At 59.7% G+C, this 382,166-nt stretch carries 383 protein-coding genes, 10 tRNA genes, 1 other RNA gene and 7 pseudogenes; 132 read left to right on the top strand and 269 right to left on the bottom strand.

Annotated elements, in window-relative coordinates:
* Position 1: 1 nt before the first annotated feature.
* The 4 genes from Q0931_RS08320 to Q0931_RS08335 form a co-directional block, all read right to left on the bottom strand.
* A tRNA-Val gene (locus Q0931_RS08320) sits at positions 2–75 on the bottom strand.
* A gap of 46 nt (positions 76–121) precedes the next feature.
* A tRNA-Val gene (locus tag Q0931_RS08325) sits at positions 122–198 on the bottom strand.
* A gap of 245 nt (positions 199–443) precedes the next feature.
* Complete coding sequence (gene glpK, locus Q0931_RS08330; RefSeq protein ID WP_366941594.1) at positions 444–1,952, bottom strand: glycerol kinase GlpK; 1,509 nt, start codon at positions 1,950–1,952, stop codon at positions 444–446.
* 52 nt (positions 1,953–2,004) lie between these two features.
* Positions 2,005–2,733, bottom strand: coding sequence for an MIP/aquaporin family protein (locus Q0931_RS08335; RefSeq protein ID WP_299259202.1), 729 nt, complete (start codon positions 2,731–2,733; stop codon positions 2,005–2,007).
* Between the two features lie 351 nt (positions 2,734–3,084).
* Between Q0931_RS08335 and Q0931_RS08340 the strand changes: the two genes are divergently transcribed.
* Both Q0931_RS08340 and glpD read left to right on the top strand, forming a co-directional pair.
* Positions 3,085–3,849 (top strand): DeoR/GlpR family transcriptional regulator, encoded by a 765-nt coding sequence (locus Q0931_RS08340; RefSeq protein ID WP_299259204.1) that lies wholly within the window; start codon positions 3,085–3,087, stop codon positions 3,847–3,849.
* Between the two features lie 231 nt (positions 3,850–4,080).
* Positions 4,081–5,649, top strand: a complete 1,569-nt coding sequence (gene glpD / locus Q0931_RS08345) for a glycerol-3-phosphate dehydrogenase (RefSeq protein WP_299259206.1) — start codon at positions 4,081–4,083, stop codon at positions 5,647–5,649.
* Positions 5,650–5,732: 83 nt separating this feature from the next.
* Here glpD and Q0931_RS08350 read toward each other — a convergent pair whose 3' ends face one another.
* The 3 genes from Q0931_RS08350 to Q0931_RS08360 form a co-directional block, all read right to left on the bottom strand.
* Positions 5,733–7,112 (bottom strand): aspartate ammonia-lyase, encoded by a 1,380-nt coding sequence (locus Q0931_RS08350; protein WP_299259208.1) that lies wholly within the window; start codon positions 7,110–7,112, stop codon positions 5,733–5,735.
* 117 nt (positions 7,113–7,229) lie between these two features.
* Complete coding sequence (locus Q0931_RS08355) at positions 7,230–8,354, bottom strand: zinc-dependent alcohol dehydrogenase family protein (protein WP_299259210.1); 1,125 nt, start codon at positions 8,352–8,354, stop codon at positions 7,230–7,232.
* A gap of 72 nt (positions 8,355–8,426) precedes the next feature.
* Positions 8,427–9,788, bottom strand: coding sequence for a hypothetical protein (locus Q0931_RS08360; protein ID WP_299259212.1), 1,362 nt, complete (start codon positions 9,786–9,788; stop codon positions 8,427–8,429).
* A 164-nt stretch (positions 9,789–9,952) separates the two neighbouring features.
* Between Q0931_RS08360 and Q0931_RS08365 the strand changes: the two genes are divergently transcribed.
* On the top strand, positions 9,953–10,372 hold the full coding sequence (locus tag Q0931_RS08365) for a secondary thiamine-phosphate synthase enzyme YjbQ (RefSeq protein WP_299259214.1): 420 nt from the start codon (positions 9,953–9,955) through the stop codon (positions 10,370–10,372).
* A 47-nt stretch (positions 10,373–10,419) separates the two neighbouring features.
* Here the strand turns inward: Q0931_RS08365 and Q0931_RS08370 are convergent, their stop codons facing one another.
* The 9 genes and pseudogenes from Q0931_RS08370 to Q0931_RS08410 form a co-directional block, all read right to left on the bottom strand.
* The gene (locus Q0931_RS08370; RefSeq protein WP_299259216.1) at positions 10,420–11,439 is read right to left on the bottom strand and encodes a DctP family TRAP transporter solute-binding subunit; all 1,020 of its coding nucleotides are present in this window, start codon (positions 11,437–11,439) and stop codon (positions 10,420–10,422) included.
* Positions 11,440–11,459: 20 nt separating this feature from the next.
* Positions 11,460–12,472 (bottom strand): annotated as a pseudogene (locus tag Q0931_RS08375) (TRAP transporter large permease subunit).
* On the bottom strand, positions 12,469–12,720 hold the full coding sequence (locus tag Q0931_RS08380; RefSeq protein WP_299259218.1) for a TRAP transporter large permease subunit: 252 nt from the start codon (positions 12,718–12,720) through the stop codon (positions 12,469–12,471). The pseudogene Q0931_RS08375 and the gene Q0931_RS08380 overlap by 4 nt, the downstream one beginning before the upstream one ends.
* Complete coding sequence (locus tag Q0931_RS08385; RefSeq protein ID WP_299259220.1) at positions 12,717–13,259, bottom strand: TRAP transporter small permease; 543 nt, start codon at positions 13,257–13,259, stop codon at positions 12,717–12,719. The genes Q0931_RS08380 and Q0931_RS08385 overlap by 4 nt, the downstream gene beginning before the upstream one ends.
* Positions 13,260–13,372: 113 nt before the next feature.
* The gene (locus tag Q0931_RS08390) at positions 13,373–14,308 is read right to left on the bottom strand and encodes an NAD(P)-dependent oxidoreductase (RefSeq protein ID WP_299259223.1); all 936 of its coding nucleotides are present in this window, start codon (positions 14,306–14,308) and stop codon (positions 13,373–13,375) included.
* A 39-nt stretch (positions 14,309–14,347) separates the two neighbouring features.
* The gene (locus Q0931_RS08395) at positions 14,348–15,127 is read right to left on the bottom strand and encodes an IclR family transcriptional regulator (RefSeq protein WP_299259225.1); all 780 of its coding nucleotides are present in this window, start codon (positions 15,125–15,127) and stop codon (positions 14,348–14,350) included.
* Complete coding sequence (locus Q0931_RS08400) at positions 15,127–16,107, bottom strand: D-2-hydroxyacid dehydrogenase (RefSeq protein WP_299259227.1); 981 nt, start codon at positions 16,105–16,107, stop codon at positions 15,127–15,129. The genes Q0931_RS08395 and Q0931_RS08400 overlap by 1 nt, the downstream gene beginning before the upstream one ends.
* Positions 16,108–16,340: 233 nt before the next feature.
* Positions 16,341–17,063 carry a ketopantoate reductase family protein gene (locus tag Q0931_RS08405; RefSeq protein WP_299259229.1) on the bottom strand — a complete coding sequence of 241 codons (723 nt, stop codon included), beginning with the start codon at positions 17,061–17,063 and terminating at the stop codon, positions 16,341–16,343.
* Positions 16,978–17,259, bottom strand: a complete 282-nt coding sequence (locus Q0931_RS08410) for a ketopantoate reductase family protein (RefSeq protein WP_299259231.1) — start codon at positions 17,257–17,259, stop codon at positions 16,978–16,980. The genes Q0931_RS08405 and Q0931_RS08410 overlap by 86 nt, the downstream gene beginning before the upstream one ends.
* 166 nt (positions 17,260–17,425) lie before the next feature.
* Between Q0931_RS08410 and Q0931_RS08415 the strand changes: the two genes are divergently transcribed.
* Positions 17,426–17,923, top strand: a complete 498-nt coding sequence (locus tag Q0931_RS08415; RefSeq protein WP_299259233.1) for a TspO/MBR family protein — start codon at positions 17,426–17,428, stop codon at positions 17,921–17,923.
* A gap of 108 nt (positions 17,924–18,031) precedes the next feature.
* Here Q0931_RS08415 and Q0931_RS08420 read toward each other — a convergent pair whose 3' ends face one another.
* Positions 18,032–19,090, bottom strand: coding sequence for an SDR family oxidoreductase (locus tag Q0931_RS08420; RefSeq protein ID WP_299259235.1), 1,059 nt, complete (start codon positions 19,088–19,090; stop codon positions 18,032–18,034).
* A 101-nt stretch (positions 19,091–19,191) separates the two neighbouring features.
* On the opposite strand from Q0931_RS08420, the gene Q0931_RS08425 reads away from it, so the two are divergent.
* Positions 19,192–20,142, top strand: a complete 951-nt coding sequence (locus Q0931_RS08425) for a LysR family transcriptional regulator (RefSeq protein ID WP_366941595.1) — start codon at positions 19,192–19,194, stop codon at positions 20,140–20,142.
* Positions 20,143–20,147: 5 nt separating this feature from the next.
* Here Q0931_RS08425 and Q0931_RS08430 read toward each other — a convergent pair whose 3' ends face one another.
* From Q0931_RS08430 to Q0931_RS08460, 7 genes are all read right to left on the bottom strand, one after another.
* The gene (locus tag Q0931_RS08430; RefSeq protein WP_299259237.1) at positions 20,148–21,089 is read right to left on the bottom strand and encodes an EamA family transporter; all 942 of its coding nucleotides are present in this window, start codon (positions 21,087–21,089) and stop codon (positions 20,148–20,150) included.
* The gene (locus Q0931_RS08435) at positions 21,086–21,673 is read right to left on the bottom strand and encodes a TetR/AcrR family transcriptional regulator (RefSeq protein ID WP_299259239.1); all 588 of its coding nucleotides are present in this window, start codon (positions 21,671–21,673) and stop codon (positions 21,086–21,088) included. Before Q0931_RS08435 ends, Q0931_RS08430 begins: the two co-directional genes overlap by 4 nt.
* Positions 21,674–22,027: 354 nt before the next feature.
* Positions 22,028–22,717, bottom strand: coding sequence for a type 1 glutamine amidotransferase domain-containing protein (locus tag Q0931_RS08440; protein ID WP_299259241.1), 690 nt, complete (start codon positions 22,715–22,717; stop codon positions 22,028–22,030).
* Positions 22,718–22,939: 222 nt separating this feature from the next.
* On the bottom strand, positions 22,940–23,098 hold the full coding sequence (locus Q0931_RS08445; RefSeq protein WP_299259243.1) for a metallothionein: 159 nt from the start codon (positions 23,096–23,098) through the stop codon (positions 22,940–22,942).
* Positions 23,099–23,286: 188 nt separating this feature from the next.
* Entirely contained in the window at positions 23,287–23,490 is a 204-nt protein-coding gene (locus Q0931_RS08450) for a hypothetical protein (protein ID WP_299259245.1), read from the bottom strand.
* A gap of 105 nt (positions 23,491–23,595) precedes the next feature.
* On the bottom strand, positions 23,596–24,426 hold the full coding sequence (locus tag Q0931_RS08455; RefSeq protein WP_299259247.1) for an undecaprenyl-diphosphate phosphatase: 831 nt from the start codon (positions 24,424–24,426) through the stop codon (positions 23,596–23,598).
* Positions 24,427–24,692: 266 nt separating this feature from the next.
* Positions 24,693–24,818, bottom strand: a complete 126-nt coding sequence (locus Q0931_RS08460) for a hypothetical protein (protein ID WP_299259249.1) — start codon at positions 24,816–24,818, stop codon at positions 24,693–24,695.
* Between the two features lie 75 nt (positions 24,819–24,893).
* On the opposite strand from Q0931_RS08460, the gene bla reads away from it, so the two are divergent.
* Entirely contained in the window at positions 24,894–25,787 is an 894-nt protein-coding gene (gene bla / locus Q0931_RS08465; protein ID WP_299259250.1) for a class A beta-lactamase, read from the top strand.
* 190 nt (positions 25,788–25,977) lie between these two features.
* Here bla and Q0931_RS08470 read toward each other — a convergent pair whose 3' ends face one another.
* Positions 25,978–27,441 carry an aspartate ammonia-lyase gene (locus Q0931_RS08470; protein WP_299259252.1) on the bottom strand — a complete coding sequence of 488 codons (1,464 nt, stop codon included), beginning with the start codon at positions 27,439–27,441 and terminating at the stop codon, positions 25,978–25,980.
* Positions 27,442–28,021: 580 nt separating this feature from the next.
* On the bottom strand, positions 28,022–29,845 hold the full coding sequence (locus tag Q0931_RS08475) for an ATP-binding protein (protein ID WP_299259254.1): 1,824 nt from the start codon (positions 29,843–29,845) through the stop codon (positions 28,022–28,024).
* 805 nt (positions 29,846–30,650) lie between these two features.
* Here Q0931_RS08475 and Q0931_RS08480 point away from each other — a divergent pair.
* Positions 30,651–31,184 (top strand): HPP family protein, encoded by a 534-nt coding sequence (locus Q0931_RS08480; protein WP_299259256.1) that lies wholly within the window; start codon positions 30,651–30,653, stop codon positions 31,182–31,184.
* Between the two features lie 77 nt (positions 31,185–31,261).
* Here the strand turns inward: Q0931_RS08480 and Q0931_RS08485 are convergent, their stop codons facing one another.
* On the bottom strand, positions 31,262–31,459 hold the full coding sequence (locus Q0931_RS08485) for a hypothetical protein (protein ID WP_299259258.1): 198 nt from the start codon (positions 31,457–31,459) through the stop codon (positions 31,262–31,264).
* 79 nt (positions 31,460–31,538) lie between these two features.
* Between Q0931_RS08485 and lpcA the strand changes: the two genes are divergently transcribed.
* Positions 31,539–32,360: a D-sedoheptulose 7-phosphate isomerase gene (gene lpcA / locus Q0931_RS08490; RefSeq protein ID WP_299259260.1), complete on the top strand. Its 822-nt coding sequence runs from the start codon at positions 31,539–31,541 to the stop codon at positions 32,358–32,360.
* A 101-nt stretch (positions 32,361–32,461) separates the two neighbouring features.
* Here lpcA and Q0931_RS08495 read toward each other — a convergent pair.
* The 3 genes from Q0931_RS08495 to Q0931_RS08505 all read right to left on the bottom strand — a co-directional run bounded on the left by Q0931_RS08495 (position 32,462) and on the right by Q0931_RS08505 (position 35,248).
* Positions 32,462–32,538: transfer RNA gene (locus Q0931_RS08495), tRNA-Arg, on the bottom strand.
* Positions 32,539–32,616: 78 nt separating this feature from the next.
* The gene (locus Q0931_RS08500; RefSeq protein WP_299259262.1) at positions 32,617–33,324 is read right to left on the bottom strand and encodes a response regulator transcription factor; all 708 of its coding nucleotides are present in this window, start codon (positions 33,322–33,324) and stop codon (positions 32,617–32,619) included.
* On the bottom strand, positions 33,314–35,248 hold the full coding sequence (locus Q0931_RS08505; RefSeq protein WP_299259264.1) for an ATP-binding protein: 1,935 nt from the start codon (positions 35,246–35,248) through the stop codon (positions 33,314–33,316). The genes Q0931_RS08500 and Q0931_RS08505 overlap by 11 nt, the downstream gene beginning before the upstream one ends.
* Before the next feature lie 288 nt (positions 35,249–35,536).
* Here Q0931_RS08505 and Q0931_RS08510 point away from each other — a divergent pair, with 288 nt between their 5' ends.
* Both Q0931_RS08510 and Q0931_RS08515 read left to right on the top strand, forming a co-directional pair.
* Positions 35,537–37,450: a potassium transporter Kup gene (locus tag Q0931_RS08510; RefSeq protein WP_299259266.1), complete on the top strand. Its 1,914-nt coding sequence runs from the start codon at positions 35,537–35,539 to the stop codon at positions 37,448–37,450.
* Positions 37,451–37,494: 44 nt separating this feature from the next.
* On the top strand, positions 37,495–38,460 hold the full coding sequence (locus tag Q0931_RS08515) for a restriction endonuclease (protein WP_299259268.1): 966 nt from the start codon (positions 37,495–37,497) through the stop codon (positions 38,458–38,460).
* 121 nt (positions 38,461–38,581) lie between these two features.
* Here the strand turns inward: Q0931_RS08515 and madM are convergent, their stop codons facing one another.
* From madM to Q0931_RS08535, 4 genes are all read right to left on the bottom strand, one after another.
* Positions 38,582–39,343, bottom strand: coding sequence for a malonate transporter subunit MadM (madM, locus tag Q0931_RS08520; RefSeq protein ID WP_299259270.1), 762 nt, complete (start codon positions 39,341–39,343; stop codon positions 38,582–38,584).
* A 67-nt stretch (positions 39,344–39,410) separates the two neighbouring features.
* On the bottom strand, positions 39,411–39,821 hold the full coding sequence (madL, locus tag Q0931_RS08525; protein ID WP_299259272.1) for a malonate transporter subunit MadL: 411 nt from the start codon (positions 39,819–39,821) through the stop codon (positions 39,411–39,413).
* A gap of 164 nt (positions 39,822–39,985) precedes the next feature.
* A complete protein-coding gene (locus tag Q0931_RS08530; RefSeq protein WP_299259274.1) occupies positions 39,986–41,524 on the bottom strand; it encodes a malonyl-CoA synthase in 1,539 nt (512 codons plus the stop codon).
* Between the two features lie 88 nt (positions 41,525–41,612).
* Positions 41,613–42,962, bottom strand: a complete 1,350-nt coding sequence (locus tag Q0931_RS08535) for a malonyl-CoA decarboxylase (RefSeq protein WP_299259276.1) — start codon at positions 42,960–42,962, stop codon at positions 41,613–41,615.
* A gap of 207 nt (positions 42,963–43,169) precedes the next feature.
* Here Q0931_RS08535 and Q0931_RS08540 point away from each other — a divergent pair, with 207 nt between their 5' ends.
* Complete coding sequence (locus Q0931_RS08540) at positions 43,170–43,829, top strand: GntR family transcriptional regulator (protein ID WP_366941596.1); 660 nt, start codon at positions 43,170–43,172, stop codon at positions 43,827–43,829.
* Positions 43,830–43,853: 24 nt separating this feature from the next.
* Here Q0931_RS08540 and Q0931_RS08545 read toward each other — a convergent pair whose 3' ends face one another.
* From Q0931_RS08545 to Q0931_RS08585, 9 genes are all read right to left on the bottom strand, one after another.
* On the bottom strand, positions 43,854–44,591 hold the full coding sequence (locus Q0931_RS08545; protein ID WP_299259280.1) for a FadR/GntR family transcriptional regulator: 738 nt from the start codon (positions 44,589–44,591) through the stop codon (positions 43,854–43,856).
* 344 nt (positions 44,592–44,935) lie between these two features.
* Positions 44,936–46,513 carry an aldehyde dehydrogenase (NADP(+)) gene (locus tag Q0931_RS08550; protein WP_299259282.1) on the bottom strand — a complete coding sequence of 526 codons (1,578 nt, stop codon included), beginning with the start codon at positions 46,511–46,513 and terminating at the stop codon, positions 44,936–44,938.
* A gap of 37 nt (positions 46,514–46,550) precedes the next feature.
* Positions 46,551–47,879 carry an enolase C-terminal domain-like protein gene (locus Q0931_RS08555; RefSeq protein ID WP_299259284.1) on the bottom strand — a complete coding sequence of 443 codons (1,329 nt, stop codon included), beginning with the start codon at positions 47,877–47,879 and terminating at the stop codon, positions 46,551–46,553.
* A 12-nt stretch (positions 47,880–47,891) separates the two neighbouring features.
* Positions 47,892–49,382: a tripartite tricarboxylate transporter permease gene (locus Q0931_RS08560; protein ID WP_299259286.1), complete on the bottom strand. Its 1,491-nt coding sequence runs from the start codon at positions 49,380–49,382 to the stop codon at positions 47,892–47,894.
* Position 49,383: 1 nt separating this feature from the next.
* The gene (locus tag Q0931_RS08565; protein ID WP_299259288.1) at positions 49,384–49,902 is read right to left on the bottom strand and encodes a tripartite tricarboxylate transporter TctB family protein; all 519 of its coding nucleotides are present in this window, start codon (positions 49,900–49,902) and stop codon (positions 49,384–49,386) included.
* Between the two features lie 20 nt (positions 49,903–49,922).
* On the bottom strand, positions 49,923–50,867 hold the full coding sequence (locus Q0931_RS08570; RefSeq protein ID WP_299259290.1) for a tripartite tricarboxylate transporter substrate binding protein: 945 nt from the start codon (positions 50,865–50,867) through the stop codon (positions 49,923–49,925).
* 63 nt (positions 50,868–50,930) lie between these two features.
* Positions 50,931–51,842, bottom strand: coding sequence for a 5-dehydro-4-deoxyglucarate dehydratase (gene kdgD / locus Q0931_RS08575; protein WP_299259292.1), 912 nt, complete (start codon positions 51,840–51,842; stop codon positions 50,931–50,933).
* 118 nt (positions 51,843–51,960) lie between these two features.
* Positions 51,961–53,091: a mandelate racemase/muconate lactonizing enzyme family protein gene (locus tag Q0931_RS08580; protein ID WP_299259294.1), complete on the bottom strand. Its 1,131-nt coding sequence runs from the start codon at positions 53,089–53,091 to the stop codon at positions 51,961–51,963.
* 161 nt (positions 53,092–53,252) lie between these two features.
* Positions 53,253–54,347 (bottom strand): LacI family DNA-binding transcriptional regulator, encoded by a 1,095-nt coding sequence (locus tag Q0931_RS08585; RefSeq protein ID WP_299259296.1) that lies wholly within the window; start codon positions 54,345–54,347, stop codon positions 53,253–53,255.
* A gap of 262 nt (positions 54,348–54,609) precedes the next feature.
* On the opposite strand from Q0931_RS08585, the gene Q0931_RS08590 reads away from it, so the two are divergent.
* The gene (locus tag Q0931_RS08590) at positions 54,610–55,563 is read left to right on the top strand and encodes a tripartite tricarboxylate transporter substrate binding protein (RefSeq protein WP_299259298.1); all 954 of its coding nucleotides are present in this window, start codon (positions 54,610–54,612) and stop codon (positions 55,561–55,563) included.
* Between the two features lie 41 nt (positions 55,564–55,604).
* Here the strand turns inward: Q0931_RS08590 and Q0931_RS08595 are convergent, their stop codons facing one another.
* The 14 genes from Q0931_RS08595 to Q0931_RS08660 form a co-directional block, all read right to left on the bottom strand.
* Positions 55,605–55,829, bottom strand: coding sequence for a hypothetical protein (locus Q0931_RS08595; protein ID WP_299259300.1), 225 nt, complete (start codon positions 55,827–55,829; stop codon positions 55,605–55,607).
* Between the two features lie 49 nt (positions 55,830–55,878).
* Positions 55,879–57,399 carry a tripartite tricarboxylate transporter permease gene (locus Q0931_RS08600; protein WP_299259302.1) on the bottom strand — a complete coding sequence of 507 codons (1,521 nt, stop codon included), beginning with the start codon at positions 57,397–57,399 and terminating at the stop codon, positions 55,879–55,881.
* Positions 57,400–57,433: 34 nt separating this feature from the next.
* Positions 57,434–57,931, bottom strand: coding sequence for a tripartite tricarboxylate transporter TctB family protein (locus tag Q0931_RS08605; protein ID WP_299259304.1), 498 nt, complete (start codon positions 57,929–57,931; stop codon positions 57,434–57,436).
* A gap of 91 nt (positions 57,932–58,022) precedes the next feature.
* A complete protein-coding gene (locus Q0931_RS08610) occupies positions 58,023–58,967 on the bottom strand; it encodes a tripartite tricarboxylate transporter substrate binding protein (RefSeq protein WP_299259306.1) in 945 nt (314 codons plus the stop codon).
* A gap of 31 nt (positions 58,968–58,998) precedes the next feature.
* Positions 58,999–60,342 carry an enolase C-terminal domain-like protein gene (locus tag Q0931_RS08615; protein WP_299259308.1) on the bottom strand — a complete coding sequence of 448 codons (1,344 nt, stop codon included), beginning with the start codon at positions 60,340–60,342 and terminating at the stop codon, positions 58,999–59,001.
* A 417-nt stretch (positions 60,343–60,759) separates the two neighbouring features.
* Complete coding sequence (locus Q0931_RS08620; protein ID WP_299259310.1) at positions 60,760–61,557, bottom strand: NAD(P)-dependent oxidoreductase; 798 nt, start codon at positions 61,555–61,557, stop codon at positions 60,760–60,762.
* Between the two features lie 37 nt (positions 61,558–61,594).
* Positions 61,595–62,875, bottom strand: coding sequence for a TRAP transporter large permease (locus tag Q0931_RS08625; protein WP_299259312.1), 1,281 nt, complete (start codon positions 62,873–62,875; stop codon positions 61,595–61,597).
* Between the two features lie 5 nt (positions 62,876–62,880).
* The gene (locus Q0931_RS08630) at positions 62,881–63,414 is read right to left on the bottom strand and encodes a TRAP transporter small permease (protein WP_299259314.1); all 534 of its coding nucleotides are present in this window, start codon (positions 63,412–63,414) and stop codon (positions 62,881–62,883) included.
* Between the two features lie 64 nt (positions 63,415–63,478).
* On the bottom strand, positions 63,479–64,405 hold the full coding sequence (locus Q0931_RS08635; RefSeq protein WP_299259912.1) for a TRAP transporter substrate-binding protein: 927 nt from the start codon (positions 64,403–64,405) through the stop codon (positions 63,479–63,481).
* A gap of 439 nt (positions 64,406–64,844) precedes the next feature.
* Complete coding sequence (locus Q0931_RS08640) at positions 64,845–65,003, bottom strand: YqaE/Pmp3 family membrane protein (protein ID WP_108843789.1); 159 nt, start codon at positions 65,001–65,003, stop codon at positions 64,845–64,847.
* A 235-nt stretch (positions 65,004–65,238) separates the two neighbouring features.
* Positions 65,239–66,000 (bottom strand): SDR family oxidoreductase, encoded by a 762-nt coding sequence (locus Q0931_RS08645; protein WP_299259318.1) that lies wholly within the window; start codon positions 65,998–66,000, stop codon positions 65,239–65,241.
* Between the two features lie 158 nt (positions 66,001–66,158).
* Positions 66,159–67,097, bottom strand: coding sequence for a serine O-acetyltransferase EpsC (gene epsC / locus Q0931_RS08650; RefSeq protein ID WP_299259321.1), 939 nt, complete (start codon positions 67,095–67,097; stop codon positions 66,159–66,161).
* Between the two features lie 209 nt (positions 67,098–67,306).
* The gene (locus Q0931_RS08655) at positions 67,307–69,664 is read right to left on the bottom strand and encodes a helicase C-terminal domain-containing protein (protein ID WP_299259323.1); all 2,358 of its coding nucleotides are present in this window, start codon (positions 69,662–69,664) and stop codon (positions 67,307–67,309) included.
* Positions 69,661–71,397, bottom strand: coding sequence for a VRR-NUC domain-containing protein (locus Q0931_RS08660; protein WP_299259325.1), 1,737 nt, complete (start codon positions 71,395–71,397; stop codon positions 69,661–69,663). The genes Q0931_RS08655 and Q0931_RS08660 overlap by 4 nt, the downstream gene beginning before the upstream one ends.
* A 132-nt stretch (positions 71,398–71,529) precedes the next feature.
* Here Q0931_RS08660 and Q0931_RS08665 point away from each other — a divergent pair, with 132 nt between their 5' ends.
* From Q0931_RS08665 to Q0931_RS08675, 3 genes are all read left to right on the top strand, one after another.
* Positions 71,530–72,330: a transporter substrate-binding domain-containing protein gene (locus tag Q0931_RS08665; RefSeq protein WP_299259327.1), complete on the top strand. Its 801-nt coding sequence runs from the start codon at positions 71,530–71,532 to the stop codon at positions 72,328–72,330.
* Between the two features lie 71 nt (positions 72,331–72,401).
* Positions 72,402–73,520: a succinylglutamate desuccinylase/aspartoacylase family protein gene (locus Q0931_RS08670; protein ID WP_299259329.1), complete on the top strand. Its 1,119-nt coding sequence runs from the start codon at positions 72,402–72,404 to the stop codon at positions 73,518–73,520.
* Positions 73,521–73,685: 165 nt separating this feature from the next.
* The gene (locus Q0931_RS08675; protein ID WP_108843796.1) at positions 73,686–73,937 is read left to right on the top strand and encodes a CsbD family protein; all 252 of its coding nucleotides are present in this window, start codon (positions 73,686–73,688) and stop codon (positions 73,935–73,937) included.
* A 271-nt stretch (positions 73,938–74,208) separates the two neighbouring features.
* Here Q0931_RS08675 and hda read toward each other — a convergent pair whose 3' ends face one another.
* Positions 74,209–74,910, bottom strand: coding sequence for a DnaA regulatory inactivator Hda (hda, locus tag Q0931_RS08680; protein ID WP_299259333.1), 702 nt, complete (start codon positions 74,908–74,910; stop codon positions 74,209–74,211).
* A gap of 204 nt (positions 74,911–75,114) precedes the next feature.
* Between hda and purM the strand changes: the two genes are divergently transcribed.
* From purM to Q0931_RS08695, 3 genes are all read left to right on the top strand, one after another.
* Positions 75,115–76,182, top strand: a complete 1,068-nt coding sequence (purM, locus tag Q0931_RS08685; RefSeq protein ID WP_299259335.1) for a phosphoribosylformylglycinamidine cyclo-ligase — start codon at positions 75,115–75,117, stop codon at positions 76,180–76,182.
* Positions 76,183–76,198: 16 nt separating this feature from the next.
* Positions 76,199–76,915, top strand: a complete 717-nt coding sequence (purN, locus tag Q0931_RS08690) for a phosphoribosylglycinamide formyltransferase (protein WP_299259337.1) — start codon at positions 76,199–76,201, stop codon at positions 76,913–76,915.
* Positions 76,916–77,215: 300 nt separating this feature from the next.
* Positions 77,216–78,295 carry an aldo/keto reductase gene (locus tag Q0931_RS08695; protein ID WP_299259339.1) on the top strand — a complete coding sequence of 360 codons (1,080 nt, stop codon included), beginning with the start codon at positions 77,216–77,218 and terminating at the stop codon, positions 78,293–78,295.
* Positions 78,296–78,490: 195 nt separating this feature from the next.
* Here the strand turns inward: Q0931_RS08695 and ykgO are convergent, their stop codons facing one another.
* From ykgO to gyrA, 7 genes are all read right to left on the bottom strand, one after another.
* Entirely contained in the window at positions 78,491–78,634 is a 144-nt protein-coding gene (gene ykgO, locus Q0931_RS08700) for a type B 50S ribosomal protein L36 (protein ID WP_086623079.1), read from the bottom strand.
* Positions 78,635–78,783: 149 nt separating this feature from the next.
* A complete protein-coding gene (gene rpsA / locus Q0931_RS08705; RefSeq protein WP_108843993.1) occupies positions 78,784–80,460 on the bottom strand; it encodes a 30S ribosomal protein S1 in 1,677 nt (558 codons plus the stop codon).
* A gap of 182 nt (positions 80,461–80,642) precedes the next feature.
* On the bottom strand, positions 80,643–81,338 hold the full coding sequence (cmk, locus tag Q0931_RS08710; RefSeq protein ID WP_299259342.1) for a (d)CMP kinase: 696 nt from the start codon (positions 81,336–81,338) through the stop codon (positions 80,643–80,645).
* Complete coding sequence (locus Q0931_RS08715) at positions 81,335–83,584, bottom strand: bifunctional prephenate dehydrogenase/3-phosphoshikimate 1-carboxyvinyltransferase (RefSeq protein WP_299259344.1); 2,250 nt, start codon at positions 83,582–83,584, stop codon at positions 81,335–81,337. The genes cmk and Q0931_RS08715 overlap by 4 nt, the downstream gene beginning before the upstream one ends.
* Entirely contained in the window at positions 83,581–84,699 is a 1,119-nt protein-coding gene (gene pheA / locus Q0931_RS08720) for a prephenate dehydratase (protein ID WP_299259346.1), read from the bottom strand. Before pheA ends, Q0931_RS08715 begins: the two co-directional genes overlap by 4 nt.
* A 5-nt stretch (positions 84,700–84,704) precedes the next feature.
* Complete coding sequence (serC, locus tag Q0931_RS08725) at positions 84,705–85,784, bottom strand: 3-phosphoserine/phosphohydroxythreonine transaminase (RefSeq protein WP_299259348.1); 1,080 nt, start codon at positions 85,782–85,784, stop codon at positions 84,705–84,707.
* 60 nt (positions 85,785–85,844) lie between these two features.
* On the bottom strand, positions 85,845–88,568 hold the full coding sequence (gyrA, locus tag Q0931_RS08730; protein WP_299259350.1) for a DNA gyrase subunit A: 2,724 nt from the start codon (positions 88,566–88,568) through the stop codon (positions 85,845–85,847).
* Between the two features lie 348 nt (positions 88,569–88,916).
* Between gyrA and Q0931_RS08735 the strand changes: the two genes are divergently transcribed.
* Together Q0931_RS08735 and Q0931_RS08740 are read left to right on the top strand one after the other, a co-directional pair.
* Positions 88,917–89,843, top strand: a complete 927-nt coding sequence (locus Q0931_RS08735) for a recombination-associated protein RdgC (protein ID WP_299259352.1) — start codon at positions 88,917–88,919, stop codon at positions 89,841–89,843.
* Positions 89,844–89,872: 29 nt separating this feature from the next.
* Positions 89,873–91,045 (top strand): 1-acyl-sn-glycerol-3-phosphate acyltransferase, encoded by a 1,173-nt coding sequence (locus Q0931_RS08740; RefSeq protein ID WP_299259914.1) that lies wholly within the window; start codon positions 89,873–89,875, stop codon positions 91,043–91,045.
* Positions 91,046–91,113: 68 nt separating this feature from the next.
* Here the strand turns inward: Q0931_RS08740 and Q0931_RS08745 are convergent, their stop codons facing one another.
* Both Q0931_RS08745 and Q0931_RS08750 read right to left on the bottom strand, forming a co-directional pair.
* A complete protein-coding gene (locus Q0931_RS08745; RefSeq protein WP_299259354.1) occupies positions 91,114–92,589 on the bottom strand; it encodes a TrkH family potassium uptake protein in 1,476 nt (491 codons plus the stop codon).
* A 127-nt stretch (positions 92,590–92,716) separates the two neighbouring features.
* Positions 92,717–93,181 carry a pilin gene (locus Q0931_RS08750; protein WP_299259356.1) on the bottom strand — a complete coding sequence of 155 codons (465 nt, stop codon included), beginning with the start codon at positions 93,179–93,181 and terminating at the stop codon, positions 92,717–92,719.
* A gap of 188 nt (positions 93,182–93,369) precedes the next feature.
* On the opposite strand from Q0931_RS08750, the gene pilB reads away from it, so the two are divergent.
* Genes pilB through yacG form a run of 5 tightly spaced genes read left to right on the top strand, consistent with a single transcriptional unit; the run spans position 93,370 to position 98,106 of the window.
* Positions 93,370–95,106 carry a type IV-A pilus assembly ATPase PilB gene (pilB, locus tag Q0931_RS08755; RefSeq protein WP_299259358.1) on the top strand — a complete coding sequence of 579 codons (1,737 nt, stop codon included), beginning with the start codon at positions 93,370–93,372 and terminating at the stop codon, positions 95,104–95,106.
* Positions 95,107–95,114: 8 nt separating this feature from the next.
* Positions 95,115–96,356, top strand: coding sequence for a type II secretion system F family protein (locus Q0931_RS08760; protein WP_299259360.1), 1,242 nt, complete (start codon positions 95,115–95,117; stop codon positions 96,354–96,356).
* Positions 96,357–96,366: 10 nt separating this feature from the next.
* Positions 96,367–97,224 (top strand): A24 family peptidase, encoded by an 858-nt coding sequence (locus Q0931_RS08765; protein WP_299259362.1) that lies wholly within the window; start codon positions 96,367–96,369, stop codon positions 97,222–97,224.
* Between the two features lie 55 nt (positions 97,225–97,279).
* On the top strand, positions 97,280–97,888 hold the full coding sequence (gene coaE / locus Q0931_RS08770; protein WP_299259364.1) for a dephospho-CoA kinase: 609 nt from the start codon (positions 97,280–97,282) through the stop codon (positions 97,886–97,888).
* Positions 97,885–98,106, top strand: coding sequence for a DNA gyrase inhibitor YacG (gene yacG / locus Q0931_RS08775; RefSeq protein WP_299259366.1), 222 nt, complete (start codon positions 97,885–97,887; stop codon positions 98,104–98,106). The genes coaE and yacG overlap by 4 nt, the downstream gene beginning before the upstream one ends.
* 95 nt (positions 98,107–98,201) lie before the next feature.
* On the opposite strand, the gene Q0931_RS08780 is transcribed toward yacG, so the two are convergent.
* The 4 genes from Q0931_RS08780 to Q0931_RS08795 form a co-directional block, all read right to left on the bottom strand.
* Positions 98,202–99,146, bottom strand: a complete 945-nt coding sequence (locus Q0931_RS08780) for a Nudix family hydrolase (RefSeq protein ID WP_299259368.1) — start codon at positions 99,144–99,146, stop codon at positions 98,202–98,204.
* Positions 99,147–99,246: 100 nt separating this feature from the next.
* Entirely contained in the window at positions 99,247–100,455 is a 1,209-nt protein-coding gene (argJ, locus tag Q0931_RS08785) for a bifunctional glutamate N-acetyltransferase/amino-acid acetyltransferase ArgJ (protein WP_299259370.1), read from the bottom strand.
* A gap of 75 nt (positions 100,456–100,530) precedes the next feature.
* The gene (gene secA / locus Q0931_RS08790; protein WP_299259372.1) at positions 100,531–103,278 is read right to left on the bottom strand and encodes a preprotein translocase subunit SecA; all 2,748 of its coding nucleotides are present in this window, start codon (positions 103,276–103,278) and stop codon (positions 100,531–100,533) included.
* 30 nt (positions 103,279–103,308) lie between these two features.
* Positions 103,309–103,662 carry a hypothetical protein gene (locus Q0931_RS08795; RefSeq protein ID WP_299259374.1) on the bottom strand — a complete coding sequence of 118 codons (354 nt, stop codon included), beginning with the start codon at positions 103,660–103,662 and terminating at the stop codon, positions 103,309–103,311.
* Positions 103,663–103,726: 64 nt separating this feature from the next.
* Here Q0931_RS08795 and Q0931_RS08800 point away from each other — a divergent pair, with 64 nt between their 5' ends.
* Positions 103,727–104,191 carry a DciA family protein gene (locus Q0931_RS08800; RefSeq protein WP_299259376.1) on the top strand — a complete coding sequence of 155 codons (465 nt, stop codon included), beginning with the start codon at positions 103,727–103,729 and terminating at the stop codon, positions 104,189–104,191.
* Positions 104,192–104,291: 100 nt separating this feature from the next.
* On the opposite strand, the gene lpxC is transcribed toward Q0931_RS08800, so the two are convergent.
* The 16 genes from lpxC to rsmI form a co-directional block, all read right to left on the bottom strand.
* A complete protein-coding gene (gene lpxC, locus Q0931_RS08805) occupies positions 104,292–105,203 on the bottom strand; it encodes a UDP-3-O-acyl-N-acetylglucosamine deacetylase (protein WP_299259378.1) in 912 nt (303 codons plus the stop codon).
* A gap of 153 nt (positions 105,204–105,356) precedes the next feature.
* Positions 105,357–106,547 carry a cell division protein FtsZ gene (gene ftsZ / locus Q0931_RS08810; RefSeq protein WP_299259380.1) on the bottom strand — a complete coding sequence of 397 codons (1,191 nt, stop codon included), beginning with the start codon at positions 106,545–106,547 and terminating at the stop codon, positions 105,357–105,359.
* A 33-nt stretch (positions 106,548–106,580) separates the two neighbouring features.
* Positions 106,581–107,864 carry a cell division protein FtsA gene (gene ftsA, locus Q0931_RS08815; RefSeq protein WP_086901407.1) on the bottom strand — a complete coding sequence of 428 codons (1,284 nt, stop codon included), beginning with the start codon at positions 107,862–107,864 and terminating at the stop codon, positions 106,581–106,583.
* 197 nt (positions 107,865–108,061) lie between these two features.
* Positions 108,062–108,787: a cell division protein FtsQ/DivIB gene (locus Q0931_RS08820; RefSeq protein WP_299259384.1), complete on the bottom strand. Its 726-nt coding sequence runs from the start codon at positions 108,785–108,787 to the stop codon at positions 108,062–108,064.
* A 43-nt stretch (positions 108,788–108,830) separates the two neighbouring features.
* On the bottom strand, positions 108,831–110,270 hold the full coding sequence (murC, locus tag Q0931_RS08825; RefSeq protein ID WP_299259916.1) for a UDP-N-acetylmuramate--L-alanine ligase: 1,440 nt from the start codon (positions 110,268–110,270) through the stop codon (positions 108,831–108,833).
* A 4-nt stretch (positions 110,271–110,274) separates the two neighbouring features.
* Entirely contained in the window at positions 110,275–111,363 is a 1,089-nt protein-coding gene (murG, locus tag Q0931_RS08830) for an undecaprenyldiphospho-muramoylpentapeptide beta-N-acetylglucosaminyltransferase (protein WP_299259398.1), read from the bottom strand.
* Positions 111,360–112,538 (bottom strand): putative lipid II flippase FtsW, encoded by a 1,179-nt coding sequence (gene ftsW / locus Q0931_RS08835; RefSeq protein ID WP_299259400.1) that lies wholly within the window; start codon positions 112,536–112,538, stop codon positions 111,360–111,362. Before ftsW ends, murG begins: the two co-directional genes overlap by 4 nt.
* A complete protein-coding gene (gene murD, locus Q0931_RS08840; RefSeq protein WP_299259402.1) occupies positions 112,535–113,902 on the bottom strand; it encodes a UDP-N-acetylmuramoyl-L-alanine--D-glutamate ligase in 1,368 nt (455 codons plus the stop codon). The genes ftsW and murD overlap by 4 nt, the downstream gene beginning before the upstream one ends.
* A gap of 15 nt (positions 113,903–113,917) precedes the next feature.
* Positions 113,918–115,000, bottom strand: a complete 1,083-nt coding sequence (gene mraY, locus Q0931_RS08845; RefSeq protein WP_299259404.1) for a phospho-N-acetylmuramoyl-pentapeptide-transferase — start codon at positions 114,998–115,000, stop codon at positions 113,918–113,920.
* Positions 115,000–116,385: a UDP-N-acetylmuramoyl-tripeptide--D-alanyl-D-alanine ligase gene (gene murF / locus Q0931_RS08850; protein WP_299259406.1), complete on the bottom strand. Its 1,386-nt coding sequence runs from the start codon at positions 116,383–116,385 to the stop codon at positions 115,000–115,002. The genes mraY and murF overlap by 1 nt, the downstream gene beginning before the upstream one ends.
* Entirely contained in the window at positions 116,378–117,850 is a 1,473-nt protein-coding gene (locus tag Q0931_RS08855; RefSeq protein WP_366941597.1) for a UDP-N-acetylmuramoyl-L-alanyl-D-glutamate--2,6-diaminopimelate ligase, read from the bottom strand. The genes murF and Q0931_RS08855 overlap by 8 nt, the downstream gene beginning before the upstream one ends.
* Entirely contained in the window at positions 117,843–119,588 is a 1,746-nt protein-coding gene (locus Q0931_RS08860) for a penicillin-binding protein 2 (protein ID WP_299259408.1), read from the bottom strand. The genes Q0931_RS08855 and Q0931_RS08860 overlap by 8 nt, the downstream gene beginning before the upstream one ends.
* Complete coding sequence (gene ftsL, locus Q0931_RS08865; RefSeq protein WP_086901397.1) at positions 119,585–119,917, bottom strand: cell division protein FtsL; 333 nt, start codon at positions 119,915–119,917, stop codon at positions 119,585–119,587. Before ftsL ends, Q0931_RS08860 begins: the two co-directional genes overlap by 4 nt.
* 5 nt (positions 119,918–119,922) lie before the next feature.
* Positions 119,923–120,882 carry a 16S rRNA (cytosine(1402)-N(4))-methyltransferase RsmH gene (gene rsmH, locus Q0931_RS08870; RefSeq protein WP_299259411.1) on the bottom strand — a complete coding sequence of 320 codons (960 nt, stop codon included), beginning with the start codon at positions 120,880–120,882 and terminating at the stop codon, positions 119,923–119,925.
* 32 nt (positions 120,883–120,914) lie between these two features.
* Positions 120,915–121,280, bottom strand: an RNA gene (gene rnpB / locus Q0931_RS08875) — RNase P RNA component class A.
* A gap of 94 nt (positions 121,281–121,374) precedes the next feature.
* On the bottom strand, positions 121,375–122,241 hold the full coding sequence (gene rsmI / locus Q0931_RS08880; RefSeq protein ID WP_299259413.1) for a 16S rRNA (cytidine(1402)-2'-O)-methyltransferase: 867 nt from the start codon (positions 122,239–122,241) through the stop codon (positions 121,375–121,377).
* Positions 122,242–122,407: 166 nt separating this feature from the next.
* Between rsmI and Q0931_RS08885 the strand changes: the two genes are divergently transcribed.
* The 4 genes from Q0931_RS08885 to Q0931_RS08900 are packed head-to-tail and all read left to right on the top strand — an operon-like array spanning position 122,408 to position 125,725.
* Positions 122,408–124,138, top strand: a complete 1,731-nt coding sequence (locus Q0931_RS08885; protein WP_299259415.1) for a penicillin-binding protein activator — start codon at positions 122,408–122,410, stop codon at positions 124,136–124,138.
* Positions 124,139–124,144: 6 nt separating this feature from the next.
* Positions 124,145–124,519 carry a YraN family protein gene (locus Q0931_RS08890; protein ID WP_299259417.1) on the top strand — a complete coding sequence of 125 codons (375 nt, stop codon included), beginning with the start codon at positions 124,145–124,147 and terminating at the stop codon, positions 124,517–124,519.
* Between the two features lie 53 nt (positions 124,520–124,572).
* Complete coding sequence (locus tag Q0931_RS08895) at positions 124,573–125,166, top strand: phosphoheptose isomerase (protein ID WP_299259920.1); 594 nt, start codon at positions 124,573–124,575, stop codon at positions 125,164–125,166.
* Positions 125,159–125,725, top strand: coding sequence for a BON domain-containing protein (locus tag Q0931_RS08900; protein WP_299259419.1), 567 nt, complete (start codon positions 125,159–125,161; stop codon positions 125,723–125,725). The genes Q0931_RS08895 and Q0931_RS08900 overlap by 8 nt, the downstream gene beginning before the upstream one ends.
* A 103-nt stretch (positions 125,726–125,828) precedes the next feature.
* Here the strand turns inward: Q0931_RS08900 and Q0931_RS08905 are convergent, their stop codons facing one another.
* From Q0931_RS08905 to zapE, 5 genes are all read right to left on the bottom strand, one after another.
* Positions 125,829–126,323 (bottom strand): ClpXP protease specificity-enhancing factor, encoded by a 495-nt coding sequence (locus Q0931_RS08905; RefSeq protein WP_299259421.1) that lies wholly within the window; start codon positions 126,321–126,323, stop codon positions 125,829–125,831.
* Positions 126,324–126,419: 96 nt separating this feature from the next.
* Complete coding sequence (sspA, locus tag Q0931_RS08910) at positions 126,420–127,049, bottom strand: stringent starvation protein SspA (RefSeq protein WP_299259423.1); 630 nt, start codon at positions 127,047–127,049, stop codon at positions 126,420–126,422.
* 165 nt (positions 127,050–127,214) lie between these two features.
* Positions 127,215–127,607, bottom strand: a complete 393-nt coding sequence (gene rpsI / locus Q0931_RS08915; RefSeq protein ID WP_108843839.1) for a 30S ribosomal protein S9 — start codon at positions 127,605–127,607, stop codon at positions 127,215–127,217.
* A gap of 12 nt (positions 127,608–127,619) precedes the next feature.
* A complete protein-coding gene (gene rplM, locus Q0931_RS08920) occupies positions 127,620–128,048 on the bottom strand; it encodes a 50S ribosomal protein L13 (protein ID WP_115853430.1) in 429 nt (142 codons plus the stop codon).
* A gap of 151 nt (positions 128,049–128,199) precedes the next feature.
* On the bottom strand, positions 128,200–129,351 hold the full coding sequence (gene zapE / locus Q0931_RS08925) for a cell division protein ZapE (RefSeq protein WP_299259431.1): 1,152 nt from the start codon (positions 129,349–129,351) through the stop codon (positions 128,200–128,202).
* A 209-nt stretch (positions 129,352–129,560) separates the two neighbouring features.
* Here zapE and Q0931_RS08930 point away from each other — a divergent pair, with 209 nt between their 5' ends.
* Positions 129,561–130,013: a DUF1043 family protein gene (locus tag Q0931_RS08930; RefSeq protein ID WP_299259433.1), complete on the top strand. Its 453-nt coding sequence runs from the start codon at positions 129,561–129,563 to the stop codon at positions 130,011–130,013.
* A 32-nt stretch (positions 130,014–130,045) separates the two neighbouring features.
* Here the strand turns inward: Q0931_RS08930 and Q0931_RS08935 are convergent, their stop codons facing one another.
* A complete protein-coding gene (locus tag Q0931_RS08935) occupies positions 130,046–130,801 on the bottom strand; it encodes a Nif3-like dinuclear metal center hexameric protein (RefSeq protein ID WP_299259435.1) in 756 nt (251 codons plus the stop codon).
* 197 nt (positions 130,802–130,998) lie between these two features.
* On the opposite strand from Q0931_RS08935, the gene Q0931_RS08940 reads away from it, so the two are divergent.
* Complete coding sequence (locus Q0931_RS08940; protein WP_299259437.1) at positions 130,999–132,237, top strand: trypsin-like peptidase domain-containing protein; 1,239 nt, start codon at positions 130,999–131,001, stop codon at positions 132,235–132,237.
* Positions 132,238–132,266: 29 nt separating this feature from the next.
* Here Q0931_RS08940 and hisD read toward each other — a convergent pair whose 3' ends face one another.
* From hisD to Q0931_RS08985, 9 genes are all read right to left on the bottom strand, one after another.
* The gene (hisD, locus tag Q0931_RS08945) at positions 132,267–133,601 is read right to left on the bottom strand and encodes a histidinol dehydrogenase (protein ID WP_299259439.1); all 1,335 of its coding nucleotides are present in this window, start codon (positions 133,599–133,601) and stop codon (positions 132,267–132,269) included.
* A gap of 112 nt (positions 133,602–133,713) precedes the next feature.
* Entirely contained in the window at positions 133,714–134,370 is a 657-nt protein-coding gene (hisG, locus tag Q0931_RS08950; protein WP_299259441.1) for an ATP phosphoribosyltransferase, read from the bottom strand.
* A 55-nt stretch (positions 134,371–134,425) separates the two neighbouring features.
* Positions 134,426–135,685 (bottom strand): UDP-N-acetylglucosamine 1-carboxyvinyltransferase, encoded by a 1,260-nt coding sequence (gene murA / locus Q0931_RS08955; protein WP_299259443.1) that lies wholly within the window; start codon positions 135,683–135,685, stop codon positions 134,426–134,428.
* Positions 135,686–135,705: 20 nt separating this feature from the next.
* Entirely contained in the window at positions 135,706–135,963 is a 258-nt protein-coding gene (locus tag Q0931_RS08960) for a BolA/IbaG family iron-sulfur metabolism protein (protein ID WP_299259445.1), read from the bottom strand.
* 128 nt (positions 135,964–136,091) lie between these two features.
* A complete protein-coding gene (locus Q0931_RS08965; protein WP_299259447.1) occupies positions 136,092–136,445 on the bottom strand; it encodes an anti-sigma factor antagonist in 354 nt (117 codons plus the stop codon).
* Positions 136,445–137,101: a phospholipid-binding protein MlaC gene (locus Q0931_RS08970; protein ID WP_299259449.1), complete on the bottom strand. Its 657-nt coding sequence runs from the start codon at positions 137,099–137,101 to the stop codon at positions 136,445–136,447. Before Q0931_RS08970 ends, Q0931_RS08965 begins: the two co-directional genes overlap by 1 nt.
* A gap of 72 nt (positions 137,102–137,173) precedes the next feature.
* Complete coding sequence (gene mlaD / locus Q0931_RS08975) at positions 137,174–137,635, bottom strand: outer membrane lipid asymmetry maintenance protein MlaD (protein ID WP_086901382.1); 462 nt, start codon at positions 137,633–137,635, stop codon at positions 137,174–137,176.
* A complete protein-coding gene (gene mlaE / locus Q0931_RS08980; protein WP_299259451.1) occupies positions 137,635–138,411 on the bottom strand; it encodes a lipid asymmetry maintenance ABC transporter permease subunit MlaE in 777 nt (258 codons plus the stop codon). The genes mlaD and mlaE overlap by 1 nt, the downstream gene beginning before the upstream one ends.
* Positions 138,411–139,223, bottom strand: a complete 813-nt coding sequence (locus Q0931_RS08985; protein WP_299259453.1) for an ATP-binding cassette domain-containing protein — start codon at positions 139,221–139,223, stop codon at positions 138,411–138,413. Before Q0931_RS08985 ends, mlaE begins: the two co-directional genes overlap by 1 nt.
* A gap of 217 nt (positions 139,224–139,440) precedes the next feature.
* Between Q0931_RS08985 and Q0931_RS08990 the strand changes: the two genes are divergently transcribed.
* From Q0931_RS08990 to mgtE, 11 genes are all read left to right on the top strand, one after another.
* Entirely contained in the window at positions 139,441–140,424 is a 984-nt protein-coding gene (locus Q0931_RS08990; RefSeq protein ID WP_299259455.1) for a KpsF/GutQ family sugar-phosphate isomerase, read from the top strand.
* Positions 140,425–140,525: 101 nt separating this feature from the next.
* Positions 140,526–141,095: an HAD hydrolase family protein gene (locus tag Q0931_RS08995; RefSeq protein ID WP_299259457.1), complete on the top strand. Its 570-nt coding sequence runs from the start codon at positions 140,526–140,528 to the stop codon at positions 141,093–141,095.
* 31 nt (positions 141,096–141,126) lie between these two features.
* Positions 141,127–141,717 carry an LPS export ABC transporter periplasmic protein LptC gene (gene lptC, locus Q0931_RS09000; protein WP_299259459.1) on the top strand — a complete coding sequence of 197 codons (591 nt, stop codon included), beginning with the start codon at positions 141,127–141,129 and terminating at the stop codon, positions 141,715–141,717.
* A 57-nt stretch (positions 141,718–141,774) separates the two neighbouring features.
* Entirely contained in the window at positions 141,775–142,332 is a 558-nt protein-coding gene (gene lptA / locus Q0931_RS09005) for a lipopolysaccharide transport periplasmic protein LptA (RefSeq protein WP_299259461.1), read from the top strand.
* Positions 142,329–143,054 (top strand): LPS export ABC transporter ATP-binding protein, encoded by a 726-nt coding sequence (lptB, locus tag Q0931_RS09010; RefSeq protein WP_299259463.1) that lies wholly within the window; start codon positions 142,329–142,331, stop codon positions 143,052–143,054. Before lptA ends, lptB begins: the two co-directional genes overlap by 4 nt.
* Before the next feature lie 119 nt (positions 143,055–143,173).
* Positions 143,174–144,586: an RNA polymerase factor sigma-54 gene (locus Q0931_RS09015; protein ID WP_366941598.1), complete on the top strand. Its 1,413-nt coding sequence runs from the start codon at positions 143,174–143,176 to the stop codon at positions 144,584–144,586.
* 167 nt (positions 144,587–144,753) lie between these two features.
* A complete protein-coding gene (raiA, locus tag Q0931_RS09020; RefSeq protein ID WP_090135316.1) occupies positions 144,754–145,065 on the top strand; it encodes a ribosome-associated translation inhibitor RaiA in 312 nt (103 codons plus the stop codon).
* Positions 145,066–145,068: 3 nt separating this feature from the next.
* The gene (ptsN, locus tag Q0931_RS09025) at positions 145,069–145,542 is read left to right on the top strand and encodes a PTS IIA-like nitrogen regulatory protein PtsN (RefSeq protein WP_299259467.1); all 474 of its coding nucleotides are present in this window, start codon (positions 145,069–145,071) and stop codon (positions 145,540–145,542) included.
* 11 nt (positions 145,543–145,553) lie between these two features.
* Entirely contained in the window at positions 145,554–146,450 is an 897-nt protein-coding gene (gene rapZ, locus Q0931_RS09030; protein WP_299259469.1) for an RNase adapter RapZ, read from the top strand.
* Positions 146,437–146,706, top strand: a complete 270-nt coding sequence (locus Q0931_RS09035) for an HPr family phosphocarrier protein (RefSeq protein ID WP_299259471.1) — start codon at positions 146,437–146,439, stop codon at positions 146,704–146,706. The genes rapZ and Q0931_RS09035 overlap by 14 nt, the downstream gene beginning before the upstream one ends.
* An 82-nt stretch (positions 146,707–146,788) precedes the next feature.
* On the top strand, positions 146,789–148,141 hold the full coding sequence (mgtE, locus tag Q0931_RS09040) for a magnesium transporter (protein ID WP_299259473.1): 1,353 nt from the start codon (positions 146,789–146,791) through the stop codon (positions 148,139–148,141).
* A 53-nt stretch (positions 148,142–148,194) separates the two neighbouring features.
* Here the strand turns inward: mgtE and pmbA are convergent, their stop codons facing one another.
* Entirely contained in the window at positions 148,195–149,532 is a 1,338-nt protein-coding gene (pmbA, locus tag Q0931_RS09045; protein WP_299259475.1) for a metalloprotease PmbA, read from the bottom strand.
* 88 nt (positions 149,533–149,620) lie between these two features.
* On the opposite strand from pmbA, the gene yjgA reads away from it, so the two are divergent.
* Entirely contained in the window at positions 149,621–150,187 is a 567-nt protein-coding gene (yjgA, locus tag Q0931_RS09050) for a ribosome biogenesis factor YjgA (protein ID WP_299259476.1), read from the top strand.
* A gap of 21 nt (positions 150,188–150,208) precedes the next feature.
* On the opposite strand, the gene tldD is transcribed toward yjgA, so the two are convergent.
* The 7 genes from tldD to Q0931_RS09085 all read right to left on the bottom strand — a co-directional run bounded on the left by tldD (position 150,209) and on the right by Q0931_RS09085 (position 160,190).
* Positions 150,209–151,672: a metalloprotease TldD gene (tldD, locus tag Q0931_RS09055; protein ID WP_299259478.1), complete on the bottom strand. Its 1,464-nt coding sequence runs from the start codon at positions 151,670–151,672 to the stop codon at positions 150,209–150,211.
* Complete coding sequence (locus tag Q0931_RS09060) at positions 151,672–155,550, bottom strand: AsmA-like C-terminal region-containing protein (protein ID WP_299259480.1); 3,879 nt, start codon at positions 155,548–155,550, stop codon at positions 151,672–151,674. The genes tldD and Q0931_RS09060 overlap by 1 nt, the downstream gene beginning before the upstream one ends.
* Before the next feature lie 2 nt (positions 155,551–155,552).
* Positions 155,553–157,013, bottom strand: coding sequence for a ribonuclease G (gene rng / locus Q0931_RS09065; RefSeq protein WP_299259482.1), 1,461 nt, complete (start codon positions 157,011–157,013; stop codon positions 155,553–155,555).
* Positions 157,010–157,624, bottom strand: a complete 615-nt coding sequence (locus Q0931_RS09070) for a nucleoside triphosphate pyrophosphatase (protein WP_299259484.1) — start codon at positions 157,622–157,624, stop codon at positions 157,010–157,012. The genes rng and Q0931_RS09070 overlap by 4 nt, the downstream gene beginning before the upstream one ends.
* Before the next feature lie 84 nt (positions 157,625–157,708).
* Positions 157,709–158,185: a rod shape-determining protein MreD gene (gene mreD / locus Q0931_RS09075; protein ID WP_108843865.1), complete on the bottom strand. Its 477-nt coding sequence runs from the start codon at positions 158,183–158,185 to the stop codon at positions 157,709–157,711.
* Positions 158,182–159,153, bottom strand: coding sequence for a rod shape-determining protein MreC (gene mreC / locus Q0931_RS09080; protein ID WP_299259489.1), 972 nt, complete (start codon positions 159,151–159,153; stop codon positions 158,182–158,184). The genes mreD and mreC overlap by 4 nt, the downstream gene beginning before the upstream one ends.
* Positions 159,153–160,190 carry a rod shape-determining protein gene (locus tag Q0931_RS09085; RefSeq protein ID WP_299259491.1) on the bottom strand — a complete coding sequence of 346 codons (1,038 nt, stop codon included), beginning with the start codon at positions 160,188–160,190 and terminating at the stop codon, positions 159,153–159,155. The genes mreC and Q0931_RS09085 overlap by 1 nt, the downstream gene beginning before the upstream one ends.
* Before the next feature lie 223 nt (positions 160,191–160,413).
* Between Q0931_RS09085 and gatC the strand changes: the two genes are divergently transcribed.
* The 3 genes from gatC to gatB all read left to right on the top strand — a co-directional run bounded on the left by gatC (position 160,414) and on the right by gatB (position 163,699).
* A complete protein-coding gene (gene gatC, locus Q0931_RS09090; protein WP_299259493.1) occupies positions 160,414–160,701 on the top strand; it encodes an Asp-tRNA(Asn)/Glu-tRNA(Gln) amidotransferase subunit GatC in 288 nt (95 codons plus the stop codon).
* Positions 160,702–160,788: 87 nt separating this feature from the next.
* On the top strand, positions 160,789–162,240 hold the full coding sequence (gatA, locus tag Q0931_RS09095; protein WP_299259495.1) for an Asp-tRNA(Asn)/Glu-tRNA(Gln) amidotransferase subunit GatA: 1,452 nt from the start codon (positions 160,789–160,791) through the stop codon (positions 162,238–162,240).
* Positions 162,241–162,244: 4 nt separating this feature from the next.
* Positions 162,245–163,699, top strand: a complete 1,455-nt coding sequence (gene gatB, locus Q0931_RS09100; protein WP_299259497.1) for an Asp-tRNA(Asn)/Glu-tRNA(Gln) amidotransferase subunit GatB — start codon at positions 162,245–162,247, stop codon at positions 163,697–163,699.
* Between the two features lie 156 nt (positions 163,700–163,855).
* On the opposite strand, the gene Q0931_RS09105 is transcribed toward gatB, so the two are convergent.
* Complete coding sequence (locus tag Q0931_RS09105) at positions 163,856–164,554, bottom strand: SDR family oxidoreductase (protein ID WP_299259499.1); 699 nt, start codon at positions 164,552–164,554, stop codon at positions 163,856–163,858.
* A 296-nt stretch (positions 164,555–164,850) separates the two neighbouring features.
* Here Q0931_RS09105 and Q0931_RS09110 point away from each other — a divergent pair, with 296 nt between their 5' ends.
* From Q0931_RS09110 to Q0931_RS09130, 5 genes are all read left to right on the top strand, one after another.
* On the top strand, positions 164,851–165,771 hold the full coding sequence (locus tag Q0931_RS09110; RefSeq protein WP_299259502.1) for a polyprenyl synthetase family protein: 921 nt from the start codon (positions 164,851–164,853) through the stop codon (positions 165,769–165,771).
* Complete coding sequence (gene crtI / locus Q0931_RS09115) at positions 165,768–167,237, top strand: phytoene desaturase family protein (RefSeq protein ID WP_299259504.1); 1,470 nt, start codon at positions 165,768–165,770, stop codon at positions 167,235–167,237. The genes Q0931_RS09110 and crtI overlap by 4 nt, the downstream gene beginning before the upstream one ends.
* Positions 167,234–168,172 carry a phytoene/squalene synthase family protein gene (locus Q0931_RS09120; RefSeq protein ID WP_299259506.1) on the top strand — a complete coding sequence of 313 codons (939 nt, stop codon included), beginning with the start codon at positions 167,234–167,236 and terminating at the stop codon, positions 168,170–168,172. Before crtI ends, Q0931_RS09120 begins: the two co-directional genes overlap by 4 nt.
* On the top strand, positions 168,169–169,308 hold the full coding sequence (locus Q0931_RS09125; RefSeq protein ID WP_299259507.1) for a lycopene cyclase family protein: 1,140 nt from the start codon (positions 168,169–168,171) through the stop codon (positions 169,306–169,308). The genes Q0931_RS09120 and Q0931_RS09125 overlap by 4 nt, the downstream gene beginning before the upstream one ends.
* Before the next feature lie 93 nt (positions 169,309–169,401).
* Entirely contained in the window at positions 169,402–170,787 is a 1,386-nt protein-coding gene (locus Q0931_RS09130) for a glutamine synthetase family protein (RefSeq protein WP_299259509.1), read from the top strand.
* A gap of 4 nt (positions 170,788–170,791) precedes the next feature.
* Here the strand turns inward: Q0931_RS09130 and Q0931_RS09135 are convergent, their stop codons facing one another.
* The 13 genes from Q0931_RS09135 to hemA form a co-directional block, all read right to left on the bottom strand.
* Positions 170,792–171,634, bottom strand: a complete 843-nt coding sequence (locus Q0931_RS09135) for an EamA family transporter (RefSeq protein WP_299259511.1) — start codon at positions 171,632–171,634, stop codon at positions 170,792–170,794.
* 31 nt (positions 171,635–171,665) lie between these two features.
* Positions 171,666–172,973, bottom strand: a complete 1,308-nt coding sequence (locus Q0931_RS09140) for an FAD-binding oxidoreductase (protein ID WP_299259513.1) — start codon at positions 172,971–172,973, stop codon at positions 171,666–171,668.
* Positions 172,974–173,016: 43 nt separating this feature from the next.
* Positions 173,017–174,093 carry a spermidine/putrescine ABC transporter substrate-binding protein gene (locus tag Q0931_RS09145; protein ID WP_299259515.1) on the bottom strand — a complete coding sequence of 359 codons (1,077 nt, stop codon included), beginning with the start codon at positions 174,091–174,093 and terminating at the stop codon, positions 173,017–173,019.
* Between the two features lie 62 nt (positions 174,094–174,155).
* Complete coding sequence (locus tag Q0931_RS09150) at positions 174,156–175,523, bottom strand: glutamine synthetase family protein (protein WP_299259517.1); 1,368 nt, start codon at positions 175,521–175,523, stop codon at positions 174,156–174,158.
* A gap of 76 nt (positions 175,524–175,599) precedes the next feature.
* Complete coding sequence (locus tag Q0931_RS09155) at positions 175,600–176,670, bottom strand: spermidine/putrescine ABC transporter substrate-binding protein (protein WP_299259519.1); 1,071 nt, start codon at positions 176,668–176,670, stop codon at positions 175,600–175,602.
* Positions 176,671–176,735: 65 nt separating this feature from the next.
* Positions 176,736–177,530 (bottom strand): ABC transporter permease, encoded by a 795-nt coding sequence (locus Q0931_RS09160; protein WP_299259521.1) that lies wholly within the window; start codon positions 177,528–177,530, stop codon positions 176,736–176,738.
* Between the two features lie 9 nt (positions 177,531–177,539).
* Positions 177,540–178,454, bottom strand: a complete 915-nt coding sequence (locus Q0931_RS09165; RefSeq protein ID WP_299259523.1) for an ABC transporter permease — start codon at positions 178,452–178,454, stop codon at positions 177,540–177,542.
* The gene (locus Q0931_RS09170) at positions 178,451–179,626 is read right to left on the bottom strand and encodes an ABC transporter ATP-binding protein (RefSeq protein ID WP_299259525.1); all 1,176 of its coding nucleotides are present in this window, start codon (positions 179,624–179,626) and stop codon (positions 178,451–178,453) included. The genes Q0931_RS09165 and Q0931_RS09170 overlap by 4 nt, the downstream gene beginning before the upstream one ends.
* A gap of 79 nt (positions 179,627–179,705) precedes the next feature.
* Positions 179,706–180,977 carry an FAD-binding oxidoreductase gene (locus Q0931_RS09175; RefSeq protein ID WP_299259527.1) on the bottom strand — a complete coding sequence of 424 codons (1,272 nt, stop codon included), beginning with the start codon at positions 180,975–180,977 and terminating at the stop codon, positions 179,706–179,708.
* A 212-nt stretch (positions 180,978–181,189) separates the two neighbouring features.
* Positions 181,190–181,939: a molybdopterin-synthase adenylyltransferase MoeB gene (gene moeB, locus Q0931_RS09180; protein WP_299259529.1), complete on the bottom strand. Its 750-nt coding sequence runs from the start codon at positions 181,937–181,939 to the stop codon at positions 181,190–181,192.
* The gene (prmC, locus tag Q0931_RS09185) at positions 181,936–182,820 is read right to left on the bottom strand and encodes a peptide chain release factor N(5)-glutamine methyltransferase (RefSeq protein WP_299259531.1); all 885 of its coding nucleotides are present in this window, start codon (positions 182,818–182,820) and stop codon (positions 181,936–181,938) included. The genes moeB and prmC overlap by 4 nt, the downstream gene beginning before the upstream one ends.
* Before the next feature lie 11 nt (positions 182,821–182,831).
* The gene (gene prfA / locus Q0931_RS09190) at positions 182,832–183,923 is read right to left on the bottom strand and encodes a peptide chain release factor 1 (RefSeq protein ID WP_299259533.1); all 1,092 of its coding nucleotides are present in this window, start codon (positions 183,921–183,923) and stop codon (positions 182,832–182,834) included.
* Positions 183,920–185,191, bottom strand: a complete 1,272-nt coding sequence (hemA, locus tag Q0931_RS09195) for a glutamyl-tRNA reductase (protein ID WP_299259535.1) — start codon at positions 185,189–185,191, stop codon at positions 183,920–183,922. Before hemA ends, prfA begins: the two co-directional genes overlap by 4 nt.
* A 262-nt stretch (positions 185,192–185,453) precedes the next feature.
* Between hemA and Q0931_RS09200 the strand changes: the two genes are divergently transcribed.
* The 10 genes from Q0931_RS09200 to Q0931_RS09245 all read left to right on the top strand — a co-directional run bounded on the left by Q0931_RS09200 (position 185,454) and on the right by Q0931_RS09245 (position 193,661).
* On the top strand, positions 185,454–187,277 hold the full coding sequence (locus Q0931_RS09200) for a tetratricopeptide repeat protein (RefSeq protein WP_299259537.1): 1,824 nt from the start codon (positions 185,454–185,456) through the stop codon (positions 187,275–187,277).
* Positions 187,274–187,906 carry a lipoprotein insertase outer membrane protein LolB gene (gene lolB / locus Q0931_RS09205; protein ID WP_299259539.1) on the top strand — a complete coding sequence of 211 codons (633 nt, stop codon included), beginning with the start codon at positions 187,274–187,276 and terminating at the stop codon, positions 187,904–187,906. Before Q0931_RS09200 ends, lolB begins: the two co-directional genes overlap by 4 nt.
* Positions 187,903–188,808 carry a 4-(cytidine 5'-diphospho)-2-C-methyl-D-erythritol kinase gene (gene ispE / locus Q0931_RS09210; protein ID WP_299259541.1) on the top strand — a complete coding sequence of 302 codons (906 nt, stop codon included), beginning with the start codon at positions 187,903–187,905 and terminating at the stop codon, positions 188,806–188,808. The genes lolB and ispE overlap by 4 nt, the downstream gene beginning before the upstream one ends.
* Before the next feature lie 34 nt (positions 188,809–188,842).
* A tRNA-Gln gene (locus tag Q0931_RS09215) sits at positions 188,843–188,917 on the top strand.
* Positions 188,918–188,990: 73 nt separating this feature from the next.
* A complete protein-coding gene (locus Q0931_RS09220; protein ID WP_189519292.1) occupies positions 188,991–189,932 on the top strand; it encodes a ribose-phosphate pyrophosphokinase in 942 nt (313 codons plus the stop codon).
* Between the two features lie 106 nt (positions 189,933–190,038).
* Complete coding sequence (locus tag Q0931_RS09225; RefSeq protein WP_299259545.1) at positions 190,039–190,710, top strand: 50S ribosomal protein L25/general stress protein Ctc; 672 nt, start codon at positions 190,039–190,041, stop codon at positions 190,708–190,710.
* Between the two features lie 127 nt (positions 190,711–190,837).
* The gene (gene pth, locus Q0931_RS09230) at positions 190,838–191,425 is read left to right on the top strand and encodes an aminoacyl-tRNA hydrolase (RefSeq protein ID WP_299259547.1); all 588 of its coding nucleotides are present in this window, start codon (positions 190,838–190,840) and stop codon (positions 191,423–191,425) included.
* Between the two features lie 32 nt (positions 191,426–191,457).
* Complete coding sequence (locus Q0931_RS09235) at positions 191,458–192,336, top strand: DMT family transporter (RefSeq protein WP_299259549.1); 879 nt, start codon at positions 191,458–191,460, stop codon at positions 192,334–192,336.
* Positions 192,337–192,431: 95 nt separating this feature from the next.
* Positions 192,432–193,523 (top strand): redox-regulated ATPase YchF, encoded by a 1,092-nt coding sequence (gene ychF / locus Q0931_RS09240; protein WP_299259551.1) that lies wholly within the window; start codon positions 192,432–192,434, stop codon positions 193,521–193,523.
* 61 nt (positions 193,524–193,584) lie between these two features.
* Positions 193,585–193,661, top strand: a tRNA-Met gene (locus Q0931_RS09245).
* A gap of 60 nt (positions 193,662–193,721) precedes the next feature.
* Here Q0931_RS09245 and Q0931_RS09250 read toward each other — a convergent pair.
* The gene (locus tag Q0931_RS09250; RefSeq protein ID WP_299259553.1) at positions 193,722–195,029 is read right to left on the bottom strand and encodes a M18 family aminopeptidase; all 1,308 of its coding nucleotides are present in this window, start codon (positions 195,027–195,029) and stop codon (positions 193,722–193,724) included.
* A 140-nt stretch (positions 195,030–195,169) separates the two neighbouring features.
* Here Q0931_RS09250 and Q0931_RS09255 point away from each other — a divergent pair, with 140 nt between their 5' ends.
* Positions 195,170–197,374, top strand: a complete 2,205-nt coding sequence (locus Q0931_RS09255) for a carboxy terminal-processing peptidase (RefSeq protein ID WP_299259555.1) — start codon at positions 195,170–195,172, stop codon at positions 197,372–197,374.
* Between the two features lie 27 nt (positions 197,375–197,401).
* Here Q0931_RS09255 and Q0931_RS09260 read toward each other — a convergent pair whose 3' ends face one another.
* The 7 genes and pseudogenes from Q0931_RS09260 to Q0931_RS09290 form a co-directional block, all read right to left on the bottom strand.
* Positions 197,402–197,596 (bottom strand): hypothetical protein, encoded by a 195-nt coding sequence (locus Q0931_RS09260; RefSeq protein ID WP_299259557.1) that lies wholly within the window; start codon positions 197,594–197,596, stop codon positions 197,402–197,404.
* Between the two features lie 492 nt (positions 197,597–198,088).
* Positions 198,089–198,164, bottom strand: a tRNA-Asn gene (locus tag Q0931_RS09265).
* A gap of 267 nt (positions 198,165–198,431) precedes the next feature.
* Positions 198,432–199,385 (bottom strand): site-specific integrase, encoded by a 954-nt coding sequence (locus Q0931_RS09270; protein WP_149437408.1) that lies wholly within the window; start codon positions 199,383–199,385, stop codon positions 198,432–198,434.
* A complete protein-coding gene (mobH, locus tag Q0931_RS09275) occupies positions 199,378–201,162 on the bottom strand; it encodes a MobH family relaxase (protein ID WP_299259559.1) in 1,785 nt (594 codons plus the stop codon). The genes Q0931_RS09270 and mobH overlap by 8 nt, the downstream gene beginning before the upstream one ends.
* A 774-nt stretch (positions 201,163–201,936) precedes the next feature.
* Positions 201,937–202,506, bottom strand: a complete 570-nt coding sequence (locus tag Q0931_RS09280) for a glycosyltransferase family 9 protein (RefSeq protein WP_299259561.1) — start codon at positions 202,504–202,506, stop codon at positions 201,937–201,939.
* 151 nt (positions 202,507–202,657) lie between these two features.
* Positions 202,658–202,912, bottom strand: a pseudogene (locus Q0931_RS09285) (chromate transporter); the annotation flags it as partial.
* A 23-nt stretch (positions 202,913–202,935) separates the two neighbouring features.
* Positions 202,936–203,250: a PadR family transcriptional regulator gene (locus tag Q0931_RS09290; RefSeq protein WP_035476263.1), complete on the bottom strand. Its 315-nt coding sequence runs from the start codon at positions 203,248–203,250 to the stop codon at positions 202,936–202,938.
* A gap of 106 nt (positions 203,251–203,356) precedes the next feature.
* Between Q0931_RS09290 and Q0931_RS09295 the strand changes: the two genes are divergently transcribed.
* The 9 genes from Q0931_RS09295 (at position 203,357) to Q0931_RS09335 (ending at position 211,769) form a co-directional block, all read left to right on the top strand.
* A complete protein-coding gene (locus tag Q0931_RS09295) occupies positions 203,357–203,833 on the top strand; it encodes a phosphatidylglycerophosphatase A (protein WP_149437378.1) in 477 nt (158 codons plus the stop codon).
* Between the two features lie 189 nt (positions 203,834–204,022).
* Positions 204,023–204,688: a response regulator transcription factor gene (locus Q0931_RS09300; protein WP_299259568.1), complete on the top strand. Its 666-nt coding sequence runs from the start codon at positions 204,023–204,025 to the stop codon at positions 204,686–204,688.
* Positions 204,675–205,982, top strand: a complete 1,308-nt coding sequence (locus Q0931_RS09305) for a sensor histidine kinase (RefSeq protein WP_299259570.1) — start codon at positions 204,675–204,677, stop codon at positions 205,980–205,982. Before Q0931_RS09300 ends, Q0931_RS09305 begins: the two co-directional genes overlap by 14 nt.
* A gap of 96 nt (positions 205,983–206,078) precedes the next feature.
* Positions 206,079–206,534: a DUF411 domain-containing protein gene (locus Q0931_RS09310; RefSeq protein WP_299259572.1), complete on the top strand. Its 456-nt coding sequence runs from the start codon at positions 206,079–206,081 to the stop codon at positions 206,532–206,534.
* A gap of 100 nt (positions 206,535–206,634) precedes the next feature.
* A complete protein-coding gene (locus Q0931_RS09315) occupies positions 206,635–207,138 on the top strand; it encodes a plastocyanin/azurin family copper-binding protein (RefSeq protein WP_299259574.1) in 504 nt (167 codons plus the stop codon).
* Between the two features lie 63 nt (positions 207,139–207,201).
* On the top strand, positions 207,202–209,196 hold the full coding sequence (locus Q0931_RS09320; RefSeq protein ID WP_299259576.1) for a copper resistance system multicopper oxidase: 1,995 nt from the start codon (positions 207,202–207,204) through the stop codon (positions 209,194–209,196).
* A complete protein-coding gene (locus Q0931_RS09325) occupies positions 209,189–209,971 on the top strand; it encodes a copper resistance protein B (protein WP_299259578.1) in 783 nt (260 codons plus the stop codon). The genes Q0931_RS09320 and Q0931_RS09325 overlap by 8 nt, the downstream gene beginning before the upstream one ends.
* A gap of 31 nt (positions 209,972–210,002) precedes the next feature.
* Positions 210,003–210,557, top strand: coding sequence for a cytochrome b/b6 domain-containing protein (locus tag Q0931_RS09330; protein WP_299259580.1), 555 nt, complete (start codon positions 210,003–210,005; stop codon positions 210,555–210,557).
* Between the two features lie 798 nt (positions 210,558–211,355).
* Positions 211,356–211,769: a hypothetical protein gene (locus tag Q0931_RS09335; protein WP_299259582.1), complete on the top strand. Its 414-nt coding sequence runs from the start codon at positions 211,356–211,358 to the stop codon at positions 211,767–211,769.
* A gap of 139 nt (positions 211,770–211,908) precedes the next feature.
* Here the strand turns inward: Q0931_RS09335 and Q0931_RS09340 are convergent, their stop codons facing one another.
* From Q0931_RS09340 to Q0931_RS09350, 3 genes and pseudogenes are all read right to left on the bottom strand, one after another.
* On the bottom strand, positions 211,909–212,118 hold the full coding sequence (locus Q0931_RS09340; protein WP_299259584.1) for an L-histidine N(alpha)-methyltransferase: 210 nt from the start codon (positions 212,116–212,118) through the stop codon (positions 211,909–211,911).
* A pseudogene (locus Q0931_RS09345) lies at positions 212,033–212,808 on the bottom strand (L-histidine N(alpha)-methyltransferase). The gene Q0931_RS09340 and the pseudogene Q0931_RS09345 overlap by 86 nt, the downstream one beginning before the upstream one ends.
* A 64-nt stretch (positions 212,809–212,872) precedes the next feature.
* Positions 212,873–213,109 (bottom strand): annotated as a pseudogene (locus Q0931_RS09350) (SUMF1/EgtB/PvdO family nonheme iron enzyme); the annotation flags it as partial.
* 23 nt (positions 213,110–213,132) lie between these two features.
* Here Q0931_RS09350 and Q0931_RS09355 point away from each other — a divergent pair.
* Both Q0931_RS09355 and Q0931_RS09360 read left to right on the top strand, forming a co-directional pair.
* Positions 213,133–213,256: pseudogene (locus Q0931_RS09355) on the top strand (IS3 family transposase); the annotation flags it as partial.
* 62 nt (positions 213,257–213,318) lie between these two features.
* A protein-coding gene (locus tag Q0931_RS09360) for an IS3 family transposase (protein ID WP_299259586.1) occupies positions 213,319–214,448 on the top strand; the annotation gives its coding sequence in 2 pieces (ribosomal slippage) (positions 213,319–213,571 and positions 213,571–214,448; 1,131 coding nt in all).
* Here Q0931_RS09360 and Q0931_RS09365 read toward each other — a convergent pair.
* From Q0931_RS09365 to Q0931_RS09455, 19 genes and pseudogenes are all read right to left on the bottom strand, one after another.
* Positions 214,393–214,602: a cation transporter gene (locus tag Q0931_RS09365; RefSeq protein ID WP_366941600.1), complete on the bottom strand. Its 210-nt coding sequence runs from the start codon at positions 214,600–214,602 to the stop codon at positions 214,393–214,395. The genes Q0931_RS09360 and Q0931_RS09365 overlap by 56 nt on opposite strands.
* 51 nt (positions 214,603–214,653) lie before the next feature.
* Positions 214,654–215,250, bottom strand: coding sequence for an L-histidine N(alpha)-methyltransferase (locus Q0931_RS09370; RefSeq protein WP_299259588.1), 597 nt, complete (start codon positions 215,248–215,250; stop codon positions 214,654–214,656).
* A gap of 52 nt (positions 215,251–215,302) precedes the next feature.
* Positions 215,303–215,659 (bottom strand): L-histidine N(alpha)-methyltransferase, encoded by a 357-nt coding sequence (locus Q0931_RS09375; RefSeq protein WP_299259590.1) that lies wholly within the window; start codon positions 215,657–215,659, stop codon positions 215,303–215,305.
* 2 nt (positions 215,660–215,661) lie between these two features.
* The gene (gene egtB / locus Q0931_RS09380; RefSeq protein ID WP_299259592.1) at positions 215,662–216,969 is read right to left on the bottom strand and encodes an ergothioneine biosynthesis protein EgtB; all 1,308 of its coding nucleotides are present in this window, start codon (positions 216,967–216,969) and stop codon (positions 215,662–215,664) included.
* Positions 216,970–217,032: 63 nt separating this feature from the next.
* Positions 217,033–218,442, bottom strand: a complete 1,410-nt coding sequence (locus Q0931_RS09385) for an NADH-quinone oxidoreductase subunit N (RefSeq protein WP_149437368.1) — start codon at positions 218,440–218,442, stop codon at positions 217,033–217,035.
* Positions 218,442–219,929, bottom strand: coding sequence for a NuoM family protein (locus tag Q0931_RS09390; RefSeq protein ID WP_149437365.1), 1,488 nt, complete (start codon positions 219,927–219,929; stop codon positions 218,442–218,444). The genes Q0931_RS09385 and Q0931_RS09390 overlap by 1 nt, the downstream gene beginning before the upstream one ends.
* A complete protein-coding gene (locus tag Q0931_RS09395; RefSeq protein ID WP_149437363.1) occupies positions 219,926–221,818 on the bottom strand; it encodes a proton-conducting transporter membrane subunit in 1,893 nt (630 codons plus the stop codon). Before Q0931_RS09395 ends, Q0931_RS09390 begins: the two co-directional genes overlap by 4 nt.
* Entirely contained in the window at positions 221,818–222,123 is a 306-nt protein-coding gene (gene nuoK / locus Q0931_RS09400; RefSeq protein WP_299259596.1) for an NADH-quinone oxidoreductase subunit NuoK, read from the bottom strand. Before nuoK ends, Q0931_RS09395 begins: the two co-directional genes overlap by 1 nt.
* Before the next feature lie 27 nt (positions 222,124–222,150).
* Positions 222,151–222,777: an NADH-quinone oxidoreductase subunit J gene (locus Q0931_RS09405; protein WP_299259598.1), complete on the bottom strand. Its 627-nt coding sequence runs from the start codon at positions 222,775–222,777 to the stop codon at positions 222,151–222,153.
* Positions 222,778–222,785: 8 nt separating this feature from the next.
* The gene (locus Q0931_RS09410) at positions 222,786–223,709 is read right to left on the bottom strand and encodes an NADH-quinone oxidoreductase subunit H (protein WP_149437358.1); all 924 of its coding nucleotides are present in this window, start codon (positions 223,707–223,709) and stop codon (positions 222,786–222,788) included.
* On the bottom strand, positions 223,702–225,012 hold the full coding sequence (locus Q0931_RS09415; RefSeq protein WP_149437356.1) for a hypothetical protein: 1,311 nt from the start codon (positions 225,010–225,012) through the stop codon (positions 223,702–223,704). The genes Q0931_RS09410 and Q0931_RS09415 overlap by 8 nt, the downstream gene beginning before the upstream one ends.
* Positions 225,003–225,350, bottom strand: coding sequence for an NADH-quinone oxidoreductase subunit A (locus Q0931_RS09420; RefSeq protein WP_149437354.1), 348 nt, complete (start codon positions 225,348–225,350; stop codon positions 225,003–225,005). The genes Q0931_RS09415 and Q0931_RS09420 overlap by 10 nt, the downstream gene beginning before the upstream one ends.
* A 530-nt stretch (positions 225,351–225,880) precedes the next feature.
* A pseudogene (locus tag Q0931_RS09425) lies at positions 225,881–228,074 on the bottom strand (DEAD/DEAH box helicase); the annotation flags it as partial.
* Between the two features lie 202 nt (positions 228,075–228,276).
* A pseudogene (locus Q0931_RS09430) lies at positions 228,277–229,377 on the bottom strand (DUF6094 domain-containing protein); the annotation flags it as partial.
* A 15-nt stretch (positions 229,378–229,392) separates the two neighbouring features.
* The gene (locus Q0931_RS09435; protein WP_299259600.1) at positions 229,393–229,989 is read right to left on the bottom strand and encodes a hypothetical protein; all 597 of its coding nucleotides are present in this window, start codon (positions 229,987–229,989) and stop codon (positions 229,393–229,395) included.
* A gap of 75 nt (positions 229,990–230,064) precedes the next feature.
* On the bottom strand, positions 230,065–230,343 hold the full coding sequence (locus Q0931_RS09440; RefSeq protein ID WP_299259603.1) for a hypothetical protein: 279 nt from the start codon (positions 230,341–230,343) through the stop codon (positions 230,065–230,067).
* Between the two features lie 15 nt (positions 230,344–230,358).
* The gene (locus Q0931_RS09445; protein ID WP_299259605.1) at positions 230,359–231,510 is read right to left on the bottom strand and encodes a DUF3275 family protein; all 1,152 of its coding nucleotides are present in this window, start codon (positions 231,508–231,510) and stop codon (positions 230,359–230,361) included.
* A gap of 111 nt (positions 231,511–231,621) precedes the next feature.
* Positions 231,622–232,020: a hypothetical protein gene (locus Q0931_RS09450; protein ID WP_299259607.1), complete on the bottom strand. Its 399-nt coding sequence runs from the start codon at positions 232,018–232,020 to the stop codon at positions 231,622–231,624.
* 86 nt (positions 232,021–232,106) lie between these two features.
* Positions 232,107–232,643: a hypothetical protein gene (locus Q0931_RS09455; protein ID WP_299259609.1), complete on the bottom strand. Its 537-nt coding sequence runs from the start codon at positions 232,641–232,643 to the stop codon at positions 232,107–232,109.
* 557 nt (positions 232,644–233,200) lie between these two features.
* Here Q0931_RS09455 and Q0931_RS09460 point away from each other — a divergent pair.
* From Q0931_RS09460 to Q0931_RS09470, 3 genes are all read left to right on the top strand, one after another.
* A complete protein-coding gene (locus tag Q0931_RS09460; RefSeq protein WP_299259611.1) occupies positions 233,201–235,288 on the top strand; it encodes an AAA family ATPase in 2,088 nt (695 codons plus the stop codon).
* A 5-nt stretch (positions 235,289–235,293) separates the two neighbouring features.
* Positions 235,294–236,643, top strand: coding sequence for an RES family NAD+ phosphorylase (locus Q0931_RS09465; RefSeq protein ID WP_299259613.1), 1,350 nt, complete (start codon positions 235,294–235,296; stop codon positions 236,641–236,643).
* Between the two features lie 265 nt (positions 236,644–236,908).
* Complete coding sequence (locus tag Q0931_RS09470) at positions 236,909–237,967, top strand: CHAT domain-containing protein (protein WP_299259615.1); 1,059 nt, start codon at positions 236,909–236,911, stop codon at positions 237,965–237,967.
* 182 nt (positions 237,968–238,149) lie between these two features.
* Here Q0931_RS09470 and Q0931_RS09475 read toward each other — a convergent pair whose 3' ends face one another.
* From Q0931_RS09475 to Q0931_RS09485, 3 genes are all read right to left on the bottom strand, one after another.
* Complete coding sequence (locus Q0931_RS09475; RefSeq protein ID WP_299259926.1) at positions 238,150–238,557, bottom strand: NUDIX domain-containing protein; 408 nt, start codon at positions 238,555–238,557, stop codon at positions 238,150–238,152.
* Positions 238,558–238,875: 318 nt separating this feature from the next.
* Entirely contained in the window at positions 238,876–239,394 is a 519-nt protein-coding gene (locus Q0931_RS09480) for an RES family NAD+ phosphorylase (protein ID WP_366941601.1), read from the bottom strand.
* On the bottom strand, positions 239,391–239,819 hold the full coding sequence (locus Q0931_RS09485) for a DUF2384 domain-containing protein (protein WP_295035833.1): 429 nt from the start codon (positions 239,817–239,819) through the stop codon (positions 239,391–239,393). Before Q0931_RS09485 ends, Q0931_RS09480 begins: the two co-directional genes overlap by 4 nt.
* A gap of 159 nt (positions 239,820–239,978) precedes the next feature.
* Between Q0931_RS09485 and Q0931_RS09490 the strand changes: the two genes are divergently transcribed.
* Positions 239,979–240,317, top strand: a complete 339-nt coding sequence (locus Q0931_RS09490; RefSeq protein WP_299259617.1) for a hypothetical protein — start codon at positions 239,979–239,981, stop codon at positions 240,315–240,317.
* 43 nt (positions 240,318–240,360) lie between these two features.
* Here Q0931_RS09490 and Q0931_RS09495 read toward each other — a convergent pair whose 3' ends face one another.
* From Q0931_RS09495 to Q0931_RS09720, 46 genes are all read right to left on the bottom strand, one after another.
* Positions 240,361–241,863, bottom strand: coding sequence for a conjugal transfer protein TraG N-terminal domain-containing protein (locus Q0931_RS09495; RefSeq protein ID WP_299259619.1), 1,503 nt, complete (start codon positions 241,861–241,863; stop codon positions 240,361–240,363).
* Between the two features lies 1 nt (position 241,864).
* Positions 241,865–242,218 carry a hypothetical protein gene (locus Q0931_RS09500; RefSeq protein ID WP_299259621.1) on the bottom strand — a complete coding sequence of 118 codons (354 nt, stop codon included), beginning with the start codon at positions 242,216–242,218 and terminating at the stop codon, positions 241,865–241,867.
* An 11-nt stretch (positions 242,219–242,229) separates the two neighbouring features.
* Positions 242,230–243,654, bottom strand: a complete 1,425-nt coding sequence (locus Q0931_RS09505) for a hypothetical protein (protein ID WP_299259623.1) — start codon at positions 243,652–243,654, stop codon at positions 242,230–242,232.
* A gap of 3 nt (positions 243,655–243,657) precedes the next feature.
* On the bottom strand, positions 243,658–244,611 hold the full coding sequence (locus Q0931_RS09510) for a TIGR03756 family integrating conjugative element protein (protein ID WP_299259625.1): 954 nt from the start codon (positions 244,609–244,611) through the stop codon (positions 243,658–243,660).
* Entirely contained in the window at positions 244,608–245,036 is a 429-nt protein-coding gene (locus Q0931_RS09515) for a TIGR03757 family integrating conjugative element protein (RefSeq protein ID WP_299259627.1), read from the bottom strand. Before Q0931_RS09515 ends, Q0931_RS09510 begins: the two co-directional genes overlap by 4 nt.
* A gap of 110 nt (positions 245,037–245,146) precedes the next feature.
* Positions 245,147–245,326 (bottom strand): hypothetical protein, encoded by a 180-nt coding sequence (locus Q0931_RS09520; protein WP_299259629.1) that lies wholly within the window; start codon positions 245,324–245,326, stop codon positions 245,147–245,149.
* Positions 245,323–246,096: a DsbC family protein gene (locus Q0931_RS09525; protein WP_299259630.1), complete on the bottom strand. Its 774-nt coding sequence runs from the start codon at positions 246,094–246,096 to the stop codon at positions 245,323–245,325. Before Q0931_RS09525 ends, Q0931_RS09520 begins: the two co-directional genes overlap by 4 nt.
* The gene (locus Q0931_RS09530; RefSeq protein WP_299259632.1) at positions 246,093–246,755 is read right to left on the bottom strand and encodes a hypothetical protein; all 663 of its coding nucleotides are present in this window, start codon (positions 246,753–246,755) and stop codon (positions 246,093–246,095) included. Before Q0931_RS09530 ends, Q0931_RS09525 begins: the two co-directional genes overlap by 4 nt.
* Positions 246,725–247,306 carry a DUF2726 domain-containing protein gene (locus Q0931_RS09535; RefSeq protein ID WP_299259634.1) on the bottom strand — a complete coding sequence of 194 codons (582 nt, stop codon included), beginning with the start codon at positions 247,304–247,306 and terminating at the stop codon, positions 246,725–246,727. The genes Q0931_RS09530 and Q0931_RS09535 overlap by 31 nt, the downstream gene beginning before the upstream one ends.
* On the bottom strand, positions 247,303–250,257 hold the full coding sequence (locus Q0931_RS09540; protein WP_299259636.1) for a conjugative transfer ATPase: 2,955 nt from the start codon (positions 250,255–250,257) through the stop codon (positions 247,303–247,305). The genes Q0931_RS09535 and Q0931_RS09540 overlap by 4 nt, the downstream gene beginning before the upstream one ends.
* Positions 250,257–250,751 carry a TIGR03751 family conjugal transfer lipoprotein gene (locus Q0931_RS09545; RefSeq protein ID WP_299259638.1) on the bottom strand — a complete coding sequence of 165 codons (495 nt, stop codon included), beginning with the start codon at positions 250,749–250,751 and terminating at the stop codon, positions 250,257–250,259. The genes Q0931_RS09540 and Q0931_RS09545 overlap by 1 nt, the downstream gene beginning before the upstream one ends.
* Entirely contained in the window at positions 250,714–252,216 is a 1,503-nt protein-coding gene (locus tag Q0931_RS09550; protein WP_299259930.1) for a TIGR03752 family integrating conjugative element protein, read from the bottom strand. The genes Q0931_RS09545 and Q0931_RS09550 overlap by 38 nt, the downstream gene beginning before the upstream one ends.
* 2 nt (positions 252,217–252,218) lie before the next feature.
* Positions 252,219–253,121 carry a TIGR03749 family integrating conjugative element protein gene (locus Q0931_RS09555; RefSeq protein ID WP_299259640.1) on the bottom strand — a complete coding sequence of 301 codons (903 nt, stop codon included), beginning with the start codon at positions 253,119–253,121 and terminating at the stop codon, positions 252,219–252,221.
* Positions 253,118–253,813: a PFL_4703 family integrating conjugative element protein gene (locus Q0931_RS09560; RefSeq protein WP_035474330.1), complete on the bottom strand. Its 696-nt coding sequence runs from the start codon at positions 253,811–253,813 to the stop codon at positions 253,118–253,120. Before Q0931_RS09560 ends, Q0931_RS09555 begins: the two co-directional genes overlap by 4 nt.
* Positions 253,803–254,225, bottom strand: a complete 423-nt coding sequence (locus Q0931_RS09565) for a TIGR03750 family conjugal transfer protein (protein WP_299259644.1) — start codon at positions 254,223–254,225, stop codon at positions 253,803–253,805. The genes Q0931_RS09560 and Q0931_RS09565 overlap by 11 nt, the downstream gene beginning before the upstream one ends.
* 15 nt (positions 254,226–254,240) lie before the next feature.
* Positions 254,241–254,606, bottom strand: coding sequence for a DUF2976 domain-containing protein (locus Q0931_RS09570; protein WP_035474328.1), 366 nt, complete (start codon positions 254,604–254,606; stop codon positions 254,241–254,243).
* A 100-nt stretch (positions 254,607–254,706) separates the two neighbouring features.
* Positions 254,707–254,940 carry a TIGR03758 family integrating conjugative element protein gene (locus Q0931_RS09575; protein ID WP_035474326.1) on the bottom strand — a complete coding sequence of 78 codons (234 nt, stop codon included), beginning with the start codon at positions 254,938–254,940 and terminating at the stop codon, positions 254,707–254,709.
* Positions 254,940–255,311, bottom strand: coding sequence for an RAQPRD family integrative conjugative element protein (locus tag Q0931_RS09580; protein WP_299259649.1), 372 nt, complete (start codon positions 255,309–255,311; stop codon positions 254,940–254,942). Before Q0931_RS09580 ends, Q0931_RS09575 begins: the two co-directional genes overlap by 1 nt.
* 162 nt (positions 255,312–255,473) lie before the next feature.
* Positions 255,474–256,178, bottom strand: a complete 705-nt coding sequence (locus Q0931_RS09585) for a TIGR03747 family integrating conjugative element membrane protein (protein WP_299259651.1) — start codon at positions 256,176–256,178, stop codon at positions 255,474–255,476.
* Complete coding sequence (gene traD / locus Q0931_RS09590) at positions 256,165–258,342, bottom strand: type IV conjugative transfer system coupling protein TraD (RefSeq protein ID WP_299259653.1); 2,178 nt, start codon at positions 258,340–258,342, stop codon at positions 256,165–256,167. The genes Q0931_RS09585 and traD overlap by 14 nt, the downstream gene beginning before the upstream one ends.
* Complete coding sequence (locus Q0931_RS09595; RefSeq protein ID WP_299259655.1) at positions 258,339–260,384, bottom strand: PcfJ domain-containing protein; 2,046 nt, start codon at positions 260,382–260,384, stop codon at positions 258,339–258,341. The genes traD and Q0931_RS09595 overlap by 4 nt, the downstream gene beginning before the upstream one ends.
* 14 nt (positions 260,385–260,398) lie before the next feature.
* A complete protein-coding gene (locus Q0931_RS09600; RefSeq protein WP_299259657.1) occupies positions 260,399–260,971 on the bottom strand; it encodes an integrating conjugative element protein in 573 nt (190 codons plus the stop codon).
* Between the two features lie 9 nt (positions 260,972–260,980).
* Positions 260,981–261,754, bottom strand: coding sequence for a lytic transglycosylase domain-containing protein (locus Q0931_RS09605; RefSeq protein ID WP_299259659.1), 774 nt, complete (start codon positions 261,752–261,754; stop codon positions 260,981–260,983).
* Positions 261,755–261,757: 3 nt separating this feature from the next.
* The gene (locus Q0931_RS09610; protein WP_299259661.1) at positions 261,758–262,474 is read right to left on the bottom strand and encodes a TIGR03759 family integrating conjugative element protein; all 717 of its coding nucleotides are present in this window, start codon (positions 262,472–262,474) and stop codon (positions 261,758–261,760) included.
* A gap of 10 nt (positions 262,475–262,484) precedes the next feature.
* A complete protein-coding gene (locus Q0931_RS09615) occupies positions 262,485–263,399 on the bottom strand; it encodes a hypothetical protein (protein WP_299259663.1) in 915 nt (304 codons plus the stop codon).
* A complete protein-coding gene (locus Q0931_RS09620) occupies positions 263,389–263,970 on the bottom strand; it encodes a PilL N-terminal domain-containing protein (RefSeq protein ID WP_299259665.1) in 582 nt (193 codons plus the stop codon). The genes Q0931_RS09615 and Q0931_RS09620 overlap by 11 nt, the downstream gene beginning before the upstream one ends.
* Positions 263,971–264,352: 382 nt before the next feature.
* Positions 264,353–265,126: a hypothetical protein gene (locus tag Q0931_RS09625; RefSeq protein WP_299259667.1), complete on the bottom strand. Its 774-nt coding sequence runs from the start codon at positions 265,124–265,126 to the stop codon at positions 264,353–264,355.
* A gap of 84 nt (positions 265,127–265,210) precedes the next feature.
* Positions 265,211–265,453 (bottom strand): hypothetical protein, encoded by a 243-nt coding sequence (locus Q0931_RS09630; protein WP_299259669.1) that lies wholly within the window; start codon positions 265,451–265,453, stop codon positions 265,211–265,213.
* A gap of 75 nt (positions 265,454–265,528) precedes the next feature.
* Positions 265,529–266,113, bottom strand: a complete 585-nt coding sequence (locus tag Q0931_RS09635) for a hypothetical protein (RefSeq protein WP_299259671.1) — start codon at positions 266,111–266,113, stop codon at positions 265,529–265,531.
* Between the two features lie 255 nt (positions 266,114–266,368).
* Positions 266,369–266,497 carry a hypothetical protein gene (locus tag Q0931_RS09640; RefSeq protein WP_268249114.1) on the bottom strand — a complete coding sequence of 43 codons (129 nt, stop codon included), beginning with the start codon at positions 266,495–266,497 and terminating at the stop codon, positions 266,369–266,371.
* Complete coding sequence (locus Q0931_RS09645; protein ID WP_035474312.1) at positions 266,494–266,724, bottom strand: hypothetical protein; 231 nt, start codon at positions 266,722–266,724, stop codon at positions 266,494–266,496. Before Q0931_RS09645 ends, Q0931_RS09640 begins: the two co-directional genes overlap by 4 nt.
* Before the next feature lie 119 nt (positions 266,725–266,843).
* Positions 266,844–267,380 carry an STY4534 family ICE replication protein gene (locus Q0931_RS09650; RefSeq protein ID WP_189445226.1) on the bottom strand — a complete coding sequence of 179 codons (537 nt, stop codon included), beginning with the start codon at positions 267,378–267,380 and terminating at the stop codon, positions 266,844–266,846.
* Positions 267,381–268,169: 789 nt separating this feature from the next.
* Positions 268,170–269,033 carry a hypothetical protein gene (locus Q0931_RS09655; RefSeq protein WP_299259676.1) on the bottom strand — a complete coding sequence of 288 codons (864 nt, stop codon included), beginning with the start codon at positions 269,031–269,033 and terminating at the stop codon, positions 268,170–268,172.
* A complete protein-coding gene (locus Q0931_RS09660) occupies positions 269,030–270,949 on the bottom strand; it encodes a DNA topoisomerase III (RefSeq protein WP_299259678.1) in 1,920 nt (639 codons plus the stop codon). Before Q0931_RS09660 ends, Q0931_RS09655 begins: the two co-directional genes overlap by 4 nt.
* 70 nt (positions 270,950–271,019) lie before the next feature.
* Positions 271,020–271,439 (bottom strand): hypothetical protein, encoded by a 420-nt coding sequence (locus tag Q0931_RS09665; RefSeq protein ID WP_299259680.1) that lies wholly within the window; start codon positions 271,437–271,439, stop codon positions 271,020–271,022.
* Complete coding sequence (locus Q0931_RS09670; RefSeq protein ID WP_299259682.1) at positions 271,426–271,632, bottom strand: hypothetical protein; 207 nt, start codon at positions 271,630–271,632, stop codon at positions 271,426–271,428. The genes Q0931_RS09665 and Q0931_RS09670 overlap by 14 nt, the downstream gene beginning before the upstream one ends.
* 6 nt (positions 271,633–271,638) lie before the next feature.
* A complete protein-coding gene (locus Q0931_RS09675) occupies positions 271,639–272,226 on the bottom strand; it encodes a hypothetical protein (RefSeq protein ID WP_299259684.1) in 588 nt (195 codons plus the stop codon).
* Positions 272,227–272,240: 14 nt separating this feature from the next.
* On the bottom strand, positions 272,241–272,642 hold the full coding sequence (locus Q0931_RS09680; RefSeq protein WP_299259686.1) for a hypothetical protein: 402 nt from the start codon (positions 272,640–272,642) through the stop codon (positions 272,241–272,243).
* A complete protein-coding gene (locus Q0931_RS09685) occupies positions 272,639–273,130 on the bottom strand; it encodes a single-stranded DNA-binding protein (protein ID WP_299259688.1) in 492 nt (163 codons plus the stop codon). Before Q0931_RS09685 ends, Q0931_RS09680 begins: the two co-directional genes overlap by 4 nt.
* 109 nt (positions 273,131–273,239) lie before the next feature.
* Positions 273,240–273,686, bottom strand: a complete 447-nt coding sequence (locus Q0931_RS09690) for a DUF3158 family protein (protein WP_229809139.1) — start codon at positions 273,684–273,686, stop codon at positions 273,240–273,242.
* A 325-nt stretch (positions 273,687–274,011) separates the two neighbouring features.
* Positions 274,012–274,779, bottom strand: coding sequence for a PFL_4669 family integrating conjugative element protein (locus Q0931_RS09695; protein ID WP_299259690.1), 768 nt, complete (start codon positions 274,777–274,779; stop codon positions 274,012–274,014).
* A gap of 98 nt (positions 274,780–274,877) precedes the next feature.
* Positions 274,878–276,122, bottom strand: a complete 1,245-nt coding sequence (locus Q0931_RS09700) for an STY4528 family pathogenicity island replication protein (protein ID WP_299259692.1) — start codon at positions 276,120–276,122, stop codon at positions 274,878–274,880.
* Positions 276,122–276,733: a DUF2857 domain-containing protein gene (locus Q0931_RS09705; RefSeq protein ID WP_299259694.1), complete on the bottom strand. Its 612-nt coding sequence runs from the start codon at positions 276,731–276,733 to the stop codon at positions 276,122–276,124. Before Q0931_RS09705 ends, Q0931_RS09700 begins: the two co-directional genes overlap by 1 nt.
* Positions 276,733–278,772: a ParB family protein gene (locus tag Q0931_RS09710; RefSeq protein ID WP_299259696.1), complete on the bottom strand. Its 2,040-nt coding sequence runs from the start codon at positions 278,770–278,772 to the stop codon at positions 276,733–276,735. Before Q0931_RS09710 ends, Q0931_RS09705 begins: the two co-directional genes overlap by 1 nt.
* Positions 278,769–279,275 (bottom strand): hypothetical protein, encoded by a 507-nt coding sequence (locus Q0931_RS09715; RefSeq protein WP_149436401.1) that lies wholly within the window; start codon positions 279,273–279,275, stop codon positions 278,769–278,771. Before Q0931_RS09715 ends, Q0931_RS09710 begins: the two co-directional genes overlap by 4 nt.
* Positions 279,268–279,957 carry a DUF2786 domain-containing protein gene (locus Q0931_RS09720; protein WP_149436400.1) on the bottom strand — a complete coding sequence of 230 codons (690 nt, stop codon included), beginning with the start codon at positions 279,955–279,957 and terminating at the stop codon, positions 279,268–279,270. Before Q0931_RS09720 ends, Q0931_RS09715 begins: the two co-directional genes overlap by 8 nt.
* 107 nt (positions 279,958–280,064) lie before the next feature.
* Here Q0931_RS09720 and Q0931_RS09725 point away from each other — a divergent pair, with 107 nt between their 5' ends.
* The gene (locus Q0931_RS09725; RefSeq protein ID WP_149436399.1) at positions 280,065–280,364 is read left to right on the top strand and encodes a hypothetical protein; all 300 of its coding nucleotides are present in this window, start codon (positions 280,065–280,067) and stop codon (positions 280,362–280,364) included.
* A 237-nt stretch (positions 280,365–280,601) separates the two neighbouring features.
* Here the strand turns inward: Q0931_RS09725 and Q0931_RS09730 are convergent, their stop codons facing one another.
* The 8 genes from Q0931_RS09730 to Q0931_RS09765 all read right to left on the bottom strand — a co-directional run bounded on the left by Q0931_RS09730 (position 280,602) and on the right by Q0931_RS09765 (position 283,866).
* On the bottom strand, positions 280,602–280,832 hold the full coding sequence (locus Q0931_RS09730; protein WP_149436398.1) for a type II toxin-antitoxin system HicA family toxin: 231 nt from the start codon (positions 280,830–280,832) through the stop codon (positions 280,602–280,604).
* Positions 280,825–281,028 carry a hypothetical protein gene (locus Q0931_RS09735; protein WP_299259700.1) on the bottom strand — a complete coding sequence of 68 codons (204 nt, stop codon included), beginning with the start codon at positions 281,026–281,028 and terminating at the stop codon, positions 280,825–280,827. The genes Q0931_RS09730 and Q0931_RS09735 overlap by 8 nt, the downstream gene beginning before the upstream one ends.
* Positions 281,025–282,434, bottom strand: a complete 1,410-nt coding sequence (gene dnaB / locus Q0931_RS09740) for a replicative DNA helicase (RefSeq protein WP_149436397.1) — start codon at positions 282,432–282,434, stop codon at positions 281,025–281,027. Before dnaB ends, Q0931_RS09735 begins: the two co-directional genes overlap by 4 nt.
* Positions 282,424–283,314, bottom strand: coding sequence for a ParA family protein (locus tag Q0931_RS09745; protein WP_149436396.1), 891 nt, complete (start codon positions 283,312–283,314; stop codon positions 282,424–282,426). The genes dnaB and Q0931_RS09745 overlap by 11 nt, the downstream gene beginning before the upstream one ends.
* Before the next feature lie 80 nt (positions 283,315–283,394).
* Positions 283,395–283,470 (bottom strand) — tRNA-Asn (locus Q0931_RS09750).
* A gap of 34 nt (positions 283,471–283,504) precedes the next feature.
* Positions 283,505–283,580: transfer RNA gene (locus Q0931_RS09755), tRNA-Asn, on the bottom strand.
* Positions 283,581–283,601: 21 nt separating this feature from the next.
* A tRNA-Asn gene (locus tag Q0931_RS09760) sits at positions 283,602–283,677 on the bottom strand.
* A 112-nt stretch (positions 283,678–283,789) separates the two neighbouring features.
* A tRNA-Met gene (locus tag Q0931_RS09765) sits at positions 283,790–283,866 on the bottom strand.
* A 283-nt stretch (positions 283,867–284,149) separates the two neighbouring features.
* On the opposite strand from Q0931_RS09765, the gene betI reads away from it, so the two are divergent.
* The 3 genes from betI to betA all read left to right on the top strand — a co-directional run bounded on the left by betI (position 284,150) and on the right by betA (position 288,062).
* Complete coding sequence (betI, locus tag Q0931_RS09770) at positions 284,150–284,746, top strand: transcriptional regulator BetI (protein WP_299259703.1); 597 nt, start codon at positions 284,150–284,152, stop codon at positions 284,744–284,746.
* 51 nt (positions 284,747–284,797) lie between these two features.
* Positions 284,798–286,267, top strand: coding sequence for a betaine-aldehyde dehydrogenase (gene betB, locus Q0931_RS09775; RefSeq protein ID WP_299259705.1), 1,470 nt, complete (start codon positions 284,798–284,800; stop codon positions 286,265–286,267).
* A 91-nt stretch (positions 286,268–286,358) separates the two neighbouring features.
* On the top strand, positions 286,359–288,062 hold the full coding sequence (gene betA, locus Q0931_RS09780) for a choline dehydrogenase (RefSeq protein ID WP_299259707.1): 1,704 nt from the start codon (positions 286,359–286,361) through the stop codon (positions 288,060–288,062).
* Between the two features lie 67 nt (positions 288,063–288,129).
* Here betA and edd read toward each other — a convergent pair whose 3' ends face one another.
* Entirely contained in the window at positions 288,130–290,001 is a 1,872-nt protein-coding gene (gene edd, locus Q0931_RS09785) for a phosphogluconate dehydratase (RefSeq protein WP_299259709.1), read from the bottom strand.
* Positions 290,002–290,328: 327 nt separating this feature from the next.
* On the opposite strand from edd, the gene Q0931_RS09790 reads away from it, so the two are divergent.
* The 4 genes from Q0931_RS09790 to Q0931_RS09805 all read left to right on the top strand — a co-directional run bounded on the left by Q0931_RS09790 (position 290,329) and on the right by Q0931_RS09805 (position 299,437).
* Positions 290,329–291,597 (top strand): efflux RND transporter periplasmic adaptor subunit, encoded by a 1,269-nt coding sequence (locus tag Q0931_RS09790; protein WP_299259711.1) that lies wholly within the window; start codon positions 290,329–290,331, stop codon positions 291,595–291,597.
* Positions 291,594–294,731 carry a multidrug efflux RND transporter permease subunit gene (locus Q0931_RS09795; protein ID WP_299259713.1) on the top strand — a complete coding sequence of 1,046 codons (3,138 nt, stop codon included), beginning with the start codon at positions 291,594–291,596 and terminating at the stop codon, positions 294,729–294,731. The genes Q0931_RS09790 and Q0931_RS09795 overlap by 4 nt, the downstream gene beginning before the upstream one ends.
* Positions 294,728–297,790, top strand: a complete 3,063-nt coding sequence (locus tag Q0931_RS09800; RefSeq protein WP_299259715.1) for an efflux RND transporter permease subunit — start codon at positions 294,728–294,730, stop codon at positions 297,788–297,790. The genes Q0931_RS09795 and Q0931_RS09800 overlap by 4 nt, the downstream gene beginning before the upstream one ends.
* A 219-nt stretch (positions 297,791–298,009) precedes the next feature.
* A complete protein-coding gene (locus Q0931_RS09805; RefSeq protein ID WP_299259717.1) occupies positions 298,010–299,437 on the top strand; it encodes a hypothetical protein in 1,428 nt (475 codons plus the stop codon).
* Positions 299,438–299,494: 57 nt separating this feature from the next.
* Here Q0931_RS09805 and Q0931_RS09810 read toward each other — a convergent pair whose 3' ends face one another.
* Complete coding sequence (locus Q0931_RS09810) at positions 299,495–300,067, bottom strand: hypothetical protein (RefSeq protein ID WP_299259719.1); 573 nt, start codon at positions 300,065–300,067, stop codon at positions 299,495–299,497.
* Positions 300,068–300,412: 345 nt separating this feature from the next.
* Here Q0931_RS09810 and Q0931_RS09815 point away from each other — a divergent pair, with 345 nt between their 5' ends.
* Positions 300,413–301,177, top strand: a complete 765-nt coding sequence (locus tag Q0931_RS09815) for a glycerophosphodiester phosphodiesterase family protein (RefSeq protein ID WP_299259720.1) — start codon at positions 300,413–300,415, stop codon at positions 301,175–301,177.
* 107 nt (positions 301,178–301,284) lie between these two features.
* Here Q0931_RS09815 and trpC read toward each other — a convergent pair whose 3' ends face one another.
* From trpC to Q0931_RS09830, 3 genes are all read right to left on the bottom strand, one after another.
* Positions 301,285–302,085: an indole-3-glycerol phosphate synthase TrpC gene (gene trpC / locus Q0931_RS09820; protein WP_299259722.1), complete on the bottom strand. Its 801-nt coding sequence runs from the start codon at positions 302,083–302,085 to the stop codon at positions 301,285–301,287.
* Positions 302,086–302,149: 64 nt separating this feature from the next.
* Entirely contained in the window at positions 302,150–303,178 is a 1,029-nt protein-coding gene (gene trpD / locus Q0931_RS09825) for an anthranilate phosphoribosyltransferase (protein ID WP_299259724.1), read from the bottom strand.
* A 77-nt stretch (positions 303,179–303,255) separates the two neighbouring features.
* Positions 303,256–303,876 carry an aminodeoxychorismate/anthranilate synthase component II gene (locus Q0931_RS09830; protein ID WP_299259726.1) on the bottom strand — a complete coding sequence of 207 codons (621 nt, stop codon included), beginning with the start codon at positions 303,874–303,876 and terminating at the stop codon, positions 303,256–303,258.
* Between the two features lie 309 nt (positions 303,877–304,185).
* Here Q0931_RS09830 and Q0931_RS09835 point away from each other — a divergent pair, with 309 nt between their 5' ends.
* On the top strand, positions 304,186–304,458 hold the full coding sequence (locus tag Q0931_RS09835; RefSeq protein ID WP_299259728.1) for a hypothetical protein: 273 nt from the start codon (positions 304,186–304,188) through the stop codon (positions 304,456–304,458).
* 321 nt (positions 304,459–304,779) lie between these two features.
* Here the strand turns inward: Q0931_RS09835 and Q0931_RS09840 are convergent, their stop codons facing one another.
* The 7 genes from Q0931_RS09840 to Q0931_RS09870 form a co-directional block, all read right to left on the bottom strand.
* Complete coding sequence (locus tag Q0931_RS09840) at positions 304,780–306,162, bottom strand: glycosyltransferase (RefSeq protein ID WP_299259730.1); 1,383 nt, start codon at positions 306,160–306,162, stop codon at positions 304,780–304,782.
* Between the two features lie 53 nt (positions 306,163–306,215).
* Complete coding sequence (locus Q0931_RS09845) at positions 306,216–308,126, bottom strand: tail fiber domain-containing protein (RefSeq protein ID WP_299259732.1); 1,911 nt, start codon at positions 308,124–308,126, stop codon at positions 306,216–306,218.
* A complete protein-coding gene (locus Q0931_RS09850) occupies positions 308,119–308,916 on the bottom strand; it encodes a hypothetical protein (RefSeq protein WP_299259734.1) in 798 nt (265 codons plus the stop codon). The genes Q0931_RS09845 and Q0931_RS09850 overlap by 8 nt, the downstream gene beginning before the upstream one ends.
* Positions 308,917–308,977: 61 nt before the next feature.
* On the bottom strand, positions 308,978–311,698 hold the full coding sequence (locus tag Q0931_RS09855) for a host specificity factor TipJ family phage tail protein (protein WP_299259736.1): 2,721 nt from the start codon (positions 311,696–311,698) through the stop codon (positions 308,978–308,980).
* Positions 311,655–312,086: a hypothetical protein gene (locus Q0931_RS09860; RefSeq protein WP_299259738.1), complete on the bottom strand. Its 432-nt coding sequence runs from the start codon at positions 312,084–312,086 to the stop codon at positions 311,655–311,657. Before Q0931_RS09860 ends, Q0931_RS09855 begins: the two co-directional genes overlap by 44 nt.
* A gap of 9 nt (positions 312,087–312,095) precedes the next feature.
* On the bottom strand, positions 312,096–312,590 hold the full coding sequence (locus tag Q0931_RS09865; protein ID WP_299259740.1) for a DUF1833 family protein: 495 nt from the start codon (positions 312,588–312,590) through the stop codon (positions 312,096–312,098).
* Complete coding sequence (locus Q0931_RS09870) at positions 312,580–313,080, bottom strand: hypothetical protein (RefSeq protein WP_299259742.1); 501 nt, start codon at positions 313,078–313,080, stop codon at positions 312,580–312,582. The genes Q0931_RS09865 and Q0931_RS09870 overlap by 11 nt, the downstream gene beginning before the upstream one ends.
* A gap of 40 nt (positions 313,081–313,120) precedes the next feature.
* Between Q0931_RS09870 and Q0931_RS09875 the strand changes: the two genes are divergently transcribed.
* Positions 313,121–313,336, top strand: coding sequence for a hypothetical protein (locus Q0931_RS09875; RefSeq protein WP_299259744.1), 216 nt, complete (start codon positions 313,121–313,123; stop codon positions 313,334–313,336).
* Between the two features lie 30 nt (positions 313,337–313,366).
* On the opposite strand, the gene Q0931_RS09880 is transcribed toward Q0931_RS09875, so the two are convergent.
* The 32 genes from Q0931_RS09880 to Q0931_RS16745 all read right to left on the bottom strand — a co-directional run bounded on the left by Q0931_RS09880 (position 313,367) and on the right by Q0931_RS16745 (position 332,777).
* Positions 313,367–315,826, bottom strand: coding sequence for a hypothetical protein (locus Q0931_RS09880; protein WP_299259746.1), 2,460 nt, complete (start codon positions 315,824–315,826; stop codon positions 313,367–313,369).
* Positions 315,827–315,838: 12 nt separating this feature from the next.
* A complete protein-coding gene (locus tag Q0931_RS09885; RefSeq protein WP_299259748.1) occupies positions 315,839–316,102 on the bottom strand; it encodes a hypothetical protein in 264 nt (87 codons plus the stop codon).
* A 32-nt stretch (positions 316,103–316,134) separates the two neighbouring features.
* Positions 316,135–316,494 carry a phage tail assembly chaperone family protein, TAC gene (locus Q0931_RS09890; RefSeq protein WP_299259750.1) on the bottom strand — a complete coding sequence of 120 codons (360 nt, stop codon included), beginning with the start codon at positions 316,492–316,494 and terminating at the stop codon, positions 316,135–316,137.
* 9 nt (positions 316,495–316,503) lie between these two features.
* Positions 316,504–316,989 (bottom strand): phage tail tube protein, encoded by a 486-nt coding sequence (locus Q0931_RS09895; protein WP_299259753.1) that lies wholly within the window; start codon positions 316,987–316,989, stop codon positions 316,504–316,506.
* Positions 316,990–317,063: 74 nt separating this feature from the next.
* Positions 317,064–317,429, bottom strand: a complete 366-nt coding sequence (locus tag Q0931_RS09900) for a DUF3168 domain-containing protein (protein ID WP_299259755.1) — start codon at positions 317,427–317,429, stop codon at positions 317,064–317,066.
* Positions 317,429–317,917, bottom strand: coding sequence for an HK97-gp10 family putative phage morphogenesis protein (locus Q0931_RS09905; RefSeq protein WP_299259757.1), 489 nt, complete (start codon positions 317,915–317,917; stop codon positions 317,429–317,431). Before Q0931_RS09905 ends, Q0931_RS09900 begins: the two co-directional genes overlap by 1 nt.
* Entirely contained in the window at positions 317,910–318,242 is a 333-nt protein-coding gene (locus tag Q0931_RS09910) for a phage head closure protein (RefSeq protein ID WP_299259759.1), read from the bottom strand. The genes Q0931_RS09905 and Q0931_RS09910 overlap by 8 nt, the downstream gene beginning before the upstream one ends.
* Positions 318,243–318,250: 8 nt before the next feature.
* A complete protein-coding gene (locus Q0931_RS09915; protein ID WP_299259761.1) occupies positions 318,251–318,517 on the bottom strand; it encodes a hypothetical protein in 267 nt (88 codons plus the stop codon).
* A 60-nt stretch (positions 318,518–318,577) separates the two neighbouring features.
* Complete coding sequence (locus Q0931_RS09920) at positions 318,578–318,904, bottom strand: head-tail connector protein (protein ID WP_299259763.1); 327 nt, start codon at positions 318,902–318,904, stop codon at positions 318,578–318,580.
* A 63-nt stretch (positions 318,905–318,967) separates the two neighbouring features.
* On the bottom strand, positions 318,968–319,369 hold the full coding sequence (locus tag Q0931_RS09925) for a Rho termination factor N-terminal domain-containing protein (RefSeq protein ID WP_299259765.1): 402 nt from the start codon (positions 319,367–319,369) through the stop codon (positions 318,968–318,970).
* 62 nt (positions 319,370–319,431) lie between these two features.
* On the bottom strand, positions 319,432–320,688 hold the full coding sequence (locus tag Q0931_RS09930; RefSeq protein WP_299259767.1) for a phage major capsid protein: 1,257 nt from the start codon (positions 320,686–320,688) through the stop codon (positions 319,432–319,434).
* A 5-nt stretch (positions 320,689–320,693) separates the two neighbouring features.
* Positions 320,694–321,398, bottom strand: a complete 705-nt coding sequence (locus tag Q0931_RS09935; RefSeq protein ID WP_299259769.1) for an HK97 family phage prohead protease — start codon at positions 321,396–321,398, stop codon at positions 320,694–320,696.
* The gene (locus tag Q0931_RS09940) at positions 321,388–322,662 is read right to left on the bottom strand and encodes a phage portal protein (protein ID WP_299259771.1); all 1,275 of its coding nucleotides are present in this window, start codon (positions 322,660–322,662) and stop codon (positions 321,388–321,390) included. The genes Q0931_RS09935 and Q0931_RS09940 overlap by 11 nt, the downstream gene beginning before the upstream one ends.
* Entirely contained in the window at positions 322,662–324,386 is a 1,725-nt protein-coding gene (locus Q0931_RS09945; protein WP_299259773.1) for a terminase TerL endonuclease subunit, read from the bottom strand. The genes Q0931_RS09940 and Q0931_RS09945 overlap by 1 nt, the downstream gene beginning before the upstream one ends.
* 3 nt (positions 324,387–324,389) lie before the next feature.
* Complete coding sequence (locus Q0931_RS09950) at positions 324,390–324,836, bottom strand: phage terminase small subunit P27 family (protein WP_299259775.1); 447 nt, start codon at positions 324,834–324,836, stop codon at positions 324,390–324,392.
* Positions 324,837–324,983: 147 nt separating this feature from the next.
* Positions 324,984–325,394 (bottom strand): HNH endonuclease, encoded by a 411-nt coding sequence (locus tag Q0931_RS16740; RefSeq protein WP_366941603.1) that lies wholly within the window; start codon positions 325,392–325,394, stop codon positions 324,984–324,986.
* Positions 325,330–325,566, bottom strand: a complete 237-nt coding sequence (locus Q0931_RS09960) for a hypothetical protein (protein ID WP_299259777.1) — start codon at positions 325,564–325,566, stop codon at positions 325,330–325,332. The genes Q0931_RS16740 and Q0931_RS09960 overlap by 65 nt, the downstream gene beginning before the upstream one ends.
* Positions 325,567–325,577: 11 nt before the next feature.
* Positions 325,578–326,045, bottom strand: coding sequence for a 3TM-type holin (locus Q0931_RS09965; protein ID WP_299259779.1), 468 nt, complete (start codon positions 326,043–326,045; stop codon positions 325,578–325,580).
* 2 nt (positions 326,046–326,047) lie between these two features.
* On the bottom strand, positions 326,048–326,482 hold the full coding sequence (locus Q0931_RS09970; RefSeq protein ID WP_299259781.1) for a hypothetical protein: 435 nt from the start codon (positions 326,480–326,482) through the stop codon (positions 326,048–326,050).
* Positions 326,479–326,823, bottom strand: a complete 345-nt coding sequence (locus Q0931_RS09975) for a hypothetical protein (protein ID WP_299259782.1) — start codon at positions 326,821–326,823, stop codon at positions 326,479–326,481. The genes Q0931_RS09970 and Q0931_RS09975 overlap by 4 nt, the downstream gene beginning before the upstream one ends.
* Positions 326,824–326,832: 9 nt before the next feature.
* On the bottom strand, positions 326,833–327,150 hold the full coding sequence (locus tag Q0931_RS09980) for a hypothetical protein (protein ID WP_299259783.1): 318 nt from the start codon (positions 327,148–327,150) through the stop codon (positions 326,833–326,835).
* A complete protein-coding gene (locus tag Q0931_RS09985) occupies positions 327,147–327,662 on the bottom strand; it encodes a lysozyme (protein ID WP_299259785.1) in 516 nt (171 codons plus the stop codon). Before Q0931_RS09985 ends, Q0931_RS09980 begins: the two co-directional genes overlap by 4 nt.
* A 242-nt stretch (positions 327,663–327,904) precedes the next feature.
* Positions 327,905–328,507, bottom strand: coding sequence for a hypothetical protein (locus Q0931_RS09990; RefSeq protein WP_299259787.1), 603 nt, complete (start codon positions 328,505–328,507; stop codon positions 327,905–327,907).
* Positions 328,504–328,986 (bottom strand): VRR-NUC domain-containing protein, encoded by a 483-nt coding sequence (locus Q0931_RS09995; RefSeq protein WP_299259789.1) that lies wholly within the window; start codon positions 328,984–328,986, stop codon positions 328,504–328,506. The genes Q0931_RS09990 and Q0931_RS09995 overlap by 4 nt, the downstream gene beginning before the upstream one ends.
* The gene (locus Q0931_RS10000; protein ID WP_299259791.1) at positions 328,983–329,321 is read right to left on the bottom strand and encodes a dATP/dGTP diphosphohydrolase domain-containing protein; all 339 of its coding nucleotides are present in this window, start codon (positions 329,319–329,321) and stop codon (positions 328,983–328,985) included. The genes Q0931_RS09995 and Q0931_RS10000 overlap by 4 nt, the downstream gene beginning before the upstream one ends.
* Positions 329,318–329,599: a hypothetical protein gene (locus Q0931_RS10005; protein WP_299259793.1), complete on the bottom strand. Its 282-nt coding sequence runs from the start codon at positions 329,597–329,599 to the stop codon at positions 329,318–329,320. Before Q0931_RS10005 ends, Q0931_RS10000 begins: the two co-directional genes overlap by 4 nt.
* Positions 329,596–329,868 (bottom strand): hypothetical protein, encoded by a 273-nt coding sequence (locus tag Q0931_RS10010; RefSeq protein ID WP_299259795.1) that lies wholly within the window; start codon positions 329,866–329,868, stop codon positions 329,596–329,598. Before Q0931_RS10010 ends, Q0931_RS10005 begins: the two co-directional genes overlap by 4 nt.
* Positions 329,865–330,650: a BRO family protein gene (locus Q0931_RS10015; protein WP_299259797.1), complete on the bottom strand. Its 786-nt coding sequence runs from the start codon at positions 330,648–330,650 to the stop codon at positions 329,865–329,867. Before Q0931_RS10015 ends, Q0931_RS10010 begins: the two co-directional genes overlap by 4 nt.
* A gap of 1 nt (position 330,651) precedes the next feature.
* On the bottom strand, positions 330,652–331,299 hold the full coding sequence (locus tag Q0931_RS10020; RefSeq protein WP_299259799.1) for a replication protein P: 648 nt from the start codon (positions 331,297–331,299) through the stop codon (positions 330,652–330,654).
* Positions 331,271–332,182, bottom strand: coding sequence for a DnaT-like ssDNA-binding domain-containing protein (locus tag Q0931_RS10025; RefSeq protein ID WP_299259801.1), 912 nt, complete (start codon positions 332,180–332,182; stop codon positions 331,271–331,273). Before Q0931_RS10025 ends, Q0931_RS10020 begins: the two co-directional genes overlap by 29 nt.
* A complete protein-coding gene (locus Q0931_RS10030) occupies positions 332,182–332,475 on the bottom strand; it encodes a hypothetical protein (protein ID WP_299259803.1) in 294 nt (97 codons plus the stop codon). Before Q0931_RS10030 ends, Q0931_RS10025 begins: the two co-directional genes overlap by 1 nt.
* A 77-nt stretch (positions 332,476–332,552) precedes the next feature.
* The gene (locus tag Q0931_RS16745; protein ID WP_366941604.1) at positions 332,553–332,777 is read right to left on the bottom strand and encodes a Cro/CI family transcriptional regulator; all 225 of its coding nucleotides are present in this window, start codon (positions 332,775–332,777) and stop codon (positions 332,553–332,555) included.
* 121 nt (positions 332,778–332,898) lie between these two features.
* Here Q0931_RS16745 and Q0931_RS10035 point away from each other — a divergent pair, with 121 nt between their 5' ends.
* The 17 genes from Q0931_RS10035 (at position 332,899) to Q0931_RS10120 (ending at position 340,560) form a co-directional block, all read left to right on the top strand.
* Positions 332,899–333,537 carry a LexA family transcriptional regulator gene (locus tag Q0931_RS10035; protein WP_299259805.1) on the top strand — a complete coding sequence of 213 codons (639 nt, stop codon included), beginning with the start codon at positions 332,899–332,901 and terminating at the stop codon, positions 333,535–333,537.
* Between the two features lie 166 nt (positions 333,538–333,703).
* Positions 333,704–334,081 carry a LuxR C-terminal-related transcriptional regulator gene (locus Q0931_RS10040; RefSeq protein WP_299259807.1) on the top strand — a complete coding sequence of 126 codons (378 nt, stop codon included), beginning with the start codon at positions 333,704–333,706 and terminating at the stop codon, positions 334,079–334,081.
* The gene (locus tag Q0931_RS10045; protein ID WP_299259809.1) at positions 334,078–334,224 is read left to right on the top strand and encodes a hypothetical protein; all 147 of its coding nucleotides are present in this window, start codon (positions 334,078–334,080) and stop codon (positions 334,222–334,224) included. Before Q0931_RS10040 ends, Q0931_RS10045 begins: the two co-directional genes overlap by 4 nt.
* Positions 334,225–334,379: 155 nt before the next feature.
* The gene (locus Q0931_RS10050; protein ID WP_299259811.1) at positions 334,380–334,580 is read left to right on the top strand and encodes a hypothetical protein; all 201 of its coding nucleotides are present in this window, start codon (positions 334,380–334,382) and stop codon (positions 334,578–334,580) included.
* Positions 334,577–334,789 (top strand): hypothetical protein, encoded by a 213-nt coding sequence (locus Q0931_RS10055; protein WP_299259812.1) that lies wholly within the window; start codon positions 334,577–334,579, stop codon positions 334,787–334,789. The genes Q0931_RS10050 and Q0931_RS10055 overlap by 4 nt, the downstream gene beginning before the upstream one ends.
* A gap of 1 nt (position 334,790) precedes the next feature.
* Positions 334,791–334,985 (top strand): hypothetical protein, encoded by a 195-nt coding sequence (locus Q0931_RS10060; protein ID WP_299259814.1) that lies wholly within the window; start codon positions 334,791–334,793, stop codon positions 334,983–334,985.
* A 71-nt stretch (positions 334,986–335,056) separates the two neighbouring features.
* On the top strand, positions 335,057–336,106 hold the full coding sequence (locus Q0931_RS10065) for a hypothetical protein (RefSeq protein ID WP_299259816.1): 1,050 nt from the start codon (positions 335,057–335,059) through the stop codon (positions 336,104–336,106).
* A gap of 320 nt (positions 336,107–336,426) precedes the next feature.
* Positions 336,427–336,882: an HNH endonuclease signature motif containing protein gene (locus Q0931_RS10070; RefSeq protein ID WP_299259818.1), complete on the top strand. Its 456-nt coding sequence runs from the start codon at positions 336,427–336,429 to the stop codon at positions 336,880–336,882.
* On the top strand, positions 336,879–338,018 hold the full coding sequence (locus Q0931_RS10075; RefSeq protein ID WP_366941605.1) for a recombination-associated protein RdgC: 1,140 nt from the start codon (positions 336,879–336,881) through the stop codon (positions 338,016–338,018). The genes Q0931_RS10070 and Q0931_RS10075 overlap by 4 nt, the downstream gene beginning before the upstream one ends.
* The gene (locus Q0931_RS10085; RefSeq protein ID WP_299259820.1) at positions 338,015–338,734 is read left to right on the top strand and encodes a hypothetical protein; all 720 of its coding nucleotides are present in this window, start codon (positions 338,015–338,017) and stop codon (positions 338,732–338,734) included. The genes Q0931_RS10075 and Q0931_RS10085 overlap by 4 nt, the downstream gene beginning before the upstream one ends.
* Positions 338,731–338,967, top strand: coding sequence for a hypothetical protein (locus Q0931_RS10090; RefSeq protein ID WP_299259822.1), 237 nt, complete (start codon positions 338,731–338,733; stop codon positions 338,965–338,967). Before Q0931_RS10085 ends, Q0931_RS10090 begins: the two co-directional genes overlap by 4 nt.
* Positions 338,964–339,158, top strand: coding sequence for a hypothetical protein (locus Q0931_RS10095; protein ID WP_299259824.1), 195 nt, complete (start codon positions 338,964–338,966; stop codon positions 339,156–339,158). The genes Q0931_RS10090 and Q0931_RS10095 overlap by 4 nt, the downstream gene beginning before the upstream one ends.
* Entirely contained in the window at positions 339,158–339,376 is a 219-nt protein-coding gene (locus Q0931_RS10100; RefSeq protein WP_299259826.1) for a hypothetical protein, read from the top strand. The genes Q0931_RS10095 and Q0931_RS10100 overlap by 1 nt, the downstream gene beginning before the upstream one ends.
* Positions 339,373–339,624, top strand: coding sequence for a hypothetical protein (locus Q0931_RS10105; RefSeq protein ID WP_299259828.1), 252 nt, complete (start codon positions 339,373–339,375; stop codon positions 339,622–339,624). Before Q0931_RS10100 ends, Q0931_RS10105 begins: the two co-directional genes overlap by 4 nt.
* Before the next feature lie 56 nt (positions 339,625–339,680).
* Positions 339,681–340,010 carry a hypothetical protein gene (locus tag Q0931_RS10110; RefSeq protein ID WP_299259830.1) on the top strand — a complete coding sequence of 110 codons (330 nt, stop codon included), beginning with the start codon at positions 339,681–339,683 and terminating at the stop codon, positions 340,008–340,010.
* A 2-nt stretch (positions 340,011–340,012) separates the two neighbouring features.
* Entirely contained in the window at positions 340,013–340,204 is a 192-nt protein-coding gene (locus Q0931_RS10115; protein ID WP_299259832.1) for a hypothetical protein, read from the top strand.
* A gap of 77 nt (positions 340,205–340,281) precedes the next feature.
* A complete protein-coding gene (locus Q0931_RS10120) occupies positions 340,282–340,560 on the top strand; it encodes a helix-turn-helix domain-containing protein (protein WP_299259834.1) in 279 nt (92 codons plus the stop codon).
* On the opposite strand, the gene Q0931_RS10125 is transcribed toward Q0931_RS10120, so the two are convergent.
* The 3 genes from Q0931_RS10125 to Q0931_RS10135 all read right to left on the bottom strand — a co-directional run bounded on the left by Q0931_RS10125 (position 340,514) and on the right by Q0931_RS10135 (position 344,382).
* Positions 340,514–341,725 (bottom strand): tyrosine-type recombinase/integrase, encoded by a 1,212-nt coding sequence (locus Q0931_RS10125; protein ID WP_299259836.1) that lies wholly within the window; start codon positions 341,723–341,725, stop codon positions 340,514–340,516. The two genes, Q0931_RS10120 and Q0931_RS10125, sit on opposite strands and share 47 nt — an antisense overlap.
* A 300-nt stretch (positions 341,726–342,025) precedes the next feature.
* The gene (gene trpE, locus Q0931_RS10130; RefSeq protein ID WP_299259939.1) at positions 342,026–343,513 is read right to left on the bottom strand and encodes an anthranilate synthase component I; all 1,488 of its coding nucleotides are present in this window, start codon (positions 343,511–343,513) and stop codon (positions 342,026–342,028) included.
* A gap of 194 nt (positions 343,514–343,707) precedes the next feature.
* Positions 343,708–344,382, bottom strand: a complete 675-nt coding sequence (locus Q0931_RS10135) for a phosphoglycolate phosphatase (RefSeq protein ID WP_299259838.1) — start codon at positions 344,380–344,382, stop codon at positions 343,708–343,710.
* A gap of 239 nt (positions 344,383–344,621) precedes the next feature.
* Between Q0931_RS10135 and Q0931_RS10140 the strand changes: the two genes are divergently transcribed.
* The 4 genes from Q0931_RS10140 (at position 344,622) to Q0931_RS10155 (ending at position 349,136) form a co-directional block, all read left to right on the top strand.
* Positions 344,622–345,920: an NAD(P)/FAD-dependent oxidoreductase gene (locus tag Q0931_RS10140; RefSeq protein ID WP_299259840.1), complete on the top strand. Its 1,299-nt coding sequence runs from the start codon at positions 344,622–344,624 to the stop codon at positions 345,918–345,920.
* A 231-nt stretch (positions 345,921–346,151) separates the two neighbouring features.
* Positions 346,152–347,210: a LacI family DNA-binding transcriptional regulator gene (locus tag Q0931_RS10145; protein ID WP_299259842.1), complete on the top strand. Its 1,059-nt coding sequence runs from the start codon at positions 346,152–346,154 to the stop codon at positions 347,208–347,210.
* Between the two features lie 85 nt (positions 347,211–347,295).
* On the top strand, positions 347,296–348,048 hold the full coding sequence (locus tag Q0931_RS10150; protein WP_299259844.1) for a TIM barrel protein: 753 nt from the start codon (positions 347,296–347,298) through the stop codon (positions 348,046–348,048).
* 98 nt (positions 348,049–348,146) lie between these two features.
* Entirely contained in the window at positions 348,147–349,136 is a 990-nt protein-coding gene (locus tag Q0931_RS10155; RefSeq protein WP_299259846.1) for a D-glycerate dehydrogenase, read from the top strand.
* 151 nt (positions 349,137–349,287) lie between these two features.
* On the opposite strand, the gene Q0931_RS10160 is transcribed toward Q0931_RS10155, so the two are convergent.
* The 3 genes from Q0931_RS10160 to Q0931_RS10170 form a co-directional block, all read right to left on the bottom strand.
* A complete protein-coding gene (locus Q0931_RS10160) occupies positions 349,288–349,593 on the bottom strand; it encodes a GIY-YIG nuclease family protein (RefSeq protein ID WP_299259848.1) in 306 nt (101 codons plus the stop codon).
* Complete coding sequence (gene rpe / locus Q0931_RS10165; protein ID WP_299259850.1) at positions 349,577–350,272, bottom strand: ribulose-phosphate 3-epimerase; 696 nt, start codon at positions 350,270–350,272, stop codon at positions 349,577–349,579. The genes Q0931_RS10160 and rpe overlap by 17 nt, the downstream gene beginning before the upstream one ends.
* Positions 350,273–350,415: 143 nt before the next feature.
* Positions 350,416–350,592 carry a hypothetical protein gene (locus Q0931_RS10170; protein WP_090135449.1) on the bottom strand — a complete coding sequence of 59 codons (177 nt, stop codon included), beginning with the start codon at positions 350,590–350,592 and terminating at the stop codon, positions 350,416–350,418.
* A gap of 173 nt (positions 350,593–350,765) precedes the next feature.
* Between Q0931_RS10170 and ggt the strand changes: the two genes are divergently transcribed.
* The 5 genes from ggt to Q0931_RS10195 all read left to right on the top strand — a co-directional run bounded on the left by ggt (position 350,766) and on the right by Q0931_RS10195 (position 356,430).
* Positions 350,766–352,493 (top strand): gamma-glutamyltransferase, encoded by a 1,728-nt coding sequence (gene ggt / locus Q0931_RS10175; protein WP_299259854.1) that lies wholly within the window; start codon positions 350,766–350,768, stop codon positions 352,491–352,493.
* A 197-nt stretch (positions 352,494–352,690) separates the two neighbouring features.
* Positions 352,691–353,710: a thiosulfate ABC transporter substrate-binding protein CysP gene (gene cysP, locus Q0931_RS10180; RefSeq protein ID WP_299259856.1), complete on the top strand. Its 1,020-nt coding sequence runs from the start codon at positions 352,691–352,693 to the stop codon at positions 353,708–353,710.
* Positions 353,710–354,546 carry a sulfate ABC transporter permease subunit CysT gene (gene cysT, locus Q0931_RS10185; protein WP_299259858.1) on the top strand — a complete coding sequence of 279 codons (837 nt, stop codon included), beginning with the start codon at positions 353,710–353,712 and terminating at the stop codon, positions 354,544–354,546. The genes cysP and cysT overlap by 1 nt, the downstream gene beginning before the upstream one ends.
* Position 354,547: 1 nt before the next feature.
* A complete protein-coding gene (gene cysW, locus Q0931_RS10190) occupies positions 354,548–355,375 on the top strand; it encodes a sulfate ABC transporter permease subunit CysW (protein WP_299259860.1) in 828 nt (275 codons plus the stop codon).
* Positions 355,372–356,430: a TOBE-like domain-containing protein gene (locus Q0931_RS10195; protein ID WP_299259862.1), complete on the top strand. Its 1,059-nt coding sequence runs from the start codon at positions 355,372–355,374 to the stop codon at positions 356,428–356,430. Before cysW ends, Q0931_RS10195 begins: the two co-directional genes overlap by 4 nt.
* Positions 356,431–356,494: 64 nt before the next feature.
* On the opposite strand, the gene Q0931_RS10200 is transcribed toward Q0931_RS10195, so the two are convergent.
* The 3 genes from Q0931_RS10200 to Q0931_RS10210 all read right to left on the bottom strand — a co-directional run bounded on the left by Q0931_RS10200 (position 356,495) and on the right by Q0931_RS10210 (position 358,355).
* A complete protein-coding gene (locus Q0931_RS10200; RefSeq protein WP_299259864.1) occupies positions 356,495–357,172 on the bottom strand; it encodes a thiopurine S-methyltransferase in 678 nt (225 codons plus the stop codon).
* Positions 357,173–357,174: 2 nt separating this feature from the next.
* A complete protein-coding gene (locus tag Q0931_RS10205; protein WP_299259866.1) occupies positions 357,175–357,786 on the bottom strand; it encodes a TIGR04211 family SH3 domain-containing protein in 612 nt (203 codons plus the stop codon).
* 242 nt (positions 357,787–358,028) lie between these two features.
* The gene (locus Q0931_RS10210) at positions 358,029–358,355 is read right to left on the bottom strand and encodes a DUF1820 family protein (protein WP_086620260.1); all 327 of its coding nucleotides are present in this window, start codon (positions 358,353–358,355) and stop codon (positions 358,029–358,031) included.
* Positions 358,356–358,684: 329 nt separating this feature from the next.
* Here Q0931_RS10210 and miaB point away from each other — a divergent pair, with 329 nt between their 5' ends.
* From miaB to Q0931_RS10245, 7 genes are all read left to right on the top strand, one after another.
* A complete protein-coding gene (gene miaB, locus Q0931_RS10215; RefSeq protein WP_299259871.1) occupies positions 358,685–360,034 on the top strand; it encodes a tRNA (N6-isopentenyl adenosine(37)-C2)-methylthiotransferase MiaB in 1,350 nt (449 codons plus the stop codon).
* A gap of 170 nt (positions 360,035–360,204) precedes the next feature.
* Complete coding sequence (locus Q0931_RS10220; protein WP_299259873.1) at positions 360,205–361,206, top strand: PhoH family protein; 1,002 nt, start codon at positions 360,205–360,207, stop codon at positions 361,204–361,206.
* Positions 361,203–361,730: an rRNA maturation RNase YbeY gene (gene ybeY / locus Q0931_RS10225; RefSeq protein WP_299259875.1), complete on the top strand. Its 528-nt coding sequence runs from the start codon at positions 361,203–361,205 to the stop codon at positions 361,728–361,730. Before Q0931_RS10220 ends, ybeY begins: the two co-directional genes overlap by 4 nt.
* Entirely contained in the window at positions 361,727–362,620 is an 894-nt protein-coding gene (locus Q0931_RS10230; RefSeq protein ID WP_299259877.1) for a transporter associated domain-containing protein, read from the top strand. Before ybeY ends, Q0931_RS10230 begins: the two co-directional genes overlap by 4 nt.
* A gap of 95 nt (positions 362,621–362,715) precedes the next feature.
* Complete coding sequence (lnt, locus tag Q0931_RS10235; protein WP_299259879.1) at positions 362,716–364,203, top strand: apolipoprotein N-acyltransferase; 1,488 nt, start codon at positions 362,716–362,718, stop codon at positions 364,201–364,203.
* A gap of 30 nt (positions 364,204–364,233) precedes the next feature.
* Complete coding sequence (locus Q0931_RS10240; protein WP_299259881.1) at positions 364,234–364,965, top strand: YdcF family protein; 732 nt, start codon at positions 364,234–364,236, stop codon at positions 364,963–364,965.
* A 132-nt stretch (positions 364,966–365,097) separates the two neighbouring features.
* Entirely contained in the window at positions 365,098–366,507 is a 1,410-nt protein-coding gene (locus Q0931_RS10245) for an MFS transporter (protein WP_299259883.1), read from the top strand.
* Positions 366,508–366,511: 4 nt separating this feature from the next.
* Here Q0931_RS10245 and Q0931_RS10250 read toward each other — a convergent pair whose 3' ends face one another.
* Positions 366,512–367,102 (bottom strand): hypothetical protein, encoded by a 591-nt coding sequence (locus tag Q0931_RS10250; protein WP_299259885.1) that lies wholly within the window; start codon positions 367,100–367,102, stop codon positions 366,512–366,514.
* 262 nt (positions 367,103–367,364) lie between these two features.
* On the opposite strand from Q0931_RS10250, the gene leuS reads away from it, so the two are divergent.
* The 6 genes from leuS (at position 367,365) to Q0931_RS10280 (ending at position 373,926) form a co-directional block, all read left to right on the top strand.
* A complete protein-coding gene (leuS, locus tag Q0931_RS10255; RefSeq protein WP_299259887.1) occupies positions 367,365–369,956 on the top strand; it encodes a leucine--tRNA ligase in 2,592 nt (863 codons plus the stop codon).
* Between the two features lie 91 nt (positions 369,957–370,047).
* A complete protein-coding gene (lptE, locus tag Q0931_RS10260; RefSeq protein ID WP_299259888.1) occupies positions 370,048–370,590 on the top strand; it encodes an LPS assembly lipoprotein LptE in 543 nt (180 codons plus the stop codon).
* 13 nt (positions 370,591–370,603) lie between these two features.
* Positions 370,604–371,677, top strand: coding sequence for a DNA polymerase III subunit delta (gene holA / locus Q0931_RS10265; RefSeq protein ID WP_299259889.1), 1,074 nt, complete (start codon positions 370,604–370,606; stop codon positions 371,675–371,677).
* A 5-nt stretch (positions 371,678–371,682) separates the two neighbouring features.
* Positions 371,683–372,786 (top strand): DUF5924 family protein, encoded by a 1,104-nt coding sequence (locus Q0931_RS10270; RefSeq protein WP_299259890.1) that lies wholly within the window; start codon positions 371,683–371,685, stop codon positions 372,784–372,786.
* Between the two features lie 87 nt (positions 372,787–372,873).
* Positions 372,874–373,326: a transcriptional regulator SlyA gene (gene slyA, locus Q0931_RS10275; protein WP_299259891.1), complete on the top strand. Its 453-nt coding sequence runs from the start codon at positions 372,874–372,876 to the stop codon at positions 373,324–373,326.
* 141 nt (positions 373,327–373,467) lie between these two features.
* Positions 373,468–373,926 carry a universal stress protein gene (locus tag Q0931_RS10280; protein WP_299259892.1) on the top strand — a complete coding sequence of 153 codons (459 nt, stop codon included), beginning with the start codon at positions 373,468–373,470 and terminating at the stop codon, positions 373,924–373,926.
* Between the two features lie 124 nt (positions 373,927–374,050).
* On the opposite strand, the gene Q0931_RS10285 is transcribed toward Q0931_RS10280, so the two are convergent.
* The gene (locus Q0931_RS10285) at positions 374,051–375,967 is read right to left on the bottom strand and encodes an ATP-binding cassette domain-containing protein (protein ID WP_299259894.1); all 1,917 of its coding nucleotides are present in this window, start codon (positions 375,965–375,967) and stop codon (positions 374,051–374,053) included.
* Between the two features lie 124 nt (positions 375,968–376,091).
* Between Q0931_RS10285 and Q0931_RS10290 the strand changes: the two genes are divergently transcribed.
* Positions 376,092–376,943 (top strand): TatD family hydrolase, encoded by an 852-nt coding sequence (locus Q0931_RS10290; protein ID WP_299259896.1) that lies wholly within the window; start codon positions 376,092–376,094, stop codon positions 376,941–376,943.
* A 67-nt stretch (positions 376,944–377,010) separates the two neighbouring features.
* A complete protein-coding gene (locus tag Q0931_RS10295) occupies positions 377,011–377,526 on the top strand; it encodes a hypothetical protein (protein WP_299259898.1) in 516 nt (171 codons plus the stop codon).
* A 23-nt stretch (positions 377,527–377,549) separates the two neighbouring features.
* Here Q0931_RS10295 and Q0931_RS10300 read toward each other — a convergent pair whose 3' ends face one another.
* A complete protein-coding gene (locus tag Q0931_RS10300; protein WP_299259900.1) occupies positions 377,550–378,125 on the bottom strand; it encodes an elongation factor P hydroxylase in 576 nt (191 codons plus the stop codon).
* 165 nt (positions 378,126–378,290) lie between these two features.
* On the opposite strand from Q0931_RS10300, the gene Q0931_RS10305 reads away from it, so the two are divergent.
* Together Q0931_RS10305 and Q0931_RS10310 are read left to right on the top strand one after the other, a co-directional pair.
* Positions 378,291–379,670 (top strand): MATE family efflux transporter, encoded by a 1,380-nt coding sequence (locus tag Q0931_RS10305; RefSeq protein WP_299259941.1) that lies wholly within the window; start codon positions 378,291–378,293, stop codon positions 379,668–379,670.
* A gap of 176 nt (positions 379,671–379,846) precedes the next feature.
* A complete protein-coding gene (locus tag Q0931_RS10310; RefSeq protein ID WP_299259902.1) occupies positions 379,847–380,539 on the top strand; it encodes a hypothetical protein in 693 nt (230 codons plus the stop codon).
* A 2-nt stretch (positions 380,540–380,541) separates the two neighbouring features.
* Here the strand turns inward: Q0931_RS10310 and tusA are convergent, their stop codons facing one another.
* Both tusA and rlmM read right to left on the bottom strand, forming a co-directional pair.
* Positions 380,542–380,793, bottom strand: a complete 252-nt coding sequence (gene tusA, locus Q0931_RS10315) for a sulfurtransferase TusA (protein WP_299259904.1) — start codon at positions 380,791–380,793, stop codon at positions 380,542–380,544.
* 30 nt (positions 380,794–380,823) lie between these two features.
* Positions 380,824–381,906 (bottom strand): 23S rRNA (cytidine(2498)-2'-O)-methyltransferase RlmM, encoded by a 1,083-nt coding sequence (gene rlmM, locus Q0931_RS10320; RefSeq protein WP_299259906.1) that lies wholly within the window; start codon positions 381,904–381,906, stop codon positions 380,824–380,826.
* Between the last annotated feature and the right edge of the window lie 260 nt (positions 381,907–382,166).

A 382,166-nucleotide genomic window follows, 5' to 3' on the forward strand; every position in this document is an offset into this window, starting at 1 on the left:
GTAGGACCGAGCGGATTTGAACCGCTGACCTCCACGATGTCAACGTGGCGCTCTAACCAACTGAGCTACGGTCCTGCAAATCAATACCTGTCAAAAAAGCCTGCGTTTACACCTGAAGCGATGGTAGGACCGAGCGGATTTGAACCGCTGACCTCCACGATGTCAACGTGGCGCTCTAACCAACTGAGCTACGGTCCTGCTTCAATGGCATACAAGTGCCGTTTCAACGCTGCGCTATTGTACTTATTTTCTGTTCGAGCGCAACCGTTTGCGCCACTGTATTGTTATAAAACATGTCTTTGCATGAGTCGGCCGCCCTTTGCCCTTTACCCACGCTCTGCAAGCGTCAAGTCTTCCACCAGGGCCATTGACGGTCAGCGCCTCAAAAAAACCGGGCCTGCCATGACATCAGCAGACCCGGGCCTTGTCTCAACAGCGTTTCGTTACGATTCGACGCGGAACCCCATGGTGGCCTCAACGGCCTGTTTCCAGCCATCATAGAGTTCGTTGCGCTGCTTCTCGCTCATTGCCGGCTCGAACTTGCGCTCGAGTGCCCAGTACTCGGCGATCTCTTCACGCGACTTCCAGAAACCGACCGCCAGACCGGCGAGGTAAGCGGCACCCAGTGCCGTGGTCTCATTGACCTCACAGCGCAGCACATCAACACCCAGGATATCGGCCTGGAACTGGGCGAGGAAGTTGTTGGAGATGGCACCACCGTCGGTACGCAGCTCGGTCAGCGCAATATTGGCATCGTTTTGCATGGCATGCAGAACGTCGGCACTCTGATAGGCCAGCGACTCGACTGCGGCTCGGATGAAATGCTCCTTGGTGGTACCGCGCGTCAGACCAAACATCGCACCGCGTACGTTGGAGTTCCAGTAAGGCGCACCCAGACCCGTGAAAGCAGGCACCATATAAACACCGTCATTGCTGCCGGCACGCTCGGCGTAAGCTTCCGAGTCAGACGCTCTGCCCAGCATCCGCAGGCCGTCACGCAGCCACTGAATCACCGAGCCGGCCACGAACACGCTGCCTTCCAGCGCGTATTCCATGGTGCCCTCGACTTCCCAGGCCACGGTGGTCAGCAAGCCGTTTTCGGAAGGCGTGGCTTCGGTGCCGGTATTCATCAGCGTAAAGCAGCCGGTGCCGTAGGTGTTCTTGGCCATCCCGGGCTTGAAGCAGGCCTGACCAAACAGCGCAGCATTCTGGTCGCCCGCCATGCCGGCGATCGGCACCTCGTGGCCAAACAGGTACTTCGGCAGCACATGGCCGTACACTTCGCTGTTGGACTTCACCTCGGGCAGCATGCTTTCAGGCACACCAAACAGCTCCAGCAGCTCGGGATCCCACTTGCGTTCGCGAATATTGAACAGCATCGTGCGCGAGGCGTTACTCACGTCGGTGACATGCACTTTCCCGCCGGTCAGATTCCATACCAGCCAGCTGTCGATGGTGCCGAACAGCAGGTCGCCCTTCTCGGCCTTTTCCCTGACGCCTTCGACATTGTCGAAGATCCACTTCAGCTTGGTGGCCGAGAAATAGGCATCGATGACCAGACCCGTCTTGTCACGGATCATGTCCTCATGGCCTGCCTCGCGCAGCTCGTCACAGATTTCAGCGGAGTGGCGTGACTGCCAGACGATGGCATTGTAAACGGCGTGCCCCGTCTTCTTGTCCCAGATGACAGTGGTCTCGCGCTGATTGGTAATCCCGATCGAGGCGATTTCGCAGACATCGACCTCCGAGTTGTTGATGACCTCGGCCAGCGTGGTCAATACGCTGGTCATGATTTCGCGCGGATTGTGCTCGACCCAGCCCGGACGCGGAAATATCTGATCGAATTCACGCTGGGCAATGCCGGCCACACGACCTTCATGATCAAACAACATCGAGCGTGAACTGGTCGTTCCCTGGTCGATGGCGAGAATGTACTTTTTCTGCTTGCTCATGCGTATTGACTCCTCGATTGAATACGAGCGGAGGTATGAAACCGATGATGACTTAATAAATGTGGGCAGCCAGGGCGGCCAGCGTGCTGCCAATGACCGGGCCAATGATGGGCACCAGCGCATAGCCCCAGTTGTTGCTGCCCTTGTTCCTGATGGGCAGTACAGCATGCGCAATGCGAGGCCCCAGATCGCGCGCCGGATTAATGGCGTATCCGGTCGGCCCGCCCAGAGAGGCACCGATTGATACCACAAGCATTGCCACCGCAAGCGGTCCGAGACCGCTGGGGGTATTTCCAAACATGATGATCACAAAGATCAATACGAATGTCCCGATGATCTCGGTCACCATGTTCCATCCATGGGATTTGATGGCCGGGCCGGTGGAAAAGGTGGCCAGAATGGCGCCAGCGTCTTCCGTATCATCGTAATGTTTCTTGTAGGCCAGATAGCACCCCACCGCGCCCAGAAATCCACCCACAAATTCGGCCACAAGATAGGCCACCGTGGTCGCAAAGGTAATCGGGATACCATCGGCATACTCCTTCGCCGGCCCGATGAGTAAAGCAAGGGTCACGGCCGGATTGATATGCGCGCCAGTGTCATAGGCCACGTAAACGGCCGCGAAGACCGCCAGACCCCAGCCGAAGAAGATGACGATACCGTCACTGCCATGGCCATTGGTCTTGTTCAGCAGCACATTGGCCACCACACCGCACCCCAGCAGTGTCAGAATGGCCGTACCGGCGATTTCGTGAACCAGGATGGTTTCGATGATACCCATTTTTTTACCCCGGAATAGCGTTGATTTTTAAACATTAGGCATGACTGTGTTGCTTTCCGAGCATCCTATAGCAATCATTTGAAAAAACGATGTGCCGTTTCCGACTTTCCATGAAAGACAATTTAAATCTTTGATTATAAAGAATTTAAACCCCTTTAAACCTTAGTATTACAAGCCTTGCAAAAGGGTTGAAAAGCGCTAAAAGGCGCAATGCTCCACAAATTTTGTTGCCGGATGAACATGGCGAACATCAAGTGAAAACCACACCGAAACATCTATTGCCGAGCAGGCGGCGCAGGGATACCCTGGCGCAATGGATCAGCCTCGGAAAGCTTGCGGAAAGGACACCACATGACCCAGCAGGAACGCCACAACACCATCGCCGACATGGTCAAGCGTCAGGGCTATGCGACCATCGAGCAGCTGGCACATCACTTTGATGTCACACCACAGACCATCCGGCGCGATCTCAAGGTGCTGGCCGATGAGCAGCTGATACGACGCGTTCATGGCGGCGCCGGTCTACTGGAATCCAGCACGGTCAATACCGCCTATAGCGCTCGCAAGTTGATCAATCACGATGCCAAGGCGCGTATTGCCCGATCACTGGCCGAACAGATTCCGGACCAAAGTTCACTTTTCATCAATATCGGCACCAGTACCGAACTGATCGCCGAGGCATTGCTCAACCATCAGGGGCTGGAAATCATCACCAACAACCTCAACGTGGCCGCCACGCTTCAACATCGCGAGGACTTCAACGTCATTGTGGCAGGCGGCACCGTACGCTCGCGCGATGGCGGCATCATCGGTGAGGCCACGGTAGACTTCATCAATCAGTTCAAGGTCGACTTCGGCATCATCGGCATCAGCAGCATTGACGAGGACGGCGCCCTGCTGGATTTTGACTATCAGGAGGTCAGAGTCGCTCAGGCCATTATCAGCAACTCGCGTCAGGTCTACCTGGCCGCCGATCACTCCAAGTTTTCCCGCAACGCCGTGGTGCGTCTGGGGCATCTCAATCAGATTCATGCCCTGTTTACCGACCAGGAGCCGCCTGCCGGCATATGCAGATTGCTGAGCGAGCAGGACATCGCCCTTAACATATGCCCCTGAAATAAAGCCGTGCCCTGGAAACAGTGCTTTTGAAGCAGTGCTCTGGAAGAAGGTCGCCTGGAAGGAAGGTTATCGACCGAACAAAAAGCTGATCATGCCGATTGCATCAGACAATCACCGATCACTTGATGTTCTTTTGAACATGACATATGTTCACATTCGAACATTCGTGATGGTATGGTTACCGCGTTCCCAATTCCTTAACCCGGCGCAGACGCGCAAGGCAGGCGCATGACTTCCGACAAGACTTCCTCAGTGGCCACCCCCGTTCTGGACCTTTTCATCATCGGTGGCGGCATCAATGGCACCGGTATTGCCAATGATGCTGCCGGCCGCGGTCTTAGCATCGGGCTGTGTGAACAGGCCGACCTTGCCAGTGCCACCTCATCGGCTTCCAGCAAGCTGATTCACGGCGGGCTGCGCTATCTGGAACACAAGGAATTTCGTCTGGTTCGCGAGGCGCTTCACGAGCGTGAAGTCCTGCTGGCCAAGGCACCGCACATTATCTGGCCGCTGCGTTTTATCCTGCCGCACCGCCAGCACCTGCGGCCCGCCTGGATGCTGCGCGCCGGTCTTTTCCTGTACGACCATCTGAGTCCGCGCGCTACGCTGCCCGGCTCAAAGTCACTGAAATTTGACGGTTCAAGCGCGCTCAAGCCCGACATCAAGCGTGGCTTTGAATATTCCGACTGCTGGGTCGACGATGCCCGTCTGGTTGTGCTCAATGCCCTGCAGGCCCAGGAACAGGGTGGCGAGATTCTGGTGCGCACGCGCTGCATCAGCGCCGTGGAAAAGGAGGGCATCTGGGAAATCACGCTGGAAAATACCCGCACCGGTGAGCAGCTGGTGCGCCGTGCAAAGGCCCTGATCAACGCCGCCGGCCCGTGGGTAGAGTCCTTCATCAAGGGCAGCACTCAGCGCAAGTCGCGCTATGGCATCAACATGATCAAGGGCAGCCACATCATCACCCGCCGCATCAACGGTGATGACCGCGCCTTCATCCTGCAAAACGAGGACAAGCGGATTGTCTTTGTCCTGCCCTGGCAGAATGACTACAGCCTGATCGGGACAACCGACCAGAATTACGAGGGTGATCCGACCCATATCACCATCAGCGATGAAGAGACCGACTACATCCTCAATGTCGTCAACGCGCATTTCAAGGAGCAGCTGACCCGTGATGACGTGGTCACCAGCTACTCCGGCGTACGCCCGCTGTGTGATGATGAATCAGACGATCCTTCTGCCATGACGCGTGATTATACGCTGGCGCTGGACGATACCGGTGCGCCGATGCTGTCGGTCTTTGGCGGCAAGATCACCACCTTCCGTCGACTGTCCGAATCCGCCATGGAGAAAATCGAGCCCTGGTTCCCGAGCATGGGCAAACCCTGGACCGACAAGCGTCCGCTGCCGGGGGGCAATATCGATTCCCGCGAGGCCTATACCCGCAAGCTGCTGACTCAGTATCCGTTTCTGGGTGAACCGCGAGCCACTCGATTTGCCTCGAGCTACGGCACGCTGTGCGAGAAGTTCCTGGATGGCGTCACCGATGAGGCCGGGCTGGGAGAGGACTTCGGTGCCGGGCTGACCCGCGCCGAGGTGGACTACCTGATCGACCACGAGTGGGCCACCCAGGTCGACGATATCCTCTGGCGTCGTACCAAGATGGACATGCGTCTGGACGAGCCTCAGCGCAAACGCCTGCAGGAATACGTCACCGGTCGCATGGATACCAGCGCAAATGACATGAGCGAGCCGGTCGGCACCCCCTCGCCGGATCATGCTCTGACGCACTAAACCCGCGTGACGTTACATGAAGGCAGCATAAAAAAGGCCCCGGAAGGGGCCTTTTTTTATCGCATGCACTGACACATCAAATCCTATTCCTGGATGCCACCCCGTGTCAGCTGGGCCGGGTCGAGATAACGCTCAAGCTCCTCGCGAGAAAGCTCGGTCTCTTCCTCGGCCACTTCGATAATCGGCCGGCCCTCTTTATAAGCCTTTTTGGCCACACGCGCCGCTTCGTTATAGCCGATCACCGGATTGAGCGCCGTGACCAGTACCGGATTGCGCGCCAGCGGCGACTCGATATTGTCGCGACGGACGTTGAAGCTACTGATCGCCTTGTCGGCCATCAGCAGGGAGACGTTGTTCAACAGCGAGATCGAGCTCAACACGTTGTGCGCCATCAGCGGCAGCATGACGTTGAGCTGGAAGTTGCCCGACTGTCCACCCACGGTCACCGCCGCATCGTTGCCGATCACCTGGGCGGCGACCTGAGCCGCCGCCTCGGGAATCACCGGATTGACCTTGCCCGGCATGATGGAACTGCCCGGCTGCAGGGCTTCCAGTTCAATTTCACCAAGACCTGCCAGCGGCCCGGAATTCATCCAGCGCAGATCGTTGCTGATTTTCATCAGTGCGCAGGCATAGGCCTTGAGGTGTCCTGACATTTCTACCGTAGCGTCCTGCGAGCCCAGCGCTGCAAAGAAGCTGTCTGCCGGCGTAAAGGCAAGCCCGGTCTGCTCGGAGAGGCGTTTGGCAAAGCGCTCGGCAAACTCCGGATGGGCATTGATGCCGCTGCCCACGGCCGTGCCGCCCTGGGCCAGTCGCAACATGCGCGTCAGTCCATTTTCAAGACGCTCGATGGACTGCGCGACCTGATTGGCCCAGCCGCCCAGCTCCTGACTCATGCGCACCGGCATGGCATCCATCAGATGCGTACGCCCGGTCTTGACCACATCGTCAAGCGTCGCGGCCTTGTCTTCGATGGTCTTTTGCAGATAGCGCAGCGTCGGCAGCAGCTTTTCGTTGAGCTCCATGGCAATCGAGACATGCAGCGCTGTCGGAATGGTGTCATTGCTGCTCTGACCCATGTTCACATGATCGTTGGGCCCAATATCGAGATCGTCCCGCGAGGCCAGGTGCGCAATCACCTCGTTGACGTTCATGTTGGTCGAGGTGCCCGACCCGGTCTGATAGATATCAATCGGGAACTGATCGGCGTGCTCACCGCGAATGATCGCATCGGCCGCCTTGACGATGGACAGCGCCCGCCCTTCATCCAGCAGCCCAAGATCCATATTGACCTCGGCGGCAGCCCTTTTGACCCTCGCCACAGCAGCAATGAAGGACGCCGGCATGGGGTGTCCGCTGACCGGAAAGTTATTGATGGCCCGCTGGGTCTGAGCGCCATACAGCGCCTCCATCGGCACTTCCAGCTCGCCCATGCTGTCCTTTTCGATACGGGTCTGATCCATGATTCTCTCCTGATAATCAACGATGAAGCGCCAAAGGATGCCCTTCAGGTTAGCAGGCCCATGGGCATTGCACCCGGCTCATGTCGTGCCCTTGATCAGGCGCACAGCCCCAGAGCACTAAAGGTCAATCACCTGGCGAATGGCGCGTCCCTGGGCCAGACGCTCAAACCCTTCGTTGATGTCCTCAAGTTTCAGTCGATGGGTCAAAAGCCGGTCTACCGGCAGGCGTCCGGCCTGGTAAAGCGCGATATAGCCCGGCACATCCAGTGAAGGAACATGCCCGCCCAGATACGATCCCTTGAGCGTGCGCTGCTCGGCCACCAGGCGTGTGGGACTGATGGCCAGTCGCACATCGGGATGAGGCAGCCCGGAGGTCACCGTTGTCCCGCCGCGGCGAGTACACTCGAAGGCAAATTCCAGCGCCGATGCCACACCGGCGAACTCGGTGGCCAGATCCACCCCACCACCACTGATCTCGCGCACTTGCTCGATGGCATTGTCATCGCCGCTGTTCACGACATGCGTGGCCCCCATGGCCCTGGCCGTTTCAAGCTTGTCGGCATCGATATCCGCTGCGATCACCTGACGCGCACCACCGCCCAGCGCGCCCAGCACTGCCGCCAGCCCCACGCCACCCAGGCCGACCACCAGCACCGACTGACCTAGCTTGAGACCACCGGTATGCACGACTGCTCCCACCCCGGTCAGCACAGCGCAGCCGAACAGCGCCGCAATGTGAAACGGCAGACTCGGATCAATGCGCGTCAATGAGCGCCGGGAGGCAACGGCATGCTCGGCAAACCCGGACACCCCGATATGGTGATAAACCGTCTCCTCACCGCGATGAAGCCGCATGCCGCCGCCCAGCAAATGTCCGCCAGCATTGGCCGCCGCCCCCGGCTGACACAGTGCCGCCTCGCCGGAAAGGCAAAAGGCGCAGGTGCCACAATTGGGTGCAAAGGAAAACACCACATGATCCCCTACATGGAGATCATCAATCCCCTCGCCGATTTCAACCACTTCTCCCGCCGCCTCATGGCCGAGTACCATCGGCAGTGGTCTTGGACGATTACCGTTGATCGTTGACAGATCAGAGTGACACAGGCCCGCAGCGCGGATGCGCACCAGCACCTCACCGCGACCCGGCGGATCAAGGGTGACCTCTTCGATCGACAGCGGTTTTGACGTCCCATAAGGACGAGGCTTTTGCATTTCGCGTAGCACGGCGGCCCGTGTTTTCATGGCAGTTCTCCCTGTATCGATTTCATGCCGTCTGCAACAAGTGCGACATTCACAGCGTAGTCTCATCGCCGACTAGTGATCGTTGTTGAAGGTATGATCATCCTCACCGCTGAAAAATCGTCGCCCATAGATGAGCAGGCATAGAATAACGCCTACGGCAAAGGCCCAGGCAGCGCCTCGTGTCGCCAGCACTGCGGCCACGATACCCGCAATGCCAAGATCTCTCTGACTGCGAGCTGCCATGATGCCCACCCGCACGCTGACGTAGCCCTGAATCAGTAATGTCAGTGCCAGCGCCACGCCCAGAATGGGCTGCACCAGACTCACGATGGGCATCAGCAGCAAGCCGGTATTGGTCCCCCATCGAAATGAACCGGCACCACCAAAAATGGAACCCATCGCCTTTCGGCCTTCCTTGAAGCGTTCAACAATGACCACGTGCATGGCAGCCCAGAGCGGGCCACACATGGCAATATCCGGACCGATCACACTCATGACCGCATTGCGTCCACCAAAAATCATGTGCGCGCGGTTGGGTGCATATTCGACTTTCTCATCCGGCCGGGCGGCATCGGCCTCATCCAGCAGCGCCTTGCCCTGCAGCACATCGCCGAACACCACAATGTAGGTGGCCAGCACCACCGGCAGCGACTGTACAAACAGCATCAGCGGCGGCCAGCCAAGACCAAATAACGTGTAGTTCTGCCAAAGGCCTGCAAAATCAGGCGATGTGATCCCCCACTCGATTTGCGGCCAGGATGCTTCACCAAATAGCGGTGCAATCACCACGGCCAGCGCAATAATCGGAAAAATCCCCAGTTTGCCAAACGTCGCCCAAAAGGTATTGCGGGTTTTAAGCCGGGTAAAATGACGTGAGAACAGCAGGTAAAAAGCCGCCCCGATCGCAATTGAAATCGTCCAGGGAAAGCTGTCAAAGCGCCCGCCCACCTGGAATACCGTGATGACCGCCGCGATACCGGCACCAATGATGACACCGGCCTTGAGTGCCGACGGCACCAGCTGTACCACGCGGTGAGACAGTCCGGAGACGCCCAGCGCGATCGAGAAAAGCCCCAGCGTCATCTGAAAGGCAATCAGGGCATGGATGCGCTCGGTGCCTTCTGGAAAGGTCTGACACCAGGCCATCACCAGCGGTATTGCCGGTGTGATCCAGCCGGGCACCACCGGGTCGCCCAGCAGATGATGGGCCAGATAGAGAAAGCCGTTGAGGAGCACGACCGCCAGCGCCACCTCAAAGGGCATGCCCAGAAGCTCGGTCATCAGGGGGATGGCTGCCAGATCGACAGCGCACATCAAAAGCCCCTGACAATAATCAGGCCACTCGAAACGATAGTGGATAAAAGGCAGACGCACCTTGAAGGGCCCCATGGGCCAATAGACGGTCTCGTGATCTGCTCGACGTTCATCAGCCATGGCGCGGTCCCTCTGAAAGGTCATCCAAGACTAGGCGCAAAGTGCTGGCGGCCATACGACACTTTGGTCTTAGTATACCTTTTCCAGCCAGCCCTCTTACAAGACGCCGCCGGCACGCTCATCTACCCTTTATCATCAAATCCAACAGCAGGGAGTCACCGCTCATGTGGTACCGCCAGCAGATTACCCTCAAGCCCTACCAGCGCGGCTTTCACCTGATTACCCATGACATCACAAGCGCTCTTGACCGAATGTCGGAGATCTCCACCGGGCTTTTGCATCTACAGATGCTGCATACCTCCGCGTCACTGACGCTCAATGAAAACGCCGACCCCGACGTGCGTCACGATATGGAAGCCTTCTTTCGCGACCGCGTTCCGGGCGATCTGCCCTACTTTCGCCACACTATGGAAGGCCCGGACGACATGCCCGCCCACATCAAGGCGAGCCTCATGGGCACCGAGCTGACGCTGGCCGTCGACAACGGTCGATTGGCCACCGGCACCTGGCAGGGCATCTGGCTGGGCGAACATCGGGAAAACGGTGGCAGCCGCCGCATTCTGGCTACTCTTTTCGGCGAATGAGGCCGGGTATGCCGGGGCCCTTGCCCCGGCATACCCCATCAAGTGGCTTATGACTGGCCATCGCCGGACACGGCCTGAATGGCCTTGATCATCTCGTCACCGTTCTGGTCAACAAAGGTTTTCCAGACGGGCTGAATGGCCTGCTGGAAGGCCGCGGTATCGACATCGCGATTAACCTCCATGCCCTCCTCTTCAAGCGTTGTGATCATCGTCTCGGTCTGCTCGGTGTTCATCTGGCGCTGCATCGCGGTGGCATCCGCTGCCGCCTTTTCGACAATCTGCTGCTGCTCGGGCGTGAGGCTGTCAAAACGCTTCTGGTTCATGACCATCAACAGCGCCGAGTAGGCGTGGTTGGTGATCGAGAGATACTTCTGAACCTCGTTGAAGTTGAACGACACCACGATGCCCAGCGGATGGTCCTGGGCATCCACGACACCGGTTTCCAGCGCCGTATACAGCTCGGCCACCGGCAGCTGCTGCGGGTTGGCGCCCAGAAGCTCGAACATGTTGTTCAGCGTAATCGAGTTATTGACCCGCATGCGCAGACCTTCCAGGTCCTTCGGTTCACGAATCGGCCCGCGATTGTTGGTGATCTCGCGGAAACCGTTTTCCGGAAACGCCAGCCCCTTCAGGCCCAGCGCCGGCAGCTTGCTCATCACCTCCTCCCCCGGCGTGCCGTCAAGGGCCTGATAGGCAGCGGCGCTGTCGGCAAACATGAACGGCAGCTCAAAGGCACCGGCTTCCGGCACCATGCCGGTAAAGTTGGTCAGCCCCGAGAGCGTAATGTCGATGATGCCGGAGCGGACCCCGTCGATCATCTGCGCATCGTTGCCCAGCTGACCATTGGGGAAGATCTGTACCTTCAGATCGCCATTGCTCTGGGCCTCGACCTCCTCCTTGAATTTCTCGGCAAGCTTGTGCTGCAGATCGTTTTGCGGCGTGGGGTGGGCAAAGCGCAGCGTGGTCGCCGCCCATGCACTGCCGGACACCGACATGGCCACCAGCAGCGCCGCCGCGGTCGTCATCGCCGTGGCACCCAGCGTCGTACTACACAGGAATTTTTTCATGTTGTTGCTCCTTGCCAGGGTCAGCCGATCAGCCAGTGCATCGGCACGGTAATGATCTGGGGTATGAGCACGAACAGCGCCAGCAGTGCGATATACACCAGAACAAAGGGATAGACGCCGCGTACGGCCTCACTCATTGTCGTTTTACTGATGCCGCAGACCACGTTGAGCACCGTGCCCACCGGCGGGGTGATCAGGCCGATACAGCAGTTGATGACAAACATCAGGCCAAAGTAGATCGGATCGATCCCCGCCTCGCGTACCAGTGGCATGAACAGCGGCACCAGAATCAGGATCGCCGGGGCCAGATCCATCACCATGCCCACCAGCAGCACCACCACCATGATGGCCGCCATCAAAAGCCTCGGGTTGTCGACCAGCGGGCCCAGCAATTCGGCCAGCTGCTGCGGCAGCTGCGCGATGGTAATCACCCAGGAGGCCACCATCGCCGCGCCGACCAGAAACATCACCAGCGCCGTCGAGCGGCCGGCGCTTTTCAGCACCTGTGCCAGCCTGGCCAGACTCATCTCGCGATAGATCACGGTCGACACGAAAATGGCGTAGACCGCGGCTACTACGGCAGCTTCCGTCGGCGTAAAGACCCCAAGGCGGATACCGACAGCGCCCAGACGCTCTCCTTCAGCGCCTTGAGGCGCTCGGCCCGGCTCGCCTTCGGCTGAGGCTCAAGATCGGATTTGCGCATCATGAACCGCCAGGTGGTCATCAGCGCCAGCCCCATCAAAAGCCCGGGCACGATGCCGCCTATAAAGAGCTTGGCAATCGAGATATTGCCCGCCACGCCCAGGATGATCAGCGGCAGCGACGGGAGAATGACCGGCGCGATAATGCCGCCGGCCGCCAGCAGGCCCACCGAACGAAAGGCCGGATAACCGCTTTTGCGCATCATCGGGTAGAGGGTGCTGACCAGCGCCGCGGCATCTGCCACGGCCGAGCCTGAAAGCCCGGCCAGCAACAGCGAGGTCAGAATCGCCACATACCCCAGTCCGCCGCGCCAGTGGCCCACCAGCGTCATCGCGCCAGTTTCACGATACGATCGGACAGCCCGCCAACCGCCATCACCTCGCCGGCGATCATGAAAAAGGGAATCGCCAGCAGCGCGAAGTTGTCCACGCCGTTGATCATTGACTGCGACAGGATGTCGGCGCTGAACATACCCAGATTGAGCATCAGCGCGCCCGCCGCCAACAGCAGCGCAAAGGCCACCGGCAGGCGCAGCAGGATCGCCCCGATCAGTACGCCCAGAAACAGTGCCAGCGTCATGAGCGGTGCTCCCGGTTGGATGAAGACACTGCATCATCGACGGCCAGCGAATGGCCGTCACCGCCCTGTTCACCCGGCGCCCGCCCGGGGCCCGGTCGCAACAGCCCGATCAGTGAGGTGATGCTCATCAGCGTGCCGGCCACGACACCTGCCAGATAGAAAAGTCCGGTGGGCAGCCCGGTCAGCGGCGAGATGTTGTGCCAGTTGGCCACTGTCTGCTTCCAGCAGCCCATCACCAGCATGATCGAGACGCCCAGAATCACGATCCACAAGAGGCGGGCAATGATGGAGCGCACCATGGACGGCAGGCGATCAAAGAACTCCGCCACCGCCAGATGCTCGCCATCCTTGAGACACAATGAAGCCCCCAGCATCACGACCCACACAAACCCGAGTCGCGAAAGCTCGATCCCGGAGCGCAGCCCGGAAGAGAAGCCGTAACGCAGCACCACGTTGAAAAACACCAGCACCATCATGGCGGTCATCAAAGCCACGATCAGCCACTCGATGCTGCGCCACACCCCGCGAAATATGGTCATTGTTCCCTCCCACTGACGCCGCTCGAGCCGCCGTTCCCGTTATCTTCTGTGTAACCCCCTGTGCCTGCTTCTTTCCTGCTCTTTTCCTGCCTGTAACTGCCGGTCGTGCCTGGTTAGTCGTGCTGATCGCGGTCGGGCTCATGATCAAGCTCGGCGATATAACGCTGGGTCACGGTCAGATCCAGCTCACCCAGCCCGCGCGCGCCCAGATCTTTATAAAGGGTTAAAAGGGTCGAGAGCTGCGGGGTCACCACCTGCTGCTGCGTGGCCTCATCGCGCGCAAACCCGAGATCCTTGATCATGTAGCGGGCAATGCCGGAGGGCGTGTAATCCTTGTCGATCAGACGCTGCCTGCGCGATTCCAGAAAGCGCCCGCCGGCATAGCCGCCGCCCAGACAGTCCAGCAGCTTCTCGACATCCAGACCCGCGCGCTCAGCGATCACCGTGGCCTCGGACAGGGCCACCATGGTGGCAGCCACCACCATCTGATTGCAGGCCTTGGCCACTTCACCGGCCCCCAGCGGCCCCAGCAGAACGGGTGTCCCCATGGTCTCCAGTACCGGGCGCGCCCGCTCAAGATCGTCATGTCCGCCGCCCACCATGATGGACAGCCGGCCGTCCTCGGCACCATCCGTGCCGCCGGACAACGGTGCATCCAGCACCCGAATCTGCCCCTCACTTTGCTCATCAAGGCGACGGGCCAGCGCGCGCACCCCCTCAGGCGATGAGGTTGAGCAGATCACCAGCACCAGTGGCCCGGAAAGCCCCGCCAACAGGCCATCATCGCCGTCGATCAGCGCCTCGAGCTGGGGCAGATCCGGCAGCACCGTGATGAGCACATCGCTTTGCGCCGCAACCGCTTTTGGCGTATCACAGCGCTCAGCGCCGGCCTCGAGCGCCGGCGCCAGCTTCTCGGGTGAGCGACCAAACACGCTGACCCGGCTGGCCACTTTGGCCGCCAGCAGGTTGCGTGCCATTGGCATGCCCATGCTGCCCAGTCCGATCATGCCAACACGCATGGTCGATCCCGTATCATCACCCTTTCGCATGCCCTTTCCCCCTTTTAAAGTGGCGATCACCGCCAATCGTCAGGCACCGGCGTTGGCACTACTCTTGCCCAGATTCATTGGATTGGCGATATGGTCGGCCATAGCAGATAGCGCCTCGATGGCCTGTTGTTCGATATGGACGTTGCAGTACACCTCCAGCAGTGAGGCACCGACGGCATAGGCCTGTTCACCGCTGTACTGGGGGGCCACCGCAACCGCCAGTCCCCGAATACCTGGAAACACCTCTCCCTTGTCCAGCGCAAAACCGCGCGAACGCACAACACGAATCTTGTCGATCAGTGCCTCAAGATCGGTCGTCGAATCGTCCGTCCAGCTCGGGCGTGTGGCCGGGTTTTCAAAGCGCTGTCGCAGCTCGTCGTCCTCCAGCTGGGCCAGCAGCGCATTGCCTACCGCCGTGATCGAGGCCGGGAAGCGGCTGCCGATGCTGGCGGTCATGCGCAGCGGCAAGCGCCCGGCGTGGGCGGCGAGATAGAGCACGTCCGTGCCGTCAAGCACCGCCAGCTGACAGATTTCATCGTGGAGAAAGGCGAGATCGCTGCAGGCCTGATAGAACGCCTGAACCGGGTCCACCGTGCGCAGATACGCGCCCCCCAGCTCGACCAGCCGACGGCCCAGCCGATAGCCGCCCTCGCTGCGCTGGACCATGCCTTCGGCTTCCAGCGCCAGACAGACGTTGTGCAGCGATGAACGCGCCACGCCCAGCTGGCGCGCCATTTCGCTCACCCCCAGCGTTGCGCCGCCGGCCGCTTCAAGCACGGCCAGCACGCGCAGCGCACGGCTAACCGCCGGGGCACTCATCAGTAGAACTCGACCGTATCAACACGGTTTCTCAGCGCCTCGCCGTTGAGATAGCGCCGCGCGTTATCGGCGAAAAACTCGGCAATCAGACGATCCTCGGCGTCACTGAGGGCAGCGGTATGCGGGGTCAGCAGCACATTGGGCATGTCCCACAGTGGAGAGGCGTTATCCAGCGGCTCCGAGGCCGTCACATCCAGCACCGCCAGCCCGACATGCTCACGCTGCAGGGCCTCGATCAGCGCGGGTTCATCAATGACCGTGCCGCGGCCGACATTGACGATGGTGACGCCGGGCTTCATCTCGGCCAGCAGCTCGGCATCAATCCACCCTTCGGTGGCATCGGTGCCCGGCAGCGCAATCACGATGGCATCGGCACGCCGCACAGCGTCACGCAGCTGCGAAGGTGCAATGATTTCATCCACATGGGGCACCATGCGCTGCTGGCGGGAGACCCCGAGCACATGCATGTCCAGCAGGGACAGACGGCGCGCCACTTCACGTCCGATGCCCCCCAGCCCCAGAATCAGCACCGTTTGCTCGCTGATCTGGCCCATCATCCAGCGATCGCCCCAGTGGTGATCACGCTGGCCATGATGCGCGGCAGCTGCTTGACGCCCGCCAGCACGCCGAACACGGCGTATTCCGCCAGCGGCCCGCCATGTACGCCGGCCGAGGTGGTAAACATCACCCGCTCCAGCGCCTCGGAAGAGAGTCCTGCCGCCTTGACCTGCCCGCCGCCCGCCGCCGGCCGCCATGACATGCACCCAGCGAAGTTCTGGATTGGCCTCGACCACCTTCGCCAGCCGTTGCGGGTCGACATCCGGAATGCCGTAGAGCACCTCCGCTTCATTTAACAGCGCATCAAACTGTGCTTCCTGCTCGGGGGTGCGCCTGAAGTCCGGGTCACCGGCAAAATCGGCCGGATGGCGCATGGGCGGCAGCAGCGATTGATCCCGCAGCAGCTCGATCTCGGGCACCATGGATTCAATCCGTACTCACAGCGCCTCGCTCAGGGGGGTGGCCACCGCCACTTTCAGCTTCTTTTGCGTCATGGCGCGCTCCGATATCGATCGCCGTACAGTGGATTGAACGTTGTTCAGTGGACTGTACAGCGCGCCATGACGGCAGGAAGCGCGGCTTTGGTCGATATCGTGACCAAAGTACAATGCTCAGGGCCGTAAAACGCAGCAATTGATATCAGAAAAAGCGCATGTCAGGCAGAAGGGATATCACAAGTGTTGCGACTCTGCTCCAGCGCGCGGACCAGTACCAGCAGGGTGTGATTGACGGGGGTGTCGATGCCATGGGCCTGCCCCTGGCGAACGATAAAGCCATTGAGATGCTCGATTTCACTGGGGCGCGCGCGGGCCAGATCCTGCGCTGTTGAAGAGCGCTGCCCCGCCATGCTCTCGGCGATGGCCAGCACGGCGCCGGGGAGGTCACCAGGCAGTGTCACCTCACAAACCTGTGCCACGGCCTGACACTCTGCAACAACCGCGAGCACCATCTCCCATACACCGTCGATGGCCCTCAGCGCGCCATAGGGTTGTTGCGCAATGGCCGATACCGCATTCCAGGCGCAGTTGATCACAAGCTTCGCCCATAGCATGCCGATCACGTTGTCCGAGACCTTCGCCGGAATACCGGCGTCATGAAACAGCCGCGCCAGTGTCTCGCTCATGGGGGATGCCCCCAGCGCCAGCTCGCCGCGACCGTGATGGCGCACGTGGCCCGGCCCCGCCATGGCTACCGCGGCATAAACCACCACCGGGATCACCTCACGGCCCAAAGTCGCGGCAAGCCGTGAAGCATTATCCACCCCATTTTGCAGACTCATGACGACCGCGGCATCAGACAGCACCGGGGCCATCGCTGCACCGGCGGTTTCGGTATCCGTGGATTTGACGCAAAAAAGCACCAGCTCGGCGTCCTTCAATGCATGCACTCACGCTGGTGCTGGCCGTGACCTCAAACGTTTCGCGCCCTGACGCCGTCTCCAGCATCAGACCCTTATGGTGAATCGCCTCGACGTGCGCCGCGCGGCCGATCAGCGTGACCGCATGGCCGGCGCGTGCCAGCAGCGCCCCGTAATAGCTGCCGATCGCGCCGGCGCCCATGATCGCAATCTGCATGCTCTTTCCTCTTATCAGTGGTGGCATCATGAGACATCCTGCCTCACTGTCACACCCGGTCGCGAGCGCTATTGTGTAGGATACAGGCACGCTCCTCTGCTGCCGCGCACGGCGCCGAGACGCTCAAAACAGACGCTCAATACAGATTTTTAAAAAGGGGCATGGCATGAAGTCACTTACCCAACGTCAACAGTACATGGGACTTGCCGGCTGGCTATTGCTGGCCTTTATCGCCGCTGCCATTGGCGCCGTCGCCTCCGTCAATGCCGCTTCGTTCTACCAACAGCTTCAGCAGCCTTCGTGGGCGCCGCCGGCCGGCATCTTCGGTCCGGTATGGACCACGCTCTATACCCTGATGGGCATCGCCGCCTGGCTCGTCTGGCGGGAAAAGCCGACGCAGAATGTCCGCCCACCACTGACACTGTTTGTCGTGCAGCTGGCCCTCAATGCGCTGTGGAGCTGGCTCTACTTTGTCTGGCATCTGGGGGCAGTCGCCTTTGCCGGCACGGTCGTTCTCTGGCTGTTGATTCTCGCCACGCTGATCGCCTTCTGGCGCATCAAGCCACTGGCCGGCGCCCTGCTGGTGCCCTATCTGGCATGGGTGACGCTGGCCACGGCGCTCACCTGGAGCACCTGGCATCTCAACCCGCAGATACTGGGCTGATCACGCTTCCTGTCGATTGCCTCAAGACCCGTGCATTAAAAAAGCCCGCCACTCGACATGAGTGGCGGGCTTTGAGGTGCACAGGCTCAAGTGCACAACGGTGCCTGCTTACGGAATGACCTTCTCTGCCCGCAGGCGAGTAAAGAGGTCAAAAAAGGCAGCGCGAGTCTCGCGAAATTCGTCGAAGCCGAAGTCGCGGCATTTGACGATGTCGTTGACACATTCCTGCTCGCGGCCGAGGTCGGCATCGGTGTGCCACCAGGAGGCGAGCTTCGTGACGTCTGATTCGACCAGCTCGTGCTGCTCGGCAATCTTCTGCCATTCGCCTTCGATACTGGCCATCTGCTCATCCAGCGGCTGGGGCGTTTCCGGGCAGTCGGCCACTTCAAGGCCGAAAAACTCGCCAATTTCCTGCCACATGCGGCGCCAGCGGAAGGTGTCACCGTTGACCGTGTTGAACGCCTGATTGTGGGCGCCCGGTGTCAGTGCCGCCCAGGCCATCTGGCGCGCCAGCAGCAGTGCATCGGTCATGTCGGTCAGCGCGTTCCACTGGAACTGCGAGCCCGGGAAGACAAACGGCCGGCCGGTGGCCTTGCAGATGGAGGCGTAGACGGCAAGCGTCGTGCCCATGTTCATGGCGTTGCCACGAGCGTGGCCGATGACGGTGTGCGGGCGGTGCACATTCCAGGCAAAGCCATACCTGCCGGCGGCTTCGATCAGGATATCTTCCAGCGTGTAATAGAAGTTCTCGCCCGGCACACGCGGGGCGGATTCGCGAAACGGCGTTTCCACCTGACCGCTGCCGTAGCTTTCAAAAGAGCCCAGATACTGCTTGGTGCCGGTCACCAGCGCGCCATGCACCAGTGTCTCGGGATCCAGCGCGGCGAACAGGTTGTTCATCATGGCGCCGTTGGCTTCAACGTTTTCCTGTTCGGTATCGCGCTTCGTCCATGTGCAATAAAACACATGGCTGATGGGCAGGCCCTTGAGCGCCTGCGCGGTCGCATCAGCATCCAGCAGGTTGGCTGACACCGGAATCACGCCCTGCTGTTCGGTGGGTTGACGCGACAGACCATAAACGGTCCAGCCGCTGGCGACCAGATATGAGGCCAGATTGCCGCCGGTGATGCCGGTGGCGCCGACGACCAGTGCTACACCTGTCTGCATGAGGAAACTCCCTTTCGATTCAATGATGGCGTGAAGTATGGCGCTTGCGCCGTGTTGCCGAAATCGAACATTATGCAAATGATTATTGCATCAGGTGCAACATGATGGATCTCAATGCGTTACGCACGTTCGAGCGGGTCGCCGCCACCGGCAGTTTTACAGCGGCCGCGCGGCATTTTCATATGGCGGTCTCTTCCGTGTCGCGCCAGGTCGGGGCACTGGAGAAAAGCCTCGGCATTCGCCTGCTCTATCGCCATACCCGGGCAGTCACGCTAACCGAGGCAGGCCAGCAGTACTACGAGCAGATTCGCGGCACGCTCGAGCAGCTCGATCAGGCCACCGAGGCGCTTAAAAGCCCCCCGCGAGCCCCGTCAGGGACACTCCACATCAATAGCCCCGTCGCCTTCGGCCGCCATCAGGTGGTGCCACTTTTGCGCGGGTTTCAGACGCGCTATCCGGACGTACGTGCCGAGCTTTTGCTCACCGATGCACTGACCGATCCGGTGCGTGAAGGCAGCGACATTACCTTTCGTGTCGGGCAGCTGGCCGATTCGTCACTGATCGCCCGGCCGCTGGCGCCGATGCACTATGTCGTGGCCGCCGCACCCGCCTATCTGCTTGAGCACGGCACTCCAAAAACACCGGAGGCGCTCAAGGACCATGACTGCCTGCTCTATCAGGGCCAGATGGGCCGCCAGCGCTGGTACTTTGAACACCCGGAATCACGCGAACCCGTGGCTTATGAACTCACCGGCAGCCTCTACAGCAACGACGCCGACAGCCTGCTGCAGGCCGCCATCCTGGGCCAGGGCATCGTGCTCTTTCCGACCTGGCTGATGAATGAGTCGCTGGCATCAAAACAGCTGGTACGCCTGCTGAGCACCTGGCGCTGTGAAGTGGTCCCCGAGCGGCGCATGATTCATGTACTGACCACCGATGGCCGGCTGCGCACGCCCAAGGTGGCCGCGTTCATGAACTACCTTCAGGAAACGATTGGCGATACGCCACCGTGGGATGACAGGCAGCATTTTGAGACGCCGCCATTGTCGTAGCGGCGTCAGCCTGTGCTCGACACCGCCCTGGCACGCCGCGGGCGGGACCTGCGCACCGGCGCCGAAAGACAGACCAGACACACGATCACCAGAGCGATGCCAGCCCAGCCCAGCAGCGGCAAGCGCTCGCCGACAACCACGACGGCCAGAAGCGCCGCCACCACCGGCTCAAAGAGCGTGATGGTAGTGGCGGTACTGGCCGGCACTCTGGCAAGACCATACCCAAAGCCGAGATAGCCCAGAAACATCGGCACCAGCGCCATATAAAGCCCGACGGCGGCGTTACCCACTGATTCCAGCAGCGGCGCACCGGTGAGCAGCAGCACCGGCATCAGCATCACCCCGCCAACGCCAAAGGTCGCCCCCATGGCGGCGCGTGAAGGGATGCCCGCCTGCATCAGACGCCGCGCCGACCAGGAATAAAACGCGTAGGCCAGACCTGCCACCAGCCCCATCGCCACACCCTGCAGCACCTGTGTGGTACTGCCCACACCGGCGTGTGGCCCGGTCTCGGCCAGACACAAAAGCCCCATGCCGACCAGCCCCAGCGCCGCGCCAATTCGCCAGCGTGCGCCGAGCCTCAAGCCGTCAAAACGCGATTCGATCAACGCCGAAAGCAGCGGCGCCGAGCCGATCGACACCACCGTGCCGATGGTGACGCCGGCCAGGCGCATCGAGCCATAAAACGCCAGCGGATAGATCGCCACCGCCACGGCCCCGGAAAGCAACCAGGGCCAGCGCTCACGCAGCTGCGACCAACCCCTGCGAATGTGTGGGGCTGCCACCAATGCCTGCAACAGTCCGCCCAGCCCCATCGCCACGGCGCCAATCGCCACGGCGCTGACATCCGGCGCGAAAGTCGCCGCCGTGCCCGTGGTGCCCCACAGGACGGCGGCGACCAGCACGCCGGCCACACCGAGAAGATGTTCACGAGAGGCAGTGTTCATGAGGCTTCCACCAGAGCTCTGGCCATGTCATGGGCCTCATGAATACAGCGGCTGCTGCCTTCAAGGCCTGCACGCACCATCGCACCTTCCAGCAGAAAGGCGAGCTGCTGCGCCAGACGTGATGCTGTAGCCTCGTCTCCGGTCAGCTCTCCGAGCGGTGCCGCCAGCAGTGCTTCTACCTGCTGCTTGTGACGGCGCACTATCCTGCGCCCGTCATGCCCGACCGGCAGTTCGGCGGCAGCGTTCAATAGCCCGCAGCCGCGAAAGCCGCGTTCATAGGCCCACTTGGCGTGATCCTGATAGGCCAGAAATACTGCCAGCACCCGAGCTTCAGGGGTAAAGGCCCGGGTCAACCGCGTCTCATAAAGCGCCAGCCACTCGGCGTGACGCGCCTCCAGATAGGCTGCTACCAGTGCCGCCTTGGAATCAAAGTTGTTATACAGGCTCTTTTTCGCCACGCCCGCACGCTTGACAATGGCATCAATGCCGGTGCCCGCAATGCCGTCGCTATAAAACAGTACGGCTGCCGCACCGAGCAGTCGCTCGCGGGCACTGGCTGCCGGCGGGTTTTCAGGTGAGGTCATGGGCACGATCCAGAATTGATGATAGGTAGCCCAGTCTACCTACTCCTGAATTCATATCAAAACAGTGCCGTGGCAAGGCCACCATTGCTGAAATCCGTGTATTAGTGTTTTTTTATGGCTGCGGGCGGGGCATTATAAGCCCTGGCCTTCTGGACAGGGGCCTTTAACAACGAGAAGGAAAGAAAACATGAGTCCCCGGCTACTCTTTATTCTCATGGCGTTTCTGGGTTTTACGATCCTGATACTGATTGACCGGTAACCCTGAGCATTGCGAGGCACCCGCTTTTGGCTGTCCCCGGAACACAAAAAAGCCCCGGCGCCGAAGCGTCGGGGCTTTTTTGATCACGTCTGCCTTCAGCGCTTGAGCGCTTCCAGCAGTTTTTCGGCGACGACCTCCGAGCTTGCCGGGTTCTGGCCGGTAATCACCAGACCATCTGCCACGGCAAACGGGGCAAAAGCCTCCACTTTCTGGTAGTCCGCACCGCGGCGCTTGAGCTCATCTTCCAGCAGATGCGGCACAACGTCGGTCAGACCAACGGCGGCCTCTTCCTCGTTGGTAAAGCCTGCCACCCTTTTACCCTTGATCACGAACTCGCCCTGCTCGTCCTTGAGGTTCAAAAACGCCGTGGGCGCGTGGCAGACCGAGGCAATCGGTTTTTGCTGGCGCAGAAAATCTTCCAGCAGTGCAATGGAGTCCTTATTGTCGGTGAGATCCCACAGCGGGCCGTGGCCGCCGGGATAGAACACGGTGTCGAAGTCCTCGGCCCGCATGTCGGCCAGCCGTACAGTCCTGGCGATGCGCGCCTTCGCGTCGTCATCGGCGTAGAAACGACGCGTAGCGTCGGTCTGGGCATCCTCGCCTTCACTGTTGGGATCGATCGGCGCGGCGCCGCCCTTTGGGGTGGCCAGCGTGATCTCGCAGCCGGCATCAAGGAAGGTGTAATAAGGCGCGGCAAACTCTTCTGCCCAGAATCCGGTCTTGTGGCCGGTATCGCCCATTTCATCGTGAGAGGTCAGAACCATCAAAATACGTGCAGCGCTCATGGAATACTCCTGTCGCGTGAATTACCTCATAAGATGGTTGCGCACGGACCATATATCAAGGCGACACCATTGGGCCTTTTGTCACAGGCAGGTGCACTGGCGCCAAAGGCGGCGGGCACGGCGAAAACCACGCGCAAAAAAAATGACCCCTCGGCGCATCACCGAAGGGTCACATCAGGCCATCGTGACAGACCCTGCGCACCGGGTCTGTTCAGGCCGGGATTACTCGCCGCAGCTGCAGTTGTGGCCGCAGCCTGTTGAACCATCGGCGTGGCCGGTGGCGCAGGCCTGGCAGCAGTACAGATTGCCGTCACGTTCAACGGCATTGTCGCCGACGGTGCAGGTGCATTTCGGGCAGGCACAGCTGGTCTGGTCAGACATGGTCACGCTCCTTGATAAAGTGAACAATCCCCTTGTAAACCTTCTACCTGCTACAAGGTCAATGTTTATCAAACCCCGAATCTGCGCTTCTCGTTGCGCGCTCGGTCAAGGGCGTTTCGTGCCTTGCGAGCATGAAAAGGCCCACCGGCAGGGCACCGATGGGCCTGAGGTTTTACGCAGCGAAGGGATCAGCTGTCTTCATTCAAGCGCTGGCAGTCTTCCTCGGCTTCCTCGCGCACTTCATATTCCTCGCTGACATAGTGCTCCTGCTGATTATCCCAGATGCGAAAGCACACCAGCGGTATGTCATCCATTTCCTTTTGCTGCTCACGATTGGGAGCGCCCTTCACGTGTGCGGTCGCGTGTTCATGCACTTCATAACGGCTCGCCATGCCTGCCTCCCGATGGATCAATAACAGGGAAAAGTGTGGTCATGAACAGCGTGAAATGCCACCGAACGCATCACGGAATCACACGCCGGGTGAGAAGCGCAGGGCTCAGGCCTGAGCCGTACTCCAGTCGATAATGCCGAAATACCACGTGGCCAGAATCAAAAGGCCAAACCCGACCCGATACCAGGCAAACACCGCATAGCTGTGGCTGGCGATGAACTTCAAAAGTGCCCGCACCGTCAGCATGGCGACAATAAAGGTCGTCACGAAGCCAATGGCGAAGATCGGCAGATCCTCCATGTGCAGAATGTCGCGATACTTCCACAGCGAATAGACCGTAGCGGCGACCATGGTCGGCATGGCGAGAAAAAACGAGAAGTCGGTGGCGGCCTTGCGCGACAGCCCGAACAGCAGCCCGCCGATGATGGTCGAGCCCGAACGCGAGGTACCGGGAATCAGCGCCAGACACTGCGCCAGCCCGACCTTGAGCGCCAGCTGCCAGGTCATGTCATCGACTGTCTCCGCCTTGATCGTATGCTCGCGCTTTTCCGCCCAGAGCATGACGAACCCGCCGATGATCAGCGCGGTGGCCACGGTGATGGGATTGAAAAGCCAGTGCTCGATCAGATCGGCCAGCAACAGCCCCAGTATGACCGCAGGAATGAAGGCCACCAGCACGTTCAGTGCAAAGCGCTGCGCCTGCGGTTCGCGGGGTAGCCCCCGGACCACGCCAAGCACGCGCGCCCGAAACTCCCACATGACCGCCAGGATGGCGCCGAGCTGAATGACAATCTTGAACGCAGTGGCCGTGTCGCCGTTAAAGTTGAGCAGATCCCCTGCAATGATCAGATGCCCGGTACTGGAAACGGGCAGAAACTCGGTCAATCCTTCCAGTATACCCAGCACAAAGGCTTGAAGCGCCGCCAGAGTCAACATGTTACGTCCATCGGTAAGGTGTCATGAAGGCACGGACGCTATCGCATCCGCCCGGGCAAGCATAAAGGTGGCCGATGATGTTGGCATATGGCGGGGTTGTCCAGTGCTCAAACGCCTGTCACGTATCCATCCCCTGCCCCTTGACATCTCGAGATATCAACGCTCCATGACTGCGGCGCCGGGAAAACATTCCCGCTTATCGTGAGATCAGAGGTCGAGATGCTCACAACGCACAACCATGAAAGGCGCTACATCAATGGCCATTGCTATAAGCCCTGCCACTCCTCCGCCGTGATGGCATAACGATCATGGTCTCGCCACTGCCCGGCAATATTGAGATAGCGCGGCGAGTGGCCCTCCAGCCTGAAGTCCAACGCCATTACCTGTTTCATCAGCCCTTGCCCTGCCCTGTATTCCGCCATCGCTTCGGGCTATGTTGCCTGTTTTCATGACTCAGGAATGCTTCCATGCCGCTGATCAATCGTCGTCGCCTGCTTTCTGCCGTTTCCCTGCTGCCGCTGGCCGCACTGCCCCTGCCAGCGCTTGCCAAAACGGGCGCTGGATCAAATGGTCAGGAGATTGAGCGCAGGCTTCAGGCACTGGAACAGCAGCACAAAGGGCAGCTGGGCGTGGCACTCATGAATGTGGGCACAGGCGCCGTAGTCAGTCATCGAGGCGATGAGCGGTTCTTGTTCAACAGTACGGGCAAGGTGTTCATTGCCGCCGCGGCACTGGCGCAGGTGGATCATGACAGGGAGTCGCTGGATCAGCGTATCGAGGTCAAAAAATCTGATCTGACCGGCTGGACGCCCGTGACTGAAAAGCGGCTCGGCAGCCCGGGCATGACGATCGCGGAGCTCTGCCAGGCAGCGGTGGCCTGGAGCGATAACGCCGCCGCCAATCTTTTGATCGAGCGCCTTGGCGGCCCGGCGAAGGTGACTGCCTTTCTGCGCGACATCGGGGATACCACCACCCGGCTGGATCGCAACGAGCCGACGCTCAACGAGCATGACCACGAAGGAGACGAGCGCGACACGACCACCCCGCTGGCGATGATGCAGACCCTGCGCGCCCTGCTGCTGGGCGACGCGCTTTCCCCATCATCACGTCACCAGCTCGCCGCCTGGATGATCGAGGGCAAGACAGGTGACGCTCGCCTGCGCGCCGGTATGCCCGCCAGCTGGCTGATCGGTGAGAAAACCGGCACCAACAGCGTCGGCAACGCCGCGGATATCGGCATTGCCTGGCCTTCGGATCGCGGCGCGGTGATTGCGGTGGCCTATGTCTGTCTGCCGGAGGCCGACAAGGTGCGGCGCGATCAGGTCATCGCGGAGATCGGCCGGCTGTCGGCGAGCGTTTGAAGTCATGGCGAGCGTTTGGAGTCATACCGGCGCCGATTTCATGCCTGGTCAGCCCCACGGAAATATCCGAGGGGCTGCCTTGTTGCACTGATCCTGCAGAGAGCACTGACACGCTTCAGCGACCCCTTTTGGCAGCAAATCCTTTTGGTCAGCCGGAACCGTTACCGGAAAGCGTTACAGCATCAAAGGACTACTGATTGCCTTTAATACTCTTCGGCCCCAGGCGCGGCGCGATCATGTTTTCGGGTCGCAGGATATCCTGCAGGGTCTCTTCATCCAGCAGCTGCTCCTCGCGAACAAGTTCCAGTACCCCCCGGCCACTGACCAACGCCTGCTGGGCAATACGCGTCGAGTTCTCGTAGCCGATATAGGGGTTCAGTGCCGTCACCAGGCCGATGGAGGCTTCCACCAGCGCCTGGCAATGCGCCCTGTTTGCCGTAATACCGACAATGCACTGCTCACGCAGCATATCCATGGCCCGCGTCAGAAGGCGTATGGAGTCAAAAATCTTGTAAGCGATCAGTGGTTCCATGACATTCAGCTGCAGTTGTCCGGCTTCTGCCGCCATGGTCAGGGCAAGATCATTACCGATGACTTCAAAGGCCACCTGATTGACGGCTTCCGGGATCACCGGGTTTACCTTGCCGGGCATGATGGAGCTGCCCGGCTGGCGCGCCGGCAGATTGATTTCATTAAGCCCGGTACGCGGCCCGCTGGAGAGCAGGCGCAGGTCGTTGCAGATTTTTGAAAGCTTCACGGCCAGGCGCTTGAGCATGCCCGAGAAGAGGACAAAGGCACCCATGTCGGACGTGGCTTCAATCAGATCGGTCGCCGGCACCAGCGGCTGGCCGCTGATCCTTGCCAGCAGATTGACAGCGACATGCTGATAGCCCGGATCGGCATTGATCCCCGTGCCGATCGCGGTGCCGCCCAGATTGACCTCGCGAAGCAGCGGCGGGACCTGCTGACGCAAGTGGCCCAGATCCTCTCCCAGGGTCGTGGCGAACGCCTGAAACTCCTGGCCCAGCGTCATCGGCACCGCATCCTGCAGCTGGGTGCGCCCCATCTTCAACACATCAGCGAAGGCCTTTCCCCGCTCGGCGAAGGATTCACACAGCTGCTCCAGACTATCCAGCAGCGCATCATGACCCAACAGCAGGCCGAGGCGGATGGCCGTCGGATAGGCATCGTTGGTCGACTGCGACATGTTCACGTCGTTATTGGGGTGCAGGTGATAATAACCACCCTTGGCGCGCCCCAGAATTTCCAGACCGACGTTGGCGATCACCTCATTGGCGTTCATGTTGGTCGAGGTGCCCGCCCCGCCCTGGATCATGTCGACCACAAACTGGTCGTGATAATGGCCATCAATGATGCACTGACTGGCCTCATGAATGGCCCTGAAGCGCTGCTCATCCAGATGGCCCAGATGATGATTGGCTTCTGCCGCAGCCTGTTTGACCATGGCCAGCGCCACGACCAGACGAGGATAATGGGAGAGCGGTACGCCACTGAGGTGGAAGTTGTTCACGGCACGCAGCGTTTGAATCCCGTAATATGCATCAGCCGGCACATCGAGCATGCCCAGCAAATCCTTTTCCTGACGAACGCCCGGGGTACTGTCACTCGAGCCAAATGTTTGAGACGAAGTCATGCCGGTATTCCCACCCCACCGAAGAAGAAAAAAGATCAAGAGAAGCCAACCCGGCAACACTACTCGCACCGACACTCACCGACCAATGCCGTTACCTTCTGTATCATGCCGGGTCGGCATATCGACGTTTGAAATGATGTGATCGGTGATTGTCGAACAGGCAAAAAATGAGGATCGGTTGCCCGACCTTGGTAGTGCTTTGTGATTCCATCAAGGCACCCTTGATGCATGCAGGATCGTGCGTGAAATAGCCCGATTTGCGGTTTTTTAAACGATCAGTACAGGAGGCGTGGGAAATTGTCAGGCAGGATAAAGCGACGGCCGAGGCAGGACTAGAAACAAACCGTAAGCGCATGAAAAGTAAAGGATAAGTTAATATATAAACAAAAAATATGCCAATTGGTATACCCTTACTCTCATCGTATAGCCTAACTGCTCTCCACATGACGACAAATATTCATGAGAACAGAGGCTGCTTACAGCCATAAGAGGATGTTGAGACTTTCCTGCTCTTTAACCCTTCAAACACCGGCGCAGCAGCGCTGCGCCCGCGTGCTTTGGCTTGATATAATTCAATACGTTAGTTTAGAAAACCAGCCATTGTAGTGAACCAATCTCTCACTTCCCCGTTAGGGTCCCTTTCATTAATCATATCCGCGGTCATAAGCGGAAAAGCTTTTTCGGCGAGACGCATTTTTGCATTATTGTCTTTCATAATCCCATCATATCCCTGTGCAACAGAGTATATTTCTGCAAAAGCCCTAGGCGTTGCTTTTCCATTTTCATCAGGGTAATCGGTTACAACAACATCCACGTCAAAAGCCTCTCTTATTACATCCGCGTGCAAATAACATTCGATTTCATATTTTTGTGTAATAAAGCCAAGTGACCCATCACCACGAGCTTTAACTCGCTCAACTATATCAGCATATTGAGGCACGTCAGCGTCGTAAATGTGCAACTCAGGCCTTCCAAATCCTTTCAGATAATTATCATTAACCCAATGTTTTAAATTGCCACCACCAAGAACAACAAAAGCGATTCTATCGTCATTGGCCAAATCAGGAATTGAATTGTCTTCCAAATGCAATGCACGACTGAGCGATTTTAAGGCTTTAACATCTGTCGGCCCTTCCACACAACAGATCAATCTGACTCTACTATCTGGCGTTACCCCAAGAGCTTCTGCCACTCTTTTCAGCACATCTACGCCACCTTCAATACAAGGTTGTGCATTTTCATTTCTGGTTACAAAACGAATGCCTTCTATTGGAAGATCACTTGCAAACCCAGGACTATGGGTCGTGATTACCACCTGACAATTATCTTCACTAGCAATATCTAAAAAAGCTTGCTGGAGTATTTTTTGGTTATTTGGATGCTGAGCAGTTTCAGGCTCCTCAATAGCATAAATAATTCCTTTTTTACTCCCTTGAGTAAGCAGCCTTTCAGCTTCAGCCTTAAAAAAACTAACTAAAACCAAGCGGCGAACACCGCTACCACGCTTATTTAATGGTATCCCATCTGTACTAAGACTTACAGAAAACAAACCTGTCCATTTCGCCGGAGTTGGAGGGATAAACTCTGGCACCAATTGCGATGCAAGACTTGCATCTATAGTTTTTAGTGCTTTATGCGTGTTATTAGCAATTTCTTCTGTTCTTTCTTTTATTTTTTTCTGAATTCGCTCAATATCATCCTGAACTTCTGATATTGCAGCAGAAACAGCAGCTTTCATGGGGTCTTGAACCTCACCATCTGAGTCCTTGCTGCTTCTATCGCTTTGAAAAAGAGCAAACAACGGCAAATACTTATCGATTTGCTCCCAAATTCTTTTGCTATCTTCCTTAGGTTTTGTTACCGGTATCTCTATCTCCTGAAGCTTCAAATCATTAGAATTACCCCATATTGCTTTTCGCATTATAGGATTACCTTTAAGCGGGCAATCTATACCCTGCTCTTTGATTATTTTTTGAAGCTCTTTTTCTTTTAACTCAAGTAAATTATTTATTCCAGCGCCTGTTGGATGATTACAAATTATGAAAACGTCACAGGATGGCGTTTTCTTGCTGCAATCAAAAGTTTTTTTGATTTTTAACGTTGATTCAGTCGTCAGCAAATACTCGCTTAGCAAAGTAGTTCTGTGTCCGCTATCAAGAATTATGTTATCAGGGAGACTTGTAAATTCGCAGGTAACACAAACTACCTTATTTTCGTTAGAAATATTTGCATCATCCTGACTGATCTTCACCGTATCATTATTGAAGAAAATTTCTAAAGCTTCTAGTACCGTAGATTTTCCTATATCATTTTTACCAATAAAGGTAGTAAAGTCATCAATCTTGACTTTAACAGGATCTTTATAGCAACGTACATTCTCTATTTCTACGGATAATAGCTTCATGAACCCTCCTCTTTAGTGTAATAACAGTTGTTAAATGCACACTCACTATTTGACCTCAATCAACGCACTCTTAAATCATATTATTCATTGCATAACTAAGGCCTTAATTACTGAAGTGCGCATATATTACTTATGGCTCCGACCCGAAATAATTTTTATGGCGCATGCCAAATACCACTAATTAAAAATATTACTGCATTTTTCTGCATGTCCACTTTGGGTCGGAACTGGTCAGATCTCTGCATTTAAAGGCACGTAGTTCTATACAGTTTCCCTTCTAGTACTCACCCCCAACGCGCTGTCGACTCCCCGCCCCGCCTGCGCGCTAAATGGGTCGGTTTTATTGCACCCTTGCAGATGGCTTCAAACCGCCCCGATGCTGGGCCGCGCGGCGATTTTGTGGCTCGCAAAAATCTTGCGTTTCCTTGCATTTCACGCTCGCCCACTAGGCACGCCCGGCCGGCAAAACCACCATGCCGGTACAGGTTCGAGCGACAGCGTGAAAACAGGTGTCCTGTCCGTTCTCTGTAAAACTCTGCTAATCCTCAAACGACGATATTGAATTAGGCTGACTAAGTAAAGTTATGTAATGCCATTAACCCTAAAGTAGCGTGCTCTTTTCAGCCCCGTTCGCTCGCCAAAATGAAATGATCACGCCCTATTTCCCAACGCTTGCCGCCTCATACCCTGATGCCCAGGTCCCCTTCTTCAAAAAATATTTGACCCTATAGCCATGCACTATTTCAGTGCATGCCGCGCCAGTGGCACTATCTGCGATCTTTTTGAACGATCACGGCGGGTATTCGTGAAAAATTATCTCGACAAGATGAGAGGCACGGCGGTGTCGCGAGGCGCGCCCTGCTGGCGTGATGCGCTCTGGTCATGGGTCGGGGCATTTGTCGGCATGACCGGGGTCGGCTGGATCAGCGCGCAATCCATGCAGGCGCATACGCTGCTGATGATCGGGTCGTTCGGGGCGACGTCGGTACTGCTTTACGCGGCCCCGGAAAGCCCCTTTGCCCAGCCGCGAAATGTGCTGGGCGGTAGTGTGCTTTCGGCACTATGCGGTGTGGTCACCTGGATGCTGCTGGGTGATAGCTGGATTGCGGCCGCTGTGGCGGTCTCTACCTCCATTCTGATCATGCAGTTGACCCATACGCTGCACCCGCCCGGCGGTGCTACGGCCCTGATCGCGGTGATCGGCTCCAACGAGCTGCACGATCTGGGCTGGGTCTATGCGTTCTTCCCCATAGGGCTCGGCTGCCTGCTGATGCTGACCGTGGCGGTGCTGATCAACAATCTGGCACGGCATCGGCGCTATCCGCAGCACTGGCTGTAACGCAAGCACCTGATGGAAGTGCGACCTCACCAAAAAGCCCCGCACATGGCGGGGCTTTTTGGTATCAATGATCATGATCAGACGGCATTATCGTCGCTGTCCTCATCCTCTCGGCGGCTCAACTGCCCTTCCCTATTGCGAAGGTTCGCCTGTGGTGTGTTGGTCTGCGTGTACTCGACCTGTGTGCGGCTGTTGGTCTGGCGATGATCCACATAGTGCAGCAGGGCAAGCTGTGCGATCAGAAAGCCACAGCAGATCAGAATACCTTTCAACATGTCTTTTATCCTGGTGTCAAAAAGGGGCGACAAGGTTCGTGACGTTATCGCATTCAGCCCAATATCCGCTAGTGGGCTTATGGCCAACCACGCTTATCAGCCCACCCGTCATACGATCCCACCACTGGCGAACGGTCGGGCGCTTTGGAACACCTGCAACCTGTTACATCGCTACTCCATGCTCTACCACTGGAAAATACCGGTGGTGACGTCCAGTGTGCCCGATAGCCGTATACTGGCCCACAGCCACTCATCACGCTTGCTGCTCACCAGCGCTTCAATGACCGCCAAAACACACAGAGAGAAGATCCGGATGGATTTGAAAGAGATCGTACAGGGGCAGCTGACCGAGGCCGCCGAGGTGCTGGCCCGTTTCCGTCAGGATGAGACGCAGATCGAGGCCATCACACAGGCCGCCGAGCTTTTGGCGGCGCGCTTCAAGGCCGGCGGCAAGGTACTGGCCTGCGGCAACGGCGGCTCCCACTGCGATGCGATGCATTTTGCCGAAGAACTGACCGGGCGCTTTCGTGACCATCGCGCCGGCCTGCCGGCGATTGCCATTTCAGACCCGAGCCACCTTTCCTGTGTAGCCAACGATTATGGCTATGAGCACGTCTTTTCCCGCTATGTCGAGGCGCTCGGGCAACCGGGTGACGTCCTGTTCGGTCTGTCCACGTCCGGAAACTCCGACACCATCATCAAGGCGGTCGACGCCGCCAGAGCGCGAGGAATGCACGTCATACTGCTGACCGGCAAGGACGGCGGTCAATTGGCAGGCCGGGCCGACGTTGAGATTCGCGTGCCGCATTTCGGCTATGCCGACCGTATCCAGGAGATTCACATCAAGGTGATTCACTCCATCATCTTGATGGTGGAGCAGCTGATGGCTTCAAAGGATTAAGGCAGCGTGCGGATGAGCTTCGAGCAGATGACTTTCGAGCAGATAGCCAGCAATGTCTGATAACGGGGGAATTGATCAAAGGGGCCCTGATCAGGGGGAAATGGCGCCCGCGGCAGGACTCGAACCTGCAACCCACGGCTTCGAAGGCCGTTGCTCTATCCAATTGAGCCACGCGGGCAGTGATGCGTTGCGCATCAACGGTCCTCATTCTAGCGGGACAGGGCCGGCATGAACAGGGTGAATTTTCATTGTCTTTTCAAGGCGCTGTATCACCCTCCACTATCAGCCGGTAGCCGATGCCCGCTTCGGTCTGGATCAGCGAGGGCGTTCGGGGGTCATCGCCGAGTTTTTGCCGTAGCCGGCTGACCAGGATGCGCAGGTAATGGGTGTTGTGTTCAAACACCGGCTCCCACAGCTCGATCAATAGCTGTCGACCGGTGACGATCCGGCCCGGCGTCTGCGCCAGCCGGGCCAGAAAGGCGTACTCCCGCGGGGTCAGATGCAGCACCTCGTCACCCCGGCTGACCCGGCGCTGCACCAGGTCGATCTCGATCTCCCCGGCCTGAAGCCGAGCGGGGGCGATCTCCGCACCGCCTCGAGCGCGAAGGGCCCCCTGGATGCGCGCCAGCAGCTCGCGAATACCGAATGGCTTGGTGACGTAGTCGATAGCGCCGGCATCCAGCGCCGCGACCTTCTCCTCCTCGCCCTCTCGCACCGACACCACGATCACCGGCGCCCGGCACTGCCAGTGCAGCGACCTGAGCACTTCCTGACCGTCCATGTCGGGCAGCCCCAGATCCAGCAGGATCAGATCAAAGGACGCTTCCCGCGCCCGTTCGATCCCTTCACGCCCGCTGGCGGCTTCTTCGATGGCAAATCCCTGTGAGCCGAGGCTGATGCGCAGAAAGCGACGAATCTCGCGTTCGTCATCAATGATCAGGACACGCGGTGTGTCAGTCGTCATGATCGAACGCCTCGGGCGGGGCCATCAATGGCAAATGGATCATAAAGGTGGCACCGCGTCCGGTGGGGCCGTCGGTCACGGTCACGTCACCGCCGTGCGCCCGCACCATGCTGCGACAGATGGTCAGCCCCAGCCCGCTGCCGTGGGGGCCGGCGTCCGTTTTTTCACCGGTAAAGAAACGCTCGAAGATGCTCTCGCGCAGCGCCTCGGGCACGCCCGGCCCTTCATCCTGAATGCACAGACACACCCGGTCGCCGTCGGTGTGGCCGGCCAGAGCAATCTGTCCCTGTTCCGGCGAGAGGCGAATGGCATTTTCAAGGATATTGACCAGCGCCTGTTCGATCAGCGCGGCATGTACATACAACAGCGGCAGGTCGTCGGGCCATGCCCGTACCACGCGAACTCGGGCCAATGCCCGGCACAGCCGGGTCAGCGCACCCTCGAATAAATCGCCCGCAGCCACCCAATCGCGCCTGATCGACAGGCCGTGGCCCAGGCGTGTCATGTCCAGCAGGTTCTGGATGTAGCGGTCGAGCCGCTCGCTTTCCCCCAGTACGGCCTCGAGCAGCTCCTGACGGTCATCAAGGCTCAGGCTGTCATCGAGATCGCGCAGGGTACTGGCCGAGCCGATAATCGAGGCCAGCGGTGTACGCAGGTCATGGGAGACCGAGGAGAGCAGCGCCGCGCGCAGGCGTTCGTTGCCTTCGGCCAGGCGGGCATCACTGAGCGCCTCCACCAGCGCCACGCGGGTCAGTGCGGCGGCGAACAGGCGAAAGAGCGTGTCCAGCAGCGCCGGTTCGCGCCGCTCGCGTCCGGTGCGGCGCTCATCGATGGCCATGGCCACCACCCCCAGCACGCCGGAGGCATCCACCAGCGGCACCATCCGCCAGCGCTGGTCGCTGAACATCGCCGTGCCCGGTCCGCTGGGTTCGGCGTGGTGATAGCTCCAGGTGGCGGCCTCGATCGTGGCGGCCTCCAGTACCGGCTCGCCGGGATAGGCAGCGCTCACGCTCGGAATGACCGCTGCGCCCTCGCACTCCAGAAAGGCGCAGGGCAGTGACCAGTCATGCGCCACGGTGGTAACGATGATCTCGCGGATTCGGGCCCGATCCGGCGCGGCCGACAGCGCCCGGGCGGTGGTGAGCAGCTGGCGCACCTGGTGGCGGCTCTCCCGCAGCGCCGTCATGCGCCGTCTGAGGGCGCCGCCCAGCTGCCCCCCCACCAGCGCGACCAGCAAAAAGAGCCCGATGGTCAGGCCCTCGCCATGCTCCATGATCTCGAGGCTGAAACGCGGACGGGTGAAAAAGAAGTTGTAGGCCAGGGCCGAGAGTGCCGCGGCCAGCATCGCCGCCCGCGCCCCAGCGCCGATCGCCGTGACCAGCACGGCGCCCAGAAAGATCAGCGACAGATTGGCCAGATCCATCTGACGGGCCACCAGCCAGGCGATCACCAGGGCCAGCGCCACACTGCCCAGCGGCCAGTACCATTCGCGTTCGGTGGGTCGCTGCCAGCGCGGCCATGGCCAGCCCCTGGATGCGGGGGTACCGGCGACCACCACAATGTCCAGCGTCTCGACGGCGGCCAGCACCTCGCGCCCGCGGCGCAGGCGTGGCCAGTACCAGCGCCGCGGCGCAGCGCGACCGATGATGAGCGAGTCGGCGCGGCTGCGCCGGGCGTAGTCCGCCAGCTCATCGCTGACCCGTTCACCGGTCAGGACGCACCACTGACCGCCCAGCCGGGTCACCTGATGGGACAGGGCTTCCAGCACTTCCGGCGGGGTCGGCCGACGAGGCGTGTCCACATGCACCGCCCGCCAGCCGGCGCCGCGACGACGGGCCATCTGCGCCGCTGTTCGAATCAGCGCTGCAGCCTCGAGCCGCCCCGGCACGGCCACCAGCACCTGTACATCCTCTGGTCGATTCATCACGACAGCCTCTGTGTCGGCACTTCTCATCAGCTCAGCACTACTCATCGGGTCAGCCCTGGTCATCAGATCAGCCCTGCTCATCCGCTCAGTACCACTCCTTGAGTGTGCACGCAGTCTTGTGCGCGCCCAACGTGGCCGGCGTAAAAGTTTCGTAAAAACCGCGTTGATGCCGTTGTGGCCGCCCCCGCTCGATTTCAATATGACACTGAGCGTGCCGATCATCCTGTCGCGCACGCGCTTGTTCTTTCTGCAACCACGCGCCACGGCGCGATATGGACATGCTCCATGACCACCGCCACATCCGGCCACGCGGCCGACTCTCCCCACAGGGCGTCGATGACGACACTGACCATCGCCGCCGTCGGCGTCGTGTATGGGGACATCGGCACCAGTCCGCTGTATACCCTCAAGGAGATCTTCACCGGGGGCTATGGCCTGCGTGCCGATGACAGCGGCGTGCTGGGCGTGTTGTCCCTGATCTTCTGGTCACTGATCTGGGTGGTCACGCTCAAGTATGTGCTGGTGGTGCTGCGCGCCGACAATCAGGGCGAAGGCGGCGTGATGGCGCTGACGGCGCTCGCCCGGCGCGGGGTCACCCATCGTCATCTGCAGCTGACGCTGGTGATGCTGGGGCTGGCAGGCGCGGCGCTTTTGTACGGCGACAGCATGATCACCCCGGCCATCTCGGTGCTGTCGGCCGTCGAGGGCATCGAGGTGGCGTATGCGCCCATCGCGCACTGGGTCGTGCCGGTGGCACTGGGCATTCTGATCGCCCTGTTCGTGCTTCAGCACCGCGGCACGGCCACGGTCGGCAAACTCTTCGGCCCGCTGACGCTATTGTGGTTCGCCTCGCTGGCCACGCTCGGCGTTTACGGCATCACTCAGGCACCCCGGGTGCTGGCGGCGGTCAATCCGCTGCATGCCATTGAGGTGTTTCGCACCAATCCCGACATCGGCATCATCATCTTTTCTTCCGTCGTGCTGGCCATTACCGGCGCCGAGGCGCTCTATGCCGATCTTGGTCACTTTGGCCGCAAGCCCATCGCCCGGGCCTGGTTCTGGATCGTGCTGCCGGCGCTGGTGCTGAACTACTTCGGCCAGGGGGCGCTGCTGCTGATACGCCCCGAGGCGATCAGCAATCCGTTTTATCTGCTGGCGCCGGACTGGGCCCTCTGGCCGATGGTGATACTGGCGACCATTGCCACCATTATCGCCTCGCAGGCGGTCATCACCGGGGCCTATTCGATGACCTATCAGGCCATCCAGTTCGGCTTTATCCCGCGCATGCGCGTGTTTCACACCTCAAGCGCCGAGCGCGGTCAGATCTACATTCCCACGGTCAACTGGCTGTTGATGATCGGCGTGGTGGCACTGGTCGTGGGCTTTGAAAGCTCGACCCACCTGGCGGCGGCCTACGGTATTGCAGTCACCGGCACCATGCTGATCACTTCGCTGTTGCTTTCGATGGTCATGATCCGGCTGTGGCGCTGGCCGCTGTGGGTCGCCCTTCCGCTTTTGGCCGGGTTTGTGCTGGTCGATGCGCTCTATTTCAGCGCCAATATCGCCAAGCTCTTTCACGGCGGTGCTTTCCCGGTGCTGGCCGGTATCGTGCTCTTTACCCTGATGAGCACCTGGTGGCGCGGGCGTACCCTGCTTGAAAAACGCGTCGGCACGGACATGCCCCTGGAGGCCCTGATCAACAGCCTGCGCCGCCAGCCGCCGCACCGGGTCAAGGGCACGGCCGTGTTTCTCTCCGGGCGTCGCGAGGTGCTGCCCCGGGCGCTGTTGCATAATTTGATGCACAATCAGGTGCTGCATGAGCGCGTTATTGTCGTCACGGTCGAAAGCGATGACCGCCCCTGGCTTGAGGGTAAAGAGCGGGTGCAGATGGAAGCCTTCGAGGACGGGTTCTACCGGGCCATCGTGCGCTTTGGCTACATGGAGACCAACGATCTGCCGCATGCCCTGTGCGCCTTCAGCCAGTCCCGCACGGCGACAGAGACACCCTTCCCCTTCGAGCCGATGAAGACCACCTGGTTTCTGACCCGCGAGACCCTGGTCAGCTCGCCGCATGTCGGCATGGCGCGCTGGCGTGAGCGGCTCTTCTCCTTCATGCTGAAAAGCGCCCACAGCAACATGCAGTTCTTCCACCTGCCGCCCAACCGGGTCGTGGAGCTGGGCAGTCAGGTCGAGGTATAGGAGAATACGACCCTCGGCCGGGCAACTCGCCCGGCCGATATCTCTTGTCACTGGAGCCCTTTCACTGGAGCCGTGCTCGCCACCGTATGCCGATTCCCGATTTTCACGCCCTGATGTATCCCCTTTTGCAGCTTGCCGATCACGGCGAGCCACTGCGCCTGCGCGACAGCTACGCAACGCTGGCCGATGCCTTTGCACTGACGGCGCAGGAGCGACACCAGCTCAGCCCCAGCGGTCAGCAGTATCTCTTCAACAACCGCGTGACCTGGGCGGCCAGCTACCTGCGCAAGGCGGGACTACTGGAATCACGCGGCCGCGGGCTGGTCGCGATCACGCCTCAGGGCTACATCACCCTGCGCGAAGTGCGCCATATCGACATGGCCTACCTGATGGGCTTTGAATCGTTTCGGGAGTTTCGCCGTCGTACCAGCAGCAGCACGCCTCGCCCCCGTGGTCCGGAGGATTCGGACACCTTCGAGGAGGTCCCGGACTGTTTGACCCCGCTGGAGAGCATGGAGGTGTCGTGGCGCGCCATTCGTGCCGATCTTGAATTTGATCTCATCGAGCGGATGCAGCAGATCCATCCGGCGCGCTTTGAGCAGCTGGTCATCGATGTACTGATGACCATGGGCTACGGCTGCGGGGAATCAGCCGGGCAGAACGTCGGCCAGAGCGGGGACGGCGGCATTGATGGCATCATCAACGAGGACCCGCTGGGGCTTGAGACGATCTATCTGCAGGCCAAGCGCTGGGTGAACCCGGTGGGCCGGCCGGACATTCAGAAGTTTTCCGGCGCGCTGGCCGGACGCCGCGCTCGCAAGGGGGTGTTCATCACCACCTCACACTTCACCCGCGAGGCGCAGGAGTACGTCACCGGGCTTGAAACCCGCATTATCCTGATCGATGGCCCGCAGCTGGCGCGGCTGATGATCGATCACAACGTCGGCGTCTCTACCGTCGACCGTTTCGAGATCAAACGGCTGGACAGCGACTACTTTCTGGAGGAGTAACGCACGGGATGAGTGACGCTGCCACACGTCGAAGGCAGGAAGCAGGAAGCAAAAAGCACCTGAAACGCCATCGCCACCGTCCTCTCGATTCGGTGGCGATGATATCGACTGCCAACGCCTTTTAGAAAAACATCCGCACGCCCAGAAACAGCACCGTTGGCGCCAGCAGGATGCCAAGCCCGGTGTAGAAGGTGGCGGTCATCGCGCCATAGGGCACCAGACGTGCATCGGTAGCGGCAAGCCCTGCCGCCACGCCGCTGGTGGTGCCGATCAGGCCGCCAAAGATCATCGCCGAGCGCGGGTTGTCCAGCCCGATCATGCGGGCCACCAGCGGTGTGGCGACCATGGTCAGGATTGATTTCACCAGCCCTGCAGCAATGGAGAGCGCCACCACCTCGGAGCTGGCGCCCAGCGTGGCGCCGGTCACCGGCCCCACGATATAGGTCACCGCGCCGGCCGCAATGGTGGTGATGTCCACCGCACTGGTGTAGCCAAAGCCCACGGCCACCACGGCGCCGGCCAGAAAGGAGACCAGCACGCCGGCAAAAAGCGCAATCAGGCCGCGAACGCCGGCCTTTTTGATCTCGCTGAAGCGGACCCCATAGGCGGTGGCGATGATCGCCAGATCCCGCAGCATCCCGCCGCCCATCAGGCCCAGTCCGGTAAACAGCGACACATCCGCCAGCCCGTGGCTGCCGCCGGTGTAGATGCCGCCGAAGTAAGCCAGCGCCAGTCCGATCAGAATGGCGATCGCCGAGCCGTGCAATCGATTGGCGGTCAGGTGTCGGCTCATCCAGTGCGAGATGAACATGGTCAGGCCGATCACGGCAAAGGCCGCGATCAGGTGGTACTTGTCCAGCAGTGACATGATGGAATCGTTCATGAAACTCTCCGTGAGCCACAGCGCGAGGCCGTATCAGGGCCGTCAGCGATAATGTGGCAGGGCATGATCAGTGCGTACGGCCCTGCACCGGCGCTGCCGGTCGAGCATCCAGAGGCGTGGCGTCTTCCACGCGCTTGCCGGTCAGCAGCGGTACCATGGCAAGGCCCAGCACCACGGCCAGGGCGCCGGCCAGAATCGCGACCATGCCGCCACTGAACGCCGCCGCCACGTTCTGACTGGCGGCCATGGCGACCACGATGGGGATATACATCGCATTCCAGAAGTTGATGCCGCTTTCGGTGCTCTCCGGCAGATGGTCATGCGTTTTCAGATAGCCGGTCACGAAAATCAGCAGCAGCATGGCGATCCCCACGCCACCCAGATTGGCATCGATGCCCAGCAGCTGCCCCAGCACATCGCCAATGATCAGACCGACCAGCATGCAGCCGGCCAGCAGTGCCACGCCATAAATCACCATGGTCCCTCTCCTTTGTGCTTATGCTTGTGCTTGTGCTTGTGCTTGTTGCGGGATCAAACCGGCCATCGCCGAAAGGTGGCGATGGCAGCGGCCAAAAACGACGTCATGGATATTGTTGTTTTTAATTCCTGTCCTTTTTAATGCCTGTCGTTACTCCTGCTCTATTAAGGGTGGGCGGTCGCCGTCTGCTGATAGGTGTCGGCATAGCGTTCGCGCAGCACATTCTTTTGCACCTTGCCCATCACGTTGCGCGGCAGCGCATCGACGAAGAACACGCGCCCGGGCTGCTTGTAGCGGGCCAGCTTGTCCTTGAGCGCGGCCAGTACCTGGGCCTCCTCGAGATGCGCGCCCTCACGCAGCACCACGGCGGCCGTCACGCCCTCACCCAGATCCGGATGCTGCACGCCGATGACCGCCGACTCCGAGACCTCGGGCAGTTCATCGATCCACTGCTCGATCTCTTTCGGGTAGACGTTGTAGCCACCGGAAATCACCAGATCCTTGTCGCGTCCAACGATATTGAGATAGCCCCTGTCATCGATCAGCCCCAGATCACCGGTGATGAAAAAGCCGTCATCGCGAAACTCCTCGCGGGTCTTTTCCGGCATGCGCCAGTAGCCCTTGAACACGTTCGGCCCGCGCACCTCGACCAGCCCGGTCTCGCCATCGGGCAGCGGTTGACCGGTATCCCGGTCGGTGATGCGCACCTCGCTGCCGGGCAGCGCCATGCCGACCGTGCCGGGGCGGCGCTCGCCGTCGTAGGGATTGGAGGTGTTCATGTTGGTTTCGGTCATGCCGTAGCGCTCCAGAATGGCGTGGCCGGTGCGCTCGAAAAACTCGCGATGGGTGTCGGCCAGCAGTGGCGCCGAACCCGAAATGAAAAGGCGCATGTTGGCGGTGCGCTCGCGGTCCAGCCGGGGGCTTGCCAGCAGCCGCGTATAGAAGGTCGGCACACCCATCAGCACCGTGGCGCGCGGCATCAGATCCAGCAGCTGCTCGACATCCAGCCGCGGCAGCAGCGTCATCGACGCGCCCACCGTGAGCGTGACGTTGCAGGCCACGAAAAGCCCATGGGTATGAAAGATCGGCAGCGCATGCAGCAGGTGATCGGCATCAGAGAACTGCCAGGCCTCGACCAGCGCCTGGCTGTTGGCGGCCAGATTGCCATGGGTCAGCATGGCGCCCTTGGAGCGCCCGGTCGTGCCGGAGGTATACAGAATCGAGGCCAGATCATCCCGGCCCACCTCAGCAATCCGCGTTTCTTCACCAGCGGCGGCGGCCTTCTCCATCAGGCTGCCCTCGCCCTCAACGCCCAGACTCTCGACGTGCGCCACACCACAACGGCTGGCAAGCCCCTGTGCCTGTGCCAGATCCTCCGGCCGGCAGATATAGACCCGCGGCTCGGCATCGGTGAGGAAGTAGTCGATCTCGGCCTCGGTGTAGGCCGTATTGAGCGGCAGCCACGCCGCGCCCACCTGTAGTGCGGCCAGATACAGCATCAACGCCTGAGGGCTCTTGTCGACCTGCACCACGACGCGATCGCCCGGGGCCACCCCCAGCGACAGCAGGACACTGGCCAGGCGACGCGAGCAGGCCAGCACATCGGCGTAGCGGTATTGATCGCCCTGGGGGGTGTCGATCAGCACCTTGTCAGGATGGCGCTCAAAGTGAGGGTAAAACTGCAGATAAAGGTTATGGTTCATGACAACTCCTGCCTGTAGATCCTGTGACCCCTGCCCTGCAGGGGCCCATTGCCCTGGTCATTGTGCAGATTTCGGTGCCTTCTCGGACTCAGGCGTTGTCGCGTGAGACGAGACGCTTGCGCCCTGTTCTGGCCTGTCGACGAATATCGCTGGCACAGACCACGGTGCCCTCTCGGCTGAAGGCCTCATGGTTCTGCTCGATGCGATCGATCTCATAGAGGTAATTGACCATCAGGCCATGCGCCTGCTGACACCCTTTTTCGGAAGTATCCCCGGGCCAGTTGATACGATGCAGGCTGGCACCGTTGCCCAGATGAAAGCGGGCGACCGGGTCCAGTGGCTGTCCGCGAGCATTGCGCGCCTCCAGCAGGTAGTGCGCGGCCAGTCCTCGCAGCTCCGGGGCCAGCCGCTGGCGTTCAGCCTTGTCGTTGAGCCAGTGGCCCCGATCAAGGGCCGTACAGACATCATCGTCTTCTGCCAGCTCCCCTTCCTTGCGCTGGGTGTCCAGCCAGCCGGCAAAGCCCGGCACTGGTGAGAGCGTGACGAAGTTGACCAGCCCCGGCAGGTCGCGCTTGAGCTCCTGCACCACCTGCTTGATCAGGAAGTTGCCAAACGAGATGCCCTTGAGGCCGCTCTGACAGTTGCTGATGCTGTAAAAGGCGGCCGTATCGGCCTCGCCCGGCGCGACCTCTTCACCGCCGGCCAGAATGATCTGAATGTTGTCGGGAATGCCCTTGCACAGCGCCACTTCGACAAAGATCAGCGGCTCATCGCCGGTGGCCGGGTGGAAAAACGCGTAGCAGCGGCGGTCACCCGGATCGAGTCGGCGGCGCAGATCCGACCAGTCCCTGATCGCATGCACCGCCTCATAGCGGATGATCTTTTCCAGCACCGCCGCTGGCGTGTTCCAGCCGATACTTTCCAGCATCAGAAAACCGCGGTTGAACCAGGAGGCGAACAGGTGGGCAAAGTCGTCATCAAGCGGGGCAAGTTCGGGGTTCGTTTTCATGTAGCGCAGCAGGTCAGCGCGCATGGAGACCAGTTCGTAGGTGCCCCCCGGGCAGAGATTGAGGCGACGCAGCAGGTGCTGGCGGCGCGGCTCACAAACGGAAAAAAGCTTTTGGAGGGTGGCGTTGTCCTCGCGCTCGCTCCAGTCGCGATAGGCCTTGTGAATGTCGTCGCTGTCGGCGGCGTAGTGCTCGGCCAGCATCTCGAAAAAGGCCAGCCGGTCAGCATCATCAAGGCCGCGATAGCGCGTGAGGGCCTGCTGGGCAATCAGGATCTGGGAGGCTTCGCCGCCGCGCTGCATGAGCGTTTCACAGCTTGAGGCCAGCTGCGACAGACTGGCCTTTTTCTCAGCACTGTCACCGCCGGTACTGCGAAAACGTTCACGGGTGCGGCGCTCGATACTCGAGAGCAGCTCCTGGAGAAAATTCATGTTGACGTTCATGGCAGCCCTCATCGGTAGCCTGGACGGGTATCCCGGTACCCGAAGATGAATATTGCTTGTCATCAACAGGAAAGTTACTTTTCATATACATGTCACCGCCCTGTTGTATACAACAACTGGTATATCACCATCCGCGCGCCGGCCGAAGGTGTCAACATGGGAGAAAGTCTATTGAATGAAAGTCCAGGAGGGCGTGTGCCTCAGGCGCAGCGGCTGCGGGATCTGCTGGAAGATGCCATTGTCGAGGGCCACTATGCCCCTGGAGATCGCCTCGACCCCGAAGCACTGGCACGCCAGTATCAGTGTTCGCGCACACCCATTCGCGAGGCGCTGACTCAGCTGTCCGCTTCCGGCATGGTGAAGGTGGCACCCAAGCGCGGTACTTTCGTGGCGCGCCTGAGCGTGACCGAACTGGTGGAACGCTTTGAAGTGATGGCAGAGCTTGAGGGCATGTGCGGCCGTCTGGCCGCGCGGCGCATGAGTAACGAGACGCGGGCAGCGCTGCAACAGGCGCAGGCCGCCTGTCGTCAGTGCATGATCAGGGGAGATATCAACGGCTACTACTATGAAAACGGCGAGTTTCATCGCCTGATCTACGAAGGCAGTCACAACGCCTTTCTGGCTCAGGAAGCCAGACGCCTGCACGCCATGTTAAAGCCCTATCGACGCCTGCAGCTGCATGCGAGACACCGGCTGGAAAACTCATGGTGCGAGCATGAACGCATTGTCGAGGCACTGATCGCCGGTGATGCCGACACGGCGCAGCGTGAACTAAGAGAGCACGTGCTGCTGCAGGGCGAGCGCTTCAACGACCTGGTCGCCTCAATGCAGCGCCTGGGTCAGACGCACGACTGAGGCCGCAGCCTTGCAGCCTCGGCGTCAGTTCTTTTCAAGATAGGCCGTATAGGTCTGTCTGGCGCGGGAAAAGTGCTGCCTGACCGCCTGCTCGGCGCGCTCGGGATCACGTGATAGCACGGCGTCCAGAATGGCCTGATGCTCCCCCGCCACCATCTCCAGATAGCGCCTTGCCGCCTCGATGTTCAGCTCGTTGTCGACCAGGCGGGCACGAGGAATGGCCTCCTGGCTGAGCGGTTCATAAAAGGACATGAAGAAGGGATTGTGCGTCGCCTCGATCAGAGCGTGATGGAACTGATAGTCTTCATGGCGCGCCTGCCTGCCCTGCTTCATGGCCTCCAGAAAAGCGGCATGAGCGCTTTCAAGGCGACGCACGTCATCGTCATCATGACGCTCGGCGGCAAGCGCTGCGGCCCGTGGCTCAAGGGTCAGACGAAGCTCCAGCACATGCAGGATATCCTCCACCGTATTGGCACTGATGCGCCGGGCCGGCGACGGCACCGCCTGGCACGCCTGAATTACGCGGGTTCCGATGCCCCGTCTCGTTTCAATCAGCCCCGAGGAACGCAGATAGGCAATCGCCTCACGCACCGCGGTGCGGCTGACGCCAAACATGTCACACAGTTCGCTCTCAGTGGGCAGCTTGTCACCCACGGCGATCTGCCCGTTGGCGATCGAAGCCTCCAGCTGCCGGGCAATCTGTGCCGACAGACTGCCCTGCTGAGTAATGCGTTCAAGTTTGAGCGTCTTCATATTGGCCATCTGATACCTTGTCGTGGCGCGTATCGATTACTCCGAAATAGCGCGTGGCTGCGCTCCGAGTAATATTCAAGCGAAAACTTTCGGGCGTGTGTCGATGCCCCGGTCCGGCTCGGTGCTCATGATAGTGTATTGCGCCTCCCTACAATATCTTCGCCCCTGTCATGGGCCTGACGGCAGACGTGACGCTTTTATGCCGAGGTAATACATCGTACATGGACTATAACCCGTTTTTTTAAGTGCTGCTCTTTGCCTTTGGCATACCAGTGGAGCCCATACCTCGACATGAAAAGGGTCTGCCATTCGGCAGACCCTTTCATTCAACACGGCTGATTCAGCTCAAACCATCAGCTTTCACGCTTGCCATCTACCAGCCGATTGAGCTGGCAGGGATTGGCATCCCGCAGGGCTTCCGGGCGCAGGGCATCCGGCAGGTTCTGATAGCAGACCGGGCGCAAAAAGCGCTTGATGGCTGCCGTCCCGACCGAGGTGGTACGACCATCGGAAGTGGCCGGGAAGGGCCCGCCATGCACCATCGCATCGCTGACTTCAACGCCGGTCGGCCAGCCATTGACCAGAATACGGCCGGCCTTGCGCTCCAGAATCGGCACCAGTGCGCGGGCGCTGTCCAGATCGGCATCGTCCATCTGCAGCGTGGCCGTCAGCTGCCCTTCCAGATGCTCGGTGACGGCCAGCAGCTCATCACTGTCCACGCACTCGACAATCAGCGAGGTGGCACCGAACACCTCATCCTGCAGCTCGGTATCGGCCAGAAACGTCTGCGCCGAAGCGGTGTAGAGACCGGCCTGGCACGTATAGGCGCCCTCACCGGTCGGCCCGCGGCCCAGCTCGGTCACACCACTGTGCTGTGACAATCGCTGAACGCCTTCCTGATAGGCATCGCTGATGCCGGGTGTCAGCATGGTCTGGGCATTGGCATCCGCCAGTGCTTCCGTGGCGGCCTGCTTGAAGGTCTCGAGCGCCTCGCCCTTGATGGCAATCACCAGGCCCGGGTTGGTGCAGAACTGTCCGGCGCCCATGTTCAGTGAGCCGACGAACGCCTTGCCCATCTCGCGACCGCGCGCCTTGAGCGCCTCTGGCAGCGGGAAAACCGGGTTGATGCTGCTCATCTCGGCGTAGAAGGGAATCGGCTCGGCGCGCGACTGCGCGACTTTCCACAGCGCCATGCCGCCACTGCGTGACCCGGTAAAGCCGGCCGCCTTGATGCGCTTGTCATTGACCAGTGCCGTGCCGACATCGCGGCCCGAGCCGTACAGCAGGGAAAAGACGCCTTCCGGCAGATGACAGCGCGAGACGGCCTTTTGAATGGCACGACCGACCAGCTCGGAAGTCCCCGGGTGTGCCCCGTGCGCCTTGACGATGACCGGGCAGCCGGCCGCCAGTGCCGACGCGGTATCACCACCGGCCACCGAGAAAGCCAGCGGGAAGTTACTGGCGCCAAAGACCACCACCGGGCCCAGCCCAATGTGACGCTGGCGCAGATCGGTACGCGGCATCGGTTGACGATCCGGCATGGCCGGGTCAACGCGCACGTCCAGCCATTCGCCATCCCGCACAACGCGAGCGAACAGCCTCAGCTGACCACAGGTACGCCCGCGCTCGCCCTGCATACGCCCCTCGGGCAGGCCGGTTTCGGCGACGGCCCGTTCGATGAGTGCATCACCAATCGCCTCGATCTCTTCGGCGATGGTTTCCAGAAATACGGCGCGATCTTCCAGCGAGGTTTCGCGATACTGGTCGAAGGCCTGCCAGGCCAGCGCGCAGGCCTGTTCGACCTCGTTGCTGCTGCCACCGTTGTAGACCGGCTCCAGCGTTTCGCCCGTGGCGGGATTGATGGCCTGAACCGGATCGCGCGTGCCCTTGATGGCGTGCTGTCCGATAAGAAGTTCGCCTGTCAGTTGCATCTTTCTCTCCTGATGGTTGCGTTGCGTATTGCCGGGTTCAGCGCACCAGCGCGGGGCGCTTGGGATCAAAAGCCCAGCCATCGATCAGATACTGCATGGCCGTGGCGTCGTTACGGGCACGAACATCGAGCGAGCGATAAAGCGCATGCGCCTCATCCAGCTTGCCCTGATCCAGCGTCACGCCAAGCCCGGGCGTTGTCGGCACGGTCAGCTTGCCGTCACGGATCTCGAACGGTGCCTCGGTCAGACGCTGACCGTCCTGCCAGATCCAGTGGGTATCGATGGCCGTGATTTCACCCGGGCAGGCCGCGGCCACATGCGTCATCATGGCCAGCGAGATATCAAAGTGGTTGTTGGAGTGTGATCCCCACGTCATGCCCCACTCATCACACAGCTCACCGACCATGACCGCGCCCTGCATGGTCCAGAAATGGCAGTCCGCCAGCGGAATGTCGACCGAGTTCATTTGCGCGGCGTACTGCAGCTGCTTGAAATCGGTGGCAATCATGTTGGTGGCCGTGCGCAGGCCGGTGCGACGCTTGAACTCCGCCATGGTTTCACGACCCGACCAGCTGCCTTCCTGACCACAGGGGTCCTCGGCGTAGCTCAGAATGTCCCGGATCGGTTCCAGTACCCGAATGGCCTCTTCCAGCGACCAGGCCCCGTTGGGGTCAAGCGTCAGTCGTGCCTCGGGGAAAATCTCGTGCATGGCGCGAATACAGTCGGCTTCCTGTTCCCCCGGCAGCACGCCCCCTTTCAGTTTGAAGTCGCGAAAACCGTAACGCTCGTGCGCGGCACGGGCGAGCTCGGCGACGGCTTCCGGCGTCAGTGCTTCCTGACAGCGTAGTCGCTCCCAGTCATCGCGGGGGTTATCGGCCTTCGGGTAGGGAAGATCGGTTTTGTTCGGATCGCCCAGCAAAAAGAGATAGCCCAGCGCCTCGACTTCATCACGCTGACGACCCATGCGGCCCAGCAGATCGGCGACCGGTGTCTCGACGGCCTGACCATAAAGATCCAGCAGCGCCGACTCGATGGCAGTCAGTACATGCACCGCCACCCGCAGATCAAAGGTCTGACGGCCGCGCTCCTCGGGGCCGCCCTGTGCCAGCAGTTTTCTGGCGTTGTTGAGCGTGCCACGCCAGGCATTGAGCCTGGTGCCTTCCACCAGCGAGCGACATTTTTCAAGCCCTTTCAAAATGCCTTCGCTGGAAGGAATCTCGCCGACGCCCCTGTTGCCGGCGTTGTCTTCAAGGATCAGCACACAGCGCACAAACCAGGGGGCATGACCGCCGCTAAGGTTAAGCAGAAAGCTGTCATGACCGGCGACCGGCACAATGGTCATGCGTGTAATGGTGGGCAGTGACATACAAGGCTTCTCCTATGAATGGGACGTCGTCTGGCGACGGTTCTGCCACAGGGTAAAAAACAAAAAGGCTGCAGAGACCAGCAAAAACACCAGGCTGATCGGGCGCGTGACCAGCACGCTCCAGTCACCGCTGGAGAGCATGAGCGCACGACGGATATTGGACTCGGCGATCGGCCCCAGAATCAGCCCCAGGATGACCGGCGCAGTCCCGAAGTCATAACGATTGAGGAAATAGCCCAGCACCCCGAAGCCCAGCATCAGATAGACGTTGAAAATGTCGGCATCGACGGCATACACCCCGATGACACAGAACATCAGGATCAATGCCATCAGCAGCTTGCGCGGTACCTGCAACACCTTGACGAAGATCTGAATGCCGAACCACTGGATCAGCAACATGAAGATGTTGGCCACAAAAAAGGCAATGAAGATGCCGTAGATGATCGAGCCGTTATCGGTAAAGAGCGTCGGCCCCGGGCTGATGCCCTGGATCATCAGACCGCCCATCAGCACCGCCGTGGCCGCTTCACCCGGAATGCCCAGCGTCAGCATCGGGATCAGCGCCCCGCCGACCAGCGCATTGTTGGAAGACTCGGAAGCCACGATGCCTTCAGGATGTCCGGTACCGAATTTCTCCGGCGTCTTGGACATCTTTTTGGCCTGATCATAGGACAGAAACGAGCCGATACTGCCGCCTGCCCCCGGGATGGCGCCGACGACCGTGCCGATCACCGAGCTTGAGGCCAGCACTTTCCAGTAGCTCAGCGTTTCCAGCCAGCGTGGTGAGGCGTGGTCCATTTTGTTCTTGCTGTGCTCGGTACGTTCGGGACCGAAATAATCGACCACGTCCTTGAGCACCTGCGAGACGGCAAACAGACCAATCAGCGCCGGCAACAGATTGACACCGGTCAGCAATGACAAATTGTGGAAGGTATAGCGCTGCACCCCGGCCACCGGGTCGGTACCGACCGTGGCAATCAGCAGCCCGATCAGACCCGCCACCAGCCCCTTGATCAGTGACTTGCTGGACACCGAAGCAATGATCACCAGCCCGAAGACACTCAGCGCAAAATATTCGGCAGGACCGAAGCGCAGCGCAAAGTCGGCAATGGGCGGTGCCAGAAGACTCAGCACCACGGCACTGAAAATACCGCCGATGAACGAGGACACAATACAGATGCCCAGCGCCCGACCCGCCTCGCCTCGGCGAGCCATGGGGAAGGCATCCAGCGTGGTGGCCACCGAGGAGGGCGTACCGGGAATGTTCAAAAGCGTCGCCGAGACCGAACCACCGGCAATGGCCCCACACAGGGTCCCCAGCAGCATGCCCATTCCCATGACCGGTGGCATGCCAAATGTCAGTGGCAGCAATAGTGCAATGGCCATCGCGGCCGTAAGCCCTGGCAGCGCGCCCATGATCAGACCCAGCAGCGTACCGCCGCCAATGACCAGCAGCACATGCCATTGAAAGACCAGTCCGAGCGCTTCTACATAATCTCCCATGTCATACCCCCATCACGCCGATGGTGGGCAGCACGATTTCGAACCCCACCGAGAAGATCAAAAAGATGGCGACCGACACCACTGCAGAAAACAGTGCCAGCATGAGTACACGTCCAATGGCGATACGCTCACCGGTTTGACGTGACAACACGCTGACCATGGCCACACATAAAAAGAGAAACAGTGCCGTGGAAATGACATAGCCCAGCGGCTCCAGCAGCGTGGCATAGAGCACCAGTAACAGCGCCACGCCACACCAGCCCACAACCGGTACCCACCCCGGGGTGGTCGCCGCGTCATCGCTTGCGTCGCTCGCCAGCAGGGTGCCTGCGATCAGGCCGCGCACCATTGAAATCAACAGCAAAATGGCGATGGCTGACGATATGGCCCGAGGGAAAAACGCGGGGGAGAGACTCCCCCCCGCGGCATTGGCCGGCAGGTTCCATGCTTCCTGTAAAAACCAGCCTGCCAATGCCAGAAGCACCAGATGAAACAGTGCATCACTGCGTGTTTTGACCATCTTCAATGCCTCCTGCCGCTTTACTGGCGGATCGCTTTGGCTTCTTCGATCAGCGGTTTGGAAGTTCTTTCCACAAACTGATCCAGTTCATCGCCATACAGGGGGCTGATGTCCGAACCCATGCTGCGCGCGGCCTTCTGGAACTGCGGATCCTCAACGGCCTGCTTGACCGCCTCGACCCACTTCGCCTCGATAGCCGGATCAAGCCCTTTCGGCGCTGCAATGCCGCGCCACTGGGAGAGCTCGAAGTCATGTCCGGACTCTTCCATGGTCGGTGTATCCGGCAGTGCACTACTGCGCTCCTCGCCGGTAGTCACGATCGATGTCAGACGATCCCCATTGATGGCCGAGATCACTTCCGAGGGATTAAGCACCACGCCATCGATATGGCCACCCATTGCGGCGGAAACCGCTGCAGAGCCGCTATCAAACGGGATGACCTCGATATTGAGCCCCAGCGCCTCGCCCAGCATCAGCGAGACGATATGGGTGGAGGAACCCACACCGGAGGCACCGATACGCAGCGGCTTGTCGCTGGATTTGAGGTCACTGCTCAGGCTGTCAAGATCCTGCCAGGCATCGTTTTTGCGCACGGCCAGCACATAGGGTTCCACCAGAACCCGAGCGATGTAGTCAAAATCATCCCTGGTGAAGGCCACATTACCCAGGCCTTCCAGCGTGAAGGTCGCATTGGTCGGGATGGTCACGGTGTAGCCATCCGGTTTGGAGGCTACCGCCCGCGAAAAGCCTACCGCACCACCGCCGCCTGACAGGTTGCGCACCACAATGGTGGCGCCCAGTGCCTTTTCAAGCGACGGCTGCAGCGCACGCACCACGTTGTCGGCGCCGCCACCGGCCGACCACGGCACGATGAACTCGATGTTTTTGGAGGGATAGTCGGCCGCCATGGCCATGCTGCTGGCCAGCATCGTGGCCGCCCCGAAGACACTCAGTAACCTTTTCATATCATTGCTCTCCCTGGCTGCTTGCACAGGCCATGGCCGGCGCAAACAGGGTGTTCGGAATGATTAACGCACGCGCTCGATCAGCATCTTGAGCTTCTCGACCTCTTCAGCACTGGGCATGGTCAGCGGTGCACGCACGTTGCCCGCCGGGTAGCCCACCTGAGCGGCACCGGCCTTCACCAGGCTGACCGCATAGCCACGGCACGTATCACGCAGGGCAATGAAGGGGATAAAAAAGTCCTGAGTTAAGCGCGCCACGGTGTCATGGTCGCCGGCACGCAGGGACTTGTAGAAGTGGACTGCCATCTCGGGTACGAAGTTGAACACTGCCGAGGAGTAAGTGTTCACGCCAATGGAGAGATAGGCTTCGGCAAAGATTTCGGCCGTCGGGACCCCACCGATGTAGATCAGGCGGTCGCCCACGGTCTTGATGATGGTATTGAGCGACTGGATATCACCGCGACCGTCCTTGAGGCCGATCAGATTGGGACAGCGATCGGCCAGCGCCTTCACGGCCGGAGCTTCCAGCGCGCCGTTGGCCCGGTTGTAATAGATGATGTTGAGGCTGGTGGATTCACAGATTTCGGCGGCGTATTCAACGATACCTTCCTGTGAACACTCGGTCAGATAAGGTGGCATCAAAAGGATGCCGTCGGCACCGGCGGCTTCGGCGGCCGCGGCGTGCGCTTTTGCCATGGTGATGCTCTGACCGGCGCTGGCAATGACGGGTACGCGCCCGGCAGTTTCTTCCACCGCCACCCGTACCACTTCCCCGAACTCTTCAAGACCCAGGTTGAAGAACTCGCCCGTACCACCGGCGACAAACAGCGTGGAGATTTCGTATTCGAGCAGCCACGCAATACGCTTGCGATAGCTCTCGGCATCGAATTGACCGGCGCTGTCAAAGTCCGTGACCGGGAAGGAAAGCAGGCCATCGCCTGCGGCACGCGTAACATCAGCTCGTGAAAACGTCATGATGGGTCCTCTGGATTGGCCTGCCCCGCCGCACGGTGGAGCGTTGTCGCCACTTTGTCATACATCATACTTTTAAAGCCATTATACGAAGGGCATAGACGACCCTTCGAATCGTGTCTCAAGCACCAACACCAACGGTCTGATGAGCGATGGTCCACTTGCGCGCCTGCTCGGTCAGGGTAATGCCAAGACCCGGACGGTCCGGCACGATCATGCGGCCATTGCGGGTTTCAAGGACTTCATTGAACAGCGGCGCCAGCCAGTCGAAATGCTCGACCCAGGGCTCGGTGGGATAGGCCGCCGCCAGGTGCAGGTGAATTTCCATGGCAAAGTGCGGCGCCAGCTGCAACCCGGCCTGAGAGGCGAGCGTGGCCAGCTTCAGAAACTGGGTGATACCGCCGATGCGCGGTGCGTCGGGCTGAATGATATCGGCACTACGGTGCTCGATAAGCTTCATGTGCTCGGCAACGCTTGAAAGCATCTCGCCGGTGGCAATCGGCGTATCCAGTTGAGCGGCCAGTGCGGCGTGCCCTTCGGCGTCGTGGGCATCCAGCGGCTCTTCGATCCAGACCAGCTCGTATTTTTCCATGGCGCGGCCAAAGCGCAGGGCGCTGGCGCGATCCCACTGCTGGTTGGCGTCCACCATCAGCGGCACGTTGTCACCGATGTGGGCGCGTACCGCGGCGACACGCTCCAGATCAATGCGCATGTCGGGCTGGCCGACCTTGATCTTGATACCGGCAATACCACTTTCCAGCGAGTGTGTGGCATTTTTGAGCACCTCTTCGATCGGCGTATGCAAAAAGCCGCCGGAGGTGTTGTAGCACTGTACCGAGTCGCGATGGGCGCCAATCAGCTTGGCCAGCGGCAGGCCGGCACGTTTGGCCTTGAGATCCCACAGGCCGATATCGACCGCGGCGATTGCCTGGGTCGAGACCCCGCCCCGCCCGACCGATGCGCCGGCCCAGACCAGCTTTTGCCACAGCTTGTCAATGTCGTTGGGATCTTCCCCGATGATGGCCGGAGCAATTTCGCAGGCGTGGGCATACTGAGCGTAACCACCGGCGCGCTTGGAATAGCTGAAGCCGATGCCGGTATGGCCATCACGCGTTGTGATCTCGGCAAACAGGAAAGAGACTTCGGTCATCGGCTTTTGCCGCCCGGTCAGCACCTTGGCATCGCTGATGGGCGTGGCCAGCGGCAGCAGGACGTGGGAAAAGGTAATCGAGGTAATGGCATCAAAGGACATGGTGACTCCGAAGGCACATGGACCGACCCTGAACAAGGCTGCGGTCAGTTGATGTTAGCGCTATCATTGCGCTTTATATCACTTCACCTGTCAACCGAAACCAAGGTCTAATGTCACAAGACCTCGTTGACCCGATGGCCCGTCGTCAGATCAACGAGGGTTTACGATCGTGATGCCAGCGTGGTCTGACGTGCCATGATTTCAAAACCCACATCCAGTACGTCATATACCGGACCAGAACCCGCGCTTTCAAAGCGCTTTAAAAGATGTTCGGCGGTCAGTCGTCCGATTTCAGCCCCGTCGATGCGTACAGTACTCAGTGCAGGCCAGGTAGCCGCGGCAAAGCTCATGTCACCAAAGCCCATCACTGCCAGCGCCTGCGGAATGGCCATGGCGCAGCTCTGTGCCTCGGCAATGACCCCCATGGCCAGCGTGTCCGAACTGCACACGATTGCCTCACAATCGGGCATGTCTGCCAGCAGGGATGCTGCCGCTGTTCGCCCGCCAACGAGGCTTGCCGGTGTCTCTGCCCAGCAGGTCGTGACCGCAATGCCGGCATCGGGGCGTGCCGCCTGCTCGGCTGCAATGCGCGCATTGAAGCCTTCGGCACGCTGATGTGAGCGCGGATCATCGGCCATGGCCTGTCCGAAGCGCTGATAGCCACACCCCAGCAGATAGTCGGCCACCGCCTCCCCGACCGCACGATGGGAAAAGCCGATCAGCATGTCGAGGGGGTCATCACTCATGTCCCACATCTCGACCACCGGAATACGTGCGGCCTTGAGACGCGCTCGCGTCGCTTCCGAGTGGCGTGTACCGGCCACCACCAGCGCATCCGGTCGCCGGCTCAGCACGGTTTCCACCACCGCGGCCTCCTCCTGCGTCTGATAGCCGGTCAGCCCCAGCAGAACCTGATAGCCCTCAAGGGCCAGCGTATCGGTAATCGACTGCACCACGTCGGCAAACAGCGAATGCGCCACGGTCGGCACCAGCACCGCCACCATTTTGCTGCGACTGGATGCCAGCGCCCCGGCGACGCGATTGGGCACGTAGCCGGTCTCGATGACGGCACGCTGCACCCGCTCCCGGGTACGCTCGCTGACCAGTTCGGGCTGATTGAGGGCACGCGAGACGGTCATGGCCGCCACACCGGCCGCAGCAGCCACATCGCTCAGGCGTACAGCGCCGGTGGCGCGCGGATTATCCCGGCTACCGTCGGCAGATTTGTCAGGGCGGGAATCGAAGGAACGTCCCATGCAGTTCTCCAGCAAAACATCGGGAATACAGCGAGTCTCATGGTACAGGCAAGACATCAGACCGGATAATACCGTCTCCTCCATCGCCCGCCTTGCCCTGCACCGCTTTTCCGGTAGCGGCACTGTCCGTGCAACGATAGTCGAAATGATAGCGCTAACAAAACCTGCGTAAGATAGCCCATGTTGCTCCACGACAACCGTGGGCGAGGATGACACTGCCTTGCGGTTGTCATGTCTTTACCCCGAGAGGGAACGGTCACACATGAAAAAGACACTATCCGTACTGATCATGGCCACTGCACTGCCGGCAACAGCGTGGGCAGCCGACTACCCGGCCACAAATCTCGACATGATCGTGCCGGCCTCCCCCGGCGGCGCGGCGGATACTCTGATGCGAGCGCTTCAGCCCGGGCTTGAGTCATCGCTTGATCGTACCATCGTGGTGCGCAACATGGGCGCCGGCGGCGGCGCACTGGCGCTGACCCGCACGGTGACTGCCAAACCCGATGGCTATACCCTGACACTGGCCAACAACCAGAATTTCACGCTGGAAGGCCTTGGCAACGTCGACTTCAAGTATCAGGACTTTGACTATCTGGCGCGCGTCACCGAGGAGCCCTATCTGCTGGTCAGCAACAACAATGATCAGTGGCAGGATGCCGACGCACTGGTCGCCGATCTGAAAAAAAGCGGTAAACCGCTGCAGGTCGGCACCTCCGGCGTTGGCTCCTCTACCTACGTGGTGGCCTCCATGCTGGGCAGTCAGCTCGGCATCCCGGTCCAGGTGGTCCCCTTTGATGGCGGCTCGCCGGCCATTTCGGCGCTGATGGGCAGTCACGTGGATGCCGTCGTGGTCAATCCTTCCGAGGTGCTTTCCCAGATCCGCGGGGACCGCCTGCAGGCAGTGCTTTCGACCGGCAGCCAGCGCAGTGATCTGCTGCCGGAGGTCAAGACCATGAAGGAGCAGGGATTTGATCTGGCCGTCAGCCAGTGGCGCGGCATCGCGACACCTGCCGGCGTCAGTGACGATGTGGAAAATGCCTGGGTTGCAGCCGTCAAAAAGGCCATCGAGGCGCCGGAGTTCAAGCGCTTTGCTGAAAGTACCGGCGTTGAGGTCAAGCCGCTGTTTGGTGAAGAACTTGATGCTTATGTCACCGACATGGCCGAGGTCATGATCCCCGCCTCACGTCAGGTCGCTGAAAACAACCATCAATAATCCTGTCCGATGCGCCGCCCGGCGGACGGCGTTGGTACGTCTTAACGCGGCGGCTTCCCATGGGCTAGACGCTGTACTTCCTGCCAGATATCGGCATTGACCTCGATGTCGGCGTCATCGTGACGACGATGAAAGGTGGCGGCCCCGGGCCAGCGTACTGCCCGACCCGACTCATCCGGCATCGCCTGTGACAGATGCGCCGTCATGTCATCTACCATGGCCCGGCAGGCAGCAATCCCACCCAGCTGCTCGGGATAAAAGACCATGAACACCCGAGAACTCCCGGTGCCGCTGCCGCGCTCGACTTTATCAATTTCATGGGTTGGCCCCCTCCTTTGAGGCTTGCACCGGCACGCGGTTGGCGCGGTAGTTTTGCCATAGCGTCAGCACCAGCAGGCCTGCCGCAATGACCAGAAAAGTCAGGCTGATGGGCCGGGTAAAAAATGGCGTCCAGTCACCCTCGAAAGCCTGTAGACCGCGACGCAGATTGGATTCGGCAATCGGGCCCAGAATCAGCCCCAGAATGACCGGCGCCGTGCCAAAGCCATAGCGGTTGAGGAAATAACCCAGAATGCCGAACCCCAGCATCAGATAAAGATTGAACACATCACCATCGACGCCGTAGACCCCGATAAAACAGAGCACCAGAATCGCCGAGAGCAGTTGCTTGCGCGGTACCATCAGCACCCGGATGAACAGCTTGATGCCCAGACACATGATCAGCAGCATGAAGATATTGGCCACGAGATAGGCCAGGAAAATGCCATGGACAATGCCGCTTTGATCATCAAACAGCATCGGCCCGGGAGTCACTCCCTGAATCATCAGTCCCCCCAGCAGTACCGCCGTGGCGGCTTCGCCCGGAATGCCCAGCGCCAGTGTCGGGATCAGGGCACCACCCAGCAACGCATTGTTGGCACTTTCCACCGAAACGATGCCCGGTGCATGACCCGTGCCGAATTTTTCGGGATGCCTGGAAAAGCGTCGCGCCTGGTCGTAGGCCACCAGCGAGGCGATACTGCCCCCGGCGCCGGGAACAGGACCGACGATCGACCCGGAGAGAATGCCGACCAGCAGTGCCCGCCAGTGTTTCAGGGTTTCCAGAAACCGCGGCCGTGCCACATCAATGCGATGACCGCTGTCCTTCAGCCGCTGATGCGGGTCGTACTCAAAGGCATCCTTGAGCACCTGAGAGACGGCAAACAGCCCGATCAGTGCCGGCAACAGATTGACCCCGGTCAACAGTGACAGCTCACCGAAGGTAAAGCGGTCCACCCCGGTGATGGGATCGGTGCCGATAATCGAAACGAAAAATCCGAGCAGTCCGGCAATCAATCCCTTGAGCAGCGACTTGCCCGCCACCGAGGCGATGATCACCAGACCAAATACGCTCAGAGAGAAGTATTCGGCCGCACCAAAACGCAGGGCAAAATCAGCAATGGGGGGCGCCAGCAGACTCAGAATCACCATGCTGGCAATGCCGCCCAGAAAGGAAGCCACAATCGACAGGCCAAGCGCCCGTCCGGCCTCCCCCTTCTTGGCCATGGGGAAACCATCAAAGGTGGTCGCCACCGACGAGGGCGTTCCTGGAATATTGAGCAAAATGGCCGGGATCGAACCGCTGGCACCGGCGCCACACAGCGCGCCCAGCATCATGCCGATGCCCATGACCGGTGGCATGCCAAAGGTGACCGGCAGCAAAAGCGCCACGGCCATGGCCGATGTCAGCCCCGGCAGCGCCCCCATGATAATGCCCAGAAGCGTTCCGCCGGCAATCGCCAGCAACGTGCCGAACTGCAGCACCATGCCCAGTCCATCGAGATAACCGGAAATCATGAAACTCTCCTGAATGGCGTACCGCGAGTTCGCGTCAGGCCGGCAGCGGGATCTCGAACAGCTCGGTAAACACGTAAAAGATGACCACGGCCAGAACAATGGCAAAAATGGCAGCGCCGGCCAGGCTTCTGACGCGTCGGGCCGACGTCAGCTCATGCCATGTGCCACTGGCAAGCAGTAACCCGATCACGCAGGAGAAGGTGAAGATGGCCGTGCTGACGATATAGCCCAGCCGCTCAAAAATCAGGATATATCCCAGCGTCAGTGCCACGATCAGCAGCCACTGCACCACGCCGCGAGAAGAGATCGTGCGTTCATTGCGGGTATCAGCGGCCTGCCATTCGCGGACATCCTTGATCAGACACGGCACGGCAAACACAAAGACCAGTGCCGAGATCAGTTTGGGAAAAAACGCCGGTGACAGGTCGCCAATGATCTCGATGTTTGGCAGCGTCGTGGACACGGCAAAGGCGGCTGCCGAGGCGATCACCAGCAGCAGATCGAACATTGGCTTGCCAATATCACGTTGCATGATTTGAAGCTCCCTCACTGAAGAAACAGCCATCCGTTGATGACTGGATCAAGAGGGCACGCCGCCGTCATGCAGCGACGTGCCCAGCACCCTATTTGGCCAGATCACCGGCTGCTTCACGCATGACATCCGCTGACTGGTCGATGAAGCTGTCGAGCTCATCACCGTAGAGCGGGGCCAGCTGCGTCCCCAGGTTTTCGGCCGTTTTTTCATAGGAGCCGTCGGCCACGATCTGCTTGATGGCCTTGACCCACTGCTGCTCGACCTCCTCCGGAATACCTTTGGGCGCCGCAATACCGCGCCACACCGTCAGTGTCAGGTCGTAGCCTTCTTCCTGAAAGGTCGGCACGTCAGGCAGCGAGTCGCTGCGTTCGGCGTAGGTCATCGCCAGCGCTGTCAACCGGCCGGATTCCAGTGCCGAGCGCAGCTCGGAGCCGCCCAGCACTACCGCGTCCACATGGTTGCCCATGGCCGCGGAGATGGTCTCGGAACCGCCGGGATAGGGAATGATATTGAAATCCGCACCGGTACGATTTTGCATGGCAACGGCTGCAATGTGCGCTGAAGACCCCACGCCCGAGACACCGACCCTGAGGCGTTTGCCCTGCTTTGAGGCCTCGATCAGGCTTTTCAGATCCTTGTATTTTTTATTGTCACCCACTGCGATCACGTAGGGCTCTTCAATGACCTTGGCAATGAAGTCAAAATCATCATGGGTAAAGGCGACATTGCCCATGGCTTCAAGGGTGAGCATGGCGTTACTGGCCGCCAGCATGGTGTAGCCATCGGGCTTTGAAGCCGCCACTCGAGACGTGCCGACCGCTCCGCCCCCGCCGGCGATATTGCGAATGACCAGATCCTGACCCAGCTGTTTTTCCAGCAGCGGCTGCAGGGCGCGCACGAAGGTATCGTTACCGCCACCGGCCGAGAAAGGCACCACCATGCTGACGCTTTTTGTGGGGTAATCTGCCGCCATGGCCGGTGCGCCCAGTACCATCGTGGCCGCAATCGTCAGTGTACTCAGTAGCCTTTTCATGATCCTTTCCCTCTTTGTTTTTAAACGGTGATCAGCGCACCAGCGCCGGGCGTTTGGGATCGAAGGTCCAGCCATCGATCAGGTATTGCATGGCCATGGCGTCGTTTCGAGCCCCGGCCGGCAGGCTGCGATACAGCGCATTCGCTTTCTCGATGGCCGCCATGTCGATCTCGATGCCCAGACCCGGGGCATCGGTGACCGCGACATGACCGTCAATGATCTCGGGGGACTCACACGTCAGGCGAGCGTCACCTTCCTGCCAGATCCAGTGAGTATCCAGCGCGGTCACATTGCCCACGGCCGCAGCACCGACCTGAGCAAACATGGCCAGCGAAATATCGAAGTGATTGTTGGAGTGGGAGCCCCAGGTCATGCCGTGGTCGGCGCACAGTTGCGACACGCGCACGGCGCCGGACAGCGTCCAGAAATGCGGATCAGCCAGCGGAATGTCTACGCTCCGCAGCATCAGGGCGTGGGCCATTTCGCGCCAGTTGGTGGCGACCATATTGGTCGCGACCGGCAGGCCGGTGGCGTGACGGAACTCGGCGAGAATCTCGCGGCCGGAAAAACCTTCTTCAGCACCGCAGGGATCTTCGGCATAAGCGAGCACGCCGTGAAGATCCTGGCACAGGGTGATGGCCTCCTGCAGGGACCAGGCGCCGTTGGGGTCGATGGTGGTACGTGCCTCCGGGAAGGCCTTCGACAGCGCCGTTACCGCCTCGATCTCGCGCTCGCCGGGGAGCACTCCCCCCTTGAGCTTGAAGTCGCGAAAGCCGTAGCGGTCCTGTGCCGCCTGGGCCAGTTCCACGACGCGCCCGGGGGTCATGGTGGCCCTGTCGCGCTGGCGATACCACTCATGCGACTGACCGGGTGTCGACTGGCGATAATCCAGCGGGGTCTGCTCGCCGTCACCGACAAAAAAGAGATAGCCCAGCACTTCGACGCTATCGCGGCGTTTGCCCTCGCCCAGCAGCTCGGCCACCGGCACTCCCAGGTGCTGACCCATCAGATCCAGCAGTGCGGCTTCAAGTGCGGCGACAGCATTGACGCGCAGCTCAAAGGTCCAAGCGCCCTTGCCGAAATCATTGAAATCGGCACGCTGGCCGCTGGCGGCCAGCGCCGATACCATCGAGCGCAACTTGCCCAGCGACTGGCCTTCCACAACCTGACGTGCCCGTTCAAGCGAGCGCTGAATGGTCTCGCCGCCGGGAGCTTCCCCGACGCCAATGCGTCCGGCGCTGTCTTCAAGAATCAGGATATTGCGCGTAAAAAACGGGGAGTGTGCGCCGCCCACGTTAAGCAGCATGCTATCGCGTCCGGCAACGGGTATGACCTTCATGGCCACAATGGTGGGTGTCTCGGTATGTTGCGCCATGGCAGTCTCTTGATGGATGAGTGATCTCGCCGGGTATCAGAGCATTATTGAATGCACCGTTACAGACAGCTCATGAAGCTGCGATGTATCGCGTGCGGCGTTTTTGAAAACACGCGGGTGCAGTGTCAAGCGGCTTCAGTCAATGAAATCGGTCCACAAAAATGTCATACATCATACTTTTAGGACTACGCGACCTTGGTACATTGAACTTTGGGCAAGCAGGTAGTGCAGACCAGAAGTGGAGTGTTTGATCCCGCGCCGTATCGCACAAGGCGACCACGATTTCGGCCATCGATCATTCTGGCCATCAATCAACCATCAATAAAAAGGCCTGCCCAAAAGGGCAGGCCAGGAACAAAATGCTGCTGCCCTCATGAAACGCCAGTGTTTTTGAATGGGTATCAGTCGTGCATCGTTTCAGTCATCGGGATGGCCGGTACTGGCGAACTTGCCGCCCTGGTAGACGACAGCCGGGTCATCCGGATCAATCTCCCCGGCGGCGGCTTCGGTTTCAGCGCGCCAGGGCTCGGAGCTGTCTTTCGGTACCCAGCCCAGAAACGAGGACTTGCGATTATCCCACCAGCGCTCGCGGTTGTTCGAGACGCCGTAGATCACCGTGCAGCCCAGCTTTGGCGCCACAAATGCCCGCTCCAGCAGCGCCACAAAATCTTCCACGCTCATCCAGGTGGCCAGCATTCGGGTATCGGCCGGCTTCGGGAAACAGGAACCGATCCGCACGTTCAGGGTTTCAACGTTGAACTTGTGATAGTAAAGACTGGCGAGATCCTCACCAAAGCACTTGGAGACGCCATAAAGCGAATCGGGACGGCGTGGCGAGTCGGTATCGATATGCGTCGTGCGCGGATAATAGCCAATGGTGTGGTTGGAGCTGGCAAAGACGATTCGCGGCCGGCCGTGATGTCGGGCGGCCTCATAAAGGTTATAGGTCCCGATGATATTGGCCTGCAAAATGCTCTGCCACGGGCTTTCCACCGATATACCGCCCAGGTGAACAACGCCGTCACAATCGCGCACCAGCGCGCTGACGCCGTCGGCATCAGCCAGGTCACAGCGCACGATTTCCTCGTGATCCCCCTCCTTTTCGATCTCGACGATATCAGACAGTCGCACATGGCGGGCCAGACGTGACAGATATGGGCGAAGGGCCTGACCCAACCCGCCGGCGGCGCCGGTCACCAGAAGACGATTAAGCATGAATCACTCCTTTCGAGCGTGTATATAAAAGACAACGCTATTCAATCAGCCCGGGCAACCACATCGAGACGATGGGTACGTAGGTCACCAGCATCAATACGGCAAACAGCGCCAGATAAAACGGCCAGATGGTACGCACGGCCTGTTCCATCTTGATCTTGCCGATCACGCTACCCACGAACAGACAGGCCCCGACCGGTGGCGTACAAAGCCCCATACCGAGATTGATCATCATGACGACGCCAAACTGGATGGGATCCATGCCGAACTGGGTCGCAATTGGCAAAAAGATCGGCGTACAGATCAGAATCAGCGCCGCCATGTCCATGATCATGCCCAGCGCCAGCAGTGTGACGTTGAGCAATAAAAGAATCACGAGTGGATTATCAGAGATGCTCAGCAGCAGATCGGTCAAAAGCTCCGGCACGCTGTAGAGTGCCAGCAGATAGGAAAACGCCGAGGCACACCCCACCAGGATCATGACCAGCGACGTTGTGCGTACCGACTGATAGACCGCCTTTTTGAAGTTGTCCCAGCGCAGTTCGCGATAGACCAGCGCCGTCACCACAATGGCGTAGATGGCCCCGAAGGCGCCTGACTCGGTGACGGTCAGAATGCCCGAAAGCACTCCACCAACAATGATAATGGCCGTCATCAGCCCGGGCAGTGCCGCCACCAGGCTGATCAATAAAGCGCGCCAGCCCCGAAAGGTCTCAGCCGGGTAGCCCCGCTTGACCGCTACCACATAGGCGGCCACGGCGAGTGCCACACACATCAGAATGCCTGGCACGACACCGGCCATGAATAACTGGGTCACCGAAATACCGCCACCGGCAGCAACGGCATAAAGAATCATGTTGTGGCTGGGCGGAATGACCACACCGGCAATCGAGGACGTTACCGTGACGTTGACGGCGTAATCGGCGTCGTAACCCTTCTCCTTCATGACCGGGATCAGAATCGAGCCCAGCGCCGAGGTATCAGCCACCGCGGAGCCGGAAATGCCGCCAAAGAGCATCGAAGAGCTGACATTGACCAGCCCCAGTCCACCGCGCACGCGCCCTACTGCTGCTGATGCCAGTCGTACCAGCCGGTCGGAGATGCCACCGTGGAGCATCAGCTCGCCGGCGAAGATGAAAAACGGAATCGCCAGCAGCGAAAATACCGAGATACCCGAAAGAATGCGCTGAAAGCCGACAAAAAGCGGCAGGCCTTCGTATAGAAAGGTCGTGATGGCAGCCAGACCCACGGCAAAAGCCACCGGCGCCCCGATCACCAGACCAATGGCGAATACGCCAAACAAGATCATCAGACCCATACCGTTTACACCCTTGTTTTATGGGTAAGGCGCTCGACGATGTTGGCGCCGGCAAACAGCACCATCAACACTCCGCAGATGGCCAGAGGCGCTGCCCGCCAGCTTTCCGTCAGCCCGATCATGGGAATGGCTCTGGTGGTGTTGTCCAGCACCAGATTGGTTCCCTGCCAGGCCATGAATACGCCGAAGACAAGTACGAAAAGATCCGCAAGGTGGCACATGATCGTGCGTGGAATGGCTGGCAAAGCCTCGCGCACCATATCAATGCTCAGATGCGTGTTGTGACGCACGCCGGCAGCGGCCCCCAGGCAGGTGATATAGACCACGATGACCAGTGAGGACTGCTCGACCCAGGTCGGGGTGTTGTTGAGCACGTAGCGGCCAAAGACCAGCCAGCCAAACGAGACGATCAGAAAGACCAGCAGCGCTCCCGAAACCATGATGCACAGATGAGCCAGCCCATCGAGTGCACGTCCTGCCACGCCCGTGCGCGGATGATCCTCGGGTATGTCCCTGATCTGATCGGTAGAGCTATCCATGGTGCGTACACTCCCGAGCACGCCTTACTGTGAATAGTAAAGCGCACCCTTCGCGGTGGTTGTTTTACTGTGCGTTGCGAATATCGTTGAGCAGCGGCTCAAGATCGGGATGTTCCTTGACGAAGGCGGCGTAGATCGGCTCCATTTTTGCCTGGAAGGCCGGCTTGTCCACTTCGTTGATTTTCGCGCCGGCGGCAATGACCTCTTCACGACTCTTTTTGGAGCCTTCCGCCCATAGCTGGCGCTGGAGCGTGGCGGCATCAAGCGCTGCCTGACGCACGATGTCCTGATCCTGATCGGACAGCTTTTCCCAGCTTCGCTTGGCAATACACAGGCACTCGGGGAGGATCAGGTGCTCGGTCTCGGAGTAATATTTCGCGATCTCGTCATGGCCACTGGATTCATAGGAGGGAAAGTTGTTCTCTGCGCCATCAAGCACACCGGTCTTCAGGGACTGATATACCTCGCCATACGCCATGGGCGTAGCGTTACCGCCAAGCGCATCGATCATCTCCACGTAGAGGTCATTGTTCATGACGCGAACCTTGAGCCCCTGCATGTCCTCGGGTTCATTGATGGGACGCTTGGTGTTGTAGACACTGCGCGCCCCCGAATCGAACCAGGACAGTGCCACCAGATTTTTCTTCTCCAGCGCATCAGCAAAACGCTGACCGATTTCGCCGTCCATGACCTTATGCATGGCGTCAATGTCCTTGAACAAAAACGGCAGCGACAGCACGTCGGTTTCCGGGACGATCGGCCCCATCGGCCCCATATTGAAGTTGGCAAAATTCAGCGCGCCGCTGCGAGTCTGCTCGATGGCGTCAGGCTGGTCGCCCAGCACGCCGTTGTGAAAGACCTTGGCATTGATGCGCCCGTCCGTCTTTTCGGTCACTTCCTTGACGAAGCTGTCGAGCGCCACGCTATTGGGATAGCCCTGCGGATGAACGTTCCAGCCACGCCAGTTATCGGCATGTGCCGGCAGTGACATGCCGGCCAGTACGCCAACCACGGCTGCGGCCTGAAGACAGTGAACAGGGTTCAGGGATAATCTGATCGACATGGCATGCTCTCCTGGCGGTGAGTAATCAAAGCATTTCGCCCGACAGCGCTGTTCCCGTTACGCTGGGCAGAAAGTAGCCATGTCAAATGGGAGCTCAGCGACCTACCAAAAGCTTGCCGCCTGTCGGATGGAAAATATCTTGACTGGGAGGAACGGCATGGCTGGCATTAATTTGTCATACATCATATCTATCCCACTACTATACGATGTGTCATTGAACCTTATATGTAGAACATACAGCTTGACTTTGTGTTGCAGTCTGTCGTGTCAAAACCGTTGCTTCTCGGCCATCGTTATTAAAAAAGGGAAGGCCCTGACGGGCCTTCCCTTTTCAACGATCAGCGTCTCACCGACAGGCGGCCAGACTTTAACGGCGCGCGATAATCCAGATGGCGTGGATAATACCCGGGATATAACCCAGTAGTGTCAGCAGAATATTGACCCAGAACTGAAGCCCCAGCCCTACCTGAAGAAAAACGCCTACCGGTGGCAGCAAAATGGCAAAAATGATCCTGACGATATCCATATCCCGACCTCACTTCATGTGTGAAAAATGTCGTAACAGTGCCAGTCCTGCTGGTCATCAAGTGCCCCACCAGCCCTGCATTCTGCTACCGTGATCAGTACGAATATGAGGGCCGTCCGGGCCAAAGCCAAGTCCATGACAGAAACCGTTTTCAAACGGTTTCATCCTGCCCTTCCCTGCCCTCATATCCGCACGGAAAGGGCGCAAGTGTAGACGCTCACTGAACATTGCGCGATCAGCCCAGGCGTGGCTGACCGTTGGAGGCCATGATGCCGCCATCGACCGGCAGATTCACGCCGTTGACAAAGCGCGCGTCATGGCTTGCCAGAAAGACGATGACGTCACCAACTTCCTCGGCTTCGGCCGCACGTCCCAGCGGCATGCGATCGGCGAACTTCTTCATCAGATCGTCATTGCCGGTAATGCCACTGGTTAGATCGCTTCTGGTAATGCTGGGGCACACCGCATTGACGCGCACGCCCTCTTCCCCGTAATCGAGCGCCATGGCACGCGTCATATTGCTGACCGCCCCCTTGGAAGCGTTATACAGACTCATGTTCCAGTCCCCCCCAAGCCCTGACACGGAAGAGACATTGACGATGGTGCCCTTCGTTTTCAAAAGCTCCGGAAGCGCGGCACGGCTGGCGTAAAACACACCGTCCACGTTGATACTCATCACCTGCTTCCAGTCATCGAGCTCCGCCTCGTGGACCCGGCCCCCCGGCGCGATACCGGCGTTGTTGACCAGAACATCGAGGCGCCCGAATCGGTCAATGACATCGGCCACCAGGCGATTCATCGCATCGCCGTCAGAGACGTCTGCCACATGAACCAGCGTCTCGCCGTCGATGCTGTCGGCCACACGATCCAGCTTCTCTTTCGTACGACCGATCAGGACCACTTTCGCGCCCTCACTGGCGAAGCGCCGAGCTGCCGCCTCACCGATGCCTGACCCTGCACCGGTCACCATGACTACCCTGTCATCAAAGCGTTTCATCGTGCCTCCTGATTTATGCTGCGTGACGTTGATATCGACCGAAGCTGATGATGCCCGGCGTCTCCTTGAGACCGAACATCATTCGGGGCATCCGGCATTCCTGATACTCGGTACCGCACACCCGTGTTTCATGCCCCAAAAGGTAACGGTATAAAAATTTAACAGGGCGACTTTTGGAGACTGGCCTGAGACACGTTGCTGTGAGGTTCGACGCTTCGCGTCAGCCATACGTTGCCGCCAATGATCGAGTCGTGCCCGATCGTGACGCGACCCAGAATGGTCGCACCGGCGTAAATGACCACATCGTTTTCCACGATCGGATGGCGAGCATGGCCCTTCTCCAGCTGACCGTTTTCATCGGCCGGAAAGCGTTTGGCGCCCAGCGTGACGGCCTGATAGATCCGCACACGATCGCCAATGATGGCCGTCTCTCCGATGACCACACCGGTGCCGTGATCGATGAAAAAGCCAGAGCCGATGCTGGCACCAGGATGAATGTCGATCCCTGTGGCCGAATGGGCCGCCTCGGACACCATCCGGGCCAACAGCGGCGCCCCGGTCGAATAGAGCTGATGCGCCAGGCGGTGGTAAATAATGGCAGTGATGCCCGGATAGCACAGAAGCACCTCATCCACACTGCGCGCCGCCGGATCACCGCGATAGGCCGCCATGATATCGATATCGAGCCAGTGACGAATGGTCGGCAACATGGCGCCAAAATCGCGCACAATGTTGATGGCCTGGTCGGAATGGTCCTGCGGCGCTTCGCCACGACGCATGGCCGTATGATCCAGCTCGAGCAGCACCTGATCGAGCAGTGCATTAAGCGCGGCATCCAGCGTATAGCCGACAAAGTAGTCCTCGCTGTGATGACGCAGATTGGAGGGCCCCAGCCGCATGGGGAACACCGCGCCGATCACGGCCTCGACCACCTCGTTGATGATTTCGCGCGAGGGCAGGCTGCGCCCGCCGGACTCGTTGGTGCGTCCGTGATCGGCGCGCCACTGCTCGCGGGCATTCCGAAGTGAATGCACCACGCTATCGAGCTGCCAGTCGATGGCGTGATCCGCCTTGCTGTAATGATTTAACCGTGCCATGTGAGTATCCCGAAGTGCCGGACAACACCGCAGACCGAACGATCTGCGATGTGTCATGAACCAATATGCTGTTGAGCGTAGCGCAGTCGATCCGGCACGACCTGTAATATGGCCCTGGAGACGACACAGGAACAGGCACGTGGCGAATCAAAAAAGGCAGAATTCTCTTAAGTGGGCCTTGAGACAACCCCTTTCAACGAAGACGCATGCTATCTGCCATCATTATTGTGGCGAGCAGGCGGTGGTAGCGTCCACCAGCGGGGCAGCAGCGCCTGTATCTCGGTCCGACGGAAACGATCATCGATCAGATAAATGACGCCCTGATCCTCGGGCGAGCGAATCACGCGACCGGCGGCCTGCACCACCCGCGTCATACCGGGATACAGATAGGCGTAGCGGTAGCCATCGCCGAACAGTGTCTCCATGCGCGCCTTCATCTGCTCGTTGACTGGATTGAACTGCGAAAGCCCAAGTGTTGCCACAAAAGCACCGATCAACCGCTCGCCGGGCAGATCGATGCCTTCACCGAAGATGCCGCCCAGCACGGCAAAACCGATACCCTGCCCCTTGAGGGTAAAGCGCGCCAGAAAGGCGTCACGTTCGGGCTCGGACATGCGCCGCGCCTGCGACCACTGCGGGACCTCAGGCGCATATTCGGCCAGCGCCCCCCTGACCTGTTCGAGATAGTCAAAGCTGCTGAAAAAGGCCAGATAGTTGCCGGGGCGCTGATGAAACTGATGGGCCATCAGTTCGGCAATGGGCGCAAGGGAAGCGCGGCGATCGCGGTAGCGCGTGGAAATGTGCCCGGCCAGATGCACCTCAAGCTGCCCGGCCTCGAAAGGCGAGGCCATCTCGAGCCATGGCGTGACTGAATCAAGCCCCAGCTGATCACGGTAGTAATGCCCCGGGGAGAGCGTGGCAGAAAACAAAATGGCGGCATGGGCGGCCTCGAAGCGTGGCGCCAGCAGCGGTGCCGGCACCACATTACGCAGTGACAGCGTCGCACTGCGGCCACGGCGCTCAATATCAAACAGGTAGTGGCCGGCATCGCACTCGTCGGCCAGCTCGGCGATGCGCACGATCTGCATGGCATCAAACCACGCTTCCAGCAACGCGCTCTCGAGACCGATAGGCGTGTCGACCATCAGATCGCCGACCTGGGTGACGAACTGCGACAGCGCGTTGAAGAGCTTGCGTGGCGGCGTTTCGAGACAGGCATAATCGCCGTCGTGTTCGCGCAGCAGCGCCTTCCACTGGCGCCACAGCCGGTCCAGCGGACGCTTGAGTACAGCCGGCGCCTCGCGTCGGGCGGCGGCAAAACGGCCCTGGTCAAATTCGGCGCCATACATGGCGCGCCCACGCTCGACAAGATTGTGGGCTTCATCAATGAGAAGGCTGACCCGCCACTGATGCTGTCGCGTCAGGGCGTAGAGCATGGCGCTGGTATCGAACCAGTAATTGACATCACCGATCACGACGTCGCACCAGTGCGCCATCTCCTGCCCCAGATAATAGGGACAGACACGGTGGGCCAGTGCGACCGCCCTGAGACTGCCGTGATCCAGCCAACCCTGCTGTACGGCGGCCTGCCGCGCAGCAGGCAGTCGGTCATAAAAACCGCTGGCCAGCGGACAGCTGTCACCGTGACAGGCAAGCTCCGGGTGCTCGCAGGCCTTGTCACGTGCAATCAGCTCCAGGGTGCGAACACCGGGGTTGAGAGCAGCGTCACCGGCATCCGCTTCAGCGGCGTCTGCCATGCCCAGCGTGGTCAAGGCCTCCAGCGCCAGCCGGCGCCCGGTAGTGCGAGAGGTGAGAAAGAACAGGCGATCAAGGCGCTGGCCCGGCATCGCCTTGATCGCGGGAAACAGGGTGCCCAGCGTCTTGCCGATGCCGGTCGGCGCCTGCAGCATCAGATCGCGGCGGGTGCTGATCGCCTTGAAGACGCTTTCCGCCAGCGCGCGCTGCCCCGGGCGAAAATCGGCGTGCGGAAAGGCGAGCTGCGAAAGCGTCCGTGAACGCGCTGTCTCATGCGCCAGCTCCTGCTCGGCCCAGTCGATGAAGCGCTCGCACTGGGCGATAAAAAAGGCTTCCAGCGCATCACGCGCCATGGTCTCCACCAGCACCGTTTCGCGCTGCTGCTCGATATCGAAATAGACCAGCGCGACTTCGATGGTTTCAAGGTCACGCTGGCGGCACATCAGCGCGGCATAGACCTTCGCCTGTGCCCAGTGCAGCGCGCGTTGATTGGCCGGCATGGCCTCAATGCCGCCTCGGCGGGTCTTCACCTCCTCCAGCCGCTGGCGTACCGGGTCATAGCCATCGGCTCTGCCTCGCACGATCAGCGCGCCATATCGACCCTCAAGGGTGACCTCATGCTCGTAGTGTTTGCCCCGGCGCGAGGCGACCACCTGATGGCCGGCAATGCCCTGCTGCGCGGTGGGGGCCGGCGTAAACCGCAGATCAAGATCGCCCGTGCGCGCGGTAAACTCGCACAGTGCCCGCACCGCCACGCGGTAGCGCGGCGTGTCGTCGCCGCTTGATTCGGCGATGGCCCCCGCTGTGCTCAAGTCGTGCCCTCGTCATCGCCCCAGCGCACATGGCAGACCGTGACCGGCATATCGTGCTGCGCACAAAAGGCGATCCAGCGCTTCTGATTGTCCTGCAGCCGGTCGCCCGGTCCTTTCACCTCGATCATTTCATAGCGGAGCGCGCCTTCAGGCGCATTGGGGTAAAAGCGAATCAGATCCGGCATGCCGGCGCGATGGGCGCGAATATCGGTCAAAAGCCGTTCAAACCAGCAGCGCAGATGCGCCGGCGGCAGACAATGCAGTGCCAGTGCCAGCAGCTCCTCACTGAGCGCCCCCCAGTGTACAAAGGGCGACTGAATGCCCTGCTTCTCCCGGTAGCGCTGCACAATGGCCTCGCGCCAAGCGCCCTCTTCCAGCCGCGCCAGACAGCGCTTGAAGTGCTGCTCGCGCTGCGGGTAGAACTCCGGGCGCATCAGGTCGGCCGGGCCGCTCTGAAACGGGTGAAAAAACGCCCCGGGCAGCGGGGCAAAGATGGCCTCCCAGCACAGCAGGCCAAAGAGCGCGTTGATCAGCGTATTTTCGACATAAAACACCGGCGCCTCAGGTGACGCCAGATGCTCACGAACGGCGTGCTCCACGCAGCCGCTGCGGGGCAGGGTCAGATCACACCGTCTGGCAGAGGCTTCTGCCTCACTCAAGGGCTTTTCCATGCTCAGGGCGCGATGCAGCCGCGGCTGAATACGGGCGGCCTGTTGACGCTCGGCCTCACTGATCGGCGCCTCTGACGCCGCCGTGCACAGGGCCAGCGCCTGGCCATGTTCCCCCAGTCGCTCCAGCACCCGGATATGGCGAATACGCGCCTCGCCATGGCCGCTTTGTCCATACAGCTCACCGGCCCGCATCAGGTCACCCTGACGCTCACAGTGGCGGGCGATGGCATACATGACCCGGCCACGGCGCGCCTCCAGCCAGGGGCTGTCAGCGATGCGCACCGGCAACGCCGCCAGCACCTCATCAATGTCGTAGCCGGCCTCAAAACGTTCCCGGCAGTCATGAATCTGCCAGTAGCGCTCAATATCCTCGCGCCGTTGAAACGCCCGGGATTCGGGCGTGAAGGGCACCACTTCAAAACGATAGATCCCCTGATCTGCCAGCACGAACTCGGAAAACTGCTGGCGCAGGTTGCCGAAAAACATCAGGCGAAGACGCTCACACACGGGCATGACGGTCAGGCGAACCACCTCAGAGGTCAGGGGTTGACCTGTTATAGCGTGCCATTCCTCCAGCCTTAGTGGTTGATCAAACGCCGGCACCAGGGCCTCTTTCACCAAAGCCTCTTTCAAGAGCGCCTTGCGATCGCGGGGCCTGGCGAGATGGTCACGGAACATACCCACCAGCTCGTCACGGGTGAAGAGATCAAACAGCTGATCCAGCGTCAGATCGGGACGCGCGTCCACCAGAGCGTGCTCGACCAGCGGGGCAAGCGCGGCCCGGGTCTCTCCGATCTCGTCGTACACGAGACGATCGATACGAAAGTGCTCGCCCTTGCGCATGACCATGCGCACCAACAGCGCCCTCGAGGGCACGGGCAGCGCCTGAAAACGGGCAATGAAGTCACGCTCATCTGCATCAAGCAGATCGTCATAGCGCTCACTGACCCAGGTCAGTACGTTGTCAAAATTGACCAGATAATAGCGCGGGTCGTTGAGCGAATCCGCAATGTTCAAAAAGGGGGCATTGCCGGATGAGGTGAAAGCAGGAGTACTGTTCATGTATCCATGATATCAGCGTGCCCGGGCCGGTGGCGAGAGATGTGGCTCTGTACTCTTGCGCGCTGTCATGGCGGGTATACACTCGCTCATCATGTCGATAATGGCATCGGCTTCAAGGCAAGGATAACGACAATGAAAAGACTGTTAAGCGCCACCTGCATGGCCACGCTGCTGATTTCGGGCGGCGCCATGGCCAAAACCCCGGACAGCGTTAAACTGGCCATCGATGTCCCCTATGAACCCTTCGTGTATCGCGCACCCAACGGGCAGCTTGAAGGGTTCGAGATCGATCTGGGCAACGAACTCTGCAAGCGCGCCGAACTCGAGTGCAGCTGGGTCGAGCAGCCCTGGGATGGCATCATTCCGGGACTGATGGCACGCAAGTACGACGCCATTTTGTCTTCCATGGCCATCACGCCCGAGCGCGAGCGCCAGGTGCCCTTTTCGATCCCCTACTACAACACACCCAGTATCTGGATTACGGCCCGGGATCGCGATATCAGCATTGATGATCATGACAGCCTCAAGGGGTTGAGCGTGGGTGTACAGCGCGGCTCCATTCGTGACGTCTATGTGACCGAGATGTACGGTGACGTGCTCGACATCCGCCGCTATGGATCCTCTCAGGACGTTGAAAACGATCTTGAAACCGGCCGCCTGGATCTGGCTTTCGAGGACTATCCGCTGGCAATGGAAAGCATCGACTTTCGCGATGATGACAGTCCATTCAAGCAGATCGGCCCTGAAATCAGCACACCCAAACGCATTTTTGGCAGCGGTGCCGCCATGGCCTTTCGAACACGGGACAAGGCACTGGCCGAGACATTCAATCAGGCCATTCGCGATGTCTACGCTGATGGCACCTTCGACAAACTGATGCAGCAGTACTTTGACTATGACCTGTCCACGCCGCCGGACAGCACTCAGCCATAAATGGCATCCGTTTTATTGACCAGGCGGCGCTCGACGCCGCCTTTACGGGCACAGTGCCCTGAGGCAATTTCGTGGAACATCGCATTCATGAGCTGATGTCGTCCGTACCCGGCACGGTCACTCAACTCCACAGCTTTCATTACGGTCCGCAGGACAGCCAACACAGTGTCTACATTCAGGCATCACTGCATGCCGATGAGCTGCCAGGCATGCTGGTAGCCTGGAAGCTCAAGCAGCACATGGCAGAACTGGAAGCCGCCGGCCTTTTGCACACGCGTGTGTGTATCGTGCCGGTCGCCAATCCGATCGGACTGACCCAGCAGTTGATGGATGTGCCGCTGGGGCGCTATGAGCAGGAAACGCTGAAAAACTTTAACCGCCATTACGCGGACATGACGCCTGCCATTGCCGAGCATCTGGAAACCGTGCTGGGCAATGAGGAAGCCGGGAATACCCGCCTCATCAGGGAACGCTTTCTGGCCGCGCTGGAAGACAAATCACCTGCCAACGCCCTGGAATCCCTGCAGCTGACCCTGCAACGCCTGGCCTGTCAGGCCGATTACGTGCTGGATCTGCACTGTGATTTCAATGCCGTGGCGCATTTGTATACCACGCCTGCCGCCTGGCCGACGTTCGAGCCTCTGGCGCGCTATTTTGGCGCCCGTGCCAGCATGCTGGCCACCGATTCCGGCGGCCAGTCCTTTGATGAGTGCTTTACGCTGGTCTGGGAGCAGCTGCGCGAACGTTTTGGCAAGCGCTTTCCGATCGGCTACGGCACGCAGTCCATCACCCTGGAGCTTCGCGGCCAGGACGATGTTGATCATGATCTGGCCGATCACGACAGTCGCGCCATCGTTGACTGGATGATGCAGCTCGGACTTGTTCAGGGTGAGGCACCGCCACTGCCATCACTGCCCTTCCCGGCCACACCGCTGTCGGCCATGGAGTTTCTCACGGCGCCCGAAGGCGGGCTGCTGGTCTTTCACGCGAATCCCGGTGAGTCGGTGGTCAGCGGTCAGCTGGTGGCCGAGGTGATTGACCCGATCAGCGACGTGGTCCATGAGGTCCGTGCATCGCAGGACGGCATGATCTATGCCAGAAGTCAGCGGCGCATGGCCACCGCCGGCATGATCGTGGCGGATCTTGCCGGCCATGAAAGCCGTCGCAGCGGCTATCTACTGGCACCCTGAGCGTCGGACATCACTTCGTGACGCCTCACATACATTTGGCCCTGTCGTATTTTCTTCACGTGACAATTTTGTTATGCCGAAATGCAGATAATCCTGGCGAAACGATCAACATGAGATAACTTTAAGGAAGTACAGAATTTATCTACCCATCGGAGTCAGGACACCATGTTCAAGAATCAGATCGAAGGCGAAACCAAAAATGCAGTAGGCAAGGCGCAGGAAGCCTATGGTGACTTTACCGATGACAATGAGCACCGCACCGAAGGCCGACTGCGCAGCGCGGCCGGTCAGGTACAGTCCCAGTATGGTGAAGTCGTCGACAATGCACGCGAATTTACGGTCAAGCAGCCGGTAGGCGCGCTGGCCATCGCCGCGACCGTCGGTTTTGTACTGGGTGCGCTGATCACACGTCGCTGATCACTGCTCAAGTGCAACCATCATCAAAAAACCGGCCCCCAGGGAGCCGGTTTTTTTATATTCATGCATCAGTAACGTTGCGACGACCGCTTGCGCCTGGAAGTGTCACGGCGTGTTTCAAGCAGGCACGAATGACGTAACAAAAATGAGCCTGAGCAATAAAAAACCGCCCGGGGAAGTGGGCGGTGAACAGGAAACCAGAAGTGATGATTTCAAGTATAGATCGTCCTGCCGGGACTGCCAGGTTTCCTGCCACATCAAGCGTGATTATTTACCAGCCGAGCGCCTGCTTGACGAAAGGAATGGTCAAGCGGCGCTGCGCCGAAAGCGATGCGCTATCCAGGCGGGTCAAAAGCACCAGCATGTCTCCCAGCCGGCGCGGGCCGCGATGCAGCAGATAACGAGCGACTTCATCGGGAAGCTGCATGCCGCGCTGATGCGCTCGTAGCCGCAGCACCTCCAGTCGATCCTGATCGCTCAGCGGCTGCAGATGGAAGGTCATCCCCCACCCCAGCCTTGATGCCAGATCCGGCAGAGTAACGGGCAGCGCCCGGGGCGATGCCTGAGCGGCAATAATCAGTCGGCAGTTGGCATCCCTTAAGCGATTAAAACAGTGAAAAAGCGCCTCTTCCCAGCGCTTGCGACCAATCACACGCTCAAGATCATCAATGGCGATCAGATCCAGCGCCTCAAGATCTTCCAGCATGTGCGGCGGAAAGTGACCCAGATCATTGAGCGGCAGATACAGCGCTCTGGCGCCTCGATCGCTGGCTTCAAGGCACGCAGCCTGAAGTAGATGGGTACGTCCGCTGCCGGAAGCTCCCCATAGATAAATAAACTGCTCGCCGCTGTCGTCAAGCTGATGACGCAGATGGGTGACAAGGCCTGCATTGGCACCCGGCCAGAAACCGGCGAACGTGACGTCATCACGCGCACCAACACCTAGCGGAAGCTGTAGGGTATCCGGACTCATTACGGCGTCCATGCTCAAAACAAGGGGAACAGCAGTCACATTATCATGAACGCGATGATTCGGGGCAGCCTATGCACACGCCCCATCCCTGGCCTGCAGTTGCGATGCGATCGATCATGGCCGATGGTACAATGCCGTCCTTCTTGATTATCGCTCTGGCCCCGGCCGGAACCCCGTCTCATTTTTCAGTGACAGGACCCCAACATGACCGAGCCTTCGTCTCGTGACTCCCTCTCCTACAAGGATGCCGGTGTTGATATCGACGCCGGTAATGCGCTGGTCGAACGCATCAAGCATGTCGCCAAAAGTACAACACGACCGGAAGTGATGGGTGGGCTTGGCGGTTTTGGCGCGCTGTGTCAGCTTCCCAGCGGCTATCGCGAACCGGTGCTGGTGTCAGGGACCGACGGTGTCGGCACCAAGCTCAGGCTGGCCATGGATCTGGGACGTCACGACACCATCGGCATCGATCTGGTCGCCATGTGCGTCAACGACCTGGTGGTCGCCGGCGCCGAACCGCTGTTCTTTCTCGACTACTACGCCACCGGCAAACTGAATGTCGAGATGGCCGCTGACGTGGTCACGGGCATTGGTGAAGGGTGTCGCCAGGCAGGGTGTGCCCTAGTCGGCGGTGAAACGGCCGAGATGCCGGGGATGTATGACGGCTCCGATTACGATCTGGCCGGGTTTTGTGTTGGCATTGTTGAAAAATCGGAAATTCTCGATGGCTCGAAGGTGGGCGAAGGTGACGTGGTACTGGGCCTGGCCTCCAGCGGCCCCCACTCCAATGGCTATTCGTTGATTCGTCGGGTGCTCGAACGCAGCGGTGCAGCGCCCGATACCCGACTCGACGATGGCCTGACCCTGAGCGAGGCCCTGATGGCGCCGACCCGCATCTACGTCAAATCGCTGCTGGCCATGCTGCATGACAGCGATATCACCGTACATGCACTTTCTCATATTACCGGTGGCGGTCTGCTCGAGAATATCCCGCGCGTGCTGCCGGAGCACACCAGCGTTCATATCGATGCGCAGGCCTGGCCACGCCCGGCCGTCTTTGACTGGCTGCAGCGCGAAGGCAACATCGACGAGACCGAGATGCATCGCGTCCTCAACTGCGGCATCGGCATGGTGGTGGTCGTTCCGGCCAACCAGGCCGGGCAGGCCGAGACCTTTCTGGAAAGCACGGGAGAAACCGTGTACCGGTTGGGGCATGTCAGCCGCTCGGACGAGACACAACCAAACGTTGTGCTTGAAAACGCCCGTCAGTAATCAGACAGGAAATATAATGTCCGACAGCGAAACCTCCGAGCAGGACTTTAAGCCCGAACAGCCCGATCGCCAGCGGCTGGTTGTTCTGATCTCGGGTAGCGGCAGCAATCTACAGGCGTTGATTGACGCCGAGGCGCATGACGAGCTGGGTGGCGAAATTGCGGCCGTCATCTCCAATCGCGGCGATGCCTACGGGCTGGTACGGGCACGCGAAGCCGGGATTCCGGCCGTGGTGCTGCCTCATCACGAGTACGACTCACGCGAGGCCTTCGATGCCGCACTGGTCAAGGTCATCGATCGACACGCACCGGATCTGATCGTGCTGGCCGGTTTCATGCGCATCCTGACACCGGCGTTTGTACGTCGATACCATGGCCGCATGCTCAATATCCACCCCTCCCTGCTGCCGGACTATCGCGGCCTGAATACGCACGCACGCGCGCTGGCAGACAGGGTGTCTGAACACGGGGCCAGCGTTCATTTTGTAAGCGATGAGCTCGACGGCGGCCCTGTCGTGGTCCAGGCCGCGGTCAGCGTGACCCCCGACGATGATGAAGCCACCCTGGCAGAGCGGGTGCTCACCCGTGAACACGTGATCTATCCGATGACGGTACGCTGGTTCATGCAGGGTCGTCTCAAGCTGACACCGGACGGCCCGCGCCTGGACAACCATCCGCTGCCGGCCAGCGGGCTTCGGCTGTCACCCGACGATGTGACCGAAGAAGATCTCTGAAACCTCAGAACTTTTTGTCCAATAATCGTCATTGCCGGCTCTGGCGATGGCGATTTTCTACCCGGCCTGCCTCAATATCGTGTTACTTCCCATCAGCGCTGAAAGACCAGCGGCCATCCAAAGGCAGCGCCATTCAGACCAGCATCTGAACGATATCCACATGCTTTGTGGCTTCTCTCTTCAACTCCCGATCCTCTCCCATGTTAACCATTTTCGGCTTGTCGCTTCGATCCAATCTGCCAGGCTTATGACCTGACCACTCAACTGATGGTCTTGTTCGGAAAACAGGGAAGCTTTCACATGAAATATCGTCCGCTTGGCAACTCCGGCCTGCTGGTCTCTGAAATTGTTCTTGGGACCGTTCCCTTTGGCGGCGGCGGTGGCTTTGAAAAGGCCGCTAGTGTCGATGTTGATGGCGCACGATGCCAGTTTGATATGGCGCTGGATGCCGGCGTCAATTTAATCGACACCGCCGATCTCTACTCCATGGGGGAAGCCGAAGAGCTGGTCGGCCGCGCCCTTGGCGACAAGCGTCATGACGTCATTCTGGCCTCCAAGGCGAGAAGCCCGATGGGCGACAACCCGAATCACAGCGGGTTCTCGCGCTACCACCTGATCAATGCCTGCGAGGCAAGTCTCAAGCGGCTGGGCACGGATCACATCGATCTGTATCAGATGCACAACTGGGATGGCGTGACCCCGGTTGAAGAGATGCTGTACGCACTCGATCATCTGATACAAAGCGGCAAGATTCGCTATTACGGTACCTCCAACTTTACCGGCTGGCAGATGATGAAAACCATCGGCAAGGCCGAGCTGCACAACCTGATGCCGCCGATCAGCCAACAGATCTATTACACGCCCGAATCACGCGAGGCGGAATATGAACTGATGCCGCTGGCGATCGATCAGAATGTCGGCACGCTGGTGTGGGGGCCACTGGGCGAAGGTGTCTTCAATGGCAAGCTGCGTCGTGGTCAAAAGGCGCCGGAAGGTACGCGTCAGGGCAACGGCTGGCCCGAGCCCTATATCCATGACATGGAGCGTGCCTATGATATTATCGAGCTTCTGGCCGAAATCGGCGAAAAACACAACGCTTCAATCCCCCGTACCTGCCTTGCCTGGCTCAAGGACCGTCCGGGCGTGACGTCACTGATCATCGGTGCCCGCAATGAAGAGCATCTCAAGGATGATCTGGCAGCGGCCGAGATGACACTCGATCAGGACGACATCGATCGCATTGAAGCGGCCACGCGGCCGGCCCCCCAGTACCCGTACTGGCATCGCGTGGTGGCCGGCATGGATCGCATCGACAAGGCAGAGAAGCCCTTTATCGACAACTATCGCAAGACCATCGACCACCGCAGCGATCAGCGCTGAGGGTCCAGGCAGATCGTGCTGACCATCCCTGATATGTAAAACAGGATGGATAAAGGCAGAAAGGCCCATCTCCTGAATGGGCCTTTTTTTCATGCTTCTGAAAGCATGTGATATTGCCATAGAAAAAGGCCCCCAATGAGGCATTGGGGGCCTTTTTGCGTCGATACCCGAGGGCATTCGATCATGCCAGAGGCATTAACGCTTGGGCTTCGGACGGCCCTGAACGGCCTTGAAACGCGGGTTGGTCTTGCAGATAACGTAAACGCGACCGCGGCGCTTAACGACCTGACAATCCTTGTGGCGAGTCTTGGCTGACTTGAGTGAGCTGACGACCTGCATGCTACCTCCGTCTCCCTGAATGATCAGGGGCGATTGAATCCGTGATTTTTAACGTTGTCGCCAGCAGGGTTGATGCTGCTGACGACAATGTCATTTATATGTCTGAACAGACCTCTACAGCCATCCGGCGGATGGCCGTGAGCGTGCCATCAGTCCTGATTCATCTGCTGCTTGATCAAGTCACCGATAGTGGTCGGACCGGAAGTCTCGGTCTCCTGTTCACGCATGTTGCGCATGTTCTGACGCGTGTCGTCCTGATCCTTGGCGCGGATGGACAGGTTGATGACGCGGTTCTTGCGGTCAACGCCCACGATGCGCGCTTCGACGCTATCGCCTTCATTGATCACGGTACGTGCATCTTCAACGCGGTCGCTGCTGATCTCGGAGGCCTTGAGCACGGCGATAACGTCAGTGGCCAGTTCCACGTAGGCTTCACGGGCATCCACTTCCGTTACGCGACCGGACACGAGCGCGCCCTTGTCGTTGACCGCCAGGTACTCGGACATCGGATCGCTTTCAAGCTGCTTGATGCCCAGCGAGATGCGCTCACGCTCCGGATCGATCGACAGGATGACAGCCTCGGCTTCTTCACCCTTGCGATAGCGACGAACGGCTTCTTCGCCGGTCTCGTTCCAGGAGATGTCGGAGAGGTGCACCAGACCGTCAATGCTGCCGTCCAGACCGATGAAGATACCGAAGTCGGTGATCGACTTGATGGTACCGGAGACACGGTCGCCCTTGGCAAAGCGCGAGCTGAAGTCTTCCCACGGATTGGAGGTGCACTGCTTGATGCCCAGCGAGATACGACGACGCTCTTCGTCGATATCCAGCACCATGACTTCAACATCATCACCGACCTGAACCACCTTGGACGGATGGATGTTCTTGTTGGTCCAGTCCATTTCGGAAACGTGAACCAGACCTTCAACACCCTCTTCCAGCTCGGCAAAGCAGCCGTAGTCGGTCAGATTGGTCACGCGTGCGTTGACCTTGGTGCCTTCAGGGTAACGATTCTTGATGTTGACCCACGGATCTTCGCCCAGCTGCTTCAGACCCAGCGATACGCGGTTACGCTCACGGTCGAACTTCAGCACCTTGACATTGATCTCGTCGCCCACGGCCACGATTTCGCTCGGATGCTTGATGCGCTTCCAGGCCATGTCGGTGATGTGGAGCAGGCCGTCAACGCCGCCCAGATCCACAAAGGCGCCGTAATCGGTCAGGTTCTTGACGATACCATTGATCTGCTGGCCTTCCTGCAGTGTCGCGAGCAGCGCTTCACGCTCGGCACTGTTTTCGGCTTCAAGCACGGCACGACGGGAAACCACAACGTTGTTGCGCTTCGCATCAAGCTTGATGACCTTGAAGTCGAGTTCCTTGTTCTCCAAGTGCGCGGTGTCGCGAACCGGACGGACATCGACGAGCGAGCCCGGGAGGAAGGCACGGATGGAATTGACATCGACGGTGAAACCGCCCTTGACCTTTCCGTTGATCACGCCCTTGACGACTTCGTTTTCCTCGAAGGCTGCTTCCAGCTCTTTCCAGGCTTCGGCACGCTTGGCCTTTTCGCGAGACAGGCGCGTCTCACCGAAACCGTCTTCCACGGCTTCCAGCGCAACCTTGACTTCATCGCCGACCTTGATGGTCAGTTCACCATTATCGCTACGAAACTGTGCCGCAGGGATCTGCCCTTCGGATTTCAGCCCGGCGTTGACAGTGATCCAGTCACCTTCAATGTCCACCACGGTCGCCATGACAATGGCACCGGGTTCCATGTTGATGTCCTGAAGAGACTGTTCAAACAGTTCTGCAAAGCTTTCGCTCATGGTATTCCTATAGTGATCAACAAAAAGCAACCAGGACGGCTGCATTCTCCACGCCACCAACAAGCGCGGGCCAATGACAAACTCCCCGGGGACGTTAACGCTGGTTAGACGTGGCAGGGTTTACAGATGTTGACCGCTGCCACCCCATGACGTCTTGCCGGGGCCTCCGGAAATTCAGGCGCTCATTGCGTGCTTTTCAAACCACGCAGGGAGAGAAGTGCTTCAATGTGTGCCACGACATCCGGGATCGAAAGCTCGGTCGTGTCGATGGTGACGGCATCTTCGGCAGGCTTTAATGGCGCTACCGTTCGCTGCATGTCACGCGCGTCCCGAGCCTCTATCTCCTTTAAAAGGCTCGAAAGGCTAGCATGTTGGCCGGCCTGTCGCAACTGATCATGCCGTCTTCTTGCCCGTTCCTCGGCACTGGCCGTCAAAAATATCTTGAGCGGGGCCTCGGGAAACACCACCGTCCCCATGTCGCGACCATCGGCCACCAGACCCGGTGTTTTGGCAAATTCACGCTGACGGGCCAGCAGCGCATCACGCACGCCGGTAATCGCCGCTACCTGTGAGGCGCATCCGCCCACATGCTCATTGCGAATGTCGCTGCTGACATCCTCCCCTTCCAGCAGGATGCGGGTGTGCTCGTCTTCACTGATGAACGTCACGTCCAGCTCACGTGCCACCGATTCAAGCGCGGGGGCATCGGTCATGTCGATATCACGGCGTATGGCCGCCAGCGCCGTGAGCCGGTAAAGCGCCCCTGAATCCAGCAGATGCCAGCCAAGGTCCTGGGCCACCAGCCGGCTGATGGTCCCCTTGCCGGCCCCACCCGGCCCGTCGATGGCGATGACCGCCGCACTGGTCTGCTGACTCATGCGCCCTCCGAAACAGCCTCGATCTGCATGCCGACTTCGGCGGCCAGTGCAGGAAAGTTGGGAAACGATGTTGCCACATTGGCACAGTCACGAATGGTGATATCGCCTTCGGCACGCAGGGCAGCCACCGTGAAGGCCATGGCAATGCGATGATCGCCCAGGCTCTCGACCTCACCACCCTGGTAGCGGCCACCCACGATGTCGATGCCATCTTCCACCACGGTATTGACCACACCCAGTACGTCCAGACCGTCGGCCATGGCCTTGATCCGGTCGGACTCCTTGACCCGCAGCTCGAGCGCATCGCGAAGGCGTGTAATGCCGCTTGCATTGGCCGCAGCGATAAAGAGCACCGGAAATTCATCAATGGCCAGCGGTACCTGGTCCACCGGAATATCGATACCGTGTAATTCGGCGTGACGTACCCGTATATCGGCCACCGGTTCGCCGCTGACCCTGCGCTCATTGAGCAGTTCGATGCTGGCCCCCATCTCCCGCAGGATGTTGATGACGCCGATACGGGTGGGATTGATCCCGACATGCTCCAGGGTCAGATCCGCCCCGGGCGTAATGGACGCCGCGACCAGAAAAAAGGCTGCAGAAGAGATGTCCGCAGGCACATCAATGAATCCACCCGTGAGGCTGCCCCCGCCTGCAATATGGGCGACATCATCATGACGGCTCACCGGGTATCCAAAGGCGGTCAGCATGCGCTCGGTATGATCCCGGGTTGGTGCCGGTTCCCGCACCCGGGTATCTCCCGTGGCGTACATGCCGGCCAGCAGCAGGCAGGATTTGACCTGGGCACTGGCCATGGGTAGATCATAATCGATGCCGGCAAGACGCTGCCCTCCACGCACCGTCAGCGGCGGTCGTCCGCCTTCTCCGGTATCGATGACGGCGCCCATCAGTCGAAGCGGATCTGCCACCCGCCCCATCGGACGACGATTGAGCGAATCATCGCCGGTCAGCGTGACGTCAAACGACTGGCCGGCCATGAGCCCTGCAAACAAACGCATGCTGGTCCCGGAGTTGCCCAGATACAGCGGCCCCTTCGGCTGTTTCAAACCATGAAGACCGACGCCATGGATGACCACGCGACCGGCCTGGGGGCCTTCGATGGCCACGCCCATTTCACGAAAGGCCTGCAGCGTGGCCAGGCTGTCTTCTCCCTCGAGAAAACCCTCGACGGTCGTCACGCCTTCGGCCAGGGCGCCCAGCATGATGGAGCGATGCGACATCGACTTGTCGCCGGGGACTCGAATGGTGCCCCTGACCTGTCCGCCGGCGCTTGCACGGTACACAACGTTTCTGGTTTCCATGACCTGATAGCTCTTCTGGCTGAGTAATCTGTCGAAATAATGTCGCGCGTGGCTCGCGCGGGAAAAGATGCCGAGCATGGCATCACCGTCGCTGTCTGCCACGGCAGCGCGAAGTTCACTGACCCCGGCCTCGAATTCCGAAAGCGCTTCAAGCACCGCTTCCCGATTGGCCAGATAAATATCGCGCCACATCACCGGGTCACTGCCGGCAATACGGGTAAAGTCGCGAAAGCCCCCGGCAGCGTAGCGAAAGATATCGAGTCGATCATCCTGACGTGCCAGCGTATCGACCAGCGAAAAGGCCAGCAGATGCGGCAGGTGGCTGGTACGGGCCAGCACTTCATCATGACGCTCGACCGTCAAGCGCTCGATATGCGCACCGCAGACCTGCCACAGACGCTCGATACGGTGCAGCGCCTGGGGATCGGTATCCGCCTCGGGCGTGAGAATGACGCGATGGTGCTGATAAAGCGTCGGATTGGCGGCCTCGACGCCGCTTTTTTCTGCCCCGGCAATGGGATGACCCAGCACCAGCCAGCTCGGCACTCGCCCCAGAGCAGACCGGATCTGGTCACGAATGGCCGACTTGGTACTGCCCACATCGGTTACGACCTGCCCGTGACGACGCAACTGACTCAGCTGGGCCATGACCGGTGCAATGGCCATAACCGGCACGGCCAGCACGATCAGTGAGACATGAGGCAAAAATGCCGCCGCGTCCGGACCACCGTCATCGATCAGCCCCATGCGCCGCCCAAGGGCGACCTCGTTGGGGTTGAGGTCAACGCCAAAGCAGCGCCCCGCATAGCCGGCATCGCGCAGGGCCGCCAGCAGCGACCCGCCGATCAGCCCCAGCCCGACCACCAGAATGCCGGACTCTTCTGACAGTACGGCCGGCGTACTTGAAACAGCCTGCTCGCTCAAAGCACACCCACCGGATAGGACCCCAGTATGCGCACATCGGCAGCCCGCTGCCGGACCTCTTCCAGTGCCGCCTGCACCCGCGGCTCTTCCTGATGCCCCTTGAAATCGATAAAGAAGACGTAGTTCCAGAGACCGTGCCGTGAAGGCCGGCTCTCAAGACGCGTCATGTCGACATGATGGCGATGGAAGGGCTCGAGCAGATCATGCAGGGCGCCGGGCTGGTTGCGCATGGCGGCCACCAGTGATGTCTTGTCTTCGCCACTGGGCGGCACATCGTGATTGCCGATGATCAAAAAACGGGTCGAGTTGTCCGGCATGTCCTCGATCTTTTCTTCCAGGTGCTCAAGACCATAAAGCCTTGCCGCCATATCGCCGGCAATGGCCGCCGTATGCCATTCGCTCTTGACCCGGCGGGCAGCCTCGGCGTTGGAAGACACGGCCACGCGCTCGGCATGCGGATAGTGGGCATCGAGCCACTTGCGGCACTGGGCCAGAGACTGCGAGTGGGAATAGATGCGTGACACCTTGTCCCGGCGCGTATTGCTGCCGACCAGCAGATGATGATGAATGCGCAGCACCACCTCACCACAGATCCGCAGCGACGTATCCATGAAGGAGTCCAGCGTGTGATTGACCACGCCCTCGGTCGAGTTTTCGACCGGCACCACGCCATAGTTGGCCGCGCCCGCCTCGACCTCACGAAAGACTTCATCAATGGCCGGCAGCGGCTTGCACACGGCACTGTCACCGAAATGCTTGAGCGCGGCCTGCTGGGTAAAGGTGCCTTCCGGACCGAGATAGGCGGCGCGCACCGGTTTTTCCAGCGCCAGGCAGGCCGACATGATCTCCCGAAAAAGGCGCGCCATCTCTTCCCCCGGCAGCGGCCCCTGATTCAGGGCCATGATGCGCTTGAGCACCTGGGCTTCGCGTTCGGGACGATAGAACACCGCTTCAGGATCTTCGGCCAGCTTGACGTGCGCGACCTGCTGGGCGCAGGCGGCACGTTCGCTGATCAGATCAAGAATCTGCTGGTCCAGCGTATCAATGCGATCACGCAGGGCGCCAAGATCCACGTCCTGATTGTTTTTATCATGAGATGAAAGATGATCCGACATGTGCTCTACCCGTAACGACGCTCGAAATCCTGCATAAAAGCCACCAGTCGATCAACGCCCTCTTCCGGCATGGCGTTATAAAGGCTGGCACGCATTCCCCCCACGCTGCGGTGCCCCTTGAGGGTCAAAAGACCCGCCGCCTCGGATTCAGCCAGAAACGCCTTGTTGAGCGACTCATCACCAAGCACGAAAGGCACGTTGGTCAGCGAGCGATTGGCCGAGACAATCGGGTTGGAATAGAAACCGCTGCCATCGATGGCGTCATAAAGCTTTTGCGCCTTGCGACGATTGACCTTTTCGATCACCTCGACCCCACCCTGTTCCTTGAGCCATTCAAAGACCAGCCCGGACAGATACCAGGCATAGGTGGCCGGGGTATTGAGCATGGAGCCGTTATCGGCAAAGGCCTTCCAGTTCAGCATGGAGGGTGTTTCCAGACGGGCACGCTCCAGCAGGTCATTACGCACGATCACGATGACAATGCCGGCAGGACCGATGTTTTTCTGTGCCCCGGCATAGATGACACCAAATTTCGAGACGTCTACCCGGCGCGACAGGATCGAGGAGGACATGTCACAGACCAGTGGCACATCGGCCTGTGGCACGTAATCCATCTGCAGCCCGCCGATGGTCTCGTTATCGCAGTAATGCAGATAGGCGGCATCACTGGACAGCGATAGCGACGCCTGTCCGGGCGCGGCGGTATAGCCGCTGTCTTCGGCCGAGGCCACGACATGCGCCTCCCCCAGATGCCGGCCTTCCTTCAGGGCCTTTTGCGACCAGATGCCGGTATCCAGATAGTTGCCGCTTCCCCCCTGTCCCAGCAGGTTAAGAGGCACACATCCGAACTGCTGTGTGGCACCACCCTGCATGAACAGCACACTGTAATTGTCCGGCACCTGCATCAGTTCGCGCAGATTGGCCTCGGCGCGTTCTGCCACAGCGATGAAGGCCTCACTGCGATGACTCATCTCCATGACGGAAAGGCCACGCCCTTCAAAATCGAGCATCTCATCGCGTGCACGCTCAAGCACGGCGGTGGGCAGCGTGGCGGGGCCGGAACAGAAATTGAAATGTCGGGTCATGTCAGGTCTCGACGGGCTTGAAAAAATAACGGCGCCTTTCCATGAAAGGCGCCGATGGTTCTACTCTTCGCGTGCCGAATCGGCCTCGCCGTCATCGGTGGCATCCGGCGCCTGGTCGGCTCCCTCGCTCAATGCCGCCTCATCCCCGGCGAGCACCTCGTCGTCATTTTCCAGCTCGTCATCCTTTTCCAGCTCGTCAAGACGAACCGTGGACACCAGGCTTTCCCCCTTGACGGTACGAATCAGGGTAACGCCCTGGGTATTACGCGAGCTGATGGAGACTTCACTGACGCGCGTACGGACCAGCGTGCCGCGATCGGAGATCATCATCATCTCGTCGTTCTCGCCCACCTGGATGGCAGCCACCAGTGCACCATTACGAGCCGTGGTCTGCATGGCGATCACGCCCTGCCCGCCACGTCCACGCAGCGGGAACTCCTCGAGTCGAGTCCGCTTGCCATAGCCGTTGATGGACGCCGTCAGGATATAGCACTGACCTTCGCTGATCTGACTGGCTTCCACTTCGGTTTCATCGTCGGCGCTTTCATCGATGGTGGTCGTGCTGGGAATGATCAGGCTGATGACACGAGCGTCACCCAGCAGACGCATGCCGCGCACGCCGCGCGCCGTACGGCCCATGGCACGCACATCGTTTTCATCAAAGCGGATCGCCTTGCCGTTGGAAGACAGCAAAATGGCATGATCGCTGCCGGACGTGATGGCAGCGCCTACCAGGCGGTCACCTTCATCAAGATCGAGAGCGATCAGGCCGGCGCTACGCGGACGCGAGAACTGATCCAGCGTGGTGCGCTTGACGGTGCCATTGGCAGTCGCGAAGAAGATATAGCTGTCATCGCAATACTCCTTCACCGGCAGGATCGCCGTGATCCACTCGCCTTCATCCAGCGACAGCAGATTGACCAGCGGACGGCCGCGCGAGCCGCGCGAGGCCTGCGGCATTTCATAAACCTTGAGCCAGTAGACCTTGCCTCGATCGGAGAAGAGCAGCACGGTGTCGTGGGTCGAAGCCACCAACAGATGCTCGATGACGTCTTCATCCTTCATGCTGGTCGCCGACTTGCCACGCCCACCGCGCTTTTGCGCCTGATAGTCGGACAACGGCTGGGTCTTGGCATACCCGCTGCGAGAGATGGTGACGACCATGTCCTCGGCCGCGATCAGATCTTCCATCGTAAGATCACGACGGCTGTTCTGAATTTCGGTACGACGCCCGTCACGATACTGGTCACGAACGGCTTCCAGCTCCTCGCGAATCACTTCCATCAGACGATCGGCCGACGAGAGAATGCGGGTCAGCTCGGCGATGGTATCAAGGATGCCCTTGTATTCATCCAGCAGCTTTTCGGTTTCAAGACCGGTCAGGCGATGCAGACGCAGCTCCAGAATCGCCTGGGCCTGAGCAGCGGAAAGCTGATAGCGACCGCGGTCGTCCGAAAGCCCACAGCTCTCTTCGAGATCATCGGGCTTGCAGGAGGTCGCGCCGGCGCGGTCGAGCATGTCGATGACCTGGCCCGGCGTCCAGTCGCGTGCTATCAGCTTTTCCTTCGCCTCGGCCGCGTTGGGCGAGGCCTTGATCAGCTCGATCACCTCATCAATGTTGGAGATGGCGACCGTCAGGCCTTCAAGAATATGACCGCGCTCTTTCGCCTTTTTCAGCTCAAATAGCGTGCGACGGGTGACCACTTCGCGGCGGTGGCGAATGAAGGCTTCCAGCAGCTGTTTGAGATTGAGCGTTTTGGGCTGGCCGTTTTCCAGCGCCACCACGTTGATACCGAACACGGTCTCAAGCTGGGTCTGGGAAAAGAGATTGTTGACGACCACATCGCCGGACTCGCCGCGACGGGTTTCAATGACCACGCGCAAACCGTCCTTGTCGGACTCGTCACGTAGCTCGGCAATGCCCTCGATGCGCTTTTCCTTGACCAGCTCGGCGATCTTCTCGATCAGACGCGCCTTGTTGACCTGATAGGGCAGCTCGGTCACCACAATATGATCGCGGCCGGTGCGCTCATCGTGCTCGACGGTATGACGCGCGCGCACGTGGATGCGCCCGCGCCCGGTACGATAGGCGTCCAGAATGCCGGCACGGCCGTTGATGATCCCGGCGGTCGGGAAGTCGGGGCCGGGAATGTACTCCATCAGCTCGTCGATGCTGAGCGTATGGTCCTCGATCAGCGCCAGGCAGCCATCGATAACCTCGGCCATGTTGTGCGGCGGCACGTTGGTTGCCATGCCAACAGCAATACCGGAGGCACCATTGACCAGCAGATTGGGGACACGCGTTGGCAGCACCTCGGGAATACGCTCGGTGCCGTCATAGTTGTCGACCCAGTCGACCGTATCCTTTTCCAGATCCGAGAGCAGCTCATGCGATAGACGCGCCATGCGCACTTCAGTATAACGCATGGCGGCAGCGCTATCACCATCGATCGAGCCGAAGTTGCCCTGTCCATCCACCAGCATGTAGCGCATGGAAAAGTCCTGGGCCATGCGCACGATGGTGTCATAAACGGCGCTATCACCATGCGGGTGATACTTACCGATAACATCACCCACGACACGCGCCGATTTCAGATAGGACTTGTTCCAGTCGTTGCGCAGTTCATGCATGGCATACAGCACGCGACGATGTACCGGCTTGAGTCCATCCCTGACATCGGGCAGCGCTCGACCGATGATGACGCTCATCGCGTAATCAAGGTACGACTGCTTCAGCTCGTCCTCGATATTGACTGGCAGAATCTCTCTGGCGATCTCACCCATGGGTCGTCAAATCCTGGTCCTGTTCAAGAAGCCCTACTGCCTGAACACTCCGGCCGCAGGGGCCATGGAGCGTTCAGGCGCGAACACCCGTAATGCAATCACGACGCACACATGATTGCGCACGAATGATCCAATTGGTTGGCATCGATTGTACCACAGCCCCACCGCTCTCCGGCAGACAGTGATGCAATCCAGGGGCGATTTGAATGCCTGCCAATAATGGCGCTCCCGGCCCGACATTGATGGCTGTCATTATCGGATAGTCCAGGAGTATGGGATCAGGCTACGCAAGCGCTGGCACCCGCGCCTGCCATTCGACATAATGTGCGCCTTCAAGGAAAGGACGCTATGTGGTTCAAGCATTTACAACTTTATCGCCTGCTCGATGAGCATGACTGGTCACTGGATCAGCTCACCCAGGCCCTCGACCCCTGGCGCTTTACGCCGGTCACCGAAACTCAGGCCCGTCGCGTGGGCTGGGCAGCGCCTGCCGGACGCCATGGTGATCAACTGGTGCACGAGGTTCAGGGCCATCGCCTGATGACGCTTCTGCGCCAGGAGCGACTGCTGCCGAGTGCCGTGGTCAAGGAAACGCTCGAAGAGCGCGTCGAGGCACTGACCGCCCAGCAGGGCTACCCGCCCGGGCGCCGGGACAAGCTGGCGCTCAAGGAGCGCATCGTCGAGGAGCTGCTGCCGCGTGCCTTTACCCGCACCTCACGTACGGATCTCTGGTGGGATACCAAACGCCGGTTGATCGGCATCAATGCCTCGAGCGCCAAACGCGCCGAGGAGATACTCGATGTGCTACGTGAATCGCTCGGCTCACTCAAGGTCATTCCACTCGCCCCGCAGACGCCGGCCGGACGCACCATGACCACTTGGCTGACCGACCCGACCACCCGCCCGGAAGGCATGGTGCTGGGGGATCAGATTGAGCTTCGCGCCAAGGGCGATGACGGCATTCTTCGTGCCCGCAGCATTGACCCGGATGGCGAGGAAGTGCGTATGTCGCTGGATGTGGGCCGTCAGGCCAGCAAGCTGGCGCTGAACATCGAAGAACAGATGACCCTGGTACTGCAGGAAGACATGTCCATCAAGTCGATCCGCTTTGCCGATGCCGTGCTCAAGGAGATCGATGATACTGACAGCGATGACAATCCCGTCCTGCAGATGGAGACCGAGTTTGCGCTCATGGCCCATGTGCTGGGCGATACGGCCGAACGGCTGATGCAGTGGCTGGGTGGCGAAGCGACGCCGGCGCCTGCAGCTCCATGAATCAATCGTCTGACGACCCGGAAATCGAGATGACCGCCTCCCCGGATGCGCTACCGCCCGTAGACGACTTCGAGGCCATACGCCCCTACAACGACGACGAGGTCGTTGATACGCTGGCTCGTCTGGTCCTCAATGACGAGTTCATCGATACCATTACGCGCTACCGGCTGCCGAAACTTGCCCGTATCGCGCCTCGTGTGGCACGCGCGCTGGCGCGCCACGGGCTCAGACGCGCAGTACGCAACATTCATACGGTCAGTGATTTTCAAAATCACATTGCCCACTACATGGCGCGCATGATCCAGAACACGACCAACACCTTCAGCGTGGAAGGTCTTGAGCATCTGGATCAACAAAAGGCCTATCTCTTTATCGGCAACCACCGCGATATCGCGCTCGACCCGGCGTTTGTCAACTACGCGCTCTATCACAGCGGGCGCAGCACCGTGCGCATTGCCATCGGTGATAACCTGCTGCAAAAGCCCTATGTGACCGACCTCATGCGGCTCAACAAGAGCTTTATCGTGCCCCGCTCGGCACGAGGCAAGCGGGCCATGCTGGCGGCCTATCAGCAGCTGTCCAACTATATTCGCCACTCGATTGTCGATGACAACCATCCGATCTGGCTGGCGCAGCGCGAGGGTCGCGCCAAGAACGGCGTGGATCGCACCGACAGCGCGATCATCAAGATGCTGGGCATGGCCCGACGCATGAAGAACAAGGACGCCTCGGTCAACGACACGATTGCAGAGCTGCGCATCGTGCCTGTCTCCATCAGCTATGAATTCGATCCCTGCGATCAGCAAAAGGCGCGCGAGCTCAAGGCACGCAATGAGGGTGTGGCGTATGAAAAGATCGCCTACGAAGACATCCTCTCCATCGCCGCCGGCATTACCGGCGACAAGGGACGGGTCAGACTGGTTTTCGGCACGCCGCTTACAGGCGACCAGGACAATTACGACAGTGTCGCCCAGGAGATCGACCGTCAGGTGCTGAACAACTACACGCTCTTCCCAAGCCACTATCTGGCCCTGGAAGCCACCGGACATGCGCCCGAGCTTGTCGATACCAGTGACATCACCCCGGCCGACCGTCAGGCCTTCAACAAGCGCCTGGAGCAGGTGCCGGAAGAGCTGCGCCCCTGGTGGCTGTGTCAGTATGCCAACCCGGTGCTCAATCGTGCCGGGCGCGACCCGCTCTAACCCTCTGTCTTGAACAGCAGCCTTTTCTGACGCCGGCGCCCTGTTTGCAGGGCGCCGGGCAGGACAGCCTACTTGCGCCAGAAGGTCGGCGTCATCAGCACCAGCACGGTCAGGATCTCCAGACGTCCCATCAGCATGCCGATACTGAGCATCCACTTGGCGGCATCCGGCAGCGACGCAAAATTACCCGCAGGGCCGATCACCTCACCGATCCCCGGACCAACGTTGGCCACCGCCGTCGCAGCGCCGGACAGGGCCGTCACCAAATCCAGCCCCATCAGCGACAGCCCCAGCGCCAGCACCGCTACCGTAAAGAAAAAGAAAAAGGAGAAGGCGATAACGCCGCGAATCTGATCATCGGTCAGTACACGCCCGTTATAGCGCTGCACAAAGACCCCGTTGGCATGCACCAGGTAGCGCAGCTGATTGACCAGCATGATCAGCCCCACCTGAAACCGAAAGATCTTCATGCCGCCGCTGGTTGACCCCGAACAGCCGCCTACAAAGATCAGATAGAAAAAGGCCGCTGCCGACAGCGGGCCCCATACCGTATAGTCATCCGTGGCATAGCCGGTGGTGGTGACTACCGACACCACGTTGAAGGCCACCTGAGTCAGTGCATCGAAAAACTCCATGCCACGCACGGTGCGATACAGGGTCAATAACGAAATGACCACCACCAGCAGCGCCAGAAGCCCCCTCACCTGCTGATCCTTCCAGAGCACCCCCGACCGTTCACGCGCCATGCGAATATAAAGCACAAAGGGCAGCGCGCCGGTCAGCATCGAAAGAATGCTCAGCCATAGAATGATGGGCTTGTCGGCATATGGGCCGAAGGAGGCGTCGTAGTTGGCAAAGCCACCCGTAGCCACCGACGTCATGCCGTGCACCACGGCGTCCAGCGGCAGCATGCCCGCCAGCCAGTAGCTGACAATCGAGACGATCGTGAAGCCGACATAGACCAGACCGATCGCCTTGGCGACCGTGCCGGCCCGGGGTAGCACCTTGTCCGACCAGTCGGAGGACTCGGTCTGAAAAAGGCGCATGCCGCCCACGCGCAGAAAGGGCAACACGGCAATCGCCATCACGATGATCCCGACCCCGCCGACCCACTGCATCAGGCCGCGCCAGAGCTTGAGCCCATCGGAGAGATGTTCGATGCCGACCAGCACGGTTGCGCCGGTAGTCGTAATGGCCGAGACCGATTCAAACACCGCATCGGCCACCGACAGACGCGGCGCCCCGAACTGCATGGGCAGACTGGAAAAGGCAGACATCACCACCCAGCTGGAGGTGGTCAGGATAAACATCTGCCGGGGGCGCAGCTCGATATGCACACCCCAGGTCAGCAGTATCACCGCCACGCCCGTGCCAAAGGTCGCCGCAAAGGCCCACAGAAAGGGCCACATCTGCCCATCGCCTTCAAGCGCCAGCAAAAACAGCGGAATCAGCATGAACAGCGACAACACCAGCAGCAGCATGGCCAGAATGCGCAGAATGGGGCCTATTCCGGCCGGATTACGAAAAAGCGGCAGACGCAGCATGCATTGCATCCAGAATGATCAACAGGTGCGCGCTACTATAGCGGTTAAGGAAAAATGGCGCAGCCGGAAAGGCTTATAAAAACAAAAGCCGGCGCGGGGCCGGCTTTAAGCGTTCGATTAATACTTATTATGAGCCGGAGGTAGGCGTGGAACCCGCTGTCTCACAGGCCTTTGGCATGTATTGAGCCTCTACGGTTGCGGTACAGGACCATGTCCCATCGCCAGATCTGTTTAAGGCGATAGTATCACCGCTTAAAGAAGAGCTAGCGTCCGTGCTAAAAGCAATTTGTACAGATGCAACGCCAGTGTTGTCTTTGTTTGTTTCAGGAATAGTCAAAGTGCCCATTTTCACATCCGCATCAGTGATGCCGATAAAGCCTGCATCATTTGGCGTCATGCTGAGGGTTTGCCCTCTTAGTACTGACTCTTCGATACTGACCTGCGAGCTCTTGAGTGTCGCCAATGCAGAACCCGTTTCCGACCTCGCCACATAATCCTGATAGCGCGGCACGGCAATGGCCGCCAGTACACCGATGATGGCGACCACGATCATCAGTTCGATCAACGTAAAACCACCCTGCCTGCCTGCCATTGACATGTCCTTCCCGATTGAATGCATGTGTCCCTGCCCAGCGAGCAGGATAACGGTATATTTTGCGTTTGATTGTTGATTGACGCAGAGCCTTTAACGACAAAAGCACCGGGAACTTTAGAGAAGGAAACGCCCGCCGATAACATGGGACAAGTCGCCAATCCCGCTGGCCAAATGGATGTACGTGCATGTCGGACGCCCTTACTCAACTGTCTGCCAACCCCCTGCGCAGCCTCGCCCATCAGCTGGTCGAGGATGGCCTGCTGGAAGCCGATCAGGCGCTGGCACTTGAAGGGCAGGCCCATCGCGAAAAGCGGGCACTGCTCAGACTGATCATTGAAGAGACCGGCATATCGCAGCGCGATGCGATCCAGAGTGCCGGCTGGGCCTTTGGACTGGGCTGTGTCGATCTGGACGCCATCCCGGTCGTACGCCTGCCGCCGCTGCAGGGGTTGCCGGAGTCCATGATTCGCCGGCTGGGCGTACTCCCCCTGCTGCGTCAGGAGCGCTCTCTGATCGTGGCGGTGGATGACCCCTCTCGCCTGCCCGAACTCGATGAGCTTCAGTTCGTGATCGGCATGAGCGTGGAAGGCGTCCTGGCGCCGGCCGAGCAGCTCGCGGGCAGGCTTGAGCAGTACCTGGAAGTCCATGGCGAGGGCGCCCTGGCACTGCTGGAGGGCCAGAACGCCATCGAGACCCTGGCGCTTGAGGAAGGCGATCTGGTTCTGGATCAGACAGAAGACGCCTCCTTTCAATCCAGCGACGACGCGCCGGTGGTGCGCTTCGTCAAACAGATCCTGCTGGACGGCATTCGCCGGGGCGCTTCCGATATCCATTTCGAGCCATTTGATGAAAGCTTTCGGATTCGCTTTCGGGTGGACGGTATTCTTATGGAAGCTTCCCGCCCGCCAGCGCAGCTTCGACAGCGCATCGCCGCCCGCATCAAGGTGATGGCACGGCTGGATATCTCGGAGCGACGCCTGCCCCAGGACGGCAGCGTGCGCCTGAAACTGTCGACCAAACGTCACGTCGAGTTTCGCGTGAACACCCTGCCAACGCTGTTTGGCGAAAAGATCGTCATGCGTCTGCTGGACCCGGACAGCGCCCGCATGGGCATTGATGCACTGGGCTTTACGCCCGAGCAGCGCAACGTCTTTGAACAGGCCATCGCTCGGCCGCAGGGCATGATCCTGGCCACCGGGCCGACCGGCAGCGGCAAGACCGTCACGCTCTATACCGCGCTCAATCTGCTCAACACCGAGGCGCGCAACATTGCCACCGCCGAGGACCCGGTCGAGATCAAGCTTGAAGGCATCAACCAGGTCAACGTGCGCCCCAATATCGGCTTTGATTTTGCCGCCGCCCTGCGCGCCTTTCTGCGTCAGGACCCCGACGTGGTCATGGTGGGAGAAATTCGCGATCTGGAAACCGCTGAAGTCGCCATCAAGGCGGCGCAGACCGGACACCTGGTGCTGTCGACGCTGCACACCAATTCTGCGGCCGAAACCCTGACCCGGCTGGGCAACATGGGCGTGGCAGGGTTCAACATTGCCACTTCCATCAGTCTGATCATCGCCCAGCGGCTGGCGCGCCGACTGTGTGAGCGCTGCCGGCAACCGGTGACGCTGCCTCGCGAAGTGCTCAAGCATCAGGGCCTGGATGACGCGCAGATCGACCAGGCCACGCTGTATCAGGCCGTAGGCTGTGAGCACTGTACCCATGGGTATCGGGGGCGCGTAGGCATCTATGAAATGGTGCCGATTTCATCCGCCATGAGTCATCTGATCATGCAGGATGCCGGCGCCATGGCACTGGCAAAGCAGGCAAGACGAGAAGGCCACCATGACCTGCGTCGCAGCGGCCTTCACAAGGTGCTGACGGGACTGACCACGCTGGAAGAACTCAACCGGATCATTCAGGAGTAATCGCTGCCATGGCATTTTCTGCCCTGTCAAAACGCTCATCTGCTTCATCGGGTCAGGCCACCACCTTTCGGTGGATGGGCAAGAATGGCCGTGGCGAACGGGTCAGAGGGGAAATGCACGGTATCAGCGAACATGACATTCGTCGTCAGCTGTCGTCACAGGGCATTGTCGTCACTCGCCTGAACCGCAAGCGCACCCTGCCCGGTATGGGTCATCGCATCAGGGGGGAAGACATCACCCTGTTTGCTCGTCAGATGGCCACCATGATCCGCGCCGGCGTACCCCTTCTGCAGTCTCTGGAGGCGGTCGCCAACGGCACCAATCGCCCCGCCCTGCGCCACTTTATCGAGACACTCAAGCAGGACGTCTCAAGCGGCATGAGCTTTTCCCAGGCACTGGCGGCGCACCCGCGCCATATTGACCAGCTGTTTATTCATCTGATCGAGGCCGGGGAACAGGCCGGTGCTCTGGATCGTATGCTCGATCGTATCGCCACCAACAAGGAGCGTCTTGACAATCTCAAGGGGCGCGTTCGCAAGGCACTGTATTATCCCGCCGCCGTCGTGGCCGTGGGCATTGCCGTGACCGCACTGCTGCTGATCAAGGTCGTGCCACAGTTTGAAAGCATGTTCGCAAGCTTCGGCGCCGAATTGCCGGCCCCGACCCGAATGACCATTGCGCTCTCGGAAGCGGCACAGCGTCTCTGGTGGCAGGTACTGCTGGCCACGCTGGCCATCGGCTTTTTCACTCGTCGCCTGCTGGCACGCTCGCCGGCCCTGGCGTTTCAGGCCAGCCGTTTAATGCTCAGGCTTCCAATCATCGGCCCGGTGATTGAAAGGGCCGCCATTGCGCGATTTTCACGAACGCTTGCCACTACCTTTGCCGCCGGTGTGCCCCTGATGTCGGCACTGGAAACGGCGGGCGGCGTCTGCGGCAATCTGGTGTTTGAGCAGGCCATCGATCGCGTGCGCCAGGATGTCAGTACCGGACAACAGCTCAATTTTGCCATGCGCACTACGGGGCTTTTCACGCCCATGGCCCTGCAGATGGTGGCGATTGGCGAGGAGTCCGGCGCACTGGAAGCCATGCTCAACCGAGTGGCCGATTTTTACGATGCCGAGGTCGAAAGCCGGGTCGATACGCTGACCACCCTGATGGAACCCCTGATTATCGTGGTACTCGGCTCACTAGTGGGCGGGGTGGTGGTCTCGATGTATCTGCCCGTATTCGATCTTGGCAGTGCCATATAGGAGCTTCGATATGCCCTCGCTGACCGATCCCTTTTTGCTGTGTCTGGTGGCGCTATTGGCACTGACCCTGGGCAGCTTTCTCAACGTGGTGATTGCCAGACTGCCCGTGATGCTGTCACAACAGTGGACACGGGAAGCCCATCAGACGCTTGCGCTGACACCACCGGCGCAAAAGCGCTGCAACCTGCTTGTTCCGCGCTCTCGCTGTCCTGAATGTGACACGGCCATTGCCTGGCATGACAATATCCCCCTGGTAGGCTATCTGAAACGCCGGGGACGCTGCGCGCAGTGTCGGGGCGCCATCAGCGTGCAGTATCCGCTGGTCGAGGCGGCCAGCATGATGCTGGCGCTGTGGATCATATGGCACCACGGCATGACATTGACCGGGCTGGCCCTGACGCTGGCCTGTCTGACACTGCTGGCACTGGCCGTCATCGACTGGCGCACGATGCTGCTGCCGGATGTGCTGACCCTGCCCCTGCTGTGGGGCGGACTTTTGTATCAGTTGACCAGCCAACCCGACAGGCTGGCAGAGTCCGTCATTGGCGCGATGGCCGGTTATGGTGTTGCCTGGGGATTTTACTGGCTCTTTCGCCTTGCGACGGGCCGAGAGGGTCTGGGCCGTGGCGATTTCAAGCTGCTGGCCGCCCTGGGCGCCTGGTGTGGCTGGATGTCCCTGCCACTGATTCTGGTGCTCTCGGCCACCACGGGCGCCGTGATCGGCATCATGATTCAGCTGGTCATCCCTCGCCTTCGAGGCGCGCCGATGCCCTTTGGCCCCTTTCTGAGCGCGGCGGGCATGCTGATACTGCTGGGAGGTGACAGGGTCATTGCGCTGTATTACAACATCATTGGCCTTGCGATCTAGTTTCTGTATCCATTTTCGCCCTCGGGCATCACAACGCTTATCCTTGGGAGCTCTCATGTTGATTATCGGCCTGACCGGCGGTATTGCCGCCGGCAAGACCACCATCGCCGAAGCCTTCGCCAGGCGCGGGGCGGCCTGGGTCGATGTGGATCATCTGGCCCGCGAGGTCGTCATGCCCGGTGAGCCGGCCCTGGCCGACATCCGCGAGCGCTTTGGCGACGCCGTCATGACCGAACAGGGCGAGCTGAATCGGGCTGCCCTGCGCCAGATCATTTTCGATGACGCTCAGGCGCGCCAGAGCCTTGAGGCCATCACGCACCCGCGTATTCGCGAAAGACTGATTCAACGTCTTGAAACCCTGTCAGGACCCTATGCCCTGCTGGTCTCCCCGCTGCTGCTGGATACCGATCAGCATCAGCTGGTGAACCGGATTCTGGTGATCGATGTGCCACCACAGGAGCAGATCAGACGGACCTGTGAACGCGACGGCGTGTCCGAGGCTCAGGCGCGTGCCATCGTGGACGCCCAGATGTCGCGCAATCGACGACTTGCCAGCGCCGACGACGTTATCGACAATGTCGGTAGCTTTCACGTGGTCGAGGCCCGAATCGATCGGCTCGATCTTTTTTACCGCCAGCTTGCCAGTCAGTACAACGCCCAATGAGTGATGAGAATCAGACCCCTGTCGTGCCCTGCCCCCGGTGCGGCAAGCGACTTTACTGGACCAGCGACAATCCGTGGCGTCCGTTTTGTTCCAAACGCTGCAAGATGATTGATCTTGGTGCCTGGGCCGATGAGTCGCACCGCATTGCCGGAGAGCCGGCCATGGATGATGCCAGCCTCGATGAGCTCATGAATCGCATCGAACGCGGCGACCAGTAACCCTCGGCGCTTAATATCTGCGGCACACCTGCAGGCCATGAATGCAAAAGGGCCACCCCGATGGGGTGGCCCTTTTTTATGTCGAATGTGTTGGCCTAGCGCCAGAATTCACGAATCGAGGCAATTCCCTGCGCGCCCACGGCACGCGCCCGGTCACCGTCATCGCGGGAAGTGCCGCCCAGGGCATACACCGGCATCGTTACTTCTTCGACCATCTGTTGCAGGTCATGCCAGCCAATGGTCACCGCGCCCGGGTGGCTGGGGGTTTCACGCACCGGCGACAGCGTTGCGAAATCACAGCCCAGGCGCTGGGCCTGAGCCAGCTGTTCATCATTGTGCGTGGAGGCTGCCAGCCACTTGCCTTCTTCTATGGGGCGATGCGTCAGCGCCATCAGCTCACGGCTGGGCAGGTGCAGGCCGTCGGCATTCACGGCCCTGAACGTCTCCAGCGAACAGTTGAGAATCAGCGACGCTCCATGCTCGCGACATTTCGCCAGCGCCCGTTCGGCGCGCGCCCGGTAAGCACTTTCATCCAGATCATGGGCGCGCAGCTGTACCAGTTTGATGTCATCTTCCACCAGCGCGCGCTCGAGCTTGCGGTCGAATTCATCTTCATCACTGGCTTCCCCCGTGATCAGATAATCATGAGGCAGGGTCACGGCACGAATGATGGGACCGTTGGCCGCCGGGAAGGCGTAGCGGCCCAGATCATCCGGATTGACCCAGCGCACGGCCTGGCCTTCACGCCCCCAGGGCTCGCCCTCGAAATCGTGGGTTTCCCAGACATCGAGCAAAATATGCTTGTCGGGATACTCATGATGGACACGAATCAGCGGCTGAGCGCGCTGAATGCTGATGCCCAGCTCTTCGCGCAGCTCACGACGCAGCGCTTCAAGCCCGGTTTCATACGGAGCCAGCTTGCCACCGGGGAATTCCCACAGTCCGCCCTGATCGGCAATCGATGGCCGCCGTGCAATCAGCACTTGGCCCTGATCGTTGAAAATGGCCGCAGCGGCGACATGTACCCTTCTTTTCGGCATGCTGGCATGACCTTTCATGATGCGTGAATATCAATCGGTAGAGGGGGTGGCGCAACGCTGCCACCCCGAAGCGTAATAGCGACAGCGCATCTGGCGCTCGTCAGCTGCGATAATCGGCATTGATGGAGACGTAATCGTGGGAGAGATCCGATGTCCAGACCTGCTCTCGTGCCGTACCCCGCCCCAGATGGATCGTGATATTGATCTCTTCTTCCGCCATGACGGCTGCCCCGGCTTCCTCGCGGTATTCCTGCGCTCGGCCTCCCTGACGCGCAATGGTGACACCATTGATCTCGATCGCAACCTGGCTGACATCGAAATCCTCGATGGGCACCTTGCCAACTGCCATCAGCAGACGGCCCCAGTTGGCATCGCTGGCATAGAGCGCTGTCTTGACCAGCGGCGAGTGCGCGACGCTAAAGGCGACTGCCAGCGCTTCGTCACCGCTGGCCGCCTCCTCAATGGCAACAGTGACAAACTTGGTCGCCCCTTCGCCGTCACGCACGATCGCCTGAGCCAGCGACAGCAGCACCTCATCAAGGGCGCGGGCAAACTGCTCCAGCGCCTCATCGCCATCAATCGCCACACCACACCCCGTCGCGACCAGCGTGCAGGCATCATTGGTGGATGTATCGGAATCGATGGTGATGCGATTGAAACTTCTATTGACGCTTTCGCGCAGCAGGGACTGCAGCGTGTCATGGGCAATGGCGGCATCGGTCGCCACAAAGGCCAGCATGGTGGCCATGTTGGGGCAGATCATGCCGGCCCCCTTGGAGATGCCGTTAATGGTGACCGGCTGCCCCTCGATCATGATCGTGCGTGTGGCACCCTTGGGGCACGTATCGGTGGTCATGATGCCTTCGGCCGCGGCCTGCCACTGCTCGGCATCCAGTGATGCCAAGGCTTCATCCAGACCATTGCGAATCCGCTCAACCGGCAACGGCTCTCCGATCACCCCTGTGGAAAAGGGCAGCACCTGCTCCGGCAGCTGACCGGTACGCTCGGCGAGTGCCGCACAGCAGGCCAGCGCATCCTGCATGCCCGACTCGCCGGTGCCGGCATTGGCATTGCCGGTATTGATCAGCAGATAACGCGGTGCACCGTCTGCCAGATGGCGCCGTGCCACATGTACCGGTGCGGCGCAAAAGGCGTTGCGCGTGAAGGTAGCGGCCACATGACTGCCTTCAGCCAGTTCAAAAATGACCAGATCACGACGATCCGCCTTCTTGATGCCGGCCCGGGCCGTGCCCAGTCGCAGCCCTTCGATGCAGGGCATATCGGGAAAATGCGCTTTACCTACGGCCATGACCACTCCCCTGTGCTGTTCCTGTGGCCTACCCGGCGCCTGTACGGTCACCGGGCAGGGCGCGTACATCAATGATTATTTATCGAGACTGCCGTGGCAGTGCTTGTACTTTTTGCCGGACCCGCACGGGCAGGGATCGTTACGCCCGACCTTCGGCTCGTCGCGGCGCACGGTCGGGTTCTGAACGGCTTCGGCCGCGGCAACCGCTTCTTCGCTGATCTCGGGCGCCGGCACCTCTTCGTGCGCGACATCGGTGCGCGTCATCTCGCTGGCCTGCTGTTCACGCTGCAGGTTTTCACGACGCTCGCGCTCAAGCGTTTCCGGATCTGCCTGCTGACGAACCTGAACGTGGCTGAGGATGCGCACGACATCGGATTTGATGTTGTGCAGCAGCGTCTGGAACAGCTCGAAGGATTCGCGTTTGTATTCCTGCTTGGGGTTTTTCTGGGCGTAGCCGCGCAGATGGATACCGCGACGCAGGTGATCCATCGACTGCAGGTGTTCCTTCCAGCGGGTATCGAGCACCTGAAGCATGACCTGTTTTTCAAAGCGACGCATGGTCTCGTCACCGACGGACGCTTCCTTCGCCTCCCAGGCCTTGCGAAGCTGCTCGTGCAGTCGCTCGCGCAGCATCTCTTCGTGGAAGCCTTCATCCTCCCGCGCCCAGGCAACGACCGGCGCGTCCAGATTGAACTCCTGACGCAGATGCTCTTCGAGCCCGGCCAGATCCCATTGCTCGGCCATACTCTGAGGTGGCACATAGCTTGAGATGGCGTAATCGAGCATCTCGACACGCAGACCCTGAACGTTGTCGGAAACGTCGTCGGAGGCCAGAATTTCGTCTCGCTGGTCATAGACGACGCGACGCTGGTCGTTGGCCACGTCATCGTATTCCAGCAGCTGCTTGCGCATGTCGAAGTTGCGCCCTTCCACCTTGCGCTGGGCACGCTCGACCGCGTTACTGACCATCTTGTGCTCGATGGCCTCGCCCTTCTCAAGGCCCAGCACGCCCATCATTTTCTGTACGCGCTCGGAGCCGAACAGACGCATCAGGTTGTCTTCCAGCGACAGGAAAAAGCGGGTTGAGCCCGGGTCCCCCTGACGACCGGAACGGCCACGCAGCTGATTATCGATACGACGGGATTCGTGGCGCTCGGTGCCAATCACATGCAGACCGCCTGCCTCGATAACCGCATCGTGGCGTTTTTTCCATTCGGCCTTGATGGCCTCGATGGCCGCCTCGCTCGGGTTGTCGAGCGCAGCCACTTCGGACTCCCAGTTACCGCCCAGCATGATGTCGGTACCGCGACCGGCCATGTTGGTGGCAATGGTCACCGCCGCCGGACGGCCGGCCTGGGCGATGATCTCGGCTTCCCGATCATGCTGCTTGGCATTAAGGACGTTATGGGCCAGCTGCTGCTTGCGCATCATCTCGGAGAGCACTTCAGAGCTTTCGATCGACGCGGTACCGACCAGCACCGGCCGACCTTCGGCCTGCTTCACCTTGATGTCTTCAATGATGGCCTCGAACTTCTCCTGGGTCGTCATGAAGACCAGATCGTTGAGATCCTTTCGCGCCCTTGGCTTATTGGTCGGGATGACCAGCACGTCCAGGTCGTAGATCTCACGGAACTCGAAGGCTTCGGTATCGGCCGTACCAGTCATCCCCGAGAGCTTGTCGTAGAGACGGAAATAGTTCTGGAAGGTGGTGGACGCCAGAGTCTGGCTCTCCTTCTGGACTTCCACGTTCTCCTTGGCCTCGACCGCCTGGTGAAGGCCTTCAGACCAGCGCCGACCGTGCATGGTACGTCCGGTGTGCTCATCGACGATGATGACCTCACCCTTGGTGACCACATAGTCTACATCGCGATGGAAAAGATGCTTGGCCCTGAGTGCGGCTGAGACGTGATGCAAAAGCCCCAGGTTATGAGCGGCGTACAGCGAGTCCTCATCAGGCAGCAGGCCGGCCTGACGCAAAAGGTTTTCGATCTCGTTGTGACCACGCTCGGTCAGCTCGATCTGCTTTTGCTTCTCATCGATGATGAAATCGCCGGTTTCGGGATCTTCCGGATCTTCGCTGGGCACCAGCGGCTCTACCAGCTGATGGATGGTGCGATAGATATCGACGTTTTCATCCACGGGCCCCGAAATGATCAGCGGCGTGCGCGCCTCATCGATCAGGATCGAGTCCACTTCATCGATAATGGCGTAGTTGAGCCTGCGCTGGACCTTGTCAGCCTGGGAGAAGGCCATGTTGTCACGCAGATAGTCAAAGCCGTACTCGTTGTTGGTGCCGTAGGTAATATCGCAGGCATAGGCACTGCGCTTGTCCCGCGGCTGCTGCCCGGCGTAGATCACCCCTACGGACAGGCCCAGAAACTCATACAGCGGGCGCATCCAGTCCGCATCACGACGCGCCAGATAATCGTTGACCGTGACCACGTGAACGCCCAGCCCAGGCAGTGCATTGAGATAGACGGCAAGCGTTGCCACCAGCGTCTTGCCCTCGCCGGTTTTCATCTCGGCAATCCGACCTTCATTGAGCGCCATGCCGCCAATCATCTGAACATCGAACTGGCGCATGCCCATCACACGTTTGGTGGCCTCACGCACGGTGGCAAAGGCTTCGGGCAGCAGTTTTTCAAGCGTCTCGCCATTGGCAAGCCGCTCGCGAAACAGGGTGGTCTGCTGCTTCAGGGCACTATCATCAAGGGCACTGATGGCCTCTTCCAGTGCATTGATTTTCGTAACAGTCTTGCGCATGCGTCTGATTTCACGGTCGTTCTTGCTTCCGACCATTTTGCGTAACAGCGTATTCAGCATCTCTTTATCCTGTGTCGTCGTGTCATGTCTTTAGCAAGGGCAATGACACGTCGAAGGCGGGCCGCGGCGCGACAGCACATCATGGCCTGTCGACATGCCAAGCCAGGGCCGAACAGGCAATACCGTGCGTACCACAACACGGGAGAGCGCTACCGGCAGGCGCCAGACGCGCAGCACCAGCCGTCTGAGACGATATCGTCGGCGCGATTCGGCGCGAATATGGTCTGGCGAATGAAAACAGATCCGGATCAGCTGGGCCGCCGTGCCCCCCAGGCGAGCATCGGCCATGCCGATCGGCAAAAGACAGCCAATCAGAATACCGGCCAGCCACCATCGAGTCCTGAAGCCCCGTGGCAAGCGGAATGTACGAGCGGGATGGGTCATGCTGTCAATCTGAGGATCAGCCGTGATAAATTGGCGCCATCCTTAATGATCGCGCGGCAGGGCCATGAGTATAAAGGGTAAAGGAGTACGCGCCCAGCCCGTGGGGCAATTGTTACGCACCCGTGGCGCTCTGGCACCGCTGATTCATACGGCCGGTATCCTGCTCGAAGCGCAGGAACATCTTCTCGCGACGCTGCCCGACGAACTGAAGGATCACGTTCGTGTCGGTGGCTATCGTGATGGCCATCTGACGCTAATGACGGACCGCGCCGTCTGGCTGACCTGGCTGCGCTTTGAACGCCAGCGCCTGCTGAGCCTGCTGCGACAGCTCCCGGCACTTCAGGACCTTCAGGGATTAACCTTCAAGGTTCGCCCCATTCGACCCACCTATACCCCGCAGGCGCAAACCCGCGAACTGCCGGAAGCCGCGGCTGACCAGCTTCGTGAATGCGCCCGTGATACGACCAGCCCTCGCCTTAGAAAATCGCTTGAACGCCTGGCTTCGCATGGCGGTCAGAACAGCCAGTAGTCGTTATGTATCCCTGATAAAGGACCTGCAACAAAAAAGCACCGATCGCTGATCGGTGCCTTTTTTGACTGTTGACGTTCCTGCCGGACAACCCGAAAGGTTACATGGCCATGGCGGGCTCGGAATAGGAAATCGGCGAGGTCTCACGATCCTCAAAGGTCACGATTTCAAAGGCTTCCTGATGCTGAAGCAACGCGCGGACCAGCTGGTTATTGAGCCCGTGACCGGACTTGTAACCGCGGAACTCACCGATCAGGCTGTAGCCGAGCTGGTAGAGATCGCCGATGGCATCCAGCACCTTGTGGCGCACGAACTCGTCTTCATAACGAAGGCCATCCTCGTTCAGAATGCGGTATTCGTCGACCACGATCGCATTGTCGAGGCTGCCGCCCAGCGCCAGATTCTGGGAACGCAGGAATTCGATATCACGCATGAAGCCAAAGGTACGCGCACGGCTGACTTCCTTCACAAACGAGGTCGTTGAGAAATCAACGCTTGTGGTCTGCTTCTGGCTGGCAAACACCGGATGATCAAAGTCGATGGCAAAGCTGACCTTGAAACCATCATGCGGCAGGAAGGTCGCATACTTGTCACCATCCTTGACCGTCAGCTCCTGCTTGATACGGATAAACTTCTTGGCCGCTTCCTGCTCGGCAATGCCTGCCGATTGAATCAGGAAAACGAACGGGCCGGCGCTACCATCCATGATGGGTACTTCCGGTTCGCTGAGATCAACAAAGACATTATCGATGCCCAGCCCGGCAAAGGCTGACATCAGGTGCTCAACCGTGGAGACACGTACATCGCCAACAGCGACGGCTGTGCACATGGTCGTAAAGTGGACATTTTCCGGGTGTGCCGGGATACGAACGACCGGGTCCAGATCGGTACGTACAAACACGATCCCGGTATTGGCTGGTGCCGGACGCAGCGTCAGGTAAACCTTTTTACCCGAATGCAGGCCAACGCCTGTCGCGCGAATGGTGTTCTGTAGTGTTCTTTGACGGATCATAGTCTGAGCTACCAGGCAGGAAACATTCAAACAGTTGTTTATATGGTAACAGTTCCCTTGGGGGTTCGACAACGAACAGTGTTCGATTAGTCGATCTTTATATTTTTATAATCATCATAAAATTGGGCGGCCCCGAAAGGCCGCCCAATTAAATTAGTCTGCCTGGCGGCGCAGAAAGGCCGGAATATCCAGATAGTCATCCATTTCCTGAGACTTCTGGCGACGCTCACGAGACTCGCGAGAAGCCTTTTGCTGCTCCTTTTCCTTCTCTTTTTCACGCGACGCCGCCTGCTGGCGTGAGACGGCTGGCTGACGCGCCATGCGACGGTAGTCCGACTGATCACTGCGGGACGCCTGCGTCTGACGCGGCGTAGCCTTCTCCACACGGCCATCAAGGCCTGCTGCCACAACGGTCACGCGCAAGTCGTCAGTCATTTCCATATCGATGGCGGTACCCACCACAATGGTCGCGTCCTGAGAAGCAAACTCTTGTACCGTGGCACCCACGTCATTGAACTCACCGATGGAGAGATCCGGGCCGGCCGTAATGTTGACCAGAATGCCGCGCGCGCCGTTGAGATCGATATCTTCCAGTAGCGGACTGCGAATGGCCTTCTCGGCCGCCTCCCGAGCACGATTTTCGCCCATGGCCGTTCCGGTACCCATCATGGCCATGCCCATCTCGGACATCACCGTGCGAACGTCTGCAAAGTCGACGTTAATGATACCCGGGCTGGTAATCAGCTCCGCGATGCCCTGTACGGCCCCCAGCAATACGTCATTGGCAGCGCTGAAGGCTGTCAGCAGGCTGGCATTCTTGCCCAGAACTGTCAGCAACTTTTCATTCGGAATGGTGATCAGGGAGTCAACATGCTCGGAAAGCTCCTTCATCCCTTCTTCAGCGGCACGCTGGCGCTTGGGACCCTCGAACGGGAACGGGCGCGTGACCACGGCCACGGTCAAAATGCCCAGTTCCTTGGCCACCTGTGCCACGACAGGCGCACCGCCGGTGCCGGTACCACCGCCCATGCCGGCAGTGATAAACACCATATCAGCACCCTGCAAAAGCTCGGCAATACGCTCGCGGTCTTCCATGGCAGCCTGACGGCCGACTTCCGGATTTGCCCCGGCACCCAATCCCTTGGTAATTTCACTGCCCAGCTGCAAAACGGTTTTGGCAGCAACTCTCTTGAGCGCCTGCGCATCGGTGTTCGCGCAGATGAATTCAACGCCTTCGATATTGCTTTCGACCATGTGATTGACAGCATTGCCGCCGCCACCACCTACGCCGATTACCTTGATTACCGCGCTGCTGGATGGCGCATTGTCTACAAGCTCAAACATAACCCCGTCTCCTGGACCGCCACGGCAGTCCTGTCAGAAATTTCCTTTTAACCAGCCCTTGATCCGCGTAATGGTTGAGGAGAGCCGCTCGTTGTCCTGGCGCTCGGACTGGTAACGTCTTGGCTGCTCATCCCGGCGGGGTTGGGCCGTAGATCGCGAGTAGCGAGAATATTTCATGCCGTAGAGTAACAAACCAACGCCGGTCGAATAAATTGGATTGCGCACGACATCCGCCAACCCTCGCACGTTTTGCGGGCAGGCAATCCGCACCGGCATGTGAAATATCTCTTCTGCCAGCTCCCCCACCCCTTCCATTCTTGAGGTGCCGCCTGTCAATACAATACCGGCGGCTACCAGATCTTCATACCCACTGCGCCGAAGTTCTTCACGCACCAGGGTAAAAAGCTCTTCGTAGCGAGGCTCTACCACCTCGGCCAGATGCTGTCTGGAAAGATCACGTGCCGGCCGATCGCCGACACTGGGCACCTTAATCATTTCATCGCTGGATGCCAGCTGTGTCAGCGCGCAGGCATACTTGACCTTGATGTCTTCGGCATACTGGGTCGGCGTACGCAGCGCCATGGCAATGTCATTGGTAACCTGATCGCCGGCAATGGGAATGACCGCAGTATGACGTATGGCGCCTTCGGTAAAGACGGCAATATCGGTCGTGCCGCCGCCGATATCCACCATGCAGACACCCAGCTCACGCTCATCCTCGGTCAGTACTGCATAGCTTGAAGCCAGCTGCTCGAGAATAATGTCATCCACTTCCAGTCCGCAGCGACGTACACACTTTTCGATATTCTGAACGGCGTTGAGCGCCGCCGTGACCAGATGCACCCGCGCTTCAAGACGCACCCCCGACATGCCCAGCGGCTCACGAATACCTTCCTGGGTATCAATGGCATATTCCTGCGGCAATACATGCAGAATTCGCTGGCCTTCGGAAATGGCACGTGCCCGGGCTGAATCAATGACACGATCGATATCGGACGGCGCTACTTCACGTTCCTTGATGGCCACAACGCCATCGGAATTCATGGAACTGATATGGCTGCCGGCGATGCCAACATAGACAGAATGAATGTCACATCCCGCCATGAGTTCGGCTTCTTCAACGGCACGCTGAATAGACTGCACTGTCGATTCAATATTGATGACCACCCCTTTTTTCATGCCATGCGAGGGGTGAGAGCCGATGCCGGCAATCTCTATGCCGCCGTCATCGGTGGGTTGCCCAACAATGGCCACAACCTTGGATGTTCCGATATCCAGCCCGACTACCATATTGGAAGCGTTGGTTTCTCCTGCCATAGGTCGGGCCTACTCCCTGATCAATCTGTTAATACGCACAATTATCTCAATCGCATTCAATTAAAAAAGTAACTGGCGTAATTGCGCGTTAATAATACTGAAAAGACTTACCGAGAATACGGTGATTTTAAAGCGAAAGAAATACCCATTTCCTCTGATGACCCGTGTTTTTACGCAACTTAACGAGAACGTTCCAATTATCCATCCGAATTATCATTTTCGGGGTCATTTTCGCCATGCCACGCCACCGAGACGCCATTGGGGTAACGCAAATCGATATAACGGATATTGTCGCGACTCCCAGAAAGCCCACGCTGCCATGCCGTAATAAAACGCTCAAGTCGCATATCCAGATCCGTTCGCCCCAGCATGATCCAAAAGGCATTATCAAGCTGTACACGCCAGGCACCGCGCGGCTCAAGACGCAGTTGCGTAATGGTCATGTTCAAACGCGCAAACTGTTTTCTCAAGGCATCATAGTAGGCAAGCACCTCAGGACCGCTCCCCTGCGGGCCGGCCAGCCATGGTTTGGCACCCACATTCTTGATGGGACCAGCCGCAAAGGGTTCACCCTGAGCATTGAGCAATGAATCATCATTCCACCAAGCCACGGGGCGCTGCTCGTAGAGCTCAAACGTCAGTGCATTCGGCCACCGCCTCGAAAGGCGGACATCCTTGAGCCAGGGCACCTGTAGCGCCTCACGACGCAGCTGGCTGATATCGACAGACAACCAGCTTTCTCCAGCGATTAGCGGCGAGAGCTGATCCTGCAGATAGGCGGCATTGACATATTCCAGATCACCCCTAATGGACACATGCTCAATAGGCTTGTCCAGCCATATCCAGAGCGTACGACCACCTGCCACCAGCAGTGCCACGATGAGAATCAGTCCCAGCAGGCGATTGGAAGTTGCCGTTGTCATTGCACACCCTGTACCAAGGAACAGGTTTTGAAAACCCCAGTCATTACAGGGCAACTCCCTCGAGCCTGAGTTCACTATGGGCCAGCGAAATGCTGATACCGCCAATATCACCGGCACCCTGCGTGATCAAAATGTCGTTGTCATCGAGCACGTTGCTTAATATGTCCGCAAGCGCTTCACGACTTTCGACAAAAAGCGGCGAGGTTTGCCCGCGCTGACGAATGGAGCCTGCCAGCGCACGTGAGTCAGCACCCGTAATGGGGGCCTCCCCGGCACTGTAAACGTCCAGAAGCAGCAGCTGATCGACGCCTGACAGCACCCGCACGAAATCTTCATAAAGATCATGGGTTCTGGAGTAGCGATGCGGCTGATAGATCATGATCAGACGCCGATCCGGCCAGCCCTCACGAACCGCCTGAATGACCATTTCCACCTCGCGTGGATGATGACCATAGTCGTCCACCAGCATGACCGGCAGGCCATTGTCGGCACTGCCAGGCAATCGATAGTGTCCCTGAATCTGAAAGCGGCGCCCAACACCGGCAAATCCTCCCAGCGCCTGAATGATCGACGCATCGCTGACTCCGGCGTCCGTAGCCACTGCAATGGCCGCCATGGCATTCAGGGCATTGTGACGACCGGGCATGGCCAGTCGAACATTGATCGCGGCATGCGGCTCGGGACGACAGGCTGTAAACGAGACGGTATCGCCCTGTTGGGAAAAATCGGTAATCCGGTAATCGGCGTTGTCGTCAAACCCATAGGTGACAAACTGACGCTGAATTCTGGGCAATAGCTCGTGCACGACCGGGTCATCAAGGCAGACAATGGCCAGCCCATAAAAGGGCAAGTTGTGCAGAAATTCGATGAAGGTATCCTGCAGACGACCGAAATCACCCTCATAGGTCGCCATGTGATCGGCATCGATGTTGGTCACGATCGCCGTCATCGGCTGAAGGTGCAGAAAGGAGGCATCGGACTCATCTGCCTCGGCGACCAGGTACTCGCCCTCCCCCAGCTGCGCGTTACTGCCGGCACTGGTAAGTCGTCCGCCAATGACAAAGGTCGGATCAAGCCCACCCTCGGCCAGAAGGGTAGCCGTCAGACTGGTCGTTGTGGTCTTGCCATGCGTGCCCGCCACCGCAATTCCGTGGCGAAAGCGCATCAGCTCGGCAAGCATTTCGGCGCGGCGTACCACCGGCACTCGATGTTCCCGTGCCGTCACGACCTCGGGATTGGTCGGGTCCACAGCGCTCGACACAACCACTACATCAGCATCACGCACGTTGTCGCCGTGATGCCCGATATTCACCCGGATTCCGCACTGGCGCAGATGTGCCACGACCGCAGACTCGCGCAGATCACTGCCGCTGACACAAAAGCCCTGATTGGCCAGTACCTCGGCAATGCCACACATGCCGGAGCCGCCAATGCCTACAAAATGAATACAGCGTATGCGACGCATACCGCTGCGTGCCTGCATCTGATTACTCAAAACCTGTCTCCATACAGCCCTGGGCCATGATGTCGGTCGCCTCCAGCTGCGCCACGCTTCTGGCACGCCGTCCCATTTCCAGCAATCGATGAGCATCCAGCAATTCGCCAAGCGTGTCACTTAACGCCTGTACGCTCATCTTCGACTGAGGAATCAATTGCGCCGCACCGGCCTCGACCAGATAATTTGCATTGATGGTCTGGTGATCATCCACCGCGTGTGGAAACGGCACCAGAAGTGATGCCCTGCCCGCCGCGGCCAGTTCGGTGACCGTCAGCGCACCGCTGCGACAGACCACCAGATCAGCCCACTCATAGGCCTGTGCCATGTCGCCAATAAAATCGGAAATGTTCGCCTTGACACCTGCTGCCTCATAGGCCTCGATGGTGGCAGCCTCCTTATTGCGGCCGGCCTGATGTCGAATCTCGGGCCGGGCATCGTCTGACATCAGGGCAAGCGCTGCGGGAACACGCTCATTGAGTACCTGTGCTCCCAGTGACCCGCCCACAACCAGCAGCCTCAGCGGCCGTGTCGTCAGCGCTTCGATCCCGCGCGAGGCTTCACCAATCGCCGCGATCTCCTGGCGGACGGGATTGCCGATCACGATCGGATGACGAGCGTCGTCAAAGGCATTGGGAAAGGCGGCATACACGCGGCGGGCCAGACGGGCCAGCACCTTGTTGGTCATTCCCGGCAAGGCATTCTGCTCGTGAATGATCAGCGGCACCTTCATCAGCCAGGCAGCCAACCCACCGGGGCCGCTGGCAAATCCACCCAGCCCGACCACCAGCGATACATCCAATGATCGAATGGTGCGCCGTGCCTGATGAATGGCTTTCCAGAGTCGCCATGGCGCCTTGAGCCAGCCCAGCGCTCCGTTACCACGCAACCCGACAACCGACACATGGTGCAGAGGAATGCCCGCCTCGGGCACCAGGGTATTTTCGATGCCCCGGGGCGTGCCCAGCCAGTGTATCTCGACCCCCCTTGCCTGCAGGGCGCGCGCCAGCGACAGCGCAGGCACCACATGCCCACCGGTCCCCCCGGCCATGATCAATACTCTTTTGGACCACATACTCATGCCGACGCCTCCGCGGTGGCACTGCGAGAGCGTTTGCGTGCGGCGCGACGACGACCTCTTGTCTCGCCATCGATTCGCAGAAGCACCCCGACCATGGCGCCACTGACCATCAGACTAGACCCACCGTAGCTCAGTAGCGGCAGCGTCAGGCCCTTGGTCGGCAGGAGCCCTGCATTGACCGCCACGTTGATAAAGGACTGTGAGGCAAAAATGATGCCGATCCCGTAGCAGACGTAGGCCGCAAACAGATGACCACTCTCCTCGGCATTACGCCCAATGCGAAAACAGCGATAAACCAGCACGACAAAAAGAGCGACAGCGCCTACGGCACCCAGCATACCGAGCTCTTCTGCCAGCACTGAGAACACAAAGTCGGTGTGTGCCTCCGGAAGGTAAAAGAGCTTCTGGACGCTGTTGCCCAGACCAAGACCGCTCCAGCCACCGCGACCGAAGGCGATCAGCGCCTGAGTGAGCTGATAACCGGAACCGTACTGGTTGGCCCACGGATCAAGAAAGCTGGAAATACGTGCAAGGCGATAAGGCTCCGATATCGCCACAAAGGCGCCAAGCGTTACTACACCGCCAGCCAGCAATATAAAGCGCCAGAGAGATGCCCCTGCCAGCAGCAGCACCCCCATGGTGGCCGCCAGCATGACGACCGCAGCACCGTAGTCCGGTTCGAGAATCAGCAGAATACACAGGGAAAAGGTCAGCATCAGCGGTGCCATGAAGCCCCACCAGCTGCGACGCAGACGCGTCAGGTGACGCTCGGTATAACCGGCGATATAGATGATAAGACAGAACTTGCCGACTTCGGAGGCCTGAAGGTTGATGGGGCCCAGATGGATCCAGCGGCGACTGCCGTTCACCTCTCGACCCACGATCAAAACGGCGGCCAGCAGAATGGCCGCTACAAGTAAAAGCGTCGGCCCGTTGGCGCGCCACCACACGGAAGGAATGCGCATGACCAGCAGAGCAATGCTCATGGAAGCCAGCACAAAAATGCCGTGACGAATACTGTAATACCAGGGATTACCGGTCTGGCTGCTGGCCACCTCTGTTGAAGCCGAGGTCACCATGATCCAGCCGATCACCATCAATGTAATGGCGGAAAGCACCAGCCAGCCATCGATGGCATGGCGCTCGGTAGAAAAACGTTCTGCCAGAGATTTCATGAATGCGGCTGCCACTGTTTAAGCCACGCACAGAAGACATCTCCGCGCGCTTCGAAGTTATCGAATTGATCAAGGCTGGCACAGGCAGGAGACAACAGTACCGCATCGCCCGGCTGCGCTACGCCTATCGCATGTTGCATGGCCTGCTCGAGCGTGTCCACGACCACAACTGCGACCGATGCCTCAAGTGCATGCGCCAGCTGCGCCCGATCGCGCCCGTACACCACGACGGTTCGTGCATAACGGGCAAGCGGTTCAGCCAACGGCGTAAAATCAGCGCCCTTCCCCACGCCACCGGCCAGCAGCACCAGCCGCCCGGACAGGGTCATGCCGATGCCTTCGATGGCCGCAAGCGTGGCGCCCACGTTGGTGCCCTTGGAATCGTTGATCCAGGTCACCCCATTGATGTCCGCTACTCGCTGCGCCCGATGCGGCAGGCCTGCAAAGTGCGTCACGGTCTCGATCAGACGCTCACGTGGCCAGCCGGCCTCGTGCCCCACCGCCAGCGCTGCCAGTACGTTAAGAAGGTTATGCTGACCCGGCATCATGACATCGCGTGCCGCCATGACTGTCTGTTCGCCCTGCATGAGCCAGACCTCGTCACCGCACGAGTCAAGACCCCAGTCGTGGCTGCTGATGGGATGGTCACTGCCAAAGGAGCGCGTACGCGCCACACGAGCCGCATCGCATGGCATGGTGGCAGGATCATCACGGTTGATGATGGCGACACCGGCCCCGTTGAAGATCTGCTGCTTGGCGCGCCCGTAACCGGCCATGCCGTCATGCCGGTCCAGATGGTCACTGCTGAGGTTGAGATATACGGCCACATCGGCATTCAGCTGCGGCGTGGTTTCCAACTGAAAGGACGAAAGCTCCAGCACGAAGCATGCCGCCTCCGGCCGCTGCGCCAGAAGGGTCAGCGCCGGCGTCCCCAGATTACCGCCCACCGCCACATCAATACCGCAGGCGCGCGCCATGTCACCGACAAGTGTCGTCACCGTCGATTTGGCGTTGGAACCGGTAATGGCAATCAGCATGGGACGCTGGCCCCGCTCGTTCAGCGCCTCAACGAAAAGTGCGGTTTCACCCACAACCTCCGGACCGGAGCGCGGCAGGCCGGGCGTGCGGACATCGACACCGGGACTCAGGATAATTCTGCCTGCCCGCTCAAGTGCCAGTGCACTCAGATCACCGCAGTGCAACGCGACGTCGGGATAAAGACGCTGAAACTCGGCAAGCCCTGCCGGTTGTGCGCGCGTATCGGCCATGACAAAGGGCTCGCCCCGGCGAGTCAGGTGCTCGGCGATGGCCAGTCCCGAGCGGCCAAGCCCGATAACAACACTATGATGCGACTCGATCAGCATGAGGAAGTCGCCATATCAGCGAATTTTTAGAGTGGCCAGACCCAACAGGACCAGCACCACGGTAATGATCCAGAAACGGATGATGACACGCGGTTCGGGCCAGCCTTTCAACTCAAAGTGGTGATGAAGCGGTGCCATGCGAAACACACGCCGGCCGGTCAGCTTGAACGAGGTTACCTGTACAATGACCGAGACGGTCTCCATGACAAAGACCCCGCCCATGATAAACAGCACGATCTCCTGTCGCACGGCGACCGCCACCATCCCCAGAGCAGCGCCCAGTGCCAGCGCACCAACATCGCCCATAAATACCTGAGCCGGATAGGTGTTAAACCAGAGAAAGCCCAGCCCCGCACCGATGATGGTGCCACAGAAAACGGCCATCTCGCCGGCACCGGGCACCGAAGGAATGTGCAGATACTCGGCAAACATGGCGTTGCCGCTGGCGTAGGCAAAAACACCCAGCCCCATGGCAACCAGCACGGTCGGCATGATCGCCAGCCCGTCCAGACCATCCGTCAGGTTAACGGCGTTGGAGCTGCCCACGATCACCAGATAGGTCAGCAGGATGAAAAAGGGCCCCAGCTGAATCACGATGCTTTTGAAAAACGGCACGATCAGGCTGGTTTCGACCGGAGAGGCCGACGTCGCATAGAGCGCCACGGCCACGGCAAGGCCGATCACCGACTGCCATAGATACTTCCATTTGGCCGGCAGGCCGCGCGGATTCTTTTCGACCACCTTGCGATAGTCATCAACCCAGCCGATCGCTCCAAATCCCAGTGTGACCAGCAACACCAGCCAAACGTAGTGATTGCCCAGATCAGCCCACAACAGCGTGGAGACCGCGATTGACAGCAGGATCATCACGCCCCCCATGGTGGGCGTTCCAGCCTTGGACAGATGCGACTGCGGGCCATCATCACGAATCGCCTGCCCGATCTGACCGGCGACCAGCCGTCGAATGACCCAGGGGCCAATCATCAATGACAGCAAAAGTGCGGTCAGCGTGGCCAGAATCATTCGCAGGGTCAGATAACCAAAAACGCTGAAACTGGTTTGAAAGGAAGAGAGCAGTTCGGCAAGAAAAAGCAACATTATGAATAATCACCTGAAGATTCTGATCGAAGCGCATTGACCAGACGGTCCATTCCGGCGCTGAGAGATCCCTTGATCAGCACACTGGCGTTTGTAGGCAGAGAATGTTGAGCAAACTCGATCAGCGAGGCCCAATCATCGAAATGGCGCCCACGCTCCCCAAAGGCCGTTGATATCGCTCTGGCAGGTTCGCCGATCGTGATCACTCGATCAATATCGAGTGTGCGAGCGTACTGCCCCAGCGCCTCATGCGCCTCGTCGCTGTAACGTCCCAGCTCGCCCATGGCGCCGAGAAAACACCAGCGGGGCCCGGGACGCTGCACCAGCGTCTCCAGTGAAGCCCGCATGGCGCCCGGATTGGCGTTGTAGCTGTCATCAATCAGCGTGGTACCGCGAATGCCTTCAACCATCGCCATTCGCCGGGCCACGCCTTCGACCTCGTTCAGACCTGCCAGGATATGTGTCGGTGCACAGCCCATGGCATGCGCCACGGCCGCAGCACCCAGCGCGTTCATGACGTTATGACGCCCCATCAGCGGTAGCACAACCCGGCCCACTTCATTGTCATCGATCATCAGCGTAAAGCGATAAAAGCCCTCTTCACTCATCAGATCAATGGCCTGAACACGGGCGGGTACATCAATCCCGAAGTCCAGAACGTCATGACAAGAAGCAAGCGCCGCCCAGAGACCATAAAAACGATCGTTGCGATTGAGTATCGCAACGCCATCAGGCGACAACCCCGACAGTATCTCGGCCTTTGCCTGGGCAATGTGACCGGCGCTACCAAACTCACCGATATGGGCATCGGTAACGTTGTTGATCAGCACCACATCCGGGCATGCCAGCGCGGTCGTCCAGGCAATTTCACCCGTATGGTTTGCACCGGCTTCAATGACTGCCTGCTGACAACGATCATCCAGTTGCAAAAGCGTCAGCGGCACACCGATATCGTTATTGAGATTGCCGCGGGTGGCATGTGTCGGCGCACTGCGTGACATAATCGCTTCACACAGGGCGCGCACGGTGGTCTTGCCACTGTTGCCCGTAATGGCCGCCAGCCGCCCCTGCCACTGAAGACGGTGATGACGCGCCAGCAGTCCGAGCGCCAGCCTCGTATCCGCTACCACCAGCTGTGCGATGTCGGTCTCAAATGCGGTATCAACAATCGCAGCGATGGCACCGCGATCACGGGCCGTCTGGAGAAAGTCATGACCATCGAAGCGCTCACCGCGAAGCGCCAGAAACACGTCCCCTGCCTGCAGGCTGCGGGTATCAGTCACGATGCGACAGGATTCTGCTCGCGCGAAATCACCTCGCGGGTCGATAACGGCATCGGCAGGCAAACGCAGTGCTTCAATGATTTTGGGCGGTGTATCACTCATGCCAGTGGGCCTCCAGCGCCAGAGACGCCACGTCCATATCACTGAACGGATAGCGTACGCCCTGAATCTCCTGGTAATCCTCATGCCCCTTGCCGGCCAGCAGGATAACGTCCTGCGCGCCCGCACTGGCCACGACATCGACAATGGCACGCGCCCGCCCGGCCACTTCGCGAACGTGCGCCCCTTCAGGCATCTCGGACATGATCATGCGGCGGATATCCTCGGGTGGCTCACTACGCGGATTATCGTCTGTCACCACGACTTCATCGGCAAGCAGTGCTGCCACGCCCCCCATCAAGGGGCGCTTGCCGGTGTCGCGATCTCCGCCGCAGCCCAGCACACACCAGAGCCTGCCCGGCACATGCTCACGCAGGGCCAGTAGCGCATTGCGAAGTGCATCGGGCGTGTGAGCGTAATCCACCACCACCGCAGGTGCACCGGGCCGTGCCAGCAGCTGCATTCGCCCGGGAACAGGGGTCAGTTGCTCTGCCGCCTTCATCAATGCGCCCAGCGGACTGCCAAGCCCGTAGAGGGTCGCGATGGCCAGCAGCACATTATCCAGATTGAAGCGCCCCATCAGCGAAAGCCGCAGAGTCTGCTCCCCTTCCGGTGTCATGATGCCTGCCTCAAGGCCGAGGCGCTGCGCCTGCCAGCGGCGCACCTGAAAGTCATGACTGTCCTGGCTGCCGACCCTCAGCACGCTCGCCTTTTTGGACACACCCGCCAGCATCAGTCGGGCCAGAGTGTCGTCTGCGTTGACAACGGCAAGTTCAAGCTCGGGACGCTGAAAAAGACGAGCCTTGGCGGCGGCATAAGCGGCCATGCTCGGGTGATAGTCCAGATGATCGCGGCTCAGATTGGTAAAGACCGCCGCACGAATATAACAACCGCTCAGGCGATGCTGATCAAGCGCGTGAGAGGATGCCTCCAGCGCCACGCGTTCGGCACCGGCAACCGCCAGTTCGCGCAGACGCTGCTGCAGCGAGATGGCATCCGGCGTGGTCAGTCCGGCGTGCTCGAGCATGCCAGGGCGGCCACTGCCCAACGTGCCGATCAGACCGGCAGGCGTTGCCAGCGCCTCGCTGAGCGCAGCGATGTAGTGCGTTACCGAGCTCTTGCCATTGGTACCGGTCACCGCAATCTGCTCAAGCGAGTCAGGCACCCCCATGACCAGTGATGCCAGTTGACCCAGCCGCTCGGGCAGATCATCCAGCATTAGCAGGTCATCGGCCGTTTCCTGCCAGGGCGGAGCCACCAGAATCAGCGCTGCCCCCCGGTCGCGCGCCTGGTCAATGTACTGTCGACCATCGACACGGGTGCCGGGCAGCGCCGCAAAAACATCACCAGTCTCGACATGGCGTGAATCCAGCACCAGACGTGCCTCATCCGCCAACGGCAGCATGTCGGTGTCGGGCCAGAGCCGTGCAATGGCATCGGCCAGCGTGCTGGTCGGCAAATCAGGCACCAGGCGCCTCCTTGCTCTGATCGTCGGGGGGAACATCCAGAAGGCGCAGCGCATTGCCGGCTACTCTGGAGAAAATGGGCGCAGCCACCAGGCCGCCGTAATACTCTTTACCCTTGGCATTATCGATCGAAATCACGGTCACAATGCGAGGGTCGCTGGCCGGTGCAATGCCAACGAAGTTGGAGCGATAGGCCTCTTTCTGATACCCCGTATCGCCAATTTTTCTTACGGTACCGGTCTTGCCGGCCACCCGATAGCCTTCAAGCGCCGCACGCGTGCCACCACCGCCGGGTTCCACGACCGTTTCCATCATCTGGATCAGCTCGTGGGCTGTCTTTGAGGACATGACCTGATGCCCCTCGGGCGGCTTGTTCAGCTTGAGCAGCGAGGGCGGCAACTGCTTGCCATCGTTGGTAATCGCCGTATAGGCACTGGCGAGCTGTACAGCATTGACCGATAGCCCATACCCGTAGGAGAGCGTGGCCCGCTTGGCCTTGGACCAGCTGAACGGCGAAGGCAGACTCCCGGTGGCTTCCCCGGGAAAGCCAAGCCCGGTGGGATGCCCCAGCTTCATCGAGTCATAGACGTTCCAGATGGCATCATCCGGAAGGGCCAGAGCCATATGCGTCATGCCGATATTGGAGGAGTGGGTAATGACCCCGGTCATGTCCAGCTTGCCGAAGTTGCGAGTGTCCTTGATGGTATAACCATCCACCATCATCCAGCCGGGGGTGGTATCCATGGGAGTATGCGGCGTGAACTTGCCCGACTCGAGCCCCGCACTCATGGCCAAGGGCTTCATGACCGACCCCGGTTCGAAGGCATCGGTCAGCGACCGATTACGCAATCCTGCCGGATCCACGCTGGTGCGATTATTGGGGTTATAGGATGGCAGGCTGACCATGGCCAGCACCTCACCGGTATGCGCATCCATCATGACGAGAGTGCCGCTGTCCGCGTTGTGCTCGTTGACCGCCGCCTTCAGCTCGCGATAGGCCAGATACTGCAGGCGCAGATTGATCGACAGGGTCACATCGCCGCCCGGATGGGCCTCTCGAATCATGTGCAGATCACGCACCAGCTGGCCCTTGCGGTCCTGTAGCACACGACGCTGCCCCGGGATACCTGACAGATAGCGATCAAAGGCCAGCTCCAGCCCTTCCTGACCGTGATCATCGATATTGGTCATGCCCACCAGCTGCGAAGTCACCTCACCGGCCGGATAGTAGCGCTTGTATTCATGACGACCGTGCACGCCGGGGATATCAAGTGCCAGTACGCGGCTGGCAGGCTCGGGCGTGACCCGGCGCTTGAGATACATGAATTCCTTGTCGCGGTAGCTTTTCACCCGCGCCATAAAGTCCGCGGGCCGCTCATCCAGCGCCTTTGCCAGTCGAGTCAGCTGTACCGGGTCCTCGGGAAGGTCCTTCGGATTGGCCCACAGGGTCACCACCGGGGTAGATACAGCCAGTGGTTCACCATCGCGGTCGGTAATCATGCCACGGTGGGCATCGATGCTCTGCACCCGAATGGTTCGCGAGTCACCCTGCCCCTGCAGGAATTGATGATCAAAGACCTGCAGATAGACAATACGACCGGCCAGCACCGCCATGGCCATGAAGATGATGGCCAGTACGAATCGGTAACGCCAGATCGGCATGGCAGTCACATGACTGGCAGCCGTATTCCCGCCATACATGCGTGCATTACGCCCGACACGGCGATTTTGTTCACTCATGGCCGCATGACCCTGGTGTGGTGGACATCCGGCACATGCATCTCGAGACGATCACGCGCCAGATTTTCGATACGTGAAGGGGTCGACCAGGTGCTTTCTTCCAGCAGCAAACGACTCCAGACCGTTTGAAGCTGGTCATGCTTGTGCTCCATGGTCTGAAGGCGCGCATATTGAGAGCGCGTGTGATAGGCCGTACTGATCACACCCAGCGCTGAAAAGATGACCAGCAGCAGCATGGCCAGAATCACGCCATGCAGGAAGGTCAGGCGGAGCCGAAAGGGCCACTGCCATTGACTGCGCGAAGGAGAGCCGGAAGTGCGTTCAACCATGGCGACTAGCTCTCCTGCCCCAGTTTGCGAGCCACACGCATGACTGCGCTGCGGGCACGTACATTAAACCCGGTTTCCTGATCATCCGGGCGAATCGCCTTGCCGACAGGTGCCATGTCGCGACGAATCTGGTCCTCGCGAAGCGGCATGTGCCGTGGCAGGTGCTGATCGCCCCGTGACTTGTCACGGATAAAGCGCTTGACCAGACGATCTTCCAGCGAGTGAAAACTGATCACTACCAGCCGTCCATCGGGAGCCAGAGCCTCAAGCGCAGCCTCCAGGGCACGCTCGAGCTGACCCAGCTCATCATTGAGATGGATACGAATGGCCTGAAAGGCACGTGTGGCAGGATGGCGTCCCTTTTCCCACGCCGGATGCGCCGTCTTCAAAAGCTCGGCAAGTTCCACGGTACGGGTAATGGGGGCTTCCTTGCGCTGTGTGACGACCGCCCGAGCCAGACGCCTGGCAAAACGCTCCTCGCCCAGACGCTTGAAGACGTCTGCCATCTCGCGCTCGGGGGTTTCGGCAATCCATTGGGCCGCACTGATGCCCGAATCGGGGTCCATGCGCATATCAAGCGGGCCGTCGCGCATGAAGCTGAAACCACGACTGGCATCATCAAGCTGAGGAGACGACACGCCCACATCCAGCAAAATGCCGGAAAGCCTGCCGTGTACGCCTTGCTGGCGTGCGACATCGCCCAGATCGGCGAATGTGGCGCGTGCAATATGAAACCGTGAGTCTTCGATGTCTGCCGCAGCGGCCAGCGCATCAGGATCACGGTCGATGGCGACCAGGCGCCCCTGATCACTCAGGCGGTCAAGGATGGCGCGGGAATGCCCGCCACGCCCGAATGTACCGTCCAGATAGAGGCCGTCGGGCCGCTGAACGAGGGCATCGACGGCACCCTCAAGCAGGACGCTTTCATGCTTGTGGTCTTGCCGGATACCTGGGGTCTGATTCATGAGAACTCAAGGGATGTTTCAAGGGGAAAACAGGTGGGAGTCGGCCTGTAAGCCGGGTTCTGTCGAGAACAGTCATTCCTCTAGGGCGTTCGTCACCGAACGCCTCAAGCAACCTACCCGAACCCGACGCGGGCCACGCCAATGGGTTCCTATTCGGTCTTGCTCCGGATGGGGTTTACCATGCCACGACCTGTTACCAGGCGTGCGGTGCGCTCTTACCGCACCCTTTCACCCTTGCCGTCGGTGCCGAGAGAATCGGCACCGCTTGGGCGGTCTACTCTCTGCTGCACTTTCCGTCGGCTCGCGCCGCCCAGGCGTTACCTGGCACCCTGCCCTATGGAGCCCGGACTTTCCTCCCCCGAACCCGAAGGTTCAGCGGCGACTGTCCGGCCGACTCCCAAGCGCGCAAGAATATCAGTGCCGAACCCCGGCTCCAAGCGCGTTAACCATTTTTATCCTTGTGCACCGGCCCTGGTGACCCACAGGCAACAATTAATTACAAAAACCACCATCCTTGATCGTCTGAGCACGCTGATACCAGTCGCTCTTGCGACCACCCAGTATACGAGTGGCCACACTGGCCGATTGCTTGACCCCCACCCCCTCCTCCAATAGCGAGGACAACAGCTGATCACCATCAATCTGGCCGCTGTCGGCGGGTGCCTTTTCAGGCGCCGGCGCCATCATGACCACAAATTCACCACGCATCTGATCGGGGTCATCCATCATGCGCGCCAGCAGAGTGCTAGCCGTCCCCTGCAAAAAGGTTTCAAAGGTCTTGGTTAGTTCACGAGCCACGACAAGGTGACGTTCACCGAACACGATCTCGATATCCTCCAGCAACTGGCGAATCCGATGCGGCGACTCATAGAGCACAATAGTTACCGGCAGCTCGACAACGTCGCTCAGACGCTGGCGTCGTCCGGAACTTTTGGCCGGCAAAAAGCCTTCGAACAGAAAACGCTCGGTCGGCAGCCCTGCAGCACTCAGCGCCGTGATCAGCGCGCTGGGTCCGGGAATGGGAATAACGGTGTAATCGGCCTGCCGCAGTGCCTGCACCAGACGATAGCCGGGGTCAGAAATCAGCGGCGTGCCGGCATCACTGATCAGCGCAACGCGCTGACCGTCATCAAGCGCTTGTCGGATGCGCTCGATTCGCGAGGTTTCATTATGTTCGTGAAGCGACACCAGCGGCACCCTAACCCCGATATGATCGAGCAGGCGCACGCTGTGACGGGTATCTTCTGCCGCGATCAGATCGGCCTGTGCCAGGGTATCCATGGCGCGTCTGGAGAGGTCGTCAAGGTTACCAATCGGTGTGGCAACCACGTACAATGCGCCCTTGCTAAAACTATTCATGTCATCACACTACACTGGTTCGGACGCGTCATTGCTTTCGGATTTGCCTGTGTCATGACCAAAAACGGCACAGGCTTGACTGGAGCTGCATGGTACGCCGTGCAGTTCGCGGACGCCACGCTGTGGCGCCATCATGGAGACCGGCAAGAAAAGGAACTGCCCAGGCATGCGAACATCATTTACCAGACTGGCCGGCGCGGCCATGGTGGCACTCACACTGGCAGGCTGTGCCGGCACATCGGGCATTGTTAATCGCTTTGGCGGTCAGTCGCCCAACGACCTGCTGACCCAGGCCCAGCAGCAACAGGGCAGCGAGGCTGCCGCCACCCGCCTCCAAGCGGCCGAACTGTTTCAGCGTCAGGGCGATAACCAGCGCGCACTGGACATTGCCAACTCGCTCGACCGTTCGGTCCTCTCCAGTGATCAGCAGCTTCGATGGGCACTGCTGAGCTCGCGAGCGGCCCTTGAATTGCAGGACCCGCAGACAGTGCTGGCCGCAACCAGCCTTCTGGATAGCGCTGCGACCCTGCCGGACAACGAAAAAAATACGCTGCTTGAGCGCCGCGGCCTGGCACAGGCCATGAACAACCAGCCGTTCGATGCAGCGCAGACCCTGATTGCCCTGCAGCAGCAAACAGACGACACCCAGCTCAATGACACCATCTGGCGACAGCTCAATCGCCTTGATCCGGGCCAGCTTGATCAATTGGCCGGCCAGGGCAGCGTGGCTGCCGACTGGGCAGAGCTTGCACGACTGCAGCGCCAGCAGGGTGCCAATATTGGCGCTCTAACCGATGCCATCAGCCAGTGGCAGTCCAATAATCCTCGCCACCCCGCTTCTCGTCGCCTGCCGTCGGACCTGGGAGCACTGGACGAAATCCGTGACCAGGAGATCCGCAAGATTGCGGTATTCCTGCCTCAGAGCGGTCCGCTGGAATCCATCGCCACCGCGATTCGTGAAGGCATCGAAACACGCGCTGATGATGTCCGAAGCCAGGGCGGGCAGGCTCCCGAGCTGGTTTTCTATGATACTACCGGCCAGGACATCGAAAGCCTTTATGCGCGCGCCACCATGGAAGGCGCCCAGGCCGTCATTGGCCCGCTTAGCAAGGAACAGGTCTCTCAGCTGGAGACTCGCGCTAGCGTCGCCCTGCCGACGCTGGCGCTCAACTACGGTACGCATGATCACAACAGCGCCCGGAATCTGTTCCAGTACGGGCTCTCGGCCGAGGACGAAGCGCGTCAGGCAGCCCAGCGCGGCCAGCTCGACGGTCTTCACAGGGCGGGCGTCATGGTGCCAAACAATGAGTGGGGCAGCCGCGTCCTGGGTGCCTTCCAGAAGGAGTGGCAGCAGGAAGGCGGTGATCTGGTCAGCGTCCAGAATTATGACCCCTCCGCTTCTGCGACGTCTGCAGTCAAATCCGTCCTCAATGGCGGCCGTGGCCGACCGGACATGCTGTTCCTGCTGGCCCTGCCCGGCTATGCCCGTCAGGTGCCTCCGACCCTTGATTACTATAACGCCGCCAACCTGCCCATCTATGCAACCTCACATGTCTATGAAGGCTCGCCTCAGCCGAGGCTCGACCACGACCTTGATGACGTGATGTTCGTGGACATCCCCTGGCTGATTCCCGAAGCCGCTGCCGGCGGCAGTGACGCCCTGCCCTTTGAGTCGACTCGCGAGCGGCTTATCCATGACGATCAGCCATCCATGATCAAGCTTCATGCCATGGGCGTTGATGCCTTTGAGCTGGGACGTCGACTACCGGTCATGAACGCCATCGGAGGGTTTGAACTTTACGGCGCCACCGGCCGATTGGCCCCCGGTCAGGACGGCCGGGTCGTTCGCACCCTGCCCTGGGCCGTTTTCCGTAACGGTCAGCCAACGCTGCCCTGAGTTAACGTGGCCTTTCGACCCTTCAGCAATCGCCAGCGCGGTCACGACATCGAGTCGTTGACCGCGCAATGGCTTGAACGACAGGGTCTTGTCATGGTCACCCGCAACCAGCACATCCGCGGCGGTGAAACCGACCTCATCATGCGCGATGGAGACACGCTGGTCTTTATCGAAGTCCGTTATCGTGCCAGTGCTTCGCACGGCTCCCCGCTGGAAACCATCACACCTGCCAAGCAGCGAAAGCTGATCCGGGCGGCGCATTTTTATCTACTCGACAAGCGGTTATCATGCCCCTGCCGCTTCGATGCGGTCGGGGTGACGGGAGAACCTCCCAGGCACCTGCACTTTGACTGGGTCAAAAGCGCCTTTGACGCCTTTTGAGTCCGGTAGTGACGCCGCGGAAATATAACGCCATTGACAATGTGAAGAGTGCCATGGACTTTCAATCACGCATCATCGATCAATTCAACGCCAGTATCGACGTCAAGACCTGGTCGAGCGAGGTCCTGCCGCCCTTCATCGAAACGGCCAGCCAGATCATGGTCCAGAGCCTGATCAATGACGGCAAGATCCTGACATGCGGCAACGGGGGCAGCGCCGGTGATGCCCAGCACTTCTCATCGGAACTGCTTAACCGCTTTGAACGCGAACGCCCAAGCCTGCCGGCCCTGGCATTGACCACCGACTCTTCGACCATCACCTCGATTGCCAACGATTACAGCTACAACGATGTCTTCTCCAAACAGATTCGGGCGCTGGGTCAGCCTGGTGATGTTCTGCTGGCCATCTCTACCAGCGGCAACTCCGCCAACGTCATTCAGGCCATTCAGGCCGCCCATGATCGCGAAATGATTGTGGTCGCCCTGACCGGCCGAGACGGTGGCAACATGGCTTCACTTCTGGGACAGGAAGATTGCGAGATTCGGGTCCCGGCGACGGTCACCGCTCGCATTCAGGAAGTGCACCTGCTGGTCATTCACTGTCTTTGCGATTTAATCGACCACCAGCTCTTTGGCAGCAATGAATAAATATACACTTTTCCGACTTACAGGCACCCTGCTGCTCGCCGTCACGCTTGCGACCAGCGGCTGCAGCACCATCACCGGCAGCAACGGTTATGGGACTCGTACCAGCTATGCCATCGACCAGGACACGCAGACTGCCCGCATGCTCTGGGACAGCATTCGCGCTACCGACAGCCTGGATAACACCCATATCAATGTCGATGTCTATAACGGTTTTGCATTGCTGACCGGTCAAGTAGGGACCGAAGCCCAGAAAGGGCAGGCAGGCGAACTCGCCACACACCTGAACGGCGTGCGCCACCTGCGCAATGAGTTAAGCGTCGAGCCCAACAGCTCAACGCAACAGCGACTGCAGGACACCTGGATCACGTCGCGTGTGAAGGCCCGCATCACCGCCAGTAATCACATCAACAGCGACAGGGTCAGGGTTCTGACCGAGAATAGCACGGTGTATTTGATGGGGATGGTTCGCGCCAGCGAGGCAGACTACCTTGTTCGGCTGGTCTCACAGACCAGCGGCGTAAAACGCATCGTCAAGGCCTTCGAATATCTGGGCGTATAAGCCCCCGCAAGCTGCCTACCCTTGCCCGATATAAAAAACGGGCAGGCATAAAAAAACGGACCCGCCATCATGGCGGGTCCGCTGGTATAACGATAGCGGGCGATTACTTGATGACTTTCAGGGACGGGCGTCCCTTGGGCGGGCGTGAACCGCCGTCGTCGTCATCATCGTCATTTCTACCCTCGCCATGATCCTCATCCGTTCTTGCCACCGCGCCTAGATGAGAGTCCCGCTCGTCGAGGTCATCATTATCGGGCTCGGCCGAATCCGAAGCGTCGTCCGGCATGACAGGCTCCTGACCGAAGACCATGCCCACACCGTTTTCACGCGCATAGATGGCAATGATGGCATCGATGGGCAGCTCAACGGTCATCGGCTGGCCGCCAAAACGTGCATTGAAAGCCACCATGTCGTTTTCCATGAAAAGCTCTCGAACGGCGCCCGGACCGATATTGAGAACAATCTGGCCATTCTGGACGAACTGTTCTGGTACCACCACACCCGTGCGCTCGGCATCGACAACGACGTAGGGTGTGCAGTCGTTGTCCAGCAGCCACTGATACAACGCACGAATCAGATAGGGACGGCTGGAATGCATGATTTCACCTCACTGAAGAATGCATCGAAATATGCGTCCTGCGCATCAATCAGTATGTTTGCTGCAGGCAATAACCTGCCTGCAGCGATGATCTGATCAGGTTCGAAGTTCGCGTTCCGACTCCAAAAGCGATGCCCGGAAGGCATCCCGCGCAAACAGTCTTTCCATATAGCCCATCAGCGGCTTGACCTGCTGCTCGGGCAGATCAACACCCAGTGCCGGCAGACGCCAGAGGATGGGTGCCAGACAGCAGTCCACCAGCGAAAATTCTTCGCTCATGAAAAATGGGATATCTTCGAAAATCGGGCTGATACCTATTAGGCTCTCGCGCAATTCCTTGCGCGCCTGTTCGACTTCCTTTTTGGAACCCGGTGACAGGATACGCTCCACCATGGGGCACCACTCACGCTCGATACGGTGCATCCACAGTCGGCTCTGAGCACGCGCCACCGGGTAAACCGGCAAAAGTGGCGGATGCGGAAAACGCTCATCCAGGTATTCCATCATGACCTTTGATTCGTAAAGAACCAGATCACGATCGATCAGTGTCGGCACACTATTGTAGGGGTTGAGGTCGGCCAGCTCCGCCGGACGATGCTCATCGTTGACCTCAATGATGTCAACGGAAATCCCCTTTTCGGCCAGCACGATCCTGACGCGATGGCTGTAATGGTCGTCACTGCCTGTATAGAACGTCATTGACGATCGTTTGGCCACAACACCCATAGAAAGTCCTCACTTTAATGACGAGCTGGATAATAACACGAGAGCACGCCTTTCGGGTTGCCGGATTGGCAACCACAGCGTTTCAAAAGAGATGCAAAAACGGTCCCGCAGACACAAAAACGCCCGGGTAAAACACCCGGGCGTCCTGTGGCATGACGTCGAAGCTTAACGCTTGGAGAACTGGGGACGACGACGTGCCTTGCGCAGACCGACCTTCTTGCGCTCGACCATACGCGCATCACGCGTCACATAGCCAGCGCTGCGCAGCGGTGCGCGCAGTTCTTCATTGTATTCCATCAGGGCACGAGTGATGCCGTGACGAATGGCGCCTGCCTGTGCAGAACCACCGCCACCCTGAACGGTGACAAAAATGTCGAACTGGTTGGTCAGTTCGGTCAACTCGAGCGGCTGACGCACGACCATCTGGGCGGTCACGCGGCCGAAATATTCGTTGAGTTCACGCTTGTTGACCGTGATCTTGCCATTACCCGGACGCAGAAAAACGCGTGCGGTAGAGGTCTTGCGGCGGCCTGTGCCGTAGTACTGCTGCTGTGCCATGAAAATGTTCCTTTAGAGATTCAGTGCCTGAGGTTGCTGCGCCGCATGAGGATGCTCACCACCGGCATAAACCTTGAGCTTGGAATACATGGCGCGACCCAGCGGGCCCTTGGGCAGCATTCCCTTGACAGCGATTTCGATAACACGCTCCGGAGCATGGTCGATCATCTGCTCGAAGTTCATCGAACGCAGGCCGCCCGGATAACCGGTGTGGCGATAATACTGCTTGGCAAAGGACTTCTTGCCGGTCACACGGACCTTCTCGGCGTTGACGATGACGATGTAATCGCCGGTATCAACGTGAGGGGTATATTCGGGCTTGTGCTTGCCACGCAGGCGGCGAGCAACCTCGGTAGCCAGTCGACCCAGAGTCTTGTCTGCAGCGTCGATGACATACCAGTCGCGCTGCACGGACTGCGGTTTGGCGCTGAACGTCTTCATGTATGGATCACCATGGTTGTGGCGAGAGCATGGCTTCTGCTCTGCCAATCCCTATTTTTCTTGGTTGTTGCCCCTGCAGGTAGACACAACAACGATAAGCGAGCGCGCATTGTACAGAGCCCGCGCTCGGCGAACAAGGGGTTAATCACAGTCAGGGCTTGTGAGTCAACGCCAGATAATCGCTTGATTGCATCTCCTGCAGACGAGAGACCGTACGTTCAAACTCGAAGGCAAGCTCGCCACCGCTATAGAGGGATTCCGGCTCGGCATCCGCCGACATCACCAGCTTGACGGCACGGTCGTAAAACTCATCCACCATGTTGATAAAACGTCGCGCCTGATCCTCGATGGCAGCCCCCATGACCGGCACATTGGAGATCAGTACACTGTGGTACTGCCTTGAGAGCTCGATATAGTCATTCTGGCTGCGCGGACCGCCACACAGCGTCTTGAAGTCAAACCAGACCACGCCCTCATGACAGCGGCGAGCCTTCAGCGCTCGCCCGTTGATTCGCAGTGTCTCTTCCCCACCTGCTTCGCCGGCCAGATGCACAAAGCTCTCCTGCAGGGCGTCATCGGCGCTGTCATCGGCCGGCGTATGGAAAACTTCCTCGCGCGTCAGGGTGCGCATTCGATAATCGATACCCGCATCGACATTGACCACGTCACAGTGGCGATTGAGCAACTCGATGGCAGGCAGGAATCGGTCACGCTGCAGACCGTTTTTATAAAGTTCATCCGGCACGATATTGGAGGTGGTCACCAGCACCACGCCCTGGGCGAACAGCGCATCAAGCAGGTTGCCCAGAATCATGGCATCGGTAATGTCCTTGACGAAAAATTCGTCGAGACAGATGACTCTGGCCTCTCCGGCAAGCTTTGCCGCCACCAGGGTCAAAGGATTCTTCTGCCCCTTGTGAACGTCCAGCTCCTTGTGTACACGCTGCATGAAGCGATGAAAGTGCGTACGCATCTTGTCATCAAAGGGCAGGCTGTCATGAAAGGTATCCACCAGCCATGTCTTGCCTCGGCCTACCCCACCCCAGAAATACAGGCCCTTGATCTCCGGCTCAGCGGGCGCCGTGGGCACTGCCGGGGCACTTTTTCTGCCAAAAAATCCCGACATTTTTGACTTGAGCCCGCTGTCAGCCGCCGCCGTGGAAGGTTTGGGCCGTGGTCGGGTCGTCAGCGCTTCATAAAGGCGCTGGAGATGCTCGACCGCCTTCTCCTGAGAGCTGTCATGCTGAAAGCCTTCACGTTCAAGATCCTGCCGGTACTGTTCTCGCGGGGAAAGTCTGGACATGTTATCTGATGCCTTGCAGAAGATCGGGTGGCCGTGATTGTAGCGCGTGACACGCGCTGATTCGCCCTGCGCAAGGGTGATTTGTCAGCGCTGACAAGCACGATTATGTCGTGAGTGAATTGACCCGGACAACACGACGCCTTCTATAATAGCTTATCGCATGGTCACGCCGGTCGTGCGTGCAATCAGCATTGAAGAGGGGAATAGTGGTGAACGAAGGCAATATCGATTGGGTAGTCGCCATTGTGGCACTGCTGGCAGGCATCGCGATCGGCGTATTGATTCGCCATTTCTCGGGCAGCCAGAGAACCACCAGCCAGAAACTCAAGCAGCGGCTGGCCGAAACCGAGCTTGAGCTTAAAAAATTGCGCGAGAACGTGAATACACATTTTGCCGACGTCACGACGCTTGCACAAAATATCACCCGTCAGAGCGAAGAGCTCCAGGCTCGACTCGATACCGATGCAGCCACCATGGCCAGCGACCCGGCGCTCAAGCGCTCCCGCCAGATCGACGTCCCCGAGGATAGTGAAGAGGATACGAGCTCCCTTCACATTCCCCGCGACTACGCTGACAGCAACGGCACGCTCGACGAGAGTTACGGACTGCGCCAGAATCAGGAAAGCGACAGCAACAAGGACCCGCAACCACCGCGATACTGATCGGTCAACGGTCGCCGGGCTTCCGGCGACCGTTATACCGGATTGTCAATATCGACAAAGCGGTGTTCGATGCCATGGCGCTGCGCCAGCCACTCCCCAAGGGCACGAATGCCATCGCGTTCGGTGGCGTGATGACCGGCCGCATAGTAGGTAATGCCCATTTCTCGCGCCAGATGTGTGGTTCGCTCCGATATTTCCCCGGAGACAAAGGCGTCCATGCCGGCCTCTGCGGCATCAATGATCATGTCCTGCGCGCCGCCCGTGCACCAGGCAATACGCTCGATGGGCCGATCGTGGCCTGAAATCATCAACGGTTTACGATCAAGACGCTGATGGAGCCGCTCGGCCAGCGCCTGTGGCGAGCACTGCACCATGTCGCCATGATACAAAAGTCCCTGCCCCATCTCGCCGTCAAGTACGCCCCGCACCTGCCAGCCCATGCGATTGGCCAGCAGAACGTTATTGCCAAGCGTGGCATGGGCATCCAGCGGAAGATGCCAGGCCACCAGGTTAATGTCATGCGTCAAGAGCGTGGCAATACGGCGCTGCTTCATGCCGGTAATGGCCACCGGCTCGTTTTTCCAGAAATAGCCATGGTGCACCAGCACCATATCGGCCTTCCATGCCACCGCCTCATCGAGCAGGGCCTGACTGGCCGTGACACCACTCATGACGCGGGCTACCTGACCCCGACCCTCAATCTGCAGCCCATTGACGGTAAAGTCCTTGAAGCGCTCTGGAACAAGCAACGTCTTCATGTCCTCCAGCAGCACCCTGTGCTCGATCATGTCCTTTCTCCCGCCATTAATTTTTGAAAGTGTCCCGCCAGCATCAGACATTGCTGACGCCCGGGTGATAAACTCGCTCAACTTTTATATGACATTGTGGTCGGCATGCGTGAAGGCAACGCCCTTGACCCGGATGCCGGATCCGAACAACCTGCAAGTCTGCAGCTCCAGGCTGCCTGTTTCAAAAGGATGTTGTCATGCGCCGATTTCTGGTGCCAATGATCTGGCCCGTCGTCTGTGGCGTCCTGCTGGCGCTGGTACTGCTGGATCATATGCCACAGATCGTCGACAGTGGCGACCGCCCAACCGGGGATGATCAGCAGGGTCAGACCGTTACCGCCCCACCCGTCGTACCGGCGTCAACGCCGCCCATACAGCGCACGCCACCCGTAACGCGAGATGCGGCACCCCTGCAGCGCGGGCCCGGCACGGCAAGTTATTCCGACGCCGTACAGCATGCCGCCCCCGCAGTGGTCAACGTCTACTCATCACGACTGGTGGAACGTGACCATCATCCGTTGATGTCTGACCCATTCTTCGAACAGTTTTTTGGCAACAGCCAGTCCGGACGCCGGCGGATGCTCTCGAGCCTTGGTTCGGGCGTCATCGTCAGCGATGAGGGCTATATCCTGACCAACAACCATGTCATCAGCGGTGCCGATGAAGTCCAGGTGGCCCTGCGAGATGGCCGCGAAACACTGGCCACCGTGATTGGTACCGACCCGGAGACAGATCTGGCCGTCCTCAAGATTGATCTGGACAATCTTCCGGTCATTGATCTTGCTGATGCCACCAATACCCGCGTCGGCGATATTGCTCTGGCCATCGGCAATCCCTTCGGCGTGGGACAGACCGTGACCATGGGCATCATCAGCGCGACCGGCCGCAATCATCTGGGCCTGAACGCCTATGAGGATTTCATTCAGACGGACGCAGCGATCAATCCGGGTAACTCGGGCGGGGCGCTGGTCAATGCCGAAGGGGCGCTTGTCGGCATCAATACGGCCATCTTTTCGCGCACCGGCGGTTCACAGGGCATTGGCTTTGCCATCCCCACCAATCTGGCGCACGGCATTCTCAATGATCTGGTCACCCGCGGGCGAGTGGTCAGGGGCTGGCTGGGCATTGAGGCAAGAGAGGTCAGCTCCAGTCTGGCATCGACACTGGATATCAACGCCCCACGCGGGGTCGTGGTGTCGGATGTCGTGGATGGGGGGCCGGCCGCGCAGGCCGGCATCAAGGTAGGTGATCTGATCCTGTCGATGGCCGACAAGCCGCTGCTGGATGCCCAGACCGCCATGGTAGATATTGCAGAGATCGAGCCCGGCAAGCAGCTACCGGTAGAGCTTTACCGCAACGGCAAGCGCTTCAAGGTTACTGTCAGCGTGGGCGAACGCCCGAGCCGGCCGGTAACGCCGGTTCAGCCCGAAAGCTGACCGGCGGTCCATGGCTGAAAACATCTGGATCAGCGCTTGTTGCTCTCGAGACGATTGTGACTATCAATACGGTTTTCTGCAGAGCGGGCATGTGCCGTGAGCGACTCGCCTCTTGCCAGCACGGATGCCGTCTGCCCAAGCGTTGATGCGCCCTGCGGCGAACACTGAATCAGCGATGAGCGCTTCTGGAAGTCATAGACGCCCAGCGGTGACGAAAATCGTGCCGTGCCCGAGGTTGGAAGCACATGGTTGGGGCCGGCACAGTAATCGCCCAGCGCCTCGGCCGTGTAGCGTCCCATGAAGATGGCACCGGCATGGCGAACCTGCTCTGCCAGCCTCTGTGGCTCTTCGACCGAAAGCTCCAGGTGTTCCGGAGCGATGCGGTTGACCAGTGACAGCGCCTGCGCCTCGTCATCCACCAGGATCAGGGCGCCGCGTCGTGACAGCGATGCCCGAATGATCTCGGCACGCTCAAGGGTGGGCAATAACCGCTCGATGCTTTCTGCCACCGCATCCAGATGCTGTTGATCCCAGCTGATCAGAATGGCCTGGGCATCCTCATCGTGCTCGGCCTGTGAGAAAAGATCCATGGCCAGCCAGTCCGGATCGGTGCCCCCATCAGAGACCACCAGGATTTCCGACGGCCCGGCAATCATGTCGATGCCGACCTGACCGAAGACGGCACGCTTGGCCGTGGCCACAAAGATATTGCCCGGCCCGACGATCTTGTCGACCTTCGGGATCGTTTCAGTGCCGTAGGCCAGTGCCGCCACGGCCTGAGCACCACCGATGGTGAACACACGCGCCACACCAGCCACATGAGCGGCGGCCAGCACCAGCTCGTTGAGCACGCCATCCGGGGTCGGCACGACCATGACAATGTCCTTCACGCCGGCCACATGCGCCGGAATGACATTCATCAGTACCGATGAGGGATAGGCTGCCTTGCCACCGGGCACATAGACCCCGGCCCGGTCCAGTGGCGTCACCTTCTGACCCAGCAGGGTGCCGTCGGCTTCCTGGTAGGACCAGGACTCGGGCTTTTGCCGCTCGTGATAGGCGCGAATGCGATCGCCCGCCACCGCCAGCGCCTGACGCTGCTCTTCCGGCAACCCCTGCCACGCCTGCTCCAGCCGCTCGGCGCCCAGCGTCAGTGCCGACATGTCCTGAACATCAAGACGATCGAACTGACGGGTCAGATCGATGACGGCCGCATCACCGCGACGGCGAACGTCAGCAATGATGCGATCGACGCTTTGCTGTATGTCAGCGTTTGAAACGCTTTCCCAATCTAGCAGCGTATCCAGCCGGGATTTGAAATCCGGCTGGCCTGTCGAAAGTCGATGTATGCTCTGCTTGTCCATTACGCCTGAATGACTCCTTGCCTTTTGGCCATTGCCGGAGAATAACGTGTCGCACCGGTGACGTGATGCCCTGTCGCAACCTGACTGTTGAAAGTCGGTCAGGTTGCAGGGTTCAGGACGTCAGGTTGCCCTGGCGACGTTCTGCCACCGCCTGCCCCAGACGCTCGATCAACGGCCCCAGCCGCGCATGCTCCACGGTCATGGACGCCTTGTTGACCACCAGTCGTGTGCTGATGTCAGCGATCAGCTCGCGCGGCGCCATGCCATTGGCACGCAGGGTATTGCCGGTATCCACGATATCGACAATCTCGTCAGCCAGGTTCATGAGCGGTGCCAGCTCCATCGCCCCATAAAGCTTGATGACTTCAGCCTGAATACCCAGATCTGAATAGTAACGACGAGCGATATTAACGAACTTGGTTGCCACACGACGCCGGGCACGCCCGGGCGTGACGCCTTCAATACCCGCGGTCATCAAACGGCAGCGCGAAATATCCAGATCCAGCGGCTCATACAGTCCCTGGGCCCCATGCTCGAGCAGAACATCCTTGCCGGCCACGCCCACGTCCGCGGCCCCCATCTGTACGTAAGTCGGCACATCCACGGCGCGCAGGATCACCAGCTTGACGTTGTCGAGACTGGTATCGAATAAAAGCTTTCGGCTCTTGTCGAGCGGTTCCAGCGGCTCAATGCCGGCAGCAGCCAGCAACGGTAGCGTCTCCTTGAGAATTCGCCCCTTGGAGAGCGCCAGTATCAGCGGTTTACTCATGTGATCTTCAATGGCTGCAAAAATGAATCGGCATGGCGCGCACTCCGACGGCCCTTTAGCGCGGCACGCGGCGAATACGCGCCCCCATCAGCTGAAGCTTTTCCTCGATGCATTCATAACCGCGATCGATATGGTAGATACGATCCACCACGGTTTCGCCTTCGGCGACCAGGGCGGCAATCACCAGACTGGCCGAGGCACGAAGGTCGGTCGCCATGACCGGGGCACCGCTTAAATGCTCGACGCCGTTGACCAGTGCCGTGTTGCCCTCCAGGGAAATGTCCGCCCCCATGCGGTTGATTTCCTGCACATGCATGAAACGATTTTCAAAAATGGTTTCAACCACGCGGCCGCTGCCTTCGGCGACAGCGTTGAGCGCCACGAACTGGGCCTGCATATCGGTTGGAAAGGCGGGATACGGTGCCGTGCGGATGTTGACGGCCTTCGGCCTGCGACCATGCATGTCCAGCGAGATCCAGCCGTCACCGGTTTCGATCTCGGCACCGGCCTCCTCCAGCTTGAGCAGCACCGCTTCCATGGTATCGGCGCGGGCATTACGCACCCGAACCCTGCCACGGGTAGCGGCGGCAGCCACCAGAAAGGTACCGGTTTCGATGCGGTCGGGCATGACATCGTACCGACAGCCGTGCAGACGTTTGACACCCTCAATGGTGATGGTGCTGCTGCCATGGCCGCTGATGTTAGCCCCCATCGCGATCAGACACTCGGCCAGATCCACGATCTCCGGCTCGCGCGCGGCGTTTTCCAGTACGGTACGGCCCTCGGCGAGCGTGGCAGCCATCAGAAGATTTTCCGTGCCCGTGACCGTGACTGTATCCAGCACAATATGCGCGCCTTTCAGACCGCCGGGCGCTCTGGCACGGATATAGCCGCCCTCTACCCGGATATCGGCGCCCATGGCTTGCAGACCGCGAATATGAAGATCCACCGGACGTGAACCAATGGCGCAACCGCCGGGCAGCGAGACATCCGCAGTACCGAAATGCGCCAGCAACGGCCCCAGTACCAGAATCGAGGCCCGCATCTTCTTGACCAGATCGTAGGGGGCATGACAGTCCTTGACGCGACCATCAAGCTGAATGCTCATCTTCTCGCCCATGATGGGCTCGACCCCCATGCGCCCGAGCAGCTCAAGCGTGGTGGTAATATCCTGCAGATGCGGCAGGTTGCCAATAATGACCGGCTCGTCGGCCAGCAATGTAGCCGCAAGAATGGGCAGGGCCGAATTCTTCGCCCCCGAGGTCCAGACTTCGCCGGACAGCGGCCGACCACCGCTGATAATCAGTTTATCCATTCACCAGACTTCCACGGCAATCAGGCACGATCTGAATCAGGTGACGCATCGGCCTGCTGCGCCGGCGTCATGGTCCTGATGCTAATGGCATGCAGCGCGCCGCTGGCAATCTCTTCGGAAAGCGCGGCGTAAATGAGCTGCTGACGCTTGACAGGTGTCATGCCTTCAAACACATCACCAATAGCGGTGACCTGAAAGTTGCACCCTTCTCCCTGAACCTGAAACTCACATGATTCGATGCGTGCCTCAAGCAGACGCTTGACCTCATCAGGCTGCATGATGACTCCTTTACTGGTTTGTTGGTCGCCAATGGTAAATGAAAAGCAGGACCCCGCGCGAATGGACATAAAAAAAAGCGGCGTCACTGACGCCGCTTTTCAATGACAGAGCCTGCAGGCTCAAAAACTCATGTCTCATCGGCCGCGGCAAATGAGGTTTCATGTGCCGGAAACACATCGCTGAGTTCGGCCATTTCGATCAACTCGCGCATGCTGTCGGAAAGCGTAATGCGATCGACTTCCAGCCTTTTTGCCTGCGCGGCGCGCAACCATTCAAGCAGTACTGAAATGGTCGCGCTGCTGGTTCGACTGACACCGCACAGATTGAAGGAAACCTGCGTCCCATCGTATCCCTGCAGCCAGTCGATACCGGCCATCGCCAGATCCGAGGCATTATCAAAGCCCGGCGCGCCTTTTAGATAAAGGGCGTCATCGCGGGCTTCGAGTTTGACGACATCATTACCATAGAGCGTTTCGCTCATCAGCCCTGGGCCTTTTGGTTGTCCCCGTCGCCCTCTTCCAGATCGACATCGGGCGACCAGCCATTGATGACAGCGTCGAAGTCACGGTTATTGGCGCGCATGGCCTGATCGAACTGATTGCGGAAGGTCAGACCCAGATTGATGCCGTTGACCACCACATTGATCACCTTCCAGTTGCCGTCACGATCGCGCAGGGTGTAGGAGACCGGATAGCGTTCGCCGCTGGTCGCAATCACTTCCATATCGACGCTGGCCTGATCCTCGTAACGCTGGTTCTGGTTATTATCCAGAACACGAACGTCCTTGTAGTCAAACGTCACCAGTCCCTGGGCATAGGTATCAATCAGCGTCTGCTTGAATACGCGTGCGAAGCGGCTGCGCTGCTCAGGTGAGGCGGCCTGAAAATATTTGCCCATGACGCTTGCCGACGCGTAACGCCAGTCAACGATGGGATCAATATTCTGTTCGACCACACTTTTCAGCTCGTCAGGATGATTGCGATAGCGGTCCTGATTGTTGTCGAGCTTTGACATCAACTGATCGACGCTTTGACTGACGACCTCGTGCGGAGGCTGGCTGGCTGCCTGAGCAGACAGGATGCCCATACCGAGCACCGCGGCAACCAATACGCCAACATAACGGGAGACCCTTTTCATCTACTGCACCTCCTGAATATACAAATTGCACGAATGCCAACCTGCTACGCCGACATTCGACCTTGATCCGGACTACTTGGACATGTTCGAGACAAACTGCTGAATCAGCTCTTCAAGCACCAGCGCCGACTGCGTATCGCGGATGGTTCCACCATCCTTGATCATTTCAGGCGCACCGCCGGTCGACAGACCGATGTATTTCTCGCCCAGAAGTCCTGCCGTCAGGATAGACGCCGTGGAGTCTTCCGACAGTTTTTCGCCAACATCACTGTCGATTTTCATCGTCACACGCCCCTCAAGCCACTTCGGGTCCAGCTCGATGCTGGTGATTCGGCCAACGGTAACGCCTGCCATGGTGACCCTTGAGCGCTCCTTCAAACCACCGATATTGCTGAAATTCGCATATACCGTGAAATTCTGTTCAGCCTGCCCTGGAGCAAAACCACTTACCTGTAGACCCAAAAAGACGAGTCCCAGAAATCCGGCCAGTACAAAGGCACCGACACCGGCTTCAAGCCACTTAGAGCGCTTCATTAGAATTCTCCAAACATCAGCGCGGTCAAAATGAAATCCAGCCCCAGTACGGCCAGCGAGCCAAAGACGACGGTTCGAGTCGTGGCACGCGAAATCCCCTCGGAGGTCGGTACGAGATCGTAACCCTGAAAGACAGCGATCCATGTCACGACGACACCAAAGACCACGCTTTTCAACATGCCATTCACGACATCATCCATGAAGACCACGCTGCCCTGCATGTTGCCCCAGAACGAGCCCTGATCAACGCCCAGCCAGTCCACGCCCACCAGGTAGCCACCCATGATGCCGATCACGCTGAAAAATACGGTCAGTATCGGCATGGACAAAAAACCGGCCCACAGCCGCGGCGAGATCACCCGGCGCAGCGGGTCGACGCCGATCATCTCCATGCTGGACAGCTGCTCGGTGGCCTTCATGAGGCCGATTTCAGCCGTCAGGGCGGAGCCGGCACGCCCGGCAAACAGCAGTGCGGTCACGACCGGCGCCAGCTCTCGCAGCAGTGACAGCGCCACCATCTGACCCAGCGCCTCGTCGGCTCCAAAGCCGGACAGCACCAGATAGCCCTGCAACGCAATGACCATACCGATGAAAAGACCTGAGACGGCGATAATGGGTAGTGACATGACACCGACAAAGTACATCTGTCGAAGCCAGAGCCTGGCGCCCTCCAGCCGAGGCAAATGACACAGGGCCTGCGCCAGGAAGATGGCACTGCGCCCGAGCGACTCGAGCGTATTCAGCGTCTTGCGCCCCAGAAAGATCAACGGTGACATCAAGACACCTCCGAGGGCGCAAGAATATCCTCGTAGAAATTCTTCGAAGGATAGTGAAAGGGCACCGGACCATCGGGTTTGCCCTGAATGAACTGGCTGACCCGCGGGTCCTGCGCCTCGCGCAGGGACGCCGGTGACCCACTGGCCATGACGCGACCATCGGCAATGACATAAACATGATCAGCGATCGACAGCGTCTCCTTGATATCGTGAGACACCACAATGGCTGTCATATTGAAAGCGCTGTTGAGCCGACGAATCAGGGTGACCAGAACGCCCATGGAGATGGGGTCCTGACCGACAAAGGGCTCATCATACATGATCAGATCCGGGTCCAGCGCAATGGCACGTGCCAGCGCCACACGCCGGGTCATGCCGCCGGAAAGCTCGGCAGGCATGAGATCACGGGCGCCACGAAGGCCCACGGCCTGCAGCTTGATCAGCACCAGGTCACGGATCATGTGCTCGGGCAGATCAGTGTGGACCCGGATCGGAAAGGCCACGTTTTCAAACACGCTCAGATCCGAAAACAGCGCCCCGCTCTGAAACAGCATGCCCATGCGACGGCGCATGCGAAACAGCGCCTGCCGTGACAGTCGATGCACGTTGTCTTCACCGACATGCACACTGCCCGAATCGGGCATGAGCTGTCCGGCGATCAGCTTGAGCAGGGTTGTCTTGCCAGTGCCACTGGGTCCCATGATGGCCGTAATGCGCCCTTTTGGGATCTCCAGATCAACGCCCGAAAAAATGGGTCTGCCAGCTCGCGAGAAATGCAGATTCTCGACGCTGACCAGTGTTGAGTCGGACATACAACTCCTGAATGAACACAAAAGGATATGGAGTTAGCGAACATCGTATCCGAATTATGCCCGCCCCCACCAGCGTCAGTTAAGGGCAACTGCCACAAAGGCATAAAAATCGAACATCACCAAACCCATTCAGCGCCTGTTTCAAGCGTCGATGATCCTGGTCTGTCCACACGGTTGCGCTTGTGCCCTGCGCCATCCGGCGTCAGAATTCACGGCCATGACAACACCTGATATCGACCACGACTTCCTGGCCAGCGCACGACGCACTCTTTTACTCGAGCAGAACGCCTTGAGAGATTTGTGCGAGCGCCTTGATGCGCCCTTTACGCACGCCTGCCAGCACATGCTTGAGTGTCGCGGGCGAGTGGTGGTCATCGGCGTTGGCAAATCGGGCCATATAGGACGCAAGACGGCGGCAACACTTGCCAGCACCGGCACGCCCTCGTTTTTCGTGCATGCCGGTGAAGCCAGCCACGGTGACCTGGGCATGCTGGTGCGCGATGATCTTGTGCTGGCGCTGTCCAACTCGGGAGAAACGGCCGAACTGACCGCCCTGCTGCCCCTGTTCAAACGCATGGGCATCACCATGATTGCCATGACCGGCAATGCGTCCTCGAGTCTTGCCCGGCACGCTGACGTCCATCTTGACGTCAGCGTGGCCCAGGAAGCCTGCCCCCTGAATCTGGCGCCGACCTCCTCTACCACGGCCGCCCTGGCGCTGGGTGACGCGCTGGCCATCGCCCTGCTGGAAGCGCGCCGGTTCAGCCCGGAAGATTTTGCCCTGTCCCATCCGGGCGGCACACTGGGTAAACGCCTGCTGCTGCGAGTAGAGGATCTGATGCATACCGGTGACGAACTTCCGGTCATTCGACAGGATGCACGTCTCAGCGAGGCGCTGGTCGAAATGACCCGCAAGGGTCACGGCTTTACCTGTATCACCGATGATGCCGGCCACCTCGTGGGCATCTATACCGACGGGGATCTACGCCGCACAATCGATCGCCATGGCGATGTGCGCCAGCTGGGGGTCCAGGAGGTCATGACGCCCGGCGGTCGTACCATCGAAGCGCAGACGCTTGCCGCAGAAGCGGTCAGGGTCATGGAAGACCACCGCATTACGGCGCTGGTGGTCGTCGATGATCTACATCGGCCCATCGGGCTGCTCAAGATGCATGACCTGCTTGGAAGCGGCATTGTCTAGTATTGACCTGATCCCTACTTGCCTACAGGACGACATGGCCCCCGCGACCCGATTAACCCCGGACTGCTGGCCGCCATATCGGAGAGCTGACACAGGACACCATGACACGACCCGATGACACAGTCTCTGCACTGACAGTCTCTACACTGAGTGAACGCGCCCGGCCCATCCGTCTTCTGGCGCTGGACGTTGACGGTGTCCTGACGGATGGCCGCCTTCGATACGCCTCACAGCCGGAACAGGATGGCGACAAGGTATTTCATGTCCGTGACGGCCTTGGGCTCAAGCTGCTTATACAGGCAGGCATTGATGTTGCCCTGATCACGGGCAGGGTCTCACCCGCCGTTGACCGACGCGCGCAGGAACTGGGCATTCGTCATGTCATTCAGGGTCGTGATGACAAGCGCGTCGTGCTCAAGGCACTGATGGCAGAGCTGGGCCTTGAGTCCGCGGAGGCGTGCTACTGCGGCGACGATCTGCCCGATCTCGGCGCCATTTTGCATGCGGGCCTGGGCGTGACGGTGGCAAATGCGCCGGACTATATTCGTCAGCGGGCCGATCTGGTCACCCGGGCAGCCGGTGGGCACGGCGCGGTACGTGAACTGTGTGAATGGCTCCTCAACGCGCAAGGTCTCTGGCAGGATATCATTGGTGCTCATGAGCGGCCCTGAGGCTGCCCCGCTTACCCGACAGGACGTGCATATGGCTTTTCGAGACAGACTTCCTTCCGGACGAACACGGGCACGTCTTGGCATTCTGATATTGGTACTGACTCTGGGAGGCGTACTGACGCTGATCGATCAGCGCAATACTCTGATGGCTCCCGGGCCGGCCCCGGATAGCGCTCAGGGCGTCCCCGATTACTATCTCGAAGGCGTGACTTATACCCGGTTCGATGAGCAGGGCCAAAGGGCACAGACCATGGAAAGTCCGCGGGTGTCTCACACGCCTGAAGATGATGTGACCCGCGCCGTGACCCCCCATTTCACCCTGCTGGGCGATGACGGCAACCAATGGACCGCCGATGGCGAGCGCGCCACGCTCGGACCCGATGCCAACACGTTCGAGCTGGCCGGCAATGCGGTACTGCGTCAACCGGCGGATGGGTGGCAACTTGAAACGGATGTGCTGCATTATGACCTGCCATCGAAGCATGCATGGAGCGACAGCGACGCTGTGTTCACCCAGAACGAGCAGCGTACCCGCGGTGACCGCTTCAACGGCTGGGTCGATGAGGATCGCATGACCCTTGAGGGCAATGTGCAGGGATTTCATCCGCCCATTCGCCAGTAATTGCCGCCTTTTTTTACCCATGGCCGTTTTTTCAAACATGAATGACAAGGATCTCCCATGACGCGCCCTCTGCTGCTGTGTACCTCTGCCCTGCTGCTGGCAATGCTCGGCCAGCAGGCCATGGCTCTGGAAAGCGATCGCCAGAAACCCATCGATATCGCGGCCGACGAGCTCAATATCGACAATCGCGCCGGTACGGCCGTCTATACCGGTACGGTCGAAGTTGATCAGGGCACCATGAAACTGCGCTCCAGCCGGGTCGAGCTCAAGCGGGCCCAGAGCGGTGGTCTTTCGAGCCTGACCGCAAAGGGCGGCAATGGCGGGCGCGCCTACATCGAACAACAGCCGGCCCCCAGCGACCCGCTGGCCAAGGGCTGGGGCAACACCATCATCTATCACGCCGGGGAGCGGCGCGTGGAACTGATCGGCAACGCCGAGCTGCATCAAAACGGCGACACATTTAACGGCGGCTACGTGGAGTATTTCCTCGATTCCCGTCAGGTCAACGCCCGTGGCGGCCAGAGCGCTCAGGACAAGAGTACTTCCGGCAGCTCCGACGGCCGTGTGCGCATGCAGCTTACTCCCGAAGATCAACAGGGTAGCAGCAGCCAATGAAAACCCTTCACGCAGCCCATCTGGCCAAAAGCTTCAAGGGGCGCCGTGTCGTTCAGGACATCAGCCTGTCGATCAGGCAGGGAGAGATCGTGGGGCTGCTCGGTCCCAACGGGGCCGGCAAGACCACTTCGTTTTACATGATCGTCGGGCTGATTCAGGCCGATGCCGGACACGTTGCCATCGATGATCTCGACCTGAGCCGCCGGCCGATGCACAAGCGCGCCCATGCCGGTATCAGCTATCTGCCTCAGGAAGCGTCCATCTTTCGCAAGCTTTCCGTGGCTGACAACATCATGGCCATCCTTGAAACACGCAAGGACCTTGATCGTCACCAGCGTCGCGAACGCCTGGATCAGCTGCTTGAAGAATTCAGCATCAGCCATATTCGGGACAACATGGGCATGAGCCTTTCGGGCGGTGAGCGCCGGCGTGTCGAGATCGCCCGAGCGCTGGCCATCGAACCGGCCTTTATTCTGCTCGATGAACCCTTTGCCGGCGTCGACCCCATTTCGGTCGGCGAGATCAAGGGCATTATCCGTCAGCTGCGTACCCGGGGCATTGGCGTGCTGATTACCGACCACAACGTGCGGGAAACGCTGGATATCTGTGATAACGCCTATATCGTCGGCAGTGGCCTGATCATTGCCGAGGGGGATGCCAACGCTGTCCTGAACAATCAGCACGTGCGCGACGTCTACCTGGGTCACGAGTTTCGCCTTTAACCCCGATGGGTTATTAGCAGATGGCATGATAATTGCAGCTTGTAGCGCCTTCAGCACTTGCAAGGTCGCCGTAGACTGGATAGCGTGACATCAAACGTTGGCGACCGGGCTTTGCGAACATGATGAAACCCGCCTTACAGCTGCGAACTGGTACGCATCTCACCATGACGCCTCAACTGCAGCAGGCCATCCACCTGCTGCAGCTGTCCACGCTTGATCTGCAGCAGGAACTCCAGATGGCACTGGAGAGCAACCCGCTGCTCGATATTGAAGAAGAGCAGAGTATCGAGCAGCCGGAGACGCTGCTGTCACAGGATGAATGGTCTGAAGACATTCCCGATGAGCTACCGCTGGATGCCCGCTGGGAAGATATTTATACCAACGACAGCAGTTCTGCCGGGGGCGAGGACAGCTTCAATATCGAACACAATGCCCTGTCCGTCGATCTGGCGTCACATATTCGCTCACAGATCCTGCTGATGGACATGGACCCGCGCGAGCATCTGATTACCGATACCCTGCTGGATGCCCTGGAACCCAGCGGCTATCTTGGCGTGGGACTTGAAGATCTTGGCAAGGGCCTTCGCCAGCAGGGCCTGGGTGATTTACGTCAGGTCGAGATGGAGCGCATGCTGTCGCGACTTCAGCAGTGTGAACCGACCGGCGTCTTCGCACGGGACCTGCGCGAATGCCTGCTGCTGCAGCTTGATCAGCTGCCGGATGATATTCCCTGGCTTGCCCAGACACGCCGCATGATTCGTCAGTTTCTCGAGCCGCTGGGGCAAAATGACCGTCGCCTTCTCAAGCGACGTCTAAGCCTTGATGATGAAGCGCTTGATCAGGTGATCCACACCATTCGCTCGCTCAACCCGCGTCCGGGTCAGGAGTTTGAGTCGGTGGACCAGCACCTGGTCATTCCGGATCTGGTGCTGCGATACCATGGCCGACAGGGCTGGCAGGTTGAGCTCAATCAGGAGTCCCTGCCACGGCTTCGCATCCAGCCCGATTATGCGGCTCTGGTGCGCCGTGCCGATAAAAGCGAGGAAAACACCTTTCTCAAGCAGCATCTTCAGGAAGCACGCTGGCTGCTCAAGAGCCTGTCGAGTCGTAACGACACCCTGTTGCGGGTAGGACAGGAGATCATGGCGCGCCAGGCGGGCTTCATCGAGCACGGTGATGAGGCGCTCAAACCCATGATTCTGGCTGATATTGCCCAGGCCGTGGACATGCATGAATCCACCATTTCCCGGGTCACCACGCGCAAGTATATCCATACGCCTCGCGGCATTGTGGAACTCAAGTATTTCTTCTCGAGCCACGTTGGTCAGGAAGGCGACGCCCACGCCAGTACGGCCATTCGCGCCCGAATCCGCAAGTTCATCGGGGATGAAGCGCCAAGGCGTCCGCTTTCCGATGCCCGATTGGTGCAGCTTCTGGCCGACAACGGCATCATGGTGGCCAGGCGTACCGTGGCAAAGTACCGCGAGGCCATGGGCATTCCCTCTTCCAGTGAGCGCAAGCGTCTGGCGTGAGCCCTTCTAAAACCATAACGCCTGAAAGCATTCGTGAAACATAACAACATGATTCAGGGTTTGCGCTGACGGGAAAAGCGTTACAATCTGAGAGTAGCCGGAGAGGCTTGCAGGTCCGGCAGTCCACACGGGCTACCGGTTATCCGTTTCGATTCAGGGAGCATGCCATGCAGGTAAACATTACCGGGCACCACGTCGAACTGACCGATGCACTGCGCGAGCACGTCAATCAGAAGCTTGCCAAGCTGGAACGTCACTATGACAACATCACCAATGTTCAGGTGACGCTGTCCGTCGAAAAGGAGCGCCAGCAGGCCGCGGCCACGCTACATGCCGCAGGTGCCGAACTTCATGCTCAGGCCGAGCAGGAAGACCTTTATGTTGCCATCGATGCCTTGACCGAGAAGCTTGATCGACAGCTGCTCAAGCACAAGGAGAAAATACAGGCCCGCTCCCAGGGCAACGGCAAATACCTGTAACCCATGACACTTGACCAGATACTCCCCTCCGACCGAATCCTGTTTGATGTGGAAGGGGGCAGTAAGAAGCGCGTGCTGGAATTTTTCAGCGGGTTCATCTCACAAAACATTCCCAGTCTCGACAGTCAGGAAGTCTTTTCCCGTCTGATCAGCAGGGAGCGTCTGGGGAGTACCGGTGTGGGGAATGGCGTGGCCATTCCTCACGCTCGCAATTCACACTGCCGTCAGCCACTGGCCGGATTCATGCGTCTTCAACAGGCCGTGGATTTCGATGCCATTGATGGCGAACCCGTCGATCTGCTTTTTGTGCTGCTGGTTCCTGAAGCCGCCGAAGACACGCATCTTTCCCTGCTGGCACAGATCGCTGAAGTCATGAACGCCGCCGAAACCCGGCATGCCCTGCGCAATGCCCATGATGAGCATGAGCTTCATGACATCCTGATGCAGGCCATCCGTCAACTTTCCACGCGAGTATAAGCAGCATGGCCATGGAACTTGTTATCGTCAGTGGACGCTCCGGTTCCGGTAAATCCATTGCGCTGCAGGCACTGGAAGATCAGGGCTTTTATGCCATCGACAATCTTCCGGCAATGCTTTTGTCTGCCCTGATTGACGAACTCGAAGCCGGCAGTCCGCATCGTAACCGCGTCGCGGTCAGCATTGACGCCCGCAATCTACCCAGTGAACTGGAACGCTTTCCGGAACATCTGGAGGCGCTTTCCAGCCGCGGCATTTACTGCCGGGTGGTCTATCTTACGGCAGACTCCCGCGTTCTGCTGGAGCGCTACGCAGCCACGCGGCGGCGTCACCCTCTTACGCGTGAGACCCAGATGACGCTGGCCGAGGCGATTGAAGCGGAGCATCAGTTCCTCTCGCCTCTTCGGCATACGGCTGATCTGGTCATCGACACCTCCGGGCAGTCCGTTCACGACCTGAGACGCCGGGTGGCCGAGCAGGTGGCGCGTCATGACATCAATGACCTGACGCTGACCTTTGAGTCCTTTGGCTTCAAGCGTGGCGTGCCGCTGGATGCCGACATGGTGTTTGACGTGCGCTGCCTGCCCAACCCCTACTGGGACCCGCGCTACCGCACCCAGACCGGTCAGGACAGCGATGTCATCAAATTTCTGGAAGCCCATGATGAAGTCAAGGCGATGTTTGGTGACATCTGCCAGTGGCTTGAGCGCTGGCTGCCCTCCTACCTGGCCAGCCATCGCAGCTACCTGACGGTCGCCATCGGCTGTACCGGCGGCCAACATCGATCGGTCTATCTGGCCGAGCAGCTTGGTGAGCATTTTGCCGGCCAGTTCCCGACGGTGCGCATTCGCCACCGTGAACTGACCATTCAGCGCGCTGTCAGTGAGGCGGGTGATGCTTCAGCGTGAACTGACCCTGACCAATCGCCGCGGCCTGCATGCACGGGCCGCAACGCGTCTTGTACAGTGCTGTCAGCCCTTTTCATCACGCGTCACGATTTATCACGGTGACAGAAGTGCAGATGCGGCCAACATCATGTCCCTGCTGATGCTCGCCGCCCCCTGTACCAGTGTGGTGCAGGTGCATGTGGAAGGCGAGGATGCCGAAGAGACGCTGAACGCCATCGAGGCGCTTTTCGAGGCGCGCTTTGACGAAGACCAGTAGATCCGTCAGGCATTCACGAACATTGTTCGACACTTTGCTAGAATACGGCGCTTGAATGGGCTGATACAGGGATGTCGCGACAATGAGCAATGACCATAAAAGGCATCAGCCTCGTCTGGAGCGACTCGAAAACGCCCTGGCACAACGGGAAATGGATCAGGTACGCCGCCTGCTGCGCCGCGGTCTCCCCCCTGCCGACATTGCCCAGCTGCTGGAATCCACACCACCGCGCGAGCGTGACATCCTCTGGGAGCAGGTCGACAGTCACGCCAAGGGCGAGATTCTTCAGTATCTCAATGATGACATCCAGACCGAGTTTCTGACCCGGATGGATGCCTCACAGCTGTTGATGGCCACTCAGCAGCTCGACAACGACGACGCGGCCGACCTGCTTCAACGCCTGCCCCACACCACGCTTGAAGACATCCTGTCGATGATGACGCCCACCCGACGGGCGCGCATCGAGGCGGTACTGTCCTACCCAGAGGATACGGCCGGCGGCCTGATGGATACCAACACCATCACGATTCGCCCCGAGGTCACTCTGGACGTGGTACTGCGCTATCTGCGTCGTCACAGGCGTTTGCCGGAATCCACGGATAATCTGCTGGTCGTGACACGGCATAACGAGCTGATCGGAGTACTGCCCATCAACCGGATTCTGGTGAGTGCCCCCGGCATCAGCGTGCGTGAAATCATGGATACCGACGTGGTCACCCTCACCGCGCTGATGCACGAAGATGAAGTGGCCAGCATCTTCGAGCGCCGGGACCTGATTTCGGCGCCGGTAATCAGCGCCGACAATCGGCTGTTGGGACGCATTACCATCGATGACGTGGTCGATGTCATTCGCGAAAACTCGGCACGCACCATGATGAGCATGGCGGGTCTTGAGGATGAGGAAGACACCTTCGCCCCGGTGCTGCGTACCAGCCGCCGGCGTGCCGTCTGGCTGGGCATCAATCTGATCGCCGCCACCATCGTCTCAATTGCCATCGGCTTTTTCGAGGATACCATCCAGCAGATTGCTGCCCTGGCCGTGCTGATGCCCATTGTTTCCAGCATGGGCGGGATCGCCGGCTCGCAGACCCTGACGGTATTGATTCGAGGGATAGCGCTGGGGCATGTCTCTGGTGCCAATGTGCACTGGCTGGTCGTGCGTGAGCTGATGTCCGGCTCGCTCAACGGCGTGCTCTGGGCCGCGGTCGTGGCCGTCATGGCCGTGGCCCGCTTCCATGACATGACGCTGGGCATCATCATCGCCATGGCCATGGTCATCAACCTGCTGGTGGCCGCACTGGCAGGCACCCTGATCCCGGTCATCCTGAAAAGGCTGTCGATCGACCCGGCGTTATCCGGCGGCGTGCTGTTGACCACCATTACCGATGTGGTGGGCTTTGTGGCCTTCCTTGGGCTGGCCACAGCCATGTACTGACAGGGGTGAAAGACTTTCAGGGCATCACAACACCCTGAAAAATCATGCCTTTTTTATCCAGCGACCATCATGTCATCGATCAGCCAGCTACCGGTATGCAGGCTGCTGCGCCGGTCAATGTCATCGCCCAGCCCCACAAGATTGTGGAACATGTCGCGCAGGTTGCCGGCAATGGTGAACTCCTCCACAGGGGCCACGATCTTTCCCTTCTCGATGAGGAAACCGGCCGCCCCGCGGGAGTAGTCTCCGGTGACCGTATTGACGCCCTGTCCCATCAGTTCGGTCACCATGACGCCACGCTCGATGCTGCCCAGAAGCTCTTTTTCAGGCGTGAGCGGAGCCTGCAGACGCACGTTGCGCGCCCCACCGGCATTGCCGGTGGTGACCAGCCCCAGCCGCCGGGCGCTATAGCTCGAGAGCATCCAGCTGGCCAGCCGCCCGTCCACAATGAAGTCATTGTCACGCGTATAGACGCCGTCATCGTCATAGGCACTGCTGGCCATGGCGCCATACTCGCGCGGGCGTTCGCCAAGGCTCAACCACTCGGGAAACAGGGACTCTCCCATCGCGTCGCACAAAAAGGAGGATTCACGAAAAATGGCCCCTCCGGCGATGGCGTTGAGCAGATGTCCGATCAGCGAGCGTGCCATGTTCGGCGTAAAGATCACCGGCATTCGGCCGGTATCCATCGGCCGGGCACCCAGCCGCGCCATGGCCTGCTCGGCCGCCACGCGTCCTACCGACTCGGGCGTGCGCAGACGCGCGGCATCGCTGCTGACGGTATAGTCGTGATCACGTTGCATCCCGGCGCCATCGCGGGCAATCATCATGCACGACAGGGCGTGATGGCTGGCCCGCGTGGCCCCCATGAAGCCGTGGCTGTTGCCGTAAACGCTGACACCTTCACTGGTCGTGAGCGAGACGCCATCGCTGCTGTCAATGCCCTCAACGGCAAGGCCGCCCCGCTCACAGCGTCTGGCAAGCTCGATCCCGTCATCGGGTTCCAGCGCCCAGGGGTGATGAACGCCCATGTCAGGTATTTCGCGAGCCAGCAGTTCCGGGTCGGCCAGCCCGGCGGCCGGGTCCTCTGCCGTATAGCGGGCAATATCAAGCGCCCGCTGGATGGCGTCCGTCAGCGAGGCCTGTGAGGCGTCGCTGCTGGAGACGCTGGCCCGGCGCCGGCCAAGATAGAGCGTGACACCGATGCCCTGATCACGCGCCATCTCCAGCGTCTCGACGCTGCCCTTTCGTACGTTGATTTCCATGCCCTGCTGGACACTGGCGCCGATTTCACAGGCATCGGCGCCTGCGTTGCGGGCGTACTCCAGTGCCTGCGTTACGGCCGTTTCCAGCGTCGCCTGCTGACCATCAATATCGAGTGTGCTCGCCATGGCGCTCTCCTGTCTGCCCTGGAGGGGGAACGAGCCTGATATACTCGTCCACCTTATTCATTTGTCCTTCGCTCGCCGGAGCCCTTGCATGTCGCCACGAAAAAATTCACGCGCCCCCTCGGTTGATGAGACGTCGTCTGACACCGATCACCAGCATGATGCGTTTCATCATGACAATGGCCGTCCCAACAAGACCCGCCTGAAACAGGAAGCGCAGGAGCTCAAGGAACTGGGCGAACAGATCATCGCCATGTCCGAGACAGAGCGCGCCCGCCTGCCGCTGTCCGATGACCTGCTGGCCGCCATCGATGAAACCCGGCGCATCAACTCGCGTGAAGCGCGACGCCGTCACATGCAGTATGTCGGCAAGATCATGCGCCATGAGTATCTCGACGAGATTCGTGCCGAATTCGATACCATGTCTCGCGAAAAGCGTCAGCGCGAGCTCGGCTTTCATCACCTTGAGCAGTGGCGCGACCGCCTGATCGAAGGCGATAGCGACACCATCACGGCCTTTGTCAACGAATACCCGGATGTGGATCGCCAGGCACTGGGGCAGCTGGTACGCAACGCCCGGGCAGAACGCGCCGCCGAAAAGCCACCGGCCAGTGCCCGCAAGCTCTTCCGCCTGATTCGCGATACTGCCGGGCTTTAGAGCCCGATCTGGTCAGCCGCTTTAACCGGCAGTGCCGCCGACTGTCATGGCATCAAGTTTCAGGGTGGGTTGTCCAACGCCTACCGGCACGGACTGCCCTTCCTTGCCGCAGACCCCGACCCCGGTATCGAGTGCCAGATCATTGCCGATCATCGAGATACGTCCCATGGATTCCGGCCCGTTACCGATCAGCGTGGCGCCACGTACCGGGGTGGTAATCCTGCCCTTTTCGATCAGATAGGCCTCACTGGCCGAGAAAACAAAACGGCCCGAGGTAATATCGACCTGGCCGCCGCCAAAGCTTGCGGCGTAAATGCCATGATCCACCGAGGCAATGATCTCCTCGGGGTCATGCGCGCCTGCCAGCATATAGGTATTGGTCATGCGGGGCATGGGGAGATGCGCGTAGGACTCGCGCCGGCCGTTGCCGGTCGGCGCCATGCCCATCAGGCGCGCATTGAGCCGATCCTGCATATAACCGGTCAGGATACCGTCTTCAATCAGCGGCGTGTACTGCCCGGGCGTGCCTTCATCATCCACGCTCAGCGACCCACGGCCGTCTTCACAGGTAGCATCATCCACCACGGTCACGCCGCGGGCGGCCACCTGTTCTCCAATCCGCCCGCTGAAGGCCGAGCTGCCGCGCCGATTGAAATCGCCTTCGAGTCCATGCCCTACCGCCTCATGCAGCAACACGCCCGGCCAGCCGTTGCCCAGCACCACCGGCAACTGTCCGGCCGGCGCATCGATCGCTTCCAGATTGACCAGCGCCTGACGAACGGCCTCCCTGGCATACTGTTCGGCGACGTCATCACGCACGAACCGCGTCAACGAAAAACGACCGCCACCACCGGCGCTGCCCCGTTCACGACGTCCGTCACGAGCCGCAATGACCGACACGTTAAACCGTACCAGCGGGCGCAGATCCACCGCCTGAGTGCCGTCACTGTTTTGCACCATGACGGCGTCATAGGAGGCGCTCAGCGAAACGCTGACCCGGGCCACTGCCGGGTCCGCTGCGCGCGCCATCCGGTCGGCGTGCTTGAGCATGGCCACCTTGTCGTCGGCACCCAGCGAATCGAGCGGGTTATCACTGTCATAGCGCGGGGCCACCGATACCGGTGCACTGACGGCGACCGGCGGCGTGCGCTGACCGGTACGCACGATCAGTGATGCGGTTCGCGCCGTACTGGCGATGGCCTCACGACTCAACTGATTGGAGTAGGCAAAGCCGGTCTGATCGTGGTGCTGCGCCCGAATGCCCAGCCCGCTGTCGATGCTGTAGCCGGCCTCCTTGACCTCACCGTCTTCCAGTGCCCAGGACTCGCGCCAGCTGCGTTGCAAAAAGATATCGGCAAAATCGATGCCCGGCCCCATGGCCTTTTCAAGCCCTTCATGGAGCGCGGCATCATCGAGCCCGTGTGCTTCAAGCAGTAGAGCACGGGCATCGTTCGATCGAATGTCCGAAAGGGATGGCGTTGTCATCAGCGCGTATGCTCCAGCTTGACCTGTGGCGTCTCCCAGGGACCCGCCACGTGATAATGAACCTGCGACACCCGGTCGAACCAGGGCTCGAACAGCTTGTGTAATAGATAAAGCACACCACCGACCTGAGGGGCGCCCACCAGCACGGCGGCCAGCGGCAGATTCTGCGTTACCGGCACGGTCACACCCAGATGGGCATCCAGCGTACGTGCCGGTATATCGACCTGTCCGGCCACGGAAAAATGGGTGGCAGGGCCGTCAAAGAGAACGGGGTCGACCGTACGTACCACCCCATCATGCAGCGTTGTGCGGGCGTTGACCGACTTGAAGGCAATCCCCGAGCGCGTCACGTCCGAGAAATTGAGCTGAAGTCGTCGCACCAGGTTATCGAGGTTTAAAAGTGACACCAGATTGGCCCAGCGCGACTGAACAAAGGTCAGTCGCCCACTGCCCAGATCGGCATTGATACTGCCATCGACTTTTTCAACGTCGAATTGCCAAGGCGCCCCCGGCCAGGCCAGCTGCGTATTGATCTTGCCACTATCGGTCTGCAGCACGTTGTCGACCCCAAGCGAGGCCATGGTTTTGCCCAGATCGCCGGCCGTGGCTTCAAGGCGCAGACGGCTAAGGCTTGGCAGACTGCCGGACCGTTCCCATACAAGCTTGCCGTTGGCATCCAGACCATTCATGCGAACCTGAAGGGGGGAAATATCGATACGTTGATCATCGGAATGCCAGCGGCCCGAAAGACTGCCAAGAGTGCGCCCATCAAGTCGCACCTGATCAATATCAAACTCGCCATCCCCCAGATTCGCCAGCCCTTCCGGATAGGCCGTCAGCGTCTTGTCAGCGGCCGCGCCCGGACCGGCCGTCTCGCTGCTGCGTTTGGACTCGGTCATCAGCGGGGTAAGATCCAGCCAGTCGATATGCACCATGACCGGCAGGGCAGGGTTATCACGCCAGTCGACCGTGCCGCTCAGAAAGGAGCTGTCCACGCTGGCGTGCCAGTCGTTGCCGCGAACTTCTCCCAGCCCGCTTGCACTGCCAAGGCAGGTAACGCCGAACAAAACACAGTCGGTCTCCACCGAGATGCGCTCAATCGGCGAGATCTTCTGCGACGGCGCATCCGGACGCCGGCGGCGGCTGTTGTCATCGGCCGTGTCGGACAATTGCGAAATGGCCAGTTGCCACGCCACCAGGTCCAGCCGATTCGCGTGCCAGTTGACCTGCCAATGCTCCTGGTCGGGCCAGCCAATATCCTCGGGCGGCATCTGTTCCAGCCAGACCTGCCCCTGATGACTGTTGTGGCGCCAGCGCGCTCGTACCAGATCACCCACTTCAAGCTCGCCGGCACCGCTGCCCACATCAACGTCCAGCGTTAGCGGCAGCGGCGTATCCGGGGATTTCTGAAAGGGTTGAGGCAGCTGTAGTGACAGTCCTTTCAGCGGCGTCTGCACATGAATCTGCGCACCGCCGTCGCCCAGCATGATCTGAGCGGTATAGTCTATGGGGCCGTGAACGATGGGGATAATGTTCTCGAGGCCGAGCCAGCCGGCTACGCCTTCTGCATACCCCTGACCAGAAATATCAATGCCGCCGTCCATCAGGTGCAGTCGTGCCCTTACCGGACCTTCAAAAACCCGCGCATCCAGCGTCCCGGTAATGCTGCTTTGCTGACGCCGGTAGCCATAATGCACATTGCCTTTCACATCGGTGACAGTCAGATCCGACTCTTTCGAATACAGCGTGCCGCTGTCCAGTCGGCCATCGCCGTTGATGGTGACCGCCTCTGGATCAGTGGTCGGCAGGGAGACATTGACCGAGCCAATCAGGCTGCCGCTCGTGCGCCAGGTATTGAGTGTCTCGCTGAGCGACTGATCCTCCAGCGGGGCCTTCTGTAATAGCGACAGTAGATTTCCCGCATCACCGGTCACCAGCGCCGAAAGCGTAAACTGCTGATCGTGAAGCGACGCCTTCGCCCCGCGTGACACCATGCCCATCAGATTGGCATGGGTGATATCGGCATCGAAATTGTTGCCCGCCATTGTGAAACGACCATCGAGTCCGGTGACAGGGGGCCAGCCTTCCTGCCAGGTCATGCTGACATTGCGGGCCTCGACCGACAGTTTGACCTTGTCTTCCTCGGGCGCCTCGGGCCGGTCATCATTGAACACCAGCCGCAGCGCCACATTGCCCTCAGGAAGGTCGGCACGATGAATGCGTTTGTCCAGCCAGACGCGCACCTCGGGATCATCAATGGCCTTGATGGGCAGCCACTCCCTCGGTTTGTCGGTAGAAACACCTTCAAAGGCGACGTTCATGTCAAAGCGCTCCGGCTGGCCCGGCGGCGCTGTCAGGGCAAAGTCACCTTGTGCGTGGGCACCGCGATGCTCAAGCTTTATGTCGCTACCGCCAAAGTAAATCTCGCCATTATCGCCGACATTGAAGGCAAGCCGGCCGCTGACGTTATCGAGCGCCCAGGGCGTTAGAAAGACTTCCGGCAGATTCAGCTCGGTATGGGCTGCGCCAAACTGCAGCTGTGCGCTCAGCCCTTCAGCCGTTAACCAGCCATCGATCGGCCCGAATCCGGGAATCTGCTGCACCGGCTGGCCCGAAACGTCTCGAACTGCCGCCCGGGTTTCAACAGGGCCTCCCGGACTGCGGCGAACCGAAACACCTTCCACGCGCCCCTTGAGCGCCATCCCGGCCAGCATCTGACGGCTTTCATTATCCGGAAGCGGCACGAGATCCGACATGGTCGCCACATCGTCAAGCATAAAAGGCGTGGTCGTGACGCTGAACCCGGAAAAATCATCCGATGCATCAAGCTCGACTGCTTCAGGCAACAGCGTCAACACCCGACCGTCACGCGAAAGCCCCAGCTGTTCGATACCACCGTGCCAGCGCCCGTTTAAGTCATGCTCTAGACCGGCTTCCAGGGTCATATCGTTGAGGGTAAAGGGTGCGCCATGATGACTGCCGGAGAACTCCGCCACATTCAGCGACAGGCGAGCCGACGTCATGTCGCCCTTTTGCCAGCCTGCCCAGAGTGAGGCCTGTCCGCGGGCATGCTCGAAGTCATAATTCGGCCAGAGCCCGCTCCAGAGACCGGCCAAACGCCTTGCCTGCTCGGCATCGGCCCTGAGCTGCAGCTGGCCGTTCAGCGAGGAGACATGATCGAATCGACCCGCCAGGCCAAAGCCCTCATCATCGGCGTCTTCCCAGCGCGCCGAGGCTGCCAGCGTGTGCGAGCCATTTTTGGTGCCGGCAATGGCAAGCCGGTCAATCAAAAGCGAGGGATGCCTGACGGGAGCGCTGTCGATGGACTGATCGCCTGCAGGACGCTCAGGTGCAAGAGCATGAAAGTTGATGCGCCCGCCTTCAAGGTCAGCCGACTGGCGCACCAGTGTCTCGACCCAGGTCGTCAGACGCTCGGGCGTGATATCGACGGCGTCGTCATCGTTATCTTTCGATGAAGGCCCCCATCCCCACTGGCCCGGCGCGGTCTCATAAAGATCGATCGTGGCCTCATGGGCATGAAGGGAGGACAGCGTCAGCGTCTGCCTGGCCAGCAGATCAAGCACATCAAGGTGCGCCTCGAGCGAGCCCAGCGACACCAGTGAGCGCGTCCCCTTGTCACCGTCCAGAGCGAGGTTGTTCAGCGCCACGACCAGCTCGCGCCCCTCCAGCTCGACACGCATGTCCTGCCAGCGCACATGATATTGCGCCGGCAGATCCAGCAGTTCGAGTACCTGCTGCTGCAGGGTCGGCTGATTGAGCACACCCAGTCGCAGAGAGGTGGTTATTACCGCCAGCAACAACAGAACAATCGCCACCAGGGTCAGCAGCCAGCGCATCAGGATTCGCAGCGAAGACATGATCACATCAGTACGATGTCGTACTGCTCCTGACAATAGTGCTGTTCCACCTGAAAGCGGATGGTCTTGCCGATAAAGCTTTCCAGATCCGCCACCGCCGTCGACTCCTCTTCATGCAGTCTGTCTACCACGCTCTGAGCGGCCATGACCAGATAGGTCTCCGGTGAATAGGCTCGCTCCTCACGCATGATTTCGCGAAAGATCTCATAGCAGACGGTCTCCGGTGTCTTGAGGGTGCCGCGCCCCTTGCACACGGGACACGCCTCACAGAGTACGTGCTCCAGACTTTCCCGGGTGCGCTTGCGCGTCATCTGTACCAGTCCCAGCTCGGTCACACCCGAAAGCCGGGTACGGGCATAATCGCGCTCGAGCGCCTTTTCCAGCACCCGCAGCACCTGACGCTGATGGTCACTGTCGAGCATATCGATGAAATCGATAATGATGATGCCCCCCAGATTGCGCAGCCGAAGCTGTCGGGCAATCGCCGTGGCCGCCTCCAGGTTGGTCTTGAAAATGGTCTCTTCAAGATTGCGATGCCCCACAAAGGCGCCGGTATTGACGTCAATGGTGGTCATGGCCTCGGTCTGATCGATGATCAGATACCCGCCGGACTTGAGATCGGCGCGCCGCTCCAGCGCCCTTTGCAGCTCATCCTCGACCGAGAAGAGGTCAAAGAGAGGCCGTTCACCCGGGTAATACTCAATCCGCGATTCCAGCGCCGGCATCAGTTCCCGGGCGAAATCACGCAGGCGGTCATGGTTTTCCCGCGAATCGATCCGAATGCGCTCAATGCCTTCGCGCATGACATCACGAAGGGTGCGGGTCGGTAGTGCCAGGTCCTCATAGAGCACCGCCGGCGCCTTCGTTTCGCGCCGAGCCACTTCAATCTTGCGCCACAGCCTGAGCAGAAACTGCATGTCGGCGGCCAGCGATTGCTCATCGACGCCTTCAGCCGCCGTGCGGATGATAAAGCCACCGACCAGCCCATCGCGGGCGCTGGCCTGAGCATTGACCATGTTACGAAGCCGCTCGCGTTCCATCTCATCCTCGATACGCTGGGAGACGCCGGTATACGCCGCCCCCGGCATGTAGACCAGATAGCGCGAAGGGATGGAAAGCTCGGTGGTCAGCCGAGCCCCCTTGGTCCCCATGGGGTCCTTGATGACCTGAACCACCAGCGCCTGCCCTTCATGCACCAGCGTTCGAATCGGCGCCGCCTCCTGCCCGGGATGACCGGCCGGCATCAGCTCGTGAGCGTGAATAAAAGCGGTACGGCTCTGGCCGATATCGACAAAGGCCGCCTGCATGCCCGGCAGCACCCGTACCACCTTGCCCATGTAAATATTGCTGACGATGCCCCGGCACTGGTCCCGTTCGATCCAGGCCTCCTGCAGCACGCCGTTTTCAACCACGGCCACACGGGTTTCCATGGGCGTCATGTTGATCAGGATTTCACCGCTCACAACGCCCCTCCCCGTTCTGGTTCGTTATCGCCTGACCATGGGGTTACCCCCTGACGGGCAAGCAGCTGCGCCGTTTCACACAGCGGCAAACCGACAATCCCCGACCAGCTCCCCTCGATGCGCGAGACAAACATGGCGCCGCGCCCCTGAAGTGCGTAACCACCGGCCTTGTCGCACCCCTCTCCACTGGCAACATAAGCGTTGATCTCGCTTTCTGCCATCAAGCGAAAATGAACATCACTGATGACACAGGCTTCCAGAAGCCCGGCCGGGCCCGTCACGGCTACGGCGCTGATGACCTGATGCGAGCGTCCCGACAGGCAGCGAAGCCATGCCCGGGCCTGATCATCACTTTCGGGCTTGCCCAGAATCTGCCCATCCAGCGACAGTGCGGTATCGCCGCCCAGTACGGGCAGCAACGTGGAAAGCGCCTGTTGACCGGAAAGTGCCTTTTCACGAGCCAGACGTACGACATAGTCCCGGGCCGGTTCATCAGGATACGGCGTTTCATCCAGGTCTACCGGACAGGCACGCGCTGACACCCCGATGGTCGACAGCAGTTCAAGGCGCCTTGGGGACGCCGAGGCAAGAATCAGATCAGGCGATGACATGCGTATGGAGTATCCGAAAAAGGAGGCTGCAAGGGCGACCTGATTCACCGAACCGCAACGGGTCTGGCAACAGCGAACGGAAAATCAAAAGGAAGCAAAACGTCGACGTACGACCTGCATCAGGGTAAACAGCCAGGGCCATAGTATGCCACCCAGAAGTGCGGCGTAGACAAACTCGAGATGCAACGGGGAACTCAAGAGAATGGCTCGCAGCCACTGCTCGAAAAGCTGCATCAGTGCCAATACGATCGTGACCAGCATGGCCTGTCGCCAGAGCGCATAGATACGCATGCGCTGATAAAGCAGCAGCGTCAAAAAGGCGATGGTGGCATACAACAGCGCATTTTCTCCCAGCGGTGTGCCCTGTAGCAGATCGATCAGCATACCGATCAAAAAGCCATGGAAGACGCCCACGCGATACGGCGTGATGATGCACCAGTAGATCAACACCAGACCGACCCAGTTGGGCCGCCACAACAGCCACTCTTCGGGCAGGGGCATGACCTGCAGGATCAGGGCACACAGAAAGGACAGGGGAATGACCGCCGAGTAGCCTCTCATTGACTCGCCTCCTGACGGGCGGGACGCACCACCTGAAGCGCCGCATCCACGGCATCCTGACTTAACTGGTGGCTTTTGGGCCTGAGCCGGTCATGGGTAAACAGCAATAGAAAATTGCGGCTGCGGTCGAGCTGAGCGATGGGGCGTACTTCCACGCTGACAAAGGGCGTCCCTGCATTGCGCACAATGCGGCTGACGCGTGCCACCGGATAGCCTTCGGGGAAACGGCCGGTCAGTCCCGAGGTCACCAGAAGATCACCTTCACGGATATCGGTATTGTTGGGCACATTATCCAGCGTCAGGCGGTCGTGTTGGCCGGCGCCGCGAGCAATGAAGCGCAGACCGTTGCGATTGATCTGTACGGGCACCGAATGGCTGGCATCGGTAATCAAAAGCACCCGGCTCGAGTAGCGCGATACCGAAATGATCTGACCGACCAGCCCTGCCGAATCCACCACGGGCTGGCCGCTGTACACACCGCTCTGCTGGCCGCGATCGATGATCATCTGCTGCAAAAAGGGGTCGTTGTCGAGCGTTAAAAGTCCTGCCGTCAGCCAGGGAATTTTCTGGCGCGGCGCGGCCTTTAAAAGCTCGCGCAAACGAACATTCTCCTCGGAAAGACTGGCCATTCTCTGGACGCGCTGTGACAGGGTCAGCAGCCGCTCACGAAGCTGGCGATTTTCATTGACCAGCCGGGTCTGATCACTTAGCGCCAGAGACGCCAGACTCAAGCCCCGCGCCGGCAGGCTGACGATCCACTGCACTGGTGCGACAACGGTTGAAAACTGGGCACGCACGTCTTCCATCCAGCTCATGCGCTGGTCGGCAAACATCAGAAAAGACGCCAGAATGACGCACAGGATCATTCGATAACCGGGAATGGGACCGTGCGAAAAAAGCGGTTTGATAGGCCTTCCTCCCGCGAACCGTCTGCAGCCGACGCAAGGCGCGTCGGCTGCCGCTGCCATCAGTCGGTAGACAGCAGTTCGAAGGTGTGCTGATCGATCATTTCAAGTGCCTTGCCGCCCCCGCGGGCCACACAGGTCAGCGGGTCCTCGGCGATGATGACCGGCAGGCCGGTCTCTTCGGCAATCAGCTTGTCGATATCGCGCAGAAGACCGCCACCACCGGTAATGACCAGACCACGATCGGCGATATCGGAGGCCAGCTCGGGGGGCGACTGTTCCAGCGCACTTTTGACCACGGCCACGATCGAGGAAAGCGGTTCCTGCAGGGCGTCCAGAATCTCGTTGGAGTTGAGGGTAAAGCTGCGCGGTACGCCTTCGGCGAGATTACGCCCACGAACATCGATTTCGCGCAGCTCACCGCCAGGCCAGGCACAGCCGATCTCTTCCTTGATGCGCTCGGCCGTGGCCTCACCGATCAGGCTGCCGTAATGGCGGCGCACATAAGCCGTGATGGCCTCATCAAACCGATCACCGCCCACACGCACGGATTCGGAGTAGACCACGCCGGATAGCGAAATAATGGCGATCTCGGTGGTACCGCCACCGATATCGACCACCATCGAACCAGTCGCTTCCTCGACCGGCAGGCCGGCCCCGATGGCAGCCGCCATCGGCTCCTCGATCAAAAAGACTTCACGAGCGCCCGCCCCTTCAGCGGATTCCTTGATGGCGCGGCGCTCGACCTGCGTTGACATGCAGGGAACGCACACCAGCACACGAGGGCTTGGCGTCAAAAAGGTGCTTTGATGCACCTTTCGAATAAAATACTGCAGCATCTGTTCTGTAACGGTGAAGTCGGCAATCACGCCGTCCTTCATCGGGCGAATGGCCGTGATATTGCCGGGCGTACGCCCCAGCATCCGTTTGGCATCAAGGCCAACAGCGGCCACGGTTCTCATGCTGCCGGACTGGCGAATGGCCACGACCGAGGGTTCATCAAGCACGATACCGCGACCACGTACATAAATCAGAGTATTGGCCGTTCCCAGATCGATCGACAGATCACTGGAAAACAACCCCCGTAAACGTTTAAACATGAAAGTCTTTCACCTGGGCCAGACCGGAACTTGTGCGGATGCAAACGGTATCATCGCCGTCATGATGCGGCAAGCAGCCCGCCTGCCATGCCGTCGCTGCTTATGATACCTTCTTCCCACAATGTGGCCCCCCTTCTTTTTGTTGGTTTTATGCAGCCCGATCAGAAGTCGGACATCCACGCTTTTGCAATTTAACCCTGCATTGTTCAAAGGTAGAACCGCCATGGCTATTGAACACGCCAATGTTCTGCGCGCAGCGCATCTGGCCCGTCTGGGCGTGAGTGATGCCCAGGCGGAACGTTATGTCGATGATCTGTCTCGCATTCTCGAGATGGTAGACCGGCTTTCCGAGATCGATACCGAGGGCGTGGCACCGCTGTCCCACCCGCTGGATGCCACCCAGCCCCTGCGTGCCGATGAAGCGATCGAAACCGACCGCCGCGACACCTTTCAAGGCATTGCCCCTGCTACGGCAGACGGCCTTTATCTGGTGCCGCGTGTGGTCGAGTGATCGACCTCACATCGCCTGACCGGCTCGAGATGCGACAGATCAGAGACACTGCCCCGACAAGGGACAGCCAAGGAGTAACAAGCCCCCATGCATGACAAGACACTTGCCGAACTGGCCCGCGGCCTGGCTGCCGGTGACTTTTCCAGTCGTGAACTGACGACTTCGCTGCTTGAGCGCATCAAGCGCCTTGATCCGGTGCTGAACAGCTTTATCACCGTCACCGACGAGCAGGCTCTCAAGGAAGCCGATGCGGCCGATGCCCTGCGCCACAAGGGCGAGGCCGGCATCCTCAGCGGATTGCCGCTGGCCTACAAGGATATTTTCTGCACCGAGGGTGTGCGCACCAGCGCCGGCTCGAAGATGCTGGACAACTTCATTGCCCCCTACAATGCCACCGTAGTGGAAAAGCTCAAACACGCCGGCACGGTCAGCCTTGGCAAGACCAACATGGACGAGTTCGCCATGGGCTCTTCCAACGAAAACAGCTGGTACGGCCCGGTCAAAAACCCCTGGAACCCGACGCTGGTGCCCGGCGGCTCCTCGGGCGGCAGTGCCGCTGCCGTCGCGGCAGGTTTCGTTCCGGCGGCGCTGGGCACCGATACCGGTGGCTCGATCCGCCAGCCGGCCGCGTTTTGCGGCATTACCGGTCTCAAGCCGACCTATGGGCGCGTGTCGCGCTACGGCATGATTGCCTATGCCTCGAGTCTTGACCAGGCCGGCCCCATGGCGCGCACGGCCGAAGACTGCGCGATGCTGATGAACGCCATGGCCGGTCATGACACGCGTGACTCCACCAGCGTGTCGCGCAATGTGCCCGACTATACCCAGGGGCTGGACAAGCCGCTCAACGGACTCAAGATCGGCCTGCCGGTCGAGTACTTCGGCGAGGGTCTGGCCCCCGAGGTCGAGACCGCGGTGCGTGAGGCGGTCCGGGTGTATGAATCCCTGGGTGCACAGGTCATCGAGGTCAGCCTGCCGCATACCAGCATGGCCATTCCGGCCTACTACGTTATCGCTCCGGCAGAGGCCTCTTCCAATCTGTCGCGTTACGACGGCGTGCGCTTTGGTCATCGCTGCGATGATCCGGCCGATCTCGAGGATCTCTACAAGCGCACTCGCGCCGAGGGCTTTGGCGATGAGGTCAAGCGCCGCATCCTGATCGGTACGCATACCCTCTCCGAGGGCTTTTTTGATGCCTACTATCGCAAGGCGCAGCAGGTACGCCGCCTGATCCGTCAGGATTTCCTTGACGCCTTTGCCCGCGTGGATGTCCTCATGGGTCCGGCCGCGCCGACCACCGCGTTTGAGCTGGGCGCCAAGGCCGACCCGGTGCAGATGTATCTGCAGGATATCTACACCATCGCCATCAACCTGGCCGGCATCCCCGGTATCAGCGTACCGGCCGGTCTGGTCGACAATCGCCCGGTCGGCCTTCAGATTCTGGGGCCGCATTTCGGTGAGGCTCACCTTCTTAACGTGGCGCATGTCTATCAGCAGGCCACGGACTGGCATCAGCGCCGGCCCGAGATCAAGGAGTAACAACATGCAGTGGGAAGTCGTGATCGGGCTTGAAGTCCACGTGCAGCTTTCGACCTGCTCGAAAATCTTTTCCGGTGCCTCGACCGCCTTCGGCGCCGAGCCCAACACCCAGGCCTGCGGCATCGACCTGGGGCTGCCGGGCACGCTGCCGGTACTCAATGAAAACGCCGTGGCCATGGCCGTACGCTTTGGCCTGGCCATCAATGCCGAGATCCCGGAGTACTCGGTATTCGAGCGCAAGAACTATTTCTATCCGGATTTGCCCAAGGGCTATCAGACCAGCCAGATGGCGCATCCGGTGGTCGGACGCGGCGAAGTCGACATCACCCTGGGCGACGGCACGGTCAAGACCGTGCGCATACATCATGCCCACATGGAAGAGGATGCCGGCAAGTCGCTGCACGAAGACTACAGCGGCATGACCGGCATTGACCTCAACCGCGCCGGCACGCCGCTACTGGAGATCGTCTCCGAGCCCGACATGCACAGCGCGGAGGAAGCGTCCGCCTATATCCGCGCCATTCACGCCATCGTGACCTATCTGGGCATTTCCGATGGCAACATGGCCGAAGGCTCGATGCGCTGCGACGTCAACGTGTCGCTGCGCCCGAAGGGACAGGAGAAGCTGGGCACCCGCGCCGAGATCAAGAACGTCAACTCCTTCCGCTTTGTCGAGCGCGCCATTGCGTTCGAGATCGAGCGTCAGCGCGAGATTCTCGAGGACGGCGGCGTCGTGATTCAGGAAACGCGTCTCTATAATCCGGATCTGGATGAAACCCGCTCGATGCGGACCAAGGAGGAAGCCAACGACTACCGTTACTTCCCCTGCCCCGACCTGCTACCCCTGATGCTCGATGAGGCCTATATCGAACATCAGCGTTCGCTGCTGCCGGAGCTGCCGAGCGAAAAGCGTCAACGCTTTGTCGAATCGCTCGGGCTTTCGACCTACGATGCAGACGTGCTCACCGGCTCGCGAGCGCTGGCCGAATATTTCGAAGCCGTTCAGCAGCACTGCAGCGATGCCAAACTGGCCGCCAACTGGGTCCAGGGCGATCTGCTGGGTCGACTCAACCGTGACGGTCTGGATATTACAGAAAGCCCGGTCAGCGCCGAGCAGCTCGGCGGACTGCTGGTCCGTCTGGTGGATGACACCATCAACGGCAAGGGGGCCAAGCAGGTCTTTGCCGATCTGTGGGAGCGCAAGGTCGAGACGGCCGACGAGATCATCGACGCCCGCGGTCTCAAGCAGGTCACCGATACCGGTGCCATCGAATCCCTGTGTGATCAGGTGATTGCCGACAATCCGGTACAGGTCACCCAGTACCGCGAAGCGAGCGAAGACAAGCGCGGCAAGATGATCGGCTTTTTTGTCGGCCAGGTCATGAAGGCCTCCCGCGGCACGGCCAACCCGCCGCAGGTCAACGCCATGCTCAAGGAAAAGCTCGACGCCCTGCTGTAACCCCGGGATGTCAGCGGCTACTGGATGTCAGTACAAAAGGGGCGCCTGCTGGCGCCCCCTTTTTTTGTGGGCCCTTTTTCATGCCTTGGTTCACTTCATGCGCCCTGTTTTGCGGGGCTTTTGCCACCTCTTCCCCGGTGTACCCGGACAAGGGGATCACTCCTCGATGGGTGGTGTCGGCAGAATGCACATGTCATGCACTTCCACACTTTTGGGCTGGGTCAGGGCAAAGATGACCGAGCGGGCAATATCGTCCGGCGTCAGGGCATTCTCCTGGGGCTCATCAAAAAAGGGCGTATCCACCATGCCCGGCTCGATCAGCGTGACCCGCATGCCGCTGCCCTTCACCTCTTCGCGCAGGTTGTAGGCCATGGCCTGCACGGCACTTTTGGTCGCGCCATAGAAGGAGCCCGGCATGACCCGACGCCCGGCTACGGAGCCTGTGATCAGGACATGGCCACGGCTTTTCTTGAGCTCCGCCATGGCTGCACGGACTGTCAGCGCCGGCCCCAGCACGTTGGTCAAAAGCACTTCACGCCACTCTTCCGGGTCGCTGCCGCTGTAGCCTCGCCCTTCAAGACCACGGCCGGCATTGGCAAAGACGGCGTCCAGAGCCCCGAAATGCTCGACCACCGAGGCCACCAACTGTTCCTGCGCCTCCCAGGACTGCACATTGCAGGTAAATGCCGCCGCTTGTACGCCGTATTCCTGCTCAAGCGTTTCGGCCAGCGTTTCAAGACGTTTGGTACTGCGCGCGGCCAGGGCCACGTTATAGCCGGCCTGTGCGGCGTGGCGAGCACTGGCTTCACCAATTCCGGTCGAGGCACCTGTAATCAAAAGCGTAGGGTTGGGCATGCTGCCTCCTGTGCAACCGGGTCAACGTGACCCGGAGATCATTCATGTGCACTGAGCCTGGCAAGTCGATTCCGCCTGCGCCACCCGAACGCACGATGATGGCCGCTCGCCGCAAACTGAAGGCGGCCCATCTACCATGGACAGCGACCATGACAGCCACGGTGCTTTTCAGCTATCCTGGAGTAACCCTTTTTATTGCTCTGAATCAATCAATGACCTGACACTCACCTTTGAACCGTCAGGTGACCACAACAATGGATGTCGCTCGCAATCGCGCGTCAGACAAGGAGAAATTCATGACCGGCCTGACGTCTCCGATCGTCGAACGCCGCTGTGTAGAGAACGACCCGCACGCGTCTCTCAACGGCGACATTCATGCCACCCTGGCCCGGGCCCTCAAAAATGAGGGCCGGCAGGGCATGATTCGTGATGCCATCAACCACCACCTTGCCGCGGCCGGCGGTTACCTGCGCGCCCGGCTCGGCTACCACACCGGCCGGGCGCTGGGTCTGGCTCATGAGCCCGCGCTGACCTGTGGCTGCATCAGCGAGCTGTTGCACAACGCCTCGCTCATCCACGATGACGTGCTCGATCATGACAGCATACGCCGCGGCCAGAAAAGCGTCTGGCGCGTCTGGAACGAGGGCGTGGCGATCTGTCTGGGGGATCTGTTCATTTCGGCCGCCTATGGCCTGCTGAGCGACCTTGAGACACATGCCTCACGCCTGCCCGCCCTGCTGTCCTGCGTGCACCATCATGTGCAAACCACCATTTATGGTCAGGCCGAGTGCTTCAGTCTGGCGATGGTCCCCGAGCCCGACTTCGAGCAGTGCAGTCAGGCCGCCTGCGGCAAGTCCGGACCGCTGTTTGCGCTCGCGCTTGAGGCGCCACTGCTGCTGACCAGCCATGATGACGCGCTCGACAATGCCCGGCAGGCGGCACTGACGTTTGCCACGATCTACCAGCTTATCGATGATATCGAGGATTTTGACAACGACATGACCGATCAACAGCAAGGGGCCTGTAACATGCTTCACGCACTGGGCAACCGTGGGGATGTCACACCCATGGCCTCGGCGCTGGATTACGGTCGACGCCATTTGAGCCGGTCCCGCCATCTCGCGGGCACTCTGCCCGACGGCAGTGGCCAGGCTTTGATTGAAGAAGTCCATCGACTCGAGGAGAAGCTGATGAGTGTGACGGGTGAGCGTTCATGAGCCGTGCTCTGGTCATCGGTGGCGGCTTTGGCGGCATGGCCGCCGCCCTGCGCGCCCGTAAGAAAGGCTACGAGGTCACGCTGATCGAGCGCTGTGCGTCACTGGGCGGACGGGCCCAGGTTTTTACCGATCAGGGCTTTCGCTTTGACGCCGGCCCCACGGTCATCACCGCGCCCTTTCTGTTCGAGGAGCTGTTCGAACTGTTCGGCAAGCGTCTGGAAGACTATGTCGAGATGGTCGCCCTCGACATCTGGTATCAGTTTTATTTCCAGGACGGCCGCACCTTTGACTACGGCACCGACATGTCGGCGACGCTGGCCAGCATCCGCGGCTTCAACGAGCGCGATGTTCAGGGCTATCAGAATCTTCTGAAAACCTCGAAGGAGATCTTCGAGATCGGCTTTGAACAGCTTGCCGACCGCCCCTTTCACCAGTTCTCCACCATGGCCGCGCAGATTCCGGCGCTTTTACGGCTGAAAAGCTATCGCTCGGTATGGCAGATGGTCTGCGCCCATATCGAGGACGACAGCCTGCGTCAGGCCTTCTCGATTCCGCCACTGCTGGTGGGGGGCAATCCCTTTCGTACCACCAGCATCTACGGTCTGATTCCCTGGCTTGAGCGCAAGTGGGGCGTGCACTTCCCGATGGGCGGCACCGGCGCGCTGGTGGCGGCACTGGAAAAGCTGATGCGCGATGTCGGCATCACCATCGAGACCGGCACCACCGTCAAACGCATTTTGAGCGAGCATGGGCGTGCCAACGGCGTGGAACTTGAAAGCAGTGAGAAGCTGCCGGCCAGCGTGGTCATCAGCAACGCCGACGCCGCGCATCTGTACACCCACATGGTGGACCAGGTCTCGACCAGCGCGAAACTCAAGCTGGCCGGCGCCAAATATTCGATGGGCCTGTTCGTGCTCTATGTCGGCACCAACCGGCAGTTCCCCCAGGCCGAACACCACACCATCTGGATGGGCCAGCGCTATCGCGAACTGCTGGAAGACATCTTCGAGCACCGCGTGCTGGCCAATGACTTCTCGCTCTACGCCCATCGCCCGACCGCGACCGACCCTTCCTTTGCCCCGCCCGGCTGTGATTCCTTCTACATTCTCGCTCCGGTACCAAACCTGCAGGGCGACGTGGACTGGTCACGCGAGGGCGACAAGCTCGGCGATGCCATCATCGAGGCGCTCGATCGCACCACGCTGCCGGGCTTTCGCGAATCGATCGTCACCCGTTTTCACATGACACCGGCGGATTTCAGCGAGCGCTATCTGTCGATGCATGGCACCGGCTTCTCGATTGCGCCCATTTTCCGCCAGTCGGCGTGGTTTCGCTTCCACAACAAGAGCGAAGTGCTGGAGAACCTCTATCTCACCGGTGCCGGCACGCATCCGGGGGCGGGCCTACCGGGCGTGCTGTCCAGCGCCAGAGTGGTTGATCACCTGCTGCCGGACGCCGACGCATGACGCAGGCCACCCCGCACGCCAGTGCCGAAGCCATTCTGGCCAGACACGGCAAGTCGTTTCGCTTTGCCAGCTACTTCATGGAGCGTCGTGATGCCCACGACGCCGCGCTGTTATACATGGTCTGTCGCGAGCTCGATGATCTGGCCGATCAGGAGATGCCCACCGAGGCCGAGAACGAAAGCGCCCATCAGCGCCTGATGACCATCCGTGGGGAACTGCTGGCCGGCGCCGGCAGTGACCCGCTCACCCGGGTGCTGATCGACCTGCAGATGCGGCGCGAGCTGGATACCCGCGCCGCCGTGGCACTGATCGACGCCCTGATCGGTGATGTGACGCGTCCGGCCCTGATTCAGGATGAGCGTGAGCTGATGCGCTACTGCTACGGCGTGGCCGGGGCCGTCGGCGTGTTGATGTGCCCGGTGGTGGGCGCCGATGACAGTGCCATCCCCCACGGCATTGATCTGGGTCTGGCCATGCAGATGACCAACATCGCCCGCGATGTGCGAGAAGACGCCGACATGGGGCGTCGCTACCTGCCGGCCGAATGGATCGATCAGTTAACGCCCGAGGATATCGCCCGCGCCGACGTTGATCAGCGCGAACGGATCGCTCACGCCATCGACCGGCTATTGACCCGGGCCGAGGCCTACTACGCCAGTGCCGCCGATGGTTTTGACCGCATCCCCGGCAAGAACCGACGTGCCATTGCCGTCGCCGCCGATGTCTATCGCGCCATTGGCTTTCGCCTGCGCGGCGAGCGGCTTGCCTGGTGGCGGGGCCGCGTGCATGTCCCGCTGACCGGCAAGGTGTGGCTGGCCACGCGCCGTCTGAGCGGCCGGGGCGCCATTGCGGGCAGCGGGCTTGATCACCATGACGGCGAACTTCATCGCCATATCGCCGACCTGCCCGGCGCCCACGGGTTTGATCACGCATGAACAGGGCCAGGCCGTTTGATCTCGTGATTCTCGGCGGCGGCTGCGCCGGGCTGAGTCTTGCCTATCGACTGGCACAGCATGACAATGCGCCGCGCACGCTGATCATCGACCCGCGCGTTGAGTACACCAATGACCGTACCTGGTGCGGCTGGCCGGTCACGGCTCATCCCTTTCAGGACGATGTGCGTGCCCGCTGGCATGCCTTGACGCTGCACACCGATCAGGCCAGCACCACCATTGAAAGCCGGCGCTACCCCTATGAAATGCTCGAAGCCGAGCGCTTTTACACCCGCACGCTGACCGCCATTGATGACCACCCGTCCATGGCAAGGGTTCAGGCGCGCGCGGCCGACGTTGAGGATCGCGAGGATGGCGTGACCGTGGCACTGGACAACGGCGAGACGGTTCAGGCCCGCTTCGGAGTGGATACCCGCCCGCAGCCGAAGCCGCTGACCTCGCCCTGGCTGTGGCAGGACTTTGCCGGCATCAATGTGCAGGCAGACGAGATGCCTCAGCACGCCGAGCTGATGGATTTTCGCGTGGGCGATAACCCGCAGGCCGGTATCGATTTTCTCTATGTGCTGCCCTACGCGCCGAATCAGGCGCTGTTCGAGTGGACGCGCTTTGGCCGCCCGCCCACCAGCCCGACCACGCTTGAGCGCGCACTGGAAGAGTATCTGGACACGCGTTTTGGCGCGGGAACCTGGCAAGCCCTGCGGCGTGAGACCGGCACCCTGCCCATGGCCCCGCCGACGCGCACCAATGGCCGATCGATGGTCGTGACCGGTGCCTATGGCGGCAGCATGCGCGCCGCCACCGGCTACGCCTTTCACGCCATTCAGCGCTGGGCCGATGAGTGCGCCGAGGCACTGCTCAAGGGCCAGCCGCCGGTAGGCGCCTCTACCGGTCGGATACTCCCGCATCTGGATCGCATCTTCATGAGTACGCTGGCACGCCATCCCGAACGCGCCCCCGAGTTCTACCGCCTGCTGTTTGACAAGGCCCCCACCGACAGCCTGATCCGCTTTTTAAGTGGCGTGCCCAGTGTGAGCGATACACTTTCAGTGATGAATGCCCTGCCCTGGGCGCCGCTGATCGAGAGCACACTGCGCTGCGTCCTGCCTGGCCGGGCATGATTCATCCTGAATACGCTCAGGGCAGCGCTGCACTTCCCGCCTCGCTTGCGTAGTATCATCTGATATTTCCAGCCCCATCCGAGCCGCTTGATCATGACCGACAGCCCTGCCACTGGCGCCCTCGAGGCGTACCCGTTTCTGGAAGCCCATCCTGAAATCACCCAGATCGATGTGTTGATCAGCGATCTCAATGGCGTCCTGCGCGGCAAGCGCATTCCGCGCTCAAGCCTTGAAGAGGCCTACACCAGCGGCGTCAATCTGCCCGCCTCCATCTTTGCCCTCGATATTACCGGTAACACGGTCGAGGAAACGGGACTCGGACTCGACAGCGGTGATGGCGACCGTGCCTGCCTGCCGATTCCCGGCACGCTGGTGCCGGTGTCCTGGCATCAGCGCGCGCCCACCGCGCAGCTTTTGATGACGATGGTGGAGCCCGACGGCAGCGGCTGGCATGCCGACCCGCGTCAGGTGCTGGCGCGGGTGCTTGAAGGCTTTACCCGTCAGGGGCTGACGCCGGTGATTGCCATCGAGCAGGAGTTCTATCTGCTGGATGCCGAGCGCAACGACCGCGGCCAGCCTCAGCCACCGCGCTCGCCGCTGACCGGTGAGCGCGCACGCTCCAGCCAGCTCTACTCGATCAGCGAGCTCGATGAATACGCCGATTTTATTGACGCCATTCACGAGGCCTGCGCCCAGCAGGGTCTGCCGCTGGATACGGCGCTGAAAGAGTGCGCGCCGGGGCAGTTCGAGATCAACCTGCGCCACCGCAATGATGCCCTGCGCGCCTGTGATGACGCCGTGATGCTCAAGCGAGCCATCAAGGGCGTGGCGCAGCAGCAGGGGTTCGAGGCGACCTTCATGGCCAAGCCCTGGGGCAATGAAGCTGGCAGCGGCACCCATGTGCATATCAGTCTGCTCGACGAACACGGCCGCAACGTGTTTGCCGCCGAGGACAAAAACCCCATGGGCAGCGCAGCACTGCATCAGGCGATCGCCGGGGTGCTGGCGCTGATGCCGGCGTCGATGGCCGTCTGCGCGCCCAACCTCAACGCCTTTCGCCGCTTCCAGCCCGGACTCTATGTGCCCATGACGCCCTCCTGGGGGCTGGACAATCGCTCGGTGGCCGTTCGCATTCCCTCCGGCCCGGCCGCTGCCACACGCCTTGAGCACCGCGTGGCCGGTGCAGATGTCAATGTCTATCTGCTGTGTGCGGTGCTGCTGGCCTCCATGGCCCACGGGCTTGATGAGCAGCTGACACCGCCGCCGGCAATCGAGGGCAACGCCTACACCCAGCTCGACGCCACCCTGCCCGATTCCTGGGGCGTGGCACTGGAATTGTGGATGGAAAGTGATGTGCTTGGTGAGCGGCTGGGACGGGCCTTTCAGCATATCTACTACGCCAACCGTCAGGCCGAGCGCGCGCTGGCCCAGCGCACCGTCAGCGCCCTGGAATATGACTGGTATCTGCGCCTGGTGTAGGCGTCTATCCGAGCCTGAGCAGCATCACGCCGGACAGAATGATCAGCCCCGCCACGAGTCGCTGACGGCTCAGGCGCTCACCCAGAAAGAGCGCCGAAATCGCGAGGGCAAACAGCACGCTGGACTCGCGCAGGGCGGCAACCATTGCAATCGGTGCCTGACTCATGGCCCAGATGGTCGCCCCGTAGGCGGCCATCGACATCGCGCCGCCCAGTAGCCCGATGCGATAGTGGCCGGCAATGGCGGCCAGTGTCCGACGCCCGCGCATGCCCCACAGCAAAAGCCCCATGCAGAGGCCATTGAGCGTAAAAAGCCAGAGTACGTAACCGATGGCATCACAATTGGCGCGCGCCCCCAGTCCATCACTGAGCGTATAGGCGGCGATGAAAGCCGAAGTGATGAGGGCATTGATCAGCCCGATACGAGACAGTCCTGTCGCACCGGCGCCGCGCACGGCCATCCACCAGATGCCGCCACTGAGCAGTGCCACACCGGCATGGCCGGTCAGAGAGGTTTGATCGCCCAGCAACATGACGCCCACCAGCGCCACGATCAACGGCGCCGAGCCTCGTGCAATGGGATAGACCTGGCCAAAATCCCCGCTGGCATAGGCCCGTCCCAGAAACACGTTGTAGCCCACATGCAAAACGGCCGAGAGCCCCAGCCACGGCCAGGCCGCCGCATCGGGAACACTGACGGCAGGCAGCATGGCCAGCGCCAGTACGCCTGCGCCCACCTGAATGAGCGTGACCGCCAGCAGCCGATCAAGCCCCACCCTGACCAGCGCGTTCCAGCCGGCATGCAGCGCGGCGGCGCCCAGGACAATGGCAAAGACCTCCGGACTCACGGCATTACACCGTTAATGCCACAGGTAGCCATCAAACACCCAGTCGGTCGCGCAGCGCGTAGTACCAGGCGCCCATGGCAGAAAACGGCACGGCAAAGCGTCGTCCGCCCGGGAACGGCAGGTGACGGATATCGGCAAAGGCGTCAAAGCGGGCGCTTTCTCCCTTGATGATCTCTCCCACCAGTCGGCCGGCCAGATGCGAGGCGGTCACCCCATGGCCGGAGTAGCCCTGGGCGTAATAGACGTTATGGTTGAGCCGTCCGAACTGCGGCAGCCGGTTGAGCGTGAGCAGAAAGTTGCCACTCCAGGCGTAGTCGATGGCCACCTTCTCAAGCTCGGGGAAGGTCTTTAACAGCTTGGGCCGGATGGCCCCCTCGATGCTGGCCGGATCACGTCCGCCGTAGGTCACGCCGCCGCCATAGATCAGGCGGCGCTCGCTCGACAGCCGGTAGTAGTCGAGCAGGTAATTGCTGTCCTCGACGGCGCGGTCGGTGGGCAATATCCGTTTTGCGGTAGCCTCATCGAGCACTTCGGTGGCGATCACCTGCGTGCCACAGGGCATGGAGCGGTCGGCAAGTTCCGGGACGATATCTCCCAGATAGGCATTGCCGGCCATCACGGCGCGCTCGGCTTCGATCACCCCGCCGGCGGTATGAATCTTCACCCGCTCGCCGTGTTCAAGGCGCGTCATGGGCGAGTGTTCGAAAATCACCCCGCCCAGCGCCTCAAGGGCCGCCGCCTGCCCCAGCACCAGATTGAGCGGGTGCAGATGGCCACCGGAGTGATCCAGCAGTGCGCCTGTATAGCGCGCACTGCCGATCTCGCGGCGATAGGCGTCACCTTCCAGCAGCTCCAGCTCCTGGTGGCCGTACTTCTCCCACAGCGCCTTGTGATGTTTGAGGGCAGCCAGCTGCTTGTCATTGCAGGCGGCAAAAAGATTACCGTTTTTGAGATCGCACTGAATGGCGTACTGTTCGATGCGCTCGCGGATGATGCGATTGCCCTCAAACGCCATATCGCCAAGTGCCCGTGCGGAGGCTTGCCCAAAGCGCGCCTCGATCATGTCCATGTCGCGGCTGTAGCTGTTGACGATCTGGCCGCCATTGCGACCGCTGGCACCAAAGCCCACACGCTGCGCCTCGAGTACCGCGACGCGAAAACCCTGTTCGGCCAGATGCAGGGCGCTGGAAATCCCGGTAAAGCCGGCCCCCACCACGCAGACATCCACGTGCTGATGACCGACCAGTGCCGGTCGGTCAGGCGCGGCGTGCATGGTAGCGGCGTAGAGCGATCGGGCATGGCCATCGCGGTGGGTCGATGCAACATCAGGCTGGGTCATGGGTATCTACCGTACAAGGCGGCCCTGTCCGGGCCGCCAGTAGTTAGCGACTGCGCATTTCATTGTTGAGCTGTGACAGCGTGCCGAGCTGCGCCCTGTCGATCAGGGGAACAAACACCAGCCGGCGTTTCTCCTCATCGCTGAGCCGTGACGGCGGCCTTTTCAGCGCGTCATCGAGCTGATCGAGCGCCGCCTCATTGGGCGTGGCGTAGAAGGTGTAGTTGCTGATGCGGGCGGCCACGTCGGGTCGCAGGGTATAGGCAATAAACGCCTGTGCCAGCTCGGGATGCGGCGCCCGCTTCGGAATCACCAGGGTATCGATACCGCGCTGGGAGCCCTCCTCGGGCACAAAAAAGCGCAGATGACCGTAGGTGTCCGGGTCTTCGGCCTGACGCCAGGCCAGGTCACCGTTATAGGTCATGCCCATGGCGCTGACGCCGCGCACGATCTGATCGATGGTGGCGGTGCTGTCGGTAAAGCCGATGAAGTTCGAACGGCCTTTGGTGCTCATCAGAAGGCGCGCACTGTCCACCCACTGATCCCTTTGCGTGCAGTCAAAACCGTCGCCCAGCGAGGCGCAGGCAGCGCCGAACAGGACCTGCGGGTCACCGCCCAGCAGGGTAAAGGGCGCACTTGAGTTCACGTCAGGATCAAACAGCGCCGACCAGCTGCGCGGCACGTCATCCAGCACCCGGCTGTCGTAGACGATACCGGTCACCCCCCACTGATAGGGCACACTGTAGCGGTTGCCCGGATCATAGGCGGGGTCCTGAAATTCGGGCAGCAGGTGTTCAAGTCCCGGCAGTTGCGCATGATCCAGCGGCTGGATCAGGTCTGCCTCGATCAGACGGGGCACGAAGTAGTCGGTGGGCACCACCACATCGTACTGGGCATCGCCGCCGCTGCGCAGTTTGGTAAACATCTCGGCGTTGGAGGTAAAAAAGTTCTGCACGATATGAACATTGTGCTCACGCTCGAAATCCGCCAGTACCTGTGGCGGCATGTACTCTGTCCAGTTGAACAGATAGAGCGTCTCCGCCGGCTTTTCCGCCGCCCCCGCCGTCAGGCTTGCCCCGGCCAGCAGCAGCGCACCGACTCGCCATCGCCATGCTCGTGTCATTGCACGCTCCCCTCATGACCCATTTGTTGTTGTGCCCTGCCAATGGCCCGTCCGGCAGCCCTTTATACCCGCAGCAGCAGATGCTCGCGCTCCCAGGAGCTGATCACCCGATAGTAGGCCAGGTGCTCGGCCCGCTTGACCGCCAGATAGCTTTTGACGAAGCGCTCACCGAGCACATCCGCCAGCGCATCACAGCCGTCCAGCGCATCAAGTGCCGGCCCGACATCGTTGGGCAGCGCGACGCCGCCGGTCCAGGCCGTGCCGGTCAGCGGCGGTCGGGCCTGCAACCGGCTCATCATGCCCAGATAGCCGCAGGCCAGCGAAGCCGCCATTACCAGGTAGGGGTTGGCATCGGCACCCGGTACGCGGTTTTCGATTCGCGTGGCTTCGGCGTTACCCACCGGCACCCGCAGCCCCACGGTGCGATTGTCATAGCCCCACTCCACGTTGGTGGGTGCCGAACCGCCGTGTTCGCTGGGCATCAGTCGCCGCCACGAGTTGATGTTGGGCGCAAAAAGCGGCATGGCCGCAGGCATCCAGGTCTGCAGTCCGCCGATGTAGTTCATGAACAGATCGCTGGGCTGGCCGTTGTCCCCGGCAAACAGATTCTCCCCGCTTACGGCATCCACCAGGCTCTGGTGCAGGTGCATGGCGCTGCCCGGCTCGTTGGCCATCGGCTTGGCCATGAAGGTGGCGTACATGCCATGACGCAGCGCCGTTTCACGCAGGGTGCGCTTGAAGATCACCACCTGATCGGCCAGATAAAGCGGGTCACCGTGCTGGAAGTTGACCTCCATCTGACCGGCGCCCTCTTCGTGAATGAGGGTATCGATGTCGAGCTGCTGCGCCTCGCAATAGTCGTACATCTCCTCGAACAGGGGGTCGAATTCGTTGACCGCATCAATGGAAAACGACTGACGCCCGCTCTCCTGACGCCCGGAACGTCCGATCGGCGGCTCCAGCGGATAGTCCGGGTCGGTATTGGTCTTGACCAGATAGAACTCGACTTCCGGCGCCATGACCGGTTTCCAGCCGCGCGCCTCATAAAGGGCCAGCACTCGCTTCAGGACATGGCGTGGCGCGATCTCGACCGGCTCCCCGTTCATGTAGTAGCAGTCGTGAATGATCTGGGCGGTCGGATCTTCCGCCCAGGGCACCAGATAGGCGGCGGCCGGGTCGGCAATCAGCTGCATGTCGAGTTCCGCCGAGTTCCAGAAGCGCAGGGCCTCGTCATCCGGGTAGCCGCCGGTCACCGACTGGATAAAGATCGAATCCGGCAGACGCGGCCGACCGCCGTTGAGGTACTTGCCGGCCGGCATGATCTTGCCCTTGAGAATGCCGGTCAGATCGCTGACCAGACACTCCACCTCGGTGATGCGATGCTCTTCAAACCAGTCCGTCAGTACCACCGGACAATGCTTTAGCGTCATGTCGGCCTCCCCAGCCGAGCCTGATCAAACGCACGAAAGGGCTGCCCGCCCGATGGCGAACAGCCGGTCACGTGCCTTAGCGTGACTGCACTTCATTCCAGAGCTGCTGATAGCGCTGCAGGTCCTTGCCGGACAGCGTCGGGGTGAACTTCAACCGCGCCATGTCGGCATCATCGGGCTGCGACGGCGGCTGCTTGAGTACGTCATCAAGATGCTCGACGGCCGCCTGATTGGGCGTGGAATAAAACGTGTAGTTGGACAGCTGCGCCCCGACCTGCGCATCCAGAATGAAGTTGATGAACTTGTGGGCCAGCTCCGGGTGTGGCGCCCGCGCCGGAATCGCCATGGAGTCCACCCACAGCTCGGACCCCTCTTCCGGAATCACGAACCGGGTATTGGCAAAGCCTTCCGGATCATCGTCCCTGTACTGCAGATAGTCACCGTTGTAGGTCACCCCGACAGCATTGACGCCTCGCGAGACCTGCCCCAGTACCGGCGTGGAGTCGGTAAAACCGGTAAAGTTGCGCCGGTGCTTGGTCTTGAGCATCAGCTTCGCGGCCTCGACCATGTCGTCCTGCGCGGTGCAGTTATAGGGTTTGCCGAGAAAGGCACAGGCCGCGCCAAACATGACCTGGCCGTCCTTGAGCATCGAAAACGGCTGATCGCTGTTCACTGACTCATCAAAGAGCATCGACCAGCTCGGTTTGGCCTCCGGGAAGGTTTTGGTATTGATGATCAGGCCGGTCGAGCCCCACAGATAGGCCGCCGTGTACCGGTTATCCGGGTCATAGGGCGGATTGACGAAACGCCCCATGAGGTTATCCATGTTGGGCAGCTGTGACCTGTCCAGCGGCTGCAGAAGGCCTGCCTCGATCATGCGCGGCACGAAGTAGTTCGACGGCACCACAATGTCGTACTGCGACACCCCGCCGGCCTGCAGCTTGGAAAACATCTCGCCCAGCGAGCCGTAGTAGTTCTGCACCACCTCAACGTCATACTGCTTCTCGAACGCCTCGATGATCTCCGGATCCATGTAATCGGTCCAGTTGAACACGTAGAGCCGGTCAGCGGCGCCGGCCGTGCCGGACAACATGACGGCGGCCACGGCGCCGGCCAGCAGCGCCGGACGGGATGAGAAAAGCGTCATTGGCAGGTTCCCCTTGAATGATCGTGATCAATGATCTTGCAGTTTTTATGGGTCCGCCGCGGCGCTTACGCGCGGCGACGGTTGAACAGCAGACTCAGTACGGCCACCAGTGCCACCGAGGCAATCATCAGCGTGGCAATGGCGTTGATCTCCGGAGAGATGCCGCGTCGAATGGCGCCCCAGATATAGATCGGCAGCGTCGCGCTTTCCGGGCCTGCCGTAAAGAAGCTGATGACGAAATCATCCACCGACAGCGTAAACGACAGGAAAAACGCCGATAACAGGGCCGGTTTCAGCGTGGGCAGAATGAAATGCAGCATCCGCTGCCAGGGGCTGGCATACAGATCCTTTGCCGCATCAAAGAGCGTGGCATCCAGCCCCACAAAGCGGGAGTAGACGATCAGCGCCACAAACGGAATCTGAAAGGTGACATGGGCAATGACCATGGTGCCAAGCCCCGGCGACAACAGCCCGGTGAGGCGATTGATCTGCACGAAAAATGCCATGTTGGAAATACCGAACACGATGTCCGGCATGACGATCGGCAAATAGATCAACACGATCAAAAGCCCGAGTTTACGAGCGCGGTGTCGATAAAGACCGTAGCCGATCATCGCCCCCAGAATCACGGCGATGATCGAGGAGATCACCGCCAGCAGCAGCGTATGGCCAATGGCACCGATCACCACATCGTTATGCAGCAGTCGCTCGTACCAGCGCAGCGAAAAGCCGCCCCAGCGCGCCGAGGTGTTGATGCTGTTAAAGGAAAACACCATCACCACCAGCAGCGGCGCATAAAGAAAGATCAGCGTCAGCCACCAGAAGATGGCAAGCCCTTTCCTGAAACCCCGGTTCTGCATGCCGCTCTCCTAGATCACCATCTCGGTGCCACCGCCCAGGCGGCGACCCATGCGACGCAGTATCACCAGCCCCAGCAGGGTAGCCAGCAGCATCAACAGCGCCCCGGCCGCCCCCAGTGGCCAGTTGGCCGCCTCACCGAACTGGCTCGCCACCAGATTGCCCAGCATCTGCGAGCGCCCACCGCCCAGAAGCTCGGGGATCACGTACATGCCAAAGGCCGGAATGGCCACCAGCACGGAACCAGCCAAAAGCCCCGGCAGGGTCTGCGGCAGCACGGCCACAAAAAAGGTCCGCAGGGGTGAAGCATAAAGATCGCGCGCCGCCTCGATCTGGGCGTGATCGAGCTTCTCGAACGCGGCATACAGCGGCAGCACCATAAAGGGCAAAAAGTTGTAGACCAGCCCCAGGGTGACGGCAAAGTCGGAGGGAAACAGCCCCATGTTGGGGGCAATCAGCCCCATGTTTTCCGCCAGCGTGGACAGCGGCGTGCCCGGTGACAGCAGGTTCATCCAGCCAAAGGCTCGAATGACCTGATTGGTCCAGGAGGGCACCACTACCGCCAGCAGCATGATGGCGCGCAGCCGCGGCCGGCACAGGGAGATATACCAGGCCACCGGATAGGCGACCAGCACCACCAGCCCCAGCGAGATCACGGACTGAAAGATCGAACGCCACAGCGTATAGAGATTGCCCGGACTCCAGCCCAGAAACCCAAAGCCGGCCAGACTGCGAAAGGCATCCAGCGTCAGCGGCAGCTGCGGCTGGCCGAAGCCGCCGTTGGTCATGAAGGCCACCGACATCAGATAGGCACTCGGCAGCACCAGAAAGATGAAGATCCACAGCGCCCCCGGCAGCACACTGACCAGAAGATGACGGGTTTCCAGGCGGCGACGACGGCGCCAGACCACATCCACCTGGCTCATGCGCCCTCCTCGTCATCGCTTAGCATGATGACGTCTTCCGGGTAGATCTCGACTTTCACCTCATCACCGACGCGAAAGAGACGATCCCCGGTATTGGAGATCTCGGCGATCAGCTCGCTGTGCTGCTCGCCGTTCTGGTGAGACAGGCGGTATTCGACGTTACTGCCGCGATAAAAGCGCTCCACCACCCGGCACATGAGCGTATTGAGCCGCTTGCCCGGCTCCGCGCTCGGCGCGCCGGGGGAGGTCAGCTCCAGGGTTTCCGGACGAATCAGGGCCACCTCCCCTTCGCTTTTGTCTTCGGTCTCCAGTGCGCCAATCGGCGTTTGAACCGTCGCGCCCTCTCTGGCCGAGATCGGGAAAAGATTGTCATGGCCCATGAAGCGCGCCACGAACAGATTGGCCGGCCGCTCATAGACCTCCTGGGGCGTGCCGATCTGCTGAATGATGCCATCGCTGAGCACGGCGATGCGGTCACTCATGACCATCGCCTCTTCCTGATCATGGGTGACGAACACGAATGTCATGCCGAGGCGCTTCTGGGTACGCAAAAGCTCGACCTGCAGCTGGCTGCGCAGCCCGGCATCCAAGGCCGACAGCGGCTCATCGAGCAGCAGCACGTCCGGCTCGCAGATCAGCGCACGGGCCAGCGCAATCCGCTGGCGCTGGCCGCCGGAAAGCTGATCGACACGGCGATCGACCAGTGACCCCAGCTTAATGAACCCGGCGATCTCTACCACCTTCTGCTCGCGCTCGGCACGCGCCATGCCGCGCATTTTCAGGCCGAAGGCGATGTTGTCGCGCACCGACAGATGCGGAAACAGCGCATAGGACTGAAAGACCGTATTGACGCTGCGCTTGTGGGGCGGCGTGTCGGTGACATCGACCCCGCCGATGGAGAGCGTGCCACCGCTGGGCTCATCCAGCCCCGCCAGCATGCGCAACAGCGTGGTCTTGCCACAGCCGGACGGGCCCAGCAGGGTGAAGAACTCGCCGGCACGAATGTCGAGATCCACGCTTTCCAGCGCCACCACCCCGCCCGGATACTCCTTGCGAATGCCTTTCAGACGGATGGAAGACGCCTCTCGCGCCGCACTGGCCTCGCTACCCGTGGTGCTCTCGATTGCTGAAAATGGCCCGCCGGGTGCGGCGGTCGGTGAGCGTTCTGCCATCGAACAGGATCCCCTTGCGTATGAAGACACCGCCAGTGCGATGCCTGAACATGAAAGTTGTGGAATAGCGCCCTGCCCCTCACAGGCGATCCCTTAATCGATAGAAGGTGGTGGCCAGCACCAGCAGCGGCGTTCGAAGGCGGCGCCCCCCGGGAAAATCGAGATGCTTCATGCCGGCAAACAGATCAAAGCGCTCGGACTGACCGGCCACGGTCTCTGCCATCAACTGCCCGGCAAGTCCGGCCAGCGCCATGCCATGGCCCGAATAGCCCTGCACAAAATGAATATTGTGATCCAGCCGGCCAAAGTGCGGCGCCCGATTGCGGGTGATCGCTACCCGACCGCCCCAGCGATAATCGATGGCCACGTTCTCAAGCACCGGGAAAAGCCCACGCATCTTGCGCTGCATGGTCGCGACCAGCTGACGCGGCTCGCGGCCACTGTAGCTGACCTGTCCCCCATAGAGTAAACGGTGCCCCTGGGTGAGACGATAGTAGTCCAGCACAAAATTGGCATCCGAGACCGCGTCACGCTGAGGCAGGGTCTGCGCCACCTGAGCCTCCGACAGGGGCTCGGTGGCAATGATGTAGTTCACCACCGGCATGATCTTGCGCTCGATCTCCGGCACCAGCCCTCCCAGATAGGCGTTGCCGGCCACCAGCAGATGGTCACAGTCGATCCGGCCCTGGGCCGTGCTCACCCGTACGCATTTTCCACGCGCGATATCGGTCACACGGCTGTACTCGAAAATCGAGGCCCCGGCATTTTGGGCCGCGCGTGCCAGCCCCAGCGTATAGTTGAGCGGATGCAGATGCCCGGCTTCTCGCTCATAGAGCCCGCCGAGGTAGACATCAGTGACCACATGGCGCTTCAGCGCCTCCCCTTCCAGCCACTCAAGCCCGTCATAGTCGTAGCGCGTGGCCATTTCATCACGCCAGGCCTTCATGGCCCGCTCGTGACGTGGCTTGAGCGCCGCATGCACGTAGCCGCGGGAATATTCGCAGTCGATGGCGTGGCGCTCGATCAGCGACTCGGTCAGCCGCACCGCCTCGCGACTCATCGCCCACACCTCGCGCGCCGCCTGATGCCCAAGCGATTGCTCGATGACCGACAGCTCGGTGCCCAGCCCCGGCAGAATCTGACCGCCGCTGCGACCTGATGCGCCCGCCCCGATCTCACCCGCCTCCAGCAGCGCCACCCGATAGCCCCGCTCGGCCAGATGCAGCGCCGCACTGCACCCGGTGACGCCCCCACCGATGATCGCCACGTCAAAGCGCTGCGCCCCCGCCAGGACCACCGTGTTGTCCAGCATCAGATTACGGGAGTGGGCATACCAGGAGTGCTCGCTCATCGGGACAACTCATCAAGGCATATGAAAAAAGTATTATGGTGGGAAAATGCGCCAGGCGGCCATGGATCAAAAAAATTTAGCGCGTTTTTTTGATCGGCCTGATCCGTTGGCGTTGTTTTTGGAGAACGCCGCCGGCTGCTTTTCATCAAAAGCAAGGCGGGCGACCACAAAAAAGCCGCGCTCGGGCGCGGCTTTTACAACACGGTTTGCCTTTAATGACGCGACTGACACACCGGACAGTGCGGGTCACGCCCCAGCCCGAAGTGGCGCCACTGCCCGCTCAGACCATCGAAGGTGGACAAGCCCTTCTGAGCAGTGCCACAGCCGCTTAGAAGCTTTAACGCCTCAAGTGCCTGATAGCTGCCGATCATGCCGACCAGCGGGGCAATGACGCCGCTTTCGGCGCAGGTCAGCGCGTCGTCATCGGCACTGTCGCCGTAGAGACAGGCATAGCAGGGAGCGGCGGGGTCACGAACATCGAAGACGGCGAGCTGCCCGGAGAAGCGAATGGCCGCGCCGGAGACCAGCGGTGTGCCGGCTGTCACGCAGGCACGATTGATGGCGTCCCGGCTCTCGAAGCGATCGGTGCAGTCCAGCACGACATCCGCGCGCGCTACGGCCTGTTGTAACCCTTCGCCCTGCAGCCGTTCCGTAATGACGTGCGTGTGGCAGTGACTGTTGATATCAGCAATGCTCTCGGCGGCCGACTGCGCCTTGAAGCAGTCGATATCCGCCTCGCCATGGGCAATCTGGCGCTGCAGGTTGGAAAGATCGACCCGGTCATCATCGGCCAGCGTGAGCGTGCCGACGCCAGCGGCGGCCAGATACAGCGCGGCCGGTGAACCCAGACCGCCCAGCCCGATAATCAATACATGGCCTTCCATGATCCGAACCTGACCGTCGTAATCCAGCTCGGAAAGCATGATCTGGCGGCTATAGCGCAACAGCTGGTCGTCGTTCATGAGCCCTCCTGCCTTAAAGAATCCGATAATGGCGACGGCCATTGTCCCAGACTGACGCGCTCGCGCCCGCCAAGGTCCTGACAGGTGCTGACGCAGCCATAGCCGGCCTCGATCAGCGCAATCCTTACCTCGTGGCCCTGCTGATGGCCGTGCTCCAGCAGCAACCAGCCATCAGGCGCCAGAAAGCGGCGCGCGGTATCGATCAGATGCAGCAGGTCGGCCATGCCATTTTGTCCGGCCACCAGCGCCGAGCGGGGTTCAAAGCGGACGTCGCCCTGTCCCAGATGCTCATCAAATTCGTCGATATAAGGGGGGTTGCTGACGATCAACTCAAAGCGGGCTGCAGGTGACAGCGCCGAGAAGAAATTGCCCTCTTCAAAATGGGCATTGGTGATCCCCAGCGCGTCGGCGTTGCGCCGTGCCAGAGCCACCGCGCCCGCCACGATATCGATGCCCGTCACCTGCCAGGCCGGGCGCTCAAAGGCCAGTGCCAGTGCGATGGCACCACTGCCGGTGCCCAGGTCCAGCGCACGGGCGCCGTTGGCCGGCATGCGCAAGAGCGCCTGTTCGACCAGCGTTTCGGTGTCGGGGCGGGGAATCAGGGTATGAGGCGACACGGCCAGACGCAGGCCGAAGAATTCACGATAGCCCAGCAGCCAGGCCACCGGCTCCCCCTGCGCCCGTCGCTCGATCAACGCATAAAAGCGCTCGAGTTCGGCGCCTTCGATCTCGCGATCCCCCCAGGTATACAGCCAGGTACGCGAACGTCCCAGCACATGCGCCAGCAGCAGCTGAGCATCCAGATGGGGCGTGGCGGTCTCATCGGTCGAGCAGCAGGCAAGACGGGCCACGGCCTCCGCCAGCGCCTGATCAATGCGCATGGAGGGAGCCGTCAGCCATTTTCACCGGTCATGGCCGCCAGCTGATCGGCCTGATACTCGTGCACCAGCGGGTCGATGATGTCATCCAGCGCCCCGGTCATGACTTCGCCGAGCTTGTAGAGCGTCAGGTTGATGCGGTGGTCGGTGACCCGGCCCTGCGGGAAGTTATAGGTGCGAATGCGCTCGCTGCGATCGCCGGAGCCTACCAGCGAGCGACGCGTGTCGGACTGCTGCTGATGTCGGGCGCTCTCGGCGCTCTGCTTGAGACGGGCGGCCAGCAGCGACATGGCACGGGCGCGGTTCTTGTGCTGGCTGCGCTCGTCCTGACACTCCACCACGGTGCCGGTCGGCAGGTGGGTAATGCGGATCGCGGAGTCGGTGGTGTTGACATGCTGGCCGCCGGCGCCGCTGGCGCGAAAGGTATCCACCCGCAGATCAGCCGGGTTGAGCTCGACTTCGGCCACCTCGTCAGCCTCGGCCATGACCGCTACGGTACAGGCCGAGGTGTGAATACGTCCCTGGGATTCGGTGGCCGGCACCCGCTGCACCCGATGCGCGCCGGATTCGAACTTGAGCCGGGCATAGATATCCCCGCCGGCCACCCGGGCGATGACTTCCTTGAAGCCGCCCTGTTCACCGTGACTGGCGCTGATGGTTTCCATCTTCCAGCCGCGGCTTTCAGCGTAGCGCGAATACATGCGAAAGAGGTCGCCGGCAAAGAGCGCCGCTTCATCACCACCGGTACCGGCACGGACTTCCAGAAAGACACTGCGCTGATCATCCGGGTCCTTCGGGATCAAGAGCTGCAGCAGCTGAGGCTCCAGGGCTTCAAGATTTTCATCGATCTCGACGATCTCGTCCTGCGCCATGGCACGCATGTCCGGGTCACTGTCCTCGAGCATCTGTCGGGCGCTGTCACGATCTTCTTCAAGTTCGCGATAACGCGCCCACTGACCGACCAGCGCTTCCAGATCGGCATACTCGCGGGAGTAGTTGCGAAATCGGGTTTGATCACCGATGACGCCCGGGTCGGAAAGCAGTCTGGAAAGCTCTTCAAAACGTTCGGCAAAGCCGTCAAGACGGTCTCTGAGCGAGGCCTTCATGGCAATTCCCGGTGCAATGCGCTGTCGTCGATCAAGAGTTCCTCCGCCGCCTGAATCAGATCCACCCGCTCGGCACCGGAGGCCGCGCGAATGCGTGAAGTCGTGCCATGCAGCAGCCGATTGGTCAGCTGCTGCGTCAGTTTCTGGATCACCCGTTCGGGGTCCTGCCCTCGTGACAGGGCCGCCAGCGCTTCAGCCTCGGCTTCGGCGCGCAGAATCTCGGCCTGATGACGATGGCGCCGGATCAGATCACCGGCGCTGCGTACCCGGCGCTCATGCTGCCAGGCCGAGACATTGGCCAGAATCATCTCTTCGGCCTGATCGGCGGCGGCCTGACGCGAACGACGATTTTCACTAATGACGTCATTGAGATCATCAATGCTGTACAAAAAGATGTCGTCAAGCTCGCCCACCTGCGGCTCGATGTCCCGCGGGATGGCGATATCCACCATGAAGATGGGGCGATGCTTGCGCGTTTTCAGCGCCGACTCCACGATGCCCTTGCCCAGAAGCGGTGTGGGGCTGCCGGTCGAGGAGATCACGATGTCGGCACAGACCAGCGCATTTTCCAGCTCATCCAGGCCAATGGCCACGCCACCGACTTCATCGGCCAGCGTCTGCGCGCGCTCACGCGTGCGATTGGCAACGATAATCCCCTGAATACCGGCCTCGCGCAGATGGCGGGCTACCAGCTCAATGGTTTCTCCGGCGCCGATCAAAAGCGCCCGGGACTGGCGAATATCGTCAAAGATGCGACCGGCGAGATTGACCGCGGCATAGGCCACCGACACCGGGTTTTCACCGATACCGGTTTCAGTGCGCACCTGCTTGGCCACGGCAAAGGTATGCTGAAAAAGACGCTCGAGATCGCTACCCAGGGTGTGATGGGTTCTGGCGACCTGATAGGCGCTTTTGATCTGGCCCAGAATCTGGGGCTCTCCGAGCACCATCGAGTCCAGACCGCAGGCAACTCGCATCAGATGACGCACGGCCTCGCCGTCCCGGTGCCACCGGGCGCAGTGCTCGAGCGACTCGATGGGCAAGCGATGAAAGTGGCCGAGCCATTCAAGTACCAGGCGCTCATCTCCTCCCTCGAGCCGACAATAGATTTCGGTTCGATTACAGGTCGACAGAATGGCGGCTTCCTGAACTTCCTCGAGGGATACCAGGTCTTCAAGGGCCAGTGCCATCTGACTGGAAGAGAAAGCGACCTGCTCACGTACTTCAAGGGTCGCACTTTTATGATTGATGCCTAGAGAAAGAAGCATCGTGATACCGTATTAGCTATAACGTTCGTGTAGAACGCTGAGACACGACTGGATAATGTGTCAGGTATCCAATCCTGCCAGGTCAGGTCCGTTATCGGTGATACAGTGCGTATTTCCTGCATGAACGGCGCCAAAGGATTGCGTACCGCATGGTGCTCGCACTTCATGGTCGTGCATTCTAACATAGCCCCGGGCGCCATGGGATGGAACGCTTTCATCAGCCTCATAGCCCCTGCAGGTTTCGCCATCAATGAGGACACGGATGCGCCAACGCACACTATGGCTATCGATGGCCGCCCTGCTGCTGCCTACGACACTCTGGCCGATGCCGTCCATGGCGGCCGATGGCCCGGCAGCGTCGTCAACCTCTCATGACATCAGCGACGAGCAACATGACACGACCAGAAAGCAGAACAATGCTTCTGGAGACAGGCTGGATGGCGCCACACTCGGCGCGCTGCTGGGAGCCGACATTGCCGCACAGCGTGGGGACATGGGGCTGGCCGCCCGCACTTATTTGCAGCAGAGCCAGCGTCATCAGGACATCGCCCTGGCGCGACGCGCCACCCAGATAGCACGCCTGAGCAACGATTCGCAGCTGGTCGTGTCCGCTGCCAATCGCTGGGCAGCTCTGGACCGCAACAGTGCGACGCCCCGTCGCATCCTGGCCGCCGCGGCTGCCGAGCAGGGTGAGTGGTCAACCGCCATGGCACTATTGCTGGAAGTCGATGCCAGTGACCAGGATGCCGATCTTGAGGCCTTTCTGGAAGAGGCCATTACCAGCGGCGCCAACCCTGAAGAACTGCTGGCCCCGCTGGAAAGCTATCTCAAGCGCCACCCCGACCAGCCTCATCCGCTGATTACACGCGCTCTGCTGCGGTCACTGCAGGGCAATAACGACGCTGCCGACCAGGACCTTGAGCGCGCGAAGACACTGGATGTCGGGTTGCCGGCCCTCTGGCTGGCTCGCAGCCAGATCGCGCTGGACCGGGAAGATGCCGCCAGGGCACTTGAATACGCCCGGCGCGGCCATGACCTGGCGCCGGATGATAACCGCTTCATTCTGGCCATGGCACAGGCCAACCTGGCCATGAACGATGTTGATGCCGCCGAAAAGCAGTTCGACCTCCTGATGCAGGAGATGCCGGACAACCTTCAGCTGCGTCTGGCGCTGGCACAGCTTTATCTGCGCAATGACCATGCCGAGTCTGCCAGGCGACTGCTGAAACCGGCACTGGCAGAGGATAGCGCCTCACCCTCGGGCGAGCTTTATATGCTGGCAGGTCTTGCCAGCGAAAGACTCGATGACATCGACCAGGCACTGGCACTGTACGCGCGCGTTCCCGAAGGGGAGCACTTCATGACGGCACGTGTACGCGGCGTTCGATTGTTCTCTGAGCAAAAGCGCATCGATGACGCATTGAGCTGGCTACAGAGCCAGGAAAATGACTATCCCGATCAGTATGCCGCGCTCATGGAGCTCTCCCTGTCATTGCTGGACCAGAACGATCAGCGTCCGCGCGCCGACCAGCTGCTCGACAGCGCCATCAGAGCACGCGCCCCCGACAACGACAGCCTGCTTTATATACGCGCCGTTCGCGCCATCGAGCATCAGGATCTCAAGGCCATGGAGCGCGACATGCGCACCCTGCTCAAACGCGACCCGGACAATGTCGATGCCCTCAATGCGTTTGGTTATACCCTGACCGAGCAGACCGACCGTCATGAGGAAGCCTTGAAACTCCTTGAGCGCGCCCATCAACTGGCCCCGGAATCGGCACCGGTTGTCGATAGCCTGGGCTGGGCGCACTTTCATCTGGGCCACCTCGATCAGGCCGTGGCGCTGCTCAAGCAGGCCTACGCCCTGATGCCGGATGAAGAGGTCGCCGCCCATCTGGCCGAAGCCCTCTGGGCCAGCGGCGACAGCGAGCAGGCACGACGTATCATTGCCGGGGCGACGGCACGTTTTCGCCAGCACCCTACCATTGATGAGCTGCTGAGCCGCTATCCGCTGCTGACCCCGCTCAGCCCGCCACCACAGGTAACGAATTCATCCACTGTCACTTCCCAGGAGAACACCCCATGACATCAGGCACTGCGATCGGTCGCACGCTACAGTTTCTGACCCTCGCCCTGATCGTCCTTCTGGCCGGCTGTGCCACTCAGGCCCCCTCCCAGAAGGAAGACCGCCATCCCGGCGACTGGCGCACCCAGCAGTCAAGCCTTGAAGCTCTGGACACCTGGACAGCGGCCGGCAAGGTCGGCATTCGCACCCCGGATGACAGCCAGAGTGCCAACCTCGACTGGACCCAGCGTGCCGATCAATATCGCATTTCGGTCAGCGGCCCCTGGGGGACCGGCCGCAATACGCTGAAGGGGAATGGTCGTCAGGTCACACTGACCAACGGCGATGGCACCTTCCAGGCGCCGACCCCCGAGGAACTAATGGCACAGCAGATGGGCTGGTCGCTGCCGCTCTCCTCACTGGTCTACTGGGTACGCGGCCTGCCGGACCCACGCGGTCCGTACCGCATGAGTGAAGACGACGTCGGCTTCCCTGCCACGATGGATCAGGCCGGCTGGCATATCGATTATCGCGACTGGCGCCAGGCAGACGGGCTGTGGCTGCCGCGACGCATTGTCATGACCTATGACGATCTGCGCACCACGCTGGTCATCAATCGCTGGCAGCCGGGACAGGCCGACCTGCCATGATCGGAGATGCTTCACTGACCCTGCCGGCACCGGCCAAGCTCAACCGCATGCTGCACATCGTGGGCAAACGTGCCGACGGTTATCACGAGCTGCAGACCCTGTTTCAGTTTCTGGATCACGGCGACACGCTGCATTTTCGTCTGCGCGACGATGACGCCATCACTTTGTCACCACAGATAGAAGGTGTCAGCTTTGGTGACAACCTCATTGTTCGCGCCGCCCACCTTCTACAGGGCGTTGTTGATCGACCATTACCGGGTGTGGAGATCACCCTGGACAAGAGACTGCCGATGGGAGGTGGCCTGGGTGGCGGCAGCTCCAATGCCGCTACGGCGCTTCTGGCGCTTGATCATCTCTGGCAACTCGGGCTGGATACGGATCATCTGGCAACGCTGGGGCTGACACTGGGGGCCGATGTTCCCGTGTTTGTCCGGGGGTTCGCCGCCTGGGGCGAAGGCGTGGGCGAGCGACTGATTCCGGCCCCGCTGGAGACCCCCTGGTTTGTCGTGGTTCATCCCGGCGTGAGCGTATCGACGGCCAGAGTCTTCGGCCACCCGCAATTGACACGCGACACCCCCTTGATTAGTATGTCGCGCGCCCTGCAGGGAGGTCATAACGACTGCGAGGCCGTGGTGCGAAGGCTTGAACCGGGTATCGGTGAGGTCATTGACCTGCTTCGCCAGCACGGGCCCGCCATGCTGACCGGAACCGGCGCCTGCGTTTTCTGCCCCATCGAGGATGAAACGTCAGCGCTTGAACTGGAAAAGGAGATACTCTATGGTATCGCCCGGCATGCGTACCCGAATCGCTGGAGCGTTTTCAGGGCACGCGGTTGTAACATCTCTCCTCTGCATCAGGCTCTGAACAGGCTTCGAGTATCCCAGGATACCGGAGTATCATGAAGCATTGAACGTCAGCGCTTGCATCAAAGGTTACTGGGGTATAGCCAAGTGGTAAGGCACCGGTTTCTGGTACCGGCATTCCCAGGTTCGAATCCTGGTACCCCAGCCATCTCTTTTCGATGTCACTCACGTTTGACTTCAAACCACCCCGATTTTCTACAAGCGTCCAAAGGTGGCTGCGCGTGTCTAAACTGATGGTCTTCGCGGGGAACGCCAACCCCGAGCTTGCCCGCAAGGTGGCCGAAAGTCTTGATAATCGTCTGGGTCATGCCACGGTCGGTCAGTTCAGCGATGGCGAGATCGCGGTCGAGATCAACGAGAACGTGCGCGGCAAGGACGTTTTTATTCTTCAGTCGACCTGTGCACCGACCAATGACAACCTGATGGAACTCATCCTGATGGTGGACGCCCTGCGTCGGGCAAGTGCGACTCGTATCACGGCTGTTGTCCCCTACTTCGGCTACGCCCGACAGGACCGTCGTGTCCGCTCGGCACGCGTGCCGATTTCTGCCAAGGTTGTGGCCGACATGATGGTCAAGGCCGGCGTGGACCGCGTCATGACCATGGATCTGCATGCCGATCAGATTCAGGGCTTTTTCGACGTACCGGTCGACAACGTCTATGGCTCACCCATTCTGCTTGATGACATCGAGCGCCAGAATTACGACGACATTGCCATCGTCTCGCCCGACGTCGGCGGCGTCGTCCGTGCCCGTGCCATCGCCAAACAGCTCAACGCTGACCTTGCCATCATCGACAAGCGCCGCCCGTCTGCCAATCAGGCACAGGTGATGCACATTATCGGTGATATCAAGGACCGCACCTGTGTACTGGTCGACGACATGGTCGATACGGCAGGTACCCTGTGCAAGGCTGCCGAAGCGCTCAAGGCGCACGGTGCCCGCCGCGTACTGGCCTATGCCACACATGCGATCCTGTCGGGTCCGGCGGTCGACAATATTTCAAAATCCCAGCTTGATGAGCTGGTAGTCGCTGACACCATTCCGCTGGCCGAGCATGCCCGTCGCAGCGGCAAGATTCGCCAGCTGTCAGTGGCCGGCCTGATCGCGGAAGCCATTCGCCGCGTCAGCAATGAAGAATCCGTCAGCGCGATGTTTCACTGATATTGCGCCGGTAATCGCTTTCGCATGATGCGAAAGCCCGATAAAACGGCACAGGTCTGGTCGCGGGCCGTGTCGTTTTCGACTTGAACCAATGAGGGTCCAACCCATGAAACATGATTATCAATTGACCGCTGTCGCTCGTACGGCGCTGGGGAAAGGTGCGAGCCGCCGCCTGCGTCGTGCGAACGAACGTGTCGCGGCCATCATCTATGGTGGCAGCACCGAGCCGCAGCCGATCGCCATCGACAAACCGGCCTTTTACAAGGCGCTTGAAGAAGAAGCCTTCTTCTCTTCCATCGTCAACATCGATGTTGATGGCAAGAAGGAACAGGTCGTCATCCGTGATCTGCAGCGCCACCCCTACAAGGAGCTGATCACGCACGCTGACTTCATGCGCGTTGATGCCACGCATGAGCTGACCATCACCGTACCGCTTCACTTTGCCGGTGATGAAGAGTGCAAGGGCGTTCGCGAACAGGACGGCGTACTGCACGTTCTGGCCAACGACGTTGAAGTCAGCTGCCTGCCGGCCGATCTGCCCGAGTATCTGGAAGTCAATGTCGCCAACATGGAACTGGGTGATACCCTGCACCTGTCCGACATTCCGATGCCGAAGGGTGTCACCATTGTGGCGCTGACCCATGGTGAAGATCACGACACCGGCATCGTCACGATCACGCATCCAGATCGTGGCACCGATGAAGAAGGTGAAAGCGAGCCGTCCGATGACGCTCCGCGCACCGAAGCCGACAACGGCGGCGAGGGCGAGCAGGTCTAAGGATGGCTTCTGCCATCTGATGCCTGACGGCCGGTCGGGCCGGGCTCGCGCCCGGCTCGCCCGGCCGTTCTGATGTATGGCCTGCATGCACCGCAGGGCGTTGTGATCACATTAGCGAGAACGCCTCATGAGCGATATCAAAGCGATCATAGGGCTGGGCAATCCGGGCGCCCAGTACACGCAGACCCGTCATAACGCTGGTTTCTGGCTGATTGACGCCCTGGCCGGCCGATATCACGCCACGCTTCGTTCCGAGCGCAAGCTGCTGGGCCACTACGCCCGCGCGACCATCGAAGGCCGGGATATTCATCTGCTGGCGCCTTCGACGTACATGAATCACAGCGGTCAGTCGATCGGCGCATTGGCTGCGTTTTACAAGCTGCCGCCCGAGTCGCTTCTGGTGGTACACGATGAGCTCGACCTGCTTCCCGGCCAGGCCCGCTACAAACAGGGCGGTGGTCACGGCGGCCACAATGGCCTGCGTGATACCATCAACGCCCTGAGCCAGAACAGAAATTTTCACCGCCTGAGGCTTGGCATCGGTCATCCCGGCAGCGCCAGCCAAGTGGTCAATTACGTGCTGGGTGCCCCGGGAAAGGGAGAGCGTCAGGCCATCGATGACGCCATCGAGGCGTCTCTGGAGACCCTGCCACTGGCGCTCGCCGGTGACTGGGCGCGCGCCATGAACCAGCTCCACAGTTTCAGCGCCGCCTAGCCGCGCGCCCCTCGCCGCAGGAGCTGCCTGTCATGACGCTAGAACGGTTCATACCGCTGGCCTTTATCGGCATCTGGTCGACCGGATTTATCGCAGCACGGCTGGTTGCCCCCTGGACCGACCCGCTCACCTTCCTGAGCTATCGTTTTTTTCTCAGCGCTTTGGTGTTCATGCTGATTGCACAGGCGGCAGGTGCCAGCTGGCCACGCGGGCGAGCGGCCTGGGTGCGAGCGCTGGTAGTCGGCATCTTGCTGCAAAGTTTCTATCTGGGTGGCGTTTTCTGGGCGGTCAATCGTGGTCTGCCCGCAGGTGTGGCGGCGCTGGTGGTTGGGCTGCAACCACTGGCCACGACGCTTTTTGCCACCTCGATGCTCCATGAGCGCCCCGATGCTCGACAGTGGCTGGGCGTTTTGATCGGCCTTGTCGGCACACTGCTGGTGCTACTGCCCGGGCTCAAGACGGATTTCGGCGCGATTGATCCCATGCCGCTGGCGGCGGTACTGATTGCCATGCTGAGCATTACGCTGGGAACCATCTGGCAAAAACGAACCGGCCCCGGTGCTGATCTTCGCACCAATGCCGCCATTCAGTTTATTGGTGCCCTGGTGGTGACCCTTCCCCTGGCACTGACCACCGAAGACATGCGTTTTGAGTCGAACTGGCAGGCATGGACCGGCCTTTTATGGTCGGTGTTTGGCCTGTCGGTAGGCGCCATCTCTCTGCTGCTGGTCATGATACGTCGCGGCCCGGTCTCAAGCGTGGCATCGCTTTTTTATCTGGTACCACCGGTAGTCGCTTTTTTGAGCTGGCTTTTATTTGACGAAACGCTCGGGCTTTTGCAGGTCGGCGGAATGCTGCTGGCCGCCTGCGGCGCGGGTCTTGTCAGCCGCCGAACATCCGCCCTACGGTAGCGAGGCGACCACGGCAACAGGTAAACTCCGCACCATCTCGACCCGCTCTGCGGATCGAATCAATAACATCGCCCTACATTGCAGGATGCACCTCCATGGGATTCAATTGCGGTATTGTCGGCCTCCCCAACGTGGGCAAATCGACCCTCTTCAATGCCCTGACCAAGTCAGGCATCGATGCAGAAAATTTTCCCTTCTGCACCATCGAACCCAATACCGGTATCGTGCCGATGCCGGACCCCCGCCTCGACCGACTCGCCGAGATCGTCAAGCCCGAGAAGGTCATCCCGACCACCATGGAATTCGTGGATATCGCGGGCCTTGTGGCCGGTGCCTCGAAAGGTGAAGGCCTGGGCAACCAGTTTCTGGCCAATATCCGTGAAACCGATGCGATCGCGCATGTGGTGCGCTGCTTCGATGACGACAATGTCATCCACGTCTCCAACCAGGTCGATCCACGCGCCGATATCGAGACCATCAATATCGAGCTGGCCCTGGCAGATCTGGATAGTGTTGAGCGCGGCATTCAACGCCTGGCGCGTGTGACAAAGGGCGGCGACAAGGAAGCACTGACCAGCAAGGCGCTGCTGGAGCGTATTCAGCCCCATGTCGCAGAAGGCCACCCTCTTCGCAGCTTCGGCCTTGATGATGAGGAAAAGAAGCTTTTAAAGGGGTTTGGATTTCTCACCCTCAAGCCCACCATGTACATCGCCAATGTTCATGAAGAAGGCTTTGACAACAATCCGCACCTGGACGTGGTGCATGCCATTGCTGCTGAAGAAGGTGCCGTGGTGGTGCCGGTCTGTAACAAGATCGAGGCCGAAATTGCCGAGCTCGAGGAAGAAGAGCGCGCCATGTTCCTCGATGAACTGGGCATGGAAGAACCCGGCCTGGACCGCGTCATTCGCGCCGGCTATGGCCTTTTGGAGCTTCAGACCTATTTCACCGCAGGCGTCAAGGAAGTTCGCGCCTGGACGGTGCCGGTGGGCGCCACGGCCCCACAGGGTGCTGGCGTCATTCATACCGATTTCCAGAAGGGCTTCATCCGCGCCGAAGTCATCGCCTATGAAGATTTTGTAGGCCTTGGCGGCGAACAGGGCGCCAAGGAAGCCGGCAAATGGCGCCTGGAAGGCAAGGAATATGTGCTCAAGGACGGCGACGTGGTGCATTTTCGTTTCAACGTCTGAAAACGCCGGTGCGGGGCTTGACGCATTGACGGCCTTTGCGTAGTATGCGCTCGCGTTGAACGGCTACGTAGCTCAGCTGGTTAGAGCACATCACTCATAATGATGGGGTCCCCTGTTCGAATCAGGGCGTAGCCACCAGATACGAAAAAACGGCATCCTCGGATGCCGTTTTTTTATGCCTGTACTACAACAGGCTGCTCAGGCCAGATGCTCACGATTACAAAACGCCGTCAGTGCCCGGATCAGGTAATCGGGATCATGCGCCCCCGCCGTTTCACGAATGGAATGCATCGCCCACTGCGCCAGCCCGATATCCAGCGTGGGCACCCCGGTGCGGGTCGCCGTGAGAGGCCCGATCGTGGTACCACACGGCATATCGGCACGACTGACGAAAGTCTGCACCGGCACGTCCGCCTCACGGCATATCTCGCGAAAAAGCGCGCCGGTCGCGGCATTTGTGGCATAGCGCTGACTGGCATTAACCTTGATGACCGGCCCTCGATTGAGTGCGGGCTGATGATGTGCATCGTGCTTGTCGGGATAGCTCGGATGCACGGCGTGTGCATTGTCACAGGAAATCAGCCGCGATGACTGCAAAAGCCGGACACGCGCTTCGGCACCGCCCTCTCCCCGGGCTTCGACCAGACGTGCCACGACATCCCCCAGCAGCGTGCCCTGCGCGCCGCCGGTACTGCCACTGCCAATTTCTTCATGGTCGTTGGCAATGAAAAGCGCGCCCTGCGCGCCATCGCTTTCCATCAATGCACGCATGCCGCAATAGCACGACAGCAGATTATCCAGGCGCGCTGCGCTGATCATCTCGCCCTCAAGGCCCAGCTGCGAAGGCGGCTGTGCATCGTAAAAACTCAATTCATAATCAATGATGCCGATATCATCAGGGTCATATTGATCGGCCAACCAGCGCTTGAGCAGGGATTCGATCGAGGGCGGCGCTTGATCGGGGCCTGCCTGCCAGACAACCGGCGCCATTTGCGTCTGGGCATTGAGTGCCTTGCCCTGATTGACGTCGCGATCCAGATGGATGGCAAGACTCGGAATGATGGCGACCGGTTGATCGACCTGAAAAAGCCGCTCCTTGAGCTGCCCTTCGCCATCGCGCAGATACACCCGACCGGCAACGGCCAGATCACGATCAAACCAGGGCGCCAAAAGCGCACCACCATAAACCTCGACCCCCAGCTGCATCCACTGAGCCGACATCTGTACAGGCTGAGGTTTTAAACGCAGCGCCGGGCTGTCCGTGTGGGCGCCGATCATGCGAAGCGCCTCCAATGGCCCCTCGGGCAGCTGAAAGGCGACCAGAGCACCACCGGCACGCGTGCAGTAATAACGCTTGCCAGGCACAAGCTGCCAATGTTCGGTCTCATCCAGTGGCATGAAGCCCGCCCCCTCAAGACGCGACGCCATCCCCCTGACCGCATGCCAGGGTGTAGGGGAATACTTGAGGAAATTGAACAAATCAGTAATTGTCGAGGAATGAAACACGTAATTCTCCCATACTACCTATCGGTGATAAGCACGTCGGGCTGCTACAATGACGGCCCTGCCTGCTGACCTGCAACAGATCCTTTTAATCTCGTAATAACAGAATATAAAGTGTACATGAACCCGGGAGTGCTTCATTGATGAGCCTGTTTGCCCCAGCCCGCAATATTGCGGTGTTCGCTCTGTGCCTTTTGACTGCCCTGCCCGCAATGGGTGATGAGGCAATCAAGCCGACCGACGAGGGGCGACAGGCGTCTCGGGAAGTCATTCAATCACTGGAATATGGTCACTATGAACCTGTAACGCTCAATAATGGCTGGGCCGACAAGGTTTTCAGCCGCATGTTGAAGCTTCTGGATTCACAGCATGCCTATCTCACTCGCGAAGATATTGCCCAGTTCAGCGATCTGCGCACAGGCCTTGATGAAATGCTGGTGGAAGGTGATCTGGATCGCGTCTATGCATTCTATGATCTCTACCAGGCGCGCCTGGAAAGTCGACTGGAATGGCTGATCGACCGGCTCGAAAACCAGCCCGACTTCGACTTCTCCAGCAATGAACGCCTGCCGACCAATCTTGAAGACGCTGACTGGGCAGAAAGTCGAAGCGAGCTGGATGATCTCTGGCGCAGGCGACTCAAAAATGCGGCCCTGACCCTTTCACTGGCACCGGATACATCGCAGAATCAGCCAGTAGTGGATACCAGCGTGTTGTCCGAAATTGCTACCATCCCGGCTCAGGTCTCCGAGAGCGGCCCGAGCGCAGGCGATAGCGGCAAAACGATGTCCCCCGAGAAGATTGCCAAACAGCTGGCCGACCGTTACAAGAGCCAGCTGGCCCGCGTGAAACAGACCAACTCCGAAGATGTGCTGAGCATTGTTCTCAATGCCGCCACGGGCTCCATTGATCCGCACTCGGAATACCTTTCTCCCAGCCGGGGCCAATCCTTTGACATCCAGATGAAGCTTTCGCTGGAAGGTATTGGCGCCCTGCTCCAGCAGGACAGCGAATACGTTCGCGTTTCAAGTCTGGTGTCCGGTGGCCCTGCCGAGCGCAGCGGCCAGATCAAGCCGGCCGACCGCATTGTCGCCGTCGGTGATGGCGATAGTGGCGAAATGATCAGCGTTATCGGCATGCGCCTGGATGAAGTCGTTGAGCATATTCGTGGGCCGAAAGGCTCAAAAGTACGTCTGGAAATCATCCCGGCCAAAGCCGTTGATGTGACCCAGACCCGTACCATCGAGATCACGCGCGACACTGTCAGTCTGGAAGATCAGGCGGCCAGCAGCCGCGTTGTCGAGTCCCATCGCAATGGAGAAACCCATCGCGTTGGCGTTATCAAGGTACCGGCCTTTTATGTCGATTTTGATGCCTATCAGGCCGGCGACAAGAACTATCGCAGCTCGACACGCGATGTTGCCCAGCTGATTGAAAAGCTGAAAACACAAAACGTGGAAGGCATTGTGCTCGACATGCGTGGCAACGGTGGCGGCGCTCTGCAGGAAGCCAACTCGATGGTGGGCCTCTTCATCGATCGCGGCCCTACCGTTCAGGTTCGCGATGCCCGTGGACGCATCAGTCTTTATGGTGACACGGATCGCGGTGCTGCCTACGATGGCCCGCTGGCCGTGCTGGTTGACAGACTTTCTGCTTCCGCCTCGGAAATCTTTGCCGGCGCCATACAGGATTACGGCCGTGGCCTGGTACTCGGCAACCAGACCTTTGGCAAGGGAACGGTTCAGACGCTCAGCGACCTGAGCCACGGCGAGCTGAAGCTCACTCGTGCCAAGTTCTATCGAATCTCGGGAGAAAGCACCCAGCTGCGCGGCGTGGAGCCGGATATTGCCTTCCCCAGCCTAATCGACAAGGATGAAATCGGTGAAAGCGCGCTTGACTATGCGCTGGCATGGGATACGGTCCGTCCGGTCAGCTATCGCATGTACGGCGAACCCTGGCAATTTGTGGCGCAACTCAGGCAAAAACATGAGCAGCGCGCTCAACACAATCCCAACTTCCATTATCTGACGCGTGAAGCGCAGCTGGCCGAGCAATTCCAGGCTCAGAACAATACCGTCAGCCTCAATCGAGAACAGAGAAAGCGCGAAATGGAAGCGCAGGAAGCCGAGCAGCTGGCGCTTGAAAATCAGCGCCGCCGCGCACTGGATCTGCCGGAGATCGAGACATGGACCGATGCACGCGATGAAGCGCTGCAGGCCGGAGAAGATGCGGAGTCCGAATCCCCCATTCAGCAGGCGGCTCTGGATGAAAGTGCCGAGATTCTACTCGATTACGCCTTGCTGACCGACAAGGGTCGCAAGCCAGAAACCTCGCCCCCCCAGCCCTGAGACAGCCATGAAAAAGGACTAATCAGATTATGCTTGCCGCATGAGTTTTAATATTTTAACAGTATCCTGATGACTCATCCCATAACTCTGCATCAATGCTTCAAGCTCTTCAAGAAAGGCGGGTCTGGCAGGCTCCTGCTTGTCGAGACTTCTCAGCATCTCGCCAAGCTGATTATCAAGTGACCACTTGTCCTTGATGGACAGGTTTCTCTCGCGAGGCATTCTTTTACATTCCTGAAATTATTAATGTTGCGGATGGGCGCAATGCTGCCAAAGAAATAGATAAATAGTGCTGCTAACAAGCAAACGCTGCGCAAAGGATATCGACGCTTCACATCAATGCAAAGTGGCAGAGCAGTTCGAGGCCTGTTGATCAACGCCTGGATAAAAAGTCACTAATCGACCATAAATTGAATAATCCGGAATACAATTCATCCGAAATACAATTTTGGAAGTACCAACGGTAAAAGTCACTCTCGACCGCAGACGGATATTTCTTATAACAAACGTCATTTATTGAGTCAAACAAGAGCCGACAAGGTATTTCGAAAGGACGTCATTATCTCAAACCAAATAATGCCGATATAGCATCAGGGAAATGGCGACACATAGGGGTTGAATAAATTTGATCGAGGCGTCGAACTGAAAGGCGAAATCAGGAGAGATGATGCAAGTGCTTTATTACACTTTCTCTTGCCAAATCATGGCAAGTATTGGCTCCCTGAGCAGGACTCGAACCTGCGACCCAATGATTAACAGTCATTTGCTCTACCAACTGAGCTATCAGGGAACAACGAAGTATCAGATTTTTTGGCTCCCCGAACAGGACTCGAACCTGTGACCCAATGATTAACAGTCAGTTGGACTATTTGAGTCGGAAAAACCCGAAGTTTCAGTCGCTTAAGAAAAACATGCCTGATATGAAGTGCTGGCTAATTGCCTACCGCGCCTGCACTACATTGGCATCAGCAATCTTGGATTCCGAGGTGATCATTGTCAAGCTGCCCGCCGCAAGAACGAGCGGCCGTCTCTGGGCCGCCCTTTGCTCGCCTAAAATCTAGGGGCACCGACGTTGATTCAGCGCCTTCCTCATGGAGTCAACGCTAGGATGAACATACTCCATGGTTGTGCGCATACTAGAGTGGTCGAGGATCATTTGGGTGACTCGGATGTTACGATCAGGGTCTTCCATGAGGTCGGTCCCGAGAGTGTGCCTAAACCGATGTGGTGTGACCCGCGTGCCGCAAAACCCTGACAGCCTCTTAAAGAAATGCTCGACCTGATTTATGTCCATCTCCTTGCGCCGATGCCTACGTGAAAAGCGGTTTACGTTAAAAAGCTGATCTTCACGTTTGAAACCTTCACGATGCGCCGCAAGCATCAGCTTTGCAATGTAAGGGTACAAGCCATCTGCGATCGGCACTACGGACTCAGAATAGGTTTTGGATCCTTCAAACGAAGTCACTAAAATCATTCTCTTGAGATCAACGTCTTTGGCTTTAATATGGAGCAACTGATTCAACCTGATACCTGTGAAATAAAAAGCCTCAATAACAGTCTCCCAAAACCAAGCGGGATAGAGCTTCGATGGATCACCTTGCGCGGTTTCGAATCTACGGCATACATCCATGACCTCACGCACATACCTGATAGTATACGGCTGTAAGGTTTTCTTAGGCTTGCGAGGCTCCCTGACCCGCACCTGATTAAACGGATTTTCCTCGACCATTATGAGTTGATGCTTGATCCCAAAATTGTATAGTGCAGCCAGATGCCTCACATAATTATTCCAGCTAACCTCGACAATGCCACGTGGATTTTCCCTCGAACGCAATGCCACTTTACGCCAAGCGCATACTTTTTCTCTGGAGAGCATGCTCGGATAAGTTTCCTTTCCGAAGTGACGGCGAGCGGCTCTCACTGCTGAAGCATAGCTATCAACGGATTTCGGCTTGAGATGTGTGTCGGCACAGTACCTGCTCAGCAACTCCATAAAAGACACATCATTCATTCGTTTCGTCCTTATCGACTTGGTGTGGAATTAAAGTCAATACCCAATTGTCAGGCGGTATCCGTTGACTCACTTCTCGCGGATCCTTGATCAAGTAACCCTTCAGCAGTCGGGTCTTGTTCGGCCCCTCGACGGAAACGTTATGAATGTTTTGTCCCTGGCTTCTGATATGCAAACCCAGCTTTTGGAAGCGCTTTTGAACTAACTTCCACTGTTCTTCATCACCAAGCTCTTTGGTGCTAAAGCGCTTGAATATGCCGGGACTGACCAGAAAATAGGTGCCTTCCACGACATGGATGGGCGCCTTAGTGTCATTGATGACGATGGAGTGATCCGTGCCCCCCATCTTCAACCACTGCCAGAACCGCTCACCGAGGTCCGAATTATTATTAACCCCCCGTGTACTCGACTTTGGTCGAGAACCGACATTTTTATCAGATCTAGATGAATTTGGCTCGGCCGAGCTTTCTTGCCCAGCGGCATTAGCGCTCTGAAGCTGGTCCGAAACTATCTCCGGCTCAGGATTCACCTCTGGAAAAAGTGTCATGATGTCGTCGTCCAGAGTGTCATTGACGGTGTCAGTCTGAGAAGAAGGCTGTGAGTCGGTGGTTCGCGGCGGCAGCATCTTGCCAGCCCGTGGCTTGTTCTCTGTGATCGATTCCGATTTGGTTACTGCCACATCTTCTGAGGACGACTTATCTACTGTTACTGCACCTTCACCTCTGATCGTGATTTTCCCTCGAAAAGGGGCTGGCTTATCCTCTACCCCCCAGATCAAAGTTGGGGGCACCTTGATCATGTTGAAGGACTGTCTCCAGTCCCCTTCCACGATCTCGCACTTCCACACCGATTTCCCCTCGGTGACTTCCTCGATCAGCCCATGTGACTGCAGCTCACCGTAGAGCCTGTTGAGGTCTCTTGGGATGCTCTTAACGCCCTGAGCATATAGGTGTGCTTTCAGTTCATTGACCGCACGCGGTGAAACCAGCCAGAGAGCCTCTTCAGTCAGCCAAGCGACTTCGCCCTTCTTATTGAGCTTGAACTGCTCCTTGACCATCCACCGCAGGCCTTCTGCCAGCTTTCTCTGGATGGACTCCACCGGGGCAGAAAGAGCCTGAAGCGGATCGCCTCCCAGAGCCTTGGCGACACTGGCGCGATCCGCCTGGTGAATCAGCTGCGCAACGATCCCGCCTCGCTCGGTGTGCCCTGCGATGGTGTACATGAACAGCGCAAAAAGCTTGGGCTGCGTCATCATCCAGTCGAGCACCTTCGCCCCAAGGACTCGTTCGCATAACAACGGATTAACCGCCGCGTGAAGGTGATACTCCCGTCCAGCTCGGTACCTGACGCGATAAGGCGCAGGAATGGGGCCGTGCCACAGCCTCCATTCCTGCCCATCCTCAAGATGAATTTCAATGTCGACCAGCGTCTTGGCTACGTCGTGCATGAGTGCACCGTAGATGACGGCCGCACTCCAAAGCTCACCTGCTGAACTTTGATCCTCGGGCTTTGCTCCGGGTGGCAGGAGATGACGCTGACGTAGACGCAGTTCGTAGCAGGCCATCTCCAGGGCATGATCCAGCATACCCCCTGGATAGGCGTGGTGATGTGATTCCGAGGCAGGGAGCAGTTGGACCAGCTTGGCATACCGGCAGATCGGTTCAAGGAGGTACTCGTCAAAGACCCTCTGGGTCAACGATGTCGCATCCCATAGCATTCTGACCATCTGCTGGCGGCGTGGAGTATCGAGCAGTTCCCCACCGCTAAACGGCTGCATGAAGCCTTGCGACGGCCTAGCTTTCTGGGTGGGTCTTGAGAACAAACGCCGTAGCATTGGTGATCCCTGTCGAATTGCGTGAGCGACAGGTATGACAGGAAGCCAGCAACAGACAAAGCAGAAACGTTAATTCTACCGCGCCGGCTTTCTCTAGCCCATTGCCATGCAACGTCTTGGCAGTGAACAAGGGGATCGCGTATAAGACGTTATCGCTATTCTGATGCAGCACAAACTAGATCATAGATACTGATAGGTAACACCCATTCCTGCTAGCGCAAGGATTTGCGTCGAGAGTCTCGATCAGTCATCGGATAATTGATTTCACATCCAAATCCAGTAGACCTCTCCCGAGTGAGCTTGAAGAAAAATATTCACATCACATGAAATAAAAAGTAGAAATCGGCGCATCACCCAAAAACAATCACCCAATTAATTTAAAGGGCATTAAATGCAGGCAGGCGGATAAAAAACGGGCAACCTTACACTATTACCATGAGGAACGCCAAACTCGAACCAACCACATAGCTTCAGCCAAGCCTTGAAAACGCAAACTTCGCATCATTGGAAACGAAATGGATTTTAACAACTACCCAGCAGCATCCTTCGATCCAGCATATGCTCTTTTCTTGCCCGGTCGGACTGAATAATAGGGTTCCCCGACAGCACCGCAACAACCTCTGTCGGTGTTGGACGAAAGAGAGTCTTATCGGCGATTCCCTTAGGGCAAAACTTACGCGACTTATCGGTATTAAGTAGGGCGATCACAGGTACTCCTTAAGCCGTGGCCATGTGCATAGGCCCCGTGTCCGGCGTAATCAATGTGATTACATGAGATAGCACAGCCGCAAATTCTCGAATAGGCATCAAGGGCAATATTTGACCCGGGGGGCCACAACACTGTTCCAAGTGCTGACGATAATGTTCCTCTTCGGGACCCACCATTACCACATAATTCTCTCCTGTCATATTGAGCTCTCGAATCTGCGCCTGCCAGAAAATTAGTGGCAATCGTTTATCGAGATGACCGCCGACGAATACTCCGGCAACGCCGCCCTCAGACGAATGCTTAAAAAGCTCTTTGGCCCTAGCATGTTCTTTTTCACTAACGACCATCCACGGCAATGATTCGCAATGTAAACCTAGAGAGTGTGCAATAGCGCTAGGTAGTTCATATGCGTGACTGGTTTTTCCTTCGATAAGCCAATCATAGGTATTCTGCAAGCGCCCTTTTTGACCCAATGTTTTCTTTGCGCCACAAAGGTGCGTAAAGGCCCAGCTGGTTAAAGATCCTTCTCCAATCTGGATTGCCAAGTCGTAGTTCTCTCTACGTAGCTCCCAAATCATGCGCAAAAAAAGCCAAGGCCGATACGAGAAAGTTCGACTGTAGGCATGATAACTTGAGATACCGATTCCTGAAAACAGCTGGACTGTCGTATCGGTACCCAGATAGTCTATTCGGATTTCCGGTTTATTTTTCGAAAATGCCTCAGCCAGCCGCGCCCCAGGGGCCGGCGCGCATCAGCCCTAAAGCGAATCCCACCTGACTACTGGCGGGCCCAGGTAGAAACTGGCAGAGCGTCACCAGGTCTGCGTACGCTTGTTCAGAAAGCCAGCGGCGTCGCTCTACGAACTCGCTGCGAAAGTAACCCAGGTGAGCGATGGGACCACCAAAGGAAGTCAAGCCCAGCAACAGAAAGGCCGCGAAGACCTCTCTAATAAGTCCGGCAGGGCGTGGTGTCTGATTCTCCATCCGGGCTCCTTGCCATGGCTCTCTTACAAGGGACTGTCGTCTTTTAAGGCCTCGCCGGACAGCTCTCTCAGCTGGCGTTTGGCCGTTTCAAGCCCTTCTCGACCTAGATCGGTCGCGCGATAGAACTTACGGCGAACGCTACCCTGATGCGCTTCGCGGGAGATCAGGTATCCCCTGTTCTCCATCGAGTGCAGCATGGGATAAAGAGTGCCGGGGCTCAGTCGATAGCCGTGACGCGCCAGCTCATCGATCATCCATTGTCCGTTGATTTCATGCTCGGCGGCATGTTGAAGGACGTGTAGTCTGACCAGGCCCACGAGCAAGTGATGATGCTTCATTGTATTGACTTCCGGTCTACCGAAAACGAAGATCGATATCGACTTTCGTTTTAGCAAGTCTTGCTCCTGATCGCAAGCCAACCCCCTCCTCTCATGGATTAGACAGATGTTGATAGAGAATGCGGTCTTGCTGGTAGCGACCGGCTTTGGCCTGGGATGGATATCCTGGGCACCGGGGACAATCGGGTCGCTGATCGGTGTGCCGTTGGCCTGGTGGCTGACACATCACTCGCCGCAACGCCGGGTTGTCATTCTGTCGGTACTGCTGGTCACGGCAGTGCCAATTTGTCATTGGGCTTCAATCTGGCTCGGCGGCGGAGATCTCTCCCAGATCGTCGCCGATGAGTACCTGGCGTTTCCGATCGCCATGCTCGGAATCACGGTGGCGCGCCGTGCCTGGACGATGGGAGTGGCGTTCGTGTTATATCGGCTGTTCGATGTCACCAAGCCATTGCCCATTGGCTATAGCGAAGCCATCGGTGGCGGCTTGGGTATCGTGCTGGATGACGTTATGGCGGCATTCTTTGCATGTATTGTGCTCTTTGTGGGGCTTACCCTGTGGCACCGATGGCATTCCAGGTGAAGCGATGATCCTGCCACCGTCACGCAAAAAACGGTCGATCGAAATGCCTGAGATGTGGCTTCGGGGAGGCGTCAGTTGAATGAACACCGAATTGGGATAAATCACGATATCCGGCGCCTTCCGGATTTTCAGGAACCATTCAGGAACCGGCTGTATCTTCGGCAAACAGATTCAGTCTCTCGATGAGCCATGAGAATATTACTGGTAGAAGATGATGAGCTGTTGGCGGAAAGTTTGGCAGAGCTTCTAGATGATGCTGGCTACCGCACCGACATTTCACCTAGTAGCCTATCGGCGTCCGCACTCTCGGCGAGCGAGGAGTACACGCTGGTCATTCTGGACCTTGGTTTGCCGGACGGCTCCGGGCTGAATCTCCTCGCCGACTGGCGGGGCGCCAAGTGGTCTGTGCCGATACTGATTCTGACCGCAAGAGATAGCTGGATGGATAAGGTCGAAGGGCTTCGCGCCGGCGCCGACGACTACCTCACCAAGCCTTATCATGAGGAAGAGTTGCTGGCCCGCCTGCAGGCCTTGTTGCGTCGTCGAGGTAGTCATTTTTCCTTCCTCTTGGAGATCAACAATCTTCGGCTCGATGAGGCACGCCAGCAGTTCAGTGTGGATCACCAGGAGTGGCAAACACTCACCTCCACCGAATTTCGGCTTCTGCGCTACCTGATGCGCCACCCTGATCGCGTTCACTCCAAGCGACACTTGCTCGAACAACTTTACGCGCTCGAGCAGGATGCTGCGGCTCCCAATCTCGTCGAGGTCTATATCGGCAGACTACGTCACCGGCTCGGACGTGAGCGCATCGTGACGCGCCGTGGTGAGGGGTACATGCTTGTCTCGGTTTAGCCGGCGAAGCCTACGCCTCCGGTTGCTGGGTAGCCTGGGCATTGCGGCGCTGGTCGTCGTCGGGAGTACCTGGGTACTGCATGGCTTGCTGCTGGACCAGTTGGCACGGAATTTTCTCGCCGATCGCTTACAGCAGGAATCCGAACTGGTCGTGCGCCGATTGCGACTCGAGGGCCCGGGTGCCCTGTCGCTGCCACCTGATTCCAGCCCCGCCGAAACCTTTCACCACTTCTATCAGCTGCGGACCAACGGCCGTGTCTACGCGACTCACGATGCGCTCGAGACATTGCCGGCCGGGGATACAGAAGGCGCACAACTCTTGCAGTGGCGCGATCATCGACTGCTGCTGTGGCGAACCCGATTGATGCTTGCCGGCGAACCCGCCACATTGACGGTCGGCGAAGACTTCGCCGGCATCGAGCGAGGACTGACACGCCTTCACTGGTGGATCGGTGCAGCGGCCATGGTACTGCTGTTGCTGTTGATACTGCTCAACCTATTCGCGGTCAATCATGCTTTACGCCCGTTCGGGCGGCTATCGCGCCAGCTCATCGAGCTGCAACGCGGCGAGCGCCGGCGCCTGGACATCAAAACCGTCTCCGAGCTGAAAGCCCCCATCGCTCAACTCAATACCCTTCTCGACGAACATGAACGTCGTCAGCAGCGCTCGCGGGAGTCACTGGCCAACCTTTCTCACGCGATCAGGACGCCACTAACGGCGGTCATGCAAGCCCTTCGCTCAAAACGAGCCCTGGATGATCAACGTCGTATGCAGATTCTGGCTCGTCTCGACGACATCGATGAAAAACTGGAGAGCGAACTACGCCATTCGCGTATCGCCGGCCAGTCTACAGGACAGCAACATACCGGCATGGCAGAAGTCATTTCCATGCTGGAAATGTTTCGTACCCTCTACCCCGATCGCGTCTTCGTTCTCGATGACACCGCCGTTGTCGATTTCCGGATACCGCTGGAGCGTCAGGACGGCATGGAGATGCTGGGTATCGTGCTCGACAACGCCGGGAAGTGGGCGCGCCGACGCGTCGAGCTTACGCTACTCCACACGCCCTATTGCCTAAGGCTCGAGGATGATGGCCCGGGGGTGCCGGATATCATGCTCGAGCGCCTGGGCCAGCGAGGCGTCAGGCTCGATGAACAACATCGTGGACACGGCCTGGGGCTCTCCATTCTGTCACAGCTCACCGAACGCTACGGCGGTCGTGTGACCTATGGCCGTTCACGACTGGGCGGGCTGCGGGTCGAAATCACGTTACACCCTGGCTCGGCACCGTGAAGATACTTTTCTCGTTTTGGCGGATCCATTCAGCCTCTTTTCAGCTTACCCACGTTTACTGTTGGCGAAGGCTCATGAACGCTCCGGAGATTCGTCATGCCAAGCAGAAACATCGCATTGTTGTTATCCGCAACATTCATGCTGGGTGCCCAAGTGGCCCACGCTTCACTGCCCGACCAGGCGACACTCTATAAAAGCCCTTCCTGCGGTTGCTGTGCCGCTTACGGCGATTATCTGAAGGAACGTGGTGTCGATGTCAAAGTCGTGGAAACCACCAACCTCGGCGAAATCAAAGAACGCCTTGACCTTCCTCATGGACTCGGGAGCTGCCACACCCTCGAGATGGGGGGCTACGTTGTCGAGGGCCATGTCCCCGGCGCAGCGCTCGATCGGCTTTTTGCCGAACGTCCAAGCGTTCGCGGTATAGCCCTGCCCGGCATGCCGGCTGGCACACCGGGGATGCCCGGCGATCAGGTTCGGGCCTTGAACGTGCATCAGTTCGACGGTAACGAAACTCAAGTGTTCATGACCCTGCCGATATCGGCAGGTTGATTCTGGCACCCGGCAATCTGGTTTTGGTATCCGCCGGCCTCGATCAGCGGGCGAAAACATCATTTTTAAATATCCTTTCTCATAACAGCGGAGCTTTTTGATGAAATTTCTGTTTTTGCTTTTTACCCTTGCTGCTGTCACCACCTCGGCACTGGCAGACACCGGCCACGGTCAGTCACAAAAAAAAGAGCCCGAACCCAGTCGGACGATCGATATTCAGGCCGGCGGCATGTGGTTCGACCCTGATGAACTGCAGATCGAGCCGGGCACGACGGTACGTTTTCGCATCGAGAACGTTGCCATGATCCCTCATGAGTTCACCATCGGTAACAGCCGCATGCAGCAGATGCACCGCGAGATGATGCAACAGGGCGGCGACCACCATGGCGCTGAAGGCAACGGCAACATGATGAGCGATCATCACGACGGCATGATGGATCACGGTGAGACCCAAAGCGCAGCCGTCACCATAGCGCCGGGCGAGACCGAGACACTGATTTGGACCGCGCCCGAGCAGGGCGACGTCATCGAGTACGCGTGCTTCCTTCCCGGCCATTACGAAGCCGGGATGAAAGGAACCGTCACCTTGAATTCGAACGCTTGAACCTTGGTCATGCGCACCGCACGCGCTCCTAGGTGATCTCACGCACGTTGGGGAATGAAATCCATGAAACATCGCTCGATCGATAATGATCGTCGTCGACTTCTGATCGCACTGGCCGGAACCGGCGCCCTGGCAGGACTGGAGTCACTGCTACCCAGCTATGCCCGAGGCGAGGCGCTCTCTTCGCAGAGTGGGGTCGCGGCGCTGGTTGCGGGCGGCTCGCCCCGCCCTGTCTCGCTGGATCTCGACGTGCGTCGAGAACGGGTTGCCATCGCCGGTGGCCATGGCAGCGGTATCACCATCAATCGTTCGATTCCCGCGCCGCTAATCGAACTATGGGAGGGGCAGACCGCACGCCTGCGCATTCACAACCATCTCGATGAAGATACCTCTATTCATTGGCATGGTTTGCTCTTGCCGTTCGAGATGGATGGCGTGCCAGGTGTGTCGTTCCCCGGCATCGCACCTGGCGAAAGTTTTGAGGCGGCATTCCCCGTGCGCCAGAGCGGCACCTATTGGTATCACAGCCACTCCGGCATGCAGGAGCAGATCGGTCTGACCGGCCCGCTCGTCGTGCACCCTGCAGCCCCCCATCGGATACAGGTCGATCGCGAATACGTGATCATGCTCAACGACTGGACCTTTGAAGATCCGCATAGAGTGATGGCACGGCTGAAAAGTCAAAGCGACTACTACAACTACAACGAACGCACGGCGAGCGATTTTTTCGAGGCCGTGGAGAAGCATGGTTGGAAAGCCACGCTACAAGACCGTCTGGCGTGGAACAATATGCGCATGAGTCCCAGAGACATTGCCGATGTGACAGGGTCGACGTACACCTACTTGATGAACGGCCGTCATCCGGCGGCTGGCTGGGAAGGACTCTTTCAACCGGGAGAGAGGATACGGCTGCGGGTCATCAATGCCTCGGCAATGACCTACTTTAACTTCCGCATTCCCGGCCTGGCCATGACGGTGGTAGGCGCCGACGGCGAGGAAGTGGAGCCGGTAGAAACCGACGAGTTTCAGATCGGTGTCGCAGAAACCTATGACGTTATCATCGAGCCGCGAGCAGACACTGCCTACACGCTGATGGCGGAATCAATGGACCGCAGTGGTTTCGCCTTGGGCACTTTGGCGCCTCGCGCTGGCATGCGCGCGGCGGTACCCCCGTTGAGAGAGCCACCGCAGCGCACGATGGTGGATATGGGTATGGATATGTCGCACGGCGCCATGGGCGGCATGGCCGCCGGTGAGATGAGTGGCATGAGCGATGGCAGCATGTCGATGAACCACGGCTCCATGAATGGCATGGGCGATGGTGGCATGTCGGGTATGAACCACGGCTCCATGAATGGCATGAGCGATGGTGGCATGTCGGGTAGGAACCTCGGCTCCATGAATGGCATGGGCGATGGCAGCATGTCGGGTATGAATCACGCCGGCGGCAACCACAACGCCATGGCCGGAATGGCCGGAATGGCCGGAATGGGCGCAGAGGATGCCGGCCCGGTCGTGGCACGCCATGAGCAAGGCGGCCACGGACCCGGCAACATCAACGTCGCCGAGGTTCAGCGCAACCGGCTCGGTGAACGTGGGACCGGTCTCGAGACTGTCGATCATCGCGTGCTCACCTATAGTCAGCTACGCAACATCAAGCCCATCCGCGACCGACGCCCGCCGTCACGCACGATCGAGCTGCACCTGACCGGCAATATGGATCGCTACATGTGGTCATTCGACGGCGTGAAGTATTCCGACGCCGAGCCAATCGACATCGTGCTGGGAGACCGTATTCGTCTGGTGCTGGTCAACGACACCATGATGGAGCATCCCATCCACCTACATGGCATGTTCATGGAGCTGGAGAACGGACAGGGGGAACACCTACCGTTCAAACACACGCTCAGCGTCCTGCCGGCCTCGCGTGCGTCATTACTTCTCACTGCCGATGAACCGGGTCGCTGGGCTTTCCACTGCCATTTGTTGTACCACATGGATGCCGGGATGTTCCGGGTAGTCAGAGTCGCTCCGGCGGAGGCGTTCGACAATGTTTAACAGCAAATTCACCTGTCGCGGAACACTCCTCCTCGCGGCTCTATGCTTGCCAGTCGCCGCTATCGCCGACAACCATGGCCGTGCCAATGTGGACGAAGTCGTCCCTGGCGGGCCTCTGAACGCCCACAGCGGCTCTCCCGCCGAGTGGAACGAACCGGTACACGATGACGCGCTGTTCAGCCAGATACTCCTGGATCGGTTCGAGTATCGCGACACAAACGGCGCCCCCAACGCCTGGCTGTGGGATGCCCAAGGCTGGATTGGAAACGACATCAACCGTTTCTGGTGGAAAAGCGAGGGAGAAGGGCCAATCAATGGAGGAAGTCCCGAAAGCAGCGATCTTCAGTTGCTCTATAGTCGCGCAATAACCTCGTTCTGGAACTTGCAGACGGGCGTGCGTCAAAGCTTCAATCCAGACCCTGATCGACGCTTCGCTGTCGTTGGCTTTCAGGGCCTGGCACCTTTGATGATGGAAACCGACACTGCGTTATTCGTCAGTGACGAGGGTGATGTCAGCGCTAGCACCGAATTTGAATATGAAATGCTCATCACTCAACGACTGATTCTTCAGCCTCGGCTGGAGCTCTCGGCATCGCTTCAAGATGTGCCGCAATATAACCTGGAGCAAGGCCTCAACAGCAGCGAGGTTGGGCTGAGGCTAAGTTATAGCCTGATACGGGAGATCAGCCCTTACGTGGGGATCAGTCATGAACGCAATTACGACGAGGATGAATCGACTACTGCATGGGTAGTGGGGCTGCGAGCCTGGTACTGAGTCTCTCTTGTGGGGAGGAGGAAGCATCACGATGGCATTTTTACCCGTGAAGGACACACCTGATCGCTACGGCAGAATCAGCCGATGGTTACACTGGGGAATCGGCGCACTGCTGCTTTGGCAACTTGGCGGGATGGCAGCAAAAATATTGTGGGGACACCCCCAGTGGGTACAAGCCTGGCTTTCGACCCATCAACCCCTGGGCACGCTGTTGATGGGCTTGATTGTACTTCGCGCACTTTGGGCACTGTTCAACTTACGCCACCGCCCGGCTCACGTCGGCAAGTTGGCCAAAATCGCGACTTTTTCGCACTTATTGCTCTATCTGCTAATGCTGGGAATACCGGCTCTCGGGCTCTACATGACCTGGCTCGGTGGTCAGCCATTCGCACCTTTCGGCATACCTCTATTCGACGGCCAAAGCGCCCAGGGCCCTCGGATGATGCTGGCTCGTCAGTGGCATGTCTGGCTGGGCTGGGCCCTGCTGGCACTGATTGTCGGTCATGCCGGTATGGCACTGCTTTGGCACGGTCTGATACGCCGTGATGGAACTCTTAGCCGCATAGCCGGGGCCCGGCGCCGCTGATCTAGCGTCAGTTCGAAGCAAGATTTCGGAAATATTCGGATGAAATAATTGGTGAAGCTCCCTGTTTTCCAATCTTTTGATCTTCTTGAAGAGTCGATGGATCGGACCGAAAATACTTGTTGGACTCAGGGAGACTCATGCTGGAAACCATGAATGCCGTCTCATCGTCATAGGTGTGACGTATCCATCGGGGTTTGAGGGATTCTAGTCGGTGTCCTTTATAATTCGATAGCTTGCATATGGATCCCCCGCGATCGTGTTAGACAGCACGGCCTTCCCCGATCCTTATGTTCGTCGAAATGCAGCTATCATTCGGAAACCGGAAGATCCACTCACCAAATACGCTAACCAGTGCCAGCTCTGCTGGCCGGTTCTGCAAGATTTATCTGCTGGCAACACGGCATCCCTCTACCAGCCATAGAAGTATCATTTCCTATACACCAAACCTGTTCAGGCGTTTTAAACACCGCTAGTGGCCTCGACCTTCGAGCAGATTCGAGAAACGCTCGGAATACAGAGAAGCGATAAAGAAACAGAGTTTAACATAAGTGGTGCTTTCAAAGGTCTGACGAGGTGTAGTGGCATGAACATCTGAAGATCTATCTAATTTGGCGGGAGGGTTGCGATGCAATAGAACAAGCAGAACCGCAAAGTAAACATTCATTTAGTGCAATAGACTTACGCCACCCCATTACCGGATTCGCTTTTCAAGTTCATCCATAAATATTCGTATTATTTTCAGCTCCAGTTCAGATTCGTCACACATACTTAGACTGTACCAACTTTTAGGAGATTGTCATGAACCGTGGAATTCAAGCATTGACCTTAGCGCTTGCCGTGGCTATTACAGCCCCCGCCTTTGCGGCTCCAGGACATCAAGATACAGCGAACAAGATATTACAAGAGGGTATCTCTTCTACCCAGCAGTTAGCGAGCACCTCCGTTCGCTACCAAGTCCCGGTTAATCGCGCTGGGAAGCTTTACTTAAGCAGCGAACACCTTGCCGGCGATTCAGGCCAACCAATGGTAATCAAAGCTGCATTATATAACTCTGCTGATCAGCTACTAGCTAGCGACACTGACAACAGAGGACACTTCATGATCACCGAGGACGTAACACCGGGGCAGTATTACCTTGAGATAAAAGGTTCTGCACTGGGCAGTGTCAACGAGTCAAACAGTCGTTACAATATACACATGGGGTTTGAATAACCAACAGAAAAACAATAACCAAATCAACGCACCAGGCCCTAAACAAATGGCTTGGCCGTCACGTTATTTGGTAAATTCTTTTGCAAAATAACAGTCAAAAAAGTATCCATGTACGTGATGCAGCCTAAGAAACAGTAGACTAAGCTCTTTCCAGATAATGAACACTAAACAGAGCGGCGTCATCGACCCACTGAGCTCTCGCTGGAAAGCCCGCACGCACAGCTAAAACCTGGAATCCCTCGATCGTGTATTTATAGGAATTCTCAGTATGTAGCATCTCTCCCGTCTCGAAACGGAAAATTTCGCCAGCCACCTCGATCTCCTGGGCAATATCGCTGACCAAGTGCATCTCGGTACGCGATTGCGCTTCGTTGTAAAACGCCAGAGGCGAAAATGAACTGCGGATCGAGATCGGCCTCGACTTCGCGGCACGGCCGCTCGAGCAGATTGAGGTTGAGGGCCGCCGTTACCCCCGCTACATCGTTGTAGGCAGCATTGAGGGTTTTGGTGTCCTTGATCAGATCGACGCCGATCAGCAAACCACTATCCACAGGCAGCAATGAGTGCAGGCTGTGCAGAAATGACTCCGTTTTCTGCGGTGTGAAGTCACCGATGCTCGAGCCGGGAAAGAAAGCCACCGGATGATCGCACGCCAGCCCCTTGGGCATCGCCACGCGCTGCGAAAAGTCAGCACAAGCAGCATGAAGGATAGTCAGCGGCGAGACGTCGCGTACTATCCAGCAGGAAATCACGGGAAATATCCATACCCAGATAGCTCGTCGGTCGCACCGCCTCGAGCAACAGGCGAACCTTGCGGCTCGCTCCGCTACCCAGTTCGATCAGCGTGGCATCCCGGCCCACCACATTGGCGATGTCATCGGCGGCATCGCGCAGGATCGCTTCTTCCGCGTGTGGGATAATACTCAGGCTGTACGCAGATCTGGTCGAACAGCTCCGAACCACGCCGATCGTATAAAACAAGGGCGATGCCATCTTGGGGGCCGACCTCAGGCCTCGAAGCAACTCGTCGCGTAGCGATTTAAAGGCAACCGGAGGTTGCTGATCGTGGAAACGCACGGCTGTTGCCGTGTTCGACATTATGGTCACGCCTCCCTTGCCAGGCGAAATCCCGAGAATGCCCAGCGGGCATGAGGCGGGAAGAAGTTGCGATAGGTGACGCGGACGTGATCGGCCGGCGTCGTACAACAGCCGCCTCGCAACACCATCTGGCCGGACATGAACTTGCCGTGGTATTCCCCCAGACTGCCCGGCAACTTGCGAAACCCCGGATAGAGACGATAGGCGCTGCCCGTCCACTCCCAGACATCGCCGAACACCTGTCCCGGGGCGCCTGTGTCCCCGCCAGCGGCGACCCGGCGCCTATGGTGGCAAGCCGGCGGTCGTGTCTCCCCAACCGTCTAGATCGCCGATTTGACGTAACGGCACCCAATGTTGTTTGGGTCACCGACATCACCTACATCCGCACTGACCTGCCACGGGATTTTTCCTCCATCGTCAACTAGAGTCCGACCTAACCAGAGGACGGACCATGAAACGCGCGAGATTCACCGAAGAACAGATTATCGTCATCCTGGCCGAGCACGAGGCAGGGGCGAAGTGTGCTGACCTGTGCCGCAAGCACGGCATGTCTGAGGGCACCTTCTACAACTGGAAAGCCGGGTTCGGTGGCATGACCGTATCGGAAGCCAAACGGCTGAAAACGCTCGAAGACGAGAATGCCAGGCTGAAGAAACTACTCGCCGAGCAGATGCTCGACCTGGCGGCGATGAAGGAGCTGGTCTCAAAAAAGTGGTGACGCCCGCCCAGAAGCGTGACGCCGTCTCGCATTTGAAGCGATCGCTCAGGTTTTCCGAGCGTCGGGCCTGTCGGCTGGTCGGAGCGGATCGCAAGATGGTCCGCTACCGATCTCGGCGAGCTCCGGATACGTCGCTACGCGATCGGTTGCGAGAGCTGGCCAACGAGCGTCGCCGGTTCGGCTATCGGCGCCTCTTCGTCCTGCTGCGTCGCGAGGGTGAGCTCTCCGGCATCAATCGTATCTATCGGCTCTATCGCGAAGAAGGGTTAACGGTGCGCAAGCGAAAAGCTCGGCGCAAGGCGATCGGTACCCGAGCGCCCATTCTGGTCGAAGCGCGCGCCAATGCGAGATGGTCACTGGACTTTGTTCATGATCAGCTGGTGTACGGACACCGCTTCCGGGTTCTCAACATCGTCGATGACGTGACACGGGAATGCCTTGCCGCGATCCCCGACACCTCGATATCCGGGCGACGCGTGGCGCGGGAACTGACGGCATTGATCGAGCGGAGAGGCAAGCCCGGCATGATCGTCTCAGACAACGGCACGGAACTGACATCGAATGCGATCCTGCACTGGTGTGCCGAGCACCTGATCACGTGGCACTACATCGCACCGGGCAAGCCCATGCAGAATGGCTTCGTGGAGAGCTTCAATGGCAGGATGCGGGATGAGCTTCTCAATGAGACCGTGTTCCATAACCTGGCCCACGCGCGAGCCGTCATCACGGCTTGGGCGAATGACTACAACACCGAGCGTCCGCACTCGGCACTGGGCTACGAAACGCCAGCCGCTTATGCGCGGGCACTCACAGGCGTGCCCATTGGCACGAAAACTGATCGGACTCCAATAGCCGTTGGATGAAAGTTCGGTGGCAGGTCACCGAAACCTGAACGTCGGAAACGCCTTTCAAGCGTTCCACCGCACCACGGATCTTACCGGCACAGCTTGGACAGTCCATGCCTTGAACGGTCCACTGGTATGTGTTACCGGATGCTTCGGTATGTGTAGCTGGCATGAAAAGTTACCTAGTTCAATTTCTCTGCTCAAACTCTAAACCTTCTAGTGGCTATAGAGTCAAACCGCATCGTCTTACTGGTAAGGAGGCATGCGAGGCCAGATAGTGCACGCTAAACAAGCCTTGAGTATCAGTCCAGCAGGAAATCGCTTCAAATCCTGCACGATCTGCCAGTGCCTGAAAGCCCTCGACCGTATATTTGTAGGAATTTTCTGTATGGATGGTCTCGCCTTTCAGAAAGCGGAAACGCTTTCCTTCAATAGTGACAACTTGAGGCAACCGGCTGACCAGGTGCATCTCGATGCGGGATTGCGCCTCGTTGAAGAAAGCCCGGTGGGCGAAATGCCCGGGATCGATTGCGATGGTTAGCTCCTCGCGCAGCCGATCCAGCAAGTTCAGGTTGAACGCTGCCGTCACACCCGCCGCATCGTTGTAGGCAGCTTCGAGTGTCGCCTTGTCCTTGAGCAGGTCGACACCTATCAACAACCCGTTGCCTATGGGCAGCAAGAAGCGCAAGCCGCGCAGGAAATCTTCGGCGGCTTGGGAATTGCCGATGCTCGATCCCGGAAAGAAGCCGACCGGCTGTTCGTAGTCCAGCCCCTCCGGCAGGACCATGTTGCAAGAGAAGTCGGCACAGGCGGCGTGCACCTCGAGCCATGGATAGTCTGCAGCCAGACGGCGCGTGCTTTCGAGCGGGAAATCACGGGGGGATATCGATACCCAGATAGCTCATCGGCCGCACCGCCTCGAGCAACAGGCGAACCTTGCGGCTCGCCCCGCTACCCAGTTCGATCAGCGTGGCATCCCGCCCCACCACATTGGCGATGTCATCGGCGGCATCGCGCAGGATCGCTTCTTCCGTGCGTGTAGGATAATACTCAGGTTGTACGCAGATCTGATCGAACAGCTCCGAACCACGCCGATCGTATAAAAACTTGGGCGATGCCGTCTTGGGGGTCGACCTCAGGCTTTGAAGCAACTCGTCGCGTAGCGACATGGAGGCAACCGGAGGTTGCTGATCGTGGAAGCGCACGGCCGTTGCCGTGTTCGTCATCATGGTCACGCCTCCCGTGCCAGGCGAAATCCCGAGAATGCCCAGCGGGCATGCGGCGGGAAGAAATTGCGATAGGTCGCTCGGATATGGTCTTGCGGCGTTGCGCAACAGCCGCCGCGCAGCACCATCTGTCCCGACATGAACTTGCCGTTGTACTCGCCCAAGCTCCCTGGCAGTTTTTTGAACCCGGGATAGGGCCGATAGGCGCTGCCGGTCCACTCCCAGACGTCACCGAACATCTGCCTTGGTACATCGACGGACGCAGCCGATGCAGCCGCGACCGGCTGCAGGTGGTCCTGCTCGATGAAATTACCCTGCATGGGTACGTCACGAGCTACCGTTTCCCACTCGGCTTCGGTAGGCAGGCGCGCCCCGGCCCACTGGGCATAGGCATCGGCTTCATAGAAGCTGACATGGCATACCGGCGCACTGCTGTCGACCGGCACCAGACCGCCCAGGGTATAGTGGTGCCAGACACCGTCCCGCTCGATCCAGTAAAGCGGTGCTTTCCAGCCCTCGGCCTTGACCGTGGCCCAGCCATCCGACAACCAGTAGTCGGGCTTGTCGTATCCCCCCGCCTGCATGAACGCGAGAAACTCGCCGTTGGTCACCGGGCGGTCGGCGATCTGGAAAGCCTCGACGAACTGGCGGTGGCGCCCCATCTCGTTGTCATAGGCAAAGCCCTCCTTGGTTTCGTCGTGGCCGATGTACCGAACGCCGGCCGGATAGACATGCCAGCCGAGCGCAGCGACGTCATGCGCGGGCGTCAGCGCCAGGTCGTTCCGGTAGGCCGGGCACAACGGGTTCTGAGCCAGGATGTGCTTGATATCCATTAGCAGCAGCTCCTGATGCTGCTGTTCGTGCGGCAGGCCCAGCTCGAGACGTCGGAGAATCTCCTGGAGATGTTCCTGCGGTGGATCGCTGAGCAGCGCTTCCATGGCCCGGTCGACGTGAGCGCGATAGCGATAGACATCGTCCACGGTCGGCCGCGAGATCATGCCGCGTTCGGGCCGGGGGAACGGCGTGCCGTGGGTCACGTAATAGGAGTTGAAGAGGTGATCGTACGCGGGGTCGAGGGTCTGGTAGGCGGGCAGGAACGGTTTCAGGATGAAGGCTTCGAAAAACCAGCTGACATGGGCGATGTGCCATTTCGGCGGGCTGACATCCGGCATGCTCTGCACCATGTAGTCTTCCTTGTGCAGAGGCGCACAGATGGCCTCGGTGGCGGCACGAATCCGCTGGTACGCGCGCAGCCACTCCTTGGCGTGCAGGTTGTCTGGCGTTTCGATGGCCAAACCTTGAGCAGGTGACATAAATGACTCCTTTCTCAGTATCACTCCATTGACGTGGATCCGGCAGGCCAGGCCCGCCGGGGCCTACAGGGCAAAGCGTATCGATTCTGTAAACAGCGAGAGCGCTTCCGCGCCGAGTCCTCCGACGATCAGCAGCACGCCCGCCACGGCCATCGTGGCACGCGCCCACTGGCCCGACAGCACATGCACGGCGGACCGATGATTGCCGAACATCATCGGCGCGACGATGCGCAGGTAATAGAACAGCGAGACGACGGTGTTGATTGCCGCCACGAGCGCCAGCCAGGCGTAACCGCCGTCGAGGGTGACGCGAAACAGCATCAGCTTGCCGAAGAAGCCGACCAGCGGCGGGATCCCCACCAGGGACAACAGCGACACGATCAGTATCGTGGCCGCGATCGGTGCGTGTCGGGCCAGCCCCCGGTAATCGTCCAGTGCGGTACGTCCCCGCAGGTGCGTGACCACGGCGAAGGCAGCCAGGTTGGCCGTGGCATAGCTCGCCAGGAAGAACACCAGTGCCGGCAGGGCCTGATCGCTGACACCCAGCACCACGATGGCCATCAGGGCATAGCCGGACTGGGAAACCGATGACCAGCCCAGCAGGCGGCGCACGTCCGTCTGTCGCAACGCCGCCACGTTACCCAGCGTCATGGTAGCGACGGAGATCAATGCCACGATCGCCCGCGAGGCGACGTCCGGCGGCAGCAGGGAGACGAAACGGGCCAGCGCCACTGCGGCACCGACCTTGGGAATGACAGTCAAGAAGGCCGCCGCCGGTACTGGCGAGCCCTGCGCCACGTCCGGCATCCAGGCGTGAGCCGGAAACGCCGCCAGCTTGAAGGTCAGGCCCAGCACAACGCAGGCCGTGGCAATGGTAAGCGCCAGGCGGTCGCTGTCCGTGGCAAGCGTTTGGGCGATGTCCGGATACCCGGTACTGCCGGTCAGGCCGAACAGCACCACCACCCCGATCGTCAGCAACGTATTGGTCAAGGCGCCGATCAGGAAATACTTCATCCCGGCTTCCAGCGCGGGCGCCCAGCCACGGTGATAGGCGGCCAGCGGGTAACTCGCCACCGATGACAGCAGCACGCCCAACACCAGTTCCATGGTATCGCTGGCCGATGCCATCATGATGACGCCCAGCAGGGCGAACAGCACCAGCGCGTAGTACTCGCCATGGCGGCGATCGGTCCGCATCCATTCAGGCGACATCGCGACAACCAGCGCACCGGCGACCAGCACCACCAGCTTGCTGGCGAGCGCCACGCCATCCAGGGCCCAGACACCGGAAAACGTCAGCCGCGGCGCCCCGCCCCATTGCGCGACGGTCAACCCCGCGCCGAGGCCGATGGCGAGCAGGGCCAGCACGGCTGCCCAGTGATGCTGCCGCTGACGGACGAAGCTGGCGAACAGGACGATCGCCACGGCACCCAGCGTCAGGCTGATTTCCGGCAGTACGTCACCGATAGGCATCAGCGACCTCCCACCAGCAGCGTCGCCGATGCCTCGACCAGGGTCAGCAGAAACGCCGGCGCCACGCCGATGATCACGAAGCCTGCCGACAGCACCGCGAGCACGCCCCACTCGATGGGACGCAGATCCTCGAACTGCGCCCAGCGCTCCGGCATCGCCCCGAAGAACACCTTCTGCAGCATCTGCAGAAACAGCGCCGCCGTCACCAGGATGCCCAGCACACCGATGACGGCGAGCCATGGATAGACACCGAAGGTGCCGGCAAAGATATGGAACTCCGCCACGAAACCGGCCAAGCCGGGCAGGCCCAGGCTGGCAAAGGAGGCGAGCACGGCGAAGGCGGTCAGCCACGGGGCCTGACGAAGCAGACCACCGTAGCTGTCCAGGTCATACTCCTCGGTACGCTGCCAGAACGAGCCACAGATCAGGAACAGCGCCCCGGTAATCAGGCCGTGCGCCACCATTTCCATCGTGGCCCCCACCAGGGCCAGCTCGCGGGCATATCCGGTGTCCTGGATCAGGGCACCGGCGGCGGCGATACCCAGCACCGTGTAGCCCATGTGATTGATCGACGTGTAGGCGATACGTCGTTTCAGGTTGCTCTGACCAAGCGCCACGAAAGCCCCGTAGAGAATCGACGCGACCGCGAACAGCGCAATGACCAGGGCATAGCGTGAGAACGTCTCCGCCATCATGGCGAACGGAATGCGGATGATTCCGTAAGTACCCATCTTGAGCAGCACCCCGGCGAGAATCGCCGAGACCGGCCCCGGGGCATCGACATGCGCCTGGGGCAGCCAGGTATGCACGGGCACCACCGGTGTCTTGATGGCGAAGCCGAGCATGAGGGCGAGGAACACCAGGCCGGCCGTCATGCCCGCGCCCGCCAGCGGTTGCTGCTCGATGAGCACGCGCATGTCGAAGGTATGCGGTTCGACCGACAGATAGAGTCCGATGATCGCTAACAGCAGCAACAGCGAGCCGCAGAAGGTGTATAGAAAAAACTTGAACGCGGCGAACTGCGCCTGGCCATGCCCCCAACGGCCGATCAGGAAGAACATCCCCACGAGGCTCAGGTCGAAAAAGACATAGAAGAGCAGCAGGTCCAGCGCCAGAAAGACACCCAGTGACACGGACTGCAGAAAGAGCATCCAGGCGTAGTACTGGCGAGGCTGATGCTTCGTGTCCACGGGGTAGGCGATGCTGGCCGAGAAGACTAGCGCACTCATCGTCGCGACAGCCAGCGCAATGCCATCCACGCCCAACCTGTAGCTCATGCCCAGGCTGGGTACCCAGGGCACCTCCTCGACGAACTGGAATAGCGCACCTTGCGGATCGAACTGTCGCCACGCCCAGGCCAGCAACAACACCGGCAACACCGAGACCGCGATGGCAAACCGGCGAGCCGTGGCCTCGGTCCAAAGGCTTGAAACGGCGAGTGCGAGAGCCCCCAGCATGGGAAGCCCCAAGGCTGCAGTCAAAATCAAAGGAGCGCTCCTATGCTCAGGATGATCAGGATCGCGGCGAGTCCTGCCGCGATACCGGTGTAGTAGTGATGCATCTGCCCAGTGTGCACCCGACGTGCCACTTGCCCCGCCCAATCGACACCCTTCGCGAGCTGGTTCGTGGCCCCATCGAACGCGCCTTCGCCACGCCGCTCTCCCAGCCTGGCCAACCACGCACCGAAGCGGGCACTGCCCCGGATCCCGGCATCCACGGCGCGATCGTCGAAGCGTGCCAGGCCATGGCTGAAAATCAGCACGGCATTCGCACCACATGCTGCCAGCCTCGGCAGGCCCAGCCAGTCCGCCACGCCGGTTCGCGTGGCGCCAGGTCGGCGCGCCCCCGTCACTTCACGACGCACCGCCCAGACGCCCAGGCCCATGCCCAGCGCCACCAGCAGTAGCGACAGGATGAGTTCCCACGGCCTGGTCCCGGGAAAGTGCACGGACAGCCAATCGGCGAGACCATTTCCGACACCGGGCCACCAGAGTAGCGACAGTGCCAATGTGCCTGCCGCCAGCAGGTAGAGCGCGGCGGCTTCCGCCCGGGAGTGGCCGGGCCGGGAGACAGCCTCGCTCATGCGGTCATGCCGCCCCCGCCCGAACGCCAGCAGCTGAAAGCGCGTGGCGTACAGCGCACTGAGCCCTGCCGCCACGGCGACGATCACGGCCAGCCAGGGCGCCTGATGGCCGGCGGCCGTGACGATCTTCTCCTTGCTCCACGCCGCACTCAGCGGAACGACGCCCGCCAGCGCCAGGCTGGCCACCATGCTGGCTGCCGCGACGCCAGGAAGCAGGCGACCCAGGCGCATCGCCGTCAGCGAATAGCTGTCGACATGGCGTTCGGCGATGCCGGCGGCCAGGAACAGCGCCGCTTTGGTGAATGCATGCGTGACGAAGTGCACCAGGGCGACGCCGGGAAAGCCCGCCCCTGCCGCCAGCCACATCAGGCCATACTGGGCCGATGTCGAGGCGGCCAGCAGCTTCTTGGCATGGCCCTGAAGACAGGCCACGAGCCCCCCTGACAGGGCAGTGGTCAACCCCAGCGTGATGGCGACCGGCGCAAACCAGGCGACGGCGGAGAGTTCCGCATGCAGCCGGACCACCAGATAGATCCCCGCCGCGACCATGGTCGCCGCATGGAGCAATGCCGACACCGGTGTCGGCCCGGACATGGCGGCAAACAGCCAGGGAGAGAACGGCACCTGGGCGGATTTCGCGGCGGCGGCCAGCACGACGCCGGCAACGAACACGTCCAGCCGCCACCCATCGAGTTGGGCCAGGTCTGCAAAGGCAAACGAGCCCGTGCCGGCGAACGCTGCCGCCGCGGCGATGTACAGCCCCAGATCCCCGAAGCGAGTGACCAGGAACGCCCAGGCGGCATCCCGCAGGTTGCCGGCCTTCTGCCATTCATGGGCGATCAGCGCCCACGAGCATGCCCCGACCAGTTCCCAGGCGATCAGCAGGGTGACGAAATCCTCGGCCAGGACGAGCAGTTCCATCGCGCCGACGAACGCCGTCAGCAGCACCATCAGTCCGACGGGTGGGCGCGCCGTTCCCCCGCCACTGACCGGCGATGCTTCATGGTAGGCGCTGTAGACGATGATCGGCGCGGCGATCAGTGGCACGACGATGGCGAACACGGCGCTCGCGGACGTCATCCCGAGCGACAGAACGACTCGGGAACTCCAGCGATAGGTGCCGCTCCAGTCCACCGTGACCGCGACACTCACGAGCAGCAAGGTAGCGACCGTGATCGCCACCCCCGCCAGGGTCAGCATGGCACGGCCCCTGTCGTCGCCCGGCCAACGCTTGCCGACCCCATGGATGACGAGGGCCGCCAGCAGCGGCACGAGAGGAACGGACCACAGCATCAATGTTTCAGCCCGGTCAGCGATTCGGTCATGTCGGCCTGTTTACCGCGAAAGACCGCGACCACCAGGGCGAACCCCATCGCCATCTCGATGGCCATCACGGCCATGACGATGATCGTCAGCAGTTGGCCTTCCGGTGCTCCGGCCCCGCTGAAGGCCCAGAAAGCCACCGCCGCCAGCATGACACCGTTGAGGATCAGCTCCAGTCCCATCATCAACATCACGAACGACTGCTGGGAAAGCGCGCCATAGATCCCGATACCGATCAGTGCCGCTGCCAATAGCAAAAGTGTGGCGAGTGTCATGCAAGCCTCCCTGCCTGTCTGTCCCGCTCAGTGATGATGGTGATGATGGTGATGCTCGCCCTCGCCCGCTTCGTCCTCCTCGGGCTTGCCTGCCGGGTCGCCGCCCGGTTCCAGCCCCGGCGGCATCGAGCCCTCCGCCGCTGCGCCATAGCGCCCGCGATGGCTCGACAGCACCACCACGCCGATCATGGTGGTCAGCAGCACGAGACCCGCCGATTCGAAAATCAGCATCGAATCACCGAGCATTTCGTTGCCTAGTGATCTGACGGGTTCGAGGTCTGCCGGCACCGGCTGATCGGGAAATACCGCCAACAGGGCCATGGCGCCCAGTATCAGAAAACCGGCGATGCCGGCCCCGATGGCGATACGTTCCTGGTGGACCATGTTCATGGGATTCAGGCCGGCCGGGTTCATCATGAACATGACCATGAACAGCGCCATGACCGTCATTTCCACGGCCATCATGAAGAACATGGCAACACCCAGGTATTCCGCCGCCAACAGGATCATGATCACGCCCACGGCGATGAACGACACCAGCAGAAAGAAGGAGGCCCGTACCATCGAGTCGGTGCGAAACACGCGCCACCCGGTAACCACCGCCAGCGTGGCCAGCAGCAGAAACGCGATATCGACACCGATGCCGTCATTCATGCTCTCCATCACAACAGCGCTCCTATCCCGGCCCACACCAGATCGATAAACGACAGCGGCAGCAACACGACCCACATCAAGGTGACGCAGCGCTCCGGCGCCAGTCGCGGCAGTAGCCGCCCGAGCAACAGCAGCACGCTCAATACCGCCAGCATCTTGAGGGACATCCATAACGGGCCGGGCAGCCAGGGCCCCAGCCCCCCCCCCAGGAAGGCAGTCGCTGCCACGCCGCTGAACGCAACCAGCATGGCCGCCCGGGCCATGTCCCAGACCAGCCGTGGCGGTCCCGAGATCTCCGAGGCCGTGCCGCCGGCCAGATCCGTCGAATCGGCCAGGTTCAGCGGCCCCCAGAAGGTCATGCCCAGGCCGACGATGAGAAACAGCGGCAGCCCCAGCGGCTGGCGAATGACGTTCCACAGCCCTTCCTGCGAAGCCACCACCTGGGTGAACTGCAGCGATTCGGCCGGCAATGCCACGCCGATCAGCACGAACATGCTGATCAGGATGTAGGAGAGCCCCAGCGCCACGTACCGGTACCCGCCGATCAAGGCCAGTAACGAATTCGCCGACCAGCCATGCAAGAAGATGACGACGGTCGCCAGCGCTTCCACGCTGCCCCACAGCACCACGCTGGTGACCAGATCCGTGGCGACCAGCGATGCCGACCATGGCACCACCGCCAGCCCGCCCGCCGCCAACGCCAGATACAGGGCTGGTGCCAGCCGCCAGGCTCGCCAGTCAGGCGCTTCGGTGGCATTGGCGTGCTGGATCAGCAACCAGGCTCCGCGCGCTATCGGCGCCAGCCAGATACCTCCGGCCTGGGGGGTGCCAAGCGCGCTGGCAACCAGGCGATCGAGCACGGCAACGGCATAACCGCCGACAACCAACATGAAGATCACCATGAGAACCGGCAGAAACAGCTCGCTAAACATCGTTCCCGGTGCCTCCCCGTACCGCCCGGGACTCGCCGGATGGCCGTGTGCCGACAGGTTGATCGGCCACCCCCGCGACATCCAGGCTGGCGACCGTCGCCAGGGCATCGCCCCACTCCAGCCCGGGTAACAGCTCGTCGAAGAGCGCGCTCGCATCCGCCGGCCGCCGCGCCGACCAGGGGCCACGCGGTGTCTCGACGCTGCCTGTTCGCTCCGTGTGTACCCTGTCGCGTTCGGCCAGACGGGCCAGATGGAGGGACTGATCGATTTCGTCCAGAAGCTGCCGCCAGCGAGCATGGGTATCGCCCGCAGTCTGACAGACGGGAGAGAACCCCAATCGTCGATAGCCGGCATCCTCCGAGCGTAGGTCATCAGCCATTCCGGCAGCTCGAGCGGCGGACCCACCGATCATGCGCGCCTGCTCGGGGCCGAGCACGCCGCCGCCCGCCGTCAGGCGAAAGAAGCCGCTACGTGATAGTGCGCGCCGCAATCCATCGAGGGTACTCGACGTCGACAATCCATGCGCCAGACGCAAGGTCCGCAGGCTCACATTCTCCAGACCCGCCAGGTGCAATGCATGGAACAGCCGGTGAAGGTGATGGCGGGCCCGGGCAAGCTCGACCTCCGCAATGGGGACGGGGCGCTCGCGAGCGTTGAAAAAGATATCGTCGAGAGATTGTGGATATGGCGCAAATTGCGTTTGCCATGTCTGCACGAGATCCCCCTGCAGGGTGATCTCCGCCGCCATGCCGGGCGGAAACGCGAAAAAGAACGGCCCCAGCCGGAAAGTCAGTGAATCCAGCGTCAATCCGTCGCGGATGTCATCTGCCATGTTCATGGCCATGGGTCGCCCGTAGGGCACCCCGCCCATCATGCCTTCACCGCCCTGGCCGAAATCGCCCTCGCCTTCCCAAGGGTTGGGCGGCTCGTCCGGCAGGAGACGATGGGTACTGCCGCGGCAGCCTTCCATCAATTCGAGATGCGCCGTGACCAGTGCGCCGGGCAGGTCGTCGAGATCGTCGATACGGGCCACGCGTTCCAGATGAGGCCAGGGTTCGCTGCGAAACCACAGCGTCGTGAAGGGGTATGGCAATTGGTCATGCACCCGACGCAGGGGCTCGAAGCGGTCGGCCGGAATCTCCCCCGCCACCAGCAACACACTGGCGTGGCGCGGCGAGTCGACCAGTTCGATTTGCGGAGAAAGCGCGAGATGCCGCAGCGCGCCATCACCCTGCTTGCCCAGCACGGGAAACACAGGAACGCTGCCACGCGAGGCGAGTTTGTGCAGCCAGTTCACTGCCACTTGAACACCCCCTCACGCCAGGCATAGACGATGCCCACCGACAGGATGGCGAGAAACATGCCCATCTCCATCATGGCCTTCTTGCCCGTCTCGACGAACACGACCGCCCACGGGTACATGAACATCATCTCCATCTCGAAGGCGATCAACAGCAGCGTCATGGAGTAGTAGCGAACGTGGTAGCGGCTCCAGGCGTGGCTGTCGGGCGTCCCCCCGCCCAGAAACGGCACGCGCTGGGACCATCTGGGCCGAGGCTGATGACGCATGGGCAGCCACTGCACCAGCAGCCCGGCGCCCAGTACCACGATCAGAATGATGAGAAGAGCGAACAGCTCCATGCGGATCCCTCGCGTCGCTGATTCAAACGAACCTGGGCCAGAGACAATGACCGCGGGTCCCAGTCCCTTCGCTGATAACCAGCCCTTTATCGAAGGGTAGGCGGCTGACCTGAACGCAAACTGAATAAGCGTCCTCATTTAGCTCCTTGGATAAAGTAGGTCAACAATAGCCAAGGTGCGAGGCAGAGTCGGCCGTCACGCAGCCAGCGGCATCGGGTCATGCGGAAGTTACGGTCGGCTGGAACGGCAAGGTGTGAACGACAGGAAGAGGCAGCAAGGCAGAGCTGACAGTACTTTCTGACAAAACTTGCAGATCGAGTAGGAGAGGGCGTCACCGCACTAGTCCTCTCTTCAGATTCTACCTCGCGATGGACACCTTTGCGGTTCAGCTAGTGATTCCCCTTGCCGGGCCCACAGAGGACTTGCACCTCCAAGTCGTCCGTGCGGCCACTACGGCGGGTCGGGACAGCGTCATGCCCGGCGCACACATAAAAAACCCCTCCGAAGAGGGGTTGGGGTAAACCTGATCGTCACGCGACCAGCTGACGAGCCAGCTCCACTTCGACCGACTCGCCGTCGCTGTTGAGCGCATCGAGCCCGGACTCGGGGATATCCCCGGATGTGCTTTGCGCCACGGCGATCTTGGCTGCCATCAGCCGCAGACAGGCGATCTGTGACGTTTCGGCGTAGCCGAAGAACACCACACGCACCGCCCGGTGCTGACCAATACGCCAGGATCTTCGCGCCGCCTGCTGGAGCGTGTAGACGTTCCAACCGGTCTGCATGAACGCGATCGTCGGGAAGTCGAGAAGATCCAGCCCGGTTTTGACCAGCTCCGGATTGGTGATCAGGACATCGATCCCCTTCTCGACCTGATCCGCGATCCAGTCTTCCCGCCGACTGGTGTCGACACTCGAGCGCAACACGGCCACTTTGAGGCCCTCTTGCTCGAGCACGCGCTTCAGGCGACCCGTGGTATCGCGCTTGCCGGTGTAGGTGGAGTAGACCAGCACCTTGCGGCCCTGGGCCTTCTCCGATCGGCATAGCTCGACCAGCTCGTCCTCCTTCGGCATCGTCGACGCTTCGTCGAAAATCGACTTGGCGAAGCTGATCAGTGCCCGCGAACGCGGGTGCTTGACCGCTTCCGGTCGAAAACAGCAGTCAGGCCACGCCAGCAGCACATTGAGCACCACACCCAGCAAGGTGGTGTCCTTGTGTGCCAGCGCTTCCCGCAACGCCTGTGTCAGCTCTCCAGAGAGCTTGTCATAGGCACTGGCCTGAGCAGACGACATCGGCACTTCCACGAACTCCTCGTCATACGGCGGCAGTACATCGCCGCCGATGTCCTTGAGCTTGAGGAAGACCGTGAAGGGCAACACGTAGCGCAGGATGCCCTTGGGGCCGAAACCCGGTGCCTTAACCGTGCGCACCGAGGTTTTCCGCCCCTTCGCCGTCTTGTGTCCAGCGCCCTCGCGTTCCGAGTAGATATCCTTGAGGATACCGTGCTCGCGCATGAAGGCCATGGACGCCGCACCCAGTGAATTGCGCTGGGGACGATAGCCGTCTTCGATCATCACCGGTGTCAGGATCCGGAAGAGCAGATAGAACAGGTCGTCGGCGTAGCCGCCCATCAGCGTGCCAGTCAACAAAAGCGTCTTGCGTGCCTTCGCTGCCAGTACACCCATGGCCTGACCCTGGGCCGACCCCGCGTTCTTGTACTCATGCCCTTCGTCGACGATCAGCAGGTCGAAGAATTGGTCGGGGAGATAGCGCTTTATGAACTCGCTCGGCTGGAACCCCCCCTTCACCGAAGCCGAATTCGATGTTGGCCATCGCCCGTTCCATTCTCGTTGCCTGTCGATCGTTGAACACCAGGTCGCCGTTCTCGTCCATCAGGTTGATGAAATCGTGCGCGTTGTCGGCGAGCATCGACGACAGAAAAGCCTCGCCGAATCGGTCGATCAGCTTGTCGGCAGTCACCTTGCCGATGGTTGGAATGCGCTGCAGCGCCTTGAGCACCGAACGACGGCGGGCATCCCCTTCGGGCTGCCGCTGTCGTATGAGTGTCCAGAGCTGACCACCGCATCCCGCGCACGCCTGCTGACGCTCGGTCTGCTGGAACGACTCGAACCGGACCGGCTCATTGTCGTTATCGAGGATCATGCGGCCGCAGTCCGGACACGCCGCGAGGCGGCCGGACAGGGTGCGCCTGGGAGTGGCCACCGGTACCCAGTGAAACCCCATCCGCATCCGTACACGACCCAGCACGAAGAACTCCGGCCGGCCATCATCTGGCTGCCCCAACTGCTCGCGCAGCTTGAGTAATTTCGCCAGCGTATCCGGTCCGTTGAGTACCCAGACCCGAGCTTGGGGCACCGTCTCAAGGATCTCGCGCCGCCACTTGTAGACCAGGTGTGGCGGAGACACGATCAACGATCGACGATAGCCCTCGGTCGCCATCACGGCTGCGACGGCAATCGCCATCATCGTTTTGCCGGTTCCCATCTCGGCGTTGATCACGCCGGCACGCTCGTTCTGATCCAGTAGCAGCGCGCAGATCGCGTGAACGACATCTGCCTGTGCCGGGAACGGTTGGCGTGCCAGAGCGTTCATTACCGCCTGTCGCGCCGGATTCCCGCGACCGTCATAGACCGGGGGATGGGTGTGGTTGAGCGTATCCAGAAGCCCGTCGCCGAACTCATCGATAAAATCGTTGAGCGCGATGACGTTATCCGGTGCTATGCAGAGCATGTTCATGTCCGTCTCCAATGAAAACGGGCAGAACACGCCCCTACGGACGAAGTTCTGCCCGTAGGGGTTGGCACGCTCCATGAGCGCGCTTGGTGGTCTATGCCGTCTCGGCGTCCGAATCAGCAGGTTCAGATGGTGCCGGCGCATCCAGTGCCGGCGTCGAGGTGATCTTGAACAGTCGCCCCTTGTCGGGTGAGCCCGGGGTCACGTCCCAGGCCATGATGGCCGGCACGAAACGATCGGTCAGGATTCGACGCTCGCTGATGTTGCCATCGGCGTCTTCGTCGAACTCGACCTTCGAGGACTTCTCCTTGAAGGTATCGCCCTTCACGACCAGTTGACGCCCTGACCGCGAGGTCACGATGCCCGATATGCCCCCTGCTGCCAGCGACAGCGCGAGGTGCCAGCTGGAAAGCCGGCGCAGCGGACGTCGCTGCGTGCCCCCATCGGTCCAGAACGCGAGGTTGAAGTCGGGCCATAGCCCGCCCAGCTGATCTATTTCCTGCCCCAGCTGCTCGGGTTCCAGCGACATGCGGTAACAGTGAGGTGTGTTACCGATCGCCGGCGGCACGTCATACAGACCATCACACCAGATCTCGGGCAACGGCTCGGGTTTGAACTCTTCCAACCCGATTTGCTGCAACATCTGTCTGATCGTTTTGGCCCTGTCGTTGGCCAGTAGTGCATTGCGCTTCGTGCGAACGCCGAAGACGACGACCTGCTTGAAGGTATCGACCGCGGCCTCGAACACAGTGACGTGATCGAAGTGTTGGCTGACCCAGCTAGACAGCTCATCGTCGAAGACGTAGTGCGGCACGATCATCACCAGGATCCCGCCGTACTGCAGCAGGTGAACACAGCGCTGGTAGAACAGCTTTTCCAAACGCTGCCGGCCTTTGCCCGCGTATCCCTTGCTCCCGCCGGTCTCGCTGACGAGATCGCCGTAGGGTGGATTGAAGAACATCATGCCAAACGAGCGCGGCGATATGACGGTATCCATCAGATCCGACTGGATGCCGACATCGACCAAGCCCTGCATGTGACGCGCTCGCTCGAGATCGAACTCGATGCCATAGGCGTCAGTTCGATCCCGGCCCAGCCGGTGGGCGCTTTCAAGGATCGCATGGCCTTCGCCGGCACACGGGTCCAGAATGCGCACCCGCTGGTCGTGCGAGGTGCCCAATGCCTGAAGAGCACGTTCGATCGTGTCCTCGTCGGTCGGGTAGTAGCCGTTCTTTGCGAAGTTGCGCGCCAGGCGTGGAAACATCAAAGCCATGGTGGCCTCCCAGGTTCATTGCGTGGCGAGATCGCCGGCGTGGATGAGCTGACCGATGGCGTCCTGGACGCTGGCCAGCGAGAGATCGATCCAGACGCCGGAAAGGCGCTCGGACGTCTGGTCGAGCATGCGGATCGCTCCGTGCTCGAGGAGCAGTTGGACGACCGAGGGTCGCCATTGATCCAGCAGCGGAAACGCAGCGAGATCTCGCAGACGTGACCAGAGCATCGCGCTTTTGTCCTGTCGCGAGTCGTGTTCGTTGAAGATGGCGTAGCACTGACGATTGGCACGATCCGGATCCTGACAGCGTTGATCGAACAGCCAGAGGTTCAGCAGGCTGCCGAACCGCGTCTGCCGATAGGTTCGCGTCGTGCGTTTGGCCAGGCGTTCACGATCCAGCTGTAGAGAGACTGACTGACCGTCTCGCTGGAGCGTGATCCCCGTCCAGCCGCCTTCGGCGATGGGCAGGGTCAGCTTGGCCATCAGTTCGTGAATGGCGGTGTCTCGCCCCCAAAGGGACAGAAAGACCGAACGGTCGCCATCGGCGACATAGCTATCCAGAAAAAGCTCTGGCGCCTCCTCGAGACGCCAGAGCGGGGTTGCAGGTGACATGCTGCCTCCATTGACAAGGATGGGGACGAGCTGCCCCCTAGGGGCAGACATCGCCCCCGGGGGTTGAGTGTTGAATCAGGCCGGCACGAAACGACGCGAGTATGGGTCGTAACGCCAGGCGTCACGCTCGAGACGAATCGGGGTATGCCCGTCGAGGTAGATCGTGGTGAGGTATCGATCGCGATAGGTCAGTGCTTGCCGCGCCGAGACTTCGGGTATGCCCTCCGAGATGAAGAATTCAATCAGCTCCTCATCTGATGAGGATTCATCGTTGGCGAGCAGATCTTCGATCGTGTGGAGCTGGGTCTCGGTTAGTGCCGAGAACGCCGGCGCCATGGGGTGAGTGGTCGACATGATGTCCTCCAGGTTTCAAGCCGCTGCAGCTGCCGAATAGGTCCATGTCTGTGTCGTGGCATCGAATCGATAGCCCATCTGCTTCAGGCGAGTGACCTGGGCACGGAAAGTACCCCGATCGACCGTGGAATCCAGCTTGACGCTGTCACCCAGCGGCCATTGATGCCCGAAGAGCTCGATGTCCTGATCATCCGCCTGCGGTCGGCGCTTCGGCTTTGCCTCGGCGCTCTCCTTCAGCGGTTGATCGGTCGATGCCGACGTGCGGTTTTCCTCGTGCGTTTGCTTGAGGAATTCCGCTGCCAGACGTGCCGCGCCCGTGGCGCGAAAGATGGCTTTCTTGTCTGCTTGCATCACACTGATCCAGTGGGCGATGTAGGCAGCGTCGAAGGCCTCGTTGCGAATACCGAAGTGTCCGCACAGAAAGGCAGAGCCCAGCTGAGCGACCAGTTCCTCGAGCGCGTAGCGGTCGGAACCGAACGGCTTGGGGTCGGTGATCCCGATGCGAGCCAGGCGTGATTCGTGTCCGGTGGCATGGGTCAATTCATGCAGTGCCACGCTGTAGTAGCTGTCCGCATCGTGGAAACGCTCCTTGGCTGGCATCAACACCCTGTCCTGCCGGGGGTAATACCCTGCGATCTCGCGATCCAGCGAGTGCGTGACCTTGATGCCACAGCCGTCGATGAAGTCGTCCAGCGCGTTCACGCTGTCGAATCCCTCGACCGCCTTCGCCGGCGGAGTCGTGACCTCATCGGGCAGCCCGTCACACTGATCCACGTTGAACAGATTGAAGCCCCTCAGAATCGCGAAGTGCTTCTCCTTGGGGTTGCCCTCGTCGTCGAGCACCGGCTCGCCGGCGTCATCGACGATCTCGCGCTTCATGGGCTTGTAGAAGCACGCGAGCGTGCTCTTCGCACCCTTGCGTACCGTACCCCCGGCTTCTTTCGCCTGACGAAAGGTGAGCCAACGGTCCTGGGAAAATCCTCGACCCTCGGCCTCGCCCCAGAGCAGTGGCACATTGATGCCGCTGTACTGGCGACCGGAGACGGCATTACAGGGTATGAGTGGCGTTCGGCGGGACGGATCCCAGGGCCGTCCGATACCGGGGAGATGCCCCTGCTCGAGACTTTCCAGAATCCGATCTGTGATCGCCTGATAGATGTCGACCATCGTCGAAACCTCATGATGACGACCGAGATGCCCCCACCGGGAGCGAATCCCGGTCGGGGTAGAAGAGAAAAGCCCGCCGAAACGGGCTTATGGAGGTGGAATAGCGTGTGTTCAGGCAGCCAGACGATCTCGCCCGGACAGCGAGAACACCAGCGCCTGCTTGCCAAGCTGATGCTCCAGCTCGACATGGACACCGACGAACAGCGGTAGCAGTAAGCCACCAGTGCGATGCGGTGCCGGTATGTCGAGATCGAGCGATCGACTTCCAGCAGGCGCCTTTATCAGCTCGTCTCGAGCCTGTGCCAGAAACGCATCGAGGCGTTCGATCCAGTGCAGGTCCTCAAGAGCCGGATGCGATGTGCCAGCCATCTCGAAGAGCGCAACCACCTCGTTGATGAGGGGCTGCTCCATCTGCACCATCGCGTCGCGACGATCGGGGCAAAGCCCCAAACGCTGCGCTTTGGCAGTGAGATCGATACGGACGTTGGCGTTGTGCGTGTTGCGATTCATGGGTGCTTCTCCTCGGGAACAAAAAAAGGGGAAGCACCTCGCCCCATGGGGAAGGAAACTTCCCCATGGGGTGGATACCGCTTGGTTTATGCCGACAGAACGTGTGCCTTCCAGGTATGGCGATGTGTGTTCACCTGACGGTGATCCACCACCTTGCCCTGGTCATTGCGAACCGGCTCCTTGACCACAACCGCTTCACGCCCGAGAAACTCGAGCGCGACGGCATCGCCAACGGCCAGCGGGGTCTCATGCGCCACGCGTTTGAGATCGATCCCCCACACGGTCTTGTCGTCACCACGCTCGGGCCGCAGCGTGATGTAGTAGCTGAGGCGGTTGGCCTCATCGAACTGATAGGGCGCGCTGCCATGGGCAACGATCTCTCCCTGGTGAGTCGCGCCACGGCGATGAGATGTCGATCCCGTCTTGACGGAACCTGACGCTTCATTCTCATTGCCGGCCGCGCCGCTGCCGAAGCCAAAGCTAATGAGGCCAAGGCGCTTAAGCACTGCAAGAGCGACAAGCGTCAGCCAGATCCACCGAAGCGGCTCGGGCATGACATCAGGCAGCATGATCGGAATCAGAACGGAGAACAGCAGGGCTCGAGAGCCTTGGAAAGGATTCATGGTGCAGCTCCAGTGGATCGGGTCCGGGAGATACACCATCCCCATCCGGGGAAAGTGATTTCCCCGGATGGGTGGTTCGGCGGGAGGCCGAGTATTCGGAAGTGGCATCCAGCTCAGGTGAGCGCCGTCTTTCGGGATGCGTTAACGGCTTCGGGAGTTGCCCGAAGGCAAAGGGCGTCACTGATGACCGTCAGTGACCAGCGGCTAGCATCTCGAGGATAGCTGGACCTGATCCAAAGCTGCAAGAGCCAGTAATCGAGCTAGCACTGCCCTGCCTTCGCTTGATACCACGGGCGGTCTCGGACTGATGCCATGGTCGTAGTGACTGGCACTTCAGAAAACATTAATTTACATTATTAACATTCAGCAATGAGCATGGGATGGCTTGTCCCCCACGAGATGCAATGGCTGATGAGCTGCATTGGCGAGGGCCGCTTTCGACCCAAAGCGGACGTGGCGAATGACGAACTCCGCAGAAGTCATCGCGACTAAGCAATAAACACCTAGTGCAATAGGATCTCATCCCTACGGTAGAATCATGCAGATTTGAGGGTGCCATGTCCGACTATGAAGTTGTTATCAAGAACTGCAACAGTATCGACACGGCAAAGATCGTCTTGAAAAGAGAGTGTCTGAATATAAAATTTGGACCCAACGGGTTAGGTAAAAGCACAATCGCCAAGGCAATCGTAAGCCACGCCCGAAATGACGGCACTTTAGCGGAACTTGTGCCTTTCAAGAATCGTAGAAAAGTAGATGCCGCACAGCCAACAGTTAGTGGAATTGATGGCTTTGATTCAGCGCTTGTCTTTGATGAGGCATACGTAAATTTATTTACCTTTCAGCAAGATGAGGTTGTGAAAAACAGCTTTGATATTTTCGTCAAAACGCCAGAGTACGACACGGCAATGGACGAAATTGAAAAGCTCTTCGACGGCATCAAAAAGGCCTTTGCGGATAGGCCGGAAATAGAACAGGTAACTAAAGACCTCAGAGACCTAAGAGATGCGTTCGGGAAGCCAAACAAAGATGGTTCAATCGCGAAATCCAGCAAAGTACTCAAAGCGTTCGGCTCAGGTAATAAGATTGAAAATATTCCGGATGCATTGATGCCGTTCGAGACATTTGTGAAGAGTGAAAACCCATCAAAATGGATAGGCTGGCAAATTAAAGGCAAAGAGTTTTTAGATTTAGGTGACGCCTGCCCCTATTGCGCAACAGCATTGCCGAATCCTGAGCAAAAAGAAACAGCTCTGGCCGTGGCCAAGGAGTATAATTCGACAGACATCGCCCACCTTAACTCTCTAAAGGAAGTCATTCAGCGCTTAGGTACGTATTTTAGCGCCGGTTGCCAAGAGAGTTTAGAAAAGATAACAAAGGCAAAGACAGAGCTGACCGCACCACAGAAGAGCTTCCTGAACGACCTAAAAAATAGCATCGAGGCGTTGATTCAGCAGTTGGATGGTTTGAGAAATATATCATTCTTCTCCCTCCGCGACGTGGACGAGATCGATAAAAAGGTTTCGCTCCTAAAAATTGATCTTAGCATGATTGATAAGCTCGATTCCGATCAAACTCGAGCTGTCACCGATCCGATAAACGCGCAACTAGATAAGCTCATCGAACAAGTTGGAAATCTCAAAGGTCAGATTGGTAAGCACAAAGCAAAAATCAGGAAAAGCATCGAAGAAAACCAAGGCAGCATCAATGGCTTCTTGAAGTCTGCGGGCTATAAATACTCCGTTAGGATCATATCCGAACCCGATTCCTACAAGATGAAGCTAGTTCACGACGACCTAACGGAATTCGTCGAGTCGGCCTCTACACATCTAAGTTACGGTGAGAAAAACGCTTTTGCATTGGTTCTCTTCATGCACCAAGTAATAAGCGAAGACCCTGACATTGTTATTTTGGACGATCCGATCTCGTCGTTCGATAAGAACAAGAAATTTGCGATCCTTCATCAGCTTTTCCGAGGCAAAGATAGCCTTCGGAATCGCACGACATTGATGCTTACACACGACATTGAGCCAGCTATCGATGTGGTTAAAAGCATGGCTCACAAGTTCCAAGCCTCGAAGCCATCAGCAACTTTCCTCTCGTGTAGGAAAGGCGAGGTTAAGGAAACGCCAATCACGAGCGAAGACATTCGAACGTTTGCAAAAATCTGCAAGGATGTCATTGCCGAAAGCATCGACGACGTTATCAAAACTATCTATCTTCGCAGGCATTACGAAATTATGGATAATGTTGGCTTGGAGTACAACCTCCTGGCGAGTTTGCTGCATGGGCACAAGGTTCCAAACCTCAAAGCTGAAGGTCGCGATATGAGTGCCCAAGAGAAAACTGACGCAGAGACCCAAATAAAAGAAATGATGCCTTCGTTTGATTATGAAACCCTCGTGCAGCAAATTGAAGATGATGAGGTGATGATAGCAAAGTTCCTTGAAACTGATGTTGGATACGAAAAAATTCAACTTTTCAGGATCATTAAAGGAGCTCACCAGGACGACATTATTTCAAAATTCATTAATGAGTCATACCATATCGAAAATGAGTATGTCATGCAGCTCAACCCTCACAAGTTTGAGAGCGTACCAGAATATGTCGTTGAGGAATGTTCTAGGCTCTTGCAAGACGAGTAAAATGCTTGGCCAGCTACATACCGGACCCTAAGACGTTCAATAAATGCGAGGCCCGACAAGTATCTATGATTTGCGTTGATTGCGTGACACCGACCCCACTCAAGCAATTGGTCGACATACACGGGGCGGAGGGTAGCTGCAAGTACTGCGGCCGTCATGGGCATGCTATAGAGTCGAAGCAGCTATTCGATTACGTTTACGAGCGCGTTGCGGAGAATGTTGCCGGCAAGGATGACCTGTCCCACTACGAGCTCGGCTTGCTATATCACTGTGGATCTGACTTCGTTGCCGTTTCAACTATCGATATCGTCCTCTCGGAGTGGTTTGAGCTCGGCGACGAACCTTACTTTGAGGATCTCTGCGGCGCCGTTCCACATGAGTTCAAGGTGGATGACGCGGGGGACGAAACGCATTTTTACATCGATGATGGCACGTTGGAGCAGAACATCTACGATGCCCGCTGGAAGAAGTTCGTTGAGGATGTCTACTACACACACCGCTACTTCAATGCCGGAGCCGACCAGTTCCTCCATTCCGTTTTTTCGGTGCTGGTGACCGACGGCAATCAGCTAAAGCCGGAGGTAGAGCGGATCATAGCCCATGGCGAGCTGCTCTACCGGGCACGCCATGCCCAGAACCAAAAGCAGGCGGAAGAAATCATCGGTAATCCTACCAGTCAGTTCGGGCTCACGCCAAAGCATCTGGCCAGCAGCCAACGGATGACCCCGAGTGGCATCTCCGCCCTATATTGCGCATTGGAGCGAGAGACCTGCCTCAGCGAAATCCGCTCCATCACCGGGGACCATGTGGTCAGTGTCGCCCTAACACCCATCAGCGAGCTCAGACTTCTGGACCTCACTGCGCTGGATCGCGTAGAGCCACCGGCGCTCACGATGCTGGACGAAGGGTTCCGCGAGTCACTACACCAGAAAGTGTTCCTAGGCTCGTTGGTCAAGAAGATGTCCCGGCCCAAGGTGCGCAATGACAAGTTGAGCTATTTGTCGACGCAGGTGGTCTTCGAGTATTTGCGGCTGCGGTTCGGCAAGTACGTGGATGGTCTGGTGTTCCCCTCCGTCCAAACGGGCGAGGCAGGAACCAACGTTGTCCTCTTCCCTGAAGCCAGCCGACTCTGCTACGTGCCTCCGACCGATCCTGATCCGGCGGACGGGCCTGCCCCGATCGCAGTACCACCGGAGAACCCATTTGGGCCGCCGGCCAAACTGGCCGTCGTGGCTGACTCCCTCCGGTTCCACAAGGTCACTGCGATTGAAACTAAGGCCAAGCAGTACAAACATATCGAAGGCCTATTCATGAGTGACTTGAATCGTAAGCGCCTGGGTTCGAAATTCGAATAAGCGAGGTGATGGAGAAGGTTTTGGCTTCTGCTAGGAGAGGACCTATCCATAGGGCCAGTTATGGACGTCCGCTTCTCGCCGAATGCGACCCAAAGCGGTCATGCTGGAAAAGGCTATATCCTCGTTTATTGGTGTTATATAGCCATGTCGACGAAAGTGCACATAAAAATCGATGAGTTGGTGCCACGGTACAAGAATGTTGAACGCGCGGGCTCGTTCAAGTCAATCAACTAACGCGCTGTCTATTACCTGTTAGGTTTTCATCATGTCTATCGAAACATTACGTAATCGAATAGCTCAACTCGAGAGAGAAAAAGCCAACTTCGAGAGATCGTTGAGTCGCGAGCAAGAAAACGCGCGCAAGAAGCAGGCCGAAATTTCTCAGATTAGCCGCTCGATTAACAAAAATACGTCGGTAAGCTCGCTCTCCTCGAAGCAACGGCAAATTGAGTCCAAACAACGCCAGCTGAGTGGCTACGAAAAAAAAGCTGCTGATTTACAGAGTAAGGTGGCAGGAAAGAATGCTGAGCTTCTTAAGAAGCTTAGCGAGGTTGGGAGAGCTGAGAAACAGGAGCAACGTCGTAATGACCAAGAGGAAAAGAAACGCCAGGGTCAGCAGCTCAGCCACTCGAAGCATGTGACAAGGGAGCTAGAAAGGCAGGCCCAAATCCATCGTCAATTATCTTCTGCTCCGATCGTAGTACAGTTTGCGGATTTGCCAAAGAAAATTACGGTTCTTTTTATTGCCTCGAACCCAACGGACCAAACACAGCTAAGACTAGACGAAGAAATACGTGCCATTACTAAGAAAATTCGCGAATCTGAGTACCGGGATGCTGTCGAACTCAAATCTTTGTGGGCCACTCGGCCCGATGATTTGCTCCAAGCCCTAAATGAATACAAACCGACGATTGTTCACTTCAGTGGTCACGGCTCCGACCTAGGCGAACTCGTCCTTCAAGACGACTCGGGGCATACAAAGTTGATTTCACTCGAGGCTATCGTCCAACTCTTTACGGTAATGGCTTCGGGGATTGAGCTTATTGTCTTCAATGCGTGCTTTTCTTATGCTCAAGCTGAGCGAGTGACAAGTCACGTCAAGGCAGCCATTGGCACGAACGATTCGGTAGGCGATGAAGCCGCTCGAGTGTTTGCGGCTCAGCTCTATTCGGCCATCGGGTTTGGTAAAAGTGTTCGAGAAGCATTTGCTCAGGCAAAAGTCGCACTTCAGCTCGAGGGCATCAAGGAAGAAGATATTCCCGAGCTATATGTTGCGGAGGATATCGACGATGAGAGTTTGGTTCTTGTGCGACCAGAAACCTAACAAATCGCTGCAGTTGACCGCCCAAATCGCTGCCGCGCTTCGGCCGGCAACTGAGCGTTGGCGTTATATCAGCTCTGACTGAATGTCCCCTTCTGGCCGAAAGCGGACGACTCAAAAGCCGCAGTTGTCGGTTAAAAGCTACCACCGCGACAGGGGTGGTCTGTTTCATGAGTGTGCTATTCCTATTGCGACATGTAACGCTGCTCAAGCAGAGGGAGGACAAGGTCATGGGTCAGTGGAGCTAGCTCTAGGCCGCAGGAATCTGATGCTGATATCCAAGCTATCTCATCGATTTCAGCAGCTGGAGTCGCCACATCTTCTGGTTTCGTTTCCACCCGGTATAGATCGCAATTGACGGTGAATCCCGGCTCGTTGGCGGCAGGAGCCTTGTAATTGCCAAGAAAAAACGCATCGTTTGGGTCAATGACTAAACCTAGCTCTTCTCGTAGTTCTCGCACGAGAGCATCCTGTGATCTTTCACCGTTATCTATTTTTCCGCCAGGTTGCATAAATGTCGAGGTGCCGCGTTTACGCACCACGAGCATTTGCTGCCGTTCATTGATCAGGACGGCTGCTGCTATATGGATCATACGTATCAATGTACAAAGCCCCCTTAGTTTATGAGCTGTTACCTTGCAACGAAGCGGTTTCTGGAACAAATAAATTGCTAACCGCTATAGCGCTTGTCTATCAATGGCCGAAAGCTGACACTGAAGGTGAGCCTGAGTCACTTGGCCAACCCGAACCGGAAGACTCTCAGTAGCAACTATCCGTGGAGCTGCCCTTTGGCCCTTTCCCTCGTCCGGCCCTTTGGGGTTGTCATGTTCAAACAACCGGATAACCCCCTTCCCCTTACTCCCCCTTCCCTTCCTATCCTTTTGCCGTAGGCTTTTCCTTTTCGGGAGGGCCTATATCCAAGAGCTCGAATCACGCGGCAGTTGGCCATGAGGGTCGTAGGCAACGAGTCTATCCGTGTCGGTCAGCGCTTCGGTAAAAAGAACCAGGTTCGTGCCCTCGGGCTTCGCTTGGGAAGGAAAGAGAGCACCCTTGCCGCCGGTTTCAAGAATCGCATCACCAATAAGCCAGGACGGCGGCTCGACTCGCTGGTTGAACCAGATACGGCGCCAATCACAGTAGAGTTCCTGCCACAAAGGATCCCAGGCTCTGCTGTAGCCCTGCCGGAAGTCGACCAAGTCAGTGACCTCCAATTCATAGCTCACGATCAGGCCCGGCGGCATGAGCGCTGACAGCTGCTTGTATTCGGCGATAGCCGTAGCCTCATCAATCGCTAGATAGAGCGCCGGCAACCCTACCCTGTTCAACCTTCCTCCGTGCTCTCCCGCGCCTGCACCGCTCGTCGGCATGAATGACCATTTGGGGTCATGAACGCGGTAAGTCACCGACGTGAACTGTGCGAGCCTGATCACCCGACTACCCCAGCCTGCAGGGCTCGGATGTAACGCAGCAGATCTTCGCTCCGCCCATCGCTGACCAACTGCTCCGCAGTCTGGTAATCGAAGGTGCTGATAGGCTCGTTGCGGAACCAGAACAAGGCATCGTGGAAATTGCCGTTAATATCGGTCGCTGCTGCAAGTACGCGAATGGCATCGCGCAGAAAGGTTTGGAGCTTTTCCGCACCCGCCGCGCGAGCGATGGTCGTGCGGTGAACGTGCGCTCGGCTGGCCAGTACCTGGACGTCCATGCTGAGAGCGCTGGCGAATAGGCGCGGGCTGATGATGGGTTGCCCGCCGGGGCGCGCCGCCGTCCTGAGATCCTCGACAAAACGGTCAAAGCTGTCCGGTGCCCGGTAGGCGCTCGGCTCGGTAGGCTCACGCAGGGCTTCGGTACCCATGGCACTCTCCTTGGCGTTTTGGTGCGCCATAAATGCATCACAAATGCATCATAACAGCTTCCCGCCGATTCATCAGGTCCGTGGCTTTTCTAACAAATTGCACTGGAACAGCGACAGCGCTACTGTGTAGCTATTGCAACTCTATCCATGGAGGCTCCAATGGGTCTCAAAAAATTGCTCTGGAACGACAACGCACGTGAGCTGTTCGCCGCTCGAGAGGCGCGCAGCGGCGGTGGCCTACGTGCGGCTTCTGAATCCCGTGGCACGGACCAGGCAAGAAAACTGGCCAGGGGTTCGGTAGCGTTCACGTCTGCCCTGCTGTTTGGGGCCAATGAGTCTCAGGGACTGTTGCGGACGTTGGCCCAGCCATCACCCGACCGGAAAGACAGCTCAGGGCTGGGATCCGTATTTGCTCCAGCAGAAGCTGAACTCGACGACCCACGCACAAACGAAATTTTTGGCGATTACTACGACAGTTTGGGTCGAAAAATTGAGTGATAACTGGGGCTCGACATTTACATGAGCCCCTGTGATCGGCATTTCACAGCGCTTTGTTTTGGACCTTATCTGCGGCTTGCCCCCCTGCCTTTTTCGATGCAGCCGATGCGTCAGAGATACCTTTCCCAACAGCGTTACCTGCCCCAGCACCAGCCCACGCCATTGTTCCGACCCAGATCCCGGGTAGCACCAGGAACATCATTCCGTTAACGAACCGCAGCACCATCTTGTCATTGCCGTTCTCCACGCCGGCTAGCCAGCTCATCTTGGCGGCGTCACTGCCGTACATCAGGTCGATCAGGTGTGAGTCGAGCCATCTGGCCAGCTCCCACCAGAACGTCAGGAAGAACAGTCCGAACAGGCCAAACATCGCGAGACCCGCGACCTTCACCGAGTAGCCCGACGCTACCGAAACGAACGGCAGGCAGATAATGATGGCCATCAGCATGATGCCCTGAATCATGGGCAGTGACTGTCTCAGGCTATCCATGCCCGCCTGGAACGGAATGGTGCCGAGCGCGTTACCGACCATGGCAGCCGCCGACGAGACGTCATCCGTAATTCCACCGTCCAAACTGCGATAGCCGATCGAGGCCTGTTCGGTGTTGCCGTTGGCCGCGCCCGAACGAGGGCTCACCATGCGGCGAATCATGTACTCCTCGGCGGAGGACCCGGTAGGGAAGAAGCTCTGCATCCGCGACCACAGCGACGTATCGACCTGATTTTTGAGTCGAGAGGCGAGGCCTGCGGCGTCATCGTTCCACCACTCTCGGCAGCTCGGGTATCCCGGTTGCCCGGGACCGGTGCTGGGGCGTGCTTGATCCCGGCTCGCCTGGTAGGGAAAGCCCGGCATTGGACGGGGCGCGTAGAAGCTATCGTAGTACCCACCGGTGTCGAGGAAGTAATCCGATCCGATCCAGTCAACGTCTTCGCTCGCTGCCTGATCCAGTGTCGTGCCGCTCTGGAACAGCTTGTTGCGGGCTGGCCCGAAACAGGCGAGCTGGAATTCACCCACCTCGCGCTTGAGACCAGGGTCCGAGATCGAGGTCAGATCGAGGGCGGTACGCACGGATTGATAGTCAGTGGAACAGGGGATTTTTGAGACGGCGACATTGGTGATCCCCTTGGAGATCGAGTGGGTCAGCGCCCACCACATGGGCACTCTCGGCTGCTGACCGTCGATCGAGGTCATGGTCGACTCGCCCCACTGGCCGGACGACATCATGACCGTACCGCATTGATCAGCGTGCTCCTGGTTCACGTTCACCGGATTCACGTTTAGGGTAAAAACGGGTACGCAGGTGAAGGCAAGCACCAGCAGCATGACGTAGAGCCGAGACTCGATCCGGTTGAGCGAAAGGACACCCTTGTTCCCCTCGTCATCCCCTTCCTGACGTGCCCGGAACCACTCGCCGGCGACGAGCGCGATGAACGGGACGACCGCAATGCCGGTCGAGGTCAGTGCATCCCAGATGCCGTTGTTCACTACCCACCCCAGGGTGAGCATGGTGCCTTCCATGTAGTCATTGACCGCAAACGTCGCCATGTCAGGCCCCCCACCAGGTGAATAGGTTGTATCCTTCGATCAGCACCACGACGATCAAAATCACGCGCTCGAGCTTGTGCAGGAGCAGCCGGCCCTGCTTGCCGCCGTCACGATCATCGGCCACGCGCTCGAGCAAACGCCGGCGTCCAATGCGGATCCAGAGGAAGACGAGCGAGCCATAGAAGACCAGGCGCCAGACCAGCAGCCAGTAGCGATGCTCGCCCAACGCGTTCTGGAACTCCTGAATGCCCCCATAGAGCCGCATGCCCACGGAGACGACGACACCACCGACGATGAAAGCGGCAACCAATCCGACCAGGCCCAACAGGAGTGGGTGGCGTTTGAGCATCGACATCATCACGCCCCTTACTCGGTGTCGACGGGCGCGCCGCGACCGTCCAGCTGACTGCGTGGCGAGCTGTACTCGTCCTGCACCGCGCCACTGGCCCGGTTGGAGGCACGACGGAGTGCGGACATCGCGGCACTGCTGGCCAGCGATTTGCGGATCTCCATCTCACTCTGCAGCAGCTCGATATCGCGGTTAAAGGCATCGACCTTGCGGTCCAGCGCGGTCATGCCCTCGGGATTACCTTCGATGCCGGGTTCACTGGATCCCGCGATCAGCGCGCGTCGGGCCCACATGGCCTTGGTCAGGGTGCGAGCCAGCGCCATCTCGCTTGAGAGGCGCTGGGCCAGCAGCGGCCCCTGGGGATCGCTACGCATGGCCTCGATCACGCCGCGCGATACGGCCAGGCCATTGCCGGCGGAGACGTCGTTGAGCTTCGACTGGGTGATCTCGCCACCGTTGAGCATGCCGACCAGCGTCTCGTGAATATCGCTCTGCTCGTCCTCGAGTTCTCGAATCAGCCCGGTACCGGCGATGGTCTCGGACTTCTCGCAGCCGTCGCAGGAGCGCAGCTCGGTATCACCGACGATCTTCTTGGTCCACTCGGCGGCATCGCCGGGCGATCCCCAAACCGTACACATGCCGCCCTGACAGTCGTTACCGCTACCACCTGAAGCGCCATTGCCGCCGGCGATGCCACCACCGCCGACCCAATCCCCGCTCGAGGTCGCCACCGATCCCCAGCCATCGCCCCCACCGGATACTGACTCGTCGCTCGTGGGATCGGTGCGACCGTACAGCAGGTTGTATCCCGCTTTGGCCGTATCCTCGACCACCCGCATCGGCTGCTGACCACTGCCGCCACGCTTCTGACCGCCGACCCAGGTCCGTCCGGAGTTTCCGGCCTGGGCTTCGGCTTGCTCCTGGGCTGAGACGGCATCCGTGTTGCCGGCCGCAATGTCCTGCCAGTTCTCTGCCATCGCCGCTTGCTGCATCTGGCCACCGATCGTGGCATCGGCCAGCTGCTCGGACATGCGCTGACAGGAGAGCTTCGATTTGTCGAAGTCGAGCCGGCCCTGCATGACGCCGTTGGTCAGCAGGTCGTAAAGCGCCGGATTGGAGCGCTGGATGATCATCGCGGGCAGGCTGGCCACCGCGCCAGTCGCGTTGGAGACCACGCTGCCCATCATGTTCTGGAAGCCGTTGGTGACGCCGTTGAGCTGATTGCTCACCGTCGATCCCACGTCGAAGTTGCCGCAGGTGGCATTGACGTCCCAACTGACACCGAGTCCCTGTGCTCTGGGGCCATGTCCCAGCCCTGCCGAGGCACCAAACGGAGCGGCACCACCGATGTCGTAATAGAGACTGTCCGCGGACTGCGCCTGAGCCAGCAGCGGTGTCGCGAGAGCTACCGAGAGGGTCAGCGGAATTAGGGTTCGTTTCATGGCTTACTCTCCGGTGAAGTACAGCAGTTCCTGGCCGCGTTTCTTGCAACAGCGATAGGGCCGCCACAGCGCCCAGGCGTAGTCGCCCGGTTCCTGCAGCTGATCGTTCTCGCCACCGTCGGGAAAGGTCGAGCACGACATGCGCATGTTGGGTGCCAGCTCCTGCCACTCGTGGGTCTCGGCATCACCCTCCTTGACCGGATCCGGCCCCCAGATGCCGTTGCTCTCGGAATGCCGGGCGATGAGGGGCTGATAGACGTGAGGCTGTCCGCTACGCGTCACGACGTCGGCAGCACGCTGTGCCGCCGTCGCCGCAACCTTGTAGTCGTGGGTCTGGGAGACGAAGCCACTGCGCGGATAGATCGGGCTCCACAGATCGCCCACACTGCCCATCTCTCGCATGCCCGGTGTCAGCGCTTCGGGGTAGGCCATCTCCGGCACGCCAGAGCGCCAGGCCAACGCATCGAGGGTCGAGATGAAGTACGGCATCAGTGGTTGCGAGTTGCTCTCACAGAACCAGCCGAAGCCGCTGGCAAACCGATAGAACAGCTCCGAGGGATGGCCGATCGCGTCGACATTCTTGAAATGCGTGTTCGAATGCTGCTGCGCGACGGACTCGCGCGCGGATCCACCGCCTAGGGCGTCACCCGTCGGGGGCGACAGCATCGCGATCTCGGTCCAGGGGTTATCACCGGTGTTCTCGTAGGCGCTGACGACCAGTTCGGGAATGTAGTGCTTCACCCGGATCGAGGTTCGTACCGTGCAACCCCAGGCCGAGCAGTAGAGCCAGGCGCACATGCCGATGACCTGGTAGTCGAGGCACTGGGTGCTCATCGACGACTGGAGGATCTCGGGCGTCGTGATCGCCTGCGCACGGGGAGCGCTCGTCATGCTGGCCAGCCCGACAATCAGCGCGAAGGCAACGGCAACAGGCAATGTCGTGAGAGACCGCTTCATGGTTGCTCTCCCCTCGCCTGTTCGATCTCCTCGAGCGCGCGTGAGATGTCCGGCTCGCCGTACACCACGTAATGGCTGTCGACCACCACGGCCGGCACTCTCTCGATGCCCAGCATCCAGGCACGAGCTACCCCCTGATAGAGCTCGCCATAGTCCTGCAGTGTCCGCTGCCACTCAGGGTCGTTCATGCGCGATTGCAGCATCTGCTTGGCCCGTGACGGGTCAGCGGGAAGATCCTGTGACAGCCGAGCGTCGAGACGCGCCGGCGCATCCAGCTCGACCACGGCAGCGGATGCCGGCACATTGACGACCGGCTCTCCCGCAATCGTAAACACCTCGACGCCGGCGACAGCGGTCTGGCCCCAGGCCAGCAGGCAGAGCGATGACAGCACGACAAGTGGGCGCAGTTGAGGAAAGGAGGACATGGTCGGGCTCCCGAGTGTAGGTATTGTTCAGAGGCTGACATCTGGGAGGAGGTGAATCGTCGGAAAACGTTAAACGCGTGCAGCATGTTTCCCGACGCGGAATGATTGAGTCAGGGTTCAGGATGAGTGTGACGTTTCAGCTCTTCGGGAACACGGTAGCTCGGCCATTCGCGCTGAAGAGACTCCCAATCCCCCTCAAGCCATAACCGCAGGAACGTGGCCGGTTCGTCGTCATTGATCGCAAACTGCATGGCGTCGATGAATATCTGTCGCTGTCGCATCGGATTCATGAGCTGGATCTCCCGATCGCCTGAATCAACTGTCGCGCGGGCACGTAGCCCTCTCCCATCTCGCCATTGGGGAGCACGATGGAGGGTGTCCCTTGCACCCCGAACTGCTGTCCCAGCGAAAAACCGTCATCAACGGCTGACTGGCAACTCTTCGACGGTCTGGACGCGAGAGCTTTGTCATGAAATGCACGGGTCATGGCATCAGTGGGAGACTCTGAACAAAGTACCTGAGCCAGTTGATTGGCCGCCGGAGAGTGGCTGCCGGCACGAGGAAACGGCACGTAGCGCACCGTGATGCCGGCTTGTGTCAGCTGATCGATCTCTTGATGCAGCTTCTGGCAGTAGGGACAGGTCGTATCGGTGAAGACGGTGATGCGTCCGATCTCCTCGCCCTTGGCGGGATAATCCACCGTGCCCCCCTCTGGAATGGCATTGAGCTGGTCCAGCCGCTCCTGACGGTCATGCTGCTCGGTGACGTTGATGAGCCCGTCGGGGCCGTTGTCGTAAAGGCTCCCCACGACCATGTGACGTCCCTGAGCGTCGCTGTAGAACGTGTCACCGTTTCGCAGCCGCACCTCGTAGATTGGTCCCTCCAGCTCGACCCGCCGAATGGAGTCCGTCGTCACGGGCTGGCCGTTGATTGCCAGGTCTTGCAGCGCAGCGGGAGGCGTCGTGTTCGGCACATCAGGCACCGGAATACCGGTGGCCTGCGCTGATACGGGCATCATCAGGGTCAGTCCGACAGCGTAAAGCAGGTTGGGAGCTTTCATCGCAGTGCCTCCAGGCATTCATGGACGGTGTCTCCGCCGTAGGTATCGATGGTCCAGCAATCCCCCAGGGTGATCGCCGGCAGTTCGAGTGACTCGTGGATATCCAGGTAGCGACAGCCATCCCGCAATGCTTCGCTGACGTGGGCACGCCGGCTTGGCGAAAAGCCCTGCCGCTTGAGACGAGAAAACCGGTTACGCCCGATCTCGGGCGCGGCGTGTTCCTCAGTGGCAAACTCGCTCTGCGCCCACCAGTTGGCGATATCCATCGACCAGGTGTTTCCACTCCCCTCCTCGAACACCAGGTCGAGCCGGTGCGTGATCTGGAAGTGACCGGGCGGCAACGCCGAGACGTCCACAGTCCAGTGGAAAGTCACTTCACCGGCCTGCTGCCCCTCTGGCAGCGTGATGAAGTGACCCAGATGGCAGTCGTCGGATCCACCGACGAAATACAGTCGATTGGGATACGGCTGACGAAGTGTCCAGCCCGTCGCAGGAATGACGGGCATGTCGAGCCAGCTCGCCGATACCGACAGGGTGATGTCCTCGAGCGCGACACCATCGAAGGGATCGACCTGCAGGGCCGGGAGTAGATGCAGCGTGCGCGCTCTCGCGTCGAGGTTCATCGTGCTCACCGCGTCGTCGATCTGGAGTTGTTGCATGTAACCGATCCTTCTTTCGGGGTCGTGAGGTAAGGCATCAGACGCTCCTGAATCTCCCGCGCGTCATAGCGACCGCTGGCCGGAAAACGCAACAGCGGCACGCCCGCCGACGCGAAGGCGTCGTCAACGAAACGGTCACGCCGCTTACGATCGCGACGGCGATGACTGCGGTCATCGAGCTCGATCGCGGCGAGAATTCGCCTACCGCGTGGCTCGCACACCACGAGATCGACATGCTTCGAACTGATCAGCCGGAAGTAGCGCCACCACCGCTGATCGCGGCCATGGCGCTTGCGAAAGCGCACCTGCAGCACGTCGGCGATCCGAACCTTGCAGGCAATCAACGCTGTCGAGCCGGCGGCCCGATGAACAGCGGCGTAGAAAGCCTGCTCGGTTGGGGTATTCAGTGAAGCCTGGGGAATATAGGGGAGTGAACGACCACGCCGGCCGGACAGGACAGCCAGAATGGCCCCAATAATCCCGAGGGCCAGTAGCCCTGCCACGACCACGCCGACGAGACTCATCACTTCGTTGATGCCATTCTGACTCATACCGCCACATCCTCGTCCCGCTGAGCCAGACCGCCGGACTCGAACGCGGCTTCGTCGATGAAGCCACGCTTGGCGTCCATCTCCTTCGCGATATGAATGGCCGCTTCCAGCTCGGAACAACGCTTCTCGAGCATGATGCTGCGGCGTGCCTTCTTCTCGTCCCCCTCGGTACCCGAGAGCGCGAGATAGAGGCTTGGCTGCACGACGCGAAACAGCGATTCCACCGCCGAGGCGAGCACCACGCCCTCGGTGTACTTCTTGGAGATCTTCGATGCCGAGAGCAGCAACTCCTCCTGCGCCGGCGACAGCGACTTGAAGCGCTTGATCTTCTGCACCTCGTCGGGCGGCATCACCAGACAGATCCAGAATTCGATCATGTTGAGCAGCTTCTCGGCGGCGTCCGGGAAATCTTCCACGTTCTGGGTGGCGAACCAGAGCCAGTACATGAGCTTACGGCCCATCTTGCCCACCTTGACGAAGAACGGGCTCAGCAGCGGATTGACCGTTACGACGTGACTTTCGTCGATGATCTGCACGATATGACGACCGTCGTACTGGGTCCGCTCGGCCAGGTTGGTGATCATGTTGGTGATCGAGATGACCGACAGTGCTAACTGCGCGCCATAGCCCTCGCGGGCATAGGTCGCGAGATCGACCAGTGTGACGTCACACTCCGGCCAGGGATCGCCGGTCGAGTTGAACACCTCGCCATCGAATCCATCGCAGAACAGGCCGATATTCATGCCCATCTCGTTGGCGCGGCGCTGGGTCTCCTCGTGAACGTCAGGATCCCGGGAGATCGCGAAGAAGGCCTCCCGCACGTCCTCGGTCTTGCAGGGGCGTGCCTCCTCGAAGGTCAATCGTGCGGCACGCATAATGGCATCGCGCACCATGCGTCGATCGGCACGCCGGAAGCGCCGCTCCTCTTCTTCCTCACCACCGGTGATCATCAACCGTGCGGTGATCTCCATTTCGCCGAGTAGATCACGCTTGTCCTCGTCGAGATCCTCCTCCTCGTCGTCATCCTCGATCGGTGCGGGCAGCGCGTCGTCGACGCTCTCCCCTCGTGCACGCGCTTCGGCATCCTCGGCAGCGCGACGGCGGGCGTGTTCGTCCTCGAGCAACCGGTGGGCTTCCAGAAACGGCGCCAGTGACACCCCGGAACCCGGCGACAGTTTGACCTTGTTGACGCTCAGGCCGTTGCGCTCGAAGTAGTCGGCGAGCAGCCCAAAGCTGTTACCGACCTCTAGAATGAACAGACGTGGCCGACGCACCGCCATGAGCTGGGCACACATTGCCGTCAGCGATGCCGACTTGCCCGCCCCCGTCGGTCCACTGATGAAGGCGTGGGCGTTCTTCTCGCGATCGGCCAGATGGAAGGGGTCGAAGGAGAGCGTTTCGCCGCCACGATTGAACATCGTCAGTCCCGGACGACCGGTGCCTCGAGCCCGTCCGAAGAACGGGCTCAGATTGGCCAAGTGCTGGACGTAGTTGTAGGCCGTGTACCAGCGGTTGCGCGCGTCCTTGTCAGGATCGAACGCCATCGGCATCCAGCGCAGATAGGTATTGAGCGAAGCGATCTCGTCTTCCGGCTCCACCGGTTTCAGGCTCGACTGATACAGCTTGGTGCTCAGTGCCTGACACTTCTGTCGCAGATCCGTCTCGTCCTCGCCACGCACGTAAAACACCAGCGACGACTGATACAGGTAATGGCGCTCGGCCATGAACTCCTTGGCCTTCTCGCAGTCCCGACGCACGCTGACCGCGAGCACGCTATCCCCGTGAGCCTTGTCCTTGAGCCGATTGATATGATCCTCGAGCGGCTCTTGCGGTGACGCGACAATGGTCAACACCATCACGGTTCCCTCGGGGAGCACGTCCATCAACGCGTTCGAGACCTTGGATTTGCTACCCTGACGCTTGACCTCGCCGGTGATGTGACCAATGTCCGGACGTCGGCGCAGCTCATCAACCACCAGGCAGCGGTGCGGCAGACCGTCGAAATACCACAGGCCCTTGTCGGCGTCGGACTCGGGGGCGTTGAAGAGCACGTCGCCGCCCAGGTCATAGTCATAGGGCAAATTGTCGTCGCCCGGGTACTCCACCAGGTCATAGAACGCCTGCGGATCCTCGGGAGACATGGCCGGTCGCGGATTGAGCCAGACCACCATCCAGCGATGGAAGTCGCGTCCGTCGTAACGCCGCAGTGTGAGGCCCACACCCTCGAGCGCCGACGCCAGTCGGTCATAGACCATGTTGGCCTCTTCCTCGGGCGTCAGCGGCTGACCGCGGCCGGACTGTGCCTGCTTGTTGAGACGGCGATACAGCACCAATCGTGTGCGCCGGGTCTGACCCTTCCACTGCGTCTGCGTCACCACGTCATCGTGAAAAACGCCCCCCTCCTGGGAGATGGACTTGAGGTGGCGCTCGAACTGCCCCAGCCACTCCTGGGTGTAGGCCGTCTCCAGCAGCCCGCTGGAGGCCCGGGTCGACTCCGGATCTGGACAGTCGATATAGGCTTTCAGACGCTCCATGATGTCGCGGTAGTCGACCTCATCCTGCGCGTAGATCTGAGCCACCCAGGGAGAGTTGTCGTGCTGCGGGAGCGCGTCCTGAAACGCCCCCTCGATCAGGTCACGCTTGGCGGTCAGCCACTCCTCGGAGCGCCCCTCGGTGGCCAGCGGCACGATCTCGGCCACGATCCCCACCGAGCGACAGTCGTCCATCAGAAAACTCTGCGATGCCGGTAGGTACTCGATGAATGGCAAATAGTTGGCAAACGATGGGGCGCGCTCGTAGAGCTTGTCGACATCGCGTTCGGTGATCGGCTTGCCGCGCGGCACCGATGTCGGCCGCCCACCACGAGAGGTGCCCTCCTCTTGATTAGCGGCGTCCTCCTCGCGCTGGTCGGCATGGCCGAACCAGCGGTTCATGAGCGCATTGAGCGACATCAGCGCGTCCTCCCTGCCGGTCGCGCGCCCTCCCCGGGCATGGCGTACTGCGGCTTGTTGTAGAGCGGAAAGACCGTGGAGTAGCCCGGTACCGGCACCGACTCACCACCGGCGAGGTGGGGATAGACGAACATCACCAGGTCGGGATTGGGTAAACGCGAGAACTGGCTATAGATCTCGTTGGCCGCCTCCCGCGTGTATCGCGTCTGCTCGGCTCGCATCTCGCCGTCTCCAATCGGACGACGCAGCGCGCCGCGAGCCGCGTCCACCGCACGCTGGCCGGGGCTGCCGGTCCGCTGGCTGTCGCCCCCGGCCGTGGAACCCTGCTCCCAAAGTTCCTGCATGGTCATGCCGTTGGTCGGCATCAGTTCGTCCTTCGAGGTCGCACAGCCCGAGAGCATCGCGAGACTGATCAAACCCAGTGCGGCGATCGCGATGCGCGTCGCCGCGCGATATTCAGTCGAGCCCGACTGTGGTTGCGGTTGACGTGTCATAGCGCACCTTCCTCCCTTCGGTCTCGTAATCGATCGGCAGCTGCTTGTTGATGTGGATGGCCACGTTCTGCCCCGGCGGCACGTAGACCGCCGCGAACGCCTCGCCGTAGAGCTTGTTGACCCACTCGCTCATGTCGTTGACGCCTTGGCTGAGGATCTGCCCCACGGCCTGGTTGCCGCTCATGGCCTGAGAAATGGAACCGTCGCTGCCGAATGAAGTAATCGACGTCGAGTCATCATCCGAGAGCATCGTCGCCGCGCCGGCGCCGGCGGCCGTCAAAAGCCCCTGGGTGCCGAGATACTGCTGGGCGTTGCTGCGGCGCATGCCGCTGATGCAGGGAAGGCCCGCCTGATCGCTGATCCAGCCGATGGAATCGCCTCCACCGATGGTCTGGTTCTGGTTGCTGCGGTTATCGTTGCCGCCACCGCCCTGATTGACGTCTTCTGGCGATGGCACCGTGCGGATCGTGCCGTCCTCGAAGACGAAGGTGAGACTGGTGATGTTTCCGCGCACACAGGAGAGGGTCCAGTCACCAGTGGCGGTGCCACTGGCGACGGCAGCCCGGACCTCGGGCAGTTCGATGCCGTTGGCCGTGAGGTTGTCCTTGCCGATCATCACCTTGAACGGATACGGGTCGTTGACCGTGCCGTCGACAGGTACCCGTCCCAACAACGCCGTCATGGCCAGAGAGCCCATCAGGGTCGAGTTCTCGGGGATGGTATAGACCGGCTCCACCGTGGCCTCGTCCGGCTGGCCGGTCGCGCTGGCCTTGATCGCGCTGTTGGCCCGCGACGCCGCATCACCCACATCGCTCGCCGCCGCCTTGAACGAGGTGGGGAAAGCCGGCCCCTCGGCTCGTCGCGAGCCATTGCGCCCGGTCTCTTGACGCTGATCCATTGGCTCGACCCACGCCAGATTGCCTCCGGCGCTGTAGCTACCGGTGGGACCGCCGCCGCCCTCGAGACCGAGACCGATCGGCATGTCGTCATCGCCGCTCTCGTCAGCGTCGCCGGTGAAACCCTCCTTCAGGTTGCGGATCTGGCCCTGAAGATTGTTGAGCAGGCTTTGATTCTCACGCTGGTTCTGGCGACGCTCTTGCGTGAAATCCTGCTGCTGATCGCGCAGGGCACTGCGGATGCGTCCGTCTACATTGTCGTTGCGCTCGGCCAGCTCCTGGTTCTGCTCACGCAGCTTGTCGTTGGCATCGAGAATTCTGTTCATTTGATCGCGCATCAACCGCGTCTGCCCCACCAGGGTGGCCACCGTGTCCTCCGGCGTGTCCCCCTCGATCCCCAGGGCCTTGAGCTCGTCCTGACTCAACGTCAGCGAAGGATCCTTCTTGTCGAGAGAACCTTGCTGTGCTGACTGTTGATCCGAGTCCGAACCTGGCCACATCACGACGATGGCCAATGCCAGTGCCAGAAACAGCGGCACGAGCACCTTCAACAGGCCGTTGCCCTGCAGTTTCATGAGTCACCTCCTACCCGAATGCCATCCTCGAAGGAGGCGGAGTCCCCGCCGTCGGATGAACCGTAGAGCGGTAATGCCTGCGCCAGGGGCTGGCCACGCGTCACGATGAAGGCGGTCGTGGTATCACGAACGCTACCGCGCTGGCCGAGCGTCGGATGCATGAAGGTGGCGCTATAGAGATCGCCCTGCAGCCAGCGTGGATCGAGTTCGAAGGCGCGCGAAGGGTCGCGATTGGAAAGCCGCACCGCCGTGACCACCCAGCCGTCGAGTTTCCACGCAGCGATTGGCGTAGCCGTCACCGGCAGCGCTGGCAATAGCGATGGCATGCGCTCGGGCAGTCGCATGGCCACGCGATTGATGCCACGAACAGGCTCGATGGTGCGGGTCGGCGCGTAGAGAGACTGTGCCGCGTAGCGAGTCAGCACGACCGGGACGGGGGTGTGACCCTGCGATGCATCACTGGATTGCCGATCGGTTTTCTCGGAGGACGAAGTGGCGTCAGAGGCACTGCTGTTGGCATCGGCGGATTCGCCATCCGGGAACACCACCTGAATTTCCTCGTCGCTCGCCCCGTTTTCTCTGGCCGTGAGGTCGAACAGAACGACCTCGTTGGTTTCGACGTCCTGAATGCGAACGCGCTGCGTGTCGAAAGGCTTGTTCGCCTTGAGATAGATCGCGCCGCCGGCACTCTGCACCCGCAGCGTCTCGGCATCAGCGATCTCCCGGGGCAGTCCGACGCGCACGTTGCGATCCAGCACGATAACGCGCTCGCTACCGACGGGCAGGTCGACGGGCAGTGGCTTGCGGTCCCAGTGCAGGATCTCGACGGCCTGCGCCTGGCTCGCCACGAGAAGCGCCACCAGGACGAGACCGTGGCGGAGGATCGAGATTGGATTCATGGCTGGGCCACCTCGCTGGAAGAGTCTTCATCGCTGTCGTCGTCGGCATAGCCCAGTCGCTGAGGCACGCCGGCAAAGCAGCCTTCACTGGAACCGATCTGCAGGCCCCAGGGATTACTGTCGGGATCGTTGTCCACGCGACTGACGTAGACCGGATAGCGGACGTAGGCGTCCCTGACGGAGGTGCCGGCATAGGATTCGCTGACCCCCATGTCGAGCGTGGCGATCCAGTGATCGCGATCGATCACACGCACGCCACCCGGGCCGTTGGGCGACTCGTTCTGGAACCCACGACCGGGAATCTCGTAGATGCCCCTCACGCGCCCTTTCAATTCACCGCGAGAGCGGCGCTGCTCGTATTCGTTCTGGAGATAGTTCTTGCACGCCGGCGTCAAAAAGGTGCCGTAGGCGTCGATATTGCGTCGATAGTCGGCTTCGCCATTGGCGGGCCAGCGGTTGAGGGTCTGCCAGACGTAAACCGCGAAGGTGTAGATGTTGGGCTCGGGGACTTTCCACCACTCACGCGTGCTGCCCGTGCGCAAGTCGGGCGGGGTATAGACCGTCAATCGATCCGGCGCGGTCTTCCAGCCCCAGAAAAGCCCCGCGCAGATCAAGACGAGAATGCCGATCGCGGCGCGCAGCGACGTGATGTGCGCGTCGCGCGCCGACAAGGCATGGCGCTTACGACTCATGATGGATCCCCTGATGACGCTGGCGACGACGGGGTTTTCTGACCACCGGACGTCGCACCGGATCGCGGCGAATTCGCCAACGAATCGATTTCTGGATCAGCTCGCTGCCCCCGGGCACCGGGATGCCCATCTTTTCCAGCTGCCACTGGATGCGGCGGTAGACCCAGGAGGTGGGGCGCCCCCGTCTCAGGCGGCGCATGAAGGTGCCGCCGAACCACAGAAACAGAGCCGCGCCCAGGAACATGCAGGTCGGAACCATGGCCCCCATGCCCACGATGGCCCAGCCGACGATCCCGACAGGGATGAAGAACACCAGACCCGACGCGGCGCAGATGACCAGCTCCTTGCCGGTCATGCCGCGAAAGACCACGGGCGTGGCGTTCAGGCGAGAGGGAATGAACTCGATGGTCATGGCCCGACGTCTCCCTCAGCCGCCCATGATCGGATCGCCGTAGTTCGCCAGCCAGATGACGACCACGATCATGAGAACACCGAAACCAAGCACGGCGCCGAGGACACTCCACTCGCCGCGTTTCTTGGACTCGTTGAAGGCCCAGATGAGGCCGACGATATAGACGAGGATCGCGAATGCCGCGAGCGCGATGAAACCAAGGCTGAAGCCCTCCTGCCCAACGCCCTGGATGGTTCCGAAGAGATCACCGTCGGCCCCCTCGGTGATGCTTTCCTGCTGAGGCAGTGCGGCCATGGCGACCGAGGGCAGTGCCATGAGAGCGGCTGCGGATGTGTTGAGCGCGCCTCGAACGCGGTGGAAAAGATTCATGATGGATTTCATTGCTCGGTTCTCCTTGGGTCACTTGCTGGTTGGATTACCAACCGACCGCCATGGCGTGGGCGGACGGCGCTGCCCCGACTGGGGCGTTCTGCTGCACCCGCTAGCGCAGAAGCAGCCAGAAAAGAATCACCACGACCATCACACCCCGTATAAAGCTCCAAGACATGACCCACTCGCCGAAGCGGCCACCCGTCCAGCCGCGCCAGGCGCTAATGGTCAGCCAGGTAAGCCACAACACAGCGAGCGCACAGCCGACACTGGCGATCAGCAGGTAAACGGTATCGGGGCTTGCGCCCGCGCCGGCCTCGAAGGCGGTACTGGTCGAAACGGCCATTACTGCCCCCGATCGTCGAGATAGTCGCCGTCGAGCGGCCGAGGCTGACGCGGCAGCAGACGATCCGGCGCGAGATAGGCATCGATACCGCTGGTAATGGAGTGCAGGTCATTGCGTAGACGTGGGATGTCGAAGTACACCCGAGTGGATTCGGGGTCGGCGTTCTGCTGTCTGGCGTCGATGCGATCGACCACGACCTTGATCTGCTCGATCTGGGTCTGAATCAGGTCCAGGTCGCGGCGCTGGATCTCGTCGATGTCACCGGCATGGGCAGACGGCGACAGGCCGCTGGCCAGTGCAAGTGCAAGTGCAAGTGCAAGTGCAAGGCTCGAGACCAAAGGAAAGGAAGAAAAACGTTGGCGCACCGTCATGGTTGAGTCCCGTCGTGAGTGGTGACGACATGACCTCATGGTCGAGGCAACTCACCCGGGGATCAGCCGGAAACGTTAAGCGAAACAGCGGGGTATTCTTGATAGGTTTTTAGAAACCCGGCTCGCTGTGGCGAAGCCGGGTAAAATCCATTACGAGGTCGCTCAGAGGTACTTCTTGAAGCTTGATGTGGCAATGGCGATCATCATTCCGAACAGCAGCGCACAGGGCAGCAGAAACAGGTTCGGGTGGATCGAAAACGGCAGCGATAGATAAACCAGCCAGCCGGTCAGGAAAATCGGTGTCACCATGCGCTTGGCATGGTGATAGATGAACGCCGACTCACGCCCCGCACCGAAGCGACGCAGATCGCGACTCACCAGACCGTCGGTGAATCCGACCAGCGCAGCCAGCACAAACAGTGGAGAGGTCAGAATCAGGATGACGCAGCGTGTGAGCGTCATCAGAGTGACGTACATGCCCGCCTGCAAGTAGGTCTTGACCACACCAAGCCACCCTTCCGAGTCGCTACCCGATTCGGCCCAGGCGGCAACGCCCGACTTCACGAACAGCCACTGATAGCAGGTATCCACGATACGGTTGGCAAATTCGACCGGTGCCGACACCAATAGAGAGCGGGTGAATTGGCTGTCCAGATACCCCATCTCGGACACCATCGTCTGATAGGCATGATCGGATCCCGTCTGACTGAACCAATCGAAGTAGATACCAATCCACTCGATCACGATCGAGCAGAAGATCGACACCACGACGATGGCCATGAGCGTGAACGGCAGCTTGAGCAACGTACCGACCAGGCCGCTGCGCTTTTTCTCGGCGCGGTGCGCCGGTGCCTCATCCCTCGCCATGACTCACCTCCCCGGCTCCGCCATCCACCACGACGGCATCACGCTCGACCGGCTCATGCAGACTCGGCGGATTGCTGAAGTCCATATGAATCGGCGGCGGCATGACGCCCGTCCACCACTGATCGCCCGTGGCGTATTTGGCGCGCATGCGACCCGCGATGTCAGCCACGTCCTTCGGCACGTCCTCGGTCTTGTCCGGCAACGGTAGCGGCATGCGGATCTTCCAGAGCTGGCCGCCCTCGAGCAGCGCGAAGGCCTGCCCCTTGGGGAGATTGATGACATCGTTGGGCGTCAGCATCTCCACGGACTCGGTGCCGATGCGGTCGCCTGCCGAGGAGCTGAAGTCCTGGTCGCTGTTCACGTCGGCGTTGTCACTGGCCATCGACACCATCAGCCGGGTCGAGACGTTCACCTTGGCCAGCTGGTCGGTCAGCAACCGCGCGGTGCGCTCCTCGCGCACCCTCAACATGATCAGGTTGTTGAAGTTACCCACCACCTGGCCGGCCTTCGCCGTGGAGCCGATCCGCGCTTCGATGTCCGAGAGCGTCTGGGTATAGGCGGTCACCTGGATGCCGGCGCCGCCGCCTTTGTTGATCAACGGGATGAACTCGTCGCCCATCAGCTCGTTGAACTCGTCGCAGTGCAGGTTGATCGGCAGCTTCTGGCTCCCACCCTCCCCGGGCAGGCCATCCTCGGACCCGAATTTGTAGATGTGACCGGCGACCGACACGATGTCGGCGAACATCGAATTGCCCACCGCCTGAGCGACCTCAAAATCACTCAGCGCGTCGAGCCCGACGTAGACCACTCCCTTCTTGCGAATGATCTGCTGCCAATCGATGACCGGACGCTCGTCCTCGATGTCGTCGTAGTCCGGCGAGAGCAGCTCGGCGATCTTGCCACTGGTCAGCTTCTCGAGCAGCGGCAGAAGCGATGCCACGATCTTATCGAAGTAGGTCTTGTCATAGCGCACGGCGGAGAGCAGTCCATCGAGCACGGGATCGCTCAGCGACTCGATAACGTCCGGCTGTTGCAGGTACTGAACGATCGCGACCACCCGCTTGTGGCGACCCTGCAGGTTACGCGGCGTGTTCTTGTCGTTGATCTTCCCCTCGATGTCGGTGATCTTTTGGTTCGACCCTGGAAGCTGCTGCTCCAGCATCTGCTGGACGTACTGCATCAAGGGCGCATCGATGTTCACCACATCGGCCAGGATCTGGCCGTAGCTCGGCCGCTCACCCAGGGCATGCCGGGCGCGAGCCACGATGTTGACGAAACGCCAGGCGAACTGGCGAAACGCGGCAGAATTGCCCTCGCCGGAGAGCTGGCCGGTTACGCGGGTCGATACTTCGGATAGGCGCGAAAAGCGCCCCACGGCGTTGTAACGGCACGAGACGTCCGGCCAGCCCAGATGGAAGATGTAGAACTCGTCACCCCGTCCAGCCTTCTGGGCCTCGGCGTACATGCGCATCATCAGATCCGCGTCCCCCTTGGGATCGAAGCAGATCGTGATGTCGCCGCGCCGGATGTCCTGGGTGATCAGAATCTCGGCCAGACGCGTCTTGCCCACGCGGGTCGTTCCCTCCACCAGGGTATGCCCCACCCGCTCACCGAGCGGCATCCAGACATCGTGCTCTCGCCACTCGACGGCATGCAGCGCCGGCCGCCCGCCGACCGGTGGTAGCGGCCGGACCGGATTGAACATCGAGTCCCAACGCAGCAGCGCGGCGATATGTTGGCCGACTGCTCCGCCCTCCATCGACTGCTCGAGACGACGGGCGCGCTGATACCAGGGGCTCGGCTGAACATACCCCTTGGCGGCGGGCTGGGCCGCTTCGTGCAGCCGCTGGGTGTGCTGGGCATCCCATTTGAAGCCCTTGCCCAGCCACAAACTCCGCCGGCTCAAGGGCACCTTGCGCGCCGGCAACGCGAAGCGCGGCAGGCGACGCATGTTACGGCGATAGCGCAACACGACCCATGCCTGACGGAATCGCCAGGCGCCGAAGGCGGCAAAGCCCGCTGCCGTGGTGATGCCAACACTGGGCGCCAGTGCCAGCGACCAGGGTGCCCAGATACACAGGACGACGCAGCCGGCGCAGATCCAGACGGTGTAAAGCTCGACGGCGGGTCGCAGGAGGGATTCGAGGGGGTGATTGCTGCTCATGCGGCTCGCTCCACCAGGGACTGATTGAGTGCCGCGATAACGTGCTCGGCGAAAGCTCGAGCAGCACTGGACACGTGTGTATTGCAATAGCTGTAGAGCTGGTTGAGCTGAAAACCGCCTGCCCCGAGATAAACGCCCAGCGTGGCGCGGTCCGCTTTTTCAGCGTCAGCGGCAGTGGGTACGATCGAGAAAACGAGATAGCCGCCATGATGGCAGTTCTCGTCATAGACGCTGACACAGTGGTGCATCACGTCACCCTCGATACGCAGCGCTTCGCTATCGGTTAGCGGCGTCGCCACGAAACGATCCGTCTGAATGGCGTCGATGGGTGACGACCAGGTGAGGTCTTGCGATAGCGCCCCATCACCCAACCCATCACGCTGCTGATCCTCTCGCCGTCTGCGTGCTTCCGCCTGCACGTGCTCATGCCAGGTATGGGAATGCCGCTCGATGGCAGTCCAGTTCATGTTGTGGTCCGGGTAACGACAGTCGTGGGACAGGCACCAATCGCTGGCCTGCTGGAGACTGGCCTCGCCCTTCGCCTTGGATCGCATCAATTCGCGATACCCCTGATCCCGCCAGACCGTTAGCCGCTCGGCGACCCAGGCGCGCCCCAGGCGCATGACCGCTGGCTGCTTCAGCTTGTCGAGCGCGAGTGACGCGTCACATCGTGCAAGGCAGTGCTGCATCAATATCAATCCCGCCCTGATGGCGAGCATTCGGGCGGCGGGACGACGGTCGGTAGACGGCGCAAGCGCCTGCAAGAAGATGATCCATTTATCGATGTGGCCATGGGCGCTGCCGAAATGCTCCGTCAGCTTCGCCCATCCCAGTAGAATCATGGCCACGCAAACTTGGGAGGAATCGTTGAGGAAACGAAAGCTCGCCGGCCGTTCCAGGCTACAAAGCCGCCGATCGCAACGAAGCGATCGCCGATCGACGGGCGCCGCCGATCCCCCCTGACGGACCCAGAGCTTGCGCGAGAACAAGTCGGAGCGTTCCCAGTGACGGGGATGAATCCTGGACAGCATGGGCAACCATTGCGGTCTTTCGCTGGCGATACGTTCCACCGCGTCGATATTGGCCTGAACCCGCAGCACCTCCCTCAGGTAAAGACACGCGCGTGTCCCCTCGATGCGTGACGCCAGGGAGACCGCAGGTCGATCCAGTGCGTCGTGCCACAGGGCGGTCATCAACGCCTTGACGCGATAACCACCCAGCGTCTTGAGCTGGGCATAGGAGCGCCCTTCGCCCAGGTTCAAGGCCCGAAGGTCGCCAAACTGCGCTTTTACCGTGGCCAACCGTTGCATCACCGTGCGTTCGTAATCTGCCTTGCGTTTCTCGTTCTCGGCGCATTCATGGCAGTGTTCGGCCCCTCTCGGCTGCCACTCCTCTCTAGATCCGACGTCGACAGCAGTCGCTCTGCGATCATTCCAATCCGTATGGCAGGTCACACAACCATCAACTTCCATGGGGTAACGGACATCCGACAGTATTTGCTGCTCCAACGACTGATCGTTGGCGAGTATCGAACACGCCTTCGATAGATCACGGCGATCCCAACGAATCACCAGCTCGCCATGGAGATAGTCGTACGCGGACGTCGGCAACCGAAGTGCCTTCGACGCTTGACGGAAGACTTCATCGAAGGCGTCCCCGATGAGACTTTCCCAGGTGAAAGCCAGCCCCCCTTCTGCTGTAACAGGCAACAGTTTCAGCTCTGGCCAGCGATCCAGATTTCGGTCCCGTCGCCAGCGGCCACTCGCCAGATCGAGCCGATAGGTATGTGTCTCTCCCGACGTCGTGTGCCGGATCTTCCACAACCCCAGGAGGATGTGGTCGGTCTCACCACGCCTTGTCACTTCACGCCGGATCAGTCGAGTCGCATTGTATTCGGCCAACCAACTCGCCATGAGCTTCATCACGTGCGACCACATCAGCTCGACTGCTTTCTCCCGTCGCGTGGTGCTGCGCTTGTAGCGTCGAAAGCATCGATCGACTGACGCCATCAGTGAATGCTTGTCGGGCAGTGGTGACGTCACCGGTTGTTCCCCGCTCATTGTTCAATACCCCGCTGGCTGATCAGCGCGGGGTAATGTCGAAGGCCAAGTCGCTCGGCTAGTCCATCACCGGAAACGGGGCGAAGCTCGAGCCCCTGGGCTGCATCGCGCAGAGCCTGTAGGGACGGCTCATCGGCTACCTGCACCACCAGCCCCACCGCGTTCATCTCGCGCAGGATGTCGCCGCGCTGGGCAAGCCACTGACGAGATAAGTCGTCATCACCAACCAAAAAGACGGGCGTGAACCCGCCTGGCAGGTCCAGCTGACGCGGCGTCACGGTGCCAGGCGTCAACTGCTCGCTCTCGAGCGGCAGCATGTCCTGTTCTCCAAAGGGCCGGGCAGGACGCGCCTCGCCACCCAGCTGCGGTGAGTAGCCTTCCTCCTCACCGATCCCGGCCCCCTTGATCGCCACGTAGTAAGGTCGGGCCGGCTCGCCCCCGTGATCGGCGATCACGGTCAGCTGAGGCAGCCCAGGGGGGCGCTCGGAAGAAGTCTGAGCCCATGTAGATGTCGACAGCAGCGCTATCGCACCCACTGACAGCAGGCTGAGGCAGCGTGTTTGTTTCATCGGGGTCTCCTATCGGACTGCGACTTCGGCCATCCAGGGCCGCTGCTCTGGCGTTACCCAGGTGACGTCGGTCTCGGGGGTGCGTGGGCCTGGTGTCACCCAGATCAGCGCCTCATCCGACGCTGTTGAGTGGTCACTTTCCACTGAGGCCAGGGCTGGTCGATGGGATCGCTTCGAGACCGGCGTCTGACGTGCAGCCATCCGTGCCGGCGAGTCAATTTCTAGAGAGGGGGATGTGCCGAGCCGAGCCAGCTCCTGACTCACCACGGCGCGGTAGCGCTCGGCGGGACGGCCACCTGCTGGACGGTGATAGCGACCGGCAGCGATCAACCAGTCACCGGCATCATCGAAGTGAGCGCGTATGAGTGCAGCCGCTTCATCGAGATTGGCGTAGGGATTCAGCCCATCGCAGGGATCCGCGAAACGCTGGCCAGCGCCGAACAATTGCGGCTGCCAGCGCACGTTGAGCTGCGCGATCCCCACGTCGACGATCTGCGTCGTCTCGAGCGCGTCGGTCAACGCCCGGCACGCGGAGGTTCTATCGCCGAAGCGCATCGACTTGCCGGCGACATTCAACGTCCAGGGCCAGGGGCGACGCCCCGCGTCGAGACTCACGACCGACTCGGCGCTGGCCACGGCGTAGAGCACCGCCGGCGGTACACCATGATCCTCGGCGGCGACCACATAGGCTGATGGGATGTCGGGTTGCTCGGCATGAACCAGGCTGGCAACTACCGCCGTCACCAGCCCAGTCAGTGCAGCTTTCAACGCGCGCGAGATCATTGCTTAGCCCCTCGGCGCGACACGCGGCAGTTCACTGCTGTCGACGTTCAGCGAGCCACCATGGTTGAGCGTCACCGTGCCGGCACGCACTTTCGCCGGTGGGATGCCGACCTGAGCCGCCCAGCTTCGAATGCGATCGTCGTCTCCGTTGGAATCCAGGACCCAGATGTCCATGGCCGCACCGCTGTTCAGCAGACGCTTCACGGTCGCATCGCATTGGTCACACCCCTCGGTGGCCACCACCACATTCAGGCGCTGGCTGGATGCCGATGGGTTGCTGCCGAACACCGATCGGGTCGCGTCTTCACCATCTCTTGTGGAGAATGAGTTGACCGGCATGTCGTTGGGATAAAGCCGCTGCCAGGCGTCGTCGTAGGCGCGTTGAAACGCGAGTTCCGCCTCGACGCGGGCGCGCTCGGTTTCAACCAGCTTCTCGGCGTACTTCTGACGCTCGGCCTGACTGCGAGCTTCCAATCCCAAGGCGGTCAGTGGATCCAGATCGGGAGACCAGGTGCCACGCGGCCCCTCCATGATCGACTCATAGCGTCGATACTCTTGCTGGTTCAGGCCCCAGGCCTCGGCAGCCCGTTGGCTGCTCTGCTCCAGGCGCGTCTGATCGATACGCGTCGACTCGCTCTCTTGCCCTTCCTGAGCCCACACGGGCAAGGCCGTAAACAGCAGCAGCGCGATAGCCAGGCGTCGATTGCGATTCAGCGTCATGGGGCTCTCCTCAAGGAACCGGAACGACCACGGTCTGGCCGTTGATGGTGAACGCCGCCGAGTGACCCTCGATCGACGACAGATGCCACTGCCCGATGTTCTGCCCCTCACCGACCAGACGTAGATCGCTCAAGCGCCCGGCAGCCCCGGATGCCACGGCGAGATAGCTGCGCCCGCCGCGCAGCTCGACGCCCGACACCGAGAACGGCGGTGACGGCGGCTCGGGTTGACGTCGTGTCTGACGTTGAGAGCTTGGCTGGCTTTGCTGGGCACTGGTCTTCTGGCTGGCTCGGAGCTTGCGCACCTCCTCGATCGACGACTCGAGCGACTGCTCTTTTTCCTGCGCCGCACTGAATCGCACGTCCACGGAGCTGGACAGCTCATCAAGGCGATGGGAGAGCGCTTGGACGCGCTCGGGCAATGCCTGCAGCGGCGAGTCCCGTCGGCTCGTCTCGAGATCGTCGAGGCGTGACGCGATTTCGCCAAGGCGGTTGCTGGTACCTTCGGCCTGACTGCGACGCTCGTCCTGGCCGCTCTGCAGCTCTTCGATCCGCACGCGCAGTTGGTCGATGACCTGCTGTTGAGACTGTAGCCGAGACTCCAGCGTTGGCCCCTCCGGCTCCGAACCGGCAAATAGAACGAAATAGATGAGCCCCAAAACAGCGAGAATCCCAAGCCCCAGGAGCGACAATCGCAGCGGACTCCAACGTCTGCGACTCTCTGCGTAGGGGGTGTAATTTGGCGCCTCGTGACCGGGTTCCTCGCGGTTGGCGTCACTGAAGTCCTGTCTGTCGTCATCATCGTGATGGGAAAACGAGGGTTCGCGACGACCGACGCTTCCCGTATCCGAATCGACTGGCGCTTCTGATCGAGGCTCCTGCTCCGGATCACCGGAATCGACGGGCCGCTGGCGATCATCCGTCATGACCGGTCTCCTCAATCAGCCGCTGATCGCGTACCTGGTAGCAGATGGTTCGCGCGATGGGGTCGGCCTGAACCTCGAAAGCGCTACCGGCGAGTACCTGCAGGGCTTCTCTCAGGGGCATCGGCCCCAGGCGGAAGTGCGCCGCCGGCAAGGGTCGGCTGTAGAGCAGTTGCTGCGGTTCACCCTGGGGAGCACAAAGGCTGTAACCGGTGTGCTGCAGGGTGTAGCGCAAGCCATCCTCCACCGATGGGCTCATGGAGGCAGGGATCGAGACATTGACGGTCTGCTCGAGGAGGTTGCGCTGCTGCAACGTGGCGTTGGCCGTGACCAGGGCGTAGCGCCCGCCTCGCATCACCTCGACTCGTGACGCATCGCGATCACGATAGACGTCAGGCTCGACATCGTGGGTGGGCTGATCCAGACCGGTGGCCACGACGCGGGCATGATGCCCTTCCTTGTTTCCCGCAAGGGCCAACTTCTCGGCGTCGGGATAGTCGGCGGCCAGGCGCTCGCTCTCGCTTGGCTGTGGGGATGGTTGCTGATGCGCGCAACCGGCGAGCAGCGCAATCAAGAATGCTAAGGGGACGACACTGGTTTTCTGGAAGGGATACATCGAGTTTGGCCTCGCGCGGTGAACCTGAATGATCGTGATCGGGTTCACCGTGCCGAAGCCCACCCGCACTCGCGACGGGAAATGTTAATTGCACCGGCAGGGCTTTTGCAGGCGGTCGGCGACCTCACCCAAAAGGGATCACCGAAGCCTTGAGCTATTTCTTTCAAGGGCTCTATCTATTGCGACGCGTTGGCCCCATGATGCGCGCCAGGGACGATACGACCCCAGGAACACCGGCAAGGATGCGGTCGGGCAAGGACGCCACCTCACCGTCGGTCCGGAGTACTTTCCACCCTGGCTGACAGCCAAAAAAACGCCCCGGGGGGCGTTTTGAGGTAAATCACTGGAAGTAGGTGGAAAACGAGGTCAGGATCTCGTCGTTGAGTGACGCGCCCAGCCTGCCAGCGCAATAGATCAGCGCACTCTGCTGATCAGGTCGATCGGCGATCCATTTCAACCCACCTAACTCATTATCGCGTCGAAAGATCGACCAGCTGGCCGGCTCGAAGGGATCCGGGCGATAGCCGATCTCAAGACAGTCGTCCGGGCGGAGCTCGCTACAGACCACGACATCGACTGCATTGGGGCCATAGCCCAGGATCCGCAACAGCGGAAGGCCATGACCGCATGCAGTCATCCCGATCGTGTCGAGCACCTGACCATGCCATCGACTCCCCTTGGCAAACCGTTGCGCGATCGATGCCACGGCCTCGGCATCCGATCGAAACGGGCCATTGGCGCGGGCCACGACGGCATAGGCGCCATCCACGACATCCAGATACCAGCCCTCGTGTTGAGGAAAGAATATCGGCCAGCCAGCATCGGCCAAGGATGTCGCCAGACTTGCCGCCGTGTCCGAGTCCCACTCGGGTCGTGACAACTCGGCACGAAAGCGCCGAATCAGAATGTCTCGAGCATCCTGGTCGTCAGCGGTACCGCCGAGGTTGAGTTCCTCGCACAGTTTGTCGATGTTGACCACATCCAGACTCTCGCCCCCGATATCCTGAATCGCATCGGGTATGTCCCATCCGGACGTGCGCTGTAACAGCCTCAGCGCGGCCAGAATGACATCGACGTCTTCCTGGGCCAGCTGATAGGAGAGAGTATCGCTCATGGAATTGCTCCTTCGTGTATCGATTGGAAAGGAGCCACCCCCTCGGGGCGTGGCCCCGAATGGGTGAGTAGTCTCGGTAGAGACTTAGATCAGCGTGACCCGCGTCATCGGACGAATGGCGAAAGCGTCAAGCGCCTTCTCGGGTGTGTCACCGGAGAAGGGCCGACCCAACGTATCGAATACGATCCAGGGACCGTGGCCATGATCGCGCTCTATGTCGTATGCCAGGCGCAGATACCCGATCGGGCACGCTGGCCAGGCAGAAGCGCCCTCGTAGACACTGTGTGAATCACCGGCCGAACCGGGTTGCAGGCAGTAGGGTTGCATGTGGGTGGCTCCTCGAGAGAATGGAGCCATCCCACCGGGAAATGGCCCCGGGTGGGAGAAGAAACGTTAAGTCAGTCAGGCAGCGTTACAGTCGTGACTGGCCTGTGGTGGATCGATCACAACGCGATCCCAGCGATAACGCCACATTCGCCCAGTCGCGTCACGGCCTATGAAGAATGTCGAAGTGTGAGCACGTACAAAGTCGATCGTGATAACAACATCACCCTCACGACTGCTTCCCAGATGATAGCGAAGCCGGTCACCCGGTCGAGATTGACTAGCCAGGCGGCGACGACGAGCTTTCGCCTTCCTCAACGTCCGACAAGCCTCTCGCCAGGCGACGGCCTCAGGACACTGAACATCCGATTGCTTGAGTAATCGCTCTGGACAGTCCTTCACATAAGGCCCCATCGACTCATCCATATCCTTGTACCCCCAGGCGCGATCACCTGAGCAGCCCGAGGCCGGCGTCGGCCCCTGCAGCAAGAACACAGCGATGAATCGATAGTCGTCTACTCGATTGTGAAATACGACGTAGAGCACATTGCCTCGTCGCGAATGATCAAGGATCTCGCATCGACTCGGTTCATGCTGATGCTCCAGCAGCCAGTCGATCAGTTCATCACGAGTCTCGGTTTCAAAGGGGAAGGTGTAACCCATGGGGAAATCTCCAATAAAACGGGAGAGCCCCCCATATCGGGAGAACTCTCCCGTAGGGAAACAAAAACAGCCTCCCGAAGGAGGCTGTCATGACGTGTAAGAATCTGTCTGAATCAGCGTTTTCGTTTTCGTCGCGCTTCCAACTTGCGATGCACGTAGTAGGCATAACCGCCGGCAATCGTCATCGCAACGGTCAGAACGACAAAAATCGTGCCAAGCAGCAGAGTCGCAGAATCCATCAGGCATCAGCTCGCATCAGTGATGCCGATGCTTCTGGCGTTTTTGCAAATCCTTGAGTACCAGCCAGGCGTAGCCCAGACCACCGATCGAGAGAATCAGGAACGGAGCCATTACGGCTGCAAACCGCAGGAATTCATCGTTCATTGGCCATCAGCCTCCTTGGCTGCGTCAATGGTTTGATTGATTCTAACCCTCAATACGACAGCGACCAATACCACGACAGTGGCAATACCCCCACCCAACACCGCATAGGCGAGTTGAATCTGGTGGGCAATGACACCGCCAAGTATGCAGGCCGCTACGATGGTTGAGGCGATGCGCTCGATTGCCTCAGCGATGGCAAGGCCTAGCGCGTGGTTTTTCTGCTTCATAGGCGTATCTCCAGAATATCGCGCCGAGATACACCGCCCGATCGGGGAGTGAATCCCCGGGCGGGTGGAATGAAAACCGTCACTGACGGGAAGCGAGCTTCCCGGTAAGTGAGGTGGAATCAGATGACCGCTTCGGCGGCGCCGACCGATCCGCTGACAACGGGTTGGGCAGGCGCATCGGTTCCCTGCGACGCTGTTTCGCCAGCCTGGGCACTGGTGGGGGTCGACGCGGTTTCGTCACGCCGTGGCGCTTCATAAACCTTGTCGCCGTCCACTTTGGCCCAATTGACGAACAGTAGACGCGCCTTGAGGCTCACGGCTGTTTCACCAGCGCGATCGCCCTTGGTCCGCGTGAACAGATCGGGATAGAGATCGCCGAGTTTGAAACCGATCAGGATCTTGGGCTCGTTAGTCCCTTTCTCCTTGCGATCGGCCACGGTTGCGGCGAATTTTTTGACCAGTTTCTCCGCTTCGGCCCCACTGACGCGGCAGTCGAAACGGCGATACTCGACATCATTGGCAGGGCCATTCAACGCGGATATGTCGCAAGCCCAGAAGGCATCGCCACGCTTGGGCGTGATCTTGCGGATCCGATTGACGTAGCCAACGCCGGTGATATGGAGATCGAAGAACTGGTTATCGGTCGAGTTAGACATGGTGTTGCTCCTTGGATCGAGGTACGGGAATCCAGAAGACACACCATCCCCATCGGGGAAAGTGTTCCCCCGGATGGGTGGTTCGGCGCGAGGCCGAGTATTCGGAAGTGGCATCCAGCTCAGATGAGCGCCGTCTCTCGGGATGCGTTAACGGCTTCGGGAATTGCCCGAAGGCAAAAGGCGTCACTGATGACCGTCAGTGACCAGCGGCTTACATCGACAGGATTACGCCACTTCTACCCGGCGTCAACCCCAAATCTCGATCGTCAATCGCAAGCCGGGGCAGCGAATTCTCGCCGCCTCGCCTTGGGATTGAGGACCAGCACTGCGCGTCCAGTCGGCTACCGATACCGGTTTGGGTAGCAAGTATGAATCAGCCATTATGCCGGCCATCGGCCATGCCCCTCGTAGTCATGGTGACGATTGCCGCTGCATCCGGTCCCGAATCATGGCGATGGACCGATACGGTTGTGCGCGGATCCCCGCACAAAGGGAGCCCAGGGGTCAGGCGGTGGGCGCCGCCACGGTAAAGACAAGTTCAACCGGCCAGCGAGGCACCTGTGACGAGATGCCTGGCTGGCCGGTCGAAATGGGCTTGAAGAAATGGTCGACGACCGGTCGACCTGAAACATAGGGAACCTGGAACCCGCATACACGCCAATGTAGTGCAAGCGGAGCCTGCGAGGGGGTGCGCTCTTTCGCCAGGTGATAGCGCTTTGGGTTCGGACCCAAGGAGAGTCCAAAGGGACCAACTGATGACCGTCAGTTGGCAACGGGGTGCAAGAGCAATTATCGAGGAGTGTCAGCGATCTGGCAAGGAGCAACGGCTGCCTCCGTGCGCGCCCTGAACCAGCAGCCCCACTCTCGAGTGCGTGGATACCCCAGTCGATCAAGATGCGGAGGTATCGCTCCCCGGGCGCTGCGATCGGTGCCGTAATGATGGCCACCCTTCTCGTTCAGGTAGTCGATGATCTGCTCGATATGGCGCTCCTTGTCCGGCTCCGATGACAGAAATTCGTCCACCATGGCCATGGTCCGTTTGAACGGCGTCATGTACTCGGTCTCTCCCCCTTTCGCTCCCGGCTGAGCGATACGCATGTCGGGATTGAGCTGGTCGATCAACCGATGTGCCGATCGGCGCGCGCCCGGTTGAATGCGTGGCGCGATACGCCGAGTGATGCTGTAGCGCTGCGGGGAAATCTCGACCTCTCCACCGTAGCGGATTTCCACGGCGGGCTGCTTCTCGATCGACATGAGCCCGATATCGAACTGTCGCAGCAGCCACCACAGCAGATTGTTGGACCGATATTGAGGCCGTTTGCAGGCGACCCAGATCAGATGAGGCATGCCCGCCTGCTCCGGCCGCGAGTGTGTTCGCCACCGGCTAGCCTGTTCGATCACACCCAGCGTCAACGTGCGCTTGCACTCGAAGACCTGGCAGATTCCCCGGCGCGTCGCGATGAGATCGGGGCGGCCCGCGAAGGTCTCCAGTACCACCTCGGGATAGGTCTCCCAGGATTGAGCGCGCAGCCGTTGATCGACTACCCACGCGATTTCCGTCTCGGTCATTTCCTTATCGAAGGCACCCGGCTCCTCGCCAGTTCCGGCAAGATACTCGGTGCAGTTGGACTCCCACTCATCGTGATGCATCACCCCTGTCCTCCCTGAGCTGTCCTGGGCTTCGATTTGCGGCGTGGCTTCGCCCTCGGTGCTTCGGGGAGATTCAGCTGGGGACGCTGAAGCGCGATACCGATGAGCTTGTCGAGCAATGTGCTTTGACGCTCCATGAAATCCTCCAGCGTCATCGCCCCCTCGGCGACCTGATCCAGCGCCTGCTCCCACAGGGCTGTCATCCCCGGGTTGCTGATCTGAGGTGGCAATGCCGCGATGAGACCCTGGCCAACCGGTGTCGAGACGATCGTGCGCCCTTTTTTCCGGATGAAGCCTCGCCTGAGCAGCGTCTCGATGATGCCGGCGCGTGTCGCCTCGGTACCGATGCCGGCACTCTCGCGCAGTCGCGCTCGTAGCCGCTCATCTGTAACGAACCGGGCCGCGTTCTTCATCGCCGAGATCAGCGCACCCTCGGTAAAGGGCTTCGGCGGTTGGGTCTGACGATCCCTCACCAGTAGATTCCGTACCGAACAGCTCTCCCCCTGACGGAGAGGCGGGAGCGCCTGCGCGCCGGAACCTTCTTGCTCCTCGTCGTCACCGTCCTGCCCTTTGCCCTTCCCTCGGGGGAAGAGCACCTTCCAACCCTCGACCTGTACCTGTCGGCCCGAGGCCACGAACGTCTCGCCGGCGAGATTTAGCCTGGCATCGGTCTGGTCAAACTCGTGGGCCGGCAGGAACTGCGCCAGGTAGTGGCGACGGATGAGATCGTAAACCCGGAACTCCTCGTCGCTCATCCGATCGATACGGCAAGGCGCCGTGGTGGGAATGATGCCGTGGTGAGCTGTGATCTTGCTGTCGTTCCAGACGCGGCTCTTGAGCGTCTGGTCAAGTCGACCGATCACCGGGGAGAGCTTCTCATCCGAATGCAGGAGCGCCGTCACGACGGCCCCGACCTCGGACAGCATCGATGTCGGCAGATAACGGCAATCGGTACGCGGGTAGCTCGTGGCTTTGTGGGTTTCGTAGAGGGACTGGGCGATGTCGAGAACCTGCTGGGCACCGAAGCCGTATCGCTTCGAGCACTCCTGCTGCAGCGTGCCGAGATCCATCACCAGCGGCGCCGACTCTTTTTTCCGTGACGTCTCGATGGCCGCGACAGTCGCCGCCGCGCCCTGGCATCGGGATGCGACCGCTCGCGCCGCTTCAGAATTGACGCATCGCCCCTCCTCGTCGAGCCAGTCAGCGTTGGCCGGCAGCCACTTTGCCTGAAACGAACCGCCCTCCGCCTGCAGGTTTGCCACCACCTCCCAGAACGGTTTGGGGACGAAGTTCGCGATCTCCTGGTCACGTCGGACGACAAGCGCCAGCGTGGGCGTTTGCACCCGGCCGACTGACAGGACGCCCTGATGACCCTGCTGCTGAGCCAGCACCGAGAACGCGCGGGTCAGATTCATCCCAACCAGCCAGTCCGCCCGGGAACGGCCCAGTCCCGCCTGGTACAGCGGATACGTCGACTCTCCCGGACGGATGTTGGCCAGCGCCTTGCGAATGGATGCCTGGTCGAGCGCAGACAGCCAGAGGCGAGAAACGCGACCCTGATAGCGGCAGGCGTCGAGGATCTCGCGACCGATAGTCTCGCCTTCTCGATCGGCATCGGTGGCCACCACTACCTCGCTGCACTGCTTCAGCAGCCCCTGGATCACCTTGAACTGCTTACTGGCATCCTTGCGCACCGTGTTTTTCCACTGCGCTGGACGGATCGGTAATGACTCCAGCGACCAGCGCTTCAGCTCGGGATCGTAGGCTTCAGGAGGGGCTTGCTCGAGGAGATGGCCGAAGGCCCAGGTCACGACGACTCCATCGCCCTGGAGACAACCATCGGCTTTACGGGTCGCCCCCAGAACCGCGCCAATATCACGCGCCTGAGAGGGTTTTTCGCAGAGAAACAAACGGGACATGACACCGGGCCTCACAGAATGGGTATGGCCTCAGCGTGACGGGCTGGATCAGGGGATTCAGCGGGGAATGTTAATCGAGCTGGAGCAGGTAATGGGCGTCGTCGATGATCCAGGCTTCCGCATTGCTGTGGGCAGCGCCGCGTGTGTTGTCCTCGGCTACGCAGGCGATCTCGGGGTGTCGTGTCAGCGCCAGAGCCAATCGCCGAGCCAGCGATCCACTGAATGGAATGTCAGCATCAAGCCAGAACCACTGCGCCGACGAAACGTTGTCGATGGTGATCACCTCACCATTGAGCCAGCGCATCGGGATCAGGTAATGCCCCTGACCGGGCTTGAGAATCGTCGGCTTGAGCAACATGCCATCGGGAGCAAAACGGCAATCGACCGCGTGATCGATGACAGCCTGAATGTCCGATTCGATCCGCGGGCGACGCCCCGGCAGGGGGCGAATGAAAAACCGCTGATAAACCGCTGCCTCAGTCTCTTTCACCCTTGAGTATCCCTAGGTCGATCCACTCGACGACCGTTTCGTCGCTGATTCCATACTCTCGCATCAACGCCTTGAGCTGAAGACGACACTCGACGACCCGGCCGGTCTCTTGCGTGTCGTCGAGTTCCCGCAGCATGTTGCCGAGCTGCTCGTCCAGACTCCAACCATCCTTGATGGTGAAGAAGTTGGGCATGAGCGATCAGTCCAGCGCAGCGTTCAGGCGCTGTGTCAGCGCAGACTCCATGGCATCCCCGTCATACAGGGTTCGCTTGTCAGCAGGTGCCCAGCTGTAGTGGATGCGCGAGCCCGAGCCGCTCTTCTCGATCTGAACCCGCTGCAGAATCGAATATCGTGTTCCACCAAGGGTCTGCCGACCGTAATCGCCGAGATTGTAATAGGCCCCCGGTGTGCGGTCGTGCTTCCAGGCCACATCGCCCATCTGCATTTTGGCCGTCGTGCTCTCCGGGCTCTCGAAGTCGTTAGGCGAGCGGAATCCCATCGCCGACTTGATCCGAGCATAAGCGGTATCGACATCGACGCGGGAATCGATATCGACGGAACCACTTTGACTGCCGAGGCTCTTGGCGTCGACCGTCTGTCCCTCGGCATTGGTCGCCACCTTCTGCGGCGTCTCGCTGGGATCGTAGTTCAGCGGTTCCCCCGTGACCGGGTTATCGAAGCAAGTGACGCATACCCCGTTCGAATAATAGTGATCCTGTGCCGCACAGCCGGACAAGGCCACCATCCCAGCCAACATCATCCATCGTTTCATACTCACCTCTGCCATTAGGCGCTTCGTCGTTAATTGGATTCGCCGGCCGCTTTTCGTTGCTGCTGCAGCTTTTTCTGAATCAATTCTTCGGATCGCTTGCTCTCACAGTCATCTCGAATGTCGGCAAGTTCGTCTCTGGTCACCGGTCGTTCCGCTTGACTCAAATGACGTCTCAGAGACGTCGCGACACAAGGGGTGCTGTTCAAACTCTCTTTCACTTCCGAATCAGACAATGGCTGTTCCAGGTGGACCTCCCAGGCCAACAATGCGCCACCAGCAATAAAGACCCCACCCATCAAAAGCGCTTTACTAAACGTCGCTTTCACAGAGGCGAGATTTTTCTTATCACCTCTCGAAACCCACAGGTCGTATCCTGCGACAGCGATAAACAACAGCCCTACGACTACTAAACCGACAGCCGCGTAAATCACGAATCGCTACCGCTTGAGCTTGCTCCGGATTCCATCGGGTTAGCCCACTCTCCTTCGTCTCCGGCGGACTTGGAATACGCCCCCTGGGGCGAAGGCGGCTGACGAGGTATCTGCTGTCCCTGAGAGGGCTCGAGCACGACCTGGGTGACGCGGAACGGCAGGATACCGATGCGAACGGCCTGCACCTTGAACTGCGACCGGCTGTTGCCCTCATTGTCCTGCCACTCGTCCAGCACCATGCGGCCCGAGACCATGACCCGCATGCCCTTCTGGTACAAGCGAGCCCACTGTTCGACATCGCGATGCCAGATCTCGACGTTCGCCCAGAACCCGCCCTTATCGACATTGCCGGTATCGGTCGGCACCGGATTGTCGAAACGGACGTTCAGGCGCATGACACCACGCGGTGGCTGATTGCCATTGGGGGAGAACATCTTCACTTCCGGATCGGAACCGATGTTCCCCTCGCCCATGAAATGCGTGCTCATATGAACCTCCTGAATCGAATGGATGCCCGGCTACAGTGGCGGCGAGCGGCAAAGGTCGTCAGCGGGAAACGTTAAGGCCGGCGTCGCACCATTCCCGTCCCAGGGTGAGTCAGACCATGGCCTCGACTTCATCAAGATCGTTGAGCAGGCGGTTCAGGCGATCGACCTGGCGTGTGGCCGCCGCGATTTTGGCATTGAAGATTGCGCGCTCGGTCTCGATCTCGACCAGTTGACGTTTCATCCCTACCGACACGTCGCCGTACTGGAGCACGGCCTCGAGAAGGCGTCGCCCCATCTGGGTCTGCGCCTTGTCGCGCCATTGCACTGCGCGAACTCGTCCCCCGCTGTTGTTGTGCGGTTTAAGCCAAAGCCCCGCCTGAACCACCGTGCGGTTGTAGCGGTTGGCAAAGTCCGCCGCCTCTTGCCACATCCGACGACACTCCGCATCCAACTCATCCCGAAATCGAAGAATCTCCCCTTTACCCTTAAAGGGTTTTAAAAGGCCCTTTGCGTACTGATTCAGTGCAAAGTCCTGACGCTGTTCCAGTGCAGTCATCGCGCTCACGGTCCTTTCCTGTTCTCGTTGCAGATACTTGGTTGCCTCACCGATCCTGCGGAAAGTGTTGCCAGTGGCAACACCCTGGCCTGTCTCTACCTGGAGTGTTGCCAGTGGCAACACCCTGGCCTGTCTCTACCTGGAGTGTTGCCAGTGGCAACACCCGCCTGTCTCTACCTGGAGTGTTGCCAGTGGCAACACCCGCTTGTCTCTACCTGGAGTGTTGCCAGTGGCAACACCCGCCTGTCTCTACCTGGAGTGTTGCCAGTGGCAACACCCTGGCCTGTCTCTACCTGGAGTGATGGCAGTGCCATCACCTGCAGCATTAGTCCTCCGAGGCACCGGACTGGGGCAGCAACTGGTCGTCGTCCAGGTCCGCGCCTTCGAGCTTGTGTGCCTGATCGCTGCCGGACGATGAGGCCTCCTCACGCCGGATCGTCGGCGCAAACTCGCTGCGGCGCGTCCCTTCCAGAATGTCCTGCGGCAGCTCACCGTATTTCTCGAGAGCGTCCCGCGCCTTGGCGTTGTTGGCCGCGAAGTCATCCCGCGTTGCCCCGCTGAACCCGGGGAACTTGACGGGGGCGTAGCAGAGCGAGCGCAAGGCATGACCGCCCTGATCACGGATCATCGCGCCGCGCTGCTTATTGCCCAGCAAGCCAATGTGATGCGCCAGCAGGACATCGCGCACGATGCTGTCGTACTGCATCAGCAACATGACGGCCTGCCAGCCCATCTGCCCGCCGGTAAACACGGGCGTCACGAACGGTTGCTGGCTGACGTTGCGGCTGACATCGAGTCCTTCCGGGATCTGCTTCAGCACACTGCTGACTCGAGTTTCCAGCTGCTGCAGCGCCTGTCGGGTCTCGTCGACCTTCTCCTCGAGCATGAGCAGCCAACTATCGGCATAGGGATCGTCTCGGCCCGCTGCCTGATGAACACGACCAGCAAGCGACAGGAACTGCTTGAGGCCGACTACCTGCGGTTTGCCGCTCTCGACGCCGCGCCCATGCCAGGCAAGCACTGCCGGATAGGTATGCAGGGTCATCTCGATCTTGCTGCGTAGCTGCCCTACACGGGGCTCAGTGCTGGCCATAATCACTCCTGAGTCGTCGATGCACTGGATGGGATGCCAGCATCAGGGGTCGATGAGCATTGCCCTACCGGAAATGTTAAACGCGATCTCACGGGTTTCTAGCGCCGCAGTCCGAGGCGCTTGAACATCTCCCCTCGCGCCTGTTCGGTTGCCGCCGACATCGGCTGCGGTTCCAGCTCGGCCGGCTTGGGCGGCGACATCGCCACCACCGGCGCGGTAACGACCTGGTTCTGTTCGTCACTCGTCTCGGCCTGGCCTCGCCGCTTGTTGGCGACGCTGCGCCCGAAGTGGGTCAGCTGGAAATTGTCCGAGGCGGCACGCTTGGCCAGGGTGTGTAGGAAGCCCAGGGTGTTCTTGACCTTGCCGGCATCGACCCGCCCGGCGGCTTCGTCGATCACCGCCTGCTGCGTCTCGGTCGACAACCCCGTCAGCAGGAACGCGACCGATTCCCGCTCGTCGGCAGTCAGCTCGAGTGGCCAGCTCCAGACCAGCGAAGTGTCGCCCGGCTCGCGCGCGGTGGTTTTACACACACTGTTTGTATAACTACGTACTGTAGGGCGAGTTGCATCGGAAACTGCGTCGTAAGTGTCTGATTCACGCATGAGTTTCCGCTGGAAACTGGGGGAATTCGCTTCCGGAAACTGTCCGAGTTTCCGCTGGAAACTGGGTGCATTTGGCTGAGTTTCCGCCGGAAACTGGGTATCTGGTGACTGAGTTTCCGCTGGAAACTCTGCGCGCTTCTGCCGCTCCGCACGCTGGTCGATGACATCGAGTCGGGTCGGCAGTTCGAGCACACCGCCCTCGGCCAACTCGTCGCGGACGAGTTGCGCCACCTCGGCGACATCACGGTTGTGGTGTCGAGTGCAACGGATGACGTACTCGATGTACTCGGCATCCAGTGACAGCGACTCGGCGGGTGCCAGCGGCTCGTCGTGCAGCACGTAGACGTTACCGATCATGCGTCCGTTACCGGTGTTCCGCGCTTTCATACCCAACGTCATCCAGCGGGTCAGCCTGAGGATCGCGATGACACGCGCCACGGTCTTGCGTGACGCCTTGCGGTTCGCACCGGAACGCAGCAACGGCTCCAGTTCGTCATAGGTTGGGAAAGCGGTGGTGCGGTCAGCATTCGAGAGCAGTCGGATCATCTGCCACCCAAGCACGTCGACCGCGCCCAGGCGTTGATCGAGTAGCAGGGCTCGGGGAACGGTTTCATGGGGATTGCCCATGAACAGCAGACCGTCGAGCGCATCCTCCTGACCGCTTGACGCCGAGGCGGCCTCGCCTCGGCGTTGAGTCATGGATGACGCGGCGCGCCCGATGAGCGCGTCAAAATGTTTCATCACGCTACCCCTTCACGCACCACGCCCTCGTCCTCGGCAAGCAGGCTTTGTTGTCGCGCCTGCTCCGGCTGGGTCCACTGCTTGATCAGGGTCCAGATCACCGCCAACGGCAGCGCGACCTCTTCAGCCAGGACCAGCATGCCGCGAATGTCTTCCACGGCACCGGGACCGGACGGATCGTCAGAAATGGTCTGCCAGCGGTGGTACGCCTCGTGCTCTATCTTCTCCTCCGGCATGGGCAGGCGTCCCTGCCGGCTCGGCACGCCCAGCAGCGTGCGACGCGCCGAGCAGTCGTTCGGGGTCAGACCGAAGAAGGTGCTCAGCATGTGCACGCTGGCCCCGTGTCGAATGCAGTGATCGACGAGCCCATCGCGATCCTGGTCGCGATCGACGCGGCGCAGCGCCGCTTTGAAGGTGTCGTGATCCAGCTCGAACCGGGCCACGCCCGGAAACTCGTGGATCAGGGACTCGATCTCGCTGGCCCGCAGCCGACTGAGACTCTGCAGCTCATCGTCGCGGAAGCCCAGCGCGCGAGCGCGACGCATGTCGCCCTCACGAATCAGGATCAGCGCCTGGTTGAACAGCGCATGGTTGAGTTGCGGTGTCGCCATCACGAATCCCCCTCTGCATTGAGCACGTCACGCAGCACCCGGATCAGCCGGGTCAGCCAGAACACACGAACGAAGAGACCGTCGGGCAGACGCACCTCGGTGTCGTCACCATGACTGCCCACCAGTTCTCCCAATAGCGAGATGTCGCTCGGCATCACCGGATCGATGTTGCCCTCGAGACCGGCGAGCAGTTGCCAGACGAGCTGAGCACGACGGCTGGGTGCGCCCTCAAGGGGACCGAGTTCGTAACCGATACCGTCGCGCGCATTGAGGCGAATGACCTCGCTGGATCCGCTGGCCTCAACGCCGGCCCAGCTGGCCAGCACCTGGACCACTTCACCAATCTGCATGCGTAGATCCTGAGCGTTGCGACGCCAGGTCGGCACATGCCAGAGATCCGTGATCGGGGCGACACGGCCACCGTCCTGCAGCGGTACGCTTTTGAGTGCCGCTGCCTCGAAGTCGATGGCCTCCTCGCCGTGTTCCTTCGCCTGCCAATGACGCAGCTGGCGATGGCCCTCCGTCTCGTGGTGTGGAGAGAGGGTCAGATCGGCGGCGATGGTCGCCTGCTCTTCGGCAGAGCGGGTCGGCTGAAGTGTGTGCTCCTGCAGCAGACCATCGGTGTCCAGTAGCCCGCCGGCGTTGTCGTTCCAGTCGTCATCGAAGCTGCCGCCCTGTGGGGCCACCGGTGTTCGCTGGGTCTGAGCCTCGAGTTCGGCGTTGCGCTGCTCGAGCTGCTCGAGCTGGGCGCGCATCTGTTTCATGGCGACCGACTCGCCTACCCCGCCCGCATCCGGCACACCGCGCGCCGGCGACGGTTCCGGCGCGGGATCGAGGTCGCTCTGGCCATCGCCGAAGGTCAGATCATTGGGGTCGAGTTCATCGTCATCGCCGGTGGGTTCGCTACCGCTACGAGAGGTTTTGGCGGTCGATGGCAGAGAGGAAGGAGCCGACGACTTGCCGGACGACGAGCCACCCGGAGAAGTATCCGGTTTTGGCGGATAAAGGTGGCGCTCCTGGGGATGACGCAGGCGCTCCAGTTCACTATCGACAGTGGTCCAGATATCCGCGCGCTCCTCGTCCGTTGCCGCCCGGGCATACTTGCGTACGGTGAACCAGTTCTTCCACGCCATGTCGATGGGGTTGAAGTGCAGACCGGTGTGCTCGTTGAGCATGCCCTTCAAGCGATCTTCGACGATGTTCCAGCGGAATTCGGTCTGCCCCTCGTGATCGAGCTGGGCCATCTCCTCATGCCAGGCCAGCGCGAAATCGCCGTCGACGACGTTGTTGGCCCAGTGTTCCCCCTCGCCCAAGTCATCGGCGTGCTCGATCCAGTAGTCGGCACAGCGGGTCCAGCACTCGTCACAGAACTGGCGATAGGAGATCAGCTTCTCGATCTGGGGACGGCCCATTCCCGCATCCAGTGATAAAGGTAGCGTGGGGAGAAAGTGCTCGATGGTGTAGAGCATCCGACTTACGTGGCCATGATTGATGGTGTAACCCAGCACGCGAAGCCGCTTGGTCAACTCGCGCTGGGAGATGGTCTCGCCGGCGTCCTCCTCGATCATGCGTTTGGCCTCGAAGATCCCGCGTGCCCGCTCGATCCAGCTCAGTTGCCCCCGGTTGTCGTTCTCGGCCAGGTGGCCGGCAAGCACGTTGATCTCGCCCTGCCACGGGATGAAATGGCAGTCCTGGTGATAGAAGGACTGATCGCCCGTCTCCTGATACAGCTCATTGAGAATGGTCAGGCGGGTATTGCCCCCATCGGAGATCATGTAGCGGTCATCGCCGGGACGCTGCGTGACGGTCAACTTCTGCTTGAGTCCGACTGCCTTGATCGACGCCTTGATCTCATCGAACTTGGGGTTGTGATGGGTTCTGGGGTTGCGATCGTAGGGACGCAGCTGATCCAGCGTGAGCGACATCGCCTGTTCGCGGGTCGGTGCCGGCAGCCGATCGGTGGGCTGGCTCCTGAGCGTCGGCCCCGGCTGGTTCAGCTTGGCCGTGATCTGATCGGGGGTAACGGATGGTTTACTCATGAGGTCCACTCCGGCTGCCGCGAGGCGCAGCCATCAGAATCGAAAAAATGGTTCAACTGCTGGTTGAGACGACCGATGCTCTGGGTCAACCCGTGCAGGCTCAGGTCGCTGCGCGTCTGCGGCGGATGCTGCTGGCACAGCGCCTGCAGGCCACGACGCAGATCGAGCAGGTTGTCATTGACGATCACCAGCAGCTCGAAATCGCTGAGGTCGAAATACTGGAGCTGTGCCCAGCGCAGGCTGTGGTGGGGCTCCATCTCAAGCCGACTGGCCCTGTCGCAGGCCATGTGGAAGACCAGCCAGGTATCGGCGAGCAGCGAGCGCAGCGCATCGTTGCGCTTGTTGTGCGCCCGGGGATGCGCCGCGAACCAGGACTCCAGTGTCTCGACCCAGCCGGCAAAGGGATCGAGCAGTCCCAGGGCCAGACATTCCCGGCCCAGCAGATAGCGTTCCATGCCCCGGTCGGTCGCAGCGCGTGTCGGAAACGTGACGATCTCAGCCATGGGACAGCTCCTTGTGTTGGTCGCGATCGACGCCGCCATGCAGGCGCGCGTTACGACCAGCGGCGTACCCACGGGCCATTGCACGCTGATCGTCACGGCGTTGACCGCGGTCGATGGCCTCCATCGCCTCGAGCTGTGGATAGAAGCGCTGCTGGAAGTGCGCGATTGCCGCGACTGACGCCTCCGTTTTCTGCACCGGGACGATGTGCTCATACGCTCCGGCGACCCATGCCAGCGCATAGGCGTCTGCCCGACGGATCTTGGTGACGCGCTTCGCGCGCTTGTGCATGCCGTTCAGGAATGACTTGCGATCGCTGATCAGCTGACGCTGCAGCACCTCGAAGGCATACGCCGCGATGCGCACCTGGCTCGCCTCGCCGAGGAAGGCGAAGTACCCCTGCCAGCTCTCGAACGTGGGACGCGGTTCGTAGACCGTGGCGGTACCGAAGGCGGCATTGACCAGGCTGGCCAGATGATCGAGCCAGCGCGGCGGCTTGCGCCCGGTTGGCGACTTGACGGCCACACGGTCGATGGTCGATGCCGCGACATCGATCTCACTGACGCCGTACTCGTCCATCAGATGCTGCGCCTGACGCAGGGCCGTTCCGGCCTCGTGCTCGTTGGCAGAGCATGACAGCGCCAGACAGCGCTCGATCTTGCGAAGGATGCGATCGGGAGTCATTGGACACCTCCCGCCGCACCGTTGGGAAAAGGTGCCGGGCGCATCCCGTGGTAGGTTGAAAACGCTCCCCAAGAGCACATCTCAACACTGGCCACAGGAGGCCCGACATGACGGAAAAAGCGGAATTTGTCTATCGAGTGAATTACGAGATGGAGACCTCGCACGGTCAAAGTGAACCACTGAGAATCCTGAAACGAACAGATCACTTGCTTTACAAGCTCGCAGAACCACCCGTCATTCCTCGACAAGGCGAATACGTCGCCTTCAAGGACGATCTGTTGTCGACTGATATCGAATGGCTGAAAGTGAAGAACGTGTTTCATGGCATCACTCCTGGTCCACTCGGGGATCTACAACATCACTGGGTGACCGTCCTGCTAACTGCTGACGAATCCATTCCGGAGTGATACCAAGAAATGCCAGGACCTCTCTGACATCACCGTTGAGAACGATCATCTGATCGACGCTTAACGCACATCGACCGCGCATACCCGGAAACGCATGGTGTGCGCGGTACCAATGCCGCGTGCAGCTGGGCAGGCTGTAGATAGGCTCATCCGAGGTGCTCATCGGCAGCATCAAGTCAGCCAGCAGGCCTCTCGCTCGAGGGCTCAAGTCATTGATGGCTGGGTTGGAGTTATCCTTCATACCTCACCCTCCTCATGTCGCTGAACCCTACGTAGGCGTGCCAGCACGTTCTTCTCGGCTCGCGCGTCGCTGGGTGAAAAGCCGGTGAAGACGGGCGGGCAGCCCGGCTTGACGAAACGAACGTGACCGCCACGTGTGCGCTCAACGTTCCAGCCATGAGTCACGGCGTAACGCACTACACGCTTCAAGGCGCGGGTCGAGCAGCGGATCGGGAGTGCGTCAGGCATGGGGCACCTCCCCGATGAATTGATCGGTGTGATCAAGCTGCTGACGAAACAGATCCAGTTGGCCTTCAAGCGACCGGATCAGTCGCTCTCGTTCACCTCGAAGCAGTCGACATTCGCGGTTGAGCCGCGCAAGTTCGTCGCGTTTTTCAGCGAGGCGAGTTTCGAGATGCAGTAGTTCCTGGGCTGCACTGTTCATGAGCGCGCCTCCTGTACCTGTTTCCACGCCAAAGACTCGAACCGGGTGCTCGAGCCCACGAACGTCAGATGCACCGTGCCGGTGGGACCGTTGCGCTGCTTGCCGATGATCAGCTCGGCCAGTCCCTTGTTGTCGGGGTTATCAGTGTTGTAGACCTCATCGCGGTAGACGAACCCGATGACGTCGGCGTCCTGCTCGATCGCGCCGGAGTCGCGCAGATCGGCCATACAGGGGCGCTTGTTGGGTCGATTTTCTAGCGTGCGATTAAGCTGAGAGAGCGCCACCACCGGGCAGTTGAGATCCTTGGCGGTGGCTTTGAGAATCCGCGAGATCGCGGAGATCTCGTTGTTGCGGTTCTCGCAGCCCGGCTCCTCGAGCAGCTGCAGGTAGTCGATGAGGATGAGGGCCGGCTTGCCATGGCGGCGCATCAGCCGACGGGCACGAGACTTGAGTGAGGTTGCGGAAAGCCCGCTGGAGTCGTCCACGAACAGGCGCTCTTCGAACCCGAGTATGCGATTCGTGGCGGAGGTCAGCTTCTCCCAGCCTCCATCGTCGAGCTGCCCTGAGCGCAGCTTGCTCAGATCCAGCCGCCCCATGCTTGCCATCAGGCGCAGCATCAGCTGCTCCTCCGGCATCTCGAGCGAGAAGACGAAGATCGGTGCCGTGGCCAACTCGGTACGGCCCGCCGTGGCAACCAATGCATTCTCGACGAGGTTCATCCCCAACGTCGTCTTGCCCATCGACGGGCGGCCGGCGAGGACGATCAGATCGGAGTCCTGCCAGCCGCAGGTCAGCGCATCGAGATCCTGGTAGCCGGTCGGCGTGCCAGTAATGCCGTCCTTGGCGTTGAAGGCGCGATCAATGGTATCGATCGCCGCCGTCAGTGCCGGACGTATGCCGGTTTCCTTGCCCTGCCGATTTTCGGCCAGCTCGAACAGTTGACGCTCGGTGGCTTCGATCAACGCCTGACTGAGCTGCTGCCCATCCAGCGCCCGCTGACTGAGATCGCGCCCCATGTTGGCCAGTTGCCGGCGACGCTGATGCTCGCGAACGATGCCGGCATAGGCGACCACATTGGTAGCCGACGGTGTGTGACGGGCCAGCTCGGCCAGGTAGGACAAGCCGCCGCAGGTCTCGAGATTCCCATCGCGCTCCAGAACTTCGGAGAGCGTCACCACATCCAGCGGCTTTTCGTCATGGGATAGCGCTTCCATCGCCTTGAAGATCAGCCGGTGCGGGTACTGATAAAACGCGCCGGCATCGACGATTACGCAGATGTCATCCCACTTGGTGTTATCGAGCATCAACGCACCCAGCGTGGACTGCTCGGCCTCGATGCTATGCGGTGGCAGAAGCCCCATGGCCTCGGCTTCGGCGGATGCCGGGGATGCGGCTTCAATGGACATGACCCACCCCCGATTTTTCGGTGCCGGTTTTACCGCTCGGTGCATTGGTGCCCACCGCGCGAATGGCATCGGCCCACTCGGGATAGAGATCGATGGCCACGGCTTTGAGCTGGTCGGCACAGGCCGGTGCCTTACGGCTGTATGGCTTGCGCGGCTCGACCCGGTGAACGGGCAAGCCCTGCAACGCTGCCGAACGATAGGCGGAGAGATTGACCAGCGGCGTCTCGAGCACGCTAATGCCGTGATCTTCGACCTCGGCATACATGGTGCGAATACTGTCGGCAATGTCGCGGGCATCGCGCAGCTGGTCGGTCATCTTGTTGAGCAGGATGGAGACCGGCGGCACCTCGAAACGGGTATAACGTGCCAGCTCGCGCAGCTCATTGAGCATGCCCTGGGTGCCACGCACGAATTCGCGCGCGGTGAGCAGTTCGGGAACGATGGGAGAGATCAGCCGATCGGCGGCCATGACGGCCATCTCGAGAATCACCGAGCGCGCGCCCTGGGTATCGATCAGGATGGCGTCATAGCGATCGGCGAAGCGATCGAGCAGGTCGATCAGCCGGAAGCGACCATTCGGGGCATTGAGCAATAACTGCTGCAACTGATTCCGATAGTCGTTGGAGACGATGATGTCGAGATTGGGGATAGCGGTGTGCGAGATGATCTGGTCGAGGTCGACCAGTTCTGTCGCGAGCAGCTCGTACACCCCACCAGGGGCAGGCTGGGACAGCTCATAGTAGGAAGAGAGGGTTGGCTGGGAGTCGAGGTCTATGAGCAGGACCCGTAGACCGGCGTCTGCCAGGAGACCGCCCAGATTGGCCGTCGTGGTGGTTTTCCCGACGCCGCCCTTGGAGCAAACCGTTGCTGAAACACGCATAACTGCACCTCATCCGTCAGTGATTGGAATGAGTGCAGAGGCGGTATTACATACCAGGATGTTTTGTCTAAGCGTTCGGCTGGCTCCCTGAGCAGGACTCGAACCTGCGACCCAGCGATTAACAGTCGCTTGCTCTACCAACTGAGCTATCAGGGATCGATATGAATGCTTCCCGACACGATGATAGCGATGGCTCCCCGAACAGGACTCGAACCTGTGACCCAATGATTAACAGTCATTTGCTCTACCAACTGAGCTATCAGGGAACAACGAAGTATCAGATTTTTTGGCTCCCCGAACAGGACTCGAACCTGTGACCCAATGATTAACAGTCATTTGCTCTACCAACTGAGCTATCGGGGAATGTCTTCCGAATACGCGGCGTAGTATACGTATTTCAGAAAAAACGTCAAGGGCCTGATAAAGACCCCGGCGTTATTCGCGACGATCATACGACACGAATATTGCCTGTCGCTGGTGGCTACGCCCTGATTCGAACAGGGGACCCCATCATTATGAGTGATGTGCTCTAACCAGCTGAGCTACGTAGCCATGCGACCGTGCGCATTGTACAGAAGCACCACCGATATGCCAATCCCTCATGTACTCCCTTCACCCATGACCGCTCGCCCGCCACTGCCCTCACCTCTTTCACCAGGAGTCTCATTAAATGAGAACACTCACACTCGAAACCACACAGGTTTATTGTTTGTCTGTCATAAAACCTGTGCGCCAGAAGCGCCAAACACATCACCCATTTTTATTGATTGATCGTTCAATAAAAAATGACTACCCTGAATAACCTCACAGGTGTTCACAACAGGAGAAGCGGCCAGTGCCCAAGGTAGGTATGGAGCCCATTCGTCGGCAACAACTCATTGATGCCACCATGGCCACAATCGATGAAGCAGGCCTGGCCGACAGCACCATCATTCAGATCTCGCGTCGTGCGGGGGTCTCTGCCGGCATTATCAGTCACTATTTTGGCGGGAAGGACGGGCTTCTGGAAGCCACCATGCGTCATATTCTCGCAGACCTCGGCGCCTCGGTTGCCCGAAGACGTCAGGCATTGAGTAGCGATGACGCGAGAGCGCATCTTTATGCGATTGTGGAAGGCAACTTTGATCGCAGCCAGGTCAGTCAGGCGGTGATGAAGACATGGCTGGCCTTCTGGACCACCAGTATGCACAAACCGGATCTGCAGCGACTGCAAAGGGTCAATGACCGTCGCCTCTATTCCAATATTACCTATCAGTTCCGAAAACATCTGAACCCTGAACAGGCCCGCACGGCCGCGCGTGGGCTGGCAGCTCTGATCGATGGCCTGTGGCTGCGCGGTGCGCTGTCGCCCGAGAAATTCGATATTTCAAACGCCATATGGCTTGCCTGTCGCTATGTTGATGAACAGCTTGATGGCAACGATACCGCCTGACGCCATATGACCTTTTGGCACTTTAAACCCATATTTATTCGGGAGAACCTCATGGCCGTTTTCGATACCCAGCAGCTTTATATTGATGGCAAACGCGTTGATGCGACCTCTGGTGAAACCTTTCAGTCCATCAACCCCTATAATGGCGACGTACTGGCCGAGATTCAGCAGGCTTCACAGGCCGATGTCGACCGGGCCGTTGAATCGGCGCGCCGCGGCCAGAAGATTTGGGCTGCGATGACTGGCGTGGAACGCTCGCGCATCCTCAACCGCGCCGTAGCTCTACTGCGTGAAAGAAATGACGAGATCGCTCGCATTGAATCGATGGACACCGGCAAGCCTCTGAGCGAAACCACCGCGGTGGACATTGTCACCGGTGCCGATCAGCTCGAGTATTACGCAGGCCTTGCCGCTGCCGTTGAGGGTGAGCAGATCCCCATTCGCGCCGATTCATTCGCCTATACACGCCGTGAGCCGCTTGGCGTATGTGCCGGCATCGGTGCCTGGAACTATCCGATCCAGATCGCCTGCTGGAAATCGGCACCGGCACTGGCCACCGGCAACGCCATGATATTAAAGCCCAGCGAAGTCACCCCAATGACCACGCTGATGCTGGCTGAAATTTTCACCGAGGCCGGCCTGCCCGATGGCGTCTTCAACGTGGTGCAGGGCGATGGACGGGTCGGCGCGATGCTGACCGAGCACCTCGGCATCGACAAGATCTCCTTTACCGGTGAGGTGGGTACCGGCAAGAAGGTCATGTCGTCTTCAGCCTCTTCTTCACTCAAGGAAGTCACCATGGAGCTGGGCGGCAAGTCTCCCCTGCTCGTCTTTGCCGATGCTGATCTCGATCGCGCTGCCGATGGCGCCATGATGGCCAACTTCTACTCCACCGGTCAGGTCTGCACCAACGGCACCCGCGTGTTTGTCGAGCGCTCGGTCAAAAAAGCGTTTGAAGCCAAACTGCTTGAGCGCGTCGAGCGGGTGAAGGCCGGCGACCCCATGGACGCGGCCACCAATTTTGGTCCACTGGTCAGCTTCGAGCACATGGAAAAGGTCTGCGAATACCTGGAAGCCGGCAAGCAGGATGGCGCCAGCCTACTGGTGGGAGGCTCACGCATGACCGACGGTGAATTTGGCAAGGGCGCCTTCGTGGCTCCCACCATTTTCACTGACTGCAGCGATGACATGCGCATTGTGAAGGAAGAGATCTTCGGCCCCATCATGTCGATTCTGGCCTTTGATGATGAAGAAGAGGTCATCCGTCGCGCCAATGACACAGAGTACGGCCTGGCCGCCGGCCTGTTCACTGATGGACTCAACCGCGCACATCGCGTCGTGCACCAGCTTGAAGCCGGCATCTGCTGGGTCAATACCTGGGGCGACAGCCCGGCACAGATGCCGGTAGGCGGTTACAAGCAATCCGGCGTGGGGCGCGAAAACGGTCTGCTGACGCTTGCACACTACACGAAGGTCAAGTCGGTCCAGATCGAAATGGGCCCTTTTGAGTCGGCGTTCTAAACACGGCGATGTCCCGTTTTAACAAGACGCAGGCACACGCGACATGCCTGCCTTTTTCGATTACCTGATCAAGGCACGCCAGGAGGGCTCTATGGCTCACACTCGTGAATATGACTACATCATCATCGGTGCCGGTTCAGCCGGCAATGTGCTCGCTGCGCGTCTGACCGAAGACGATGATGTCACCGTTTTGCTGCTGGAAGCCGGTGGCCCGGACTACCGACTGGACTTTCGTACCCAGATGCCGGCAGCACTGGCCTATCCGTTACAGGGCAAGCAGTACAACTGGGCCTTTGAGACCGATCCTGAACCCTTCATGAACCATCGGCGCATGGAGTGCGGGCGCGGCAAGGGCCTGGGGGGGTCATCACTGATCAACGGCATGTGCTATATCCGCGGTAATGCCATGGACCTGGAAGGCTGGGCCGAGCAGCCCGGTCTCGATGACTGGGCCTACGCCAACTGCCTGCCCTACTACAAAAAAGCCGAGACTCGCGACATCGGTGGCAACGACTACCACGGTGATCACGGCCCGGTACATGTGGCCACGCCCAAACCGACTACCAATCCGCTCAACCGCGCCTTTATCGAGGCCGGCAAGCAGGCAGGCTACGGTGAGACCGACGACCTCAACGGTCACAAGCAGGAAGGTTTCGGGCCGATGGATCGCACCACCACGCCCAATGGCCGTCGCTCATCGACGGCCCGCGGCTATCTGGATATTGCTCGTCATCGCAGCAACCTGACCATCGAAACCCGAGCGATGACCGATCGCATTTTGTTCGAGGGCAAAAAGGCCACAGGCGTTGCCTATTCGCGCAAGGGCCAGGACGAGCAGGTGCATGCCCGTCGGGAAGTGCTGCTGTGTGCAGGCGCCATCGCCTCGCCGGCCATCCTGCAGCGCTCAGGCGTCGGCGATCCCGAATGGCTTGAAGAGATGAGCATCGATGTGGTGCACGCGCTGCCGGGGGTGGGCAAAAATCTGCAGGACCACCTGGAAATGTACATTCAGTACGAGTGCAAGCAGCCCATTACGCTTTATTCGGCGCTGAAGTGGTACAACCAGCCTAAAATCGGTGCAGAGTGGCTGTTTCAGGGCAAGGGTATCGGGGCCAGCAACCAGTTCGAGGCCGGTGGTTTCATTCGTACCGACGAAGGCGAATCGTGGCCCAACCTGCAGTATCACTTCCTGCCGTGCGCGATCAGTTACAACGGCAAGAGTGCCGTCCAGGCGCATGGCTTTCAGGCCCACGTAGGCTCCATGCGCTCCAAAAGCCGTGGCCGGATCAAAATCAAATCGCGCAATCCCTCGGAGGCGCCCAGCATCCTCTTTAATTACATGAGCGAGGAGCGCGACTGGCAGGAATTCCGGGATGCCATCCGCGTGACGCGACGCATCATTGAACAACCGGCCATGGACCCTTACCGCGGTCGTGAAATTGCGCCCGGGCCGGAGGTTCAGAGCGATGAGCAGCTCGATGAATTCGTGCGCAACCATGCTGAAACCGCCTACCACCCCTGCGGCAGCTGTCGGATGGGGGAAGGCCCGGATGCCGTGGTCGACGGTCAGGGGCGGGTGCATGGCATGGAAGGTCTGCGGGTGATCGATGCCTCTCTCATGCCCGTCATCGTGACCGGTAACCTGAACGCCACCACCATCATGATGGCGGAGAAACTGGCCGATGTTGTCCGTGGCCGTGCACCGCTGCGCCCTCTGACCGAAGTGCCCTTCTACACGGCGCAGAAGGCCAATCAGAACGATCGTGAGGCCGAGACCGCGAAAGCGCACCAATAGCGCCAGGGAAATCTGCCAACAAAAACACCGGGCCATGGCCCGGTGTCTGTCGTTCATGATGACCGGCTCACACCAGGGTGTTCTGCCTGTCAGCGGGCGAAACAGGCGCAACTTCAGCCGCCTCGAAGCCACCAAAGGTACTGGCGCCCTCCTCGGCGCTGCCGACCAGCTGGCGCATGCCGGCAAACATCTCTCGCCCCAGGCCATGATGATACTGCTCGAGATCGGCGCACGCGCACGGCCGCGCGGCAAACTCATCGGTATCGACAAGCACTTCAAGACGACCGCTGATCGAATCGAGCCGAACCATGTCGCCGTCACGCAGGCGTGCCAGCGGCCCGCCATCGAGTGCCTCGGGGGTCATGTGGATCGCAGCCGGTACCTTGCCGGAGGCACCCGACATTCGGCCATCGGTGACCAGCGCCACGCGAAAGCCACGATCCAGTAATGATCCGAGATAGGGCGTGAGTTTGTGAAGCTCCGGCATGCCATTGGCACGCGGGCCCTGAAACCGCACCACGGCAATAAAGTCATGCTCGAGCTCGCCGTTGTTGAAGGCGGTTTTGAGCGCATCCTGATCGGCAAACACCCTGACCGGCGCCTCGATGACGCGAAACTCCGGCTTGACCGCCGAGACCTTGATCACGCCGCGCCCGAGGTTGCCATCCAGCACCGCCAGCCCACCGGTGGCCGAAAAGGGATGCTCGACATCGGTCAGCACGTCCGGATCGAGACTTTGTGCCGGACCTTCGCGCCAGACCAGCTGCTCGCCCTCCAGAAAGGGCTCCTGCGTGTAGCTTTCCGCCAGCGTTTTACCTGTCACGGTCGCAATATCACCATGGAGAAGCCCGCCCTTGAGCAGCTCCCGGATCAATACACTCATGCCGCCGGCGGCGTGGAAGTGGTTCACATCCGCCTGACCGCTCGGATAGATGTGCATCAGGCTGGGTACCACGGCGGACAGCTCGGCAAAGTCATCCCAGTTCAGGGTAATGCCGGCCGCACCGGCCATGGCGATCAGGTGCAGGGTATGGTTGGTGGAGCCGCCTGAAGCCAGAAGCCCCACCAGTGCATTGACGATGGCGCGCGCATCGATCTGCTGCCAGAAGGGAAGGTAACCACCGCCCGGTTCGGAGTTCTTGATCGCGCGCTCGGTCGCATGTGCCGTCAGGGCATCACGCAGCGGCGTATTCGGGTTAACAAAGGAGGACCCCGGCAGATGCAGCCCCATGATCTCCATCATCAGCTGATTGGAGTTGGCGGTGCCGTAAAAGGTGCAGGTGCCGGGCGCATGATAGGAGGCCGACTCCGACTCCAGCAGTTCGGCGCGCCCTACCCTGCCTTCGGCAAACTTCTGGCGAATGCGGGCCTTTTCCTTGTTGGGCAGGCCGCTGGGCATGGGGCCGGCGGGAACAAAGACGGCCGGTAGATGCCCAAAGCGGGCAGCAGCGATGAAAAGACCGGGAATGATCTTGTCGCAAACGCCCAAAAAGAGGGCCGCATCGAACATGTTGTGGGAAAGTCCGATGGCAGCAGCACGAGCGATGTTGTCGCGCGAAAAGAGTGACAGCTCCATGCCGGGCTGGCCCTGGGTGACCCCATCACACATGGCTGGCACACCACCGGCGACCTGCGCCGTTGATCCCATCCGGCGGGCGGCCTGGCGAATGAGGTCGGGAAATTGCTCAAAGGGTTGATGAGCCGAAAGCATGTCGTTATAGGACGTTACAATGCCCAGATTGGCGCTATTGGTCAGTTTGAGCTGCTGCTTGTCGGAGACACTGCAGGCGGCAAAGCCATGGGCCAGATTACCGCAGTCGAGCGCACCACGATGAACACCACGGCGATGCTGTGCCTGCATGCGAGCTTCATACAGGGCGCGACGCGGGGCAGATCGTTCAATGATGCGCTGGGTTACGCGGGTCAGGGTGGTGTGCATGAAAACCTCACCTGTCACGGTCTTGATGGGAAGTGGATCAGTCTATCCGAATTATCTCATCCTTGTAGTTAAACTACCTTTTGCGTCTGCCACAATTCCCGAGCCGTGAAACGACCCCATCCCAATGATGAGGTAAACTGACCGCCTGTAGGCCAAATAATGTCATTCCATGGACCGAGCACATGAATAAGGGCCATGACCTCATGTGATGTCCCTGGTTTTTCCTCAATCATCGTCAATAAAAACGTTAACCTGACACTCTCTGCCGACAGGTGCCTGCCCGGCGCCCGTCGTGGAAAACAACAGCCTGACAACGGAAGTGGACGCATGCCTCACCCCTCAACGCGCCGTGTTTTCGCCAAGCGTGTGCTTTTCTGGACCCTGTTGCTTTTGATCGGTCTGGTCGCCCTGTGGTGGTTTTTTCTGCGCGACAGCTCTGAAAGTAATGACAAGAACGGACCAGACGCGTCCATGCCACGGGCAGCCGTGGCGGCTGTCACCGCGCAACAGGGAGACTTCCCGGTCACTCTGAGCGCGCTGGGCACCGTGCGTTCGCTTTCAAGCATCGAAGTTCGACCCCGCGTCGAGGGCGAGCTGGTCTCGGTCGATTTCAGGGAAGGTCAGCGCGTTGAAAGGGGTCAGGTGCTGGCGCATATCGATGATCGTATCTATCAGGCCCAGCTGGCCCAGGCCAATGCCGAGCTGACCCAGAACCAGGCGCAGCTCGCCACGGCACGAGAAGACTTAAAACGTTACGAAAATCTAAGCCGCGCCAATAATGTCTCGCGTCAGGATCTGGAGACTCAGCGCCAGCTGGTCCGGCAGTATCAGGGGGCCGTGGAAGGCTCACGCGCCAGCGTCCAGGACGCACAGGTTCAGCTGGACTACACCACCGTACGGGCCCCGGCCGGCGGCATCATTGGTCTGCGCAACGTAGACCCGGGCAATATCGTTTCGACCGGCGACGACAACCCTATCGCCACCCTGACCTCACTTGACCCCATTTCAGTCGTTTTCTCCCTGCCCGGTCAGTATCTCTCCCGGATCCGCAGCAGCATGCAGCAGGGCCCCATGACGGTCAGTATCATGGACGACAGTGCGACCGACACGATAGCCAAAGGTGAGCTGACCAGCATCGATAGCGCCATTAACACCGACACCGGCACAGCACGACTGCGTGCGCGGTTGGATAACGACGACGAGCAGCTTTTCCCCAACGCCTTTGTCAACGTGGAACTTACCCTGGCCACACTGGAAAACGTGGTGATTGTCCCCGAAACCGCCATTCAGAACAGTGAGTCAGGCAACCATGTCTATGTGGTGGACGACAGCGACACCGTGCACCAGCGCAGCGTGAGCGTGGGGGCCAGTGACGATCTGCATGCCGTGATCGACTCGGGGATTGAGGTCGGCGAGCGCGTGGTGGTAGATGGTGTGGATCGCCTGCGCGATGGCGCCAGCGTCAATGTGGTCAGCAACAACCTGCCGGGCGAGAGCGATACCCGTCACGACACGCCACCGGCGGGTGAGTCCACCAACGAAGGTCAGTTAAAGGCCACTGACGCACCCACGGACGAGGGTGATCGCTCGTCATGAACCCGTCGCGTCTTTTCATTGTTCGACCGGTGGCGACATCGCTGATCATGCTGGCCATCCTGCTGTCCGGCGTCATGGCTTATCGACTTTTGCCGGTGGCCTCCCTGCCGGAGGTGGATTACCCCACCATTCAGGTCACGACGCTCTACCCGGGGGCCAGCCCCGAGATCATGCTGTCCAATGTCACCTCACCGCTGGAGGATCAGCTCGGGCAGATATCAGGACTCGAGGACATGCGCTCCACCAGTACCGGTGGCGCGTCGCTGGTGACCTTGCGCTTTGGCCTTGACAGCGATCTGGGCGTGGCCGAACAGGACGTGCAGGCCGCCATCAATCAGGCCAGCAATCTGCTGCCCGATGACCTGCCCATGCCGCCAAGCTACAGCAAGGTCAACCCGGCGGATGCGCCGGTCATGACCCTGGCGGTGCGCTCGGACAATCTGCCGCTGACACGTGTCTATGATCTGGTGGATACCCGCCTGGTGCAGCGACTGTCACAGATCAGTGGTGTCGGTCTGGTATCACTGTCGGGCGGCCATGAACCCGCCATTCGCATTGACGGTGACGCCCGTCAAATGGCGGCACATGGTCTGGACATGGAGGCCGTGCGCAACGCCATTGCCGCGGCCAACGTCAATCAGCCCAAGGGCACGCTGTATGGCCCCTACCGGGCGCTGACGATCGATGCCAACGATCAGCTCACCTCTGCTGACCAGTACCGCGACCTGATCGTCAAATATGACAACGACATGCCGCTGCGCCTGCGCGATATCGCAAGCGTCCACGAGGGCTCGGAAAATGCCTGGCTGACCGCCTGGGCCAATCGCGATCCGGCGTTGATCATCAGCGTCCAGCGCCAGCCCGGCGCCAATGTCACCAGCGTGGTTGATGATATCCGCCGCCAGCTGCCCGAACTGCAGGCGAGCCTGCCAGACAGCGTGGATATTTCGGTGCTCAGCGACCGTACCCAGACCATTCGTGCTTCGGTCGAGGATACCCAGTTCGAGCTCGTACTGGCCGTGGGACTGGTCATCCTCATCACCTTTTTGTTTTTGCGCAACATCCCGGCCACCATCATCCCGAGCCTGGCCGTACCCATGTCGCTGATCGGCACCTTTGGTGTCATGCACCTAGCAGGATTCAGCCTCAACAATCTCACCCTGATGGCGCTGACAATTGCCACCGGCTTTGTCATCGATGATGCCATCGTGGTGCTGGAAAACATCATTCGCTACCTGGAAAAGGGCGAAAAACCCATTGATGCGGCGCTCAAGGGCGCCAAACAGATCTTTTTCACCATCATCTCGTTGACCGTATCGCTGGTGGCAGTGCTGATCCCGCTGCTGTTCATGCAGGATGTGGTCGGTCGCCTGTTCCGAGAGTTTGCCGTTACGCTGGCCGTCGCCATCGTGATCTCGGCGTTCATTTCCCTGACGCTGACCCCCATGCTGTGCGCGAAAATGCTCAAGGCGCGCGCACCAAAAGATGGCGCCCACCAGGTAGATGAGGCTCAGACACACGCCGAAAGCTACGCGGGGCTTTTCGGCCGACTGCTGCGTCTTTACGACCGCGGGCTTAAATGGGTGCTGCGCCATCAGCGTCTGACGCTGGCTGTGGCCGTCATCACCTTTGGCGTCACCGCGCTTTTATATCTGGCCATCCCCAAGGGGCTTTTCCCGCAGCAGGACACCGGCGCCATTCGCGGCATCAGCGAAGCCGATCAGTCCATCTCCTTTGAGGCGATGGCCGAGCATCAAAAGGCGCTGGCAGACATTATCCTCAAGGATCCGGCAGTGGAGAGCTTCTCCTCGACCATCGGTGTCAACGAGGACAACAGCACACTCAACACCGGACGCTTTCAGATCAATCTCAAGCCACTGGCCGACCGGGACGGTGCTCAGGCGGTTATCGAGCGGCTCAACGAGAAGAGTCGGTCCGTGGCCGGCATGCGACTTTACCTGCAGCCGCTGCAGGATTTGACACTGGATGACAACGTCAGCCGCTATCAGTACCAGATGTCGGTGACCAACAACGATGCAGACCTCCTGTCTCACGACGTGGATGCCCTGCTCCAGCGGGCCCGTCAGTCGCCGGCCATTTCCGGTATGGCCTCGGACCTGCAGGAGCGCGGCCTTCAGCTCTATCTGGACATTGATCGCGACCGGGCCAGCCGGCTGGGCATCAGCGTCAGTGATATCGACGCCACGCTCTACAATGCCTTTGGCCAGCGCCTGATCTCGACCATTTTTACCCAGTCCAACCAGTACCGGGTAGTGATGAACGTCGCCGACGGCCAGCAGCGCGGCCCCTCGGCGCTGGACCGTCTCTATCTCGAGGCCGACAGCGGTGACATGGTGCCATTGACGTCACTGGTCAGCGTCGAACAGCGCTATACCAGCCTTTCACTGTCGCGACAAAACCGCATTGCCGCCGCCAACGTCTCCTTTGACGTGGCGCCCGGCTACTCACTGTCAGAAGCCTTTGATGCCATTGATGAGGCCAGCCAGCAGGCGGACCTCGACCGGGATACGCAGCTGGCCTATCAGGGCGCCGCACTCGGGTTTGCCGGTTCCACGGCCAATACGCTGCTGCTGATTCTGGCCGCCGTGGTGGTGATGTATATCGTGCTGGGCGTGCTTTATGAGAGCTATATCCATCCACTGACCATTCTCTCCACCCTGCCCTCCGCGGCCATCGGGGCATTGCTGGCGCTGATGATCACCGGGAACGATCTGGGCATGGTGGGCATCATCGGCATCATTTTGCTGATCGGGATCGTCAAGAAAAACGCCATCATGATGATCGACTTTGCCCTCGACGGTCAGCGCCGTCAGGGGCTTGCCCCGCATGAGGCCATCTATCGGGCGGCACTGCTGCGCTTTCGTCCCATCATGATGACCACCTTTGCTGCGCTCTTTGGCGCCATTCCGCTGATGCTCTCCAGCGGCTTCGGCTCGGAGCTGCGTCAGCCGCTGGGCCTGGCCATGGTGGGCGGACTGCTGGTCAGTCAGCTGCTGACACTGTTTACCACCCCGGTCATCTATCTGTTCTTTGATCGTCTGGCCAGCAGGTGGCCCCCTCGCGATGACAACAATACTGCCATCGACGACACCACCGATGGGCATGCCTCATGAGTCTGTCCTCACCCTTTATTCAGCGACCGATCGCCACCTCGCTTTTGACGATGGCGATCATTCTGGGCGGGCTGCTCTCCTACATGCGCCTGCCGGTGGCCCCGTTGCCGGCGGTGTCATTTCCGACCGTACTGGTCACGGCCAGTCTCTCCGGGGCCAACCCGGAGACCATGGCGTCAACGGTGGCCACGCCGCTGGAGCGTTCGCTGGGCCAGATTGCCGGGATCACCCAGATGACCTCGTCAAGCTCGGAGGGCTCCACCAGTGTCGTCATCCAGTTCGAACTGGAAAAGGACATCAACGAAGCTGCCCGTGAGGTTCAAGCGGCCATCAACCGGGCCGAGGCGCTGCTGCCCAGCGCCATGACCAGCTCTCCCAGACTTCGAAAACTCAATCCGGCCGACTCACCGATCATGCTGCTGTCGCTGACCAGCGCCGAGATCGACAAGGGCACACTTTATAATCTGGCCGATCAGGACATTGCCCCGCGCATTGCACAAGTGGAAGGTGTCTCCCGCGTCAGCGTCGGCGGCAGCTCCTCGCCGGCAGTCCGGATCACGCTTAACCCGCGCAAGCTCGAAAATGCCGGTATCAGCCTTGATCAGATTCGCGACGCCATCAATGCCGCCAACAGCAACCAGCCCACCGGATTCACCGAAGATGATCGGTATCGCTGGAGTATTCATACCGATTCACAAATGTTCGAGCCACAGGGCTATCGCGACCTGATCATCCAGCGTGATGGCGATCACATCATGCGTCTGGGCGATGTGGCCAACGTGGAAAAAAGCGTCGAGGACATCTACAACGTCGGTTTTTACAACCGCCAGCCCGCAGTGGTGATCGTGGTCAGCCCGGCCAGCGACGCCAATGTGATCGAGACCATCAATCGCATCAAGGAGCGCCTGCCCGGTATCCATGCAGCCCTCCCCGCCAGTGCCGACCTGCATACGGTGCTGGATCGCTCACCCGGCATCAGCGCCTCGCTGCATGAAACCCAGATCACCCTGATTCTGGCCGTGATTCTGGTGGTCATGGTGGTGTTCATCTTTTTGCGCAACCCGCGGGCCACGCTGATCCCGAGCGCCGTCATCCCGGTATCGCTTTTGGGCACCTTCATGGTGATGTATCTGCTGGGCTATTCGCTCAACACGCTGTCACTGATGGCGCTGATCATTGCCATCGGCTTTGTGGTCGATGATGCCATTGTGGTGGTGGAAAACATTGCCAGACACATTGAAGCCGGCATGGATGTGCGCCAGGCCGCTCTGCTGGGTGCTCGCGAAGTGGGCTTTACGGTGCTGTCAATGAGTGTCTCGCTGGTCGCCGTGTTCGTGCCACTGCTGTTTCTTGGCGGGTTTATCGGTCGACTGTTTCACGAGTTTGCCGTGACGCTGGCCACCGCCGTCATGGTCTCACTGCTGGTGTCACTGACCCTGACCCCGATGTTGTGCTCAAGATGGCTGAAAATGGCCGCCCACCATCGTGCTCCCGGTCGCCTGCAGCGAGGCATCGAGCATTGCGGGCGGGGCATTCTGACAGGCTATGAGCGCACACTGGATGTCGCGCTGCGCCATCGGCGCCTGACGCTTTTGTCGCTGGTGGCGGTGATTGTGCTCAACGGCTTTTTGTACGTGCACATCGACAAGGGGTTCGTGCCCGATCAGGACACGGGCCGGCTGATCGGCGCGGTACGTGGCGATCAAAGCATCTCGTTTGATGCCATGTCGACCAAGCTGGACATGGCGCGGGATCGCCTGCTGGCCGATGACTCGGTCGCCAGCGTTCTGGGCTTTCTGGGTGGCAGCGGCCCGTCCGGTGGCGGCGTCAATTCCGCCACGATGTTTGTGACCTTAAAGGAGGAGCGTACGGGTGACACCAATGCCAACGGCAACCGGCTTTCCGGGCTGATGAGCGACATCCCCGGGGTGCAGGTATTCATGCGCGGCCTGCAGGATCTGCGCATGGGCGGGCGTTCATCCAGCAACAGCCAGTACGAGCTGACGCTTAAAAGCGATGATCTATCGCTGCTGCAGGAGTGGTCTCCGCGCGTGGCGCAGGCCATGCGTGGCATTTCGGAAATTACCGGCGTGGACAGCGACAGTCGCGATGGCGGCCAGGCCATCAAACTGGTGGTAGACCGCGATCTGGCCGCGAGACTGGGGCTGAGCATGCGCGACATCGATACCCTTCTGGGCAACGCCTTTGCCCAGGGACAGATTTCAAGCGTCTATGAAGGCACCAATCAGTATTACGTGGTGCTGGAAGTCGCCCAGCAGTGGCAGCGCTCGGCCAGAGCGCTGGAGATGATGCATATCGTCAACGATGACGGCAGCCCCATACCGCTGTCGGCCTTCAGCCACTACGAGCGCAGTACCAGCCCAATCAGTGTCAGCCATCAGGGCCAGTTTGCCGCCGCTACGGTGTCGTTCAATTTAAGCGAGGGCGTGTCACTGTCCCGCGCCACCGACATCATCAGTGACCGGCTGGATCGTCTGCACCTGCCCACGGATGTACAGGCCGATTTCGAGGGCAGCGCCGCCAGCTTTCAGAGCGGCGTCGAGGCCATGCCCTGGCTGATACTGGCGGCCCTGGTCACGGTCTATCTGGTGCTGGGTATCCTTTATGAGAGCTACATCCACCCGCTGACGATCCTGTCCACCCTGCCCTCGGGCGGTATCGGCGCGCTGCTGGCACTGATGTGGCTGGACAAGCCCTTCACCCTGATTGCCCTGATCGGCATTATCCTGCTGATCGGCGTGGTCAAGAAAAACGCCATCATGCTGGTCGACTTTGCCCTGAGCGCCGAGCGCGAGCGCGGTCTCTCTGCACAGGATGCCGTTCGTGAGGCGGCCCTGGTGCGCTTTCGCCCCATCATGATGACCACGCTGGCGGCCATTCTGGGCGCCCTGCCGCTGATGTTCGGCACCGATGAAAATGCCGCCCTGCGGGCCCCGCTGGGCATCTCCATTGTGGGCGGGCTGATCGTCAGCCAGATTTTGACGCTTTATACCACCCCCGTGGTCTATCTCTATCTGGATCGTTTGAGACGACGCTAACGACTCATTTTGTCGATCCCTTTTTTCTGATGACCCTGTGACAAGCATCGTCAGTGTTTCTGACGGTGTTTTTTTGTGCCTGCCAAGGGTTAACCACACTTAAACCATAAACAGCATTTATCAATTTGGTAGCAAATGGTAAGTTACAACGCGACAAAAATAGCCTACGACAATAACAATTCGCTACAAACCTCATAACAAGGATCTTCAGAACAGCTCATGACATCAGGAACCGATTCACGACGTCTGAAAGCACTGACGCTCTCTCTGAGCATTGCCACGGCCATGACCGCTACCGCCGCGCAGGCCGCCCCGGAAGACCAACAGACCATCGAGGCACTGCGCGCGCAGCTCCAGCAGATGCAGCAAAGACTTGATCGTCTGGAACAACAGCAGGCAGCCGGCACTTCCGGTGGCCAACAGGAAGTCGCCAATCAGGGCGGGGAAAAGAGCAATACGGCGACGACGCCTGACCCACAGCAGTCAGAACCACGTCCTCAGCAGAATCTGGCCCAGGAAAACAGCTCAGCCATCGAGCAGATGCAGCAAACAAAGTTCAGCGGCCAGCTTCAGTTTAATGGCAGCTTCAACGACTGGAGCGAGCAGAGCAAGGACACCACCGGTGATCTGGATTTCGGCAAGTTCGTCCTCGCGGTCAATGGCGAAGTGGACGATCTGGAATATGATATCGAATATCGCTTCTATGACGGCTACCAGTTCCTGAAGTCAGGCTGGCTCGGCTTCAATCCCAATGACGATGACACCATCCGGGTCGGTCTGGTCCAGACGCCCTTTGGCAACATGGATTACGGCTATCAGGGGTGGTATGGCACCCTGCCCTATCTCGCCGGTTTCAACGACAACCAGAACGCCGGGATCAAGTGGGACCATCATCAGGGCCCGTGGGATATTTCGCTGGCCTTTTTCAAAAGTGATAACCTGGGCAGCGGTAACGAACACTATGGCGCCAACGCTGTAGGTGGGACAGATGACGCTGTATATGACGATGATGGTGCGCTGACAAGTCGTGGCAATCAGGGCAACAGCGAGGAAAACCAGCTCGCGCTCCGTAGCGGCTACACCTTTAATCACGGCGAGGACTACTCGACCCAGCTCAACGTCTCGGCCAAGGGCGGTCAGCTGTATAACGAGCAGACCAATCGCAGCGGTGACAACTGGTCGGCGGCCATCGGCGTGGATGGGTCATACGGCAACTGGCGTACCATGTTTCAGGCCACGACCTATGAATATAACCCCAAGAATCCGTCGGAAGCGCAGTCCGGTATCTCCGATAACGCCATCCAGATCGGCGCCTTTGGTTTCAACTATCTGATCCCGAAACGCGGTCAAATGTACACGGCCAGCGCCAGCTACAGCATGGATGTCGACTGGGGCCCCGTTGAAAACCTGTTTTTCTTCAACGACTTCAGTTACATCGACCCGTCCGATGATTTTGCCTCCATCAACGGCGGCTTTGGCGATCAGGATGATCCCATGCTCAATGATCTGGGCGTGCTGGTCACTGCCGGCCCCTACTTTGCCTGGTTTGACATCATCACCAACAAAAACGGGCTGAACTACTTTGGCTCGCCGGTCAATGACAAGTGGCACACCAGCGTCCAGACCAATTTCGGCATCAATTTCTAAAGGCCGATGACCATAAAAAACCCCGGCACAGCCCGGGGTTTTTTATGATGGTATCGATCAAACCAATGTATGGAAATGCTCAAGACCTTCGGTAAAGCGTGTCTTGTAACGCTCAAAAAGTGCGGGATCGCGCTTGAAGGCACGCAGTACGGCATCTGCTTGAAAATCCACCACCTCCGGCGCCATTGATAATGAATCAACGCTGGAGCGCGCGTTGAAACCGGTGCGCAGCTCACTGTCGGTGTGGCGATACCAGCGTTCGAAACCAAAGGTGGTAAAAAAGGCTTCAAGCCCTGGGTCAGACGTTGTGACCCGCATTGCGGTGGATTCCCCAAGCCTTGCCACCAGCCGACGGCCATACCCTCTTCCCCGCTTTTTCTTGGGGGTGCCCAAAAGCCTGAGTGCCACCCCGCGCCCTTCCACTTCAAGCGTAAGGAGCGCTACGGAGCAAAGCCTTTTGCCGTCATCGAAAAGAGCCACGATACGGGCCGATTCCTGCTCCAGCAGTCGGCTCACACCGGCAAACTCCACCAGAGGCGCAAGCCCCGCTTCTCGTCCGAATACGCTGGCACAGAGCATGGCCAGACAGGCATCCCGATCCCGTGTGTCGGTGATATATGAAATCTTCAAAGCTGCGTCTGCCCGCCGTTCAAAAGGGCCATGATGCCACGCGCCTTTTGCTTCTGGCTAACCTCCTGTCGATATTGATGTTGGCGCATCCCTGCTGATACACCTTCATATATCCGACACATGCCCGCCACATGATGGCCATGCAGGCCTCTCGGTATATCGCCGCAGCAGAGGCTGCCATCTATAAGGACAGCGCGGAGCACAACATGGTCAAGGGTTTCAGCGTCATTCCGGCGGAGAAGGTTAACGAGGCTGAGGCCCCTTCGTCTGTTTGATGATGATGGACAACGCCTGTCGACCCGGCCCAGACTTGCCGATATCACCTGTCCCATGGAGTCCTGAGATATGCAGCTGCCTCGCTATATTGCCCACCGCGGGCTGTCCGCCCACGCGCCTGAAAACACGCTGGCCGCCATTCAGGCAGCGGCGGATGCCGGCTGTGAGTGGGTTGAGCTCGATGTTCAGTGCCTGGGAGACGGCACCCCGGTGGTCTGGCATGACGACAGCGTCGATCGCTGCAGCGATGGCAAGGGGGCGCTGATCGACCTGACACGGGATCAGATCCGCCAGCTGGATGTAGGCAGCTGGTTTTCCTCTGCCTTTCGCGGTGAGCGCATGGCGCTGCTCGATGAAGCGCTGTCGCTGGTCAGTGCGCTGGAGATGGGGCTTAATCTTGAGCTCAAGATCAACGCAGGCCATGACCCGGCAGAGCTTGCCCGCATTGCGGTCCATCGCGCCCGCCAGGTCCTGCCGCTTGATCGTCTGCTGGTATCAAGCTTTGACCGAACAGCGCTTGAAGCCGCCCGGTCACAGGATGAAGCACTGGCGCTGGGGCTTTTATATGAAGCAGTGCCGCGGCACTGGGCCAGCGATGCCGAGCGGCTTCGCCCGACCAGCGTGCATGCCGACTGGACACAGCTTGACCAGGAGCGACTCATCGAGATCCAGAGCGCCGGACTTGCCATGCTGTGCTATACGGTCAACGACCCCGAACGCTTTGCCTCCTGGTGGGATCATGGGGTCAACGGTGTCTTTACCGACGACCCCGGGCTGTTTGATGACCGCTATCAGCGTCAGTCGCGAGGTGACGGGCGCCGCAAGCCGCGCTGAAAAACCTGGAAAGTCGAATGTAAAACGCCCCGAACGAACACTGCCAGCGCAGGGCTGGCAGTGTTGATTCGAGGCACTTTTAACGGGTTCGGTCGAATCGATCGAACTCAGGTAAAAAAGAGCTGGCGAAGGGCATCGCCCGGGTCCGGTTCGCGCATGAAGCGCTCCCCGACCAGAAAGGCATTGACGTTGCCGCGGCGCATGCGCGCCACGTCTTCACGAGTCGCAATGCCTGATTCGGTCACCACGCGAACGCCCTCGGGGACCTTCTCCAGCAGCTCGAAGGTCGTGTCCAGCCGAGTCTCGAAGGTATGCAGATCCCGGTTGTTGATGCCGACCAGCGCCAGATCCAGCTTTAGCGCCCGCTCAAGTTCTTCAAGACTGTGCACTTCAACCAGCACGTCCATGCCCAGCTCGATGGCCAGCGTGTTGAGCGCTTTCATCTGGCGATCTTCAAGCGCCGCCACAATGAGCAGGATCGCATCGGCACCCATGCTGCGTGCTTCATACACCTGATAGGGTGCCACGATAAAGTCCTTGCGCAGCACCGGCAGCTGGCAGGCCCCGCGTGCAGCGATCAAAAAGCGCTCGCTGCCCTGGAAATAGTCGGCATCGGTCAACACGGACAGACAGGCTGCACCACCGGCCTCGTAACGCTGGGCAATGGCCACCGGATCAAAATCGGCACGAATAATGCCCTTTGAGGGCGAGGCCTTCTTGATCTCGGCGATCACTGCCGGGTCGCCATTGGTCAGACGTTGATTGAGGGCTGCGGCAAAGCCACGGGTGGGCGGCGCCTGCTCGGCGCGCGCACGCAGCGTATTCTCGCTGATGCTGGCCGAGCGCTCGGCAATTTCTTCATGCTTGCGGGCAATGATTTTCGTCAAAATGGTAGGCAGCGTGCTCATGCAGTGTTCCCTGAAAATCGACCGGCCGTGACAGGACGCAACGCCCGGTCGCTATTATGATAATTCAGTCGCCGGCCTCGGCCAGTCGGGCAGAAAACTCTGCCAGTGCGTCCAGTTTTGCCAGTCCCTGACCTTTGGCAAGTGCCTCGCGCACGGTCTGCACGCCCTCCCTGAGGGAGCCGGCCACATCGGCCACGTACAGGGCAGCGCCTGCGTTGAAGGCCACCATGTCAGCCGCCACGCCTTCGCCGCGCAGGGCCGCCTTGACCAGCACCAGGCTGGCCTCGCTGCTGTCGGCGCGAATTGCCTCCAGCGGCTGGCGCTCCAGTCCCACATCCTCGGGCGTGACCACATACTCGTTGATCTCGCCGTGATGCAGTTCGGCGACCCGGGTCTTTGATGCAATCGAGAACTCATCGAGTCCGTCCTCGGCATGGACCACCAGCACATGCTGGCTGCCCAGACGGCGCAGCACCGTCGCCATGGGGACCAGCAGATCAGCGCTGTAGACCCCGATGACCTGACGCGTGGCGCCGGTGGGGTTGGTCAGCGGCCCCAGGATATTGAACATGGTACGCACACCCAGCGCCTTGCGGACCGCCACGGCATGACGCATGGCCGTATGGTGATTGGGGGCGAACATGAAGCCGACCCCGATCTCCTCGATGCAGCGGGCAATCTGTTCAGACGACAGTTCGAGCGACACGCCGGCGCGTGCAAGCAGATCGGCACTGCCGGAGCTGCTGGACACGCCCCGGCCGCCGTGTTTGGCAACACGGGCCCCGCAGGCCGCAGCAGCGAAGCTGGAGGCCGTCGAGACATTGAACAGCCCGGCACCATCCCCGCCGGTACCCACGATGTCGACCACGTGATCGGCATCGACATGTACCGGGTACATCAGCTCGCGCATGACCATCACGGCGGCCGTAATTTCATCAACGGTCTCCCCCTTCATGGCAAGACCGACCAGAAAGCCGCCCATCTGCACCGGGTCAGCTTCCCCGCACATGATGGTCGACATGACCGTTCGCATCTCGTCCAGCTCGAGATCCTCACGGCGCGTTACGCGTGAAATGGCTTCCTTGAGCTCCACGAGTCTTTCTCCATGCCACGAGTAGCAGGCGCCACCCGAAAGGGGTTATCACCTCAAAGGGACCATACGTCAGGGCCTCAGGCCTCGGCCGCAACCCCCTGCGGAACGTCGCGCGGCTGACGCTTGAGGAAGTTGGCCAGAAGCTCGTGGCCCTGACGTGACAGAATCGACTCCGGATGAAAGAGCACGCCTTCCATATCCAGCGTTCGGTGACGAATGCCCATCACGATGCCGGGCGTCACGTCGTCACTGACGGTTGTCGCCGTAATCTCGAAGCAGTCGGGCAGCGTCTCGCGCGCCAGAATCAGCGAATGATAACGCGTCACTTCCAGTGGATTTTCAAGCCCTGCAAACGCGCCCTGACCGTCGTGATCCACCATCGACGTCTTGCCGTGCATTACCATCGGCGCCCGGATCACCTCGCCGCCATAGGCCTGGCCAATGGCCTGAAAGCCCAGACAGATCCCGAAGATCGGAACCCGGCCGGCAAAATGACGAATCAGATCCAGCGAAATACCGGCTTCACTGGGGCTGCAGGGCCCCGGTGAAATCATTAAATGGGTAAAGTCACGCTGCTCGATCTCCTCGATCGTGAGCGTATCGTTGCGGATTGTCTCGACCTCGGCCCCCAGCTCGCCCAGATACTGGACGATGTTGAAGGTAAAGCTGTCGTAGTTGTCGATCATCAATACTTTCATGGCCTACAAGCCCCGTGGTTACTGGCCTCGATGTATGGCGGCCTTGGTTTTTACCCAGAATTTTACCCAGATCGATAAATGTACCGGGCAAGACCATAAAAAGTGACGGCCCAGATAATAGCAGACGTGTCAGGCAATTAGGATACGACTCCACATGCTGCCGTGAGAAGTGTTAAAGGAACATTCGCAGATGCCGATGAACCCAATGCGCACGTGAGACATGCGCACTTTGATGGATTACTTCGCCCGGACGATCCCCTCGTTCCGGGCTTTTTTGTATGCTGTCAGAAATGCCATGAGTAATGGCCAATGCCAGCACCCACCTATCGGACGAACTCAGAGCGCTGGGCAGCCGACGCAACCGGCAAGATGCCCGGCGACCTGATCCTGCTGGGTCAGCGTCTGATCGAACAGGCCGAGCTCGACGCGCGGCACCGTGATAATCGGTTGCGCGACATTCTGGGGGACAACTGGTGGGGTAACATGATCAAGATGGCCAGCAGGAATCCTGATCGGTCAAAGCAGCTTTGGCGACATCTGATTGAGCGACGCAGCATGCCGTCATGGATCAACAGGCGATGATCACCGCCTCGAGACCATCACCGCCTCGAGACCATCACCGCCTCGAGACCATCACCGCCTCGAGACCGACACTCAGCACCGCCAATAATCACGTTGCTTAATACGGTCGATACCTGATCGACTGACAATGACGGTCATTCGTCGACGTAAAACCAGAAGCTCGCCTCGCCAATCATCGGCAGCTAGATCAGCAGCACCGAGCCCTGCCCCTTGTTCTGCAGAGCCATCTGACCACCAGCAGGTATTCCGCTGGCTTCGTTGAGATTGACCCATGCTTCTCGGCCGGTGAATACGTCAGGTTTGTCCTTGCCATAAGGCCTCCTAAAACTTATCCGCCCTCTGCCAACTGTTTTCTACAGTTTTGTAATCCCACATACCTTTACCTTTATGGGACAAAGAAAACTTGAACATATCATCGTGAGTAATAAGACCAACCTCTGATGAAAATTTTGACGTCAAAAAATTCTCCCCCAAGAGGCCTGGGCCGGAGTCTCTCCATATACCTCTGCGCTTACCGGATAATATAGTTTCGCATGCAGACTCAAGAGCGGACCAAAGAAATACTGATCTTCTTCTTGCGGCAATAAAACTGTTCAAAATTTCACGCTGATGAGGAGGAAGGTTACTTCTGTAATAAAAGTTAACGCACTTCTCAGAATCCAGCATTAGGTTTGAAAAAGTTTCTTTTGGAAGGAAATCAATATCTACGTAAACCCCACCATTTAAATATAAGTATGCCAGCCTAAATAAATCGGCCTCTTGAGCAGGATGCAATGACAAATCAAAAGCTTTAAGAAAATTGATAGGAAAATGAGTATTTATAAAGGCTCTAGCCTGTTCTCTGTTGTAAAGAACATGATTAAACCCTTTTACGCGACTCCAATTATCCAAAGAATCGCGCACATCATCAGTTAACGTCTCAGGATTATCCCAGTACTGAACAATGCTCCTGCAGCCATGCAAACAGTCTGAAAGCTGTAAATATTTAGAATCTTTAGACATTATGCCCTGAGCATCCATAGAAATCATTAAAGACATTTCTTGGCGGCTATAATCTTTTAACTTTTTATTTTTATCGACTACTTTAAAAAAGCTTTCACGTGAAATTGGACCTAACAAACTTGAAGCCGACAAAAACATTATCGCCGTATTTTTTCGCTTCAAGTCATTTAAGGATATTTTTGAGATTGCATGGCGCGCTTTTTCTATATTTGAGGATTTTACTATGCTTTCGAGATACTCTGACACCCAATCTTCGTTAGAAATCTTTTCTTCGTCAATTTCACCTAAGACACTTATAGCTTCATCTGAAGACCTGTTCTTCTTTATAAAACTGGCATAAAAAGCCAAGTTTGAAATATTATTTTCAACATTATAATATTTTTCAGCCCATACGATCGAATCTTTGTGCCTACCGGCCCTATGTGAAATATCTGCCTTTTTCCTTAAAGCATCAGGCCTTTTTGGATCACTCTTGAGGCAATTATCTATCATTCTGTCGGCGAAATCATACTCTTTTGTTTTTATACATACAGAAACAACTTCGCTTAAAAGCTCTTGATTCGGAACAAATCCTATTTTCTTTATCAACAAGCCGGCCTGATTGAAGTCCCCGGCATTTCTCAAACCCCTTATCTTATTTGAAAGCTCAGATTGGTTTTTTTTATTAACTAGAAAAATTTTCTCAATTACTTTTTTAAACATTGTAAAAGCCCGTCGCCAGTTGACGGGCGCAACACTATCATAACGATCAATATTTAGTAATTTATTTGGCTAATAAAGCTCCTTGCAAGAGCTGACTCCAAGCAAAGAGCTTCTTCATAGCAAACGCCATAGTAACCTTTAGAATCGATGTTTACGATGCCATACTCCATGGCATCCAAGCCCTCGGCTCTGAAGCATTCGATCACCTGCTGAGCAAGAACCCCAATGTGGAGCTTTCCTAGGTTGCTTTTTAAACGGTACTTGCCGTATTCGACATTTGACCATGCTCTAAGCTCTGCTGAAAGATCAGATGACCACTGCTCTTTTAGCCTGGCATCTGAGGTGCTTACAGTTCCGCTGGGAGTTCGGACAGTGGGGGCATTCAGTAGGATGTCATCAGAGCGCCATTCAATTTTGGTGACAGTATTTCCTGATCGACTGACTATCTCGTAGTTAACGTTTGTTGTTTCAGCGTCGTTAGAGACCTGCCGGACACGATTGCCCATATCCACAACATCTTTCCAGACCCGGTTGTCAGTCGCAGCGTCCGTCTCTTTCATCACAGAGCGCGGCGCAGAAGCAACCCGTTTATCGAGGTCATCCTCAAAGATGATGGAGTCGTACCGTATACTTGCATCCTTCACGAGGAGTGAGTACGTCGCCCCGCTGTTTGACACTGAAGGGGTCTTTGCGCGCACATTACGCGTATTGTCGCGGGCATTGATGTACACACCACCCCCACCCGCCAGTACGTCCCCTGTGATGGTAACCCCTGACGCGTCGCTAAAGTCGTACACATTCGAGAGGTTGTTACCGGGCATGTTGTTATGCAGGGTCAGTGCACCTGATCCGTTCAAGGTCTTTAGCATGGAGTGCGTGCCGGCAAAGGCGGTTACGCTGTGATCCGGCTGCGCTGTGATTGCGCCGATGCTACAGACGGCGCAGTCGTCAAGGATGATGGCATTCCAGTCGTGAGTAGCACCAGGCCAACCGTTCTTGTGTCGCCGAATAGTGACATCATGGATACCGCGGGCATCTGATCCTATAAGATGGATACCCGTGTGTTGTGCATTGATGTTGCCTCCCCATATTTTAGGTTCATTGTAATGGACCGTTCCAGTGGTGCCGATACCGTTGTAGGCAGCGATGAGATCAAATGCAGTCAGGGTATAGAATACCGCGTCCCCAACTGTAATCGTTTCATACACTTGACCTATCTCGATATTTGACATGCGGGCACTGAGAATGGCTGACCCGTTCGAAGAAGCATCAAGCAGAATACCCCCATCATGAAACTGGGAGGCAGGGTCCTGTTTAATATCGAACTGACCTTGATGTACATAGTTAACAATGTCGATACCAACGCCATCGCCTACATGCAGTCCGTATTCGAACCCGTAATCCCATGCGAATCCGTGCTTCTCAGGCACTCGATTCTCGCCACGAAAGAAGAGCTCAGCAAAATGCCAGCTTGTGTAGTAGTCAAAATACTGGCTTGAGTCCTTCGGAGTTGTGAACGCGCGCCCCATGTTCGCCCTGGATGCAATAACTTGCATGCCGATTGCGCCGCCTTGGCGGCCTACCACATCTGAAGGTTGGAAGACAAAGCCGTCGTGCGACTCAGGCCCGCGCAGTATGATACGAGTCCCACGGCCTTTGCCGATGAAAATAACCGGTTTTCCGGTTACCTGCTTTTCGAGAACAATGTCACCGGCTGGCAGCTGGATAATTGAAGCACCCTGTTGGTCAGCAGCCGTCCATGCGGCTTGTAGGAAATTCGCTTGGCTGCTGCCGTCGCCAGTGACGCTGTACTGTGACGCGTGGATAACGCCACTTGTGGTGGACTTCAGGATGCCACCGGCATCGACCAGATCAGAAACTTTAACCCTACGCCCTGTGTCACGGTCAATGATGCCGCGTCCTGCAAAATCTGCAATTGGTAGTGTGGCTGTGGATTCAGACATTGGTTTTGATCTCCGTACCTTCGCTAATGGTGACGATGGTGCCGTCAGGGATGTTTACGGTGACGCCGTCACCAATGGTCACAACGGGCCCAATCAGCAGGCCGTTACTGTTTGCAGGCCACAGCGGGTCTTCGGTGATGGTGTTGCTGTGAAAGATGCCGGGAGTCTCCGAATAGAGAGCGCCACGCGGCTTGTAGACGAGCGCGCCGGCCTCGAAGCGGTAACGGGCATTGCGCCCGTACTTCGTCTCGTCTTCAAAAATCTCGACCACCTGCCCTTCTTCCAGGGTGGCCGCCTCGGCTTCGGCGTAGTTATCGAAATACCGCACCGATCCGGATGACTCGGAAGCCACACGCGACTCCTTGGCGTAGGCCTCGGAGAGGTTGGCCGAAAGCCCTGCCTGATAAGCGTCCTGCTCGGTGGCCAGCGCTGCCCGCTCCGCCCGATCACGCGCCGCCAGCGCGGCCTCAAAAAGCTTGATGGATGGGTAGCGCTTCACCTCTTCGGCCTGGCCGTTGACGACCTGGTACAGGATCACGAACTCCTGCTCGATCTCGGACAGCACCGAGAAGAACGCGCCCTCGCCCGTGGCCGCCAGCCCTGATGCCAGATCCTCATGCAGGGCAAAGTTGGGCATGTAGCTGGCGACCAGCTTGGCCAGTGACGGCCGGCTCTTGCCGTCAAGTGTGGCGTCCATCTCAGGCCCGCCGAGCATTACCTCGTCAAAGAACCTGACCTGCTCGCCCAGCCGGTTCGTATAGCTGGTGATGTTGCCGGTATCAGAAGCCATGTTTTCTCCTGGCGTAAAAAAACCGCCCGGAGGCGGTCGTGTTATTTATCGTGTGAAGGGATCAGGCGGTGGCCGGCGGCTCGGCATCGTCATAGGCGTAGACCTCCGGCGCGTAGTTCACGCCATCGACCTTGACGCCATCCATGCCCGACGGGCTGGCACTCATCACCAACACCGGGAAGGACCACGTCTCGAGCGTGCCGAACTGCACGATGGTCGGCTCCATCTGATCCTCGATAGTGACCGGGTCAAAACGTGGATCCGCACACAGCAGCACATGAGGATCATCGGTCTGCTCTGCCGCCAGCGGCCCGGCCGTGGTGCCATCGGGCCGGCGCAGGGATGCCACATGCACCTCACCTTCCTGCCAGCGCAAAGGCTCGGTGAGCATCAGGCGCATACGCCCATCGTCCTCACGCGCCCAATCAAGCACCAGCGCGCTCTGGCTGTAGCCGGGCACGTCATCCGATACCGGGCAGTAGGACAGGTACCGACTATTGAGCGCGTCCATCTCGGTCTCCCAGCTGTACTGGAACCGCTGATATTTGATGCGCATCAGCTCGCGCATCCCGATACGCCATGCCCGGGTTTCGTCCGTTATTCCCTCCACCTTGAGCGATTTGGTCTTGCGCTTCTCGGATCCCGGCAGCGCGCACATCACCGTGGTTTTCTGCCAGGTGATGGCCGAGGTGAACTCGACTTCTACAGAGTCATGGTCGTCATCGCTGGGCGCTGAATACTGTCGCGTCAGCGGGCCGGTCATGTTCTGCGGGCTGTACTGGTGGTCCCACACTTCGCGGGGCCCATCGCGCACCGGCAGCACCTGCCCGTGCTGAATGGTGAAGTCGGCGTAGCCCGGCGTCAGCGCCAGCTTGAGGGCTTCTTTCACCGTAGTCTCGTCCTCGATCGTGCAGTCCAGCGTGTCACCGCGTTGGCGCCACAACACGTCGAGCCGGTCCAGCGCATCAAGGTCGATCTCGGCGTCCTTGTATCCGCGCGATTTCAGTATGTAGGCCACGAACGGCGCGATGTCCCGGGTAGGCTCCGGCGGTTGCCAGACGCCGTTACGACGCACCGGCAGCATCCGGGTGCCGATAGCTGAGATCAGGTTCTCGGACTGGCTGGCGAGCTTCTGGCCTCCCTTGAGCGTGATGGCAATCGTGGTCACGCCTTCATAACGATCGGGCGATTCGATGCGAGAGCGCAGCCCGTACCACTGCACGTCATCCTGTATCTGGGTGTCGGTGCTCTTCTCACCGATGCGGCGCATGCGCACTTCGGGGCGCATGGCATAGGGCAGGCTGATGCGTTGCGTGAAACCCAGCTGATCCAGCGTTGAATCCTTGAAGGTGCGCTTGACGGAGGTCCAGGCGCCGCGGTCCGCGATGTCGCGCCACTGGATCTCGACCTGTACCGAATACTCTTTCAGATCGCCATCATCATCGATCTCCGCCAGCCCGCTGGGGAACATCACATCCCACTCGATGGCACTGGTCGTGGCCCCATAGGGGCAAGCCACGAACGCGCCGGCCCAGTCGCCCTCAACGGTCGAGGCATCCAGCACCACGGTCGTGTCACGGCTGGTCTCAGAATTGAAGCCCGGCCAGTCCTGGTCGGATTCACCCGCGTCGTTGAGACGCGACACCGTAATCTGCTGGCTGGATGCCGACACAATGGAATACTTGAAACCGGGAAACCCAAAGGCGCTGCGCTTCGAACCGGTGGCCAGATAACGGGCTGGCTGTCCGTTGGTGTTGTTGAGCGTGATGCGCCCGGGCTGGCCGTCTTCGTGCGAGTAGCTGGCCACCACATAGGTGCCGGCATTATCGCCCGCCAGCTCGACCGGCATGCCTTCATACGGGTCCAGCGCAGTGAAGTCGCCCTCGATGATGTCAGCGGCATCGCCACCGTCGATCACGATGACATCCTGCGGTACCCGAATGATGGCGATCATGCCCGACTGCCAGCCGTCCGGGAACGAACCGGCATCGTTGGGTATGGTGACCAGTGAGCCGCTCAGGATGTAGGCACTGGCCGAGGGATTGCGGCTGACCGAATACGTGGTGGCCAGCTCGACACCGGCGGTACCGGTAGACGTACCGCCAACCTCCGGCGCGTCATGCCAATGGATCCGCGCGGGGTGATCGATGAATTCGCCCGGGCCAAAGATCTGGTATTCGCCACCCGAGCCCAGCGAGATGATGGGCGTGTCGCCCACATAGACATCTTCGGGATCGATCAGGTACTGGCCATTGGCAAAGCACAGCAGCATTTCCGTGCGTTGCTCGCGCTTTGATTCAAACCAACGCCGCGGCGGGTTGAGATAGTCCGGATACCGGCGCATGCGGCCGGCGACTTCTGGGCGCACCGCGCCCAGCTTGGGCTTGTTGCCCTTGGCATTCGCGCCGTAGAGCTCCTGCCCCTTGCCCGGTGAGTTGTAGTCGTTGCCGGAAATGCTGGGCGTGTTCACGAACAGCTTGAACACGCTGTTGATCACGCTGGAAACAATCGAGCCGATCGCTTCAAAGGCGCCGCCCTTGGGCTCGATCACGATCTTCACGCAGTCGTCACCGGTAATGCGTGTGTGCGCCCATGCCATTGGCGGGATCAGGCAACCGTTGAGCGTGATGCTGATCGGCGGCTGCTGGCCGGCCTGCGCCAGATACGCCACGTTCTGGTAACCGTGCACCTCCGCCAGCAGCCACTGCTCGAGCGTCACGTCATCGGCGTAGTGCGTTTCAGCCGGGCGTCCTTCCAGGCTCGATGGGTAGATCTCGATCACGGTAATACCTCACCCGGGTGTATTGACGTTCGAATTCAGGGATGCGCATCCAGCGCGGGCCGCCAGGGCGCGTCTCCAGCACGGCGAGATCACCTTCTATCTCGACCACCACGGCGACGTGCAGGCACAGACGACCGCGATAAACCGCCGCGATGGCACCGGGGAATGGCTCGCATTCCTGCATCAACTCCCGCTGTCGATCGTGGGCCTCTGTCAGAGACTCCTTGTCCATGGCATGGATACCGCCGAAGGATGGCAGCAGCGGCAGCCCGTAGAGCCGGTGGCGTACCTCGCGCACCAATGCCCAGCAGTCATAGGCCGGACGGCCGCGCACGAGCTCGCCGCGCCCACAGTCCTGGTAGACTGAGGTCAGGTATTCATTGAGCATGGTGAGTGCCTACAGGTAGATAAGGCCGGGTGAGAACTGCGAGGTGTAACGCTCACGCGGCCAGGCGGTGCCAATCATGTCGTTATAGCTGGCCGTTATTTTTGCCATGCCGCCCTGCATGGTCACGTCCTTGACGATCATCTGCATGGGCAGCTCGGCGGGCTCGTCCAGATTGGTGGAGAGATAGAGGCGGTACGTCATGCGCACCGGATAGCCGGCCTTGTGGGTCTGGTCGATGATGCGCGACACCTCACCCATCAAGTTAACGAGCCCAAGCTGGATAGCCTGCTGGCCGCTGGTGTCGTGCTTCGGAAGCGCCACCTTCATGGCGCAACCTTCAAAAACGGCTGAATCGCCGCCGGGCAGAGTAACCCTTATATCTTCGAAGCCCTCAACCACTCGAATGCGCTCTTCAAAACCATCGCTCGAAAATTCCAGCGTTGGCAGCAGCACCTGGCCGGAGGGTGCCGAGGCATACACCACGCTGAGCAGATTACTGGCCATCGGCGGCCCCCTGTTCCCAGTAGCGGGTGTAGTAAAGGCGGGACACATCCTCGAGGCGCTCGACCGCGGTGATGAAGTCGCCGCCGGCGATGATCTCGATCGTCTCGGTCTCGGTCAGCGTCGGCCGTTCGAAAACTTCCAGCTCGGCTGAATAGCGCCAGTATTTGCCGCCGGTCAGCGTCGGCCCGTCATAGATGTCGGTAAAACGCGCTCGGTACTGCCGGATGCCCTGGGGTGTCCTGATCGGCAGCATTGCCCAGTCAGCACCATCGGTGAGGCCGTACCGGTACCACCCTTCAAACAGGGCCGCTTCCGGCTCGGTCATCAGCCATGACACCGTGACCATCGATGGCGTGGAAGTGAAGCGCTGACGCTGCCGGGCGCGCCCAGAATCCATATCGGTGCGCATCAGAGGTGAGGTGTGCTTGAATCCATACCCCTCCTGCAGCGGCAGGGGCAACGTGGCGGGATATTCTGCTAGCTTTGCCATCTGCTACCCTTTATCAGCATTTTTTAATTTGGAGATTGAAATGGAAATCAATGTTGGCAATTCCAGAAGTGACGCTCAAAAGATCGATGTCGTCGTCGATTTTTATTACCAAGGCGAAGACGGTTTTGGGCGAAATGTCGAAGTTAGAACATGGGTCGATAACGTCGATTCTCGTTCTGAAAGCTATAAGGCGGCCAAGCACGAGGCTTTAAAACAGCTTAAAAAAGCCGTAGAGGCACTTGAAAAAGAACTTTGATTTTCAAATCAAAAGGACGAAAGCTAATTTTCAATAACCTTTCGTCCTTTGTCCGTACTTGTTTTTCATTACATCGTGTACACGGCCATCTCCCATTGCATCAGCCACCCATACATCAATAACCCATTGCCTATCATCCTGTAATCGCTCTCTGGACTGTCCCGCTTTAGATGGATCTTCAAAGATGTTGACGTTTACCCCCCCAGCCCTATCTTGATTGCGACTCACGCTGTCCAGCGTCTGATCCAGCTTGGCGCTGGTCTGAGCGGTGGTGACACGCTCGCCCTTTTCGAGCAGCCATGTCCCGGTTTGGGGGACCGAGTCGATACCGTCGTGGGCCATGCCGCTGAGGCTGGCAGATTGCACCGAAGAGATCTGCGCGGTCTGGTACGCCAGAGCAGCGCCGGCCGCCGCTACACCCAGCGCCGGGCCAACGAACGGAATGCCCGCCATGGCGGCGTAGGCGTCCGAGGCCGTCTTCGGCGCGTTCATGATGACCTTGGCCAGCGCATAGGCCTTCTCGAGCGCGAACGCTGCCCGGTACTCGGAGGACTGCTCACCAAAGAACGTCTTGGTGATGTCCGACATGTTGCCGAAAAACTCTTCGCCGGCGGCCATGCGCGCCACCTGTCGGGCCCGTTCGATGTCTTCGAGCTTGGCTTCGTGTTCTTCCTTTAGCGCGCGTTCCTGATCGTCCCATTGCGCGGTGAGGTCAGCGCGCTCGGAGCGGAACTCGTCCAGCATTTCGAGCTGGGTCGAGTACCACTCTTCCAGCTTCTCCTGGGCATCATCGACCTTGTCCAGCTCGCCTAAAGGGCCGCCCACCGTGGCATCCAGCCCCTGATATTCCGGGGCATCCATGAATGCGCCCTCGGCGATCCGGGCGGCAACGTCGGCATATTCCTGTTGCGATACCGTCATCGCATCCAGAGTCGCCAGACGCTCACGCAGCTGCGCCGTTCGCTTTTCTTCGTCGGTCTGCAGAGCGCCCAGCAGCTGCTGGTAATCCTGCGTCGCCTGCTCTTGCTCCTTGAACGCCGAGACGGTTTCCAGCGCCGCACGGGCCTGCATCAGCTGGGCATCGGTCGCACCTTCCAGCGCCAGCTTGTAGAGCTGGGTTTCATCGGCCGCCATGCCAACGGTTCTGGCCTGCAGGTCGAGCGCATCCAGCTGTGACTGGATCGCATCGACGGCTTTCTGTGCGGCGGCGGCAGCATCCTTATCAATGGGCCCTGCGCCGGTACCGGTGGCAATACGAACCGGCAGATCGACGCCCTCGGCCATCTTGGTCTGGACGTCATCAAGGTATTTGGTGATTGCCGTGCTGGGCGGCTCACGCCCGGCAATGTCGGCCAAATCCTGCTGGAAGCCATCCAGCTCGACACGAGCATCTGCCGCCTGCTGCTGGATGCCGGCGAAGAACTCCGACTCTCTGAAGCTGCCCAGCAGATCGATGTCATCGACACCTGGGATAGCGTTCAGGCCACGGATGATGTTGTTGATGCCGTTGATGGCCGTCTGGATGAAGTAATCCATCGACTCATAGCCGGACCGGGCAAACTCGGCCACGGCCAGATCCATTGAGGACATGGCCACCTGAAACTGCGCATCCACTTTCTGGAATTCGTAGAAGCCGTCCAGCAGAGGACCGAGCGCCTCGACAGCATTGTGCAGCGCGCCGGGCAGTGCTTCGCGCAAACCATCGGCGCCATCGGCAGCATCGACGATGTAGTCGGCAAGCACGCTCAGATACGGTGCCAGCTCGGCGGCCAGCAGGTTGCTCATCGAACTGAAGATCGAGGTCAGCCGGGTGAACTGATCGCGGAATTCACCGAGCCGGGCAATGTCCATTTCAGACAGCACGATGCCCAGGCTGTCAGCCTCGGCGGCCATCTCGGCAAAGCCGGCACCACCATCTTTCAACAGCGGGATCAGCGCCGTGGTGTCACTGGCCATGGCCTCCAGGTAGAAGGTCATATCGGCCTGTGACAGATTGGCCTTTTCCAGACTGTCGTAATACAGCTGCAGCGCCTGGGGGCCTGACAGGTTACGGAACTGCTCGGCAGTCACCCCAACCTGCGGGGCAATGTTCTCGAAGAAGTCGGCCATGGCGCCGCCGCCGGTGGCCATGAAATCACCGACGCGATCGTTCACGTCTTTCAGAATGTCCGACAGCTTGTCCTGCTCGACGCCAACACTGTTGGAGGCGTACGACAGGCGCTGAAATTCTTCGACCGATGTGTTCGCCACATTGGCCTGGTTCTGCAATTCCTTCGCGCTTTCGGCTGCGTGGTTCGTGAAGGCAATCACAGCAGCGCCTGCACCAACCGCCGCAGTGCTTACGCCGACGATCGAGGCAGTCGCGGCCTTCACGCTGCTGGCGATGGCCGTCATCTGCTTTTTGGTTTGCCGCTGGGCCTGATCCAGCGGCCCGGTAAAGCCGCCGATGCGAGCCACCAGATCCAGCGTTAATTGTCCGAGGCTCGCCATTGACTGTCTCCGTTAACGCCAGGCATCCATGGCCTGATCCAGCGATATTGCCGGCTCTGATTCATGCGGCATGAAGTCGTACAACTTCACGGGGTCCGCATCCTTCTTCTTGTGTGCGTTGGTATAGAGCGCGGCCAGCAGCGCCGAGCCGCGCTCTATGCGCATGCCGGCATGCATCGTGCCGCGCTTCTGCCGATAGGCCACCCAGCTCAAAAACTCCGGGTAGCTGATGTTGCGCTGGGCCTCTTCGATCGTGCGGCCGCCGATACCGCACATGACCAGCTCGTGCCATATCTCGTCAGTGGCGGTCAGCTCTTCGGCGTCTGGCGCTTTCCCAGGCCGGACACATCACCGATGACACGCAGCAGCTCCATCGTCAGCCCATGATTGAGCGGGCCGCGTTCCGGGTCTGCCTCGCCGGTGATGTCACTGGCCTTGAAGATCGGATTGCCATCTTCATCGCAGATGCAGTACGCAATGCGCGCCGCGCCGGCATCGCCGCCAGCACGTACCGAACTGATGTCGCTCATCGCGGTGTGATAGGAGAGCGGGCGCACATGCACCGTGGCCGTGTGCGTTTCGTCGCCCTGCTTCCATTCAATGTCGCGCTCTACCAGGGCGCCACTGAAGGCGCCCATATCCTTGAGATTGTCGAGAGTCAGTTTCATGGGTGTGCCTTATTCAGCAGCAGCTGCCTTCGGAATCCATGCGGACCCGCCTGAGCGCTGAATGGTTGCGGCCGTGGCCACGACCGAATTGCTCTGGAAGTCGAACGGGAAGTCGGAGACGTAACCCTCGAACACGAACCACGTCCGGGTGGTCGGCAGCTCGAAGTCGGTGCCTTCAGCATTGACGGTCGGGGCCTCGGTGCCGTCTGACCAGCCGACTGCCCACTTCACATCACCAATGGTGCGGCTTTCGGACAGCTCATGCAGACGGATGTGGCTGGCATACTGCGGGTCAGCGTTGACGCCCAACGATGCCTGCCCCGGGGTGCGCAGGCCGCGCTTGTAGGTGCGGTCCTGATCTTCGAGGCAGGTTGTTTCGATCTGGTCGGCAGGCGCGCCGGCAGGGTTGAACGATGTGGCGCACTCGACCGTAACGACTTCACCGGTCTCGGGGTCCAGAAAGTAGATGTTGGTGCCTTGGGCCAGCAAAGCCATGGTGTTCTCCTATGCCCCGGCGGGGCGTTCTTGGGGCGTAAAAAAACCCGCCGCGGCGGGGTCTTCTGGGGAAGTCAGCGTGGCGTCAGCCAGTCGACATCAAAACTGATGTGGTAATTGCGGGTGTCGGGGTCTCTGTCCTGCCCGCCCCAGCGCGTGATGTGCGCTCGAAGCTCGATGGCATCGCGTACCGCGCGGGCTGCATCAATGACGCTGTTGGCATCAGAGCCGTACACATCGACCTGCAGGCCGAAACCATCAATGTCGGGCCGACCGGCCAGGTAATTCTCGGGTGAGCCGGTGATGACACGCCAGACGGCATAGGGATGCGCGACATCCTGCGGCGCTTCGCCGAACGGGTAGAAGCGCACCGGGGCGGCACCGAGTACCGCAGTAGCAGCAGGCGCACTGGCGACGGCCTTGAAAATCGGTGGGTACATCAGCCGCCTCCGTTCTGCTTTCTGGCACGTTTGAGTGCGCGGTCGACAGCCTTTGAATACTGCTCAACAAATTCATTGGTGACCGGCTGCAGGTTGTCGGCCAACGCAGGGCGCAGGAACGGTTCAGCGGGCATCTTCTCGGTGCCCAGCTCCAGCAGGCGCCAGTGTGGTGTTTCACCACCTGCGCCAGTATCCGGATTGCCCTTTCGCAGTTTGCCGCCACCGAGTATGCCGAGCCGAAAATGCAGGTCACCGGTCTGCTTGAACGTTTTGCCACTCCAGCGCACCGCGACGTTATCGGCGATCTTTCGGCCAGTCTCGGGGTCATCCAGTCGAGAGGCATTCTCTCTGGCCTGCTCGGCCACCAGCTGGGCGGCCTTGCGCAGCGCGAACCGGCCGCCCTTGTACTTGATGTCCTGAGAGACGCCCTCGAGCTTGGCGTTCAGAGAATTGACGCCTTCGATTTCAAAGCTGATGGAGTCAGCCATCGTTGACGCCTCCAGAGACGGGCATGGTCAGATACTGCCGGCCGGTGCGGGGATCAGGCAGCACGCCTTCAATGTTGTAAACCAGACCGCGGTGCAGGATGCGCATGGTGGCGTCCAGCCCGGCGCGGTACCGAATGGTGATGCGAGCGGTAATTTCAGCCTGCTCGCCGCGGGAAGCAATGAACTCCCGAACGCTCAGCGGCTCGACGTTGGCCCAGACGGTGACCAGATCAGACCAACCCTCGACCATGGCGCCGGTATCCGGATCCTGCACGGCCGAGCGGTGCTGAATGGTGATGCGGTGACGCAGTGTGCCGGCGCGCATGGCTTACCTCACAATTCCCGGGGCGGTGGCTTTTCAGGCAGTGAATGCATGGGAGGCGGATCAGGCTGATAACCGCCAGAATTGCGCGGCGTGCCATCCAGATAATGAGCAGGCGGCGCATCATTGCCAGCGCCCTCATCTGCCAACGCTTCCACCATCTGCAGGTTGATCTCTGCCAGCCGGTTGATAGACGCCGTCTGTTCCCGGATCGCCTCGGTCTGCTCTCGAAGGGCGTTCAGAATCATTTTCTGGAAACGTTCGCTTGATGCGGTCACGGGCAATACCTCTCCATTTGTTGAGCCATGCGCGGCGACGCTCACATCCCGGGCAGGCCATCAGACGCCGAGCCTTCGATGTGGCCACAGCAGCATTGGCACCGCCATGGGTGTTTCTGTGATAGACACGCCCGGTGTCACCGCCTCGCGGTTTTCGTACCAGTGCCCGACCAGCAGCAGCATGGCCGTCGTGATGTCGTCATCCAGTAGCAGGGCTTTCGGGTCATCGAAATAACCCGCTTGCTGGTCCGTGGCGTACAGAGTGCGATCGGTATAGTTCTCAACGTGACGCTTGGCGGCACCTGCATAGATGTCGAGCAGGTCGTTGTCGTCGTCGAAGTCTGTCTCGAGCCGCAGATGCTGTTTCATGGTTTCAAGGTCGAGCATTGCGACTCCCGGAAATGAGAGAGCCGCCCGGGTAGGCGGCTCTGATGGTGGTGCGGGCCGGTGTTATTCGCCGGCCTTCTGCTTTTCTTCAATGGCCGCGGCCAGCGCTTCGGGCTCAAGCTCGGCGGCGTTCTCGATTTCGAGCGACTCCGCCAGCTTCAGCTGCTCGTCACGCTGCGCCTGCTCGCCCTGCTTTGCCTTGATGGCTTTCTCGAGATCGGCCTTTTTCATCTTCGGCGCATCTTCAATGCCCAGGGCTTGTGCCTCGGAACGCAGATCATCGATTGTCGGGGCCTTGCTGCCGCCGGTTTTCGTTTCGGGCTCTACCGGTTTGACCTCGTATTGAGAAGCCAGCCCCAGCCGGATCAGGTCTTTGGCGCGATCAGTTTCAACATCCTTCAATCGTTGACCTGCCCTTACCAGACCTTCCTTGCCGTTAAACGTTTTGAGTGCTGTCAGATCCATCAGCGATCAGGGCGCGTCTCCGCGCCCTGCTCCATGGTTAAGTGCTGCGATATGGTGGCCTATCAGGCACCAGCGCTTGTGTCGGGGAAAGAGCCGACCACGAACGACTCGGGGCGGTAGACGCACATCGCCAGGCGCTCCTCGGCGCGCACCGTCACCATGTTGCGCACGAAGTTGTCACGATCTTCAGTGGACACTTCGACAGTGGTGGTTTCGCGATCAAAGATCTGCGCTGCCATATTGAAAGCACCGACCATCATTTGCCCTTCGGGCATGGCCGTGGTTTCAACCACCGGAAGGCCCCACAGTCGCGGCTGGGTCTGGGCTGTCGGATTGGCGAAAACGTAAGCGTTATCGTCAGTCTTGGTCAGCTCGATACGCTCCCAGTCAGTCGGGTGCAGCACGATACCGCTGGCGCGATACTCAGCCAGGCGCACCTGCAGGATTGCGTGACGGATAGCATCGATACGCGTATCGCCAGCCTTGTTGAGGCCAGTGTTGTAGCTCGTGGCCTGCGGGATAAGACCGAGGATGTTCTGACCGGTGCCGTCACCCAGCAGCAGCTGCTCTTCTTCGACGTAGGTCAGGCCGTAGCGCAGACGCCCGTCGATGTAGCTGGCCAGCTGCGGGGCATCATCCAGAATCTGCTTGGTCGCCGGAATCCAGTGCGCGATCGTGCGAACGTTGGCCGTGGCCAGTTCGAACGCCATGTCGGACTGGGCCTTGAGCTCACCTTCAACCTGCGGCGCAGCATTGTTGGTGAAGCCGGTTTCGCGCACATACTCGATGGCGTTGGAGGTGGTGCGCCCCGGCATGATCAGATCGCGGATGGTCGCAACACGATCAGGCTGGGCCACAATGCCAGGCAGGCGCTCAGTGACCACCATGTCGGCCGCAGAGTCCGGAGCACTGGTGATTGCCTTGACGTCGATGCGGCCAGTACGGCCGACACGACCTTCTGCCATTGATTTGAAAGAATCAGTCTCAACGACCGAGTGGCCCCAGGTCTTGGTCCTGGCTTCCGGCTTTCCGCGGCGCGCGCCCTTCTGCTCAAGCGCCGTCAGGCGCTCCTGCATCTCGCTACCGGACTTGGCCAGCAGCTCCAGCGCGCCCTTGGTGTCGTCGGCAATTTTGCCGGTTTCCTTGATTTCTTTCTGAGCGTTTTCGCAGAAGGTTTTAATCTCCTGATCACGCTGGTTAAGCGCATCGATCAGGCCTTTCATTTCAAGGTTGTCCTGATTGTTGTCGTCGCCGTTATCACCGCCACCGCTCTTGCGGTTCAGGGAACGACCGTGCGGGAATTTTTGATGCATGCCCATGAGCTTTATTCCTTAAATTTCGGGAGTGAGAAGCCAGAGAGCGCTGCCTGCAGCGCCTTCAGGTCTTCGGGATTGGATTGCTTCGCCTCGCCCGCGGACTCACTCCGGAGCAGATGGGACAGGCCACGGTTGGCGATCACCGCAGACTGCGACTTCGAGAAGCCTGCCTCACGCAGGAACCGCTCGAAGTCAGGAAGGGATGGCAGGTCACCATGAGCGATGGCGAACTTGACCGCCTCGATGCGTGCTTCATCGTTGGCCGGGAACGTGACCAGTGAGATCTCCATCAGGTCCAGCTCTTTGAGCCGGCGCACCCGGTCGACCTCGTCAAAGGTGTCATCCATCACGTAGTAGCCGATCGATAAACCGGACACCGCCTCGGCCTTCATCAAGGCGTGAGCCTCACCGGCCTGGCGCACCGTGTCCTTGAGTAGACGGCCTTCGACGTAAAGGCCGCGCTCATCTTCGACCAGCTTGTCGTAAACGCCGATCGGCTCGCCCTGCCGGTGCTGCCACAACACGGGCACCTTGCGGCCGGTGGCCTTGATGCGCTCGAGAGACTTTGCGAAAGCGCCCGGCATGACCACTTCGCCGTAGCTGTCGGCATTGCCGAATACGCTGCCGTAGCCACTAAAAAAGCCGTCATCGTTGACGGCTTTGATAGAGAGCTCGAAGTCTCGAACCTTGAGCGATGCTTTTTTACGGTTCACGTGGCGGCTCCTCTTCTTTTAGCCACGCACGCAGCGCAGCCTTTGCCTGCTGGTCGTCAGTGTTCTGACCCAGCGCGGAAAGATTGATCATGTTGGATTGGACGGTCAGGGTGTCGCCGCCAGGCTGAGGCGGCAGATTTTCCCGCGCCCTGATCTCGTTGCGGGTATTGATGCCGTTCTGAGCCATCTGGCTGTAAAGCGCGGCACGTCCCGCACTGTCAGCACGCAGCAGGCCTTCAAGATTGAACTCGGCAAAGTAGCGCTTGCGCTCGGCCGGCGTCAGCAGCTGACGCTTAACCGCCTGCTCGATGCGCGTCAGATACGGTCGCAGCGAGTAGGTCAGAAACGCGATGTTCTGCTGCTCAAGGCCGGTGCCCCACGTCGTGCTTTTCTCGGTGTGACCAATCATCCAAGGCGGCACGCGGAACCAGCGGCAGATCTCCTCGATGTTGAAGGCGCGCGTCTGAAGCATCTGCGCGTCTTCGGGCTTCATCGTCAGTGGCTGGTAGGTGAAGCCGCCCTCAAGAAGCAGGGTCTTTCCGGCGTTATTCGAACCGGTGAATTCCTGAAGGCTTTGCCTGAAGGTGTCGCGTTGTTCTTTGGTGAGCTGTTTTTCTGACTGAACAAACCCGGAGCTTTGCATGCCGTTGGCGAACATCTTGCCGGCGGTTTCTTCAGTGGCCAGCGCCACGCTGATCGAGTTGCGCGCCACACCAATGACCGAAAGGCCCACCCGACCATTCACGCCAAAGCCCTTGACGTGAAAGACTTCGCTTTCGCCCAGCTCTTCGCGGCCATCCGGCCCGTTATAGACAAACAGCAGGTCACCATCTTCGTCGTACTCGGGATCATTCATGTGCTCGGGCCAGAGCGGCTCAAGCGACACGATGGTGCCAGCACCGTTGCGCGTTATCCGTGAGTAGTGATTTCCCCACATTGCGACGTGGCAGACGACCAGCTCCCAGTATTCGACAGCCGTCAGGTCGGCGTGTGGCTGATCATGAAGCAGCGTATAGAGGGTGTGATCGGATACGGCTGACTTGCCGCCGCGCGGATCGCGTTCATAAAGCCCCAGCGGCAAGGTGGATACGGTTTCTGACAGTAGCCGAACGCACGACCACACCGCTGATAGCTGCAGCATGGTTTGTGCGGTGACGCTCTTTCCTGCAATTGAATCGCCGCCGTAGTAGGACCGCCAAAAGCCGCCATCGGTCAGGCGCAGCGTTTTGCCGATCCACTGGCGCGTGGCTGTAAGCAGTCCCATTAAACGATCACCATGTTGTTAATGAAGTCGTCGAGGTCTTCGACGGGTTCGCGGTCATTCGCCATGGCGCGGCCTACTGCCATGATCTGCGCCACGGCACCATCGATTTTGTTGTGAGCGCCCTGCTTGATGGGGCGCACGATGTCGTCGTTACCAGCGAGGTGCTTTCCGATCACGTTGCTGACACACCAGGTCATGATCGGGTTGCCGTCGTGATGGAATCGACCGGCGACGATGGCCGCTTCCAATTCCTTCATTGGGTCCGACATGTTGGTGAAATTCTGCGTGATCGAGATGGGCGACAAGCCTTCGTCCGCCAGCTGGTGCGACAGGTTGGCAGCGCCATGGGGGTCGATCGGGGATTCAAGCGCTGGCGTTTCGGCGTTGGCCTCTTTCGCCGCCTCGAGGATCTCGCGGTAATCGACCTCGCTGCCCTCCGTCGCATCCAGATACCCGGCGTTAATCCAGCCCTGAAATCTCTCGGCCGTGCGGCGGTCGTCATTGTCAAAGGCGGTGTCTTCCGGCACCCAGAAGCGAGGAGCAATGCTGTAGTAGTGCCGCTTACCGTCGATCTCGCGCCAGAACAAGCGCGCCATGCTGTTCATGTCCAACTTGCGGGCAAGGTCGAAGGCGAGGATGCAGTTTTCGCCGGCGAACTGATCCAGCGTCAGCGTTTTGTCTTCGCAGGCCTTCCAGGCTTCCATGTTGAAGAAGCCTTCCTTTGCGGTAACCCACACGCCCAGATGCTTGGTCTTGAACCGATTCGTGAAGCGAGCCCGGTTGATGGCCTTCTGCTGTTGGGCCTTGAGGTACTCGACAGAGACCGAAACACCCGCATTCGGATTGGCCTTGATCAACGCCTCTTCAGTGGTCCAGTCGTCGCCGGTGTCGATCGTATGGATGATGCCGAACAGCTCATCGTCCTGGGTCACGCCGTCGAGCATCTCCACCACGCGATCGCGCATGTCGTAGCAGGGCCCGTCGAGGTTATAACCGGCTGTTGTGATGACCCACATCAGCGGCTGGGTGCGGGCCCCCATGCCGGTGCTGAGCGTGTCGTATAGATTCGAATCGTCGTGCTCGTGGTATTCGTCAACGATGCCCCCGTGTGGGCTGGAGCCGTCGCCCGGGTCACCGATGACAGGCTCGAACACGGAACCATCAGGCCTGATCATCTTCTTGGCCCAGACATCGATGGTGAAGTGCTTGCGCAGGTCTGGCAGCTTCTTCGCCATCTGCATGGCAGGCTTGAACACCTCCCATGCCTGCTTTTCGGTACTGGCACCGCAGTAAACCTCTGCGCCGTATTCGTTGTCAGCGCAGAACAGATACAGCGCGGTACCGGCGGCCAGAATCGACTTGCCGTTCTTGCGTGGCACCTCGACATACACTTCACGAAAGCGGCGCTTCTTGTCTTTCTTCCGGACCCAGCCGAACGACACGGCGTAGATGAACAGCTGCCATGGCTCGAGCTTTATTCTTGCCTTGGCGCCCTGGGCTCGCGCCCACTCGCCTTTCGTGTGCGGCAGCAGCTGGATGAAGTTGCATACCCGCTCGGCGGCATCTCGGTCAAACCGGTACGGATAGGCCGCGGCCTTGCTGCGCTTAACATCGTCAAGATGGCGCTGGCAGGCATTGATAACGTGCTGGCAGGCGAGGATCTTTCCGGCGACAACATCCCGGGCATACTGCTGGGCTGCATTGATGTTGGGATATGCAGCCATAGGTCAGAATCCTGCGAATGCGTTGCCCTCTTCGCCGTCCCCGCCTTTGGCGGCGCCGTTCAGGCGCATGCGTGTGAGAGGATCGAGCCCGAGCAGAGAGCCCAAGCGCGAAAGCTGGGAAACTGCTTTATCTCGAGCGTTGACGACCGGGTGCATTTTCTCGCTGCCGTCAGCCGTGGGAATCGTCAGACCTTCCTTGGCGATGCGCACTTCGGCGTCGAGCATCAACTGCCAGCTATTGCAGTAGGCCTGCAGCAGCAGCGCGTCTTCGATCTCGAATGTGCCGCGATCAATCAGCACTTTTGATTGCTGCTTCCAGGCTCGGATGGCGTGATCGCCCATCAATTCATCGGGCGGGTTGATTCGGGTGATGGAGCTTTTCTGCTGGCCGGTGGTTTTCGGTTTGCGGCCACCGCCGGAAGCGCGGACCGGGGCATTGTTGTTCGCCATGGCGCGCTCCAGGAAAAAGTTCGTTATTTCTCGTGCGTAAAAATATGACTGAGGTGGCGGTGTCCGAGTTCGATAGCCACAGACTTTTGACCCGCCCCCTCCCTCCGGTGGCCTCGCTCACCGTTTCGGTGCATTTCCGGCCTCGAATCAGGATTTCGCGCGGGCTGACTCCGCCTGCGTCTTTGCCTGATGGCATGAACGGCATACGCTAACCAGATTGAACATGCTGTCGGTTCCGCCCTCTGAAACAGGCTTGATGTGGTCAACCTCAGTGGCAGGTGTTGCGCGCCCATTGATCTGACAGGGCTGGCACAAATACCGATCACGCTGCAGAACTGCTTCACGCTTGCGCCGCCACGGCCGGCCACCTCGGCCGCTCTTGCCTTTGCGGCGCTCGTTCCATCCAACAGCCATGTGCTCATGCTCGGGGCAGTAGCCGTGCCGTTCAGTGGTCTTGCCATTGCAGCCAGCAGCACGACAGGGGCGCGGGACTTTACTTGGCATCACCGATCTCCCCGCGCAGCTGGATGCCAAACATCGGCTCACGACCTGACACATGGCAGGCCAGCATGTAGAGCGGCGCCACGACCTTCTCAGCCGCGGCGAATACTGGATGCTTGAACTCAAGTAACGGCGCATCGGACAGCAGGTCACCGGCATAGCACGGCAACAGACCGTACAGCAGCGCATTGTGTGTGAGGCCATGGCGACGGGCTTCTCGCTTACTCATCCATCCCAGCATCACTGAACCCTCGCATCGATCTCATTGGCCAGCCTGCCGGTCTTGGCCTGCTCTTTCGCCACCTGCCCCTGCTGCCACGTGGCCAGCCCGCGCTCAGCGGTCTGGCCCGCAATGTACCCACCGACACCCAACGTCATGAGATCCCACAGCGACTGAGGCAGCGGCAGGGTCAGACCCACACCGAACATGGCACCCAGATACGGCGCCACCAGATAGTTGTTCGCCACTATGGCGACAATGACAAGCATCAGGATCGGGCGCCAATTGCGCTGCAACCATGACTCGCCACCGGCCTCGGCCAGCACCACCTGCATGCGCGCATCAAGTTCCTTGCTTCGAGCGTCAACCAATTGAGACTGAAGCTGGCGCTTGATCTCGTTGGCCTTGTCCTTGTCCTCAACCACCTGATCAACGACACCGAACAGCGGGTCGATGATGGCGCCGATCGCCTTGGTCACGATGCTCATCATCACTCCTTGTCCAGCTTGTGGCAGGCCAGCTGCTGGGACGTTATCCGGTAACCGTTATCACGCAGGATCGACTCAAGTCGGCATCCCTCATGACGCCAGGCATATGCCGCGCCCTTCCAGCTGCGCTGCTGACCCTTGGCGCTCTCAAGCTGACTGGATAGGCTTTGACCCTTCGCCTCCATCTCGCCGGCCTTGGCCGCTTCGTACTGACGCCCCTGCATTACGATAGCCACGGCGGCCGATGCGCCAGCCGCCATGTTCGCCAGACGATCAGCATTCTTTTCGAGCCGTTTAATTTCAGCGTCATGACTGGTCGACTCGGCTTCACGCTCTTTGCGCTCGTCGGCCCAACCGGCGAACGCTACCGAAGAAGCGACCAACAGCAGCGCGATGACCCACAGCGGGATGCGGTAACACCTGACGAGTCGTTTCATTTGCGCGGCCTGCCCTTTATCGCGTTGACGATTGCCCGAGCGACCGTGTTTACGTCCAGGCTCTGAACTCTATCCTGCATGACATGCACGCCCATCAGCGCCATGCCCGCACCGACACCAGACGCGCCCTCAACAGGCAGCTGATACGCACCATCGAATGGCACGCCTGTTGCCCAAATGATCAGCTTGATCGTACAGAAAGCGACGACGGCACATGCCAACGCCGTGTTCCGGTTCCCCATGAGCCATGACAGAGCAAATGCCGGCACAGCGGCAGCGATGCGAGGATCAGAAAACGGGATGGTAAGCAGCGACCACAGCTGTGCCAGTAGCTCTTGCATGAGCGACTCCTATGATTTCGAGCCGCTGTGATCCTTTAGAGCCACATATGCGATGAGGACAACGATCTGGTAAAGGGTTTGGACCGCCATGCCGCCCGCAGCCCGGTAGCCCTCGGCAACGACCTCGGTCACAGTGCCGAGACGCCAGGCAACCATGCCGCACGACACGGCAGCGATCATCAACCAGATCATTGAGCGAATCCATTCGCCGCGGTGCTGGCGGCTATACCTGACAGGCCCATGACGCTTGTACTGCCTGCCATATAGAGCAGCGCTTATAGCGGCCAACGGGATCTGCAGCAAAACGAAGATAGTGTCGATCGTCATGAGAGTTCCTTCTCATACGGCCGGCAGTTTGAATCACCGCACAGCACGAGCTCATCCAGCCAGCTCGACGGGGCCTTGGCCTGAACCGGGGCCAGGAATAGATCACGCTCGGCCGCTCGACGCTTCACCAGACCGTTGAGCTTTACGCCTCCCGCATACACCCAGCGCGGGAATTGATCAGCAGCCCCCTGATAGTCACCGGCATTGAGCAGGCGTAGCAGAGTTGACGACTTGACCGCGGCATTGCCGACGTTAAAGCAGAGCGACACCAGCGCATCGAACTGATTCTGATTGATCTCAACGCTCACCATGCGATCGACAGCAGCCTCAAAGCGCTTGAGATCCGTCTGCAACAGCGACTCGGCACGAGCGCGACTGATCACGTCACCCATCTGAACATTGAGCGTGTGGCCGTATCCGATGGTCGGAACGCCAACACTGTCTCGATACGCTTCAAGCTCCAGCCCTTCAGCCGCCTTGATGAGGTCAAGACCGTTATGACTTGTCCTCATGACAGCCTCCGTTCGATTTCTGGCAAGCGAGCACATAAAAGGCCCGCCGATCGGCGAGCCTCAGAAATAGGCGAGCCCCGACACGGGAATGATCGGGGCTCAGGGGTACGCTTCCGGGAATGAAAGCAGACAGGCGACACCTGCTGACGCAAATACCGCACTGTACAGATATAGTAGCTAACGGTAACAGGAAGCACAATATGTGGTGTGTTTATTTATACAGCTGTACCACATGTTGATTTTCAGGCGGCCAACACCTCCTCCCTCGCAAACGTCATCAACACCTTATCCGCCAGCGCTTTGCGCACTCGCCCCGCCAGCATCGACAGCGCCTTGTCAGACGGGAATGCGTCGAACGGCACGACCAACTGACCGGCGTTTACCTGCAGACGCACACCCATCCCCATACGCTCCGCCAGCACGAACTGGTGATCGACGATCCACGACAGAGTCACTTCCCGCGGCGCACGTGCCAGACGCTCGGCATCGACCGGTCCCTTGGGTGCCGCCGTGGGGTAAGCCGTCAGCATCACCGCCGCCAGCGCTCGAGCCGGAAGATCCGACAGCAGCTGCTGCCCCAGCATCGCAATATGAGAGCGCTGCGCCATATGCTCGCATTCCCACTCCATCGTGCTATAACCGCCGCTACCACCGCCGGGCGGGTTGCCCATGGTCGCTGTAGGCGAAATGCTCGGATACCCGATATGGGTCTCCTCCTCAAACAGCCGGTAATCAACCTCCGCCTCTATGGCCGCCAGCACCAGCTGCTCGGCTGCCTGTTGCCGTTGGGCCTCGGTTGCGTCCGCCAGCCCCAGAATCCTGATCATCGACTTAATGGATCTCATGAGCGCCACTCCGTGCCATGTGCCAGTGACTGCCTTGGGCCGTGTACAGCAGTGGCCGGCATGTTCATGTATTCGCGGATAACCGCCTTGGCTTCCTCAAGGCCACGGGCCAGCACTGCGCAATAGCCCTGCTCTTCCACCGTGGCCAGCCATTCCTTTTGACCTTCCGATGTTGCGGCATGCTTCGGCGGGGTCGCCTTGAACTCCAGATAAAGGCCATGGTGACCACCACGGGCGCAGGCAATCACCAGATCAGAGACACCAGCCCTCACGCCCTGGCGCTTGAACTTCGCGGCCTCGACACGATGACGGCTGCCACCATTGGGCACGGCATAGGTGCAGGCATAGGCCGGGCCAATGACGCTCTGGCGCTGCTTCTCGCCATACAGCCACATGATCAGAGCTGTCTGCTCGGTGCCTTCATGGTCCACACGGTTACGGCGAGCCGGGGCGGGCTTGCGTTGGGTTGTTGTGGTCATTGGGCTGCTTCCTTCTCTCTCAAAGCCGCCAGCGCAAGCTCAAGGCGGAAAAGCACGCAGCAAGCCTCATGAGCCAAATGATGCAGGCCTGATTCAGCGTCATGTGTTTCACCGCGGCTGACGGCCAATGCATGGCGAATGCTGGCGGCCAGGTATCGCGTGTATCCGTTTTCAACGCGCTGCCAGCTGTGGTCAGCATATTTGGCAGCACCAAAGGTCATGACGCGGGCTACCTCCTCTAATGCGTGAGGCATGCCATCAAAAAGCAGGTCAAGGCGCGGCTTGTCGCTGTCGAATTTCAGTCCCACTGGATGCAGTGCCGGTTGCTTGATCATCGGCCCGCCCTCCCTTGCCGGCGTTCCCACGCCTGATAATCCGAAACGATCCGGTCAAACATCTGCGCGGCGCTGTGCGATGAATCCAGACGGCCCCGGCTCTCAACACCACAGGCCTTGCGGATCACGTCAGCGGCATCTTCCTCGCTGTGCGTGCCATCCGGCAGCTGCTCAGGTGCGAGCCCATGACGGGCCCGCTTTGCCTGGTCGAGATAGAGACGAAAGCGCTCGTTCTTGCACATCATCACGGCGCGCTGTGTGCGGCTGCTGGCGGTCATGCAGACACCTCCCGCTCTTGCTCAACCGTGAGAGTTTCATCGTCGCCACCGTCGATCCGCAGCAGATCCCTTTCGAGAAAGTCAGCCTTGCCAGCACCGAAGTGATCGGAGTACACCGCACCCTCTACACACCAGACAGTGCATGGCGGGTCGTCGTGCTCATGCGTGCTGTCATAGAGTACGGTGACAGTCTTATGCCGATTCTCGACGTGATTAACGTGCCCAGTGGTCAGTGCCAGACACCCTGGCTCGATTGGCTTGAAGCTCATGCCGCATCCTCCCGCAGCACGTCCGCCAGCGATTCCGGCCACTTGAGCTGCTGCACCGGTGAACCGTCACCATGGCGCTTGCCGGTATCCATCATCCGGCCACCAGCGGAACGCCCGGCATCCAGCAGCTGCCACACCAGCTTGCCCTTGCCGTCACGGGTTTCACGCTGATAGCCCAGATCACGCAGCACGCGATTGACCGCCACGCCGCTCATGTCATGCGACACGCCCAGCTCGGTCGGTGTCATGAAGCGCTCATTGATCGGGCTCAAAAGGTGAGTAGCACCCAGCTCGCCCAGCAGGTTGACGCCAGTGCGCTTCTGCACAGCCTGATTGACCGACAGCAGGCGCATGTTGTCGTCAAAGCCAAAGGCCCGCGCTGCGGCATCCAACGCACCAGCAATGGCAGACGCCCGGGCAATGTCGGTCAGCTTGTCATCCGGCACTGGGGCGGCCGGTGCTTCATAGCGGCCGTGCTGGCGGATGGCAGGCAGGACTTCCTCGAACACCCAAGCCTCGAAGCGCTCAGCACTGGGGAGCTTGCTGCGAACAATCAGGCGATAAACGTCAGGCTCTCGGATAACGCTGAAGGTCTGCACGCCACTCGAAGTGGGGATGTCCCGTTTCAGGACCCCCTTGCAATGATCCTGAATTGCTTTGGTGGGCCTGGCATATCCCAGAGCTGCTGCAATATCTCGAGCAACAAAGAGCGTGGTGCCGCCATCTTCCTCAACAACGCGAACCGGATGCTGGTCGAATTCAAACGGAATCAGCTGTGTCATCTCAATTTCTCCCCAGTGCGGCACGCAGACCGGCGATGCCGGACGGGCCTTTGTGTTCTGCCGCCAGTCTTGCGGCCTTCTCTTCACCGGCACGGACCGCCAGTTCTGCCGGCGTCATTGCGCGGTCAGATTCGAGCAGTGCACGCGGCACCAGCTGGTCACCGGCCATAACGCGATTGATCAGCGCCTGGTATTCCCGGCTGAAGCGCTTGCCCAGACGTTCGCGCTGGCTCTGCGCCGTGGTCTCATGCAGTACCCGCCAGCCGATCGCGTAACCCGCCAGACGCACAGCCTCATGGCTCCAGCGATGACCGGCCGGGTCATGGGCGTGGTCGTTGGCTTCCTGCCATGCCCTGGACACGTCAGGCATCCCCAGATCAGCAGCAGTCGGCTCACACAGCGCGGCGAACTCCACCGGCTGCGGCGGCCATGCTTCACGACCAGCCCGGGCAGCGTCCTGCACCTGAGTACGCAGATGACCCAGACCCAGCTCCAGATACCGACGCGGCAGGTGGGCAACCTCTGCCAGCCACAGCCCGGTTTCATCCCAGTCGCCCCACTGGCTCACAAACCGGTTGCCGAACATCGAACGCATGGCGTTGAACACGTGATCCATGTCTTCAGCCGTTACCCTGGGACCAGTCGCCATCGAAGGTCTGTCCTGCTGGCTGCTGTCCTGATTCACGCTGTGCAGCGGCGCGGGCTTCCTGTGCAGTTCGATACTGGCGAGGACGTTGCTGGCGGTTTGCATGGTTGCCTCCGGTCTTGGCGGTTGTGCTGGCAGTGTTCTGGTTGCGTGCTGCCTCACGGCGGCGGTTCTCGTGGATCCAGCGGGCAAAGCGGGCTACCCAGGCATGGGCACCAAAGCGCTTGCCGGTGTCGGCAAAGTGGGCAGTGAAGTCCGCCAGCTCGGCGGCGGTGTGCTGGGTGTCCATGGGCAAGCCACGGCGCTGGCATTCGATGGCGAGGGCCTGTTGATCAGGAACCCAGTCCAGTGACATCGGGAGTTGATCAGCACCGGCGGTCAGGGGTTTACCGGAATCATCGAACTGCTTGGCACGTTCGAAGATCGACTGTGACGGCTCGCTCACGTCATCCGCGCCAGAGAGAGAGGGGTTATTGATATTGGTATCTTGATTCGTCGGAGATTTTTCCGACCCTTGACGGATATTTTTCCGACCCTGATCGGATTTTTTTCCGGGGGTCGGAGATTTTTCCGACCCTGCCCGATTCCACTCGATGCCCTTGGCCGTCAGGCGAATGAACGTCTTGTTATCGGTGCTGGTCATGTCGATCAGGCCGGCATCGCGCAGCTGCTTCATGAGGCGATAAACCGTGTCCTGCTTGTCGGTCAGGATCGGCAGCTCTTCGACGACCTTGCCCTTGCCGCAGTTGAACCACGTCACGCCATCAATCTGGCGAGAGTCCGCCCAGGTGGGCACCTGATGGAGATAGGCAAACAGCAGCGCCTGCTGGGCATTCAGGCCCCACTCCAGCGCCTTGGTTTGATTGATAGAGACGATGAATTGCATCAGGCCACCGCCTGCGGGCCAGCGGCCATGCCAGACCAGTAGTTCAACTGAGCCACGTGCAGAGCCTCTTCTGTCTCGGCAGCATGCAGCTGACCCATCGTGGCGCTCTCAATGCGCAGATGGGCTACACGGCGGCCAGACTGCTCGACACGCACGCGGTAATACTCCGCCAGCGCGCTGATCATGCCCGGCCGGTTGTCCTGTTTGGCGTAAAGCCAATGGTCGTTCTGTGCGCGATCGGCATGCATTTGCAGCTGCCGGTCACTCAATGTTGATAGGTCGATGCGTTCCATTCCCGTACCCCTGTATAAACAACCAGCCGAGTCGAGCACGCTTATATCCGGTGCCGCTGGCGGTAAAATGCTCAACATCAAGCAGCGCTATGAGCGCCGAAGACGTCAGGACGAAGTTGATTCGCTTTGACTTTCCCGCCAGTAGCTTTCACGACTGCATTAACCCGAACAGCCGGAACGACACTCCACTGAGAAATTGCCTGGGAACTGATACCCAGGCATCGAGAAAGCGCTGAAGTCCCGCCAGCGAGAAGAATTGCTTTTTCAAGTGCCTGCTCAGGTGTCATATTTAGGTAATCCATGCTTAACCTTGATCCCCCAAGTGTAAGTCAGACTTACTCTTGCGTGCAAGTAACTCTTCCGTTGTCGTGCGTAAGCGATTCTTTCAATATCGCGGCACACGAACACGCGGGCGAAAAGGGTATGAGCGAGGAAGAAAAACTCGGTAAACGGATAGCTCACGCACGGGCTGAAGCGCATATGACACAGCAAGCGCTGGCTGATGCGATCAAGGTGTCTCGCCCTGCTATTGCGCAGTGGGAGAAAGGCCGCACCAGCCCATCGGCCGAAAACCTTCGCAACGTATCCAAAGCCACCGGTATGCCTCTGATCTACTTCTTTACTGGAGAGACAGGTCAGCCTGTAGCGGTGGCGTCAACGATCAGCGAGTCAGTGCCTGTTATCAGCTGGGTGCAGGCGGGAGATTGGTCTGACGTTACGGTGAGCCCGGGTGACTTTGAAATGTGCCCCCGGCCTCCGAATTGCGGACCATCGACGTTTGCCTTGCGCGTCCAGGGCGAATCGATGATCGATAGTTACCAGCCAGGCGTGCTGATATTTGTTGATCCTGATGTCGAGCCGGTATCAGGTGACGACGTGGTTGTGCTTTGCGAGCAGCACGGCAATGCAGAGGCGACCTTCAAGCGTTATCTGATCGAGCCTGGCACCGGCCCGATCCTGAAAGTGCTGAACAGAAACTGGCACCAACAGTACATGCAGCTCACCTCCGACTGCAGGGTGGTTGGTGTGGTAATGGCGCAGATGAGCATGCGTCGACACTGAAATAGGCAGTAGAACTACCAAGCCCGGCCATTGAGCCGGGCTTTTTTGTGCCCATCGGAAGCTTACCTAACAATTGCTGAAAGTTTTTCTTACTTTTCTATTGACCAATAAAGTAAGTATAGATTACATTGCATTCATCAGCTCAACGCAGGGACTGGTGGACAACATGAACATCATCGAATCAAACGGCTGGAAAGCGATCACGCCTCAGAAGCGAGACGGCCAGCATCTTTCTCCGAAACAAGCGCTGTATCTGCTGGGTGTTGCCCAAGGCATGACCCACAAGCAGATCGCCCGCCAGCACGGCATAAGCCCGGCCATCGTCGGCAAGGCCATGGCGGTCATCTACTACAAGCTGCAAGTAGAGCGCGCCACGGCCGCCGTGGCCGAAGCCATGCGCCGCGGCTGGATCAGCCCGCTGTGCATCATGCTCGTGATGTTCTCGCTGACCGCCGGCATGCAGCAGCAGGCCATGCGAGTACGCCCTACCCGCCAGCAGGCCAGCAGCAGCGTCAGGGTTTCACAGCGGGAGGCATTGGCATGATCCGTTCAACGATCGTCAGCACCCCGCGAGGCCCGGTCTCGTACCCGTACCACTTCGCAATCGTCGATTTCCTCACAGTCGCCATCAGCAATGGCTGGCGGCTGTCGGTCGACCGCGGCCGTGTCGCCCTGGTCGAGCAGTAAGCACCACCCGAGCTGCCGGGTAAGCAGCACGCTCTTTAACTTCGCCGGAATAGCGCCGCCCTCTCGCTCAATAGAGGGCATCCGGATGAGTCCTGCCGCTGGGAGTGCCCGGCGGAGCGCACAGGGCTCATCACGGATAACAGAGGAGGCAAACCATGCCCATGCACGTCACCACCCACTCAAGCCTTAGCGGTGCTACCCACGTCACGCTGCGCGACGAATCAGGCCGCGGCGTTGATGCCATCAACATGTCGCCGTTCGTCTTTGAGCTGTACCTGGCCTACCGCGAAACCATGTCCGACGCCGAAGCATTCGTGCTGGTCCGCGATGGCAGTGAAGAGGAGCAGGCCGCATGACAACCGCACTCGGCGCGGCACTGGTCGCCGCATTTATCGTTTTTCACTGGCTGGCGGGCCGCCGGCCATCACGCCGTCAGACAGCGGACGACCTGAACTGGTCATTCAATCGCGGCAAGGCCCGAGAGATGGCAGTGCTGAGGCGCTGCTGGGATCAGCGGGCACTGCAAACCCGCACCGCTCGCAGCATCTCGAGCGTGAGGCGCTGACATGGATCTACTCGCAGAGCGTGCAGCGCTACAGCAGACCATCGAGGCGCTGCTGACCGACACCGACCGCCAGCATCGGCTGGTGCTACTTGATCACACGGTTTACCGGGTCACGGCAGAACGAATCACCGACCCGCAAGAGCTGGAGCAGGCAGTGCAGGAACACCTGAAGGAAGTGAGCCAGAGGCTCAAATAGAAACGCCCCACGGGAATGGGGCGCTGTTGGACGAAACCGCGAAGAAACGACTCAACGTCAAGGAATTTACCATGAAAACACCGATCATCGCCATTACCGCATCCGCCGCTGTATTCGCCGCCCTCTCATCGTATGCCGAAGCTGGCACCGTCTCATCCCGTGATGTCTCGGTGCCCTACTACGGCAACCAGCAGAGCTTCAACAACCACATTCAGGGGCAGACCAACGATCAGCGCGACATGATCGACCACCTGCAGCGCTCGGATACCAATCACAACGCATGGACCGGCCGCCAGCAGGAACAGATTGACGGCCAGGGCGAACGCCTGACCAGTCTTGAAGGCTGGACCGATCGGCAAGAGGGTGCGATTCGCGCCATCAACATCGGACAGGACGACCAGAACCGCCGCCTTGATGCCGGTGACGTCCGGGACCAGCGGCAGGACGGCAGCATTGATAACGCCCACGCCCGAATCGGCGGCGTCATCGAGCAGGCCAACGAGGACCGCGCGGTGATCGACAGCAATACCGATCGCAGCACCGGAAACCAGAAAGCCATCGGGTTCCTGCAGGAGACGGACACGAAGCTCTCCGAAGCCATCCAGCAGGGCCAGCAGGCCCACGCCGTCACCGACAAGCGCAGCATCAACAACGCCGGGCGCCTCGATGGTGCTGAAGGTGCCATCAGGGAAACGAACCAGCAGGTCACCGACGACCGTACCGCCAGCGTCGAGCGAGACCAGTCCATTGCCTACAGGGTGGATTACAACCAGCAGGTTAATGAGGCCTACCAGCGCCAGTCAGCCGCGCAATTCGAGCAGCACGCTGCAGCCATCGAATCCAACGCCCAGGCCATCACCAGCGAGCGCGAAGCACGCAAGCAGCAAGGGCGCGAAGCCAATGCCGGCATCGCTTCAGCGGCCGCCATCGGCCAGCACCACTTTGACACCAACTATCACGGCTTCCAGCTGAGCGTTTCCGGTGCCGGTTACCGCGGCGAGCACGCGCAGTCGCTCTCTGCCGGCGGTGCCATCACCGACACCATCTTCGGGTCGGTCGCCGTCGCTCATGACAGCCGGGGCAATCAGTCCTACGGCATCCAATCAACATTCAAATTCTGAGACCAACAACATGATGACACTGGTTGCAGTTACCGGCATCGGATACGCCCTCCTGATCCTGTTCATGATCGGTTCAATGATGATCAACCCGCGTGACCCCATCGACCCGCCAGCCACAGCGGAATGAACGACGGCGCCAGCAGCGTGACCTGCTGGCCATTGATCAGGGCTCTTGATGAGCCGGCGAAAGGCCATCGCGGCCCGGAGGCGATAGAGCCCTGATCGATGCGCGACGGTGCATCACATGCAATCCCTGCGTTTGCCTGGCCGACCGGCCGGGCCTTTTTCCCGCGGGGCAAAGGAAACGCCAGGGTGAACACATGAACACATGCATTGAATTTGAGGGCAGCAAGTTCCCGTCAGGATACGGACGTAGTTTGGTGGATGGACGAGAAATAAGCGCCCACAGGGTTGCTTACTGCAAAGCAAATGGTATCGAGCTCAAAGAAATCGAAGGAAAGGTAATTCGGCATATCTGTGATAACCCGCCATGCGTCAATCCAAAACACCTTTTGATAGGCACTCAGAAAGAGAACATGCAAGACAAGGTCAATCGGGGTCGCCTTGTAATGCCAAACACAAAGGGAGTTTTGCATTGGAGTCACAAGCTCACTGAAAGCGATGTGCTTGAAATACGCCGAAGAGCAAAGGTCGGTGGAGAAGAAAACACGACCAAGCGGCTTGCTATCGAATTTGGCGTAAAGCCGCCAGCGATTCAGAAAATTATCAAAAGATTGAGATGGAAACACATTCCGGAACAGGAGGCAGCATCATGATGTGGGCACGCAATATTCAGGTTTACCGGCTGCTCGACACCGAGCACCTGCCGCTTGAGCAGCTGACCGAAGCGCTCGAAACATACCGCTTTCAGCCGTGCAGCGAAACACAGGCCCGCCGTGTGGGCTGGTCAGCCCCGGCGGGCAGCGCTGGCAATGGCCAGCTGGTGCATGAAGTCTCTGGCCACCGCCTCATCACCCTGATGCGGCAGGAACGCATCCTGCCTGCCCCGGTTATCCGCGATGAGCTGGCCGAGCGCGTCGATAAGCTCACCGCGCAGCAGGGCTACCCGCCAGCCCGACGCGACAAGCTGGCGATGAAGGAACGCATCGTTGAAGAGCTGCTGCCGCGTGCGTTCACCAAGAACAGCCGCACCGATGTCTGGATCGATACCAAGGCCAACATCATCGGCGTGGCCGCCAGCAGTGCAAAGCAGGCCGAAGAAGCACTGGACGTGCTGCGCGAATCTCTGGGCTCGCTGAAGGTCATCCCGCTGGCACCGCAGACACCGGCCGGGCGCACCATGACAACGTGGATCAATGATCCGACCACCCGCCCCGGAGGCGTGGTGCTGGGTGACCGTGTAGTGCTGCGAGCCAAAGGCGATGACGGGAAGCTGGTAGCAACCGCCATCGACCTCGACGGCGATGAGGTTCGCACGTCGCTGGAAGTCGGCCGGCAGGTATCGCAGATGGCCCTGACGTTCGAAGAGCAGATGTCGTTCATCCTGGTCGAGGACATGACCATCAAGTCAGTGCGTTTTGCCGATGCGGTGCTGAAGGAAGTCGATGATACCGACAGTGACGAAAACCCGGTCCTGCAGATGGAGACCGAGTTCGTGCTGGCCGCTCAATGCCTGGCACACACGATCGACAAGCTGATGCATGCGCTGGGTGGGGAGGCTGATCCGATGCAAGCCGTCGAAAAGCGGCTTGATGACCCAGAAGACGGGATGTTGCCCAAGGTCATCGAAAGCATCCGTGAAAGCGGCAACGAGTTCGCCAACATCAGCTATGTGCAGCGCACTTTCAAGATCGGATACAACCGAGCAGCCCGGCTTGTAGAAGCCATGGAAGATCTGGGCGTGGTGTCGAAGATGGATAACCAAGGGCGCAGGAGGGTTATCCGGAAATGAACCGAGACACCATCCTCTGCCTGTGCGACTACAGCGGTGTGATGGCCCAGCCCTGGGTGATGGCGGGTTACACCGCCATCCTCATCGACCCGCAACACCCGGCCGGCATCACCACCGATGGCGGCTATGTCCGGGTGGGTCATGAGATCGACCACCCGGTCAGCTGGCAAGTCATCCGCGACCACCTGCCTCGCCTGGTATTCGTTGTTGGCTTTCCACCTTGCACCGACGTTTCCCTGAGCGGCACCCGCTGGTGGGCAAAGAAGGCCGCCGCGGATCGCTACTTCCAGTGCAAGGCCACCCGAGTCGCCGAACAGTGCCAGACGATCGGCAACATGTCCGGCGCGCCATGGATCATGGAAAACCCCATGTCAGCCTTCAGCCGCATATTCCGCCAGCCCGACCACAAGTTTCATCCGTTCCACTACACCGGCTGGGAGCCGGACGACAACTACCGCAAGGAAACATGGCTCTGGTGCGGCGGCGGGTTCGTGATGCCGCCAGCGCTTCAGGCCAGCGGACTGGACGAACCTGATAACCGTATCCACCACTGCCCGCCCGGTGCCGAGCGCGCCAACATCCGCAGCGCCACACCCCGAGGCTTTGCCCGGGCCGTATTCAACGCCAACGGTGCCGCCAGCGGCTGCTCATCAAAGGTGCTGGGCCCCAAGGCCGAGCGCTGGGTGCAGGAAATCGAACAAGGAGCAGAAGCATGATCCTTACACAGCATGACCAACAGGTGGTGCAGCACATTCGATCAAACACCATCAAGCGACATGATACACGGCTGAGCATCGAGGAGCGCGCCGCGGCAGTAGGCGTTCACCCTCAGACAATCAAAAGCCGCATCAAGGCCATCAAGCGAAAGAACCCGGCGATCAGCGATGAAGACGCCACAGAAAAGGCACTGAAGCAGGGCAAAAGCGAACGCTGCGGGAGGCGCTCATGATGACTATCACCAGCCCGGCCGGTAGAAGGCTGGCCCGGGCAAAATCTGCACTGGATTTGGAAGAAGAAGCCGATGCCCTATTTGATCCGCGTCGGCTGAGAATTGCGCGGCTGGATTTCGAAACTGCCGCTCGAGAAGTTGCTGACGAACTGATAGAGCAGCGCTTCCACCTTTGTGAGGGCAATGACTGATGGCCGGCATGCAGGCGCTGACGCGCACCGTGGCCATGACCGATACCGGCGAGATCCGCACCTTTCCCTGGCTGGTGCCGCCAGCCTATGAAGACGACGACATTCGCCGATCGGTGCGGGACATGCCGCTGCAGCAGACGCTTAAGGTCACCGCAAACATTTCAGGCCAGACCATCTGGCAGCTGGATTCAGAAACAGAACAGGGAGTAGAGGCATGAGCATGGCACGCGATGCGGTCACGAAAGCATTCTGCGCAGATGAGGGAGGCATGGGCGCGCCGGTTTACGAGAATGGCCGGTGCTATGTGGAGCATGAGGGACCGGGGCTGTATCGGGTATATCGCAGCAACATGACGCATGCAGTGTTACGAAGCACTATAGATTTTCCCAGGCAGCCTGATTATGCGCTCGAACGCGCAAAAGATGAATGCGATCGGCGGGCGGTCGATGAGCGTGACGCCTTTTGAAGGTCGAAGCATGTGGCCGCGTTTTCCTACCCGGCGATAATGAGGGCTACCGAGTAATGGCAAAGACCCGCCCCCTTCACTGGCAGGAGCCAGCCACGGCGCCCTGCCCGGGCTGCAACGGCACCGGCGAGTGGTCGGGCATGTTCTCCAGCGGGCCGTGTGCGGCATGCGACGGCACCGGTCTTGTCGGCGAGGATGGCGAACCACTCGACCAGACCGACCTACTGGCGATCATGCGCCGCCAGCGTGACCGCCAGCATGACCGGCTCAAACGACTATGGGGCACGCCCGGCGTGCCGGAGGCCGTAGAGCGGCACCGCCAGCAAAAAGCACAGAACGAGCGTGACAAGCACGCAGAACGAAAGCATCAACTGAGAGGAGCGTGACCATGCCGGTATACGAGAATGGCCGCTGCTATGTGAAGCACGAAGGGTCGGGGCTTTACCGGGTCTATCGCAGCAACATGACCCATGCGGTGCTACGCAGCACTATCGATTTTCCCGGGCAGCCTGAGTATGCGCTCGAGCGTGCAAGGTCTGAATGCGACCGACGCGCCGTAAAAGAGAAGGACGCCTTTTGACGCTTACGCACGATACGCAAGGCAGCTTGTGTATCACGAAACGCGAAATATGAACATCAACTGAAGGGAAAGTGACCATGCAGACACAGAATGAAGAACGGCTGGCCAGCCTGGTCGAACGAATGGAGGCAGTGCTGGTGCATCAGGCCCAGCAGGAGGAAGTGTTGCTGTCGATGTCAGAGGTATGCGAGCGCACCGGCTACAGCAGCACCAAGATGTACAAGATGATTCAGGACGGGCAGTTCCCGGCCGGCCGCCGGATGTTCAACGGTGGCGTGCGCTGGCGAGCCGCTGACGTGAATGAATGGATCAGGCAGGAATGGGCGCGCTCGGCACCTGCCCCGCGTCGTGCTTGAGTCCCTCGATGTAATCCGCCCACCACTGCAACATGCGGCGTCGATCATCCAGATAGTCTGCGTGGTTGTACGCCGCTCTCACCTTATCGCCTGGCGAGTGCGCCAGCTGCTTCTCTATCAGGTCACCCCGCCAGCCATGCTGATTCAGCAGCGTTGAGGCCGTAGCGCGGAAACCGTGGCCGCTAAACTCCCCGCCCCATCCCATCCGAACCAGCGCCGTATTGATCGTGGTGTTCGTCATGAACTCATTGGGTCGCCGGTTGTTCGGAAACATGATTTCCCGATTGCCTGTATACCCGTACAGCTCGGTCAGCAGCGCCATGACCTGATCAGACAGCGGCACCACATGAGGAATGCGGCGCTTCATCTTTTCCTTTGGCACCCGCCACTCGCGGCGCTGCCAGTCGATCTCCTGCCAAAGGCCCTGGCGCATCTCCCCCGTTCGCAACATCGTCAGCATCAGCACCTGCATCGCAATCTGCGTCAGCCGGTAGCTTTTCGATTCATCAATGTCGCGCACCAGCTTCGCAAGCCGGGCAGGCGTCAGGCTGGTGGAGTGTTTGGTGGGCACCCGCCGCACCGTGCGCCTCAGCGCCTGCGTTGGATCAGTATCAACGCGCAGCGTGTTGATGGCATGGCCATATACCGCGCCGATCCACTGGCGGGACAGCGTGGCCACCGATGGGGCCCCGCGCTCAGCGATTCCCGTGATCAGCTCGAGGATGTCCGCGGGCGTGATCTCCTTGACGGGACGCTCACCCAGTGTCGGCAGTATGTCGTTGTCGAGCCCTTTCCTGACCTGCCGGCCGTAATAGAAAGACCAGCGCGGTGACTCGTTGCGGTACCACTCTTCGGCCAGCTTACCCAGCGTATTTACCTGCTCACGGCGGGCGGCCACCTGCTCGGCCTCGCGGGCCTTCTTGGGGTGTACCCCCCGGGCAGCCTGATCCTTTGCCCAGTCACGAATGGCCCGGGCCTCTTTCAGCCCCACGCCCGGATACTGTCCGATCGTGAACATGCCCTCTTTGCCATCCACAAAGTAACGCACCCGCCAGCTCTTCCGGCCGCTGGGCTGCACGTCGAGATACAGGCCGTTATCGTCGGACAGACGATAGGCCTTCTCCTTTGGTTTTGCCTGGCGCGCCTTCGTATCTGAGAGTGGCATGGCTGGGTAAAAGCTCCGGGCTGGGCTGGGTAAAAACGATTTACCCAGCATTTTACCCAGATCATAGCAGGATGGGCACGGTTTGATATGTACCAAAAAGGAAAAGGCCCCGCCAATGGCGGGGCCTCAAGAGCATGTGATGTCTTTATATACAGTACATGGGAGACCAATAGTGATTATCGATCATCAATACTTTCATGGCTTTCCATCCTCACGGTGACCGGGCGGTCGATACCTCGACACGATCATGCCCGGCCTGTCTTCGGTGTTGGCCAGTTGATTGCGCAACGCAATCCGGCGCTATTCGAGGTTGTCCAGCCCACGCTCTGCCATGGCCACGGCGCGGAACATGGCGCGACGCTTGTTGAGCGTCTCCTGCCACTCATTGTCCGGATCGGAGTCGGACACGATACCACCACCGGCCTGCACGTGAAGCTCTCCGTTCTTGATCACGGCCGTTCGAATGGCAATGGCCATGTCCATGTTGCCCTGCCAGGAGAGATAGCCCACGGCGCCTGAATAGATGCCGCGCTGGACCGGCTCGAGCTCGTCGATGACTTCCAGGGCACGCACCTTGGGCGCACCGGAAAGCGTACCGGCCGGGAAGGTGGCCCGCAGGACGTCCATCGGCCCCAGTGACGGCTTGATGCGCCCGGTCACGTTGGAGACGATATGCATGACGTGCGAATAGCGCTCGATGGTCATTTTGTCAGTCAGTTCGACCGAGCCGGGTTCACTGATACGGCCCACATCGTTGCGCCCCAGATCGATCAGCATGACATGTTCGGCGATCTCCTTGGGGTCGGACAGGAGCTCCTGCTCAAGCGCGCGGTCCTCCTCTTCGCTGGCACCGCGATGGCGGGTGCCGGCGATCGGGCGCAGCGTGATCTCGTCGTGATCCAGCCGGGCCAGAATCTCGGGCGAGGCGCCCACGACGTGGTGATCATCGAGATTGAAAAAGAACATGTAGGGAGACGGATTGAGACTTCTCAGCGCCCGGTACAGATCCAGCGGCGGCGCCTGATAGGCAATGGTCATGCGCTGGGAAGGCACGCACTGCATCAGATCGCCGGCCGCAACATATTCACGGATGCGCGCCACGGCGTCCTTGTAGCCCTGCTCGGAGAAACTGGCAAAGAAATCGTCCTCGACCACCGCGTTTCGGCCCGTGCCGGGGCTCGAGGTGGTGATCGGGGTATGACGAAGCTGATGTTCAAGCGTTACCAGACGTTCCCGGGCCTGCTCGAGCGCGTTGTCATTGGCCGGGTCGGCATGAACCAGCAGGGTCAGGCGCCCGGAGAGGTTGTCAAAGACCACCAGCTCGTCGGCCACCATCAGCAAAATATCCGGCACGTCGATCGGATCGGGCTTTTCAACCCCGCGCAGTCGCGGCTCGATCAGGCGGATGGTGTCATAGCCGAAATAGCCCACCAGCCCGCCATCAAAACGCATGGCATCGGAAGACTCGGGCGCCCGAAAGCGTCGACGAAACTGTTCGATCCACTCCAGCGGGTCTTCGACTTCGGTGGCGCCCTGCAGATAGTCATCCACGTAATGACGCACGGTAAACCCGCTGACTTCGATACGCTCACGGCATGGCAAGCCGATAATGGAGTAACGGCCCCACTTCTCCCCCCCCGTGACTGACTCGAGCAGAAAGCTCCAGGGCGCATCGGCCAGCTTCAAATAGGTCGACAGCGGGGTTTCAAGATCGGCCAGCACGTCACGGGTAACCGGAATGCGGTTGTAGCCTTCGGCGGCGAGTTCGGCGAAGCGCTCGGATGTCATCATGTCGCAGATTCCTGTAGAGAGAGAAACGGTAATACGGTGCAGGGGGCCGGTATCACCAGCGCCAGCGCTTGACGTTTCTCATTAGTCCGCAGGCCTTTGCATTGAGTGACATGATTGTATCTCGCAAGCTAAAGAATCCTTCGCACGAAGGGGAAAAGGGCGAGCAGCGCGAACATGGCGCGTTTTCAACCCTAAACGAGTTTTTCAAGTGAATCAAGAAGATGGTCAGGGTTCAGTGCGGCAATGGGCTCACCATGATTGTACCCGTAGGTGACCGCCAGACAGCGACATCCTGCCGCTCGGGCAGCTTCTACATCGCTTCGTGAATCACCGATCATCAACACCCGCTCGGGGACAATATCCAGTGCCCGGGCAACATGCAAAAGCGGCGCCGGGTCGGGCTTTTTCCTGGGCAGCGCCTCGCCCCCCAGAGTATGAGTGAAAAAGCCTTCCAGTCCCATGGCCTCAAGCAGCGGGTTGATAAAGCGTGACGGCTTGTTGGTCACCAGCGCCTGGGCTATGCCGCGCGAGCGCTGTGCTTCAAGGCAGTTGATGACACCCGGATAGCAGAAGGTATTTGACAGCATGCGCTGCTCATAGAACTGCATGAAAAGTGCCAGCGCATCGTCGAGCTGCGCACGGTCAGGTCCTTCGGAGCCAAAGGCGCGGGTGTGCAGGAGCGCCCGCTCGACCAGCCGCCGCGAACCGTTGCCGACCCAGTCGCGCACCCGCTCGATCCCCACGGGTGCAAGATTCATGGTTGAGAGCACGTCATCGACGGCCAGCGCCAGATCCGGCGCCGAGTCGATCAGGGTGCCATCAAGGTCATAGATAATCAGATCAATATCGTTAAGCGCATCATGCATTTTCAGGACATCACTGCGGGTGAATTCAGGTCATGATGACCCCATATAGAATAAGGTGGGCAGGCCGGCTATTGCCGGGATCATACGCACCGCCGTAGTGTCAGAAGTATTGATGCCGAATGCTGGCCTGTCACGGCTCCTTTTGATCAAAAGCGTGACAAAAAGCCTTCAGGCCGTGGCCCGAAAGCCGGGTCACCGCCTGAATGTTTTCCTTTTCATCCTCTTCCATGGAGCAGTCAATGGCGATCCCTCGCATTGTGGTGGTTGGTGGCGGCGCCGGCGGTCTCGAGCTGGTGACGCGTCTCGGACGCAAGCTGGGCAAATCAAAAAAGGCCGAAATCGTTCTGGTCGATCGCAACCCTACTCATATCTGGAAACCACTGCTGCACGAAGTGGCCGTCGGGGTAATGGATTCAAGTCTTGATGAAGTGTCCTATCAGGGGCACTCGGCCGATGCCGGCTATCGCTATCAAATCGGCACGCTGTGCGGACTTGATCGTGAACATCGCCAGATTCGTCTGGCCGCCATTCACGATGACAAGGCCCGTGTCGTTTTGCCCGAGCGGCGCCTGGATTATGACTATCTGGTGCTCTCGGTGGGCAGCGTGTCCAACGATTTCGGTACGCCGGGCGTAGCCGATCACTGCTATTTCCTGGACAGCGTCAAACAGGCAGAAGCCTTTCGCAAGCAGATGCTCAATACCTTCCTGCGCTGCAGCAATCGCGAAAAATCCGGTAAATCCGGCATGTCGGTGGCCATCGTGGGGGGCGGCGCCACGGGCGTGGAGCTTTCTGCCGAGCTTCTCAATGCCACACAGATGCTCCACGGCTATGGCTTTAGCCGTATCAGCCGCCAGCAGCTCAAGATTCACCTGCTGGAAGCCGCCCCACGCGTGCTGCCCGCCCTGCCCGAGCGCATCAGCGGCTCGGTGCACCGTGAGCTTGAACGACTCGGCGTCGAGATTCATACCGATACCCGGGTCACCCAGGCCGACGAAAACGGGTTCGAGATTGCCGATGGTTCACGAATTGATGCCGATCTGACCGTCTGGGCGGCCGGCGTTCGCGGGCCCTCGATATTGTCCGAGCTGGGGCTTTCCACCCAGCGCAACCATCAGGTCATCGTTCATCAGAACATGCAGAGCGTGGATGACGAGCGTATCTTTGCCCTGGGCGACTGTGCGGCCTGCCCGCAGCCGGGCGACAGGATGGTCCCGCCGCGGGCGCAGGCGGCCCACCAGCAGGCCAACACGCTCTACAAAAACCTGAAAGCGGCCATGGCCGGAGGCGAGCTGAAAGACTTTCACTACAAGGACATGGGCTCGCTGATTTCGCTGGCGCATTTCGACGCCGTGGGCAATCTCATGCGTGGAGCGTCTGCAAAGGGCGTGCTGGTCGAGGGCTGGCTGGCCAAGATCTTTTACGCCTCGCTGTATCGCATGCACCAGGCCGCCATCCACGGCTATGTGCGTACCGGCGTTCGCATGCTGGTCGATCGCATCAACACCATCATTCGACCGCGCCTCAAGCTGCACTGAGCCTCTTGCGCACACCGCATTTTTCACACCACCAGCCGCATCTCCGGGGTCGCAAATAGCGGCCCCCTTTTTTGCCTGTCCGCCCCACTTGTTGCCAGCACCCTCCAGACGCTCTGTTAAAGGCAACTGCGACCAAGGTCTGGTTTTCTGCAGGGCTTTCGTGTCGCAATCTGCACCGGGGTTGGGAACGATCCCAATACCATTGCACAAGGTTGGCAAACAGGCAGCGAGATGACAGCGTCCACACCCGGCCATCGATCAGGGTCCGCCCATGAGCGTCGCCCGACCATACACGACGTGGCGCGCGATGCCGGCATCTCCAAGACCAGCGTCTCTCGCTATTTTGGTCACGAGCGCGCCCTGCTGTCAGAGTCCATGGTGCAGCGCATCGAGGCTGCCATCGAGCGTCTCGGCTTTGCGCCAGACCGCCTTGCCAGCGGTCTGCGCGGCCGCCGTACCGGACTGATCGGCATGGTCGTCGCCGACATACGCAATCCCTATACCGTCGCCATGCTTCATGGTGCCGAACTGGCCTGTCGTGAGCACGGCTACTCGTTGCTGGTTTGTAATACTGACAACAGTGACCAGCTCGAACGGCGACACCTGGAAGTACTACACGGCTATAGCATTGAAGGTCTGGTGGTGAATACCCGAGGGCGCAACGCAGCATCGCTGGCCGCCCGCCGTGATGCGGGCCTGCCCATGGTGCTGGTGGATCGCCATATTGACGGGCTCGACTGTGACATGGTGGGCCTTGATAACGAACAGGCCGTGACACTGGGTGTATCGCACCTGCTGGATCAGGGGTATCAGCGCCTTTTAATGATGACTGAACCGACCGATGGGATCAGCTCTCGAGAGGCACGCGTTGATGTATTTCGCCATCAGGCGCACGCCGCGGGAGTGATCGCGGAAGTTCGGGAAAGCCCCCAGGAGACGATCAATCCGGACTGGCTGACCGCAACGCTGACGCAATGGCTCAGGACCAGTGATGCCCCGGGCGCCATTGTCTGTGCCAACGGTGTGATCACGCTGGCTGTCTGCCATGCCCTGTTTGCACTGTTTGAGACGCCATTTGATCAGGTTGGCGTGCTGGGTATCGATGAGCTGGCGTGGTGCGCTCTGGTAGGTCCGGGCATCACTACCGTAGCCCAGCCGGTCGACGATATCGGCTATGGCGCCATCAAGACCCTGTTGAATCGTATCAGGGGCATACCGGGCAAAAGTGAGATCACGGCCCACGCGGCGCGTTTGCATCCGCGCGGGTCCACTACACTGAAAACGACATGAGCATTTTCCATACTGCGAGGCATGAAGCCACAGCGGCCATCCTTTCCGGAGCCGCTTTCAGACCAGGTGACGCAAGGAGTTTTCCATGGGACCGGTAATGATCTGTACTTCTGCCTTTGGCGCCGATCTGGTCAAGCGACTTGGTCAGGCAGGTGTTCTTGAACACATCAGGGGCGCCGGGGCACAGGGGGTCGAAATTCGCGAAGAGCTCCTGAGCGACCACGATCTGCCGCTGAGCCAGCTGCGCAAGGCCATCGAGCAGGCCTCGCTGACCTGTGTCTATTCGGCCGCCGCACCGCTTTTCGATGAACGAAGCCACCTGAAGGAGGGCGAAATGGCGCAGGCTCTGACGCGGGCCAATGAGCTGGGCGCGCAGTGGGTCAAGTTTGGACTGGGCCAGCTGTGCGCCGAGTGTATCGACGACGGCGCTGCCGCCCTCAAGGCCGCACTGGCCGATCAGACGATGCCGATACTGATCGAAAACGACCAGACGCCCTGCGGCGGCGATCCGCTGATTCATGCTGCACTGCATCGGGCGCTCGGATCTTCGCTGATCGGTACGACCTTGGACCTGGGCAACGGCTACTGGACGGATCACGATCTCTCACAGGCCGCCAGCAGGCTGGGAGCACAGGTGCGCTATGTGCACTGCAAGGCCGTCACCCACGTGGAGGGTCATCCCAGAGCCTGTCCGCCGGATGACGCCGCGCGCGCGCACTGGTCCGCCCTCTGGCACCACTTCCCGACCGAGGTGCCCCGTGCCATCGAGTTCCCTCTGGATCACGACGATGTCAGTGCCACCGCGCGTCATGTCGAACTATTGAAATCACTGGCCTGAACCCTCCGCGTGGTCCAGGCACCACGCGTCAACCGCATCACACACCGCCAAGGATGGTCGCCTCGGGCTCTATCCACCCCCCTGTATCAGGAGAAATCATGTCCTCAAAAAAAACGGTTATTGTGTATCAGCGCGCCCTGAAGCCTGATCTGCGCGAAAAGCTGGACCGCGAGTGCCACGTACTGGATTTTTCACAGACGCAGAATTTGACTCAGGATGCCGAGTTCAAAAAGGCGCTGTCTCGGGCGCACGGCCTGATCGGCTCGAGCGTTACCCTCTCCCCCGAGCTATTGGAGCAGGCGCCCAATCTTGAAGTGGTATCGAGCATTTCGGTTGGCGTGGACAACTACGACATCGACTATCTCAGCAAGCGGGGCGTCGTGCTTTGTCACACGCCGGATGTGCTGACCGAAACTACCGCCGATACGGCCTTTTTATTGATTCTGGCCAGCGCCCGCCGCGCCGTCGAAATGGCCGAGATGGTGAGAAAGGGAGAATGGACCGGCGGGATCGCCGAGCCCCATTTTGGCGTGGATGTTCAGGGCAAGAAACTCGGCATTATCGGCATGGGCCGCATCGGCGCGGCGATTGCCCGACGCGGGAAGTTCGGCTTCAACATGGCGGTGAGCTATCACAATCGCTCGCGCCATGAAGATTTCGAGCAGGAGCTGGGCGCTGACTGGAAGGAACTCGACGACCTGCTGCGCGATTCGGACTTTGTCTGCGTGACCGTGCCGCTTTCCGATGCCACACGTCACATGTTCGGCAAGCGCGAGTTCGAGCTGATGGGTGAAGACACCATCTTCGTCAACATCGCCCGGGGCGGGGTGGTGGACGAGCCAGCGATGATCGAGGCCCTGAAAACCGGCACCATTCGCGCCGCCGGCCTGGATGTGTTTGATACCGAGCCCCTGCCCGGCGACTCACCGCTGGCGCACATGGACAATGTCGTGGCACTACCCCATATCGGCTCGGCCACTCATGAAACCCGCTATGCCATGGCAGAACTCGCCGTGGATAACGCTTTGGCAGTGCTCAAGGGTGAAAAACCCCGCGCCCCCTACAACTGGAACGCCCTTGATCGCTGAGAGGTGCCGGAGCCATGGTCAACCGATAAAGCAGCAGTATCGAGCATCAAAAAATCGCCGGCCTGAAGGCCGGCGATTTTTTGCAAAAGTGATGACGCTACTGTCAGGTGACGCCGCGTGCAGACCAATGAATGCCACCAAAGCAAACTGGCTAACCAACAGGGAGGCGGCCCGTTTCAATAATGACCAGACGCTGTCGACGAGAAAGTTTTTTGACGCGCCGCTCAAGACTGAGCGCCCTGCCCTGATCCCCCACAGGGCAGGAAAAACGTAGACGCAGCGGCCCCTTGCCACGCAGGGATCTGGCACAGCGCGCACCGTCGCGCTGGTGCTCGTTAAAACGGCGCGCCACATCCGTGGTCACGCCGGTATAAAGATGCCCCAGCCGATTTTCGATGATGTAGAGCGACCAGACTGCAGAGGCTGTCTCGCCATTCTGCTCAGCCTGACAGACCATCCAGCGGTTCCCTGAAGGCGCGCAGGATCGTGTCATAGCGGTTGGGGTCACTATCACTGCGTTTGGAAAAGATGGAAGAGCCGGAAACGAAGGTATCCGCACCGGCCGCGGCGATCTCGCCAATGTTATCGGCATTGATGCCGCCATCAACTTCAAGGCGAATGGGCTTGCCGGTAGCATCGATCATGGCGCGCGCCAGACGAAGCTTGTCCATCATGGCCGGAATGAACGACTGGCCGCCAAAGCCCGGATTGACTGTCATCACCAGCAACATTGACAGCTTGTCGAGAACATGGTCCAGCGTGGACAGCGGGGTGGCCGGGTTGAGCGCAAGCCCTGCGGTGGCGCCGCCATCAATGATCAGCTGCAGCGAACGGTCGATATGCAGGCTGGCTTCAGGATGAAAGGTGATGTGATTGGCACCGGCATCCAGAAAGGCACGAATCAGATCATCCACCGGCGACACCATCAGGTGCACATCGATCTCGGCCGTAACGCCATAATTACGCAGCGCATGGCAGATGGCCGGACCGAAGCTCAGGTTGGGCACATAATGATTATCCATGACATCAAAGTGAATCACGTCAGCGCCGCTGGCCAGTACGTCGTCCACTTCCTGCCCCAGACGAGCGAAATCCGCCGACAGAATGGAGGGCGCAATCCTGAAGGGTTGTTGCACTATAAATACCTCATCAGACAAATTCGATATGGATCAGCGTACACCGCGATCGCGCATGGTAACAGGGTCACTCCAGGGGAGTATAAAGTGCGTGGCATAAAAAAGGGCCGCATCATCGCGGCCCTCTATCAAGGCACTGAAGATCAGTTTTCACACTCATAGCGCTTGACCGCATCAAGCGCCTCTTGCTCCGTCTCGTACTCGCTGAGCAGGGTATCCTTGTCAGGGTTGACGCCGCGAACTTCATAGACCGTCTTGCCGCCGCCCTTGTCGACCTTCTTGACACAGGCAGTGCGGGGAGTAGGCGTTTGATCAGGCATATCCGTAACCTCTGAGTGAACGTGCAGCCATCACTATAGTGCATGCCTGACGGGAAGCGAGCCATCGGCCAGAACAGCACGCCTTCCGGCAACCGTGCAGATCTTTTATGCTGGCCATACTGCATGAAATACCACTAATGCAACAACACCAATAAAATCAAAGGGGAATTTAAATGCCTGCCCGGACATCACCCATGCTGGCGTGTCTGTTGTGTCTGCTCCTGATGCTGCCCTCACTGGTAGCCACCGCTCAGCCCCCGATTATAGAAGGCGAGCGCTTTCATCCCCAACCCGGCCAGCACGCCATGGTCGTGACCAGCCATACGCTGGCAAGCCAGGCCGGGCGCGATATTCTGCGGGAAGGCGGCAACGCCGTAGACGCCGCAGTTGCGATCGGCTTTGCGCTCGCCGTAGTGCAGCCGCGCTCGGGTAATATCGGCGGTGGCGGCTTCATGGTGATCTCCGATGAGAAAAGCGATCACGTGACCTCGATCGACTATCGGGAGACTGCCCCAGCCGGAGCCTTCGAAACCATGTTTCAGGATGACCAGGGCAACGTGATCGAGAAAGCCTCGCGCTTTTCGGCCAACGCTTCAGGAGTGCCCGGCACGGTCGCCGGCATGGCAATGGCGCTTGAGCGTTACGGTTCCATGTCGCTTGACCGGGTCATGGCGCCCGCCATTCGCCTGGCACGCGATGGTTTTGCCATTCCGCCGCGTTTTGCCGATGGTCTCAACGGCAGCCGCGAGCAGCTTGAAAAAAACGACGGCACACGCCGGTTGTTCTACAAGGCCGATGGCAGCGACTGGCACGCCGGTGAGGTCTTTCGACAGCCCGAACTGGCGGCCACGCTGACCCGTATTGCTCAAAACGGGCCGCGCGAGTTTTATGAGGGCGAGACCGCCGATCATCTGATCGACACCATCAAGGCTCACGACGGCATCATGACCCGGGAAGATCTCAAGGGGTACCGGGCCGTCGAGCGGGCGCCGGTTCACGGCACTTATCGAGGCTACGACATCTATGCGATGGCACCACCCTCCTCCGGCGGCGTTCACATCGTGCAGATTCTGAACATGCTGGAAAACGATGACCTGACGGCCATGGGGCATGGCTCGGCTGCCACCATGCACCTGATGAGTGAGGCCATGCGCCGCGCCTATGCCGATCGCTCGAAATACCTGGGCGATCCTGATTTCTTTGACGTTCCGGTCGAGGCACTGACCTCAAAGGCCTACGCCCGCGAGCTTCGCGCACAGATCTCCCCGGATCGGGCAACGCCCTCGGATGCCATCGGCCCGGGCAACCTCACACCTTACGAGTCCAACGAAACCACACACTACTCGGTCGCCGACGACTCGGGGCTGGCCGTTTCCAACACCTATACGCTCAATTTCAGTTACGGCTCCGGCATCGCCGTACCCGAGGCGGGCTTTTTGCTCAACAACGAAATGGATGACTTCTCGGCCAAGGCCGGCGTACCCAACGCCTTTGGCCTGATCGGTGGCGAGGCCAACGCCGTGGCGCCCGGCAAGCGGATGCTCTCCTCCATGACGCCAACCATCGTCAAACGTGATGGCAAAAACCTCCTGATCACCGGCAGCCCCGGTGGCTCCCGCATCATCACCACCACGCTTGAGGTGATCAGTAACGTGATCGATCACGGCATGAACGTTCAGTCGGCCGTCAGCGCCCCGCGCTTTCATGATCAGTGGCTCCCCGACGAGGTCCGCGTCGAAGACGGCTTCAGTCCGGACACCCTCCGCCTTCTGGAAGGCATGGGTCATCACGTGGTCCGGAAATCGGCCATGGGCGCCAGCCAGTCGATTCTGATCAACAGGGACGGCTTTCAGGGCGGCGCCGATCCGCGTCGGGAAACCTCCTCGGCCATCGGCCTTTAGCGGATCAAGAGAGAAAGCGCCTGGCGCTTTCTCTCGATCAATTCCAAATCGATCCATAGCTCAGGCTTAAAGAACAAAATGGCATAACTGGTCTGATTGTCATTCCCACGAGTTTTGTTTAGCCTTCCTTCAAGGATGTGCCGTCAAAGCATCCTATCGATAAAAAAACCTGCCGATCAGATGCCGGGGAACACGATATGTCCGTACGCTCGACCCTTTTACGTCGCGTGATTGCTACCGCCGCGCTGAGCATGGCGCTTGGCAGCACACAGGCCTTCAGTGCCGACCGCGAACTGCTCAACGCCTCCTACGATATCGCGCGCGAGCTCTTTGCCGAGCTCAATCCGCAGTTCATCGAGCAGTGGCAGAAAGAACACGGTGAGTCGGTCGAGATCAAGCAGACCCATGCCGGCTCCTCGACCCAGGCCCGCGCCATCCTGCAGGGGCTGCGCGCCGATGTCGTGACCTTCAATCAGGTCACCGACGTCGACGTTCTGGCCCAGAAGGGAGAGTTGATCCCCGCCGACTGGCAGTCGCGCCTGCCCAACTACAGCTCGCCCTACTACTCGACCATGGCCTTTCTGGTCAGAAAGGGAAATCCGAAAAATATCCACGACTGGGCGGATCTGGCCGGTGATGACGTGGCGCTGGTCTTCCCCAACCCCAAGACCTCCGGCAACGGGCGCTATACCTATCTGGCCGCCTGGGCGGCGAGCAATCACGACAATGGCGATGATGAGGCCGCTACCCGTGACTACATGAAGAAGATGCTGGGCAATGTCGAGGTCTTTGATACCGGCGGCCGTGGCGCCACGACCACCTTTGCCGAGCGTGGCATCGGCGATGTGCTGATCACGTTCGAGTCGGAAGCCAACAATATTCGCAACCAGTACGGCACGGACGACTACGAGGTGGTGGTGCCGCCAGTGGATATCATGGCCGAATTCCCGGTCACCTGGGTGGACAGGAATGTCGAGCGCAACGGCACCGAGGATCTGGTCAGGGGCTATCTGGAGTATCTCTACTCGCCTGAAGCACAGCGTACGCTGGCGCAGTACTACTACCGCGTCAACGATGACGAGATCAGCGACGAGTTTGCCGAGCGCTTCCCCCAGACCACGCTGCTGCGCATCGAGGACGCTTTCGGCAGCTGGGGAAATGTGATGCAGACACATTTTGCCAGTGGCGGTGAACTCGACCAGCTGCAGCGACGTTAATGAGCGCCCGTACTGCCCGGGTTCTGCCCGGCTTTTCGCTCTCGCTCGGCGTGACCCTGCTGTTCGTGTCTTTGATCCTGCTGCTGCCGATGACCAGCCTCATCGGCCAGCTGTCGACACTGTCATGGTCACAGTACTGGGCCGCCATTACCGACCCGCGCCTGATCGCAAGCTATAAGGTGACACTGCTGGCCGCTCTGGCCGCCTCGCTTTTCAATGCCCTGTTCGGGCTGTTGATGGCCTGGGTGCTGGCGCGCTACACGTTCCCGGGCAAGCGCATCCTCGATGCCTTGATGGACCTACCCTTTGCCCTGCCCACGGCGGTGGCCGGTATCACACTGGCCACCCTTTATTCGCGCAATGGTGCCATGGGTAGCCTGCTCGAGCCGCTGGGCATCGAGGTCGCCTATACCTGGCTGGGTATAGCACTCGCCATGGCCTTTACCAGCGTGCCCTTTGTCGTGCGCACCGTGCAGCCGGTGCTCGAGGATCTGCCAGGTCAGGCCGATGAGGCCGCGCTGACGCTGGGGGCCAGCAATCTGTACGCCTTCCGCCGGGTCATCCTGCCGCATATCTGGCCGGCGGTGGTCACCGGCACCGGACTCTCGTTCGCCCGATCACTGGGTGAGTTCGGCGCGGTCATCTTCATTGCCGGCAACATGCCCTACCGCACTGAAGTGGTCTCCCTGATGATGGCCACACGCCTGGAGGAGTATGACTACGCCGGCGCCGCGGCCATCGCCTCACTGGTGATGCTGGTATCGCTGCTGCTGCTGTTGGCCATCAATCTCTGGCAGGGACGTTTCTATCGCCGCCTGCATGGCGGGAGGCACTGACATGAAGCGCATTGGCGATGGCGCTGCCACACGTATCGGGCTGATTGCGCTGGCCGTGATACTGACCACGCTGTTTCTGGTCATCCCGCTGGCCGGCATTTTCTATCAGGCCTTTGCCGAAGGCATGGCGCCGTTCTGGCAGAACCTGACCAGTACCTTTACCCGCGAGGCGATCGGCCTGACGCTGCTGATCGCGCTGTTGACCGTACCGGTCAATCTGATTTTCGGCATCTTTCTGGCCTGGCTGGTGACCCGCTTTGCCTTTCCCGGTCGGCGCATTCTGCAGACACTGATCGATATTCCCTTTGCCGTCTCACCGGTCGTGGCCGGCCTGCTCTATCTGCTGCTGTACGGCCGCACCGGCTGGCTGGGCAGCCTTCTTTCCGAGCAGGACGTACAACTGATGTTTTCCTGGCCCGGCATGGTGCTGGTGACCGTGTTTGTCACCTGCCCGTTCGTGGCACGGGAGCTGATTCCGCTGATGCAGGCCCAGGGCAGCGCCGAGGAAGAAGCCGGCGTGACGCTGGGCGCAGGGGGCTGGACACTGTTTCGACGCATCACCCTGCCCAACATCCGCTGGGCACTGGTCTATGGCGTCATCCTGACCAACGCCCGCGCCATCGGCGAGTTCGGCGCCGTATCCGTTGTTTCAGGCAGCATTCGCGGCGAGACCATCAACCTGCCGCTACAGGTCGAGCTTTTGTATCAGGATTACAACACGGTGGGTGCCTTCACCAGTGCCGCGCTGTTGGCAGCCCTTGCCATCGTGACCCTGATGATCAAGGCCGTACTTGAGTGGCATACCCATCGTCGGGAGAAAACAGCATGAGCATTACCGTAAGCGATGTCTCCAGACGCTTTGGCAGTACAACGGCGCTGCACCCGTTGTCGCTGGAGATCAAAAAGGGAGAGATGGTAGGACTGCTGGGGCCATCGGGCTCGGGCAAGACCACGCTTTTGCGCATCATTGCAGGTCTTGAAGCACCGGACAGCGGCTCGATCCATTTTGGTGATCGCGATGTGACCCGGGTCCACGTCCGAAAGCGCCGGGTGGGGTTTGTCTTTCAGCATTACGCGCTTTTTCGTCACATGAGCGTGTTTGAAAACGTGGCCTTTGGCCTGCGGGCGCGACCGGCCGGCGAGCGTCCTTCCAATGCCGACATTCGTGACCGGGTACAGCACCTGCTCGAGCGCGTACGCCTCGATGAACTGTCCAAACGGCTGCCGGCTCAGCTTTCCGGCGGCCAGCAGCAGCGGGTCGCACTCGCTCGGGCGCTGGCCGTCGAACCCGAAGTGCTGTTGCTGGATGAACCTTTCGGCGCGCTGGATGCCAGGGTGCGACTGGAGCTGCGTCGCTGGCTCAGGCATCTACACGAAGAATTTGGTTTTACCAGCGTATTTGTGACCCACGATCAGGAAGAGGCGCTGGAGCTTTCAGATCGTGTGGTGGTCATGAGCAACGGTCGCATCGAACAGATCGACACACCACAGGCACTCTACCGGGCTCCGGCCAATCGCTTTGTATTTTCGTTTCTGGGGGAGACCAACCGCTTTGGCGGCGATCACCAGAATGGGCGGCTACAGCAGGGGGAGGCCTGGATTGCCATGGCGCGCTCGGACATCGCCCCCAACGAGGTGCTGTTGCGCCCGCATGAGCTGATGCTGACCACGGCGCCGGACGAGCGCGCGCACCTGCCGGTCAGGGTAGATGCGGTTTCCCCGGTGGGCAGTGACGTTCGTGTCGAGCTGACGGCAGACTGGATGGACACTCCCTGGCTTGCCAGCATCACCCACCACGACTTTGATCGCCTGCAGCCTCAGCGCGGCGACCGCTTCTACGTGGTACCTTCGCGCTGGCACCAGTTCGCGCCTGAAATGGCCTGACCGGCGGAAGGCATGGATGGCAGGCCACATCGCCTGCCACCCTTTGCTCAATAGCTTCGGCCTGTCAGCATGACAGGGGCGCCTTGCGCTGCATGCGCCAGACGATATCGGTCATGCCGCGTTCGTCACGCTGCTCACCCAGTTTTTCCAGCACGAAGTTGGCAGCAAAAAGGCGCTGCATCTCTTCGTCGGTCACCACATAAGGCGGACCTTCATCAGGTCGCTCATCACGCACCACGGAGATCAGCAGCCCCTCTACGCCAGGCCGGCACAGCTCGGCCAGTTTAAGCGCGTAGCGCTGACGGGCAGCTTCCGGCAGGGCAATCAGCGCGGCCCGATCATAAAAGGCATCGATCTCATCACTCAGGCCGGCTTCCAGATGGAAGAAGTTGCCCACATCGAACGTTACGGCGGCGCGACCGGGTCGTGCACAACTGTCGAAACGATCGAAATTCGTGCGTGGCGCGGCCGGTGGCAACGCCTCCTCCTGCGCCTCGAACCAGCCTCTGACGGCCTCCTCCACCAGCTCGACGCCGAGAACGGGATGGCCCTGTCGTGCCAGCCAGCCAATATCACCGCTTTTGCCGCATAGCGGCAGCAGCACGCGCGCCCCGGGTGCCACGGCCAGACTCTGCCAGTGGCGCGCCAGCAGGGGCTGGACGCTGTCGCTGTGAAAGCCGATGCGCCCTTCCCGCCAGCGCTCGAACCACTGCTGGTTGCCCTGTTCAGAAGAGGACGACACGATCAGAACCAGCGATCGCGCTTTTTACGCCGTCTTGGCAGATGCGGCACAAGCAGACCCAGAATCAGGCCGCCACCGGCAACGCTGCCGCCATAGACGAAGTAGCGCATCAACAGATCCTCGCGCTCGGTATCCAGCTTTGCCTGATACTCACGCATTTTGGACTGCGCCTGGGTAAGCTGGGCATTGAGATCGTCATTACTGGTCTGCAGCTCGTTGACCCGTGACTGGCTGCTTTGCAGCGCGGTCTTCATGTCGGCGACGCGCTGGTTCCACTCATCGTCGATGCCTTCCAGGCGCTGTGTCAGGGTCTGCACGCGCTGCTGCATTTCCGGCATCTTTTCCTGAACGCTCTGCTCTGACTGCAGGTCATCGCTGGGAATCCAGACGCTGTCACCGCTTTCAGTGCGAATGCGACTGTAGTCGCCCTGGGATTCGAGCAGTGTCACACGCTGGCCGGCATCTACCGTCCCCACGATGCGATAGCTGTCAGTCGGGCCACTTCGAACATAGGTCGATATCGAATCACTGACCCAGCGGGCTTCTTCGGCGTGGGCGGTGCTGATACCGACACCCAGTAAAATACCGACGCAGAGTTTTCCAATTGTTTTCATGGTGGAGTCATTGGTTCGTCAAAATTGTATTCACATCATGATGTCTGAGCCGGGCGTAACCATTACCTGAACCCCGAAGGGTTGTCCCTGATGCCCGAGACGGTCGCACCTGATCTCCAGGGCGGCCGCTCATCCACAGTTTCTGTGGATAACCTACGGGACAACCTGATCACATGACGCACAAAGCGCCCGGCAGACAGGCCATGACACCATTTTGCTTAAAAAATGTTCAGCCTGAGCCTTTACTCTTCACGAGGCGGCCAGTGCATGGCCCCCGGAAAAGCGGTGACGTTGCCTTCCGCCTTGACGGCTCTTGGTGTGCCTTCACGCTCGACTTCATCGATTCGAACAATGGCATTCATCGGCAGATAACTGCGCGAGACGCCTTCAAACGTGCGACGCAGCTTTTCAGCACCGGGGTCGACCACCACTTTCGTGTCATCGCCAAACACCACACCCTCGACTTCGATAAAGCCCCAGAGCTCGCTTTGAAAGATATCGCGGGCGTAAAGCTCCCAGAGCTCGCCCTGCTGCAGGAAACTGATTCTATAAAGGGGCCTTGCCGCCATGTACGCTCAATCCTCACTGTATTGCGCCAGACCGATGGTCATTGCAGCCCCATTCGGGGCCACAACAAGCGCGAAAGTCTATCATAGGCTTTTGCGCCAATGGCGCCTGTCGTGAGCCTGCTCACGTGTTGATACACAAAGACCATTTTTCACTACACAAGCGCGTGCTGGCCTGTGCCTGTGCGCTTGCGTATAATTTCGCCATTCCATGTCGCTGCGCGACGATTCATGACACTTCTCTCGATGGTAGGGCGAAGGCACGGCAGATTTTGTGCCGTCATCGCTGCATCATCGTCTGACACCCATCTTTTTATGTGTACCCAAGGCCCATGACGAAGAAACTCTTCATCAAGACCCACGGCTGCCAGATGAACGAGTACGACTCGGCTCGCATGGCCGACCTGCTGGGCGAATCCCATCAGCTTGAACTGACAGACAACGAACACGAGGCGGATGTCATTCTGCTTAACACCTGCTCGATCCGCGAGAAGGCGCAGGAGAAGGTCTTTCATCAGCTCGGCCGATGGAAAAAGCTCAAGGCGGCCAACCCGAATCTGGTGATTGGCGTTGGCGGCTGCGTGGCCAGTCAGGAAGGCGACAACATTCAAAAGCGGGCGCCCCATGTTGACATGGTGTTCGGCCCGCAGACCCTGCATCGCCTGCCGGACATGATGGACAATCGTAACGAAAGCGGAAATCTGATTTCGGTGGTGGATGTCACCTTCCCGGAAATCGAAAAGTTCGACCGTCTGCCGGCCCCCACTTCCGATGGCGCATCGTCGTTCGTGTCGATCATGGAAGGCTGCTCGAAGTACTGCAGCTTCTGTGTAGTGCCCTATACCCGTGGCGAGGAGATTTCACGGCCGTTCGAGGACGTGCTCGATGAAGTCGTCCACCTGGCCGAACAGGGGGTACGCGAGATCAATCTGCTGGGCCAGAATGTCAATGCCTATCGCGGCATTGATGACAACGGTGAAGAGATCGACCTGGCCGAAATGATCGCCGCCGTGGCGGCCGTGGACGGCATTGATCGCATCCGCTTTACGACCTCGCATCCGGTAGAGTTTACCGACAGCCTGATCGAAGCCTTCGGCGACATTCCGGAACTGGTGAGCCATCTGCACCTGCCGGTACAGTCGGGCTCGGACACCATCCTCAAGGCGATGAAGCGTGGTCACGGCCGCGAGGAATATATCGCCAAGATGGAGCGCATTCGTGAAAAGCGCCCGGACATCAGCTTCTCGTCGGATTTCATCATTGGCTTCCCCGGGGAAACAGAGCAGGACTTTCTGGACACGATGGACCTGATCGAGCGCATCGGCTTTGATCACTCCTTTTCGTTTGTCTACTCCAAACGCCCGGGTACGCCGGCTTCCGATCTGCCTGACGACACCCCGGAGCTGGTCAAGAAGCAGCGCTTGAAGATCCTTCAGGATCGCATCACCCAGAATGCGATCGGCATCTCCCGGCGCATGGTAGGCACGACACAGCGCATTCTGGTCTCGGGCTTTTCACCGAAGGATCCCGGCGAGCTTTCAGGACGGACCGAAAACAATCGCGTGGTCAACTTCAGGGCGGCCAATCCGATCGAGCTGATTGGATACTTCGTCGATGTTGAAATTGTCGAAGCCTTCCCCAATTCTCTCCGGGGTGAGCTGGTCTCTGACCGGAAATACTGATTCGACAGGCACGCCCTTGATGCCATATCGCCTGTCCCGGACCGGCACGCCATCGCAGACACGCTTATGCGATGGCGTCTCTTTCTTTTCGATCGAGCAATTGGTGCTATTGTTCCCGTAAAGAATCAGATTCAGGCTGCCTTTCAACGACGCAACGACCGGACCCAACATTGACCCAGAAAACTGCCAACGCGCACCGTATTCTTCAGCTGTCGCTGGAACCCAATGATCCCATGCGACTGGCCAATCTCAGCGGTCAGCAGGATGAACATCTTCACCTGATTGAACAGCGTCTCGAAGTCACGGTACGCAATCGGGGCAACGAGTTTCAGCTGGCCGGCAATGCCGCCCGCGTCAAGGCGACCGCCAACGTGCTGGAACATCTGTATCGCGAGACCCAGACACAGACCCTGTCGCCGGAAACAGTGCATCTTTATCTGCAGGAATCGGGACTTGAATCGATTGCCGAGGATGAAGATGACGACATGCCACGCGAGGGTGTCATCCTGCGCACCCCGCGTGCCGTCATCAAACCGCGCGGGCAGAACCAGCAGCAATACGTTGAGCACATCCGAAATCACGACATCAATTTCGGCATTGGTCCTGCCGGTACCGGCAAGACCTATCTGGCAGTTGCCGCCGCCGTTGAAGCGCTCAATCAGCAGGACGTGCGTCGCATTCTTCTGGTGCGCCCGGCTGTTGAAGCGGGTGAAAAGCTCGGCTTTCTGCCGGGGGATCTGGCCCAGAAGATCGACCCCTATCTGCGCCCGCTTTATGACGCGCTCTATGAAATGCTGGGCTTTGAACAGGTCAACAAGCTGATCGAGAAGCAGGTCATCGAGATCGCACCGCTGGCTTACATGCGCGGACGCACGCTCAATAATGCCTTTGTCATTCTCGATGAGAGCCAGAACACCACGCGCGAACAGATGAAGATGTTTCTGACACGTATCGGTTTTGGTTCCACTGCCGTGATCACCGGCGACATTACGCAGGTGGACCTGCCGCGCGGCACGAATTCAGGCCTGATTCACGTGCTCAATGTCCTCAAGGATATCAACGGCATCAGCATGACCCGCTTTGCGTCCAGGGATGTGGTTCGCCACCCTCTGGTCGCGCGCATTATCGATGCCTATGAGGCGCACGAATCCGAAGAGGATCGCCACTCATGAGCGATGCTGTCTACGTCGACCGCCAGGTGGCGGTCGACTTTGACGCCCTTCCCGAAGAGATGGCACTCGAGCACTGGTTTGCCACGGTGCTTGAGCATTTTCCGGGTGAGATCCGGCGCGAGATGACGGTCCGTTTTGCCAGTGAAGAGGAGAGCCAGAGCCTCAATCACGACTATCGCGGTCGCGACAAATCGACCAATGTACTCTCCTTCCCCTTCGAGGCCCCGCCGGAGATTCCTCTTCCGCTGCTGGGAGATCTGGTGGTCAGCCCTCATGTGGTAGAACGTGAAGCCCTTGAACAGCACAAGCGCGTCGAGGACCACTTCGCCCACATGATCGTGCATGGTACGCTGCATCTATTGGGTCTTGATCACATCGACGACGATGAGGCCGAGGCCATGGAACAGCTCGAGCGGGACATCCTGTCCACGCTGGGCATTTCTGATCCCTATGCTGTTGCCCCTGAAGATTTCGGGGGGCGTGATGGCCATCAGGTATCCGAGGAGAAGAGAACCGACGCATGAGCGATGACCGACCGGCAAGTCAGCCATCCCGATCCTGGCTTGACAGAATAATCGGCGCTTTTTCCGGCGATAACGAAGAACCCAGCAGTCGCGACGAGCTGATCAGCTTTCTCAAGGAAGCCTCTTCGCGACTGAGCCTCGATCAGGATGGTCTGACCATCATCGAGGGGGCCTTTGATATCAGCACCATGCAGGCACGTGAAGCCATGGTGCCCCGCTCCCAGATCGTGGCCATTCAGGCCGATCACTCTCCCGATCAATGCCTGCCCATCATTCGCGAGACCGCCCATTCCCGCTACCCCGTCATTGATGACAATCTCGATGAAGTCGTGGGCGTGTTGCTGGTCAAGGACATGCTGCCGCTGATCCTTCAGGACAGCGAGGAGCGCGAGCGCTTCAAACTGCGTGAAGTGTTAAGGCCTGCCCTGTTCATTCCGGAATCCAAGCGGCTCAACAATCTGCTGCGCGAGTTTCGCGACACACGTAACCACATGGCCATTGTGGTCGATGAGTACGGCGGTACAGCCGGCATCATCACCATTGAGGATATTCTCGAGCAGATCGTCGGTGACATCGAGGATGAGCACGATATCGACGAGGAAGACGATATTCGTGACCTGGGCAACGGTACCTACGCCGTCAAGGCACTCACGCCCATTGATGACTTTAACGAGCGCTTTGAAACCACCTTTTCCGATGAAGAGTTCGACACCGTTGGCGGTCTGGTCATGCAGCGCTTCGGTCATCTACCGGCACGCAACGAGTCCACTGAACTTGAACACTGGCGATTCACGGTCATGAACGCCGACAGCCGTCGCATTCGCTGGCTTCAGGCGGCCCGTACCGACACCAGCGCTCTCACCGACGATGTCTCCCGATCCGATCATTGATGCAGGATAGCGGCAGGTTTGAACACGCCCCTGCCTTGTGATCCCCGCAACGGGCAGGCATGATCGCCTGCCCGTTTTCTGTCACAGGATGCAGCATGGTCTCCCTTCTACAGCGTCGCGGCGTCAGTTCGCTTCTGGTCCTGCTGGCCGGCGCACTCACGACACTGACCTTCGCGCCCTTTAACCTCTGGGGACTTGGCCCCGTAGCACTGGCGGCGCTTTATGTCGCCCTCCAGCACATCAACATGCGCCAGGCCTTGTGGCGCGGCTGGCTGTTCGGCGTTGGCATGTTCGGCAGTGGTGCGTCATGGGTGTATGTCTCGATCCATGACTATGGCAATACCGGTGGGCCGCTGGCCATTGTGCTGACGGTGCTCTTTATCGTCACGATGGCACTGTTTGTAATGCTGCCGGCACTGTTGTACCGCCTCGGCGCCGCATCAAGGCTGGATGTTGTGGCCTTTGCCGGCGCCTGGGCATTGAGCGAGGCCTTTCGCAGCTGGGCCTTTACCGGTTTTCCCTGGCTTTTTCTGGGCAGTGCTCATGTCAGCTCGCCTCTGGCCAGTCTGGCGCCACTGGGCGGCGTCTATCTTGTCTCGCTGGTCGTGGCACTGAGTGGTGCGTTGCTGGCCAGAACCCTGTTGTCCCGACGCTGGTGGCTGCTGGCACCGCTGGCAGCCCTGTGGCTGATACCGCTGGCACTGCCCACACAATGGGCTCGACCCGCCGGTGATGACGTGACCGTGTCGCTGGTACAGGGTGATTTGGCACAGCTGAGCAAGTGGACGCCCGACGGCCAGCGTGATGCGGTCAACACCTATTTCAGCCTGACCCGCCAGCAGGCGCTGGACAGCGATCTTGTCATCTGGCCGGAAACGGCGCTGCCCATGCTGGAGCAGCAGGCCATGCCGTTTTTGCAGCGCGTGCAGTCGACCCTGCCGGCGGACAGCACGCTGATGACCGGCATCATGCAGCGCGATCAAACCGGCATGTTTTACAACAGCATGATTGCGCTGGGGGACACGCCCGGTCAGTACCGCAAGGCGCACCTGGTGCCCTTTGGCGAATACCTGCCGCTGGAGTCGCTGCTGGGCGGACTGCTGAAAATCTTCAACATCCCGATGGGCAACATCGGCGCCGGCAGCGATGACCAGCCGCCGCTGCAGGCCCATGGCCTGCACCTGGGCGTGGCCATCTGCTATGAAATCGTCTATCCCGATCTGGTGCGGCAGCGTGCCGAGAACGCCAATGCGCTGGTGACCATTTCCAACGATACCTGGTTTGGCCACTCCATCGGGCCGCTGCAGCACATGCAGATGGCGCAGCTCAGGGCACTGGAAAACAATCGTTACCTGCTCAGGGCCACCAACAACGGCATGACCGCCATCGTAACGCCGGATGGTCAACTTCAGGGACAGGCACCGCGCTTTGAGCCAGCAGTCCTCAATGGCACCATCCAGCCGATGGAAGGCCTGACACCCTTTACGCGCACGGGAAGCTGGCCGGCGCTACTCCTGGCACTGTTAATGTTGCTGTGCGGTGGTATCTTGCGCGCTCACCGACGCGATCAAACCGCCCATTGATGACTTGATACCCTGGCAGAGACTTTGACCATGCTGACGCTTTTAAAGATGTATCTTCTGCCGCCGGGCATCATTATCGTGGCGCTGTTGTTCGCCCTTGTTGTTGTGTGGCGCTGGGGGCGGCGACTGGGCATCGCAGTTGTGCTGGTTTTCTGGGCACTGTCCACTTCACGCGTGGCCACGCTGCTGATGGACCCGCTGGAAACCTCCGTGCCCATCGCCACACAGACGCAATGGAAGCAGGCCCAGGCCATCGTCATTCTCAGCGGCGGGCGTCTGTTCGGACAACCCCAGCTCAATGACTTTGACGACGTCACGCCCATGGCCATGCAGCGACTGGCCGATGGGGCCCGCATCAAGCGTGAGACGGACCTGCCGGTGCTGATCAGTGGCGGCGGCGGACGTCGCGGCACACATCATCCGCCTGAAGCCGATCTCATGGCGTTTCGCTTTGAAAGCAGCTTTGGTCTGCCAACACGGTGGCGAGAAATTCAGAGTCGCAATACAGAGCAGAACGCGCTCTATAGCGCCCGCATGCTGCGCGATGACAACATTGGCACCGTGATTCTGGTGACCAGTGCCTGGCACATGCCCCGTGCCAAACGCGCCTTTGAAAATGAAGGCCTTACCGTACTCGCCGCCCCTACCGGATTTACGGCGCGTGCAGGGTTTGGCCCGCGCAGCTTTTCGCCGGACATGACCGCCCTGAGCAACAGCTACTGGGCCCTGCATGAATATATCGGGCTGCTGGCCGGAAGATAGACAGACGATGTGTCCAAAGGTCGTACCTGACAACGTGAGTGGCGCTCTAGCGGGAGCGAGCGGGTACGGCTGATGTCAAACTGACGAGGCAGGCATCCTTCGTATGCTGATCACTCGTTCAGGAAAGCGACCATGTCCAATAACAATGACGCCAGCCTATCGAGCAGCGGTTCCCCCCGCTCTCCCCTGTCTGAACCCCTGTCGCCGGAAAGACGCAAGGCGATGCATCAGGTTATCGTCGCCTCGGCAATTGGTAACTTCGTTGAATGGTTCGATTTTGCCACCTACGGCTTTCTCGCCATCATCATTGCCCAGCATTTCTTTCCACCGGGTGAGCCGGCACTCGCCCTGCTGCAGACCTTTGCCGTATTTGCCGTCTCCTTTGCCCTGCGCCCGATCGGTGGGCTCTTCTTTGGCAAACTCGGTGATCGCATCGGGCGCAAGCGTGTACTGGCCATTACCATCCTGATGATGGCCGGGGCTACCGCGCTGATCGGGGTATTGCCCACCTATGGCGCCATCGGCATCGTCGCGCCACTTCTGCTGGCACTGGCACGCTGCATTCAGGGATTTTCGGCCGGCGGCGAATATGCCGGGGCCTGTACCTACGTGCTGGAGCATGCGCCTACACACCAGAAGGCGCGCTATGGCAGCCTGATCCCCGTATCCACCTTCATGGCCTTTGGCTGCGCCGCCGGGCTGACCCTGCTGTTGAGCACGGTCATGTCGGACGGCACCATGCAGGCCTGGGGTTGGCGCATTCCGTTTTTGATCGCCGCACCACTGGGCCTGGTCGGCCTGTATATGCGGCTTCATCTGGAAGAATCACCCGCCTTCAAGGCCCTGCAGAAGGCGCCTGAAACACCTCATGCCACGCTTAACGAAACCGTCAGGACACATGGCGCGACCATTGTGTGTCTCAGTGCGTTTATTTCCGCCACGGCGCTGTCGTTTTACATGTTCACGACCTATCTGGTGACCTACATGCAGGTCACGGGTAACGCCACCCGTACCACGGCACTGCTGGCCAGTCTGGGGGCGCTGGTATTCTCGGGGCTATTGTGTCCGGTGATAGGACGACTGTCGGATCGCATCGGGCGTCGGAACACCATCCGCGGTGCCTGCCTGTGTCTGATGGTGGCGGTATTTCCGGCCTACTATCTGGCCGGCAGTGGCGAGCTGATGCCCGCCATGCTGGGCGCTTCGCTGTTGGCCGTTGGCGCCGTCATGTGTGGGGTGGTGACTGCCGTGCTGCTGGCCGAGCAGTTTCCGACGCGCGTGCGCTACACCGCCTCGGCCCTTTGTTACAACGTGGCCTACACCATCTTTGGAGGTACGGCGCCGCTGATTGCCACGTGGCTGATCACGCTGACCGACCATTCTCTGGCGCCCGCGTTTTACCTGATCGCCATTGCATTGCTGGCCTTCATTGGCGGATCACGTCTGCCGGAATCCTCGCAGCGCGCGCTGGATGATAATGAGGCAAACTGGCATGACCAGCCCGTCGGCTTGCATCAAAAGGCCGCGACCGTGCCCTCCTGATCGATCAGGACCCCGCGCGCTGAAAATAGCGATGGCCACACTGGTGGCAGGGCTCAAGCAGCTGTCGATAGTGCAGGATGACAGGATGCTCGCAGTGAACGCAGGACATGCGGCCCGGTGCCACCACTTCACCTTCGGTATAATCAGCGCGCGCTACCTCAAGCTCCTCTTCAAAACGCCGTTGATCCAGCGCAGTGCGATCGGCCACCGACAAAAGCCCCTGGCGCAAACGATCGGACAGCATGCTCAGGTCGATACCCAGAAAGCCTGCCAGGCTCTCCCCGCCATTGACCAGATAGCGTCGAAACTCGCTGATGTCACGTTCCACCCAGGCCCGCAGAATGGCCAGCTCATCGCGGGTAAACTCCTCGACTTCCGCCTCAAAGCTCAACGCTTCGTCAAGCTCCTCCTGCATCCCTTCCCGGGACAGTGAATCGCTGCGGTTATTGAAGCGCGCCACGATACGTTCATAGGCCTCGGAGAGGCGGCCGGAGCCGTGATCGGCAGAGGGCTCGGGGCCAGCGCCCGAGGCATTGTCCTGCGGGGTCGCAGGTGCGATATCGTTGTCTCTTGCGGGTTTGTCATGCTCAGCCATGGCCCAGCTCCTTGCATGTGTGTTTGATGATGGAAACGTCGCGGTTCGGGCCTACCTGTCACTGGCCGAGTCGGGTATCCTTGATCACCACCAGCGGCCGAATCGATGTCGTCGTTTCAAGCATTGACGGCTCAGGGCGCGCTGTCCAGAACGATGTTGATCACATCATGACGTCGTTTCGCTGCCTCGACTATCGGTCATTCGGCCCGCATACATTTTCAGGGCGTCGCTGCCCAACGCCTAAGGCTTCAAGACGAACACGATGGACGCACAATACAACCCCTTCGAAATCGAACGCACCGCCCAGCAATTCTGGGAAAAAAACCGCTGTTTCAAGGCGGTTGAAGATGCCAATCGCGAAAAGTATTACAGCCTGTGCATGTTTCCCTACCCCAGCGGCAAACTGCACATGGGGCATGTGCGCAATTACACCATCGGCGATGTCGTCTCCCGTTTTCAGCGCATGCAGGGCAAAAATGTCCTGCAACCGATGGGCTGGGACGCCTTTGGCATGCCGGCCGAAAACGCCGCGATCAAAAATCGCGTCGCGCCCGGTGACTGGACCCATCAAAACATCGATTACATGCGCGACCAGCTCAAGGCGCTCGGCTTTGCCTATGACTGGGACCGCGAATTCGCGACCTGCGACAGCGACTACTACCGCTGGGAACAGTGGTTTTTCGCACGTCTGGTCGAAAAGGGTCTGGTCTACAAGAAGAACTCCACGGTCAACTGGGACCCGGTCGATCAGACGGTGCTGGCCAACGAGCAGGTGATCGACGGTCGTGGCTGGCGCTCGGGCGCGCTGGTCGAACGCCGTGACATCCCGCTGTGGTTCTTGAAGATTACCGATTACGCTGAAGAGCTGCTGGCCGATCTCGAGCATGTCGACTGGCCCGAGCAGGTCAAGACCATGCAGCGCAACTGGATCGGCAAGTCACGCGGCCTGGAGCTGAGCTTTGATGTGGCCAGCGACGGTCTCGCCCTGCCGGAAGGCAGCGAGGCGCTGACGGTGTTTACGACCCGCCCGGATACCCTGATGGGCGTGACCTATCTGGCCGTGGCCGCCGATCATCCGCTGGCGGAAGCCGCCAGCGCTCACGTCGAGGGCATGACGGCCTTTCGTCAGGCGTGTCGCCAGGGCGGCACCTCGGAAGCCGACATGGCCACCATGGAGAAAAAGGGGTTGGCCACCGGCTTTGAAGCCATTCACCCCATCAGTGGCGATCGACTGCCGGTGTTCGTGGCCAACTTCGTTCTCATGGAGTACGGTACCGGCGCGGTCATGGCTGTCCCCGGCCATGACCAGCGTGACTGGGAGTTTGCCACCAGATACGACCTGCCGATTGTACCGGTCATTGCCAATGGCGAAGGCGAAGCCCCCGATCTCACCGAAGGCGCCTTTACCGAACACGGCACGCTGATCAACTCCGGCGAGTATGACGGCCTTGATTTTGACGCTGCCTTCTCGAGCATCTCTGCTCGCCTCGAGCAGGAAGGCCGCGGCGTTGTCAAAACCAATTTCCGCTTGCGTGACTGGGGCGTGGCCCGCCAGCGCTACTGGGGAGCACCGATCCCGGTCAAGTATGGCCCCGAGGGCCAGACTGTCCCGCTGACCGATGATGAGCTGCCGGTCGAACTGCCCCGCGAAGTCGAGTTTGACGCCACCGGCTCGCCGCTGAAGAAGATGCCGTCCTTTTATGATCTGGGCGATGGCTGGGTTCGCGAAACCGATACCTTTGACACCTTCATGGAGTCATCGTGGTATTACGCTCGCTTCTGCTGTGCCGACAACGATCAGGCCATGCTGGATGAGCGCGCCAACTACTGGTTGCCGGTGGACATCTACATTGGTGGGATTGAACACGCCATCCTCCACCTGCTTTATGCGCGCTTCTTCCACAAGCTGATGCGCGATTTCGGTCTGGTCGAAAGCGACGAACCCTTCAAGCGCCTGCTCACCCAGGGCATGGTGGTCGCTGAAACCTACTACCGCGACCTGCCCAATGGCGGCCGTGACTGGTTCAATCCGCTCGAAGTCACGGTGGAGCGCGACGAGCGCGGACGGCCACTGACCGCACGCCTGATCAGCGATGGCGCGCCGGTGACGCCCGGCGGCATCGAGAAGATGTCGAAGTCAAAAAACAACGGCGTCGATCCACAGTCCATGATTGATCGCTTCGGTGCTGACACTGTACGTCTTTTCATGATGTTTGCCGCCCCACCCGAGCAGTCGCTCGAGTGGTCCGATTCCGGGGTTGAAGGCGCCCATCGCTTTCTCAAGCGTCTCTGGCGCCAGGTCATCGACCATGTCGAGACCGGCACGCCGGCCACCCTGGAGACTGAAAGCCTTGATGATGATCAGCGCACCCTGCGGCGCAAAACGCATGAAACCATCGCCAAGGCCAGCGACGACATCGGGCGACGTATCACGTTCAACACCGCCATTGCCGCCGTCATGGAGCTTTCCAACTCGATCTCGCGCTTTGAAGATACCAGCCCGCAGGGACTGGCCGTCGTTCGCGAAGCGCTGGAAGCCTGCGTACTGCTGCTCGCGCCCATTACACCGCACGCCATGCATGCGCTCTGGCAGCGTCTGGGTCATGACACGCCTGTCATTGATGCCGACTGGCCGCAGGCAGACGAGCAGGCGCTGACGCGTGACAGCGTCGAGCTGGCCGTTCAGGTCAATGGCAAGCTGCGGGGTCGCATCAGCATGCCGGCCAGCGCCGAACGTGATGATATCGAGCAGGCCGCCATGCAGGATGCCAACGTTGGCCGTCACATCGAGGGCAAGACAGTGCGCAAGGTGATCGTGGTGCCCGGCAAGCTGATCAACATCGTGGTCGGCTGAACCGACGCTTCCAGAACGTTTCCCGTCGTCACCCGGCGGAAAACAGGACAATACCCTCTGCGCTGTCGTCATGGCGTACAAGGAGTTCAAGGTGAAAAGACGCTCGTTTCTTTCAGGCCTGGCAGGTGCAGGCCTTGTACTGGCTCTGGCAGGCTGTGGCTTTCAGCTTCGCGGCACGGGCCCCGGCAGTACGCTTAACCTCGGTGAGCTGGCACTGGAAAGTGCCGGCGGCCCGACCAGTGCACTGACCCGCCAGGTCACCCAGGAGCTTAACAGCGCCGGTGTCACTCTTAACGACCAGGCACCCCTGCGTCTCAACCTGAGCTCGGAAGAGTTTCAGGAACGCGAGCTGACGTTTGGTGAGGCCGGCACGCAGGAACGTCAGCTGACGCTGACCGTGCCGTGGTCACTGCAGCGGGTCGCCGATGGCGCCTATCTGGCCAGTCAGGAAAGTGTGGTCGTGTCGGGGACCTTCTATACCAGCAGTGATCAGCTGCTGACCCGCGACGACGCCCGTCAGTCTCTAAAGGATGAACTCCACCAGGAGGCAGCTCGCCGTCTGATTGACCGGCTGCAGACCTTTCAGCCTGACAGCACCGGCACGGTTCAACCTTCGACGGCATCATCCTCCTGAAGGACCGGATTGAATGAGGGTCTACCCCGACAAGCTGTCCGAGCAGCTTGCACGCAAGCTTTCGCCCATCTATATCGTGGCTGGTGAAGAGCCGCTGCTGCATATGGAAGCCTGTGATGCCATCCGTCACCGCGCACGCGAAGCGGGCGTCGAGGAGCGTGAAATCCTGCAGGTGGAACAGGGGTTCGGATGGCATCAGCTGATGGAAAGTGCCAACAGCCTGTCGCTGTTTGCCACCTCCCGGCTGATCGAGCTGCGACTGGGATCGCAGTCCCCCGGGCAGGAGGGCGCGCGCGCGCTGGAAGCCTATGCGCAGCAGGCTGACAGTAGCAGCGATATTCTGCTGATCAGCGCCGGACGCATGGAACGGCGCCTTTTGCAGAGCAAATGGTTCAAAACGCTTGAAAGCAAGGGCGTTCATGTTCCGGTGTGGCCCATTGATCATCAGCGGCTGCACTTCTGGGTGCGAGACCGCGCCGGTCGCCACGGGCTGGAGCTGGACCAGGAGGCCGCGCGTCTGCTGGCCGAGCGCACCGAAGGGAATCTGCTGGCCGCCGATCAGGCACTGATTCGTCTGGCGCTGGTCCATCCGGCCGGTGCGCGACTGAATGCGCAGGCCGTTGCTGCCGATACCGAAGACAGTGCCCGCTTCGATGTCTTCAATCTGACGGATGCCTGCCTGCGCGGTGAACGTGACCGCGCGGTCCGGATCGTGTCGGGATTGAGAGAAGAAGGTATCGAGGCGCCCGTGGTGTTGTGGGCACTGACTCGTGAGCTGCGTACGCTGCTCTCCGTTCGGCAACACATGGATCAGGGCCAGAGCCTTGAACATGCCTGCAAGGCGCAACGACCCATGATTCCGGAAAAGCGACGTCCCCAGTATCAGCAGGCCCTGAAGCGGCTGCCCCTGAAGCGACTCCACAAGCTATTGCTGCTGTCACAGCGCATCGATCAGGCCATCAAGGGTGCGGCTCCCCTGCCGACCTGGGCAAGCCTCGCCGATCTGGCCCTGACGCTGGCCGGCGGCCGTGGCATGCTGGCCGAAATGGCAGACAGCTATCGCACTACCCTGCCCGGACGCGGATAAGCCCCATGACCAATGTGTCCAATCTTGTGCCCGCACGGCTGGAGCGACTCTATCACTGGCTGCGCCGCTATTACTGGCTATGGCCGCTAATCAGTTTTGGCAGCGGCATCTTCAGCTTTTTTTTGATCAGTCGCCAACAGAGCCTGGGCGCATGGCTGGCGCTGGCGCTGATGTTGACCTGGCTTCTGCTGTCGCTTGAAAGCCTCTGGAGCTGGTGGCATCGCCACCGTGAACACTCCTCGTTACCACGGCTTCTGGCGACCTTTTGTGCCCAGCTGACCCACCAGGAAACCCTGTTCTTCTGCCTGCCCTTTTTCCTGATCACTACCGTCTGGGACAGCGGTCAGGCCATCTTTACCGGACTGCTGGTCGTCTGCGCCATTGTCTCCATCGTTGATCCGCTCTATTTCAGCATTGCCGAAAAACGCCGATGGCTCTATTTCAGCTATCACGCCCTGTGCGTGTTTGCCGTACTGCTGGTGGTCGGCCCCCTGCTGCTGCGACTGTCCACCGGGACCAGCCTGTTGCTGGCCGCCATCGTTTTTCCGCTGGTGGCGCTGCCCAGTCTGATCAGCATCCTGCGCCCGGACAGAGCCTGGCGGTGGCTGGCGCTGGTGGTTCTGGCCATCAGTATCAGTGGGGGGGCCTGGGCGCTGCGGACCTTCATTCCGCCGGCCACGCTCTGGATCGATGCCAGCGCCCTGTCGCCTTCCTTTGATACCGCCGAGCGCGAACCGCGGGGCAGCATGGTGCTGACACCCGATAACCTTCGCGCCAGGGGACTTTATGCCTTTACGGCCGTTCATGCCCCGCTGGGACTCAACGAACACATCCGTCATGTCTGGCGCCACGAAGGCAAGGTGGTGGACGAGATTGATCTGACCATCCAGGGCGGTCGGGATCAGGGCTATCGTGCCTGGTCACGCAAGCAGCATTTTGGAACCGATATTGCAGGAAACTGGCAGGTGGATGTCGTAACGGATGCCGGACAGCGGCTGGGCGTGATACGCTTTGAGGTGATCGACGATGTCGATCAGGCCCGCAAGGTCGATGGTCGTCTCGAAAGAACGCCTGGCATCGGCTGGCTGCGCAGGCATCAAAAGGATTGATCCCTGCCGTCCCGGACAAAAGTTAACCTGTATCGAGGCGCCGTCATTCGAACATCGGCGCCCGATCCATCATGACCAACGGACAACATGCACGAATCTCTCTGCCTCAAGGTTTCGCGTGTACCGCGGCTGTGGCGTGCCGTGATCGACAAGCGGCTTGCCCCTCTTGGCATGACGCATACACGCTGGGTCACGCTTTATCATTTATGGCGCTACGGAGATGGTCAGGCACAGTGTGATCTGGCGCGCACGATTGGTGTTGAAGCACCGTCACTGGTGCGCACGCTGGATCAATTGAGTCAGCAGGGGCTGATCGAGCGTCGGCCCAGCGAGGAAGATCGTCGTACCAAGCTGGTGTATCTCACGACGCGCGCCACGCCGCTGCTTGAAGAGATCGAAAAGGCGGTCAACGATGCCCGCAGCGATATGCTCAAGGACATCAGCGAAGAGGACCTTGAACAGTTTGAGCGTGTCCTGACCCTGATCGAAAGCAACGGCAGCCACGAACTGGCGCTGCAGGACAGCGAACCATCGAACTGAGTCGATTTTTCCGCTGGAACTTCCGACCTCTTCCCTCCCTCTTCGCCAGCGGCTAAATTATGATCACGACGCTGACGAGGCATTGTCAACGGATCAAGCCATGAAGCCCTTCGCTTCGGGAAATGATGGGAGAACAGGAACATGAGCGAATTTTATCAGCACGTACTGGTCGCCGTTGACCTGACACGCGATTCCGGGCTGGTTCTGGCGCGAGCCATACGTATTGCACGACGAAACCAGAATGCCAGGGTCTCCATCATTCACACGCTCGAACCGCTGGGATTTGCCTACGGCGGCGATATCCCCATGGATCTTACCAGCATTCAGGATCAGCTGGATGGTCATGCCCGTGATCGGCTGGCCGAAATTGCCGACGCTCATGGCATTCCGCGTGAAGATCAGCATGTGGTCGTGGGCATGCCGGACGCCGAGATCCACCGCTTTGCCGGCGAGCGCGATGTCGATCTGATCGTGGTGGGCTCCCACGGCAGAACCGGGTTTGCGCTGCTTTTGGGCTCAACGTCTACCGGAGTACTGCATGGCGCCAGGTGTGATGTTCTGGCCGTGCGCGTTGGCGCAGACGGTGAAGCCACCGAATAATGCCAACGTCATCCGCTGAGCAAAAAAGGGGCACCGTTCATGACGGTGCCCCTTTTTATTCTGGCCGACCATCCTGTGGCTCAAGGCGCATCGCTCACAAGGGATGGCTTCTCATGCCGGTTGCTCAGTCATTGTCGCTTTCAAGCTCCAGCCAGCGCTCCATCGCCTGCTCCAGCGCCTGCTGAGCATTGCCGTGATCGGCAAGCGTGGCGTTGATGGTGTCACTGTCCTGCTGATAGAAATCGGCCGATCCAATGGTGGTTTCCAGCTCGGCAATACGGGCTTCAAGTGCCTCGATCTGGCCCGGAAGCTGCTCAAGCTCGCGCTGCAGCTTATAGCTGAGTTTTCTTTTGGCAGGTGCAGCGACGCTGACCTTTTCCGGGGCCGGGGTCCTTGCGGCCGTGGCCCCTTCACCGGTGTTGGAGGTCCGCTCGCGCCTCTCTCCGGGCGCCGGTGGCAGCTTGCCCCCCTGTCGTATCCAGTCGGTATAGCCCCCGACATAGTCCCGGATGACGCCGTCGCCTTCAAAGGCCAGAACACTGGTCACGACGTTATCCATGAAGGCGCGATCGTGACTAACCAGAAGCAGCGTGCCGTCGAAGTTGATCAACAGCTCTTCAAGCAGCTCCAGCGTTTCCACGTCCAGATCATTGGTCGGCTCATCAAGAACCAGAACATTGGCCGGCTGGGTAAACAGCTTGGCCAGCAGCAGGCGATTGGACTCCCCACCTGACAGGGCACGAACCGGCTGACGCGCCCGATCGGGTGAGAACAGGAAATCCTGCAGATAGCTCATGACGTGACGATCACGACCGTTGATGGTGACCTGATCGCGCCCGCCGGCCACGTTGTCCAGCACGGTAGCCTCCATATCCAGCCCCGCCCGCAGCTGGTCAAAATAGGCCACCTTGAGATTGGTGCCTTCCCGAACACGGCCTTCCTGAGGCTCGAGCTGTCCCAGCAGAATCTTCAAAAGTGTTGTCTTGCCGGCCCCGTTACGGCCGATAAAACCTATTCGGTCACCGCGCTGGATTTCGATGGACAGGTTGCGTACGACCCAGTCCTGACCGAACCGGTGGCTGACGTTTTCAAGCTCCACCACGCGCTTGCCACTGCGCTCGCCGCTATCGACGTTGATATTGGCATTGCCCTGGCGCTCACGACGCTCGGCCCGTTCACTGCGAAGCTTCTCGAGCGCACGTACCCGACCTTCGTTACGGGTTCGACGGGCCTTGACGCCCTGACGAATCCAGCGCTCTTCAGCAGCCAGTTTCTTGTCAAACTCGTCGCGTTCGCGTGATTCGATCTCAAGCTCATGCTGCTTCTGGGCCTGATACGTTTCATAATCACCCGAATAGCGTCCGAGACGGCCACGATCAAGCTCCAGAATGCCGGTTGCCAGCCGCTTGAGAAAGGCGCGGTCGTGGGTGATGAACAGTACTGAACCGTTGAACTGTAAAAGCTGCTCTTCCAGCCACTGGATGGTATCCAGATCCAGATGGTTGGTCGGCTCATCGAGCAGCAGAACATCCGGATCCACCACCAGGGCACGCGCCAGTGCCACGCGTCGCCGCCAGCCGCCCGACAGGCCTTCCATCATGGCCGTGGCCGGCAGTCCCAGACGGGTCAGCACAGTGTCAATACGCTGATGATAGGACCAGCCATCCCTTGCTTCGATGGCGGTCTGCAGCGTGGCCATGCGATCCATGTCGGGATCGTCAGACTCGATCAGATGCTGATACTGGCTCAGCAGCTCACCGGTTTCGGGCAGCCCTTCGGCGACCACATCAAAAATGGTGCGCCCCTCTGCCGGCGGAAGATGCTGCAGCAGCGTGCCGACCCGAAGCCCCGGCATCCGCCAGATATTGCCGCCATCCGGCAGGGCACGTCCCTCGATCAGAGACATCAAAGTGGACTTGCCGGTACCGTTGCGGCCCACCAGCGCCAGACGCTCGCCCTTCTCCAGCACGAGGTCGGCGCCATCAAGCAGCACATGGGTGCCATAGGCCAGTTGAAGCTGTTCCAGTCGTAAAAGCGTCATGGAGCTCTGCAAATTAGTGAAGGCGTATGCGAAGGCCTTATTGTACCTCATGCATCCGGGTCATGGCTGCCGGGCGATGGTACATCAATGAAGTGCCTGTCCTACAATATCGACCGGAACCCTCATGACCCACGGAGACGGCATGCTGCCTGACGCCCTGTGCTTTCAATCCCCGGAACCCCTGATTGATATCGGTGCCAACCTGGCACATGAAAGCTTTCAAAAGGATCTGGACGCCGTACTCGAACGCGCCGCCCGGGCCAACCTCACTGCGATGGTGCTGACCGGCACGGACCGCGCCAGTATTGAAGCCAGCGCCGAGCTGACGCAGCGGGAAAATCCGGTGGCGCTTTACGCCACGGCTGGGTTGCACCCTCACCACGCCGGCGACCTCGACAGCTCGCTCAAACGCTTTATCGAGGATTTTCTCGATCACCCCCGAGTGCTGGCCGTGGGAGAGTGTGGCCTGGATTATCATCGCGATTTTTCGACGCCCGCCGATCAAAGGCGTGCCTTCGAGGCCCATCTGGAAATGGCCGCGCGAACGAAAAAACCCCTGTTTCTGCATGAGCGTGACGCTGGTAGCGACATGCTGGATATGCTCAGGCAGTGGCGCGATGATATCGGCCCGGCGGTGGTTCATTGCTTTACGGGGGACAGGGACACCCTGTATGGCTATCTGGACCTGGACCTGTATATCGGCCAGACCGGCTGGCTGTGCGACGAACGCCGCGGTCATCATCTGCGCGAGCTGGTGGCCGATATTCCCGACAATCGCTTGATGATCGAGACCGACTGTCCCTATCTGCTGCCACGCAACCTGCCCGCCAAACTCAAGGGCAGACGCCACGAACCGGCGCTGCTGCCCTGGATTGCCCGGGAAATTGCGCTTTTCCGGGGTGTCAGCGAGGCTGTCATTGCGCGTGACACCACCGCCAACGCGCATCGTTTCTTTAACATCCCCGACCCGGCATAACCGTTTCAGACCCGCTGCTTCATGACAAACCCACTTCAGGACATATTTACTTCAGGACACCATGGACATGCAGGACGATTACGAGTTTTCCAATACCGAAGGTCTGAGTCTTCCCGGTTTCATCGCACTGGAAAGCGGTGAAGGCGATGTACCGGTCGCCATTGCCTGGACGCTGCCGGATGGCGGGGTCAAACATACCCTGATCCAGCCCGATGAGACGTGGCTCGAAGACGAGGTGGCAAGCCTTGGGGACTATCACGCCGATGAGCTTCTCACCATGGGCGTCAGCGTCAGCGATGTCATACGCGAGCTGGAAGCCGATTATCACGGCAGTACGCTTTATAGTGCGAATCCGGACCAGGATGAAGCCGCTTTGTCCCGTATCTTTGAAGTCATCGCCGGCACGACGTTCGTGTCCATTGTCGATGCCGGTACGCTCTATAGCGATCCCGAAGAGTGGCATCAGCAGCGCAGCGAGATGTTTAATGAAATGGGGCTAGAGCCGGGGCGTGCAGAGCATGATCTGGAGACTCTGCTGAAGCTGCATGTTCGCTGGATGGATGACGATATGCTCGCCGACTGAGCCCACCCTGACGACCGATCAGCTCAACGCTTATGCTGATCGAGCCAATCGCCCGCGCAGCGAGCTGCCTGCTCGGGCGATTGCCCTTCGCTGAAAAGTGCTACCAGTGCCTGTCGAAAAGCTTCTGCCCGTGCCGGAAGGCCTTCCACCAGATAGCGCTGTTGCCTGGCGTCCACTCTGGCAGCAAACGCGTCGCGGTCCACTTCTGCACTGCCCTCGAGATTGTCCACGCTGACATTAAAGTGTCGGCCACAGGCCTGTGTCAGTATTTTTTCGATCGCCTGAGGCGCAATTTCGGCAGCCTCGAAAGCTTCCTGAGCGCTGTCATCGCGGCCATCCGGCATATACCAGTAGCCATAATCCTCCAATAAACGTCTTTGCGCTCCGGCAATACACCAGTGACTGATTTCATGCAGTGCACTGGCAAAATAACCGTGGGCGAAAACGATACGGTGGTGCGCGTGCGCGTCATCGGCAGGCAGATAGATGGGTTCGTCATCACCGCGCACCAGCCGTGTCTGATAGCGCGACGAGAACACATGATTGAAAAGCGCGATCAGCTGCTCGACCTGGCGCTGCTCCTGTTGCTGGGACGTCACCTGCTTCTCCTGGGAAAATGCTTTCGGCGCACTACTTTATCATGAGGTTCGAATCCCGAAGGTTTTGGCAGGACCGCGCTTTGCTACAATGGCGCTTTCTTCTGGCTGGAGCCGGCCTTGTTACGCATCGATCCCACTGCCTGTCGCCTTGAAACCTCTGCATTGATGCGTCTGGCGCTGCCCATTCTGGGCGCCCAGCTGGCACAGGCGGCCATGAGTACCGTTGATGTCATGATGTCCGGTCATTCCAGCGCCACGGATCTGGCGGCCGTATCAGTCGGTGCCAGTCTCTGGGTGCCCCTGATGCTGTTCATGACGGGCACGCTGATGGGCCTGACCCCCATCGTTGCGCAACATATGGGGGCACAACAGCAAGGCGCCATTCGGCCTTCGGTACACCAGGCGCTCTGGGTGGCGCTGCTGCTGGGCGTGGCAGCCTGCGCCCTGATCTGGCTGACGGCCGAGCCGATCTTTACCTATATGTCGGTCCCTGAGGCAGTTGCTACGTCATCAACACGGTATCTGCATGCCGTTGCCTTTGGCATGCCGGCCGTTGCGCTCTATCAGGCGCTGCGCGCGTTTTCCGACGGCGTCAATCACACCCGCCCGGCCCTCTGGATCAGTCTGATCGGCCTGGCCGTCAATATTCCCTACAACTATCTGCTGATCTTTGGTGGTGAGGGCATCGTGTCCCTGACGGGCATCTCCTTCCCGCTACTGGATGCCGTGCCGGCGCTGGGCGCTACCGGCTGCGGCATTGCCACGGCGATCGCCATGTGGGTCATGTGCGGCTGCATGGCCCTGTATACCCACCGTGCCCGGGTCTATGCGCCCATCCATATCTGGCAGGGGTTCAGCCGCCCCGATTTGAAGCTGACCGTCGAACTGCTGCGCGTGGGCCTGCCGATCGGTGTGGCCATCTTCACGGAGGTCACGCTTTTTGCCCTGATTGCGCTGTTTGTCGCAAGCCTTGGAGAGATCGTGGTCGCCGCGCATCAGGTCGCGCTCAACTTCACGTCACTGCTGTTCATGCTGCCGCTGTCTTTGGGCATGGCATTGACGGTTCGAGTGGGCAACACCCTGGGTCAGGGGGACAGCAGGCGTGCCCGCTTTATCGCCTGGAACGGCGTGGGCATGGCGCTGGTGGCAGCCCTACTGATCGATGTCGTTTTGATTGTCGCCGCACATCCCATCGTCGCTCTCTACTCGAGCAACATGGCGGTACGCTCTCTTGCGGCAAATCTGATACTGCTGGCAGCCATCTATCAGATTTCAGATGCGCTTCAGGTGAGCATGGCGGGGGCGCTGCGAGGCTACAAGGATACACGCATCATCATGCTCATTACCCTGGCGTCCTACTGGATCGTTGGGATGGGCGGTGGCCACCTGCTGGGGGGCGGCGTACCGGAGATCTTCTCCGGCTGGGGAGTATATGGCTACTGGCTGGGGCTGATTGCAGGGCTCAGCGTGGCCTCCGTACTGCTGGGGCTTCGCCTGTACCGCACCTCCAACAGACACTGCCGACCGGCACCTGCTAAAGCATAAGGCTTTGCGGGCTGGTCACGGTTGTTTCCAGTCACGGGTCGTGAAAGTATCCCTTATGGTATGGTATGACATTCATTGCTGCAGATGTGCTAATAGTTAAAAAAGCGTCTCAATGACCGGACGTCAGCTGGATCGAGGACAGGGACATACCGGACAGATAACCGGAGGGGCAAGCAATGAACACGATGTCGACTCATCATCGTATGCAGGTTATCGACCTGGACACCGTTCGTCAGCAGCGGCGTAAAAGGCACCGCATCGTGCGTCTGGCCCCGGAGCTTGACGGGCTTGAAATGCTCTATCAGCTTGCCAGCGATCCTCAGTCCCTTTATGGCATGCCGGTGCTGGCATGGGGATTACAGGAAGACGGGCACGTTGTGGGATTGGTCCCCTGGCTGGATTGCCTGACCCGCTGTGATACGCTGGAGGATCCGGAACAGGGTCGTTTTGTGGGCTATCACGACCCTGAATCCGAGCATGTCATGGAGTCACCACCGCTTCACAAGGTGGTCGAACTCGAGCATGCCGCCGCCTATTTCGAGTATGAGCATGAAGATGAGCCCTGCATCCTTCAGCATTTGCCCGATACGCAAGGGACCCACGCCCTGTGTCATGCTCACGATGACAGCTGGCAATTAAAGCAGGTTCACGGCTGGCATCTCTATAGCGACGGCACCATAGAAGCGCTCTTGCATGATGAAGACCAGGTCTGCGAAGAGCCGATCCTGCCCGGTGATGACTGTCTTTATGCGGGGCATTCCCGTCACGAATCGCTCTATCTGTTTCAGCGCCAGATCGCCAACCGTATCCGTAGTCAGGACCCTGCCACGCTGGAGGCGCTATCGGTCATGATGGTGACGCAGGAATAAGGTCACTGATCGGAAGAGGCAAGGCGAATATAGTAACGCCACGTGCCCTCTTCTTCGCGCTGATCAACCAGTTCATGCCCCAGAAAGGTACAGAATTTGGGTACATCCCGCGTGGTAGCCGGGTCAGTGGCAATGATTTCAAGCACCTGCCCCGGCGCCATTTCCCTGACCCGGTTGTGCATCATCATGATGGGTTCGGGACAGTAAAGCCCGGAAGTATCCAGCGTGTCGTTGCTTTCAGGTGGTGGTGTCATTGCCCTCTCCTGCGGGTTGTTTGCACGTCATTAAACGATCGCTACATAGACCGTCACTTCTTCCCGATCATGATAGAGGTGACGGCATCTGATATGCGCCTTGAATCCGGCCTTTTCGACACATTGGTGTAAAAGCTCAAGGCAGTGCTCGACCTCTTGCCAGCGCTGTTTCATCGGTAACTTGAGATTGAAGATGGCACGCCGTGTCCAGCCGTTTTCAAGCCATTTACCCATGAGCCTGGCGACCCTGACCGGCTGATCCACCATATCGCATACCAGCCAGTCCAGCGGATGCGGAGGCTTCCAGCTATAGGCATCTTCACGCAGATGTTCGACCTGTCCGGTATTTATCAGTGACGCCTGCATGGGGCCATTGTCGATAGCGTAAACGCTCATGCCGCGCTTGACTAACTGCCATGTCCAGCCACCGGGTGCAGCGCCAAGATCGGCAGCCCACATGTTTTCTCCCAGCAGCTCGTCCCATTGACCTGGTGCAATAAAGGTATGCCAGGCCTCTTCAAGCTTGAGCGTCGAGCGACTGGGTGCGTCATGCGGAAAGCGAAGATGGCGAATACCGTTAGGGTACTCACTGCGGTTGCCCGGAAAGCTGATGGCCACCTGCACCTGATCACCGGCTGTCCAGAAAAGATGCAACCAGCGCTTGCCGGCCTTGCGGCGTAGCGCACCGCATTTACGACTGGCACTTTCCAGCGCCTTTTGAATTGACTTGCCAAGCCCTGTCAGCGCCTTGCCATCGTTGGTATCCGGCAGATCCTGACAAATGTGCTCAAAGCTCCAGCCGCTTTCGCGAATCAATGCCATGACCGGTGATATACGATCTTCACGGTCCAGATTGGCAAGGGGCGGAAAAGCGACCAACGCCTGTCGCGCAAACACCAGCGTCTCGAAGGAAAGCTGCTTTTGAAGCGTATGGGCCGGCTGATGATCAGCCAGCACATAGCGTACGAATCCCGTATTGGTCGCGGCAATCGGGTAGCCATTGGCACCGAGCACGGCGGCCTTCCTGGAAATTTCCGCCGCAAGGTCCGCCTCGAAGCCGGCACGGCAATAAAGCAGTATTTCGCTGGCAACACGATCGGCATTTGCAGACATAAAGGAGGCTGTTCCGGGAAGGCGGTGCATGAAAGCAATTATTGTACACGATCGATGCTGGTTGGGACGCCCTGAGGCGAGACGCCCTCGCCCTCGCCCGCGGTCACGGTCGTGACCGCGGGCGGGGCCGGCGCCGCAGGCCGTGACGGCCGTATGGCGCATATAAGGGAACCCCGGTCCATCTCTGGACCGGGGTTCGGAAGGGGTGCCTGACGATGACCTACTCTCACATGGGGAGACCCCACACTACCATCGGCGCG

Origin of the sequence: uncultured Kushneria sp. (assembly GCF_947497025.1) — a bacterium.
GTDB lineage: Bacteria > Pseudomonadota > Gammaproteobacteria > Pseudomonadales > Halomonadaceae > Kushneria.

Coding starts and splice junctions, on each gene's coding strand:
- glpK (WP_366941594.1), bottom strand. CDS start 1,952: ATGAGCAAGCAGAAAAAGTACATTCTCGCCATCGACCAGGGAACGACC.
- Q0931_RS08335 (WP_299259202.1), bottom strand. CDS start 2,733: ATGGGTATCATCGAAACCATCCTGGTTCACGAAATCGCCGGTACGGCC.
- Q0931_RS08340 (WP_299259204.1), top strand. CDS start 3,085: ATGACCCAGCAGGAACGCCACAACACCATCGCCGACATGGTCAAGCGT.
- glpD (WP_299259206.1), top strand. CDS start 4,081: ATGACTTCCGACAAGACTTCCTCAGTGGCCACCCCCGTTCTGGACCTT.
- Q0931_RS08350 (WP_299259208.1), bottom strand. CDS start 7,112: ATGGATCAGACCCGTATCGAAAAGGACAGCATGGGCGAGCTGGAAGTG.
- Q0931_RS08355 (WP_299259210.1), bottom strand. CDS start 8,354: ATGAAAACACGGGCCGCCGTGCTACGCGAAATGCAAAAGCCTCGTCCT.
- Q0931_RS08360 (WP_299259212.1), bottom strand. CDS start 9,788: ATGGCTGATGAACGTCGAGCAGATCACGAGACCGTCTATTGGCCCATG.
- Q0931_RS08365 (WP_299259214.1), top strand. CDS start 9,953: ATGTGGTACCGCCAGCAGATTACCCTCAAGCCCTACCAGCGCGGCTTT.
- Q0931_RS08370 (WP_299259216.1), bottom strand. CDS start 11,439: ATGAAAAAATTCCTGTGTAGTACGACGCTGGGTGCCACGGCGATGACG.
- Q0931_RS08380 (WP_299259218.1), bottom strand. CDS start 12,720: ATGACGCTGGCACTGTTTCTGGGCGTACTGATCGGGGCGATCCTGCTG.
- Q0931_RS08385 (WP_299259220.1), bottom strand. CDS start 13,259: ATGACCATATTTCGCGGGGTGTGGCGCAGCATCGAGTGGCTGATCGTG.
- Q0931_RS08390 (WP_299259223.1), bottom strand. CDS start 14,308: ATGCGAAAGGGTGATGATACGGGATCGACCATGCGTGTTGGCATGATC.
- Q0931_RS08395 (WP_299259225.1), bottom strand. CDS start 15,127: ATGAGTGCCCCGGCGGTTAGCCGTGCGCTGCGCGTGCTGGCCGTGCTT.
- Q0931_RS08400 (WP_299259227.1), bottom strand. CDS start 16,107: ATGGTGCCCGAGATCGAGCTGCTGCGGGATCAATCGCTGCTGCCGCCC.
- Q0931_RS08410 (WP_299259231.1), bottom strand. CDS start 17,259: ATGCAGATTGCGATCATGGGCGCCGGCGCGATCGGCAGCTATTACGGG.
- Q0931_RS08415 (WP_299259233.1), top strand. CDS start 17,426: ATGAAGTCACTTACCCAACGTCAACAGTACATGGGACTTGCCGGCTGG.
- Q0931_RS08420 (WP_299259235.1), bottom strand. CDS start 19,090: ATGCAGACAGGTGTAGCACTGGTCGTCGGCGCCACCGGCATCACCGGC.
- Q0931_RS08425 (WP_366941595.1), top strand. CDS start 19,192: ATGATGGATCTCAATGCGTTACGCACGTTCGAGCGGGTCGCCGCCACC.
- Q0931_RS08430 (WP_299259237.1), bottom strand. CDS start 21,089: ATGAACACTGCCTCTCGTGAACATCTTCTCGGTGTGGCCGGCGTGCTG.
- Q0931_RS08435 (WP_299259239.1), bottom strand. CDS start 21,673: ATGACCTCACCTGAAAACCCGCCGGCAGCCAGTGCCCGCGAGCGACTG.
- Q0931_RS08440 (WP_299259241.1), bottom strand. CDS start 22,717: ATGAGCGCTGCACGTATTTTGATGGTTCTGACCTCTCACGATGAAATG.
- Q0931_RS08445 (WP_299259243.1), bottom strand. CDS start 23,098: ATGTCTGACCAGACCAGCTGTGCCTGCCCGAAATGCACCTGCACCGTC.
- Q0931_RS08450 (WP_299259245.1), bottom strand. CDS start 23,490: ATGGCGAGCCGTTATGAAGTGCATGAACACGCGACCGCACACGTGAAG.
- Q0931_RS08455 (WP_299259247.1), bottom strand. CDS start 24,426: ATGTTGACTCTGGCGGCGCTTCAAGCCTTTGTGCTGGGTATACTGGAA.
- Q0931_RS08460 (WP_299259249.1), bottom strand. CDS start 24,818: ATGAAACAGGTAATGGCGTTGGACTTCAGGCTGGAGGGCCACTCGCCG.
- bla (WP_299259250.1), top strand. CDS start 24,894: ATGCCGCTGATCAATCGTCGTCGCCTGCTTTCTGCCGTTTCCCTGCTG.
- Q0931_RS08470 (WP_299259252.1), bottom strand. CDS start 27,441: ATGACTTCGTCTCAAACATTTGGCTCGAGTGACAGTACCCCGGGCGTT.
- Q0931_RS08475 (WP_299259254.1), bottom strand. CDS start 29,845: ATGAAGCTATTATCCGTAGAAATAGAGAATGTACGTTGCTATAAAGAT.
- Q0931_RS08485 (WP_299259258.1), bottom strand. CDS start 31,459: ATGTTGAAAGGTATTCTGATCTGCTGTGGCTTTCTGATCGCACAGCTT.
- lpcA (WP_299259260.1), top strand. CDS start 31,539: ATGGCCAACCACGCTTATCAGCCCACCCGTCATACGATCCCACCACTG.
- Q0931_RS08500 (WP_299259262.1), bottom strand. CDS start 33,324: ATGACGACTGACACACCGCGTGTCCTGATCATTGATGACGAACGCGAG.
- Q0931_RS08505 (WP_299259264.1), bottom strand. CDS start 35,248: ATGAATCGACCAGAGGATGTACAGGTGCTGGTGGCCGTGCCGGGGCGG.
- Q0931_RS08510 (WP_299259266.1), top strand. CDS start 35,537: ATGACCACCGCCACATCCGGCCACGCGGCCGACTCTCCCCACAGGGCG.
- madM (WP_299259270.1), bottom strand. CDS start 39,343: ATGAACGATTCCATCATGTCACTGCTGGACAAGTACCACCTGATCGCG.
- madL (WP_299259272.1), bottom strand. CDS start 39,821: ATGGTGATTTATGGCGTGGCACTGCTGGCCGGCTGCATGCTGGTCGGT.
- Q0931_RS08530 (WP_299259274.1), bottom strand. CDS start 41,524: ATGAACCATAACCTTTATCTGCAGTTTTACCCTCACTTTGAGCGCCAT.
- Q0931_RS08535 (WP_299259276.1), bottom strand. CDS start 42,962: ATGAATTTTCTCCAGGAGCTGCTCTCGAGTATCGAGCGCCGCACCCGT.
- Q0931_RS08545 (WP_299259280.1), bottom strand. CDS start 44,591: ATGGCCAATATGAAGACGCTCAAACTTGAACGCATTACTCAGCAGGGC.
- Q0931_RS08550 (WP_299259282.1), bottom strand. CDS start 46,513: ATGCAACTGACAGGCGAACTTCTTATCGGACAGCACGCCATCAAGGGC.
- Q0931_RS08555 (WP_299259284.1), bottom strand. CDS start 47,879: ATGTCACTGCCCACCATTACACGCATGACCATTGTGCCGGTCGCCGGT.
- Q0931_RS08560 (WP_299259286.1), bottom strand. CDS start 49,382: ATGGGAGATTATGTAGAAGCGCTCGGACTGGTCTTTCAATGGCATGTG.
- Q0931_RS08565 (WP_299259288.1), bottom strand. CDS start 49,902: ATGGTCAAAACACGCAGTGATGCACTGTTTCATCTGGTGCTTCTGGCA.
- Q0931_RS08570 (WP_299259290.1), bottom strand. CDS start 50,867: ATGAAAAGGTTACTGAGTGTCTTCGGGGCGGCCACGATGCTGGCCAGC.
- kdgD (WP_299259292.1), bottom strand. CDS start 51,842: ATGACGTTTTCACGAGCTGATGTTACGCGTGCCGCAGGCGATGGCCTG.
- Q0931_RS08580 (WP_299259294.1), bottom strand. CDS start 53,091: ATGTCCTTTGATGCCATTACCTCGATTACCTTTTCCCACGTCCTGCTG.
- Q0931_RS08585 (WP_299259296.1), bottom strand. CDS start 54,347: ATGGGACGTTCCTTCGATTCCCGCCCTGACAAATCTGCCGACGGTAGC.
- Q0931_RS08590 (WP_299259298.1), top strand. CDS start 54,610: ATGAAAAAGACACTATCCGTACTGATCATGGCCACTGCACTGCCGGCA.
- Q0931_RS08595 (WP_299259300.1), bottom strand. CDS start 55,829: ATGGTCTTTTATCCCGAGCAGCTGGGTGGGATTGCTGCCTGCCGGGCC.
- Q0931_RS08600 (WP_299259302.1), bottom strand. CDS start 57,399: ATGATTTCCGGTTATCTCGATGGACTGGGCATGGTGCTGCAGTTCGGC.
- Q0931_RS08605 (WP_299259304.1), bottom strand. CDS start 57,931: ATGCAACGTGATATTGGCAAGCCAATGTTCGATCTGCTGCTGGTGATC.
- Q0931_RS08610 (WP_299259306.1), bottom strand. CDS start 58,967: ATGAAAAGGCTACTGAGTACACTGACGATTGCGGCCACGATGGTACTG.
- Q0931_RS08615 (WP_299259308.1), bottom strand. CDS start 60,342: ATGGCGCAACATACCGAGACACCCACCATTGTGGCCATGAAGGTCATA.
- Q0931_RS08620 (WP_299259310.1), bottom strand. CDS start 61,557: ATGCTTAATCGTCTTCTGGTGACCGGCGCCGCCGGCGGGTTGGGTCAG.
- Q0931_RS08625 (WP_299259312.1), bottom strand. CDS start 62,875: ATGGGTCTGATGATCTTGTTTGGCGTATTCGCCATTGGTCTGGTGATC.
- Q0931_RS08630 (WP_299259314.1), bottom strand. CDS start 63,414: ATGGATAGCTCTACCGATCAGATCAGGGACATACCCGAGGATCATCCG.
- Q0931_RS08635 (WP_299259912.1), bottom strand. CDS start 64,405: ATGTCACTGCCGGCACATGCCGATAACTGGCGTGGCTGGAACGTTCAT.
- Q0931_RS08640 (WP_108843789.1), bottom strand. CDS start 65,003: ATGGATATCGTCAGGATCATTTTTGCCATTTTGCTGCCACCGGTAGGC.
- Q0931_RS08645 (WP_299259318.1), bottom strand. CDS start 66,000: ATGAAACGCTTTGATGACAGGGTAGTCATGGTGACCGGTGCAGGGTCA.
- epsC (WP_299259321.1), bottom strand. CDS start 67,097: ATGGCACGGTTAAATCATTACAGCAAGGCGGATCACGCCATCGACTGG.
- Q0931_RS08660 (WP_299259325.1), bottom strand. CDS start 71,397: ATGAACAGTACTCCTGCTTTCACCTCATCCGGCAATGCCCCCTTTTTG.
- Q0931_RS08665 (WP_299259327.1), top strand. CDS start 71,530: ATGAAAAGACTGTTAAGCGCCACCTGCATGGCCACGCTGCTGATTTCG.
- Q0931_RS08675 (WP_108843796.1), top strand. CDS start 73,686: ATGTTCAAGAATCAGATCGAAGGCGAAACCAAAAATGCAGTAGGCAAG.
- hda (WP_299259333.1), bottom strand. CDS start 74,910: ATGAGTCCGGATACCCTACAGCTTCCGCTAGGTGTTGGTGCGCGTGAT.
- purM (WP_299259335.1), top strand. CDS start 75,115: ATGACCGAGCCTTCGTCTCGTGACTCCCTCTCCTACAAGGATGCCGGT.
- purN (WP_299259337.1), top strand. CDS start 76,199: ATGTCCGACAGCGAAACCTCCGAGCAGGACTTTAAGCCCGAACAGCCC.
- Q0931_RS08695 (WP_299259339.1), top strand. CDS start 77,216: ATGAAATATCGTCCGCTTGGCAACTCCGGCCTGCTGGTCTCTGAAATT.
- ykgO (WP_086623079.1), bottom strand. CDS start 78,634: ATGCAGGTCGTCAGCTCACTCAAGTCAGCCAAGACTCGCCACAAGGAT.
- rpsA (WP_108843993.1), bottom strand. CDS start 80,460: ATGAGCGAAAGCTTTGCAGAACTGTTTGAACAGTCTCTTCAGGACATC.
- cmk (WP_299259342.1), bottom strand. CDS start 81,338: ATGAGTCAGCAGACCAGTGCGGCGGTCATCGCCATCGACGGGCCGGGT.
- pheA (WP_299259346.1), bottom strand. CDS start 84,699: ATGTCGGATCATCTTTCATCTCATGATAAAAACAATCAGGACGTGGAT.
- serC (WP_299259348.1), bottom strand. CDS start 85,784: ATGACCCGACATTTCAATTTCTGTTCCGGCCCCGCCACGCTGCCCACC.
- gyrA (WP_299259350.1), bottom strand. CDS start 88,568: ATGGGTGAGATCGCCAGAGAGATTCTGCCAGTCAATATCGAGGACGAG.
- Q0931_RS08735 (WP_299259352.1), top strand. CDS start 88,917: ATGTGGTTCAAGCATTTACAACTTTATCGCCTGCTCGATGAGCATGAC.
- Q0931_RS08740 (WP_299259914.1), top strand. CDS start 89,873: ATGACCGCCTCCCCGGATGCGCTACCGCCCGTAGACGACTTCGAGGCC.
- Q0931_RS08745 (WP_299259354.1), bottom strand. CDS start 92,589: ATGCTGCGTCTGCCGCTTTTTCGTAATCCGGCCGGAATAGGCCCCATT.
- Q0931_RS08750 (WP_299259356.1), bottom strand. CDS start 93,181: ATGGCAGGCAGGCAGGGTGGTTTTACGTTGATCGAACTGATGATCGTG.
- pilB (WP_299259358.1), top strand. CDS start 93,370: ATGTCGGACGCCCTTACTCAACTGTCTGCCAACCCCCTGCGCAGCCTC.
- Q0931_RS08760 (WP_299259360.1), top strand. CDS start 95,115: ATGGCATTTTCTGCCCTGTCAAAACGCTCATCTGCTTCATCGGGTCAG.
- Q0931_RS08765 (WP_299259362.1), top strand. CDS start 96,367: ATGCCCTCGCTGACCGATCCCTTTTTGCTGTGTCTGGTGGCGCTATTG.
- coaE (WP_299259364.1), top strand. CDS start 97,280: ATGTTGATTATCGGCCTGACCGGCGGTATTGCCGCCGGCAAGACCACC.
- yacG (WP_299259366.1), top strand. CDS start 97,885: ATGAGTGATGAGAATCAGACCCCTGTCGTGCCCTGCCCCCGGTGCGGC.
- Q0931_RS08780 (WP_299259368.1), bottom strand. CDS start 99,146: ATGCCGAAAAGAAGGGTACATGTCGCCGCTGCGGCCATTTTCAACGAT.
- argJ (WP_299259370.1), bottom strand. CDS start 100,455: ATGGCCGTAGGTAAAGCGCATTTTCCCGATATGCCCTGCATCGAAGGG.
- secA (WP_299259372.1), bottom strand. CDS start 103,278: ATGCTGAATACGCTGTTACGCAAAATGGTCGGAAGCAAGAACGACCGT.
- Q0931_RS08795 (WP_299259374.1), bottom strand. CDS start 103,662: ATGACCCATCCCGCTCGTACATTCCGCTTGCCACGGGGCTTCAGGACT.
- Q0931_RS08800 (WP_299259376.1), top strand. CDS start 103,727: ATGAGTATAAAGGGTAAAGGAGTACGCGCCCAGCCCGTGGGGCAATTG.
- lpxC (WP_299259378.1), bottom strand. CDS start 105,203: ATGATCCGTCAAAGAACACTACAGAACACCATTCGCGCGACAGGCGTT.
- ftsZ (WP_299259380.1), bottom strand. CDS start 106,547: ATGTTTGAGCTTGTAGACAATGCGCCATCCAGCAGCGCGGTAATCAAG.
- ftsA (WP_086901407.1), bottom strand. CDS start 107,864: ATGGCAGGAGAAACCAACGCTTCCAATATGGTAGTCGGGCTGGATATC.
- Q0931_RS08820 (WP_299259384.1), bottom strand. CDS start 108,787: ATGACAACGGCAACTTCCAATCGCCTGCTGGGACTGATTCTCATCGTG.
- murC (WP_299259916.1), bottom strand. CDS start 110,270: ATGCAGGCACGCAGCGGTATGCGTCGCATACGCTGTATTCATTTTGTA.
- murG (WP_299259398.1), bottom strand. CDS start 111,363: ATGAGTATGTGGTCCAAAAGAGTATTGATCATGGCCGGGGGGACCGGT.
- ftsW (WP_299259400.1), bottom strand. CDS start 112,538: ATGAAATCTCTGGCAGAACGTTTTTCTACCGAGCGCCATGCCATCGAT.
- murD (WP_299259402.1), bottom strand. CDS start 113,902: ATGCTGATCGAGTCGCATCATAGTGTTGTTATCGGGCTTGGCCGCTCG.
- mraY (WP_299259404.1), bottom strand. CDS start 115,000: ATGTTGCTTTTTCTTGCCGAACTGCTCTCTTCCTTTCAAACCAGTTTC.
- murF (WP_299259406.1), bottom strand. CDS start 116,385: ATGAGTGATACACCGCCCAAAATCATTGAAGCACTGCGTTTGCCTGCC.
- Q0931_RS08860 (WP_299259408.1), bottom strand. CDS start 119,588: ATGAGTGAACAAAATCGCCGTGTCGGGCGTAATGCACGCATGTATGGC.
- ftsL (WP_086901397.1), bottom strand. CDS start 119,917: ATGGTTGAACGCACTTCCGGCTCTCCTTCGCGCAGTCAATGGCAGTGG.
- rsmH (WP_299259411.1), bottom strand. CDS start 120,882: ATGAATCAGACCCCAGGTATCCGGCAAGACCACAAGCATGAAAGCGTC.
- rsmI (WP_299259413.1), bottom strand. CDS start 122,241: ATGAATAGTTTTAGCAAGGGCGCATTGTACGTGGTTGCCACACCGATT.
- Q0931_RS08885 (WP_299259415.1), top strand. CDS start 122,408: ATGCGAACATCATTTACCAGACTGGCCGGCGCGGCCATGGTGGCACTC.
- Q0931_RS08895 (WP_299259920.1), top strand. CDS start 124,573: ATGGACTTTCAATCACGCATCATCGATCAATTCAACGCCAGTATCGAC.
- Q0931_RS08900 (WP_299259419.1), top strand. CDS start 125,159: ATGAATAAATATACACTTTTCCGACTTACAGGCACCCTGCTGCTCGCC.
- Q0931_RS08905 (WP_299259421.1), bottom strand. CDS start 126,323: ATGCATTCCAGCCGTCCCTATCTGATTCGTGCGTTGTATCAGTGGCTG.
- sspA (WP_299259423.1), bottom strand. CDS start 127,049: ATGGGTGTTGTGGCCAAACGATCGTCAATGACGTTCTATACAGGCAGT.
- rpsI (WP_108843839.1), bottom strand. CDS start 127,607: ATGGCACAGCAGCAGTACTACGGCACAGGCCGCCGCAAGACCTCTACC.
- rplM (WP_115853430.1), bottom strand. CDS start 128,048: ATGAAGACGTTCAGCGCCAAACCGCAGTCCGTGCAGCGCGACTGGTAT.
- zapE (WP_299259431.1), bottom strand. CDS start 129,351: ATGTCCAGACTTTCCCCGCGAGAACAGTACCGGCAGGATCTTGAACGT.
- Q0931_RS08935 (WP_299259435.1), bottom strand. CDS start 130,801: ATGATCGAGCACAGGGTGCTGCTGGAGGACATGAAGACGTTGCTTGTT.
- Q0931_RS08940 (WP_299259437.1), top strand. CDS start 130,999: ATGCGCCGATTTCTGGTGCCAATGATCTGGCCCGTCGTCTGTGGCGTC.
- hisD (WP_299259439.1), bottom strand. CDS start 133,601: ATGGACAAGCAGAGCATACATCGACTTTCGACAGGCCAGCCGGATTTC.
- hisG (WP_299259441.1), bottom strand. CDS start 134,370: ATGAGTAAACCGCTGATACTGGCGCTCTCCAAGGGGCGAATTCTCAAG.
- murA (WP_299259443.1), bottom strand. CDS start 135,685: ATGGATAAACTGATTATCAGCGGTGGTCGGCCGCTGTCCGGCGAAGTC.
- Q0931_RS08960 (WP_299259445.1), bottom strand. CDS start 135,963: ATGCAGCCTGATGAGGTCAAGCGTCTGCTTGAGGCACGCATCGAATCA.
- Q0931_RS08965 (WP_299259447.1), bottom strand. CDS start 136,445: ATGAGCGAAACGCTCTATGGTAATGATGTCGTCAAACTCGAAGCCCGC.
- Q0931_RS08970 (WP_299259449.1), bottom strand. CDS start 137,101: ATGAAAAGGGTCTCCCGTTATGTTGGCGTATTGGTTGCCGCGGTGCTC.
- mlaD (WP_086901382.1), bottom strand. CDS start 137,635: ATGAAGCGCTCTAAGTGGCTTGAAGCCGGTGTCGGTGCCTTTGTACTG.
- mlaE (WP_299259451.1), bottom strand. CDS start 138,411: ATGTCACCGTTGATCTTTCTGGGGCGCAAGACGCTGAATACGCTCGAG.
- Q0931_RS08985 (WP_299259453.1), bottom strand. CDS start 139,223: ATGTCCGACTCAACACTGGTCAGCGTCGAGAATCTGCATTTCTCGCGA.
- Q0931_RS08990 (WP_299259455.1), top strand. CDS start 139,441: ATGACAACACCTGATATCGACCACGACTTCCTGGCCAGCGCACGACGC.
- Q0931_RS08995 (WP_299259457.1), top strand. CDS start 140,526: ATGACACGACCCGATGACACAGTCTCTGCACTGACAGTCTCTACACTG.
- lptC (WP_299259459.1), top strand. CDS start 141,127: ATGGCTTTTCGAGACAGACTTCCTTCCGGACGAACACGGGCACGTCTT.
- lptA (WP_299259461.1), top strand. CDS start 141,775: ATGACGCGCCCTCTGCTGCTGTGTACCTCTGCCCTGCTGCTGGCAATG.
- lptB (WP_299259463.1), top strand. CDS start 142,329: ATGAAAACCCTTCACGCAGCCCATCTGGCCAAAAGCTTCAAGGGGCGC.
- Q0931_RS09015 (WP_366941598.1), top strand. CDS start 143,174: ATGATGAAACCCGCCTTACAGCTGCGAACTGGTACGCATCTCACCATG.
- raiA (WP_090135316.1), top strand. CDS start 144,754: ATGCAGGTAAACATTACCGGGCACCACGTCGAACTGACCGATGCACTG.
- ptsN (WP_299259467.1), top strand. CDS start 145,069: ATGACACTTGACCAGATACTCCCCTCCGACCGAATCCTGTTTGATGTG.
- rapZ (WP_299259469.1), top strand. CDS start 145,554: ATGGAACTTGTTATCGTCAGTGGACGCTCCGGTTCCGGTAAATCCATT.
- Q0931_RS09035 (WP_299259471.1), top strand. CDS start 146,437: ATGCTTCAGCGTGAACTGACCCTGACCAATCGCCGCGGCCTGCATGCA.
- mgtE (WP_299259473.1), top strand. CDS start 146,789: ATGAGCAATGACCATAAAAGGCATCAGCCTCGTCTGGAGCGACTCGAA.
- pmbA (WP_299259475.1), bottom strand. CDS start 149,532: ATGGCGAGCACACTCGATATTGATGGTCAGCAGGCGACGCTGGAAACG.
- yjgA (WP_299259476.1), top strand. CDS start 149,621: ATGTCGCCACGAAAAAATTCACGCGCCCCCTCGGTTGATGAGACGTCG.
- tldD (WP_299259478.1), bottom strand. CDS start 151,672: ATGACAACGCCATCCCTTTCGGACATTCGATCGAACGATGCCCGTGCT.
- Q0931_RS09060 (WP_299259480.1), bottom strand. CDS start 155,550: ATGTCTTCGCTGCGAATCCTGATGCGCTGGCTGCTGACCCTGGTGGCG.
- Q0931_RS09070 (WP_299259484.1), bottom strand. CDS start 157,624: ATGTCATCGCCTGATCTGATTCTTGCCTCGGCGTCCCCAAGGCGCCTT.
- mreD (WP_108843865.1), bottom strand. CDS start 158,185: ATGAGAGGCTACTCGGCGGTCATTCCCCTGTCCTTTCTGTGTGCCCTG.
- mreC (WP_299259489.1), bottom strand. CDS start 159,153: ATGGCAGCGGCAGCCGACGCGCCTTGCGTCGGCTGCAGACGGTTCGCG.
- Q0931_RS09085 (WP_299259491.1), bottom strand. CDS start 160,190: ATGTTTAAACGTTTACGGGGGTTGTTTTCCAGTGATCTGTCGATCGAT.
- gatC (WP_299259493.1), top strand. CDS start 160,414: ATGGCTATTGAACACGCCAATGTTCTGCGCGCAGCGCATCTGGCCCGT.
- gatA (WP_299259495.1), top strand. CDS start 160,789: ATGCATGACAAGACACTTGCCGAACTGGCCCGCGGCCTGGCTGCCGGT.
- gatB (WP_299259497.1), top strand. CDS start 162,245: ATGCAGTGGGAAGTCGTGATCGGGCTTGAAGTCCACGTGCAGCTTTCG.
- Q0931_RS09105 (WP_299259499.1), bottom strand. CDS start 164,554: ATGCCCAACCCTACGCTTTTGATTACAGGTGCCTCGACCGGAATTGGT.
- Q0931_RS09110 (WP_299259502.1), top strand. CDS start 164,851: ATGACCGGCCTGACGTCTCCGATCGTCGAACGCCGCTGTGTAGAGAAC.
- crtI (WP_299259504.1), top strand. CDS start 165,768: ATGAGCCGTGCTCTGGTCATCGGTGGCGGCTTTGGCGGCATGGCCGCC.
- Q0931_RS09120 (WP_299259506.1), top strand. CDS start 167,234: ATGACGCAGGCCACCCCGCACGCCAGTGCCGAAGCCATTCTGGCCAGA.
- Q0931_RS09125 (WP_299259507.1), top strand. CDS start 168,169: ATGAACAGGGCCAGGCCGTTTGATCTCGTGATTCTCGGCGGCGGCTGC.
- Q0931_RS09130 (WP_299259509.1), top strand. CDS start 169,402: ATGACCGACAGCCCTGCCACTGGCGCCCTCGAGGCGTACCCGTTTCTG.
- Q0931_RS09140 (WP_299259513.1), bottom strand. CDS start 172,973: ATGACCCAGCCTGATGTTGCATCGACCCACCGCGATGGCCATGCCCGA.
- Q0931_RS09145 (WP_299259515.1), bottom strand. CDS start 174,093: ATGACACGAGCATGGCGATGGCGAGTCGGTGCGCTGCTGCTGGCCGGG.
- Q0931_RS09150 (WP_299259517.1), bottom strand. CDS start 175,523: ATGACGCTAAAGCATTGTCCGGTGGTACTGACGGACTGGTTTGAAGAG.
- Q0931_RS09155 (WP_299259519.1), bottom strand. CDS start 176,670: ATGACGCTTTTCTCATCCCGTCCGGCGCTGCTGGCCGGCGCCGTGGCC.
- Q0931_RS09160 (WP_299259521.1), bottom strand. CDS start 177,530: ATGCAGAACCGGGGTTTCAGGAAAGGGCTTGCCATCTTCTGGTGGCTG.
- Q0931_RS09165 (WP_299259523.1), bottom strand. CDS start 178,454: ATGAGCCAGGTGGATGTGGTCTGGCGCCGTCGTCGCCGCCTGGAAACC.
- Q0931_RS09170 (WP_299259525.1), bottom strand. CDS start 179,626: ATGGCAGAACGCTCACCGACCGCCGCACCCGGCGGGCCATTTTCAGCA.
- Q0931_RS09175 (WP_299259527.1), bottom strand. CDS start 180,977: ATGAGCGAGCACTCCTGGTATGCCCACTCCCGTAATCTGATGCTGGAC.
- moeB (WP_299259529.1), bottom strand. CDS start 181,939: ATGAACGACGACCAGCTGTTGCGCTATAGCCGCCAGATCATGCTTTCC.
- prmC (WP_299259531.1), bottom strand. CDS start 182,820: ATGCGCATTGATCAGGCGCTGGCGGAGGCCGTGGCCCGTCTTGCCTGC.
- prfA (WP_299259533.1), bottom strand. CDS start 183,923: ATGAAGGCCTCGCTCAGAGACCGTCTTGACGGCTTTGCCGAACGTTTT.
- hemA (WP_299259535.1), bottom strand. CDS start 185,191: ATGCTTCTTTCTCTAGGCATCAATCATAAAAGTGCGACCCTTGAAGTA.
- Q0931_RS09200 (WP_299259537.1), top strand. CDS start 185,454: ATGCGCCAACGCACACTATGGCTATCGATGGCCGCCCTGCTGCTGCCT.
- lolB (WP_299259539.1), top strand. CDS start 187,274: ATGACATCAGGCACTGCGATCGGTCGCACGCTACAGTTTCTGACCCTC.
- ispE (WP_299259541.1), top strand. CDS start 187,903: ATGATCGGAGATGCTTCACTGACCCTGCCGGCACCGGCCAAGCTCAAC.
- Q0931_RS09225 (WP_299259545.1), top strand. CDS start 190,039: ATGAAACATGATTATCAATTGACCGCTGTCGCTCGTACGGCGCTGGGG.
- pth (WP_299259547.1), top strand. CDS start 190,838: ATGAGCGATATCAAAGCGATCATAGGGCTGGGCAATCCGGGCGCCCAG.
- Q0931_RS09235 (WP_299259549.1), top strand. CDS start 191,458: ATGACGCTAGAACGGTTCATACCGCTGGCCTTTATCGGCATCTGGTCG.
- ychF (WP_299259551.1), top strand. CDS start 192,432: ATGGGATTCAATTGCGGTATTGTCGGCCTCCCCAACGTGGGCAAATCG.
- Q0931_RS09255 (WP_299259555.1), top strand. CDS start 195,170: ATGAGCCTGTTTGCCCCAGCCCGCAATATTGCGGTGTTCGCTCTGTGC.
- Q0931_RS09260 (WP_299259557.1), bottom strand. CDS start 197,596: ATGCCTCGCGAGAGAAACCTGTCCATCAAGGACAAGTGGTCACTTGAT.
- Q0931_RS09270 (WP_149437408.1), bottom strand. CDS start 199,385: ATGAATGATGTGTCTTTTATGGAGTTGCTGAGCAGGTACTGTGCCGAC.
- mobH (WP_299259559.1), bottom strand. CDS start 201,162: ATGCAGCCGTTTAGCGGTGGGGAACTGCTCGATACTCCACGCCGCCAG.
- Q0931_RS09280 (WP_299259561.1), bottom strand. CDS start 202,506: ATGATTTGGGAGCTACGTAGAGAGAACTACGACTTGGCAATCCAGATT.
- Q0931_RS09290 (WP_035476263.1), bottom strand. CDS start 203,250: ATGAAGCATCATCACTTGCTCGTGGGCCTGGTCAGACTACACGTCCTT.
- Q0931_RS09295 (WP_149437378.1), top strand. CDS start 203,357: ATGTTGATAGAGAATGCGGTCTTGCTGGTAGCGACCGGCTTTGGCCTG.
- Q0931_RS09300 (WP_299259568.1), top strand. CDS start 204,023: ATGAGAATATTACTGGTAGAAGATGATGAGCTGTTGGCGGAAAGTTTG.
- Q0931_RS09310 (WP_299259572.1), top strand. CDS start 206,079: ATGCCAAGCAGAAACATCGCATTGTTGTTATCCGCAACATTCATGCTG.
- Q0931_RS09315 (WP_299259574.1), top strand. CDS start 206,635: ATGAAATTTCTGTTTTTGCTTTTTACCCTTGCTGCTGTCACCACCTCG.
- Q0931_RS09320 (WP_299259576.1), top strand. CDS start 207,202: ATGAAACATCGCTCGATCGATAATGATCGTCGTCGACTTCTGATCGCA.
- Q0931_RS09325 (WP_299259578.1), top strand. CDS start 209,189: ATGTTTAACAGCAAATTCACCTGTCGCGGAACACTCCTCCTCGCGGCT.
- Q0931_RS09330 (WP_299259580.1), top strand. CDS start 210,003: ATGGCATTTTTACCCGTGAAGGACACACCTGATCGCTACGGCAGAATC.
- Q0931_RS09335 (WP_299259582.1), top strand. CDS start 211,356: ATGAACCGTGGAATTCAAGCATTGACCTTAGCGCTTGCCGTGGCTATT.
- Q0931_RS09340 (WP_299259584.1), bottom strand. CDS start 212,118: ATGCACTTGGTCAGCGATATTGCCCAGGAGATCGAGGTGGCTGGCGAA.
- Q0931_RS09365 (WP_366941600.1), bottom strand. CDS start 214,602: ATGCCAGCTACACATACCGAAGCATCCGGTAACACATACCAGTGGACC.
- Q0931_RS09375 (WP_299259590.1), bottom strand. CDS start 215,659: ATGATGACGAACACGGCAACGGCCGTGCGCTTCCACGATCAGCAACCT.
- egtB (WP_299259592.1), bottom strand. CDS start 216,969: ATGTCACCTGCTCAAGGTTTGGCCATCGAAACGCCAGACAACCTGCAC.
- Q0931_RS09385 (WP_149437368.1), bottom strand. CDS start 218,442: ATGCCTATCGGTGACGTACTGCCGGAAATCAGCCTGACGCTGGGTGCC.
- Q0931_RS09395 (WP_149437363.1), bottom strand. CDS start 221,818: ATGCTGTGGTCCGTTCCTCTCGTGCCGCTGCTGGCGGCCCTCGTCATC.
- nuoK (WP_299259596.1), bottom strand. CDS start 222,123: ATGACACTCGCCACACTTTTGCTATTGGCAGCGGCACTGATCGGTATC.
- Q0931_RS09405 (WP_299259598.1), bottom strand. CDS start 222,777: ATGAATGACGGCATCGGTGTCGATATCGCGTTTCTGCTGCTGGCCACG.
- Q0931_RS09410 (WP_149437358.1), bottom strand. CDS start 223,709: ATGTTTAGCGAGCTGTTTCTGCCGGTTCTCATGGTGATCTTCATGTTG.
- Q0931_RS09420 (WP_149437354.1), bottom strand. CDS start 225,350: ATGGAGCTGTTCGCTCTTCTCATCATTCTGATCGTGGTACTGGGCGCC.
- Q0931_RS09435 (WP_299259600.1), bottom strand. CDS start 229,989: ATGTCACCTGCAACCCCGCTCTGGCGTCTCGAGGAGGCGCCAGAGCTT.
- Q0931_RS09440 (WP_299259603.1), bottom strand. CDS start 230,343: ATGTCGACCACTCACCCCATGGCGCCGGCGTTCTCGGCACTAACCGAG.
- Q0931_RS09445 (WP_299259605.1), bottom strand. CDS start 231,510: ATGGTCGACATCTATCAGGCGATCACAGATCGGATTCTGGAAAGTCTC.
- Q0931_RS09450 (WP_299259607.1), bottom strand. CDS start 232,020: ATGAATCGCAACACGCACAACGCCAACGTCCGTATCGATCTCACTGCC.
- Q0931_RS09455 (WP_299259609.1), bottom strand. CDS start 232,643: ATGAATCCTTTCCAAGGCTCTCGAGCCCTGCTGTTCTCCGTTCTGATT.
- Q0931_RS09460 (WP_299259611.1), top strand. CDS start 233,201: ATGTCCGACTATGAAGTTGTTATCAAGAACTGCAACAGTATCGACACG.
- Q0931_RS09470 (WP_299259615.1), top strand. CDS start 236,909: ATGTCTATCGAAACATTACGTAATCGAATAGCTCAACTCGAGAGAGAA.
- Q0931_RS09475 (WP_299259926.1), bottom strand. CDS start 238,557: ATGATCCATATAGCAGCAGCCGTCCTGATCAATGAACGGCAGCAAATG.
- Q0931_RS09485 (WP_295035833.1), bottom strand. CDS start 239,819: ATGGGTACCGAAGCCCTGCGTGAGCCTACCGAGCCGAGCGCCTACCGG.
- Q0931_RS09490 (WP_299259617.1), top strand. CDS start 239,979: ATGGGTCTCAAAAAATTGCTCTGGAACGACAACGCACGTGAGCTGTTC.
- Q0931_RS09495 (WP_299259619.1), bottom strand. CDS start 241,863: ATGGCGACGTTTGCGGTCAATGACTACATGGAAGGCACCATGCTCACC.
- Q0931_RS09500 (WP_299259621.1), bottom strand. CDS start 242,218: ATGTCGATGCTCAAACGCCACCCACTCCTGTTGGGCCTGGTCGGATTG.
- Q0931_RS09505 (WP_299259623.1), bottom strand. CDS start 243,654: ATGAAACGAACCCTAATTCCGCTGACCCTCTCGGTAGCTCTCGCGACA.
- Q0931_RS09510 (WP_299259625.1), bottom strand. CDS start 244,611: ATGAAGCGGTCTCTCACGACATTGCCTGTTGCCGTTGCCTTCGCGCTG.
- Q0931_RS09515 (WP_299259627.1), bottom strand. CDS start 245,036: ATGTCCTCCTTTCCTCAACTGCGCCCACTTGTCGTGCTGTCATCGCTC.
- Q0931_RS09520 (WP_299259629.1), bottom strand. CDS start 245,326: ATGAATCCGATGCGACAGCGACAGATATTCATCGACGCCATGCAGTTT.
- Q0931_RS09525 (WP_299259630.1), bottom strand. CDS start 246,096: ATGAAAGCTCCCAACCTGCTTTACGCTGTCGGACTGACCCTGATGATG.
- Q0931_RS09530 (WP_299259632.1), bottom strand. CDS start 246,755: ATGCAACAACTCCAGATCGACGACGCGGTGAGCACGATGAACCTCGAC.
- Q0931_RS09535 (WP_299259634.1), bottom strand. CDS start 247,306: ATGAGTCAGAATGGCATCAACGAAGTGATGAGTCTCGTCGGCGTGGTC.
- Q0931_RS09540 (WP_299259636.1), bottom strand. CDS start 250,257: ATGTCGCTCAATGCGCTCATGAACCGCTGGTTCGGCCATGCCGACCAG.
- Q0931_RS09545 (WP_299259638.1), bottom strand. CDS start 250,751: ATGACACGTCAACCGCAACCACAGTCGGGCTCGACTGAATATCGCGCG.
- Q0931_RS09555 (WP_299259640.1), bottom strand. CDS start 253,121: ATGAATCCAATCTCGATCCTCCGCCACGGTCTCGTCCTGGTGGCGCTT.
- Q0931_RS09560 (WP_035474330.1), bottom strand. CDS start 253,813: ATGAGTCGTAAGCGCCATGCCTTGTCGGCGCGCGACGCGCACATCACG.
- Q0931_RS09565 (WP_299259644.1), bottom strand. CDS start 254,225: ATGACCATCGAGTTCATTCCCTCTCGCCTGAACGCCACGCCCGTGGTC.
- Q0931_RS09570 (WP_035474328.1), bottom strand. CDS start 254,606: ATGAAATCCATCATGAATCTTTTCCACCGCGTTCGAGGCGCGCTCAAC.
- Q0931_RS09575 (WP_035474326.1), bottom strand. CDS start 254,940: ATGGCCGTTTCGACCAGTACCGCCTTCGAGGCCGGCGCGGGCGCAAGC.
- Q0931_RS09580 (WP_299259649.1), bottom strand. CDS start 255,311: ATGACGGTGCGCCAACGTTTTTCTTCCTTTCCTTTGGTCTCGAGCCTT.
- Q0931_RS09585 (WP_299259651.1), bottom strand. CDS start 256,178: ATGGCGAGGGATGAGGCACCGGCGCACCGCGCCGAGAAAAAGCGCAGC.
- traD (WP_299259653.1), bottom strand. CDS start 258,342: ATGAGCAGCAATCACCCCCTCGAATCCCTCCTGCGACCCGCCGTCGAG.
- Q0931_RS09600 (WP_299259657.1), bottom strand. CDS start 260,971: ATGAAACAAACACGCTGCCTCAGCCTGCTGTCAGTGGGTGCGATAGCG.
- Q0931_RS09605 (WP_299259659.1), bottom strand. CDS start 261,754: ATGATCTCGCGCGCGTTGAAAGCTGCACTGACTGGGCTGGTGACGGCG.
- Q0931_RS09610 (WP_299259661.1), bottom strand. CDS start 262,474: ATGACGCTGAATCGCAATCGACGCCTGGCTATCGCGCTGCTGCTGTTT.
- Q0931_RS09615 (WP_299259663.1), bottom strand. CDS start 263,399: ATGACGGATGATCGCCAGCGGCCCGTCGATTCCGGTGATCCGGAGCAG.
- Q0931_RS09625 (WP_299259667.1), bottom strand. CDS start 265,126: ATGAGCGATACTCTCTCCTATCAGCTGGCCCAGGAAGACGTCGATGTC.
- Q0931_RS09630 (WP_299259669.1), bottom strand. CDS start 265,453: ATGCAACCCTACTGCCTGCAACCCGGTTCGGCCGGTGATTCACACAGT.
- Q0931_RS09635 (WP_299259671.1), bottom strand. CDS start 266,113: ATGGGTTACACCTTCCCCTTTGAAACCGAGACTCGTGATGAACTGATC.
- Q0931_RS09640 (WP_268249114.1), bottom strand. CDS start 266,497: ATGAACGATGAATTCCTGCGGTTTGCAGCCGTAATGGCTCCGTTCCTG.
- Q0931_RS09645 (WP_035474312.1), bottom strand. CDS start 266,724: ATGAAGCAGAAAAACCACGCGCTAGGCCTTGCCATCGCTGAGGCAATC.
- Q0931_RS09650 (WP_189445226.1), bottom strand. CDS start 267,380: ATGTCTAACTCGACCGATAACCAGTTCTTCGATCTCCATATCACCGGC.
- Q0931_RS09660 (WP_299259678.1), bottom strand. CDS start 270,949: ATGTCCCGTTTGTTTCTCTGCGAAAAACCCTCTCAGGCGCGTGATATT.
- Q0931_RS09670 (WP_299259682.1), bottom strand. CDS start 271,632: ATGCCCAACTTCTTCACCATCAAGGATGGTTGGAGTCTGGACGAGCAG.
- Q0931_RS09675 (WP_299259684.1), bottom strand. CDS start 272,226: ATGGCAGAGGTGAGTATGAAACGATGGATGATGTTGGCTGGGATGGTG.
- Q0931_RS09685 (WP_299259688.1), bottom strand. CDS start 273,130: ATGAGCACGCATTTCATGGGCGAGGGGAACATCGGTTCCGATCCGGAA.
- Q0931_RS09690 (WP_229809139.1), bottom strand. CDS start 273,686: ATGACTGCACTGGAACAGCGTCAGGACTTTGCACTGAATCAGTACGCA.
- Q0931_RS09695 (WP_299259690.1), bottom strand. CDS start 274,779: ATGGCCAGCACTGAGCCCCGTGTAGGGCAGCTACGCAGCAAGATCGAG.
- Q0931_RS09700 (WP_299259692.1), bottom strand. CDS start 276,122: ATGAAACATTTTGACGCGCTCATCGGGCGCGCCGCGTCATCCATGACT.
- Q0931_RS09705 (WP_299259694.1), bottom strand. CDS start 276,733: ATGGCGACACCGCAACTCAACCATGCGCTGTTCAACCAGGCGCTGATC.
- Q0931_RS09710 (WP_299259696.1), bottom strand. CDS start 278,772: ATGAGTAAACCATCCGTTACCCCCGATCAGATCACGGCCAAGCTGAAC.
- Q0931_RS09715 (WP_149436401.1), bottom strand. CDS start 279,275: ATGGCTGAGATCGTCACGTTTCCGACACGCGCTGCGACCGACCGGGGC.
- Q0931_RS09720 (WP_149436400.1), bottom strand. CDS start 279,957: ATGACTCCCGATCGCATCCTTCGCAAGATCGAGCGCTGTCTGGCGCTG.
- Q0931_RS09725 (WP_149436399.1), top strand. CDS start 280,065: ATGACGGAAAAAGCGGAATTTGTCTATCGAGTGAATTACGAGATGGAG.
- Q0931_RS09730 (WP_149436398.1), bottom strand. CDS start 280,832: ATGCCTGACGCACTCCCGATCCGCTGCTCGACCCGCGCCTTGAAGCGT.
- Q0931_RS09735 (WP_299259700.1), bottom strand. CDS start 281,028: ATGAACAGTGCAGCCCAGGAACTACTGCATCTCGAAACTCGCCTCGCT.
- dnaB (WP_149436397.1), bottom strand. CDS start 282,434: ATGTCCATTGAAGCCGCATCCCCGGCATCCGCCGAAGCCGAGGCCATG.
- Q0931_RS09745 (WP_149436396.1), bottom strand. CDS start 283,314: ATGCGTGTTTCAGCAACGGTTTGCTCCAAGGGCGGCGTCGGGAAAACC.
- betB (WP_299259705.1), top strand. CDS start 284,798: ATGGCCGTTTTCGATACCCAGCAGCTTTATATTGATGGCAAACGCGTT.
- betA (WP_299259707.1), top strand. CDS start 286,359: ATGGCTCACACTCGTGAATATGACTACATCATCATCGGTGCCGGTTCA.
- edd (WP_299259709.1), bottom strand. CDS start 290,001: ATGCACACCACCCTGACCCGCGTAACCCAGCGCATCATTGAACGATCT.
- Q0931_RS09790 (WP_299259711.1), top strand. CDS start 290,329: ATGCCTCACCCCTCAACGCGCCGTGTTTTCGCCAAGCGTGTGCTTTTC.
- Q0931_RS09795 (WP_299259713.1), top strand. CDS start 291,594: ATGAACCCGTCGCGTCTTTTCATTGTTCGACCGGTGGCGACATCGCTG.
- Q0931_RS09800 (WP_299259715.1), top strand. CDS start 294,728: ATGAGTCTGTCCTCACCCTTTATTCAGCGACCGATCGCCACCTCGCTT.
- Q0931_RS09805 (WP_299259717.1), top strand. CDS start 298,010: ATGACATCAGGAACCGATTCACGACGTCTGAAAGCACTGACGCTCTCT.
- Q0931_RS09815 (WP_299259720.1), top strand. CDS start 300,413: ATGCAGCTGCCTCGCTATATTGCCCACCGCGGGCTGTCCGCCCACGCG.
- trpC (WP_299259722.1), bottom strand. CDS start 302,085: ATGAGCACGCTGCCTACCATTTTGACGAAAATCATTGCCCGCAAGCAT.
- Q0931_RS09830 (WP_299259726.1), bottom strand. CDS start 303,876: ATGAAAGTATTGATGATCGACAACTACGACAGCTTTACCTTCAACATC.
- Q0931_RS09835 (WP_299259728.1), top strand. CDS start 304,186: ATGCCAGCACCCACCTATCGGACGAACTCAGAGCGCTGGGCAGCCGAC.
- Q0931_RS09840 (WP_299259730.1), bottom strand. CDS start 306,162: ATGTTTAAAAAAGTAATTGAGAAAATTTTTCTAGTTAATAAAAAAAAC.
- Q0931_RS09845 (WP_299259732.1), bottom strand. CDS start 308,126: ATGTCTGAATCCACAGCCACACTACCAATTGCAGATTTTGCAGGACGC.
- Q0931_RS09850 (WP_299259734.1), bottom strand. CDS start 308,916: ATGGCTTCTGATACCGGCAACATCACCAGCTATACGAACCGGCTGGGC.
- Q0931_RS09860 (WP_299259738.1), bottom strand. CDS start 312,086: ATGCTCAATGAATACCTGACCTCAGTCTACCAGGACTGTGGGCGCGGC.
- Q0931_RS09865 (WP_299259740.1), bottom strand. CDS start 312,590: ATGGCCAGTAATCTGCTCAGCGTGGTGTATGCCTCGGCACCCTCCGGC.
- Q0931_RS09870 (WP_299259742.1), bottom strand. CDS start 313,080: ATGGCAAAGCTAGCAGAATATCCCGCCACGTTGCCCCTGCCGCTGCAG.
- Q0931_RS09875 (WP_299259744.1), top strand. CDS start 313,121: ATGGAAATCAATGTTGGCAATTCCAGAAGTGACGCTCAAAAGATCGAT.
- Q0931_RS09880 (WP_299259746.1), bottom strand. CDS start 315,826: ATGGCGAGCCTCGGACAATTAACGCTGGATCTGGTGGCTCGCATCGGC.
- Q0931_RS09885 (WP_299259748.1), bottom strand. CDS start 316,102: ATGTGCGGTATCGGCGGCCGCACGATCGAAGAGGCCCAGCGCAACATC.
- Q0931_RS09890 (WP_299259750.1), bottom strand. CDS start 316,494: ATGAAACTGACTCTCGACAATCTCAAGGATATGGGCGCCTTCAGTGGC.
- Q0931_RS09895 (WP_299259753.1), bottom strand. CDS start 316,989: ATGGCTTTGCTGGCCCAAGGCACCAACATCTACTTTCTGGACCCCGAG.
- Q0931_RS09900 (WP_299259755.1), bottom strand. CDS start 317,429: ATGTACCCACCGATTTTCAAGGCCGTCGCCAGTGCGCCTGCTGCTACT.
- Q0931_RS09905 (WP_299259757.1), bottom strand. CDS start 317,917: ATGGCTGACTCCATCAGCTTTGAAATCGAAGGCGTCAATTCTCTGAAC.
- Q0931_RS09910 (WP_299259759.1), bottom strand. CDS start 318,242: ATGCGCGCCGGCACACTGCGTCACCGCATCACCATTCAGCACCGCTCG.
- Q0931_RS09920 (WP_299259763.1), bottom strand. CDS start 318,904: ATGCTCGACCTTGAAACCATGAAACAGCATCTGCGGCTCGAGACAGAC.
- Q0931_RS09925 (WP_299259765.1), bottom strand. CDS start 319,369: ATGGATCTGACAGCACTCAAAACGTTTAACGGCAAGGAAGGTCTGGTA.
- Q0931_RS09930 (WP_299259767.1), bottom strand. CDS start 320,688: ATGGGCATGCATCAAAAATTCCCGCACGGTCGTTCCCTGAACCGCAAG.
- Q0931_RS09940 (WP_299259771.1), bottom strand. CDS start 322,662: ATGGGACTGCTTACAGCCACGCGCCAGTGGATCGGCAAAACGCTGCGC.
- Q0931_RS09945 (WP_299259773.1), bottom strand. CDS start 324,386: ATGGCTGCATATCCCAACATCAATGCAGCCCAGCAGTATGCCCGGGAT.
- Q0931_RS09950 (WP_299259775.1), bottom strand. CDS start 324,836: ATGGCGAACAACAATGCCCCGGTCCGCGCTTCCGGCGGTGGCCGCAAA.
- Q0931_RS16740 (WP_366941603.1), bottom strand. CDS start 325,394: ATGTGTCAGGTCGTGAGCCGATGTTTGGCATCCAGCTGCGCGGGGAGA.
- Q0931_RS09960 (WP_299259777.1), bottom strand. CDS start 325,566: ATGAGTAAGCGAGAAGCCCGTCGCCATGGCCTCACACACAATGCGCTG.
- Q0931_RS09965 (WP_299259779.1), bottom strand. CDS start 326,045: ATGAGCATCGTGACCAAGGCGATCGGCGCCATCATCGACCCGCTGTTC.
- Q0931_RS09970 (WP_299259781.1), bottom strand. CDS start 326,482: ATGAAACGACTCGTCAGGTGTTACCGCATCCCGCTGTGGGTCATCGCG.
- Q0931_RS09975 (WP_299259782.1), bottom strand. CDS start 326,823: ATGCAAGAGCTACTGGCACAGCTGTGGTCGCTGCTTACCATCCCGTTT.
- Q0931_RS09980 (WP_299259783.1), bottom strand. CDS start 327,150: ATGACGATCGACACTATCTTCGTTTTGCTGCAGATCCCGTTGGCCGCT.
- Q0931_RS09985 (WP_299259785.1), bottom strand. CDS start 327,662: ATGAGGACAAGTCATAACGGTCTTGACCTCATCAAGGCGGCTGAAGGG.
- Q0931_RS09990 (WP_299259787.1), bottom strand. CDS start 328,507: ATGAGATCCATTAAGTCGATGATCAGGATTCTGGGGCTGGCGGACGCA.
- Q0931_RS09995 (WP_299259789.1), bottom strand. CDS start 328,986: ATGACCACAACAACCCAACGCAAGCCCGCCCCGGCTCGCCGTAACCGT.
- Q0931_RS10000 (WP_299259791.1), bottom strand. CDS start 329,321: ATGATCAAGCAACCGGCACTGCATCCAGTGGGACTGAAATTCGACAGC.
- Q0931_RS10005 (WP_299259793.1), bottom strand. CDS start 329,599: ATGACCGCCAGCAGCCGCACACAGCGCGCCGTGATGATGTGCAAGAAC.
- Q0931_RS10010 (WP_299259795.1), bottom strand. CDS start 329,868: ATGAGCTTCAAGCCAATCGAGCCAGGGTGTCTGGCACTGACCACTGGG.
- Q0931_RS10015 (WP_299259797.1), bottom strand. CDS start 330,650: ATGACACAGCTGATTCCGTTTGAATTCGACCAGCATCCGGTTCGCGTT.
- Q0931_RS10020 (WP_299259799.1), bottom strand. CDS start 331,299: ATGGCGACTGGTCCCAGGGTAACGGCTGAAGACATGGATCACGTGTTC.
- Q0931_RS10025 (WP_299259801.1), bottom strand. CDS start 332,182: ATGCAATTCATCGTCTCTATCAATCAAACCAAGGCGCTGGAGTGGGGC.
- Q0931_RS10030 (WP_299259803.1), bottom strand. CDS start 332,475: ATGGAACGCATCGACCTATCAACATTGAGTGACCGGCAGCTGCAAATG.
- Q0931_RS16745 (WP_366941604.1), bottom strand. CDS start 332,777: ATGGATTACCTAAATATGACACCTGAGCAGGCACTTGAAAAAGCAATT.
- Q0931_RS10035 (WP_299259805.1), top strand. CDS start 332,899: ATGAGCGAGGAAGAAAAACTCGGTAAACGGATAGCTCACGCACGGGCT.
- Q0931_RS10040 (WP_299259807.1), top strand. CDS start 333,704: ATGAACATCATCGAATCAAACGGCTGGAAAGCGATCACGCCTCAGAAG.
- Q0931_RS10045 (WP_299259809.1), top strand. CDS start 334,078: ATGATCCGTTCAACGATCGTCAGCACCCCGCGAGGCCCGGTCTCGTAC.
- Q0931_RS10050 (WP_299259811.1), top strand. CDS start 334,380: ATGCCCATGCACGTCACCACCCACTCAAGCCTTAGCGGTGCTACCCAC.
- Q0931_RS10055 (WP_299259812.1), top strand. CDS start 334,577: ATGACAACCGCACTCGGCGCGGCACTGGTCGCCGCATTTATCGTTTTT.
- Q0931_RS10060 (WP_299259814.1), top strand. CDS start 334,791: ATGGATCTACTCGCAGAGCGTGCAGCGCTACAGCAGACCATCGAGGCG.
- Q0931_RS10065 (WP_299259816.1), top strand. CDS start 335,057: ATGAAAACACCGATCATCGCCATTACCGCATCCGCCGCTGTATTCGCC.
- Q0931_RS10070 (WP_299259818.1), top strand. CDS start 336,427: ATGAACACATGCATTGAATTTGAGGGCAGCAAGTTCCCGTCAGGATAC.
- Q0931_RS10075 (WP_366941605.1), top strand. CDS start 336,879: ATGATGTGGGCACGCAATATTCAGGTTTACCGGCTGCTCGACACCGAG.
- Q0931_RS10085 (WP_299259820.1), top strand. CDS start 338,015: ATGAACCGAGACACCATCCTCTGCCTGTGCGACTACAGCGGTGTGATG.
- Q0931_RS10090 (WP_299259822.1), top strand. CDS start 338,731: ATGATCCTTACACAGCATGACCAACAGGTGGTGCAGCACATTCGATCA.
- Q0931_RS10095 (WP_299259824.1), top strand. CDS start 338,964: ATGATGACTATCACCAGCCCGGCCGGTAGAAGGCTGGCCCGGGCAAAA.
- Q0931_RS10100 (WP_299259826.1), top strand. CDS start 339,158: ATGGCCGGCATGCAGGCGCTGACGCGCACCGTGGCCATGACCGATACC.
- Q0931_RS10105 (WP_299259828.1), top strand. CDS start 339,373: ATGAGCATGGCACGCGATGCGGTCACGAAAGCATTCTGCGCAGATGAG.
- Q0931_RS10110 (WP_299259830.1), top strand. CDS start 339,681: ATGGCAAAGACCCGCCCCCTTCACTGGCAGGAGCCAGCCACGGCGCCC.
- Q0931_RS10115 (WP_299259832.1), top strand. CDS start 340,013: ATGCCGGTATACGAGAATGGCCGCTGCTATGTGAAGCACGAAGGGTCG.
- Q0931_RS10120 (WP_299259834.1), top strand. CDS start 340,282: ATGCAGACACAGAATGAAGAACGGCTGGCCAGCCTGGTCGAACGAATG.
- Q0931_RS10125 (WP_299259836.1), bottom strand. CDS start 341,725: ATGCCACTCTCAGATACGAAGGCGCGCCAGGCAAAACCAAAGGAGAAG.
- trpE (WP_299259939.1), bottom strand. CDS start 343,513: ATGACATCCGAGCGCTTCGCCGAACTCGCCGCCGAAGGCTACAACCGC.
- Q0931_RS10135 (WP_299259838.1), bottom strand. CDS start 344,382: ATGCATGATGCGCTTAACGATATTGATCTGATTATCTATGACCTTGAT.
- Q0931_RS10140 (WP_299259840.1), top strand. CDS start 344,622: ATGGCGATCCCTCGCATTGTGGTGGTTGGTGGCGGCGCCGGCGGTCTC.
- Q0931_RS10145 (WP_299259842.1), top strand. CDS start 346,152: ATGACAGCGTCCACACCCGGCCATCGATCAGGGTCCGCCCATGAGCGT.
- Q0931_RS10150 (WP_299259844.1), top strand. CDS start 347,296: ATGGGACCGGTAATGATCTGTACTTCTGCCTTTGGCGCCGATCTGGTC.
- Q0931_RS10155 (WP_299259846.1), top strand. CDS start 348,147: ATGTCCTCAAAAAAAACGGTTATTGTGTATCAGCGCGCCCTGAAGCCT.
- Q0931_RS10160 (WP_299259848.1), bottom strand. CDS start 349,593: ATGGTCTGTCAGGCTGAGCAGAATGGCGAGACAGCCTCTGCAGTCTGG.
- Q0931_RS10170 (WP_090135449.1), bottom strand. CDS start 350,592: ATGCCTGATCAAACGCCTACTCCCCGCACTGCCTGTGTCAAGAAGGTC.
- ggt (WP_299259854.1), top strand. CDS start 350,766: ATGCCTGCCCGGACATCACCCATGCTGGCGTGTCTGTTGTGTCTGCTC.
- cysP (WP_299259856.1), top strand. CDS start 352,691: ATGTCCGTACGCTCGACCCTTTTACGTCGCGTGATTGCTACCGCCGCG.
- cysT (WP_299259858.1), top strand. CDS start 353,710: ATGAGCGCCCGTACTGCCCGGGTTCTGCCCGGCTTTTCGCTCTCGCTC.
- cysW (WP_299259860.1), top strand. CDS start 354,548: ATGAAGCGCATTGGCGATGGCGCTGCCACACGTATCGGGCTGATTGCG.
- Q0931_RS10195 (WP_299259862.1), top strand. CDS start 355,372: ATGAGCATTACCGTAAGCGATGTCTCCAGACGCTTTGGCAGTACAACG.
- Q0931_RS10205 (WP_299259866.1), bottom strand. CDS start 357,786: ATGAAAACAATTGGAAAACTCTGCGTCGGTATTTTACTGGGTGTCGGT.
- Q0931_RS10210 (WP_086620260.1), bottom strand. CDS start 358,355: ATGGCGGCAAGGCCCCTTTATAGAATCAGTTTCCTGCAGCAGGGCGAG.
- miaB (WP_299259871.1), top strand. CDS start 358,685: ATGACGAAGAAACTCTTCATCAAGACCCACGGCTGCCAGATGAACGAG.
- ybeY (WP_299259875.1), top strand. CDS start 361,203: ATGAGCGATGCTGTCTACGTCGACCGCCAGGTGGCGGTCGACTTTGAC.
- Q0931_RS10230 (WP_299259877.1), top strand. CDS start 361,727: ATGAGCGATGACCGACCGGCAAGTCAGCCATCCCGATCCTGGCTTGAC.
- lnt (WP_299259879.1), top strand. CDS start 362,716: ATGGTCTCCCTTCTACAGCGTCGCGGCGTCAGTTCGCTTCTGGTCCTG.
- Q0931_RS10240 (WP_299259881.1), top strand. CDS start 364,234: ATGCTGACGCTTTTAAAGATGTATCTTCTGCCGCCGGGCATCATTATC.
- Q0931_RS10245 (WP_299259883.1), top strand. CDS start 365,098: ATGTCCAATAACAATGACGCCAGCCTATCGAGCAGCGGTTCCCCCCGC.
- Q0931_RS10250 (WP_299259885.1), bottom strand. CDS start 367,102: ATGGCTGAGCATGACAAACCCGCAAGAGACAACGATATCGCACCTGCG.
- leuS (WP_299259887.1), top strand. CDS start 367,365: ATGGACGCACAATACAACCCCTTCGAAATCGAACGCACCGCCCAGCAA.
- holA (WP_299259889.1), top strand. CDS start 370,604: ATGAGGGTCTACCCCGACAAGCTGTCCGAGCAGCTTGCACGCAAGCTT.
- Q0931_RS10270 (WP_299259890.1), top strand. CDS start 371,683: ATGACCAATGTGTCCAATCTTGTGCCCGCACGGCTGGAGCGACTCTAT.
- slyA (WP_299259891.1), top strand. CDS start 372,874: ATGCACGAATCTCTCTGCCTCAAGGTTTCGCGTGTACCGCGGCTGTGG.
- Q0931_RS10280 (WP_299259892.1), top strand. CDS start 373,468: ATGAGCGAATTTTATCAGCACGTACTGGTCGCCGTTGACCTGACACGC.
- Q0931_RS10285 (WP_299259894.1), bottom strand. CDS start 375,967: ATGACGCTTTTACGACTGGAACAGCTTCAACTGGCCTATGGCACCCAT.
- Q0931_RS10290 (WP_299259896.1), top strand. CDS start 376,092: ATGACCCACGGAGACGGCATGCTGCCTGACGCCCTGTGCTTTCAATCC.
- Q0931_RS10295 (WP_299259898.1), top strand. CDS start 377,011: ATGCAGGACGATTACGAGTTTTCCAATACCGAAGGTCTGAGTCTTCCC.
- Q0931_RS10305 (WP_299259941.1), top strand. CDS start 378,291: ATGCGTCTGGCGCTGCCCATTCTGGGCGCCCAGCTGGCACAGGCGGCC.
- Q0931_RS10310 (WP_299259902.1), top strand. CDS start 379,847: ATGAACACGATGTCGACTCATCATCGTATGCAGGTTATCGACCTGGAC.
- tusA (WP_299259904.1), bottom strand. CDS start 380,793: ATGACACCACCACCTGAAAGCAACGACACGCTGGATACTTCCGGGCTT.
- rlmM (WP_299259906.1), bottom strand. CDS start 381,906: ATGTCTGCAAATGCCGATCGTGTTGCCAGCGAAATACTGCTTTATTGC.